This window comes from Micromonospora sp. WMMB482 (assembly GCF_019038635.1).
Lineage (GTDB): Bacteria > Actinomycetota > Actinomycetes > Mycobacteriales > Micromonosporaceae > Micromonospora > Micromonospora marina.
In genome coordinates this window covers 1088586-1537531 of record NZ_JAHOPD010000020.1, presented here as the reverse complement: position 1 = coordinate 1537531, position 448946 = coordinate 1088586, and the positions used below count along the sequence as shown (strand labels likewise).

Genomic DNA, 448946 nt, shown 5'->3' with positions numbered 1-448946 from the left:
GTGGCGGACCTGTCCGTGCGGATCGCCGGACTGCACATCCTCCAGGGCGTGTCGTTCGAGGTCGCGCCTACCGGCGTCACGGTGCTGCTCGGACGCAACGGCGTCGGCAAGACCACCACGCTGCGCGCGATCGTCGGGCTGACGCCGCGCGGCGGCGAGGTGCGCGGCAGCGTACGCATGGGTGCCCGGAGCCTGCTCGCGCGCCCCACCCACCGGCTGGTCCGCGACGGCCTCGGCTACGTGCCGGAGGACCGCTGCGTGTTCGCCGCGCTCACCGTCGCGGAGAACCTGCGGCTGGCCGAACGGCGGGGCGTCACACCCGCGTACGACAAGGTCTTCGCTCTCTTCCCGGAGCTGGAACGGCGCGGACGGCAACGGGCCGGCTCGCTGTCCGGCGGGCAGCAGCAGATGCTCGCGATCGGCCGGGTGCTGCTGAACGACAACCGGCTGCTGCTGGTCGACGAGCCGACGAAAGGGCTGGCGCCGAAGGTGGTGACCGAGGTGGCCGAGGTGCTGGAACGGGTGGCGGAATCCGTGCCGGTGCTGCTGGTCGAGCAGAACCTGGCGGTGGTACGGCGACTGGCGGCCGACGCGGTGGTGCTCTCCGCCGGGAAGGTCGCCTGGACCGGCGAGGCCCGCGAACTGCTGCTGGAGACCGCGCTGACGAAGTCGCTGCTCGGTGTGGGTTCGGCGGAGGTGCACTCATGAACACGGTGGTCCTGCTGACGCTGACCGGACTGGGCCTGGCGGCGCTCTACTTCCTCGTGGCCTCCGGCCTCTCCCTGGTCTTCGGCCTCGCCGACGTGCTCAACTTCGCGCACGGGCTGTTCCTCGGAGTGGGCGCGTACGCGACGTGGTGGGCCTCGGGCAACCTGCCCGGCGCCGGGCCGGACGGGTTCGGCTTCGTGCTGGCCGTCGTCTTCGGTGTGCTGGCCGGTTCACTCGTCGCGGTGCTCGTGGAGCTGGTGCTGATCCGGCCGCTCTACTCCCGCACCATCGAGCAGGTGCTCGTCACCGTCGGCCTGTCGCTGGCCGGGGTGGCGCTGCTCCAGGCCACCTGGGGCGCTGATCCGCGACCGTTCCCGCGCCCGGACTGGAGCCGGGACGTGACGTCGGTGCTCGGCGCCCAGGTGCCGAACGCCGGGCTGCTGCTGATCGTCGCCGCCGCTGTGGTGCTCGGCGCGCTGCTGGCGTTCCTGCGCTGGACCCGGTACGGCCTGATCATCCGGGCCGGGGTGGAGAACCGGGAGATGGTGACAGCGCTCGGCATCGACGTGCGCAAGGCGTTCACGCTGGTCTTCGCGATCGGCGGGGCCGCCGCCGCGCTGGCCGGCGCGCTCGGCGGCGTCTACTTCGGCACCGTCTCGCCGGGGCAGGGCGGCTCGCTGCTGATCTTCGCCTTCATCGTGGTGGTGATCGGCGGGATGGGCTCGGTGGTCGGGTCCGCGTACGCGGCGGTCGCGGTGGGGCTGCTGCAACAGTTCGTCAACTACTACGGCACGTCCGGGCTGGGCGACCTGTGCGTGGTCGGTCTGCTCGCCGTGGTGCTGCTGCTGCGTCCGCAGGGCCTGGCCGGAAAGGTGGCTCACGCATGACCAACTCGGTGGTCGACGCGCCTCCGGCGCAGGTGCCCGACGAACTGAACCCCGGGCGTTCCCGCTGGCACGGACTGCGCCCGTACCTGCCGCTGGTCGCGCTGGTGGTGGCGGCGATCCTGCCGTACTCCAAGCTGAACCTGCCGGGGATCTTCGAGGGACCGCTGAACTCGCCCGGCACGCTGCAACTGCTCGCCATCTGCCTGGTCTTCGGCGGGCTCGCGGCCGGATACGACCTGCTGTTCGGGCGTACCGGAATGCTCTCCTTCGGCCACGCCCTCTACTTCGCCGCCGGGGTGTACGGCACCGACATCCTGGTCACCAAGGCCGGGTTGCCGCTGTGGCAGGCCGCCGTGCTGACGGTGGTCGGCGGGACCACGCTCGCCGCGCTGCTCGGCGCGGTGGCACTGCGTACGGTGGGCATCGCGTTCGCCATGGTGACGCTGGCGTTCGCGCAGGTCGGGGCGATCCTGGTGGCCCGCGACTTCGGTGGCCTCACCGGCGGTGAGGAGGGCTTGCCGCTGGACGTGTCAGGGCTGCCGCCGGCGTTGGTGGGCGTCACCAACACGGTGAACCTGTACTGGCTGGCGCTGGCGTACCTGGCGATCGTGGTCCTGGTCGTGCACCGGGTCAGCGCCTCGCCGACCGGGCGGGTGCTGGCCGGACTGCGTGACGACGAGCGGCGGATCGGGGTGCTCGGGCTCGACCCGTACCGGTTCAAGCTCGTCGCGTTCACGCTCGCCGGTGGTCTCGCGTCGGCCGGCGGCGTGGTGTACGTGCTGATCGTCGGCGGCGCCAGCCCGCACATCACCTCGTCGGAGCTGACGCTGTCGTTGCTGGTCATGGTGGTGCTCGGCGGCCCGGGTACGCGGTGGGGGCCGGTGCTGGGCGGCATCCTCTACATGTACCTGGACCACCGGCTCACCGCGTTCGGCAGCAGCGAGGCGGTGGACAGCCTGCCCGCGTTCCTCAGCCACCCGCTGAGCCAGCCGTTGTTCGTCCTGGGCACGGTGTTCATCCTGGCCGTCTACTTCTTCCCCGGCGGCCTGGCCAGCCTGCGCTCCCGCCTGACCCCGGTCCTGACCGCCCTCCGCCGCCCCCGCTGACCTGCCCTCGCCCCTCTCCTCACCCCGTTGATCAAGGGGTTTGTGTCCTGATTCCGCGGATAGGATGACGCAAACTCCTTGATCAACGGGGAGAACGGGGAGAGGAGACGTCATGGGGAAGCTGCGGCGGCTGGCTGTGGTCAGTGGGGGTGGGACCGGGATCGGGGCCTCCGTCGCCCACGGGCTCGTGACCGACGGGTTCGACGTGCTCGTCGTGGGGCGGCGGGGCGACGTGCTCGAATCGACGGCACGGCGGATCTGTGACGAGAGCGGGCGGGACGGGGCGGTCACGGCTGTCGTCGCCGACCTGACCGACCCGGCGCAGGTCGGAGCGGTGGTGGACGCGGTCGGGGATCGTGCCGTGGACGCCGTTGTCAACAACGCCGGCGGCTATCTCGGCGGATCGACCGATTCGCTCGCCGATGTGGCGGACTGGTGGCGGGCCAATCTGGACGCCAATGTCCTGACCGCCGTCCTGCTCACCGAGGCGCTGCTACCGGCCCTGCGCCGCCCCGGCGGCCGGGTGGTCCTGCTCAGCTCGATCGCCGCGCAGCGCGGTGGCGGCGGGCCGTACTCGGCCGCCAAGGCCGCGCTGCACGGCTGGGCGTACGACCTCGCCGCCCAGCTCGGACCGGAACAGATCACCGTGAACGTGGTCAGCCCCGGCTACGTCGCCGAGACCGAGTTCTTCGGCGACCGGATGACGCCGGAGGGGCACGCCAAGCGGGTCGCCGCCACGCTCGTCGGCCGGGCCGGTGTGCCGGACGACATCGCGGCGGCGGTGCGCTACCTGGTCGGCCCGTCCGCCGGGTACGTCACCGGTCAGGTGCTCGGCGTCAACGGCGGCTCCGTGCTCGGTCGCTGACACGCGGAAGGGCGGCGGCCCCCCGTGTGGCCGCCGCCCCTCGCGCGTCCGTCGTGGTCAGCCGTTGAGCATCTCGTACGCCGACGCCGGCGCCTTCTGCACCTGCGCGCCCGTCGGCGCGCTGATCTTCGGCGCCTTACCGAAGTCGTAGTACTTGGCGACCAGCTTCATCGCCTTCTGCTTGCCCGCGGCCGGCACGTCCAGGGTCAGCGACGTGAGGTTCCCGTCCGGCCCGACCACTGCCGTGAACGGCACCTTCTTCGCGGCGTCACCCAGCGCGTCCACGTCCACGCTGCTGAAGTTGCTGCGGATGTCGGCGTTCGCGGTCAGGTCGGCGAACCCGCCGTACGTGCCGTCGCCCCGGTCCTCGACCGTCTCCGCGGTCCGGATGACAGCTGCCGTGTTGACCGGATCCGCGTTCTGGTAGACCGGCACCTCCGCGGCGTCGGCGAGCTTCGTGCGGTCCAGGAGCATCCAGCGCTTCGGCAGCTTCATCATGTCCTGGAGACCGGGCATGCCGGTGATCTTGACCCGCACCCAGATGTCGTCCTCGATCACGCGGAAGGTCATCCCCATGGTGAACTCGGGGTCCTGACTCTTCTCCGACACGGTCAACTCGAGGCCGCGCGTCGCCGGGTCGACGACCCCGTCGAACTTGTCCGCGCCCTCGATCGTGGAGAACCGGAAGGCCGGGTCCTTCTCGTCCGGCACGGCGGCCAGCAGCGTGGCCTTCGGGTCGGGCGACGGGCTGGGCGCCGCTGCGGTGCCCTCGGAGGCGTCCCCGGTCCCGCACCCGGCGGACAGGACGGTGGTGGCCAGCACGGCCGTCGCGAGGGCCGCGATCCGCCGGAGGCCCGCGGCAGAACCGATTCGCTGCGTCATGGTGTTCGACTCGCTTTCCCAGGTGATTGTTGCCGGGGAAGTATCGCCAGCCGTCACGGCGCTCCCGCTGCCGTTATGCTGCCGTCCGACTGCCGTCGGCCACAGTGGGCGGGGGCAGTCGGTACGGGGGCGGAAACTCGCATGTCAGAGGCGCTGCGCTTCGAACTCCTCGGCCCGCAGCGGGCCTGGTACGCCGGCCGACCACTCGATCTGGGCCCGGCCAAGCAGCGGGCCGTGCTGGCCGTGCTGCTGCTCGCCGCGGGCCGTCCCGTGCCGACCGGGCAGATCGTCGAGGCGGTCTGGCCGGACGAGGCGCCGGTGAACGGCCTCAACGTGGTGCAGAAGCACGTGGCCGGTCTGCGCCGGATGCTGGAACCCGACCGCTCGCCGCGCACGCCGGCCCGGGTGCTCACCCTCACCGACGCGGGCTATCTGCTGCGCGTTCCGCCCGAGGCGGTGGACGTGGCGCGCTTCGAGCGCGGCGTGCAGCGGGCGCGGGCGGCACAGGCGGCCGGGCGTACGGAGGAGGCGCTCGCCGAGGTGAGCGCCGCACTGGAGCTGTGGCAGGGGGAGCCGTTCACCGGGTTCGGCGGCACGTACTTCGAGACGGCCCGGCACCGCCTCGTGGAGATGCGGGCGGTCGCGCTGGAGACGCGTACCGAGCTCCAGCTGGCCGGCGGCCGGCACGGCGAGCTGGTCGGCCGGCTGGTCGAGCTGGTCGCCGAGTTCCCGGTCCGGGAACGGCTGCGGCACCAGCTCATGCTGGCGCTGCACCGCAGCGGACGGCAGGCCGAGGCGCTGGCCGCCTATCGCGACTACGCCGGGCTGCTCCGGGACGAGTACGGCATCGAGCCGGGCGGGGCGCTCCAGGATCTGCACCGGCGCATCCTGCGCGCCGACTCGGACCTCCTGCTGCCGACGGTCGAACCGGGTCTGCACGGGGTGCCGACGGCCCGAACCGGGCCTCCGCCGCTCCCGGTGCCCCCGCCGGTGCCCGCCCAGCCGCCGACCCCGGTTCAGCCGCCGGTGCCGGTGCAGCCGTCAGCAGCGGTCCGGCCCGAGCACGCGGCCCCGGCCGACCGGGCGGGGCCGGTGGTGGCGCCGGCCTGGGGACCGCCCCCGCCCCCGCCCGCGGCCCCGCCGGCGGCCACGCCCCCCGGCCGGGTGCCCGGCTGGCTCAGTGTCGGCGCCACCGTGGCGAGCGTGCTCACCGCCCTGTTGTCGTTGGGCCTGCTCACCTGGGTGGTGGTCCTGGTGTACGGGATCTGGCGCCGGAGCCTGGCCACCATCCTCGCGGCGGTCTACTACCTGGGCGTTGCCGTCGGGTTCGTGGTGGTGTTCAGCGTCGAGCAGGAGCCGGACGAGTTCAGCGGCCCCGAGGACGCGATCGCCTTCGTCTGGCTGTTCAGCTGGCTGATCGGCGTCCTGCACGTGGTGCTGCTCAACGGGCGGCTGATGGCGTGGCTGCGGGGCATCCGACAGCACCGGCCGCACGTGGCCGGCAGCAGACTGCGCCGGGAGCACGCCCGCTACCTGCTCTACCACTACCCGTCCGCGCGGGGCGAGCTGCGCATCGGCCGCCCGGACCTGCCCCGCGCGTACGACGACGGCGGCCTGGTCGACGTCAACTCGGTGGCGGACCGGACGATCCTCGGGCTGCCGGGGCTGAACCCGGCCCAGGCGCAACACATGGTGCTTGACCGCCGGTCGCACGGCCCGTACACGTCGATGGAGGAGCTGGCGGCGCGGTGTCTGCTGCCGCCGCCGGTGACGGACCCGCTGCGCGACGTCCTCCTCTTCCTGCCGCCCGAGCCGTCGCCCGGCCCGCCGGTCGCCCCGTCGTCCCTGGTAGAAATGCCGGATGAGCCAGGATCGGATGGCCGTCCGGGAGCGCGCCGAGGCGGTGCTGCGGCGGCTGGCGGGTGACCACGCCCGGCTGCGCGAGGACCAGTGGCGGGCCATCGAGGCGCTCGTGGTCGACCGGCGCCGGGTGCTCTGCGTGCAGCGCACCGGCTGGGGCAAGTCGGCCGTCTACTTCGTGGCCACCGCGCTGCTGCGCGAGGACGGTCGGCACGGGCCGACCGTGATCGTCTCGCCGCTGCTGGCGCTGATGCGCAACCAGGTCGAGTCCGCCGCCCGCGCCGGCATCCGGGCGCGCACCATCAACTCGGCGAACCTGGACGAGTGGGACGAGATCACCGCCGAGATCCACGCCGGTGCGGTCGACGTGCTGCTGATCAGCCCGGAGCGCCTGAACAACCCCGACTTCCGCGACGGGGTGCTGCCGAAACTCGCCGCCACCACCGGGCTGCTCGTGGTCGACGAGGCGCACTGCGTCTCCGACTGGGGGCACGACTTCCGCCCCGACTACCGGCGGCTGCGCACGTTCCTGGCCAACCTGCCCGAGCGCACGCCCGTGCTGGCCACCACCGCCACCGCCAACGCCCGGGTCACGCAGGACGTGGCCGAGCAGCTCGGCGACGCACTTGTGCTGCGGGGCACCCTGGACCGGGAGTCGCTGCGCCTCGGCGTACTCGATCTGCCGAGCCCGGCCCACCGCCTGGCCTGGCTGGCCGACCACCTGGACCGGCTCCCCGGTTCGGGGATCGTCTACACGCTCACCGTGGCGGCGGCCACCGAGACGGCCGACTTCCTGCGCGGCCGGGGCTGGTCCGTGGCGTCGTACACCGGCCAGGCCGAGGACGCCGACCGGCGGGCCGCCGAGCAGGACCTGCTGGACAACAAGATCAAGGCGCTGGTCGCCACGAGCGCGCTCGGCATGGGCTTCGACAAGCCCGACCTGGGCTTCGTCGTGCACCTGGGCGCGCCGCCCTCGCCGATCGCCTACTACCAGCAGGTCGGCCGCGCGGGCCGGGCCGTCGAGCACGCCGAGGTGCTGCTGCTGCCCGGCGTCGAGGACGCGGCGATCTGGCGGTACTTCGCCTCGCTCGCCTTCCCGCCCGAGGAACAGGTCCGCGCCGTGCTCGCCGCGCTGGACACCGACCGGCCGATCTCCACCCAGGCCCTCGAACCGGTGGTCGACCTGCGCCGGACCCGGCTGGAGCTGATGCTCAAGGTGCTCGACGTGGACGGCGCGGTCCGCCGGGTGCGCGGCGGCTGGCTCGCCACCGGCGAGCCGTGGGTCTACGACGAGGCCCGGTTGCGGCGCGTCGCCGACGCGCGCGCCGCCGAGCAGCGGGCCATGCGCGAGTACGCCTCGACGTCCGGCTGCCGGATGCGCTACCTGCGCGAAGGGCTGGACGACACGGGGGCGCAGGACTGCGGGCGGTGCGACAACTGCGCCGGCCCGCTGTTCGACGCCGCCGTCTCCGATCAGGCGCTGACCGCCGCGCAGACGTTCCTCGGGCGTCCCGGCGTGCCGATCCCGCCGAAGAAGCTCTGGCCGACCGGGTTGGAGGCGGTCGGCGTACCCCTGAAGGGCCGTATCCCCCCGGCGGAGCAGGCGCTGGCCGGCCGGGCCGTGGGGCGCCTGTCCGACCTGGGGTGGGGTGGGCGGCTGCGCGGGCTGGTCGGGCCGGAGGCGCCGGACGGCCCGGTGCCCGACGACGTGGTGGCGGCCGTGGTCGAGGTGCTGAAGGCGTGGGCGCACGGCGACGACCCGTGGCCCCGGCGGCCGGCGGGTGTGGTCGCGGTCGGCTCCCGGACGCGACCGCTGCTGGTCGGCTCGCTGGCCGAGCGGATCGCCGCCGTGGGCCGGCTGCCGCTGCTGGGCCAGGTCGTCCCGGCCGGTCCGTCCGGCGGTGGCGGGCCGCGCGGAAACAGCGCCCAGCGGGTACGCGCGCTGCACGACGCCTTCCGCCTGCCGGACGAGCTGGCCGGTGCGCTGGCGGGGCTGGACGGTCCGGTGCTGCTGGTGGACGACCTGGTCGACTCGGGCTGGACGATGGGCATGGTGGCGCGGCTGCTGCGGCGGGCCGGCGCGCCGGACGTGCTGCCGCTGGCGCTCGCGGTGGCCGGCTGACCCGTCCCCGGGGCCGGGCGACCGGTTCCCGGCGTGGTCTCGGTCGCCGCGGGAGCTCCCGCGTGCGTCGAGGGTTCGGCGTGCGCGGAAAGTTCCCGGGCCGGGCGGAATGCGAGCGTCACCACCGTCGGCGGACCGTCGTCGGGCCGGGACCCGGGCGGCGGTACCGTGGGGTCATGACCGAGCAGCGACCCGTCGTCCAGACGTACACCGTGACCGGGATGACCTGCGAACACTGCGTCAAGGCGGTGACCGGGGAGCTGTCCGCGCTGCCTGGTGTCGACGAGGTCCGGATCGATCTGACGAGCGGCACCGCCACTGTCACCAGCGCGGCGCCGCTGTCCGACGAGTCCGTGCGTGCCGCAGTGGACGAGGCGGGTTACGAGCTGGTCGGCGGCGGTGCCTGAATCGTCGTCAGTCACATCCGGCACCGGCGTCGTTCCCGACGACGCCGGGGCCGGCTCCGACGCTTTCGCGGCGCGGTCCGGGACCGGCGCGGCCGGCTCGGCCGGTCCCGTCGCGGTGGACCGGGAGACGTTGCGGCTGGCCCTGGTGGTGGGCGGCCTGGTGCTCGCCGTCCTGCTCGGCTTCGGCCTCGGGCGGATGAACACGGCGCCCGGCCCGGTCCGGCCCGCGACGGCCGGCGGGGCCGCCACGGGCGGCGCCGACGGCGGCGTGCACGCCCACGCACCGGGGACCGGCGTGCACACGCACGACGGCGCCACAGTCACCCAGGGCGGCGGCGACGGCGCGACCGGACTGTCGATCACCTCGGCCGGCTACACGCTGGTGCCGTCGACCGAGCTGGTCGCGGGCCGCGCCGGTGAGCTGCGCTTCCAGATCCGCGACGACCAGCGTCGGGCGGTCACCCGGTTCGCCGTGGTGCACGACAAGCCGATGCACGTGATCATGGTCCGGCGTGACCTCGGCGGTTACCGGCACCTGCACCCGGCGATGGCCGCCGACGGCACCTGGTCGGTGCCGATCACCGCGCCGGAGGCGGGCCCCTGGCGGATGTACGCGGACTTCACCGCGGTGGCCGACGACGGTCGCCAGGTCGCCGTGGTGCTCGGCGCCGACCTGACCGCGTCCGGCGCGTACCGGCCCGGGCCGCTGCCCGCTGCCGCCACGTCGGCCACCGTCGACGGGTTCACCGTCGGGTACGCCGGCACGCCGGAGGTGGGGAAGTCCGTGCCGCTGCGGTTCCGGGTCACCGGCGCGGACGGCGCGGCGGCGGCGCTGGAGCCGTACCTCGGGGCGTACGGCCACCTGGTGGCGTTGCGCGAGGGCGACCTCGGTTACCTGCACGTGCACCCGGAGCCGGTGCGCGACGGCGACGACGTGACGTTCTGGCTGACCGCGCCGGGGCCGGGTAGCTACCGGATGTTCCTGGACTTCCAGGTCGGCGGCGTGGTGCGGACCGCCGAGTTCACGCTGACCGTCGACTGAGTCGCGGGCCGCCGCCTGAGTCTCGCGGGCCGTCGCCGGCTGGGCGGTCAGCCGGCCCGGCGGACCGGGCGGCGGGCCAGGTAGCGGAGCAGGTCGCGGATGTGGTGCTTCTCCTCGGCGGGCACGTTCGGGTCGGCGAGCCGATCCAGGATCACCCGCACGTCGGCCTCCACCGGGCCGTCCTCGGCACCCCGGCGGCGGGGCACCGGCCCGGCGTCGGGCAGGCCCAGCGCGCGGAACGCGGCCGCCACCGGCAGGTCGAGGGCGGCGCAGAAGCCGCGGACCTTCGCGAGTTCGGGGTAGTCCTGCCAGTCTCCGGCCAGCCAGCGGAACACTGTGGAGCGGCCGACGCCGGTGTGGGTGGCGAGGTCGGTCACCGTCCAGCCACGCTCCTCGCGCGCGGCGTCGATGGCCCGGCGCACGAAGCGCGCGAAGGCCATCTGCGGTGAAACGTCTGCGGAACCCATCCCTGGCGGATCTGTCCCCTTCCTCCGGTGGCCCGGCTCGCGCATCGAGCCTAGTACGCCGGGCCGGAGAAGCAACTGACTGATCGGTCCGGAAGTCCCGTCGGCGAGACCCGGACAACAACGGAAGCGCGCTTCGGGCAATGCGCTTCGGGTAATAGGCTGAGGGAACCCTGGGAGCCGATGGAGGAGCAGCATGGCCGAGCCGGAACGTCCCGTACCGCATCGCCCCGGCGCGGTGAGCCTCTTCTTCGTGGCCAAGGCCGCGGTGTTCGCGCTCGGGTTCTGGATCTGGCTGCTGGTGCTGGCGGTACGCGGTGACGAGGCGAACGGCGTACACCTGATCGCCGCGACCGGCGCGATCTGCACCACCCTCGCCTCGGTGGTGCTCGGCGCGCGGCTCGCGTTGCAGCGCAACGCCGCCGCGCGGCACGCCGAGCTGAAGAGGCTGCTCGTCGACATCTCGTGGAACGCCTTCGCCGCCGCCGGGAACGCCGAGCAGCCCGGGAAGGTGGTGCCGTTCCCGAGCGCGTCACACGACGGCGAGCGGGCGCCGAACCGGGGCGCCGGTGAGCGGGTGCCGGTGCTGGACCGGGGCGACCGCAACCGGAGCGACCGGGGGCGGTAGACCGCCGTGGCTCAGCGCGCCTCGGTCAGCAGCGTCTCCAGCCGGGGCGTGACACCCCACTGGCCGACCAGCTCGCGATACTCGGCGCGCTGCCCGTCGGCCGGCGCACCGGCGGTCCGCCGGGCCCGGATGAGCAGGTTGCGCGGCGTGTGCTGGGAGTCGACGAACTCCACCACCTCGGCGCGGTAGCCGTGCAGGCGCAGCAGCGCGGCCCGCAGCGAGTCGGTGAGCACGTCGGCGAACCGCTCCCGCAGGATCCCCTGCCGGGTCAGCAGCTCGTACGGCGCCGGGGCCCGACCGGCGCGGAGCTGGGCGGCCAGGTCGTGGTGGCAGCAGGGCGCCGCGAGCACCCAGCGGGCGCCCCAGCGCACCGCCCGGGCCAGCGCCTCGTCGGTCGCGGTGTCGCAGGCGTGCAGCGCCAGCACCAGGTCGGGCGCCGGTTCGACTGATGCGCCGGCGATGGTGCCGGCCACGAAGCCGACCCGGTCGGCCCAGCCCAGCCGCTCGGCCAGCTCGGTGTTGCGGCGGCGCTGGTCCTCGCGCACGTCCACCCCGACGAGCGTCACGTCCAGGCCGCGCTGGACGAGGTAACGGTAGGCGGCGAAGGTCAGGTAGGCGTTGCCGCAGCCCAGGTCCACCACTCGCAGCGGGCCGGTGAGGTCGTCCGGCAGCGTCGCCGCGAGCGCGCGCAGGAACGCGTCGACCTGGCGGCGCTTGGCCGCCGAGCCGCCGATCTCCCGGAACAGGGGATCACCGGGGTCGAGCAGCCACTCCTTGGCGCGGTCGTGCCCGCCCGGCTCGGTGGCCGGACGGCTGGCCGCCGCGCGGTGCACCTGCGCCTCGCCGGACTTGGTGACCCGGAGCTGGAGCGTGGCGTCGGCGGTCTCGACGTGCCAGTTACCGAACGGTTCGGCGAGCAGTTCGTCGACTGCGGCGCCGGCCTCCGTACCGGGTGCCACGTTGCGGGTGTGCGGCCGTGATCCGTCGGAGACGGCGATCTGCAACCGGGGACCGGTCTTCAGGGTGACCGGGCGCAGCTCCGCGCGTACCACCGAGGGACGCTGCCCACGACGGCGCCCGGCGGCGACCGCGCGGGTCAGCCCTGGCGCGAGCAGCAGCGCCCGCACCTCGGCCAGCGCGGAGTCCAACGCTTCCGGCATCAGTACCTGCCTTCCTGCTTCCGCCCCGGCGATCATGAGGTTGGCGGCCGTGAGCACGGCGTGTCGCGCCGTCAACTTCATGATCGTCGCAGTTGGCGAGGGGCGGGGATGGGGACGGCCTCCGGGACCGGGGTCCGGGAGGCCGTATCCGTGTGTGCGTCAGTCGGTGGTGGTGGACTCGGCGGGTGCGCCGGTGCTGCCGCTGCGGCGACGGCGGCGGCGACGGGGCTTGGTGCTCGCGGCCTCACCCTCCGCGGCCTGCGGTGCGGCGGCGGTCTCGGCCGTGCCCTCGGTGCCGATCACCGCGGTCGGCTCACCGGCCACCGTCTCGCCGGCCCGGCGGCGACGCCGCCTACGCGGCGTACGCGGGGTCTCGTCGTCACCGGCGTCGGCCTGCCCGGCGGACGAACCGGCGGCGGGACCGGCCTCGCCGCCCCGGCGCCGGCCGCGGTCGCCGCGCTCACGGCCCCGGCTGTCGCCCCGGCGGTCGCCGCGCCGCGACCGGCCGCCACCGCCCAGGTCCTCCTCGACCTCGGCGGACAGGCCGGCGCGGGTGCGCTCGGCGGTCGGCAGCGTGCCGCTGATGTCCGTCGGGATGTCCAGGTCCGTGTAGAGGTGCGCGGAGGTGTGGTACGTCTCCGGCGGCTCGGGCATGTCCAGCCCGAGCGTCTTGTCGATGATCCGCCAGCGGGGCATGTCGTCCCAGTCGACGAACGTCACCGCGGAACCCGTGGCCCCGGCCCGGCCGGTACGGCCGATGCGGTGGGTGTAGGTGTCCTGGTCCTCGGGGCAGTCGTAGTTGATCACGTGGGTGACGCCCGTGACATCGATGCCCCGGGCGGCCACGTCGGTGGCGACCAGCGTGTCGATCTTGCCGGCCCGGAACGCCCGCAGCGCCCGCTCGCGCGCGCCCTGGCCGAGGTCACCGTGCACGGCGGCGACGGCGAAGCCGCGGAAGTCGAGATCCTCGGCGACCCGGTCGGCGGCCCGCTTGGTGCGGGTGAAGATCATGGTCAGCCCGCGGCCCTCGGCCTGGAGGATGCGCGCCACGATCTCGACCTTGTTCAGCGAGTGCGTGCGGTACGCGAGCTGCTTGGTCTGCGGCGACGGACCGGTCTCGGCGGTGTGCCCGGCGTGGATCGTCACCGGCCGGCGCAGGAAGCGCCGGGACAGCGCGACGATCGGGTCCGGCATGGTGGCCGAGAACAGCATGGTCTGCCGGTCCTCCGGCAGCATCGCCAGGATCTTCTCGACGTCGTCCAGGAAGCCCAGGTCGAGCATGCGGTCGGCCTCGTCGAGGACGAGCGCGCGGACCCGGTCGAGCCGCAGGTGCTTCTGCTTCTGCAGGTCCAGCAGGCGGCCCGGGGTGCCGACCAGGATCTCGGCGCCCTTGCGGAGCGCCTCGATCTGCGGCTCGTACGCCACGCCGCCGTAGATCGGCAGCACCCGGACACCCCGGGTACGGCCGGCGGCATCGAGGTCCTTGGCGACCTGGATGCCCAGCTCACGAGTGGGTACGACGACGAGTGCCTGCGGCACGCCGTCGCTGCCCTCGGACGGGGCGAACACGCGCTCCAGCAGCGGGATGCCGAAGCCGAGCGTCTTGCCGGTGCCGGTCGGCGCCTGCCCGATCAGGTCGACGCCGCGCAGCGCGATCGGCAGCGCGTACTCCTGGATGGCGAAGGCGCGGGTGATGCCGGCGGCGGCCAGCGCCTCGACGGTCTCCTGCCGCGCGCCGAGCGCGGCGAACGTGGGTGCCTCCGGGGGGACCGGGGCGGTGGGGGCCAGTGGCTGGCCGGAAATCTGCTCGCTCATATGGATTTGGGGGTGCCCTCTCGTGGTGCGCCCCTCAAGTCCTCAGGGCGCGATCGGTATGGCGCGGGCCACGCGGTCAGGGGCGATTTCGCCGAGCCGGACCGGGCCGCACGCGCGTCGGGGACCGGCGTTGGTCAGCAAGTGACCGATTCGGTGCCCACGGCAACTGTCTCATCGTACCTGAACGGTCCCTGAGCCGTCCCGATTCCCAGGTGGTGGCCGTGCGCGCGGGGGGTTTCCCTGTGACTTGAGTCACATACGAAGCGCCGGTAGCCTGCGCTCGTGTCCGCCCCTGAAGCTTTGCCCGACCCTGCCGCGGCCGACCTGTTCGGGCTCGTCGCCTACGGCGAACTGCTCGCGTTCGACCGCCTCGCCGCCGACGCGCGCCTCGCACCCGACCTGCGCCGCCGCGCCGCGCTCAGCGAGATGGCCGCCGCCGAGATCGCCCACTACCGGTGGCTCACCGACCGGCTCGCCGCCTGGGGCGTCACCCCGGAGGAGGCGATGGCCCCCTACGTCGAGGCGCTGCGGGCGTACCACGACTCGACCGAGCCGCGGGACTGGGCGGAGGCGGTGACGAAGGCGTACGTGGGCGACGCGATCACCGACGACTTCCTGCGCGGGATCGCCGACGGCCTGACCGGGCCGGACCGGGCCCTGCTGCTCGACGTGCTGCACGACTCCCGGTACGCCGAGTTCGCCGCCGCCGAGATCCGGGCCGCGATCGAGGCCGACCCCCGGGCGGCCGGGCGGCTGTCGATGTGGGCGCGGCGGCTGCTCGGCGAGGCGCTGTCCCAGGCGGGCCGGGTGGCCGCCGCCGACCGGGGCGCGCTCGTCGCGTTGATCGGGCGGACCGGCGGGGACGTGCCGGGGCTGCTGCGGCGGCTGACCGAGGCGCACACCGGGCGGATGACAGCCGCCGGGTTGAACAACTGAGCCGCCGTGGCGGGAGGCCCGCCACGGCGGCCGGTGCCGCGGGAATCAGCGAACGGTGAACCCGACCGCGCGGGGCGACGCCTCGGCGATCTCGACGTAGGCGACCTTGCCGACCGGCACGATCACGCGCCGGCCCTTCTCGTCGGTCAGGGAGAGCGTGCCCTCACTCTTGGCGAAGGCGTCGGTCACGATCTGCTCGATCTCGGCCGGCGACTGCGCGCTCTCCAGGACCAGCTCCCGCGGCGCGTACTGCACGCCGATCTTGACCTCCACTGTGCCTCCTCAACTGGGGCGAAAAAGCCACCGTGGGAAGGCTATCCGATCCGGCGGCCCGATGTTCAGGCTGACTCGCCTTGCAGCGGGAAGCTGGCGATGCCGCGCCACGACAGGGCCGCGACCAGCGCCTCGGCCTCCGCCTTGGGCACCTGGCGGCCGCCGGCGAGCCAGAACTGGGCGGCCGTCTCGGCGGCGCCGACCAGGCCCGAGGCGAGCAGTTCGGCGTGCGAGCGGCTGACCCCGGTGTCCGAGATGATCGTGTCGGTGATCGCCGCGATGCAGCCCTGCTCGACCCGCTCCACCCGCTGCCGCACCGCCGGGTCGTTGCGCAGGTCCGACTCGAAGACCAGCCGGAACGCCTCGCTCTCGTGGTCGACGAAGTCGAAGTACGCGCGCACCGCGGCGCCGACCCGCTCCTTGTTGTCGTTGGTGCCGCTCATCGCGTCCTGCACCTTGGCCACTATCGCGTCACAGTGCGTGTCCAGCAGCGCGAGGTAGAGCTCCATCTTCCCGGGGAAGTGTTGGTAGAGCACCGGCTTGGAGACACCGGCCCGCTCGGCGATGTCGTCCATCGCGGCGGCGTGGTAGCCCTGTGCGACGAACACCTCCTGGGCGGCGGCGAGCAGCTGCTTACGGCGCGCCGAGCGGGGCAGGCGGGTGGGCCGACCGGCGGTCTGTGCACCGTTCCCCACTGCGGTCATCGGATCCTCCGAGTATCTGCGTACGAGCCGGCACGTATCACCCGAACCGGTCCGGGTTCGTGAACCCGTCGCGGAATTGGCCCGCCGCTGTAACTTATCGCCACTGTCACCACACGGTAGCCTCAGCGGGGGCGACCAAGGAGCGCGCGGTGAGTGAAACAGGGCAACCCGGAGCCGCCACCCCGGGAGAGCACGGCGACGGGACGGGCCAGCAGGACGACCCGGCCCGTACCGGCGGCGGTTGGGCGCCCCCGCCGAACGGCTGGTCCCGCGGCGCCCCGGCGCCCGGCGGCTGGCCCTATGGCGACCTCGGCGGCTGGGCCGCCTCCGCGCCCCGGCACGGCGACCTGCCGGCCCCGGTGCCCGGCCACTCCGCGCCGGAACCGGGCCGCGTCAACGGCCGCCACGTCAACGGCGTGCACCACGCCGGGGAGGAGTCGCCAGTGACCCGCCAGGCGCCGGTCAGTGCCCCGCCCGCGGACGAGCTGCCCCGGCCGGCCGACGGCGAACGGCTGGCCGTACCGGCCCCGCGCCCGGCGCCGGCGATCGAGCAGCCGGCCGACCCGGGGGAGGCCACCGGTTCCCGGCACGCCGCCGACGACCCGGCCGCCCGGGCCCCGCGCTGGGCCGAGAGCGGGCCGACCTCCGCGCCCCCGGCGCTCCAGGTCCCGCCGGTCGGCGCCGCCGCCTCCGGCTTCGAGGTGCCGCCGGGCTTCCATGCGCCGAACACCGAATCCACCCCGTCGCTGTCCCGCGGCTGGGCCGACCGGCCGGTCACCCCGCCGCCGGCCGCGAGCCGCCCGGAGCACGCACCGGGCGAGGTGCACCCGCCGGAGGGCCGGTCGGCCACCGCCGAGCCGCGGGCCGCGGCCGAGATCCCGGCGGACGACCCGAGGGCCGCCGAACCGGACTGGTCGGGGCCGTCCTGGAACCGCCCGAGCTGGGGTGACGGCTGGGCCCCACCGTGGGCCCGCACCGACGAGCCGCCGACCCGCCGGGCCGAGGAGCCGCCGGCCCGAGGCCCGGAGGAGCGGCCGGCCCGCCGCACCGGGGAGCCCGCCGCCGAGCGGCGGGAGTGGGAGGACGACAGCGCCGCCCGCGAGGACCGCGCGGCCGAGTGGGCGCCCGAGCCGGTGCGGCCGTACGAACCGGCCCGCGTCGAACCGCCCGCCGCCTACGAGCCACCCCGGCCCGAACCGGTACGGCCGTACGAGCCGCTGCGCGCCGAGCCGGCCCCGGGACCGGAGGCGGCGCGGCCGTACCCGCCGTCCGCCGAGTCGGAGGCGTCCCGGCCGTACGAACCGGCTGCCGGGCCCGAGCCGGCGCGCCGGTACGAGCCGCCGGTCGCACCGGAGCCGGCGCCCGAGGCGACCCGGCCGTTCCGGCTGGCCCGGGGCGACGCCGAACCACCGCACGGCTACGAGCGTCCGTCCTGGGCCGGGCCACCGGTGCCGGTCGCCCCGCTGGGCGCGCCCGCCGGCCCCGCGCCGACCAGCGCCCCGCCCGCTCCGGCCGGTGGATACGCTCCGGCGCCCCCCACCGAAGCGGCCGCCGTCGACCCGCCGACCTCAGGCGTGCCCGCCGCGAGCGGCGCGCCCCGTTTCGACCGCACACCCGCGCCCCACCCGACGAGCGCCCCTCCCTACGCGGCCCGCCGATCCGCACCGGAACCGGTGCCGGCCGCCGACGCGGTCGCCGAGCCCCGACCGGAGGAACCGTCCCCTGTGCTGCCGCAGCGCGTCCCCTCGGAACCGGACGTGCCCGTCGTGCCGGAGCCACCGGCAGTGGAACCGTCCGCCGAGACCCCCGAACTCGCCCGCATCGCCACCCACCTGCGCCGCGACGACGAACCCGCGCCACTGCGGGAGCGGCCGGAGGGCTTCGACGTCAACGCGATCCTCGACGCGGTCCGGGAGGTGGCGGGCGTACGCGACGCCGCGCTGCGCCGTACCCCGGCCGGCGCGCACAGCCTCCGGCTCGACCTGGCCGACGGCGCGGACCCGGCCGAGGTGAGCCGTCTGGTGGCCCGGCTGCTCCAGGAGCGGATGGGCCTGGCCGCCGCCCCGCAGAACCTGCCCGGTGAGCCCGCCGTGCCGCCACCGGCGCCGCTGCGCCGCCGGTCGGCCCGGCTGGACCGCTCCGGTGAGACGCGCTCGGGAGAGAACCGGGCATCCGGGGCTCAGTCCGCGCCGGGCCAGGCCCGCACCGACGGGGCCGGTGCCGCACAGCCCGAGCCGGGCGAGGCCCGCAACGGTGACGAGACGGGCGGCGACGAGATGCCGGCGCGGACCGGTGTGGCACGTCCGGCCGCGAACCGCTCCGGCGACGCGCGGTTCGGCGCGGACCGCGCGACGCGCCCGGCCGAGGCGCCCGGCGACGGCGACGAGCCGCCGCGCCGCCGCCGGCAGGCCACCCACCGGGGCCGGGCCGCTGTGGACGAGACGTCGCTGGCCGCCGCGCCGACCGGCATGTCCACCGGCAGCCCGGTCACGCTCGGTACGTCGTACTCCGGTGGGCAGATGACCACGACGGAGACCGCGCCGTCGCGACCGCTGGACACCGGCGGCGTGCCGGGGCCCCGGGTGGTGATCGAGCACGTCCTGGTGAGCACATTCGGCCTGGACGCCACCACGGAGGTCCGCCTGGTCGCCGGTGACCGGTCGGCCGAGGGGCACGCGACCGGGCCGGCTGTCGACGGGTACGTGCTGCGGCTCTGCGCGGTGGCCGCGGCCGCCGCGGTGGACGAGCTGCTCGGCCGGGCCGTGCCGGCAGGCGAGCGGGGCCGGTGCTTCGTGGAACACGCCGCGGTGGTGCCGTTCGGCAACTGCGAGGTCGCCACAGTGGTGGTGCTGCTGGTCTGCGACGGCTGGGTGGAGCAGCTGGCCGGTTCGGCGCTGGTGGCCGGGGATCCCCGGCAGGCGGTCGTGCGGGCCACGCTCGCGGCGGTGAACCGGCGGCTGGAGGCGCTGCTCTCCTGAGCGCGGTGTGCGGTACGGCCGCGGCGGGGAAGACTGGAGGCATGAAGCGCGCCGCACTGTGGCCGGAGCACAGCCTTCCCGCACACCACGTCCCGCCGCCCTGGCCGGGCCGGCACGTACGCCTCGACGGCACGCTCGTGCACGTCCGCGACACCCCGGCCACCGGTAGCGGCGCGGAGCCCGCGCTGTACGTGCACGGCCTCGGCGGGTCGGCACAGAACTGGACCGACCTGGCCGGGCTGCTCGCGGACCGGCTCGACGGGCAGGCGATCGACCTGCCCGGCTTCGGGCGCAGCGAGCCCGGGCCGCGCTACACGATCCCGTCCTTCGCCGAGCGGGTGATCCGGTGGATCGAGTACAGCGACCGGGGGCCGGTGCACCTGTTCGGCAACTCGCTCGGCGGCGCGATCTCGGTCCGGGTGGCGGCGTTGCGCCCGGACCTGGTCCGCACGCTCACCCTGGTCTCGCCCGCCCTGCCGTTCCTGGACTTCCGCCGGTCGTTGCAGGGGCGGATGCTCCCGCTGCTGGCGATCCCCCGGGGCGAACGGCTGGCCGCCTGGCGGCTGGCCCAGTTCAGCCCGGAGGTGACGGCGCAGCAGGTGATGGAGGCCTGCGTGGCGGACCTGACCCGGATCAGCGAGCAGCGCCGGCAGGAGGCGATCGACGAGATCCGGATCCGGTACGAGGCGGCCCACTACGCCGCCGCGTACGTGCGGACGTTCCGGGGCCTGGTCGGCAGCTTCCTGCGTTCGTACCTGCCCGGGGAGGGCGCGCTCTGGCGGCAGGCGGCGTCGGTACGGGCGCCCACGCTCGTCGTGGGCGGGCGGCAGGACCGGCTGGTCGACGTGCGGGTGGCGCCGCAGGCGGCCCGGGTCATCCCGGACAGCCGGCTGCTGATGCTCGACGGCGTCGGGCACGTGGCCCAGTTGGAGGTGCCCCGGACCGTGGCGCGGGCGGTGCTCGGCCTGCTCGCCGAGGCGACACCGTCGCTCGTCACCGGCATGGGGGAGAGCGGAACGGAGCGCGACATGGCAGGCTGAGCCGGATGCCCAGCTCCCGCCGTCCTCGTGCCGCCCGCTCCCGTTCCTCGTTCCGTCACTGGCGTACCGCGCTCGTGGTCTGCGCCTTCGTCGCCGCCGCCGCGGCCGGTGTCGGCGTGGCGGTGCAACTGCCGTCGGCGGGCGCGGGGACGCGGACCACCGACGGGTCGGTCGCCCAGCCTCCGGCCTCCACGCCTGCGACGTCCACGCCGGCACCGTCCACGCCGAACGTCTTGCCGCCGGCGGTGACGCCCAGTTCGCCGGCTGCGCCGGTGCTGACGCTGTCCGGCCCGGGCCCGGCGAAGGGCCGGGGCAGCTTCGCGTACGACGAGCGGACCAGCGGCGTGCTCGGCCGCTCGGGGACGCTGCGCCGCTACCGGGTGGCGGTGGAGAACGGCTCCGGCGAGGAGGTCACCGCCTTCGGCGAGGCGGTGCAGCGGGCCCTGGCCGGCCCGGGCAGCTGGGTCGACGGCGGCCGGTTGCGGTTGCAGCGGGTCGGCCCGGACGACCGGTACGACTTCACGATCTACCTGGCCACCCGCGACACGGCCGGGCGGCTGTGCGGGGCGGGCGGGATCGACATCCGGGTGGGCGGGGTGCCGTACACGTCGTGCCGGGTGCCGGGCAAGGTGGTGATCAACCTGGCCCGGTGGCGTACCTCGGCGCCGCATCTGGTCGACGCCGGGATGCCGCTGGAGGCGTACCGCCTCTACGTGATCAACCACGAGGTGGGTCACCAGCTCGGGCACCGGCACGAGGGGTGCCCGGGTGCGGGCCGGGCGGCGCCGGTGATGCAGCAGCAGACGCTCTTCCTCAAGGGCTGCCGGCCGAACCCATGGCCCTACCTGGGCGGGAAGCGGTACACCGGGCCGGCCCTCTGAGCGCCGGTTTGTGAAGAACATTCGCGGCATGGGCGGCAAAAGCAGCTAAATGCCCGAATTGCATGGCACGCTGAGGTCATGACGTCGTCGTCCCCTTACGACAACCCTGCCGCGCCGCGACGCGAGCGTCCCACGCTGCGCCGCATGCGTCGGCGGCGGCGCCGCTCGGTGCTGCTGCTGGCGATGCTGCTCGCGGCCGTCAGCGGCGCCGTCGGCATCACCCGCCTGAACACGCCGCCGTCCGGGCACACGCCGCTCGCCGCCGAACCGTCGCTGGCCCGCGCCGCCGAGGCCGACGTACCGGCCGCCGCGCCGACCGGCTACCCCACCGCCGGCCCCGGCACGTTCGCGGCGGCCCAGGACCGGTCCCCGGTACGCGGGCAGGACGGCCCGCTGCGCCGCTACCGGGTCGAGGTCGAGCAGGGTACGGGGCAGGACGTCGACGACTTCGCCGCCACCGTGGACGCGGTTCTGGGCGACCCGCGCAGCTGGATCGCCTCCGGTGACCTGCGGGTGCAGCGGGTGCCCGAGGCGGCCGCGGCCGACTTCACCGTCTACCTCGCGACCCCGGTCACCTCCGAGCGGATGTGCGCCGAGGGCGGCCTGCGCACCGACCGGTACACCTCCTGCCGGCTGCCCGGCCGGGTCGTGCTCAACCTGGCCCGGTGGATGACGGCGGTGCCCCACTACCGTGCGCCGCTGGCGGTCTACCGCACGTACGTGATCAACCACGAGGTCGGACACGAGTTCGGCGAGCTGCACCAGGCGTGCCCCGAGCCCGGCGCGCCCGCCCCGGTGATGCAGCAGCAGACGTACGGGCTGGACGGCTGCCTGCCGAACGCCTGGCCGTACGTCGGCGGCGTCCGCTACGAAGGTGAGCCCACCGACGGCGTCTGAGTTATTCCCGGTCCCGCAGTTCGGGCGCAGTGTCCCTCATCATGGCCGATCCCCGTCCGGGCGAGCGACAATGGCGCGGTCACACCGCCGATCCCGGGGAGTCCACCGTGTCGTTGCCCCCGCTCGTCGAACCCGCCGCCGAGCTGACCGTAGACGAGATCCGCCGCTACTCGCGCCACCTGATCATCCCGGACGTCGGGGTCGAGGGGCAGAAGCGGCTGAAGAACGCCCGGGTGCTCTGTGTCGGCGCCGGTGGCCTCGGCTCGCCGGCCCTGCTCTACCTGGCCGCGGCCGGTGTCGGCACGCTCGGCATCATCGACTTCGACACCGTCGACGAGTCGAACCTCCAGCGCCAGGTCATCCACGGCGTCTCCGACGTGGGCCGGTCCAAGGCCGAGTCCGCCGCGGCCTCGATCCGCGAGATCAACCCGCTGGTCAACGTGGAGATCCACAACACCGCGCTGGACCGGGAGAACGTCCGGGACATCTTCTCCCGGTACGACCTGATCGTCGACGGCACCGACAACTTCGCCACCCGGTACATGGTCAACGATGCGGCCGTGCTGCTCGGTAAGCCGTACGTCTGGGGTTCGATCTACCGCTTCGACGGCCAGGCGTCGGTGTTCTGGGCCGAGCACGGCCCCTGCTACCGCTGCCTCTACCCGGAGCCCCCGCCGCCCGGCATGGTCCCGTCCTGCGCCGAGGGCGGCGTGCTCGGCGTGCTCTGCGCGTCGATCGGGTCGATCCAGGTCAACGAGGCGATCAAGCTGCTCGCCGGCATCGGTGAGCCGCTAGTCGGCCGGCTGATGGTCTACGACGCCCTGGAGATGAGCTACCGCAAGATCAAGGTTCGCAAGGACCCGAACTGCGTGCTCTGCGGCGAGAATCCGACCCTCACCGACCTGATGGAGGACTACGAGGACTTCTGCGGCGCGGTCTCCGACGAGGCGCAGGAGGCGGTGGTCGACTCGACCATCACCGCGCTGGAGCTGAAGGACTGGCAGGACTCGGGCAAGGACATCTTCCTGGTCGACGTGCGCGAGCCCGCCGAGTACGAGATCGTCCGGATCCCCGGCTCGACGCTCATCCCCAAGGGCGAGATCCTCTCCGGCGAGGCGCTGGCGAAGTTCCCGCAGGACCGGCAGATCGTGCTGCACTGCAAGTCCGGCGTCCGCTCCGCCGAGGCGCTCGCCGCGCTGAAGGCGGCCGGCTTCTCCGACGCGGTGCACCTCCAGGGCGGTGTGCTCTCCTGGGTCAAGCAGGTCGACCCGTCGCTGCCCGCGTACTGAGTCTCCTCGATGGGCCCGCCCGGCGACCCGGGCGGGCCCGTCGTGCTCTCCGGGGCCCCTGGCGTGGGCATACGCCCGATTGCGGCGACCGCTGGGCCGGGTGGTCCTGACCGAGCTACCGAGGCGTAACGTCGGCCGCGCCAGTACCGTCAGTGCCGTGGTCGACTTGGACGCGGCGATCGGATTCGTCGTCGCTCACGGTGACGCGGTGGACCGCGCCCGCCTCTCCCGGCTGCGCTCCGGCGCTCCGGTGCCGCCCGACGTGCTCGACGCCGCCGAGGCCGGGCAGGCGCCGGGCGGTGGCTGGCCCGCCGTCCTCGACGGCGACGTCGCCTCGATCGACGCGACCTGCTTCCGCCTGGCCGAGCTGGACGACCTCGGCGCGCTGGGCCGCCCGGCCGCCCGGCACGCGCTGGACTGGCTGGCCGCCCGGCAACTACCCGACGGCGGCTGGGACGAGGATCCCTCCCTGGCCGGGCTCGCCCCCGAGTGGGCCACCCCGGGCGACCCCGAGGCCCGGCTCTACCAGACCGCCAACGCCGGATTCTGGCTCACCGTGGCCGGGCTGGACGCCCGCGCCGCCGGGCCGCTGGACCACCGGGTCGGCGGCGCGTACGCCGGTGTGGTGCAGGCGGCATCGCAGGCGCTGGCCGCGCAGCTCGCGCCGGACGGAAGCTGGCCGTCCTTCCTGCCGGCCGGCTGGCTCGCCGCCGCGGTGCTGCACCGCCAGCAGATGTACTACGAGTCGGCGCGCATCCAGGCGGTGCTGGCCGACCGGGTTCCGCAGATGTCCCCGGCCGACGTGGCCTGGCTGGCCGCCACACTGCGCCGGGTCGACGTGAGCGAGGAGCAGTGGCTGCTGGTCTCCGCGCGCCGGCGGCTCGCCGAGACCCAGCGCAGCGACGGCGGCTGGGACAGCGACGACGGCCACCAGTTCGACGTGCACACCACTCTGCGGGCGATCCGCGCGTGCCGCCCGAACACGCCCGAGGCGCCGGTGTCCGGAGCGCCGTTCGTGGTGCCGCAGACCGCGGAGCTGCCCGCGCCGCCGGCCGTGCCGATGCCGCGCCGGTCGCTCGCCGCGCCGCCGCCGTCCGCCACCCCTGCGCCGCCTGTCTCCTCGCCTCCGTCGTCCGGCCGCGGGCCCGAATCGTCGGCGGGCTTCGGCCCTGACCTGCCCTCCGGTCGCGGCCCCGGCCCGTCGACCGGCTCTGTGGTGTCGGCCGGTCCGGACGGCGGGCCGGGTCCGTGGTCTGCCTGGATCGTCACGCCCGACCTACTCCCCGAAGAGGGCACCGGGATTGCTGCGCGTTCGGTGCCGGGCCTGCCACCCGGCCCGGTTCTACCCGGTCTACCTCCGGTGGTTGCGATGCCGCGTGCGGCCCCGGTGTCCCCCGGGACGCCTCCGCTCGCCACGCCGCCACCGGCGCCCAGGGCCCCGGGGATCGCCTCACCGCTGCAGCCCGGCACAACCCCGCCGGTCGACCCCGCCGAACCGGCAGACGGTGATCCACTCCAGCTCGCGTAGCCCGGCCTGCCGATGATCAACACCGGTTCGGCGAAGTGGCGGCATCAGGGGCGCCGGGATACCGCCACCTCCCCGATCCGGCGGCGGCCCCGACCAGTACGGCGAGGTGGCGCAACCGCAAGCGCGCCACGAGCCAGAGCCGGTCAGCGTACGTGACCGTCCCCGGTCACCACGTACTTCGTGCTGGTCAGCTCCGGCAGGCCCATCGGGCCGCGCGCGTGCAGCTTCTGCGTCGAGATGCCGATCTCCGCGCCGAAGCCGAACTCCCCGCCGTCGGTGAAGCGGGTGGACGCGTTGACCATGACCGCGGCCGCGTCCACCCGGGCCACGAACTCCCGGGCCGACCGCTGCGAGTCGGTGACGATCGCCTCGGTGTGGCCGGTGCCGTACCGGCGGATGTGCGCGACCGCCGCGTCCAGCGAGTCGACCACGGCGACGGAGATGTCGGCGGAGAGGTACTCGGTGCCGAAGTCCTCCTCGGTCGCCGGGACCACGGCGTCGGAGTGGGCGGCGACAGCAGGCGTGCCGTGCACCGTCACCCCGGCCTCGGCGAACGCGGCCAGCACCGCCGGCAGGAACGCGTCCGCCACGTCCCGGTGCACCAGCAGCGACTCGGCGGTGTTGCAGGTGGACAGGCGCTGGGTCTTGGCGTTCAGCGTGACCGCCAGGGCCTTGGCGAGGTCGGCGGCGGCGTCCACGTACACGTGGCAGTTGCCCACGCCGGTCTCGATCACCGGCACCGTCGACTCCTCGACGACGGCGCGGATCAGCGACGCGCCGCCGCGCGGGATCAGCACGTCGACCAGGCCGCGGGCGCGCATCAGCTCCTTCACCGAGTCGCGGGTGCTGGAGTCGAGCAGCTGCACCGCGTCCGCCGGCAGCCCGGCGCCGGCGACCGCGTCGCGCAGCACCGCGACCAGCGCCGCGTTGGAGTGCGCGGCCGACGAGGAACCGCGCAGCAGCGCCGCGTTGCCCGACTTCAGGCAGATCCCGGCGGCGTCGACGGTCACGTTCGGGCGGCCCTCGTAGACGATGCCGACCACCCCGAACGGCACCCGCACCTGGCGCAGCTCCAGGCCGTTGGGCAGGGTCGAGCCGCGTACCACCTCACCCACCGGGTCGGGCAGCGCGGCCATCTGGCGCAGCGCGTCGGCGATGGCCGCCACCCGGCCCTCGTCGAGCGCGAGCCGGTCCAGCACGGCCGCGGACAGCCCGGCCTCGCGCCCGGCCGCCAGGTCCGCCGCGTTCGCGGTCAGCACCTCCGGGGTACGCGCCACGAGCGCGTCGGCCATCGCGTGCAGCGCGGCGTCCTTGACGGTACGGGTGGCCGTGGTCAGGGCTTCCGCCGCGTCCCGGGCTCGCCGGGCCTGCTCGACGACGCTCATCGTGCTACTCCTTCGGAGGTGGTTTTTTAAGGAAGGGCCCCTTATTAACAGACGTCTGTTAATAAGGGGCCCTTCCTTACAGCAGGACCAGGTCGTCGCGGTGGACGACCTCACGTTCGTACGCCGGGCCGAGCGCCGCGGCGAGTTCGGAGGTGGACCGGCCGAGCAGGCCGGGCAGCTCCACCGCGTCGTAGTTGACCAGGCCTCGGGCCACCGGCGCGCCGGCGGTGTCGACCAGGTCCACCGGGTCGCCGGCGGTGAACGCGCCGTCGACGGCGGTGATGCCGGCCGGCAGCAGCGACTTGCGGCGGCCGACCACCGCCTGCACCGCGCCCGGGTCGAGGTGCAGCCGGCCGCGGGGGGCGGTGGCGTGCGCCAGCCAGAACAGACGGGCTGCGGGGCGGCGGCTGCTCGGGTGGAAGTACGTGCCGACCGGCTCCCCGGCCAGCGCCGGCCCGGCCAGCGGCGCGGCGGTCAGCACCACCGGGATGCCGAAGCCGGTGGCGATCCGGGCCGCCTCGACCTTCGTCACCATGCCGCCGGTTCCCACTCCGGCGCGCCCGGCCCCGCCGACGTCCACGCCCGCCAGGTCGCCCTCGCCGTGCACCTCGGTGATCCGGGTGCTGCCCGGCCGGGCCGGGTCGCCGGTCCAGAGCGCGTCCACGTCGGAGAGCAGCACCAGCAGGTCGGCGTCGACGAGCGCGGCCACGAGCGCGGCGAGGCGGTCGTTGTCGCCGAACCGGATCTCCTCGGTGGCCACCGTGTCGTTCTCGTTGACGATCGGCACCGCGCGCAGGTCGAGCAGCTTGCGCAGCGTCCGGTACGCGTTGCGGTAGTGCGCCCGCCGGGTCACGTCGTCGACGGTGAGCAGAACCTGCCCGACGGTGCGGCCGTGCCGGGCGAACGCGGCGGCGTACCGGCCGATCAGCAGGCCCTGGCCGACGCTGGCGGCGGCCTGCTGGGTGGCCAGGTCACGCGGGCGCCGGGGCAGCCGCAGCGGGGCGAGTCCGGCGGCGATCGCGCCGGAGGAGACGAGCACCACCTCACGTCCGGAGGCGGCGAGCCCGCCGAGCGTGTCGACGAGCGCGTCGACCCGGGCGTCGTCCAGGCCGCCCGTCGCGGTGGTAAGCGAGGACGAACCGATCTTGACCACGACCCGCCGGGCCGAGGTGACTGCTTCGCGCACCCGACCATTCTGCGCGCTGCGGTCTGCGGCGCCGCGGCGCGTTCCCATATCGTGGCAGCTCGTGACACCTGACGAGTACGTCGAGGCGGTGCTGGCGCTGGTCGAACGGATCCCGCCGGGGCGGGCGATGTCGTACGGGGCGGTGGCCGACGCGCTGGCCGAGCGCTCGGGGCGGGCGTCGCCGCGGCTGGTCGGCTCGATCATGGCCCGGCACGGTGGCGGTGTGCCGTGGCACCGGGTGGTGAACGCGGCCGGCCGGCTGCCGCCGGGGCACGAGCGCAGGGCCCGGGAACGGCTGCTCGCCGAGGGGTGCCCGCTGCGCGGCGACCGGGTGGACCTGGCGGCGGCGTCCTGGTCGCCGGACGAGGGGATGTGACCCCGGCCATAACATGAGTAGCATTCGGCTCCATGACAGCTTCGGGCCTGCCCCGCCGGGTGCATCTCGGATACGCGCTGGGTTCCCTGGTCACCGGCGCGTTCGGCACCGTGCCCGGGCTGCTCCTGCTGCCGTACCTCACCGACACGCTCGGCGTCGCCGCCGGGCTGGCCGCGCTGCTGGTGCTCCTGCCGAAAGCGTGGGACGTACTCGTCAACCCGGTCGCCGGGCGGATCTCCGACCGGACCCGCTCCCGGTGGGGCGCGCGCCGGCCGTACCTGCTCGGCGGCGGGCTGGCGCTCGCCGTACTGTTCGCCTCGATCTTCGCCGCGCCGTTCGCCAGCGGTCCGGCCGCCGCCGCGTACGTGGCGCTGGCGTTCCTGGCGACAGCCAGCGCGTTCGCGTTCTTCCAGGTGCCGTATGTGGCCATGCCGGCCGAGCTGACCGCCGATCCGGCGGAGCGTACCCGGTTGATGACCTGGCGGATCGCGGTGCTGGCACTGGCCATCCTGGTCTCCGGCGCGGTGGCCCCGGCGGTGGTGAGCGCGGGCGGCGACGGCGTCCCCGGCCACCGGTGGATGGGCCTGTTCGTCGCCGCGCTGATCGTCGCCGGCACCGTCGGCGTCTTCCTCGGCACCCGGTCCGCGCCGACCGGGACGGTGGGGGAGAGCGAACCGAGCCTGCGCGCGCAGCTCGCGGTCGCCACCGGCAACCGGCCGTTCCGGGTGCTGCTGATCTGCTTCGTGATCCAGTCCGCCGGGGTGGCCACCGTGCTGGCCGGGGTGAAGTACTTCGCCGACCAGGTGCTGCGCGAGCCGGACAGCGGCCCGACACTGCTGTTCGCCTGCTTCGTCGCACCCGCGCTGCTGGTCATGCCGCTCTGGTCGCGGGCCGGCGCCCGGCTGGGCAAGCGGGCGTCGCTCGTCGCCGCGTCGCTGATCTTCGCGGCGGGCGCGCTGGCCCTGGTCGCCGCGCCCGCTCTGCCCGCCGCCGCGGCCTACGCCGTGGTCGCGGTGATCGGCGTCGGGTACGCGGGCCAGCAGGTCTTCGCGCTGGCCATGCTGCCGGACTGCATCGCGTACGACACCGCCCGCACCGGGCGGCGGCAGGCCGGGGTGTTCACCGGGCTGTGGACTGCCGGGGAGACGTTCGGGCTGGCGCTGGGGCCGGGCATCTACGGGCTGGTGCTCCAGCTCTCCGGCTACGTCTCGTCGTCCACCGGTACCGCCGCCGTCCAGTCGGACACGGCTCGGCTCGGCGTGCTGCTCGGCTTCACCGTGCTGCCCGCCCTGCTGGTGGCGATCCCGCTGGTGCTGCTGCGCGGCTACACCCTGACCCCGGCCCAGCTGGCCGCCGCGCCGGGAGTCAGCACGCCCGGTGCCACCGCGCCCGAGACCGACGGCGCCGCCCCGGCCGCGCGGGCGTGACCACCGCACCTGTCCGCCCGGCCGCGGCCCGGACCAGTCACGAGAGGAACACCCGATGACCGACACGGCAGACGTGGGCGCGCTGCCCGCGCGGGGGACGCCCGCGCCGGACGTGCTCGCCGAGATCCGCGCGCTGCGGGCCGCCGACCGTCCGACGCACGGCGGGCGGCTGTTCGCGTACGTCTACGACCCCGGCGTGGCCGGGCTGGACGAGCTGGCGCAGGCCGCGTACGCGGAGAGCGCGCACGTCAACGGCCTCGACCCGACCGCGTTCCCGTCGCTGCTGGCGATGGAGAACGCGCTCGTCGGCGCCGCCGCCCGCCTGCTCGGCGGCGGCCCCGGCACCGGCGCGCCGGACGTGGTCGGCAGCGTCACCAGCGGCGGCACCGAGTCGTTGCTGCTCGCCGTCAAGGCGGCCCGGGACGCTCGACCCGACCTGACCGAGCCGCGGATCGTGGCGCCGGCCAGCGCGCACGCCGCGTTCGCCAAGGCGGCGCACTACCTGCGGGTCACGCTGGACACCGTGCCCGTCGACCCGGTGACGCTGCGGCCGGACCCGGCCGTGGTGGCCGCCGCGATCCGCCCGGAGACCGTGCTGGTGGTGGCGTCCGCCCCGTCCTACGCGCACGGCGTGGTCGACCCGGTGACCGAGATCGCCGCCGTCGCACAGGCCGCGGGTGTGCGCTGCCACGTGGACGCCTGCTTCGGCGGCTGGGCGCTGCCCTGGCTGCGCAGGCTCGGCGCGCCGGTGCCGCCGTTCGACTTCGCCGTTCCGGGGGTCACCTCGATCTCGGTGGACCTGCACAAGTACGCGTACGCGCCGAAGGGCGTCTCGGTGCTGCTGCACCGCGATCCGGCGCTGCGCGCCCCGCAGTTCTTCGCGTACGCCGACTGGCCCGGGTACACGATGGTCAATCCGGTGATCACCTCGACCCGGTCCGGCGGGCCGATCGCCGCCGCGTACGCCACACTCCGCCACCTCGGCGAGGACGGCTACCTGCGGCTGGCCGCCGCGACCCGGGACGCGGTCGCCGGGCTGGCCGGCGCGGTACGGGCCACCGGCGGACTGCGGCTGATGGCCGAACCGGAGACCACAGTGGTCTGCTTCACCAGCGACGATCCGGGGCTCGACCTGTTCGTGCTCGTCGACGAGCTGACCGCGCGTGGCTGGCACACCCAGCCCCAGCTCACGTACGCCGACCTGCCGGCCAGCGTCCACCTCACGGTCACCGCGGCGGTGGCGCCCCGGGTGGCCGAGTTCGGCCCGGCGCTGGCCGAGGCGGTCGCGGCGGCCCGCGCCGCCGGGCCGGTCGTGCTGCCGCCGGAACTGCTGGCGCTGGCCGGCAGCCTCACGCCGGAGGCGCTCACCCCCGAGCTGGTGGCCGGGCTGGCGGACGGGCTCGGCCTGGCCGGCGGCGCCGGTGTGCCGGACCGAATGGCGGTGGTGAACACGTTGCTGGACGCCGCCCCGGCGCGGTTGCGGGAACGGCTGCTCGCCGAGTTCGTCGGGTTGCTCCAGCGCCCGGCCTGGTGACACGGCGACGCCCGGCCGGCGCGTGGGCGCCGGCCGGGCGGGGCGACGGTCAGCTCGCGGCGACCGCGGTCACCGTGAACGACGTCGTGTTGTCCGACGGGTCCACGTCCTGCGGGTCCGCGGCCCCCCAGAAGTAGTTCCCCTTCACCGTGAAGGTGCCGATGCCCAGCTCACCGGCCGCAGTGCCGGCGGGTGCCCTGAGGAAGACGTCGAAGGTCCGCTCCTCACCGGGCATGAACCGGCCGCCCGGCACGGTGAACCCGAGCGGGAAGCTCGGCATGTCCTGCGGCTCGATGTGGTCGACCTGCACCCCGGCCGGCAGGGCGGCCGCGACGTCGACGGCGAAGGTCGGCGCGTCGTTGCCATAGCGCACGGTGACCGGCATCCGGCCGAGCAGGGTGCCGTCCGGCTGCGGGGTCAGCGTCACCGCGCTGCCCCGGATGCTGAGATCGGTGTCGACGGCCTGCACGTACGGGCGCGGCTTGCGCAGGCTGCCGGTGGTGGAGCGGAAGAGGGTGGTGAAGCCGGTGGCGTCGGAGGCCGCGGCGGCGCCGTCCGGGACGACTTCGATCCGCCCGCCGTTCGCGACCATCGGGTAGCTGCGCGCGGTGGTCCAGACGTGGAAGCCGAGCCGGAAGGTGAGCCTCTTGCGGGCCTCGATCTGGTTGGCGCCGCAGTTGATCACCAGCCGGTTCTCCACCAGACGGGTGTAGAAGCAGCCGCCGCCGGGCTCGATGGAGGTGAACGAGGCTCCCGCCGGCTCGGTGACGACCAGGCTGAACGACGTCGCGGTCGACCGCCGGTTGGTCACCGTCGCGGTGAGCGTCCCGACGTACCCCCGGTCGGTCGGGTCGAGGACGAGCCGCTGGGCCGTGACGTCGACCCGGCCGGTGGTGGTGCTCGGCGCGGCGGCGGCGGGCGCGGCCAGGGTGATCAGTGCGGCGGTTCCACCGAGTAGTGCGGTGGTGATCCGTGCCGTACGTGTGGTCATGCTTTTCCTCCCGTGACTCCCCGTTGCCGGACGGGGGTATCTCCGCCCGTCCGATGCCGGTGACACGTCCAGACAGGACGGTCGGTTGCAGTCTGTCGGTCAGCCGACGGAGGTCAGCTCGACCTCGTTGTCCTTCCCGTTCAGGTCGTTCCAGTAGCGCTGCTGCGAGTCGATGTGGATCACACGCAGCGTCGGCGGCTCGTCGGCGGTCACCGGATGGTCGAACGTGAACGTGTACGTCCTGCTCGCGCCCGCCGACAGGGTGTCCAGCACACAGGCGATGTCTCCGTCGAGCCGCACGTTCCGGCACCGGTCCAGGCCGGAATCAGTCGGTATCGTGTAGCCGTACCAGCCGGTGAACCCGAGCATGCGCACGCTCACCGGCCCCCGGTTCACCACTGTCACGGTGACAGTCACCTTCCGGATCCCCTTCTTGTCCGGCGGCCCGGCCACGACGTCCCGGGCGGTCATCGTGAGGTCGGTCAGGCGGGGGTCGGTGCCGAACTTCGTGGGTCCGTCGACCTGCCGGAACCGATCGCCGTCCCAGGAGTACGTCCGCCACTGTCGTTGCGGCGTCCATTCCGGCGTGCCGCAACAGGGCTGGATGTCGGCGACGTGCGCCCTGATCTGCCCGCCGTCGCGCACCGAGAACTCGGTGATGTCACCCATGCCCTCACGGGTGCCGACGACCCGGCCCATGGTGATGATCCGGCCGTCGTCGTCCCGATCGAGGGCGAGCACCTGCTTGCCCGACGCCTCGCCGTAGCGGCAGGCGACGAGGACGACCGTCTCGGTCGCGCCGTCACCGTCGAGATCCACGTACTCCGGACCGGCCAGCAGCGTCGGGACGGAGTCGTCCTGCGGCCCGGACCGGAGCCGGACGTTGTCGCTGACGCAGGTCTTCGGCGCGTCCGGCCAGGACACGAGGTCGAGCCGGGCCGCGAGCAGCTGGGAGCGGGTGATCCGGCCGTCCGGCACGCCCGGGGTCGAGGCGGCAGTGCTCGGCGGCGGTGTCGACGGCGGCGGCGACGTGCTCTCGGACGGAGTCGGGGTGACTGTCTGCGCGGGCGCCGGGGGCGGTCCGGGCCGCCGGTGCAGGGCGGCGTTCGCGCCCACCGGGATCACCACGGCGAGCACCACTGCCGCCGCGGTGACCACCGCTGTCCGCCGGCGACGGCGCCGGACCGTGCGCCGGACCGCGGCCGTCCCGGCCGGGTGGACCACCGGCGTGTACGCCGCGCGGAACTCGGCGAACTCGCCGCCGACCAGGATGTCGTCGGGCTCAGTCATGGTGGTTCACCTCGCTCGTGGTGGTGAGCTTCGCCGCCAGGGCGGTCCGCCCCCGGTGCAGCCAGGACTTGACGGTGCCCTCCGGCACGTCCTCCTGCGCCGCGATCTGCGCGACGCTGAGATCGGCCAGGTAGTGCAGCACCACGGCGCGACGCTGATGGGGCGGCAGCTCGGACAGCGCGGCGGTCAGCGCGACCCGGTCCGGCCCCGGCCCCGGCACGTACTCCTCCCGCTGGCGGTGCAGCCACGCCTGGGCCGTCCGCAGCCGCCGCCACCGGCTCGTGGCCAGGTTCCAGGCCACCCGGCGGACCCAGGCCACCGGGTCGTCGTAGCGGGACACCCGGGACCAGCGGGCGAACGCCCGGCAGAACGCCTCCTGCACCATGTCCTGCGCCTGGGACAGGTCACCGCAGTAGGCGGTGAGCTGGAGCGTCAGGGACCGGAAGTGCGCATGGTAGAGCCCGTCGAAGTCGACTGCCTCGCGCCTCTCGGCGCGCCTCGCTGTCCCCTCGGGTGGCTCGTCGAGCATCGGCTCCCTCGTCACCGTCACCTGGTCCTCCCCGTATGCGTACCGCCGACGCGGTCACGCCGGTCACACGCCCTGACGCCCGTACCGGTTGCGGTGGTTGCCGGTCCGGGCGCGGTGGCGGGCGTCGGAAAACCGACCGGCATCGCGCCGAGCCGCCCGCATCGCGCCGAGCCGCCCGGTCGGGCGAGGAAAGACGACGCCGCCCCGCCCGGATCGGCTCCGGGCGGGGCGGCGGGGGGAACGGTTGTCAGCCGGCGATGGTCAGATCGACCGAGACGACGTTGTCGGCCGGGTCGGCCTCGGGCACCGTGATGCTGTCCCATCGGGTTTCGAGCTCGAACGTGACGGTGCCGAGGAAGCCGGGCGCCGCGCCCGGCTCCGCGTAGAGCAGCACGTCGAAGCTCCGCTGCTCACCGGCCATGAAACGCCCGCCCGGCACGATGAAGCTGGTGAGGTTGCTCGGCGCGTCCTGCGGATCGGTGCCCCAGACCAGCACACCGGCCGGGAGCCCGACGGACCGGGCCAGCAGGTAGTCGTATCCGGCGTCACCGGCCCACCGCACCGTGACCGGCAGCCGGCCCAGGTAGGAGCCGTCGTCCTGGCGCGACAGCGTCACCGATCCCGCCGCGGTGACGGCGGCACGGGCCTGGTCGTCCTGCACGTAGGGCACCGGGTTGCGCAGCGAGCCAGAGGCGGACCGGAAACGGGCGGCGAAGCGGGCCCGGTCGGCGATCTCCGCCCGGCCGTCGCCGACGTTCACCGAGATCCGGCCTCCGGTCGCGATCATCGCGACGCCCCGGGTCGGGGTGAGCACCTCGAAGGCGATGGAGAAGGACCGGCTCCCGCCCGGCTCGATGTCACCGCCGGGCACCCCGCAGCTCACGGTCCGCCGGTTGTCCCTCAGCGGCTGGAAACCGCAGGCCTCCTCCGGGTCGAGGGCTCGGAACGAAGCGGCGACCGGCTCCAGCACGTCGACGAAGAAGTAGGTGGCGGTGGGACCGTTGTTGGTCACCGTGACCGGCAGCTTGCCCTGGTAGCCGCGTGCCGTCGGTTCGAGCACCAGACGGCCCACCGAGATGTCGGCCGCCGCCTCGGCGGCGGTGGGTGCGGCGACCGCCGGCGCGGCGGTGGTCAGCGCCAGTGCGGCACCGGCCAAGCCGACGGCGACCCGCCGGCCGATGGACAGAGTGATGGTCATCTGTCGTTCCTCCCCGTGAACAGAACACGTCGTCGCGTGACGACATCGACGGGGACCATACCGACCGGGACCGGCAGTCGATGCCCCACGGGACGAAAGCCGCGCGCCGCGCCCGCGTACGCATCGGACCCCGATCCGCCGTCGGCGGGCTGTGGTTGACTGGCATCTCGGGGTTCTGCGAGGGAGGCCAAGAGATGCAGGTGCCGGCCGTGCTCGGCGAGCCGATCCGGTTCGTGCTGAACTGGGGCCGCCGCTACTCGCTCTGGGTCTTCAACTTCGGCCTGGCCTGCTGCGCCATCGAGTTCATCGCCACCAGCATGGGCCGGCACGACTTCATGCGGCTCGGCGTGATCCCGTTCGCCCACGGGCCCCGGCAGGCCGACCTGATGGTGGTCAGCGGCACCGTCACCGACAAGATGGCCCCCGCGGTCAAGCGGCTCTACGACCAGATGCCCGAGCCGAAGTACGTGATCTCGTTCGGCGCCTGCTCCAACTGCGGTGGCCCGTACTGGGACTCCTACTCGGTGACCAAGGGCGTCGACCAGCTCATCCCGGTCGACGTGTACGTGCCCGGCTGCCCGCCCCGCCCGGAGGCGCTGCTGCACGGCATCCTGCGGCTCCAGGAGAAGATCGCCGCCGAGCAGTCCGGCGTCGGCGGTGTGCCCCGGCCCGACGCGCTCACCTCCCCGGCGGACGCGGTGGCGCGGCCGGTCGAGGCGCTGACCGCACCACCGGTACGTCCGCCGGTCGGCTGAACCGCCGGGTGGCGGCGCGCGGCTAGCCTGCGGCTCATGACCGACCTCGCGGAGGAGCGCTCCGCATTCATCATCGACGTGCTGACCGAGGAGTTCGGCGCGTCCATGGCGATCGACCCGGCGGCGTTCCGCCGCAAGTTCCGCAAGATGGCGGCGTCACCGTTCGCCTTCTACCGGGGCAGCGCCGCACTGTTCTACGCCGACCAGCGCGGCGACTTCGCCAGCGACCGGTTCCTCGACGGCCGGACCAGCCGGGTGTGGATCCATGGCGACCTGCACGCCGAGAACTTCGGCACCTACATGAACGCCTCCGGGCAGCTCGTGTTCAACGTCAACGACTTCGACGAGGCGTACGTCGGGCCGTTCACCTGGGATCTGAAGCGCTTCGCCGCGAGCGTGGCGCTGCTCGGCTACGCCAAGGCGCTCTCCGACCGCGTGATCGGCGAGCTGGTGACCGGCTTCGCCCGGTCGTACCTGGCCGAACTGCGGGCCATCGCCGCGGGCGGGGACGACGCGATCGGCTCGATCACGCTCGACAACGCCGACGGTGTGCTGCGCCGGGTGCTCCAGCAGGCGCGGCTGAACACCCGGGTGGACCTGCTGGCCGCGCAGACCACGATCGACAACTACGAGCGCCGGTTCTCCCTCGGCGACGGCGTCCACGAGATCGACGACGCCACCCGGGAGAAGGTCTGCGCGGCGTTCGCCGACTACCTGCACTCGTTGCCGGACTCGACCACCCGGATGCGCCCGGTGGCCGCCGGCATCAAGGACGTGGTGCTGCGCAAGGGCGTCGGCATCGGGTCGGCCGGGCTGCCGTCGTACAACCTGCTGCTGGAGGGGCACACCCAGGCGCTGGAGAACGACGTGGTCATCTACATGAAGCAGGCGCAGGTGCCGGCCGTGGCGCGGTACGTCGACGACGAGCGGGTCCGGTCGTACTTCCGGCACCAGGGACACCGCACCGCCGAGTCGCAGCGCGCGTTGCAGGCGCACGCCGACCCGTGGCTGGGCTTCACCGAGCTGAACGGCGTCGGGCAGCTCGTCGCCGAGGTGTCCCCGTACGCGGCGGACCTGGACTGGGCCGACGTGAACGAGCCGGAGGAACTGGCGGGCGTGCTCGCCGACCTGGGCCGGGCGGTGGCCCGGATGCACTCGGTCGCCGACGACGAGTCCAGCCACGACCTCGTCGACTACTCCACCGAGGAGGCGGTCGTCGCGGTCGTCGACGCCGACCCGGAGGCGTTCGTCGGCTACCTGGTCGACTTCGGCCACCGGTACGGCATCCGGGCGCGCGAGGACCACCAGCTCTTCGTGGACCTGTTCCGCAACGGCCGGCTGCCCGGCATCTGAGCGGGCCGGGGCGTCGCGGCTCACTGCGTGAAGTCCAGCACCGCCTTGATGTCCTCGCCGGCCGAGGCGTACGCCTCGCGGTAGTTCGACAGCGGCACCCGGCGGGTGATCAGCGACGTCAGCCACGACTGTTCGGCCTGGGCGAGCGCGTCGGCGGCCATCTCCCAGTGCCGCCGGCCGGCGTTCACCGAGCCGAACACCACGTTGTTCTCCAGCACCAGCTCCCGGTTGAGCGCCCCGGCGTCGAAGTCGATGGTCCGGCCGCCGCTGGACACACCGGTCAGGCAGACGATGCCGGTCGGCGCGGCCTTGCACATCGCGTCCAGCACCACGGTGGGCGCGCCGGTGCACTCGATCACCACGTCCGGCTTCACGTCCAGCTCGGGCACCGTCACCGTGTGGTACGTCGCCCCGAGCGCGCGGACCAGCTCCGGCTTCGGTCCGGTGGTGTTGCGGTCCAGCACGTGCACGGACAGCCCACGCTGGCTGCCCAGCAGCGCGGCCAGCAGCCCGATCGGCCCGGCGCCGGTGACCAGCACGGTCATCGGTTTCCACTCGGCCCGGCGGCCGATCCGTTCGATGTGGTCCCACGCCTTCGCCACCACGCTCGTCGGCTCCAGCAGCACGCCCACCGATGCGAGCGCCGGGTCCAGGCCGACGGCGAACTTGGGCTGCAACCGCCAGCGTTCCCGGGCGAAACCGGGCAGCCCCTTGATGCCGTGCTCGGTGTACCGCCCGTTGCGGCACATGTCCCACTCGTCCACCGCGCAGTTCGCGCAGGGCACCGGATCGGGGTGGCGGACCACGCCGGCGACCAGGTCGCCGGGGTGCAACGTGCCGGTCGGATCGTCCAGCACGCGGCCCAGCGACTCGTGCCCGAGCACCAGCCGCTCCTGGTCCGGCGGTGCCTCGCCGTACTCGCCGGCGACGATCTCGTGGTCGGTGCCGCAGACACCGACCGCCAGCGACTCGACCAGGATCGCGCCCTCCTCGGGCGGCGGCTCGGGCCAGTCCTCGACGAGCCGCAGCGAATCCGGGACACCAGGGGTGACAGTCACAGCGCGCACGGACCCCATCTTTCCGCGCGCTGCCGCCGTCCGCCCGGCAAAGCGGCGATCCGGGCCCGGGCGGCCCGACCCGGTCCGCAGCCGTCGGCCATAGGATCAGCGCATGACTCCGGAAGAGGTCGGCCGGCGAGTGGTCGCGCTGCTCGCGCCCGTCGAGGCCACGGCGTCGGTGTCCGGCGGTCAGGGGTACGCCCGCGCCACCGTCGACGTACCCCCGGCGAGCTGGGCGGACGCGGTGCGCGCGGCGCGCGACGACGACGAGCTGGGTCTCGATTTCCTGGACTGGCTGTCGGCGGTGGACGAGCTCGCCGACGGCTTCGACGTGGTGCTGCACCTCTGGTCGGTCCGCCATCGGCACGGGCTGCTGCTGCGCACCCGGGTTTCCCGGGACACGCCGGTCGTCGCGTCGGTGGTCGGCCTGTTCCCCGGCGCCGCGTGGCACGAGCGCGAGACGCACGAGATGTTCGGCATCGGCTTCGCCGGCCACGACGAGCTGCGCCCGCTGCTGCTGCCGCCGGAGTTCGAGGGGCATCCGTTGCGCAAGGAGTTCGTCCTCGCCTCCCGGGTCGCGAAGCCGTGGCCCGGCGCGAAGGAGCCGGGCGAGTCGGAGGCGGGCGGCGGCCGCCGGCCGGTCCGGCCGCCGGGCGTGCCCGCGCCGGGTGAGTGGGGCACGACGCCCACGCCGGCGGGTGCGGCGGGCGCCGGTGAGGGCCCCCGCGGGGGTACGCCGGCGCGCCCGGCCCGGGAACGCCCGGCGCGGCCTGCTCCGGGGGAGCGTCCGGCGCGCCCTGCTGCCGCTGAGCGCCCGGCGCGGCCGACTGCGGGGGAGGCTTCGGAACGGCCTGCTGCCGGGGCGGCCGAGCCGGGGTCCGGTGCTGCTCCGGCGGCCGACGAGGCGGGTCCGCTCGGGCGGCCGCTGCCAGGGGAACGGCCGACCGGTCCGCCCCGCCAGGAGCCGGAGCCTGACGCGGCGGGGGAGAGCTGATGCCGGACTGGTTGGAGCTGGTCCTGCGCGTGGCGGGCGTGCTCGTCGCGTTCCTCACGCTGCCGCTGATCGTGGGCCAGGCCGAGCACAAGGTGATGGCGCACATGCAGGGCCGGCTGGGCCCGATGTACGCGGGCGGCTTCCACGGCTGGGCGCAACTGGTCGCCGACGGGATCAAGTTCGTGCAGAAGGAGGACGTCACCCCGCGCGACGCGGACCGGCCGGTGTTCCGGCTGGCGCCCGCGGTGGCGCTGGTGCCGTACCTGCTCGTGCTGCTGGTCATCCCGCTCGGGCCGGGTGACCTGGTGGCCCAGCCGCTCGACATCGGCCTGTTCTTCGTGCTAGCCGTGGTGGGCGTCGGGGTGCTGGCGGTGCTCATGTCCGCGTGGGCGTCGGCGAACAAGTACAGCCTGCTGGGCGGGCTGCGTGGCGCGGCCCAGCTGCTCGGGTACGAGCTGCCGCTGGTGCTGGCCGCCGCCTCGGTGGCGATGGCGGCGGGCACGCTCAGCCTGCCCGGCATCGTGGAGGCGTGGCAGCCGTGGTGGCTGCTGTGGCAGGCACCGGCCATGGTGATCTTCTTCGTGGCGGGGCTGGCGGAGATCCGCCGTCCGCCGTTCGACATGCCGGTGGCCGACTCCGAGCTGGTCTTCGGCTACATGACCGAGTACACCGGCCTGCGGTTCGCGTTCTTCCTGCTCGCCGAGTACGTGGGCATCGTGGTGATCGCGGCGCTGACCACTGTGCTGTTCCTCGGCGGCTGGCAGGGCCCGTTCGCCGACGCACAGCTCGGGTGGCTGTGGACGCTGCTCAAGGTCTTCGCCGTCGCCTTCGTGATCATCTGGCTGCGGGTGAGCTACCCGAGGCTGCGCGAGGACCAGCTCCAGCGCCTCTGCTGGCTGGTCCTGGTCCCCCTGGCCCTGGCCCAGCTCGTCCTGACCGCCGCAGTCCGCCTGGCCCTCTAGCCCCAGCCCCTCCCTCCCACCCGCCCTCCGTCTCCCCGGCGATCTTGCACTTCCTGCCCCGGCGAAAGGGGCAAAGTGCCCAGGCTCGAGGCCCAAAGTGCAAGATCGCCGAGGCGAGGCGAGGCGAGGCGAGGCGAGGCGAGGGGGGCGGGCGGGTCAGCGCAAGGGGGTGTGGGCCGGGTCCACCCGCTCGGAGGGGGGTGGGGGCGGGGGTGGGGTGCCGTCGCCGAAGGGACGACCGCCCAGTTCCTCCCGCCCGTGCGGGGTGAGCCAGTTGCTCAGGTCGGGGCCGAGCGGCACGATGCCGGTCGGGTTGATGTCCCGGTGGACCTCGTAGTAGTGCCGCTTGATGTGGTCGAAGTCGATGGTGTCGCCGAACCCGGGCGTGGTGAACAGGTCCCGGGCGTACGCCCACAGCACCGGCATCTCGCTGAGCTTCTGCCGGTTGCACTTGAAGTGCCCGTGGTAGACCGGGTCGAAGCGGACGAGCGTGGTGAACAGCCGTACGTCCGCCTCGGTGATCGTGTCGCCGACCAGGTACCGCTGCCCGGCCAGCCGCTCGCTCAGCCGGTCCAGCCGGTCGAACAGCCGGTGGTACGCCTTGTCGTACGCCTCCTGGCTGCCGGCGAAGCCGCACCGGTAGACGCCGTTGTTGACGTCGGCGAAGACGACCTCGTTCACCTCGTCGATCTCGCCGCGCAGCGGTTCCGGGTAGAGGTCCGGCGCGCCCGGCCGGTGGTGCGCCGTCCACTCGGTCGTGAGGTCCAGGCTCATCTGCGCGTAGTCGTTCGTCACGACCTGGCCGGTGGGCACGTCGACGAGCGCCGGGACGGTGATGCCGCGCTCGTAGCCGGGGAAGCGGGCGAAGTACGCCTCGGCCAGCCGTTCGATGCCCAGTACCGGGTCCTTGCCGTCCGGGTCCAGGTCGAACGTCCAGCTCCGCTTGTCGTGGGTGGGCCCGGCCACGGCCATCGAGATGGCGTCCTCCAGCCCGAGCAGCCTGCGGACGATGATCAGCCGGTTGGCCCAGGGGCAGGCCCGGCTGACCGCCAGCCGGTAGCGCCCCGGCTCCACCGGCCAGCCGTCCCGCTCGTCGGCGGTGATCCGGGTGGCGATGTAGCGCTGGTCGCGGGTGAACTCGCCACCCGGCTCCACGTACTTGCCGCCGGTCCGGTTCAGGACCTCGTCGTCGCTGCCCACACCCACCTCCGAGTTCGCTCTCGCTCCCATCATGGTCGCTCCGGCGCCTCCCGGCAGGGCGAGCGCCCCGGAGACCGGCAGGGCGAGTGCCCGGGAGAGGGGCATAGGCTGCCCGCCGTGACCGATGTGGAGGCGGCAGCCCGGCGTTTCGTCGCCGACGTGTGGAACGCGGGACGCGAGGAGAGCGCGTACGAGCTGGTGGCGGCGGACTGCCCGGGGCTCGGCGGCACCGGCCCGGCGGCGATGCTGGCGTGGCACCGGGACCGGCGGGCCTCGTTCCCGGACCTGCGCTACAAGATCGTCGAGGTCGTGGCGACCGGTACGCGGGTGGCGGTGCGCTGGCGGGCCGCCGGCACCCAGGCCGGCCAGTTCGGCCCGGTGCCACCGACCGGCCGGGTGGTCAGCTATTCGGGCGCGACGTTCCTGCGCTTCGACGACGACGGCCGGATCGTGGACGTGTGGAGCGTCAACGAGTTGTTCCAGGTGCTCCAGCAGCTCGGCGTGGAGATGCTGCCCCCGCTCACACCCGGCGAGGCGTGATCCGGCTGATCGGTAGGTTCACGGGGAACGGCTCGCCGGTGTCGACGAACTTCGTCCACCGGCCGGTCTCCGTGTAGACCTCGTGCACCGGATCGATCTTGTAGGTGTAGACGACGATGCCCTCGTCCTCGATCTCGATTCGCCAGTGGAACGGGATCCCGGCCTGCGCGTAGAGCGCCGGCTTGAGCACCCGGTCGATGGACCGGGTGCTGGGCGAGACGATCTCCACGGCGAGCACCACCTCGTGCGGCTCGTACCGGGACGGCTCGCGCGCGGCGGCGGTTGCGGTGGTGACCAGCACGTCCGGGATGAAGGAGCGGGTGCGGTTGATGCGCACCTCCACACCCTGGGTCACGTCGTACCCGTCGGGGCAGTCCTCGTCGAGCGCGACCATGAGCAGGGCCGCGATGCTCTGGTGGATCCGGGTGGGGGAGGGGGACATGAGCAGCACTCCATCGAGCAGTTCGCGGCGGCGACCGTCCTCCGGCAGCGCGTCCAGATCGTCTGTCGTCCACCCGCCCTCCGGCGGGTGATCGCTCTCCAGCGCGGCGGTCATCGGTGAGCCCTTCCCGGTGCGTCGTTCTCCCCGCGCTCACGATACCGCCGCCAAGAGTCGGGGGGTGGTCGCGCGCGCCCGGGCCACAGGGCAGGATGGGCGGCATGAGCGAGCACGGTGGAGTGCCCGGTGCCGGGTTGGTCAAGGGCCTGGCGGTCACGTTGAAGACGATGACCCGCCGCTCGACCACCCAGCAGTACCCGGACGTCGCGCCCGAACTGCCGCCCCGCTCCCGCGGCGTGATCGCGCTGCTGGAGGAGAACTGCACCGTCTGCATGCTCTGCGCCCGCGAGTGCCCGGACTGGTGCATCTACATCGACTCGCACAAGGAGGAGGTGGCGGTACCCGGCGCCGCCCGCCCCCGCCAGCGCAACGTGCTCGACAAGTTCGACATCGACTTCTCGCTCTGCATGTACTGCGGCATCTGCGTCGAGGTCTGCCCGTTCGACGCGCTCTACTGGTCGCCCGAGTTCGAGTACGCCGAGTACGACATCAAGGACCTGCTGCACGACAAGGACCACCTCGGGGAGTGGATGGCCACCGTGCCGCCGCCGCCGGCCCACGACCCGCTCGGCGACCCCTCCAAGGAGGAGACCACCGCCGCCCGGAAGGCGGCGGGTCCGTCGGCCCGTCCTGCTCCTTCCCGGGTACGCCCCGACGCCGCCACCGATCCGGGCGGAGGCGCTGCCTCATGACCGGTGCGGACGTCCTGCTGCTGGCGCTGGGCGCGGTGGCGGTGGGCGCCGGTGCGCTGGTGGTCGCCACCCGGCACCTGGTCCGGGCCGGGTTGTGGCTGGTGGTCTGCCTGGGTGCGCTGGCGGGGAACTACCTGGTGCTGACCGCCGAGCTGGTGGCCTGGGTGCAGGTGCTCATCTACGTGGGCGCGGTGGTGGTGCTGCTGCTGTTCGCGGTGATGCTGACCCGTGCGCCGATCGGCCCGTCGGACGACCTGGACCGACCGGGCTGGCCCGCCGCGCTCGTCGGCGCCGGCAGCGGCCTGGGCCTGGCGGTGCTGCTGATCGACGCGTTCCGCTGGTCCCGGGTGGACCTGCCCGCCGCGGGTACCGCCGAGCGCCTCGGCGAGCAGATCTTCCGCTCCTGGGTGCTGCCGTTCGAGGTGTTGTCGGTGCTGCTGCTGGCCGCGCTGGTCGGCGCGATCGTGCTCTCCCGCCCCGACATCGGCCGCCCGGCCGCGCCCGCAGCGGCCTCCGACGGCGGCGAGCGCCCGGCCCGCGTCGCGCCTACCCCGGCCGCTGACGAGGGCAGGCGACCGTGAGGCCGGTCATCCCGTACGTCACCGCCGCGCTGCTGTTCGGCCTCGGCGTGTACGGCGTGCTGCGCCGTCGCAACGCCGTCTTGGTGCTGATGGCGGTGGAGCTGATGCTGAACGCGGTGAACCTGGTGCTGGTCACCGCGGACACCACAGTGAAGGCCGCGCTGCCGCACTCCGGTCAGGTGTTCGCGCTGTTCGTGATCGTGCTGGCCGCCGCCGAGATCGGTGTCGGGCTCGCCATCGTGCTCCAGCTCTACCGGCTGCGCGCCAGCGTCACTGTCGACGACGTGCCGCTGGCCGAGCCGGCGCCCGCTGTCGCGGCGGTCCCGGCGTCCGGGCGGCCGGATGCGGAAGGAGCGGTCCGGTGAGCACGCCGACGCTGTGGCTCGCGGCGGTGCTGCCGGCCGCGCCGCTCGTCGCCGGGCTGCTCGGCCTGCTGCTGCCGCCCGCCCCGCGCCGGGACCGGGCGTCGGCCCGGCGGGCGGCGGTGGCGCTGGGCGTGGCCGGGGCGGCCGTGTCGTTGCTGGCCGCGCTGGCGCTGCTGGTCCGCGTGGACGCGCCGGTCGAGGCGTCCACCACCTGGATCGACCTGGGCGGGCTGCGGGTCACGCTGGGCCTGCGCCTGGACGGCGTGGCGGTGCTCGTCGCCACCGCCGTCGCGGCTGTCGCGCTGGCCGTGCAGGTCTACTCGATCGGCTACCTGCGCCGGGGCCCGCACGACGACGTGGACGTCGACCACAGGTACCCGCCGTACGCGGCGCAACTGAGCCTGTTCACCGCCGCCATGCTCACGGTGGTGGTGTCCGGCGACCTGATCATGCTGCTGGTCGGCTGGGAGGTGATGGGCGTCTGCTCGTACCTGCTCATCGCCCACGACCGGCGGCTGCCCGAGGCGCCGGGCGCGGCGGTGAAGGCATTCCTGGTCACCCGCCTGGGTGACGTCGGCTTCCTGCTCGGCATCGCGCTGCTCGGCGTGGGCGCTGGGAGTTTCCGGATCGCCGACGTGCTGGCGCACGACTACGCCACCGGCACGCTCACCGCCGCCTGCCTGCTGCTGCTCGCCGGGGTGGCGGGCAAGAGCGCCCAGTTCCCGCTGCACACCTGGCTGCCGGACGCGATGGCCGGTCCCACGCCGGTGTCCGCGCTGATCCACGCCGCGACCATGGTCGCCGCCGGGGTGTACGCGGTGGCGCGGCTGTTCCCGCTGTTCGAGCGCGCCCCGGCCGCGCTCGCCGTGCTGGGCGTGATGGCCGCGATCACGATGCTGCTCGGCGCGTTCGCCGCCACCGCGCAGGACGACATCAAGCGGGTGCTCGCCTGGTCGACCGTCTCGCAGATCGGCTACATGACCGGCGCGCTGGCGGTCGGCGCACCGGCTGCCGCGCTGTTCCACCTGCTCACCCACGCCGCATTCAAGGCGCTGCTGTTCCTCGCCGCCGGTGCGGTGATCCACGCCGTCGGCACCACGCTGATGTCCCGGATGGGCGGCCTGCGTACCGGCATGCCCGTGACGTTCTGGTGCATGGTGGTCGGCCTGGGCGCGCTCGCAGGCGTACCCCCGCTCTCGGGTTTCTGGAGCAAGGACGGCGTGCTCGCCGCCGCCGAGGCGGCCGCGCTCGACGGCGCCGGGCCGACCGCGGCCTGGGTCGGCTGGCTGGTCTGGCTGGCCGGGCTGGTCGGCGTCGCGGTGACCGCCTGGTACGCGACCCGCCTGCTGCTGCGCACCTTCCTCGGCCGGACGCGCACGCCGCTGCTGCGGCCGCACGACCCGCCCGCGTTGCTGCGCTGGCCGGTACTGCTGCTCACCGTCCCGGCCGCGCTGCTGGGCCTGGCCGCGTTCGCGCCCTGGTTCGCCGGCCGCCTGCGAGTGCCCGGCGACAACAGCGGGGAGGCGGTCGAGCTGGTGCACCTCGCGCCGAACCTGATCCTGCCGTTCCTGCTGCTGCTCGCGGGCGCGGGCGTCGCCTGGGCGGGCTGGCGCCGCGACCCGGCCGCCGACCCGGCCCGCTTCCTGGGTCCGCTGCGGCCGGTCTTCGCCCGCGCGTTCCGGCTCGACGACGTCCAGCACACCCTCGTCGTACGCCCGGCGGGCGCGCTCGCGCGGGTCGTGCGTACCGGTGACGAGCTGGGCGTGGACGGGCTGGTCGAGGGCAGCGGCCGGGCGGCGGTCGAGGTGGGCGGCGGCCTGGCCGCCCTGCACCGGGCGGCGCTGCCGCGCGCGGCGGCCGGGGTGCTCGCCGGCGCGCTGCTGATCGGCCTCGCGGTCGCGCTGATCGGAGTCACCTCATGACGTTCGGGCAGGTCCTGCTGGTCGCCGTGGTCGCGGTCCCGGCGCTCGGCGCGCTGGCCACCGCAGCCGTGCCGGGAGACCGGGCCGGGCGGGTGGTCGGCACCGTGGCCGCCGCGTTGGCGCTGCTGGCGACGCTGCCGCTGGTCGGCGGCGACCACGGCTGGTTCGGGTACGGACCGCGCCCGGCGGTACAGCCGTGGCACCAGCTCGACCTGGCGTGGGTGCCCGGGCTCGACCTGCGCTTCCACCTCGGCGTGGACGGGATCTCCTGGCCGCTGGTGGTGCTGACCGCACTGCTCACGCTGCTGTGCTGCGCGTACACGCTGTGGCGGGTGCCGTCCGGCGGCGGCAGCGGGCGGGCGCTCGTGGCGCTGCTGCTGGTGGTCGAGGTGGGCATCCTCGGCACGTTCCTCGCGCTCGACCTGGTGCTGTTCTTCCTGTTCTTCGAGGTCGTCCTGCTGCCGATGTACGCGGTGATCGCCGGCTGGGGCGGCGCGGACCGTCGTCGGGCGGCGCGCAAGTTCGCGTTGTACACGCTGTTCGGCTCGGTGCTGCTGCTGGTCGGCGTCTACGTGGTGGTGGCCGCCGCGGGCACCGCCGACCTGGTCGCGCTCACCGGCGGCGCCGGGCTGTCCCGGGGCACCCAGCTCGCCGCGTTCACGCTGCTGGCTCTGGCGTTCGCGGTGAAGAGCCCGCTCTGGCCGCTGCACTCGTGGCTGCCCGACGCGCACACCCAGGCGCCCACCGTCGGCAGCGTGATCCTCGCCGGGGTGCTGCTCAAGATGGGCACGTACGGGCTGATCCGGGTCGCCGTCGGGGTGGCCCCGGAGGGCGCCCGGTGGGCCGCGCCGGTGCTCGGCGTGCTCGCCGTCGCCGCCATTCTGATCGGTGGCCTGGTCTGCCTGGCGCAGGACGACCTGAAGCGGCTCATCGCGTACTCCAGCGTGGGGCACATGGGTTTCGTGCTGCTCGGGGTCGCCACGCTCACCGCCACCGGAATCCAGGCCGCGCTGATCGGCAACATCGCCCACGGCGTCATCACCGGCCTGCTGTTCTTCCTCGCCGGAGCGGTCAAGGACCGCGCGCACACCGGCTCGCTGGCCGAGCTGTCCGGGCTGCGGGAGACCGCGCCCCGGCTCGCCGGGCTGCTCGGCTTCGCGGCTGTCGCCTCGCTGGGGCTGCCCGGCCTGGCCGGGTTCTGGGGTGAGGCGTTCGCCGTGGTCGCCGCCGTGCAGCGGGGCGGCCCGCTCTGGCTCACGCTGGCCGTGCTGGCCGCGCTGGGCGGGGCGCTCACCGCCGCGTACTTCTTGCGGCTGCTGCGCCGGGTCACGCACGGACGGCCCAGCCCGGCGGTGGCCGGTCTCGCACCCGGGCTGGCCGGGGCGGAGCTGACCGCCTGGGCGCCGCTCGTGCTGCTCGCGCTCGCGGTCGGTCTGGCCCCGGCGCTCGTGCTGTCGTACGCCTCCGGTCCGGTGGAGGCGCTGCTGGGGGTCGTCCCGTGAGCCTGGTGCAGCCTGTCGACAACCTGGCGATGCTGCCTGCGTACCTGGCCGCCGGCACGGCCGTCCTGGTGCTCCTGTTCGACCTGCTGGTGGCCCGGCCCGCCGTCACGGTGGCGGTGGCGGCGCTCGGCGCGGCCGGCACCGCGGCCGGCGCGGCACTGGTCGGGGCGGCCGGTGAGCGGCGCACGTTCTGCGTGGGCGCGGACTGCTCCTGGGTGTGGGGTGGCCGGGCGGCCCTGGTCGGGGCCGTGATCGCGCTGCTCACGCTCGGCGTGCTGACGCTGTCCGGCCCGCTGCTGCGCGCCGGTCGTACCCCGGTCGGCGAGTACTGCTTCCTGCTCGCCTGCGCGATGACCGGCGGCGTGGTGCTCGGTGCCGCGGGTGACCTGATCACGCTGATCGTGGCGCTGGAGACGCTGACGCTGCCGCTGTACGTGCTGGTCGGCCTGCGGCGGGACAGCCTCGCGGGCGCGGAGGCGGCGGTGACGTTCTTCGTGGTGAGCGTGGTCGCCACCACTGTGACGCTGCTCGGCGCGGCACTGCTCTACGCGGTCACCGGCACGCTGCACCTGGACCGGCTCGGCGCCACGCTGGCCGCCCGCGCCGACCTGACCGATCTGCCGCTGACCGGCGTCGCGGTGGCGCTCGTGGTGGCCGGGCTGGCGTTCAAGGTCGCCGCCGTGCCGTTCCACGCGTGGGCCCCCGCCACCTACGACGGCGCGCCGCTGCCGGTGGCCGCCTACCTGTCGACCGCCTCGAAGCTCGGTGGCGTGGTGGCGCTGCTGGCGGTGGTGCAGCGGGCGCTGCCGGGGGACATGACCGGCCCGGTGCTGGCGGCGCTGGCTGTGCTGACCATGACCGTCGGCAACCTGGTGGCGCTGCGTCAGCGGCGTACCGTGCGGTTGCTCGCCTGGTCGTCGGTGGCCCAGGCGGGGTACATCCTGGCCCCGCTGGGCGCGCTGGCGCTGGCCGCGGGCCGCACCGGCGACGCGCGGGCGGTCGCGTACGCGGCAGCGGTCGCGTACGCCGTCTTCTTCGTGCTGCTGGAGCTGGCCGCGTTCGCGGCGGTGGTGGCGTTGCGCCCGGCGGACGGTGACGGCGGCACGCTCGCCGACCTGCGCGGCGCGGCCCGGCGACACCCGTGGGTGGGCGGCGCGTTCGCGCTGGCGCTGATCGGGCTGGCCGGGCTGCCGCCGGGCCTGGCCGGGCTGTTCGCCAAGGTGACAGTGGTACGCGCGCTGCTGGCCGGGCACGCGGGATGGCTGGCGCTCGTGGTGGCGCTGAACGCGGTGATCGGCCTGGCCTACTACCTGCGGGTCACCGCGTCTCTCTACGCGACGCCTGTCGGCGCGGCGACGGTCCGACCCGCCCGGACCGTGGTGCTGGCGCTCGGCGTGGCCACCGCCGCGGCGGTGGTGATCGGTTTCGCACCGCAGCTCGTGCTGGACGTGGCGTCGCGCTGACCGGTTCCTGCCCGGGTGGGCGACCGCTTCAGCGTGCCCACAGCAACATCCAGCCAACTTTCAGCCATGAGCCGGATGGTTGACGGGTACCGGTGTGTTGAACCGGTCAGCGGGCCTCCCGCAAGGCCCGTGCACCGAAGGAGAGATCGTGCATCACAACCGTCTCAAGACCGCAGCGCTGCTCGGCCTGTTGACCTCGCTGATCCTCGCGGTCGGCTACTGGTTCGGCGGTAGCGGCGGTCTCGTCATCGCCGTCGTCGTGTCGTTGCTGATGAACGGCGTCACCTACTTCTACTCCGACAAGCTCGCACTGCGCTCGATGAAGGCGCAACCGGTCAGCGAGGCACAGTTCCCCGAGCTCTACCAGATGGTGCGGGAGCTCTCCACGCAGGCCGGCAAGCCGATGCCCCGGCTCTACGTGAGCCCGACCTCGCAGCCCAACGCGTTCGCCACCGGTCGTAACCCGGAGAACGCGGCGGTCTGCGTGACCCAGGGCATCGTGGAGATCCTGGACTACCGGGAGTTGCGCGGCGTGATCGGGCACGAGCTGTCCCACGTCTACAACCGGGACATCCTGATCTCCAGCGTGGCGGCCGGCCTGGCCGGCATCATCACCATGCTGGCGAACCTGGCCTGGTTCATCCCGCTGGGCTCCTCGGACGACGAGGACGGCCCGAACCCGGCCGTGCTGCTGCTCACGCTGATCCTCGGCCCGATCGCCGCCACGGTGATCCAGCTCGCGATCAGCCGGAGCCGGGAGTACCAGGCCGACCAGTCCGGCGCCGAGCTGAGCCGCGACCCGCTGGCCCTGGCCAGCGCCCTTCGTAAGATCCACATGGGTACGCAGGCCCGTCCGCTGGCGCCGCAGGGCCAGCTCGCCAGCACCGCGCACCTGATGATCGACAACCCGTTCAAGCGGGGCGGCGGCATCGCCGCGATGTTCGCCACCCACCCGCCGATGGAGCAGCGGGTGGCCCGCCTGGAGCAGATGGCCCGCAACTCCGGGCCGGTGCAGTTCCAGCGCTGACCCGCGTGACCACCGCGCCGCCCGCGTCCACCCGGACGCGGGCGGCGTCGTGTCTGGGCAGTCTTGCCCCGGGCGGCCGTCAGGGCACGGCCGGCTCGGGCAGCCGGTCCGGCCGGGCGACCAGCACCACGGCGAGCAGCACCACCCCCGCCGCCAGGTAGGCGGCGGCCGGGCCGAGCAGCACCGCCAAGCCGCCGAGCAGGAAGATCCCGACGCCGGAGAGCACAATGTTGCCGGCCACGATCGTCGCCTCCACCTGCCCCATCCGCTCCCGCGGCGCCAGCCGCGCGAACGTGGCCTGGGCGCCGATCAGCCACCCGCCGCCCGCTCCGACGAGCGCGTTCGCCCCGGCGAGCGCCCACACCGGGGCGTCGAGCGCCACCAGCAGACCGGCCAGCAGCAGCGCGGCGCCGAGCGCGCTCGCCGCCACCACCTGACCGGTCACCCGGGCCAGCCATCCCCGCCGTCCCACCACCAGCACGAACACCGCGCCGCCGAACGACGACGCCGCCAGCACGACCGGCCGCCACCCGCCAGAGGCCAGATCCGGGGCGAGCGTCTCCGGCAGCCCGCCGGACAGGACGGTGGCCAGGGTCAGCAGCGCCACGCCCCGCAGCACCGGATGGGCGGCGATGATCCGGATGCCCGCGGTGGCGGGCGGCCGTGGACCCCGGTGCTCCTGCCAGCGCACCGGCAGGCCGGCGAGGACCACCGCCGCGAGCAGGAACGAGACCAGGTCGATCACGAGCGCCACCCGAGGGCCGAGCGCCACCGTCACACTCGCCCCGGCGAGCAGGCCGACGACCTGGCCGCTCTGGTTGGCGAAGGCGGAGAGCCCGAACAGCGGCAGCCGCAGCGGCGTCTCCACCGCCTCGGCCGTGATCGCCACGTGCACGCTCGCGTACGCGGCCCGGACCGCGCCGAGCAGCCCGGCCGCCACGATCGCCGGCACCGGCCGGGGTGCCGCAGCCGGTACGGCGATGAGCACCGCACCGGCCAGCGAGAGCCCGACCAGCATGGTGCGCCGGGCCGGCACGTCCAGCCAGCCGCTGAACACCGTCGCGACGAGCAGGGCGGGCACCGTGCGGGCGGCGTACACGGCGGCCGGACCGAGGACCGAATCGGTCTGGTCGTACGCGAGCAGCAGCAGGGCCGCCAGCCCGACGAAGTCACCCAGCTCGGAGACGCCCCGGGCGACGAGCAGCCGGACCGCGACCGGATGCCGGAACAGTGCCCGGTAGCCGGGAGCGGGCGTCGCGGTGTCGGTCATCGATCCGACGGGTCCGTTTCCTCGACGCCGACCGGCTCGTAGTCGGCAGTGACCGGTGGGCACTGCTGGACCGCACGGACCGGCAGCGAACCCCGGAGGGTGGCGGACGCGGGCTCGGCGGGCCGGGCGTCGCCGTACAGGGAGTAGATCTCGACCCGCAACGGCGCGACAGCCATGCCGCTCATCCGACCTCCGATCACGGCGGCGGCCGACTCGCCGTAGGCATGGACTCCGTTCGATCACCGAACCTACTCGTTCCCGGCGGGTAAGGCAGCCCCGCACCGGGAGCCCGATGTGACCGACTCGACCACCGTTCCGGCCAGCAGGGGCGTTAGGGTCGAAGGCTGAGTCACTCGTTACTTCCCGGAGGTGCACACCGTGGCCGCACTGCGCCAGTACCAGGGCGTCTGGCGGATCCCCGGCGCGCCGATGCTGCTGATCCTCGGCATCATCGGCCGGCTCGGGATCGGCATGACCCCGCTGGCGCTGCTGCTCGTCGTGGAGCAGGTCACCGGCCGGTACTCCCTGGCCGCCGTCGCCGGCGGCATCTACGCGCTCTCCGGCGCCGCGCTCAGCCCGGTCGCCGGCCGGATCGCCGACGGGGTCGGACCCGCCCCCGTCCTGCTGGTCACCGCGCTCGCCCACCCGCTCGCCCTGATCGGGCTGCTCGTCGCCACCCGTTCCGACAGCGGCAACGTCGGGCTGATCTACCTGGCCGCTGGCCTGGCCGGCGCCACGTATCCGCCGCTGACCGCCGCGATCCGGGGCGCCTGGAACGACCTCACCGCACCCGCCACCGGCCGGGCGCACCTGCGCAACACCGCGCTCGCCGCCGAGACCACGCTGTTCGAGGTCGTGTTCGTGGTCGGCCCACTGCTGGTGGCGGGCTTCGTGCTGCTCGCCGACGCCTCCGCCGCGCTCGTCGGCGCCGCGGTGGTCACCCTCGTGGGCACCGGTACCGTCGCGCTCGGCCGGGTCATGCGCGGCTGGCGCCCACACGCGCGTGAGCACCACGCCCGGGGCCTCGGCCCGCTGCGGCTCGGCGGCTTCCCCGCGCTGCTGCTCTGCGTGGCGAGCCTCGGCATCGCGTTCGGCGCCTCCGGCGTCATCGTCCCGGCCTTCGCCGGGAACTCCGGCGCCGACGACCCCGAGAGCCTGGCCGGCGTGCTGCTCGCAGTCTGGGGCATCGGCAGCGCCATCGGTGGTTTCTGGTTCGGCGTACGCAAGCCCGCCGCCAACATGACCCGCCAGTTCGCCTGGCTGCTCGGCACCGTCGCGGCCAGCCTCATCGTCTTCGCGTTCATTCCCGACCCGACGGCGCTGGGCGTCGCGCTGGTGCTCGGCGGCGCGGCCATCGCACCCGCTCTCACCCTGGAGAACACACTCGTCGGGCGGATCACTCCGGCCGGCATGCTGAACGAGGCGTACACCTGGGTGGTGACCATGTCGGTCGCGGCGAGCGCCGCCGGCGGCTCGATCGCGGGCCTGATCATCGACCACGCCGGTGGCGTCTCGTGGGCGTTCGTCTTCGCCGGGGCGGCGGTCGCCGTCGGGGCCGCGGTCGCCGCGCTGCCCGGTGGCCCGATCGCCCGGGCCGAGGCCACAGCGGTACGCGCCGAGCAGTCGCTCGCCGCCTGACCGCTCACCCGCCGGCGGTCACCACCCGCTCCACGCCGCCGTCCATGCCCACCTCCCGTGTCCGCTCTCACCACACGACACCCCGATGCGGCTGCCGCGGTTGCACCCGGATCAGGGCGCGCCGGGTCGTACTCGATCCGGCGCGTCCACCCGGCCGGGCTGGTCGCGGGGGCCCGTCGCCCACGGTCCGGTCCGCCTCGTGGACCGCGCTCCGGGGCCGGGGCTTGCGGCGGCCGTTGCGGCGGCCAGGCTCAGCGCGAGGATCGTCACCGCGCACGCCAAGAGCGTGGGGCGTGCCCCGAGCAGCGCGGTCGCCGGACCGCCGAGCATCGTTCCCAGCGGCACCGCCAGCACGGTGACCGCACCCTTTGCCGACAGCACGCGGGGGAGGTCCACGGTGCCGACGCGGCGCTGGAAAAGCGCTGTCGCGGTCGGCTGATAGGGCGCCCAGACCAGGCCGGCGAGCGCGAACGCGGGCAGCGACAGGACGACCGGCGCGCCCAGGCCGAGCGGGAGCAGCGCGGCGCCGAACAGCGCGACGATGCCGGCGAGCGTGGTCCGCAGCGGCCGTCCGCGCAGGTGGCCGGTGAGCAGCCCGCCGAGCAGCGACCCGACGCCGAACGCGGTGTAGTAGGCCGCGAGCGTCCCGGCGGAGGCGCGCAGGTCGTCGGTGACGTGCACCGGCATGGCCACGTAGAACGGTCCGAAGAGGAAGAAGAACGCGAAGGACAGCGACAGCAGGCCGAGCAGCGACCGGTCCCGCGCGATGATCCGGAATCCCGACGTACGCGACGGTCCGGCCGTCGGGCCCTCGTGGCGGTCTCCGCCCTCGCGGTCTCCGTCCTCGTGCTGGTCTCCGGCCTGGTGGCGGACGCTGCCTTCACGGCGGGCGCCTTCACTCCGGACGGCGCTTTCACGGCGGACGGCCGGGACGACGAGGCGGTAGCTGACGGCCAGCACGGCGAAGCTGACCGCGTCGATCGCGATCACCCACACCGCGCCGGCCCAGGCGATGAGGAGACCGGCGAGCGGCGGGCCGACGATCGTCGCCGCCTGGCCGAACACCCCGAGCAGCGCGTTCGCGGCCAGGTGGTGCCGCTGCGGCAGCAGCTCGGCCACGAGCGTGAAGCGACCGGCCGACCCCCACGGATGCAGGAGCGAGGACACCGCGAGCAAGGCGACGTAGAGGCCGACGTCCAGCACCCCCGCGAGGTGGGCGGCCGGGATCGCCCCCAACGCGGCGGCCCGCACGGTCGCGTCCCAACCGGCGAGCTGGGCCCCGCTCCGTCCACCCAACCACCGTCCGAGCAGCAGCGTGCCGGCCGCTCCCGGCAGCGTGTACGCCGCCACCGCGAACGCCGTCCAGGTGCCGCGCTGCCCCTCGGGGGCGAGTTGCAGGGCCAGCCACGTCACCGCGACCAGGGCGAGCCCGTCACCGAGAGCGGAGGTCGCGAGTCCGGGCAGCAGCCGGCGCAGCACCGGTTGACCGAGCACCGGGCGATAGGGGAGGAGCATCGCGGGCGTCATGGCTCCCACCCGACCGCATGCCCGGCCCGTACCCCAAGGAAGTCGCCTGACGGCAGAAACAGGGCCGGAAACGGTGGCAACCGGCGGGACCGTCGTTCCGGCCCGGCAGGCGTCCGGCCCCTGCCAGACTGATCGTTCCCGCCGGTGTTCCGCGCCCGTCCACTCGACGCGAAAGGTGCAGGCCATGGCCACCGACGACATCCGCCCCTTCCGGCTCGACACGCCGGACGAGACCATCGCCGATCTGCACCGCCGGATCGCGGCGACCCGCTGGCCCAGCCGTCCGTGCCCGGCTACGGCTTCTCCGGCGCGCCGACCGAACCCGGCTGGGAGAACGGCCGCATCGCCGCCGCCTGGGCCGAGCTGATGCGCCGCCTCGGCTACACCCGCTACGTCGCCCAGGGCGGCGACGTGGGGGGCCGCGGTCACCGACGCGATGGCCCGCCAGGGACCGGACGGGCTGCTCGGCGTCCATGTCAACCTGCTCGCCGGGGCGATCGACCTCAAGGACGAGCTGCCGGCGAAGTCCGAGCAGGAACGCGCGGCCCACGACGCACTCCAGCTGTTCACGACGGCCGGGTTCGGCTACTTCCTGGAGCAGACCACCCGGCCGCAGACCATCGGCTACTCGCTGCTGGACTCACCCGTCGGGCTGGCCGCCTGGATGCTCGACCACGACACCGACAGCTACTACAAGATCTCCCGCGCGTTCGTCGACGGCACACCGGTCGGTGGCCTGACCCAGGACAGCGTCGTCGACAACATCACGCTCTACTGGCTGACCGGCACCGGCGCCTCGTCCGCCCGGCGGTACTGGGAGTTCGGCCGGTTCCTGGCCGCCGCCAAGGAGGCCGGCCAGGCCCGGCCGCCGGCCAAGGTGCCTGTCGCGTTCACCGCGTCCCCCGACGAGATCTGGGCGGCGCCGCGCAGCTGGGTCGAGGCGGTCTACCCCGGCGTCGCGTACTTCAACGAGGTCGACACGGGCGGGCACTTCGCCGCGTGGGAGGAGCCGGAGCTGTTCGCGGCCGAGATGCGGGCCGCGTTCCGGCCGCTGCGGGGCCGCTGACCCGCGTCGTGGCCGGTGACCGGCCCGGTCACCGGCCACGACACGGTCGTGCTCACCGGTAGTTCGTGAACTGGAGAGCCAGCCCGAAGTCCTCGCCCTTGAGCAGCGTGATGACGGACTGGAGGTCGTCCTTCTTCTTGCCCGTGACGCGGAGCTGGTCGCCCTGGATCTGCGCCTGCACGCCCTTCGGGCCCTCGTCGCGGATCTTCTTGCTGATCGCCTTGGCCTTGTCCGAGTCGATGCCCTGCACCACCTTGGCGTCGATCTTGAAGATCTTGCCCGACTGCCGGGGCTCGCCGGCGTCGAGCGACTTCAACGAGATGTTCCGCTTGACCAGCTTCTCCTTGAAGACGTCCAGCGCGGCCCGGACCCGCTCCTCGGTCTCCGCCTGGAGGCTGATCGCCTCCTCGCCCGACCAAGAGATCTCCGCGCCGGTGCCGCGGAAGTCGAACCGCGTCGAGAGCTCCTTCTCCGACTGGCGGACGGCGTTGTCGACCTCCTGCCGGTCGACCTTGCTCACGATGTCGAACGACGGGTTCGCTGCCATGCTCATGCTCCTGCTGTCCGGCGGTCTGTCCTGGTCCGTCCCGCGCTGACCAGCGTGGGACCTCCTGACGGTACCCGGTTGCGGCAGTGCCGGGGGCAACCGCTATCCTTGCTTCCGCTGCCGCGTTGCGACGCGGTGGTGTGCCCTGGCGGGTTGCCCGAGCGGCCAATGGGAGCGGACTGTAAATCCGTCGCGAAAGCTTCAGAGGTTCGAATCCTCTACCCGCCACCAGGTGCACAAAGAGGCCCCTGACCAGCGAGAACGCCGGTCAGGGGCCTCTTCTGTGAGTCTCGCTCGGTCTCGCTCCAGCCCGCTCGATCTCGCTGGCTGTGTCATATGCGTGTCACCGAGATCAAGCCGATCCGGCGCCCCTCGCCAGTCTGTCTAGAGGGACAGCCGCACGAGTCCGGTCACGGCTCCGATGACCATGGCGAGACCGGTGAACACTCCCGGTAGGGCGGGAGAGTTCCCGATGCCGAGCGACGCGGTGGGCAACGATCCGTCCTGGGGCAGCCGGATCCGCCGCCTGAGTTCACCCGGGCCTGACGGCCGCCGCCGGCGCCCGCCGGAAAGTGGTCGGCGGCTCCAGCGTGGGTTGTTAGGGTCGCTCGGTGCCGCGGTCGTCGACGGCCGCCATCCGCCAGCCCAGCCTGTTTAGGAGTCACACCGAGTGCAACTGACCTGCCCGCCATCGATCCGCGACGGCGACATCGTGATCCGGCCGCACAAGCCTGCGGACCTGGACGCCTTCGCGCGCTTCCTGACCGACCCCGACGCCACCCGGTACATGGCGTTCACCCCAGAGCAGAAGTCCGTCGAGGGCGCGCGGGCCATGCTCGACTACGTCATCTCGTCGTACGGCACCGAAGACGAGGTCCTGTCCCTGACCATCGCCGACGCCTCCGACGACAGCTATCTCGGTTCGGTGGGTGCCGCCCCGACGGAGGCTCCCGGCGTCGTTGAGATCTACTTCACCGTCCTACCGGGCCGGCAGAGCCGGGGAGTGGCGACCCGGGCGGCGACCCTGCTGTTGGACCACCTTGTCGCCCAGCCCGGCGTCCGGGAAATCCGCGCCGACACCGTTCGGGACAACCACCCGTCCATCCGGGTGCTGCAGAAGCTGGGCTTCCAGTCGGCCGGTCGGATCGACCGACAGGCAGCCGAAGGGAACCTCGCGCACGTGGCGATGTCAGGAGTTCGCCAGACCCTGGACCCTGAGCGGTGGCGGGCCGCTCGTCGCCGGTCCGGTGGCTGACCCGGTCGGTACGTGGGCCTAACTTGATCTTCAACCTCCTGAGGTCCTGCGTGAACCCCGGCCGATCACGGAAGCAGCCCTTGGTTGATGATCTTTTTGTCTATAGGTGCTGACCGCTCCCAGCAGAGGGGGCGAGCGCCCGGAGCTAGCTGTGTGCGGGTTGGTGTCTCTGTGTCGTATCCGTGACGCCAGCCGGGCACTTGATGGTGTTTCCGCTGGCCGCAGCGCGCGAGTAGCGTTCTGTGAATCCGTAGCGAAAGCTACAGAGGTTCGAATCCACTACCCGCCGCCAGGTGCGGATGCGGCCCTTGACCAGCAGGAATGCTGATCGGGGGCCGTTGTCATTCGTCTGGCGGAGTGCCGGCTGAGTCCAGCCGTCTACGACTTGTCGTGGACAGATCGCGGACGGGTCGATCTCGCTGCCGAGGACGCTCCTGCGGTCAGGAACGCTGATGTCGGTCAGCGTGCCCGACTGCCGGGAACCGGGCGGGTAGCGACCGGCTGACGGCTCGGCGCTGGTGCGCTGCCTGCCGCGTCGGGCGGCCCGAGGGCAAGCCAGTCCGGGAGTTGGACGGCGCGGCAGTCGGCAGCTCCGACCCGCGACGGGCGACCGGTTCGGCTTCCGTGCCGCCTGGCCGCGATCGCGCTTGAGGTGAAGTAAGAGTTTCCTACACCAGGGATGATGTCGGCTATGCCCTTTCCTGCCCCAGACCGGGATCTTCCTGCCGGAGACCAGCTCATCAAGATCTGGTTCAAGTTCGTCCCGCGGGAAGGCTGGCTGCCCTACGACACAGAGGGCCTGTGGGGTGTCGCTGCCGGTCCTGGCATGGCTCGCATCTGCAACGTTCCGTTCCTTCAGGACGGTGTGGCTGAGGGAGACGTCGTGCGGTTCACCATGGGCCCTGACGGACTTCGCTGGGCAACCGGACGGGTCGAGGCGTCGGGCAACTGCACGGTCAGAGTCCTGCCGAGGCCCCGTGGCCCGCTCGGGCCAAGCGCCGAAGCCGTCTACGACCGCCTGGCGCCCTTCGGCCTCGGCGGCGAGACGTTCAGCATGGAACTGCCTCTTGTCGCTTTCACCGTGCCGGGTAGTGCAGATCTCCCCGCGATCAAGGCTGTCCTGCAACAGGGCGAGGCGGAGGGCTGGTGGAGCTTCGAGGTCGGGTGTGCCACCGACGACTGGGAAACAGCCTGAGCAGCGTGAAACAAGCTCCTTGATCCCGGCGCGGATGGGGGCGGGTGGGGATGCCCGCGCTGCCGCCGCCCACCCAGGTGATCATGAAGTTGACGGTGTCTGGTGCCCGATTTATCGCCGCCGACTTCATGATCGAGACGGTGGGGCGGTGGGCGGGCGGCCCGGGCCGGCACCCCCTGCGGTCAAGCGCCTCCGCCGGCCGTCGTCTTCGAGGCATTCAGTGAGCCCGACCGTGATCCGGCACGCCCGTGGCCGCGGTTGCTCGACGACGAAACAGCGGTCGCGGATCCTGCGCCGCGAACGCCCGGTCCTCGTCGTCCGGTCATCGCTGTGGTCGAAGCGCCCCGACGCGCAGGTGCGTTCCGATCTCGTGTCCGACGGTCGGTTCCGGCGTGAATGAGGGAATCGTCCTCTGGCGTTCATGACGCAGGCAGGTATGGTGGTCAATGCCCGCGGGTCCGGTGGCGTTCCACCGGGGCGGATCGGCCGGGCGGAGCCGGCCGGGCGGCCCGGGCTGGTGGTGTGGGCTTTCGCGTGACTTGATCCCCTTCGTGGGTGAAGGTGGGAATCCGCAGTGGACGAAGCGGCTGAACCCCCTGCACCCCCGTGACCTGGCTGCGTGTCGCGGTCGGCCGGGCCGAACGGCGGAACCTGACAGCTACTCGGGCTGGGCGCGCCCTCTCCGCTTTTCTGCCCCCCGGCGTTGTGGCACGATCGGGAAACCTTCACCATCCCTGTGGCAATCTCCCGACAGGAGCAATCATGTCTGGTCGAACGCTGGGCCGCCTGTTCGGCTCGCTCCTCGTGCTCGCCGCCGTCGCAGGCGCCTTCGGCGTCATCCCCGGCACTGGTGGCGCGCAACTCGCCGACATCGTCTGGACGATGGGCGCCCTGCGCTGAATCATCGAGCCGTCCGCCCCCGGCGGACGGCGTCTCGGGTAGGAGGGGCATGGTAGGCCAGGGCCGACCTCGCAGGTCGACGGAACGTGCCTGGCTCGTCACCGCCCCTCTGGCGCTGCTGGCGGTGGTCTTCAGCACCTGCGTCGCGCTGGTTGCCGATCAACCGTTCGGCGAGTGGCCGCTCGCCTTCGTGTTCTTCGTCGTCATGGCGGGGATCAGCTTCGCTGCGCTTAACGTCTACGTCCGGCGCCAGTCGGTGGGCGTGACGCTGACCGAGGTGCCACTCATCGTGGCGCTCTACTTCCTGCCCCCGTTGAGTGTCGTACTGATCTACACACTCTCGGTGCTGGTCTGGAGCGTCTCGCACCGCTTTGGCGCGGCGAAGCTGTGGTTCAACGTCGCCAAGGCCGCCGCCGCAACCTCGCTGGCCAGTCTCGTCCTCCTGGCGCTGCCGCCGCTGCGCAACGTCGGCCCGGGGACGTGGGGGTCGCTGTTCCTCGCCGTCTGCGTGGTCACGTTGGTCAGCCTCGTGAGCGTGGTCGGTGTGCACGTGCTGCTTCAGGGCTGGCCGGCCGGGCGGGACGCGCTGCGCAGCATGCCGACCGCTCTGCTCACCGCCGCCATCAACGTGGCGATCGGCCTGCTCGTCCTGATCGCCCTGCGGACGACGTGGTGGTCGGCCCTGCTGCTCGCCGCCCTCTTCAGCGGCCTGGTCCTGGTCTACCACTCCTACTCCCAGTTCTTCCGTCAGCATCGGACGCTGGCCGGGATGTACGAGCTCACCCGGCTCCTCGCCTCCGGCACCGAGCGGTCGCTCGCCGACATCCTGCTCGACCGGGTACGCGCGCTGATGCAGGCCGAGTACGCGACGCTCTGGCTGCCCGCCCAGGGCCGGCATCCCGAGGTGCTGCTCACCGCCCGGGTGGACACCCCCGGCCTGCTGGACCTGGCGCCGACCCCGGCGAGCCTGCGGCAGCAGGTGCGCAAGAAGGGTCGCACCCTCTCGTTCGGCCGCTGGCTCGGCGGCGATCCCGCGTTGCGGCAGACCGCGGGGGAGGAGCGGGTCAAGGACGCCATCGTCGTGCCGCTGCGTTCCGGTCAGGCTGTGATCGGCACGCTCGAGGTGACCAACCGGCTCAGCGACATCGGTCACTTCGCCCCCGGCGACATCCCCGTCTTCGAGACGGTGGCCGCGCACGCCGCTGTAGCGCTGGAGAACTCCCGCCTGGTCGACCGGCTGCGACACGACGCCGAGCACGACGTGCTCACCGGGCTGCCCAACCGGCGGCGCCTCACCTCGTCGGTGGCGGAGGCGGTCAAGATCCGCGCCCCGGGTGAGGTGGTGGCGCTGCTGCTCTTCGACGTCGACCGGCTCCGCCAGGTGAACGAGTCGCTGGGCCACGCCGCGGGTGACAAGGTGCTGGTCGAGGTGGCTGAGCGACTGCGCGCCTGCGCGCCCTCCTCGGCGCTCGTCGGCCGCGCCGGCGGTGACGAGTTCCTGGTGACGCTCCGGTTGGAGAGCGCCGAGGCGGCCCTGGAACTGGCGAACCAGATCCGGGAGCAGATCCGCGACGAGATGGTCTTCGACGCGCTCACCCTGGACGTGGACACGGTCGTCGGGGTGGCCGTCCACCCGGACCACGGCAGCGACGCGGTGGCGCTGCTGCAACGCGTCGACCTGGCGGCCACCGCGGCGAAGTCGGTACCGGGCAGCATCCAGCTCTACAGTCCGGCGCTGGAATCACGGTCGATGCGCCGGCTCGGCCTCGCCGGTGACCTGCAACGGGCGCTCGACGAGGGCGAGCTGGAGGTCTACTTCCAGCCCAAGGTCACGCTGCGGGACCGCCGCCTGGTGGGCGTGGAGTGCCTGGCCCGGTGGGAGCACCCGGCGCACGGCAGTGTCGCACCGGACGACTTCGTGGCGGTGGCCGAGCACACCGGTCAGCTCGGCCGGCTCACCGAGTTCGTGCTCCGGGAGAGCCTGCGGCGCAGCCGCGACTGGAGCCACGGCGAACAGCCGCTGTCCGTCGCGGTCAACCTCGCCGCGCGTACGCTCACCGACCAGCACTTCCCGGCGCTGGTACGCGATCTGCTGGCCGAGTACGGCGTACCGCCGCAGCGGCTGACGCTGGAGGTCACCGAGGCGGGTGTCCTGGACGGCACCGAACGTCCCATACCCACCCTGCGCAGCCTGCGTGACCTGGGTGTCCGGCTCTCGGTGGACGACTTCGGCACCGGCAACTCGTCCCTGGCGCAACTGCGCCGGCTGCCGGTGCACGAGGTGAAGGTGGACCGGTCGTTCGTGCAGGGCATGGCGACCGATCCGGGCGACCTGGCGATCGTCAACGCGGTGGTGACGCTGTCCCAGCAGTTCGGCCTCGCGGTGGTGGCCGAAGGCGTGGAGAGCGAGCTGACGTTGGAGCTGCTCCAGGACATCGGCTGTGAGATCGGGCAGGGTTTCCTGTTCAGCCGCCCCCTGCCGTACGAGCGGCTGGAGGCCTGGTTCGGCGCCCAGGTCGACCCGGAGACGGTGGTCGCGGGGGAGCTGCCGCGCCTGCGAGTTGTGCCCTGACCAGGGCTGACACTCACCTGGGGGATCCGATTTCACCTGCGCGACGCGGTCGTGTACTGTTTCCCCTGCGCGACACCCCCCGGGGTGATCGAGCAGGCCCCCTTAGCTCAGTCGGCAGAGCGTCTCCATGGTAAGGAGAAGGTCTACGGTTCGATTCCGTAAGGGGGCTCAGAGGGTCCGGCTGGACCCGCCACGGCGGTGTAGCTCAGATGGCAGAGCAAGCGGCTCATAATCGCTGTGTCGCCGGTTCAAGTCCGGCCACCGCTACTCTCGTCCTCCGGGCCCAGCCCGGTGGCCGGTGGGATGGGCGCCACAGGCGCCCACTTTGCATGTCCGCGTCGTCAGCGCGTACGCTGACACGCCGTAGTTGTTATCCGTGAGCGAGGAAGGCACTCCGCCGTGGCGAAGGCGACCGATGTCCGGCCGAAGATCACTTTGGCGTGTGTGGAGTGCAAGGAGCGCAACTACATCACGCGCAAGAACCGCCGTAACGACCCGGACCGCATCGAGCTGAAGAAGTTCTGCCCCCGGGACGGCAAGCACACCGTCCACCGCGAGACCCGCTGATCGGGGCCGGTGCAGCCGGCTCGCAGCAGCTTCTCGAACGCCGATCCACCTGACGGGTGGCCTCCGGGCCGCCCGACCGGGCGGATCGGCGTTCGTATTTTCCGTGTAGGTTCGGCGGCATGTCCCTGGACCCGTCCTTCGTCGGCCGGACGTACCCGCCGACCGCCCCCTATCAGGTGGGCCGAGAAAAGATCCGCGAGTTCGCCACCGCCGTCGGCGCGACCGACCCGGCTCACCACGACCCGGAGGCGGCCCGGGCGCTCGGCCACCCCGACGTGGTGGCGCCGCCGACGTTCCCGGTGGTCGTCACGATGGCGGCCAGCCGGCAGATCGTCGAGGACCCGGCGCTCGGCGTGGACTACAGCCGCGTGGTGCACGGCGACCAGCGGTTCGCGTACACCCGGCCGGTGGTGGCCGGGGACGAGCTGGTGTGCGTGAGCACCATCGAGGAGGTCACCACCCGGGGCGGGCACGGCTTCCTGACCACCCGCACCGATGTGAGCACTGTGGACGGTGAGCCGGTGGTCGCAGTGTGGTCCAAGATCGTCGTACGCGGGGAGGCCTGAGGACATGGAGCTGCCCACCCAGACGTACCGGGTGACCCGCGCGGACCTGGTCCGCTACGCGGGTGCCTCGGGCGACTTCAACCGGATCCACTGGAGCGACCGCACCGCCACCGCCGTCGGGCTGCCGGGCGTCATCGCCCACGGCATGTTCACCATGGCGCTGGTCGGGCGGGCGGTGGCCGGCTGGGCCGGCGCGCCGGACGCGGTGGTCGACTTCGGCGTCCGGTTCACCCGCCCGGTGGTCGTTCCGGACACCGACGAGGGCACCGAGATCGAGGTGTCGGCGGTGGTCAAGGAGGTCACCGATGCGGGCCTGACCAGGCTCGACATCACCGCCACCTGCCAGGGTGAGAAGGTGCTGTCGCAGGCTCGGGCACTGATCCGTTCGACGCGCTGAGGGTCCGCCCGACGCGCGAGGGGCAGACCGGTTGGGAAAGTCGCACGACTACCCGTACACTGGTCCGCCGTGGGGCAAGTGACCCCCGCTCGGCACAACATGTCCGGGTGGAGGTGAGTTGCCGCACAGGGGTGTAGCTCAATTGGCAGAGCAGCGGTCTCCAAAACCGCAGGCTGCAGGTTCAAGTCCTGTCACCCCTGCGCCTCAGGCCTGACCGTTCCGTGGGTCGCGCCGCCCTCACCGGTGGCGTCCGGCCCGTGGTGGTGGCACCGGTGGGGTGGTTCCGAGGCGTTCGGGCCCTCCCGGCCGGTCCGCCGGCCGCGGCCCGTCGCGGGACGGTTGGTCCGGCCGGCGTGACCAACACGCCGCGCACGCCGCCCGGCGTGCGACCCCATACCCGCACGGAGGGCGAAGTGGCCGAGAGCAAGCGCCGCGGCGAGGACGACGGCGACGAGCGTCTGAACGACGACGCAACCGTCGACGACGTGGCCGACGACGACGCCACCGACGCGGACGAGGCGGTCTCGCGGGGCGGCACCGCGACCCGTAAGCGGGCGCAGGCCGAGCCGGCCGAGGGCCGGAAGACCCGCAAGGACGCCGAGCGGATCGGGCTGTTCGCCCGCATCGCGCGGTTCTTCCGCGAGGTCGTGGCAGAGCTGCGTAAGGTCATCTGGCCGACCCGCAAGGAGCTGCTGACCTATACGGCTGTGGTGGTCACCTTCGTCGCGGTGATGCTGGCGATCGTGGCCGGCCTGGACTACGGCTTCGCCAAGGCGGTGCTGTGGGTCTTCGGCGAGCCCAGCTGACCTGCGGACAGCGATACTGACGGAAGTGAGCGAGCGTGCCTGAGTACGACGAGACCGCCGGAACCCCGGACGAGCAGTCCACGGTGGCGACGGCGGCCAACAACGAGTCAGTCGAGGCCGCCAGCGAGCCGGAGTTCCCGACCACCGAGCCGGCCCCGGACGAGGACTTCGACCCGGTCGCCGAGCTGCGCCAGAAGCTGCGCTACGCGCCCGGCGACTGGTACGTGGTGCACTCGTACGCCGGCTACGAGAACAAGGTCAAGACCAACCTCGAGACCCGGATCACCTCCCTCGACATGGAGGACTTCATCTACCAGGTCGAGGTGCCGACCCGGGAAGAGGTCGAGGTCAAGAACGGCAAGCGGTCGCAGGTCCAGGCGAAGGTCTTCCCGGGCTACATCCTGGTCCGGATGGAGCTGACCGCCGAGTCCTACTCCTGCGTCCGGAACACCCCGGGGGTCACCGGCTTCGTCGGCGCGACCGACCGGGCCGACCGGCCGGCGCCGCTGAGCCTCGACGAGGTGCTCAAGTGGCTGGCCCCGGCGGTCGAGACCGAGCAGAAGAAGGCCAAGCCCGAGGTCAAGGTCCTCGACTTCGAGGTCGGCGACTCGGTCACCGTCACCGACGGCGCGTTCGCGTCGCTGCCGGCGACGATCAGCGAGATCAACGCCGACCAGCAGAAGCTCAAGGTGCTGGTGTCGATCTTCGGCCGGGAGACGCCGGTCGAGCTGAACTTCAACCAGGTCGCCAAGATCTGACGTACGTCGGCACCGGCGGTCACCCTGGAAAGGGTGGCCGCCGGTGCGGCGTTTCGACGACCGCCGACCTCGGCGAAAACCCGGTAGAGGTTTGCGCTACCCTAGAACGTCGGCTGTCCGCACCGCGCTGACCGTGCGCGCCCGCGGACCGGCGAGAATCCCGGTTCCAAGCCCCAGGAAGAGACATGCCTCCGAAGAAGAAGCTCGTCAAGACGTTCACGCTTCAGCTGCCGGCGGGCCAGGCCACCCCGGCGCCGCCGGTCGGCCCCGCGCTCGGCCAGCACGGCGTGAACATCATGGAGTTCTGCAAGTCCTACAACGCGCAGACCGAGTCCCAGCGGGGCGACATCGTCCCCGCCGAGATCAGCGTCTACGAGGACCGCACCTTCACCTTCGTGCTGAAGACCCCGCCCGCCGCCCGGCTGCTGATCAAGGCCGCCGGCGTGCAGAAGGGCTCGGGCGTCCCGCACAAGGAGAAGGTCGGCTCGGTCACCCGCGCCCAGCTGCGCGAGATCGCCGAGAAGAAGATGGCGGACCTCAACGCCAACGACATCGACCAGGCCGAGAAGATCATCGCCGGCACCGCCCGGTCGATGGGCCTGACCGTCGCCGACTGATCTCGCTTCACCGCTCCACCCGATCTTTCTGTTCGTGGGAGGGCCGCGCACGCCGCGCGCCCGCCAGAGACCACAGGAGTCACCAGAAATGCAGCGCAGCAAGAGCTACCGCAAGGCCGCCGAGGTCATCGACCGGTCGAAGCTCTACACCCCCGTCGAGGCCGTCAAGCTGGCCAAGGACACCACCAACACCAAGTTCGACGCCACGGTCGAGGTCGCGATGCGCCTCGGCGTCGACCCCCGCAAGGCGGACCAGATGGTCCGCGGCACGGTCAACCTGCCGCACGGCACCGGTAAGACCGCCCGCGTGATCGTCTTCGCCGCCGGCGCGAAGGCCGAGGAGGCCGTCGCCGCGGGTGCGGACGAGGTGGGCACCGACGAGCTGGTCGCCCGTATCCAGGGCGGTTGGCTGGACTTCGACGCGGCGATCGCCACGCCCGACCAGATGGCCAAGATCGGCCGGATCGCGCGGATCCTGGGCCCGCGCGGTCTGATGCCGAACCCGAAGACCGGCACCGTGACCATGGACGTCACCAAGGCCGTCTCGGACATCAAGGGCGGCAAGATCACCTTCCGGGTGGACAAGCACTCCAACCTGCACCTGATCATCGGCAAGGCCTCCTTCTCGGAGACCCAGCTGGTGGACAACTACGCCGCGGTGCTGGACGAGGTGCTGCGGGCCAAGCCGTCCGCGGCCAAGGGCACGTACCTCAAGAAGGTCACCCTCACCACCACCATGGGCCCGGGCGTCCCGGTCGACCCGAAGGTCGTGAAGAACTTCCAGGAGGGCTCGGCCGAGGGCTGAGCACGCGTACTCCCGAACGGGGCCCCGCCACCACGTCGTGGCGGGGCCCCGTCCGTTCGTCAGGTGTGGCACTCTCGGGCGCATGCGGCTCGACGGCGTCTGGCTCCGCTACCACAGGCACGGCCCGTGGGTGCTGCGGCAGGTCGACGTCGCGATCGGCAGGGGTGAGGCAGCGGTCGTGCTCGGCCGCAACGGCGCCGGCAAGTCCACCCTGCTCCAGCTCGCCGCCGGGGTGCTGCCCCCGAGCCGGGGCCGGGTGGCCGACCGGCCGTCGGTCGTCGGGTGGGTGCCGGAACGCTTCCCCGCCGACCAGCCGTTCACCGTCGGGGCCTACCTCTCCGCCATGGGCCGCGTCGCAGGCCTGCCCGGCCCCGCCGTCGACCGGGCGGTGCGCCACTGGGTGGAGCGACTGGGCCTGACCCGTTTCCACGACGTGCGCCTGCCGCGGTTGTCCAAGGGCACCGCGCAGAAGGTCGGCCTGGCGCAGGCGCTGCTGCGCCCGCCCGGCCTGCTGGTGCTCGACGAGCCCTGGGAGGGGCTGGACGCCACTGCCCGCGAATCGGTCCCCGAGATCATCGGCGAGGTGCTTGCCGACGGCGGCACGGTGCTGGTCAGCGACCACCGCGGCGAGACGGTCCGGCTGCCGGGCGCCCGGCACCTGTCGGTCGCCGACGGCACGGTGACCGAGGAGGCGTCGTCGGGCGCCGCGGCCGTCGCCGTGGTCGAGCTGGCGGTGCCGGCCGCCGGGCTGGCCGCCGCCGTCGCCCGCCTGCGCGCTGACGGCCACCAGATCCTTCGGGTACGCCAACACGCCGTCCCGCCCCCGGCCACGCACCCGGTGCCGGCCTCCGCCGGCCCGCCGGGCACCGGTCTGGCGCCCGGCGCTTCCGGCCCCGGGGCCGATGCCGGTTCACCGGGCGAGGACGGCCGATCCGGTTCCCCGGACCAGGCCGGCGCCGAGGCCGGGGACTCCGCCCGGCCCGGGCCGGCAGCGGAGGTGGCCAAGTGAGCGCGCTGGTCCGCCTGCGGCTGACCGGCTTCCTGCGTACCGGACGGGCGCTGGCGCCGGTCCTGGCCGGCCTGCTCGTCCTCGGCGTCCTCTACGGCGGTGGCCGGGCCCGGCCGGCGGAGGCCTACGGCGTCTCCGCCGTGGTGCTGTTCCCGGTGCTGGCGTGGCAGACCAAGATCCTGCTGGACGTGGAACCCGACGTGCAGCGCCGGATGGCCCGGGTGGTGGTCGGGCCGGCCCGGGAACGGATGGCCGGGCTGCTCGCGGCGCTGGTGGCCGGGCTCGCCGTGGTGCTCGTCGCGCTGGCGCTGCCGTGGCCGCTCGGCGGGGTCACCGCGACCGTCGGGCCGGGGGAACGGCCGGTGCTCGTCGGGGTCGCGCTCGGGCTCTGGGCCCACCTGCTCGCCCTGCCGGCGGCGGTGGCGCTCGGCGCGCTGGCCAGCCGGGCCGTGACCCGCAGCGCCGGGTACGGCGTGGCCGTGCTGGTCACCGGCGCGGTCGGGGTCGTGGTGCTCGGGCTCTCCGGCTCGGTCGCCCCCTGGGTGGTCCCGCCGGTGATGGCGACCGCGCGGGCGGTCACCGGGCCGGTCGCGGCCGGGGCCGGCCTGCTGCTCACCGGCTGGGCGGTGGCCTGGACGGCGGTGGCGCTGACCGGCTACGGGTGGGCGCGGCGCACCCGGGCCTGAGCCCTGGTGACCGGGAGCACCCCGGGGGATTTGGTGCTGCGGCGCGCGTCGCGTAACCTGGTGCGGTAGTTCCACCCAAAGACCGCTGGTCACCGTGCTCCGGCACGGTCGAAGGTTCCGCGACGACGGGCGACCCGCGCAGGGCGGTAAGCGAAACTCGGTGTCACGCACGGTCCGCCGACTGTGCCCGTGTCCCGGCCCTCGCCCCGTGCGCCCTGCGCCGGGGCTTTTTCGTTGTCGTGATGCCTCTGCCGCCGTCGTCGAGCCCCGGCTCGCCGCCGGCGTACCAGCTCCGAGCAACGAGAGAGGAGGGACATGGCGGACAAGCCGATCCGGGCCGACAAGGCCACGGCCGTCGCCGAGCTGACCGAGAGCTTCCGCAACGCGGGAGCGACCGTGCTGACCGAGTACCGCGGGCTCACGGTTTCGCAGCTCACCCAGCTGCGGCGCTCGCTCGGCAAGGAGACCAGCTACACGGTCGCGAAGAACACGCTGGCGAAGCGTGCCGCGGTCGATGCGGGCATCTCCGGCCTCGACGAGCTGTTCTCCGGTCCTACCGCGCTGACTTTCGTTTCGGGCGACGTCGTCGAGGCGGCGAAGGGGCTTCGCGACTTCGCGAAGGCCAACCCGAAGCTCGTCATCAAGGGCGGTGTCTTCGAGGGCAAGGCCATTTCCGCGGCCGAGGTCACGAAGCTCGCCGACCTGGAGTCCCGCGAGGTGCTGCTGGCCAAGCTGGCCGGCGCCATGAAGGGCAACCTGAGCAAGGCCGCGGCCCTGTTCCAGGCTCCGCTCGCCAAGACCGCGCGTCTGGCGGCCGCCCTGCAGGACAAGCGCGAGAAGGAGGGCGCCGAGGCGGCCTGAGGCCACCCGGCGCACCCACGTTCTTAGTTTTCACTTGAGAAAGGACGCCAGACATGGCGAAGCTCAGCACCGACGAGCTGCTCGACGCGTTCAAGGAGATGACGCTGATCGAGCTCTCTGAGTTCGTGAAGCAGTTCGAGGAGACCTTCGAGGTCACCGCCGCCGCTCCGGTCGCCATGGCCGGCCCGGCCGGTCCGGGTGCCCCGGCCGCCGAGGCCGAGCCGGAGAAGGACGAGTTCGACGTCATCCTCGACGCCGACGGTGGCAAGAAGATCCAGGTCATCAAGGTCGTGCGCGAGCTGACCGGCCTGGGCCTCAAGGAGGCCAAGGACCTGGTCGAGGCCGCTCCGAAGGCCGTCCTGGAGAAGGCCAACAAGGAGACCGCCGAGAAGGCCAAGGCCAAGCTCGAGGGCGAGGGCGCCAAGGTCACCCTCAAGTGACCTTGCGGTTGACCTGACGCGCGTTCGGCTCACGTGAGCCGGGGCACATCGCGTCGCGGCGGGCGGTGATCCGGGAGACCGGGTCGCCGCCCGCCGTGTTGGTGCCACCCGTCGCGGACGGCGTGAGCAGGGCGTACAGCGTCCTCTCATCGGCCGGTCAGGGACGGCTGTCGGTAGCCCGTCGGTGGGAAAGACACCCCGAGCGGTAACCGGCCCTTGACGCGGCACCGACCCGCCAGGCACGCTGAACATCAGCAAGACCTTCCGCGCTTGCAACGGCCGCCTCTCGGGTAAGGGCAACGGCAGCACCGCCGCCGCGGCTCCCGAGCGGACCGGCAGGAGCGTCGCGTTCCGAGCGGCCCGGTCGACCCGGTTTTCCGAGGTCCCAGGGCTTGTTCCGCGACGACCTGCGGGGTGGGCTGGACAGCGGTTAGCCTCTCGGCTACACTGCTAGTTTGCGCTGCCTTCCGACTTGACCCCTGCTCGGAAATGTCCGATTGTGGATATTTCTGGTGGGGTCATTGGAGTGCACGCGTACCAGCCGTTCTGCAGCACCGGTCCTCGGAAGGACGCATCTTGGCAGCTTCCCGCCCTGCGAAGACCAGTCGTACGTCGAGCGCATTCGCGCCCCGCCGAGTTTCTTTCGGTCGGATCACCGAACACCTCGAGGTCCCCAACCTCCTCGCCATCCAGAACGAGTCCTTCGACTGGCTCGTCGGCAACGAGGCTTGGCAGGGCCGGTCGGCGGACGACCCGCACGCACGCTCGGGTCTCGCGGAGATCCTCGACGAGATCAGTCCCATTGAGGACTTCTCCGGCACCATGTCGCTCTCCTTCTCGGCTCCGCGCTTCGACGAGGTCAAGGCCTCGATCGAGGAGTGCAAGGAGAAGGACCTGACCTACTGCGCGCCGCTGTTCGTGACCGCGGAGTTCACCAACAACACCACCGGCGAGATCAAGAGCCAGACGGTGTTCATGGGTGACTTCCCGATGATGACGCCGAAGGGCACCTTCATCATCAACGGCACCGAGCGCGTCGTGGTCAGCCAGCTCGTCCGCTCGCCGGGCGTGTACTTCGACAAGCAGCCGGACAAGACCTCCGACCGCGACCTCTCCAGCGTCAAGGTCATCCCGAGCCGGGGTGCCTGGCTGGAGTTCGACATCGACAAGCGCGACACGGTCGGCGTTCGCATCGACCGCAAGCGCCGCCAGGCCGTCACCGTCCTGCTCAAGGCCATCGGGTGGTCCGCCGAGCGCATCCGTGAGAAGTTCGGCTGGTCCGAGCTCATGATGACCACGCTCGAGAAGGACCACATCGCCGGCCAGGACGAGGCCCTGCTCGACATCTACCGGAAGCTCCGCCCTGGCGAGCCGCCGACCCGCGAGAACGCCCAGACCCTGCTGGACAACCTCTTCTTCAACCCGAAGCGGTACGACGTCGCCAAGGTCGGGCGCTACAAGTTCAACAAGAAGCTCGAGCTGGACGTGCCGATCACCACCGGCACGCTCACCGAGGACGACATCGTCGCCACCGTGGAATACCTCTGCCGGCTGCACGCCGGTGAGGAGGGCTACGAGGCCGACGACATCGACCACTTCGGCAACCGTCGCCTGCGTACCGTGGGCGAGCTGATCCAGAACCAGGTCCGGGTGGGTCTCTCCCGGATGGAGCGGGTCGTCCGCGAGCGGATGACCACCCAGGACGTCGAGGCGATCACGCCGCAGACCCTGATCAACATCCGCCCGGTGGTGGCGGCGATCAAGGAGTTCTTCGGTACGTCGCAGCTGTCCCAGTTCATGGACCAGACCAACCCGCTGGCGGGCCTGACCCACCGGCGCCGGCTGAGCGCCCTCGGCCCGGGTGGTCTGTCCCGCGAGCGGGCCGGCTTCGAGGTCCGGGACGTGCACCCGTCCCACTACGGCCGGATGTGCCCGATCGAGACGCCGGAAGGCCCGAACATCGGCCTCATCGGCGCGCTGTCCACGTTCGCCCGGGTCAACCCGTTCGGCTTCATCGAGACGCCGTACCGGAAGGTCATCGACGGCCGGGTCACCGACCAGATCGACTACCTGACCGCGGACGAGGAGGACCGGTTCGTCAAGGCGCAGGCCAACGCCCCGCTGAAGTCGGACGGCACCTTCGCCGAGGACCGCGTCCTGGTCCGCCGTAAGGGCGGCGAGACCGAGGACGTCCCGCCGGGCGCCGTGGACTACATGGACGTGTCGCCGCGGCAGATGACCTCGGTCGCCACCGCGATGATCCCGTTCCTGGAGCACGACGACGCGAACCGCGCGCTCATGGGCGCGAACATGCAGCGTCAGGCGGTGCCGCTGGTCAAGGCCGAGGCCCCGCTGGTCGGTACGGGCATGGAGTACCGCGCGGCGGTGGACGCCGGCGACGTCGTCGTCGCCGAGGTCGGCGGTGTGGTCGAGGATCTGTGCGCTGACTACATCACGGTCCACCAGGACGACGGCCACCGCCGGACGTACCTGCTGCACAAGTTCCGCCGCTCCAACGCCGGCTCCTGCGTCAACCAGAAGCCGGTCGTCTTCGAGGGCGACCGCGTCGAGGCCGGGCAGGTCATCGCCGACGGTCCGTGCACCGACGAGGGCGAGATGGCGCTCGGGCGCAACCTGCTCGTGGCGTTCATGACCTGGGAGGGCCACAACTACGAGGACGCGATCATCCTGTCGCAGCGCCTCGTGCAGCAGGACGTGCTCACCTCGATCCACATCGAGGAGCACGAGGTCGACGCCCGGGACACCAAGCTCGGCCCGGAGGAGATCACCCGCGACATCCCGAACGTCAGCGAGGAGATGCTCGCCGACCTCGACGAGCGCGGCATCATCCGGATCGGCGCCGAGGTCGTCCCGGGCGACATCCTGGTCGGCAAGGTCACGCCGAAGGGCGAGACCGAGCTGACCCCCGAGGAGCGGCTGCTCCGCGCGATCTTCGGTGAGAAGGCGCGTGAGGTCCGGGACACCTCGCTGAAGGTGCCGCACGGCGAGACCGGCACGGTCATCGGTGTGCGTACCTTCTCCCGCGAGGACGGCGACGAGCTGCCCCCGGGCGTGAACGAGCTGGTCCGGGTCTACGTGGCCCAGAAGCGCAAGATCCAGGACGGTGACAAGCTCGCGGGCCGCCACGGCAACAAGGGCGTCATCTCCAAGATCCTGCCGATCGAGGACATGCCGTTCCTGGAGGACGGCACCCCGGTCGACATCGTGCTGAACCCGCTCGGTGTGCCGTCCCGGATGAACATCGGCCAGGTCCTGGAGACCCACCTCGGGTGGGTGGCCAAGACCGGCTGGAGCGTGGACGGTGACGACGAGGAGTGGAAGCGCCAGCTCCGCTCGATCGACGCGCACGAGTCCGAGCCGGACACCAACGTGGCCACGCCGGTCTTCGACGGTGCCCGCGAGGAGGAGATCTCCGGCCTGCTGGCGTCGACCCTGCCCAACCGGGACGGCAACCAGCTCATCGGGCGCAGCGGCAAGGCGCAGCTGTTCGACGGTCGTTCCGGCGAGCCGCTGCCCGACCCGATCGCGGTCGGCTACGTCTACATCCTGAAGCTCAACCACCTGGTCGACGACAAGATCCACGCCCGGTCGACCGGCCCGTACTCGATGATCACGCAGCAGCCGCTGGGTGGTAAGGCGCAGTTCGGTGGCCAGCGCTTCGGTGAGATGGAGTGCTGGGCCATGCAGGCGTACGGCGCCGCCTACGCCCTGCAGGAGCTGCTGACCATCAAGTCCGACGACGTCCTGGGCCGGGTCAAGGTCTACGAGGCGATCGTCAAGGGCGAGAACATCCCCGAGCCGGGCATCCCGGAGTCGTTCAAGGTGCTGCTCAAGGAGCTGCAGTCGCTGTGCCTCAACGTCGAGGTGCTCTCCAGCGACGGTGTGGCCCTGGAGATGCGCGAGACCGATGACGAGGTGTTCCGGGCGGCGGAGGAGCTGGGCATCGACCTGTCCCGGCGCGAGCCGAGCTCGGTCGAAGAGGTCTGAGGTGGTGATCCGGGGCAGGGTCACCCTGCCCCGGATCCCACTCGTTAGCTAGCAGTACAGACGACGACATAGGGGACATAGTGCTCGACGTCAACTTCTTCGACGAGCTGCGCATCGGCCTCGCCACCGCTGACGACATCCGTCAGTGGTCCCACGGCGAGGTCAAGAAGCCCGAGACGATCAACTACCGCACCCTCAAGCCGGAGAAGGACGGGCTCTTCTGCGAGAAGATCTTCGGTCCGCAGCGGGACTGGGAGTGCTACTGCGGTAAGTACAAGCGGGTCCGCTTCAAGGGCATCATCTGCGAGCGCTGCGGCGTCGAGGTGACCCGCTCCAAGGTTCGCCGGGAGCGGATGGGTCACATCGAGCTGGCCGCTCCGGTGACCCACATCTGGTACTTCAAGGGCGTGCCGAGCCGGCTGGGTTACCTGCTGGACCTCGCCCCGAAGGACCTCGAAAAGATCATTTACTTCGCCTCGTACGTCGTGACGAGCGTGGACGCCGAAGCGCGTCACCGCGACCTCTCGACCATCGAGAACGAGATCCTGGCCGAGAAGCGGCAGGCCGAGAACAGCCGCGACTCGGAGATCGAGAAGCGGGCCGCCAAGCTGGAGGCCGACCTGGCCGAGCTGGAGGCCGAGGGCGCGAAGGCGGACGTCCGGCGCAAGGTCAAGGAGGGCGGAGAGCGCGAGATGCGCCAGATCCGCGACCGGGCCCAGCGCGAGATCGACCGCCTCGACGAGGTCCTCGACACCTTCCGCAAGCTGGAGCCGAAGCAGCTGGTCACCGACGAGCTGCTCTACCGCGAGCTGCGCGACCGCTTCGGTGAGTACTTCACCGGCAGCATGGGCGCCGAGGCGATCAAGGCCCTGGTCCAGAACATGGACCTGGAGGCCGAGGCGGAGAACCTGCGCGAGACCATCCGGTCCGGCAAGGGCCAGCGGAAGATCCGGGCGCTCAAGCGGCTGAAGGTCGTCGCGGCGTTCCAGAACACCCGCAACTCGCCGCTCGGCATGGTGCTGGACTGCGTCCCGGTCATCCCGCCGGACCTGCGCCCGATGGTGCAGCTCGATGGTGGCCGCTTCGCGACCTCCGACCTGAACGACCTGTACCGGCGTGTGATCAACCGGAACAACCGCCTCAAGCGGCTGATCGACCTCGGCGCGCCCGAGATCATCGTCAACAACGAGAAGCGGATGCTCCAGGAGGCCGTCGACGCGCTGTTCGACAACGGCCGTCGTGGTCGTCCGGTCACCGGCCCGGGTAACCGGCCGCTGAAGTCGCTGTCCGACATGCTCAAGGGCAAGCAGGGCCGGTTCCGCCAGAACCTCCTGGGCAAGCGCGTCGACTACTCCGGCCGTTCGGTCATCGTGGTCGGCCCGAAGCTCAAGCTGCACCAGTGCGGCCTGCCCAAGCAGATGGCGCTGGAGCTGTTCAAGCCGTTCGTGATGAAGCGGCTGGTCGACCTCAACCACGCGCAGAACATCAAGTCCGCCAAGCGGATGGTCGAGCGGCAGCGGCCGGTCGTGTGGGACGTGCTGGAAGAGGTCATCGGCGAGCACCCGGTGCTGCTGAACCGCGCGCCGACCCTGCACCGTCTGGGCATCCAGGCCTTCGAGCCGCAGCTGGTCGAGGGCAAGGCCATCCAGATCCACCCGCTGGTCTGCACCGCGTTCAACGCCGACTTCGACGGTGACCAGATGGCGGTCCACGTGCCGCTGTCCGCCGAGGCCCAGGCCGAGGCGCGGATCCTGATGCTGTCCTCGAACAACATCCTCAAGCCGGCCGACGGCAAGCCGGTCACCATGCCCACCCAGGACATGGTCATCGGTCTCTACCACCTCACCCACCTCACTCCGGGGGGCAAGGGCGAGGGCCGGGCGTTCAGCTCGGACGCCGAGGCTCGGATGGCGTACGACAACGGCGAGCTGCACCTGCAGGCTCCGGTCCGGATCCGGCTGCGCGACGTGGTCGGTGTGGACAACGGCGCCGGCGCCGAGCCGTGGACCGCCCCCGAGGGGTGGACCGAGGGCGAGCCGCTGACCGTGGAGACCACGCTGGGCCGGGTCCTGTTCAACGAGACGCTGCCCCCGGGCTACCGCTTCGTGAACTACGAGATCCGCAAGGGCCAGCTCTCCGCGATCGTCAACGACCTCGCCGAGCGTTTCCCGAAGGTTGCCCTGGCGGCCACCCTGGACGGGCTCAAGGAGGCCGGTTTCCACTGGGCCACCTGGTCCGGCGTCACCATCGGCATGGAGGACGTCATCGCTCCGCCGCGCAAGCGGGAGATCCTGGAGCGGTACGAGAAGGAAGCCGACCGGATCGACAAGCAGTACCAGCGTGGTCTGATGACCGCCGAGGAGCGCCGCGGCGAGCTCATCGAGATCTGGACCAAGGCGACGAACGAGGTCGCCAAGGAGATGGACACCGCGCTGCCGCAGGAGAACCCGCTGTGGAAGATGATCAACTCGGGTGCCCGCGGTAACCTGCTCCAGCTCCGGCAGATCGCGGCGATCCGTGGTCTGGTGGCCAACCCGAAGGGCGAGATCATCCCGCGGCCGATCAAGGCCAGCTACCGGGAGGGTCTGTCCGTGCTGGAGTACTTCATCTCCACGCACGGTGCCCGTAAGGGTCTCGCGGACACCGCCCTGCGTACCGCCGACTCGGGTTACCTGACCCGGCGTCTGGTGGACGTCTCGCAGGACGTCATCATCCGCGAGGAGGACTGCGGCACCGACCGTGCCATCCCGATGCAGATCGGTGAGCACCTGGACGGCAAGCTGGTCGTGCACGAGCACGCCGAGACCAGCGTGCACGCCCGGACGCTCGCGGACGACATCAAGGGGCCGGACGGCACCGTGGTGGCCCACCGCGGCCAGGACATCAACTCCATCGGCGTCGACGCGATCGTCGCCGCCGGCGTGGAGACGGTGCGGGTGCGCAGCGTGCTCACCTGCGAGTCGAAGCTGGGCGTCTGCGGTGCGTGCTACGGCCGCTCGCTGCCGACCGGCAAGACCGTGGACGTCGGCGAGGCGGTCGGCATCATCGCCGCCCAGTCGATCGGTGAGCCGGGTACGCAGCTGACGATGCGTACCTTCCACACCGGTGGTGTCGCGGGTGAGGACATCACCCAGGGTCTGCCCCGTGTCCAGGAGATCTTCGAGGCCCGGGTGCCGAAGGGTAAGGCGCCCATCGCCGACACCCCGGGTCGCATCCGGATCGAGGACGGCGAGCGGTCCCGCAAGATCGTGGTCATCCCGGACGACGGCAGCGACGAGATCGTCTACGACAAGATCTCGAAGCGGGTCCGGCTCCGGGCGCACGACGGCGACCACGTCGAGGTCGGCGAGAAGCTCACCGAGGGCACCATCGACCCGCACGAGCTGCTGCGCATCCTAGGCCCGCGCGCGGTCCAGGTCCACCTGACCCAGGAGGTCCAGGAGGTCTACCGCTCGCAGGGTGTGCTCATCCACGACAAGCACATCGAGATCATCATCCGTCAGATGCTCAAGCGGGTGACTGTGATCGACTCCGGCTCGACCGAGTTCCTGCCGGGTGTGCTGGTCGACCGGGCGCTGTTCGAGTCGGAGAACCGCCGGCTCGTCGGCGAGGGTGGCGAGCCCGCCGCCGGTCGTCCGGTGCTGATGGGTATCACCAAGGCCTCGCTGGCCACTGACTCCTGGCTGTCGGCGGCCTCCTTCCAGGAGACCACCCGGGTGCTGACGGACGCGGCGATCCACGCCCGCAGCGACTCGCTGATCGGCCTCAAGGAGAACGTGATCATCGGTAAGCTCATCCCGGCCGGTACGGGCATCAGCAAGTACCGCAACGTCCGGGTCGAGCCGACCGAGGAGGCGAAGGCCAAGGTCTACTCGATGACCGGCTACCCGGAGACCGACTACGGCTTCGGGCCGGCCAGCGGCCAGGCGGTTCCGCTGGACGACTTCGACTTCGGGTCGTACCGCTAAGCAGTAGGAAACGACGAGGCCCCCGGCATCAGCCGGGGGCCTCGTCGCGTCCGGAGTGCCGGGCCCGGGGAACCGGATCCGGGGCATGATGGAGGGCATGACGACAGTGCCCGGGCAGGCGCCCGTCGTGCCGCAGGCGTACCGTCATCCGTTCGACCCGGAGCCGGTCCGCTCCACCAAGGCCCGCGCGGTCTTCGCGCTCGGGCTGATCGGCGCGCTCACCGGTCTGTTCCTCGGCGGCGCGGTGCCGGCCACGATCGCGCTGATGCTCGCGCGGCAGGCGCGCCGGGAGGCGTACGCCTCGGGTGGTTACCTGACCGGCGCGGACTGGCTGCGGCGCGGCGAGCAGATGGCGCGGACCGGGCTGGTGCTGACCGCCGCCGCTGTGGTCGCGGCGGTGGTGATCGGTGTGGTCCGGGCCGCGGATGCCTCGTTCGGCCACGACTTCGCGCCGAACTTCGACTGACCCGGTGGGGGAGCGGGCCCGCGCCCGCCCACCCGGCTGTGATCGGCGGCGGTAGCCTGGCCGGTGTCCGCCGGGCGGCGGGCGCGTGTGGACAGGAGGACCCCGTGACGGAACCGGCCGCGCCGGGAGGCGATCCGACCCGCCCCGGGCCGTACCCGCCGGCTCCCGCGTCCGCCCCGGTGCACGACCCGGGGCCGGCATACGGGGCGTACCCGGGGAATCCGCCGGCGCACGGCGGTGGGTGGCCGGCGCCGGCGAGCGCGCCCGGCCACGGCGGCTGGGGTCCGCACGGCGGTCAGGCGTTCCCGCCGCCACCGGCCGAGGCACCGCGGCCGCCGAAGCGGGTCGACGCGGTGCCGGGTACGCCGTTCGGTGTGGTCCACCTCGACGTGCCGCCGGTCCCCTCGGGCCTGGCCATCGGATCGCTCGTGGCCGGGATCGCCGCGATCGGGGTGTCGCTGCTGGTGTTGTGCTTCGGCCTGGCCGGCCGGGATTACGGCGGCGCCTGGGCGGCGGGCGCGTTCACGGTGCTGGGCGGGCTGATCGGCGTCGGTGCGGTGGTGGCCGGGCTGCTGGCCCGGCGGCAGATCCGGCGGCCGGCGCCGCCCCCTTCGGTCCGGTTCACCGGTGCCGGCCTGGCGGTGGCGGGGATCTCCTGCGGGGCGGTGGGGGTGCTGTTCGGCCTGATCGGGCTCGCCCTGGCCCTGGTGGTGCAGATCACGTGAGGCCGCTGCCGCGACGTCTGCGGCCGCTGACCTGGGTTGAGCGGTATGTCCGGGTGTCCGAAGGCCGGGCGGTGTCGGGGCCGCCGGGTCACGCGGCGGACGAGCCGGTACACTTGTCACTGTAGGTGCCCATTACTGGCGCACCGGCGACCCGGAGATCGGGCGGGGGACCGCGAGGGCGGTCCTTCCCGACCCATCCGTTTTGACCGGCGCGGCTGTGGTAGGTACTCTTTCCCCTTGTGCCCGGGCCCGCCCGGGCAATGCGTGCGTGCGCTGGAACCGGTCAGCCGGTGATCGCGCGGTCGCACCACCAAGACCGAAAGAACCGGTACGACGCGTCAGCGGCCGGCACCGGGACCGTGACTCGGGCGACACGCCCGACCGCGGGTGCTGGGGTGCCGTCAGGCGGCCCTGGTTGGAATGTAGGAGAGCCGCCCATCCGGGACGGCTGGAGCAGACGGCGCGGTCGCCTCGCAGCGGCCGAAGGGAGCGGAGAAACCCGGTGCCCACCATTCAGCAGTTGGTCCGAAAGGGCCGTCAGGCCAAGACGACCAAGACCAAGACCCCGGCGCTCAAGGGGTCTCCCCAGCGGCGCGGCGTGTGCACCCGCGTGTACACCACCACCCCGAAGAAGCCGAACTCGGCGCTGCGCAAGGTCGCTCGTGTCAAGCTCAGCAGCCAGATCGAGGTGACCGCCTACATCCCGGGCGTCGGCCACAACCTCCAGGAGCACTCGATCGTGCTCGTGCGCGGCGGCCGTGTGAAGGACCTCCCCGGCGTGCGGTACAAGATCGTGCGCGGCTCGCTGGACACCCAGGGTGTCCGCAACCGCAAGCAGGCTCGCAGCCGCTACGGCGCGAAGAAGGAGAAGAGCTGACATGCCGCGTAAGGGACCCGCTCCGCGGAAGCCGCTGGTCGCTGACCCGGTGTACAACTCGCCCCTGGTCACCCAGCTGGTGAACAAGATCCTGCTGCGCGGCAAGCGTCAGCTCGCCGAGCGCATCGTGTACGCCGCCCTGGAGGGCTGCCGCGAGAAGTCCGGCACCGACCCCGTCGTCACGCTCAAGCGCGCGATGGACAACGTCAAGCCGACCCTCGAGGTGCGCAGCCGCCGTGTCGGTGGCGCCACCTACCAGGTTCCGGTCGAGGTCCGGCCGTCCCGCGCGACCACGCTCGGTCTGCGCTGGCTGGTGACCTACTCCCGGGCGCGGCGCGAGAAGACCATGGTCGAGCGGCTGATGAACGAGCTGCTGGACGCGAGCAACGGCCTCGGCGCCGCCGTCAAGCGGCGTGAGGACACGCACAAGATGGCCGAGTCCAACAAGGCCTTCGCGCACTACCGCTGGTAACACCTGAGGTTCCGGCGCCCACCGGCGCCGGAACCGCCACCAGTTGTGTCGAGACGACGATAAGTAGGGATTGAAGTGGCCGCCGCAGACGCGCTCGCCAACGTACGCAACATCGGCATCATGGCCCACATCGATGCCGGTAAGACCACCACCACCGAGCGAATCCTGTTCTACACCGGCATCACGTACAAGATCGGTGAGGTCCACGAGGGCGCCGCCGTCATGGACTGGATGGAGCAGGAGCAGGAGCGCGGTATCACCATCACTTCCGCCGCCACCAAGTGCGAGTGGAAGGGCCACACGATCCAGATCATCGACACGCCCGGCCACGTCGACTTCACGGTCGAGGTCGAGCGGTCGCTGCGTGTTCTGGACGGTGCGGTCGCGGTCTACGACGGCGTGGCCGGCGTGGAGCCCCAGACGGAGAACGTCTGGCGGCAGGCGGACAAGTACAACGTCCCCCGGATGTGCTTCGTCAACAAGCTCGACCGGACCGGTGCCGACTTCTTCCGCTGCGTGCAGATGATGATCGACCGGCTCAACGCCACCCCGCTGGTCCTCCAGATCCCGATCGGCGCCGAGTCCGACTTCATCGGCGTGGTCGACCTGGTCGAGATGCGTGCGCTGACCTGGCGCGGCGAGACTCAGAAGGGTGAGGACTACGCGGTCGAGGAGATCCCGGCCGACCTCGCCGACTCCGCCGCGGAGTGGCGCGAGAAGCTGATGGAGACCCTCGCCGACGTCGACGACTCGGTGATGGAGAAGTACCTCGAGGGCGAGGAGATCTCGGTCGACGAGATCAAGGCCGCCATCCGCCGGTCCACCATCGCCGGCAAGGCCAACCCGGTCCTCACCGGTACCGCCTTCAAGAACAAGGGCATCCAGCCGATGCTGGACGCGGTCGTCGCGTACCTGCCCTCGCCGCTGGACATCCCGGCGATCGAGGGTACGGCCACCGACGGCGAGACCCCGCTGCAGCGGAAGCCCTCGGTCTCCGAGCCGTTCTCCGGCCTGGCCTTCAAGATCCAGACCGACAAGCACCTCGGCAAGCTGACGTACGTCCGGATCTACTCCGGCACGCTCGAGTCCGGTTCTCAGGTGATCAACTCCACCAAGGACCGCAAGGAGCGGATCGGCAAGATCTACCAGATGCACGCCAACAAGCGGGAGGAGCGCAGCTCCGCCCAGGCCGGCGACATCATCGCGGTGCAGGGTCTGAAGCAGACCACCACCGGTGACACCCTGTGCGACCCGGCGAACCCGGTCATCCTGGAGTCGATGACCTTCCCGGAGCCGGTCATCGAGGTGGCCATCGAGCCGAAGACCAAGGCCGACCAGGAGAAGCTCAGCACCGCCATCCAGCGGCTGGCCGAGGAGGACCCGACCTTCCGCGTCAAGCTGGACGACCAGACCGGTCAGACGGTCATCTCCGGCATGGGCGAGCTGCACCTGGACATCCTGGTCGACCGGATGCGCCGCGAGTTCAACGTCGAGGCGAACATCGGTAAGCCGCAGGTGGCGTACCGCGAGACGATCCGCCGCAAGGTGGAGAAGATCGAGTACACCCACAAGAAGCAGACCGGTGGTTCCGGCCAGTACGCCCGCGTGATCATCAGCGTGGAGCCGCTGCCGCTGGGCAACGACGCCCCGACGTACGAGTTCGCCAACGCGGTGACCGGTGGCCGCATCCCCCGGGAGTTCATCCCCTCGGTGGACGCGGGCGCGCAGGACGCCATGCAGTACGGCATCCTCGCCGGCTTCCCCCTGGTGGGCGTCAAGCTCACCCTGGTGGACGGCCAGTACCACGAGGTCGACTCGTCGGAGATGGCGTTCAAGATCGCCGGCTCGATGGCGATGAAGGAGGCGGCCCGCAAGGCCGACCCCGCTCTCCTCGAGCCGATGATGGCCGTTGAGGTCACCACTCCTGAGGAGAACATGGGTGACGTCATCGGCGACCTCAACTCCCGGCGTGGCATCATCCAGGCGATGGAGGAGCGCAGCGGCGCTCGCGTCGTCCGGGCCCTGGTGCCGCTGTCGGAGATGTTCGGCTACGTCGGCGACCTGCGGTCGAAGACCCAGGGCCGGGCTAGCTACAGCATGCAGTTCGACTCCTACGCCGAGGTTCCGAACTCGGTGGCCAAGGAGATCATCGCCAAGTCGACGGGTGAGTGACGCTCACCCTCGGCTGATCCGATGACGCGAGGGCGGTCGCGGGAGGGCTCTCCCGCCCGCGGCCACCTCGATCGGGTTGCGTGAGACCGGGCCTGTAGGCTTCATCGCCGCAGAACCCACAAAAGCTCTCCGGCCTTCCGGCCGGAAAGGCTGTCGACAGAGTCCTAAGCGCCGCACGGCGCGCCGGGCGAACGAACCAAGAAAGTCCACAGGAGGACACCAGTGGCGAAGGCGAAGTTCGAGCGGACTAAGCCGCACGTCAACATCGGCACCATTGGTCACATCGACCACGGTAAGACGACGCTGACGGCGGCCATCACCAAGGTCCTGCACGACCAGTACCCGGACCTGAACCCGTACACGCCGTTCGACGAGATCGACAAGGCGCCGGAGGAGAAGGCCCGCGGCATCACGATCTCGATCGCGCACGTCGAGTACCAGACCGAGGCGCGTCACTACGCGCACGTCGACTGCCCCGGTCACGCCGACTACATCAAGAACATGATCACCGGTGCCGCGCAGATGGACGGCGCGATCCTGGTGGTGGCGGCGACCGACGGCCCGATGCCGCAGACCCGCGAGCACGTGCTGCTGGCCCGTCAGGTCGGTGTGCCGTACATCGTCGTGGCGCTCAACAAGAGCGACATGGTCGACGACGAGGAGCTCCTGGAGCTCGTCGAGCTCGAGGTCCGTGAGCTGCTCTCCTCGCAGGAGTACCCGGGTGACGACCTGCCGGTCGTCCGGGTCTCGGCGCTGAAGGCCCTGGAGGGCGACCCGGAGTGGACCGGGAAGCTCCTGGACCTGATGAACGCCGTGGACACCGCGATCCCGCAGCCGGAGCGCGAGACCGAGAAGCCGTTCCTCATGCCCATCGAGGACGTCTTCACCATCACCGGTCGCGGCACCGTGGTCACCGGTCGCGCCGAGCGCGGCATCCTCAAGCCGAACGAGGAGGTGGAGATCGTCGGCATCCGTGAGAAGTCGATGAAGACCACCTGCACCGGCATCGAGATGTTCCGCAAGCTGCTCGACGAGGCCCGCGCGGGTGAGAACGTCGGTCTGCTGCTGCGCGGCATCAAGCGCGAGGACGTCGAGCGCGGCATGGTCGTCATCAAGCCGGGCACCACGACCCCGCACACGGAGTTCGAGGCGACGGTCTACATCCTCTCCAAGGAGGAGGGCGGCCGGCACACCCCGTTCTTCCAGAACTACCGCCCGCAGTTCTACTTCCGGACCACGGACGTCACCGGCGTCGTCACGCTGCCCGAGGGCACCGAGATGGTCATGCCGGGCGACAACACCTCGATGACGGTGAAGCTGATCCAGCCCATCGCCATGGAGGAGAACCTGAAGTTCGCGATCCGCGAGGGTGGTCGTACGGTCGGCGCGGGTCGCGTCACCAAGATCATCAAGTGAGCTGGGTAACCCCGATTAGCGTTGCCGCCGGTCGTGCGGCATACTAGTCAGGTTGCGTAACGACAGTCGGTCACCTGCGTCCGGTTGACGCTGGACCTCCGGGAGTCAGACTGTCTCGCGTAGGGTGGTTGGCCGCCATCAGCGGTCAACCACCCTCGCGCGGCGTCCAGGTCGCGGTCCCCGCGATCGGCGCCATGACCCACCGCGTGGTCAGAGAATCGCTCCGGAGCCCCGGGGCGGAGCCTGGCCCACGGGCGCGACACGCCCGACCGCGGGGGTCGGCGGAAGTGGGCCTGTGCCAGCCGGTACAGGCGCCCGCAACACAGCGGCATCGAGAGAAGGAACAGAAGCCACCATGGCGGGACAGAAGATCCGCATCCGGCTCAAGGCCTATGACCACGAGGTCGTCGACTCCTCGGCTCGGAAGATCGTCGAGACGGTGACGCGTACCGGGGCGCAGGTCGCTGGCCCGGTGCCGCTGCCCACGGAGATCAACCGTTTCTGCGTCATCCGCTCGCCGCACAAGTACAAGGACTCGCGCGAGCACTTCGAGATGCGTACGCACAAGCGTCTGATCGACATCATCGACCCGACCCCGAAGACGGTCGACTCGCTCATGCGCCTCGACCTGCCGGCTGGCGTCGACATCGAGATCAAGCTGTAGGGACCGGACAAATGGACAGGCAAGTCAAGGGGATCCTGGGCGCCAAGCTCGGCATGACCCAGGTCTGGGACAACAACAAGGTTGTGCCCGTGACCGTGGTTCAGGCCGGCCCGTGCGTCGTGAGCCAGGTTCGTAGCGCCGACAAGGACGGCTACTCCGCGGTCCAGCTGGCGTACGGGGTCATCGACCCGCGCAAGGTCAAGAAGCCGGTCGCCGGGCACTACGCCAAGGCGGACGTCGCGCCGCGCCGGCACATCGTCGAGCTGCGCACCTCCGACGCCGCGGACTACGCGCCGGGCCAGGAGGTCACGGTCGAGGAGTTCCCGGCCGGCGTCGTTATCGACGTGACCGGCAAGACCAAGGGCAAGGGCTACGCCGGCCCGATGAAGCGGCACGGCTTCCACGGTCTGCGTGCCAGCCACGGTGTCGAGCGCAAGCACCGCTCGCCCGGCTCGATCGGCGCCTGCGCGACCCCGGGTCGCGTCTTCAAGGGCACCCGGATGGCGGGCCGGATGGGTGGCGTGCGCTACACCGTCCAGAACCTGACCGTCCAGGCGGTCGACACCGAGAACAACCTCCTGCTCGTCCGCGGTGCCATCCCCGGCCCGAAGGGCGCGCTGGTCCTGGTCCGCACTGCGGCCAAGGCGAAGGTGAAGAAGGGCGGTGCGGCCAAGTGACCACCGTTGACGTCATCAACGTCGAAGGCGCCAAGAGCGGCTCTGTCGAGCTGCCGGCCGACATCTTCGACGCGCAGGCCAACATCGCCCTGATGCACCAGGTCGTGGTGGCCCAGCTCGCGGCGGCCCGCCAGGGTACGCACAAGACGAAGACCCGCGGCGAGGTCTCCGGTGGAGGCAAGAAGCCGTACAAGCAGAAGGGCACCGGTCGTGCCCGCCAGGGTTCGACCCGCGCGCCGCAGTTCGCCGGCGGTGGCGTGGTCCACGGCCCGGTGCCGCGCGACTACAGCCAGCGCACCCCGAAGAAGATGAAGGCCGCCGCCCTGCGTGGCGCCCTCTCCGACCGGGCTCGCGCCGGCCAGGTGCACGTCGTCGAGGCGTTCGTCTCCGGCGAGAAGCCGTCCACCAAGGCGGCCCTGGCCACGCTGACCAAGCTGACCCAGGCCCGTCGGGTCCTGGTCGTGCTGAGCAGCACCGACGAGCTGAACTGGGTGTCGCTGCGGAACCTGCGCAACGCGCGGGACAGCCGGGTGCACCTGATCGAGGCCGGCCAGCTCAACACCTATGACGTGCTGGTGGCCGACGACGTGGTCTTCACCAAGGAGGCCCTGGACGAGTTCCTGGGCGTGCCCGCCGAGACCACCGAGGAGGATGGCAAGTGAGCACGATCGCCGATCCGCGTGACGTCATCGTCGCGCCGGTCGTCTCGGAGAAGAGCTACAGCGAGCTGAACCGCAACTGGTACACCTTCCTGGTGCACCCGGACGCCAACAAGACCGAGATCAAGATCGCTATCCAGCAGATCTTCAACGTCCGCGTCCTGACGGTCAACACGCTCAACCGCGAGGGCAAGCGCAAGCGGACCCGTACCGGGTTCGGCAAGCGCAAGGACACCAAGCGCGCGATGGTGAAGCTGGCTGACGGTGACCGTATCGAGGCCTTCGGCGGCCCGGTCAGCTGAGGGGTGTAGACAATGGCTATCCGTAAGTACAAGCCGACGACGCCGGGCCGGCGTGGCTCGAGCGTTGCCGACTTCGCCGAGATCACCCGGTCGACGCCCGAGAAGTCGCTGCTGGCTCCGCTGCCGAAGAAGGGCGGACGCAACGCCCACGGCCGGATCACCACGCGGCACCACGGTGGCGGTCACAAGCGCCAGTACCGCCTGATCGACTTCAAGCGGGTCGACAAGGACGGCGTGCCGGCGAAGGTCGCCCACATCGAGTACGACCCGAACCGCACCGCGCGCATCGCGCTGCTGCACTACGCCGACGGCGAGAAGCGCTACATCATCGCGCCGAAGGACCTGAAGCAGGGCGACCGCGTCGAGTCCGGTCCGGGCGCCGACATCAAGCCGGGCAACAACCTGCCGCTGCGCAACATCCCGGTCGGTACCACCATCCACAACGTGGAGCTGCGTCCGGGCGGCGGCGCCAAGCTGGCCCGCTCGGCCGGCGTCGGTATCCAGCTGCTCGGCCGCGAGGGCGCGTACGCGACCCTGCGTATGCCGTCCGGTGAGATCCGGCGCGTGGACGTGCGCTGCCGCGCCAGCATCGGCGAGATCGGCAACGCCGACCAGTCGAACATCAACTGGGGTAAGGCCGGCCGTATGCGGTGGAAGGGCAAGCGCCCGACCGTCCGTGGTGTCGCGATGAACCCGGTCGACCACCCGCACGGTGGTGGTGAGGGTAAGACCTCCGGTGGTCGCCACCCGGTCAACCCGCAGGGTAAGCCCGAGGGCCGCACCCGTCGTAAGGGCCAGCCGAGCGACCGGCTGATCGTCCGCCGCCGCTACGCCACGCGTAAGCGCGGCTGAGGGAGATAAGACATGCCTCGCAGCCTGAAGAAGGGCCCGTTCGTCGACGACCACCTGCTCAAGAAGGTGGAGACGCAGAACGACAAGGGCTCGAAGAACGTCATCAAGACCTGGTCGCGCCGCTCGACGATCATCCCGGAGATGCTGGGTCACACGATCGCCGTGCACGACGGACGCAAGCACGTCCCGGTCTTCGTGACCGAGGCCATGGTCGGGCACAAGCTCGGCGAGTTCGCGCTGACCCGCACGTTCAAGGGTCACGAGAAGGACGACCGGAAGAGCCGCCGGCGCTGACGCCGCGGGCATACGGATAGAGGAACAAGGGGTTACAGCGATGCCAGGAAAGGGCGACGCTCCGGTGCTTCCGGGCGCGCGGGCGGTTGCGCGGCACGTGCGCATCTCGCCGATGAAGGCGCGCCGGGTGGTCAACCTCGTCCGCGGCCTGCCCGCGAAGGAGGCGCTCACGGTGCTGCAGTTCGCGCCGCAGGCTGCGAGCGAGCAGGTGTACAAGGTGCTCGCGAGCGCGATCGCCAACGCGGAGAACAACGAGCGGCTGGACCCCGACGCGCTGCTCGTCAGTGAGGCGTTCGTCGACGAGGGCCCGACCATGAAGCGGTTCCGGCCGCGGGCGCAGGGCCGGGCGTACCGGATCCGCAAGCGCACCTGCCACATCACCGTGGCGGTCGAGGCGGTTGCGCCGGCGGCGCCGAAGAAGTCGGCGAAGAAGGCCGCCCCGGCCAAGCCGGCCGCCGAGGAGCAGAGCACGACGGAGGGTGCCGAGTAATGGGTCAGAAGGTTCACCCGACCGGGTTCCGGCTCGGCATCTCGACCGACTGGAAGTCCCGCTGGTTCGCGGACAAGCTCTACAAGGACTACATCGGCGAGGACGTCAAGATCCGCCGGATGATGTCCAAGGGCCTCGAGCGCGCCGGCATCTCCAAGGTCGACATCGAGCGCACCCGCGACCGGGTCCGCGTCGACATCCACACCGCCCGGCCGGGCATCGTCATCGGCCGTAAGGGTGCGGAGGCCGACCGGATCCGCGGCGAGCTGGAGAAGCTCACCGGCAAGCAGGTCCAGCTGAACATCATCGAGGTCAAGAACCCCGAGTCGGACGCGCAGCTGGTCGCCCAGGGCGTCGCCGAGCAGCTGTCCAGCCGGGTCAGCTTCCGCCGGGCCATGCGCAAGGCGATGCAGTCCGCGATGAAGAACCCCGCCTGCAAGGGCATCCGGGTTCAGGTCTCGGGCCGTCTGGGCGGCGCCGAGATGAGCCGGACCGAGTTCTACCGCGAGGGCCGGGTTCCGCTGCACACGCTGCGGGCCAACATCGAGTACGGCTTCTTCGAGGCCCGTACCACCTTCGGCCGGATCGGCGTGAAGGTCTGGATCTACAAGGGCGACGCCGTTCCGGGCCGCGAGGCCCCGGCCGAGGCCGCCCCGTCGCGTGGCCCGCGCCGCGACCGTGGCGACCGGCCGGACCGGCCGCGCCGTGGCCGCTCGGGCTCGTCCGGTACGACCGCCGGTGGCACCGAGGCCGGCCGGGCAGCCGCGACCACCATCGCGCAGCAGGCGGAGACGCCGGCCGGTGACCCGGTCGACGCCGGCGCTGTGGCCGCCGCCACGACTCAGCCGGCAGAGAAGCAGCAGGAGGGCTGACAGATGCTGATGCCGCGCAAGCCCCCGAAGGGCTTCCGCAAGCCGCACCACCCGGACCGCAGTGGCGCGTCCAAGGGTGGTAACCGGGTGGTGTTCGGCGAGTTCGGGATCCAGGCTCTTGAGCCGGCGTACGTGACCAACCGCCAGATCGAGTCGGCGCGTATCGCGATGACCCGTCACATCAAGCGTGGCGGCAAGGTCTGGATCACGATCTTCCCGGACCAGGCCCTCACCAAGAAGCCGGCCGAGACCCGGATGGGTTCCGGTAAGGGTTCGCCCGAGTGGTGGGTCGCCAACGTGAAGCCGGGGCGGGTTCTCTTCGAGATGTCCTTCCCCAACGAGCAGATCGCGCGAGAGGCGATGCGTCGCGCGATCCACAAGCTCCCGATGAAGTGCCGCATTGTTACGCGCGAAGTGGGTGAATCCTGATGGCAGCGGGCGTCAAGCCCTCCGAGCTGCGTGAGCTCTCCGAGGAGGAGCTGGTCACGAAGTTGCGCGAGGCGAAGGCGGAGCTGTTCAACCTCCGCGTGCAGGCCGCAACCGGGCAGCTGGACAACAACCGGCGGCTGCAGGTCATCCGTCGGGAGATCGCCCGGATCTACACGATCATGCGTGAGCGTGAGCTGGGTCTCTCGGCCGCGCCGACTGAGGTGACTGCATCATGAGTGAGAACACCACCGCCCCCGCGCGGGCCCGCCGCAAGGTTCGCGAGGGCCTCGTGGTCAGCGACAAGATGGACAAGACCGTCGTGGTCGAGGTCGAGGACCGCGTCAAGCACGCGCTGTACGGCAAGATCATGCGCCGTACGAGCAAGCTGAAGGTCCACGACGAGCAGAACTCGGCCGGCATCGGCGACCGGGTCCTGATCATGGAGACCCGGCCGCTGTCCGCCACCAAGCGCTGGCGGCTCGTGGAGATCCTCGAGAAAGCCAAGTAGCGAAGGCTCGAGCTCGGCCGGTCTCGGTCGGGCGCAGGTTCCGCCAGGCTCCGGCCGCCCCGAGCGGCCGGAGAACCGGCAGACATAGGAGATAGACGTGATTCAGCAGGAGTCGCGACTGCGCGTCGCCGACAACACGGGTGCCCGGGAGATCCTGTGCATCCGGGTGCTCGGCGGCTCCGGTCGGCGCTACGCGAGCATCGGCGACGTCATCGTGGCCACCGTCAAGGACGCGATCCCCGGTGCCGGTGTGAAGAAGGGCGACGTCGTCAAGGCCGTCGTCGTTCGGACCGCCAAGGAGAAGCGGCGGCCGGACGGGTCGTACATCCGCTTCGACGAGAACGCCGCCGTCATCATCAAGGACGGTGGGGACCCGCGCGGTACCCGTATCTTCGGCCCGGTGGGCCGGGAGCTGCGGGACAAGCGGTTCATGAAGATCATCTCTCTCGCGCCGGAGGTGTTGTGACCGTGAAGGTCAAGAAGGGCGACACGGTCGTCGTCATCGCCGGCAAGGACAAGGGTGCCAAGGGCAAGGTCATCGCGGCCTACCCGCGGCAGGACAAGGTCCTGGTCGAGGGCGTGAACCGGGTCAAGAAGCACACCCGTATCAGCACCACCCAGCGTGGCGCCAAGACCGGTGGCATCGTCACCCAGGAGGCCCCGATCCACGTCTCGAACGTGATGGTCCTGGACTCCGACGGCAAGCCGACCCGCGTCGGCTACCGGATCGACGACAACGGCCAGAAGGTCCGCATCGCGCGTAGCACCGGTAAGGACCTCTGATGACCACGGCTACCGAAACCAAGACCCTGCCGCGCCTGAAGGAGCGGTACCGCAACGAGGTGGTGGCCGAGCTGCAGAAGCAGTTCGAGTTCGCCAACCCGATGCAGGTGCCGCGGCTGGTCAAGATCGTCGTCAACATGGGTGTCGGCGAGGCCGCTCGCGACGCCAAGCTGATCGACGGGGCCGTCCGCGACCTGGCCACCATCACCGGCCAGAAGCCGCAGGTCCGGCGGGCCACCAAGTCCATCGCGCAGTTCAAGCTCCGCGAGGGCATGCCGATCGGCGCGAAGGTCACCCTGCGCGGCGACCGGATGTGGGAGTTCCTGGACCGGCTGCTCTCGATCGCGCTGCCGCGTATCCGTGACTTCCGCGGCCTGGACGGGCGCAAGCTCGACGGGCACGGCAACTACACGTTCGGTCTGACCGAGCAGTCGGTGTTCCACGAGATCGACCAGGACAAGATCGATCGCCAGCGGGGCATGGACATCACGGTGGTAACGACCGCCACGACCGACGACGAGGGCCGGGCGCTGCTCAAGCTCCTGGGCTTCCCGTTCAAGGAGAACTGAGATGGCCAAGAAGGCGCTGATCCTCAAGGCGGCCGCGAAGCCGAAGTTCTCGGTTCGCGCGTACACCCGCTGCCAGCGGTGCGGGCGTCCGAAGGCGGTCTACCGCAAGTTCGGTCTCTGCCGGGTGTGCATCCGGGAGATGGCCCACCGCGGTGAGCTGCCCGGCGTGTCCAAGGCTTCCTGGTAATAGCCCGGCGCGCTCCGGCGCGTCAGCTGAACTGTCTCTTCGCCGTAGGCCCCGGGCCTGGCCCGGGGAACCCCGGCGAGAAAGGTTGACGAGTTTTCATGACGATGACCGACCCGATCGCAGACATGCTCACGCGTCTGCGTAACGCCAACCAGGCGTACCACGACCGGGTGACGATGCCGTACTCGAAGATCAAGGCGAACATCGCCGAGGTCCTCAAGGCCGAGGGTTACATCGCCACCTGGTCGGTCGAGGAGCCCGAGGAGGGCGCCGTCGGCAAGCGACTGGTCGTCGAGCTGAAGTACGGCCAGAACCGCGAGCGGAGCCTGGCCGGCATCAAGCGCGTGTCCAAGCCCGGTCTCCGGGTGTACGCCAAGTCGGACGGGCTCCCGCGGGTGCTCGGCGGGCTGGGCGTGGCGATCATTTCGACGTCCCAGGGGCTGCTCACCGACCGGCAGGCCCGCAAGCGGAGCGTTGGCGGGGAAGTCCTCGCCTTCGTCTGGTAACGGGAGACAGGTAGAAATGTCGCGTATTGGACGTAAGTCGATCCCGGTGCCTGCCGGCGTCGACATCACGATCGACGGCCGGACCGTCAAGGTCAAGGGCCCCAAGGGCGAACTGAGCCACGTGCTGGCCGAGCCGATCACGGCGGAGCGGGGCGAGGACGGCGAGCTGCACGTCAACCGGCCCAACGACGAGCGCAAGGCCAAGGAGCTGCACGGCCTGAGCCGTACGCTGGTGGCCAACATGATCGTCGGTGTGACCGAGGGCTACCGCAAGAGCCTGGAGATCGCCGGCACCGGTTACCGCGTGACCGCCAAGGGCAAGGACCTGGAGTTCGCGCTCGGGTTCTCGCACCCGGTCCTCGTGCAGGCGCCGGACGGCATCACCTTCACGGTCGAGAAGCCGACGCTGTTCCACGTGGCCGGCATCGACAAGCAGCAGGTCGGTGAGGTGGCCGCCAACATCCGGAAGATCCGTCCGCCGGAGCCCTACAAGGGCAAGGGCGTGAAGTACCAGGGCGAGGTCATCCGCCGTAAGGCCGGTAAGGCGGGCAAGAAGTGACCGCGGCCGTCAACACCCGGGCGAGGTCGTCCGCCGGCCGTGAGGCCGTGAGAAAGGCAGGTAAGAAGTGAGCGCCACGCTGCTCAAGCGCCGCCGCGGCGTCGCCGCCAAGCGTGCCGTCGGGCGTGCGCGTCGGCACTTCCGGGTCCGCAAGAACGTCAGCGGCACCGCCGAGCGTCCCCGCCTCGTCGTCACCCGCTCCCTGCGCCACGTGGTGGCCCAGGTCGTGGACGACACCAAGGGTCACACCCTGGCGTCGGCCTCGACCATGGACGCCTCGCTGCGCGGCGCCGAGGGCGACAAGAGCGCCCTGGCCGGCAAGGTCGGCGCCCTGCTCGCCGAGCGCGCCAAGGCCGCCGGCGTCTCGAAGGTCGTCTTCGACCGCGGTGGCAACCGGTACGCGGGGCGTGTCGCCGCGCTTGCCGACGCCGCCCGCGAAGCCGGGCTCGAGTTCTAGAAACCCCGTCACGAGAGAGAAGGAAGGCTGCTGATGCCAGGTCAACAGCGCCGTGGCGGCGGGTCCGGTGGCAACGAGGGTGGTCGCCGCGACAACCGCCGTGAGGGCGGCCGCGGAAACGCGCCCGTCGAGAAGACCCCGCACCTCGAGCGGGTCGTCGCGATCAACCGCGTCGCCAAGGTCGTGAAGGGTGGTCGTCGCTTCAGCTTCACCGCCCTGGTGATCGTGGGCGACGGCGACGGCACCGTCGGTGTGGGCTACGGAAAGGCCAAGGAGGTGCCCGCGGCGATCGCCAAGGGTGTCGAGGAGGCCAAGAAGCACTTCTTCAAGGTGCCGCGCATCGGCGCCTCGATCCCGCACCCGGTCACGGGTGAGGACGCGGCCGGTGTGGTGCTGCTCAAGCCGGCCTCCGCCGGTACGGGTGTCATCGCCGGTGGTCCGGTGCGTGCCGTGCTGGAGTGCGCGGGCATCCACGACGTGCTCTCCAAGAGCCTCGGCTCGTCCAACCCGATCAACATCGTGCACGCCACGGTGGCGGCCCTGAAGGGGCTCGAGTCCCCGGAGCAGGTCGCGGCCCGTCGTGGTCTGCCGGTCGAGGACGTCGCGCCGGCCGCCATGCTGGCGTCGCGGGCGGGGGTGGCGTCCTGATGGCACGCCTGAAGGTCACCCAGGTCCGGTCCGAGATCGGGACCAAGCGCAACCAGCGTGAGTCGCTGCGTTCGCTCGGTCTCAAGCGGATCAACGACGTGGTGGTCAAGGAGGACCGGCCGGAGATCCGCGGCATGATCTTCACGGTCAACCACCTCGTGAAGGTCGAGGAGGTCGAGTAATGACGATCAAGGTGCACCACCTGCGTCCGGCTCCCGGCGCCAAGACCGACAAGACCCGTGTGGGTCGCGGTGAGGGCTCCAAGGGCAAGACGGCCGGTCGCGGTACCAAGGGTTCCAAGGCCCGCAAGAACATCTCGCCGGCGTTCGAGGGTGGGCAGATGCCCATCCACATGCGCCTGCCGAAGATGAAGGGCTTCAAGAACAAGTTCAAGGTCGTGTTCCAGGTGATCAACCTGGACCGGCTGGCCGAGCTGTTCCCGAACGGCGGCCAGGTCGGCCCGGTCGAGCTGGTCGAGGCCGGCGCGGTCCGCAAGGGTCACCCGGTCAAGGTGCTCGGCACCGGCGACCTCGGTGGCGTGTCTCTCCAGGTCTCGGCGCACGCGTTCAGTGCGTCGGCCAAGGAGAAGATCACCGCCGCCGGTGGCTCGGTCACCGAGCTGTAAGACGATGTTCGTGGCGCCCGCTCAGTTGTTCGCGACTGGGCGGGCGCCATGGTCTACCGGCCACGTGTGCGCCGGGTAACATCGGATTCGGTTTATGTAGCCGGGCACATCTGCCCGGACCGGGATCGGGCTGTTAGAGTCCGTTCCCAGCCATGGATTCCGGACACTCCGTCCGGCACCACACCCCGCCCCGCCAGGGATTCGTCACCGGCGGCCCGCGTCGCGCAGGAGGAAGAAGTTGCTGTCCGCCTTTCTCAGTGCGTTCCGTACGCCTGACCTGCGCAAGAAGCTGCTGTTCACAGTAGGCATCATCGCGGTCTACCGGCTGGGCGCCACGCTGCCCAGCCCGGGCGTCTCGTACGGCAACGTGCAGAAGTGCCTCGACACGATCCAGGGTGGCAGCACGGGTGTGCTCAACCTGCTGGATCTCTTCTCCGGTGGCGCGCTGCTCCAGCTCTCGGTCTTCGCGCTGGGCATCATGCCCTACATCACCGCGTCGATCATTCTCCAGCTGCTGACGGTGGTGATCCCGCGCCTGGAGCAGCTCCGCAAGGAGGGCCAGGCCGGGCAGGCCAAGATCACGCAGTACACCCGCTACCTGACGCTGGGCCTGGGCGTCCTCCAGGCCTCGGCGTTCGTGGCGCTGGCCCGCTCCGGGCAGCTGTTCAACAACCAGTGCGACCAGTTCCCGATCGTGCCCCGCGGCACCGGCATCCCGGACTGGCTGACCCTGACCATCCTGGTCATGACCATGACCGCCGGCACCGGCGTGGTGATGTGGCTCGGTGAGCTGATCACCGACCGGGGCGTCGGCAACGGCATGTCCGTGCTGATCTTCACCTCGATCGCGGCCCGGCTCCCCAGCGAGGGCTGGAAGATCAAGACCACAAAGGGCTGGGGGATGTTCCTCCTCGTCATCGCCCTGGTGCTGGTGGTCATCACCGCTGTCACGTTCATCGAGCAGGCGCAGCGCCGCATCCCGGTGCAGTACGCCAAGCGCATGATCGGCCGGCGGATGTACGGCGGCACGTCGACCTACATCCCGCTGAAGGTGAACCAGGCGGGCGTCATCCCGGTCATCTTCGCCTCGTCGCTGCTCTACCTGCCGCAGCTCGCGCTCCAGTTCTTCGATCCGAACGACCCGGGCAAGGTCCAGGCGTGGATCCAGAACCACATCGTGAAGGCGAGCGCGCCGGAGCACATCGCGATCTACTTCCTGCTGATCATCTTCTTCACGTACTTCTACGTGTCGATCACGTTCAACCCGACCGAGGTCGCGGACAACATGAAGAAGTACGGCGGCTTCGTGCCGGGCATCCGCCCCGGCAAGCCGACCGCCGAGTACCTCGACTTCATCCTCAGCCGGATCACCCTGCCGGGTGCGCTCTACCTGGGCATCGTCGCGATCCTGCCGAACTTCTTCTTCATCTGGCTGGACAACCAGCAGTTCCAGAACTTCCCGTTCGGTGGAACCGCTGTGCTGATCATGGTCGGCGTCGGTCTGGAGACCGTCAAGCAGATCGAGAGCCAACTCATGCAGCGGAACTACGAAGGGTTCCTGCGGTAGATGAGACTCGTTCTGGTTGGCCCGCCGGGCGCGGGCAAGGGCACACAGGCGGAGTTCATCGCCGCGCACCTCTCGGTGCCGAAGATCTCGACCGGTGACATCTTCCGCGCGAACGTCTCCCAGGGCACGCCGCTGGGAGTCGAGGCCAAGCGGTACATGGACGCCGGCAAGCTGGTCCCGGACGAGGTCACCATCAACATGGTGCGGGACCGGCTCGCCGAGCCGGACGCGAGCGAGGGCTTCCTGCTCGACGGCTTCCCGCGGACCACTCCGCAGGCCGCCGCGCTGGACAAGCTCCTCGCCGACCTGGGCACCGCGCTGGACCTGGTGCTGGAACTGGTCGTCGACGACGACGAGGTGATCCGGCGGCTGTCCGGCCGGCGCACCTGCCGCGGCTGCGGCAAGATCTGGCACGTCGAGTTCGACGCGCCGAGCCGGGAGGGCGTCTGCGACCGCTGCGGCGCCGAGCTGTTCCAGCGCGACGACGACAAGCCGGAGACCATCGCCGCCCGGCTGCGGGAGTACGCCGAGAAGACCGCGCCGCTCGTGGACTACTACGGCGCCCAGGGCAAGCTGGTCGGCATCGACGCGACCGGCCCGGTGGAGGACGTCACCGTCCGCGCCATCGACGCGCTGCGCTCGTACGGCGGCTGAGGTCCCACCGCCACCCGGCGGATAGAGTGCGAACAGCGGGGTACGTGCGACGTGCCCCGCTGCTCCGCGTACGCGCGACGAAAGGGAACCACCACCATGCGCCGTCCCCAGCTGGACATCCAGCTGAAGACCCCCGAGCAGATCGAGCTGATGCGGGCCGCCGGTCTGGTCGTCGCCCGTGCCCTGCGCCGGATGCGGGAGGCGGTGGCTCCGGGCGTGTCGACGGCCGACCTGGACGCGATCGCCGAGTCGACCATCCGCGAGGCGGGCGCCGTGCCGTCGTTCAAGGGCTACCACGGCTTCCCGGCGTCGATCTGCTCCTCGGTCAACCGGCAGGTGGTGCACGCCATCCCGTCGCCCGAGCAGGTGCTGCGCGAGGGCGACCTGATCTCCATCGACTGCGGCGCGGTGCTGGACGGCTGGCACGGCGACGCGGCGGTCACGGTGCCGGTCGGCGACGTCGACCCGGCCCTGCTGAAGATGACGGCGGTGGCCGAGGACGCCATGTGGGCCGGGATCGCCGCCGCGGCGCGCGGGGCGGCCTCCGGCAAGGGCCGGCTCACCGACATCTCCCACGCCGTCGAGACCGCGGTCCGGCGGGGCGGCCGGTACGGCATCGTCGACGGCTACGGCGGCCACGGCATCGGCACCGAGATGCACCAGGACCCCCACGTGCTCAACCACGGGCGTCCCGGCAAGGGGCCGCGCCTGGTGCCGGGTCTGGCGCTCGCCATCGAGCCGATGATCACGATGGGCTCGCCGCGTACGGTCGAGCTGGCCGACGGCTGGACCGTGGTGACCCGGGACGGGTCGATGGCGGTGCACGTCGAGCACTCGATGGCGCTGCTGGACGACGGCGTGTGGGTGCTGACCGCCGAGGACGGCGGACGGGCCCGGCTGGGCGACCTGGTGACCGCGCGGCAGACGCCGGTCGACTCCCCGGCCGCCTGATCGCCGGCCTCCGCCGCTCCGATGACCGGCACGCCGCGCCGCCGTGGCGATCGGGTGCCATGCTGGTTGCCATGGATGAGCGCAGCCGGATGCGGGCGGCCGACGCGGACCGGGAGGCCACCGCGGAGCGGCTTCGGACGGCGCTGGCCGAGGGCCGGCTCGACCTGGACGAGTACGACGACCGGCTGCGCCGGGCGTACGGGTCGAAGACCTACGGCGAGCTGGACGAGCTGCTGACCGACCTGCCCGGCACCGCGCCGGCCGAGCGTTCCCTGCCGGCTCCGCGCGCGACCGGGGAGAGCGGCGCGGCCGCCCGGGGGCAGTCGGCCGTGAGTGCGCGTAACGCCTGGCTGCTGGGGGTCTGGGGGCCCTGGCTGAAGGTGGCCCTGATCCTCACCTCGATCTGGTTCGTGTCGCAGCTGGGTGAGGGTGAGTTCGAGGTCGACGACTACTGGCCGATCTGGGTGCTCGGCCCGTGGGGTGCGGTGGTGCTCTACCAGACCATCCAGGGGCTGGCCGCCGGGGCGCCGGAGAAGGACGCCGAGCGGCGGCGGCGCAAGCAGGTCGAGCGGGAGGCCCGCCGGCGGGCGAAGCGGGAGCTGCCGGAGACGTGAACTGCGTCATATCCGAGCCGTCCGGGTGATTGTCGCGCCGGTCGGTTTGGCGAGCACGTGCGGGTCGGCGTACACTTTCGGATCGGCGCACAGCGTCCACTCCGCCATGCCCACCCTGCGCTTCGGTGGGAGTCGGAGCCGCGGCTGGCGCGGGTTTCCTGATCTTGATCAGTTCACCCGTGTAAGACGTTGTGGGCCGTCCGGAGTAACCGACGTCAGGACAGCGGAGGACATGCCGAAAAAAGACGGAGCCATCGAGATCGAGGGTCGGGTCATCGAGCCCCTGCCGAACGCCATGTTCCGGGTGGAGCTCGCGAACGGCCACAAGGTGCTCGCTCACATCAGCGGCAAGATGCGGCAGCACTACATCCGCATCCTGCCGGAGGACCGGGTCGTCGTCGAACTCTCGCCGTACGACCTGACCCGCGGGCGCATCGTCTACCGCTACAAGTAAGCCTGACGACGGCCGGGAGACCCGTGTCCGTCTTCGACGTCCGGATCGCGCTCCGTCGCGGCTCCGGGCCAGATGGGAAGTAAGGCAACCGTGAAGGTCAAGCCGAGCGTCAAGAGGATCTGCAACAAGTGCCGGGTGATCCGCCGGCACGGCCGGGTCATGGTCATCTGCACCGACCCGCGCCACAAGCAGCGCCAGGGCTGACGCCCCACACATCACCAGCTCGTCCCAGCCGCGGTCGGGTGCGCAGCGCGTACCCCCTCGTGGTTGACCCCCGGTCGGAGGCCGGGGCCCGCTCGGGCAGCGACCGATCCCGGTCGCCGGCGTTCTTGACGCCGGAAGGACAGGGACGGCCGGTAGCGGGGTGGGACGGGTCCACACCTCCGCCACAACATCACGAGGAGTACGCCCGCACATGGCACGTCTAGTCGGCGTGGATCTCCCCCGCGAGAAGCGGATGGAGATCGCGCTCACCTACATCTTCGGGGTCGGTCGCACCCGCGCCCTGGAGACGCTCGCCGCAACCGGCATCTCGCCGGACAAGCGCGTTCGCGACCTCACGGACGAGGAGCTCGTCGAGCTCCGGAACCACATCGAGGGCAACTACAAGGTTGAAGGCGACCTGCGCCGCGAGGTCGCCGCTGACATCCGCCGCAAGGTCGAGATCGGCTGCTACGCCGGTATCCGGCACCGTCGCGGTCTGCCCGTGCGTGGCCAGCGCACCAAGACCAACGCGCGGACCCGGAAGGGCCCGAAGCGGACCGTGGCCGGCAAGAAGAAGCCCGGCAAGAAGTAACTAGGAGCGCACAGACTTATGCCACCGAAGGCTCGTGCCGGAGCCGCCGTCAAGAAGGTCCGGCGCAAGGAACGCAAGAACGTCGCCCACGGGCAGGCGCACATCAAGAGCACCTTCAACAACACCATCGTGTCCATCACGGACCCGACCGGTGCGGTCATCTCCTGGGCCTCCTCCGGCCAGGTCGGCTTCAAGGGCTCTCGCAAGTCGACTCCGTTCGCCGCGCAGCTCGCCGCCGAGGCCGCCGCGCGCCGCGCGATGGAGCACGGCATGCGCAAGGTCGACGTGTTCGTCAAGGGCCCCGGCTCCGGCCGGGAGACCGCCATCCGTTCGCTGCAGGCCGTGGGCCTCGAGGTCGGGCAGATCTCCGACGTCACGCCGCAGCCGCACAACGGGTGCCGTCCGCCGAAGCGTCGCCGGGTCTGAGAGGTTAGAGAGAGATGGCTCGTTACACCGGTGCTGACTGCCGCCGTTGCCGGCGGGAGAAGATGAAGCTGTTCCTCAAGGGCAGCAAGTGCGATGGTCCGAAGTGCCCGTTCGAGTCCCGGCCGTTCCCGCCCGGGCAGCACGGCCGCGGCCGCACGAAGGAGACGGAGTACCTGCTCCAGCTCCGTGAGAAGCAGAAGGCCCGCCGTGTCTACGGCGTGCTGGAGAAGCAGTTCCGCGGCTACTACGAAGAGGCCGTGAGCAAGGAAGCCAAGACCGGTGAGGTTCTGCTGCAGATCCTCGAGTCGCGGCTGGACAACGTGGTCTACCGGGCCGGCTACGCCAAGTCCCGGGACATGGCCCGTCAGCTGGTCAAGCACGGCCACTTCACGGTGAACGGCAAGAAGGTCGACATCCCGTCGTACCGCGTCAAGGAGCACGACATCGTCGAGGTGCGTGCCAAGAGCAAGGAGCTCACCCCGTTCCTCGTGGCGCAGGGTGAGGCCGGCTCGCGGACCGTTCCGGCGTGGCTGGAGGCGATCCCGAGCCAGCTGAAGATCCTCGTGCACTCGCTCCCGGCCCGCCAGGTGATCGACACCCAGGTCCAGGAGCAGCTGATCGTCGAGCTCTACTCCAAGTAAGGGCTCGTTGCGGTGGCCCGTCCTCCGGGGCGGGCCACCGGAACAGTTGTGTCGTGGGCGTCAAATAGCGGGCGCCCCGGAAGAGAAGAGAAAAGATGCTCATCAGCCAGCGACCGTCTCTCTCCGAAGAGTCGATCAACGAGACCCGCTCCCGGTTCACCATCGAGCCGCTGGAGCCCGGCTTCGGCTACACGCTGGGCAACTCGCTGCGGCGTACGCTGCTGTCGTCGATCCCGGGTGCGGCGGTCACCTCGATCAAGATCGACGGTGTGCTGCACGAGTTCACCACGATCCCCGGTGTCAAGGAGGACGTGGTCGAGCTCGTCATGAACATCAAGGAGCTGTGCGTCAGCTCCGAGCACGACGAGCCGGTCAGCATGTACCTGCGCAAGCAGGGCCCGGGCGACGTGACCGCCGGTGACATCCAGCCCCCGGCCGGTGTCTCGGTGCACAACCCGGACCTGAAGCTCGCCACCCTCAACGGCAAGGGCCGGCTCGACATGGAGCTGACCGTCGAGCGGGGCCGCGGCTACGTCACGGCGGCGCAGAACAAGCAGGCGGGCGCCGAGATCGGCCGGATCCCGGTCGACTCGATCTACTCGCCGGTGCTCAAGGTGACGTACCGGGTCGAGGCGACCCGTGTCGAGCAGCGGACCGACTTCGACCGGCTGATCATCGACGTCGAGACCAAGCCGTCGATGGGCCCGCGTACCGCGCTGGCCTCGGCCGGCTCGACGCTGGTGGAGCTGTTCGGGCTGGCCCGGGAGCTGGACGAGACCGCCGAGGGCATCGACATCGGGCCGTCCCCGCAGGACGCCCAGCTGGCGGCGGACCTGGCCCTGCCGATCGAGGAGCTGGACCTCACCGTCCGCTCCTACAACTGCCTCAAGCGCGAGGGCATCAACTCCGTTGGTGAGCTCATCGGGCGTACCGAGGCCGACCTCCTCGACATCCGCAACTTCGGTCAGAAGTCGATCGACGAGGTCAAGATGAAGCTCGCCGGGATGGGCCTGGGGCTGAAGGACTCGGCTCCGAACTTCGACCCGGCGCACGTCGTGGACGCCTTCGGCGAGGCCGACTACGACACCGACGACTACCGCGAGACCGAGCAGCTCTAGTCCGCGCTGCCGCCACACCTGAGGAGCACCAAGCATGCCCACGCCCACCAAGGGCCCCCGCCTCGGCGGCAGCCCCGCGCACGAGCGGCTGATGCTGGCCAACCTGGCCACCGCGCTGTTCCAGCACGGCAAGATCCAGACCACCGAGACGAAGGCCCGGCGGCTGCGTCCGCTGGCCGAGCAGCTCATCACCAAGGCCAAGCGCGGCGACCTCGCCTCGCGCCGCCGGGTGCTGGGCGTCGTCAAGGACAAGGACGTGGTCTACGCCCTGTTCGACCAGATCGCGCCCCGGTACGCCAACCGCAACGGTGGCTACACCCGGATCGTGAAGACCGGCCCGCGCAAGGGTGACGCCGCTCCGATGGCGATCATCGAGCTGGTGGAGGAGCTTCAGGTCGCCGAGCCGAAGGCGAACAAGAAGACCGCCGCCCGCAAGGCCGCGCAGCAGGACAAGGTCGAGGCCCTGGCCCCGGCCGAGGAGACGCCGCGCTCCAGCGACGCCGACCAGGACGCCGAGGCGCCGGTCTCCGCGTCGGGTGACACCGCCGCCGCCCGCGAGGACAGCGACGAGGCCACCGAGAACGACAAGGCCTGAGATCAGGCCCGACCGGGCCCGGTATCCCCTCGGGGGTGCCGGGCCCGTCGCCGTCGACAGGAGGTACGAGGTGGACGAGCGGACCCGGCTGCGGCTGGACGTCTCGTACGACGGCACCGACTTCTCCGGCTGGGCGCCCCAGCCGACCCGGCGCACCGTGGCGGGCGTGCTCGTGCAGACGCTGGATCTGGTGCTCGGCGCGGGCACGGCGACCGGTCTGACGGTGGCCGGGCGTACCGACGCCGGGGTGCACGCCACCGGGCAGGTCTGCCACCTCGACCTGCCGACGGCGGTGTGGCGGGAGCACGAGGGGCGGTTGCTGCGCCGGCTGGCCCGGCTCCTGCCACCTGACGCGCGGGTCCGCGCGATGACCGAGGTGCCGGCCGACTTCGACGCCCGGTTCTCGGCCACGTTCCGGCGCTACGAGTACCGGGTCACCGACGCACCGTGGGGCGCCGAGCCGCTGCGCCGTCGGGACACGCTGGCCTGGCCCAAGCCGCTGGACCTGGCGGCCCTCAACGCCTCCGCCGCCGGGCTGGTGGGCGAGCACGACTTCGCCGCGTACTGCCGGCGCAAGGAGAACGCGACCACGTTGCGCGAGGTGACCCGGCTGGACTGGCGGCGCGACCCGGACGGGATCCTGGTCGCCACCGTGCAGGCCGACGCGTTCTGCCAGAACATGGTGCGCAGCCTGGTCGGGGCGATGCTGGTGGCCGGTGACGGGCGGCGGCCGGTCCAGTGGCCGGCCGGCCTGCTGACCCGGCGTGAACGCTCCAGCGAGGTGACTGTCGCGCCCGCGCACGGTCTCGCCCTGGTCGAGGTGGGCTACCCGGCCGACCCGGCCGAGTACGCCCGCCGAGCCGAGGAGACCCGCCGGTTGCGGGTGCCGGTGGCCGAGGGCTGACCCGGGTTCAGTCCGTGCCCCGCTGACCGGCGCTGTCCTCGGCCGAGTCCGCGTCGGGCTGCCCGGCCGTTCCGGAGGCCGCGCGGCGGTCCAGCACACCTTGGTTGAGGTGCAGCTCGACCAGGTCGTACATGATCTCGCGGGCGGTCGCGTCGTCGCTCCCGATGCGTTCCCCGTCGGCGCGGGTGACCAGGCAGAAGGCGACGTAGTGTCCGCGTACCTGCCAGGCGACCCGGGCCGCGGCCCGCTCCACCGCCTCGGTGTCGTCGCCCGCGGCCATGCCACGGAACCGTCCCTGTCGCGCGTCGAGCAGCGGCCGGATGCGGTCGCGTACCCGCTGGGCGGTGGCCACGTCGGTGAGGTTGAGCAGACCGGCGGTGATCAGGTGGTCGCCGTCGGGGGAGCGGAGCGTGCCCCGCACGACCTGGTTGCAGCCGAGCCGGACCAGCAGGTCGGCGATCTCGCCGGTGGCCGCGACCTGGCACTTCGTGCTGGCCTGGGTCTTGAGCACCCGGTAGGCCGGCTTCCCGTCGGTGACCACGAGATCCTTGGCCGGGAAGACCTCCTTGGCGGTGAGTGACGCCTGGTCGGTGTCCCGGGAGTCCAGGTCGGTGCCGCCGGACGGGGCGCTCGACTCGGTCGGCTGCGGGGTCGGCTGGCCGGCCGGCGGCGTGACGGTGCGTTCGTCGAGCAGGGCCGCGACTGCGAGACCGGTGAGCGAGAGCAGGAGCAGTACGGCGGCGCTGCCGACGAGCGTCTGCCAGAACCGGCCGCCGCCACGGCGTTCGGCGCGCCGGGTCCGGGGCAGCTCGGAGACGTCGGCGGCGCGGGCGGCCGGGCTGGCCGGGATCGGGACCGTCGGCCGGTTCGTCGCCGCCGGTACCGGTGCCGGCATCGGCGGCGCGGGCTGCGGCACCGGGGAGGGTTCGCGTGGTGGCGCGGGCCGCCCGGGTGTGGGCGCCGGTGCCGGTGGTGCCGGAACGGGTGCGCGGGCGTCGTCCGCCACCACCTGCCCGTCGGGGTCGGCCTGCTCGGCCGCACCGGCCGGTGGCAGCGCCGGTCGGGCGGTGGGCCGCGGCGGCGGGGGCAGCGACGGGGTGGGGAAGCGGGAGCGTGACGGACCCGCGGGCGGGGGCGTCTTGGCTGCGGGCCCGTTCGGGGCCGACCCGGGCTTCGGGTACTCCAGGAAGGCGTCCTCATCGGACTCGTACCGGTACACCATGTGGCATAGAGTAGGGCTGATTGTCCCTTTCAGGGGTAATATCGGGAAAATCTGGCGGAGTGGCGTGCGACCCCGCCCGTGACACCGTCGCCGGAACCGCTCCGGCCCGGTGCGAGAATGCCTGCGTGACCGGCGACCACTACTTCACCGCTGAGCCCTCGACCCCGGCCCGCCCGCGCGAGGTCGAGTTCACAGTCGCCGGACGCGACTACACGCTCGCCTCGGCCGGCGGCGTCTTCTCCGCCGACCGGCTCGACCCGGGCACCGCCGTGCTGCTGCGCAAGGCCGAACTGCCGGCCGCCGACGTCACCGGCGCGCTGCTCGACATCGGTTGCGGCTTCGGCCCGATCACCTGCGTCCTGGCCGCCGTCGCGCCGGAGGCCACCGTCTGGGCGGTGGACGTCAACGAGCGTGCCCGCGCCCTCACCACCGCCAACGCGGCCCGGGTCGGCGCCGCCGGCCGGGTACGCGCCGTCGCACCCGACGAACTGCCGGACGACGTCACCTTCACCCAGATCTGGTCCAACCCGCCGATCCACATCGGCAAGGGGGAACTGCACGGCCTGCTGCTGCGCTGGCTGCCCCGGCTCGCCCCGGACGGCGTGGCCTGGCTGGTCGTCGCCCGGCACCTCGGCGGCGACTCGCTGCACCGCTGGCTGGTCGAGCAGGGCTGGTCCGTCGAGCGGCACGCCAGCCAGAAGGGCTACCGGGTGCTGCGGGTCACCCGGTAATCCGGTGTCGTCCACCGACCCGGCTCGGGCAGGATGCCCGCGTGGGATACGTGGACGTGGCAGGGGTCGGGCACATCCTCCCGGACGGACGTGAGCTGTTCGGCGACGTGTCGTTCCGGGTCGGCGAGGGCGCGAAGGTGGCGCTGGTCGGCCCGAACGGCGCCGGCAAGACCACGCTGCTGCGAATGGTCGCCGGCGACCTGCCGGTGAAGACCGGCGCGATCGCCCGCTCCGGTGGGCTGGGCGTGATGCGGCAGTTCATCGGCATGATCGGCGACGAGTCCACACTCGCCGACCTGGCCCTGTCGCTCGCCCCACCGGCGCTGCGCGACGCCGGGCTGCGGCTCGCCGAGACCGAGGCGGCCATGCGGGCGGCCGAGGTCCGCGGCAAGTACAGCTCCGCCGCCGCCAAGGCCCAGCTCGCGTACGCGGACGCGCTCGCCGCCTGGGGTGAGACCGGCGGGTACGACGCCGAAGTCCTGTTCGACACCGTCGCCACCATCGTGCTGGACCTGCCCTGGGACAGCGCCCGGGACCGGCCGGTGCGCACGCTGTCCGGCGGCCAGCAGAAGCGCTTCGCGCTGGAGTTGCTGCTGCGCGGCCCGGACGAGGTGCTGCTGCTCGACGAGCCGGACAACTTCCTCGACGTACCCGGCAAACGCTGGCTGGAGGCGCGCCTGCGCGAGTCGGGCAAGTCCGTGCTCTACGTCTCGCACGACCGGGAACTGCTGGCCCAGACCGCCGACCGGGTGGTGGCCGTCGAGGGCGGCAGCGCCTGGGTGCACCCGGGCGGCTTCGCGAGCTGGCACGACGCCCGGGTGGCCCGGCACGCCCGCCTCGACGAGCTGCGCAAACGCTGGGACGAGGAGCACCAGAAGCTGCGCGAGCTGATGCTGATGTACAAGCAGAAGGCCGCGTACAACGACGGGATGGCCTCCCGCTACCAGGCCGCGCAGACCCGGTTGCGCAAGTTCGAGGAGGCCGGGCCGCCGCCCGTACCCCCGAAGGACCAGGACATCCGGATGCGCCTGACCGGCGGGCGGACCGGCAAGCGCGCGGTGATCGCCGAGCAGTTGGAGCTGGACGGCCTGACGTACCCGTTCGACCTGGAACTCTGGTACGGCGACCGGGTCGCGGTGCTCGGCGCGAACGGCACCGGCAAGTCGCACTTCCTGCGCCTGCTGGCCTGCGGCGGCACCGACCCGGAACCGGGAAACACGCCTGTGGACGGCGCCGCCGCGCTCGCACCGGTCGCCCACGGCGGCGCGGTCCGGCTCGGCGCGCGCGTGCGGCCCGGGCACTTCTCGCAGACCCACGACCGGCCGGAGCTGATGGCGAAGACGCTGGTCGAGGTGCTGTGGCGCGGCGACGACCACCGGGCCGGCATGGACCGGCACGCCGCCATGGCGGCGCTGTCCCGGTACGAGCTGGCCGGCCAGGGCGACCAGCGGTTCGGCACGCTCTCCGGCGGGCAGCAGGCGCGGTTCCTGGTGCTGCTGCTGGAGCTGTCCGGGGCGACGCTGCTGCTGCTGGACGAGCCCACCGACAACCTCGACCTGGCCTCGGCCGAGGCCCTGGAGGCCGGGCTGACCGCGTTCGACGGGACGGTGGTCGCGGTGACACACGACCGGTGGTTCACCCGTACCTTCGACCGGTTCGTGCTGTTCCGGGGCGACGGCGACGTGGTGGAGACGCCGGAGCCGGTCTGGGACGTGGGGTGATCGACCAGGACCTGGCCGACCGGCTGTGCGCGGTGGACGGCGTGGTAGCGGTGGCGCTCGGCGGCAGCCGCGCCCGCGGCGACCACCGGCCCGACTCCGACTGGGACCTGGGCCTCTACTACCGGGGTACGCCCGACCTCGCCGGGCTGCGCGTGGTGGCCGCCTCGATCGCCGACGGGCCGGTGGACCTCACCGCCCCCGGTGGCTGGGGGCCGTGGGTCGACGGGGGCGGCTGGCTGCGCGTCGGCGGCGTGGCGGTGGACTGGATCTACCGCGACCTGGACCGGGTGCACCGGGTCTGGGCGGACTGCCGGGCCGGCCGCTACACGGTCGAGGTGCAGGCCGGTCATCCGCTCGGCTTCTACTCGCACGCGTACGCCGGGGAGGTGGCGCTCGGACGGGTGCTCGGCGACCCGACCGGCGAGCTGACGGCGCTGCGGGCCGAGACCGTCGACTATCCGCCCGCGCTCGGCGCCGCGCTGGTGGCCGGTGGCTGGGAGGCCGGGCTGCTGCTCGACGGCGCGGCCAAGGGCGCGGCCGGAGGTGACTCCGGCTACGTGGCCGGCTGCCTGTTCCGGGTGGTCGGGGTGCTGGTCCACGCGCTGCACGGGCGGACCGGACGGTGGCTGGTGAACGAGAAGGGCATGATCGCCTCCGCCGGGCGCCTGCCGGGTGCGCCGCCGGACTTCGCCGAGCGGGCGCAGGCGCTGCTGGGCGCGGTGGGGCGTACCCCTGCGGAACTGGCGGCGACGATCGGCGACGCCCGGGTGCTGGCCGCCGAGGTGCTCCCGCTCTTCGGGTGACACCCGGGGAGCGGGCATAGGGTGGATCTCGTGAGTGAGATGACTTATCGCCGGCTGGGCGACTCCGGGCTCGTGGTGTCAGTGGTCGGCATCGGCTGCAACAACTTCGGCCGCAAACTCGACCTCGACGGGACCCGGGCGGTGGTGGACGCCGCGCTCGACGCCGGGATCAACTTCTTCGACACCGCCGACATCTACGGTGAGCCGCAGGGCGCTTCCGAGGAAGTGCTCGGCCAGGCGCTCAAGGGCCGACGCGACGACGTGGTGGTGGCCACCAAGTTCGGCATGGACATGCACGGCGCGAACGGGCCGGACCACGGCGCCCGGGGCGCCCGCCGCTACATCGCCCGTGCGGTCGAGGCGTCGCTGCGCCGGCTCGGCACCGACCACATCGACCTGTACCAGATGCACGAGCCCGACCCGGGCACCCCGATCGACGAGACGCTCGCCGCGCTGGACGACCTGGTGACCGCCGGCAAGGTGCGCTACCTGGGCAACTCCAACTTCGCCGGGTGGCAGATCGCCGACGCCGACTGGACCGCGTCCTCGCAGGGGCGTACCCGGTTCATCTCCGCGCAGAACCACTACTCGCTGGTGGAGCGCGGGGTGGAGGACGAGGTGATCCCGGCCTGCGAGCGGTTCGGCCTCGGGATGCTGCCGTTCTTCCCGCTCGCCAACGGGCTGCTCACCGGCAAGTACAAGCGGGGCGAGGCGCCCCCGGCGGGCAGCCGCCTGGCCGGTGGCGGCCGGTACGCCGAGCGGCTGGCCGCCGCGCGCTGGGACGTCATCGAGGCCATCGAGGCGTACGCGGCCGAGCGCGGGATCAGCATGCTCCAGGTGGCCATCGGCGGTCTCGCGGCCCGTCCCGCCGTGACGTCGGTGATCGCCGGCGCGACCACTCCCGAGCAGGTGAAGGCCAACGCCGAAGCCGGCACCTGGCAGCCCACCGACGAGGACCTGGACGCCCTGGACGCCATCCTCTGACGACCCTGCCGGGCACCGGCGCGCCCGCCCGCGCGTCGGGCCCGTGCTCGTTCGGCCCGCCCGCGTGTGCGGTCCGTCCGCGTGTGCGGTCCGCCCGTGCGTCGCAGGGGCGCCCGCTCGTGGGCGTGCGAGCGTCGTGGCTTGCCCCGCGCGGCGGGCGTGCGCCCACCGGGGCCCGCCCGCGCGTCGGGCCCGCGCTCGTTCGGCCCGTCCGCGCGTTCGGCCCGTCCGCGCGTTCGGCCCGTCCGCGCGTTGGGTCCGTCCGCGTGTGCGGTCCGCCCGCGCGTTCGGCTCGTCCGCGCGTTGGGTCCGTCCGCGTGTGCGGTCCGCCCGCGCGTTCGGCTCGTCCGCGCGTTGGGTCCGTCCGCGTGTGCGGTCCGCCCGCTCGTGGGCGTGCGAGCGTCGTGGCTTGCCCCGCACGGCGGGCGTGCGCCCACCGGGGCCCGCCCGCGCGCGGAGGCACCCATGGCGTTCCGCTCAGAGGCAGCGCTCACGATGGGTGGAACGGTATGGGTGTCAAGAGGACCTTGAGACACCTATGGCGTTCCACTCGTCGCCAGATTCAGCCGCGAGTGGAACGCCATAGGTGTCTGCGAGCGGCCTTCTGACGCCCGTGGCGTCTCGGGCGGCCCGGCTCGGCCCGGCTCGGCCCGGCTCGGCCCGGCTCGGCCCGGCTCGGCTCGGCCAGGCACCGGGTGGCGGTTGGCCGGGCCGGGGCGCGGCGGGGCGGGACTCGGGGCTGGACTGTGGGCTGCGGGCTGCGGATCAGTGGTCTGCCGCGGTGGCGCGACGTTCTGCCAGGGCCTGGCGGACCAGGGCGACTGTGGCGTCCGGCCGGCGTAGCACGTCGTCGGCCGTGAACCGCAGCACGACCCAGCCGGCCGCGCGCAGCGCGTTCAGGCGCGCCACGTCCCGCCGGAAGTGAGCCCGTTCCCGGTGGTGGTCGCCGTCGTACTCGACCGCGAGGCGGAGTGCCGGCCAGGCCAGATCCACCCGGGCCACGAAGCGCCCGCCGGCGTGCACTTCGTACTGAGCGGTGAGCGGGCCGAGGCCGGCGTCGAGGAGGAGCAGCCGTAGCCGCGTCTCCATCGGGGACTCGCTCAACGGCTCGGCCAGCGCCAGCACCTCGCGCAACAGTGGAGCGCCCGGCCAGCCCGGGCGGTCGGCGGCGTAGGCCCGCAGGACGGGCAGCTGCACGATCCGGCGACGCAGCAGCGCGTCGACGGCGACCAACGCCTCGCCGAGTGAGCCCTGTCGACCCAGGTCGAAAGCGGTACGCAGCGGGGTGGTGACCGGCAGCCCGCCGACGAGGGTGCGGTCCCGCTCCGGCAGCGGCGACCGGACCACCCGCAACCGTGGGTGCGGTCGCAGTCGAGCGGCGGTCGGCAGCAGCACTGTGACCGGCGCGTCGCGGGTGAGCACGTCCGCGCCGGACAACCAGGCGGCGCTGCGTCCCGCCAGCACGGCACCCGGCGGCAGGCGCAACGCCACCGCCTCGCACCACATCCGGTGGTCGTCGGCGCGGTATCCGTCCCGGTGCACGTACACGTCCGGCAGCAGGCGGACCCACGTCGGCCCGCGCAGCATCGTCCAGGTGAGCAGTCCTTCGGAGACGGCACGGCCGCCCCGGAACGGCAGGACCACCAGGCGGCGCGGGACACGGGCGGGAACGGACATCCCGGCAGCGTGTCGTGATCAGACGGTCACCTGCTGTCCCGATCCGCCGTGTGAACGGTTCCTGGGAAAAACCTCACGCGGGCTTCCGTACGGGCGGGAGGCGTCGTACGGTAGGCCGCAAGTGACCCACGGGAGCCTGGTGCGGACCGGGCTGAGAGGGGGGCTGGGAGCCCCCGACCGTCGAACCTGATCCGGGTAATGCCGGCGCAGGGAGGAGCGTTGCCGTGCTGTCCCTGGGACGACTGCATCTCATCACCGACACCCGGCCGGGGCGTGACCCGCTCGCCGTGCTGAGTGCCACCCTGCCCGTGGCGGGCGCCGAACTCGTCGTGCAGGTGCGCGTGGAGGACGACGCCACCGACCGTGAGGCGTACGAGCTGGCGCGCCGGGTGACCGAGGCGTGCCGGCCGTACGGGGCACTGTGCCTGGTCAACGACCGGCTGCACGTGGCGCTCGCGGTGGACGCAGCCGGGGGCCACGTCGGCGCGGACGACCTGCCGGTGGCCGCCGCGCGCCGGGTGCTCGGACCGGACGCGGTGCTCGGCGCGACCGCCCGGGAGCCGGTGGGCGCCCGCGCGGCGGTGGACGCGGGCGCGAGCTACCTGGGCGTCGGCCCGTGCCACGTCACCACCACCAAGTCCGGCCTGCCGGACCCGATCGGCCCCGAGGGGGTACGCGCGGTCGCCGAGGCGGTCGGCGTGCCGGTGATCGCGATCGGCGGGGTGACCGCAGCGAGCGTGCCGGCGTTGCGGGCCGCCGGGGCGTACGGGGTGGCGGTGGTCGGCGCGCTCAGCCTGGCCGCCGATCCCGCGTCCGCCACCGCCGAGCTACTGCGGGCGCTGACGTGTTAAGAGGGGGCCCTTCCTCTACCGGAGGCGTTAACAGGGGGCCCTTCCTTACCGACGTGGCGGTGGTGGGGGGCGGGCCGGTGGGGTGGGCGATCGCATGGCGGTGCGCGCAGCGCGGACTACGAGTGGTGGTGCACGACGACCGGCCCGGGTCGGGCGCCTCGTCGGTGGCCGCCGGGATGCTGTCGCCGGTCGCCGAGGCGTACTTCGGGGAACGCGATCTGACCGCGCTGCTCGTCTCCTCCGCCGCCCGCTGGCCCGGCTTCGCCGCCGAGCTGGCCGGGGCGAGCGGCGTCGACCTCGGGTACCGCACCGAGGGCACGCTCGTCGTCGGGCTCACCGCCGACGACCTGGCCGAGGCGCGGCGGCTGTGGTCGTACCAACTGGGGTTGGGACTGCCGATCACGCCGCTGCGCCCCTCGGAGCTGCGCGACCGCGAGCCGGCGCTGGCGCCGCGGGTGCGCGGCGGCGCGGTGGCCACCGGCGACCACCAGGTCGACCCGCGGCGGCTGGTCGCCGCGCTGCGCACGGCCGCGGAACGCGCCGGGGTGGAGCTGCGCCCGGCCCGCGTCGGCGCGCTGTCCGAGGTGGATGCCGGGGTCACGGTGGTCGCGGCCGGATGCGGCGCGGCGGGCCTGACCGGCCTGCCGGTCCGGCCGGTGAAGGGCCAGGTGCTGCGGCTGCGCGCGCCGGGTGGCGGTCCGCCGGGCTTCCGGCACGTGATCCGGGGGTACGCGGACAGCGAGCCGGTCTACCTGGTGCCCCGGGCCAGCGGGGAGGTCGTGGTCGGGGCGACAGTCGAGGAGCGCGCGGACACCGCTGTCACCGCCGGTGGCGTGCTGACGCTGCTGCGCGCCGCCGCGGAGCTGGTGCCGGAACTCGTCGAGTACGAGCTGGTGGAGGCCGTCGCCGGGCTGCGCCCCGGTACACCCGACAACGCGCCGATCATCGGGCCGCTGCCCGGTCGGCCGGGCGTGCTCGCCGCGACCGGGCACCACCGCCACGGCATCGTGCTCACCCCGGTCACCGCCGGCCTGGTCACCGAGCTGATCGTCTCCGGCGAGCCGGATCCCGCGCTCGCCCCCTTCACCCCGGACCGCTTCGGGAAGGAGCGCACGTGGAACTGATCGTCAACGGCCTCGGCCGGACGCTGCCCGAGGGCGTCACAGTGGCCGAGGTGGTCCGCACCGTCACCGACCGGGAGCGCGGGCTCGCGGTCGCGGTGAACGGCGAGGTGGTGCCGCGCGGCGGCTGGTCGGCGAGCGTGCTGCGCGACGGCGACCGCGTCGAGGTGCTCAGTGCCACCCAGGGCGGGTGAGCGGGGTGTCCACGCTGGAGATCGGCGGGGTCACGTTCGGCTCCCGGCTCATTCTGGGCACCGGCGGCGCGGCCAACCTGCACGCGCTGGAGCAGGCGATCCGCGCCTCCGGTACCGAGCTGGTGACGCTGGCGCTGCGCCGGGTGGACACCACGCCCGGCGGGTCGGGCGGACTGCTCGACCTGGTGGAGCGGTGTGGCGTACGGCTGCTGCCGAACACGGCCGGCTGCCGGACCGCGGTGGAGGCGGTGAAGACGGCGCACCTGGCCCGGGAGGCGTTCGACACCGACTGGGTGAAGCTGGAGGTGATCGGCGACGAGCGCACGCTGCTGCCCGACGGGGTGGAGCTGCTGCGCGCCGCCGAGGAGCTGGTGGCGGACGGGTTCACCGTGCTGCCGTACACCTCGGACGATCCGGTGCTGGCGCGTCGGCTGGCCGACGTGGGGTGCGCGGCGGTGATGCCGGCCGGGTCGCCGATCGGTTCCGGACTCGGCATCGGCAACCCGCACCACATCCGGCTGATCCGGCAGGCGGTCGACGTGCCGGTGGTACTCGACGCGGGCATCGGCACCGCCTCCGACGCCGCGCTGGCGATGGAGCTGGGCTGCGACGCGGTGCTGCTGGCGAGCGCCGTGACCCGGGCCGCCGAGCCGGTGGCGATGGCCACGGCGATGCGGTACGCGGTCGAGGCCGGGCGCCTGGCGTACGGCGCGGGCCGTATCGCCCGCCGCTTCCACGCCCTGGCGTCCACTCCCGACGACGGGCGGCCCGACCTGTGACCGCCGCCGGTGTCGCGGCCGATCCTGGTACGGAAGCCCCCCTGGAGGGGCAGCCGCGTACCAAGATCTACGCCGGCCCGACCGGGGTCGTCGTGTTGACCGATCGACGTGCCGTCCGGGGGTCGCTCGTCGATGTGGTCGCGGGTGCCGTCGGTGGGGGAGTGCGGTGGGTGGTGCTGCGGGAGAAGGACCTGCCCCGCCCCGAGCGCCTCGCGCTCGCCGTCGACCTGCGCGCGATCCTCGCCGAGGTGGGCGGCACGCTGATCGTCGCCGGACCCGATCCGCTCGACGGGGACGCGGTGCACCTGCCCGCCGCCGGCCCGTACCCGCCGCCCGCCGTCGGACTGGTCGGCCGCTCCTGCCACGACACCGCCGAGCTGGCCCGGCTCACCACCGAGCACTACGCGACGCTGTCCCCGGTCTACGAGACAAGGACGAAACCCGGCTACGGCCCGGCGCTACGACCGGCCGGACTCGCCGCGCTGGTGAAAGCCAGCCCGGTCCCGGTGCTCGCACTCGGCGGCATCGAAACCCCGACCCAGGTCCACGCTTGTGTAGAGGCAGGCGCCAGAGGAGTGGCAGTCCTGGGCGCCGTCATGCGCGCCCACGACCCGCGAGAAACCGCCACCACGCTGGGCAGCGCCTTCCAGGAGGCGGCCACCCGTGTGGCGCGCACCCACCCTGCGCGATCCGACGCAGGCCCGCACGAGAAGGGCTGCGGCCGACCGTGACCACGGAGGGATCAAGCCTGACCGCCCGGAGTGGGCACGGTCGGCCGCAGCCCTCAACCGCAACCACTGGAGAAGCGCAGTGACGCCGAGAACAGTCCTCACGATCGCCGGCTCCGACTCCGGAGCAGGGGCGGGCATCCAGGCCGACCTCAAGACGTTCGCCGCGCTCGGGGCGTACGGCACGAGCGTGCTCACCGCCGTCACCGCGCAGAGCACCAGGGGCGTCGACGCGGTCCTGCCGCTGCCCCCGCAGACCGTGCGCGACCAGATGGACAGCGTGCTCGGCGACTTCGACGTCCGGGCCGTGAAGAGCGGGATGCTCGGCACCCCGGCGGTCGCCGACGCGGTGGCCGAGGCAGCCCGGGCCGGGCGGCTGCCGCACCTGGTCGTCGACCCGGTGCTGGTCGCCACGAGCGGGCACCGGCTCGGCGTGGTGGAGGCGGTCGAGCGGCTGCTGCCGTACGCGGAGGTGGCGACGCCCAACTGCGCGGAGGCCGCGGCCCTCACCGGAGGCCCGGTGGGCACCGTCGAGGAGATGGTGGCGGCGGCGGAGGCGCTGGCGGCGCGCGGTCCGGTGTTCGTGGTGGTGACCGGCGGCGACGTGGACGCCGACGGCGAGTCGGTGGACGTGCTCGCCGGCGGCGGGACCACGCGGCTGCTGCGCGCGCCCCGGGTGGACACCCGGCACAACCACGGCACCGGCTGTTCGTTCTCGGCCGCCGTCGCGGTCCGGCTCGCCGCGGGCGACGCGGTGCCGGTCGCGGTGGCGGCCGCCAAGGAGTACGTCACCCGCGCGCTGACCGGCGCGCGGGGCTGGGAGCTGGGCGCGGGACGCGGCCCGCTGGACCACTTCGGCTGGTCCGCATGAGCGACAGGGAGGCTGTCATGCAGGCACGTCGCAAGGTGTACGTGGAAGGGGCACGCCCGGACATCCGGGTGCCGTTCGCCGAGGTGACGCTGACCGGGGACAACCCGCCGGTACGGCTCTACGACACCTCCGGCCCCGGCTCCGACCCGGAGGTGGGGCTGCCCGCGCTGCGCGGGGCGTGGATCGCCGAGCGCGGGGACGTGGCCCCGGTGCGCGGCGCCGGTACGCCGCTGGCGGGCGTGGACGGCAAGCGGCCGACGCAGCTCGCGTACGCCCGGGCCGGGATCGTCACGCCGGAGATGGAGTTCGTGGCGATCCGGGAGTCGGTGACGCCGGAGTTCGTGCGGGACGAGATCGCGGCCGGGCGGGCGGTGCTGCCGCTCAACGTCAACCACCCGGAGTGCGAGCCGGCGATCATCGGCAAGGCGTTCCTGGTGAAGGTCAACGCGAACATCGGCACCTCGGCTGTCACCTCGTCGGTGGCCGAGGAGGTGGAGAAGCTGACCTGGGCGACCCGGTGGGGCGCGGACACGGTGATGGACCTGTCCACCGGCAAGCGCATCCACGAGACCCGCGAGGCGATCGTGCGGAACGCGCCGGTGCCGATCGGCACGGTGCCGATCTACCAGGCGCTGGAGAAGGTCGGCGGCGACCCGGTGAAGCTGAGCTGGGAGGTGTTCCGCGAGACGGTGATCGAGCAGGCGGAGCAGGGCGTCGACTACATGACCGTGCACGCCGGGGTGCTGCTGCCGTACGTGCCGCTGGCGGTGGACCGGGTGACCGGGATCGTCTCCCGGGGCGGCTCGATCATGGCGGCCTGGTGCCTGGCGCACCACGAGGAGAACTTCCTCTACACGAACTTCCGGGAGCTGTGTTCGCTGCTCGCGAAGTACGACGTCACGTTCTCCCTCGGTGACGGGCTGCGCCCCGGTTCCATCGCGGACGCCAACGACGAGGCGCAGTTCGCCGAGCTGCGCACGCTCGGTGAGCTGACGACTGTCGCCTGGGAGTACGACGTCCAGGTGATGATCGAGGGCCCCGGGCACGTGCCGATGCACAAGATCAAGGAGAACGTGGACCTCCAGCAGGAGTGGTGTCACGAGGCGCCGTTCTACACGCTCGGGCCGCTGACCACCGACGTCGCGCCCGCGTACGACCACATCACCTCCGCGATCGGCGCGGCGATGATCGGCATGTTCGGCACCGCGATGCTTTGCTACGTCACCCCGAAGGAGCATCTCGGGCTGCCGGACCGCGACGACGTGAAGGCGGGCGTGATCGCGTACAAGATCGCCGCGCACGCGGCCGACCTGGCCAAGGGGCACCCCGGCGCGCAGGCGTGGGACGACGCGCTCTCCAAGGCCCGGTTCGAGTTCCGGTGGGAGGACCAGTTCAACCTGGCGCTCGACCCGGAGACCGCGCGGGCGTACCACGACGCGACGCTGCCCGCCGAGCCGGCGAAGACCGCGCACTTCTGTTCGATGTGCGGGCCGAAGTTCTGCTCCATGAAGATCACGCAGGAGCTGAAGGACTACGCGGCGCGGGGCATGCAAGGCAAGTCGGAGGAGTTCGTCGCCTCCGGGTCACGGGTCTACCTGCCGCTGGCGTGAGCGAGGCCGGGGCGGGCCGTTTCGATCCGGTCCGTCCCGGCCGTCGTTCAGTCGCGGTGGTGCCGCCCGGTCCGCAGCGAGCGGGCGTCGTCGGCGTTGTCGTCCGAGGCGAGACCGGCGACCCAGTCCACGTACTCGTCGTCGGCAGCGGTGGTCGGCTCGGCCGGACGCTCGGCCGGCTCCGGCTCGTCTTTGGCGCGGCTGCGCCGGAACAGGCCGCGCCGGGCCTTCGGCTTCCCGGCGGTCGCGTCGACGTCGTCCGGGTCGGCGTGCCGCCCGCGCCGGGAGTCCGTCTCCGTCTCCGCCGCGGCGGCCTCCGGCAGCGCCGTACCGGCCTCGGCCGGTACGGCCGTCCCCGGCTCCGGCCGGGCGACCGGCCTCCCCGCCTCGGGCCGGGACAGCGGCCCGGCGGGACGCGCGTTCGTGGCGAGCGCGTCCCAGCCGGTGCTCGCGCCCGGCTCGGGCAGTCCCCGGTGACGGGGGCGCGGCGCCGGCTCGGCCGGGGTGGTCGCCTCCGCGCCGTCCCGCGCCGGTGCGTCCGGTTCGGTGGCGCGGTACGGGCGGGCCGCCGGGGTGATCGGCCAGGCCGGGCGTACCTCGCCGGGCGCGCCGGTGACGTCCTCGAACATCGGGAACCGGGGCCGGGACGACGGGGCCGGCGCCGGGTCGTCGAAGAAGAAACTGCGTCCGGTACGCCCGGCCGGTGCGGCATCCCCGCTGGGGGAGGCGGTCTCGGGAGCCGGCGGTGTGCCGGGGTCCGGTGCCGAGGCGGCGCCCGCGTCGTCCCGGGCCGGGTTCGTGACCTGGGGGATCGGTGCGGTGTCAGCGGTGTCCGGAGCGGGCCGGGTCCGCGCGCTCGGTGCCGCCGGTGCGGTGTCGGCCGCACCGGACTCGGGGACGGCCGGGCCGCCGGCGCGCGGCCCGGCCTTCGGGGTGCGGGGACGCCGGGAGCGGGTGGTACGGCCCGTCGCGCCGGTGTCTCCGGTGGCTTCGGCCGGTGGCGCGGCGGCGGTGCCGCTGTCCGCGTCGGCCGGTCCGGCGAGGGCGCTGCTGTCGGTACGCGGGCCGGGAACGTGGTTCTCGGTCGTGCCGCCGGTGACCGGCGGCACGTCCGTCGAGGCGGTGCCCGCACCGGCGCTCGGGGAGGTGGCGTCCGCGGTGCGGGGAGCAGTGGTCTCGTCGGCGGATGACGTCGATCCGTCGGTCGTCCCGCTGGACCGGCCGGAGCGGGTACGGCGCGGCCGGGTCACCCGTGGCGTGGTCGTCGCCGCTTCCTGAGCCGGTTCCGGTGCGGCATCGCCGGTCCCGGAGGCTGCGGAGCGGTCGCCGGTGGCCGAGGTGGTGGCGGCCCGGTCGGCGGTGCCAGTGCGGTCCGTGGTGGCCGCCTCGCCGGTGCTCTCCGCACGTGCCGTGCCCGTACCCGGGACCGGGCGACCGGCGGCGAGGACGTCGATGGCCGAGGTCCGGCGCCCCGGGGGCAGCAGACCCGGCATGGGCTGGCCGTGGCTCGTGTCGACGACGGCCGGGCGGTCACCCGGCGGCTGCCCGGCGACGGCCGGCTGAGCGGCGGCGGGTGGATCGGTACCGGCCGGAGCCGTCGCCGTGGCCGAGCCGCCGGACTCCGGCCAGTTCCAGTGCGCAGGCGCGGCGGCGCCGCTGGTCACCGGAGGCTCGGGCGGGGCGGCCGGGACGCCCGGAGCGGACGAGTGCGGCAGTGGCGCGAGGATGTCGGTGGCCTCGACGGCGTCGGGGTCACCGGTGGCGGTGACCGGGCGGGGCAGCACAGTGGTGGCGGTCGAGCCGAGCGCTCCGGCGACCACGGCGATCAGCGCGCCGTAGTAGGGCGCGACCTGGTAGCGGTCGGTCGCCGAACCGGGACCGGCGGTCAGGTAGGCGAACGCGACGAGCACCGGGCCGGCCGCACCGGCCGCCCCGCCGACGAGCGGCGGCCACTCGGCCCGGCGGGCGAGCACGCCGACCACCCCGCCGGCCAGCAGCGCGAGCACTGGCAGCACCAGCATGGACAGGCGCTGCGCCGCCTCCGGATCGAGCCAGGAAGGTTCGAGGACGCCGAGCCGTACCGTGGCCATCGGGCGGCTGGAGACGATCGTGGGCGCGACCGAGAGCAGCGCCATCAGCCAGACGATCCCGGCGGTGGTCGCCACACCCCAGCCGAACGGCGGCTTGAGCTGGACGGCGATCGCGGCGCCCGCGCCGGCCACCGCGCCGAGGGCGGCGCAGATGCCGGCGGCCCAGACCGGGTCGACGGATCCGCCCAGCTCGGCCGCGCGGGCCGGTTGCATGCACAGCGGGGCGACCACCATCGCGCCCAGCGCGCTGACGCCGGCGATGGAGAGCAGTTCGGTGGTGCCGCCCTGATCGTCGTCGCGGCCGGCGAGGCGCTCGGTGAGGACGGCTCCGGCGACCGTGGCGACCGCGGCGAACCAGCCCACCCAGACGAGCTGGGCGGGCCACCGGTTGACCGAGACGTCGACGAACGCGCCGTCGAGGCGTACGACTCCGAAGCCGTACGCGATGCCCAACTGGCCGGCCCCGGCCAGCACGCTCACCCCGAGCGCCGTGAGCAGCATCCTGCCCCACGTCCGAAAGGCCATGTCGGGCACGTTACGGCCCGGTGCCCCCGATCGCCACCTTGCCGCCGCGCGGCGCGGCGAACCCGCCGGTGCGGCTACTTCAGTTCGACCAGGCGCGCGAGGTAGGTGGTGTCGCCGACGTTGGTGAGCATGTGCACCGCGCCCGGGTCGCGGTAGACCACGCCGCCGGTCGGCTCGTCGGCGTCGATGGTGTGGCCGTCGATCGTCTGCACCACGTTCTTGGCGCCCTGGATCGCCACCACCAGGTACGGGTGGTCGTGGCGGTGCAGCGGCTGCCGCTCACCCGGCTCCAGCCGGATGTGCCAGACGCGGACGCGGTCGTTCTCGTACACGATCTCCTGGCCCACCGGGCCGAGTTCGAGGTCGGCGGAGGTGTCGGTCATCGCGGTCCGTCCAGTCGGGGGAGCACCTCGGCGGCGATGAGCTCCACGTGGTCGAGGTCGTCGAAGTCGATCAGGCGCAGGTGGACCCGGGTGGCCCCGATCGCGGCGAACTCGCCGATCCGCTCGACCAGCTGGGCGGGGGAACCGACCACCGGGTCCTCCGGCGGCAGCGCGCTCGTGACGTGCAGCGGCGCGGCCCGGCGCTGCGCCTCGGCGTCGGTGCGTCCGATCGCCACCACGATGCCGGCGGAGAGCGTCAGCGGCGCGCGGCCGGAGGCGTCCCGCCCGGCGCGGTCGCACGCCTCCCGCACCCGCTCGTACGCGGCGGCGGTCTCGGCCACGCTCTTGAACGGCATGTTGAACTCGTCGGCGTAGCGGGCGGCCAGCTCGGGGGTCCGCTTCGGTCCCCGGCCGCCGACGATCACCGGCGGGCCGGGCTGCTGCACCGGCTTGGGCAGCGCGGGCGCGTCGACCAGGCGGTAGTGCTCACCGGTGAAGCTGTACGTCTCGTCGGACGGGGTGCGCCACAGCCCGGTGACGATCTCCAGCTGCTCGGCCAGCCGGTCGAAGCGCTCGCTCACCGGCGGGAACGGGATGCCGTACGCGGTGTGCTCGCGCTCGTACCATCCGGCGCCGATGCCCAGCTCGACCCGGCCACCGCTCATCCGGTCGACCTGGGCGACCATGACTGCCAGCGGTCCGGGTAGCCGGAACGTGGCCGACGTGACGAGCGTGCCCAGCCGGATCCGGGAGGTCTCCCGGGCCAGCGCGGCGAGCGTCAGCCAGGCGTCGGTGGGGCCGGGCAGCGCCGGCTCGTCCCCCATGGCCCGGTAGTGGTCGGCCCGGAAGAAGCCCTCGAAGCCGGTCTCCTCGACCAGCCGGGCGAACCGGAGCTGGTCGTCGTAGTCCGCACCGCGGTGGGGTTCGGTGAACACCGAGACCCGCATGGTCACCGTCCTCCCGCGGGTACGCCCGGGGCGTCCCGCTCCATCAGCAGTTCGTGCAGCTCGGCGCTGATCCGTGCGACGTCGGCCAGGTGTTCGTGCCGGCCCAGCGTGCGGGGCCGGGGGACGTTCACCTCGACGATCTCGCGGATGCGGCCGGGGCGCGGGCTGAGCACGACGACCCGGTCGGCGAGCAGGACCGCCTCGTCGATCGAGTGCGTGACGAAGACGATCGTCGCCTTCGTCTCCATGTGCACCCGCTGGAGTTCGCCGGAGAGTTCCTCACGGGTGAGCGCGTCGAGCGCGGAGAACGGCTCGTCCATCAGCATCACCCGGGGCGAGCCGATCAGCGACCGGCACAGCGAGACGCGCTGCTGCATGCCGCCGGACAGCTCGTGCGGGAGGCGCTTCTCGAAGCCGCCCAGCCCGGCCATCTCCAGCAGCTTGCGGGCCCGGTCGCGGTGCTCGGCCCGGCGCCAGCCGAAGATCTCCACCGGCAGCAGCACGTTGTCCAGCACCGAGCGCCAGGGCAGCAGCGCCGGCCGCTGGAACAGCATCGCCACGTCGCGGCGGGGCTTCGTGATCGGCGTGCCGTCCACGGTGATCTCGCCGCCGGTGGCCGGCAGCAGGCCGGCGATCATGCGCAGCAGCGTGGACTTGCCGCAGCCGGATCGGCCGAGGACGGCGACGAACTCGCCTTCGGCGACGTCGAGGTCGATGCCGCGCAACGCCTCCACCCGCCCCGAACGGCCGTCGAAGGTGCGGGACACCCCGGACAGTCGGATCATCTCCCCGCCGGCTCCCTTCCACGCGTTCCGAACGCGAGCCGGGCTAGCGTAGCGGACCGCGCTTATAGCACCGTCCGGGGTGGACGTCAGTCCGCTTTCCGTCACGCAACTTCGTTTCCGTTCCGCAACCGGGACGGCGGCGGCGGGTCATCCACCTTCTCGTACGCTGTTGCGCGCGAAGAGTCCCCTCACGACGGTCCAGTCGGCCGAATCCACCTGCCGACCCCGTCGGACCCACGACCCGACCGGCGAAGAAGTCCTGGTCGGAAAGGACATGGTGCACTGATGAGAAGGCTGACCCGTACGGTCGCCGCCGCGGCTCTGGCCACCGCCCTCGCCCTGGTGGGCGGCTGCAGCAGCGACTCGGAGAAGTCCGAGAGCGGCGGCGGCAACGGCGCGGCGCTGGAGAAGGTGACGTACCTCACTTCGTTCGGCAACTTCGGGCGTGACTCCTACGCCTGGGTGGCGAAGGACAAGGGCTTCTTCAAGGAGGCCGGTTTCGAGGTCGACATCAAGCCCGGTCAGGGCACCGGCTCCGTCATCCAGACCATCACCGGCGGCCAGGCCGACTTCGGCCCGATCGACCTGACCGGTGGCATCCTCCAGCTCGGCAACGGCCAGGCGAAGGACTTCGTGGCGGTGGCCGCGATCCAGCAGCGCACCATGGCCGCCATCGTCACGGTGGAGGGCAAGAACATCGCCACCCCGAAGGACCTCGAGGGCAAGAAGCTCGCCGACACCCCGACGTCCGTCGTGCGCAACCTCTTCCCCACGTACGCGCGGCTCGCCGGCATCGACGGCAGCAAGGTGACCTGGGTCAACGGTGAGGCGCAGGGCCTGATCGGCATGCTCGGCTCGGGTTCGGTGGACGGCATCGGCCAGTTCGTCGTCGGCCAGCCGACGGTGAAGACGGTGACCAAGAAGGAGCCGGTCGTCCTGCCGTACAGCAACGTGATGCAGGACCTCTACGGCAACGCGCTGATCACGTCCTCGAAGACCGCCAAGGAGAAGCCGGAGATGGTGAAGAAGTTCACCGCCGCGCTGCTCAAGGGCCTGGAGTACTCGCTGGCCAACCCGGACGAGGCCGGCGAGATCCTGAAGAAGAACGTGCCGGCCGCCGTGCCGGCCGCGGCCTCCGCCGAGCTTACGCTGATGGCGGCGTACGTCCGGTCGAGCAACTCCGGCACCGCGATCGGCACCCTGGACAGCGGCCGGGTGGCCAAGAGCATCGCGCTGCTCCAGGGCGCCGGTGCGCTCAAGCAGAACCTCACCCCGGACCAGATCATCGACTTCAACCTCGCGCCGAAGGCCTGACCGGTCCGTTCGGGCCAACGGGGGTGCGACCCGCCGGACACCCCGGTGGGGCGCACCCCCTTCCCGTGCCGGTCACCCCGACCGGCGCAGAGAGGAGACACGTTGACACAGTCGACCGAGGCCCGGCCGGAGGCGTCGCCGCGCCCGGCGGTCCGGCGCGGGATCGCCGTACGCCCGGCGGCGGTCGGACTGCCGGCGCTGGGACTGGTGATCGCGGTGGCGGCCTGGTGGCTGGTCACCTCGGGCCTGAACCTGGTGCACCCGGCCGCGCTGCCCCCGCCGCAGGCGGTGGGGAAGTCTCTCACCGGCACCACCGAGGTGCTGCTGCCCGCGCTGGGCATCACCACCTGGATGACCCTGTTCGGCTTCCTGCTCTCATCGGTGGCCGGGGTGCTGATCGGGATGGCGCTGGCCGCCTCCCGCCGGGTGGAGCGGATGTTCGCGCCGCTGCTGGTGGCGGTGAACGCGGTCCCGAAGATCGCGTTCGGGCCGCTGCTGGTGGTGGCGGTGGGCTGGGGGCAGAAACCCATCCTGACCATGGTTTTCCTGCTCTGCTTCTTCCCGATCGTGCTGTCCACCGCGACCGGTCTGACCACCACCCCGGCGGATCTGGCGGAGCTGGGCCGGTCGCTCAACGCCTCGTGGTGGCAGTCGTTCCGCAAGGTGCGCTTCCCGGCGGCGTTGCCGCAGATCTTCGTCGGGCTCAAGGTGGCCATGCCGCTGGCCGCGATCGGCGCGGTGATCGGGGAGTTCTACTCCGACCGCCCGGGCCTGGGGTACCAGATCCTCCAGTACAACGGCGTCGGTGACACCGCGACCGCCTGGGCGGCGATCGTGCTGGTGGCGCTGATGAGCATCGTGCTGTATGCCGCCCTGAGCCTGGTCGAGCGCCTGGCCCTGCCCTGGGTGCGCGCCACCACCTCAGCCCGCTGACCCCCCCCCCGACAAGAGAACCCGACGTCGACCGAGAACCCAGAAGAAGACATCAACCCACGGCTGGCGGCCGACCACGACAGGCGTGGCCCCACCGCAACCGGCGCAGGGATCAAGCCTGACCGCCCGGAGCCGGTTGCGGTGGGGCCACGCCCCAACAGCGAGAAGCAATCAGCCAGCGAGCCGCCAGCGACCACCCCGAGCCACGAGCGTCGTCAGCGCCTGCGGCATCAACCCGGAGTGGTTGTCCGGCGTCATCCGGATCGGCCCGGACAGCCCGTCGAGCTGCGAGGTCTCCAGCACGTCACGCAGCGCGTCCCGGTCCACAGTGCCCGGCTTCCCGCCGGCCTGCTGCTCGGCGTCGGCGATCAGCTGGACCGCGTCCGCCGCGAACGAGGAGAAGCCGTTGTAGCCGCCGAACCGGGCGGTGTAGTCCTGGAACCACTGCCGCCGCGCGGCCTTGGCCGGGGTGGTGGCGATCACGTCGTCGATCACCATGGTCTGGGTGAAGATCAGCGTCGCCTCGTCGGTCGAGCGGGCCGACGGGCCCAGGAAGAGGTCGCCGGCGGCCGTGGCGTCGAAGAACAGCGACCCGCGGAACTTGCTCTGCCGGGCGGTGGTGGCGGCGAGCATCGCCTGCTCCGGCGTGGTCCACAGGACCAGTGCCTGCGGCTTGCCGGCGATCAGCTCGTTGATCTGCGTGCCGACCTCGGTGTCGGTGACCCGCACCGACTCGTTGCCGACCAGCTTGATCGGAGTCTTGCTCAGTTCGCGGCGCAGGGCGGCGAGCCCTTCCTGGCCGTAACCCTCGGCGCTGTGCAGCAGCGCCACCTTGCGGATGTTGCGCCGGTCCAGTTCGCCGACGAGCGCGGCGGCGCTGTCGGTGGCGTTCGGGGCGAGCTTGAAGACATATCGACGCTCGGCCACCGGCTCGGTGATGGCGCTCGACGACCCCAGTGCGATCGTCGGAATGCGCTTCTCGCCGATCGTTCGGGCCGCGCCGACGGCGCATTCGTTGCAGCCGCCCATGATGACCGCGCTCACGCGTGAGTCACTGCTGAAATCATTGATGTTCCGTAAGGACTCGGCCGCGTCCGAGCGGTTGTCCTTGACCCGCAGATCGATCTTCCGGCCGCCCAGAGCGCCGGAGGCGTTCAACTGCTCGACCTTCAGTTGCAGAGCCCGTTGGTAGACCTTGCCGACCGGCGCCGACGCGCCGGAGAGTTCCAGGTCGGCGGCGATCACGATCGGGCTGGTGTCCTGCGGTTCCCCGCCGATCCCGCAGCCGGTGAGCGTGGTGGCCAGCACGGCCGATGCGAGCGCCGCGATGCTCGCGGAGCGGATGGGGCTCAACTCAGTCCTCCAGGTGCGGCGCGGGCCGACGCCCGACCACCGCCGCTCGTCCGTCCTCAGTGGAGGAACGGGATTGGTTTGCCGTACGGTGTGCGCGAAGCCTGCAAAACCTTGCCAATGCCGGGGCTTGTGGTCAAGCGGGGATGTCGAGTGCTGTTTCGGGACGGCCATCCCACATGCTGGGGACACGGAACATTAACCGACAATTACTGCACAGATGCGTGTGACCACTCTGGAGTGACATCCCCTGATCAGGGGGTTGGAGAAAAGAAGGTATTAGGTGATCGGATCCCGGGTTGCGTCGGCCGCGACCGTTTCCTGCCTCACTGCGGCTTCCCAAACAGGATCTCGTCTGATGAAATCGCGGCCGTGCCGCGCGCGGCGCTGGCCGCTGCACCAGGCACGGGTCAGTGGGTCGCGCGTGGAAGAAACGACGGAGGCGATGTCGTGAGCACCGGACCTACGACCCTGCCCGGGAGCCCCAACGCCGAACAGCGGAACCGGCGCCGGCGCCTGCCCAGGCTGCGCGACGCGCGGATCCGCTCCAAGCTCGCCCTCATCCTGGTCGTTCCGGTGGCAGCTGTCATCGCACTGGCAACTATCCGACTCGTCTCGGTCGGTCAGGGCGCGTACGAGGCGGACCAGGTCCGGTCGCTGAGCGCGGTGTCGGTCGACGTCGCGGCGCTCACCCAGGACCTGCACAAGGAGCGGATGGCGGCGGCGGTCTTCCTGGCCGACCCGAACCAGAAGCCGGACGCCTACAACCTGCGGGTGCGCCAGACCGACGAACGCATCGCGGCGTACCAGGACGAGCGGGGCAAGCTCGGCGACGTGACGGGCGCCATCAGCAACCAGCTCAAGGTGATCGACGCCCACCTGGCCACGCTGAACGGCACCCGCCAGGAGGTGCTGGACCGGCTGCAGATGCCGGTGGCCGAGGCGGCCCTGCGCTACGGCATCGTGCTGGACGACCTGGTCGCGTACAGCGACGCGCTGGCCCAGCAGCCGGGCGCGGACAGCCTGGCCGACGCCCGCCGCGCGGTGGCCGCGTTCGCCCACGCCAAGGCGGAGGTGGCCGAGGAGCAGGCGGTGGCCTTCACCGCCCTCGACGGCGGCGCGGTCGACGAGGAGCAGTTCTCGTCCTTCGTGGCCACACTCACCGGTCAGCAGGAGGCGCTGCTCACCTTCTCCCGGACCGCGACGCCGAGCCAGCGGGCCCTGGTGGACCGCACCGTCTCCGGTGACGCCGTCCAGCTCGCCGACCGGGTCGCCGGCGACATCTCCCGGTCCGTCGGGCGTTCGGCGCTGGTCACCCGCGACGAGGCGTCCGCCGCCATCGGCGCGGTCGACGACCTGATGCGGTGGGCCGAGATCCAGCTCCTGGACGACATGCTGGCCGACGCCGACGAGGTACGCGCCGACGTGATCCGGCAGGCGATCGTGGAGAGCCTGCTCGTGCTGCTCACGCTCGCGGTCGCGGTGACGCTCGCCGTGGTGCTCGCCCGCTCGCTCAACGACTCGCTGCGGCGGCTGCGTGAGGGCGCGCTCGCCGTGGCCAACCACGACCTGCCGGACGCGGTGAGCCGGCTCCAGAACGTCAACGCCATCGGCGACGGCGGCGTGGACGAGATCGTCCAGCAGGTACGGGATCCGATCAAACTGAGCAACCGCGACGAGGTCGGCCAGGTGGCGGTGGCCTTCAACGTGGTCCACCGCGAGGCGGTCCGGGTCGCCGCCGAGCAGGCCGCGCTGCGGACGAGCGTCTCGGCGATGTTCCTCAACCTGGCCCGCCGCTCGCAGAGCCTGGTCGACCGGATGATCGGGGAGCTGGACGCGATCGAGCGGTCCGAGGAGGACCCGAAGCGGCTCGCGCAGCTGTTCGAACTGGACCACCTCGCCACCCGGATGCGCCGCAACGACGAGAACCTGCTGGTGCTCGCCGGCGCCGACTCGGCCGTGCCGCGTCGCGACGACGCGCTCCTGGTCGACGTGCTGCGCGCCGCGCAGTCCGAGGTCGAGCTCTACAACCGGATCGAGTTCGGCACCGTCGACACCGACATCTCGGTCGCCGCACACGCCGTCAACGACGTCGTCCGGCTGGTCGCCGAGCTGCTCGACAACGCCACCCGGTTCTCGCCGCCGAACACCTCGGTGGTCGCCGACGGCCGCCGGATCCGCGACTACGTGCTGATCCAGATCGAGGACCGCGGTCTGGGCCTCAGCGACGACCAGCTCGACTCGCTCAACCGGCGCCTGGCCGCGCCGCCGACCGTCGACGTGGCCGCGTTCCGGCTGATGGGTCTGGCCGTGGTGAGCCGGCTCGCGTCCCGCTACGGGATCCGCGTCGAGCTGCGCCGCAACGTCGAGGGCGGCACCGTCGCCCAGGTCACGCTGCCGAACTCGACAGTGGTGCTGCCGGCCAACCGGGGGCAGGCCCCGCTGACCCGGCCGCGTCAGCCGCTCGCCGTCGAGCAGTCGCCGCTCAGCCAGGTCGGCGGCGCCGACGCACTCGCCGGCGCCGGGCGGGGCGCGGCCACCGCGACGCTCGCCGACCAGTGGCGCGGGGCGACCACCGCTCCGCCGTCCCGGTGGCAGACGCCCGCCGAGACGCGCGACACCACTCCCGCCGTACAGCTGGGTGGGGCGACCGGCGCGCTGCCCACCGTGGCGACGCCCGCCCCGGTGGCCGCGGCGCCCGCGACCGCGCCGGCCCCGGTCTCCGGAGCGGGCTGGTCGGCCGGGGGACCGACTGTGGCGTACCCGGCGCTGGACCCCCTGCCGACGCGGACGCCGGGTGTCGAGACCGCGCAACCCGCGTCCCAGGCCGCGCCCCCGGCCTACCAGCCGCTCGCCGCGGCGCCGGCGGTGGAGAGCACCCCGGCCACGCCGGTGGTGGCCCGGCCCGAGCAGCGGGCCGAGGCGCCGATATTCCGGGAGATGGAGGCGGTGTGGTTCCGTTCGCACGGAGAGGACGAGACCACGATCTTCACCCGTCCCACGTTCGACGAGCCGCCCGCGCCGGCACAGCCGGCGGTGGCACCCCCCACGGCGTCGGCACGTCCGAAGCTGCCGACCCGCACCCCGGGGGCCCAGGCGTCGGGGCTGACCACGCCGCCCGCGTACAGCCCGCCGGAGGTTCCGTCCACGCCGCCTGCGGCCGCGACGCCGCCCCCGGCGCCCCCCGCCGCCGAGCCCGCGCCCGCGCCGTCGATCGACCCGGAGGCCTGGCGTACGGCGGCCGACGAGGGCTGGACGCGGGCCAGCCGTGCCGCGGAGCCCACCACCGGCGGAACCACCCGCTCCGGCCTGCCCAAGCGGGTGCCGCAGGCCCAGCTCGTGCCCGGCGGGATAGAGCCGAAGAGCGGCCGGGACCGCAGCCGGCGCACGCCGGACGAGGTACGCGGTCTGCTCTCCGCCTACCACCGTGGCGTCCAGCGGGGCCGTACGGCCGGCGCCGACCTGAACAGCACCTCGACCAAGGAGACGAACCGATGAACAGGCCGGCGGCCATGCAGGACATGGGGTGGCTTCTCACCAACTTCGCCGACAGCGTCGCGGGCATCGCGCACGTGGTGGCGGTGTCCGCGGACGGACTGCTGCTCGCCTCCTCCCGGGATCTGCCCGGCGACCGGGCCGACCAGCTCGCCGCGATCACCTCCGGCGTGGTGAGCCTGACCGAGGGCGCGGCGCGGATGTTCAGCGCCGGCGGCGTGTTGCAGACCGTGATCGAGATGGACAGCGGCTACCTGTTCCTGATGTCCATCAGCGACGGATCGTCGATGGCCGTGCTCGCGGCGCGCAGCTGCGACGTCGGCCAGGTGGGTTACGAGATGGCGCTGCTGGTGGAGCGGGTCGGCCAGGCACTGGTCCCGCTGCCGAGGGACGCGGTCCGGTCCTGATCGGACCGGGGATCTGACGACCGGAGCCGGTGCGGCTCCGAACGAGGGGAGGTGATCGCGAGATGGACCCGCGACGTGATCCACGTGGCGCGCTGGTGCGGCCGTACGCGGTCACCCGGGGCCGTACCGAGCCGTTGCAGAACATCGCGCTCGAAGCGGTGCTGTCGAGCACGCCGACGCAGTCGGCCGAGGCCCGCTTCGCCGGGCACGACAAGTACCGCATCTCCTCGGTCTGTGAGGGCCGGGCGCAGTCGCTTGCGGAAATCGCCGCTTACACCCGGATGCCGCTGGGCGTCACCCGGGTGCTGGTCGCCGACATGGTGGCCGAGGGCCTGCTGACGCTACACACTGCCGCTCCCGCGACGGGTTTCGCGGCGCGGATGAACCTGCTTGGAAGGGTGCTAAGTGGACTTCGCGAACTATGACCCCGACGGGGCGAACCGCGGCCGGGAGATCATCTCCGCGAAGATCGTGATCGCGGGTGGCTTCGGCGTGGGTAAGACCACGCTCGTCGGGGCGATCTCCGAGATCCAGCCGCTGACCACCGAGGCGCTGATGACCGCGGCCGGTGTGGGCATCGACGACGCGTCGAAGGTGCCGGGCAAGGAGACCACCACGGTCGCCATGGACTTCGGCCGCATCACCATGGCCGAGGATCTGATCCTCTACCTGTTCGGCACGCCGGGCCAGACCCGCTTCTGGTTCATGTGGGACGAGATCATCCGGGGCGCGGTGGGCGCGGCGGTGCTCGTGGACACCCGCCGGATCACCGACGCGTTCGCGCCGCTGGACTACTTCGAGAACCGCAAGCTGCCGTACGTCGTGGCGTTGAACCGCTTCGGCGACGCGCCGCACTACGAGCTGGAGGAGGTCCGGGAGGCGCTCGCGATCTCCCCGGACGTGCCGATGGTCATGTGCGACGCCCGCCAGCGGGACTCGGTCAAGCAGGTGCTCGTCACGGTGGTCGAGCACGCGATGCTCCGCCTCCAGGCCGAGCACGGCTACCCGGCCTCGGTGGGCTGACCGTCTGCGGGTCAGTCGACCCGCAGGCGGTAGCCCCGCTTGACCACCGTCTGCACCACGCGGGGGGCCTTCAGCCCGGCCCGCAGGCGGGCGACAGCCATCTCCACCGCGTGCTCGTCGGCGCCGCGCGGCAGCGTCCGCAGCAGCGCGGTGCGGGAGAGCACCTTCCCGGGCGACGCGGCCAGCGCCCGCAACACCGCCATCGGCGCCGGCGCCAGCTGACGCAGCTCCCCGTCCACCACTGCGGCGTGCCCGCGCAGCGTCAGTACGTGCCCGGCCGCCTTCACCGAGACCGTGCGCCGGGGCAGCTCCTCGACGATGGTGCGGACCAGGGCGCCCAGCCGGGCCCGGTTCGGCGCGCTCACCGGTACCCCGCGCCGCACCAGCGGCTCGGCGGTGACGGTGCCGACGCACCCGGCCAGCACGTCGCCGCGCAGCGCCTCCAGCACCGTCTCGGTACGGTCCCCGGCCGCCCGCAGCAGGGCCTCGGCCGCCGGGGCCGAGGTGAACGTGACGGCGTCGACGAGCCGCCCGGCCACCAGGTCGATGAGCCGGTGCAGCGGCGCCGGGTCGGCCGGTGGCGCCCACCGGTACACCGGCACCTCGATCACCGTGGCGCCGGCCGTCACCAGCGCGTCGGCGCACTCGGGCTGCCGCTCGCCGTGCAGTTGCATCGCCACCACCTGGCCGGCCACCCCGCGCCGGACCAGATGCTCGACCACCTCGTCGCAGCTCTCCGACTCCGGGGACCAGTGCTCGCGCAGCCCGGCGGCACGGATCGCGCCGGTCGCCTTCGGACCACGGGACACCACGTACGTGCGGGCGAGCGTGCTGCGCAGCGGCTCGGCCAGCCCCCAGCCCTCGGCCGCCTCCAGCCAGCCGCGCATGCCGATTCCGGTGTTGGCCATCAGCACGTCCGGCGGGTGTTCCAGGCAGGCCCTGGTGGCCTCACGCAGGTCGGTGTCGTCGGCCAGCGGGACGATCCGCAGCGCCGGGGCGAGCACCACCCGCGCACCGCGCCGCTGGAGCAGCGCGGCCAGTTCGTCGCGCCGCCGGTCGGCGGTGACGCCGATGGTGAAGCCGGCCAGCTCGTCCCGCATCATTCCTCCTGCCGTAACCGCACCTCGACCAGGCCGTCCCGGCAGCGCACCGGGTGCCGGCGCAGCGTCACGCCCGGTAGGTCCAGGCACCGCCCGGTGGTGAGGTCGTAGACCTGCTTGTGCAGCGGCGAGGCGAGCGTGGGCACCCCGCCCCGGCTGCCGAGCAGGCCCCGGGACATGACGTACGCGCCGCCGACCGGGTCGAGGTTGTCCACCGCGTACAGGCCGTCGGCGGTCCGGAAGACCGCCACCTGGACGTCCTGGACGAGCGCGGCCACCCCCCGGCCGGGGTCGAGCCGGTCCAGCGGGCAGACCGGGGTCCAGTCCAGCGTGACGACGGGGCTCATCGGCGTACCTCCGGCAGGCCCAGCACGACGGGCTGGCGACGGTGTCCGCCGTCCGGGGGCGCGCCCCGGGCCGGCACCGGCTGGCCCCGCTCCTGGGTGAACGTGATGGACGGGTCGGGCACGTCGGGCGCGTTGACGAAGGAGGTGAAGCGGCGCAGCCGGTCCGGGTCCTCCAGCACGTCGCGCCACTCGTCGGAGTAGCCCGCGACGTGCCGGGCCATCGCCGCGTCGAGGTCGGCGCAGAGCCCGAGCGAGTCGTCCACGAGCACCGACCGGAGGTGGTCCAGGCCGCCGTCCATGGCCTCGATCCAGGCGGCGGTGCGCTGCAACCGGTCGGCGGTACGGATGTAGTACATGAGGAACCGGTCGATCAGGGTGACCAGTTCCGCGGTGCTCAGGTCGGTGGCGAACAGGTCGGCGTGCCGGGGCCGGAAACCGCCGTTGCCGCCGACGTACAGGTTCCAGCCGGTCTCGGTGGCGATGAGGCCGAAGTCCTTGCTCCGGGCCTCGGCGCACTCCCGGGCGCAGCCGGAGACCGCCGACTTGAGCTTGTGCGGCGCGCGCAGGCCGCGGTAGCGCAGCTCCAGCGCGACCGCGAGCCCGACCGAGTCCTGCACGCCGTAGCGGCACCAGGTGTCGCCCACGCAGGACTTCACGGTGCGCAGCGCCTTGCCGTACGCGTGGCCCGACTCGAAGCCCGCGTCGACGAGCCGGCGCCAGATCTGCGGCAACTGGTCGACCCGCGCGCCGAACAGGTCGATCCGCTGCCCGCCGGTGATCTTGGTGTAGAGCCGGAAGTCGCGCGCCACCTCACCGATAGCGATCAGCTTCTCCGGGGTGATCTCCCCGCCGGGGATCCGCGGCACCACCGAGTAGCTGCCGTCGCGTTGCAGGTTGGCCAGGAAGTGGTCGTTCGTGTCCTGGAGCGACGCCTGCTCGCCGTCGAGCACGTGCCCGGTGCCGAGCGAGGCCAGGATCGAGGCCACCACCGGCTTGCAGATGTCGCACCCGCTCCCGCGCCCGTGCTCGGCGACGAGCCGGGAGAACGTGCGGATGCCCCGCACCCGGATCAGGTCGAACAGCTCCTGCCGGCTGTGGTCGAAGTGCTCGCACAGCGCCGTCGACTGGCGTACCCCGGCGGCGTCCAGGAGCTGCTTGAGCATCGGCACGCACGAGCCGCAGCTCGTACCGGCCCGGGTGCACGCCTTCAGCGCCGGCACATCCGTCGCCCCGCCGGCGATCGCCGCGTCCAGGTCGGCCCGGGTCACCGCGTTGCAGGAGCAGACCTGCGCGGTGCCGGGCAACGCGCCCGCACCGGCGCCCGCGTCGCCGGCCGGCGCCAGCAACGCCAGCGGGGGAGCGGGCAGCGGCCCGCCGACACTGGCCCGCAACGTCGGGTACGCGCTCGCGTCCCCGACCAGCACGCCGCCGAGCAGCGTCCGCGCGTCGTCGGAGAGGACCAGCTTCGCGTACGAGCGGGTGGCCGGATCGGTGAACGTCACGTCGAGGCAGCCGGGGGTGACGCCGTGCGCGTCACCGAACGAGGCCACGTCCACGCCGAGCAACTTCAGTTTCGTCGCGGTGTCCGCGCCGGGGAACGTGGCCGCGCCGCCGAGCAGCCGGTCCGCCACCACCTCGGCGGTGGCGTACCCGGGTGCGACCAGTCCGTGGCAGACCCCGTCCACCGCCGCGCACTCGCCCACCGCCCAGATCCGCTCGTCGGCGCTCCGGCAGGACGCGTCCACCAGCACGCCGCCGCGCGGGCCCAGCGGCAGCCCGGCCACCCGGGCCAGCTCGTCGCGCGGGCGGATCCCGGCGGCCACCACCACCAGCTCCGCGTCGACCGTACGGCCGTCGGCCAGGTCGAGCGCGGCCACAGCGCCGTCCGGCCCGGTGCGCAACGCCGTGGTGGCCACTCCGAGGTACGGCGTGACGCCCAGCTCCTCGACGTACCGCCGGAGCATCGCGCCACCCGCCTCGTCCACCTGCACCGGCATCAGCCGGGGCGCGAACTCGACCACGCTCGTCGCGAGCCCGAGCAACCGCAGCGCGTTCGCCGCCTCCAGCCCGAGCAGCCCGCCACCGATCACCGCGCCGGTACGGCGGCCCCGGGCGTGCTCCCGGATCGCGGCCAGGTCGTCGAGCGTCCGGTAGACGAAGACGCCGGGCAGGTCCGTGCCGTCGACCGGGGGGACGAACGCGTACGAGCCGGTGGCCAGCACCAGCGCGTCGTACGGGTACTCGCCGGCCGCCGTGGTCACCACCCGCCGGGCCCGGTCGACGCCGGTGGCCGGCTCGCCCAGGCGCAGGTCCACTCCCGCGTCGGGGGTGTGCAGGTTCAGCTCGTCGGCGTCCACCCCGTCGAAGACGGCCGAGAGCCGCACCCGGTCGTACGCCGGACGCCGTTCCTCGGCGAGCACCGTGACCCGCCACCGCCCGCCGGTGTCCCGGGCCCGCAGCGCCTCGACGAAGCGCTGCCCCACCATGCCGTTCCCGATCACGACCAGCCGCTCGCTCATGACGCCGCCACCTCCACCGTCTCGCGTACCTCGTCGGTTGCCTGCGGGTCCGCCTCGGCGAGCCAGCCGGCGATACCGGCCACCGCGTCCCGGCAGCTGCCGCAGCCGGTTGCCGCGCGGGTCGCCGCGGACAGCTCCGCCGCCGTCCGGGCGCCCGCCCGCCAGCACGCCACCAGCGCGCCCTTGCTCACGTCGTTGCACCGGCACACGGTCGCGGCGTCCGGCATCAGCGCCGGTGACGCGGCCGGTCCGGCCGGCGCCGCGCCGAACGCCCGGCCGAGCAGCAGCGAGCGCCGGTCCGCCGGCACCGGCGCGCCCCTGTCGAACAGCTGCACGACGGTGCCGACCGCCGGGTTGTCGCCCAGCAGGATCGCGCCGGTCAGCCGCTCGTCCCGGATGCGCAGCCGGGCGTAGGTGCCCCGGGCCGGGTCGGCGAAGGTCAGCTCCTCGACCGGCCCGCCCGGGTCGCCGGTACCGGCCACGTCGCCCATCGCGGCCAGGTCGATGCCCGCCGCCTTGAGCCGGGTCACCGCCGGGCGGGGCCGGTAGCGGGCCAGCGGATCAGCTCCGGTCAGCACGTCGGCCACCACCCGGGCCTGTGCCCAGGCGGGCGCCACCAGCCCGGTCAGCGTCCCGTCGTGCTGCGCGCAGTCGCCGATCGCCGAGATCCGCCGGTCGCTCGTCCTCATCCGGTCGTCCACCACCACGCCCCGCTCGACGGCGAGCCCGGCCGCCGCGGCGAGCGCGGTGTCGGGGCGTACCCCGCAGCAGAGCACCAGCAGGTCGGCGGCGAGCGTCTCGTCGTCGCCCAGGTGCAGGCGGACGCCGTCGGCGTCGGCGCTCACCGCGGTGGCCGGCACACCGAGCCGGGACCGGACGCCCAGGCCGGCGAGCGTGCCCGCGAGGACGGCGCCGGCCGGCGGGTCGAGCTGGCGTTCCATCAGGTGCCCGACCGGGTGGACCACAGTCACGTCGAGCCCTCGGGCGGCGAGCCCACGGGCCGCCTCCAGGCCCAGCAACCCGCCGCCGAGCACGATCACGCGCCGCGCGCCGTCGGCGGCGGCGAGGATCCGCCGGCAGTCGCCGAGCGTGCGGAACGGGACGACCCGCCCGGGCAGCGGGGCGAGGCCCGGCAGCGGCGGCACCACGGCGAGGCTGCCGGTGGCGAGCACCAGGTGGTCGTACCCGTGCCTCCCGCCGTCGCCGGTGACCACCTCCCGGGCCGCCCGGTCCACGGCGGTGACGGCCGCGCCGGTGCGGACCTCGACGCCCGGCCCGACGGCTTCGACCAGTTCCACGTCCGGCTCGCCGATGCGTCCGGCGAGCAGCGTGGAGAGCATGATCCGGTTGTACGCGCGGTGCGGCTCCGCCCCGAGCACGGTGATCCGCCGGTTCCCGCCGCGCGCGTGCAGCTCGGCGGCGAGCCGGGCGCCGGCCATGCCGTAACCGACGACGACGATGCGGTCGTTCATGCCGGCTCCACCCGGACCGCGCAGATCTTGAACTCGGGCATCCCGGAGACCGGGTCGAGGGCGTCGTTGGTGACCGAGTTGGCGCGTTGCGCGCCGGGCCAGTGGAACGGCGCGAAGACGGTGTCCGGCCGGATCGCCGTGCTGAGCCGGGCCGGTGCGCGCAGCTCACCCCGGCGGGAGACCACCCGTACCGGTGTCCCCTCGGTCACGCCGATCCGGGCCGCCAGGTCCGGGTGCAGCTCCACGAAGCCGCCGGGTGCGGCCCGGCGCAACGCGGCCACCCGCCGGGTCTGCGCGCCGGACTGGTACTGCGCGAGCACCCGGCCGGTGGTGAAGTGCAGCGGGTAGTCGGCGCACACCGGCTCGGCGGCCGGCCGGTGGGTCACCGGATGGAACCGGGCCCGGCCGTCCGGGGTGGGGAAACGGTCGGCGAACAGCCGGGGGGTGTCCGGGCCGTCCCGGTCCGGGCAGGGCCAGAAGACGCCGGTGTCGGCGTCGATCCGGTCCCAGGTGATCCCGGCGTAGTCGGCCGGCCCGCCGGCCGAGGCCCGGCCCAGCTCCGCGAACACCTCGCGCGGGTCGGTCGGCAGCGGCGGTCCGCCGGTCAGCCGTCCGGCGAGCGCGGCGAGGATCTCCAGCTCGGTACGGACTCCGGCGGGTGGCTCGCGCAGTGCCCGGCGGCGCAGCACCCGGCCCTCCAGGTTGGTCATCGTCCCGTCCTCCTCGGCCCACTGGGCGACCGGCAGCACCACGTCGGCCAGCTCGGCCGTCTCGGAGCGGACGAAGTCCGCCACCACGAGCAGGTCCAGATCGCGCAGCCGGGACTCGACCCGCGCGGCGCGGGGCGCCGACACGACCGGGTTGGAGCCGAACACCAGCAGCGCCCGCGCGCCGGACGGCGTGCCGAGCGCGTCGAGGAGCTGGTACGCCGGAACCCCCGGCCCGGGCAGCGTGGCCGCGTCGACGCCCCACACCCCGGCCACGTGCTCCCGGGCCGCCGGGTCGTCGATGCGCCGGTAGCCGGGGAGCTGGTCGGCCTTCTGCCCGTGCTCCCGGCCGCCCTGACCGTTCCCCTGCCCGGTCAGGCAGCCGTATCCGGAACCGGGACGCCCGGGCAGGCCCAGGGCGAGCGCCAGGTTGATGAAGGCGGTGACCGTGTCGACGCCCTTGGCGTGCTGCTCGGCACCCCGGGCGGTGAGGACGACCGCCCGGTCCACTGTGGCCAGTGCGCGGGCGGTCGCGTACAGGTCGGCCACCGGTACGCCGGAGAGCCGTTCCACCTCCGCCGGCCAGTAGCCGGTCACCGTCCGCCGGACCTCGTCGAAGCCGGTGGTCCGCTCCGCGACGTACGTCCGGTCCAGCCAGCCCTCGGTGAGCGCGATGTGCAGCAGCGCGTTCGCCACCGCGAGGTCGGTGCCGGGCAGGGGTTGCAGGTGCAGGTCTGCCTGGCGGGCGGTGGCGGTGGCGCGCGGATCGACCACGATCAGCCGGCCGCCGCGTTCCCGCAGGTCGGTGACGTGCCGCATCAGCGGCGGCATGGTCTCGGCCGGGTTCGCGCCCACCAGCAGCAGCGTGTCCGCGCGGCCGAGGTCGGCGAGCGGGAACGGCAGTCCACGGTCGATCCCGAACGCGCGGTTCCCGGCCGCTGCGGCCGACGACATGCACCAGCGACCGTTGTAGTCGATGTGCCGGGTCCGCAGCGTCACCCGGGCGAAGCGGCCGAGCGCGTACGCCTTCTCGTTGGTGAGCCCGCCGCCGCCGAAGACCGCGACCGCGTCCGGCCCGTGGCGGCGCTGCACGTCCTGGACCCCGGCGGCGACGCGGTCGAGCGCCTCGTCCCAGGTCGCCGGGCGCAGGTGGCCGCCGGGCCGGTCGCGCAGCAGCGGGGTGGTGAGCCGGTCCGGATGGTCGAGCAGGTCGGCTGCGGTCCAGCCCTTCTGGCACAGCCCGCCCCGGTTGGTGGGGAAGTCGCGGGCGCCGACCTCGACACCGTCGCCGGTGGCGCGCAGCACCATGCCGCACTGCAGGGCGCAGTACGGGCAGTGCGTGGCGGCCTCGGCGGGGCGCGACCCCGTTCGCGTCGCCGTGCGTGCACCGTCTGTCATGTCGGAAAAGCGTGCCGTCGGGCGGTTTCCGGTCCGGGTCTGCTCTGTTTCGGTCCTGTCACGAGCGCTTCACACCGCACGCAGGCGACATCGCCTTCCGCGGGGTTTACAATGTGGGATAGATGTCCTAGATAATGGGAGAAGCGGATGAGCGTGACGGACGCGTTCGACGCGGTGGCCGGCACCTACGACCAGGCCCGGCGCCGACTGGTGCCCTGCTTCGACGCCTTCTACGGCACCGCCGTCGAGGTGGCCGCGCCCCCGCTGCGCGCCGCGCTCGCCGCCGGGCGTAACCCCGAGGTGCTGGACCTCGGCGCGGGCACCGGCCTGCTGTCCCTGCTGCTGGCTGCGGCCGTCCCCGGCGTCCGCCTGACGCTCGTGGACGGCGCTCCCGGCATGCTCGCGGTGGCCGCCGCGCACCTGACCGCCCGGGGCGTGCCGCACCGCACGGTCCACGCCGACCTGGCCGACCCGCTGCCCGCCGGCCGGTACGACGCGGTGGTGTCCGCGCTGGCCGTCCACCACCTCGACGACTCCGGCAAGCGGGCGCTGTACCGGCAGGCCGCCGACGCGCTCGTCCCCGGCGGGGTGTTCGTCAACGCCGAGCAGGTGGCCGGGCCCACCCCGGCGCTGGACCGCCGCTACGACGAGGTGTGGACGGCGCGGATCACCGAGCTGGGCTCCGACGCCGAGGAGATCGCCGCCGCCCGGGAGCGGATGCGGCACGACCGGCCGGCTCCGGTGGCCGAGCAGTGCCGGTGGCTGGCCGAGGCGGGCCTGGTGGACGTGGACTGCTTCTTCAAGGAGTGGCGTTTCGCGGTCTTCGGGGGTCGTCGTCCCTGAAGGTGCCCTGTCCGATTCCCCGATCGGCGGGGACGAGGATGACTGGCGGTCATACCGATGGGTAGTCTTCTGGGCATGACCGCCAAGGTGACGCTGTCGTTCTCCGACGAGACGATCGAGGAGGCGCGCCGGTTCGCCAAGCGGGAAGGGCTCTCCCTCTCCGCCTGGATGGACCAGGCCGCCCGGGAGAAGGCGCTGCGCGAGGTCTTCACCGCGCACGCCGACGCGGTCGGCCGCGCCGGCCTGGATCTGGAAGCCGCCGCCCTGGCCGACGCGCAGGAGGCCGCGCTCGTCGACGACGCCCTGTTCGGCGGGCGTCCGCGTGCTGCGTAGGGGTGAGGTCTGGCGCATCTCCGGCGCCCGGGAACGGTTCGGTCTGGTGATCAGCTCCGACGTCTACAACGCCACAGCGGTGCCCATCGTGATCGTGGCCGAGGTGGTCGAGGAGTCGCTGCTGCGCGACTCGCCGCTCGCCGTGCCGATGGGCCCGTACGTGGTGATGCCCGACCGGATCTCCTCGCCGATGAAGAAGTGGTTCACCGAGTGCGTGGACGTGGCCGACACCGAGACCATGCAGCGGGTCGGCCGGGCGCTGCGGATCCTCCAGGAGCTGTGACCGTCTCACCGCCGCCGTCCGGCGGACGTGCGATCTCCGTTGCCGGGCCGACGCGCGCGGGGCACGCCGGGGAAACCACCGGCTGAGAGCGTCGCCCTCGTCATCGACGAGGAGGAGTCCGTCAGTGAGCACGCTCGTTTCCGCACCGACCACGCCGCCGGCCACCACCACCACCACCGCCGGCCGGCTCACCGAATGGCGGCCGGAGGATCCGGCGTTCTGGGCGGCCGGCGGCGCCCGGGTGGCCCGGCGCAACCTGTACGTCTCGATCTTCGCCGAGCACGTCGGCTTCTCCGTGTGGAGTCTCTGGTCCGTCACCGTGCTGTTCCTGGGCCCCGAGTACGGCATCGACCCGGCCGGGAAGTTCCTGCTCACCGCCGTGCCGGCCGCGCTGGGCGCGGTGCTGCGGCTGCCGTACACGCTGGCCGTGGCCCGCTTCGGCGGCCGGAACTGGACCATCGTGAGCGCCCTGCTGCTGCTCGTCCCGGCGGTCCCGATGGCCGTGCTGATCGAGCCCGGGGTGTCGTACGCCACGCTGATGGTGCTGGCCTGCCTGTCCGGCGTCGGCGGAGGCAACTTCGCCTCGTCGATGGCGAACATCAACCTGTTCTTCCCGGAGCGGCTCAAGGGCCGGGCGCTGGGGCTCAACGCGGGCGGCGGCAACCTGGGCGTACCGGCCGTGCAACTCGTCGGACTGGCGGTGCTGGCGACCGCCGGCGCCGCGTACCCCCGGCTGGTGCCGGCGGTCTACCTGCCGCTGATCGTGTTGGCCGCGCTGGCCGCGGCCCGGTGGCTGGACAACGTGCCGGGGGCGCGCAACGAGCCCGGGGCGCTGCGCGCGGCCGCCCGCGAGCCGCACACCTGGGTGATGTCGCTGCTCTACGTGGGCACGTTCGGCTCGTTCATCGGCTTCGGGTTCGCCTTCGGCCAGGTGCTCCAGCTCCAGTTCCACGACCGGTTCCCGACGCCCGTCGACGCGGCCTGGCTGACCTTCCTGGGCCCGCTGATCGGGTCGCTGATCCGGCCCGTGGGCGGTCAGCTCGCCGACCGGCTGGGCGGGGCCCGGGTGACGTTCTGGAACTTCGTGGCGATGGCCGCCGGAGCCGGGCTGGTGCTGTACGCCGCCCGGGACCGGTCCTTCCCGCTCTACCTGGCCGGGTTCCTGGCGCTGTTCGTCTTCTCCGGCATCGGCAACGGCTCGACGTACAAGATGATCCCGGCGATCTTCCGGGCCCGGGCCGTCGCGGAGAGCGAGCTGACCGGCGACCCGGAGGCGGCGCAGCGGCGTGCCCGGCGGCTGGCCGGCGCGGTGATCGGCATCGCCGGGGCGGTCGGCGCCTCCGGCGGCGTGCTGGTGAACGTGGCGTTCCGGCAGTCGTTCCTGACCTCCGGCACGGCGGACGCCGCCTACCTGGCGTTCATCGGCTGGTACGCGCTCTGCTTCCTGGTGACCTGGGTGGTCTACCTGCGCCCCGGGCCGCGTACGCTGGTCGGCGTGTGACCTGCGCCATGGCGAACGCGCAGGCGGCCACGCGGGGCGCGACCCCGTTTTGACCTGCCGCCGGGCGGCCGGGTATCGTTGCCTGCTGTTGTACGACATTCTTAGGCGTGCCGCATCAGGTACGCTTGGTCGTTCGTGCGCGCTGGTCCGGCTGGGTACTCCCGGTCACCTCGGCGCGCGACCCCAGACCGACGACGAGACAAGGTAGACCTGTGCGTACGTACAGCCCGAAGCCGGGTGAGATCGAGCGTCAGTGGCACGTCATCGACGCCTCTGATGTCGTGCTGGGCCGCCTGGCGACCCACGCCGCCACGCTCCTGCGTGGCAAGCACAAGCCGACTTTCGCGCCGCACGTCGACACGGGCGACTTCGTCGTCATCGTGAACGCGGGCAAGGTCGCGCTGACCGGCAACAAGCGTCAGACCAAGGTCGCTTACCGCCACTCCGGTTACCCGGGTGGCCTGAAGCGGGTCGGCTACGACGAGCTGCTGACCAAGCGGCCCGAGCGGGCCATCGAGCTGGCCGTGAAGGGCATGCTCCCGCACAACAAGCTGGGCCGCCAGATTCTCAAGAAGCTGAAGGTCTACGCCGGTGCCGAGCACCCGCACACCGCGCAGCAGCCGGTGCCGTTCGAGATCAAGCAGATCGCGCAGTGAGCGCGGGCGAAGGAAGCAGCATGACCGACATCACCGCCACCGAGGTCGCCCCCGAGGCCACCGAGGCGCCGGCGCCCGTCGCGCGCGCGCCCCGTGGTGACCGCCCGATCCAGACCGTGGGTCGGCGCAAGGAAGCCATCGTCCGGGTCCGGATCGTGCCGGGCACCGGCAAGATCACCTGCAACGGCCGCGACCTCGAGGCCTACTTCCCGAGCAAGGTGCACCAGCAGCTCATCAAGGACCCGCTGGTCACCGCCGAGAAGCCCGAGGCGTTCGACGTGATCGCCAACCTGCGTGGCGGCGGCACCACCGGCCAGGCCGGCGCGCTGCGGCTCGCCATCGCCCGGGCGCTGATCGTCAGCGAGCCGGACGACCGCCCGGCCCTGAAGAAGGCCGGCTTCCTGACCCGTGACGCCCGGGTCAAGGAGAGCAAGAAGTACGGCCTCAAGAAGGCCCGCAAGGCTCCCCAGTACTCGAAGCGCTGATCACCACAGGCGCCTTGTACTTCTGACGGACGGCCGGTCCGCTTCCCCTCGCCGGGAGGCGGGCCGGCCGTTCCGCGTTTCTCCTCTCATCGGCAGTTCCACGGAGGTTGGCGGGTATGGGCCGGTTGTTCGGCACGGACGGCGTACGCGGGCGGGCGAACGCGGATCTCACCCCGGAGTTGGCGCTGGCGGTCGCGGTGGCCGCGGCCCACACGCTGGCCGAGACCGACAAGAGCCATCCGCCGCTCGCGGTGGTCGGCCGGGACACCCGGGCCAGCGGCGAGATGCTGGAGGCGGCGGTGGTCGCCGGGCTCACCAGCGCCGGCGCCAACGTGGTCCGGGTCGGCGTGCTGCCCACCCCGGCGGTGGCGTTCCTCACCGCGGAGGCCAAGGCCGACCTGGGCGTGATGCTCTCCGCCTCGCACAACCCGATGCCGGACAACGGCATCAAGCTGTTCGCCGCCGGCGGGCACAAGCTGCCCGACGAGATCGAGATGCGGATCGAGGAGGCGGTGAAGGCCAACGCCACCACCGCCTGGAAGCGCCCGATCGGCGCCGGCGTCGGCCGGGTGCACGACCTGCTCGACGGCGCCGACCACTACGTGCAGCACCTGGTCGGCACCGTGCCGCACCGCCTCGACGGGATCAAGGTCGTGGTCGACTGCGCCAACGGCGCGGCGGCCGACGTCGCCCCGGTCGCCTACCGGGAGGCCGGCGCCGAGGTGATCGCCATCCACGCCGAGCCGGACGGGCTCAACATCAACGACGAGTGCGGCTCCAACCACATCGAGGCGCTGCGCGCCGCCGTGGTCGAGCACGGCGCCCACCTCGGCATCGCCCACGACGGCGACGCCGACCGCTGCGTCGCGGTCACCGCCGACGGCGACGAGGTCGACGGCGACCAGGTCATGGCGATCCTCGCGCTGGCCATGCGGGACGCCGGTGAACTGACCCAGGACACCCTGGTCGCCACCGTGATGAGCAACCTCGGTCTCCGGCTGGCCATGTCCGAGCACGGCATCCGGCTGGTCGAGACCAAGGTCGGCGACCGGTACGTGCTGGAGGAGCTGCGCGCCTCCGGCCTGGCGCTCGGCGGCGAGCAGAGCGGACACATCGTGCTGCCCGCGTACGCCACCACCGGCGACGGCGTGCTGACCGGCCTGCACCTGATGGCGCGGATGGCCGCCACCGGCACCTCGCTGGCCGAGCTGGCAGCCGTGGTCACCAAGCTGCCCCAGGTGCTGATCAACGTGCCGGTCGGCGACCGTACCGTCGGCGCCGCCGCGCCCGCCGTCCGCGCCGAGGTCGAGCGCGCCGAGGCGGAACTGGGCGAGACCGGCCGGGTGCTGCTGCGGCCCTCCGGCACCGAGCCGCTGGTTCGGGTCATGGTCGAGGCGGCCACCGAGACCGTCGCGCGCGAGGTCGCCGAGCGCATCGCCGAGCACGTCCGCACCGCCAGCCCGGCCGCCTGACCGAACCGGCCGCCTGCTCCGGCGACCCGCCGGTCAGCTCGTCCGGACCCGGCGCAGGAAGCGGGCGGCCAGGTCGGCCACCGCGTCGGCGTCCAGCTCCTGCGCCGGCCCGGCCACCGTCACCTCGGCCAGCGCCAGCCCGGGCACCTCGGTGTCGCGCCACCCGCCGACGAACCACGCGCGTTCCTCCTCGGCCAGCGCCAGGTTGGCCGCGTCCAGCACGGCCGCCGGATTCGGCAGCCAGAACCAGAACTGGTGGGTGTGCGGTGGTGCCGGGTACACCCGGGCGCCGGGCAGGGCGGCCAGCGCCTCGGCCACCACCCTCGCGTGCGCCACGTACCCGGGGAGGCGGGGCAGCTCCCGGTTCAGCCCGGCGAGCGCTGCGAGCGCAGCCGGCCACTGCTGGAACAGCGTGCCACCGTAGCGGTGCCGCCAGGCGCGCGCGTACCGGACCAGCTCCGCGTCGGCGGCCAGCGCCGCGCCGGAGTGGCCGCCCAGCGACTTGTAGAACGAGACGTACGTGCTGTCGGCCAGCGCCGCGATCTCGGCCGGCGAGTAGCCGAGGTGGACCGTCGACTCCCAGAGCCGGGCCCCGTCGAAGTGCACCCGGGCGCCGCGGGCGCGGGCCGCCGCGACGACGGCGACCAGCTCGTCCCAGGTCGGCAGCACGAACCCGGCGTCCCGCAGCGGCAACTCCAGGAAGAGCGTCCCGATCGGCTCGTCCAGCGCCGTCACCTCGTCGGCCGTCGGGTTGCGCGGTGCGCTCGTGGTGCGCACCGCGCGTACGCCGGCGAGCAGCGCGAACGCGTCCCGCTCGTGCGTCAGCGGGTGGCTGAGCGGGTGCAGGCCGACACCGGCGCGGCCGGTCAGCTCCGCCCCGTGCCGCATGGCCACCTGCTGCGCCATCGTGCCCGACGGGAAGAACGCGGCAGCCTCCGCGCCGAGCAGCTCGGCGACCCGCAGCTCCAGCGCTTCCACCGGCCCGCCCTCGCCGTACAGGTCGGGCAGGTCGTCCCCGGCCGCCGCGCCGAGCGCGACGAGCTGCTCCGGCACCGAGGCCGGGCGTACGCCGGAGAGCATCGTGTCGCAGCCGCGCTGGGCGGCGAACCGGCGCAGCCGCGTGGCCTGCCCGTCGCTCATCCGTCCTCCCGGAGCCGGCGCAGCCGGGTCACCGCTTCGGCCAGCACCTCGGATCGCTTGCAGAACGCGAACCGGATCAGCCGGCGGCCGGCCTCCACGTCGTCGTAGAACACCTGCGTGGGCACCGCCACCACACCGCAGCGCTCCGGCAGCGCCCGGCAGAACTCCACCCCGTCCCGGCCGCCCAGCGGCGTGACGTCGGCGGTGACGAAGTAGGTGCCCTCCGGCGCGAGCACGCCGAACCCGGCATCGGCCAGGCCGGCGGCGAGCTGGTCCCGGCGTCGTTGCATGTCGTCCCGGAACCCGGTGAAGTACGCGTCCGGCAGCCCGAGCGCCACCGCCACCGCCGGTTGCAGCGGCCCGGCGTTGACGAACGTCAGGAACTGCTTCACCCGCAGCACCGCCGCCACCAGCGGCGCCGGACCGCTCACCCAGCCGACCTTCCAGCCGGTGCAGGAGAACGTCTTGCCGGCCGACGAGATGCGCAGCGTCCGCTCCCGCAGGCCGGGCAGCGTGGCCAGCGGTACGTGCGGCGTGGCGGCGTCGGTGAACACCAGATGCTCGTAGACCTCGTCGGTGACCGCGTACACGTCGTGTTCCCGGCACAGCCCGGCCACCGTCGTCAGCTCGTCGGCGGTGAAGACCTTGCCGGTCGGGTTGTGCGGCGAGTTCAGCAGCACCAGCCGCGTACGCGGCCCGAACGCGGCGCGCAGCTCGTCCGGGTCGAACGCGTACCGGCCGTCGGGACCGGGCCGCAGCGTCACCGGGCGGCGAACCGCACCGGCCAGCGCGATCGAGGCGGCGTACGAGTCGTAGTACGGCTCGAAACAGATCACCTCGTCACCCGGCTCGCAGAGCGCGAGGATGCTCGCCGCGATCGCCTCGGTCGCCCCGGCGGTCACCACGATCTCGCCGTCCGGGTCGTACTCCAGGCCCCAGAACCGGCGCTGGTGCGCGGCGACGGCGGCGCGCAGCGCGGGGATGCCCGGACCGGGCGGGTACTGGTTGTGGCCGGTGCGCAGCGCCTCGGCGGCGGCGGCGAGCATCTCCGGCGGGCCGTCGGTGTCCGGGAAGCCCTGCCCGAGGTTGACCGCTCCGGTGCGCACTGCGAGCGCGGACATCTCGGCGAAGACGGTGGTGCCGAACGGCCGCATCCGGGCCACCAGGGGATCGGTCGTCGTCACGGCGGTCAGCCTACGGCCCGCCGCCGACCGCTCACCAGCCGAAGCAGGCCACACCCCATCTTCCCGAGTTCTGGGCGACGACCTTGCCGTCGATGGTTATCCGGCAGGTCACCTGGCCGGCGCGTCCGGCGCTTGTGACGATCTGGACCCGCTCTCGGTCGCTTGTGGTGAATCTCAGCCGCCAGGGCGAGTCCACGGAGTCGAGCTGGTGGAAGTCGCCGTTCGCGTCGTAGAACTGCACCTCCGCGTCGCCCTCCGAGCCGGTCACCTCGTACAGCACGGTGAACCGGCCCGGGCCGCCCGAGGGGGCCGTGGCCGGCGTTGCCGGGGGAGGGGTGGGCTCGTCGGCCCACCCGTCGGGTTCGCCGTAGAACGGGTCGTCGTACCGCTCGCCGGAGGCCGTCCCCCCGCCCATGGTCCGGCCGAGGAAGGACAGCCCGACGCAGCCGCAGACGATGAGCGCCAGCACGGTGACGATGCCGATCACCAGACCGGCCGCCCAGCCGTTGCCGCCGCGTCGTGGCGGCATGCCCGGATACGCGTACGGCGGCGGGTAGGGCCCGGGCGGGTACGGGCCGGGCGGGTAGGAACCGGCCTTGTGGGGGCCGGGCGGGTAGGCGGCCGGTGCCCAGCCGGGCGGTGCCGGGAGGTCCGGGGCGCCGGGCTGGGACGGCCACCCGGCCGCGCCTGGGAACCCGGGAGCCTGGGGACCGCCGGGGGCCGGTGGGACGGCCGGTCGCGGCATGGTGGCCGGGTCGGCCGGAGCCGCCCAGCCCGGTTCGCCCACCGGCCGGCCCGTGTCGCTCGGGGACGTGGCCGGGCCGGTTCCGTACGCGCTCTCCGGGCCGGCTGCCGCCCACGGGCTCGGAGCCGGGGGCGGCGACCAGGGCGCGGGAGGCGTCCACGGCTGCGGGGCGGCCAACGGGTCCGGCGGCGTCCAGGACGAGGGCAGCGGCGTGGCCGGCGCTGCGGTCGGGTCGCTCGGTCCGGAGGGCGGTTCGGGGGCGGGGGTCGTCTCGGACATCGGCTCAGCTCACAGGGGTACGGCGCGGACGACCGCGGAACGGTGGGCCCGGGGGGACGGCGCCCGGCCTCAATGTAGGCGGTGGCGGTCAGCCGCGCGGTCCCGGGCGGCGGTCCGCGCGCCGCGTCCCGAACCGGTCCGGACGGGCGGAACGACTTGGATGGCGCTTTGTCCGGTAATGGCATCCCCGTTGCTCGGTTCGCTCAAATTCTGTGATCGTTAACCGGCTTTCCGAGCACGCGCGATGAGCGAAACTCGGTTAGGCTGCGGACCATGTGTGGAATCGTGGGTTACGCCGGTGCGCGCCCGGCGCTCGGCATAGTGCTTGACGGACTGCGGCGTCTCGAATACCGCGGCTACGACTCGGCCGGGGTCGCCGTGGTCTGCGAGGACGAGCTGCTGACCGAGAAGAAGGCCGGCAAGCTCGCGAACCTGGAGAAGGTCCTCTCCGAGCGCGCGGCGGACAACCCCGAGGACTGCGCCGCCAGCCCGATCGGCATCGGCGACGGCACCACCGGCATCGGCCACACCCGGTGGGCCACGCACGGCGGCCCGACCGACCGCAACGCCCACCCGCACCTCTCCCCGGACGGCCGCGTCGCGGTGATCCACAACGGCATCATCGAGAACTTCGCGAAGCTTCGCGCCGAGCTGGAGGACGAGGGCGTCGAGTTCGCCAGCGACACCGACACCGAGTGCGCCGCGCACCTGATCGCCCGCGCGCTGGCCGACCTGCGCTCGGCCGGTGAGACCGACAGCCCGCAGCTCCTCGCCGCCGCCATGCGCGTGGTGTGCGGGCGCCTGGAGGGCGCGTTCACGCTGCTCGCCGTCGACGCCGGCATCCCCGGCGCAGTGGTCGGCGCCCGGCGCAACTCGCCGCTCGTGGTCGGCCGGGGCGACGGCGAGAACTACCTGGCCAGCGACGTCGCCGCGTTCATCGAGCACACCCGGGACGCGGTCGAGCTGGGGCAGGACCAGATCGTCCTGATCACCCCGGACAGCATCGACATCACCGACTTCCACGGTCAGCCGGCCAGCGGCACCGACTTCCACATCGACTGGGACTCGTCGGCCGCCGAGAAGGGCGGCTACGACTGGTTCATGCTCAAGGAGATCGAGGAGCAGCCGCAGGCCATCGCCGACACGCTGCTGGGCCGGCTCACCGAGACCGGCGAGATCGCCCTCGACGAGGTCCGCCTCAGCGAGCAGGACCTGCGCGACGTCGACAAGATCTTCATCGTCGCCTGCGGCACCTCGTACCATGCCGGCCTGGTCGCCAAGTACGCCATCGAACACTGGACCCGCATCCCCTGCGAGGTGGAGCTGGCCAGCGAGTTCCGCTACCGCGACCCGGTGCTGGACCGGTCCACGCTGATCGTGGTCATCTCGCAGTCCGGCGAGACCATGGACACGCTGATGGCGCTGCGCCACGCCAAGGAGCAGAAGGCCCGCGTGCTGGCGATCTGCAACACCAACGGCTCGACCATCCCGCGTGAGTCCGACGCGGTGCTCTACACCCACGGCGGCCCGGAGATCGCTGTCGCCTCCACCAAGGCGTTCCTCACCCAGGTCGTCGCCTGCTACCTGATCGGCCTGCACCTGGCCCAGGTGCGCGGCATCAAGTTCGCCGACGAGGTGGGCGCGGTGGTGGCTCAGCTCCAGGAGATGCCGGGCAAGCTGCGGGAGCTGCTGGACCGGATCGAGCCGGTCCGTGAGCTGGGCCGGGAGCTGAAGTCCGAGCCGACGGTGCTCTTCATCGGCCGGCACGTGGGCTACCCGGTGGCGCTGGAGGGTGCGCTGAAGCTCAAGGAGCTGGCGTACATGCACGCCGAGGGCTTCGCCGCCGGCGAGCTGAAGCACGGCCCGATCTCGCTGATCGACCAGGGCACCCCGGTGATCTGCATCGTGCCCTCCCCGGTGGGCCGGGGCATGCTGCACGACAAGGTCGTCTCCAACATCCAGGAGGTCCGCGCCCGCGGCGCCCGCACGATCGTGATCGCCGAGGAGGGCGACCAGGCGGTGGTCCGCTACGCCGACCACCTGATCTACGTGCCGCGTACGCCGACGCTGCTGGCGCCGCTGGTGACCACCGTGCCGTTGCAGGTGCTGGCCGCGGAGATCGCCGCCGCCCGCGGACACGACGTCGACCAGCCCCGGAACCTGGCCAAGTCGGTCACCGTCGAGTAGCCGATCCCGTCCACGGTCCCTCCGCCCGTCCATCGGGCGGAGGGACCGCGTCGTCTCCGGCCTGCCTCGCGGGCGGCCGCCGGATGGCCGCGGGTGGCCGCCGGAGGGGCGTGGGCGGGTCATCGGCCCAGCACGATCCGGGCCATGCCGTCCAGCGCCGGGTTGTCCGGATCCCAGTAGCCGGTGTGGCCGTGCGGAGCGCTCAGGAAGCGCCTCCCGCCGAAGCCCGGCGCGCTCGGGTCGGCGCCGAACCAGAGCCGCTCGCCGTGCGGGTCGAGCACGGCGAGCGCCGGACCGAGTGGCGTACCCGCGAGCAGTGCGCGGCGGGCCAGCTCGTCCGGCGGGCGGGCCAGCCGGATCACGTCGTCCGGCGCGGTCGACGACCAGACCTGACCGGCGGGCATGCGCAGGTCGGTGGCGTGATCCACGCCCACCCCAGGCGAGCCGACGAAGACCAGCGCATCAGCGCCCAGCCCGTGGTCGCGCGCGGCGGCGCCGACCACGAGCGAGCCGTAGCTGTGCCCGAGCACCGTCTGCCGGGCCGGTGGGCCCTCGTGCGCGGCCCGCAGCCCGTCCTGGAACCGGTGCAGTGCCGGGCCCGCGTCCTCGGCCTGCCGGGTGCCGGCCGCCTCGGTGAGGAAATCGGGCGCGTCGTAGTCCAGCCAGAGCACCGCCGCCGTCTCCTCGCCCGGCCCGAGCGCCGCGCACCGCTGCAACACCCGTGCCGCCCGGCCCAGCTCGGCCGGCGCGTCGGCGAGATCCGAGGTCATGCCCGGGACGTAGGTGAGCACCGAGGCGGCGCGGTCCGGGTTGCCGAGCGCCACCACCGCGCGGCCGTCGCCGGCCGGGTCCAGCCCCAGCAGGTACGCCCGGGGCGCCCCGCCCGCCGCCAGCCGATCGCCGAGCCCGTCCAGCCCGCGCAGCGCCGCCTCGACGGCGGCGAACCGGACCCGCCGGGACGCCTCCAGCGGCCCGGCCGGAAGCGGGTGCAGCAGCGCGAGCCGCCGCGCGAGCAACTGTTCCCGCCGGTCGCCGAGCAGCAGCCGGTTCGCCTGGTCCCGGGCGGCGGCCGGAAGCCCGTCGAGGCGCCCGATCCGGCCCGGTTCCCGCCCCACCAGCCAGCGCCGTTCGGCCGCGCTCAGGCCGGCCCACCAGCGGCTCACCTCGGCCGGTCCGGCGCCGGGCCCGGGCCGCCACGCGGGCGGGACGCTCACCCAGCCGCGTACCGCGGCGGTGGTCAGCTCCGCCAGCCGGCCGGCCGCCTCCCGGTCGGCGGCGCCGGCGAGCGTCAGCGCGCCCTGGATGCCGGCGCGCGCGTGGACCACCGCCGGCCCGGTCTGCGCCACCGGCCGCGCCGGGCCGGGCCGAACCGCGCCGGTGCGGTCGACGAGCAGGCCACCGGACTCGGCCCGGGCCACCTCGGCGCCGAGCCGGGCCTTCGCCGCGCCCAGCCGGGCGCCGAACTCGGCGAGCACCTGGTCGACCTCGACCAGTGCGGGCAGCACGTCGGTGAGGCCGGTGCGCAGGTCCCCGATCCGCCGCTGCGCGGCAGTCGCGGCCGTTCCCGACCACCCGGGCCGGAGCGCGCCGATCCGGGCGGTCAGCGCGTCGGCGCGGCGGCGCACCGGCCCGTCGAGCCCTCGCCAGGCCACCCCGGCGGTGGACCAGGCGCCCGGATCGGCCCGCCAGAGCTGCGCGTACCCGACCGGGGCGTCCGCCGGGCCGCCGGACCGTCCGGAGCCGGGCACGGGCTGCCCGGGAGCGCCGCCGCTCATCGCAGCACCCCGGTGAGGCGGCGGGCAGCGCGTTCGTCCACCGCCTCGTAGCCGTCCGCCCCGCTGCGCAACGCCTGAGCGGTGTCGGCCACCCGGGCGCCGAGCGCGCCGGACCAGCGCCGCACGGCCGACTCCAGGTCGGCCAGCGCCCCCGCGGACCGCCAGCCGTCCGGCGCCGCCACCAGCAACGACTCCGGCGCCGCGCCCGGCCCGCAGGCCAGCCGGTACGCGTCGTCGGCCAGCTCGCGCGCCACCGATCGCAGCAGCTCCGGGTCGACGTCGAACGGTCTCTCCACCACGTGCCCTCCCTCGCCCGGCGCCATCGGCCGGCCCCGGACACCGGGACGTTAGGCGGCACCCGACGGCGGCCGCCGACCCCTGTGGACAACGTTCCGGGTTGTCCACAGGGCCGGTCCGCGAGCCGGTCCCGGGCGCGTACCGCCGGTAGGGTGAGGCCGTGATCGGGGGAGCCGCGAAGCGGACGCTGAGCCGGCGCGACGAGCGGGGCGGGGTGGCATGAGACAGGTGTGGCGGGTCGCGGACGTTCGCGCGGCGGAAGCGGGCCTGATGGCCACCCTTCCGGCCGGTGCGCTCATGCAGCGGGCCGCGGCCGGGCTGGCCCGCCGCTGCGCGTTGCTGCTCGCCGGCCGGGGCGGCGTCTACGGCGCCCGGGTGCTGGTGCTCGTCGGGTCCGGCGACAACGGCGGCGACGCCCTGTTCGCGGGCGCGCACCTGGCCCGCCGGGGCGCGGCGGTGACCGCGCTGCTCCTCACGCCGGGCCGGGCGCACGCCGAGAGCCTGGCCGCCCTGCGCGCCGCCGGTGGGCGTGTGGCCGACCGGCCGCCCGCGGTGGTCGACCTGGTGCTCGACGGCATCGTGGGCATCGGCGGCACCGGAGGGCTCCGCGAGACGGCCGAGCAGCTGGCCGCGAGCCTGACCGGGCAGCGCGGGCGCGACGGCACACCCGCCACCGTGGTCGCGGTCGACGTGCCGAGCGGCGTCGCCGTCGACACCGGCCACGTCCCGCTCACCGACGCCGGGCGGCCCCGGGCGGTCCGCGCCGACGTGACGGTCGCCTTCGGTGCGCTTAAGCCGGCCCTGGTCGTCGGCCCGGCGGCCGAGCTGGCCGGCGAGGTCGAGCTGGTCGACATCGGGCTGACGCCGTGGCTGCGCGGCACACCGGCGCTCCAGGTGGTCGAGCAGACGGACGTGGCCGACTGGTGGCCGGCGCTCGGCGCGTCGTCGGAGAAGTACTCCCGGGGCGTGGTCGGCGTGGCCACCGGCTCGGCCACCTACCCCGGCGCCGCCGTGCTCTCGGTCGCCGGGGCGCTCGCCGGTCCCACCGGCCTGGTCCGCTACGCCGGAAGCGCCAAGGACGAGGTGCTGCACCAGCACCCGTCGGTGATCGCCACCGGCCGGGTCGCCGACGCGGGGCGGGTGCAGGCGTGGGTCTGCGGCTCCGGGCTCGGCACCGGCGAGGACTCCGCCGCCGAGGTACGTGCGGTGCTCGCCGCGCCGGTGCCGGTGGTGCTCGACGCGGACGCGCTGACGCTGCTCGTCGACGGCAAGCTGGCCGACCGGCTGCGCGGCCGGGACGCGCCGATCGTGGTGACGCCGCACGACCGGGAGTACGCCCGGCTCTGCGGCGAGATGCCGGGGGAGGACCGGGTCGCCGCCGCGCTGCGGCTGGCCGCCTGGATGAACGCGGTGGTGCTGCTCAAGGGCGACCGCACGGTCATCGGCACGCCCGACGGCCGCGCGTACGTGAACCCGACCGGCACCCCGGTGCTCGCCACCGGTGGCACCGGCGACGTGCTGGCCGGGCTGCTCGGCTCGCTGCTCGCCGCCGGGCTGGCCCCGGAGCGGGCGGCCGCCGCCGCGGCGTACCTGCACGGGCTGGCCGGCCGGGAGGCGGCGCGTGGCGGTCCGGTGACCGCGCCCGACGTGGCCGCGGCGTTGCGTCCGGTACTGGCCCGGCTGGGCTGATCCGGGCGGCAGCCGGTGGCGGCGGGCGCCGCCCGCACGGCTCACGGCGCTGATGATCACTGACGGAAGTAGGCTGGGGACATGTGGCAGTCGGAGGTGCGCGTCGACCTGGACGCGATCCGGGAGAACGTGACCCGGCTCAGGGCCGGCACCAGCGCCGAGCTGATGGCGGTGGTCAAGGGCGACGGGTACGGCCACGGCATGGTGCCGGCCGCCCGCGCGGCGCTCGACGCCGGGGCGGACCAGCTCGGCGTCTGCACGCTGGACGAGGCGCTGCGGCTGCGCGAGGAGGGCATCACCGCGCCGGTGCTGGCCTGGCTGCTCAGCCCCGGCCTGCCGCTGCACGACGGGATCACCGTCGGCGTCGACCTCGGCTGCGCCAGCCTCACCCAGCTCGACGAGATGACCCAGGCGAGCCGCCGGGCGGGCCGCCCGGCCCGGCTGCATCTCAAGATCGACACCGGGCTGGCCCGGGGCGGCGCCACCGTCGCCGACTGGCCGGCGCTGCTGGAGGCCGCCGCGAAGGCCCAGGCCGACGGCCTGGTCGAGGTGGTCGGCGTGTGGAGCCACTTCGTGTACGCGGACTCGCCCGGCCACCCCACCACCGACCGCCAGCTCGCCGTGTTCCGGGAAGGGCTGGAGATGGTGACGCGCGCCGGCCTGCGTCCGCGCTACCGGCACCTGGCCAACTCGGCCGCCACGCTGACCCGGCCGGACACCCACTTCGACCTGGTCCGTCCCGGCATCGCCGTCTACGGCCTGTCGCCGGTCGCGGGCGAGCGGTTCGGTCTGCGTCCCGCCATGACCGCCCGCGCCCGGGTGATGCTCACCAAGCGGGTGGCGGCCGGTACCGGCGTGTCCTACGGCCACACCTACCTGACCGAGCAGGAGGCCAACCTCGCGGTGGTGCCGCTCGGCTACGCCGACGGGGTGCCGCGGCACGCCTCCAGCACCGGCCCGGTGCAGCTCGCCGGCAAGCGCCGGACGATCTCCGGGCGGGTCTGCATGGACCAGTTCGTGGTCGACTGCGGCGACGACGAGGTGACCGACGGCGACGTGGCGACGCTGTTCGGCAGTGGCGCGGACGGCGAGCCCACCGCCGACGACTGGGCCGAGGCGGTCGGCACCATCAACTACGAGATCGTGACCCGTTTCGGCGGCGTGCGCGTGCCCCGCGTCTACGACGGCGAGCGCGCATGAGTGTCCGGTTGCCGCGACCGCGTACCGCCGCCGGCAAGGTGGCGGGGCTGGTCGGCGCCGCCGTCGGTGTGGCCGCCGCCGGGCTCGCGGCGGGCGTGGTCAGCGAGCGGGTGCTGGTCCGCCGGCTCAAGAACGACCCGGCCGACCGGTACGCCGACGAGGTCTTCGGCGAGCAGCGCCACGACGAGGCGTACCGGCTGGAGATGCCGGACGGCACCGACATCCACGTGGAGGTGGTCGAGCCGGCCCGTCCGGTGGAGGGGCACCCGACGGTGGTGCTGGTGCACGGGTTCTGCCTGGACATGGGCACCTTCCACTTCCAGCGCAAGCGGCTCGCCGAGCGCGGCGACTACCGGGTGGTCGCGTACGACCAGCCGGGGCACGGCCGCTCCGGCCGGCTGGAGAGCGGTGAGTACGACCTGACCGCGCTGGGCCACACGCTGCGCCGGGTGCTCGACGAGGTGGCCCCGGACGGCCCGCTGGTGCTGGTCGGGCACTCCATGGGCGGCATGACGATCATGGCGTTGGCCGAGCTGTACCCGGAGATGTTCGGCGACCGGGTGGTCGGCACCGTGCTGATGGCCACCTCGGGCGGTCTGGCGGCGGAGACCAAGCTGGTGGCGCCCGCGCTGCTCGGCCGGGTCGGCTCGCCGGTGCTCTACATGATGAGCAACGCCACCCGGTACGGCGGCACCGTGATCGACCGGGCGCGCCGGTCGACCTCGAACGTGGCCTGGCTGCTCACCCGCAAGTACGGCTTCGGCACCTCGAAGCCGAGCCCGGCCCTGGTGTCGTACGTCGAGACGATGAACTCGCGCACCTCGGCCGACACGGTCACCCGCTACCTGCGCACGATCGCGACCCACTCCCGGTTCCCGGCGCTGGCCGCGCTGGCCGGCACGCCGGTGCTGGTGATCGTGGGGGACAAGGACATGATCACCCCGGTGACGCACTCCGAGGAGATCGTCCGGCGGCTGCCGCACGCCGAGTTCGTGAAGATCAACGACAGTGGGCACGTGGTGATGCTGGAGCACGCCGACGAGGTGAACGCGGCGCTGGAGAGGTTCCTGGACTCGCTATGACGGTGGTCGTGGAGCTGAAGACCGTCGAGGACACCCACGAGTTCGGGCGGCGGCTGGCCGGGGTGCTGCGCGCTGGTGACCTGCTGCTGCTCAGCGGCCCGCTCGGGGCCGGCAAGACGGCGCTGACCCAGGGCATCGGTGCCGGCCTCGGCGTACGCGGGGCCATCACCTCGCCCACGTTCGTCATCGCCCGGGTGCACCGGCCCGACCCGGCTCGGGGCGGCCGGGTGACGCTCGTGCACGCCGACGCGTACCGCCTGGGTGAGGCCGCCGACCCGCGCGCGGAGATCGACGACCTCGACCTGGACGCCTCGGTGGACGATGCGGTCACCGTGGTGGAGTGGGGCGAAGGGATGGTCGAGCAGCTCGTCGACGCACATCTGCGGGTACGCATCGACCGCCGCGACGACGACACCCGGGCGGTCACACTGGAACCGGCCGGCGGCGACTGGGCCGCCCGGCTGGCCACCCTCGGCTGAGCGCTGTCGTACCCGCTGCCTAGAGTCCCGGGGACGACTGCGAAAGGTTGCCGATGCCCGACGACGCCCCCGCCCTCGACCTGATGGCACTCCTGCCCGAGCCGTGGCGAGAGGCGCTCGCCCCCCACCTGGACCCGGCCCGCACCGCGGCGCTGGCCGAGTTCGTCGCCCGGGAGTACGCGACCGCCACCGTCTTCCCGCCGCTGGAGGATCTCTTCTCCGCCTACCGGCTGTGCGGCCCGGCCGACACCCGGGTGCTCATCCTGGGGCAGGATCCGTACCACAAGGCGGGGCAGGCGCACGGGCTCAGCTTCAGCGTGCGCGAGGGGGTGGCGGTGCCGCCGTCGCTGCGCAACGTCTTCAAGGAGCTGGGCGAGGACCTGGGCGTGCCGAAGCCGCGCAGCGGCAACCTCGACGGCTGGGCCGCGCAGGGTGTTCTGCTGCTCAACTCGGTGCTGACGGTGCGGCAGGCCACGCCCGGCTCGCACGCGAACCGGGGCTGGGAGGAGTTCACCGACGCCACCATCCGGGCGCTCGACGCGCTCGACCAGCGCGTGGTCTTCCTGCTGTGGGGCGGCTACGCACGCAAGAAGGCGGCGCTGGTGACCAGCCCGCAGCACGTGGTGCTGGAGGCCGGGCACCCGAGCCCGATGAACCCGCGCGGCTTCCTCGGCAGCCGCCCGTTCAGCGCGGCGAACAAGGCGCTGGCCGACGCGGGGCTGCCCACCGTCGACTGGGAGCGCTCAGCCGGCTGACCCGTCCGGCGCCTCGCCCGCCGCGGCGAGGCGCCGGCGGTACCGGGACAGCAGTTCGGCCGTGCGCCGGTCGGTCACCTCCACCTCGACCAGCGGCTCGACCGGATACGTACGTTCACCGAGGCGGACCTCGATGGGCTCGGGCAGTTCGTCGCACATCCGGGCCCGCAGTTCGCCGTAGCGGGTCCACCAGCGGTGGTCGCCCGGCTCATCGGGCTCCGTGTGGATGCCGCCCCACACCTGCCATCGGGCGTCCCAGCGCCGCGCGTAGACGCGATCGAGGAGCGCGCTGAACTGCCGCGAGTCCCGCCAGCGCACCGCGATCTCGACCGCCTCCACCGGCAACGGCGCGCCCTGCAGTAGTGCCGCCGTGCCGCCCGACAGCACGTACGGCAGGTCGCCCAGGGCGTCCATGATCCGGTCCAGCCCGAGAACGTCGATCCGCTCGGCAAGCACCATCCCGGCCATCTCGTCCAGCGCGGCGTCCAGGTGGCTGTCCAGCGGTTCGACCTCGATCCGCAGCTGCCGGCCGAGCGAGGCGAGCAGGCGTTCCGCTGTGGTCAGGCTCGGCAGCCGGTCGCCGCGTTCGATCCGGGCGATGGCGGCCTGACTGAGCCCGGACCGGGCGGCCAGCGCCTGCTGGGTGAGCCCTGCTTGTTCGCGTTCACGCCGCAGGGTGCGGGCGACCTGCCGAACGAGGCGACTCTCCGTCATCCCCGGAGAATGGCAGTCCTCTTCTCAGCGTTATGCCTCTGAGTCATGAATATGACTCAGAGGCATAAGGCTCGCACCGCTTCTCTTTGATCCGGGCGCTACGCACCGTGACCGGTCGTGCGGCGAGGGCGTGCCCGGGGCGGGCGGAGCGGACGACTAGGCTGGCTTACCGTGCTCGTACTCGTGGTGGACTCCTCGACGCCCGCGGTGACCGCCGCCCTGGCCGAGGTCTCGGCGGACGGCGTCGCGCTCCGCGCGTCCCGGTGCACTGTCGACGCCCGCGCCCACGGCGAGCTGCTCGCGCCGCAGGTCGACGCCGTGCTGGCCGACGTAGGCGCGCGGCCCGCCGACCTGGCCGCGATCGTCGCCGGCCTCGGCCCGGGCCCGTTCACCGGGCTGCGCGTCGGGCTGGTCACCGCCGCGACCATGGGTCAGGTGCTCGGCGCACCCACGTACGGCGTCTGCTCGCTGGACGGGATCGGCCACCCGGCGGCCGCCGGCGAGCCGGTGCTGGCCGCGAGCGACGCGCGGCGCCGGGAGATCTACTGGGCCGTCTACGACGGTGCCGGCCAGCGCCTGGCCGGGCCGGAGGTGGCGGCCCCGGCGGTGGTCGCGGAACGGGCGCGCGGCCTGGCGGTCACCGTCGCGGTCGGCGACGGCGCACATCGGTACGCGGACGTGCTGGGGCTGCCGGTACGCGACGAGCCGCGCTACCCGGACCCGCTGGCGCTGGCCCGTCTCGCGGCGCCGCGGATCCGCGCGGGCGCGCCCGGCGAGACGCTCACCCCGCTCTACCTGCGTCGCCCGGACGCGGTCGCGGCCACCGGCCACAAGCCGGTCCTGCCATGAGGCTGGGCCGGTTCCGCTGGTGGCACATCGACGAGGTGCTGCCCATCGAGGCGGACCTGTTCGGCGCCGAGCAGTGGTCGGCGGCGATGTTCTGGAACGAACTCGCCAACGGGCACTTCTACCTGGTCGCCACCGACGACGACGGCAGCCTGCTCGGCTACGCCGGGCTGGCCGTGTCCCCGCCCGACGAGGCGTGGGTGCAGAACGTCGCGGTCCGCCGGGACGTCCAGCGCCGGGGGATCGGCCGCCTGCTGCTGGAGGCGCTGCTCGCCGAGGCGGCCCGGCGCGGCACCCGCAGCACGCTGCTGGAGGTCGCCGCGGACAACGCCCCCGCGCAACGGCTCTACGCCACCTACGGCTTCGAGCCGATCGGCGTACGGCGCGGCTACTACCAACCGAGCAACACCGACGCGCTGGTCATGCAGCGCAACGAGGACTGACGCGCATGGCTGACGAACCCCTGATCCTCGGCATCGAGACCTCCTGCGACGAGACCGGCGTGGGCATCGTGCGCGGGCACACGCTGCTCGCCGACGCGCTCGCCTCCAGCGTCGAGGAGCACGCCCGGTTCGGCGGCGTGGTGCCCGAGGTGGCCAGCCGCGCCCACCTGGAGGCCATCGTGCCGACCATGGACCGGGCGCTGCGCGAGGCAGGCGTCACCATCGCCGACATCGACGCCATCGCCGTGACCTCCGGGCCGGGCCTGGCCGGCGCGCTGCTCGTCGGGGTCGCCGCCGCCAAGGGGTACGCGGTGGCGGCGGAGAAGCCGGTGTACGGCGTGAACCACCTCGCCGCGCACGTCGCGGTGGACACCCTCGAACACGGCCCGTTGCCCGAGCCCGCGATCGCGCTGCTGGTCTCCGGCGGGCACTCCTCGCTGCTGCGCGTCGACGACCTGGCCCGCGACGTGGTACCGCTCGGCGCCACCATCGACGACGCGGCCGGTGAGGCGTTCGACAAGGTGGCCCGCCTGCTCGGGCTGCCGTTCCCCGGCGGACCGTACATCGACCGCGAGGCGCGCGCCGGTGACCCGGCGTCGATCGTCTTCCCGCGCGGGCTGACCGCCGCGAAGGACCTGGTCGGGCACCGGTACGACTTCTCCTTCTCCGGCCTGAAGACGGCCGTGGCCCGCTGGGTGGAGGCGCGGCAGCGGGCCGGTGAGCCGGTACCGGTCGCCGACGTGGCCGCGTCCTTCCAGGAGGCGGTCTGCGACGTGCTCGTCGGCAAGGCGATCGACGCGTGCCGCAGCAGCGGCATCGACACACTGGTGATCGGCGGCGGCGTGGCGGCCAACTCCCGGCTGCGGGCGATGGCCGAGCAGCGGGCCGGCAGGCACGGCATCCGGGTGCGTACGCCCCGGCCGAAGCTCTGCACTGACAACGGCGCGATGGTGGCCGCGCTCGGCTCCCACCTGGTGGCCGCGGGCGTCGCGCCGAGCCGGCTGGACCTGCCGGCCGACTCGGCGATGCCGCTGACAGTGGTCAGCGTGTGAGCGGGGAGGGGACCGACATGATCGTCCGTATGTGGGAGGCCAAGGCCGAGCCGTACGGCTTCGCCGACCTGATCACCTGGGTCTGCGAGACCGCGCTACCCGAGTTCGAGCACGACCCGATGCACGTCTCCAGCGAGGTGTTCTCCTCCACCGACCACCGGCTCGTGGTGGTCTCCAAGTGGCGGAACAATCCCCGGGAGCTGCCCGAGCCGCCGGCGCGCCTGATCGCCCGCCCGCCGCACAGCTGGGACTTCACCCAGGTCGACCGCTGACGCGACGGTCGTCACGACGGCCGGAATTGGTTGGCGCGCGGGTCGCCCCGGCACCTAGCGTCGGTGGGCCATGCGCTTCTCACCGGCCGGCGATCCCGGCACCCCCGACGCGCGGTCGGCCACCCGATACCTCGTGTGGCTCGCCGGGCGGCACCCCGTCATCTTCGGCGCCGGTCTCGCGCTCGGCGTGATCTGGATGCTGGCCCAGGCGCTGGTGCCGGCCGTGCTCGGCCGCGCCGTGGAAGCCGGCCTGGCCCAGCGCGACCCGGACGCGCTGGTGCGCTGGAGTCTGGCCCTGCTCGGGCTGGGTCTGGTGCAGGCCGTCGCCGGGATCCTGCGCCACCGCTGCGCGGTGCACAACTGGCTCGGCGCCGCCTACCGCACCGTGCAGGTCACAGTGGACGCCACCAACCGCCTCGGCGCCGCGCTGCCCCGGCGGGTCGCGGCGGGCGAGGTGGTGAGCATCGGCACCGCCGACATCGAGCACATCGGCGGCGCCATCGACATCACCGCGCGGGGCGCCGGCTCGGTGGTCGCCATCGTCACCGTCGCGGTGATCCTGCTCAGCGCCTCCCAGCCGCTCGGCCTCGTGGTGGTGCTCGGAGTGCCGCTGCTGATGGCGCTCGTGGCGTTGCTGATCCGCCCGCTGCACCGGCAGCAGGCCGCGTACCGGGACTCGACCGGCGGGCTCACCGCCCGGGCCGCGGACATCGTCTCCGGCCTGCGCGTGCTGCGCGGAGTCGGCGGCGAGCCGGTGCTGTCCGAGCGCTACCGGCAACGGTCGCAGGCGTTGCGCGCGGACGGGCTGCGGGTGGCCCGGATCGAGTCGCTGTTGCAGGCCGCGCAGATCCTGCTGCCCGGCGTCTTCGTGGTGCTGGTGACCTGGCTCGGCGCCCGGTTCGCGCTGCGCGGTGAGATCAGCGCCGGCGAGCTGGTCTCGTTCTACGGCTACAGCGCGTTCCTGGTGAGCCCGCTGCGCAACCTCACCGAGGCGGCCGACAAGCTGACCCGGGGACACGTCGCGGCCCGCCGGGTGGTCCGGTTGCTGCGGCTCGCGCCGGAGTTCACCGACCCGGCCACCCCGGTGCCGGTGCCGGCCGGACCGGGCGAGCTGGCGGACGTCCGTTCCGGGCTGGTGCTGCGACCGGGGCGGCTCACCGCACTCGCCGCCGCCACCCCGCAGGACGCCGCCGAGATCGCCGACCGGCTCGGCCGGTACGCCGACGGGGACGTCACGCTGCACGGCGTACCGCTGCGGGACGTGGCGCTGGCGACGGTGCGGGAGCGGATCCTGGTGGCCGACAACGACGCGCAGCTGTTCAGCGGCGTGCTGCGCACGGAGCTGGACCCGCACGACCGGGCCGAGCCCGGCGCGGTGGCGGCGGCACTGGCGGCGGCGAGCGCCACCGACATCGTCGAGGCGCTGCCCGGCGGCCTGGACGGCGAGGTCGCCGAACGCGGCCGGGAGTTCTCCGGCGGGCAGCGGCAACGGCTGCGGCTGGCCCGCGCGCTCGTCGCCGACCCGGAGACGTTGATCCTGGTCGAGCCGACCAGCGCGGTGGACGCGCACACCGAGGCGCGCATCGCCGAACGGCTCGGCCCGGCCCGCCACGGACGCACCACACTCGTCTGCACCACGAGCCCGCTGGTGCTCGGTCACGCCGACCACGTGGTCTTCGTGGAGGACGGCAAGGTCGTCGCCGAGGGCCGGCACGAGGAACTGCTCGCCGCCGAGCCGCGCTACGCCGCCACGGTGAGCCGGAAGGAGGACCGATGAGCAACGCGTTACCCGTCGCCGACGTCGCCCAGGTCCGCCGGTACGTGCGGGAGCTGATCCGCCGTCACCCGCGTGGCCTGGCCGCCGCGCTCGGCCTGCACGCGCTCGCCGCGGGCGCCGGGCTCGTCGCCCCGCGCCTGCTCGGTGACCTGGTGGAGGGGATCTCCCAGGGCATCGCCGAGACGACGGTGGACCGGGTCGTGGCGGCCATCGCCGCGTTCGTGGTGGTGCAGGCCGTGCTGGTCCGCTTCGCGCACCTGGCCTCGGCCCGGCTCGGTGAGCGGGTGCTCGCCGAGCTGCGGGAGGAGTTCGTCGACCGGGTGCTCGCGCTGCCGCTGGCCACAGTCGAGCGGGCCGGCACCGGCGACCTGCTCACCCGCACCTCCCGGGACGTCGCCGCGCTGTCCCGTACCGTCCGGTTCGCCGGGCCGGAGACGCTCATCGCGGCGCTGACCGTGCTGCTGATCGTCGGCGCGCTGGTGCTGACCGGCCCACTGCTGGCGCTGCCCAGCCTCCTGGCGGTGCCGGTGCTGTGGGCCGGCACCCGCTGGTACCTGCGCCGCGCGCCGCAGGGCTACCTGCGGGAGAACGCCGCCTACTCGGACATCACCGACGGGATCAGCGAGACGGTCGAGGGGGCGCGGACCACCGAGGCGCTGCGGCAGGCGGCCCGCCGCCGGGCCCGTGGCGACGCGGACATCCGCCGGTCGTACGCGGCCGAGCGTTACACGCTCCACCTGCGGACCGTGTTCTGGCCGGTGGCCGAGTTCGGCTACCTGGTGCCGATGGTGGCGACCCTGCTCATCGGCGGCTGGTTCCACATGAAGGGCTGGGCCAGCCTCGGCCAGGTCACCGCCGCCACGCTCTACGCCCAGCAGCTCACCGACCCGATCGAGCGGCTGCTCGGCTGGCTGGACGAGTTCCAGGTCGGCGGCGCGTCGCTGGCCCGGCTGCTCGGGGTGGCCGCCGAGCCGGACGAGCGCGCCCCGGCATCCCCCGCGCCGGCCCGGACCGGCGGCGCGGGCCGGCTCGCCGCGCACGACGTCCGGTACGCGTACCGCCCGGGACACGACGTGCTGCACGGCGTGACGCTGGAACCCCGGCCGGGGGAGCGGCTCGCGATGGTCGGCCCGTCCGGGGCGGGCAAGTCGACGCTGGGCCGGCTGCTGGCCGGCGTGCACGCACCGAGCGCCGGGACGGTGACCGTGGACGGCCGTCCACTCGCCGGAATGCCCCTGGCCGAGCTGCGTACCCATGTCGCACTCGTCAGTCAGGAGCACCACGTGTTCATCGGCACGCTCGCCGACAACGTGGCGATGGTCCGGCCGGACGCCGACCCGGCGCGGGTACGCGCGGCGCTGTCCGCAGTCGACGCACTGGACTGGGCGCTGGCCCTGCCGGACGGGCTCGACACGCCGGTCGGCGCGGGCGGCCACCCGCTCACCCCCGCGCAGGCGCAGCAGGTCGCGCTGGCCCGGCTGGTGCTCGCCGACCCGCACACGCTGGTGCTGGACGAGGCCACCTCGCTGATCGACCCGCGGGCGGCCCGGGCCCTGGAACGGTCGCTGGCGGCGGTGCTGCACGGCCGTACCGTCATCGCCATCGCGCACCGGCTCTTCTCCGCGCACGACGCGGACCGCGTGGCGGTGGTCGACGACGGCCGGATCACCGAACTCGGATCACACGACGAGCTGGTCGCGGCCGGTGGCTCGTACGCCGCGCTGTGGCGGTCCTGGCACGGCTGAGGACACGCGACGGGCCCCGGCGGACGTGCCGGGGCCCGCTCGACGGCCGGGTCACGAACGGCGGGTCAGCCGCCAGGTCGCGTACCCGCCGGTGCCGAGCGCGATCAGGAACACCGCCCACACCACCCCGGTGCCGACCTGGAGCCCACCGCCGCTGCCCACGTTGGCCTGGGCGGCGGCTACGAGCGAGTCGCTCTGCGCGGGCGGCAGCGCAGCCGGCGGCAACTGCTGCCAGCGCACCAGCCCGGTGCTCTCCAGCATGGTCATGTGGTCGTTGACGAACTTGTTGGCGTCCTCGGCCAGCTTGCGCACGATCGGGTCGCGGGTGCTGGCCCGGACCGCGCCGATCACCGGGAAGATCTTGCCGTGGGCGACCCGCAGCCGGGTGACGAAGATCTGGTCGAACCGGGCGCCGGTGGCGTTCTGCATCTCGGTCAGCCACCCCTTCTGCTCGCCGGTCGGGTCGCTCGGCAGCGTGGCACCCAGCTTGTTGGCCGCCTGCACCACGAGCTCGTCCAGCTCCGCGTGCTGCTTGGCGATCTCCGCGCCGACCTCGCGTACCCGGGCTGACTGCCCCTTCTCGGCCGCCATCAGTCCGGCCGGCATCTCCCACAACCCGGCCAGCCGTACGCCGTTGAGCAACGTCATGTCCGCGGCGTTCATCTGCACGCCGGGAGTGGGTGCGGCCTGCGCCGTCCCGGGAACGACACCGATCCCCGCGCCCAGCGCGGCGAGCAGCAGTACCACCCGGTTCGCCAGCCTGCGGCGTGCGGATTCCAGCGATGCCATGGTTGCGGTGCCTCCTCGGTCCGGACCGGTACGCGGGGTGTCGTGGACGGCCGCGCAAGCCTGCCGTCCGTCCGCACACTGGTACGGATCGGCGGGCCGATCAGTTCAGCGGGTCGGCGAGGAGTCGTTCGAAGGCCAGTTCGGCGGCGCCGATCAGCGCCGCGTCGCCGCCGAGCTTCGGCGTACGCAGCCGCACGTGTTCCAGGCACGCGGGCAGCCCGTTCGAGTTGAGCCGGCTGCGTACCTGCGCCGCGGCGGCCAGGTAGAGGTCGCGCATGGTGCCGCCGAAGATGACCATCTCCGGGTTGAAGATGTTCACCAGGTTCGCGACGCCGAAGCCGAGCCAGTCGCCGGCCTGCCGTACCGCGGTCTGGGCGCGGGCGTCGCCGCGGTCGGCGGCGTCGAAGACGGCGAGCAGCGCGTCCCGGCCACGCGCCTCGGACCGGCCGGCGGCGCGCAGCAGCCCGTGCTCGCCGATTTCGGTCTCCCAGCAGCCGCGCCGGCCGCAGTCGCAGCGCACCCCGTCGCGGACCACCACCATGTGGCCGACCTCGCCGCCGTAGCCGCCGTGCCCGGTCAGCCGACGGCCCCCGGCGATGATGCCCGCGCCCACGCCGACGTCGCCGTAGATGTAGATGACGTTGTCGCAGCCGACCGCCGCGCCCCGGGCGTGCTCGGCGTACGCGGCCACGTCGGCCACGTTGCCCACCGTGATGGGCACGTCTATCCCCAGCTCGTCGGCGAGCGCCGCACCGATCGGCTCATCCACCCAGCCGGTGGTCGGGCTGAGCCGGACCAGGCCGTCCTCGCGGCGCACCATGCCGCACACCGCCAGGCCGGCCCCCACACAGACCGCGTCCGGCGGCACCGCCTGGTGCATCTCCTTGACCGCGCCGGCGAGCAGCGGGGCCGCCTCCCCGGCGACCAGTGTGCGCGGCCGGTCCATCTCCCGGCGGTCGAGCACCTCACCGCCGAGCCCGACGCGCGCCGCCCGCAGCCGGTCCACCTCGACGCTGTACGCGTACGCGTAGACCCGCTCCGACTCGGGCCGGACGACGAGTGACGGTCGTCCGGCCCGGCCGGTCTCCTTCGGCGTCCCCTCGCTGACCAGACCGGCGCCGGCCAGGTCCGCGGTCAGCGCGCCGATGGTGCTGCGGTTGAGGCCGAGCGCCGTGGTCAGCTCGGCCCGCGTGGTGGCGCCGTGGACGTGCACGTAGCGGAGCAATGCGCCCAGGTTCTGCCGACGGATCTCGTCCTGACTGGGGCCCGCGCGCATCGCCACCGCCATGGTGTTTCCGTACCCCGGGTCAGCGCGTGCCGGTGGCGGCGGCCCGCCGACGCGACAGCGCGTCGATGGTCGCGGCGGCGAGCAGCACCACGCCGGTGACCACGAACTTGACGCCCGAGCTGTATCCCATCAGTCCCATACCGTTGTCGATGACCGCTACCACCGCGCCACCGAGCACGGCGTCGAGGACCCGGCCCTTGCCGCCGAAGAGGCTGGTGCCGCCGATCACCGCCGCGCCGACGGCGTAGAGCAGTACGTTACTGCCACCGGTGTTGGGGTCGACCGAGTTGGCCCGGCTGGCGGCCACGATGCCGCCGATCGCGGCCATCGAGGAGCAGATGATGAACACGGAGACACGGATCCGGTCGACGTTGATGCCGGCCCGGCGGGCCGCCTCGGCGTTACCGCCGACCGCGTAGATGTGCCGGCCGTAGCTTGTGCGCTGGAGCACGAACGTCCAGACGACGAGCAGGATCGCGATGATCGGCACCACGATCGGTACGCCCTTGAGCGAGACGACGAGCACGTTGCGGCTGCGCTCCAGGTTGAGCACGTAGACCGCCACGCCGAGGATCACGGCCAGGCCGGCGATCCGGCCGGCTACCACCGCGATCGGGTCGGTGAGTAGGCCGCGGGCGGCGCGGTTTCGGTGCCGCAGCAACTGCACTGCCGCGTACCCGGCAACGGCGACGGCGGCCAGCGCCCAGCCCAGTACGGGGGGGAGGTTGCGGTTGGCGATCGCGACGAGCACGTCGTCCCGGACCGCGATGTTGGCGCCCTCGTCCATGAGCGTCAGCACGACGCCCTGGAAGGCCAGGAACCCGGCGAGCGTCACCACGAAGGAGGGGATGCCGACCTTGGCGACCAGCAGGCCCAGCACGGTGCCGATCACCACGCCGGTGACGACGGCGGAGAGCACCGCCACGTACCAGGGGTAGCCGAGCACCGTGACGACGTTGGCCAGGATCGCGGCGCAGACGCCGCTGGCGAAGCCGGCGGAGAGGTCGATCTCGCCGAGCAGCAGGACGAAGACCAGTCCCATGGCGATGAGCGTGACCGCCGCGCCCTGGGTGAACAGGTTCGCCAGGTTGCCGGCGGTGAAGAACGACGGGCGGGCGATCGAGAAGCCCACTGCCAGTGCGACGAGCATGACCACGGCGGGGAGCGCACCGATGTCGCCGCCGCGTACCCGGCGCCAGTAGTTGTTCACGTGGCTGCCCAGGGTCGGTGTCGGCGTGACGCCGGCCGGGCCTTCCTTCTTCATGACGGTGGCGGTCATCGGACGGCTCCTGGGGTGGTGTCGGCGGGCGCGGCGCCGTTGCCGCCCGGCTCGCCGGTGAGGCCGAGGCTGCCAGCGCGGCCGGCGGTGATCAGCTCGACCACCTGCGAGTGGGTGATGTCGGTGGTCTTCACCTGGGCGACCATCTGGCCGAGGTAGAGCGCGGCGATCCGGTCGGAGACGGCGAAGACGTCGTTCATGTTGTGCGAGATGAGCACCACGGCCAGGCCGTTGTCGGCCAGCCGGCGCACCAGTTCCAGCACCTGGGCGGTCTGCGCGACGCCGAGCGCGGCGGTCGGCTCGTCCAGGATGACCAGCCGGCTGTTCCAGAGCACGGCCTTGGCGATGGCGACGGTCTGGCGCTGGCCGCCGGAGAGGCTGGAGACGTGCTGGCGCAGCGACTTCACGGTGCGCACGCTCAGGCCGGCGAGCGTCTCGGCGGCCATCTGCTCCATGGTCGGCTCGTCGAGCACGATGCCGCTGCGCTTCTCCCGGCCGAGGAACATGTTCTGCACGATGTCGAGGTTGTCGCAGAGCGCGAGGTCCTGGTAGACGACCTCGATCCCGAGCGCGGCGGCGTCCCGGGGGCTGTTGATGCTGACCGGCCTGCCGTCGAAGACGAACTCGCCGCCGTCGGTGGGGTGGATGCCGCTGATGCACTTGACCAGGGTCGACTTGCCGGCGCCGTTGTCACCGACGAGCGCTGTCACCTCGCCGGCGTGCGCGGCGAAGGCGACGTCGCGCAGCACCTGGACGGGACCGAAGCTCTTGTCGATCCCGCGTAGCTCCAGCAGGGGGGTTGCGGACACGGGGTTCTCCTTTGGGCGGAGGGAGGTCTCGGATCCCGTCCGGCGCGGGCGCCGCCCGGCACGGGAGAACCCGTGCCGGGCGGCGCCGCCTGAGGCGGGTGGGTCAGCTCACGCCGGCGTCGGTGCAGAGCTTCGCGAAGGCACCGGTGCAGAGCTCTTCCTTGGTGACGTAGCCGTCGGCCACCACGTCCTTGACGTTGTCCTTGTAGATGGCCTTGGGCTCCAGCAGCACGGCCGGCACGTCCCGGTTGCCCTCCGGGTCCTTGACCGTCTGGCCGGTGTCCTTCGTCTCGCCCTTGGCGAGCGCGATGGCCAGCTCGGCGGCGGCGTCCGCCTCCTGCTTGACCGCCTTGTAGACGGTCATGCACTGGTCACCGGCGAGGATGTTCTGCAGGCCCTCCTTGGTGGCGTCCTGACCGGTCACCGGGACCTTGCCGTTGAGCTTGTTCTTCTTCAGCACCGAGATGGCCGCGTTGCCGAGACCGTCGTTGGCGGCGAGCACGCCGTCGATCTTGCCGCGGGCCTTGGTCAGCTGCTGCTCGAAGATCGTCGCGGCCTGCGCGTTGTCCCAGGCCGGCACCGAGTCGTCGGCGACCTTGGTGTACTCCTTCGAGTCGAACTTCGGCTTGAGCACCGAGTCGTACCCGTTCTTGAACAGGGTGGCGTTGTTGTCGGTCGGCGAGCCGTTCAGGTACGCGATCGACGGGTTCTTGACGCCCTTGTCGGTCAGGCACTTGCTCAGGCCCTCGCCCTGGAGCTTGCCGACGGCCTCGTTGTCGAAGCTGACGTAGTACTGGGCGGAGCCGCCCAGGGTCAGCCGGTCGTAGTCGATGGTCGCGACGCCCTGCGACTTGGCCTTGTCGAGCACGGCCTTGCCGGTGCCGGAGTCCAGGTTGACGATCATCAGGACGTTGACGCCGTTGGTGATCATCTGGTCGGCGATGGTCTGGAACGCGGTCTTGTCGTTCTGCGCGTTCTGGATGTCGGACTCGACGCCGGCCGCGTCGAACGCCGCCTTCAGGTACTTGCGGTCCGCGCCCTCCCAGCGGGCGGAGGACTTGCTGTCCGGCAGGATCACGCCGATCTTCGGCTTCTTGGCGTTGGAGCCGCCGGCCTCGTCGGACGAACCGCCGTTGTCACCGCAGGCGGCCATGCTGCCGGTCGCGAGAAGACCGACGGCCGCGAAGGTGAGGAAGCCCTTGCGCATGTGCAGGGTCCTTTCGGAGGTGGGGGAGTGGTGATGTTTTGTTGTGTCCGGCAACGTATTCCCCGTCTCCCGTGCGCCGCAAGACTGCCGAGGTCAGAAGTTTGTTGGCGGCGGTAACAATTCAGCAACGCGGTTGTCACCCAGTGGACACCGCCGGGAGAGCGCGCTCCGGGAACGCTCCCACACGTACCGTCACGAGCCCGCTCAGGCGGCCGCTCAGATGGCCGCGATCGATGCCGTCGTCGCCCCGGTCAGCGCCACCAGATCCGTCGGTGCGAGCTGCACCTGCAACCCCCGGCGACCCGCCGAGACGTACACCGTCGGGTACGCCAGCGCGGAGGCGTCGACAACAGTCGGTAGCCGCCTGCGCTGCCCCAGCGGGCTGATGCCGCCGCGGACGTACCCGGTCGCCCGCTCGGCCGTCGTACGGTCGGCCATCGTCGCCCGCTTGCCGCCGGCCGCGGCGGCGAGCGCCTTCAGATCCAGCTCGCCGGTCACCGGCACCACCGCCACCGTCAGCCCGCCGTCGACCTCGGTGACGAGCGACTTGAACACGCGCTCCGGCGCCACCCCGAGCGCGGTCGCGACGAGCGCGCCGTAGTTCGGCGCGTCCGGCGACACGTCGTAGGTGTGGGTGCTGTGCGCGATCTTCCGCTTGCTCAGCAACGCGATCGCCGGAGTGCCAGGGCCCGCCATGGGCTCAAGCTAACCCGCGCGCCGCGACACCGCGAGCCGGGTCAACCGCCGGCTGGAGCCGGCCGGCAGACGAGCACCGTGGGATCGCCCCCGACCCGGGTCAGCGCCAGGCTCGCCGCCTCGTCGCCGGACAGCCGCAGGTCGCGGCGCAGCTTCTCCGGCTCCAGCGCCGAACCGCGCTTGCGGATCTCGACCCGGCCGACCCGCCGCTCCCGCAGCAGGGCGCGCAGCCGCTTCAACGAGAACGGCAGCACGTCGGTGATCTCCAGGCAGCGGGCGAACGGGGTGGGCCGGGCCTCGTCGGCGTACAGGTAGGCGATCGACGGGTCGGCGAGCGTGGCGTCGAGGCCGGCGGCCAGCTCGGCGACCAGGTGTGCGCGTACCACCGCCGGATCCGGGTCGTACAGGAACCGCCGCACCGGTCCCACCGGCGCCTCGACCGCGCCGGTTCCGGTGAGGTGATAGGAGGGGACCCTTTTACTACCGGAGGCGTTAAGAAGGGGCCCTTCCTTCTCGCGCAGCAGTGTGGCGCGGCGCGGGACCTCGGCCAGGTCGCCGCACCACAGCGCGGCTTCGACCAGGTCGCCGTCGACGCTCACCCACTCCGCCTCCGCGCCCGCCGGAATCAGCGCGTGGTCCAGCCCGGGCGCCACCTTCACCACAGTGCGCGGCACCCGGGCGGCCAGGCCGGTGACGAAGTCCCACGGCGGCGAGTAGGCGTTCGGGTCGAAGACGCGCCGGCCGGTGCCCGCCCGCCGCCGCGCCGGATCGCAGAACACCGCGTCGACCCCTGTCACGTCGAACGTCGTGGCGTCCCCGCACTCGACTGTCACCAGGCCGGCGAGCCCGGCCGCCTCGGCGTTCGCGGCGGCCATCTCGGCGGTCACCGGGTCGGCCTCCACCGCGTACACCCGGATGCCGGCGCGGGCCGCGGCGAGCGCGTCGGCCCCCAGGCCGCACCCCAGGTCGGCCAGCGTGGTCACGCCCGCGGCGCGCAGCCGTGCCGCGCGCCGGTCGGCGACCGCGAGGCGGGTTGCCTGTTCCAGCCCCGCCCGGGTGAGGAACATCCCGGCCGCCGCCACGCCGAACTTGCCGGCCGCCCGGCGGCGCAGCTCCGCCTGGGTGAGCGCCGCCGCCGCGAGCCCGCCGGGGATGCCGGCCGAGCGCAGCGCGGCCGCCGCCGCCAGCGGGTCGCCGCCGGCCACCCGCCCGGCCGCGGCGAGCGCCGCCGACCCCTCGGGGGTACGCAGCGCGGCGAGCTGGTCGAGATCCACGCGCTCATTGTCCCGGCCCGGTTCCGGCGCGACACGGAGGGCGACGCGTTGGCACTCTCCTTGACGGAGTGCTAGCCGAGGAATAACCTGCGATTAGCACTCTCACCCTGAGGGTGCCAACACCCGAGCCTCGCGCCCGGGGGTTGAGCGCCAGGCGGACCGGCACCCGCGACGACGGCCCCGCCCGGTGGCATGAGGCAGATTGACGCTGGTCGGCGTGCCGGCCGGCAACGACACCAAGTACCCGGGAGGGTATGCCCGTGACTACCGCGACCAAGGTTGCGATCAAGCCGCTCGAGGACCGCATCGTGGTCCAGGCGAACGAGGCCGAGACCACCACCGCCTCGGGCATCGTGATCCCCGACACCGCCAAGGAGAAGCCGCAGGAGGGCACCGTCCTCGCTGTCGGCCCGGGCCGGATCGACGACAAGGGCAACCGCGTGCCGATCGACGTGAAGGTCGGCGACACCGTCCTCTACTCGAAGTACGGCGGCACCGAGGTCAAGTACGCCGGCGAGGAGTACCTGGTGCTCTCCGCCCGCGACGTCCTCGCGGTCATCGAGAAGTAAGCAACCGATCAGTGTCGTTGCCCCGGTCCGGCTCGCCGGGCCGGGGCAACGTCGCTTCGAAGGGATACTGATGGCGAAGATCCTCAGCTTCTCGGACGACGCCCGGCACCTGCTGGAGCACGGTGTCAACGCCCTCGCGGACGCGGTGAAGGTCACCCTCGGCCCGCGCGGGCGCAACGTCGTCCTGGACAAGAAGTTCGGTGCGCCCACGATCACCAACGACGGCGTGACCATCGCCAAGGAGATCGAGCTCACCAACCCGTACGAGAACCTCGGCGCGCAGCTGGTCAAGGAGGTGGCGACCAAGACCAACGACGTCGCCGGCGACGGGACCACGACCGCCACCGTGCTGGCCCAGGCGATGGTCCGGGAGGGCCTGCGCAACGTGGCCGCCGGTGCCAACCCGACCGGCCTCAAGCGGGGCATCGACGCGGCGGCCGCCAAGGTCTCCGAGGCGCTGCTCGGCAAGGCCGTCGAGGTCTCCGGCAAGGAGTCGATCGCGCACGTCGCGACCGTCTCCGCGCAGGACGCCGCCATCGGCGAGCTGATCGCCGAGGCGATGGAGAAGGTCGGCCGCGACGGCGTCATCACCGTCGAGGAGGGCTCCGCGCTCGTCACCGAGCTGGAGGTGACCGAGGGTCTCCAGTTCGACAAGGGCTTCATCTCGCCCAACTTCGTCACCGATCTGGAGGCGCAGGAGGCGGTCCTGGAGGACCCGTACATCCTGATCACCACCCAGAAGATCTCGGCGATCGAGGAGCTGCTGCCGCTGCTGGAGAAGGTTCTCCAGAACAACAAGCCGCTGCTCATCGTCGCCGAGGACGTCGAGGGCCAGGCCCTGTCCACGCTCGTGGTCAACGCGCTGCGCAAGACCGTCAAGGTCTGCGCGGTCAAGGCCCCCGGCTTCGGTGACCGCCGCAAGGCGATGCTGCAGGACATGGCGATCCTGACCGGCGCCGAGCTGGTCGCCCCGGAGCTGGGCTACAAGCTCGACCAGGTCGGCCTGGAGGTGCTCGGCACCGCCCGTCGCGTCGTGGTCGACAAGGAGAACACCACCGTCGTGGACGGTGGCGGGCAGTCCGCCGAGGTCGCCGACCGGGTCGCGCAGATCCGCAAGGAGATCGAGGCGTCCGACTCCGAGTGGGACCGGGAGAAGCTGGCCGAGCGGCTGGCGAAGCTCTCCGGCGGCATCGCCGTGATCAAGGTCGGCGCGGCCACCGAGGTCGAGATGAAGGAGCGCAAGCACCGCATCGAGGACGCCATCGCCGCGACCAAGGCCGCGGTCGAGGAGGGTACGGTCCCGGGTGGCGGCGCCGCCCTGGCCCAGATCCTGCCGGCGCTCGACGACGACCTGGGCTTCACCGGTGACGAGAAGGTCGGCGTCTCGATCGTGCGCAAGTCGCTCGTCGAGCCGCTGCGCTGGATCGCCCAGAACGCCGGCCACGACGGTTACGTGGTGGTGCAGAAGGTGGTCGGCAAGGACTGGGGCCACGGCCTCGACGCCGCCACCGGCGAGTACGTCGACCTGGCCAAGTCCGGCATCATCGACCCGGTGAAGGTGACCCGCAACGCGGTCAGCAACGCCGCCTCGATCGCCGGCCTGCTGCTCACCACCGAGAGCCTCGTGGTGGAGAAGCCGGCCGAGCCGGAGCCGGCCGCCGCCGGTGGGCACGGCCACTCGCACGGTCACGGCCACCAGCACGGCCCGGGTTTCTGACCCGAGGAGCACGGCCCGACGTCAGGGCACACCGCCGATTCGGCGGTGTGCCCTGACGCGTATCTGCTTACGGAACGCTGACGACATTGGCAGCCGGCCCGGCGGGTCGACCAGACTGGACGCCGTGAGCACCCTCTCCCGCCGCCGCGCGGCACTTGCCGGTGTCGTCGCCGCAGTGGTGGCACTCGGCACCGCCGAACCCGTGGCGGTCCTGACCGGTCCCCGGTCCGCTCCGCTCGTCGCCGTCGGCGGACTCGTCGTCGACCTGGTGCCCGAGCCGCTCAAGCAGTTCGCCATCGACGTCTTCGGCACGTACGACAAGATCGCCCTGCTGGCCGGGACGGCGCTGCTGCTGGCCGCGTTCGGAGCGCTGCTCGGTCTGGCAGCGGCCCGGCGGCTGGTGATCGGCCTGGCCGGCATCGCCGCGTTCACAGTGCTCGGCGTCGCCGCCGCGCTGACCCGGGCCGGCGCGGACGCGTTCGACGCGCTGCCCTCCCTGGTCGGCGGCGGACTGGGCGCGCTGACGCTCTGGGCGTTCGTGGCCGGACCGCTGAGCGCCGACCGGGTCGGGCGCGACCGGTTCGACGCCGCGCGGCGCGGCCGGGCCGGGACCGGACCGGCGGAACGCGACGGGGCCGACGCGGCGGACGGCGATCGGGTACCCCGCGCCACGCCGCCGCCCATGCATCCGTCCGCACCGCCTCCGGCGGTCGCCGCGCTCGCCCGCGAGGGGGAGACCCCCGGCGGCTGGGAGCCGGTCCGGCACGACGACGACGCGGAGTCGCGGCGGCGGTTCCTGCGTGGCGCCGGCCTGCTGACCGGCGCGGCGGCGGTGGCGGGGCTGGGCGGGCACTGGCTGGCCGGGCGGCGCGGCGTCTCGGCGGCCCGGGAGGCGGTGACGCTGCCCGCCCCGGCCGTGCCCGCCCCGCAGGTGCCGACCGGAGCGGACCTGTCGCTGCCCCGGCTCGCGCCGTACGTGACGCCGAACCGGGAGTTCTACCGGATCGACACGGCGCTGGTGGTGCCGCAGGTGGACCCGGCCACCTGGCGGTTGCGGATCCACGGGCGGGTGCGCAACCCGATCGAACTGAGCTTCGACGACCTGCTGGCCCGCCCGATGGTCGAGCGGTACGTGACGCTCGCCTGCGTCTCCAACGAGGTGGGCGGTGACCTGATCGGCAACGCGCGCTGGCTCGGCGTACCGATCAAGGAGCTGCTCGACGAGGCCGGTCCGGTCGACGGCGCGGACCAGGTGGTCGGGCGCTCGGTCGACGGCTGGACCTGCGGCACGCCCACCTCGGTGCTGCGCGACGGGCGGGACGCGCTGCTCGCGGTCGGCATGAACGGCGAGCCGCTGCCGATCCAGCACGGCTTCCCGGTGCGGATGGTGGTGCCCGGCCTCTACGGGTACGTGTCGGCCTGCAAGTGGCTCACCGAGCTGGAGCTGACCAGCTTCGCCGACTTCGACGCGTACTGGGTGCCGCGCGGCTGGTCCGCGCAGGGCCCGATCAAGACGCAGTCCCGGATCGACACGCCCCGGCCCCGCAGCCGCCCGGCGGCCGGGCCGGTGACGGTGGCCGGTGTGGCGTGGGCGCAGCACCGCGGCATCGCCCGCGTCGAGGTACGCGTCGACGGCGGCGCCTGGCAGGAGGCGACGCTCGCCCCGGCGGTGTCGGCGGACACCTGGGTGCAGTGGTCCTGGCGGTGGGACGCGACGCCGGGCGAGCACACGCTCCAGGTGCGGGCGACCGACACGACTGGTGAGACCCAGACGGAACAGCGCGCTCCGGTCGCCCCCGACGGCGCGACCGGCTGGCACACAGTCACGGTCACGGTCACCTGATCACCGCCCCCCATCCCCGAAAGATCAACACCAGTTCCCCGAAGTGGTGGCATCAGAGGCTCCGTGACATGACCACTTCGCCGAGCCGGTGTCGATCACGCGAGGGCCGGGGGTGGGACGACACGACGCCGCGCCCCGGGATCGGGGCGCGGCGTCGGGGGTCGTGAAGCCGGTCAGGCGACCTTGCGCTGGTCCGGCACGGCGGTGTTGTGCGGCCGGCCGAGGCGCGCCTCCAGCCGGGCGATGTCCACCTTGGTCTGCCGGCGGTCGGCCAGGTCCTCCCAGCCGAGGGCGAGCAGCCGCAGCCGCTCGGACTCGCTGAACCCGCCCCAGACGCCGTACGGCTCGCGCACGGAGAGCGCGTGGGCGGCGCACTCGGCGCGTACCGGGCAGGCGCGGCAGACCGACTTGGCGCCCATCTCGCGGCGCAGGCGGGAGGAGCCGCGCTCGCCGTCCGGGTGGAAGAACTGCGCGCTGTCGCGGCCACGGCAGGCTCCGAGCCGCTGCCAGTCCCAGAGCTCGTCGATCGGTCCTGGCAGCCTACGTACGTTCGACATCAGCACCCCTCCTCCCGCGCGGCACCGCGGAGAATGTTCGTTGCCAGCTACCGGGCGGCGGTCCGCGCGGGATGCCGGTTCCGGATGAACCCCTCGGTACCCGAGCGGTCCGCGCCTCACACATCTGTGATCGAAAACCTCGGACACTCAGCGGCATATGCCCCATCTGTCGGAAAAGTTCGGATGATTGCCCGGAACCCCCTCCCGACCTCACCTCCGCGTGGTCTGCTCTGAGTCGGAGAGGAGACCACTGTGCGTAGTGTTCTTGTGTGCGTTCGGACACCATTGGCGGCCCAGCATCTGACCTCCGCGGCGGCGCGGCTCGGGCTGTCCGGCGTCGTCCGGACGGCCGTCTCCGATCCGGAGGTGATGTTGCGGCTCGCCGAGCGTCCGGTGGACGTGGTGCTCGCCGACACCGCCCTGACCCGCCCGGACAGCGCCGGCTTCGTCCGGCGGGTGCTCGCCCGCGCCCCGCAGGCAGCGGTGCTGCTGCTCGGCACCGAGGAGTCGGAGTCGGCGGCGGCCACCATCAGCGCCGGGGCACGCGGACTGATCCAGAACGCCGACCACGACCTGACCAGCGCGGTCGCCAAAGCGCTGCTGCTGCTCTCCGCCCCCGGGCGGAGCAACCGGCACCGGGTGGCGGACACCGCCCGGGACGCGGCGGCGGTGGGCGGGCCGACCCGGCCGGCGGCACCGGGGCGTACCCAGGGTGGGCCCGGCTGGCCGGCGACGGCCCCGGTGGACGCCGCGGGCCTGCCCACTGTGGTGCCCGTGCAACGGGGTGAGGACCCGGACGACCCGGCGGCGGCCGACGGCGCGGAGGCGCCCCGGCCGGGCGCGGCCCAGCGGCCGGCGCGGGCGCCGCGCAGCGCGATCGGCCTGACCGAGCGGGAGCTTCAGGTGCTGCTCGGCATGGCCGAGGGCAAGAGCAACGCGGAGATCGGGCGGGAGCTGTTCGTCTCCGAGGACACGGTCAAGACGCACGCCCGGCGGCTGTTCCGCAAGCTCGGCGCGCGCGACCGGGCGCACGCCGTGGCGGCCGGGTTCCGGGCGGGCCTGGTCGCCTGACCCGCGCGGGGATCACTCCGGCGCGGTGTCGTCGGTGCCCTCGGTGAGCGTGTCGTGCACGCCGTCGGCGTAGCCGCGGGCGTAGTCCCAGCTCACGTAGTGGTCCGGGTCCGGGTCGTAGGCCGGCTCGTGCACCCGGGGACGCCCCGAGTTGAGCAGGTGGCGCAGGTTGCCGCGCAGCAGGTCCCAGTCGAAGTAGTGCGGCTCTCGGCAGTCCTCGCACTCGATCACCAGGCCGCGCACGCCGATCGGCTGGAGCAACGCCTGGTAGATCTCCAGATCGGCGAGATCCTCCAGGACGTCCTGGCGCTCGACCTCGGTCAGCGGGTCGAGCGCGTCGTCGTCGCCGGGATCGTGCAGGCCGGCAGCCGGATCGGCCGGGTCGCCGTTGAACGGGTCGATGGGCTCGTCGTGCACCCCTTCACCGTAGACCCCGAGCCGCCGGAAAGCCCGCCCCAGCCCGTGCTGTGGCCCGGCCTACCCTCGGGCCCGCCGCTGCCCGGGCGCGGACGGGCAAGTGGGTACGATGAGGCGACGCGCCGTCACCAGGCGCCTGCCGGTGCCCCGCGCGCCGCCTCGCTGCAGCCCGTTCGACCAGCTCAGGGGAGCAATCGTGGAGAATTCGCCCAGCACCGAGATCCCGGCCGGCACCGACGGCGGGGAGCTGGGTGGCCATCTGCCCGAGCTGCCGGCCGGTTCGGCCCGGGTGGTGCCGCTCGGGCTGACGTTCGACGACGTGCTGCTGCAGCCGGGCGAGTCGGACGTCGTGCCCAGCCGGGTCAACACGCGCACCCGCCTCACCCGCAACATCGAGCTGACCGTGCCGCTGCTGTCCAGCGCGATGGACACGGTCACCGAGGGGCGGATGGCCATCGCCATGGCCCGCCAGGGCGGCATCGGCGTGCTGCACCGCAACCTCTCCGTGGAGGACCAGGCGCTCCAGGTCGACCTGGTGAAGCGTTCCGAGTCCGGCATGATCACCAACCCGGTGACCGCCAGCCCGGACGACACGCTGCGCGAGGTCGACGCGCTCTGCGGGCGCTACCGCATCTCCGGCGTGCCGGTGGTGGACGGGCAGGGGCAGCTGGTCGGCATCGTCACCAACCGCGACATGCGCTTCGTCTCCGACCCGGCCACGCCGGTGCGCGAGATCATGACCCGTACCCCGCTGATCACCGCCCCGGTCGGCGTGAGCAAGGACGACGCGCTCGGCCTGCTGCGCCAGCACAAGATCGAGAAGCTGCCGATCGTGGACGTGGGCGGCAAGCTGCGCGGCCTGATCACGGTGAAGGACTTCACCAAGAGCGAGCAGTACCCGAACGCCACCAAGGACGACGCGGGCCGGCTCCGGGTCGCCGCCGCGGTCGGCGTGGGCGAGGACGGCTACAAGCGGGCCCGTGCCCTGGTCGACGCCGGGGTGGACGTGGTGATCGTGGACACCGCGCACGGCCACCAGCGCGCCGTGCTGGAGATGGTGGCACGGCTCAAGCGGGACGTGACCATCGACATCGTCGGCGGCAACATCGCCACGTACGCGGGCGCGAAGGCGCTCGTCGACGCGGGCGCGGACGGCGTGAAGGTGGGCGTGGGCCCGGGTGCCATCTGCACCACCCGGATCGTGGCCGGGGTGGGCGTCCCGCAGATCACCGCGATCATGGAGGCGGCCCGCGCCGCCCGCCCGGCCGGCGTGCCGGTCATCGGCGACGGCGGCATCCAGTACTCGGGCGACATCGCCAAGGCGCTCGTCGCGGGCGCCGACACGGTGATGCTCGGCAGCCTGCTGGCCGGCTGCGAGGAGAGCCCCGGCGAGCTGATCTTCATCAACGGCAAGCAGTACAAGGCGTACCGGGGGATGGGCTCGCTCGGCGCGATGCAGTCGCGCGGCCAGGGCAAGTCCTACTCCAAGGACCGCTACTTCCAGCAGGACGTGCTCGCCGAGGACAAGCTGGTCCCGGAGGGCGTCGAGGGCCAGGTGCCCTACCGGGGGCCGCTGTCCGCGGTCGCCCACCAGCTCATCGGCGGGCTGCGCGCCGCGATGGGATACGTGGGCGCGGAGAGCATTCCGGAGCTGCACCGGCGTGGCCAGCTCATCCGGATCACCGCGGCCGGGCTCAAGGAGAGCCACCCGCACGACATCCAGATGACGGTCGAGGCGCCCAACTACCACTCCCGCTGAACCACCACCCCCAACCACCTGGAGTCCCCCATGCGTGACGTGGTCGAGATCGGGCTGGGCAAGACCGCGCAGCGCGGCTACCACCTGGACGACATCGCCATCGTGCCGAGCCGCCGCACCCGGGACGTCGACGACGTCTCCACCGCGTGGCAGCTCGACGCGTACCAGTTCGGCATCCCCTGCGTCGCGCACCCCTCGGACGCCACCATGAGCCCCGCCTCGGCGGTCCGGCTCGGCCAGCTCGGCGGCCTCGGCGTACTGAACGTCGAGGGCCTCTGGACCCGGTACGAGAACCCGGCCAAGATCCTGGAGGAGCTGGCCGGTCTCGGCGAGGACGCGCGGGCGACCAAGCGCCTCCAGGAGGTCTACGCCGAGCCGATCCGCCCCGACCTGATCGCCGAGCGGGTGCGTGAGCTGCGCGAGGGCGGCGGGACGGTGGCGGTGCGGGTCTCCCCGCAGCACACCCTGGCGCTGGCCCCGGTGATCCTCGACGCCGGCGTGGACATCCTGGTCATCCAGGGCACGCTCGTGTCGGCCGAGCACGTCTCCACCACCGACGAGCCGCTGAACCTCAAGGAGTTCATCGCCGACCTGGACCTGCCGGTCGTCGTGGGCGGCTGCACCGACTACAAGACCGCGCTGCACCTGATGCGTACCGGCGCGGCCGGTGTGATCGTGGGCATCGGCGGCGACGACTGGTCGACCACCGAGTCGGTGCTCGGCATCCGGGTGCCGATGGCCACCGCCATCGCCGACGCCGCCGCTGCTCGCCGCGACTACCTGGACGAGACCGGCGGCCGGTACGTGCACCTGATCGCCGACGGCGACATGCAGACCTCCGGCGACATCGCCAAGGCGCTCGGCTGCGGCGCGGACGCGGTGATGCTCGGCGAGCCGCTGTCGCTGTGCGAGGAGGCTCCGGCCGGCGGCGCCTGGTGGCACTCCGCGGCCAGCCACCCGTCGCTGCCCCGTGGTGCGTTCGAGGTCGCAGGCGAGCCGCTCGGCTCGATGGAGAGGCTGCTGTTCGGCCCGGCCGACGAGCCGGACGGCCAGCTCAACCTCTTCGGCGGCCTGCGCCGCGCGATGGCCAAGTGCGGCTACCGCGACCTGAAGGAGTTCCAGAAGGTCGGGCTGGTCCTCGACCGCTGAGCACCGCTGAGCACCACTCAGCACCGCGAGACGGCGCGGGCGGCGGCGCGGACGTGTTCCGGCCCCACCCGCGCCGTCGCGCGTCTAGGCTCGCCGGGTGAGACGGGGGCGGTTCTGGGCGGCAGGGCTGGTGGCGGGGGCGCTCGCGCTGAGCGGGTGCACCGGCGGCGACGACAACGGGTTCCGGCCGGGTGCGGCGGACGCCGGTGACCCGTACGTGCCGGGGGCCGGCAACGGCGGCTACGACGTGGGCCACTACGCGCTCGACGTGCGGTACGACCCGGCCGGCGACCGGCTCACCGGCACCGCGACGCTGACCGTCACCGCCACCCGGGGGCTGTCCCGGTTCCAGCTCGACCTGGCCGGGCTGGACGTCGAGCGGGTGCGGGTGGACGGCGAGGCGGCGAAGCACCGCCACGACGGTGCCGAGCTGATCGTCACCCCGGCGGGCGGACTGCCGTCCGGACGGCGGTTCACGGTCGAGGTGACGTACGGCGGCGTGCCGCAGCCGCTGCCGAACGCCGAACTGGGCGACGGCGGCTTCCGCGCCACAACGGACGGTGCGATAGCGCTCGGTCAGCCCGAGTCGGCGAGCACCTGGTACCCGGTCAACGACCACCCGTCGGACAAGGCGACATACGACCTCGAGGTCACCGTGCCGGACGGCCTCGCCGCGCTGTCGAACGGCGTGCCGGCGGGCCGGACCTCCAGCGGCGGCTGGACCACCTGGCGCTGGGCCGAGCGCGCGCCGATGGCGAGTTACCTGAGCACGCTGGTGATCGGCGACTACCGGGTCAGCAGCGGCACCCACGCCGGCAAGCCCATCGTCACCGCCGTCGCCGCGGCGCTGCCCGCGGACGGACCGGCCGCCGCGTCGGTGGCCCGCACCGGCGAGGTCGCCGACTTCCTGGCCGGGCACTTCGGGCCGTACCCGTTCGAGGCGTACGGCGGCGTGGTGGTCGCCGACGAACGCATCCGGTACGCGCTGGAGACGCAGAGCCGTCCGGTGTACGGGCCGGCGTTCTTCCGCGGCGACCGGCCGAACACCGAGGTGGTCGCGCACGAACTGGCCCACCAGTGGTTCGGCGACAGCGTCTCGGTGGCCCGGTGGAGCGACATCTGGCTCAACGAGGGCTTCGCCACGTACGCCGAATGGCTCTGGGCCGAGCACGACGGCGGGCGAACCGTGGCGCAGACAGTCGCCGAGCGCTACGCGGCCACCGACTGGGCGAAGCCCACAGTCGACCCGGGCCGGGCCGGGATGTTCGGCGACGCGGTCTACCAGCGGGGCGCGCTCGCGGTGCACGCGCTGCGCCGCGCGGTGGGCGACGAGACGTTCTACCGCCTGCTGCGCGGCTGGCTGGCGCAGCACCGCGACGGCAACGTCACCACCGCCGACTTCGTCGGGTACGCCGAACGCACGTCCGGGCGGCCGTTGCGGGCGCTGCTGGACGCCTGGCTGGTCGGCGTGGCGCCACCGGCACTGCCGTGACGCACGCGTGACCGGCGCTGGGTAGGCTGCCGCGGTCGGAGCGGCTCGTGGCGGAGCCGCCGAACGGGCCCCGGGAGGGATCGAGGCGATGACGCGGCGTGGCGCACGACGACGGCTCGGGTTGCTGGCCTGCGGGACGCTGCTGGTGGCCGGCTGCGGGTCGGCCGAGCCGGACCCGGGACCGGCATCCCCCACCACGGCGACCTCGGCGGCCCCGCGCGGTTTCGCGCCCGGCGCGGCCGGCGCGGGCGACCCGTACTTCCCGAGCTACGGCAACGGCGGGTACGACGTCGCGCACTACACGGTCAAGGTGCGCTACGACCCGGGCACCGACAAGCTCAGCGGCACCGCCACGGTGCGGGCCACCGCCACCGCCGACCTGTCCGCGTTCAACCTGGACCTGGCCGGGCTGACCGTCCGCTCGGTGACTGTGGACGGCGCCGACGCCCGGCACAGCCGTACGGACGACGAGCTGGTGATCACCCCGGCCATCGGGCTGACCTCCGGCAACGGGTTCACCGCCGAGATCCGGTACGACGGCCGGCCGGAGCCGCTGCGTAACGAGGTGCTGGGCGAGAGCGGCTGGCTGCACACCGCCGACGGGGCGATCGCGCTCGGGCAGCCGGAGTCGGCGAGCACCTGGTTCCCGGTCAACGACCACCCGTCGGACAAGGCCACCTACGACATCGAGCTCACCGTCCCGAAGGGACTGACGGCGGTCTCCAACGGCGTGCCGAAGGGGAAGTCGACAAGCGGCTCCTGGACCACCTGGAAGTGGTCGGAGACCGCGCCGACGGCCAGTTACCTGACCACGGTGGCGATCGGGAAGTTCCGGGTCACCACCGGGCAGCACAAGGGGCGGCCGGTCTACCACGCAATCACCACGCAGGTCGCCGAGGGCGCGCCGGACCGCTCCATCGCGCGCACCGTGGAGGTCGCCGACTACCTGGAGAGCGTCTTCGGGCCGTACCCGTTCGACTCGTACGGCGGCGTGGTGATCGCCGACGAGCGGATCCGGTACGCGCTGGAGACGCAGAGCCGTCCGGTCTACTCGGCGAGCTTCTTCCGGCAGGGCGACAACACGGGTGTGGTCGCGCACGAGCTGGCCCACCAGTGGTACGGCAACAGCGTGTCGATCCAGCGCTGGCAGGACATCTGGCTCAACGAGGGGCTGGCCACGTACGCCGAGTGGCTGTGGGCCGAGCACAGCGGCTCGACCACCGTGCAGCGCACGTTCGAGCAGAAGTACGCGAACGCCGGCGGGCAGGTGTGGCGTACGCCTCCGGGGAAGCCGGGCGTCGCGAACCTGTTCAGCCGCTCGGTCTACGACCGGGGCGGGATGACCGTGCACGCGCTGCGGGTGGCGGTGGGCGACACCGCGTTCTTCTCGATCCTGCGCACCTGGGCGGCGGAGCGGAAGAACGGCAACGCCACCACCGCCGACTTCGTGGCGCTGGCCGAGCGGATCTCCGGCAAGAAGCTGGCGAAGGTCTTCGACGCGTGGCTGTACGGCACCGAGCGCCCGCCCGCCCCGAAGCCGCTGTAGGGCCTCAGTTCCTGACGCGCAGCGACGGGTGGGCGGCCAGGAACGCGTCGGCCCGCCCGCCGCGCAGCGCGGTGAGGAAGTCACGGCCGAGCGGCTTGAGCTGCTCGCCCCGGTAGGCGCCGCCGCTGCTCACCCCGGCGCCGGGCAGCACGACCAGCGTGAGCCGGTCCGCCGGCAGGCCGCCCAGGGCGTACGCGAAGTCGATCAGCTGCCGGCCGCCGGCGTACACCAGGGTCCGGCCCAGCGCGGCCACCACCTGCTCGACCCGCTGCGGGTCGCGGGCGGTGCCCTGGTCGAGGATCTTGCGGGCCAGTGCCCGGAGCAGCTGCTGCTGGTGCCGCTGCCGGGTGTAGTCGCCGCCGGCGGTGTAGCGCTGCCGCGCGTAGTCGAGCGCCTGCCAGCCGGTCAGGTGCCGGGTGCCCTTCTCGTAGACCATCTGCGGCCCGACGTACCCGCCGCCGGTCAGCGTCCGCATGGTGCCGTCCGGGCGGCGGTGCCGGGAGGCGACCCGCTGGTCCACGTAGAGGTCCACCCCGCCGAGCGTGTCCACCAGCTTGTCGAAACCGCCGAACGTGATCACCGCCCCGGCGTCGATGCGCAGCCCGGTGTAGCGGGCGACGGTGGTGCGCAGCAGCTCGTACCCCTGGGCCGTGCTGGGGTTGGCCTTGTCGCCCGGCACCCGGCTGCCGTAGCTCATCGCGTGGGTGAGCTTGGTCCGGCCGCCCGGGTAGCGGGCCTTCGGGTAGGCGGGGATGTCCACCACCAGGTCGCGGGGGAGCGAGAACAGGTACGCCCGGTCCAGCCCGACGGGTACGTGCAGCAGCAGCACGGCGTCGGCGTGCGGCTCCCAGCCGGGGATGCTGACCCGGGTGTCGACGCCGACGAGCAGCAGGTTGAGGGGGCCCTTCAGGTCGGCGCCGGGCGGAGGTGCCGGGCTGGCGGTGGTCGGGGCGGGCGTGGGCGGGGCCGGCGGCGCGGTGGCCGGGCCGGTGGCCGGGGCGGCCGGACGGTTCGCCACCAGCCGGGTGGTGACCACCGCTCCGGTGGCGACCAGCAGCGCCGCCACCAGTACGGCCAGCCCCAGCAGGCGTCGTCTCGTCACGTTCGTTCCTCCCCGTGGAGTTCGACGCGCCACGGGCCGCCGGAGGTTGCAGCGGCGGGAATCCCGGCGAATCGAGCGCTCTGCATGATCTGCGAAAAACACTCGCTGGCGCCATAGCTACCGGTCGGTAATGATGCGTTCATGCGTTATGACGTGCTCGTCATCGGTTCGGGCTTCGGCGGCAGCGTCACCGCGCTCCGGCTGGCCGAGAAGGGCTACACGGTGGGCGTCCTGGAGGCGGGGCGGCGCTTCGCCGACGACGAGTTCCCGCGCACGTCCTGGCGGGCGCGGCGGTTCCTGTGGGCGCCCCGGCTCGGCTGCTTCGGGCTCCAGCGGATCACGCTGCTGCGCTCGGCCGACCGCAAGACCGGCGGCGGCGTGCTGGTGCTCTCCGGCGCCGGGGTCGGCGGCGGGTCGCTGGTCTACGCGAACACGCTCTACGAGCCGCTCGACGCGTTCTACGCCGACCCGCAGTGGCGGGACATCACCGACTGGCGCGACGAACTGGCGCGCCACTACGACCAGGCGAAGCGGATGCTCGGCGTCACCACGTACCCGATCGACACCCGCGCGGACCAGGCCGTACGCGCGGTGGCCGAGCGGATGGGGGTGGCGCACACCTACCACCCGACGCCGGTCGGGGTGCACATCGGGCGCCCCGGCGAGCGGGCGGCCGACCCGTACTTCGGCGGAGCCGGGCCGGACCGCACCGGGTGCAGCCACTGCGGATCGTGCATGACCGGCTGCCGGCACGGCGCCAAGAACACGCTCGTGAAGAACTACCTGTGGCTGGCCGAGCGCCTCGGTGTGCAGGTGCACCCGCTGACCACGGTGACCGCCGTCCGCCCCGACCCGGCCGGCGGCTACGCGGTGCACACCGAACGCACCGGCGCCTGGCTGCGCAAGCGGCGCGAGGTGATCCACGCCGACCAGGTGGTCTTCGCGGCCGGTGCACTCGGCACCCAGCGGCTGCTGCACGAGATGAAGGCGACCGGTGCGCTGCCGGCGCTCTCGCCCCGGCTGGGCGAGCTGACCCGGACCAACTCCGAGGCCATCCTCGGCGCCTCGGTGGCGTCCGGAGCGGCCCGCAGGCGCGGCCTCGACTTCACCGAGGGGGTGGCGATCACCAGCTCGTTCCACCCCGACCCGCAGACCCACATCGAGCCGGTCCGCTACGGCAAGGGCTCCAACGCGATGGGCCTGCTCCAGTCGCTGCTCGTCGACGGCGGTCCCCGCCGGGCCCGGCGCTGGCTGGGCAGCATCGTCCGGCAGCCCGCGCTGGCGGCACGGATGCTGTCGGTACGCCGCTGGTCCGAGCGCACCGTGATCGCGCTGGTCATGCAGTCGGTCGACAACTCGCTCACCACCCGCTACCGCAAGGGCCGGCTGGTCACCGGCCCCGGCCACGGCGCGCCCAACCCGACCTGGATCCCGGCCGGCAACACGGCGGCCCGGCTGCTCGCCGAGGAGATCGGCGGCACCCCAGGCGGTGCAGTCACCGAGCCGTTCAACATCCCGGTGACCGCGCACATCCTCGGCGGCGCGGTGATCGGGGCCACCCCGGACGACGGTGTGATCGACCCCTGGCACCGGGTGTACGGCCACCCGGGGCTGCACGTGGTGGACGGCGCGGCGGTCTCGGCGAACCTGGGCGTCAACCCGTCGCTGACGATCACCGCGCAGGCCGAGCGGGCCATGTCGTACTGGCCGAACCAGGGCGAGGCGGACCCGCGCCCGGCGCTCGGGTCGGCGTACACCCGGGTGGAGCCGGTCCCGCCGCGGCGGCCGGCCGTCCCCGCGCACGCCCCCGCCGCCCTGCGCTAGGCGGGCGAGCCGGCCGGCCGGCCGCGCCGGTCCAGCCAGGCGACCACAGCGGAATGCGGCACGGTCAGGGCGGCCAGCGCGGCGACCGTCACGGGCAGTGGATCGAACGGCCGTCCCGGCCACGTCGCCAGCGCCACCGGCACGGCCGCGGCGACCAGGGTGGGCAGGGCGGCGGCTCGGGCGAAGCGGCCCAGCGGCGCCCTCCACCGGCCGTCGGCCAGGTCGGACCGGTTGGCGGGGTGCGCGCGCAACAACCGGGAGACGTGCCGGGCGGAGTGCCAGGCGGCGAAGTACGTCCCGACGGCCAGCGCGGGTGGCACGGCGGCGAAGAGGGCGACGAGGAGGACCGGTTCGGCGGCGTCGAGGTGACGCCCGCCGCGCAGATCCCGCACGACCGTGACCGTGCCGGCGGCGACCAGGCATCCGAGAGCCAGGAGCCGCAGCCCGGGACTGAGCACCGCCGGTGCGCCGGGCGCGACCGCCGCCAGCAGCGGGTCCACCGTCTCGGGCCAGACCAGCAGCGGTACGACCACCGGTGGGCCGCCTCGGGCGAGCACTCCGGCTGGACGGTGGCGGACCGGTCGCCCGTCCCGTTCGGCGTGGAACGCCTCGTCCGCGGCGCCGAAGTGGATCACTGACAGGACGAGGAAGGCCAGCAGTGCCGGTGTCGGCGCGGCCTGGAACGCCACCAGGACCACGGCGGCGACGGCGGCGTAGCCGAGCGGCACGGCCAGCCGGGCCGCCGGTGACCGGGCCCGTGCGGAGCACCAACCGGGCACCAGATGGTCGACCGCTCCGTGTGGCAGGCCGGCGAGCAACCCGGCCAGAAGGTACGCGGGCGAGGTCCCCACGCCCGTGTGACGTGCCAGCGGTGCCAGGGCGAGCAGGCCGGCGACGGTCAGGACGGAGGCGTGCCCCGTACCGGCCGGCAGTCCGGTCGCAGCCCTCTCCGGCACGGCGGCCGGGAACCGGTGCCCCGAGGTGTGCGGGGGGCCGGTGGGTGTGGTCACGGCCGTCCCGCCACCGCGAGTTCGCTCCGTCGGGCGAGGCCGCGCAGCCGGGCCAGGTCGAAGGCGCCCCAGCCGACCTTGGACGCGACGGAGAGCAGCACGAACAGGGCGGTGTCGGTGGTCGGGGTGAGCAGGCCGACGCCGGACGGGCCGCCGAGCCAGATCAATGGGTACCCCAGCCAGAGGAGGGTCAGCAGCGCCGCCGCCTCCACGTACGCGTGGTGAAGCCCTTCGGGCTGGCGACGCGCGACGGACCGCAGCGGCCCCCAGATCACCGCGAAGATGCCCGACAGCGCCAGGCTGCCGAGGGTGAAGTACAGGTACCGGCTCCATGTCCCGGCGGCGAGATCGGCGAGAAGGCCGGCGGCGACCATGGTGACGTTCAGGCCGACCAGTGCGGCAGACAGCCCCAAGTGCCGGCCGGGCAGGGCGTGGGTGGCCGTGAGCGCGAGCGCGACGAGCAGGAGGGAGGCGCTGACCACCCAGTCGGCGTAGCGGGCCCAGTAGACCGGCTGGCCGCCGGGATCCGTCACCCGGCCGTCGCCGAGGGCCAGGACGGCGTACCAGAGGCCGGACCAGACGGGAACCGCGACCGCGACCTGGTACTCGATCGCGGGGACGCCGCAGGGCCGGGCCCACCACGCGAGGAAGAGCACAATTCCGCCTGCCATCGCGGCGACGTAGGACCACAACCACCAGCCGGTCACGCCGCGCTCCGGATGGAAGATCGGCAGTTCTCCGTCGGCGCCGCGCTCACCACCATACGGTAACGGCTGATAAGGGATTTATCTCCCAGTCTGGACAGCCGGAGGCGGGGCATCTGATGAACTTCGAGAACACCTTCTCGTACAACGTGGACCAGTTCACACTGATCTCCCACGTCCTCAGCCTGGGTTTCGCGGTGATGGCGGCCGGGCTGATCTACTTCCTGGCGACCCGTGGTTCGGTGGCGCCGCGTTACCAGCTCTCGTCAGTGCTCTCGGCCGTGGTGATGGTGTCGGCCTTCTTCGAGCTGCTCCTGCTCTACCAACGGTGGGTGGGGGCCTTCGAATGGGACGGCACGGCCTTCGTCCAGTCCGGCACCCTGTTCTCCAACGGCTACCGTTACGTCAACTGGTCGATCGACGTTCCGGTGCTGTTGATCCAGCTACTCGTGGTCCTGGGCGTGACGGGCCGCCGGTTCCACCTGACCTGGGTCGCATTCGTCGCCGGTGGGCTCGCCATGATCTACACCGGGTACGCGGGCCAGTTCCACGAGGTGCAGCGGTCGGCGCCGTTCTGGGTGTGGGGGCTGGTCAGCACCGTCTTCTTCGTGTTCCTGCTGGTTCTCGTCGCCCGGACCATCTTCGGCAGCCTGGACCGGCTGCCACCGACCGCGCGACCGCTGGCCCGCGGCGTGTGGTGGCTGGTGCTCGTGTCCTGGCTGCTCTACCCCGGTGCGTACCTCATGCCGGCCCTCTGGGACTCGGCCGACGGCGTGGTGGCGCGGCAGATCACCTACACGGTCGCGGACATCACCTCGAAGGTCGTGTACGGCGTCCTGCTCGGGATCATCGCCCGCCGGATCAGCGCGACCGAAGGCTATTCGCCCGCCGTGGCCGACGAGGTCGCCCTGCCCCGCGGGGGGATGACCGGCGGGGGCGGCGCGGCGGGCCGTGGCGGGCGGGGCGGTGAGCGCGGCGGGGCCGGTCACGGTCGGTAGGATCGTGGACCATGAGCACGCCTCGCCCCGTCCTCGTGGTGGACTTCGGAGCCCAGTACGCCCAGCTCATCGCGCGCCGCGTCCGCGAGGCGAAGGTCTACTCGGAGATCGTCCCGCATTCCATGCCGGTGTCCGAGATGCTGGCGAAGAACCCGGCCGCGATCATCCTGTCCGGTGGCCCGTCCAGCGTCTACGCACCGGGTGCGCCGCAGATCGACGCCGGGATGTTCGACGCCGGAGTGCCGGTCTTCGGCATCTGCTACGGCTTCCAGGCCATGGCCCAGGCGCTCGGCGGCACCGTGGCGCGCACCGGCAACCGCGAGTACGGCGGCACCCCGCTTCGCCCGCGCCTGACCGAGCCCGGCGTGCTGCTGCGCGACCTGCCGGCCGACCTGCCGGTCTGGATGAGCCACGGCGACTGCGTCACCGAGGCCCCGGAGGGTTTCACCGTCACCGCCGAGTCGGCGGGCGCCCCGGTCGCCGCGTTCGAGGACGTGGCCGGCCGCCGCGCCGGGGTGCAGTTCCACCCCGAGGTCGGGCACACCGCGCACGGCCAGGAGATGCTGACCCGCTTCCTGTACGACATCGCCGGCATCGAACCGACCTGGACGCCGTCGAACATCATCGACGAGCAGGTCGCCCGGATCCGCGAGCAGGTGGGCGACAAGGAGGTCATCTGCGGCCTCTCCGGCGGCGTCGACTCCGCGGTCGCCGCGGCGCTCGTGCACCGCGCCGTGGGTGACCAGCTCACCTGCGTGTTCGTGGACCACGGTCTGCTGCGGGCGGGTGAGGCCGAGCAGGTCGAGAAGGACTACGTGGCGGCGACCGGCATCAAGCTCAAGGTGGTCGACGCCCGGGAACGGTTCCTCGGCGCGCTCGCCGGGGTGATCGACCCGGAGCAGAAGCGCAAGATCATCGGGCGGGAGTTCATCCGCGTCTTCGAGGCCGCCGCCCGGGAGATCGCCGCGCACGGCGACGTGGAATACCTGGTGCAGGGCACGCTCTACCCGGACGTGGTGGAGTCCGGCGGCGGCACCGGCGCCGCCAACATCAAGAGCCATCACAACGTCGGCGGCCTGCCCGAGGACCTGAAGTTCTCCCTGGTCGAGCCGCTGCGGACGCTGTTCAAGGACGAGGTCCGCACGATCGGCCTGGAGCTGGGGCTGCCCGAGGCGATGGTGTGGCGGCACCCGTTCCCCGGCCCGGGTCTGGCCATCCGGATCATCGGCGCGGTCGACGAGGAGCGGCTCGCCGTGCTCCGCAGGGCCGACCTGATCGCCCGCCAGGAGTTGACCGCGGCAGGCCTGGACCGGGGCGTCTGGCAGTTCCCGGTGGTGCTGCTGGCCGACGTCCGCAGCGTCGGGGTGCAGGGCGACGGGCGCACCTACGGCCACCCGGTGGTGCTGCGCCCGGTCTCCAGCGAGGACGCGATGACCGCCGACTGGTCCCGGCTGCCCTACGACGTGGTGGCCCGGATCTCCACCCGGATCACCAACGAGGTCGCCGAGGTCAACCGCGTGGTCCTGGACGTCACCAGCAAGCCGCCGGGCACCATCGAGTGGGAGTGACGCGGCTCAGGCCGCGGGCGGCGCTCCGGCGTCCGGCCGCGGCGGCGTCTGCGGTCCGGCTCCGGGCTGCGGCGTGGCCGGCGGAACCGGCGGCCAGCCCGGCGCGGTGCCCGGCGGGTGCGGCCAGGCGGGCGCGCCGTCCGGCTCCTCGGGCATCAGGAACCACATGATCGGGTACGCGAGCGCGGCGAGCCCGCCGGTGAGCACCGTGGCGGTCGCGAAGATCACCCGGATCAGCGTGGGATCGGCGGCGAAGTAGCGGCCGAGGCCGCTCGCCACACCGGCGATCATGCGGTCGCTGACCGGCCGGCGGAGCTGCTTGTACGGGGCCTGGGAGGGGTTCGGGAAGGTCATGTGTCAACGGTCCCGCGCGCCGCGACGGGCGACCTCGGTGACCGCCCGGAGGTCTACCCCGAACCGTCCCTGAGACGCCAGCGGAGAGTCAGGAATCTGACTCTTTTCGATGTCGGTAACCCGCTCCGGGGAGAATTTGCTCCCGTGACCACCTCGCTGGAGCCGCTCCGCAGGATCGCGGCATACGCAGTCTGTGCTGACTCAAACGGCCGAGTGTTGCTGGTCCGCGCATCGGAGCGCTCCGGCACCCCCGGCACCTGGTCGCTCCCCGGAGGCGCGGTCGACCACGGTGAGGATCCCAAACACACTGTCGTCCGGGAGACCGCGGCCGAGACCGGGCTCTCGGTGGCGGTCGCCGGCCTCCAGGACGTGCTCGCCGACATGCGGGCGCTGCCCGAGCGGCGCATCACGATCCACACCGACCGGCTCCTCTACACGGTGTCGGTCCGCGGCGGGACGCTCACCGAGCGGGTCGGCCGCCCGACCGACCTGGCCCGCTGGTTCACCCTCGACGAGGCACGGGAGCTGCCGCTGCGGTCGTTCACCGCGCGCGCCCTGGGCCTGCCCACCTCCACCGACGACATCGTGCCGGAGGAGGTGCCCGAGTTCCCCTCGTTCTACGCCGTCCCCGGCCCGGACGGGTTGCACCGGGCGCAGCGCTTCGCCGCGTACGCGGTGGTGACCGACCCGGAGGAGCGGGTGCTGCTGACCCGGGTCTCCGACGGCTACCCGGGTGCCGGCTGCTGGCACCTGCCCGGCGGCGGCACCGACTACGGCGAGCAGCCGGGCGCGGCGCTGATCCGGGAACTGGTCGAGGAGACCGGCCAGACCGGCCGCCTGGTCGAGCTGCTCGGGGTGGCCAGCCACCGGGACGCCGCCTCGCTCGGCCCCGAGGGCTACCCGATCGACTGGCACGGCGTACGCGCGTTCTACCGGGTGGTGGTCGACCAGCCCGCGCCCCCCACCGTGGCCGACATCGGCGGCTCCACCTGCGAGGCCCGCTGGTTCCGCCGCGAGGAACTCGGCGCCCTCCCCACCGATCGCCTCACCGAGGTGACCGCCGAAGCGGTCCAGGCCGCCCACCTTCTCTAGAGACCGACCCCGCTCACACCCGCGCCCCACCCCGGCGATCATGAAGTTGACGGCGCGAAATGTCCGCCTCGGTACCGCTAACCTCATGATCGACGGTGTGGGCGCGGGGAGGGGCGGGCTGTGGAGCAGCGGCGGCGGGTCGGGGCCTACGGGGTGCTACGGGACTCCGAAGGGCGGGTGCTGCTGGCGCGTGGCGCGGCTAGGTGCCCGTACCCGGGGGTGTGGCAGGTGCCCGGCGGCGGCGTCGAGCATGCCGAGCACCCGGCCGACACGGTGGTACGCGAGTTCGCCGAGGAGACCGGTCTCACCGTCGCGCCCGGCGCGATCCGGGCCGCTGTCGCCGACGTGACCGCGTTCCGCGCCGAGAACGTCGCGATGCACACGGACCGGTTGATCTTCGAGGTCGAGGCGCGGGGCGGGCGGCTGCGGCCCGAGCCGGCCGGTGGCACCGACGAGGTGGGCTGGTTCACGCCCCAGGAGGCAGCCGTCCGGCCGCTGATGCCGTTCACCGCCGAGCTGCTCGGCCTGCCGGTGTCCCCGCTGCCGGCCGGCCTGCCCCGGGGCCTGCCCGTCGACCCGGCCGGACCGGCCGCCGACCGCCGGCAGCGCTTCGCCGCGTACGGGCTGGTCACCGACCCCGCCGACCGGGTGCTGCTCACCATGATCGCCGACGGTTATCCGGGCGCGGGGCGCTGGCACCTGCCCGGGGGCGGCACCGACCACGGCGAGCAGCCGGCCGCCGGGCTGCTGCGCGAGCTGGTCGAGGAGGCCGGGCAACTGGGCCGGGTGGTCGACCTGATCGCCGTGGACAACCTGCACAACCCGGCCGCGCTCGGTCCGGAGGGCCGCCCGCTGGACTGGCACGGCGTCCGGGTGATCTACCGGGTACGCGTGGACGCGCCGACCGACGGGGTGGTGACCGAGCTGGCCGGCGGTTCCACCGCACGGGCCGCCTGGTTCGCCCCGGAGCAGGTCACGGGTCTGTCGATGACCGGCGTGGCCGCCCGGGCCATCGGGCGGCGGGTGACCTGAATCGCTCGCCGAGCCGCCCTGGGTGACCTCCGGTACAGTCGGAAGTACGGCTGACCGACGAAAACGGGCGTTGAGGCCCGAGATGGGAATGAGTGGGCGGTTCGCGCGGTTAAGGGAGATATAAGTACCGCCGGCAGCTATCGCCAAGCCCCTGTCCCCTGTGCAATGGTGTACTCCGCAAAAGGGCTGCCGGACCCGAAAGGTCCGGCACGAGACAGCCGGACACCCGCCCCGAAGTGGGCGGCCAGCCGATCCGGTGATGGAGGAAACGTGCCGAGAGCCCCATGGCGCCGGCGTCGTACGACTGACAGTCCGCGCCCCGCAGGGCGTCGCTGGGCGGGCAGGTTGCGCCGCAGCAGTACGTTCGCCCGCCAGGTGCTGCTGGTCCGCGTGGGCCGCCGGGACGGCGCGACCGTCTCGGGGACCGACCGGGTCACCCCCGACCACCGCTACGCCGACCGCCAGCGCCTCCGCTACGGCCGGCTCGACACCGACATCGAGGCGGTACGCCCGATCAGCCCGGCGCTCGCCCCGGCGACACCCGTCGACGAGTCCCCGGCGATGTCGATCCCGCTCCTGCCGGGTGAGCGCACCGCCGCCCGCCGGGCCAAGTTCGCACTCGTCAACGCGTGCACGCTGAGCAGCCTCATGCTCGGCATGCTGGCCATCTTCCTGGCCATGCGCGGTGATGTGCAGATCGCCGCGATCTGCCTGATCGCGTGCGTCGCGTTCGACGGCCTCGACGGCGCGCTGGCCCGCAAGCTCGGTGTGGCCAGCCCGTTCGGCGCGCAGATGGACTCGCTCGCCGACATGTGCTCGTTCGGCCTCGCCGCGCCGGTCGTGGTCTACGCCTCGCTGGCCGGTTCGGTGCCGCCGGCGGCCGCCGCGGTCTCCTGCGCGCTCGTCGCCGGCTGCGCCGCGGTCCGGCTCGCCCGGTTCAACGTCTCGCCGAAGGACGGCCGCTTCTTCTGCGGCGTGCCGACCACCATGGCGGCGGCGGTGCTCGCCCTGACCGTGGCCATCGGGGTGCCGGTCTCCGGCCTGATCATGGTGGCCGGCGTGGCGCTGCTCGCCTTCGCCATGGTGTCCAGCTTCCCGTACGCCAAGCTCGCCCGGCTGCTGAAGCTGCCGCCGTGGCTCTGGCTGGCCCCGGTGATCGGCGCGCTCGTCGACATCCGGCTCACCTTCGCCCTCGTGGTGGTGGGCTACCTGGTCAGCGGGCCGCTGCTCTGGCTGCACCAGCGCCGTACCGCCTGAGCCGAGAACGACAGAAGGGGCGCCGCAGCAGCGGCGCCCCTTCCTCGTGTCCGGCGCTCAGCGCCAGCGGGCGATCACCGTCGCGCCGCCGACCACCTTGTCGCCCGGACCGACCAGCGGGTCCGCCGCGTCGGCCGGCAGGTAGACGTCGGTACGCGAGCCGAACCGGATCAGCCCGAAGCGCTCACCCCGGGCCAGCAGCGAACCCACTGGCGCCCGCTGCACGATCCGGCGGGCGATCAGCCCGGTGCGCTGCGCCACCACCACGGTGCCGTGGTCGGTGTCCAGCACCGTGTACGCCGCCACGTTGTGCTCGGCGTCCGGCTTCATGGCGTTGACGAACCCGCCGTCGGCGACGAAGTAGTCGACCACCTTGCCGGCCACCGGCGCACGGTTGACGTGCACGTCCAGCACCGACAGGAAGACCGCGATCCGCAGCCACTCGCCGTCACCGAAGCGTTCGTCCTGAAGGCGCTGTACGGACAGCACCTGACCGTCCGCCGAGGCGACGACTGCCGACGGATCCTCCGGCACGTCCCGCTCCGGGTCACGGAAGAACGCGGCCACCGGCGCCGCGGCCAGCGCCGGAAGCAGCCAGAGCTTCGACTTCGGCCGCGTGGCCCGGGCCAGGGCGGCCAGGCCGAGCGTGATGCCGGCCGCGGCCACCCCGTTCGAGTCGATGTGCATGCCCCGGGTCAGCGGCACGCTCGACGGCCGGTACGCCGGGGACAGCGAGGCCGCGAGCGCGACCGGAGCCGGGGTGAACCGCAGGTGGTGCACGCGTACCGGCGGGGTGTTGCGCAGTACCAGGTCGGTGCGGACGCCGTGCAGCACACCCTGCCGGTCCAGCTCGCCGTCGGCGCCCCCGGTGCGGAACAGCGGCGCGGCGACACTCAGCACCGCGCCCTCGGCGAGGTATTTCGCCAGCCCGTCGATCGCGACGCGCGCCTCGTCCGCGGTGCCGGTGAACGGCTCGGCGACGACCACCACCGCGGCGGCGTCGGCCTCGGCGAGGGTGTCGGCCACGCGTACCCGGTCGGCGACCCAGCGGCCCTGCGCGGTCACGTGTTCGCGCAGCGCGGCCGCGGCGGCGCCCTCCGCCGGCACCACGGTGAGCCGGTCGCCGGGGAGCAGCGCCTCGATCGCGGCGGCCAGCACCGCGGACTCCGGCGTCGCGCCGACCAGCAGGCCGGCCTTCGGGTCGTTACGCCGGGCGAACTCGCTGACGAGCGTGCGGGCGGCGCGCTCGCCGATGCGGACCGCACCGGAGGGACCGGTGACGCGCGCGGCGGGGGACTGGGTCATGTCGGACGGGCTCCTGACGAGATAGCGAACGGACGCCGGCGGCTCCGGCGACCCGACCGGCGGCTCCGGCATGGTCGGGGTGTGCAGGCCGGCCGGCGGAGGCGAGATCTCCGCCGACCAGCATAGGCCGCGTCCGAAGGTCGCCGCAGTGGCGCGGTCAGGCCGGATCCCCCGGCGTACGGCGCTGCGGAGCCGCCTCGTCGCCCGGTGGATCGAGCGGCGGCAGTTCGCGAGTGGCCGGCTCCGCGGACTCGGTGGTGGCCTCGGTGGCCCTCTCGTCGGCGCCACCGGCCGTCCCCGTGCCACCGGCCGTCCCCGTGCCGGCGTCCGGGGAGCCGTACGGCGCCGAGACCGTGACCTCGGGCGCGGACTGCGGCGCGGGCTGCTCGGGTGTGCGGCCCGAGCGCAGCGCGCCGATCAGTCCGATCAGTCCGATCAGCACCAGTCCACCGGCCAGGAACCAGCCGACCGGGGGTACGGAGAGGCCGAGGATCCGGGCCAGCAGCCACCAGACGGACAGGCCGAGGAAGACGAGTCCGAAAGCGAACGACACGACATCGGTACGGTGTGCCTTCACCGGGTCACCTCCAGCTTGCCGGCGTTCACGTGGACGTAGAGGCGCAGCTTGCCGCCACCGGGACCGTCGGCGCCCGGGTCGGTGGTCTCCCACTGACGACCGCCGAGCCCGCCGCTGCGCCGGCCGAAGACCGTGGCGTCGCCGGCGTTCACGTCGGCCACCGTGGTCACGTCGACGTCCGGCGGTACGACAACTGTCGCGTTACCGAGGTTCACGTCGACGGTCACCTGGACGTCCTGCTTGTCGAAGTCGATCCCGCGCAGGTCGAGTGTCGCGTCACCGAGGTTGTTCTCGTACCGGTTCGCCAGGTCGCGCAGGTCGGTCGGGGCCCAGGTGACGTTGCCGTCGATGCCGCGTACCCGGTCGTAGGACTCGGCGACAGTGGCGATGCCGAGCGCCGCCGCGGTCACCAGGCCAAGGGCGATCAGCCAGCGGGCCCGGCCGAACCAGGTGCCGACGAGCAGGCCGAGGCCGATGGTGGCGAGCACCGCGGCGAAGTAGCCGGCGGCGCCGACCGGGAAGACGTCGAGCAGGTCGAGCATGGCCACCACGCCGAGCGCCAGGAAGATCAGCGAGAACGTGATCGCGCCGAGCGGCGAGCGCTCCTTGGGCCGCTTGGGCGGTCGCGGCGGCCGGCCCGGTGGCGGGACGGGCGGCGAACCGGCGTAGGGGCCGTGCGGGGCGAACGGCGGCCGGTAACCGCCGGGCGGCAGCGGTGCGCCCACCGGCGCGGGCGGCGGCACGGCAACCGGCTCCTCCAGCCGGGCGCCCGCCTCGCGCGCGCCCGGCCAGGCCGGGTCTGCGCCGTAGGCCGGCCAGGTGGCGGTGTCGGCGACCGGGCCGGTCACCTGCCGCATCGCGACGGTCGTGGGTTCGGACGGGCCCGGCCGGGTGCCGGCCGCGGCGGGCCAGCCCGGCGCCGGCAGCGTCGGGTAGCCGGTGGCGGGCCCGGCGTGGCCCGGCTCGCGGGCCGCGCCGGACGTGGCCGGGTGATCCGGCTCGGACCCCGGCACCGGCGGGTAGCCGGGCTCGGACATGGACGCCGGGGGGTAACCCGGCTCGGGCGGGGGCACCGGCGGGTGGCCCGGATCGGACGCGGGCGCCGAGGACACGGACGCCGGGGGGTAGCCCGGCTCGGGCGGGGGCACCGGCGGGTAACCGGGCTCGGCGGGCCGGCCGCTGGACGGCGCGGCCCCGGGGGGTACCGGCGGCACGGCCGGTCCGGCCGGTCCGGCCGGTGTGCCGGTCCACTGTGCCGCGGGGGGAGCCGCGGTCCAGGTACCCGGCGCTGGGGCCGGCGGCGCGGGCCAGGCCACCGGTGGCACCGGGCCCGGCGGGGGACCGTGCGGCGGCGCCGGCTGGGCCGGGCGCTGTCCCGGGCCGCGCTGCTCGCGGTTGAGCAGAAGCGCGCCGCCGATCAGGATCACCGCGCCGAGCAGGATCGCCCGGAACCCGTCGGTGACGACGTAGGCGAAGCCGAGCGCCACCACGATGCCGAGCACGATCACCGTGATCGGGGACATGCTGGACCGGCCCCGGCCGAGCATGGCCTCCACCGGTGATGCGGTGTCGCCCTCGCCGGGGATGATCAACCAGCCGGCGACGTACACGATGATCCCGATGCCGCCGAAGAAGCCGAGCACGGCCAGCAGCACACGCCACAGCACCGGGTCGGTGTTCGTGGCCCGGCCGATGGCGGCGCACACCCCGGCCAGGTAGCGGCCCTCACGAGGGCGTACCAGGCCGTACCGGGTGGTGAAGCCGGCGGCGCCGGGCGGTGGGGCGTACCCACCGGGTGGCGGACCGGCGGACGGCGAGCCACCGCCGGGCGGCGGGGCCGCCTGGTCGGTGGTGGGCGCCGCTCCCGGCGGGGGCGGCGGCGGGGCGTCCTGTGCCGCCGCCCAGGGGCGGGGCGGACGGGCGGCGTCCTCGTTCATGCCTTCGATACTGCTGCCCCGGCGGCCCGAGCAGCCTCCGGACCCGACCCTGACCCCACCCTGATATCCACCGCCGGTGAAACTCCGGGGCGTCCCCGTGGTCCGGGGCGTCGCGGCCGTGTGACGATCGGAGCGTCGGCGCCGCCGGCACGCCGCCTCGACCTGGGAGTCTCCGATCAGCAGCACCCCCGCCCCGCACGCCCCGCGCCTCTACCGGGCCACCGACCACCGGCTGGCCGCCGGGGTGGCCGCGGGCATCGCCGAGCACCTGGGCATCCCGGTGCTGCGGGTGCGGATGGCGTTCATGGTGCTGCTCGGGCTCAGCGGTCTCGGGTTGCTGCTCTACGCCGCCTTCTGGGCGGTGGTCCCGCCCCGGCCCGGCGACACCGCCGTCCCGCCCCGCCGTGACCTCAACCAGCTGCTGCCGTTCGTGGCGATCGGGCTCGGCGTGCTGCTGCTCCAGGTGTTCGCGTTCAACTCGGTGGGCGCGGCCGGCACCGCCGGCTGGCTGGTGGCGATCATCGCGGTCGGCGCGGGCGTCATCTGGCACCAGTCCGCCCCGGAGCGGCGCCGGCAGTGGGGCGACGCGGCGGTGCCCTGGCTGGGCGCGGTGGTGGAGGAGAGTGACAGGCGCGCGTTCGTGCTGCGCTTCATCGGCGGCGGTGTGCTCGTCGCGGTCGGCATCATCGGCGTGGCCGCCGTCTATTCGCCGGCGCAGAACTTCGACGCCGTGCTCAACGGCGTGATCTTCGCGCTGGTCGGGCTGGCCGGCGTGGGTGTGGTCACCGGTCCGGTGCTCTGGCGCACCTGGAACCAGCTCCGCTCCGAGCGGGAGGGCCGCATCCGGGAGCAGGAGCGCGCCGAACTGGCCGCGATGGTGCACGACCAGGTGCTGCACACGCTGGCCCTGATCCAGCGCAACGCCAGCGACGTCAAGACGGTGCAGCGGCTGGCCCGCGGCCAGGAGCGCTCGCTGCGCAACTGGCTCTACAAGCCGACCGCCTCGCCCACCGAGCGCTTCGCGGCCGCCCTGGAGCAGGCCGCCGCCGAGGTGGAGGACACGTTCGCCATCACCGTCGAGGTGGTGGTGGTCGGCGACCGGGAGACCGACGAGCGGGTGGGTGCGATCGTGGCCGCCGCCCGGGAGGCCCTGGTCAACGCGGCCCGGCACGCCGGTGTGCAGACCGTGTCGCTGTACGCCGAGGTGGAGCCGGAGCAGGTGAGCGTGTTCGTCCGGGACCGGGGCAAGGGCTTCGACCCGGATACGGTGGAGAATCACCGGCACGGCGTCCGGGGCTCGATCATCGGGCGGATGAAGCGGCACGGCGGCCGGGCGGAGATCCGGTCCGAGCCGGGGGAAGGGACCGAGGTCCGGCTGATCCTGCCGATCAGCGGCTCCGGCTCCACGGCGGAAAGGGACAGGTGACATGTCCGAGCAGGAACCGGTCGAGGCTACGGCGCCCCGCGGGCCGCTGCGGGTGTTCCTCGTCGACGACCACGCGATGTTCCGGGCCGGCGTCCGTGCCGAGCTGGGCACCCGCGTGGAGGTGGTCGGCGAGGCCAGCTCGGTGGCCGAGGCGGTGACCCGGATCGCGGCCACCGCGCCGGACGTGGTGCTGCTCGACGTGCACATGCCCGACGGCGGCGGTCGCGCGGTGCTGGAGGCGATGCGGCGTACCCATCCGCAGGTGCGGTTCCTGGCGCTGAGCGTCTCCGACGCCGCCGAGGACGTGATCGGCCTGATCCGCGCCGGCGCGCGGGGGTACGTCACGAAGACGATCTCGCCGGAGGAGCTGACCGACGCGATCCGCCGGGTGGCCGACGGCGACGCGGTGTTCAGCCCGCGGCTGGCCGGGTTCGTGCTCGACGCGTTCGCCTCCCGGCCGGACGCGCCGGTGGCCGACCCGGAGCTGGACCAGCTCACCAACCGGGAGCGCGAGGTGCTGCGGCTGCTGGCCCGGGGGTACGCGTACAAGGAGATCGCCAAGGAGCTGTACATCTCGATCAAAACGGTCGAGACGCACGTCTCCAACGTGCTGCGCAAGCTCCAGATGTCGAACCGGTACGAGCTGTCCCGCTGGGCCGCCGACCGCCGGCTGGTCTAGGAATCCGACGTCCGCCCAGGGGCGGGGCCTCGGCGGCCTCGTACCCCCGGGTGCCCGTGCCGCCCGCTCAGTCGGCATGGCATCATCCGGACGGACAAAAAACGCGACAGTCGCGCGTCCGCCGGAGGTGCCGAGGCCGGCGCGGTCAACGTCACAGCCTCCCGTGCCGCAGGGACGTCCGTCGACCTGTCTGTGCCCGTCTTGCCTGTTCAGGGCCCTATCGTCCGTACTCTTTGTGATCTTTTCTCAAGTATCGGCAACGTGGCGAGCAACTAACGGCTTGATAACGGCACCTTCACGGAAAGGGCCGGTTGGTGTCACAGTGGCAGCACCTCACCCCCCGGTGTGAGGCATCTTGTCGGGCCTGCCGACCACGTGACGCCGTGTTCAACGCCGCCGCGTGGGCGACGGTCCTGCGCGATGTCTCGTCCAGGGTGTGGCGCCCGGCGGATCGGTACCCCTGGGGTGTCCCGAATTCCTCTGCGGTAAACCGGCGTCCTGCGGTTCGGGTCGCCGGTGGTGTCACCCCCAAGACGTGCGTGAAACTCACGACGGAACCAGGTTAAGAAAGAGGAGGCCCCTCGGAATGAGAGTCTCGAAGCGGGCGAGCGGCGCGCTCGCGGTGGGCGCGGCATTCGCGCTCGTCGCGTCCGGCTGCTCCAGCGGGAACAACGACGGCGGCGACGCCGGCGCCAGCAGCGACGGCGCGATCGTCATCGACGGCACCCAGCCGGAGAACCCCCTGGTTCCGGCGAACACCACCGAGACCGGTGGTGGCGCGATCATCGACTGGATGTGGAGCGGTCTGGTCGAGTACCCCAACAACGGTGGGGCGCCGCAGAACCTGCTCGCCGAGTCGATCGACACGACCGACTCGAAGGTCTTCAAGATCAAGATCAAGCAGAACACCAAGTTCCACGACGGCACCACCGTCAAGGCCGAGAGCTTCGTCAAGGCCTGGAACTGGGCGGCCTACGGCCCGAACGGCGCGCAGAACGCCTCCTTCTTCTCCGACATCCAGGGCTTCGACGAGGTCTACACCGAGGACCCGGACGGCCCGGACGGCCCGAAGAAGGCCCCGGAGCCGAAGGCCAAGGAGATGTCCGGCCTGAAGGTCGTCGACGACTGGAACTTCGAGGTCACGCTCGCCGCGCCGACCTCCGTGTTCCCGACCAAGCTCGGCTACAGCGCCTTCGTGCCGCTGCCGGACGCGTTCTTCTCGTCCACCCGGCGGACTTCGGCAAGAAGCCGATCGGTAACGGCCCGGTCAAGCTCGTCTCCTGGCAGGACGACGTCGAGATCAAGCTGACCCGCTTCGACGACTACAGCCTGCGCGACAAGATGAAGATCAAGGACGTCACCGTCAAGATCTACCAGGACGACACGGCGGCGTACAACGACCTGCTCGCCGGTAACCTGGACTTCCAGCAGCAGGTTCCGGTCTCCGCGCTGGCCGGCGAGAAGTGGAAGACCGACCTGGGCGAGCGGGCTCTGTCCTCGACCACCCCGTCGACCGGCATCATCGCCTTCCCGATCTACGACAAGCGCTTCCAGAACCCGAAGCTGCGCAAGGCGATCTCGCTGTCCATCGACCGGCAGTCGATCACCGACAAGATCTTCTTCGGTACCCGCAAGCCGGCCGACAGCTGGGCCAACCCGCTGACCCCGGGCGCCGAGCCGGGCAACTGCACCTCCTGCAAGTTCGACGTGGCCCAGGCCAAGCAGCTGTACGCCGAGTCCGGTGGCTTCCAGGGCCGGCTGACCCTGTCGTACAACGCGGACGCCAGCCACAAGGAGTGGATGGAGGCCGTCGCCCAGCAGATCAAGACCAACCTGGGCATCGACGCGGTCGCCGTCGGCGTGCCGACCTTCGCGGTCTTCCGCGCCAACATCAACGCCTACAAGATGACCGGCGCCTACCGGGCCGGCTGGCAGCAGGACTACCCGGACGTCGAGAACTGGATCAACCCGCTCTACGTCACCGGCGGTTCCTCGAACGACGGCAAGTACAGCAACCCGCAGGTGGACGCCCTCGCCAAGGAGGCCACCGCGGCCCCCAGCCTCGAGGAGGCCCACCAGAAGTTCGCTGAGGCCGTCAAGCTGATCGACCAGGACGTCCCCTCCATGCCGATCTACTTCGGTGGCCAGCAGTCCGGCCACTCGGAGAAGATCAAGAAGGTGGAGCTGACCAACGTCGGCGAGCTCGACATCACCTCGGTCGAGCTCTGATCCGAACGGTCTGACCCCGGGTCGGGCTCGCCTACCGGTGAGCCCGACCCGGGGCCGTTCCGCGAGGGGGTGTACAACGAACCCCTCGCATGTTGTCGTCGCCGCGCCGGCTCACCCGGCGCTCCCTGTCTGGAGGACCACCCCATGGGCCGTTATCTCTTGAGACGGCTGCTGCAACTCGTGCCGGTGTTCATCGGCACGACGTTCCTGATCTACTGGCTCGTCTGGTCCGTGCCCGGTGACCCCTTCGCCGGCAAGTGCGGCGATCGCGGTTGCCCGCCCAACTACCGGGCCATGATGACCGAGAAGTACAACCTCGACGAGTCGATCTGGGTGCAGTACGCCAGCTACATGAAGAACCTCTTGCAGGGGGACTTCGGTATCACGTTCGGCGGTCGCGAGATCAGCGACATCATCGCCACGTCGTACCCGAACACCCTGAAGCTGGCGGTGGTCGCCCTCGCGATCGAGGCCGTGATCGGTCTCGGCGCGGGCATCCTCACCGGTCTGCGGCGCAACGGCTTCCTGGACAACCTGGTCCTGATCTCCACGCTCTTCCTCATCGCCCTGCCGGTCTTCGTCATCGGCTTCGTGCTGCAGTGGGTGCTGGGCGTCAAGTGGGGCATCATCAACCCGACCGTGTCCAACGAGATGCGCTTCAGCGAGCTGATCGTGCCCGGCTTCGTGCTCGGCAGCGTGTCGATGGCGTACGTGGCGCGGGTCGCGCGGACGAGCATCGCCGAGAACCGGCGTGCCGACTACGTCCGCACCGCGATCGCCAAGGGCCTGCCGATGCGCCGGGTGGTCGGCGTGCACCTGCTGCGCAACTCGCTCATCCCGGTGGTCACCCTGCTCGGCACCGACCTCGGCGCCCTGATGGGTGGCGCGATCGTGACCGAGGGCATCTTCGGCATCAACGGCATCGGCCGCCAGGTGCTCCGCTCGATCGTGACGAAGGAGAGCGCTACCGTTGTCGGCATCGTGGTGGTGCTGGTGCTCGTCTATCTCATCATGAACCTGGTGGTCGACCTGCTCTACGCCGCCCTCGACCCGAGGATCCGCTATGAGTGACCGCCGTAGCGAACGAATCGTCCCAGCAGGCTGCGCGGGTAACCACGCCCGCGCCGAGCGCAGCGAGGTGCGGGCATGAGTGACCCGAATACCGCGTCGGTCGTGACGACCCCGCCCGCGACCATGCCCACCGAGGCCGGGTCGGGCGCGCCCACCAACGCCGGCCTCCCGGAGAGCGCCAAGCAGCAGAAGCCCCGCGGCCTGCTCGGCGACGCCTGGATGGACCTGCGTCGCAAGCCGCTGTTCTGGATCTCGGCGACGCTCATCCTGGTGTTCATCGTGATGGCCGCCTTCCCGTCGCTGTTCACCTCCGGCGACGCGGTCAACGGCACGCTGGAGCGCAGCCGGGTCGAGCCGTCGTCGGCCGCCTGGTTCGGCTACGACGTGCAGGGCCGCGACGTCTACGCCCGGGTCATCTACGGCGCCCGCGCCTCGATCGTGGTCGCGGTGGTCTCCACCCTCCTGACGCTGTTCGTCGGTGGCGCGATGGGCATCATCGCCGGCTACCGCGGCGGCTGGGTGGACGCGCTGCTCTCCCGCATCGCGGACATCTTCTTCGGCCTGCCGTTCGTGCTCGGCTCGATCGTCATCCTGACCACGTTCAACGGGTCCGGCACCGACAACGGCGAGTGGACGATCATGGGCCTGGTGATCATGTCCCTGAGCGTGCTGACCTGGCCGGTCGTGATGCGGCTGATGCGCTCCTCGGTGCTCGCCACCAAGGAGGCCGACTACATCGTCGCGGCCCGTGCGCTGGGTGCCGGCACCGGCCGGATCATCCTCAAGCACCTGCTGCCGAACTGCCTGGCTCCGCTGCTGGTCTACGGGACGATCATGGTCGGCTCGTTCATCGGCGCCGAGGCCACGCTCTCGTTCCTGGGCATCGGCCTGAAGACCCCCGTGGTCTCCTGGGGCATCATGATCAGCGAGGCGCAGAACTACATCCGGGTCTCGCCGTACCTGCTGTTCTTCCCCGCCGCGTTCCTCGTCACCGCAGTGCTGAGCTTCGTCATGCTCGGCGAGGCGGTCCGCGAGGCCCTCGACCCGAAGCTCCGATAGGGGAACTGAGTTGTCCGACATTCTCGTGTCCGAGCAGTCCGCGCCGGGCGCCGACGGATCCGGCCGCTCCTCGGGCCGCCTGCTCGAGGTCGACGACCTGCGGGTGGAGTTCCGCACCCGGGACGGCGTCGCCAAGGTCATCAACGGAGTCACGTACCACGTCGACGCGGGGGAGACCCTCGCCGTGCTCGGCGAGTCCGGCTCCGGTAAGAGCGTCACCGCGCAGACCATCATGGGCATCCTGGACACCCCGCCCGGGTTCGTCACCGATGGGCAGGTCCGCTTCCACGGCAAGGACATGCTCACCATGTCCCCCGAGCAGCGGCGGCGGATCCGGGGCGAGGGCATCGCCATGATCTTCCAGGACTCGCTCTCGGCCCTCAACCCGGTTTTCACAGTCGGCTTCCAGATCGCCGAGCAGTTCCGCATCCGGCGCGGCATGAGCCGCTCGGACGCCAAGAAGCGCGCGATCGAGATGCTCGACCAGGTGAAGATCCCCAACGCCAAGGGCCGGTTCAGCAACTACCCGCACCAGTTCTCCGGCGGTATGCGGCAGCGCGCGATGATCGCCATGTCGCTGGCGCTGGACCCCGAGGTGCTGATCGCCGACGAGCCGACCACCGCGCTGGACGTGACAGTGCAGGCCCAGATCATGGATCTGCTCGGCGAACTCCAGCGGGAACGGCAGATGGGCATGATCCTGATCACCCACGACCTCGGCGTGGTCGCCGACGTCGCGGACCGGATCGCGGTCATGTACGCCGGGCGGATCGTCGAGGAAGCCGACGTCTACGACCTGTACCGCAAGCCGGCACACCCGTACACGCTCGGCCTGCTCAACTCGATCCCGCGGATGGACGAGAAGGGGCAGGAGCTCCGCACCATCAAGGGCCTCCCGCCGAACCTGATGAACATCCCGCCGGGCTGTGCGTTCAACCCGCGCTGCCCGATGGCGCAGCCGGTGTGCCGGGAGAAGGTCCCGCCGCTGCTGCAACTGGGCAACGGCCGGGCCAGCGCCTGCCACTTCGCCGAGGAACTGGTGAACCGTGACTGAGAACATCATCGAGGTTCGTGACCTGGTCAAGCACTACCCCGTGACCCGGGGCGTGGTGTTCAAGAAGACCATCGGCCACGTCAAGGCCGTCGACGGCGTCTCGTTCGAGCTGAAGGCCGGCGAGACGCTCGGCGTGGTCGGCGAGTCCGGCTGCGGCAAGTCGACGCTGGCCCGGGTGCTGATGAACCTGGAGAAGCCGACCGCCGGTCAGGTGCTCTACAAGGGCCAGGACATCTCCAAGCTCTCCGGTGGTGCGCTGCGGCGGCTGCGCCGGCAGATCCAGCTGGTCATGCAGGACCCGTACACCTCGCTGAACCCCCGGATGACGGTGGGTGACCTGATCGGCGAGCCGTTCGAGATCCACCCCGACGTGGCTCCGCGCGGCAGCCGGCGCACCAAGGTCAAGGAGCTGCTCGACCTGGTCGGCCTCAACCCGGAGCACATCAACCGGTACCCGCACCAGTTCTCCGGCGGCCAGCGGCAGCGCATCGGCATCGCCCGGGCGCTGGCGCTGCGGCCCGAGGTGATCGTCTGCGACGAGCCGGTGTCGGCCCTGGACGTCTCGATCCAGGCCCAGGTGATGAACCTGCTGGAGAAGCTCCAGGCCGAGTTCGGGCTGTCGTACGTCTTCATCGCCCACGACCTGTCCGTGGTGCGGCACCTCTCCGACCGGGTAGCCGTGATGTACCTGGGCAAGATGGTGGAGATCGGCACCGAGGACGAGATCTACGAGCGGCCGACCCACCCGTACACCCAGGCGCTGCTGTCGGCGGTGCCGGTGCCGGACCCGACCGTGCGGGAGAGCAAGGCGATCATCCGGCTCCAGGGCGACGTGCCCTCGCCGGTCAGCCCGCCCTCGGGCTGCCGGTTCCGCACCCGGTGCTGGAAGGCGCAGGACGTCTGCGCCCAGGAGGTGCCGCTGCTTCAGATCCGGCCGGGCTCGGACCACCCGAGCGCCTGCCACTTCGCGGAGAAGCGGGAGATCGTCGGCACCCACGAGGTGGCCTGATCCGTTCGGACCGCCTGCCGGCGTCAGCTCGACGCCGGCAGGCGGTCCGTCGTATCCGGGGGCGTGTCACCACGTCACAGCGGGCCGCGGCCGGCGCGCAGCAGCAGGAGCGCGAGCTGGGTGCCGTCGGCGCCGAGTTCGGACCGGAACCGCTCCAGGATCTCCCGCTCGCGGGAGAGCACCAGCCGGGTGCCGCCGGACGCCATCCGGGTCGCGCCGACCTCCTGGGAGAGCGCCGCCCGCTCCTGCCAGAGCGCGATGAGAGTGCTGTCGATCTCGTCGATCCGCCGCCGGATCTCGCCGATCCGCTCGGCCGCCGCCGCGTCGTCGGTGCCGGTCCGGGCCGCCGCGGCCCCGGTCGGGTCGCCGCCGGCCGGCCGGTCGTGCCGCGCCAGGCTGCCGCTGGACTCCACCACGTCAGTCATCATCGTCGTCCCTCTCGGGGCTCGGGCCCGGTACCCGGATCCCGGAACGAAAACGCCCCGGGCTCTGGGGAGCCCGGGGCGTTTCGCAGGTCTGTGATCAGGCGCGACCTACGGCTGCCGGACTCCCGGTGCCGTAGTAAAAGGAGAAGCGCTGATCGAACACGTCGTCGAGTATGCCGACCACCCGGGCGGGCGCGCAAGGAGACGCACCAACAGGTGAGACGTGACGGTGTGCGCGCAGCGGCGGCGCGGGCGGGGAAGTGTCCGCCCGGCGGCATAGACTCGGGCTGCGATGCATCCTCTCTTCGACATTCCCACATCCCCGCCCGCGCCGGAGTCCCCGCCCGCGCCGGAGTCCCGGCCGACCCCGCCGCGCCGTCCCGGGGGTGCCGGGTCGGATCCGGGTGCCCTCCTCGACGGCCTGAACGGCCCGCAACGGGACGCGGTGACCCACGCCGGCTCCCCGTTGCTGATCGTGGCCGGCGCCGGGTCCGGCAAGACCCGGGTGCTGACCAACCGGATCGCCTACCTGCTCGCCGCCCGCGACGTGCACCCGGGCGAGATCATCGCGATCACGTTCACCAACAAGGCCGCCGGTGAGATGAAGGAGCGGGTGGCCGCGCTGGTCGGCCCGCGCGCCCGGCTCATGTGGGTCTCGACGTTCCACTCCGCCTGCGTACGCATCCTGCGGGCCGAGCACGAGCACGCCGGCCTGAAGTCGACGTTCTCGATCTACGACGCGGACGACTCGCGCCGGTTGATGCAGATGGTCGCCCGCGAGCTGGACCTGGACCCGAAGCGCTACCCGGCCCGGGGCCTGGCCGCGCAGGTGTCGAACCTGAAGAACGAGCTGGTCGACCCGGAGGAGTTCGCCGGCCGGGCCAAGGGGCCGAACGAGCGGGCGCTGGCCGAGGCGTACACGCTCTACCAGCGGCGGCTGCGCGAGGCGCACGCGCTGGACTTCGACGACCTGATCATGACGACGGTGCACCTGCTCCAGTCGCACCCGCACGTGGCGGAGAGCTACCGGCGCCGGTTCCGGCACGTGCTGGTGGACGAGTACCAGGACACCAACCACGCCCAGTACGTGCTGATCAAGGAGTTGGTCTCCGGGACCGAGGGCATCGCGCCGGCCGAGCTGTGCGTGGTCGGTGACGCCGACCAGTCGATCTACGCGTTCCGCGGCGCGACCATCCGCAACATCCTGGAGTTCGAGCGGGACTTCTCCGACGCCCGCACGATCCTGCTGGAGCAGAACTACCGCTCCACCCAGACCATCCTCAACGCGGCGAACGCCGTGATCGACCGCAACACCTCCCGCAAGCCGAAGCGGCTGTGGAGCGACGCCGGGTCCGGCGAGCAGATCGTCGGGTACGTCGCCGACACCGAGCACGCCGAGGCCGACTGGGTCGCCCGGGAGATCGACCGGCTGGTCGACGACGGCGAGACCCGCCCGGGCGACGTGGCGGTGTTCTACCGCACCAACGCCATGTCCCGCGTGTTCGAGGAGGTGTTCATCCGGGTCGGCCTGCCCTACAAGGTGGTCGGCGGGGTGCGCTTCTACGAGCGCAAGGAGGTCCGCGACGCGCTCGCGTACCTGCGCGCGGTGGTGAACGACGACGACACGGTCAGCCTGCGCCGGATCCTCAACACCCCGCGCCGGGGCATCGGCGAGCGGGCGGAGGCGTGCGTGGAGGCGCTGGCCGCACGGGACCGCATCTCCTTCGGCGCCGCGCTGCGCCGGGCCAAGGACGCACCGGGCATCTCCACCCGGGCGGCGAACGGCATCGCCGAGTTCGTCGCGCTGCTCGACGCGGCCCGGGAACTCGCCGACACCGGCACGCCGGAGGAGGTGCTGGAGGCGGTGCTGACCCGCTCGGGCTACCTGGCCGAGCTGGAGGAGAGCCTCGACCCCCAGGACGCCGGCCGGGTGGACAACCTCCAGGAGCTGGTGAGCGTCGCCCGGGAGTACACCGAGCGGATCGAGGCGCTCGGCGCCGACGACGAGCGGGCCACGTTCGCCGGTTTCCTGGAGCAGGTGGCGCTCGTCGCCGACGCCGACCAGATCCCGTCCGATGATCCGGACCACCAGGGTGTCGTCACCCTGATGACGCTGCACACGGCCAAGGGCCTGGAGTTCCCGGTGGTCTTCCTGACCGGCCTGGAGGACGGCGTCTTCCCGCACCTGCGCTCGCTCGGCGACACCCGCGAGCTGGAGGAGGAGCGGCGGCTGGCGTACGTGGGCATCACCCGGGCCCGCCAGCGTCTCTACCTGTCCCGTGCGGTGACCCGGTCGGCGTGGGGCGCCCCCGCCTACAACCCGCCGTCGCGGTTCCTGGAGGAGTTGCCACCGGAGCTGGTCCGCTGGGAGCGCACCGAGGGGTCGTACACCTCGTGGGGCGGCGGAGGCGGCGGCGTGGGCGGCCGGGCGGACCGTCTCGGCCGCGGCGGCTTCGCCGGCGGCACACCCAAGGCGACCGAGCTGGCGAAGCGGCTGGGCGTGGACGCCAGCCGCCTGGCCACCGCCAGCGAGCTGAAGCAGGCCCCGAAGGTCTCCGTCGGGGACCGGGTCAACCACCAGCGGTACGGCCTGGGCCGGGTGCTGGCGGTGGAGGGGGCCGGGCCGGGGGCCAGGGCCCAGATCGACTTCGGCGACCAGACCATGTGGCTGGTGCTGCGGCACGCCCCCATCGACAAGCTCTGACGTGTGCGGGCCCGGTCCGGCTCGTTGCCGGGCCGGGCCCGCCTCCTGTCGTGGCGCGGTCAGCAGGCCACGTCGACGCCCCGGGCGCGCAGGAACGGCGCCGGGTCGATCTGGTTCCACATCGCGCCCTGGTGCACCTCGAAGTGCAGGTGCGGGCCGGTGGAGTCGCCGGTGGAGCCCTCGTACCCGATGACCTGACCGGCCTTGACCGTGTCCCCCACGCCGACGGCGAGCCGGCTCTGGTGGGCGTAGTGGGTCAGGTAGCCGTTGTGGTGGTCGATGAAGACCGAGATGCCGTACCCGTCGCCCACGTCACCGGCCTTGACCACGGTGCCCGCCGCGGCGGCGTGGATCGGCGTGCCGGCCGGCATGGCGAAGTCGATGCCGGCGTGCTGGGTGCCCCAGCGGGGCCCGTAGCAGGACGTGATGTCGGCCCCCTTCATCGGGATGACCCACGTCGGCTTCTTCGCCACTGTCTTCTTCTTCGGCTTGGGCTTGGGTTTCGCCGTCGCCGTCTTCTTCGGCGCCGGGCTGGCCGCGCTCGGACTCGGCGACGGGCTGGCCGGTACGGCGGACGGGGTGACCGGCTCGCGGGCCGAACGGTCGGCGCGGGCGGCGTCGTCGGCGCGGGCCGCTACCCCGAGGTCGACGGCGGCCGGTGTCGGGTCGGACGGGGCGGTGGTGGCGACCACGCCACCGATGCCGAGGCCGAGCACTGCCACCGCGCCGGTGACCACGTAAACGGTGCGCCGGGCGCGGCGCGGGCGCCGGTGCCGGGCGGGCGCGTTGTCCGGGGTGGGGCTGCTGTGCTGCACGGGATCCTTCATCGGTTTCGAGGGCACGTGACCTCGAAATACTGGTGTCGGTGCAGGTCGCAGCGGGTATCGGGGGTACGGAGGCGGTGGCCCGCGCCGCCGCCGCGCGTCCCGTTTCGGACCGGTCGGCCGGTTCGGTCGAAGAGACGATCATCCGTCGATGTGTTCCCGCTCACATCCGGCGGTGTGACGTGGCAGACATCGGTGCAGACGAAACCGCCCGGACCGTGCGGTCCGGGCGGTGACGGGGCGGTACGGAGCGTCAGGAAGCGGCTACGTCGCTGTAAACTGCCTCGACTTCGAGCTGAATGTCCACTCCGCGATCCTTGAGGAACGCCACCGGGTCCTCCGGCTGGCCCTTGACATGGATCTCCAGGTGCAGGTGGGAGCCGTAGGAGTGGCCGGTGTTGCCGACCAGGCCGAGCTGGTCGCCGGCCTTCACCTCCTGGCCCTCCTTGACCGTCACCGCTGAGGAGTGGCCGTAGATGGCCTCGGTGCCGTCGGGGTGCTTGACGATGACGGCGTAGCCGTAGCCGCCGAACCAGCCGGCCTTGGTGACGGTGCCGGCGTGGACCGCCTTGTAGGGCGTGCCCTCCGGGGCGACCAGGTCGATGCCGGTGTGCAGCTTGCCCCAGCGCATGCCGTAGGGGGACTTGAAGTCGTAGCCGTGCAGCGGCAGGAGCCACGGATCCTGCTCGGCGGCCTTGCTGTCGGAGCGGTCGGCACGGGACGGGCGCTCCGCGCTGTCGGCACGCGCGGCGGCGTCCTGGCTGGCGACCGAGGCCTGCCGGAGCTCGTCGAGGACCGACGGGTTGACGCTCTTGGCGTCGGGGAGGGCGTTCGCGCCGATGGCGACGATGCCGGCACCGACGAACGCGGTGGTGACCACCGCGGCGTAGCGGCTCCGCGGGGGGGTGGGTACGCGGCGGCGGCCGCGATAGCGATCGGGCTCAGACGACAGGCGCTGGCGCACGCACACCCTCCGTTGTCGGGGATCCGATGCGACTCCGGACCGTTCGGTGAAGCTCGGTCGAACCTCCGGTGTCGCGTCGTCACCCGTCCGTGGACCTGATGACAACCGTGGACACGTTAGCCAACCGCCACTCCTGTCACAAGCCGAAGCGCCGAATTGCCGATTCGTTATGTCCAATTCCATCCGACCTTGTCATATCTCGTGCCGCCGGTCGGATGGCCTGTCGACCGCCCTTTCGTCGCGGACAGTGACCGAACGGCGGAGGTGTCCGGCTTCCCGCGTACCCGGGTGGGCGGTAGGGGGTGGCTCATGTGCGGGAAGGTCCGGCCCGGCTTCCCGCCTCCCGTCCGGCCGGGTTACCGTTCGTTAAGGTCAGGAGTGCCGGTGAAAGGTGTGCGCAGATGAGCTCTCGTATCCGGGTCGTCGTCGCGAAGCCCGGCCTGGACGGCCATGACCGGGGGGCGAAGGTGGTCGCCCGCGCCCTGCGTGACGCGGGCATGGAGGTCATCTACACCGGCCTGCACCAGACACCGGAGCAGATCGTCGAGACCGCGATCCAGGAGGACGCGGACGCGGTCGGCCTCTCGGTGCTCTCCGGCGCGCACATGACGCTGTTCAAGCGCGTCGTCGAACTGCTCACCGAGCGCGACGCCACCGACATCGTGGTGTTCGGCGGCGGCATCATCCCCGAGGCCGACATCCCGGAGCTGGAGCGGCTCGGCGTCGCGAAGATCTTCACCCCGGGCGCCACCACCGGGTCCATCGTCGAGTGGGTGCGGAAGAACGTCGCCCAGCCGGTCGGCTGACCGGCCGCATTTCCGGCTCCGGGCACGGGGGAGGGGCCGGACGCACCCCTCACACGCCCGGCCCCTCTATGCACGATGCCCCGCCGCCACCCCTCGACCGACAGGGCATCGGCCGCTCCCGTCGTCGCGCTTGACCAGCGCGCCGACATCACACTCAACGACGCCCCCGGCGGGCGGTTACGCCCCGGCCCGGACATCCCCCGGACGGCTGACGCCCGGCGCGGCCGTGACCGGCCCGGCCGCCCCGGTCTGTGCATTACCGCACACCCCGCACCCGCTCGGTTGCCGCCGGTTCCCATCTCGTTAGGCTGCGGCAAATGGCCTGTCTCTTCTGATGACAGGCGTCAAACTGATTTTCCGAAGCTGGTGGCGGCGCGACGGCGCGCCGCGGAGACGGGACGGGACGCGCAATCGTGGACCTGTACGAGTACCAGGGGCGGGACCTGTTCGAGCGGCACGGCTTGCCCGTGCTCGCCGGCGGCGTCGCCACTACCCCGGAGGAGGCCCGCGCGATCGCCGAACGCCTCGGCGGCCGGGTGGTCGTCAAGGCGCAGGTGAAGGTCGGTGGCCGCGGCAAGGCCGGCGGCGTGAAGCTGGCCGAGGGCGCGGAGGAGACGGTGGCCCGGGCCACCGACATCCTCGGCATGGACATCAAGGGTCACACCGTCCACAAGGTCATGATCACCGTGACCGCGGACGTGGCCGAGGAGTACTACTTCTCGTATCTGCTCGACCGGGCGAACCGCACCTTCCTCTGCATCGCCAGCGTGGCCGGCGGCATGGACATCGAGCAGGTCGCGGCAGAGACCCCGGAGCGGGTCGTGAAGGCGCCGATCGACGCCAACACCGGTGTGGACGAGGCCAAGGCGCGCGAGATCGTCACCGCGGCCGGCTTCCCGGCCGAGATCGCCGACCAGGTGGTCGAGGTCGCGGTCAAGCTGTGGCAGGCGTTCGTGGCCGAGGACGCCACGCTCGTCGAGGTGAACCCGCTGGCCACCACCAAGGACGGCAAGCTGCTGCTCCTGGACGCCAAGGTCACCCTGGACGAGAACGCCGGGTTCCGGCACCCGGACCACGAGGCCCTGGTCGACCAGGCGTCGGTGGACCCGCTGGAGCAGGCCGCGAAGGCCAAGGACCTCAACTACGTCAAGCTCGACGGCGAGGTCGGCATCATCGGCAACGGCGCCGGCCTGGTCATGTCCACGCTCGACGTGGTCGCGTACGCGGGCGAGCGGCACGGCGGCGTCAAGCCGGCCAACTTCCTCGACATCGGCGGCGGCGCGAGCGCCGAGGTGATGGCGAACGGGCTGGAGATCGTCCTGTCCGACCCGTCGGTCAAGAGCGTCTTCGTCAACGTCTTCGGCGGCATCACCGCCTGCGACGCGGTCGCCAACGGCATCGTGCAGGCGCTGGCGCTGCTGGAGCAGCGCGGCGAGAAGGCCACCAAGCCGCTCGTCGTCCGCCTCGACGGCAACAACGCCGAGGCCGGTCGGGCGATCCTCGACGGCGCGGCCAACCCGCTGATCCAGCGGGTCGACACCATGGACGGTGCGGCCGAGCGGGCCGCCGAGCTGGCAGCTGCGGGGGTCTGACAATGGCTATCTGGCTGACCAAGGACTCCAAGGTCATCGTGCAGGGGATGACCGGTTCCGAGGGTTCCAAGCACACCCGGCGGATGCTCGCCGCCGGCACCAACGTGGTCGGCGGCGTCAACCCGCGCAAGGCCGGCACCACAGTCGACTTCGACGGCACCGAGCTGCCCGTCTTCGCCTCCGTCGCGGACGCGATGAAGGACACCGGCGCGGACGTGACTGTCATCTTCGTACCGCCGCAGTTCACCAAGGCCGCCGTGGTCGAGGCGATCGACGCCGGCATCGACCTGGCCGTGGTGATCACCGAGGGCGTGCCGGTGCACGACACCGCCGCGTTCTGGGCGTACAACCGGGCCCAGGGCGAGCGCACCCGGATCATCGGTCCGAACTGCCCGGGCATCGCCTCGCCGGGCGCGTCCAACGCCGGCATCATCCCGGCCGACATCACCGGCTCCGGCCGCATCGGCCTGGTCAGCAAGAGCGGCACGCTGACCTACCAGATGATGTACGAGCTGCGCGACATCGGCTTCTCCACCTGCGTCGGCATCGGCGGTGACCCGATCATCGGCACCACCCACATCGACGCCCTGGCCGCCTTCGAGGCGGACCCGGAGACCGACGCGATCGTCATGATCGGTGAGATCGGTGGCGACGCCGAGGAGCGGGCGGCCGAGTTCATCAAGGCCAACGTCACCAAGCCGGTGGTCGGCTACATCGCCGGCTTCACCGCCCCGCCCGGCAAGACCATGGGTCACGCCGGCGCGATCATCTCGGGCTCGGCGGGCACCGCCGACGCCAAGAAGGCGGCGCTGGAGGCGGTGGGCGTCAAGGTCGGCAAGACCCCGACCGAGACCGCCAACCTGATGCGGGAGATCATGTCCGGCCGCTGAGCGGCCGTACGACGCACCGAGGGGGCCGACCGGGGAACCGGCCGGCCCCCTCGCGTTCAGCGATACCAGTACGGGTAGTACGAGTTGCCCCGGGCGCGCACGATGGCGCTGGCGACGATGTTGATCACACCGAACGCGATACCCAGCCAGCCGAGCAGTTGCGACCTGCCGTTGCGCCGCGCGTCGCGGATCGACAGCGCGCCGAAGACGATGCCCAGGATGCCGCAGCAGAACAGGCCGAAGACGATGCCGAGGACGCCCCAGAGCGTGGTCCGGTCCCGGCCGACGGCCGGTGGCGGCGGGGGCGGCGGAAACGGAGCGTTCACGGCTTCCTCCGAGCGGTCGGCGCCGCGACGGGAACGGTCGCGTCTGAGGCCGAGGCTAGACCGGATCACCGCCGCGGGACCGGGGTTCGGCGAACTCGCCACGCTGCCGACCCGGTATCGGACTGCCGTCCTTCTCGCGGCGTGCCAGAGTAGACACGATGTCACGCGTCACCCCTGACCAGCCCCGCCGTCCGGCCACCGGTCCCCCCGCCGGCGCCCGGCCGCCCGGCCGTGCCCGCCCGGCCGCGCGGGTGCCCGCACCCCGATCGGGTGAGGAGCGCCGCAGCCGGGCCCCGCTGCCGGTCGCCGCCGGGGTGGCCGCGCTCTGGGCGGCGCTGACCTCCTGGCTGCCGGTCTCCGCCGTGCTGGGCCTGGCCCAGCTCAGCGAGGACGCCGGATCGTTCGGCGGCGCGTTGCGCGCCGGCCTGGCCGGCTGGCTGCTCGGGCACGGGGTGCCGCTGCAGACCACCGCCGGGCCGCTCGGCCTGGCGCCGCTCGCGCTCAGCGCGCTCGCCGTCTGGCGGCTCACCCGCGCCGGGGTGCACGTCAGCCGGGCCGTCGGCGCGCGCGGGGCCGGCTCGCCCCGCCAGGCGCTCACCGTCGCGGTCGCGGTCGGCATCGGGTACGCGCTGCTCGGCGCGCTCGCCGCGTTCGCTGTCGATGCGGGCGGCCTGCGCGTCTCCCCGGTCACCGCCGCGCTCGTGTTCGCCGCGTTCGGCATACCGGCCGCCCTGGTCGGCGCGCTGCGCACCACGGGTGTGTGGGCGCTGCTGGCCGCGCGCTGCCCTGCGCCGGTGCGTGACGGTCTGCGTACCGGACTGGTCGCGGCGCTGCTGCTGTGCGGCGCGGGCGCCGGCGCGGCCGGGCTGGCGGTGGCCACCGGCGGCGGCGACGCGGCCGACATGATCGGGGCCTACCGGACCGGGGTGGCCGGCCAGGCGGGCATCACACTGGTCAGCCTCGCCTACGCGCCCAACGCCACCGCCTGGTCGGCGAGCTATCTGCTCGGCCCCGGGTTCGCGGTCGGCACCGACACCGCCGTCCGCACGAGTGAGGTCTCCGTCGGCGCGCTGCCGGCCGTACCGTTGCTGGCCGGTCTGCCGCGTGGCCCGATGGACGGGCTCGGAGGCGCGCTGCTGGCCGTGCCGGTGCTGGCCGCGATGGCGGCCGGCTGGCTGCTGGCCCGGCGGCTGCTGCGCGCGGCGGCCGAGGAACGCGCCGAGGTGGGCTGGCCGGCGCTGCTGGTGCCGGCCGTGCTCGCCGGACCGGTCGCCGGCGCGCTGCTGGGGCTGTTCGCGGCGGCCTCCGGCGGGTCGCTCGGCGGTGGCCGGCTGGCCGAGATCGGCCCGTCGCCGTGGGCGGTGGCCGCGGTGGCCACGCTGGTGATCGGATTGGGGACGGCGCTGGGTGCCGCCGCCACCCGTACGCTGACCCGCCCGGCGCGCCCCACACCGCCGCCCCGCTGACCGGAACGCGCGAGGGGCGCCCGGCAGCCGCCGGACGCCCCTCGTCGTACGACGGTCAGGAACCGAAGTTGTTCATGTTGATCGCGGCGCCGGCGATGGCGCTGATGATGCCGACGACCACGCCGACGGCACCGCAGATCAGGGCGGCCCTCGCCTGGCCGGCGTTGCTGGCCTCACCGGACTGGACCTTCTTCTGGCCCAGCACGCCGAGGATGACGGCCGCGATGCCGGCCGGGACACCCAGCAGCGGGCAGCACAGGCCGAGCACGATCGACGTGATGCCGACGATCATGCCGATCAGGCCCATGGTGTTGTTCTGCCCCTGCCCCTGCCCCGGGCCGCTGGGGTAGCCGGCGGCCGGGTACTGCGGCGCGGCGCCGTACGGCTGCTGCTGCGCGTACGGGTCCTGGCCGTAGGCGGGCTGACCCGAGGTGGGCTGGCCGTACGGCTGGCCCGAGGTCGGCTGCTGCCCGTACTGCGGCTGCTGGCCGTACTGCGGGGCCTGCGGCGGCTGCGCGTACGGGTCGTTCGGCTGGGCGTTCGAGTCCTGGTTCGGCTGCTGGCCGTACGGGTCCTGTCCGGGGTAACCGGGCTGCATGTCAGGTGCTCCTCAGGTCGGTTCTGTTCGTCAGTCAGTTTGTGCCGCTGTCGCCGGCGAGACCAGCCAGGCCGCCGAGGAGGCAACATCCCACCACGATGACGGCGATCCAGACCAGGCCGACGATGAGGGCCCACTTGGACCACTTCTTGGACTCGGCGGCGGCGGCCTGGGCGCCGGCGTAGTCACCCTGCTGGATCAGCGGGTTGACCTTCGACGCGTTGATGATGGCCGGGATCGCGAGCGGCCAGAACAGGAAGATCGCGACGATGGACATCGTCATGTTGTTGTCGATCTGCTGCGGCTGCTGCGGGGGGTATCCGGGCTGCATGGCGGTACTCCTCGGTCCGACGGCACGCGGCGTGCCGGTTCTTCGTGGGGGTGCGGGCCGGGCGCGAGGCCGGACACCGGGCGACCGGCAGCGTACCGCGACCACGCCACCGGAGAGGTCATCCGATGAGCCGCCGCCCCGCGGCCGGACCTGCTGACCTGCCCGATAGGGTTGCCCGGTGACCGAGCCCGCGTCCGTCGCCCGCCTCGTCGTCCTCGTCTCCGGTTCCGGCAGCAACCTCCAGGCGTTGCTGGACGCCACCGCCGACCCCGGGTACGGCGCCCGGGTGGTCGCCGTCGGCGCCGACCGGGACGGGATCGCCGGCCTGGACCGGGCCGCCGCCGCGGGTGTGCCGTCCTTCGTCGAGCGGGTCAAGGACCACCCCACCCGTGCCGACTGGGACAAGGCGCTCACCGCGCGGGTCGCCGAGCACCGGCCCGACCTGGTCATCAGCGCCGGGTTCCTCAAGCTCGTCGGTCCGGAGTTCCTGGCCGCGTTCGGCGACCGCTACCTCAACACGCACAACACGCTGCTGCCGGCGTTCCCCGGCATCCACGGCCCCCGCGACGCGCTGGCGTACGGCGTCAAGCTCACCGGGGCCACCCTGTTCTTCGTCGACGCCGGCATGGACACCGGTCCGATCGTGGCCCAGGTCGCGGTGCCGGTGCACGACGACGACGACGAGGACGCGCTCACCGAGCGCATCAAGTCCGCCGAGCGGCGCCAGCTCGTCGAGCAGGTCGGCCGCCTGGTCCGTAAAGGTTGGACGATCACCGGCAGAAAGGTCACCATCCCGTGAACGCCACTGAGGACGCCGGTCGCCGCCCGATCCGGCGCGCGCTGGTCAGCGTCTACGACAAGACCGGCCTGGTCGAGCTGGCCCGCGCCCTGCACGAGGCCGGCGTGGAGATCGTGTCGACCGGGAGCACCGCGTCGACGATCTCCGGCGCCGGGGTGCCGGTGACGCCGGTCGAGCAGGTCACCGGCTTCCCGGAGATCCTCGACGGTCGGGTCAAGACGCTGCACCCGAAGATCCACGGCGGCCTCCTCGCCGACCTGCGCAAGGACGCGCACGCCGCGCAGCTCGACGAGCACGGCATCGCCGGCATCGACCTGCTGGTCTCCAACCTCTATCCGTTCCAGGCCACAGTCGCCTCCGGCGCCGGCACCGACGAGTGCGTGGAGCAGATCGACATCGGCGGTCCGGCGATGGTGCGGGCCGCGGCGAAGAACCACGCCTCGGTGGCGGTGGTGACCGACCCGGCCGCGTACCCGGCGGTGGTGGCCGCGCTCGCCGAGGGCGGCTTCACCCTGGCCCGGCGCCGGGCGCTGGCGGCCCGCGCGTTCGCCGACATCGCCGACTACGACGTCGCAGTGGCCGACTGGTTCGCCACCACCGTCTCGCCGGCGCAGGACGGCTGGCCGGAGTTCGCCGGGCTGGCGCTGCGCCGCCAGGCGGTGCTGCGGTACGGCGAGAACCCGCACCAGGCGGCGGCGCTCTACACCGACCCGGGCGCGCCGGCCGGGCTGGCCCAGGCCGAGCAGTTGCACGGCAAGGAGATGTCCTACAACAACTACGTCGACGCGGACGCCGCCTGGCGGGCCGCGAACGACTTCCCGGACCAGCCGGCGGTGGCGATCATCAAGCACGCCAACCCGTGCGGCATCGCGGTGGGCGCGGACGTGGCCGAGGCGCACCGCAAGGCGCACGCCTGCGACCCGGTCTCCGCGTTCGGCGGCGTGATCGCGGTGAACCGTCCGGTCGGCGCGGCACTGGCCGGGCAGGTCGCGGAGATCTTCACCGAGGTGCTCGTGGCGCCGGGCTTCGACGAGGACGCGCTGGAACTGCTGCGGGCCAAGAAGAACATCCGGCTGCTGCGCGCGCCCACGTACGCCGTGCGGCCCGCCGAGTGGCGGCAGGTCAGCGGCGGCGTGCTGGTGCAGACGCGGGACGCCGTCGACGCGCCCGGCGACGACCCGGCCGGCTGGACGCTCGCCACCGGCGACCCGGCCGACGCAGCGACGCTGCGCGACCTGGCGTTCGCCTGGCGGGCGGTACGCGCGGTCAAGAGCAACGCGATCCTGCTGGCCCGTGACGGCGCCACAGTCGGCGTCGGCATGGGCCAGGTCAACCGGGTGGACTCGGCGCGGCTGGCGGTCAGCCGGGCCGGTGACGAGCGGGCCCGCGGTTCGGTCTGCGCCTCGGACGCGTTCTTCCCGTTCGCCGACGGTCCGCAGATCCTCATCGACGCCGGGGTGCGGGCGATCGTGCAGCCGGGCGGCTCGATCCGGGACGAGGAGACCATCGCGGCCTGCAAGGCGGCCGGCGTCACCATGTACCTGACCGGCACCCGGCACTTCTTCCACTGACGAGTCCGGCCCGGCCCGTCCGGGTGCGTCGGTCCACCACGCGGCTGACGCACCCGGACGTCGTGCCGTTGCCCGCCGCGGGAGGCGGTTGCTAGCGTGTGCGCGGCGACGACCCAGCGTCTCCGCTGTCCGTGAGCCCGGCAGGTGTGCCATGCGCGTTCGCGACCGGTTGACCGCCGTCGTCGTCACGCTGGCGTTCGTCCTGGCCGGACTGGGATCGGCCGCCGCACCCGCCGCCCCGGTCGTCGAAGCGCTCGGCGTCTCCGTCGTCGAAGGCGCTCCCACCGTCGCGCCGCCCGCGGCGGCCGCCGTCTCGGCGAGCGGGACGAGCCCGGTCGCGCTGCGTGCCGCGTACCCCCGAACCTCCTGGTCGGAGCGTGCCGCCGGACCGTGGCACGACCACGGCGGCGGCCTCGGCCACGCCGACGGACCGGACGACCTGGCCCCGGCCGCGCTCTCGCGCGCGGCCGGTCCGGCCGTCCCGGAGCCCGTCGTGCCCGCGCCCCGGCCGCCGGTCGTGCCGCTGCCGCGCGGCCCGCTCGCCGCGCGCGCCCCGCCGGCCGCCTGAGCCGCACCGAACCCGCAGCCCGCAGCCCGCAGCCCGCAGCCCGCACCGGGACGCCGCGCTCGCGCCGCACCGGAGAAGCCGTGTCGACCCGGCGGTCTCCGCCGCGAGCCGCCGTCCAACCGGCGGCGCGCCTCACGCCGCCGGGCCCCGGGTCCGCCGTCCGCGCGCGTGCCCGCATCGGAGGCCCCGCCCCCTCTTCCTCCGGGGGACGGGGCCTTCGTCGTCACGCCTCGGTGCGCACCTCGGCGAAGTGGCAGGCGCTGGGGTGCGGGTCCGCCGCGCGGGGTACCGCCTGCGGATCCTGCGTCGCGCAGACCTCCTCGGCCTTCCAGCAGCGGGTCCGGAAGTGGCAGCCGGACGGCGGCTCGGCCGGGCTGGGCACGTCGCCGGTGAGCCGGATGATGGTCCGCCGGTCGCGGGCCTCCGGGTCGGGGACCGGCACCGCCGACAGGAGCGCCTGGGTGTACGGGTGGGTCGCGCGCTGGTAGATCTGCTCCTCGGTGCCGATCTCCACGATCCGGCCCAGGTACATCACCGCCACCCGGTCGGAGATGTGCCGCACCACCGACAGGTCGTGGGCGATGAAGATGTACGACAGCCCCAGCTCGTCCTGGAGCTGTTCGAGCAGGTTGATCACCTGGGCCTGGATCGAGACGTCGAGGGCCGACACCGGCTCGTCGCAGACGATGATCTCCGGCCGCAGCGCCAGCGCCCGGGCGATGCCGATGCGCTGCCGCTGACCGCCGGAGAACTGGTGCGGGTAGCGGTTGACGTGCTCCGGATTGAGCCCGACCACGTCGAGCAGCTCCTGCACCCGCTGCCGCCGGCTGCGCTTCGGTGCCGCCTCCGGGTGGATCTCGAACGGCTCGCCGATGATGTCGCCGACTGTCATGCGCGGGTTCAGCGAGGTGTACGGATCCTGCATCACCATCTGCATGTTCCGGCGCAGCCGGCGCAGGTCCGCCCCGGTCGCCCGGAGCAGGTCGCGTCCCTCCAGCGCGACCCGCCCGGAGGTGGGCGTCTCCAGGCGCATCAGCAGCCGGGCCAGCGTGGACTTGCCGCAGCCGGACTCGCCCACCACGCCGAGCGTCTCGCCGCGCCGCAGCTCGAACGAGACGCCGTCGACCGCCTTGACCTGGCCGATGGTCTTCTTGAACAGCACCCCCTGGCTGATCGGGAAGTGCTTGACCAGCTGGTCGACGGCGAGGATCGTCTCGCCGCGCACCTTGGCGGGTTCAGCCGTCGCGGTCATCGTGCACCTCCTGGGCGAAGTGGCACGCGCTGGTCCGCCCGTCGCCGAGCACCAGGTCGTGCGGCACCTCGTCCACACAGACCTGCTGGACGTACGGGCACCGGGGGTGGAACGGGCAGCCGGACGGGATCGCCATCAGGTTCGGCGGCAGCCCGCGGATGCTGGACAGCGCCTGGCCGCGCACGTCCAGTCGCGGGATCGACTCCAGCAACCCCTTCGTGTACGGGTGGGCCGGCGCCCGGTACAGCGCGTGCACGTCGGCGTGCTCGACGATCCGGCCCGCGTACATGACGGCGATCCGGTCCGCCACACCGGCGACCACGCCCAGGTCGTGGGTGATCAGGACGAGCGCCATGCCGAGGTCCCGGCGCAGGTCGGCCAGGAGGTCCATGATCTGCGCCTGCACCGTGACGTCCAGCGCGGTGGTGGGCTCGTCGGCGATCAGTACCTTCGGGTCCAGCGCCAGCGCCATGGCGATCATGACGCGTTGCCGCATGCCGCCGGAGAACTGGTGCGGGTAGTCGCCGATCCGCTTCGCCGCGGCCGGGATCCGGACCAGGTCCATCAGCTCGACAGTGCGCCTGCGCGCGTCGGCGCGCGACATCCCGGCCCGCTCGCGCAGCGACTCGCCGATCTGCCAGCCGACCGGGAAGACCGGGTTCAACGCCGACAGCGCGTCCTGGAAGATCATCGCGATCTCGGCACCGCGGATCTGCCGGCGTTCCTCCTCCGGCCGGGTGAGCAGGTCCCGCCCCTGGTAGAGAATCTGCCCGGCGCGCACGTACGCGGGCGGGGTGTCCAGGATTCCCATGATCGCCTGGGCGGTGACGGACTTGCCCGAGCCGGACTCGCCCAGCACCGCGAGCGTCTCACCGGCGTCCAGGTGGTACGTCACCCCGTTGATCACCCGGGCCACGCCCTCCCGGGTGCGGAACTCGACGTGCAGGTCCCGTACCTCCAGCAGGTGGCCGCCGGGCGGGGTGGGTGAGGCCGGCGTGGGCCGGACCGCGTTCTGGGTCATTGTTGTTCACCGGAGCTTCGGGTCGAAGGCGTCGCGGATCGCGTCGCCGAGCATGATGAAGGCGAGCACGGTCAGGGCGAGGAACGTCGACGGCACGATCAGCGGCGTCGCCGACTCCCGCATGTGCACCCGGCCGGCGTCGATGTCGATGCCCCAGGAGATGGTCGGCGCCTTCAACCCGATGCCGAGGAAGCTCAGCGTCGCCTCGGCCGCGATGAACGACCCGAGCGCGATGGTGAGCACCACGATGGCCGGGGCGAGCGCGTTCGGCAGGATGTGCCGCCACATGATCCGGCCGTTGCCGGCCCCGAGCATCCGGGCCGCCGCCACGTAGTCCTGCTCCCGGGCGGTGATCACCGAGGAGCGGACCACCCGGGCCGCGGTGGTCCAGCCGAGCAGCGCCAGGACGAGGATCACCGCGAACAGGCGTACCGTGTCGCCGCTCGTGCTCACGCGCTTGAGCAGCACGATCGCGGCCAGCAGCAGCGGGATGCCGAGCACGATGTCGATCACCCGGGACAGCACCGCGTCGACCCACCCGCCGAAGTAGCCGGCGAGCATGCCGACGACGAGGGCGATCACGCCGGTGATCAGCGCGGAGAGCGCGCCGACGAGCAGTGAGGCACGGGCGCCGTAGACCGCGCGGGCGAACGTGTCGCAGCCCTGGAAGTCGTACCCGAAGATGGCCCCGCCGGACGGCCCGGCGTGCTGCCGCGACAGCACACAGTCGCGCGGGTCGTTGGCGGCGAACAGCCCGGGCGCCACCGCCATCGCGGCGACCAGCACCACCAGGAGCAGGCTGATCCAGAAGACCGGGTTGCGGCGCAGATCCCGCCAGGCGTCACCGGCCAGGCTGCGGGCGCGGTCCGGCCGCCCGGCCCGGCCGGGCGTGCCCGGCTCACCTGACACGCCGCGCCGCGCGGCCTGGTTCTCGGTCGCCGCCACCGTCTCGAAGTCGCTCACGGCCGCACCTCGCTGCGCTCACTCATAGCGGATCCTCGGGTCGAGTACGGCGTAGAGCACGTCCACCACCAGGTTGGACAGCAGGTAGACCACGACGAGCACGCTGACGATGCCGACCACCAGCGGGCCGTCCTCGGTGCGGATGCCGCGGAACAGGTTGAAGCCGACGCCGGGGACGTTGAACACGCCCTCGGTGATGATCGCGCCGCCCATCAGGTTGCCCAGCTCGACGCCGAGGAAGGTGACCACCGGGATGAGCGAGTTGCGCAGTACGTGCACGCCGACGATGCGGCGTCGCCGCAGGCCCTTGGAGCGGGCGGTCCGGACGTAGTCGGCGCGCAGGTTCTCGGTCACCGAGGTACGCGTCAGCCGCAGCGCGGTGGCCAGTGAGAGCGAGCCGAGCACGATGCCGGGGAGCAGCAGCGCGTAGAAGGAGGGCTGGGCTCCGGCGGTGGGCGGGAAGACCGGCCACCGGACGCCGAGGAAGTACTGGGCCAGCGGGGCCAGCACGATCGTGGGGATGCCGAGCACCAGCAGCGTGAGCACGAGCGTGGCGTGGTCGAACACGCCGGAGCGGCGGATCGCCGCGATCACGCCCGCGGTGACCCCGAAGATCACCGTCACGGCCATCGCGATCACGGCGAGCTTCACCGTGACCGGCCAGGCGGCGGCGAGGATGTCGCTGATCTGCCGTCCGGTCAGCGACTCCCCGAGGTCGCCCTGGACCAGGCCGCCAGGTAGTCGAAGTAGCGGTAGAAGAAGCCGCCGACACCCGTCGCGTCCAGGTGGTACTTCTCGGTCAGGTAGGCGCGCTGCGCGGCGGTCACCGGCCGCTCCCCGGCGAGGGCCTGGATCGGGTCGCCCTGCCCGGCGAACATCAGCGCATAGACGATCAGCGTGGTCCCGAAGAAGGCGAGGACCATCTGGAGCAGTCGCCGCAGGATGAAGCGGAGCATGCTGGCAAGTCTGCCGAAAACAGGTTAAATGCGTGCCAATGCGAGGGCCGGGCCACCCGGTGGGGGTGGCCCGGCCCGTCAGCGGGGTGTCAGGCGCGTTCGATCTTCAGCAGGTCCACCCGGTCGAAGAGGTCCACGTGGACGTTCTTGACCTTGGTCGAGTGGCCGAAGTTGTTCTGCCCGTACCGCAGCGGGATCACCGGCATGTCCTGCGCGAGCAGATCCTCCGCCGCCTGGTACTTCTTGATCGCCTCGTCCTCGGTCGCCGCGCGGGCGCCCTCGGCGAGCAGCTTGTCGAACTCCGGGTTGCTGTATCCGTAGTAGTTCGACGAGCCGGTGGTGCTGTAAAGCGGGCCGAGGTAGTTCTCCATGGACGGGTAGTCCATGACCCAGCCCATCCGGAACAGGCCGACCGGCTGCTTCTGCTTGAGCTTGGTCAGCAGGTCCGCGAACTTCGGCTCGGCGGTGCCCACGCACTCCACGCCCAGGTTGGCCTTGAGCTGGTTGCAGGTGGCGTCGATCCAGTCCTTGTGGCCGCCGTCGCCGTTGTAGGACAGCTCGATCTTCTTCGGGCCGCCCGCGGCCTCGTAGTCGGCCTTGGCCCTGACCGGGTCGAACGCGCCCGCCGTGCCGATGGTGTTCTCCCGGTAACCGGCGACCACCGGCGAGACGAACGAGCGGGCCGGCTGCTGCGAGTCCTTGAAGATCGACTTGGTGATCTCGTCCCGGTCGATCGCCATCGAGATCGCCTTGCGCACCTCGGGCTTGCTGAACTCCTTCTGGAACGTCGGGAAGGCCAGCACCTGCAGCGACGAGGCCGGGCTCTGCTGGAAGCGGTCGCCCAGGTCGGTCGCGGCGGTCGACAGGTTCTCGGTCGGGATCGTCTTGATCACGTCGAGGTTGTCCGACAGCACGTCCGCGTACGCGGCGGTCGGCTGCTGGTAGATGCGGAACTCGACGCCGCCGACCTTGGGCTGCTGGCCCGGGAACGCGTCGTAGCGCTCCACCTCGACCTTGGCGTCGTGCTGCCAGCTGCCCTTCATCTTGAACGGGCCCTGGCCGATCGGCGCCTGCTCGTAGCCCTCGGCGAGCACGCCCGGCGCGGAGAAGGCCGCCTCGGGCAGCGGGTAGAAGGCGGTGTAGCCGAGCATGGACTTGAAGTCCACGTACGGGTCGCTGAGCGTCACGGTGAAGGTCAGGTCGTCGACCTTCTTCAGGCCGCTGAGCGTCGTCGCCTTCGGGTTCTCGCCCTGGAGGTCGTCGTAGCCGGCCACCTTCTCGAAGAAGTAGCTGGAGTTCTGGCCGTTCGGCGCGTACGCGCCGTAGTTCCAGGCGTCGATGTAGTTGTCGGCGGTGACCTTCTCGCCGTTGTGGAACGTGTAGCCGGGCTTCAGCTTGATCGTCCAGACCTTGTTGTCCGACGTCGTCACCGAGTCGGCGGCCACCTCGTGCGGCTTGTTCGCCTCGTCGTAGTCGACGAGCGGGCTGAACAGGGCCGACAGGACCTGGGAGCCGCTCGTCTCGTTGGTGTTTGTGGGCACCAGGTGCTGCGGCTCGGCGATCTCGATCCGCACGGCCGCGTCGGAGTCGCCGGCGCCGCCGCCACCGCCCGAGCCGCAGGCCGTCAGGCCGAGCGTCACCGCGAGCGGGAGCGCGGCCCAGGCCGCGAGCCTACGAACACGCATGAAGTCTCCTCATCTCCTCACGCTGCGCGGTCGTCCCGGCGCTGGGTGACTCTGCGCAACGAGCCGTAACGGTAGGTCGCGATCCGGCCCGTCGACAACTAGTGCGTGGTCAACTGATGACGGATCGTGTTCGGCGCGCCTTGTCGCTGCCGCTCGCGTGTGCTAAACCCCGCCGCTTTCTGCGCTTTTCTTCGCCGCCGCTGGTGGGGTTCCGGCGTGGGTGGAAGCCTCTGGGGCGTCTGGCCCGCCTGTCCGGTCCCTGCCTGTCCGGGGTGCGACCGGCCGCCGCGTCACGGCAGCTGGTCACTCATCGTGACTTAGGGCACGTTGCGCAGCGTGATCGTCGGCCGTCGTCGTCCGGGCCCGCCGGCGGGCGTGAGACGATCACGACGTGACGGCGACGATCCTGGACGGCAAGGCCACCGCGGCGGAGATCAAGGACGAGCTACGGGCCCGGGTGAAGGCGCTCGCGGAACGCGGCATCACCCCCGGCCTCGGCACGGTGCTGGTCGGCGAGGACCCCGGCTCCCAGGCGTACGTCAACGGCAAGCACCGCGACTGCGCCGAGGTCGGCATCGCCTCACTGCGGGTCGCGTTGCCGGCCGACGCCACCCAGGAGCAGCTCGACGCGGCGCTCGCCGAGCTGAACGCCGACCCGGCCTGCCACGGCTACATCGTCCAGCTCCCGCTTCCCGGGCACCTCGACACGCAGCGCGCGCTGGAGTCGATCGACCCGGACAAGGACGCCGACGGGCTGCACCCGGTCAACCTGGGCCGGCTCGTCCTCGGGTACGACGCGCCGCTGCCCTGCACCCCGCGCGGCATCGTGGAACTGCTGCGCCGGCACGACGTGCCGCTGCGCGGCGCGAACGTGGCGGTCGTCGGCCGGGGCAACACGGTCGGCCGTCCGCTGGGCCTGCTGCTGACCCGGCGCAGCGAGAACGCCACCGTGACGCTCTGCCACACCGGCACGCTCGACCTGGCCGCGCACACCCGCGCCGCCGACGTCGTCATCGTCGCCGCCGGGGTGCCCGGCCTGCTCACCGCCGACATGATCAACCCGGGTGCGACTGTGGTGGACGTCGGCATCACGCGGGTGATCGGCGAGGACGGCAAGGGCCGCTACACCGGCGACGTGGACCCGGAGGTGGCCGAGGTCGCCGGCAAGCTGGTGCCGATGCCCGGCGGCGTCGGCCCGATGACCCGGGCGATGCTGCTGACGAACGTGGTCGAACGGGCCGAGCGGGCGGGCTGACACCCACCCAGGTCATAACCGTCCGCCCCTGACCCGATCGGTGCCAGGATGGCTGATACGGTCCGGAAAACCGACTGGTATCAGGGAGTGGGACGACCATGGGTAAGAAGGTCACTGTCGTCGGCGCCGGATTCTACGGCTCGACCACCGCACAGCGCCTGGCCGAGTACGACGTCTTCGACACCGTCGTGATCACCGACATCGTGGAGGGCAAGCCGGCTGGTCTCGCGCTCGACCTCAACCAGTCCCGCGCGGTCGAGGGCTTCGAGACCAAGGTCGTCGGCGTCACCACCGGCCCGAACGGCGAGGGCTACGACGCCATCGAGGGCTCGGACGTCGTCGTCATCACCGCCGGCCTGCCGCGCAAGCCGGGCATGAGCCGGATGGACCTGCTGGAGACCAACGCCAAGATCGTCCGGCAGGTCTCCGAGAACGTCGCCAAGTACGCCCCGAACGCCGTCGTCATCGTGGTGTCGAACCCGCTCGACGAGATGACCGCGCTGGCCCAGCTCGCCACCCAGTTCCCGAAGAACCGGGTGCTCGGCCAGGCCGGCATGCTGGACACCGCCCGGTTCACCAACTTCGTCGCCGAGGCGCTGAGCGTGCCGGTGAAGTCGGTACGGACCCTGACGCTCGGCTCGCACGGCGACACCATGGTCCCGGTGCCGTCCAAGAGCACCGTGAACGGCAAGCCGCTGCGTGACGCCATGCCGGCCGAGCAGATCGAGGAGCTGGTCGTCAAGACCCGCAACGGTGGCGCCGAGGTCGTCGCGCTGCTCAAGACCGGTTCCGCGTACTACGCCCCGTCCGCCGCCGCGGCCCGGATGGCGAAGGCCGTGGCCGAGGACTCCGGCGCGGTCATGCCGGTCTGCGCCTGGGTCGACGGCGAGTACGGCATCTCCGGCGTCTACCTGGGCGTCGAGGCCGAGATCGGCGCCGAGGGCGTGAAGCGGGTCGTCGAGACCGACCTGGACGCCGACGAGCTGGCCGCGCTGAAGGAGGCCGCCGAGGCCGTCCGCGCCAAGCAGGGCGACGTCGCCAGCATGTGACGCCCGACCGCTGCGTGGCGAAGGCCCGCCGGCTCCGCCGGCGGGCCTTCGCCGTCCCAGCCGGTCCCCACCCAACCCGTCGATCATGAGGTTGACGGCTGAGTCGATCTCCATTTCCGCCGCCAACCTCATGATCGACGCGGTGGCCGGTGGGGGGTGAAGGGGGCGGTCAGGTGGGGGGTGGCGAGGGTGGCGGGGGAGAGGGCTGCCAGCAGGGTCGTGCGGGAGTGGCGGGCCGTGGCCGGGTCCTCCTCGTGAGCGTACGCCAGCTCGGGCTCCACCAACTGGATCGCGTGCACCAGCAGGTCGCCGGTGATCAGGAGGCGCTCGTCGTCCGCCTCGACGAGCACCGACTGGTGACCCGGCGTGTGCCCGGGCGTGTGCAGCAGTCGTACCCCCGGGGTGAGGGGCGTCTCGCCGTCGACCACCCGCAGCCGGCCGGCGGCGCGCAACGGCGTCAGCAGCCGGGCCGGCAGCTCCGGATGGAGCAGCTCCAGCGCGTCCACCTCGGCGCGCTGGATCAGGTGATCGGCGTTCGGGAAGAACGGGCCGGCCCAGCCCACGTGATCGGTGTGCAGATGGGTGAGGACCACGGTGCGTACGTCGGCCGGATCGATCCCGGCGGCGGCCAGTTCCTCGGGCAGCCGGCCCGGCACCGGCGCCCAGCTCGCGGCGAGCGAACCGGCCGGGCCGATGCCGGCGTCGACCAGCGTCACCGGCCCGTCCCCGGCCCGCACCGCGAACGCGCGGAACCGCAGCCACCACCGGCCGTCGTCGGTGACGGCACCCAGGTCGAGCCGGTCGGCGGCCTGCCAGTGCGCCTGCGTGGCGTCGGGAAACGCCTCGCCGCGGGGCTGGAAGAAGGGCCCCTCGCCGTCGGAGAGCGCGGTGACCGTGATAGACCCGAGGGTGCGGCTGAGCGGCATCGGCCGATGATGCCAGGGGGCCGCGGCGCGGCGCAGCCCGCTTTTCCGGCGGCCACCCGGGCCGCCTGGGGACTGCCGGCCAGTTTCCAGTACGCTCGTACTGCTTGAGCACGTGTCCCCCGAGAGGAGCGCCGGCCGATGGCGAAGATCAAGGTAAACAACCCGGTCGTGGAGATCGACGGCGACGAGATGACCCGGATCATCTGGAAGCAGATCCGGGAGCAGCTGATCCTGCCCTACCTCGACGTCGACCTGCACTACTACGACCTGTCGATCCAGCACCGTGACGCCACCGACGACCAGGTCACCGTCGACGCCGCCAACGCCATCAAGGAGCACGGCGTCGGCGTCAAGTGCGCCACCATCACCCCGGACGAGGCCCGGGTGGAGGAATTCGGCCTGAAGAAGATGTGGCGGTCGCCGAACGGCACCATCCGCAACATCCTCGGCGGCGTGGTCTTCCGCGAGCCGATCATCATGTCGAACGTGCCGCGGCTCGTCCCGGGCTGGACCAAGCCGATCATCATCGGCCGGCACGCGCACGGCGACCAGTACAAGGCCACCGACTTCGTCGTCCCCGGCCCGGGCACGGTGACCATCACCTACACCCCGGCCGACGGCGGCACCCCGATGGAGATGGAGGTCGCCAACTTCCCCGGCGGCGGCATCGCCATGGGCATGTACAACTACGACGAGTCGATCCGGGACTTCGCCCGCGCCTCGTTCCGGTACGGCCTGGACCGCGGCTACCCGGTCTACATGTCGACCAAGAACACCATCCTCAAGGCGTACGACGGCCGGTTCAAGGACATCTTCGCCGAGGTGTTCGAGAACGAGTTCAAGGCCGAGTTCGACGCCGCCGGCCTCACCTACGAGCACCGGCTGATCGACGACATGGTCGCCGCCGCGCTCAAGTGGGAGGGCGGGTACGTCTGGGCGTGCAAGAACTACGACGGTGACGTGCAGTCCGACACCGTCGCGCAGGGCTTCGGCTCGCTCGGCCTGATGACCTCGGTGCTGCTCTCCCCGGACGGCCGCACCGTCGAGGCCGAGGCCGCGCACGGCACCGTCACCCGGCACTACCGGCAGTACCAGAAGGGCGAGAAGACCTCGACCAACCCGATCGCCTCGATCTACGCCTGGACCCGGGGCCTGGCCCACCGGGGCAAGCTGGACGGTACCCCGGCGGTCACCGAGTTCGCCGACACGCTGGAGAAGGTCATCGTGGAGACCGTCGAGGGCGGCCAGATGACCAAGGACCTCGCGCTGCTCATCTCGCGGGACGCCCCGTGGCTGACCACCGACGAGTTCATGAACGCGCTCGACGAGAACCTGGCGCGCAAGCTCGCCGCCTGACGTGTAAGGAAGGGCCCCTTCTTAACGCCTCGCGTTGTAGAAGGGGCCCTTCTTAACACCTCGGGGCCGGCGGTCCGGCGTGTCGACCGCACGACCGGGACGCCGTGACTTCGTCCGGTGCGCCCTCGTTGACAGGATGGACGAGATGCCAGTCGCGTCCAGGAAGGTGGGCCATGGCCCTGCGCCGGCCGGCCCGACCTTCGCGGCTGCTGACCGCAGCCAGCCGTCCCTTCCCTGCGGGGGGTCCTGTCCCGGGCCCCCGCGCCCCATGCTCGGGCCGTGGTTGTTAAGAAGGGGCCCTTCCTCTACCGCAGGCGTTAATAAGGGGCCCTTCCTTTCAAGCGGTGCGGAGCAGCTCGGCGGCGCGTTCCGGGGCGATGTCGTTGATGAACACGCCCATGCCGGACTCCGACCCGGCCAGGTACTTCAGCTTGTCCTTGGCCCGCCGGATGCTGAACAGCTGAAGGTGCAGGTGGCCCAGCTCCCGGTCGATCCGTACCGGCGCCTGGTGCCAGGCCGCGATGTACGGCATCGGCAGGTCGAACAGCCCGTCGAAGCGGCGCAGCAGGTCCAGGTAGAGCGGCCCGAAGGCGTCCCGCTCGGCGTCGTCGAGCGCCGGGATGTCCGGCACCGGCCGGTGCGGCGCCACGTGCACCTCGAACGGCCAGCGGGCCGCCGCCGGGACGTACGCGGTCCAGTGCTCGTTGCTCGTCACCACCCGTTCCCCGGTGGCCCGTTCGGCGGCCAGCACGTCGGCGTAGAGGTTACCCCCGGTGCGGTCGGCGTACCGCCGGGCGGCGGCCAGCATGGTGCGGGTGCGCGGCGTGACGAACGGGTACGCGTAGATCTGCCCGTGCGGGTGGTGCAGCGTCACCCCGATCTCCACGCCCCGGTTCTCGAACGGGAAGACCTGCTCCACGCCGGGCAGCGCGCTCAACGCGGCGGTGCGGTCGGCGAGCGCGTCGAGCACCGTTCGTACCCGCCGCGGGGAGAGCCGGGCGAACGAGGCGTTGTGGTCGTCGGTGAAGCAGACCACTTCGCACCTGCCGCGGCCGGGGCGTACCGGGGTGAACGGCGTGATCTCGGCCGGTTCGTCGGCCACCCGCTGGCTCAGCGAGGGGAACCGGTTCTCGAACACCACCACGTCGTAGCCGGGCGCGGGGATCTCGCTGTGCCGCTCGCCCCGGGACGGGCACAGCGGGCACTGGTCGGCCGGGGGCAGGAACGTGCGGGTCTGCCGGTGCACCGCCACCGCCACCCACTCGTCGGTCAGCGGGTCGTACCGCAGCTGCGAGGCGGGCGGGGGAGGGGGCAGATCCCGCCGGTCCGGCTGGTCGCGGACCGCGTCGTCCCGCTCGTCGAAGTAGATCAGCTCGCGACCGTCGGCCAGCGCGATCTGCGTACGCTTCACTCCGCCCCTCTCGTCGTGGGCACCGTCACCAGCTCACCCACCCTGTCGTCGAGTACCCGTCGGGCCTCGGGTGCCAACCGGTCGTCGGTGACCAGCACGTCCGCCGCCTCCAGCGGCACGATCGACGAGATGCCGACAGTGCCCCACTTGGTGTGATCGGCGAGCACCACCAGCCGGTCCGCCGCCGCCACGAGCGCCCGGTTCGTGTCCGCCTCCATCAGGTTGGGCGTGGTGAAGCCGGCCCGTTCGCTGATCCCGTGTACGCCGAGGAAGAGCAGGTCCAGGTGCAGCGCGGCGATCGCGGCCACGGCGAGCGGGCCGACGAGCGCGTCCGACGGCGTGCGGACGCCGCCGGTGAGCACCACCGTCTGGTCCGGCCGGCCGGCGACGTGCAGGGCCTCCGCGACCGGCAGCGAGTTGGTGACCACTGTGAGGCCGGGCACCTCCACCAGCCGCCGGGCCAGCTCGGCGGTGGTGGTGCCGGCGGAGAGCGCGATCGCGGCACCGGGCCGGACCAGCCCCGCGGCGTGCTCGGCGATGGCGGCCTTCTCCGCGGACTGGCGGACGGACTTGGCGTGGAAACCGGGCTCGTCGGTCGAGCCGGGACCGGCCGGCGTCGCGCCGCCGTGCACCTTGGCGAGCAGGCCCTGCTCGTGCAGCGTGTCCAGGTCGCGCCGGATGGTCATGTCGGAGACGCCGAACTCGGCCGCCAGTTCGGTGACCCGGACGCCACCGGCGCGGCGCAGTCGTTCCAGGATGGCGGTCTGCCGCTGCCGCGCCAGCATCCCCGGCTCACCTCCGCGCCTCACCGACCACGCGGACGCTTCACGCGGTCGAACGTGTTCCAACAAAGACGAACACTACCGCCCAGTGAGGGGCGATGCGAGACCGCCGCCGCCCGGAAGCCGGACGACGGCGGTCGAGGTGCTGGATGCCGGGACGCGCCCGGCGGTCGGGAGATCAGGCGGGCTGGAGGCGGGGCTCCACCCAGCCGGTCTCGGTCAGGTGCTCCATCACCTTCCCGATGGCCTCCTCGACGCTCAGATCCGAGGTGTCCACCACCAGGTCGGCGTCGGTGGGCTCCTCGTACGGGTCGTCGATGCCGGTCATCCCGGTGATCAGGCCGGCCCGGGCGCGGGCGTACAGGCCCTTGCGGTCGCGCTGCTCACACACCGCCAGCGGCGTCGCCACGTGGACCAGCAGGAAGCCCGCCCCGGCCGTCGCCGCCATCTCCCGGGCGGTGGCACGCGCCGCCGCGTACGGCGCGATCGGGCAGCAGATGCCGACGCCCCGGTGCCGGGCGATCTCGGCGGCCACCCAGCCGATCCGGCGCACGTTGAGATCCCGGTCGGCCTTGCTGAACCCCAGCCCGGCGGAGAGTTCCCGCCGCACCACGTCGCCGTCGAGCAGCGTGATCGTGCGGTCGCCCTGCTCGCGGAGCACGTCCGCCAGGCCCCGGGCGATGGTCGACTTGCCCGAGCCGGACAGACCGGTCAGGAAGATCACCAGACCCCGGTGCCGGCGCGGCGGGCGGGCCCGGGTCAGTTCCTTCGCCACCGCAGGCGGGGTGTGCCACTCGGGCAGCGGGAACCCCCGGTCCAGCAGGTCGTCGATCTCCCGCGTGCTCAGCGCCAGCCGTCGGTTGCGCGGCGGGATGTCCTCACGCCAGCGCCACTGCCCGTCCCGGTTGTCGTAGGCCAGCTCGCGAGGCACCAGCACGCGCAGGCCGGCGCCGGAGAGCATGCCCTCGGTGGAGAGCAGGTGGGTCACCCCGTACGCCGCGGCGACCCGGGCCCGCAGCAGCGCGTCGCTGATCTCGTCGCGCCGCCGGGCCAGCGGCACCGCCACGAGCGTCGCCGGGGGCATCCGGTCGCGGGCGGCGAACACGCTGCGCACCAGCGCCTCGGCCGGCAGGCCGCCGATCGACTCCTCGCCTACCGGGATCATCACCAGCAGGTGCGCGCCGAGCGTACGAGCCGCGTGCGCGATCTGCGCCAGCTGCGGCCGGTGCAGCGGGCGGTCGGCGAACACGCCGAGCACCCGGCCCGGCGGCAGCAGCCCGCGTACCTCGTCGGGGCCGCGTCGCAGCCGCTGGAACGGGCCGTGGCCGCCGTCGCCCAGGCGGCGCACCGTGCCCCCGACGCCCACCATGCCCTCGCGGCCCGGCCAGACGTCGGTCACGTCCATCGCCGCCACCGGCGCGCCCTCGCCGTCGGTGAGCACCACCGCCCGGCGCGCCGGGTCGGCCGGGTCCAGGCCGTCGGCGAGCGCCGCCGGCACCTGGAGCGTCACCGGCACCGGCCACTGTGTGCCGTCGGCCAGCCGGCCGCGCCGGTTCAGCGAGGCCAGGTCGGCCCGGCTCATGAAACCGGTGAGCGGTGCGTACGCCCCGCTCAGCAACAACTGGAGATCGGCCAGCTCAGCGGGCCTGGGCGCGTACGACGGCGCATCCCGCAGAACGTCCTCGGGCAGCAGCCATCCGTTGCTCATCGAACCCCCAACTCACCGGCCGGCACACAGTTTCGCAGCCCACCGGCGATCGGTCGAGAGCGCCACCCGGCCTCCCGGTGATCGCGCGTCCGGCGACCGCGCCGACGACGACCCGGGGTCACCGAATCCTTACCGGCGGGCCCCGGCCGGTCGATCGTGCGAATGGCTGCCTGCGCGCGCCGACCGGCCGAGCGCGCCACCCCGCTCCCGCCACCTCGCTCCCGCCACCTCGCTCCCGCCACCTAGGGGCCGCAAAGGCCGAGGATCAGGGGATCGCAGGGGTCGGGAGAGGCTCCGGCCAGGCCCCGGAGTTCTACGCTGAACGGCGTGACACTGCTCGCGACCGAGTCGCTGACCAAGACGTACGGAGGCCGGGTCACCGCGTTGGCCGACCTCACCGTGTCGGTCGAGCCGGGGATCATCGGGCTGGTGGGCGCGAACGGCGCCGGCAAGTCCACTCTGATCAAGATCCTGCTGGGTCTGCTCCCGCCGACCAGCGGCCGGGTGCAGGTGCTCGGCCTCGACCCCACCTCCGACCCCGCCGCGGTCCGCGCCCGGGTCGGCTACATGCCCGAGCACGACGCCCTCCCGCCCGACCTGTCCGCCGCCGAGCTGGTCACCCACCTGGGCCGGATCAGCGGGCTGCCGCGCACCGTCGCCCGGGAACGGGCCTCCGAGGCGCTGCGCCACGTCGGTCTGCACGAGGAGCGGCACCGGGCCGTCGGTGGCTACTCCACCGGCATGAAGCAGCGGGTCAAGCTCGCCCAGGCGCTCGTACACGATCCCGACCTGCTGCTGCTCGACGAGCCGACGAACGGCCTCGACCCGGCCGGCCGGGACGCCATGCTCGCGCTGATCCACCGGATCGGCACCGAGTTCGGCATCTCGGTGGTGGTCTGCTCGCACCTGCTCGGCGAGGTGGAGCGGATCTGCGACACGCTCGTCGCCATCGACGGCGGCCGGCTGCTGCGCGCCGACCGGGTGTCCGCCATGACCACCGCCACCGACGTGCTCGCCGTCGAGGTGAGCGAGGGCACCGAGGAACTGGCCGCCCGGCTCACCGCGCTCGACCTGCCGGTGACCCGCGACGGGCGGCTGCTGCTCGTCCCGCTCGCCGACGACGCCACCTACGACCAGATCCTCGGCGCGGTCGCCGAGCTGGACCTGCCGCTGCACCGGCTGGACCAGCGGCGGCACCGGGTGGCCGAACTCTTCGCCGCGAGGGAGCCCAGCCATGTCTGACGCGACCGGGGTCATCCACGACATCGGCTACCAGCGCTACACCGGTCCGCGGCTCGGCCGCCGGCAGGTCTTCGGCGCGCTCTACCTGCACGGCGTGCGTACCGTCTTCGGGCTGGGCCGCAGCGCCAAGGCCAAGATCTTCCCGTGGCTGGTCGTCTCCGTGGTGACGGTGGTGGCCGCCGGGGTCACCGCGGTGCGCAGCCAGATCGGCGAGGTGGTGATGACGTACGCCCAGTTCGCCGACGCGATGAGCTGGCTGGTCATCTTCTTCGCCGCGGTGGCCGCGCCGAGCTGGTCTCCCGCGACCTGCGCAGCGGCGTGCTGCCGCTGTACTTCTCCCGCCCGCTGCCGCGCGGCGACTACGCGCTGTCCAAACTGCTGGCGCTCGTCACCGCGCTGTGGCTGCTGCTCGGCGGCCCGCAGCTGGTGATGTTCCTCGGCGCCGCGTTCACCACGAACCGGGGCGTACGCGGGGTGTGGGACGAGCTGCTCGACCTGCTGCCCGGGCTGCTCTACGCCGGGCTCTGGGCGGTGGTGTTCGCCTCGATCGCCCTGCTTGTCGCCTCGCTCACCGGCAAGCGCGCGTTCGCCGCCGGCGGCATCGTGGCGGTCTTCCTGATGACCACGCCGGTGGTCGGCGTGCTGTCCATCCTGCCCTCGCAGACGATCAACGAGCTGGCCTTCGTCGCCTCCCCGCCGACGCTCGTCGGCGGCGTGGGCAACTGGGCGCTCGGTGACCGGCTGACCCAGGGACGGGGCGGCATGCCGATCGGCGACTTCGGGCCGGTCTACGCCGTGGCCGCCGTTCTGCTGGTCGCCGGCTGCGTCGGCCTGCTGCTCCTGCGATACCGGAAGGTGGCCGCCCGATGACGGCGATCAGCACCCAGGCGACGGCCGGCGCGCCCGCCGCCGCGACGAGCACGCTCGACCTGGCGGGCGTCTCCCGCTGGTACGGCAACGTGGTGGCGGTCAACGACGTCACCATGCGGCTCGGCCCCGGCGTGACCGGCCTGCTCGGTCCCAACGGCGCCGGGAAGACCACGCTGCTGCACATGATGGCGGGCTTCCTGTCCCCGTCGCGCGGCACCGTGACGCTGGACGGGGAGCCGACCTGGCGCAACCCCGCCGTCTACCGGCGCCTCGGCCTGGTCAGCGAGCGCGAGGCGGTGCACACGTTCCTCAGCGCGTACGAGTTCGTGCTCGCCAGCGCCAAGCTGCACCGGCTGCCCGACCCGGAGGCGGCCACCCGGCGGGCGATCGAGCTGGTCGAGATGGAGGACGCGCAGACCCGGCGGATCGGCACCTACTCCAAGGGCATGCGGCAGCGCACCCGGGTCGCCGCCGCGCTCGTGCACGACCCGCAGGTGCTGCTGCTCGACGAGCCGTTCAACGGGATGGACCCGCGCCAGCGGCTGCACATGATGGCGCTGCTGCACCGCCTCGGCGACGCGGGACGGACCATCCTGTTCAGCTCGCACATCCTGGAGGAGGTCGAGCAGGTCTCCGGCACGGTCCAGGTGATGGTGGCCGGCCGGCTCGCCGCCTCCGGCGACTACCGGACCATCCGCCGCCTGATGACCAACCGGCCGCACGTGTTCGCGGTCCGCTCCACCGACGACCGGGCGCTGGCGGTGGCGCTGATGGCCGAGGCGTCGGTCTCCGGCGTCGAGCTGGACCGTACCGGCCTGACGGTCAAGGCCGGTGACTACGGCGCGTTCACCCGGGCACTGCCCCGGATCGCGCTCCGGCACGGCATCCGGGTCCGGCAGCTCCTGCCGGAGGACGAGTCGCTGGAGAGCGTCTTCTCGTATCTGGTGGAGGCATGATGTCGACAGTCACCTGGATCACCGCGCGCGGCCTGTTCGGCCGGAGCCGGTTCCTCATGCTCCTGCCGTTGCCGCTGGTCCTGATCGGCCTGGCGGTGCTGTGCCGGTCGCTCGGCGTCGACCCCGGCGAGTGGGGCCCGCCGGTGCTCGTCGGCCTCGGGCTCGCGGTGGTGCTGCCGGTGGTGGCGCTGATCGTGGGCACCGGCGTGCTCGGCGCGGAGATCGACGACGGCACCGTCGTGCACATCCTCACCAAGCCGCTGCCGCGCTGGCAGATCGTGCTGCCGAAGCTGGCGGTCGCGGCCGGCGTCACAGCGGTCACCGTCGGCGTCCCGATCTACGTCGCGGGCGTGCTCGCCGATTCGGTACGCCTCGGACTCGCGCTGGTCGCCGCCTCGGCGGCGGGCGCGCTGGCGTACTCGGCGCTGTTCCTGGCACTGAGCCTGGTGACCCGGCGGCCGGTGCTGCTCGGCCTGGTCTACGTGCTGATCTGGGAAGGGCTGCTGGGCCGGTTCGTCAGCGGCACCCGGGTGCTGTCGATCCAGCAGTGGGTGATCGCCCTGACCGACCGGATGGCGCCGACGCCGCTGCTCGGCACCACCGTCTCGGTGCCGGTCGCGGCGGTGCTCACCGCCCTGGTGGCGGTCGGGTTCACGGTGCTGGCGATCGACCGCCTGCGCTCGTTCAGCGTGGCCGGCGAGACGAGCTGAACCGGATGCGGGCCCGTTTTCCGGCGCGAACGCCGGAAAACGGGTTCCGCCCCGCGGTGTCCGGTCTGCTAGTTTGCGGCGGCTAGGAACACCGACACGGGGAGAACACTGTGCGTTCAGCTCGACTCGCCCTGCTGGCTCCGGCCGCGGTGGCGATGCTCGTCATGTCCGGCTGCGGCGACGGGGACGACAGGCCGTCCGCCGGCCCGGCGGCGCCCTCCGCCCCCGCCGCCACGTCCGTGCCGCCGGTGACCCCGGCGCCGGCGGGCCTCGACGAGGCGACCCGGAAGACCTGCGCGACGGCGGAGAAGGACATCTCGGCCGCCCTCAAGGAGGTGGCCGAGGCGGAGAAGATCGGCCCGCCGGCCGGCCATTCGGCGGTCAGCGCCCAGTACTCGGCCGGCGCGGCCACGCTCTACACGCACGCCTTCACCGGTAGCGACGAGGTGAACGGCGCGGTGAAGGGGGTCGCCACCGCCATGACCGACCTCGCCGACAGCTGGGCCAAGGCACCGGGCAAGGCGCCGAGCAAGGCGGATCTCACCACCGCCCGGGACAAGCTCAAGGCGGCCTGCGCCGCCGACTGAGGCATGCACCCCGAAGGGCCGGCCCGGCCGGCCCTTCGGGTTGTTAAGAAGGGCCCCTTCTACAACGCCAGGCGTTAATAAGGGGCCCTTCCTTACACCCCGGGGGTGGTCAGAACGCGCAGGCGACGACCAGTTCGGTGGTGCGGTCGGGCAGCAGGTCCAGCTTCGCGATCCGGCCCGCCGCCCGCAGGTCGTCGGCGACGGTGCCGAGCTGGTCGAGCACCGCCGCCGGTCCGAGCGCCTCGGCCAGCGGCACGTCCGCCTTCATCGACAGCTTCCGCTCCGACTTGGCGCGGCGCACCTGACCCAGCGCGTCCGCGGCCAGCCGCAGCAGCTCCGGGTCACCCGGCGCCTCCATGGCGCGGCCCACCTCGTACGTGGTGGGCCAGGTGGAGCGGTGCACCGACCCGTACCGCCACCACGACCAGACCTCCTCGGTGACGAACGGCAGCACCGGCGCGAACAGGCGCAACTGCACCGACAACGCGGTCGCCAGCGCCGCCCGGGCCGAGTCGGCCGCCGGCCCGGTGCCGTAGGCGCGTTCCTTCACCAGCTCGATGTAGTCGTCGCAGAACCGCCAGAAGAACGCCTCGGTGGCCATCAGCGCGGCCGTGTGGTCGTACCCGTCGAAGGCGGTGGTCGCGGTCGCGACCACGCCGGACAGTTCGGCGAGCATCGCGGTGTCCAGCGGTTGTGTCGCCGCGGCCCGCAGCGCGTCGGCGGCGCCCAGACCGAGCGCGAACCGCGACGCGTTGAGCAGCTTGGTGGCCAGCCGGCGGCCCACCTTGACCTGGGCCGGGTCGAAGGCGAGGTCCATGCCCGGCTTGCCGTTGGCGGCCCAGTAGCGGACCGCGTCGGACCCGTTGCGCTCCAGCAGCGCCACCGGCGTGACCACGTTGCCCTTGGACTTCGACATCTTCTTGCGGTCCGGGTCGAGGATCCAGCCGGACAGCACCGCGGTGTGCCACGGCAGCGCGCCGTGCTCCAGGTGGGACCGGGCCACCGTGGCGAACAGCCAGGTCCGGATGATGTCGTGTCCCTGCGGGCGCAGGTCCATCGGGAAGACCCGGGCGAACAGGTCCGGGTCCGTCTCCCAGCCGCCGACGATCTGCGGGGTCAGCGACGAGGTGGCCCAGGTGTCCAGCACGTCCGGGTCGCCGGTGAAACCGCCCGGCTCGCCGCGCTGCGACTCCTCGTATCCGGGCGGCGGCTCGCTCGTCGGATCGATCGGGAGCATCGCCTCGTCCGGTGTGAGAGGGTGGGACCAGTCCGGCTCGCCAGCGTCGTCGAGCCGGTACCACACCGGCACCGGCACGCCGAAGAACCGCTGCCGGCTGACCAGCCAGTCACCGGTGAGACCGCCCACCCAGTGCTCGTACCGGTGCCGCATGTGCTCCGGCACCCAGCGCAGCTCCCGCCCCCGGGCCAGCAGCTCCTCGCGCAGGCCGGCGTCCCGTCCGCCGTTGCGCAGATACCACTGCCGGGTCGAGACGATCTCCAGCGGCCGGTCGCCGCGCTCGTAGAACTTCACCGGGTGGGTGATCGGCCGCGGCTCACCGGCCAGGTCGCCCGCGTCGGCCAGCAGCTCCACGAGCGTCCGTCGGGCGCCGTTGACGGTCTGCCCGGCCAGCGCCGCGTAGGGCTCCGCCGGCACGCCGGCCGGCGGCTCCGGCAGCAGGCGTCCGTCCCGGCCGATCACCACGCGGGTGTCCAACCGCAGCTCACGCCACCAGGTCACGTCGCTCAGGTCACCGAAGGTGCAGACCATCGCGATGCCCGTGCCCTTGGCCGGGTCCGCCAGCGGGTGCGCGCGCACCGGCACCTCGACCCCGAAGACCGGGGTACGCGCAGCCGCGCCGACCAGGTCCGCGTACCGCTCGTCGCCCGGGTGGCAGACGAGCGCCACGCAGGCCGGCAGCAGCTCCGGCCGGGTGGTGTCGATCAGCACCTCGCGGCCGTCCGGGCCGGTGAACCGCAGCCGGTGGTACGCGCCGGGCCGCTCCCGGTCCTCCAGCTCCGCCTGCGCGACGGCGGTGCCGTACCCGACGTCCCACAGCGTCGGCGCCTCGGCCTGGTACGCCTCGCCCCGCGCCAGGTTGCGCAGGAACGCGCGCTGGCTGGCGGCGCGGGCCACCGACCCGATCGTGGTGTACGTCAGCGACCAGTCCACGGACAGCCCGAGCCGCCGCCACAGCGCCTCGAACGCCTTCTCGTCCTCGACAGTGAGCAGTTCGCACAGCTCGATGAAGTTGCGCCGGGAGATCGCCGTCGGGTTCTTCCGGGCCGCGTCGTCCACCGGCGCGGCGGGCGGGCGCCAGTCCCTGTCGTACGGCAGTGCCGGATCGGGACGCACGCCGTAGACGTTCTGCACCCGGCGTTCGGTGGGCAGGCCGTTGTCGTCCCAGCCCATCGGGTAGAAGACGGTGCGCCCGCGCATCCGCTGGAACCGGGCCACCGTGTCGGTGTGGGTGTACGAGAAGACGTGCCCCATGTGCAGCTCGCCCGACACGGTCGGCGGCGGCGTGTCGATCGCGTATACGTCCGGCCGCCCCTTCGTGCGGTCGAACGCGTACGTGCCGTCGGACTGCCAGCGGCGGGCCCAGGTCTCCTCGAGGCCGTCCAGGCTCGGACGTTCGGGGACGCCGCCGCGGGCGCTCCTCGTCGTGTCGGTCATCAGCCGATGGTAGGCAGCCCGCCCGCCCCACTCCACGACTTTCCCCACCGCCGCGCAGGGAGGGCTAGAGGAGGGAGTCGCGCCACTGGCGGTGCAGGGCGGCGTAGCGGCCGTCAGCGGCGATCAGCTCGACCGGCGGGCCGTCCTCCACAATCCGGCCGTCGTCGAGTACCAGCACCCGGTCCGCGATCTCCACAGTGGAGAGCCGGTGGGCGATCACCAGCGCGGTCCGGTCCCGCAGCACGTTGTGCAGGGCCCGCTGCACCAGCCGTTCGGTGGGCACGTCGAGCGACGAGGTCGCCTCGTCCAGGATCAGCACCCGGGGGTCGGCGAGGAACGCCCGGGCGAACGCGACGAGCTGTCGCTGCCCGGCGGAGAGCCGGCCGCCGCGGCGGTGCACGTCGGTGGCGTACCCGTCGGGCAGCGCGGCGATGAAGTCGTGCGCGCCGATCGCCCGCGCGGCCGCGACCACCGCCTCGTCGTCGGCGTCGGGACGGCCGAACCTGATGTTGTCGGCCACGGATCCGCTGAACAGGTGGGTCTCCTGGGTCACCAGCACCACCGCCCGGCGCAGCTCGGCGTCGGCGAGATCGCGTAGGTCCACCCCGTCCAGCCGGACCGCGCCCGCGTCCGGGTCGTGTAATCGGGCCAGCAGCTTCGCGACCGTGGACTTCCCGGCGCCGGTCGGCCCGATCAACGCGACGGTCTGCCCGGGCGGCACGGTCAGGTCCAGGCCGGACAGGATCGGCGTCCGGCGGCGGTAGCCGAAGCCGACAGCGCGGAAGGTGACCGCCCCGCGCGGCGGCCCGGCCGGCAGCGGCACCGGCCGCTCCGGTTCGGCCACCGCGGGCCGCTCGTCCAGCACCCCGGCCAGCTTCTCCAGTGCGGCGGTCGCCGACTGGAGTGAGTTGTAGAACTGGCTCAGCTCCTCCATCGGCTCGAAGAACCGGCGCAGGTAGAGCAGGAACGCGGCGAGCACGCCCACCTCCACGCCGCCGCCCAGTACCCGCCACCCGCCGTACCCGAGCACCACCGCCGTGGTCAGGTTGCCGATCAGCCGGATGCCCGGCGAGTAGATCGCGATCAGCCGGAACGCGCGCAGGCTGGAGCGCCGGTAGTCGTCGTTCACGGTGGCGAAGATGCGGTCGTTGCGGTCCTCGCGCCGGTACGCCTGCACGGCCCGGATGCCGCGCAGCGACTCGACGAAGTGCACGATGACCAGCGCCACCGCCTCCCGGGTGCGCCGGTACGCCCCGGCCGAGGCGCGGGCGAACCAGCGCGACAGCACGAACAGGAACGGGAACGCGAGCAGCGTCACCGCGGCCAGTGGCAGGTCCAGCCAGAGCAGGATGCCCGCCACCGACAGCACTGACAACCCGGCCATCACCAGCTTGTCGATGCCGCCGTCGACCAGCTCGGCGATCGACTCCAGGTCGCTGGTCAGCCGGGACACCATCCGCCCGGACGTGTAGCGCTCGTGGAACCCGACGTCGAGGCGGAGGAAGTGCCCGTACACCCGGCGGCGCAGGTCCAGCAGGACGGCCTGGCCGATCCGGGCGGCGAGGGTGAGGAACGCGCGCCGGGCCGCGTACTCGACAGCGGTGGCGACCACGAACGCGGCGGCGACGGCGATCAGCGGGCCGGGGTCACCGCCCCGCAGCGGCCCGATGCCCCGGTCGATGCCGAGCATGACCAGGTACGGCCCGGACATCGCGGCGGCGTTCTGGGCCAGCAGCAACGCCACCGCCAGCCCGAGCGCCCGGTGGTGCGGGCGCAGCAGTCGCCGCAGCAGGAGCCGGCTGCGGGCACGCAGCCGGGTCACCGCCGCGGGGGACGAGTCCTCCGCCCGGCTGCGGTCGGCGTCCGGATCGGTGGCCCGTCCCCGCCAGCGGGACAGATCCTCACCGCCGCCGTGGCGAGTGCCGGTCGTCGCGTGGCCGTCCGGTGGGGCCGGGTCACCGCTGCCACCGCGCGCGCCGGTCGTGCCGGAGCCGTTCGGCGCGTCGCGGGGCCGGGGCACTCGCGGCGCGCGGCCGGTCACGACAGCACCAGGCCGACGCCGTCGCTCCGGCGCTCCGGTTCGGCGGAGAGCACCGCCCGGTAGGCGGGTACGCGGGCCAGCAGCTCAGAGTGGGTGCCGACGGCGGCGATCCGGCCGTCGTCGAGCAGCGCCACCCGGTCCGCCAGGGCCACCGTGGAGGGGCGGTGCGCCACCAGCAGGGTCGTGGTGGCGGTGTCCCGCAGCACCCGGCGCAGGGCCGCCTCGACGAGCGCCTCGGTGTGCACGTCGAGTGCGGAGAGCGGGTCGTCGAGTACCAGCACCGCGGGCCGGCCGAGCACCGCACGCGCCAGCGCGAGGCGCTGCCGCTGGCCGCCGGACAGCGACAGCCCCTGCTCACCGACCCGGGTGGCCAGCTCCCAGGGCAGCTCGTACGCGAACTCCGCCTGGGCCAGCGTCAGCGCGGCCCGGACCTCGTCCTCGCTCGCGTCCGGACGGCCCAGCGTGAGGTTCTCCCAGATCGACATGGAGAACAGCGTCGGCTCCTCGAACGCCACGGCGACCAGCCGGCGCAACGACTCCAGCCTCAGGTCACGCACGTCGTGCCCGTCGAGCGTGATCCGGCCGCGGGTGACCTCGTGCAGCCGGGGGACGAGCGACAGCAGCGTGCTCTTGCCGCAGCCGGTGGCGCCGACCAGCGCTATCGTCTCGCCCGGCTCGACGGTCAGGTCCAGGTCGTGCAGCACCGGCGCGGACGTGCCGGGGTAGCGGAAGCCGACCCCCTCGAAGCGGAGCCGGCCGCGCACCTCGCCCCGGTCGAGCGGCCGGGCGTGCGGTGCGTCCACGATGGTCGGCGGCGTGTCCAGGACCTCCTGGATCCGGTCGGCGGCGGTCGCGGCCTCCTGGCCGTTGGCGATGATCCAGCCCAGTGACTGCACCGGCCAGATCAGCATGAGCTGGAGACTGACGAACGCGACCAGTTCTCCGATGGAGAGCACGCCGTCGGCGACCGCCGCGGCGCCGGCCACCAGGACCGCGCCGAGCGTCAGGTTGGGCACCAGGTCGAACAGCGCGGAGGTACGCGCCAGCAGCCGGGCCTTGCCGATCCCGGTGTCGTGCAGCCGGCGCGCGCCGACGGCGAACCGGGCCGCCAGTTCCGGCCCGCGCCCGTACGCCCGCATGGTGCGCAACCCCAGCGCGGTCTCCTCGACCAGCGTGGCGACGTCGCCCTGCTGGTCCTGCATGCGGCGCGACGCCGCGTGGTAGTGGCGCGCGAAGCGCCGGCTGATCAGGAACAGCGGTACGGCGCTCGCCGCGACCAGCAGCCCCAGCCACTGGTGCAGCCGGATCAGCAGCGCCACCACCGCCGCGTAGGTGACCAGGTTGAGAACCAGGAACAGCAGCCCGAAGGAGAGGAACCGCCGGATCACCGAGAGGTCGCTGGTGATCCGGGACAGCAACTGGCCGGACTGCCAGCGGTCGTGGAAGCCGGCCGGAAGGCGTTGCAGGTGGGCGTAGATGTCGGCGCGGATGGCGGCCTCCATGCCCACCGAGGACGACGACTGCGTCCAGCGGCGGATGAAGATGAGGACCGCCTCGGCCACGCCGAGCAGCAGCGCCAGGGCGCCGAGCCGGATCAGCCCGGCCTCGTCGTGCCGGGCCACCGGCCCGTCGACCACCCGCTGCACCACCAGCGGAACGGCCAGGCTGGCTGCGGTGGCGGCCAGCGCCGCGATCAGCAGCCAGGCGAACTCCATCGCGTACGGGCGCAGGTAGGGCCGCAGCCGCCAGAGGTTGCGCAGCGGCTGGGACCGGGCGTCGATATGCGCCGCGGGGTTGCCGTCGCTGGACGCGGGCACTACCCGACGGTAGCCGCCGGGGGTGACAGTCCGGCTGTCAGCTAGCCGTCACCCGTCCCTCATGCCCGAGAAGCCACTTCTTCACGTCCAGTCCCCAGCGGTATCCGCCGAGCGAGCCGTCGGTGCGCAGCACCCGGTGGCAGGGCACGAACAGTGCGGCGGCGTTGCGCGCGCAGGCCGCCGCGGCGGCCCGGATCGCCGCCGGTCGCCCGGCCAGCGCGGCGAACCCGGTGTAGGTGACCGGGTCGCCGGGCTTCACGTCGCGCAGCACCTGCCAGGCGTGCGTCAGAAAGAGGCCGCCGCTGTGCTGCTCGACCGGCACCGCGTCGATCGCGGCCAGGTCACCGTCCAGGTAGGCCCGGACGGCGGCGGTCACCGGACCGAGGTCGGCCCGTGCCCGCAGTTCGCCGCGCAGGCTCGGGTGGATCAACGGCAGCAGGACCGCCGGGTCGGCGGTGAAGCCCGCCGCGCGTACCGCCCCGGTCGGGCCGGCGAGCACGCTCAGCGGGCCGGCGGGGGTGTCGATGACGGTGCTGTCCACAGTGCTCATGCTGCTCTCCAGAGTCGGATGGTCGCGTACGACCGCCAGGGGCGCCAGCGGTCGGCGTACGCGGACAGGGCCTTCGGGTCGTCGGACAGGCCGAGCGTTGCTGCGCCGCGGCGTACGCCCAGGTCGGTGGTGAGGGCGACATCGGGGTCGCCGAGTGCGCGCATGGCCAGGTAGCCGGTGGTCCACGGGCCGACGCCGGGCACCGCGGCCAGGAGCCGGACCGCCTCCTCCCGGTCGCCCCCGGGTTCCAGGTCGAGTTCGCCGTCGGCGACCGCGCTGGCCAGTGCCCGGATCGTCTCGCGGCGTGCCGCCGGCATCCGGAACGCCGTGTCGGGCGCCGCGAGCACCTCCGCCGGGCCGGGGAACGCCACCAGGCCGTCCGCCGGGTCGTCGGCACCCGCCCCGCTCGCGGTCCGGGTGGCGGCGAGCAGGCGGGTGAGCGTGGTTCGTGCCGAGGTCAGCGAGACCTGCTGGGTGGTGACGGCGCGGACGGCCAGCTCGAAACCGTCGACCGCGTGCGGCAGCCGGACGCCGGGCTCGGTCGCGACGGCCGGGGCCAGTGCCGGGTCGGCGGCCAGGGTGGCGTCCACCGCGACCGGGTCGGCGTCCAGGTCGAGCAGGCGGCGGCAGCGGGCCACCGCGGGAGCCAGGTCGCGCATGTCGGCCAGCCGCAGCGTGGCGTCGATGTGGCCGTCGGTGGGGGTCAGCGCCACCGTGGCGGGACCGTGCGGCAGGCGCAGCCCCCGGTGGTAGGTGCCGTCGCGGACCACCTCGACGCCGGGTAGCGCGCGCAGCGCGAGGAAGTCCAGCAGGGCGCCCGCGTGCAGCGGGGGCCGGTATGCCAGCCGCAGCGAGAGCGTGCCCGCCCCGGTGGTCGCCGCCGGGCCACGCCGGCCGGCCCGCAGCTCGGACGGGGTGCCGCCGTAGACCTCGCGGACCGTGTCGTTGAACTGCCGGACGCTGCCGAACCCGGCGGCGAAGGCCACCTCGGCCAGGCCGAGGCCGGTCGTCTCGATCAGGATCCGGGCGGTCTGCGCGCGCTGGGCCCGGGCCAGTGCCAGCGGGCCGGCGCCCAGCTCGGCCCGGAGCATCCGGTGCAGGTGTCGCTCGGTGTAGCCCAGCCGGGTGGCCAGCCCCGGCACCCCGTCCCGGTCCACCACGCCGTCGGCGATCAGGCGCATGGCGCGGCCGACCAGGTCGGCCCGGACGTCCCACTGGGGTGAGCCCGGTGCCGCGTCCGGCCGGCACCGGCGGCACGCCCGCAGCCCGGCCCCCTGGGCCGCGGCGGCGGACGGGAAGAACCGGACGTTCTGCCGCTTCGGCGTCATCGCCGGACAGGACGGCCGGCAGTAGATCCCGGTCGACGTTACGCCGGTGTAGAACCAGCCGTCGAACCGCGGGTCGCGGCTGTCGACGGCTCGGTAGCACCGCTCGAAGTCCAGGTCCATGCCACGATCCTGCCTCGCAGCTCCCGGGCTCGGCTGGCGGGATTCGGACATGACGTGCGGCAGTCGCCCCAGCTCGGGGAAGTGGCGGCATTCCGGGCCCCGGGACACCGCCACTCCGCCGAGGTGGCGTGGATCATTGCCGACGGATCCGAGAAAGTGTCGTAAGTGGTCGGTAGCGTCCCGCCACCAACTCAAGAAGAGGTGCGGGGCATGGCGAGCGTGGCCGGGCGGGGTGTCCGCTGATGCGACCGGGGCGAGCACCGTTGGACGCCGCGGTGGTGGAGGGCTTCTACGAGCGGATGCGGGTGGTGGCGCCGGCCGCGTACGGCGCGATCGAGCGCGACCGGGCCGGTGACCCCGGTCGCCCCTTCGCGGATACCGCCTGCGGGCGGCTGGCCGGCTCCCTCGACCCGGACGGGCTGCGCGCGCTCGGCATGTGGGCGCACCACTGGTGCATGCGCTTCTACGACGACGACACCCGGGTCGGCCTGCGGCTGGTCCGCGAGATCGCCGCCCGCTCCGGCCTGGGCTGGACCGCCGACGAGGTGCGCTGGCTGCTCGACCGGTCGTACGCGGCCGGTCCCGCCGCCGCGCACCGGTTCACGCTGCCGCTCGCGGCCGCGGCGCAGCTACCGGCCGGTGTGCTGCCCGAGGGCGTCGCCGCCGACGGTTGGCCGGACGACTGGCGGCGGCTGCGGGCCGGCTGACCCCGCCGCCACCCGGCCGCTGTCCCGCCGCCAGGCCCAAGGCCGGCCAGTGCCGCCGCCTGGCCGTCCGAGTCGGCCCGGGTGCCGGTCGCCGTCGGGGCGTACGCGTCGCCGCCCGGCTGCGGGCGCGACGACCGGTCCGGCATCTGGGCGAGCACCATGGCCCCCACTGCCACCGCGAAACCGGTGAGCTGGACCGGGTCGAGTGCCTGGCCGAGCACCGCCCAGCCGAGCGCCGCCGCGGTGAGCGGGCTCAACGCGCCGAGCACCGACACGCGGGACACCGGCAGTCGCGCCGCGCCCCGGAACCACAGCACGTATGCCAGCGCGGTGCCGGCCAGCCCGAGCCACGCGTACCCGAGAAGGGCCGGCCCGTCGGGCACGGGCGGTGCGCCCTCGACGGCGGCGGCGACCGGCACGATCATCAGGCCTCCGGCGACGAGCTGCCAGCTCGTCGCGGCGAGGACGCCCGCTCCGGGGGGCCGGCCCCAGCGGCGGGTGAGCACCAGCCCGGCGGCCATCGCCACGGCCCCGGCCAGCCCGGCGGCGACGCCGAGCGGGTCGAGGCCGGCGCCCGGGCGCAGCACCACGAGGGCCACGCCGAGCGGGGCGGCCACGGCGGCGACCAGCGCGGGCCGGGTGGGGCGGTCGCGGAGCAGCGCGACGGTCAGGACCGCCACCAGAAGTGGCTGCGCGGCGCCGAGGACGGCGGCGGTGCCGCCGGGGAGCCGGTACGCGGCGAGGAACAGCAGCGGGAAGAACACCCCGATGTTCAGCGCGCCGAGCACTGCGGCTCGACCCCACCAGTGGGCGTGAGGTCGTCGGCGGGTCAGGGCGAGTAGCAGCAGCCCGGCTGGGAGGGCGCGGATCGCCCCGGCCCAGAGCGGCCGGTCCGGGGGAAGGAGTTCGGCGGTGACCAGGTAGGTGGTGCCCCAGGTGGTCGGTGCGGCGGCGGTGAGCGCGGCGTCGGTCCAGCGGGGGTTCATGTCAGCCTCTTTCTCGTCCCTAAGTATCTTAGCGGTAAGCTAATCAGGCCCGAGCGAAAAGGGGAAGTGGGACGTGCGGCACAATCGGCAGCCGTGACAGGCGACGAGGTGGACGCGATCGTCGAGCAGTGGCGGCGGGAACGGCCCGAGATGCGGCCCGAGCCGATGGCCGTGTTCGGCCGCATCTACCGGCTGGCCCGGCTGGTCGGCGACGACCAGGAGAAGGTGTACGCGGGCTGGGGCATCGGCCGGGGCGAGTTCGACGTGCTGGCCGCGCTGCGGCGCTCCGGATCGCCGTACACGCTGGCGCCGAAGGCGCTCGCCGCCTCGCTGATGCTCACCTCCGGCGGCATGACCGGGCGGCTCGACCGCCTCGAACGCGCGGGCCTGGTACGGCGCTCGCCGGACCCGGCCGACCGGCGCGCGCTGCGGGTCACCCTCACCGACACCGGCCGCCGGGTGGTGGAGGAGTCCGCCGAGGCCGGGCTCGCGGTGCAGCGCCGGATCCTCGACGCGCTGCCCCCCGCCGACCGGGATCGCCTGGCCGACCTGCTGCGCGCGCTGCTCGCGGCGGCCGAGGCGGGGCCTGCGGATCCGGCACAATGATCGGCGCCGTCACCGCCTGGAAGGACGCCCATGCCCGCCGCCGAACCGACGATCGTCGCCACCAGCATGGGTTTCGCCGGCCGTCGCCGTGGCCCCTGGGACGCACGGCCCAGCGCCCTGTTCGACCTGATGGCCGAACTGGCCGGGGCCGGTGACGGGGCCCGCGTCTGCTACCTCGGCCAGGCCACCGGCGACCAGCCGACCGGGTTCACCGTCTTCTACGGCGCGTTCGCCGGCACCCGGTTCCGGGCCTCCCACCTGGCGCTCTACCCGATGCCCAACGTCGAGGACGTCCGCGCGCACCTGCTCGCGCAGGACATCGTCTGGGTCGGCGGCGGCAGCGTGGCGAACCTCTGCGCGGTCTGGCGGGTGCACGGCCGGCCGGAGATCCTGCACGAGTGCTGGCAGGCCGGAGTGGTGCTCGCCGGAGTGTCCGCCGGCTCGATCTGCTGGCACGCCGGCGGCGCCACCGACAGCTACGGCCCGGCGCTGCGGCCCTTCACCGAAGGGCTGGGCTGGCTTCCGTACGGCAACGGCGTGCACTACAACAGCGAGGAGCAGCGCCGCCCGCTGATGCACCGGCTGGTCGCCGACGGCACGCTGCCGGCGAGCCACTGCACCGACGACGGGGTGGGCCTGATCTACCGGGGCACCCGGCTGGCCGAGGCGGTGGCGGACCGCCCCGGCGTGGCCGCGTACGAGCTGGTCCGCGCCGAGGACGGCACCGTCCGGGAGACCCGGATCGAGCCGCGCCTGCTGTCCGCCGCGTCGGAGTGACCGGCGTCGCGGACCTGCCTGCCCGGCGACGGCGGCGAACCGCGTAAGCTGATTCGTCGTGAGTCTCACCATCGGCATCGTCGGCCTGCCCAACGTGGGCAAGAGCACCCTGTTCAACGCGCTGACCAAGAACGACGTGCTCGCCGCGAACTACCCGTTCGCCACCATCGAGCCGAACGTCGGCGTGGTCGGGCTGCCCGACGATCGGCTGGCCAAGCTCGCCGAGATCTTCTCCTCGCAGAAGGTGCTGCCGGCGCCGGTCTCCTTCGTCGACATCGCCGGCCTGGTCCGGGGCGCCTCCAAGGGGCAGGGCCGGGGCAACGCGTTCCTCGCCAACATCCGGGACGCTTCGGCGATCTGCCAGGTGGTGCGCGCCTTCTCCGACCCGAACGTGGTACACGTCGACGGCAAGGTCTCCCCGGCCGACGACATCGAGACGATCAACACCGAGCTGATCCTGGCCGACATCCAGACGCTGGAGAAGGCGCTGCCCCGGCTGGAGAAGGAGGCCAAGCTCCGCAAGGACCGGGCCGCCGCGGTCGAGGCAGCCAAGAAGGCGGTCGAGGTCCTCGACAACGGCGTCACCCTGTACGCGGGCGCCGCCGCCGCGAAGGTCGAGCTGGAACACCTGCGTGAGCTGCACCTGCTCACCACCAAGCCGTTCCTCTACGTCTTCAACGTCGACGAGGCCGAGCTGGGTAACGCCGAGTTCCTCGACGAGCTGCGCGGCCTGGTCGCGCCCGCCGAGGCGGTCTTCATGGACGCCAAGATCGAGTCCGAGCTGGTGGACCTGCCCGAGGACGAGGCCCGCGAGCTGCTGGAGTCGATCGGGCAGTCCGAGCCCGGCCTGGACCAGCTCGTCCGGGTGGGCTTCCGGACGCTCGGGCTCCAGACGTACCTGACGGCCGGCCCCAAGGAGGCGCGGGCCTGGACCGTCCCGGTCGGCGCGACCGCGCCGGAGGCCGCCGGGGTGATCCACAGCGACTTCCAGCGCGGCTTCATCAAGGCCGAGGTGGTCTCCTACAACGACCTGGTCGAGGCCGGATCGATGGCGGCGGCCAAGGCCGCCGGCAAGGTCCGGATCGAGGGCAAGGAGTACGTCATGCAGGACGGCGACGTGGTGGAGTTCCGCTTCAACGTCTGACGGCGGAAGCACGGCCCTGGTTCACCGGGGCCGCTTGTCCTCGACGTGTACGACGTCGAGCTCATGGCCGTCCTGGTCTCGCTTGCGGCGTCCGTACAGACCAATGGCGAGGTCGGTGCTGTCGGAGATCTCGTCGGGCCCCACGTAGGTCAGCACGTCGTTGTGGTGGCCGTAGACCACCCATCCGGGACCGGGATCGAGGGTGATGGTGCCGAAGTCTCCGGCAGGCGAGCCGGCGTGGACGGGCCCGTACTCGCGCAGGATGTCGACGGCCTGAGCGGCGAGGTCAACGCCGGGTCCGGGATCTGGTAGCACCACGCAGGTGCCGTGGGCGAACACGACCCAGGACTTGCTGTCCCCTCGGATGATGCGCCGCCAGGTTCCGGCCAGATCCTGCTCCGACATGAGGATGATCATCCCCGAGTTGGCCGACTGGCGCTACCCGCGAAGCGAGCCCGAGACAGTGGGCCGGCCCTCGGTGTGGCCTGACCGATGTCTTCCCGACGCCGTGCTGGTCTGTACCCCGAGGACCGACCCACGGGAGGCTGGCACGATGCGCAAACTGACCTTCGGCATGAACGTGAGCCTGGACGGCTATGTCGCCGCGCCCGGCGACGATCTCGGCTGGGGTGTGCCGAGCGGCGAGTGGTTCCAGTGGTGGTCCGACCGGGTGGCGGCGACCGGCACGGCGCTGTACGGGCGGCGACTGTGGGAGGCGATGAGCTCCCACTGGCCGACCGCCGATCAGCAGCCGGACGTCACACCGGCCCAGGCCGAGTACGCCCGCCGCTGGCGGGACATGCCGAAGGTGGTGTTCTCCTCGATGACCGGACTGGTCGACTGGAACACCCGCCTGGTCACCGGCGACGCGGTCACCGAGATCACCCGGCTCAAGGCCGAGGAAGGTGGCGTCATGGACATCGGCGGCGCCACACTCGCCGCGGCGGCCATGCGGGGCGGGCTGATCGACGAGTACGTGCTCGTCACCCATCCGGTCCTGGTGGGTGGCGGTAAGCCGTTCTTCGCGACCCTCGACAACTGGGTGAACCTGGCCCTTGTGGAGACCCGGACGTTCCCTGGCGGCGTGCTCCTGACCAGGTACGAGACCAGGCGCTGAGAAGCCGGCAACCATCGCACGAACGACCGCCGGCCCGCGTTCTCGCGGACCGGCGGTCGCTGTCTGCGTACCGTCAGGCGTTCGCCCGGCGGATGGCCGCCATGCCTCCGAGCGCAGCCACCGCGGCGATCAGGGCGGGCCATCCCACCAGCAGGCTGATCTGGTGCTGGCTGCTCAGCCACTCCCAGATGTCGCCGAACCAGCCCTGCCAGGTGATCAGCGCGACGAGCAGGCCAGTCACCAGGATCAGCGCCGCACCGGCGCCGAGCAGGCCGTTCATGCCGAACCGGACGTACCAGACGGCGACGAGGACACAGAGGAAGTTCAGGAACAGGATCGGCACCGCGTAGACGGCGATCTGCAACAGTCCGTTGTCGACGTCGATGTACGGGATCCGGAAGAACCGCAGCTCGATCCCGAACCGCCGGTGGCCCTCGATCCGGTTGAGCAGGTAGAGCAGGACGCCGTAGACGACCGCCTGCACCACGTTGACCAGCACGGTGGCGAGGTAGAAGGTGCGCCTGGTGACGCCCATGCCCAGCGCGAACGGGAACACCTGGCCGATCGAGGCGGCGGCGACGATCGCGCAGGCGATGTAGTTGACGCCGAGCGAGAGGGCCATGATGCCCCACGGCCAGGCCAGCTGGCCGAGCCAGGCGATGGTGTGCATCCGGGCGACGTCGAGGATGCGGGCCATCGGGACGTCAAGCCCCGGGTACGCGCGGCCGCTCGCGCCTCGCTAGGGTTCGCGCCGTGACACTGAGGATCGACGAGAGTGCGCGCCAGATACGGGAGTTCGTCTGCGGCTGTTGCGACGCCGCCGCGGAGCGGACCTGGGCCGACATCCGCACCGACGACGCGACGGCAGCCGTCTACTTCGCGAGCTGCTACCACCACGACGGCGTGCACGAGGTCTGGATCGACGCGATCCTGGGCAGCTGGGGCCGCGACGACTTCGACGACCACGTCACCTTCGGCTGCCGGGTCGGGCCGGTGGCCGGCTCGCCGGAGCCGGCCGCGACGCTCGTCAACGGTGGTGAGGTCGCCGGGAACAGCCCGATCTTCGGCCGCAAGCTCAGCCGCGAGGAGGGCCTGACCCATCCCCGGCTCGCCGAGTTCTGGCAGATGGTCGACCTGATCCTGGAGCGGGACGCCCTGGTGCGCCGTCACCTGGTCGGCGCCTGACCAACCGGGTGATCAAGGGGTCAGATGCGGGGACTGCGGCGTTCGATCAAGGTGACGTCCCGCCAGGTGCCGTGGTGGCGGCCCACCCGCTCGCGGGTGCCGACCACCCGGAAGCCGCACGTGGCGTGCAGCGCGAGGCTGGCGGTGTTCTCCGGGAACACACCGGACTGGATGGTCCAGATCCCGGCCGCCTCGGTGGAGGCGATCAGCGCGTCCAGCAGCAACCGGCCGACGCCGCGCCCGCGCGCCTGCGGGTGCACGTAGACGGAGTGCTCCACCACGCCGGCGTAGACGCAGCGGTCCGACACCGCCGAGCAGGCCACCCAGCCGAGCACCGCACCCGCCTCGTCGAGCGCCACCCAGCGGTGGCCGGGCAGCCGGGTGGCGGCGAAGCGCGCCCAGTCCGGCGGCTCGGTCTCGAACGTGGCGTTCCCCTCCGCGATGCCGAGGCGGTAGATCTCCAGCACGGCGCCGGCGTGCGAGTCGTCCATGGCGGCGACGGTGACGGTCATCGGCCCCTCCTGTCCGGACCCGGCGGTCGTCAGCGTAGGCGCGCGGCCGAGGGGCCGGGACGGGATGCCCGGCCCCTCGGCGTGAGCGCTACCGCCGCCGGTAGACGGAGATGTGCGAACGACTTTCCTCGTCGAACGGCGTCCGGTCCCAGTCGGCGTACCGCTCGGTGAGCCGCAGCCCGGCCCGCTCCGCCAGCTCGTCGATCTGCTCCGGCCAGGCGTACCGCATGGCGAACGGCTTGAGGTGCACGCCGGAGGCGTCGAACGTGACGGTCTGCCGGACGAACGTCTGCGCCGCCCGGTCGTACCGGTGCACGCGGATGGTGGCCGAATCCTCGGTCACCTCCCGCACCTGGACCTGCTCGTCCCGGTCGAAGTCCGCCGGGTCGGGCACGAAGGTCTCGATGACGAACGCCCCGCCGGGCGCGAGCACCCGGGCGACGTTGCGGAAGCACGCCGCCTGGCGCTCCTCCGAGACCAGGTTGAACAGCGTGTTGAAGACCAGGAAGACCAGACGGTACGGCCCGGCGACCGGGACGTCCGCCATGTCGCCGATGGTGACGTTCATGTCCGCGCCGCCCGGCTTGGCGCGCAGGTGCGCCACCATCTCCGGGGACGCCTCGACGCCCTCGACGGCGAGGCCGCGGGCGGCCAGCGGCAGGGCCACCCGGCCGGTGCCTACCGCCAGTTCGAGCACCGGGCCGCCCTCGGCCAGCGGCGCGAGGAAGTCGACGGCCGGAGCCGGGTCGGGATTGCCGGGGCCGTCGTAGGTGGCGGCCCAGAGCCGGCCGAACAGGCCGGGATCGTCGAAGACGGACATCACGCGCCCTCCCGCCGGGCGGAAGGGACGCGACGCGGCGAGAGGTCAGTGACCTCCGCCGGAATGGGGTACGACAAGACGAAGCCTCGTTTCGGATGAGGTGACAACGGGTCGGCTGGGCTTCGCAGCGTTCGGCATGGCGGTGCTCCCTCCGGTCGGCTTCGAGGGGTTCAGCAGACCAGCAGCGGTGCCGGGGGACAACCGGTTTACGCCCGCAGCGCGTCGTCCACTCCGGTCTCCCGGCGGCCGAGGTGGACCGGGTCACGCCCGGTGAGCACGTCCACGGCGGCCTTCACGCACGCGCCGTACTCCCGGGTGGAGCTGATCCGCGACTGGCCGGCGTGCCGGCGGGCGGTGTCGTCGCCGACGCCGACGGCGTCGATGCCGGCGTCGCGGCAGAGCGCCACCGCGCGCGGCAGGTGGAACGACTGGGTGACCACAGTGGCCCGACGGACCCCGAAGACGCGGTGCGCGCGCACGCACGAGTCGTACGTGTCGAACCCGGCGTGGTCCAGCACCGTCTTCTCCGCCGGGACGCCTCTGTCGACGAGCCAGCGCCGCATCGCGCCCGGCTCGTCGTAGTCCCGGTCCATGTTGTCGCCGGAGAGCAGGAGCACCTGGACCTTGCCGGCGGCGTACAACCGGCGGGCGATCTCCAGCCGGCCGGCCAGAAACGACGCCGGCGTGCCGTCCGGCTCCACCTTGGTGCCCAGCACCAGGGCCACCGGCGTCTCCGGGGCGTCCGCGGCGTCGAACAGGCGGCCCTCGGCGGCGGCGCGGACCCAGCTCACACTGGCGACCGTGGCGGTGCCCAGTAGCATCACGGCGACGGTGGCGAGCACCAGGAGCCGGCGGAGCAGCCGTACGGCCCGCCGACGGTCGCCCCAGGCCCGCCATCGCGCCCTCAGCCCCCGCATGGCGGCGATTGTGCCAGGCGGGTCAGGAGATGTGGTGCAGGATCACGTTGTGCACGTGGTGGCTCTTCTGCGCGCCCCGGAACTCGACCTCGTAGGTGTGCGTGCCGACGTGCACCGCGATCGATCCGGTGGAGAAGAACGAGCCACCCCAGGACTTGTTGCTCACCACGCTCACGCTGGTGATCTTCGAGTACGGGATGCTGGTGATCGCGTACCGCTTGCCGACGAAGGAGCGGTCCTGGATGATCACCCGCCGGTCGGTCAGGCCGATGAATCCGGTGCCGGTGCCGACCGCGTCGTAGACGGCGATGATCTGCTCACCGGGCAGCAACCCGCTCTGGATCTGCTGGAACTGTTCCTTGCGGTCGTACGTGGGGCCAGACATGCACCCGAGGGTAGGCGGGGCGCGCCAGCGGCTCAGGGCTCGGTGACCGCGCGGACCGCGTCCTCGATGCGCGCCGCGAGCAGCACCTCGCCCTCGGTGAGTGGCTCGCCGTCGCCGTGCCCGAGCCTGATCTGCGTACGTCCGGCCCGGCGGCTGATCTCGGGGCGCAGCCGCAGCGCGTCGGCGACCACCGCCACCCGCTCGGTGAGCGCGGCGTGCTGGGTGTCGTCGAGGACGATCGTGCGGCGGATCTGTTCGCCCTCGCGCGTCCATCCGGACAGCAGGGCTAGCGCGTCGCTGAGGTAGTCGTGCTTCGCCCGGCCGCTGAACAGCACGCGCATCACCGCACCTCCCAGGCGTCGTTGCCGGCTTGTGGCCAAATCGTCGCCATCCCGTGTCCCAGTCGACGCCCTCTAGTCTCTCGCCGCTCAGATGGTGTGTCCACGCCCACACTTCCGTGTTCTGCTGACCTGACGGCCGCCGCAGCTACCCAAACCGCCGATTGATCTGGCACGCTGGTGGCCCGTGCGGACCGAACGGGTTAGCGGAAGCGGGCAGGCCGACCGGCGGGAGCCGAGGGTGGTCGTCGGGGCGGCGATCATCGAGGGCGGCCGGGTGCTGGCATGCGAGCGCTCCGCGCCCCCCGAGGTGGCGGGGCGCTGGGAGTTCCCGGGCGGAAAGGTCGAGCCGGGCGAGACCGAGACCGACGCGCTGGCCCGGGAGTGTGCCGAGGAACTGGGCGTACGGGTGGCGGTCGGCGCGCGTGTCGGCCGGGACGTACGGATGGCGCACGGCCGGTCCGTGCTGCGCGTCTATGCCGCCCGCCTGCTGCACGGCGACGAGCCGAAGGCCCTGGAACACGCCGAGCTGCGCTGGCTCTCCGCCGCCGAGCTGGACAGCGTCGACTGGCTGCCGGCCGACGTGCCGATCGTGGCCGCGCTGCGGTCGCGGCTCGACGCCCCCTGAGCGAGCGCGGCGCGGGCCGGTCCGCCCGGCGAACCGGGCGTCCGGGCGGAAACGGGACGAGGGCCCGCGGCTCGTGCCGCCGGCCCCCGTCATCGTCGCGCTGCTGTTCAGTGCTTCGGCTCGTCCTGCTGCGGGTGAGCGAAGTTGAGGTGCTCCGGCGGCAGCGGGAACGTCACGTCGTCGCCGAACGGCGACGGCGCGGCGGCCTTGTTGAAGGTCAGCTCGGTCAGCGGCAGCTTGCCGTTGGCGTCCACCGCCGGGGCGGTCGGGTGCGGCACCTCGCGGTGCCAGTTGACGCCCTGCTGGGCCTGACGCTCGGCGGCGCTGTCGTGCGAGCCTCCCGCGTGCGAGTGCACCCCGCCGGCGTGCGAACCGCCGCCGTGCGCGTGCGCCCCGCCGTGCGTCCCTCCGGACGTGACGGCACCGCTGGAATGCCCGCTGGTCGCGCTGGTCTGAGGCACCTGACCCCTCCGGAAGATCTTGTTACCGAGCCACACAAGGGGATCGTACCTGCGGTCGACGACCCGTTCCTTCATGGGGATGATCCCGTTATCGGTGATCTTGATGTGCTCGGGGCAGACCTCGGTGCAGCACTTGGTGATGTTGCAGAAACCGAGCCCCATGTCCGACTGCGCGTACTCCCGGCGGTCGGTGCGCGCGTCGAGCGGGTGCATGTCCAGCTCGGCCGCCCGGATGAAGTACCGGGGACCGGAGAACGCCGGCTTGTTCTCGTCGTGGTCGCGGATCACGTGGCAGACGTTCTGGCACAGGAAGCACTCGATGCACTTGCGGAACTCCTGCGAGCGCTCGACGTCGACCTGCTCCATCCGGTAGTCGCCGGGTGCCACGTCGGCCGGAGGCGCGAACGCCGGGGTCTCCCGGGCCTTCTCGTAGTTGAACGAGACGTCGGTGACCAGATCCCGGATCACCGGGAAGGTGCGCAGCGGGGTGACCGTGACGGTCTCGGACTCCTCGAACGTCGACATCCGGGTCATGCAGCCCAGCCGCGGCTTGCCGTTGATCTCCATCGAGCAGGAGCCGCACTTGCCGGCCTTGCAGTTCCACCGGCACGCCAGGTCCGGCGCCTCGGTGGCCTGGAGCCGGTGGATCACGTCGAGGACCACCTCGCCCTCGTTCACCTCGACCGTGTAGTCCTTCAGGTCGCCGCCGGCCTCGTCGCCCCGCCAGATGCGGAACTGGCGCTTACTTCCCATCAGTTGTTCGCCTCCTCGGTGAGGGCGTCGAACTCGGCGAGTTCCTCGTCGGTCAGGTACTTGGCCAGCTCGGCCCGGTCGAACAGCCCGATCAGCTCCGGGCGCATGTTCGGCAGCGGCTTGTGGGTGAGCCGGACCGTGTCGCCGTCCAGCGAGCAGACCAGGTTGACGCTCCGCCACTTCGGGTCCATCGCCGGGTAGTCCTCCCGGGTGTGCCCGCCGCGCGACTCCTGCCGCTCCAGCGCCGCCATCGCGGTGCACTCCGAGACCACGAGCATGTTGCGCAGGTCCAGCGCCAGGTGCCAGCCCGGGTTGTAGCGCCGGCCACCGGCCGCGCTCACCTTCGCCACCCGCTCCCGCAGCTCGGCCAGCCTGCGCATGGCGTCTTCAAGCTCGTTCTGCCGGCGAATGATTCCGACCAGATCTCCCATCACGACCTGGAGGTCCTGCTGGAGCTGGTACGGGCTCTCGCCGGTGTCCCGCTGCAACGGCGCCAGCGCCGTCTCCACAGCGGCCTCCACCGCCGCCACCGACACCGCCGGGCGGGTGGTGAGCTGGTCGGTGTACGTGGCGGCGTGCCCGCCCGCGCGCTTGCCGAAGACCAGCAGGTCGGACAGGGAGTTGCCGCCGAGCCGGTTGGAGCCGTGCATGCCGCCGGACACCTCACCGGCGGCGTAGAGCCCGCGCACCGTGCCGTACGCCGCGCCGGAGTCCGGGTCCACCTCGACGCCGCCCATCACGTAGTGACAGGTCGGGCCGACCTCCATCGGCTCCTTGGTGATGTCGACGTCGGCCAGCTCCTTGAACTGGTGGTACATCGACGGGAGGCGGCGGCGGATCTCCTCGGCCGACTTACGGGAGGCGATGTCCAGGTAGACGCCGCCGGCCGGCGTACCCCGGCCTTCCTTGACCTCGCTGTTGATGGCGCGGGCGACCTCGTCGCGGGGCAGCAGCTCCGGCGGGCGCCGGTTGTTGTCCGGGTCGGTGTACCAGCGGTCCGCCTCCTCCTCGGTCTCCGCGTACTGCTTGCGGAACACGTCCGGGACGTAGTCGAACATGAACCGCTTACCCTCGGAGTTCTTCAGCACCCCGCCGTCGCCGCGTACCGACTCGGTGACCAGGATGCCCTTCACCGAGGGCGGCCAGACCATGCCGGTCGGGTGGAACTGGAGGAACTCCATGTTGATCAGCGTGGCGCCGGCGCGCAGCGCCAGCGCGTGGCCGTCGCCGGTGTACTCCCAGGAGTTCGAGGTGACCTTGTAGGAGCGTCCGACGCCGCCGGTGGCCAGCACCACCGCAGGCGCCTCGAACAGGACGAACTCGCCGGACTCGCGGTAGTACCCGAACGCCCCGGCCACGCGGTCGCCGTCGAGCAGCAGCTCGGTGATCGTGGTTTCGGAGAACACCCGGATCCGCGCGTCGTAGCTGCCGAACTCCTGCTTGTCCTCCTGTTGGAGCGAGACGATCTTCTGCTGGAGCGTGCGGATCAGCTCCAGGCCGGTACGGTCGCCGACGTGCGCCAGGCGCGGGTACTCGTGGCCGCCGAAGTTGCGCTGCGAGATCTTGCCGTCCTTGGTGCGGTCGAACAGCGCGCCGTACGTCTCCAGCTCCCAGATCCGCTGCGGCGCCTCCTTGGCGTGCAGCTCGGCCATCCGGAAGTTGTTGAGGAACTTGCCGCCGCGCATGGTGTCCCGGAAGTGCACCTGCCAGTTGTCGCGCGAGTTCACGTTGCCCATCGCGGCGGCGGCGCCGCCCTCGGCCATCACCGTGTGCGCCTTGCCGAACAGCGACTTCGAGATGATCGCGGTCTTCTTGCCGGCCAGCCGGGCCTCGATCGCCGCGCGCAGGCCGGCACCACCGGCCCCGATCACGACGACGTCGTAGTGGTGTCGTTCGATTCGCGTCTCAGTCATGTCCAGGCTCTCAGTTGATGAACCGCAGGTCGTTGATCCAGCGGGCGGCGACCGCCATCACGTAGAAGTCGGTGAGCGCCAGGGTGCCCAGGGTGATCCAGGCGAGCTGCATGTGCCGGACGTTCAACCAGGACACCCCGGTCCACGCCTTGTAGCGCATCGGGTGCTTGGAGAAGTGCTTGAGCCGCCCGCCGATGATGTGCCGGCAGGAGTGGCAGGAGATCGTGTACGCCCACAGCATCACCACGTTGACCAGCAGGATGATGTTGCCCAGGCCGAAGCCGAAGCCCTCGGGGGAGTGGAAGGCGAGGATCGCGTCCCAGGTGTTGATCAGCGAGATGATCGCGGCGGCGTAGAAGAAGTAGCGGTGCAGGTTCTGCCCGAGCAGCGGGAACCGCGTCTCGCCGCTGTACGACTGGTGCCCGTCCGGCACCGCGCACGCCGGCGGCGACAGCCAGAACGACCGGTAGTACGCCTTGCGGTAGTAGTAGCAGGTCAGGCGGAACAGCAGCAGGAACGGCAGGGTGAGCGCCGCGTCCGGGATGATCCACCAGCCGGGCAGGAACTGGCCGAAGTGCGAGGAGCCCTCGACACAGCGGTCGGTGACGCAGGGGGAGTAGAACGGCGTCAGGTAGTGGTACTGCTCCACCCAGTACCACTTGTGCATGAAGACCCGGACCGTCGCGTAGATGACCCACGCGCTGAGCCCCACCACGGTGATCAGCGGGGCGAACCACCATCTGTCGGTCCGCAACGTCTTCGCCGCGATGGCGGCGCGTGCCCGCCCTCCCCGCGGCTGCGGTCTCGGCGTCCTGGCCGACGTAGTTGTCATTCGAGTCATCTCCCTGACGTCACTGTCACGTCCTGCGCACGCGCGAGGCCACACCGGCGAACCGGTGCGGCTAAGTGACACACGTTACGCCGATCTTCACGGCCCCGGCCGCGCAACGCAGTGTCCCGTGTGTCCCGCAGCTTGGAAAGAGTCGAATCATGATCAATATGGTGGCTCGGTCGAACGGTGCGCCGGCCGGTGACCCGGTGCGCCCGGCGGCGCACCCGGTCACCCGGACGCGCCGCCGGTGAAGTGCCAGGAGGACAGCCGCAGCGCGGGCGTCTCGTACCAGGAACCGTCCACGCGGTCGGGCTGGCGGACCGCCGTCCGGCCCAGGCCGAGCACCCGGCCCGGCCCGAGCGCCCGCGGGTACGACTCGGTGAACCGGAAGTCGCGCACCGCCCGGGTCGGCACACCGTCCTCGACCAGCCACACGCCGTTGCGGGTCAGCCCGGTGACCACCAGTTGCTTCGGGTCCAGCACCCGCGTGTACCAGAAGTCGCTGACCAGCAGCCCGCGCCGCATCCCGGCCACCAGCGCGGCGGTGTCCGGGTCGCCCACCGCCCCGGTCACGCCCGCGCTCAACGGCCCGGCGGCCGACTCCACACCGGCGTCGACACCGGCGGCCAGCAGGCGGATGTTGTGCGGGATCGGGCCGAACGTCGCGCTGCCCGGCATGCCGTGGCCGGTGGACCCGGCGCCCGCCTCGGCGCCGCCGCGCCTGTCGTACGCCACCGCGCCTGTGGTGCCGCCCTCGACCAGCGGCAACGCCCGGCGGGGCGTGCCCTCCAGGTCGAACGGCAGCGTGCTGGCGTGCAGCGGGTCGTCCACCAGCGTCACCGAAGGGTCGAACTGTGCGGTGCCCGGCTCGGCGAAGGACTGCCGTTCGGCGTACCGCTTGCCGTTGAAGCCGTACCAGGCCAGGTTCTGCAACAGGTCGGCGACGGCAGCCGGTTCCAGCGCCACCTCGTAGTGCCCGGGCGGCAGCTCGACCGGGTCGGCCGCCGCGAGTGCCTTGGCCGCCGCACGGGCGCCGAGCGCCGCGCCGTCGAGATCGGCCAGCCGGTCCGCACAGAGCCGCGCCACCCCGTCGGCGCCGCCGGCGCGCGCGATGCCGTCCATCGCCGCCTCGGCCGCCCGGCCCACAGCCGTGTGCCCGGCCGAGTTGGCGAACGCCCCGGACCGGTACGCGGTGCGGCAGTAGCCGGCCGCCTCCAGGCCCTCGACCGCGTCCACGAACGCGCGTACCCGCTCGGCCCGCTCGTCAGGGGAGGCGAACGCGGTCGCCTCGTCGACGGACGGGCCCGACGGCACGGGCGTCGGCGTGGTGAGCCCCGGCCAGGCCGGGTCGGGCGGCGCGAGCCGGGCCGCCGCCCGGGTCCGATCGACCAGGGCGGCCAGCCCGTCGGCGTCGACCCGGCTGCCGCTGCCGGTCGCGGTCCGCCCGTCCACATGCAACCGCAGGTGTACGGCGACGCCGGTCTCGGAAACGTTCTGATGGATGAACGAGTTGGCGAACCGGGTCAGCGCCAGGTCGGAGCGGGTCACCAGCACCTCGGCCTCGGCGGCCGGACCGGCGGTGTGCCGGACCAGGTCCACCACCCCGGCGGCGATCTCCAGCTCGGCGCTCATGCCGGCACTCCGCTTCGCTCCGTGCCGTCATGAGGCACCGTCGCCCTGAGCCTGCCGATTCGCTCGCTGCGCTCGCTCATGCCGGCACTCCGCTTCGCTCCGTGCCGTCATGAGGCACCGTCGCCCTGAGCCTGCCGATTCGCTCGCTGCGCTCGCTCATGCCCGCACCCCCACCCGGACGCCGCGGAACCGGGCCGGCGCGGCCGGGTGGCCGGTGTGCCCGACCTGGCCGGGCTGCCCCTTGCCGCAGTTGGGCGTGCCCCAGGCGACCGTCTCCGAGGAGAGCATGTCCATCGAGCGCCAGAAGACCGGCCCGATGCCGGTGTAGGTGGGGTTGCGCAGCATCCGCCCCGGCGGCCGTTGCGCACCTCCCAGCCGACCTCGCAGCCGAACTGGAAGTTGAGCCGCTTGTCGTCGATCGACCAGGACCGGTTGATGTCCATGAGCACCCCGTCGTCGGTGGCCGCGATGATCTCGTCGAGCGTATGCGGGCCGGGTTCCAGGCCCACGTTCGTCATCCGCACCATCGGCAGCCGGGCCCAGCCGTCGGCCCGTACGCTCCCGCCGTAGTCCAGGCCCGCGACGGCGGCCGAGTCCCGGCCGGCGAGCACCCCGACCCACCGCCCCTCGCGGACCGCGTCCCGGGCGACCGCCGGGGAGCCCTCGTCGTCGAAGCCGAAGCTGCCCAGCGCGCCCGGGATGGTCGGGTCGATCGTCACGTTCATCAGCTCGGAGCCGTAGCGCAGCGAGCCGAGGCGGGCCAGGTCGAGCCAGGAGGTGCCGGCGAACGCCGCCTCCCAGCCGAGGATGCGGTCCAGCTCGATGGCGTGCCCGACCGACTCGTGGATCTGCAACGCGAGCTGCTCGCCGCCGAGGATCAGATCGGTCTCGCCGGCCGGGCAGAGCGGCGCGGTGAGCAGCTCGCGGGACTCCTCGGCGATCCGAGCGGCGTGCGCGCCCAGGTCGAGCGAGGTGACCAGTTCCCAGCCGGTGGTGCCGTACTGCCCGCGGTAGCTCGGGTAGGACCGCCGCTGGGTCTCGCCGTCACCGATCGAGGTGGCCGAGATGCCGCCGCCGCACTCCCGGATGCGCTGGTCGATCCGGTGGCCCTCGCTGGAGACGAACCACTTCGAGGTGTCCCAGATCTGGTAGAGCCCCTCGGCCAGGTCGGCGCCGTGCTCACGCATCGTCGCCGTGGCCCGGACCAGCAGGTCGCCCTTGTCCGACAGCGGCACCCCGAGCGGGTCGACCGCGCAGTCCGAGGCCCAGCTCGCCACCGTCGCCTCCACCGGCGCCAGGTCGATCGGCGGGCCGGGAACGCGCGCGCTCGCGGTGGCGATCGCCGCGGCGCGCCGACCGGCGTCGCGGGCCGCGGCGTCGGACAGATCGGGTACGGCATGGAAGCCCCACCCCGATCCGACGAGCGCGCGTACGCCCAGCCCGATGCTCTCGTCCTGGCTCAGCTCCTCGATGTCGCCGTTGCGTGCCGACATCGACTCGTAGCGGCGGTGCATGACCCGGGCGTCGGCGTACCGGGCGCCCGCGTCGAGGGCGGCTTGGACAGCGGCGGTCGCCGCGTCGAACTCGCTCATGCGCCCGACCCTAGGCCAGCGCACCGACATCCGTCAGGGGACGACGTCATCCGACCGGCTCCGAGGTGGGCTGTGGCGAAATCGATGCCGACCTGCGCGTGAACGGGACAACCCGAGCCGCCGGACGCTGATAAGAAATGGTCCATGTCTGCCACTTCCGCGCACCGACTACTCCGCGGTGCGTTGACGCTCGTCGTCATGGTCGCCGCAACCATGTTCGGTGCCACTGCCGCCCACGCCGCGGCCCCGCGACTCAAGCTCACCGCCCTCGCCTTCGCCAACGACACGGTCGACGCCACCGGCAACTACGCCAGCAACAAGCTCACCTGGACGGTCACCAACACCGACCCGGAGGCCGGCTCCATCTTCGGCACCGTGACCATGCGCATGCGCAGCACCGTCACCGGTGAACTGGTCGGTCACGACCTGGTCGCGCGCTACGCGTACCAGGAGACCTGCTGCGGTGACGGTGTGTACGAGTCGGGCACGCCGCAGGAGTCCACATACTCCTTCGACCTTCCGGTGCGGGCCTACTCCGACGCGGACACCGCGATCTGGGAGGTCACGAAGGTCACCATCGGTTCCCAGGGCACCACCACCACGGTCTCGGGCACCCGCCTCCAGGCGTTCGGCTACCAATTCACGGCCCGGACGCTGATCGACTCGTCGGGGCCGAGCGCCGACTCCATCTCGCTGAGCTCCCCGGTGCGCCGTCCCTACTTCTACGTGGGGAACGGCGCGGCCACTGTGACCTACGACTTCACCGTGCAGGACGGGCAGTCCGGCTTCTGGAAGGGCACCATCCGGCTGGCCGGTCCGGGCGGCGCGAGCGTCACCACCGCCTTCACGTGGGAGCGGGACGAGTACAGCACCGGGCTGCGATGCGGCCGGGTCACCGGCGGCCAGCAGGACGGCATCTACATGCCGTGCGTGATCGACGTGACCGTGCCCGCGGACGCCGCCACCGGCAACTGGCGGGTTGCCGCGTTGGTGCTGCGCAACAACGCCGGCGGGACGACCACCTACAAGAACCCGACCGCGCCGTCCGTCACCACGACGACGAACTCGACGGTACGGGCCGGCGACTTCGCGATCGAACCGAACCCGGTGGACAACTGGCGTGACTCGGTGATGACCGACATCACCATGGTCGTGACCGACACCCGCAAGGGTCTGTCGACAGTGCAGCTCGATCTCGTCGGCGGCTGCCAGCAGTGGGGTCTCCCGACCACCAGGGCGGACGGTCGTGTCGCCGTGAAGGTCATGGTGTATCAGCAGACCGCGCAGTGTGAGGTCGAGGGCTTGGCGGTGGTCGACGGTGCCGGCAACGTCGCGCTCTACGGAAGCATGTACGGCGCGCCGGATCCGGATCTGACGATCACGCGGGTGCCGAGCACCGAGCCGCCGACGGCTCGCAGCGCCAGCCTCGACCCGTCCTCGCTGCCGGTGAGCGAGGTGGGGCAGACCTCGATCAAGCTCACCATCGACGCCGATGTGAAGGTCGCACCGATCACCAGCGTGAGCGTCTACGTGTACGACGCCAACGGCGAGGTGGTGTCCCAGTCGGGTGGGGGTAGCAGCCAGGCCCCCGACGGGACGATTACCGCGTGGCTCTACCTTCCGTGGTGGCAGGATCTGCCCGCCGGGGCGTACACGGTGGGCTTCGAGCTGAGCGACGCCGCCCGGAACAGCACCGCGTGGAACATGCCGGATCGCTCGGACAGCCGCACGCTTCCCGGCGGCCCGGTGGTCCTCACCCTCACCGCCGCAGGCTGATGTCTCCCGGTGGGCGGGCCGAGCCCCGCCCACCGGGAGCGCGGGTGGTGGGTCTGGCTCCGCGGCAGGATCGACGGACCAGAAAACATGTCGTTACGCTACGGCCGCTGACAGACCACTCGATGTAGCTTATTTTCGCCTCCTGGGTTTTCCTGTAGGTTCTCTTCATCACCGAAGGGGAGGCGGTCAATGGGCAGGTCGGAGGCGGTGCCGTCCGGGGAGCCGGACCGCCCGGAGGTGCCGGAGCAGCGATCCGGCGACGGGCCCTATCTCCAGGTCACGGATCTGCGGGTGCGGTTCGACACCGAGGACGGTGTGGTCAAGGCCGTGGACGGCGTGTCGTTCGCCGTCGAGCGGGGTCGCACGTTGGGGATCGTGGGGGAGTCCGGGTCCGGCAAGAGCGTGACGTCGCTGGCGATCCTCGGTCTGCACAACGTGAAGCGGACGGCCATCTCGGGGGAGATCTCGGTGGGTGGGCGTCAGTTGGTGGGCCGGGGTGAGGAGGAGATTCGTCGGTTGCGGGGCCGGGACATGGCGATGATCTTCCAGGATCCGCTGTCGGCGTTGCACCCCTACTACACCGTCGGCAAGCAGATCGCCGAGGCGTACCGGGTGCACCATCCGAAGGCCGGGAAGCGTGAGGCCCGGGCGCGGGCGGTGGACATGCTGGACCGGGTGGGCATTCCGCAGCCGGCGAGGCGGTTCGATCAGTATCCGCACGAGTTCTCCGGTGGGATGCGGCAGCGGGCGATGATCGCGATGGCCCTGGTCAACGACCCCGACCTGCTGATCGCCGACGAGCCGACCACGGCCCTGGACGTGACGGTGCAGGCGCAGATCCTGGACCTGCTCAGTGACCTCCAGCAGGAGTTCCGGTCGGCGATCATCCTGATCACGCATGACCTGGGTGTGGTCAGCCAGGTCGCGGACGAGGTCCTGGTCATGTACGGGGGCCGGGCGGTGGAGCAGGGCAGCGTGGAGCAGGTGTTGCGGCGACCGCAGCATCCGTACACGTGGGGGTTGTTGTCGAGCGTGCCGTCGTTGCACGGCGACGCCGACGCGGACCTGGTGCCGATCCCGGGCAACCCGCCGAGCCTGATCAATCTGCCGTCGGGCTGCGCGTTCCACCCGCGCTGCCGCTATGCCGACGTCAACGGTGACCGCTCCCGCACCGAGGTCCCCGAGCTGCGGGCGGCCGGCGAGGCGGGACACCTGGTGGCCTGTCATCTGTCGACGGCGGAGCGGACCCGGATCTACCAGCAGGACATCGCCCAGGTGGGAGTGGCCCGATGAGCGCCGAGACCGAGCCGCTGCTGTCGGTGCGGGGGCTGACCAAGCATTTCCCGGTGCGTGAGGGCTTCCGTGCCAGGGGTGCCGTCCGGGCGGTCGACGGGCTGGACTTCGACGTGCGGCCGGGTGAGACGCTCGGCCTGGTGGGGGAGTCGGGGTGCGGGAAGACCACGACCGGGCGGATGCTGGTGCGGCTGCTGGAACCCACCGCCGGCAGCATCACCTTCGCGGGCCGGGACATCACCCACGCCGGGCGCGGTGAGCTGCGCGGGCTGCGGCAGGACCTGCAGATCATCTTCCAGGACCCGTACGCGTCGCTGAACCCCCGGCACACGGTCGGACGGATCGTGGCCATGCCGTTGCAGGTCAACCGCATCACCCCACCCGGCGGCGTCAAACACCGCGTGCAGGAGTTGCTGGAACTCGTCGGGTTGAACCCGGAGCACTACAACAGGTATCCGCACGAGTTCTCCGGCGGGCAACGCCAGCGCATCGGCATCGCCCGCGCCCTGGCGCTCAAGCCGAAACTGATCGTGGCCGACGAACCCGTCTCCGCTCTCGACGTGTCGATCCAGGCGCAGGTCATCAACCTGCTCCGCACCCTGCAACACGACCTCGGCCTGGCGTTCGTGTTCATCGCCCACGACCTCGCCGTCGTGCGGCACTTCTGCCACCGCGTCGCCGTCATGTACCTGGGAAAGATCGTCGAGATCGGCGACCGGAACACCATCTACACCCGTCCCCAGCACCCCTACACAAGGGCGCTGCTGTCCGCGATCCCCGACGTCACCACCCTCGGCCCCGCCGGACGCATCCGCCTCACCGGCGACGTCCCCACCCCCCTCAACCCACCATCAGGCTGCCGCTTCCGCACCCGCTGCTGGAAAGCCACCGACCGGTGCGCCGCCGAAGAACCCGCCCTGACCACCCGCGACGGCGGCGGACAACTCACCGCCTGCCACTACCCGGAGAGCGGACCGGTCGGCGTGCCGACCGGCGAAACCGTGGAGGTGTCCCCATGAGCCTGTCGCCGGTCGAGGGCGTCGCGCTCGCCGAGATCGAGTCGCCCGATGAGGGCGACGACCGCGGCAAGAAGGAGTTCGTCGGCCGGTCACCCGGCCAGCTCGCCCTCGCGCGGCTCAAGCGGGACCGCACCGCGCTGATCAGCGGCGGCCTGCTGGCGTTCTTCGTGCTCGTCGCACTGGCCGTTCCGCTCATCGAGGCGCTGTACGGGGTGGGGCCGAAGGAACAGTTCCAGAACCGCCTCGACGGCTACGGCATGCCGTTGGGCTACGCCGGTGGCGTGACCGGGGAGCACTGGTTCGGGCTGGAGCCCGGTCTCGGCCGGGACATCTTCATCCGGATGGTGCACGGCCTGCGGACGTCGCTGTTCATCGCGTTCGCCGCGGCCGTGCTGACCGCCGTGATCGGCGTGACGCTGGGAACGCTCGCCGGCTACCTGGGTGGCTGGCTGGACACGGTGATCAACTGGATCACCGACCTGACCCTGGCCATGCCGTTCCTGATCATCGCGCTGGCCCTGATGCCGACCGTCGCGCTGCGGTTCTACGGCCAGCGCGAGGCCGTGCCGGCGTACTTCCAGATCGGTGTGCTCATTGCGATCTTCGCCCTGTTCGGCTGGACCGGCACGGCCCGGCTGGTCCGGGGGCAGATCATCGCGCTGCGCGAACGCGAGTTCGTGGAGGCGGCGCGGGCCAGCGGCGCGGGCCTCGGGCACATGTTGTTCCGGCAGTTACTACCGAACGCCTGGGCGCCGATCCTGGTCGCCTTCTCGCTCGCGGTGCCGCAGTACATCACCAGCGAGGCCGCGTTGTCGTTCATCGGCGTCGGCCTCACCGACGAGACGCCGAGCTTCGGCCGCATGATCTACCGCAGTCTCGACTACCTGCAGACCGACCCGGCGTACGTCTTCTTCCCAGGCGTCACCATCTTCGCGCTCGTGTTCGCCTTCAACCTCTTCGGTGACGCGCTGCGCGACGCGCTCGACCCGAAGTCGTCCCGGTAGGAGGCCGGACCATGACGCGATTCCTCATCCGCCGGCTGCTGTCCGCCGCGCTCACGCTGTTCGCGGTGAGCGTGCTCAGCTTCCTGATGTTCTTCGCGCTTCCCCGCGACCCGGTCACCGGCATGTGCCCGAAGAACTGCAACCCGGAGCGGCTGGAGCGGGTCCGCCAGGAACTGGGCCTGCGTGATCCGCTGATCAGCCAGTACGCCGGCTACATGAAGGGCATCTTCACCGGCCGGGACCTGGGCAGCGCCCAGGGCGGCCGGTGCGACGCCCCCTGCCTCGGCTGGTCGTACGTGTCGAACGAGGCGGTCTCGGACACCATCGCCCGGGTGCTGCCGGTGACGCTGAGCATCGTCATCCCGGCGGCGATCCTGTGGCTGCTGCTCGGCGTCGGTCTGGGCATGCTCTCGGCGCTGCGCCGGGGTAGTTGGCTGGACCGGGCCGCGATCGGCTTCTCGCTCACCGGCGCCTCGTTGCAGCTCTACTTCGTCGGTGCGGTGCTGCTCATCGTCTTCGTCTACAACCTGCGCCTGCTGCCGGTACCGAGCTACACCTCGTTGTTCGACAACCCGCTGAAATGGACGAGCGGGCTGGTGCTGGCCTGGGTGGCGCTGGCGTTCCTCTTCTCCGCGATCTACGCGAGACTGTCCCGGGCGCAGATGCTGGAGACGCTGTCGGAGGACTTCGTCCGGACCGCGCGGGCGAAGGGACTGGCCAAACGCAAGGTGTACGGCCGGCACGCGCTGCGCGCCGCGATCACACCGGTGGTGACGATCGCCGGTCTGGACGTGGGTGGGGCGCTGGGCGGCACGGTGATCACCGAGACGACCTTCGGTCTGAACGGGATGGGGCGTACCGCTGTCGACGCGGTCCGTGCGGGCGACCTGCCGACGATCATGGCGACCGTGTTGATCGCGGCGGTCTTCGTGGTGCTGGCGAACGTGGTGGTGGACCTGCTCTACGCGGTGATCGACCCGCGGGTGCGGCTCGGCTGAACCGCGACGAAATTTATCGACAACTGTTACCTAACTTGTAGCTTTTCTTCTTTACGATCCTCGGGACGTCGGCGGGAGCGCTCGGCGAACGGGTGGAGGAGGTAGGACATGCGACCACGCGCAGCGGCCGCCGCTGGCGGCGCCATCGCACTGGTTGTGGCACTCGGTGCCTGCTCGGAGAACACGGGCGAAGGCACCACTGTGGACACCAACCGGCAGCAGACCGGGGTCATCGCGACCGACCCCAAGGACTCGCAGGGGCCGGCCGCCGAGATCGACGGCGCGGCCAAGGGCGGGACGTTCACCATCATCCGGGAGACCCCCATCTCCCACCTGGACCCGCAGCGGACGTACTCGTTCGCCGGCCTGATGGCCAGCCCGCTCTTCGCCCGCTACCTGACCACCTGGAAGGACGACGGCAAGGGTGGCCTGGTCCTGGTCGGTGACCTGGCCGAGACCCCGGGCAAGAACGTCAACAACGACTGCAAGGTCTGGGAATTCACCGTCAAGGACGGGGTGAAGTTCGAGGACGGCAGCCCGATCACCTCCAAGGAGATCGCGTACGGCATCGCCCGCTCCTTCGACCCGGACCTCACCAGCGGCCCCACCTACATCCAGGAGTGGCTGGCCGACACCGCGCAGTACGACACCAAGTGGGACTTCAAGAAGAACAAGACGTCGCTGCCGCCGGGCCTGACCACGCCGGACGCCAAGACGCTGCGCTTCGAGTTCGCCAAGCCGCGCTGCGACCTGCCGTTCGCGGTCTCGCTGCCCACCACGGCGCCGCTCAAGCCGGAGAAGGACACCGGGGTCAACCTGGACCAGAAGCCGTTCTCGTCCGGCCCGTACAAGATCGCCAAGAACCAGGTCGGGGTCCAGCTCACGCTGGACCGCAACCCGAACTGGGACGCGAAGACCGACCCGGTGCGGCACCAGTACCCGGACCAGTTCGTCTGGAGCTTCGGGCCGACCGCCGACGCCGCCAACAACCGGGTGATCGCCGACAACGGTGCCGACCAGAGCGCGCTGGCGTTCAACTCGGTGCCCGCCTCGCTCGTGGCCAAGGTCGCCGGTGACCCGGCGCTGAAGCCCCGCACGCTGCTGTCGCCGACCCCGAGCGCCAACCAGCTCGTGATCAACACTCAGCGGGTCAAGGATCTGAAGATCCGCCAGGCGCTCAACTACGCGATCGACCGCGAGGGCCTGGTCAAGGCGCTCGGCGGCCAGACCGTCGCGCAGCCGATCACCACGCTGATGCCGCCGTCGACCATCGGCTACAAGGCGTACGACGCGTACCCGGCGGGCGCCAACGGCAACGTGGAGAAGGCGAAGGAGCTGCTCGGCGGCCAGACCCCCGAGCTGGTCCTCGGCGTCGCCGACAACACGACCGAGCAGGCGGAGGCGGTCCAGCTCAAGGGCAACCTGGAGCGCGCCGGCTTCAAGATCACCGTCCGGAACATCCCGGACGACGCGAAGCTGGACGAGATCAAGAAGAAGGACAACCCCTGGGATCTGTACATCGGCAACTGGGCGGCGGACTGGCCCAGCGGCGCGTCGATCCTGCCGGTGCTCTACGACGGCCGGACCATCAAGGCCGAGGGCAACAGCAACCAGTCGTACTTCAACGACGACGCGATCAACGCCGAGATGGACCGGATCCTGGCGCTGCCGCCGTCCGAGCAGGGCCCGGAATGGGGCAAGCTCGACGAGCGGATCATGAAGGAGCACGCGCCTGTGGTGCCGCTCTACGTGGACGTGGCGTACAACGTGCACGGGTCCAAGGCGGGCGGGGTGTTCATCTCCTCCGTGTTCGGCTACCCGAACTTCGTCAACGCGTACGTCAAGCAGTAGCCCGTAGGTGAAGGAAGGGCCCCTTGTTAACGCCTCGCGTTAACAAGGGGCCCTTCCTCTACCGCAGGCGTTAAGAAGGGGCCCTTCCTTACAAGTAGCGGCGGAGGAAGTCCAGCTCCAGCCGGAGCAGGCGCTCGGACACCCCACCGGCGGCCAGGTGGCTCGCGCCGGTGAGCGGCAGCACCGAGTGCGGGCGGCCCGTCGCCAGCAGCGCCGCCGACAGCCGCAGCGTGTGCGCGGCGAGCACGTTGTCGTCGGCCAGGCCGTGCACCAGCAGCATCGGCCGGGCCTGCGCCGGGTCGCCGAGCGGCTCGGCGGCCAGCTCGACCAGCGAGTGGTGGGCGTAGACGTCCATCCCGTCCTCGGGCATGCCCAGGTAGCGCTCGCTGTACGCGGTGTCGTACAGCGCCCAGTCGGTGACCGGCGCGCCGACGATCGCGCACGTGAACAACTCCGGGTGCCGCAGCACCGCGAGCCCGGCCAGCCAGCCGCCGAACGACCAGCCGCGCACCGCCACCCGCCCCAGGTCCAGATCCGGGTGCTTGTCGGCGAGCGCGGTGAGCGCGTCCACCTGGTCGGTGAGGATCACGTCCGCGACCCGGCGGTGGATCGCCTTCTCGAACGACGGCGCGATGCCCGGGGTGCCCCGGTTGTCGATGGTGACCACCGCGAAGCCCTGCTCGGCCCACCACTGCCGTTCCAGCCAGACGCTGCGGGCCGCCACCACCTCCTGGTGGCCGGGGCCGCCGTAGATGTCCAGCAGCACCGGCAGCCGGGTGCCCTTGACGTGTTCGGCCGGGTAGAGCACCGCGCTGGGCAGCCGCCGGTCGGTCACCCGGACCATCGTCGGCCGCGGCGCGTACGAGCAGGTGGCGGCGAACGAGCGCAGCTCACCCACCTCGCGGTCGCCGTGCCACACCCGCCAGCGGACCCCGGCGTGCTCCAGCGACGCGATGCCCACCGCCAGCGTGGACCCGCCGATCGAGGCCGTGTGCCAGCCCGGATCGCTGCCCATCCGGCGGGCGTCCATGCCGCCGCCGATCGTGGTCCGCACCCGGTAGAGGTGACGCTGGCTCGGTTCGCCCTCGCTCGCCTCCACCAGCAGGTCCGCCGCAGCGTTCGGGCCGTTCGGCAGCCGCCCGACCACCCGCCGCACGTACAGCGACGGCGGCGTGAGCAGCGTGCCGTCGGCGAACAGGCAGCGGGCGTCGTACCCGTCGTGGGCCAGCTCGCCGCCGACCAGCACCCGTCCGTCGGGCAGGTGCGCCGGGGTGCCGGGGATCGGCTCGACCCAGCGCGGGTCGGCCAGCTCGGCGTGCACCTGCGTCTCGCCGGTGCGCGGGTCCACCGCGAGCACCAGGCCGTGCTGCTGTGAGCGGCGCAGCACGGTGATGAGCGGCCCGCCCTCGGTCCAGTCCACCGAACTCAGGTACGGGTAGGTCTCCCGGTCCCAGTGCACGTCGACCCAGCCGCCGTCGAGGTCGAGCAGGTGCAGGCTGACCTCCGCGTTCGGCCCACCCGCCACGGGGTACGCGAGCGACGTCGGCGGGGTCGCCGGGTCGGCCGGGTCGTGCAGGTACCAGCGTTCGAGGCGGGACTCGTCGACCCGGGCGGCCAGCACGCTGCGCCCGTCCGGCGCCCACCAGTACCCCCGGTAGCGGTGGAACTCCTCCGCGGCGATGTGCTCGGCCAGCCCCCAGGTGACGCCGCTGTCCTCGCCGGCGAGCAGGTTGTCGGTACCGTCCGGCTCCACCACCCGCAACTGGCCCCGGCGCACCCCCTCGGCGGCGTCGGTGACGTACGCCAGCCGCTCGCCGGCCGGGTCGGGCCGCGGGTCGATCACCGGCCCGACGGCCGTCACCTCGACCACGTCGCCGTGCACCAGGTCGGCCCGGAACAGCCGCCCGGCCAGCGCGAACGCGGCCACCCGTCCGGCCGAGTCCAGCGCGTACGAGCCGATGCCGCCGGAGCTGAGCCGCAACCGCTCGCGCAGCGCCCGCTCGCCGGGGGCGAGGCGGGCCGGTTCGGCGTCGGTGCCCAGCAGCACCGCCGGGTCCGCGACCAGTCGTTCCTCGCCGCTGTCGACGTCGAGCAGCCAGAGCGCGTCGGCCGGGTCCTCCGGTCCCGCGGAACGCAGGAAGATCACCCGGGCACCGTCACCCGCGACGGCGACGGCGCGCGGCGCCCCGTGGCTGAACCGACGGGTGCGGGCGGCCAGCTCGGGAAAGTCCACGCCTGCAGCGTAGGCGGGCGCCGGGGGTGATGTGGCCGACCTGGGCGGACGCATCACCGTCGAGCGGGCAGGACCGCCGGTTAGAGTGACGGGCGTGACGACCCTGCCCGACCGACGCCTCCTGCTGGTCCACGCGCATCCCGACGACGAGTCGATCGGCACCGGCGCGACGATGGCGCACTACGCCGCCACCGGCGCCCACGTCACGCTCGTCACCTGCACTCTGGGCGAGGAGGGCGAGATCCACGTCCCGGCGCTGGCCGGGCTCTGCGCGGCCGAGGCGGACCAGCTCGGCGGCTACCGGATCGGGGAGCTGGCGGCGGCCTGCGCCGCGCTCGGCGTCACCGACCACCGGTTCCTCGGCGGCGCGGGCCGCTACCGCGACTCCGGCATGATGGGCCTGGCCACGAACGAGCACCCGCGGGCGTTCTGGCAGGCCGACCTGGACGTCGCCGCCGGATACCTGGTGGACGTCATCCGTGAGGTCCGCCCCCAGGTGCTCGTCACCTACGACCCGGACGGCTTCTACGGCCACCCCGACCACATCCAGGCGCACCGGGTGGCGATGCGGGCGGTGGAACTGGCCGCGGACGAGGGGATCGCCCCGGCGAAGGTCTACTGGACGGCCATGCCGCGCAGCGTTCTCGACGCGGGCCTGGAAACGTTCACCGAGTCCTCGGACAACCCGTTCGCCGGCATCGAGAGCGCCGACGAGCTGCCGTTCGGCACGCCGGACGCGGAGATCGCCGCCCGGATCGACGCCACCGACCAGCACGCCGCCAAGGAGGCGGCGATGCGCGCCCACGCCACCCAGATCCCGGCGAACTCCTGGCTCTACTCGATCGCCGGCAACTTCGGCGGCGAGTTCATGGGCGTGGAGTACTTCACGCTCGCGGTCGGCGAGAAGGGGCCGGGCGCCGGCCCGTACGGCTGGGAGGACGACCTCTTCGCCGGGATCGCCCTGGACAGCGCGCAGCGATCCCCGGTCGCGGCCGGTCTCCGGTGACGCTGCCGGCCGTACCCGTGTCGACCCTTCCCGAGCAGCCGCCGACGGCCGCGACGCCGAGCCCGGCGGAGCGGGCGCTCGACCGCGCGTTGCGGGTGGCCGGCGGTGTCGTGACGGTCTGGGCCGGCGTCCTGCTCGCGTTGCTCGAACTGATCTTCGCGACCTGGGCCTGGAACATCGTGCAGGGCCTCTCCGGCGTGGCGCAGGCGCTGGTCGGGATCGGCGCGGTGGCCGTCGGGGTCGCCGCCGTGGTGGCGTCGACGGTGCTGCTGGGCTCGTTCGCGCGCCGGTCGACCGGTGGCCGCTGGGCGATCGTGCTGGCCGCGCTGCCGTGGTTCGTGGTGATCGTGGCGGGTGGTGTCCGTACCGTCGAGGGCGATCTCGCACTGGTCGGCGACAACGTGCTGGGCCTCGCGCTGATCGTGTCCGGCGCGGTCACGTTCGCGGTGGTGGGCTTCCGGCAACTGGTGACACCGCCGCCTGTCCGCTGAGGTGCTGACGGCGCACCGGCAGCGGTGGTAGACATTCCTGCCAGAGGGCCCGCCGAGGGAGCGGGCGGTACGGCGGGAGGCGTGCGATGGGTCAGCGGTGGCGTGCGGTGGGCGTGCTGGCGGCCGCGTTGTTCGGGGTGAACGTGGTGGCCCGGCTGGTCATCAAACTCGCGTTCCCGGACGACGACACCGCGTCCGGCCGCGTCTCGCTCGCCATGTTCCTGGTCATCGGACTGATCCTGGCCGGCACCGCGTTCCGGTGGGGCGCCGACCGGCCGCTGGGCCGCTGGGCCGGTGACCTGGCCGCCGCGGTCGCGATCGCGCTGGCGCTCACCGTGTTCGTCGGCCCGCTGCTGGTCGGGGAGAACCCGTTCGGCGGCGGCGCGGGCCTGTTCTTCGCCCAGATCTGGCTCTACCTCGCGGCCAGCGCGGCGGGCGTGCTGGTCGGCTACCTGATCCTGACCGCACTGGGCCGGGACTACCGGTCCCGCCAGCTCAAGCGGTACGCCGAGATGAAGCGCACCCGGCCCCGCAAGGTCGTCCGGCGCTGACCGTCGCGCCGCTCAGGCCGCCGGGGCGACCCGGGTCAGGTAGGTGTGGTGGGTGGTGAAGCCGAGCCGCCGGTAGAGCGCCACGGCGCCGGTGTTGCTCTGTTCGACCTGGAGGAACGCGCCGGTGGTGCCCTCGGCGGCGCCCCAGCCGGCCAGGGCGCGTACGACAGCGGCGGCCAGTCCCCGGCGGCGCGCCTGCGGCACCGTCTCCAGCAGGCTGACGCCGAGCCAGCGGCCCTCGCCGGTCACCGTGCCCCGCCCGACCGCGAGCAGCCGGCCGTCCTCGCGCAGTTCGGCGAAGCGGACCCGGGACGTCCCGGTGAGCACCTGTCGGGCGGCGTCCGGCAGCCCGCCCTTGCGCCCGGCGGCGATCGCCAGCCAGTCGTCGGCGGGCGCGTCCGCCAGCGTCACCGGCGGCACGCCGGCGGAGGCGGCAGCCGGCAGCGGGGCGGCGCCCGGCAGCGGCACGACGGACGGCGGCAGCGGCGCGGTCAGGGTGCGCAGCGGAACTGTCTGCACCAGTACCGGAGGCCGGGACGTCCAGCCGCGGGCGTCCAGCTCCGCGCCGACGGGTGCGGCCAGTGGCAGCGGGGTGTTCACCAGGGCGGAGCCGCCGCGCTCGGCGTACCAGCGCTGCACCGCGTCCAGCGCGGCGGGCAGCGGACGGTCCGGGTCGCCGACGGGTAGCGCGCTGTTCGCCCGCCCGGTCCAGCCGTCGGCCCAGCGCAGCAGCCAGTCGCCGAGCCGTCCGCGTACCGGTGCGGGCCAAGCCTCGTCGGCGGCCAGCTCCAGCGCGACCACGGCGGCGGCGGTGGGCCGGCGGGCCGGCGGCACCCGCTTGGCCCGGTGTACCTCGGCCACCGGTACGCGCAGCGGCCCGGCGTCGGTGGACAGGGTGATGTGGGTCTCGCTCAGCTCCACGAGCTCGCCGAGCGCGTCGGAGAACAGCGTGCGGCCCTCGCGAATCCCCACAATCCGGCGGACCACGATCCGGTGTCCCACGTCCTGCTGTCGGAGCACGATCGACCCCCTCCCCGGCGAGATACTAGGCTCTTACCGTTGCGGTTGATCGCGACGAGTCTTGCGGAGGAGAAGACCGGTGACCTACATCATCGCCGAGCCGTGCGTGGATGTGCTCGACAAGGCATGCATCGAGGAGTGCCCGGTCGACTGCATCTACGAGGGCAACCGGATGCTCTACATCCACCCCGACGAGTGCGTCGACTGTGGTGCCTGCGAGCCGGTCTGCCCGGTGGAAGCAATCTTCTACGAGGACGACGTCCCGGAGCAGTGGAAGGACTACACCGGGGCCAACTACGAGTTCTTCGAGGACCTGGGCTCGCCCGGTGGCGCCTCGAAGATCGGCAAGGTGGAGAAGGACGCCACCTTCGTCGCCGCGCAGCCGCCGCGCGGCGAGGGCCACTGAACCGGCACACGCCGGTCTCGGCACGGCTGCCCGACTTCACCTGGGACACCCTGGACGCCGCGGCCGCCACGGCCGCGGCGCACCCGGACGGTCTCATCAACCTGTCGATGGGCACGCCGGTCGACCCGGTGCCAGACCTGATCCGGCAGGCCCTGGCCGACGCGTCCAACGCACCGGGTTACCCGCTGACCGCCGGTACGCCCGCCCTGCGGGACGCGATCGCGGCCTGGGTCGCGCGGGCCTGCGGCGCGGGCGTCGACGGCCTGGGCGTGCTGCCGACCATCGGCTCGAAGGAGCTGGTGGCCTGGCTGCCCACGCTGCTCGGGCTCGGTGCCGGTGACGTGGTCGTGGTGCCGTCGGTGGCCTACCCGACCTACGAGGACGGGGCCCGGCTGGCCGGCGCGACGACGGTACGCACCGACTCGCTGACCGCCCTGGGCCCGGATCCCCGGGTCCGCCTGGTCTGGGTCAACTCGCCGGGTAACCCGACCGGCCGCGTGCTGCCCGCCGCCCACCTGCGCAAGGTGGTGGAGTGGGCGCGCGAGCGCGGCGCGGTGGTCGCCAGCGACGAGTGCTACCTGCCGCTGGGCTGGGACGCCGAGCCCGTCTCGGTGCTCTCGCCCGAGGTGTGCGGCGGCTCGTACGACGGCGTGCTGGCGGTGCACTCGCTGTCCAAGCGCTCCAACCTGGCCGGCTACCGGGCCGGGTTCGTCGCCGGTGACCCGGCACTGGTGGCCGAGCTGCTCAAGATCCGCAAGCACGCGGGCCTGATCGTCCCGGCCCCGGTGCAGGCCGCCATGGTGGCCGCGCTCGGCGACCAGGAGCACGCCGACACCCAGCGGGAGCGCTACCGCGTCCGGCGGGAGAAGCTGCGCGAGGCGTTCACCGGCGCGGGTTACACCGTCGAGCACTCGGAGGCCGGGCTCTACCTGTGGCTCACCCGGGACGAGGACTGCTGGGAGACCGTGGACCGGCTGGCCCGGCGCGGCATCCTGGTGGCCGCCGGTGTCTTCTACGGCCCGGCCGGTGCCCGGCACGTCCGGGTGGCCCTCACCGAGTCCGACGAGCACGTGGACGCGGTGGCCGGGCGGCTCGCCGGGGCCTGACGTGGCGGGCGCGCTGGCGCGGGCGGCGGTGGTCGGCACCGGGCTGATCGGCGGTTCGGTGCTGCTGCGGCTGCGCGACGCCGGGCTCGACGTCGCCGGCTGGGATCCCGATCCGGTGGCCCGCCGGCAGGTACGCGACCGGGGCGTCGACGCGCCCGGCACGGTCGAGGAGGCGGTCACCGGCCGGGACGTGGTGTTCCTCTGCGGCCCGCTGCCCACGCTGCCGACGACACTGGCCCGGGTCGCCGCCGTGACCGATGAGGCCTGCGTGCTCACCGACGTCGGCAGCGTCAAGGCCGCGGTGAGCACCGCCGCCAGCGTGCAGGGGCTCGGGCACCGCTTCGTGCCGGGGCATCCGATGGCCGGCGCGGACCGCGCCGGAGCGGGCGCGGCCAGCCCGGATCTGCTCGACGGCGCCGCCTGGGTGCTCTGCCCGGGGCCGACCGGCCTGGGTGCGTTCCGGCGGCTGGCGGTGCTGCTGGTGGACGTCTTCCACGCCCGGGTGGTGCCGATGTCCGCCCCGGAGCACGACGGCGCCGCCGCGCTCGCCTCGCACGTACCGCACGTGCTGGCGGGCGCGCTGGCCGGCGCCGTGCACCGCTCGGCGCTGCGGGACGCGGTGCTGACGCTCGCCGCAGGCAGCTTCTCCGACGGCACCCGGGTCGCCGGCGGGCCACCCGAGCGGACCGCGAACATGCTGCTCGGCAACCGGGACCGCGTACTCGCCGAGCTGGACGCGCTCGGCGCGTTCCTGGACGAACTGACCGAGGCGCTGCGCGGTGGCGACGCCGGTGCGCTGGCCGACCGGTTCGCCGAGGGGCGGGACGTCCGCTCCACGCTGCGGGCTCGTACGTTCACCGCGCACCGGCGGGAGTTCCCGGCGGCCGCCGACCACGCGGGCGAGCTGGCGTACCTGCGGGGGCTGGGCGCGGCGGGCGGTCACCTGAGCGAGGTCCGGGAGACGGCCGGCTCGGTCACCTACATGGGGCACCTCCCGGCCACCCCGCCGTTAGGCTGAGCGGCATGGCGGACGCACCGGTCGTGGCGGTACGCGGTGAGGCGTACCGGGAGGTGGCCCCCGAGCTGGCCCGGTTCACCGTGACGGCGGTGGCGCGCGACCGGGACCGGGAGACCACGCTGACCCGGCTGGCCGAACGGGCCGCCGCGGTGCGCGCGCTGCTCGACGCCGCCGAGCCCGCGGTGGAGCGCCGGGAGACCGGCCAGGTCCACGTCCGGCCGGTGACGAAGCGCTCCGGCGACCGGGTGGTCGCCTACCAGGGCAGCGTGAGCACCACCGTGACGACCACCGACTTCACCGCGCTCGGTGACCTGATGCTCCGCCTGGCCGACCAGGAGCAGGTCGAGGTGGCCGGGCCGGTGTGGTCGCTGCGGCCGGACAGTCCGGCCTACCGGGAGGTGCGGCAGGCCGCCATCGCCGACGCGTTGGTCCGGGCCCGGGAGTACGCCGAGGCGCTCGGCGCCCGGGTGATCGCGTTGCGCGAGCTGTCCGACACCGGGATGAGCGCCGGCCCGCCGATGATGGTCAAGGCGGCGTACGCGCGGTCCGGCGAGCTGGCGCTGGAGCTGGAGCTGGACCCGGCGCCGCAGCCGGTGCAGGCGGCGGTCGAGGCGCGGTTCACCATCAGCGAGCCGGTGCTGGGCTGATGCCACAGGCGGAGGTGCTCGGGCTCGACGAGTTGATCGCCCGGGCCCGTGCGCTGGCCGAGGACGGCCCGCGGCAACTGCTCGGCATCGCCGGGGCGCCGGGGGCGGGCAAGTCGACACTGGCGGAACGGATCGTGGCCGCGCTCGGCCCGGCCGCCCGGCTGGTCCCGATGGACGGGTTCCACCTGGCCGGGCCGGCGCTGGCGCGGCTCGGCCGGGCCGGGCGCAAGGGAGCGCCGGACACGTTCGACGTCAACGGCTTCGTCTCCATGTTGCGCCGGTTGCGCCGGCTGGAGCCGACGTCGGTGTGGGCGCCGGAGTTTCGCCGCGACTTGGAGGAGCCGGTCGCCGGGGCCATCGAGGTGCCGCCCGAGGTGCGCCTGGTGGTCACCGAGGGCAACTACCTGCTGCTGCGGGACGACCCGTGGGAGGAGGTTCGCACGCTCGTACACCAGGTCTGGTTCCTCGACCTGGACGCGGAGCTGCGGCTGCGCCGGCTCACCGCCCGGCACGAGGCGTACGGGAAGTCGCCGGAGCAGGCCCGCGCCTGGGCGCTGGGCAGCGACGAGGAGAACGCCCGGCTGGTCGCCGGTACGGCCGGGCACGCCGACCTGGTGGTACGCCTGGCCGACCCGCCCCAGGCATGACGCCGGGCACCGCCGGCCGACCCGCCGCCGGGGAGTGGCGCACGGTCAGCCGGTCCGCTGCCGGGGTGAGGGCACGGTGCGGCGCAGCAGCCGGGCCACCACCGACCGCTCCCGGGTGAACTCCACCGCCTCCGGGTAGCCGCTGTGGCTGCGGATGGGCGGGTCGGCCACCTCGCCGCCGGACGGGTGCAGCGCCTCCGGGTCGGCCACCGGCACGTCCCGCTGACCGGCGCTGACCTGCCAGCCCAGCGGGTCGGTGTCCCGCCAGAAGTTCGTCCAGGCCACGTGCCCGCCGGGCCAGGTCAGCGCGCCGGCGAGCGCCCGCAGCCGTTCCGGTCCGAAGTAGGACGGGAAGACCCGCCCGTACAGCCGGGTGAGCTGGCAGCCGTAGGAGAAGAACCAGGTCCGCAGCCGCCACCGGCGGGGAAGTTGCAGCAGCACCGCGGCGCAGATGACGGTGCCCTGGCTGTGCCCGGAGAGGATGACGCCGTCCATCCGGTCGCTGTGGTGCGGCGGCAGCGCCAGCAGCCCCGCGACCCGGGTCTGGAGTTCCGGTACGGCACGCTCGGCGTAGCTGGGCGGCGCGAGCGGATGCGCGGCCCGGGGCCAGAACGTGCACACGTCCCAGATCACCCCGACCGAGCGGCGTACCGAGTCGGTGCGGTAGACGAGCAGCCCGAGCGCCGCCATCACCACCGGCAGCCAGCCGAGGACGGCGTCGCCGCGCTCGGCGGTCCAGTGGATGGCGGTCTGCCAGCCGGACGGGGACAGCGGGCTGGGCCGCTCGCCGGACAGCGCGGCGGCGCAGCAGAGCGTGACCAGGATCGCGCAGAACGCGGCGTAGCAGCCCAGCAGCCGTACCGCGTGCTCGCCGACCAGCCGGTGCAGCGCGCGGTAGGTGCTGACGTCGCGGCAGCGCCGCAGGTCGTGGGCGGACAGGCCGGGCGTGGCGGCGAGCCGGGCGTATTCGGTCCGGCGCAGGCGATGCAGCAGGACGACGGCCCGGATCAGCAGGCCGATCAACGCGGCCAGGCCGATCGCGCAGGCCAGCCCGGCCCAGAAGACGGCCAGCGGCGGCATGACCCGGCTCGGGCCGCTCGGCTGGGCCGACGCGTCGAGCCGGTCGCTGACCCAGTAGAGCAGCCCGGCGCAGTACGCCACCGCCATCATCCAGCCGAACCCGGCGATGACCGCCGGGGCGCAGCCACGCCAGGCGAGATCGGTGTACGCGCCGAGCGGCTGGGTCGGCACCGCCGGCCGCAGGCGGGGCAGGAACAGTCCGGCGGTGGCCAGCGCGACCGCCGGGCCGACGAGCATCCAGGTGCGCAGCGCGTCCGGCGCGGCGGGCAGCGCGGGCAGGCCGCGTTCGATCCAGGCCGCGCCGAGCGGCAGCAGCAGCATCCCGGCGGCGGGTCCGATCAGCGCCCGGCGGCCGGAGCGGTTCGCCGCGGCGATGGCGAGCAGCAACAACACCTGGTACGCGACGAGCCAGGCGATCGCGGTGTCGTACCCCGGCAGGGACCGGTCGGCGTGACAGCCGGCGGCGTCCGTGCGGGCCACGCACCCGTCCGGCGGCCGGTACGTCGACAGCGGCTGCCCGGCCGCCCCGTCGGGAAGCAGCAGCAGGAGGAACGTCCCGACCAGTCCCAGGGCGGTGAGCGTCGCGACCGCCGCGCTCCACCGGCCGAGCGGGGTGGCGCCCTGCCGCCGGCTCAGCCAGGGCCGGGCGACCGCGACCACGGCGATCACCACCACGGCGGCGAGCAGCGCCACTGTGGGCCAGGCGACGACGGCCCGCACACCGCGCGGCGGGTCCATGATCAGCACCGCGGCGACCGGTACGGCTGCGGCGCTGACCGCGCCGGTGCACAGGTGCAGCACGGCGGCCCGGCGCAGTTGCCCCTCGCCGTTCCAGAACGTCGGATCCTGGAGCGGGTTCTGCGGGGGCTCACGCGGGTCCGGTCGTTCGACCGGCTCCCCGCCCTCCCGGACCGGCGCGTGGTGGTGCGGGTCGGCGGGCATCTGCGCCTCGTACTGGTAGGTGCGGAAGGCGACGAGCCCGATCGCGGCCAGCACGAGCAGCGGCAGCATCAGCCCGAGCGCGAGCGCCCGGGTGTCCTCGCGCCACCAGGAGTCGCCGAGGAACTCCCACGGGCCGGGGATCCGGCCGAGGCAGTCCGCCTCCACGCACTGCCAGCCGATCAGATCCACCCCGACGCCGGTCACGGTGAGGACGAGCGTGCAGGTCAGGCTCAGGCAGAACAGGCGGATGAGCCAGGCGGTGATGCCGGACCGGCTGGCCCAGCGTTCCTGGTCCGGGTCGGGCGGGATGCCGGCTCGGGCGTGCAGCGCGACGTTCGCGAGCGCGAAAGGGAGCATCAGCGTCCACAGCGCTCGTTCCACGTCCCGCCGGGTCCGCGCGCCGGAGGTCAACTGCCCCCAGCTGTACGCCTCGACCGTGATCGGGTCGTCCCGGCCCGCGGTGCTGGACCGGTAGAAGCCGGTCACCTGACCACCGGCGACGAGCGCTGGTTGCGCATCGTCACCGTTGACGGCGGCGGTCAGGCCGAGCAGCTGATCCGGCGGGGTGTTGGAGACCCCGTGCACCCGCAGTTCGAGAACCCGTTCCATTGTGCCTCCCGGTGAACGCCCTACTACCCAGAGTGCGCGACGGGCCGGGAATCCGCATCCGCTGGAACGGTCGTTCCAGCAGCTCAGGATGGTTTAGTGAGGCTCCTGATCGGGCGAGCGGGGTTACCCACCGCCACCACATCGGCGGGCAGATCGCGGGTTACCACCGCGCCGGCGCCGACCACTGTGTTCTCTCCGATGGTCACTCCGGCCAGCACGATCACGCCTCCGCCGAGCCAGGCGTTGTCACCGATAGTGATCGGCTGGGCCGACTCCCACTTGGCCCGGCGCGCCTCCGGCTCCACCGGATGGGTGGCGGTGAGCAATTGCACGTTCGGCCCGATCTGGACGTCCGCGCCGATCGTGATGCGGGCGACGTCGAGGAGGACCGCGTTGAAGTTGACGAAGGTGCGCGGGCCGATGTGCGTGTGCGAGCCGTAGTCGCAGTACAGCGGCGGCCGGACCCAGGCGTCCTCGCCGAGTGAGCCGAGCAGTTCGCGCAGGGCGGCGAGGCGGGCCGGCGGGTCGTCGGCGGGGCTGCGGTTGAAGCGTTCGCCGAGCCGGGCCGCGCGCTCCAGGTCGGCGATGATCGCGGGGTCGTCGGCGATGTACCGCTCGCCGGCCAGCATCCGGTCCTTCATGGAGGTCATCGCTCGATCGTCCCGGCCCGCCCGGGAGTGGGGTGGTGGTTCCGTCGGATCGGCGACTTCCTGTTGCATACCCGGTATGCAATCCTGATACCCGCGTCGATGTGTCTCTCATCGATGAAACGCCTGACGAAGGAGGAAGGTTGCTCCGGAACCGCAGAAAGCTGACGGCGCTCGGCCTCGGCCTGGCGCTGGCGCTCGGCCTGCCGGTGCCCGCGCCGGCCGCCGCGCCTGCCGGCCCGTCCGCACCTACCGGCCCGTCCGCCCAGACCGGCGTCCGCCCGGTCACCGTCACCCTGATCACCGGCGACCGGGTCACCGTCGCCTCCGGCGGCCGTGCCGCGGTACGCCCCGGCGCCGGCCGCGCCGGCATCCAGTTCCTGGTCGGGCGGGAGCGTGACCGGCTCACCGTGCTGCCGCAGGACGCACTCCCGCTGGTCCGCGCCGGCAAACTCGACCGGCGGCTGTTCGACGTGACCGGGCTGATCGAGGCTGGGTACGACGACGCGCGCCGCGGCACCGTACCGCTGCTCGTGACGTACCGGCCGGGGGTGGCCCGGCGGGCGACGGCCCCGCTCGCCGGTGCGCGGGTGATCCGCGACCTGCCGGCGATCGCCGGCGCGGCTGTCGTCGCCGACAAGGGCGACACCGGCGCGCTCTGGAAGGCGGTGAGCGCCGACCGCTCCGGTGCCCGGCTCGACGCGGCGGGGGGTGTCGACCGGATCTGGCTCGACGGTCGGCGGCGGCTGACACTCGATCACAGCGTGCCGCAGATCGGCGCGCCGACCGCCTGGGCCGCCGGCTGGACCGGTAAGGGCGTGCGGGTCGCGGTGCTCGACACCGGCGTCGACCTCACCCACCCGGACCTGGCCGGCAGGGTCGCGCAGTCGCGCAACTTCACCGAGGAGGAGAACCCGGACGACATCGTCGGGCACGGCACACACGTGGCCTCCACCATCGCCGGCAGCGGCGCCGCCTCGGGCGGGAAGTACCGGGGCGTGGCGCCGGACGCCACGCTGCTGTCCGGAAAGGTGTGCGAGGTCTACGGCTGCACCGACTCGGCCATCCTGGCGGGCATGCAGTGGGCCGCGGCCGAGCAGCGGGCCACTGTGGTCAACATGAGCCTCAGCGGCGGCGACACCCCGGAGGTCGACCCGCTGGAGGAGGCGGTCGGGACGCTCACCGAGCAGTACGGAACGCTGTTCGTGATCTCCGCCGGCAACGACGGCGCCGACGGTTCCGTCGGCTCGCCGGGCACTGCCGAGGCCGCACTCGCGGTCGGCGCGGTGGACCGGGACGACGAACTCGCCGACTTCTCCAGCCGCGGGCCCCGGGTCGGCGACGGCGCGATCAAGCCGGACATCACCGCGCCGGGTGTGGAGATCGTGGCCGCGCGGGCCGCGAACGGACAGATCGGCGACCCGGTGGGGGACCGGTACGCCTCACTGTCCGGCACGTCGATGTCCGCCCCCCACGTGGCCGGCGCGGTCGCGCTGCTCGCCCAGCAGCACCCCGGCTGGACGCCCGAGCGCTACAAGGCGACGCTGATGGCCTCGGCGAAGCCGCACCCGGGACAGACCGCGTTCCAGCAGGGCGCGGGCCGGGTCGACGTCGCCCGGGCGATCACCCAGCAGGTGACGAGCGAACCGGCGTCCGTCTCGTTCGGCGTGGCGACCTGGCCGCACACCGACGACCAGCCGATCAGCCGGACGGTCACCTACCGCAACGGCGGGACCACCCCGCTCACGCTGGACCTGAGCACCGAGTTCACCGGGCCGGGCGGGCGGACCGCACCGGCCGGCATGCTCACGCTCAGCGCCTCCCGGCTCACCGTCCCGGCGGGCGGCACCGCCCAGGTGACGGTCGTGGTGGACACCAGGCTCGGCGCCGACGGCTACTGGACCGGCCGCCTGGTCGCCCGAGCCGGCGACGCGGTGGCGGTGACGCCGCTCGCGGTCGACCGCGAGGTGGAGAGCTACGACCTCACAGTGACGCATCGGGACCGCTCCGGCGCACTGACCGGCGGCTACTACACCACGCTGCTCGGGCTCGACGACGTCAGCTACCGCGACGTGTACGACGCCGACGGCGAGGCCCGCATCCGCGTACCGAAGGGCCGGTACGGCGTGCAGAGCCTGATCTTCGTGGACGGTGAACAGGGCTGGTCGGAGGTCTCCTTCCTCGCCCAGCCGGAACTGGTGGTGACCGGGAACCAGCGGCTCACGCTGGACGCCCGGCGGGCGAAGCCGATCCGTACCACGGTGCCGCAGCGTGGCGCAGCGCCACTGCTGATCGACCTCTCCGCCGCCTGGGGATTCGGCGACTACTACAACAGCTTCGGGCTCTGGGCCGACAGGTTCGAGGGTCTCCACTCCGCCCAACTCGGCCGCACCGTCTCGGACAAGGTGTTCGTCGGCTCGCTCGCCAGCCAGTGGGCCGAGCCGACAGCGCCCGAGCGCAGCCCGTACTTCTACGGCCTGAACGAGCTGTTCCCGGGCCGGTTCCCGACCGGCTTCGTCCGGCACTACCGGCCGGGCGACCTGGCCACCGTCGCGAACCGGTTCGCGGCCGGCTACACCGGAATGGACACCGAACTGGTCGTGTACGCGGAGCCCGACTACAACATGGGCGGCTCGGCGGTCGTCCTGCCCGTCCGGGTGCCCGGCAAGCGGATCGACCACCTCAGCACCACCCGGACCCGCTGGAGCGCCGAGCTGGCCTTCGGCGAGCGGGACGAGCAGGGGTGGCTCCAGCCGCGGGCGGTGCTGGAGTCGGTGCCCACCCGCTACCGGGCCGGGCACACCTACCGCGACGAGTGGAACAAGGCCCCGTTCGGCCCGTCGTTCCCGCAGCCGCAGTGGCCGGAGGAGGGCATCACCCGTATCGGCGACACCCTCGTGGTCTTGCTGCCGGTGCACAGCGACGCGGCCGGGCACCCGGGCGGCTCGCTCAACGACACCGAGCAGACCCGGCTCTACCGCAACGGCAAGCTGGTCGGTGAGTCGCCCTACCCGGGCTACGGCGAGTTCACGGTGCCGCCGGGGACGGCGAACTACCGGCTGGAGACGAGTGCGACGCGCGGCTTCACCGACCTGAGCACCGAGGTCTCGGCGACGTGGACGTTCCGCTCCAAGCGCGTGCCGGGCGACGTGCCGGCCCGGCTCCCGGCCATGGCGGTCCGGTTCACGCCGCCGCTGGCGGTGGACAGCTCCGCCCCGGCGGGCCGGACGTTCGCCGTGCCGGTGACGGTGCAGCGCCAGCCCGGCGCACCGTCCGGCCGGGTCGTGGCGCTCACCGTCGACGTCTCCTACGACGGCGGCAAGACCTGGCGCAAGGCGGCATTGAAGAAGCAGGGCGGGGGGTGGACGGCCACCGTCCGGCACCCGGCCGGCCCGGGGTACGCGTCGCTGCGGGCCACCGCCCGTGACGACGCCGGCAACACCGTGACCCAGCGGATCGTCCAGGCGTACCGCCTGCGGTGAGCCGGCCGTCCGGGTCCGCGCGGCGGTCGCCGTCGCGGACCCGGACGGGGGTACGGCTCAGTCGTTCGCGTGCAGCGCGGCGTTGAGCGCGATGCCCTGGCCGGTGCGGGGCTTCGCCTCCAGCGCGCCGGTCACCGAGTTGCGCCAGAACAGCAGCCCGTCGACGCCGGACAACTCGCGGGCCTTGACGGTCCGGCCGTCCGGCAACGTGACCTTGGAGCCGGCGGTGACGTAGCAGCCCGCCTCGACCACGCAGTCGTCGCCGAGCGAGATGCCGATGCCGGCGTTCGCGCCGACCAGGCTGCGCTCACCGATGCGCACCTTCTCCGTGCCACCACCGGAGAGCGTCCCCATGATCGAGGCTCCGGCGCCGACGTCGGAGCCGTCGCCGACCACCACGCCCTGCACGATCCGGCCCTCGACCATGGAGGTGCCCAGCGTGCCCGCGTTGAAGTTGCAGAAGCCCTCGTGCATCACAGTGGTGCCGGACGACAGGTACGCGCCGAGCCGGACCCGGTCCGCGTCCGCGATCCGCACCCCGGACGGCACCACGTAGTCGGTCATCCGGGGGAACTTGTCCACCCCGTACACGGCCAGGTGGCGGCTGGCGGCCCGCTCGATGACGCGCAGCTCGTCCACCCGCTCCGGCGGGCACGGCCCGGCCGACGTCCAGGCGACGTTCGCCAGCTTGCCGAAGATGCCGTCGAGGTTCAGCTCGTTGGGCCGCACCAGGCGGTGGGAGAGCAGATGCAACCGCAGGTACGCGTCGGCGGCGTCCTTGATCGGGTCGTCCAGCGAGCCGATCACGGTGGTCACCTCGACCGTGCGCAGGCCGGGCAGCGCCCGTTCGCCGATCGCGCCCGGAGGCAGGTCGAGCACGTCGGCCCGGTCCTCGCCGGGCACCAGCGGCAGCTCGCCCAGACCCAGCTTGCCGGTCGGGTACCAGGTGTCGAGCACCTGGTCCTGAGCGGTGACGGTGGCCAGGCCGATGCCCCAGGCGGATGGTGCGGACGTCACGATGTCACCCTTCTCCTCCGGCGGCGGCGTCCGCCGCTGCTCGCGGCCGGGGGCGCGGCACGTGTTCATCGCGCCCACCGAGGTTGACGGTACCGTGCGAGACATGCAGAACCCGTTGACCCCCGAGGTCCTGGCCGATCCGGTGGCGCTGACCCGCGCCCTGGTCGACATCGAGTCGGTGTCCCTCAACGAGAAGGCCATCGCCGACTGCGTCGAGGAGGTGCTGCGCGGTGTGCCGCACCTGACCACCTACCGGCACTCGAACACCGTCATGGCCCGTACCGACCTGGGCCGGGCGCAGCGCGTGGTGCTCGCCGGCCACCTGGACACCGTTCCGCTCAACGGCAACTTCCCCTCGACCATGCGCGGCGACCTGATGTACGGCTGCGGCACCTCCGACATGAAGTCCGGTGTCGCCTTCGCGCTGCACCTGGCGGTGACGCTGCCCGACCCGCGCTACGACGTCACGTACTTCTTCTACGAGGCCGAGGAGATCGAGTCGAAGTACAACGGCCTCACCCTGGTCGCGCAGAGCCACCCCGAGTGGCTGGAGGCCGACTTCGCGGTGCTGCTGGAGCCGACGTACGGGATCGTCGAGGCGGGCTGCCAGGGCACCATGCGGGCGGTGGTCACCACGCACGGCGAGCGGGCCCACGCGGCGCGCTCCTGGCACGGCGTGAACGCCATCCACGGCGCGAGCGAGGTGTTGCGGCGGCTGACCACGTACGAGGCCCGCCGGGTGACCATCGAGGGCTGCGACTACCGCGAGGGCCTCAACGCGGTCCGGATCACCGGCGGGGTCGCCGGCAACGTCATCCCCGACCGCTGCGAGATCGAGATCAACTACCGGTACGCCCCGGACCGCGACCCGGCGGGCGCCGAGGCGCACCTGCGCGAGGTCTTCGCCGGCTTCGAGCTGGAGGTCACCGACGCGGCGGCCGGTGCGCCGCCCGGACTGGAGAGCCCGGCGGCGCAGGAGTTCCTGGCGGCGGTCGGTGCCGCGCCGATCGGCAAGCTGGGCTGGACGGACGTGGCGCGGTTCGCGGCCATGGGCATTCCGGCCCTGAACTTCGGCCCTGGCGACCCGAACCTGGCGCACCACAAGGACGAGCACGTCGAACTGACCAAGATCCGGGACGGCGCGGCGACGCTGCACCGCTGGCTGGCCCCGGCCTGACGCGTTGCGATCCCGGGGCCCGCGCCCGCCTCGCGGGCCCCGGGATCGTCAGACGGTCGTCGTCAGGGGTGCGTCCGCCTCGCCGGTCTCGCCGGTCAGGTCGGACCGGTGGGTCTCCATCATCCGGGCGCGGCGGCGCTCGGCCACCACGTCACGGATCCGCCGCTGCATCTGACGGCGAATCCGGATCATCTCGCTGTTACTGATCAACGCTGGCTCCTCCCCCGAAGGCGCGTCGCCCGGGGTATACCGGGTATGTGAATAGTAAGACGTACGTGCGACCGATTTAGTTGCCCGGATCCCAAAGATTTTTCCGGCTTCCGGGCCTGCGCGCCGCGCCGGAGCCCCTCTACTACGGTGGCCCCATGGGCGAGAGCAGGGGAATGCCGGCCGGGGACGGCCGGCGGGAGGAGCGGAACCGGGGGGAACGGCACCGCGGCGCGGTGACGCTGCGAAACCGGGCGATTCCGACGAGTACGGCGGATCAGCGACTGCTCGACTCCCGGGGCCGCAGCGACTGGAAGACCAAGGACGCCTGGCGCGCGCTGCGGATCCTCTCCGAGTTCGTCGAGGGCTTCGACACCCTCGCCGACCTGCCCCCGGCGGTGAGCGTCTTCGGCTCCGCCCGCAGCAAGCCGGACAGCCCGGAGTGCCGGATGGCCGAGGAGCTGGGCGGCGCCCTCGCCCGCGCCGGGTACGCCGTGATCACCGGCGGCGGCCCCGGCGTCATGGAGGCCGCCAACCGGGGCGCCGGTGAGGCCGGCGGCCTCTCCGTCGGGCTCGGTATCGAGCTGCCGTTCGAGCAGGGCCTCAACGACTGGGTCGACCTGGCCATCGACTTCCGCTACTTCTTCGCCCGCAAGACCATGTTCGTCAAGTACGCCCAGGCGTTCGTGGTGCTGCCCGGCGGCTTCGGCACCCTGGACGAGCTGTTCGAGGCGCTCACCCTGGTGCAGACCGGCAAGGTGACCCGCTTCCCGGTCGTGCTGATGGGCACCGACTACTGGCGCGGGCTGCTCGACTGGCTCCGCGGCACGATGGCCGCCGAGGGCAAGATCGGCCCGGCCGACCTCGACCTGATCTGCCTCACCGACGACGTCAACGAGGCGGTCCGGCACATCGTGGAGGCCGAGGCCGTACTCTCCGCCGAGCAGGAGGCGGTCCGCGAGGAGGCGGTCGCCCGGGTGGCCGCCGACCAGCGCGCCGCCGCCGAGGCGGCCCCCGAGGGCCCGGCGGGACGGAGCTGATCCGTGGCCAACGTCTGTGTCTTCTGCGCGTCCTCCCGCACTCTCGACGCCCGCTGGCTGGCGCTCGCCACCGAGACCGGCGAGGAACTGGCCCGGCGCGGCCACACGCTGGTCAGCGGCGGCGGCTGCGTCGGGATGATGGGCGCCGTGGTGCAGGGCGCACGGGCGGCCGGCGGTCGCACCGTCGGCGTCATCCCGCAGTCCCTGGTCGACCTGGAAGTGGCCGACCTGGACTCCGACGAGCTGCTGGTCACCGACAGCCTGGCCAGCCGCAAGACGCTGATGGACGAGAAGTCCGACGCGTTCGTGGCGCTGCCCGGCGGGCTCGGCACGCTGGACGAGCTGTTCGAGGTCTGGACCACCGCCACCCTGGCCCTGCACGCCAAGCCGATGGTGATCGTCGACGTGGACGGGTTCTACCGGCCGCTGCTCGACTGGATCCGCGGGCTCGGTGAGCAGCGGTTCCTCAAGCCGGCCGCGCTGGACCTGCTGATGGTCGCCGGCAGCGTCCCCGCCGCCCTGGACCTGATCGACGCCCGCCTGACCTGACACCCGCGCGCCCGGTCGGCCGCCCGTGCGTGATCGACACCATCTCGGGGAGGTGGTGGTGTCCGGGCTTGTGTGATGTGGCCATTTCCCCGTGGTGGTGTTGATCTAGAAGTTGCATGCGGGTGAGCTGGTGACGGGCGGGACGGCGGTCGGTTTCCGGGTGTCGTACCGGCGTGGTGGGATGTCGGTGATGCAGGCGTACCGGTTGGTGCGCCGGCCCGGCGGCGCGGGGGCGGGGGTCACCCACGACGCCGGGGCGGGGCAGGGGGTGGGTCGGCCCGGCGGGCCGGCCGATGCGGAGCCGCGATCCGGGGGGTCGGCGGGCGATGCCGCGCACCCGGAGCCTGGCACGAACGCCGACGCGGTGCAGGCGGAGGTGGTCGCGCACACCGACGGGCCGATGCTCGTCGTGGGTGGCCCGGGCACCGGGAAGACGTCCACTCTGGTCGAGGCGGTCGCCGCCCGCGTGGGCGAGGGTGTCGACCCGGAGCGGATCCTCGTGCTCACCTTCGGCCGGCGCGGCGCCACCGAACTGCGCCACCGGATCGAGGCGCGGATCGCCGGCGACGGGCACCGCGTGGTCCGCGAGCCGCTGGTGCGCACGTTCCCGGCGTACGCCTTCGGGCTGCTGCGCCGCGCGGCGGCCGAACGCGGTGAGCCCTCGCCCCGGCTGCTCACCGGCCCGGAACAGGACCTGATCATCCGCGAGCTGCTCGACGTGGTGGGGGAGGAACCCGGCGACGACCCGGTCGGCTGGCCGGAGGATCTGCGCCCCGCACTGCGTACCCGGGCGTTCGCCCAGCAGCTCCGCGACCTGCTGATGCGTGCCGCGGAGCGCGGCGTCGGCCCGGTCGAGCTGGCCCGGCTGGGCGGGAAGCTGGGCCGCGCCGACTGGCCGGCCGCCGCGCGTTTCCTGCGGGAGTACGTCGCCGTGCTCGCCCTGCGCGACGTGAGCAACAGGGGCTCGGTCGCGTACGACCCGGCGGAGCTGGTGCGTGCCGCCACCGGCATGCTGCTCGACGATCCCGAGCTGCTCGCCGCCGAGCGCCGTCGCCTGGCCCACGTGTACGTGGACGAGCTGGCCGACACCGACCCGGCCCAGCTCGACCTGCTCGCCGTGGTGGCCGGGGGCGGGCGGTCCCTGGTGGCGTTCGCCGACCCGGACTCGTCCACGTACGCGTTCCGCGGCGCCGACCCGGCCGGCGTCACCACGTTCCCGCACCGCTTCCGGACCGCCTCCGGTGCGCCGGCCGCGCAGGTCACGCTCACCACCTCGTACCGGGCCGGGCCGGAACTGCTGGCGGCCACCGCCCGGCTGGCCCGGCGGCTGCGCGGCCCGGCGGCGCACCGGCGGCTGCGCCCGCTTCCCGGCGCGCCCGCCGGAACGGTGGAGGTACTGACGTTCCGGTCCGCCACCAGCGAGTCGGCGTGGCTGGCGCACGCGTTGCGCGAGGCGCACCTGCTCGACGGCGTGCCCTGGTCCCGGATGGCGGTGCTGGTCCGCTCCACCGGCCGGCAACTGCCGTCGCTGCGGCGTGCGCTGCACACGGCCGGTGTGCCGACCGTGGTGCACGGCGAGGACCTGCCACTGCACCTCCAGCCGGCGGTCGCCCCGCTGCTGCTCCTGCTGCGCTGCGCGCTCGAACCCGACCGGCTGGACGAGGAGGCGGCAGTCGCGTTGCTGCACTCGCCGCTGGGCGGCGCCGACCCGCTGGCCGAGCGGCGGCTGCGCCAGGGCCTGCGGGCGCTGGCGCTGGCCGGCGGCGACCGCCGCCCGTCCGGGGAGCTGCTGGTGGAGGCGCTGCGTGACCCGGTGGAACTGGCCACCATCGAGCGTCGCTGGGCGGGGCCCGCACAGGCGGTGGCGCACCTGCTCGCGACCGCCCGGGAGACGGCCGGCCGGTCCGGCGCCACAGTCGAGGACGTGCTCTGGGCGGTGTGGCGGGAGAGCGGGCTGGCCGAACGCTGGGCCGGGGCGATCACCCGGGGGCGGGCGGCTACCGGCGAGCACGAGACCGCCCAGCGCTGGCGGGCCGAGGCTGCCGACCGTGACCTGGACGCGGTACTCGTCCTCTTCGACGCGGCGGCCCGGTTCACCGACCGGCTGCCCGGCGCGCGTACCGAGGTGTTCCTCGACCACGTCGGAGGGCAGGAGCTGCCCGCCGACACGCTCGCCGCCGCCGCCGACCGGGGTGACGCGGTACGCCTGCTCACCGCGCACGCCGCCAAGGGGCTGGAGTGGGATCTGGTCGCGGTGGCCGGGGTGCAGGAGGGCGTCTGGCCGGACCTGCGCCTGCGCGGCAGCCTGCTCGGCTCGGAGCGGCTCGTCGACGTGCTCGCCGGTCGCGCCGACGGTGCCGGGCTGCGGGCCAGCCTGGTCGGGCAGACGTCGGCGCTGCTCGACGAGGAGCGGCGGCTGTTCCACGTCGCGATCAGCCGGGCGCGACGGCGGCTGCTGGTCACCGCTGTCGCGTCCGCCGCGGTCGGCGGGGACGACCACGAGGAGCAGCCGAGCCGCTTCCTGCACGAGCTGGCCGCCGCCGACCCGCCCGCCACCGGCGGAACCGGTCCGGCCCCGACCGGCCCGGCCCCGACCGGAAACGGCCCGACCGGAAACGGCCCGACCGGAAACGGCCCGACCGGTACGGCCACGCGTGGGGGCGCCGCCGACGGGCCGGTGCCGCACGGGGACGAGCATCCGCAGGACGGGCCGCCCACGGCGCTCCCGGTCACCCTGCCGCCGCGTGGGCTCACCCTGTCCGCCCTGGTGGCGGAGCTGCGTACCGCAGTCACCGACCCGGCGACGCCGATCACCCGGCGGCACGCGGCGGCGGGTGAGCTGGCGCGGCTGGCCGCGGCCGGGGTGCCCGGTGCGCACCCGGACGACTGGTGGGGATTGCGCGGCCTGTCCGACGACCGGCCGCTGGTCGACGAGGGCGAGCCGGTGCGGGTCACGCCGTCGGCGATGGAGAGCGCGTTGCGGTGCAGCCTGCGCTGGCTGCTGGAACGGCATGGCGGCAGCGCCCCGGCGAGCGCCGCGCAGGGCGTGGGCAACCTGGTGCACGCCGCCGCGATGCTGGCGGAGGACGCGAGCGTCGACCGGGAGGCGTTGCTGGAGTACGTGGCCGCCCGGTTCGACGCGATCGAACTGGCCGCCCGGTGGATGGCCGGCCCGGAGCGGCAGCGCGCCGAGGCGATGGTGGACAAGCTGCTGCGCTGGCTGGCCGGCAACCCGCGTCGGCTGCTCGCGATCGAGCACGAGTTCGCGGTCCGCCTCGACGACCCGTCCCGTCCGATCGAGCTGACCGGCCGGGTCGACCGGCTTGAGGTCGACGACGAGGGGCGGCTCGTGGTGATCGACCTGAAGACCGGCAAGTCGACGGCGGTCACCGAGCGGGAGGTGGCCGAGCATCCGCAGCTCGGTGCATACCAGGCGGCGGTGGAGGCGGGCGGGTTCGCCGAGTTCGGCGAGGAACCGGGCGGTGCCGCGCTGGTGCAGCTCGGCACCGGCGCGCGGGACGCCAGGGAGCAGACGCAGGCCGCGGCCGGGGAGGGCCCGGAGGCGGGGTGGGCCACCGCGCTGGTGCGCCGTACCGCCGACACGATGGCCGCCTCGACGTTCGCCGCCGTGGCCAACTCCAAGTGCCGGGTCTGCCCGGTACGCACCAGCTGCCCGGTCTCCGGCCAGGGCCGCCAGGTGGTCGAGCCACCGCCGGAGGGTTCATGAGCGTTCAGCCGGCGCTGTTCGGCGCCTCCGCCACGCCCGCGCCGCGCACCGCCGACGCCGGGCCCCGCTACACGCCGGTCGAGCTGGCCCGGCTGCTGCGGCTGCCCGCGCCCACCCGGGAACAGGCCGCGATCATCGCCGCGCCGGTGGAGCCGCTGCTGGTGGTCGCGGGCGCCGGCTCGGGCAAGACCGAGACGATGGCCGCGCGGGTGGTCTGGCTGGTCGCCAACTCCTACGTACGCCCCGAGCACATCCTCGGTCTCACCTTCACCCGGAAGGCGGCGGGTGAGCTGGCACACCGGGTCCGGACCCGGCTCGACCAGCTCATCCGGCGGCTCGGCCGGCCGGGGCGGGATCCGCACGACGACCCGCTGGCGGGCGAGCCGACCGTGTCCACGTACCACTCGTACGCCGGGCGGATCGTCACCGAGCACGGGTTGCGCGCCGGGTACGAGCCGACCACCCGGCTGCTCACCGAGGCGTCCCGCTGGCAGCTCGTCGACCTGCTGGTACGCAACTACGACGGCGACATGTCCGAGGTGGACCGGATGCCGTCGACCATCACCGACGCCGTCCTGGCGCTCGCCGGTGAGCTGGACGAGCATCTGGTCGACCCGGACGAGCTGGCGGCCTGGACCGGCCGGTTCTTCGCCGACGTGCAGTCCCGGCCGGGCCGGGTCTACGCCGACGTGCGTAAGGCGCTCCAGCTCCAGCGGACCCGGCTGAAGCTGCTGCCGCTGGTGCGCGCGTACGCCCGGCGCAAGGACGACTTCGAGGCGATGGACTTCGCCGACCAGCTCGCCCGCGCGGCCCGGGTGGCCCGGGACCACCCCGGCGTCGGCGTGATCGAGCGGGACCGGTTCCGGGTGGTGCTGCTCGACGAGTACCAGGACACCAGTCACGCCCAGGTGGTGCTGCTCAACGCGCTGTTCGGCGGCGGCCATCCGGTCACCGCCGTGGGCGACCCGTGCCAGTCCATCTACGGCTGGCGCGGGGCCAGCGCCGGCACGCTCGACCGGTTCCCGGCCGAGTTCGCCCGCACCGACGGCAGCGCAGCCGACGTGCTCAGCCTGACCACGAGCTGGCGCAACCGGCCGGAGATCCTCGGCGTCGCCAACACGCTGTCGGTGCCGCTGCGGGCGGCCGGCGCGCGGGTGCCGGAACTGCACGCAGCGCTCAGCGTCCGCGACCCGATCCCGCACCGCACGCCGGGCGGGCAGGCCGGCGGCACCGTGCACTGCGCGCTGCTCCAGACGTACGCCGACGAGGCCGACTGGATCGCGGACAACGTGCTGGCGGCCTGGCGGGGCGTGGCCGGGATGCCGGGTGCGCTGCCCGAGCACATCCCGGCCGACCGCCGCCCGACCACCGCGGTGCTGGTGCGGCTGCGCAGCCAGATCCCGGCGATCGAGGCGGCGCTGCGCGCCCGCGGGCTGCCGGTCGACGTGGTCGGCCTGGGTGGGCTGCTGGACACCCCGGAGGTACGGGACGTGGTGTGCACGCTGCGCGTACTCGCCGACCCGACCGACGGGGCGGCCCTGCTGCGGCTGCTCACCGGTGCGCGCTGGCGGATCGGCCCGCGTGACCTGGTGGCCCTGCACCGCCGCGCCCGCGCCATCGCCCGCAGCCGCCGGGAGCTGACCGGCGACGAGGGCCCGGAGATCACCGTGGACGCGCTGGACGAGGCGACGCTCGTCGAGGCGCTGGCCGACCCGGGGCCGGCGCAGGCGTACTCGGCCGAGGGCTTCGCGCGGCTGCGCTCGTACGGGATGGAGCTGGCGCTGCTGCGCTACCGGCTGGACCAGTCGTTGCCGGAGCTGATCGCGGACATCGAGCGGACCATCGGCCTCGACGTGGAGGTGGCGGTCCGGGCCGGCCGGGACGGCGCGGGCGACGCCGGGCTGGCCCGTGCCCACCTGGACGCGCTCGGCGACGTGGCGGCCCGGTTCAGCGGCGAGACGCCCGGCGCGACGCTGGCCGGTTTCCTCGCCTACCTGGCCGCCGCCGAGGACGAGGAGCGCGGGCTCGCGCCCGGCGAGGTCGAGGTGGTGGCCGGCGCGGTGCAGGTGCTCACCGCGCACGCCGCGAAGGGCCTGGAATGGGACGTGGTGGCGGTCGCCGGGATGACCCGGGGCGTCTGGCCGGGGCCGGTGCGCAACTCCGACCACTGGCTGGGCGGCCTGGGCGTGCTGCCGTTCCCGTTGCGCGGCGACGCGGACGGGCTACCCGACCTGGCTCTGCCGGAGGCGGAGGACCAGCGCGGCGTGGCCCGGGCGCTGACCGACTTCACCGACGCCTGGCGGGCGCACGACGAGCGGGAGGAGCGCCGACTGGCGTACGTGGCGGTGACCCGCCCCCGCCGGTTGCTGCTCTGCTCCGGCTACTGGTGGGGGGAGGGGACCAAGCGGTTCCGGGGCCCGTCGGTGTTCCTGCGGGAGGTGCACGACGCCTGCCTGTCGGGTGCGGACGGGCACGTGGTGGACGCGTGGACGCCCGAGCCGGCCGGGGACGCGGTGAACCCGACCACCGAGACGGTGCTGCGGGCCGAGTGGCCGGCCGACCCGCTCGGCGCCCGCCGTCCGGCGCTGACCGAGGCGGCGGCGCTGGTCCGCCGCTGCCTGGCCGACCCGGAGGCGGCCCGGCGCGAGGCGGCAGTGCTCGCCACGACCGGGGAGGACGCCGAGGTGGCCCGCTGGCGGCGCGAGGCCGATCTGCTGCTCGCCGAGCGGGCGGAGCTGGCCCGGCAGGCCGAGGCGGTCGAGGTCGAACTACCCGGCCAGCTCTCGGTGACCCAGCTGGTGGCGTTGCGCCGCGACCCGGAGGCGCTGGCCCGGACGCTGCGCCGCCCGATGCCGACGGAACCGACCCCGTACGCCCGGCGCGGCACCGCGTTCCACGCCTGGCTGGAGCAGCGCTTCGGCGCCGACCGGCTGCTCGACGTGGACGAGTTGCCCGGCGCGGCGGACGAGGACGCGGCCCCGGACGAGGCGCTGGTCGAGTTGCAGAAGCGCTTCCTGGCGAGCGAGTGGGCCGACCGGGTGCCGGTGGAGGTGGAGGTGCCGTTCGCCACCGTCGTCGCCGGGGTGGTGGTCAGGGGGCGGATGGACGCCGTGTTCGCCCGCCCGGGCGGGCGCTACGACGTGGTCGACTGGAAGACCGGGCGGCAGCCGGCCGGCCGGGAGGCCGACGCGGCGGCGGTGCAGCTGGCGGTCTACCGGCTGGCCTGGGCGGAACTGGCCGGGGTGCCGGTGGACCGGGTCGGCGCCGCCTTCCACTACGTGCGGGACTCCGCCACGGTCCGCCCGGCTGATCTGCTCGACGCGGAGGGGCTGACCGCGTTGGTGGCCGCCGTACCGGAAATCCCGGGGGATCTCCCGCAGCGCACGAATCCGTGATACGTTGACTGGGTTGCAGTTTTGGTTTCCAGAGACTCTGTGTGCGCCTGGCGGATTGTGGCCCCAGGCGCTCTTTGTTGTGTCCGGAGTTCTCCGGGCGGGGCGACCAGCAGCGACAGGCACGCCGCGTATTCCACGCGCGGGGTGCTCCTCTCCGGCCCGCAACACGTGCGGGCCGACCGTTCCGTCAAGGAGACGAAACACATGGCAATTGGCACCGTCAAGTGGTTCAACGCTGACAAGGGCTTCGGCTTCATCACCCCGGACGACGGCGGCGCCGACGTCTTCGCCCACTTCTCGGCGATCCAGACCTCCGGCTACCGGAGCCTGGACGAGAACCAGCGGGTCGAGTTCGAGGTGACCCAGGGCCAGAAGGGCCCGCAGGCGGAGAACATCCGCCCGCTCTGATCTTCGGATCAACCGGCACCACCATCGCGCCCTCTCGGGCGTGGTGCACGGGCCGGCCCGCCTCTGCCGGGCCGGCCCGTCCCCTTCGGTTCGTGCTTGTGACCACCGGTGAAGCCGGTGACGCGCCGCAGCTCGGCGCCCTTCCTCGACACGTGCCGCGTCGAGGAAGGCTTTCCGCATGACCACGACCCTGCCCACGTTCGCCGCCACCGGCCTGGCGCCGGCGCTCGTCTCCGAGCTGGCCGCGCAGGGCATCTCCGCGCCGTTCCCGATCCAGACGGCCACGATCCCGGACTCGCTGGCCGGTCGCGACGTGCTCGGCCGGGGCCGGACCGGCTCCGGCAAGACGCTCGCGTTCGGGTTGCCGCTGCTGCACCGTACGGCCGGCCGCCGGGCCCGCCCGGGCCGCCCGCTCGCGCTGGTGCTCGTACCCACCCGGGAACTGGCCGCGCAGGTCACCGCCGCGCTCGCCCCGTACGCCGCCACGCTCGGCCTGCGCTGCGCCACTGTGGTCGGCGGGCTCTCGCTGACCCGGCAGGCGGCCGCGCTGCGTGCCGGCGCCGAGGTGCTGGTGGCCACACCGGGCCGGCTGCACGACCTGATCGACAGGGGAGACGCCCGGCTCGACCAGGTGGCCATCACCGTGCTCGACGAGGCCGACCAGATGGCCGACATGGGCTTCCTGCCGCAGGTGACGAAGCTGCTGGAGCAGGTCGCGCCCGGCGGGCAGCGGATGCTGTTCTCGGCCACCCTGGACCGCGGCGTGGACCGGCTGGTCCGTCGCTTCCTGACCGACCCGGTGACGCACTCCGTCGACCCGGGCACCGCCACCGTCACCGCGATGACGCACCACGTGCTGCACCTGGAGGCGGAGGACAAGCCGGCCGCGCTGGCGCACATCGCCGCCCGCGAGGGCCGCACCATCGTGTTCATCGCCACCAAGCACCGAGCCGACCGGGTGGCCCGCCAGCTGCTCGCCAAGGGCGTACGCGCGGCGGCGCTGCACGGCGGCAAGTCGCAGCCGCAGCGCACCCGCATCCTGGAGCAGTTCCGCACCGGCCAGGTCACCGCGTTGGTGGCGACCGACGTGGCGGCCCGGGGCATCCACGTGGACGGGCTGGACCTGGTCGTCAACGCCGACCCGCCCACGGAGGCCAAGGACTACCTGCACCGGGGTGGCCGGACCGCCCGGGCCGGGGAGTCGGGCACGGTGGTCACGCTCGTCCTGCCGGACCAGCGCCGCGACGTCGCCCGGCTGATGAGCACCGCGGGCATCAACCCCAAGACCACGCGGGTACGCCCCGGCGACAGCGAACTGAGCCGGCTCACCGGCGCCCGGGAGCCGTCCGGCGTGCCGGTGACCATCACCGCGCCCGCCGCCGCGCACCCCGCCCCGGCGACCCGTCCCCGCCGGCGCCCGCGCCGTCGCTGACCGCGCCTCGCGTCCGCCCGGTCCTGAGTCGGGAATCAGTCGGCTTTCGGTCGGCTGCCCGACTGCGCGACCGGCGCCCGGCGGTGATGCTGACGCCCGGGGGACCGGTCGGGGGGTCGACCGGTCGTGGAGGGAGCGGTCATGGCTGGGGAAGCCGGATCGAGCGGAGCGCGGGAAGTGGTGCTGGTGCTCGCGGTGGCGGGCGCCGGCCTGGCGCTCGCCGCGGTGGCCGCGTTCGGGCCCTGGCAGCCGTCCGGCGGTGACCGGCCGGACCGCGGCGCCGCCCGCAGCTTCACCCCGGGAATGAGCGCCCCGCACACTCAGTAGTCCCCGTGGGCGGATGATGCCTGGGAAGCGATATGACTCTCGGGCATAAATATGCCCGAGAGTCATATCGGTCGGAAGTCATGCCCCTCCGGCTGGAGGCCGGCCGGCCGCGCGATTCCGCCGTCGTCAGGGCGCCGTAGCCCGGTCGCTCAGCAGGTCGGCGAGCGTGGTCCGGTCCACGACCAAGGCGATCGCGCCGTCGACCGCCAGCCACACGTCCCGCAGGCCGGTGGCCACGCCGTGGTAGCCGGCCCGGTCGGCGGGAACGCCCCGCACGCTCGTGATCGCGCCACCCACCGCGCGCAGCACGTCCCCCACACTGATCTCGTCCGGCGGCCGGGTGAGCGCGTACCCGCCCTCGGTGCCGCGGTGGCTGTGCAGCAGTCCGGCCCGCCGCAGGTCGAGCAGGATCCCCTGGAGGAAGCTGAGCGGGATGTCCTGGCCCTCGGCCAGGCTCGCCGCCTTGACCAGCTCGCCGCCGCCGGCGGCCGGGTCGCCGGTGGTCCCGGCGTCGTCGGCGACGGCGAGCATGGCCCGGAGCGCGTAGTCGGCGCGCGCGGAGATGTACACGACGTCAGTTGCCGGCCTGGTCCAGCACGCCCCAGCGGCGGCGGATCGCCTTGTCGGCGGCCCCGAACGCGGTGTCCACGAGCAGGCCCACCACCAGGATGACGATCATGATGGCCATCAGGCGTGGCGCCTCGCTCAGCTCGCGTGCGTACGTGAGCTGAGCGCCGATCGAGGTGCGGGTGGCGATGACCACCAGCAGCTCACCGGCCATCAGGCTGCGCCAGGCGAACGCCCAGCCCTGCTTGAGCCCGGCCACGATGGCGGGCAGCGCGGCCGGCGCGATCACGTACCGGTAGAGGTCGAGCCCACGGGCGCCGAGGTTGCGGCCGGCGCGGACCAGCAGCGGCGGCACGTAGTCCACGCCGTGGATGACGCCGTTGGCGACCGACGGCGCGGCGCCGAGCACCACCACGAAGAAGATCGCCTGCTCGCTGAGCTGGAACAGCAGGATGGCCAGCGGGAACCAGGCGATCGACGGCATGGTCTGCAACGCGGTGATCATCGAGCCGAGCGCGGCCCGGAGCACCTTGACCCGGGCCACCCCGAGGCCGAGCAGCAGGCCGACCGCGACCGCTGCGGCGAACCCGACCGCCGCCCGCCGGGCGGTGGTGGCCAGGCCCTCCCACAGCGCCGAGCTGAACAGGTAGTCCCCGAGGTCGCCGAAGACCACCGCCGGGCCGGGCAGCGCCCACGGCTCCTTCCACCCGGACCAGACCACCGCCTGCCAGATCGCGGTGGCGAGCGCCAGCGCGGCGAACTTGGGCCAGGTTGCCGACCACAGGCGGCGTACCCGGGACGGGCCCTTCTCCCGGCCGGCGATCTCCAGCGCGTCGAGGCCGGAGATCTCCGCGTCGGTACGCGCCGACCCGGCGAGGGTGTCACTGGCCATGCCGGCCCACCTCCGTGCGCAGCCGGTCGGTGACCTCGGCGGCGATGGCCGAGACCTCCGGCGAGTCGATTCGCCGGGGGCGCGGCACGGCGACCTCGGTGGAGTAGATGATCCGGCCGGGCCGGCTGGAGAGCAGCACGATGCGGTCGGCGAGCCGGGCCGCCTCGCGGACGTTGTGCGTGACGAACAGGACGGTGAGCTTGCGCTCGGACCAGATCCGCTCCAGCTCGTCGTGCAGGATGTCGCGGGTCATCGCGTCCAGCGCGCCGAACGGTTCGTCCATCAGCAGTACCGGCGTCTCCAGCGCGAGCGTGCGGGCCAGCGCGACCCGCTGCCGCATGCCGCCGGAGAGCTGATGCGGCCGCTTGCGGCCGAACTCGGACAGGTGGACCGTGCGCAGCAGCTCGGCCACCCGCTCCTTGCGCTGGTCGCGGGGGAGCCCGCGCAGCTTCAGCGGCACCTCGACGTTGCCCTCGACGGTCAGCCAGGGGAACAGCGCCGGCTCCTGGAACATCAGCCCCGGGTTGACGCCCTCGCCCAGCTCGATCGCGCCGCCGCTGGCCCGGTCCAGCCCGGCGACCAGGTTGAGCAGCGTGCTCTTGCCGCAGCCGGACGCGCCGACCATGCAGACGAACTCGCCCGGTGCGACGTCCAGCGACAGCCCGTCCAGCGCCAGGACCGCCTGTTCGCCCTGGCCGTACACCTTGGTGACGCCGCGCAGCGCGACCGAGCCGGTCGCGCTGCGCGGGGTCGTGCCGGTCGACGTCACGGCTGGCTGACCTCGGCCTTGCCCTGCGTCTTGAGCACCTCGTTGAGGTACTTCAGGTCGTAGAGGCCGTTCAGGTCGACCGGCTGGGTGAGCCCGACCGCGACCGCGTGGTCCAGGCCGGTCTTCAGCGACGACGGGATCGGGTCGTTTGTGAACTCCAGCGTCGGCCAGGCCTGCTTGATCAGCTTGAGGTCCAGCGGCTTTCCGGTGATCTTGCCGATGTGGTCGGAGACGGCCTGCTGCGCCTCGTCCGGCTTGGTGTTGACGAATTCGTTCGCCGCGACCTGGCCCTCGACCAGCTTCTTCACCACGTCCGGGTGGGCCTTGAGGAACTTGGTGCTGACCAGCAGGTTGGTGATGACGAACTTCCTGTCCGGCCACAGGTCACGCTCGTCGACGAGTACCTTGCCGCCGGCGTTGATCAACCGGGAGACGAACGGCTCGGGCACCCAGGCGCCGTCGATGGCGCCGCTGCCGAACGTCTCGATCGTCTGCGCGTTCTCCTGCGGTACGACCTTGACGTCGCCGCCGCCCTCCTTGGTGGTCTCCAGGCCGTTCTCCTTGAGCCAGTAGCGCAGCGCCACGTCCTGGGTGTTGCCGAGCTGCGGGGTGGCGATCTTCTTGCCGCGCAGCTGCTCCACCGAGGTGATGCCGGGCTTGACCACGAGCGCGACGCCGCCGGACGCGGCGCCGGAGACGACCCGGACCGCCTCGCCCTTGGACTTGGAGAAGGCGTTCACGGTCGGGTTCGGGCCGATGTACGTGGCGTCGAGCGCGCCGGAGAAGACGGCCTCGACGGCGGCCGGGCCGGCGTTGAACGTCTTGGTGTCCAGCTCGACGTCGCTGCCGAGCTTCTCGGCGAAGATCCCCTTCTCGACGCCGACCACGGCCGGGGCGTGCGTGATGTTGGGGAAGTAACCCAGGCGCAGCGTCACCGGGCCGGACGCGGCGCCCGCGTCGCTGTCCTCGCCGCAGGCGGCGGTGGCGCTGAGCGTGGCCGCGCCGACCGCGGCCAGGGTCGCCAGGGTGACCAGGCGGCGCAGGGGAAGCCCTCTCATCGATTGTCCAATCCGCAGTATTCCTATTTTGTTGGTAGGAAGACTGGGGGAAGTGGCGGTCGGCGTCAAGACCCGTCCCGCGACAGTCCACCTGTCGGCCAGGGCACACCGGCGGTAGAGCCGGTACCGAGGCGCTAGTGTCGATCTCGTGCCGACGCGCAGAGCGAAGATCCCAGCGACGAAGTACCCGGTCGAACGGTTCACCCTCGACAACGGCCTGCGCGTGGTGCTCACGCCGGACCGCAGCGCCCCGGTCATCGGGGTGGCGGTGGTCTACGACGTCGGTATCCGCTCCGAGCCGGAGGGCCGCACCGGGTTCGCCCACCTCTTCGAGCACCTGATGTTCCAGGGCTCGGAGAACCTGGAGAAGCTGGCCCACTTCCGGCACGTCCAGGGCGCGGGCGGGACGTTCAACGGCTCCACCCACCTGGACTACACCGACTACTTCGAGACGCTGCCCGCCAACGCACTGGAACGGGCGCTGTTCCTGGAGGCCGACCGGATGCGCGGCCCCCGGCTGACCGAGGAGAACCTGCGCAACCAGGTGGACGTGGTGAAGGAGGAGATCCGGGTCAACGTGCTGAACCGGCCGTACGGCGGGTTCCCCTGGCTGACGCTGCCCCCGGTGATGTTCGACACCTTCCCCAACGCGCACGACGGCTACGGCTCCTTCGTCGATCTGGAGTCGGCCACCGTGTCCGACGCCGCGGATTTCTTCCGCCGCTACTACGCCAGCGGCAACGCGGTGCTCGCGGTCAGCGGCGACATCGACGTGGCCGAGGCGACCACGCTCATCGAGCGGCACTTCGGGGACGTGCCGGCCCGCCCCGCCCCGCAGCGGCCCGACTTCGCCGAGCCCGACCTGACCGCCGAGCGGCGCAGCACGTACACCGACGCGCTGGCCCCGCTCCCGGCGGTAGCCGGCGCATGGCGGGTGCCCGACCCGATCGGCGACTTCGCCGCTTACCTCCCGTACGTGGTGCTGGCCGAGGTGCTCACCGACGGCGACGCCTCCCGGCTGGTCGAGCGGCTGGTACAGCGCGACCGGTCGGTCACCGGCCTCGGCGGGTACGTCGGTTTCATGGGCGACCCGTTCGACGTACGCGACCCCACCGCGCTGCTGCTCCAGGCGCATCTGCCGCCCGGCGGCGACGTGGACAAGGTGCTGCGCACGATCGACGAGGAACTGGACCGGCTGGTCACCGACGGGCTGACCGAGGGGGAGCTGGCGCGTACCCAGGCCCGGATGGCCACCCACCTGCTGCGCGACACGGACGCGGTACTCGGCCGCGCGCTGCGGATGGCGGTGCTGGAACAGCAACGCGGCGAACCCGGCCTGCTCAACGATTTGCCCCGGCTGGTCGGCGAGGTGACCGAGGAGCAGGTCCGCGCCGCCGCCATGACCCTGCGGCCCGAGCGCCGCGCATCAGTCGAGGTCGTTGCCGGAGGAGCCCGATGAGCACGGGTGCGACCACCGCCGCTGTGCGGCCGCTGCCGGCACTCGGCCCGAACCGCCGCCTGAAGGTGCCCAAGCAGGCCGAGCGCACGCTCGGCAACGGCCTCACCGTGATCGCGGTACGCCGTTCCGCCGTACCGCTGGTCGAGCTGCGGCTGTGGATGCCGTTCGGGCGCACCCACCTGGCCCGCGGCGCGATGCTGGCGCAGACCATGCTCTCCGGCACCGAGGCGCACAGCGCCACCGAGCTGGCGGCCGAGTTGCAGAAGGTCGGCGGCGGGCTGACCGCCGGTCTCGACCCGGACCGGCTGATGCTCTCCGGCGCGGGCCTGGTCACCGGTCTGGACCGGATGCTGGAACTGCTCGCCGAGGTGCTCACCGGCGCCACCTACCCGGCCGACTGGGTGGAGACCGAACGGGAGCGGCTGGTCGACCGCATCCAGGTCGCCCAGAGCCAGCCGTCCCACCTGGCCCGCACCGCGCTGCTCAAGCGGGTGTACGGCCGGCACCCGTACGCGGAGCAGACGCCCGACCCGGACCAGGTCCGGGCGGTCCGCCCGGCCCCGATGCGCCGGCTGCACGCCGAGCGGGTGCATCCGGCCGGCGCGGTGCTGGTGCTCGTCGGCGACGTCGCGCCGGACCGGGCGCTGGACGCGGCCGAGCAGGCGCTGTCCGGGTGGCGCGGTGACGGCCACGTCGCCGAGCTGCCCCCCGCGCCGCCGCTGGAACCCGGGCCGCTGCTGCTCGTCGATCGCCCCGGCTCGGTGCAGTCCTCGGTACGCCTAGCGCTGCCCGCGGTGCCGCGCACCCACCCGGATCACGCCGCGTTGCAGCTCGCCAACCTGATCTTCGGCGGCTACTTCTCCTCCCGCTGGGTGGAGAACATCCGCGAGGACAAGGGCTACACGTACGGGCCGCACTCGCTCGTGGAGCACTCGGTGGCCGGTTCGCTGCTCGTCGCCGGCGCCGAGGTGGCCACCGAGGTGACAGCGGCGGCGCTGGTGGAGACGACCTACGAGCTGGGCCGCCTGGCCACGGTGCCGCCGAAGCCGGAGGAGTTGGAGCAGGCCCGCCAGTACGCGCTCGGCACCCTTCAGCTCGGCATGTCCACCCAGGCCGGTCTCGCGTCGCTGACCAGCGCGTACGCCGGCAGCGGGCTGCGGCTGGACTTCCTCGCCGAGCATGCCGCCCGGCTGGCCGCCGCGACCGTGGAGGACGTGGCCGAGGTGGCCGCCCGCTACCTGGCCCCGGCCCGCGCGGTCACCGTCGTGCTCGGCGACGCCGAGCGGGTGGCCGACTCGCTCGCCGCGCTGACACCGGTGCGTACGGAATCCGCATGAGCGGCGAGTCCGCCCCGCCGCTGGCCCGGTCGACGCTCGACCGGGCCGCGCACCGGCGTACCGATCCAGGCTGGCTGACCGAGGCGTGGGATCGGGCCCGGGTGCTGGTGCTGGACTCCGCGGCCGAGGGGCGGGCGCTGGTCCGGGGCGCGGCGACCCCGCCGGAGCTGGTCCTGGTCGGTCCCGGTGAGCTGGCCGAGGTGCCCCGGTCGGTGCCGATGTTCCTCGGCGTCGAGCCGGACGGCGTACCCGTGTTCGCGGTGGACGGGCCGCTGCCGGCGCTGCCGGACACCCGCCCGGCCCATCTGCGCGAGGTCGGCCACCTGATGACCGACCGGGACGCGGGCCTGTTCACCACCGCGTTGGCGCTGCTCAACTGGCACCTGGGGCACGGGTACTCGTCGACGACCGGCAAGCCGACGAGCGCCGACGAGGCCGGCTGGTCGCGGATCGACCCGGACGGCGGGCGGGTCTGGCCGCGTACCGACCCGGCCATGATCGTGCTGGTGCACGACGGTGTGACCGGCCCGGACGGCCGCTGCCTGCTCGGCAACAACGCGGCCTGGCCGCGCACCCCGGGCCGGCGCCGCTACTCCTGCCTGGCCGGATACGTCGAGCCCGGCGAGTCGGCCGAGGCCGCCGTGCTGCGCGAGGTCCGCGAGGAGGTGGGCGTCCCGGTCGAGGAGATCGCGTACGTGGGCAGCCAGTCCTGGCCGTTCCCCGGCTCGCTGATGCTCGGCTTCCTGGCCCGCGCCGACGCGGACGCGCCGATCCGGGTCGACCTGGCCGAGATCGCGCACGCGCGCTGGTTCACGCGCCGGGAGATCGGCGCCGCGCTCGCGGACGAGCCGGTGCCGGTGGGCGGGGGAGACCGGCTGGTCCTGCCGCCGCCGTCGTCGATCGCGTTGTTCCTGGTGCACCGCTGGCTCGACGGCCACTGCTGACCCCGCCCGAGATCCCCGTCAGGTTGCCGTGTTTCGGTTGGCGCGGCGGTGCCAGTTCGGGGAAGTGGTGTGGTCGAGGCCGGTGGGATACAGCCACCTCCCCGAACTGGCGAGGCCGGGTGGACCTGGGGCGGGCGGGATGCGGCCCCGGCCCGGACCGTCGTTGCCGCGACGGTCGCGGGCCGGGAACACGTTCCGTCGTGGCCGGGTGAGGCGGGATAGCGGCGGGGGAGGCCGGTCCGGCCACGACGGACGTCAGCGTCCGGTCATCCGCCGTCCCAGCGGTACGGGTGGCCGGGGGCGGGTTCCTCGATCGGCAGCACCTTGACCCGGTGCCGGCCCGCGCGTACCGCACCGACTGCTGACAGTGCGCGGGCGAGCAGGAGTGCGGCGTCCCGGTCCTCGGCGTGGACGACCTGGCGGCGGGGTTCCGGCGTGCACGTCTCGTCCCGCAGGCGCCCCCCGCCGGCCCAGGCGGCGGCGATGTCGGCGTCGGCGGCGGTACGGATCTCGGTGCGGACGATCAGGAACCGCATGGTGTCCCCCGGACAATCGGCGGTTACACGCTGGAACTTCCACGTCACTCCCGCGTCATGTTACGCCGATGTGTCCGTCCGGCAAGGGGAACGCGCCAGCTCGACCGATCGGGGGATCCCAGGTCAGCACCGTTGTCGGGGATGGACGCGCGAAGGGCCGCCGGCTCGCGCCGACGGCCCTCCCGTGGTTCGCCGGATCAGTCCAGATCGAACTGACCGCTCTTCGTGCCGGCGAGGAAGCCGAGCCAGCCGGCCCGGTCGAACAGCAGGACCGGTCCGCTCGGGTCCTTGCTGTCCCGCAGCGCCACTGTGGCCGGCCCGGAGCCGAGCGGCGCGACCTCCACGCAGTTGGAGGTCTGGCTGCGGGTGCTCTTGCGCCAGGCGGCGCCGGCGAGCCGTCCCGAGCGGACGGTCGTGCTGGTGTGGATCTCGTTCATGGTGCTTGCTCCTGGTGAGGTGCTCCGATGGGACCGAGCGACGCCGGAGCGCGGACGGTGTCCGTGCCGGATCACCGTTCCGTGGTGAGGCGCCCCGAGTCTCGGCGACGTTGGGTCGGCGCCGTTGCCGGCCCGTACGCCACCGTGGACTCGACTGCCGTGCCGGTCAGCCGTCCCGTCGCCTCGATCAACCAGGAGAGGGTGTCCGATGCGGAGAGCGCCGACGAGCATAGCCACTCGAACACCACTTTATAGCGATTTAGGGTGTTTACCTCGGTCGACATGACGTCGGTGAACCCACCTTCGATGGCGAGTGTCTCCGGATCGAGGGGATCGGCGAACCGGTAGACCGAGAACGCGGTCGGCGGAAGGTACCAGTCACCGACCCGGGTGTCCCGCAGCAGCAGACGCAGCGTCACGTTCGGCAGCAGCGCCATCTCGCACAGGTGGACGAGCTGCTCGTGCAGCACCTCCGGCGGCCCGGCGCGACGGCCGAGCGCCGCCTCCTCCAGCACTGCGGTGTAGCGGGGCACCTCGGGGGAGCGGGTCAGCAGCGACTGGCGGGCCTGCCGCGCGCGTACCTCGGTCTCGGGATCCTCGGTCTCCGGGTCGCCGGCCTCGGCGGCGACGTACGCGGCGGACATGATCCGGTGCCGGGCGTACCCGGGCGTCTGCAACAGCCCCGGCACCAGCACCGGGTTGTACTCGGAGATTTCCGCGCAACCGGCCTCCAGCTCGGCGAAGGCGCGCTGCTGCTGGGTCATCACCGGGAAGTTGCGCAGCCAGCCGCGCATGTCGCCGGCCTCGTGGGTGATCCCGGTCAGCTCCGCGCGCTGCTCCTCGTCGGCGCCGTAGAGCGTCAGCAACACGTCCACGTCGTCCGGGTCGGGACGGCTGCGGCCGTTCTCCAGACGGGACAACTTGGATGCGGAGGCCCAGCCGATCCGCTCGATGACCTGGTCACCGGTCAGACCGGCCTGTTCGCGGAGCCGGCGCAGCTCGGTACCGAGTCGACGACGGCGCAGAATCGGGCCTGGTACGGCAGGAGGCACGGCGTCCTCTTTCCCCGTCGACCGTCGCTTGACGCGACGGTAACTGTATGAAATTCGCCCCCCACGGTCAGTATGGACGGCGCGACCGGCGCCGGAGGTTCCGGCACGGGCGTGTCACGAGACAAAAAGAGGACCGTGGAGGGTGTCTTCACCAGCGCCCGCCCCCGACGCGCCCTGGTGGCGCACCCCGCCGGAGGGAACCGATGCGCACCGTCCTGCGCCGCCCCGACTTCCGTCTCCTGTTCGCCGCGCTCGTCGCGAGCATGGCGGCGGAGTCGGTCCTGCTGCTCGCCCTGGCCGTCTGGGTCAAGGATCTGACCGATTCGGACAGCATGGCCGGGGCGACCATCTTCGCGGTCATCGCGCCGATGGCGCTCGCCCCGCTGGTCGGCTGGGTGGTCGACCGCTACCGCAGGCGGCCCTTCTTCATCGCCGCCAACCTGGTCGCGGCCGTCCTGCTCGGCCCGCTGCTCACCGTCCGGGACCGGTCCGACGTCTGGGTGATCTACGTGGTCGCCGCGCTCTACGGACTCTCGTACATCACCCTCACCGCCGTGCTCAACGGACTGATCCGGCATCTGGTTCCGCCCGACCTGCTCGCCGACGCGAACGGGGTGCTCCAGACCGTCCGGCAGGGGCTGCGGCTGATCGGGCCGCTGGCCGGGGCCGGTGTCTACGCCGCCGTCGGCGGCTGGCTGCTGGTCCTGCTGGCCATGACCGGCTTCCTCATCGCGGCGGCGGTGGTCGGGCGGCTGCGCGTGGCGGAGAGCACACCGTCGCGGCCGGCTCGTCGCGGGCCGTCCGAACTGGGCGCGGGGCTGCGGCACCTGACCGGCGAGCCGGCGCTGCGCCGGGCGCTGCTCGGATACGGGCTCGGCTCGCTGGTGATGGGCTTCACCGAGTCGCTGATCTTCGCGTACGTCGATCTCGGCCTGCACCGCGACGCCGCGTTCGTCGGCGTGCTGGTCATGGTGCAGGGCATCGGCGGGCTGGTCGGCGGCCTGTTCTCGGCCGCCGTGGTGCGCCGGTTAGGCGAGGTCGGCGCGCTCGCCGCGGGCGTGACGTTCTTCGGGCCCGCCGCGCTGGCGCTGGCGTACCCCCGGTTGTGGCTCGGGGTGGTGGCGCTGCTGCTGGCCGGCCTCTCGCTGCCGCTGACCATGGTGGGGTTGAACACGCTGATCCAGCGGCGGACGCCGCCGCGGCTGCTGGGCCGGGTGACCGCGGCTTCGGAGGCGCTGGTCAGCGGGCCGCAGGCGCTCTCCATCGGCACCGGCGCGCTGCTCGTCGGCGTGTTCGACTACCGGCTGCTGTTCGCCCTGGTCGGGGCCGTCACCACGGCGGCCGGTCTCTACCTGTGGCGGGGCCGCGGGCTGACCACACCGGTCGCCGGACCGGTCGGGATCCCGTCACCCCGCAAGCCCGCCGACGACGGGGTGCTCAGCCGCGGAGGCGCCTGAACGACGGCGAGCGGCCGTACCCGGATCGGGTACGGCCGCTCGTGGCGTCGCGGGCGGATCAGCCGGGCAGCGCGGCCAGGTGCTGCTTGACCTGGGTGATCGAGGGGTTGGTCAGGGCGCTGCCGTCGGCGAAGCGCAGCGTCGGGACGGTCTGGTTGCCGCCGTTGACGCTCATCACGAAATCCGCGGCCGTCGGGTCCTGCTCGATGTCGACCACCTCGTACGCGATGCCCTCCCGGTCGAGCTGCGACTTCAGCCGGTGGCAGTAGCCGCACCACGGGGTGGAATACATCGTCAGCATGGTCTGGTCCTCCAAGGGGTGGCTCGCGCCCGGTCCGATCAGGCCAGGCTAACCGCTGCAACGTCACACGATGCTGGGATGATTCCCTGCTGTGGGCGTTCACTCAGCGGCGGAACGGGTGCTGGCCGGGCTGGATCCGGAGCAGCGCTGCGCGGTGACCGCACCGGCCGGACCGGTCTGCATCCTGGCCGGCGCCGGCACCGGCAAGACCCGGGCGGTGACCTCGCGGATCGCCTACCGGGCGCTGACCGGCGACATCGCCGGCCGGCATGTGCTGGCGGTCACGTTCACCGCCCGCGCCGCCGCCGAGATGCGCAGCCGCCTCGGTGTGCTCGGGGTGCAGGGGGTGCAGGCGCGCACGTTCCACGCCGCGGCGCTGCGGCAGGTCCGCTACTTCGCGCCCCGGCTGCTGGCCGGGCGGGCCATGCCGGAACTGCTTGACAGCAAGGTGCGGGTGGTCACGCTCGCCGCCGCCAAGGTGGGGCTGCGCGCCGACCGGGCCGCCGCGCGGGACCTGTCCGCCGAGATCGAGTGGGCCAAGTCGTCGCTGGTCGAGCCCGGGGAGTACGTGGTGGCAGCGGCAAAGGCGCTGCGCGAGACGCCGTACGAGCCGGCCCGGGTGGCCGACGTGTTCGACGCGTACGAGCGGCTCAAACGCGGCAACGGGGTGATCGACTTCGAGGACATGCTGCGCGCCGCGGTCTGGGGCATCGAGGAGCACCCGGACGTGGCCGAGCAGGTGCGCAACCAGTACCGGCACTTCGTGGTCGACGAGTACCAGGACGTCAACCCGCTCCAGCAGCGGCTGCTGGAGGCGTGGCTGGGCGGCCGGGACGACCTCACGGTGGTCGGCGACGCCAGCCAGACGATCTACTCGTTCACCGGTGCCACCTCGTCGTACCTGGTCGACTTCCCCCGGCTGCACCGGGGCGCGACTGTGGTCCGGCTGGTCCGCGACTACCGCTCCACCCCGCAGGTCGTCGGGCTGGCGAACGCGGTGATCTCGCAGGCCCGGGGCACCGAGGCGCGGCTGCGGCTGGAACTGCACGGCCAGCGCCGGCCCGGCGCCGAGCCGGAACTGCGGATCTTCACCGACGAGCCGGCCGAGGCGAGCGCGGTAGCGGCCCGCTGCCGGGCGCTCGTGGCGGGCGGCACCCCGGCGCGGGAGATCGCGGTGCTGTTCCGCACCAACGCGCAGTCCGAGGCGTACGAGAAGGCGCTCTCCGAGGCCGGGGTGCCGTACGTGCTCCAGGGCGCGGAACGGTTCTTCGAGCGCCCCGAGGTGCGCCAGGCGATGATCGCGTTGCGCGCCGCCACCCGGTCGGCCGACGCGGGGACACCGCTGCCGGCCGCCGTGGTCGAGGCGCTCACCGCTGTCGGCTGGGCCCCCGACGCGCCCCCACCGGGCGGCGCCGCGCGCGAGCGGTGGGAGGCACTCGCCGCGCTGGTCCAGCTCGCCGAGGAGTACGCGGCGGACGCCGAGGTGGAACCCGGCCTGACCGGCTTCTGCGAGGAACTCGCCCGGCGCGCCGCCCAGCAGCACGTGCCCACCGTGGAGGGGGTGACGCTCGCGTCGCTGCACTCGGCGAAGGGGCTGGAGTGGGACGCGGTTTTCCTGGTCGGGCTGGCCGAGGGCACGCTGCCCACCACGTACGCGAAGACCATGGAGCAGGTCGAGGAGGAACGCCGGCTGCTCTACGTCGGGATCACCCGGGCCCGGGAGTGGCTCTGGCTGTCGTACGCCACGGCGCGCTCGCCCGGTGGCCGGGCCCGGCGGCCCTCCCGGTTCCTGCCCCAGCTCGACCGGTCCGGCGGCGGTGAGCGGGCCGGCGGCACGGGGCCGGCCCGGCGGGCCGAGCGGCGCCGTCCGCAGGTGGTCTCGTGCCGGATCTGCGGCGCCACGCTGCTCGCCGGCGCGGACCGCAAACTGGGCCGCTGCCCGACCTGCCCGTCGGACATCGACGAGGAGCTGTACGAGCGGCTGCGCGAGTGGCGGCAGCGGGTGGCGGGCGCGCAGAAGGTGCCGGCGTACGTGGTCTTCACCGACGCCACGCTCACCGCGCTGGCCGAGCGGAAGCCCGGCCGCACCGAGGAACTGGTGGCGATCGCCGGGATCGGGCCCCGAAAAGTCGGGCTATACGGGGATACGGTGCTCGCCCTGGTGGCGGGCGCCACGGTGGACGAGGTCTGCCCACAGAAAACTTCTGAAAAGTAGCCGTAAATCGTTTGCCCTCCCCCGAGGGCGAGGAATAGCCTCATGGCACACCTCGCGAGCGGCGCCGTTCTGGCTGCTCAACGGGGATGAGTCCACGGTCGGCACGAGGAGAGTCAGGGAGGTGGCACCAATGGAGATCTTCACCTATGAGCGTCTTGCGGCGATGCCGTCTGCCGTCGCTCCGCTGTCGGCTGTCCGGGTGGCCCTCGCCGCTCGACCGTCGGCTCCGCAGGTGCACCAGGTTCCGGTTCAGGCCGAGCTGAACCTGACCGTTGCGCCGATCGCCGGAGCCGAGGGGACCAGTGGCTTCGCGGGCATGGGCATCGATGGCGCCAAGAAGCGCACGGATGTCCGCGGCGTTCCACCTCGAGGTAGACCGGTCTGATCCATCAGACCACCGGCTCACCTCGAGGCCGCGGAACCCGCACACCGGGATCCGCGGCCTCAGTTTTTTGTCCCGCCGAAGTACGTCGGAATGCGATCCACGAGATCGAAGTGAGAGAGAGGTGACCGGAGGATGAGTCTGGCGTTGGCCCCGCTCGACGTGAGCGTCGACGTGGAGGCGAACCTGCCCTGCCGGAAGTTCGACCCCGACCTGTGGTTCTCCGACTCGCCCGCCGAGCTCGAGCTGGCCAAGTCGCTCTGCGGGGACTGCCCGCTGCGCGTCGAGTGCCTGGCCGGGGCGGTGGAGCGAGCCGAGCCCTGGGGCGTCTGGGGCGGCGAGATCTTCGAGCGTGGCGCGGTCGTCCCGCGCAAGCGGCCCCGTGGCCGTCCGCGTAAGGAGGACCTCGCCCGTGACGCGCAGCTCCGGGTCGAGGCGGAGGCGCGACTGGCGGCCAGCGGGCTGTCCGAGTCGCGGAGCTCCGTCCGGCTGGCAGCCTGACACACCTACGTTCCGAACCACGACCGATGCCGGTGTCCCTCCACCGGCCGACCTGAGAGAGAAATTCTGATGCTGAACCTGCCGAACGGATTCGAGATGCAACTACTCCACGAAGCGTTGTCCAGGGCCCGAATGCGCCGGCCTCAGGCCGGTCGCACCACCACGAGCACTGAGGCAACCCGTTCCGCCCGTACCGTCGCCATGCGGGGTCGCAGCCAGTCGGCCCGCGACCTGGGCGTCCTGTAGCACGATCGAGTGAGAAAGGGGCGGTGACCGACAGGTCACCGCCCCTTCGCCGTGCCGCTCGCCGGACCGCTCCCGCTCAGGCCACCGGCGCGAAGCCCGGTAGCCAGCGTTCCAGGATCGACCGGTAGGGCGCCTTCGCCTCCAGCTGGCAGAGCACCCCGATCGAACCCAGCGTGACCCGGTGGATCATCAGGTACGACGGGGGCAGGTTGAGCTGCCGGCTGAGCTGGTAGGCGGGGGAGCGAGGGCTGGCCAGCCGGGTCGCCTCGGCGCGCAGCCAGGCCCGGGTGAAGCGGAACTCGTCGGCGGCGATCGGCTCCAGCATCGGCCGCAGGAAGTCGAGCACCGCCGGGGCGTCGATCGACTCGGTGCGGCTGACGAAGCCCTCATCGCGCAGCCCCTCCACCACCGCGTCGGCGTCCCCGCGCAGCGCCAGCGCCGCGATCCGGCCGATCGGCTCGGGCGTGCCCTGCGGCATCCGGGCCACCGCCCCGAAGTCGATCACGCCGAGCCGGCCGTCCGGAAGCAGCCGGAAGTTACCCGGGTGCGGATCGGCGTGCAGCAGCCCGGCCCGCTCCGGCGCGGACAGGTGCAGCTCGGCCATCAGCCGGCCGGCCTCGTTGCGCTGCTCCTCGGTGCCCTCCCGGATGATCTGGGACAGCGGGATGCCCTCCACCCACTCGGTGATCAGCACCCGCGGCGCGGCGTCGAGCACCTCCGGGATGAAGATGTCCGGGTCGTCGGCGTACGCCGCGGCGAAGGCCCGCTGCGACTCCGCCTCCAGTTCGTAGTCCAGCTCCTCGGTGATGCGCTCGCGCAACTCGGCCAGGAGCGGCTTCACGTCCAGCCCGGGCTGGATGGCCCGGAACATGCCGCCGAGCCGGGAGAGCTGCTTGAGGTCGGCGAGCAGGGCGTCACCGGCCCCCGGGTACTGGATCTTCACGGCCACGTCCCGGTGCCGGGGGCCGCCGTTCGGGCCGTACCCGGGGTCGCGCCAGACCGCGCGGTGCACCTGGCCGATGCTCGCCGCGGCGGCCGGGGTGTCGTCGAAGGAGACGAACCGGTCGCGCCAGTCCGGGCCGAGCTGCTCGGCGAGCACCTTGTGCACTGTCGCCGCCGGCAGCGGCGGCGCGGCCTCCTGGAGCTTGGTCAGCGCCTGCCGGTAGGGGGCGGCGACCTCCTCGGGCAGCGCCGCCTCGAACACCGACAGGGCCTGGCCGAACTTCATCGCCCCGCCCTTGAGCTGCCCGAGCACGCTGAACAACTGCTCGGCGGTGCGCTGCTGGATCTCGGCGGAGATGACGTCGGACGCGAGGCCTGTCACCCGCTTGCCCATGCCGAGGACGGTTCGACCGGCGAACCCGAGCGGCAGGGCGGCGAGTTTGGCGGTGCGGGACACGGCCCGGCGCGGGATGTCGGTCACCCGGCCATTGTTACCGACTCCGGGCCTCCGCTGCTGCCGTGCGGCGGGTAGCGGCCGGGGCCGACCGGATCGGGCGACGTCGGCAGCAACCGCAGGAGGAGTGTGGCGACCACCGTCGGTAGCGGACCCGGCCCGGAGCGGGGATCTCCACCGCGCCGCCGAGCGTCTCCGGCTGGGCGCCGTCGAGATGGGCCAGCACCTCCGCCGTGGCGAAGGCCGCCGCGGCGAGCCCGGTGGCGGTGGCGCAGGCCCGCTCGCCCCGATCGGCGGCGAGCTGGGCGGCGAGCGCGGGCCAGTCCGGATCCCGGTCGCCGCGGTGCAGGTCGAGGCAGCGCAGACAGGGACCGGCGGGCGGGCGGACCAGCGGACCGACCACCGGTACGCCGCCGCGCAGGTCGAGCAGCAGATGGGGCTGACGCCGGCGGGCGTACCCGGTGGCCAGCAGTTCGGCCGGACGGTCCACGCCGAGTTGGACCACCAGATCCGGCCGGGTCGCGTGCGACGGGCCGGTGACCGTTGCGGGTGCGCACCGCTGAAGCGCCGCGCGTACCGCCGGGGCCAGCGGACGGCCCAGTTCCGCGGCGGTCAGGCCGGTTCCGACCAGGTCACCGGCGCCGACCGAACCGGCCAGATCGGGTACGACGTGCCCGACCCCGGCCTGGGCCAGCGCGACGGCGACCGTCGCGCCGAGGCGTCCCGTGCCGGTGACCAGCACCCGGGCGGCACGGCGGCGGCGCAGCAGCCGGGCCGGTGTGCCCGGCAGGTCGGGTGACGCCAGCGCCAGCGCGGCGGCCTCGGCGGCCAGCCGGGCCCGGGAGGCTCCGGCCAGGTCACGGGGCAGCAGGGCCTGCGCCGGCACCACGAGCCCGGCGTCCCGGAGCGTGTCGAGCAGGGCGCGTGCCTCGTCGGGCGGAACCCGGGCGGCGCCCGCCGCGGCCAGCACGGCGCGTTCGCTGCGGGTGCCGTCGAGCAGGTCGAGCAGGCGGGCCGTCCCCGGCGAGGACATCTCCAGCAGCACCGCGCGGCCGGGCGGCTCGCCGAGCTGGAGCGTGTGCCGGTCGCGCCAGAGCCGGGTCAGGCCGGGCAGCAGGACGGGACGGACGAGCGGAGTCGGATCGGTCACGCCACTGATCGTGACCGTGTCCAAGCGCTGCGTCGCTCGTTGTCCACAGGTGCGGCGAGCCGTGGCCAGCGTTGTCCACAGGATATCGCCGGTTTTCCACAACCAGCCGGTAACTCTGTCGGCTACGCGACGGGGGAGGACGGCCGCTGGCCGTCCTCCCCCATGTCCGCCGTACGGGTCAGACCTTGGCCTTGCCCAGGATGCGGTTCACTGTTGTGCCGCACACCGGGCACTTGCCCTTGGCCATGTTCATGCCGGTCTTCGAGACCTCCACGTGCCCCTCGAAGTCCCGCTTCTCCTTGCACTTCACGCAGTAACCGTTGTAGGTCTGGGCCTGGTCGGCCACGGTAGCCTCCTCGTCTCGTCCGCCGGAGGTGTCCCGGCGGGTCTCCCTGCGGCGGCCCACGCGTGGCACCGGCGCCGGGGGTTCTCCACGGTCAGTCGCCTGACCGTGGTTGGCGGACCCTACCCAGGTCTGGGCGGTTCCATGTCAGCTGTACGCCGACTCTGTGAGCAAGTCGACGTCGAGAGTGTGCATGCCGAGTAACGTCGGATAAGTCAGTTTCGCGCGGACACGCCGGATGAATGCACCCAGATCCGCTTCGCACGGCCCTGCCGGCAGTCACTCGTCGTAGATCACTTAACGTGAACAGGGGCGGTCAGGTGATGGTCAGCTACCGTCGCAAAGAATTTTTTCCGGACTCCTGACAATCAACCGCCATTTTCCGGGCGCGTGTCGTCGTGTTGACTCTTGCGGAGTCCTGGTCAGTACGCATTAGCTTTCCATCGTGACAGTCAACCGAGGCTGCGCGGACCGGTAATGGCCGTGACGCGGAAGCCCGTCGTCGAGGTGCGGCGCAGCCAGCGTCGGCGGCGCACGGTGTCCGCGTACCGGGACGGGGAGCGCGTCGTCGTGCTGATCCCCGACCAGTTCTCCCGGGCCGAGGAGAGCGAGTGGGTCGACCGGATGCTCGCCCGGCTCGCCGCCCGCGAGGGCCGGCTGGCCCGCTCGGACGCCGAACTGCTCGCCCGCGCCACCCGCCTGATCGACCTCTACCTGCCCGAACACGGGTCGGCCGCCGCGCCGGCCAGCGTCCGCTGGGTGACCAACCAGAACGGCCGCTGGGGCTCCTGCACGCCCGCCGACCGCACCATCCGGATCTCGCACCGGGTCCAGGACATGCCCGACTGGGTGATCGACTACGTGCTGCTGCACGAGCTGGCGCATCTCATCGTGCCCAGCCACAACGCCGACTTCTGGGCGCTGGTCGCCCGCTACCCGAGGTCGGAACGCGCCCGCGGCTACCTGGAGGGCGTGGCCGCCACCGCCGCCATCCCCTGACCCCCTCTTGTGCGTCGATCATGAAGTTGTCCCGGCGTTTCGCCCGCTTCGTCACCGCCAACCTCATGATCGTGAACGGACGCGGGCGGGGCGGGGGTTAAGGTCGGCGGATGTCGCGACGTGTGGTGGTGGCGCTGCTCGGCCCGGTGACCTGGTCGCCGCCCGGAATCGATCCGGCGCGATGGCGTACCGCGCTCGCCGAGGACGTGGTCGACCTGCTCGCCACGCTGAACGAGGTGGAGACCGCCGTCGCGGTCACCACCCGGGACCGATGGCTTGCCGACGCCGTGGTCTGGCCCGGCACCCAGGTGTACGAGGTGACCACGCCGACGCCGAACGCGGTGTTCGCGGCGGTGGCGGCCGGCTTCGACCAGGTAGCGGTGGTGGTGGCGGATGCGCCGGACCTGCCGGGGCTGACGCTCGGCAAGCTGCTGCGCCCGCTGACCACCCGGCCGGTGGCGGTGGCCCCGGTCGAGGGCAGCGGAACCGGGCTGCTGGGAGTGGCGGCGCGGCTGCCCGTACCGGCGTGGCTGCCCGAGCTGGACCTGGACACGACCGAGCCGGCCGAGGTGCGGCGGGCGGCGCCGAGCCCCGGGGACGTGGCGGTTACCGCCGGCTGGCACCGGATGCGCGGCCCGGCCGACCTGGCCGCCCTCGATCCGGCCGTCGAGGGCTGGGAGGCCACCCGGGCCCTGCTGTCCGGCCGCCCCGTCTGACCCACCGCCCTGCCCGTCCTGCCCGCGCCCACACCGCTCCACCCCGCAGATTTCGTAGATCTGTGAGTGGGGTTGTCAAGGACTCCCGGTTCCCGGCTCCCGGCTCCCGGCTCCCGGCTCCCGGCTCCGAGAGATCTTGGTACCAAACGGCCCTCATAGGGGCCCTTTCCTACCAAGATCTCCACCGATCCCACCTCGCGGAACGCCAGTCTCGCCCGATGGGCGGAACTCGACGCAGCAACAAGCCGAACGAGGAGCTCCCGCCCGCGCCGCCCCGAAACCTCTGCGATCTTGGAGTTGTGGCACCTGACAGACGCCGCATTCAGGATATCCTGGGCGCCAGAACTCCAAGATCGACGGGGCGGGGGCGGGTGCGGACGCGGACGGGGCCCGCACGGTCGAACCGTGCGGGCCCCGTCGGGTACGTGTCAGCGCTTGTCGTCGTCCTCGCCGGGGGACTTCTCCTCCGGGGCTCCGGGGGCGGAGAAGTCGAAGTTCGCCAGCTCGTCGTCGAGATCGGTGCTCGTCCTGGCGAACGCCTCCGGGTCGGCGAAGTCGTCGTCGGAGGGCAGCAGGTCCGGGTGGCCCCAGACCGCGTCCCGGCCCGCGATGCCGCGGTGCTCGGTCAGCGCCGCCCACAGCACCGTCGCCTCGCGCAGGCGGCGGGGCCGCAGTTCGAGGCCGACGAGCGCGGCGAACGTCTGCTCGGCCGGGCCACCCGCGGCGCGGCGGCGGCGGAACGCCTCGCCGAGGCGTACGACGTTGGGGAGGCGGTCACCGGCGGCGCTGTCGACGACGTGGCAGACCCAACCCTCGACCAGGGCGAGTACGGTCTCCAGCCGGGCCAGCGACGCCTTCTGCGCGGGAGTGTCCTCCGGCGTGAAGATGCCCTCCAGCGCGATCGCCTGCATCGACTCCGGGTCGGTCGGGTCGACCCGGCCCATCGCCTCCTCGATCGCCTCCCGGTTGACCCGGATGCCCGCGGCGTAGTTCTCCACCGCCGTCAGCACGTGCCCGCGCAGCCACGGCACGTGCTGGAACAGCCGCTGGTGGGCGGCCTCGCGCAGGGCCACGTAGAGGCGCACCTCGTCCTCGGGCAGCTCCAGGCCCTCGCCGTACACCTTGATGTTGGCGGGGACGAGCGCGGCGGTGCCGGCCGGGCCGAGCGGCAGGCCGATGTCACCGGCGGAGAGCACCTCGGCGGCGAGCGAGCCGAGCGCCTGGCCGAGCTGGCCGCCGAAGAGGGCGCCGCCGAGCGTGGCGACCATCGACTGCATCGGGCCGAGCTGGGCGCGGGCCTCCGGCGGCACCAGGTCGCCCATCGCGCCGACCATCCGGCTGGCCACCGGGTCGCAGAGCTTGCGCCACACGTCGAGCGTCTTGAAGATCCACTCGTTGCGGTTCCAGGCGACCGAGGTGCGGATGCCGGAGGGCCAGGAGGTCGCCGGCTCCAGCCAGAGGTCGGCGATGCGCAGCGCCTCCTCGACCGCGTTGCGTTCGAACGGCGAGACCGCCGGGTCGCCGGCGGCGGCGAGCTGGCTGGCGGCTACCTGCCGGGCGAGGTCCCAGTTGACCGGCCCGCTGCCCGGCGCCGAGAGCAGGTGCTGCAACTGCGACATGAACTGCTGCATCGCCGCGGGATCGTTGGGGTCTGGTGGTTGACCACCCGGGAGCGCGAAGCCGAACGGAATATCAGGCACGACCTCTACGGTACGCGGGCCCCGCCGCAGGTCGTGCCACTCGGCGTTGCGCTGAGGGCGAAGCCTCGGGTCACCGCGCCGGATGGCCGGGGACGGATCGGTACGCTCTGGCGCATGAGACGTCGCGGCGTGACCGTCCTGCTCGGTGCCCTGCTCACCGCACTGCTCAGCGTCGGCGTGCTGAGCGTGCCGCTGCCGTATGTCGTGCTCGGCCCCGGTCCGACGGTGAACACGCTGGGCAGTGAGGACGGCAAGGAGGTCATCCAGGTGACCGGCCGCGCGACGTCCACCTCCGCCGGTCAGCTCCGGCTCACCACTGTCGGTGTGCAGCCGACCGTGCGGTTGCGGTCGGCGCTGGCCGGATGGTTCTCCGCGGACGAGGCGGTGGTGCCGCGGGAACTGGTCTACCCCCGGGGGAGTCGCAGGAGGAGGTCGAGCAGCGCAACACGGAGGACTTCCAGAACTCGCAGACCAGCGCCGAGACGGCGGCGCTGCGCGAGCTGGGCTATCCGATCAAGGTGCTGGTCAAGGCGGTCACGCCGGGCGGCCCGTCGGTCGGCGTGCTGCGGCCCGACGACGTGGTCACCTCGGTCGACGGGGTGCCGGTGACCAGCGCGGCCAAGCTCACCGAGCTGATCCGGTCCAAGCCGGCGGGCACCGCGCTGACGATCGGCTACACCCGTGGTGGCACCCCCGGTACGGCCACGGTGACCAGCGGTGAGCAGGACGGCCGGCCGCGCATCGGGGTGGAGATCGACCAGCAGCAGCCGCACCCGTTCACCCTGAAGATCGACCTGGGCGACATCGGCGGGCCGAGCGCCGGGCTGATGTTCTCGCTCGGCATCATCGACAAACTGGAGCCCGCCGACCTCACCGGCGGGAAGATCATCGCAGGTACCGGCACCATCGACGACGAGGGCCGCGTCGGCCCGATCGGCGGCATCGCGCAGAAGCTGGTCGGCGCCAAGGACGCGGGCGCGAAGGCGTTCCTGGTGCCCGCCGACAACTGCGCGGAGGCGGTCCGCAACCCGCAGCCGGGCCTGCCGCTGCTGAAGGTCGCCACGCTGGGTGAGGCATTGACCGCACTCGAGACGCTGCGCGCCGGGGGACAGCCGACGCGCTGCTGAGGCGGCCCGGGCGGCGGTCACCGGGCGGATCGTGACGTGACCTTGACCCGACGTGCTCAGGAACACCCCGTACTCTTGGTGCCTGGTCGGAGCCGATCACATCGAGCGTGCGGAGCCAACAGTGGTCATGCGTAGCAGTCCCTTGCCGAGGATGAGCCGGCGCGGACGCGTCACCATCGGTGTCCTGATCGGGGTGTTCATCTTGTTCACCCTCCTCGGGTGGGGCGTGAACGCCTGGACCGACTGGCTCTGGTTCGACGAGGTCCGCTACACCCAGGTCTTCACCGGCGTGCTCACCACCCGCCTGCTGCTGTTCCTCGTCGTCGGCGCCGGCATGGCGCTGCTCGTCGGCGGCAACCTCTGGCTGGCCCACCGGCTGCGGCCCAGGATGCGTCCGCACTCGGCCGAGCAGGCCACGCTGGAGCGATACCGGATGCTGCTGAGCCCGCGGCTCGGCATCTGGATCGCGCTCGCCGCCGCCGTCGTCGGGCTGTTCGCCGGCCTCTCCGCGCAGAGCCGCTGGGGTCAGTGGCTGCTGTTCCGCAACGGCGGCGACTTCGGCGTGAAGGACCCGGAGTTCGGCGTCGACGTCGGCTTCTACGTCTTCCAGCTCCCGTTCTGGCGCTATCTGCTCGGCGTCGGCTTCACCGCCGTGGTGCTGTCGCTGCTCGGCGCGCTCGCCGTGCACTACATCTTCGGCGGCGTGCGCCTACAGGGCGTCGGCGACCGGATGACGAACGCCGCCCGCGCCCACCTGAGCTCGCTGATCGCCGTGTTCGTGCTGCTCAAGGCCGTCGCCTACGTGCTGGACCGGCGGGCCATGCTGCTGGAGTACAACGAGGGCGCGAAGCTCTACGGCGCCGGTTACGCCGACGTGAACGCGCTGCTCCCGGCGAAGGAGATCCTCGCCTGGATCTCCGTCCTGGTGGCGCTGGCGATCATCGTGTTCTCCAACGCGGTCATGCGGAACCTGGTCTGGCCGGGCATCTCGCTGGCCCTGCTGGGCGTCTCCGCGGTGGCGATCGGCGGCATCTACCCGTGGGCCGTGCAGACCTTCGAGGTCAAGCCGAGCGCCCGGGACAAGGAGGCGCCGTACATCGAACGCAGCATCAAGGCCACCAGGTCCGCGTTCGGCCTGGAGGGTGCGAAGACCACACCGTACGCGGCCAGCAACCTCGTTCCACCCGCCAGCCTCGCCACCGACACCTCCGTGGTGTCGAACATCCGGCTGCTCGACCCGCAGCTCGTCTCCGAGACGTACACGCAGCTCCAGCAGGTCCGCGGCTTCTACGACTTCGGCTCGAAGCTGGACATCGACAGGTACTCGGTCAAGGACAACACCTCCGACTACGTGGTCGGTGTCCGTGAGATCAACTACGGCGAGCTGACCGACCAGCAGAGCAACTGGATCAACCGTCACACCGTCTACACCCACGGGTACGGCCTGGTGGCCGCCCCGGCGAACCAGGTGGTCTGCGGCGGCCAGCCGTACTTCGTCTCCGGCTTCCTCGGCGAGAAGGCGCAGGAGGCGTGCTCCGCGCCGGCCGAGGAGATCCCGGCCCAGCAGCCGCGGATCTACTACGGCGAGCGGATGGAGTCGAACGACTACGCGATCGTCGGGCAGACCGGCGACCGCAACGTCGAGTTCGACCGGCCCACCTCCACCGGTGGCGAGCAGTACTACACCTACACCGGCGAGGGCGGCGTCGAGATCGGCTCGTTCCCGCGCCGGCTGCTCTACGCGATCAAGGAGCAGGAATCGAACTTCCTGCTCTCCGAGGCGGTCAACGAGAACTCGAAGCTGCTGTACGTACGCAACCCGCGCGACCGGGTGGAGAAGGTCGCGCCGTTCCTCACGCTCGACGGCGACCCGTACCCGGCGGTGGTCGACGGGCGCGTACTGTGGATCATCGACGGCTACACCACTGCGGCGACCTATCCGTACGCCGAGCGGGTCAACCTCCAGGCCGAGACCGCCGACGAGCTGACCGGACGGGGCACGTTCCAGCTCGCCCGGGAGAACGTCAACTACATCCGCAACTCGGTGAAGGCGACTGTCGACGCGTACGACGGCACCGTCAAGCTCTACTCGTACGACGACACCGACCCGGTGCTCAAGGCGTGGAACAAGGCGTTCGGCGGCGATCTGGTGCTGCCCAAGGGCGACATCCCGGCCGAGCTGGCCGAACACTTCCGCTACCCGGTCGACCTGTTCAAGGTGCAGCGCAACCTGCTGACCAAGTTCCACGTCACCGACCCCGGCGACTTCTACTCCGGCCAGGACTTCTGGCAGGTGCCGAACGTGCCGGACGCGCCGGACAGCGGGCAGAAGCAACCGCCGTACTACCTGTTCACCCAGTTCCCCGGGCAGGACGGGCCACGCTTCCAGCTGACCTCGGCTGTCACCCCGAACGGGCGGCAGAACCTCGCCGCGCTGGTCAGCGGGTCGTACGTCGACGGGCAGCCGAGGCTGGAGGTGCTGGAGCTGCCGGACCAGACCCGGATCTCCGGGCCGACGCAGGTGCACCAGCAGATGACCAACAACGGCGACATCCGGCAGCAGCTCAACCTGCTCTCCTCCAACCAGGCGCAGGTGCAGTACGGCAACCTGCTCTCGCTGCCGTTCGCCGACGGCATGCTCTACGTCGAGCCGGTGTACGTGAAGAGCAGCAGCCAGGACGCGTACCCGCTGTTGCAGAAGGTGCTGCTCTCCTACGGTGACGGCGGCTCGTACGTGGTGCTCGCCAACAACCTCGACGACGGCATCAAGCAGCTCGTCGAGCAGGGCAAGCGGGCGCCGAACAACAACCCGCCGCCCAGCACCGACGACAACCCCACGCCGCCGCCGACCGGAGGCGACAACGACACGCCGCCGCCGATGAGCGGGGAACTGGCCCAGGCGGCCGCCCGGGTGCAGACCGCGATCGCCGAGGTCAAGGCCGCGCAGGCGTCCGGCGACTTCGAGCGGTACGGGCGTGCGCTGAAGGCGCTGGACGAGGCGATGAGCGCCTTCCAGCAGGCCCAGGCCGCGGCGAACGGCTCGGGCAACCCGGCCCCGTCGGGCAGCGTCTCGCCACCGGCGCCGACGTCGCCCGCGCCGACACCGGGCGGCTGACGCCGAGCTGACGAGCCCGTGGTCCGGGACCGCAACGGTCACCCGGACCACGGGCTCGTGTCGTGAAGCGGACTTCCCGGCCGCAACCCCGCACCCCGCCGCGCCGTCAACAGTGCAGGTGAACGTGTGGGGGCGGGAGGGCACATGCGGGACGCGGACAGTTTCGACGACTTCTACCGCAGCACGTCGGGGCGGGCCGTCCGGTACGGCTACGCGGTGGCGGGCGACCCGGCCGAGGCCCAGGATCTCGTGCAGGAGGCGTACGCCCGGGCCTGGCGGCACTGGGCGAAGCTCGCCTGCCATCCGGCGCCGGAGGCGTGGCTGCGGCTGGTGATCAGCCGGCTTGCGACCGACCGGTTCCGGCGGCTGCGCGGGTGGCGCCTCGCGGCCGGGCGCACCGGCCCGCCACCCGACGTCGAACCACCCGGCGAGGACACCGTGCTGCTGGTCGCGGCGCTGCGGCAGCTTCCGCCCCGGCACCGGCAGGCGCTCGCCCTGCACTACCTGTTCGACCTGCCGGTGGAGGAGATCGCCCGGGAGGCCGGCGTACCCACCGGCACGGTGAAGTCCTGGCTGTCCCGGGGACGGGCCCGGCTGGCCGAGCTGTTGCCCGGTGTCACCGCCGAGGAGCTGGAGGTCAACGATGTCGCGTGAACTGCACCGCTACTACCGGTCCCTCGCCGCCGACACCGACGGGCGGGTGCTGCCGGCGCCGGACCGGCTGCGCCGCGGCGCCGACCGCTGGGCCCGGCGCCGCGCCGTGATCACCGTCCTGGCCGCGGCCGGGCTGGTCGCGGGCACGGTGGCCGGAAGCCAGCTGGTGCTCGCCGCCGGGCCGGGCCCCGGCCCGGTTCCAGCCCCCGCGGGTACGCCCACCCCGCGGCCGTCGTCCGCCGCGCCCTCGGTCGCGCCGTCGCCCACCACGCCGTCGCCGTCGGCCGGGCGTACCACCGGCTCGCGGAGCCCGGTCGTGACCACCACGCCTCCGGCCGCGGTGACCCCGACCACGATCCCGGACCGGGCGTTCTTCGTGCTGCCCGCCGCGAACGACGCCGGTACGGGCAACTACTTCGGCCCGGGACCGGTCCTGCCGGCACTGTGCGGCGCGACGCCCGGCGACGAGCGGGTGGTGGCGCAGCGGGCCCGGTCGCTGCCGTACCGCCGGACCGGCGCATCGGCGGACGAGGTGCCGTCCGGTATCTACCGGCACAGCATCACGATCTACCGTCCCGGGGGCGCCGTCGCCGCGCTGGCCGAGCTGCGCGCGGCGGTGCGGGCCTGCCCCGAGCAGCCCGCCCGGGGCACGCCGCCGGTGACGGTGCGGCAGCGGCTGCTGCCCGACAGCGGGTACGGCGAGGAGTCGGTGCTGTTCGAGACGCGGACGCCGTACCGGGACGCCAACGGCGATCCGAGCGGCGGCGACGAGGTGCACCTGGTCCGCGCGGTGCGCTCCGGCGACGTGGTGACGGTGCTGTGGGAGCAGGGCTGGGAGAGCACCTCGACCCAGCGCGCCCAGTTCGACGCGGACAGCCGCCGGGCGGTCGAGGCGATCCGGCGGTGGCTGGACTGAGTACCCGTTTTGCGCCTCGCCCTGTCGGTGCGCTACGGTTGTCGAGCCGACGCGGGGTGGAGCAGCTCGGTAGCTCGCTGGGCTCATAACCCAGAGGTCGCAGGTTCAAATCCTGTCCCCGCTACTCGTGACGAAGGCCCCGGATTTTCTCCGGGGCCTTCGTCGTTTCCGCTCTACGCCGACGGGATCGGGTACCCGGCTGATCTCCAGGATCGGGGTGCGATAAGCTGTAGGAGCCGACGCGGGGTGGAGCAGCTCGGTAGCTCGCTGGGCTCATAACCCAGAGGTCGCAGGTTCAAATCCTGTCCCCGCTACCACCGTTCAGGCCCGGAATCCACGGATTCCGGGCCTGAACTCATTCCGGGGCCGTCTCGGTGAGGGCGAGCAGTTCCGCGCGGGCCAGCCGGAGCTGCTCGTCGGTGACATAGGCGGTGCCGATGCCGATGGCGAGTCCCTCCGCGGCGTACCGGACGGCCCAGACGCGGCCCGGCGGAAGGCCGTCGGCCTCGAAGGCGCGGTTCCAGCGGGCCGGGTCCTCGGGGTCCACCGCGAGCACGTGCTCCATGCTGTCGATCCCGAGCTGCGCGAGCAGGCCGGTGGCGCTGCCCAGTTCCGCCAGGTACGCGCTGTCTCCCGTCAGGGCGCGCACGTACCCGCGGGTGAAGGCGCCGGGCCGGTCGTCGCCGGGGTCGACGTGGGCCTTCACCTCCTCCCAGAAACGGGTGATCACCTGCTCGACCAGGGCGGCGAACAGATCCTCACGGGAGGGGAAGTGGTGCATCAGGCCGCTCTTGGTGACACCCGCCTCCTGGGCGATGGCGGCCAGGCTGACGTTGGCGCCGTGCTGGGTGATCACCCGTTCGGCGGCGTCCAGCACGGCCCGCCGGGTACGGGCGCGATCGCGGACCGGACGACGTTCAGTGCTCGGCACGGACACCTCCAGCAGGCACGGGCTCGGAGGGGATGATCTTCCAGGCCACCACCGAGGCGCCGACCAGGATCACGGCGGCGACGAAGGTGGCGGACTGCATCGCCTGGGCGAAGGCGTCCTGCGCCGCGGCCACGACGCCGGGCGCCGGTGACCCGTACACGGCCGCGGCCAGGGAGTCCTCCGCCAGCGCCCGATCGGCGGCGGTGGTCCCGGCGGGGAGCGCCAGCGACGAGCGGTAGAGCAGCCCGTGCAACGAGCCGAGGACGGCGATGCCGAGCGCGCCACCCAGCTCGTACGCCGTCTCGGACACCGCCGACGCGGCGCCCGCGCGTCGCTCCGGTACCGCGCCGACGACGGCGTCCGTCGAGAGCGTCATGGCGACACCGATGCCGAGCCCGATGACGGCGAGGCCGATGCCCAGGCCCCAGTAGCTCCGGAGGTCGACGCTCGTCCCCATGACGGCGAGCCCGACGGCGGCGGCCATCAGTCCCAGCCCGATCGCGCGGCCCGCCCCCAGCCGCGACAGCAGGATTCCGATCAGCGCCACGACGAGCACCGCGGCGAGTGTCCCGGGCAGCTCGGCGACGCCTGCCTTCAGCGGACCGAAGCCCCGGACCAGCTGGAGGTACTGGGAGAAGAAGAACAGCAGCCCCAGGAACCCGAAGATGGCCAGCACGTTGGCGGCCAGCGCGCCCGAGAACGCCGGCACCTTGAACAGCGAGACGTCGAGCAGCGGCACCGCCAGCCGGTTCTGCCGCCGCACGAACCACCACCCGGCCAGCAGCCCGGCCGCGGCGGCCGCCACGGTGAGGGCGTCGGCCCCGTCACTGAACAGACGCTTGAGGGCGAAGACCAGCGGGACGATCGTGACGATGGACAGCGCCGAGGAGCCCACGTCGATCCGCGCCGGCGCCTCGCCCTTCGACTCCGGCAGCAGCAGCCATCCGGCCACCAGCGCCAGCACCATCACCGGCACGTTGATCAGGAAGACCGATCCCCACCAGAAGCGCTCCAGCAGCGCGCCACCCACCAGCGGACCGAGTGCGGCCCCGGCGGTGGCCCCGGCCGACCAGAGCGCGATGGCCCGGGCCCGCTGCGCGCGATCGGCGAACATCGAGCGGACGATGGAGAGCGTCGACGGCATCAACGTGGCGCCGGCCAGGCCGAGAAGGGCGCGGGCCGCGATCAGCACCTCCGGGGTGGAGGCGAAGGCCGCCAGCACGGATGCCGAGCCGAACCCCACCGTGCCGATCAGCAGCAGCCGCTTGCGGCCGATCCGGTCGGCCAGGTTGCCCATCGTGATCAGGAGACCGGCGAGCACGAAGGCGTAGATGTCCCCGATCCACAGGATCTGCGTGGCGGTGGGCCCGATGTCCGCCGTCAACGACGGGACCGCGAGGTAGAGGACGGTCCCGTCGACGGCCAGGAGGAGGACCACGAGGACGAGTACCACGAGGGCTGCCCATTCCCGCTTTCCGGCGAGGACCGGTGCGGGGATCGAGGGCCGGGTGGAGGTCACCAGGGAACCCTAACAGTCCAAATGGACGGCTATTTGCTGTGTCCGGCGACATCCTCTCCGTCCGCCGTGCCCCGGTTGCGCGTCTCGGCGAGGATGAGGGCATGTCTGCATGGAACAAGTGGTGGGGCCGCCTGGCCGCGGTCCTCGGTACGGTCGTGCTCTCGGTCTTCGTACCGGTCGCGGCCTGGGCGTCGACAGGCACCGGCGAGATCGTGGTGGAGGCGGCGCGCCGGCGTTCCCGTGGCGGGTTCGGCATCGTCGGCCTGCTCTGCTGCCTCGTGGTGGTCGGCGGCATCGTGCTGCTCGTGGTGCTGCTCACCCGCAACCGCCGCAACCGCCCTCCGCGCTGACACTCCCACCCACACCCGTCACCCCGGGCCCGCTCCCGCCGCGGTGATCATGAAGTTGACCGTGCGGCGCGTCCGATTTGTCGCCGCCAACCTCATGATCACCAGGGCGAGGGGCGGGCGAAGGGCGGGCAGGGCTACCCGGCGAGCGCGGCGTTCGCCTGGGCCATGAAGCGGGAGGTCGCGGTGCGGGCGCCGGACCGCTTGGCGCGGATGCTCTCGGCCGCGTCGATCAGCAGCGTGCGCACCTCGGCGTGCCCCTTCGGCGGCGGCGCGGGCGACGGGCCGGCCAGGTCGTCCAGCTCGGCGCCGAGCGCGGCCATGCGCCTCTCGGGCCGGCCGGCCACCTCCGCGGCGACGAACGAGCGCACCTGCCTGCTGGCGTTCAGGCCGCGCTCGACCCCGAGGAGCCGCCCGGCGGCCACGTTCGTGGTCAGGAAGCCGAGCACGTCCACCACCGCCTCCGGGTGGCGGGTGCCCCGGAAACCGGCCCAGTACATCGACGCGCGCGGCCACTGGGCGGCGGGCGTACCCGGGAAGGCGACGGCGCCCAGCTCGTCGTCGGTCAGGTTCTGCAACTCGGGCAGCTGGTGCGACCAGGCGAAGGAGGCCGCGGTGTGCCCGGTGACCACGAGCTGGCGGGCCAGCTCGCCGCTGTCGGCCTGCTCGACCAGGGCGGCGCTCGGTGTGGCCCGGTCGAAGCGCGCCACCTCCCAGAACTCGAACCAGGCGAGCAGCTCGGCGGAGCTGAAGCCGAGCTGCCGGCCCTGGTACAGCTCGCGGCCCTGGCCGCGTAGCCACAGCCAGAACGCCCGGTAGTCGCCCGAGGCGTCCATGGTGCCCGCCACCCGGTTGCCGGAGGCGCGCGTGACCCGGGCGGCCCAGGTCACGTACTCCTTCCAGGACATCCCGGTACGCGGCTCGGGCTGGCCCAGCCGGCGCAGCAGCCGGCGGTTGAACACCAGCGCCGCGCTCGTCTGCGCGGCCGGCACGCCCACGGTGCGCTCGTCCACCCGGCCGTAGCGGGCCAGTTGCTCCGGCACCTCGCGCAGGTCGAGCCGCTCGTCGGCGACGTACCGGGTGAGGTCGAGCAGGATGTCCCGGCCGGCGTACTCGGCGAGCACCGTGTCGTCGATCTGGAACAGGTCCGGCGCGTTCCCGCCGGTGGCCTGGGTGGCGATCCGGTCGTAGTAGCCGCCCAGCCCCTGCCAGGTGACCCGGAAGCTGACCCGGGGGTTCTGCTGCGAGTACAGCCGCAGCGCCTGTTCGGTGGCCACGGCCCGGCGGGCGCCGCCCCACCAGAACACGGACAACTCGATCGGGCCGTCGTCGGCGGCCACCTCCTCCGGGCCGCACCCGGTGAGCAGCGGCAGCCCGCCGGCGGCGAGCGGCAGCCCGGTGAGCGCGCCGAGGAACCGTCGCCGGTCGAGCCCGGGACGGGGTACGGACTGCGGAGCGCGCACGGGTCTCTCCGAAAGGTGGGGTGGACGGATCATTTCACCGGCACCCGGCCGGGTGTCAACGCCGGGCGGGACGGCTGGTGGGCGCGCCCGGCGACCCGCGCCGGTCATGGTGTACTAGCGCCGTGGAACTTCTGCACTCGGGCAAGGTCCGGGACGTCTACGCCGACGGCGAGGACCTGATCCTGGTCGCCACCGACCGCGTCTCCATCTACGACGTGGTGCTGCCGACCCCGATCCCGGACAAGGGCCGCCTGCTCACCGCGCTGTCGCTGTGGTGGTTCGAGCAGCTGTCCGACCTGGTGCCGAACCATGTGATCTCCGCGACGGACGTGCCGGCCGAGTTCGCCGGCCGGGCGATCCGCTGCCGGCGGCTGGACATGGTGCCGGTCGAGTGCGTGGCCCGGGGCTACCTGACCGGCAGCGGCTTCGCCGAGTATCAGCGCACCGGTTCGGTCTGCGGCGTACCGCTGCCCCGTGGCCTGGTGGAGGCGTCGATCCTGCCCGAACCGATCTTCACGCCGACGACCAAGGCACCCACTGGCGAACACGACGAGCCGATCACGTACGAGCAGGTGGTGGACAAGGTCGGGCCGGAGGTCGCCGACCGGCTGCGGCAGATCACCGTCGACGTCTACCGGCGCGGCGCGGAGATCGCCGCCGAGCGGGGCATCCTGATCGCGGACACGAAGCTGGAGCTGGGCTGGGCGGCGGACGGCACGCTGGTCCTCGGCGACGAGGTGCTCACCTCCGACTCCTCCCGGTTCTGGCCGGCCGAGTCGTACCAGCCGGGCCGCGCCCAGTTCTCCTACGACAAGCAGTACGTGCGGGACTGGGCCACGGCGAGCGGCTGGGACAGGCAGCCGCCCGCGCCGGAGGTGCCGGCCGAGGTGATCGAGGCGACCCGGGCCCGCTACGTCGAGGTGTACGAGAAGCTGACCGGCAACAGCTGGGACTGACGCTCACTCGACCCAGTCGAGCGTGCGCCGGACGGCCTTGCGCCACTGGCGCAGCTCGTGCTCCCGGTGCGCCGGGTCCATGGCCGGCTCCCACTGCGCGTCCGAGCGCCACTTCTCGCGCAGCGTGGCCAGGTCCGGCCAGAACCCGACGGCCAGGCCGGCGGCGTACGCGGCGCCGAGGCACGTCGTCTCGGTGATCCGGGACCGCACGACCGGCACGTCCAGCACGTCCGCGAGGAACTGCATGAGCAGCTCGTTGCCGGTCATCCCGCCGTCGACCCGCAGCCGGCGCAGCGCCACGTCGGAGTCGGCGTTCATCGCGTCCACCACCTCCCGGGTCTGGAAGGCGGACGCCTCCAGCACCGCGCGGGCCAGGTGCCCCTTGGTGATGTAGCCGGTCAGCCCGGCGATCACGCCCCGGGCGTCGCTGCGCCAGTGCGGGGCGAACAGGCCGGAGAAGGCCGGCACCACGTAGCAGCCGCCGTTGTCGTCGACGGTGCGGGCCAGCTCCTCGACCTGTGGGGCGGTGGAGATCAGGCCGAGGTTGTCACGCAGCCACTGCACGAGCGAGCCGGTGACCGCGATGGCACCCTCCAGCGCGTACACGGCGGGCTGGCCCTCGATCCGGTACGCCACAGTGGTGAGCAGGCCGTGCCGCGACGGCACCGGGCTGGCGCCGGTGTTGAGCAGCAGAAAGCTGCCGGTGCCGTAGGTGCACTTGGCCTCGCCGGGCTGGAAGCAGGTCTGCCCGAACAGCGCCGCCTGCTGGTCGCCGAGCGCGCTCGCCACCGGCACCCCGGCCAGCACCCCCTGGGCGGTGCCGTACACCTCGGCCGAGCTGCGGATCTCGGGCAGCGTCGCGGCCGGGATCCGCAGCGCGTCGAGCAGCTCCGGGGCCCAGTCGAGCGTCTCCAGGTCCATCAGCATGGTGCGGCTGGCGTTCGTCACGTCGGTGACGTGGCGGCCGGTCAGCTTCCAGATCAGCCAGCTGTCCATGGTGCCGAACAGCACCTCGCCGCGCTCGGCGCGCTCGCGCAGCCCGTCGACGTGGTCGAGCAGCCAGCGCAGCTTCGGGCCGGCGAAGTAGGTGGCCGGGGTCAGGCCGGTGCGGGTCCGGAGCCGCTCCTCGTCGTACGTCCCGGTCAGCTCCCGCAGCAGCGGCCCGGTGCGGGTGTCCTGCCAGACGATGGCGTTCGCCACCGGACGGCCGGTCTCCCGGTCCCACACCACAGTGGTCTCGCGCTGGTTGGTGATGCCCACCGCGGCCAGCATCTCGGTGCCGATGTCGGCGCTCGCCAGCGCCTCGCGCACCACGTGCTCGACGTTCGTCCAGATCTCCTCGGCGTCGTGCTCGACCCAGCCGGGGCGGGGGAAGATCTGCCGGTGCTCGCGCTGGGCCACGGTGACGATCTCACCGGCCCGGTCGAAGACGATGCAGCGCGAGGACGTGGTGCCCTGGTCGATGGCGGCGACGAACTCTGCGGTCACGGCAGCACCGTACCCGCCGCGCGCGGCCACCGTCTCCCTCCGGCGCCCCGTACGATCATCAGACGTGCGTGACATTGCCGTGTTCAGCGGGTCGGCCCATCCCGACCTCGCCGCCGAGATCTGCGCCCACCTCCACGTCCCGCTGCACCCGGTACGGGTGTCCCGGTTCGCCAACGACTGCCTGGAGGTGCAGTTGCAGGCGAACTGCCGGGAGCGCGACGTCTTCCTCATCCAGCCGCTGGTGCCGCCGGTGCAGGAGCATTTGGTCGAACTGCTGCTCATGATCGACGCGGCCCGGGGCGCGTCGGCCGCCCGGATCACCGTGGTGCTGCCGCACTACGCCTACGCGCGGTCGGACAAGAAGGACGCGCCGCGCATCTCCATCGGCGGCCGGCTCGTCGCCGACCTGCTCACCTCCGCCGGCGCGCACCGGGTGCTGGCCATGACGCTGCACTCGCCGCAGGTGCACGGCTTCTTCAGCGTCCCGGTGGACCACCTGCACGCGTTGCGCGAGCTGGCCGCCCACTTCCAGGGGTACGACCTGAGCAACGCGGTGGTGGTCTCGCCGGACCTGGGCAATGCCAAGGAGGCCGCCGCGTTCGCCAGGATGCTCGGCACGCCTGTCGCGGCCGGCGCGAAGCAGCGCTACAGCGACGACCGAGTGCAGATCAGCACGATCATCGGCGACGTGACGGACCGGGACGTGATCGTGCTGGACGACGAGATCGCCAAGGGCAGCACCGTGATCGAGTTGATCTCGCACCTGCGCGAGCGGGGGGTCCGCTCGATCCGGCTGGCCTGCACGCACGGCCTGTTCTCCAGCGGGGCGCTGGAGCGGCTGAGCGCGCAGGAGGGTGTTCTGGAGATCGTCTGCACCAACACGGTGCCGATCCCGGCGGAGAAGCGGGTGCCGAAGCTGGAGGTGCTGTCGGTGGCGCCAGCCCTGGCCGAGGCGATGCGGCGGATCCACAACGGGGAGTCGGTGAGCGCCCTGTTCGCCTGACGGGGCGGCGGGTCAGCCGTCCAGCGAGCCGGTGGCGGGCTGGCGGGTGGCGAGCGCGGCGGTGATCCGGACGACGGTTCCGGCGTCGCCGCTCTCCACCTCCATCGCGTCGCTCAGCTCCCGGGCCAGCCAGAGGCCCCAGCCACCGGCGGTGTCCGGCGCGGGCCGTTCGCGGTCGCGCAGCCGCCGTTCGCTGATCCCGGGCCCGTGGTCGGCGACCTCGCAGACCAGTTCGCCGTCCCGCTTCCAGAGCCGCAGCCAGCCCTGCCCGCCGCCGTGCCGGACCGCGTTGGTGATCAGCTCGTTGACCGCCAGCACGAAGTCGTCCAGCCGCTGGCCGGACAGGCCCGACCCGTGCGCGCAGGAGGTGACCGAGTGCCGCAGCCCGGTCACCTGCGCCTGGTCGAAGGCCGTGGCGAGAAGCAGGGAAGGTTCGATGGGCACAACCGTACGCGTTGCGGGAAGCTCTGCGTCTGTCATGACCCCGTCCCGACGATGGTTCTCGACGAATTTCGCGGCATTTCCACCGTACGTCAGGGTTTCCCGGGCCGCACCGCCCGGGGTGCCCTGGACCGGCTGTGACAGGGTGTCGCACATGCCGTCGTCCTCCGGCCTCGAGGGCCCCTTCTGGCGATCGATAGCGGTGTTCCGCTTCGCCGCGCTCGCGTACGTCGGACTGGTCGTGCTGCGCGACGCGGACCGCTACGCGCACCCGGTCGCCGCGGGCGGAGTCCTGCTGGCGATGCTGGTGTGGAGCGGCGTGACGGCGGCCGGTTACGGCCGACCGGCCGGGCGGCGCTGGCCGCTGCTCCTGGCCGACCTCGGCGTGGTGCTGGCGATCATCCTGGTCACGCCATGGGTGGTGGGTCGCGCGGCGCTCGCCGCCGGGGTGCCGATGCTGACCGCCGCCTGGCTGGCCGGGCCGGTGCTCGCCTGGGCGGTTTCCGGCGGGCGGCGGCGTGGCGCGGTGGCCGCGCTCGTGCTCGGCGGCGCCGACCTCGCCACCCGGGACCGGATCAGCCCGTCCGCGCTGACCGGGGCGATCCTCATGCTGCTGGCCGGGGTGGTGGTCGGGCACGTGGCCCGGCTGGCGGTGCAGGCGGAGGAGCGGTTGCAGCGGGCGGTGGAGCTGGAGGCGGCCACCCGGGAACGGGAGCGGCTGGCCCGCGACATCCACGACTCGGTGCTCCAGGTGCTCGCGCTGGTCCGGCGGCGCGGCGCGGATCTGGACGGCGAGGCGGCCGAGCTGGCCCGGCTGGCCGGCGAGCAGGAGGAGGCGCTGCGGGCACTGATCGGCCGGACGGGCGTGCCGTCGGACCCGGCGGGTGACGAGCAGGACCTGCGCGACCTGATCGACAGGTACGCCTCGGCCACCGTCGTGGTGTCCGCACCTGCCACACCGGTGCCGCTGCCGGCCCGGGCCGCCGGTGAGCTGGGCGCCGCGGTCGGCGCGGCGCTCGACAACGTGGCCCGGCACGCCGGCGGGCGGGCCTGGGTGCTGATCGAGGACGAGGAGGAGACGGTGACCGTCTCGGTACGCGACGAGGGGCCGGGCATCCCGGAGGGGCGGCTGGCGGAGGCCGCCGCGCAGGGGCGGCTCGGGGTGGCGCAGTCCATCCGGGGCCGGGTGACGGACCTGGGCGGCGAGGTGCGGATCGTGTCCGCGCCCGGCGCCGGCACCGAGATCGAGCTGGTCGTGCCGAGGAGCCGCGGGTGAGCATCCGGGTGATGGTGGTCGACGACCACCCGATGTGGCGCGAGGGCGTGGCCCGTGACCTCACCGAGGCCGGTCACCAGGTGGTGGCGACCAGCGGTGAGGGACGGCAGGCGGTACGGGTGGCCGCGGCGGCCCGCCCCGACCTGGTCGTGCTCGACCTACAGCTGCCGGACATCTCCGGCGTCGAGGTGATCCGGGGTCTGCGCGCCGCGCTGCCCGACGTGCGGGTGCTCATGCTGTCGGCCAGCGGCGAGCCGCAGGGCGTGCTGGACGCGGTCAAGGCCGGCGCCACCGGCTACCTGATCAAGTCGGCCGCACCGGCGGAGTTCCTGGACGCGGTACGCCGCACGGCGGCCGGGGAGCCGGTGTTCACGCCCGGCCTGGCCGGGCTGGTACTGGGGGAGTACCGGCGGCTGGCCGCGGCGCCGCCCGCCCCGCACGACGACGCACCCCGGCTCACCGAACGGGAGACCGAGGTGCTGCGTCTGGTCGCCAAGGGGCTGTCCTACAAGCAGATCGCCGACCGGCTGAGCCTGTCCCACCGGACCGTGCAGAACCACGTGCAGAACACCCTGGGCAAGCTCCAGTTGCACAACCGGGTCGAGCTGACCCGGTACGCCATCGAGCGGGGCCTGGACGACTGAGCGGTCAGCGCGCCTCCGGCGGCCGGGTCTCGTGCACCGCCAGCTCCTCGGCGCTGGCCCCACCACCGGCGGAGCCCGCGTCGTAGGCGACGTTGTCGGTCTCCTGGTCGGTGTGTGCGCCCTCGTCCGGCTCGACCAGCCGGCCCACCTCGTGGTCGGCGACGGTGCCGAGCTGGCCGTGGTCGTACACCGACACCGGGGAGTGCGGGTCCGAGACGGGACCCGGGTCGATCACGTCGGCGTCGAGCTGGGCCTGCGCGGCGGCCTCCTCGCTGTCCGCCTCGGCGGCGATGTCCGGGTCGACCGGGCCGGCGAGCGGATCGTCGGCGGGGCGCTCGTACCGCTCACGCTGGAGCTTGTAGTCCAGCGACTCGCCGTCGAGCTGCTCCTCCGCCGTGGTGCCGAACTGGTCCACGGCGACCGGCGTGCGATCGCCGGGGAGCTGGGCCGGCTCGGGGCCGTCCGCCTCGCGCCCGGTCAGCACGTCGTCGTTGGCGGTGGAGTCGTCGTCGGCGGTGTCGGGCAGACCCTCCGCCTCGGGATCGGACACGGGGGTGGGGTACTCGTCGTCGCGCATGCCCGGGAACTACCCACTGCGCTCGCCGCCCTAACCGCAACCGGCCGGGTGGATCGGGAGCAACAGGGCGAAACGGCATCTCGTTTGCGGAACGTTGCCTCGTCAGTTGCGGTACGCCGCCTCGTCCTCGGCGTACAGCACGCACCACACCACCTTGCCGTCGGGCAGCGCCGTGCTGCCCCAGCGCCGGGCCACCGTGTCGATGAGCAGCAGCCCTCGCCCGCCCACCGAGTCCACCGGCGCCGGACCGCCGTACGCGGGCCGCCCGGCCGAGTGGTCCCGGACGGCCACGTGCAGCGCGCCGTCACGCGGGGCCAGCCGGAGCGTCATCGGCGTGACCGCGTGCGCCACCACGTTGTTGACCATCTCGGTGACCGCGATGCAGGCCGGCTCGGTCAGCTCCGGCAGCCCCCAGCCGGCGCACCCGCCGGCGACCAGCACCCGTGCCTCGCGGGCCGACTCGACCACCGGGGACAACTCGGCGTCGAGCGGCTCGGGCGGCGCGTCCGGTGGCGGCCCGTCCGGATCGAGCAGCAGCTCGGCGGCGGGCCAGTCGGCGACCGCCCGGCAGGCCTCGTCCAGCGCGTCACGTGCCAGCGGATCGGGGATCCGCACCCCGGACAGGTCCACCAGCAGCAACCCGGGCCGCTGCCACAGCCGGGCGAGCAGCGCGTCCCGGACGGCCTGCACCTCGGCCCGGTCGAGCACCCCGGTCAGCCGGACCGTCGGTGACGACTCGTCGGTCTCCACCAGGCAACGCGCGTCGGTCGGCATGATCGCCCCATTGTGCACGTCGGTCCGCGCCCGCGCACCGGTCCGGTCGACGGGACTCACAGCCGATCACCCCGGGACCGGCGGCTGATCGCCGCCACCGCGCCGGCAGCGGTGCCGGCGGCCAGCCCGACCGCCGCGCTCAGCCGCAGCACCTGCCCGCGCCGGCCGGACCACCCGTCGGTCCGCTCCGCCGCCGCGTCGGGCGTGAAGAGGCCACCCGTGGAGTCGGCGCGTACGCCGGGGCCGAACTGGGTGCGCGCGGTGTACCAGCCCAGCACCCGCTCGGCCAGCGCCGGAGCGAGCCGCCACTGGAGGCCGATCAGCCGGGCCGCGCCGCCCGCGTACGCCTCCCGCCGGGGCCGGCGCAGCAGCTTGACGATCGTCTCGGCGACCATCTCCGGCGGGTACACCGGCGGCGGCGGGGTCAGCTCCCGGCCGGAGTGGTTGGCCGCGTGCCGGAAGAACGGCGTGTCGATGGTGGCGGGCAGCACGGTGCAGATCGAGATGTTCCCCCGGCCGGTCACCCGCAGTTCCTGCCGCACCGTGTCGGCGAGCCCGCGGATCGCGTGCTTGGTCGCGTTGTACGCCGACTGGTACGGCATCGCCACCTCGGCCAGCACCGAGGCGTTGTTGACCAGCACCCCGCCGCCGGCCGCGCCCAGCCAGGGCAGCGCGGCCCGCGTCCCGTACACGGCGCCGAGCAGGTTGACGTCCACCACCCGGCGGAACTCGGCCACCGGGATCTCGTCGAACAGCCCCACGGTGCCCACTGCCGCGTTGTTGATCCAGGCGTCGATCCGGCCGAACTCGGCCACCGCCCGCTCCGCCAGCCGCCCGACGGCCTCCGGGTCGGTCACGTCGGTGGGTACCACGAGCGCCTGCGCGCCCAGTTCCCGGCAGTACGCCGCCACCCGGCGCAGCGCCGACTCGGTCCGGGCGGCCAGCACCACGTCGGTGCCCCGGCGGGCCAGCGCGTACGCGGTTGCCGCGCCGATCCCGCTGGAGGCGCCGGTGATGACGACTGTGGCGTCGGAGAGGCTGCGAGTCAGCGGCATTCCCCGTCGGTACCCCCGGTCCGGACGGTCATGCCGACCGTTTTCGACGCTGATCGGGTTCGGTCGGCTTGTCCCGCCCGCGGGACGCCGTGGCCGGGTGGCCCCGATCTGCCAGGTTTTAGCGCACCGGACCTGGGTTAATGGGACGCTCTGACCGGAGACCCCGCTCGCGAGAAACGCATGGAGGTGCACCATGCGCGTCGGCCTTGTATGCGCGCACGCCGGCTCGTCCACCGACGGTCCCACCGTCGGGACGCAGGAGCACATTGCGCGCGTGGCGGCGGAACTCGCCGCCCGGGGCCATGACGTCCGCGTCTACGAGCGCCGTGCCGCGTCCGCCCAGCCCGCACTGACCGAACTCGACGGCTACCGGCTGGAACGTGTCCCGGTCGGCCCGCCCGACATGCTCTCCACCGCCGAGCTGGTGCCGTTCGTCGCCGAGTACGGCCGCTGGCTGGCCCGGCAGTGGGCCGGGGACTGGACCCCCGACGTGGTGCACGGGCACTACTGGGTCGGCGGGCTGGCCGCCGCCCACGCGGTACGCGCGACCGACATCCCGGTGGTGCAGACGTTCCACTCGCTCGGCGTCGAGCAGTTACGTCACCTGGGCCGGGAGTACTCCGGGCCGGGGGAGCGCATCCCGCTGGAGCGGGCGCTGACCCGGGCCGTGGACGTGGCGGTGGCGCAGTGCAACGACGAGGTCGACGAGCTGACCCGGATGGGCCTGCAACGCGCGTCCGTGGCGATGGTGCCGACCGGCGTGGACACCGGTCAGTTCCACCCGGACGGCGAGGCGGCGCCGCGGGACCAGCGGCCCCGGATCCTCTCCGTCGGCGGGCTCGCGCCCGGGCACGGCCAGGACGACCTGATCCGGGCGATGCGGCTGGTCGGCGACGCGGAGCTGGTGATCGCGGGCGGCCCGCCGGCCGGGCGGCTCGACGGGCACGCCGAGGCGCGCCGGCTGCGCGAGCTGGCCGAACGGGCCGGCGTGGCGGAGCAGGTGAAGCTGGTCGGCGCGGTGCCGCACGACCAGATGGCCACCTGGTACCGCTCCGCCGACCTGGTGGCCTGCACCCCGCACTACGCGTCCGCGGGGCGGGTGTCGCTGGAGGCGATGGCCTGCGGCGTGCCGGTGGTCGGCTACGCCATGGGCGGCATCGCCGACGCGGTGGTGGACGAGGTGACCGGCAAGCTGGTGCCGCCGGGTGACGTGCGCGCGCTCGGGGTCACGCTGCGCCGGCTGCTGTCGGACAACGCCGGGCGGTTCGCGTACGGGCACGCCGCGGTGGACCGGGTCCGGTGCAGTTACACGTGGGAACGGACCGCCGCCGCGCTGGAGCGCCTCTACGAGCGGGTGATCGGGCGGCGCCGTCCGGCCACCCCGATCGAGCCGACGCCGGTCGAGGTGACGCCGCCGGTCGAGGTGGTCGTCTCCGAACGCGGTCCGGTCGAGGCGGCCTGAACCGGCACCATCGGGGCGCCCACTATCGCCTTCTGGCGGGCGCCGGCGTGGTGGTGCTGCGGTTCGGCGTACCGGGTCAGGCCGACCACCGCCGCGAGCGTCACCAGGAAGCCCAGACCGGCCAGCCACTCGCGGCCGGGCCAGATCTTGTCGTTGAGCAGCAGCAGCCCGACGATCGCCGCGGGCACCGCACCGGCGGCGTCCATCGCCGCCACCGCCGCCGTGGTCGACCCGCGCTGCATGGCCAGCCCGAGCAGCAGCTGGCCGATCACCGAGTGGACGATCAGCAGGTAGAGCAGCGGGTCGCGGACGAACGCCTCCACCGATCCGGCCGAGGCGAGTGGGCGGGCCGCCACCGCCGCGGCGGAGAACGCCATCCCGGCCAGTGAGCCGAGCACCACCGACCCGAGCGCGCCGTGCAGCCGGGCGGCGAAGAAGCCGGAGCCGGCTATCGCGGCCACCGCCACCGCCAGGCCGACCAGCCCGGCGGTGCCGAGCTGCCGCGACGGCGCCGGCTGGGCGGACAGCACGAGCGCGGTGATGCCGGCGAACAGCAGCACCAGCAGCACCACCTCGGCGGCCGGCAGGCGCCACTTGAGCACCAGCACGCCGAGGACGGCGGTCACCCCGAGCCCGGCCGCCACGCTGGCCTGGACCAGGAACAACGGCAGGTCACGGCGGGCCAGGAAGGCGAACACGAAGCCGACGACCTGGCAGGTCAGACCGATCAGGTACGTCCGGTGCCCGGCGAGGCGCAGCAGCAGCCCGGGATCGAACGTGTGGTGCACGGTGGTCCGCGCGGCCGCGACCGACTGGAGGAGGTTGGCGAAGCCGTACGCGATGATCATCGCCGCCAGGAAGCACCAACCGGAGGAAACCACCTGGCGAGGATAGAGGCTTCCCCCGGGTCAGCGCTCGGCTGGACGGCCGAGCCGGGCCAGGATGTCGTCGTGCAGCGCCCCGTTGCTGGCCACGGCGCTGATGTCGGCGGAGCCGGCACCGGCCGGCACGGGCCGCCCGGCCAGATCCGTGATCCGGCCGCCCGCCTCGGTGACGATCGGGACCAGCGCGGCGATGTCCCACAGCGACAGCTCCGGCTCCACCATCACGTCCAGTGCCCCCTCGGCCAGCAGCATGTAGCCGTAGAAGTCGCCGTACGCGCGGCTGCGCCAGGTGTCGCGCATGAGCTGGAGGATCGCGTCCAGCCGGCCGGCCTGCTCCCATCCGGTCAGCGACGAGTAGCAGAAGCTCGCGTCGGCGAGCGCCGTCACGCCGGAGACCCGGATCGGCGTGCCGTCCGCCGGGCCGGTGCCGGCGAACGCGCCCGCGCCGAGCGCGCCCCACCAGCGGCGGCCCAGCGCCGGGGCGGAGACCAGGCCGAGCACCGGCCGGTCGTGCTCCAGCAGCGCGATCAGCGTCGCCCAGACCGGTACGCCCCGGACGAAGTTCTTCGTGCCGTCGATCGGGTCGATCACCCAGCGGCGTCCGTCGGGACCGGCCGGCGGCTGTTCGCCGTACTCCTCGCCGAGCAGGCCGTCACCGGGACGGTGGGCGGCCAGCAGCGCGCGGATCTCCCGCTCGACGGCGGTGTCCGCGTCGGAGACCGGGGTCAGGTCCGGCTTCGACTCGACACGCAGGTCGAGCGCGCGGAACCGGGCCGAGGAGACGGCGTCCGCGGCGTCGGCGAGCAGGTGGGCGAGAGCGAGGTCGTCGGCGTACCCGGTCATGACCGACACGCTAGTGGCGGCGGCCCCCGGCCGGCGACGGCGGGTCGCCGCCGGTCAGGAACCGGCGAGCGGGTCGCCGGGGTTGCGCTCCGGTTCGCGCGGGTCGCCCTCGCCGCTGCGCGAGGCCAGCAACCGGCGGTACGAGGCGAGCCGCCGCGCGTCCGCCTTCCCGGCGGCCACCCAGGCGTCCAGCGCGCAGTCCGCCTCGTCGGCGGTGTGCGGGCAGTTGGCGGGGCAGTCCACCGTCGCCTCGACCAGGTCGGGGAAGCCGTGCAGCAGGCTCTCGGCGGACACGTGGGCCAGCCCGAAGCTGCGTACCCCCGGGGTGTCGACGATCCAGCCGGTGTCGCCGTCGGCGCCCGGCTCGGCGGGCAGGCGCAGCGCCACCGCGCTGGTCGAGGTGTGCCGGCCCCGGCCGATGGCGCTGACCGTGCCCACCGCCCGTTCGGCCTCCGGGACGAGGCGGTTGACAAGCGTCGACTTGCCCACTCCGGAGTGACCCACCAGCACCGAGATCCGGCCCGCGAGCAGCGCCCGCAGTGCGGCCAGGTCGGAGTCCGGGCGGATCAGCACGTACGGCAGCTCCAGCTCGGTGTAGTAGCCGAGCACCGCCTCCGGGCCGGCCAGGTCCGCCTTGGTGAGGCAGAGCAGCGGCTCGATGCCGGCGTCGTACGCGGCCACCAGGCAGCGGTCGATGAACCCGGTACGCGGCGGCGGGTCGGCGAGCGCGCTGACGATCACCAACTGGTCGGCGTTGGCCACCACGACCCGTTCCAGCCGCCCCTCGGCGGTGGTCTCGTCGTCGTCGGCGGTACGCCGCAGCACCGAGGTCCGCTCGGCGATGCGCACGATGCGGGCCAGCGCGCCCGGCGCACCGGAGGTGTCCCCGACCAGCCCCACCCGGTCGCCCACCACCACCGACTTGCGCCCCAGCTCGCGGGCGCGCATGGCGGTCACGACCGGCGTGTCCGGCCCGGCGCCGGGGAGCACGCAGGTGTAGCGGCCCCGGTCGACGGCGATGACGAACCCGTCGACGGCGTCGGCGTGCCGGGGCCGGGTGCGCGTACGCGGGCGCGACGACCGGCCCGGTCGTACCCGGACGTCGTCCTCGTCGTACTCGCGCCGCTTCGTCGTCAGGACGTCCCCCCGCTGTCAGTTCTTGCCGGTCACCATCCCCGACCATAGTGCCGGGAACTCCGGCATGGTCTTGGAGGTGCACGCCACGTCGTCGACCTCGATGCCGGGGACGGCGAGCCCGGCCACCGCCGCCGCGTGCGCCATCCGGTGGTCGGCGTACGTGCGGAACGTCCCGCCGCGCAGCGGGCGGGGCCGGATGTCCAGCCCGTCACGGGTCTCGGTGATGTGCGCGCCGAGCGCGGTGAACTCCTTCGCCAGCGCGGTGACCCGGTCGGTCTCGTGGCCGCGGATGTGACCGATTCCGGTGAGCCGGGACGGGCCGTCGGCGAGCAGCGTGAGCGCGGTCAGCACCGGTGTCAGCTCGCCCACGTCGGAGAGGTCGGCGTCGAGCCCGCGCACGGTGCCGGTGCCCCGCACGGTCAGGCCGTCGGTGCCGAGGCTCACCTCGCCGCCCATCCGGTGCAGCAGCTCCCGGAGCCGTTCGACCGGCTGGAGACTGCTGCGCGGCCAGCCCTGGAGCGTCACCTCGCCGCCGGTGACCAGCGCGGCGGCAAAGAACGGCGCGGCGCCGGACAGGTCCGGCTCGACCTCCCAGCCGCGCCCGGACAGCGGGCCCGGCTCGACCGTCCAGACGTCGGGTGTGGTGTCGTCGACGGCGGCGCCGGCGGCGCGCAGCATCTGCACCGTCATCCGCACGTGCGGCGCGGACGGCACCGGCGGCCCCTCGTGCCGGACCACGACGCCTCGGTCGAAGCGCGGCGCGGCGAGCAGCAGCCCGGAGACGAGCTGGCTGGACGCGGAGGCGTCGATCACCACCTGACCGCCGGTGACCCGGCCCGCGCCGAGCACGACGAGCGGCAGGCTGCCGGCCGGAGGCGCGTCGATGCGGACGCCGAGCGTGCGCAGCGCGCCGATCAGCGGACCGAGCGGGCGCGTCCGGGCGTGCGGGTCGCCGTCGAACGTGACCCGGCCGGCGGCCAGCCCGGCCACCGGGGGCAGGAAGCGCATCACGGTGCCGGCCAGGCCGACGTCGACGTGCGCCGGGCCGGCCAGCGGATAGGGGCGGACCAGCCAGCGGTCGTCGTCCGAGATCGACATGTGGGCGCCGAGTGCGCGCAGGCCACCGGCCATCAGTTCGGTGTCCCGGGCGCGCAGCGGCCGGGCGAGTGTCGACGGCCCACCGGCGAGCGCGGCGAGCACCAGGGCCCGGGCGGTCATCGACTTGGAGCCGGGCAGGCGCAGCGTCGCGGCGACCGGGTCGCTCGCGGTCGGCGCGGTCCACTGCTGCGGCGGAGGCGTCGCGGTCGGATTGCTCACGGTCACATTCTGCCAAGCTCACGGGCCGGTGGAACCGTCCGTCGCCGCTGCTCCCGTTGGGCGGGACAGCCGGAACGTCCGGATGGGGCTAGCGTGGGCGCCATGTGCGGGAGGTACGCCACGACCCGGAGCGCCGCCGACCTGAGCGCGCTGTTCGAGTCGGCCGACGAGACCGGCGGGGTGACGCCGGACTACAACGTCGCGCCGACCGACCCGGTGCCGCTGGTCCGGCTCGCCCCGGAGGGGCACCGGCTGCTCTCCCTCGGCCGCTGGGGCCTGCTCCCGCAGTGGTCGCGCAGCGCCTCCGGAGCCGCCCGCATGATCAACGCGCGGGCCGAGACGGTCGCCACCAGCCGGGCGTACGCGCCGTCCTTCGCCCGTCGCCGCTGCCTGGTCCCCGCCGACGGGTGGTACGAGTGGGTCCGCCTCGCCGACGGCGGGCGCCAGCCCTACTTCATGACGCCGCGGGACGGCTCGGTCCTGGCCTTCGCCGGCATCTGGTCGGTGTGGGAGTCGGCCGGCGCGTCCCGGCTCACGTTCAGCGTGCTCACCACTTCCGCTGTCGGTGAGCTGGCCGAGGTGCACGACCGGATGCCGCTGCTGCTGTCGCCGGAACGCTGGGCGGGCTGGCTCGGCCCGGCCGAGGAGCCGGCGGAACTGCTCGCGCCGCCGGACGCCGGCCTGCTCGCCGGGCTGGAGATCCGGCCCGTCTCCCGGGCGGTGGGGGACGTCCGCAACGACGGCCCGGAGCTGATCGCCGCGGTGGCTCCGGCGGGGGTCGAGACGGCGGCCGGGCCGACGCTGTTCTGATCACGCTCCGCCACATTCGCGCGCACCCGTTTGCCGGGGTTCGACCGGAAAAGTCGCCCGGACGTTCAGTCAGTTTCATTGAAGACCCTTGTCCTTACGTATGCGAATGCGATAGAACACAGCGCCGGTGATGGGCGTCTGTTCGCACGGGGCGGATGACACCCATCGATCTTTTAGAGGTCTACGCCGGTTCCCACGGGGGAGGTGGGTGTATTGACACGGGCACGTATGCCGCGTCCGCACGAGGTGGCCGCCGCGCGGCGCGATCCGCGACTGCTGCGGGCGCTGAGCGAACGACGCCAGGACGACGCGTGGCGGACCAGGGGCACCTGTCAGAACGTCGATCCGGAGACGTTCTTTCCGGCACCGAACGAACCGGCCGACGCGGCGGTGGCGCTCTGCCGCACCTGCGACGTCCAGGGCTCCTGCCTGGCCTGGGCGCTGGAGGTGGGCGACTGTCACGGCGTCTGGGGCGGCACCACGCCGCGTGAGCGGCGCGCCATGCTGGTGGCCTGGCGCAGCGAGGTGCAGCCGGATCCGGACGCGCTCGACGACGCCGGTCCGCCGGTGCGCGACCGCCTGCTCACGCTGGTCCCGCTGAGCTGATCCCGACATCGCCCGTGGCCCGCTCCGGCGCGCCGCGGGCGACGTCCGTCTCCGTGCCCGATCACCGGCGGGCCGGCGGGCCGCGCAGAATGAGCCGGTGCGGCACGACGACGAGATCCACACCCCACGGGGGCCCGCCCGGCTCCGGTTCGACATGCCCGCCGGCGGCACCACGGTGCTGGTGCTCGGTCACGGCGCCGGTGGTGACGTGGACGCGCCCGACCTGACCGCCGTGCGGGACGCGGTGCTCGCCGCCGGGGCCGGGGTGGCCCTGGTGACCCAGCCGTACCGGGTCGCCGGGCGACGCGCGCCCGCCCCCGCCGGGCACCTCGACGAGGCGTGGACGGCGGTGCTGGCCGACCTGCGCCGGCGCGCCCCGGGGGTGCGCCACTGGGTGGTCGGGGGCCGGTCCAGTGGCGCCCGGGTGGCCTGCCGTACCGCCGCTACGGTCGGGGCGGCCGGAGTGGTGGCGCTGGCGTTCCCGCTGCACCCGCCGGGGCGACCGGAACGATCCCGGGCCGGGGAACTGCTCACCGGGCTGCCCACGCTCGTCGTCAACGGCGACCGGGATCCGTTCGGTGTGCCCGAGCCCGGCCCCGGCGTCGAGGTGGTGGTCCGGCCGGGGGAGCGCCACGACCTGCGCGGCGACCCGGCCGGCACGGCCGCCGTGGTGCGGGACTGGTTGCGCGTGCACGGGTGGTCGTCCTGACCGTGCGGCGCGCGCCGTGACCGTCCGGCGCGGCGGGTCGTTGCACCGGTTGGTGCCGGCCGCCCGGTTCGGGCGCGCCGGGGCCACCCTCCCAGGCCCTTCCTGGTCCCAGCGTCGGTCGCGGCCGAGGCCGGGACCAGGATCGGGTGGGGCCGGAGGAATGCCGCACCCCACGCCTCGCGTTACCTCCCTTGGACGACGACAGAGCCAGCGCGAGGGGGGTGACCGGTGCCGATCGAGACACGGAGCCGGGAACGGGACGAACGGGACGAGCGCCGGCTCCGGCGGCTGCTCGACGCGCCGGAATGGCCCGCGGCGGCGTCGGTCGTGAGCACCGGCACACACTCCGGAAGTGAATCTGCCGGTAGGCGGGTACGCGTATCCTCGGCGGGAAAGCATCCGACGCGAGGGGATGTGCGGTTGACCACCGAGAAGACGGACGAGCGCAGGGCCCGCTTCGAGCGGGACGCGATGCCCTTCGTCGATCAGCTCTACGCTGCCGGACTGCGGATGACCCGCAACCCGGCGGACGCGGAGGACCTGGTTCAGGAGACGTACCTGAAGGCGTACGCCGCCTTCCACCAGTTCGAGCAGGGCACGAACCTGAAGGCCTGGCTCTACCGGATCCTGACCAACACCTACATCAACACGTACCGCAAGCGGCAGCGCCAGCCCATCCAGGCGCCGACCGAGGAGATCACCGACTGGCAGCTCGCCGAGGCCGAGTCGCACACGTCCAGCGGCCTGCGCTCGGCCGAGACGGAGGCGCTCGACCGGCTGCCGGACAGCGACGTCAAGGAGGCCCTCCAGCAGTTGCCGGAGGAGTTCCGCCTGGCCGTCTACCTGACCGACGTCGAGGGCTTCTCCTACAAGGAGGTCGCCGACATCATGGGCACGCCGATCGGCACCGTGATGTCCCGTCTGCACCGTGGCCGACGTAATCTGCGGAAGCTGCTGGAGCAGTACGCGGCGGAGCGGGGTTTCAGCGCCGCCTCGTCGAAGAAGGGTTCGACCGCCGCCGCCGGCCGGGAGGTGTGACCGTGAGCTGTGGACAACCGCACGAGACGGACTGCCGCGAGGTGCTCGCCGAGGTCTACCTCTACCTCGATCTGGAGTGCGCCGAGGAGCGCCGGGTGCTGATCCGGCACCACCTGGACGAGTGCGGGCCGTGCCTGCGCGAGTACGGCATCGAGCAGGAGGTCAAGGCGCTCGTGGCCCGGTGCTGCGGCAGCGAGGCGGCCCCGGAGAAGCTGCGTGAGCGGCTGCGCCTGCGGCTGACCGAGCTGGTGGTCTTCGAGACCACCGAGTCCCGCGAACTGACCGACTGACCAAGCGACGCGAACGGCCCGGGTCCGATCACGGACCCGGGCCGTCTCGCTGTCCGGCGACTGCGCCGCGCTGATCGGATGATCAGGAGTTGGGGCGCTTGCCGTGGTTGGCGCTGCTCTTCTTGCGGGCCTTCTTCTTGCGGGCCTTCTTCGCCATGTTCTGCCTCCTTGTGCTGGTCACGGTTCCGACCGCGGCTGGGCGCGGCGGAGGTCGCGCTGTGGCCCCCCGGGTTCGCCGGTGGCCGACCCGCACGATGCTAGTGCCGTCACCGCCGGCCGGGGCGCGCCGGGGCGGATCGTGCGCGTGGTGGTGCGCGGTCCGGCGTGACCGGCGTCATGATTGGATACCGTTCGCAGGATTGTCGGGGAGCTGTCGGGGAGAGGGAGGGCCGAGATGGCCGAGGAGATCCGCGCCGAGATGGTGGCGAACGTCTGGAAGGTCGTCGTGTCCGCAGGCGACACGGTGTCCGAGGGTGACACCCTCGTCATTCTGGAGTCGATGAAGATGGAGATCCCGGTGGTCGCCGAGTCCGACGGCGTGGTGCAGAAGCTGGCGGTCAACGAGGGCGACGTGGTGCAGGACGGCGACCTGATCGCGGAGATCGGTTGACCGGCCTGCGGGTGCGCCGCGCCGAGCCGGCGGACTTCCCGGCCGTGGCCCGGCTGACCGTCGCCGCGTACGAGGCGGACGGCCAGCTCAAGGACGAGAGCGGGTACGCGCCGGTGCTCGCCGACGTGTCCGGCCGCGCCGAGACCGGCGAGGTGCTGGTGGCCGTCGACGACGTCACCGGCCAGGTGCTCGGCGCGGTGACGTTCGTGCTGCCCGGCACCCCGTACGCCGAACTGGCCGGCCCGGGGGAGGCCGAGTTCCGGATGCTCGCTGTGGATCCGGCCGCGCAGGGCCGGGGCGCGGGCGCGGCGCTCGCGTCCGCGTGCGTGGCGCGCGCGACGGAGCTGGGCTGCACGGCCGTGGTGATCTGCGTACGCGCCGGGATGGCGGCGAGCGCACACCGCCTCTACGAGCGGCTCGGTTTCGTCAGGTACCCGGAGAAGGACTGGACGCCGCTGCCCGGGATCGACCTGCGCGGCCTGCGGCTGGACCTGACCGCGGCGGGCTGAATCCGACCGCGGCAGGCTGGATCCGACCGCGGCAGGCTGGATCCGGCCGCGGCGGGCTGCGGCGGCTCGGCTCAGCCCTGGCCGGTCTCGCCGATCTTGGCGAGCAGTTCGTCGGCCACCTGGAGCGCGATCCGCTTGCGTTCGTCGTCGGTGATGCCCGGCGCGCGCACCGCGAACCAGCTGCTGTGCACGGCGAACAGCGTGAGCGCGGCGCGGAGCTGGGCGGCGGGTGAGTCGTCGCCCCGGCACAGCTCGTGGGCCAGCCGCATCATCCGTTCCCGCATCTGCTGACCGGCGACAAGGCTCTTGAGCACCGTCTGGTTCTGCTCGAAGAAGCGCATCACCTGGGGCAGGTCGCCGGCGAACATGCTGTCGGCGTACCGGCCGATCAGGGCGCGCCGGGTCGCCAGCGTGGGCGGCTGGTCGGCGGCCCAGGCGATCAGCTCGTCCATCCGGCGCAGCCGGTCGTCGACCAGGCTGGTGACGATCTCGTCCTTGCTCTTGAAGTGGTAGTAGAGCGCCGCCTTGGTCACGCCCAGCCGCTCGGCGATCTCCCGCAGCGACGTCTTCTCGTACCCCTGCTCGGTGAAGAGTTCCAAGGCGACGGCCTGGATCCGCTCCCGCGTGCCACCTGTCGTCTCCCGCACCGGCCGACATCCTTCCAATCCGCTTGACGTGTGCCCGCCATCAGCTTACCGTCCGGCTAGTAAGTAAACTAGCCGGGCGGCAAGTAAGTCGATCATCCGAGCTGCGGGGGAGCCTACCGATGAGTCAACCAGCCCAGGTGGCCACGAGACCCAATGTCCGGGTCGTCCTGTTCGGTCTGATGATCGCGATGATGCTCGCGATGCTCGACAACATGATCGTCAGCACCGCGCTGCCGCGGATCGTCTTCGAGTTCGGCGGCGCCGACCACTTCACCTGGGTGGTCACCGCGTACGTGCTGGGCACCACCGTCTCCACGCCGATCTGGGGCAAGCTCGGCGACCTCTACGGCCGCAAGACGGTCTTCCTCACCGCGGTCGTGCTGTTCCTGATCGGCTCCGCGCTCTGCGGCATGTCCGGCTCCGGCGTCTTCGGCGGCGCCGACACCGGCATGACCGAGCTGATCGCGTTCCGTGCCGTCCAGGGCCTCGGCGCCGGTGGCCTGATGGTCGGCGTCATGGCGATCATCGGTGACCTGGTCCCGCCGCGCGAGCGCGGCCGCTACCAGGGCATGATCGCCGGCATCATGGCCATCGCCATGGTCGCCGGCCCGCTCGTCGGCGGCTTCATCACCGACAACCTCTCCTGGCGCTGGGCGTTCTACGTCAACCTGCCGCTGGGCGGCGTGGCGCTGCTCATCCTCGCCACCACCATGCACCTGCCGAAGTACCGCACCGAACACAAGATCGACTGGCTGGGCGCGGCGCTGCTGTCCGTCGGCATCACCGCGATCGTGCTGGTGACCACGTGGGGCGGCAACGAGTACGACTGGGTCTCGCCGCAGATCCTCGGCCTCGTCGTGCTGGCGGTGCTCGCGCTCGCCGTGTTCGCGCTGGTGGAGCGGCGCACGCCGGAGCCGATCCTGCCGCTGAGCCTGTTCGCCAACCGCAACTTCGCCCTGATCTCGGTGATCGGGTTCCTGCTCGGCTTCGCCATGTTCGGCGCGATGAACTTCCTGCCGCTCTACCAGCAGACCGTGCAGGGGGCGTCGGCCACGAACAGCGGCCTGCTGCTGCTCCCGCTGATGTTCGGCATGCTCGTGGTGTCGCTCGTGGTCGGCCGGACCATCACGAGGACCGGCCGCTACCGCGTCTTCCCGATCGTCGGCGGCGTGGTGATGGCCGCCGGGATGGGTCTGCTCAGCCTGCTGGACGTGGACACCAGCAAGACGCAGTCCTCGCTCTACATGATCGTGCTCGGCGTCGGCATGGGCTTCCTCATGCAGACCTCGATGCTCATCGCGCAGAACAGCGTGGAACAGAAGGACCTCGGCGCGGCAAGCGGCGCGGCCACCTTCTTCCGGTCCATCGGCGGCTCGTTCGGTGTCTCCCTCTTCGGCGCGATCTTCGCCAACCGTCTCGCCGGCTCCGCCGCCGGTTCCGCGTTCGCGGGCTCGGGCGGCGAAGGCGGCGCGATGGACCTGGAGGCACTCAAGAAGCTCACCGGCCCGATGCGCGAGGCGGTGCTCGGCGGCCTCTCCGACGCCATCTCGAACGTCTTCTTCTGGGCGGTCCTCTTCACAGTGGCCGTACCGGTGCTCGCCTGGTTCATCAAGGAGGTGCCGCTGCGCGCGACGAACGACGTGCCGCCGGCCGGCGGCACACCCGAGGACCAGGCCGAGGCCGCGCTCGGCAAGGCCCCCGTCGCCTGACGTCACCCGCCGCGGCCCCGCGCCCCCACCCAGGGGTACGCGGGGCCGCCGCGTATCCGTTTCCACGAGGTGCCCGGGTGCCCTTGTGCCCCGCTGCTCGCCAGTTCGGGGAAGTGGCGGGGTCGGAGGGGAGTTGATCGCGCCACCTCGGCGAAGTGGCGGCGCTCGGCGGGCCCGCGGCAGAGCAGGGGTTCCCACGGGACGGATTCGGGGCTCAGCCTCTGCGGAACAAGGCGGTGAGGCGTCGCCAGAGACGCCGCAGCGGGCCGCCCTCGGCGCCGGCGATCAGCCGGTCGGCCGTGGCGCGTGCCGCCGGATCGAGCGCCGGGGTGGCCCGCGCCAGGTACGCCAGCGACACCGCGATCGGGGCCCGCCGGATCGGCCCGGCCGCCACCCCGGCGATCCGCCCGGCCACCAGCGCGGCCACGTCGGCGCGGGTGTCCGGGTGCACCCAGGCGGCGGTGACCAGGGCGAACAGCGCCGCCTCGGCGGCCGGGCCGAGATCGCCGGCGGTGAGTTCACCCAGCACCCGCCGCCGGGTCGACCGCTCCCACGGCTCGTCGGTGCGGTGGTGCAGCAGGCCGAGGCAGGCCCAGACCTGCGCGCAGCGCGTCCACAGTGCCGGATCCTGTCCGCCGAGCACCCGGCCCAGCGCGGTCGTAGGCGCCTCCGGCGGGTGTGCCAGCAGGGCGAGCAGGTCGGCGAGCTCCAGTGTGGCCAGCCCGACCGCGGCGTCGTACGCGGCCGGTGGGTGCGCCCACGCCGGGTGCGCGATTTGCTGGAGCCGCCGTACCGCCGCCGCCGAGGGAGCGGGACCGTCAGGAGCCGGGGCGTCGTCGCCCGCCGGGGTGACCTGCCCGAGCCAGGGGCGACCCCGGCAGCACTCGGCGAGGTCGCCGTGCTCGTGCGTGTCGTCCGGATGGTCGCGGACGAAGTCGGCGAGCGCCACCAGGTGGTCCACGTTCCCGTCGCGCAGGTAGCGCAGCCGGTGCGCGGTGTGCACCGCGCAGTCGAAGGTGGGATCCTTCGCCAGCGCCCGGTCGACCCAGCCCAGTGCGGCGTCGAGGCGGCCGTGGTCGGCCAGCGTGCCGGCGATGTCCGCGTAGACCGCGAGGTCGTCGGGGTCGAGCGCGACAGCGCGTTCCAGTGCGGCGAGCGCCTCGGCGGTCCGGCCGGCGCTGCGGTACGCGTACCCGAGCCACACCTCGCCGAGTTTGGTGGGCTGTGCGCGTACCCCCCGGGTGGACCAGGTGACGGCGAGGGTGACTTCGCCGAGGCGCCGGGCCAGCGCGGACGCGGCGCCCAGCAGCAGCGGATGGGCCGGGTGGACGGTGATCGCGTTGCGGGCCAGCGTGAGGTACGGCGTGAGCGGCTCGCGCAGCCGGCGCGGCGCGGGGTCCGGCGCCGCCGCGCAGACCTGCATGAGGATCCGGGCGGTGCGTTCGGGATCGAGGCGTTCCGGCAGGTCGGCGGCGGTCACCCAGGGTACGGCGGCCCAGGGCGCCGCGGGCGCGTAGCCGGTGGCGGCGGCCAGCAGGTCGAGCCCTTCGGCGGGGCGGCCGGCGGCGGCGAGCAGGTGCGCGCGGGCTACCACGGCGCCGACGAACGCCTGCTGACCGAGCGGAAAGAGGTCCAGGTCGCCGCCGCTCGCCGCGTTCAGCCGGGCGAGCGTCTCGTGCGCCTCGGGCAGCGTGGGGGAGCGGACCAGCGCGGCGGCCACGTGGTCGGCGGCGTGCTGCAGGTCGCCCTCGCCCAGTGCCAGCCGGGCCAGCGTGAGTTCCTCCTCCGCGGAGAGCGCGGCGTCGTCCTCGGGCACGTCGTCCTCTCGGCGGGTCGGGTCGGGTCGGTCGGCCGGGCAAGCCTAGGGGATCTTCCGTCGATTAGTGATCCACTGCGCACTCCTGCTCGTTGCGTTGCTTGTGGCTGCTCAAACGTGCAAGACTGAGCATCTAACGCGCGGCAAACGCGCAGAAGGAGGTTCTGGAGTGACGCGTCCAGGGGCCGGTATGGCCGCCGACATCGACGAGCAGCCAGCCGGTTACGAGCGCCTGCTCTCCACCGAGCACGCGGCGGCCATCGCCGAAGTGGCGGCCGTCGTCGCGCGACGACGCCCCCGGCACGTCGTCTTCACCGCCCGGGGCACCTCCGACCACGCCGCGCTCTACGCGGCCTACCTGACCGAGATCCGCCTCGGGCTGCCCGCCGGGCTGGCCTCACCGAGCGCGATCACCGTCTTCGGCGCCCGGCCCGACCTCTCCGACGCGCTGGTCGTCGGCGTCAGCCAGAGCGGCGGCTCGCCCGACCTGGCCGAGGTGCTGCGGGTCGCCCGCGCCTCCGGCGCGCTCACCCTCGCGGTCACCAACAACCCCGGCTCGCCGCTTGTGGAGACCGCCGAGCTGAGCGTCGACATCGCCGCCGGCCACGAACGCGCGGTCGCCGCCACCAAGACCTACACCGCCGAGCTGCTCGCGCTGCTCATGCTGGTCGAGGGCGTACGCGCCGGTGACGGCTTACTGCCCGCGCAGGAGCACGCCGCCCTGAGCCGTCTGCCCGAGCTGGCCGCGCAGACGCTCGCCGACGACACCCCGGCCCGGCTCGCCCCGCGCTACCGGTTCGCCGCCCAGCTCGTCACCACCGGCCGGGGGTACGCGTACCCGACCGCCCGGGAGGCGGCGCTGAAACTGATGGAGACCTCGTACCTCCCGGCGCTCGCCTTCTCCGGCGCCGACCTGCTGCACGGCCCGCTCGCCATGACCGACCCGGACGTGCCGGTGCTCGCCGTGGTCGGCTCCGGCCCCGGCGGCACGTCGATGCGCGAGGTGCTGCCCCGCCTCGGCGAACGCCGCGCCGACGTGGTGGTGGTCGGCTCCGCCGAGGTCGGCGAGACCCGGATGGCGGTGCCCGAGGTCGACGAGCGGTACGCCCCGCTGCTCGACATCCTGCCGCTGCAACGGCTCGCGCTGGCCCTGGCCCTGGCCCGGGGCGAGGATCCGGACGCGCCGCGCGGCTTGAAGAAGGTCACGGCGACGATGTGAGGCCCGGCGTGGCACGCTGTGGAGCGTGTCCACGCTCCGTGACCTCGCCGAGGAGCACACCGCGCTCCGCCCGGCCGACATCGACCACCTGCACCGGATCGCCGGCGACTGGCAGCTGCTGTCCGACCTGTCCTTCGCCGACCTGCTGCTCTGGGTGCCGGTGGACGGCGAGGGCACGTACCTCTGCGTGGCCCAGGTCCGTCCCACCACCGCGCCGACCGCCTACCTGGACGACCAGGTCGGGCGCATCGTCGGCGGGGCCGAGGTGGCCCACCTGGAGGTGGCCCACCGGCAGGGACGGATCTGGCGCGAGGGCGACCCGGTCTGGTACGGCGACGTCCCGGCCCGCCACGAGGCGATCCCGGTCCGGCTGCGCACCGGCGACGGTGAGGCCGGCGAGGTGATCGCCGTGGTGGGCCGGGACACCAACCTGTCCACCGCGCGCACCCCGAGCCAGCTCGAACTGAACTACCTGACCACCGCCGACGACCTCGCCCAGATGATCGCCGACGGCACGTTCCCGCCGCCCCGGCACCCGGGCGAGACCACCTCGGCGCCCCGGGTCGGCGACGGACTGGTGCGGCTCGACGCCAACGGCAAGGTCACCTACGCCAGCCCGAACGCGCAGTCCGCGTACCGCCGCCTCGGCTACGCCTCCCACCTCGTCGGGGAGGATCTGGCCAAGCTGCACCGCAGGCTCGCCGGCGACCCCCTCGAAGGCACCGACGCGGGCAACGCCGTGCTCGCCGCGCTGCGCGGCGAGGCGCCACCCCGCCGGGAGATCGACGCCCGCGGCGCCACCATGCTCACCCGGGCGCTGCCGCTGATGCCCGCCGGAGTGCCGATCGGTGCGCTGGTGCTGGTCCGCGACATCACCGAGGTACGCCGCCGCGACCGCGCCCTGATCACCAAGGACGCCACCATCCGGGAGATCCACCACCGGGTGAAGAACAACCTCCAGACCGTCGCCGCGCTGCTGCGCCTCCAGGCCCGGCGCGTCGCCATGCCCGAGGCGCGGGTGGCGCTCGAAGAATCGGTGCGCCGGGTCGCCTCGATCGCGCTCGTCCACGAGACGCTCTCGCTGTCCAGCGACGAGGCGGTCGAGTTCGACGGCATCGTGGACCGGGTCGCCAGCGCCGCCACCGAGGTCGCCGTCACCGAGGTCAGCGTCGGCATGCGCCGGCGCGGCACCTTCGGCGTCCTGCCCGCCGAGATCGCCACCTCGCTGGTGATGGTGCTCAACGAGCTGCTGCTCAACGCCGTGGAACACGGCTTCCCGTCCGCCGGTGAGGACGCGGAGCCCGCACCGGCGGACGCGCCCCGGCCCGAGGTGGTGGTCTCCGCGCACCGGGCCCGCAAGCAACTGCACGTCTCGGTCACCGACAACGGCCGGGGCCTGCCCGAACAGTTCGACGCCGAGCGCGGCGGCAACCTGGGCCTCCAGATCGTCCGGGCGCTGGTCACCGGCGAGCTGCGCGGCACCATCGACCTGCGCAACGGCGCCGACGGCGGCACCGAGGCGGCCATCGTCGTACCGCTGGCCCGCGGCACCACCGACCGCCTCACCGGACGAGCAGGGCCACCGTGATCCCCGGCCGGGGCCACACCTGCCGCACCGTGTAGTCCGCGCGCAGCGCGTCGCCCTTCGCGCCCGGCACCGCAGCCAGCGGGTCGGCGCGGCGGCCGGTGACCACCAGCCAGACCCGCTCCACCCCGGCCAGGCACCGTGCCGGATCGTCGCACTCCACGGCCCACAGGCTCGCGTCCTGACGCTGGTCGCGGACCACCAGCACGTCGCGCGGCAGCCTCGACCCCAGGTGGTACGCCATGCCGAGATCCGGGAACAGCCACCCGTCCCGGGGCGAGTAGACGATCGCGTCGCCCGGCCTCTGCCCGGCGCGGATGATCCCGGCGGCGCCCGCGTAGTCGACGGGTGCGCTGCGCGGCCACTCGTGGGTGCGGCGCAGGGCCGCCTGGTCGGGCAGCGCGAGCAGCCCGGCCAGCGCCACCAGGGCCAACGCCGCCCCGAGCCGCGCCCCGGCCGGAGCGGTCCCCGTCGGCCCCGTCCCGCTGACTGCTGTCCCGGGCGGAGCGGTCTCCGTCGGCTCCGTCCCGCCGACTGCTGTCCCGGTCCGTGGGGCCCCGGTCGGCGCGGATGCGGTGGGCGCGGTCCCGGTTGGGGTGGGTCCGGTCGGCGGGATCCCGGTCGGTGTCGTGCCGGCCAGGGCCGCGCCGGCGAGCAGGCAGGCGAACGGCACGGTGAAGACCAGGTAGCGGGTCACCCAGAGCGGCACCACCGTGCCGGCCGCGAAGAGCAGCAGCACCGGCAGCAGCACGGCGGCCCCGGGCAGCAGCGCCCGCCGGCCCAGCCGGACCGCGCCGAGCGCTGCGAGGGCCAGCAGGAAGCCGCCCACCACGCCGCTCTGCGCCAGCCCACCGGGCAGCGCCGCCAGGTCGGGCAGGCGCGCCGGGTCGACCCAGTCGAGCTGTCGACCGCGCTGCCCCCGGGCGACCAGCGCCAGTGGGGTGACGAGCACGACGACCGGCACCAGCGCCAGCAGCCACCCTGCCAGCACCCGTCGGCCGGGCGCCGACGCCTCCCGAGCCTCGCCGGTCACGTCCTGCGGTTCCGCGCTCCCGGGGTCCGGTGACACCCGTGGCGTTCCACTCGCGCTCGATCTCGTGGCCGGGTGGAACGCCGTGGGTGTCTGCAGGGCGCCGCGACACCCGTGGCGTTCCACTCGCGCTCGATCTCGGGGCTGGGCGGAACGCCGTAGGTAGCTGCGGCGTGGCCGGCTCGCGTCGGGCATCTCGGGTCGGGACTGGTCGGGCGGATCGACGACCGCCGCAGGGCCACGTGCGGCGGTCAGCAGCACCACCACGGCGTGCGCGGCGAGCAGGGTGAGCGCGATCAGGTGGAGCAGGGCGAGCGCGGCGACGGCGAGGGCGTACCCGGCCCAACGTCGCCAGGTCGGCCGGCGCAGCGCGTCGACGAGCAGCAGCGTGGCCAGCACGGCGAGCAGCGTCGCGAGGGCGTACGGGCGGGCCTCCTGGCCGTACCGCGAGGTGACCGGCAGCACCGCGAACAGCAGTCCGGCCAGCAGCCCGGCGCGACGGCCGGCCAGCACCGCGCCGAGGCGGGCGGTGAGCGCTGCGGCCACCGCCATGGCCAGCGCCGAGGGCAGCCGCAGCGCCGTCGGGGACGTGCCCGCCACCGTGGTCCAGCCGTGCACGAGCAGGTAGTACGGCCCGGTCGCGGCGTCGATCGTGCGCGTCATCCGGGTCAGGTCCGGCACCGGCCGGGTGGCGGCGCTCCAGGTGGCCAGCTCGTCCCGCCACGGCTGGGCGTGCCCGAGGCCGGCCAGCGTCACCACGAGCGTGAGCAGTCCCGGCACCACCCACACCACCGGACCCGGCCGAGCACTGACGGACGCGGGCACGATCCTCCTCACCCCCGCAGCGTCACACGCCCGCGCGCCTCCACCCGCCCGCTCCACCGATTCCCACCCACCCGGCCCGCCCCACCCCGTCGCCGCCCCGTCGATCATGAAGTTGACCGCATTCACCGTCCCTTCTGTCCCCGCCATCCTCATGATCAACTAGGCGGTGGGCGGGGGAGGGCAGTGTTGACCAAGGGGATTGCGTCCTGGGGAGGCACCTTGGAGGACGTCAACTCTTTGATCAACGGGGATGGGGTGGGCGGCCGGCGGGAAGGAGGGCCGGGTGGGGATGAGGGTCGATCTTCGTGAGGGCCCGTGATGTGGGACGAGCGGGGCGGACGGTGGCCGGGCGGGGCGGGGTGTGGCAGCATGAGGCACATGACCGCCGCTGTCGTCCGCCGCTTCGTGGCTCGTCGCCACGTCGACTACGGCCGCGTGCGCAGCGCGATCTGTCCGGCCCACTGACGACGCCCGACCTTCCGTCTCGGGCGCGTACTCGCGCCGGCCGTCATCGACATCGCCGTCCACGGCCCTCCCCAGGGTCGGCCGCCGCGTCCGCGCTCCCGGGCACCGCAGCAGACCATGGAGGACGCCGCGATGGCGGTCAGCAGCACCCCGACCCGTCCCGACACCCCGGCGCCTGCCGCCCGTGCGCCCCGCCGTCCACGCGGCGAGGGGCAGTGGGCGCTCGGACACCGTGAGCCGCTCAACCCCAACGAGCGGATCAAGAAGGACGACGACCCGCTGAACGTGCGGGACCGGATCGAGAACATCTACGCCCACCGCGGGTTCGCCTCGATCGACCCGCAGGACCTGCGCGGCCGGTTCCGCTGGTGGGGCCTCTACACCCAGCGCAAGGCCGGCATCGACGGCGGGCGTACCGCAGTCCTGGAGCCGCACGAGCTGGAGGACGAGTTCTTCATGCTCCGGGTCCGGGTGGACGGCGGCCAGCTCAACCTGGCCCAGCTCCGCGTGATCGCCGGCATCTCCCGGGAGTTCGCGCGGGACACCGCCGACATCACCGACCGGCAGAACATCCAGTACCACTGGATCCGGGTCGAGGACATGCCGGAGATCTGGCGCCGGCTGGAGGCGGTCGGCCTGCAGACCACCGAGGCGTGCGGCGACTGCCCCCGGATCGTGCTGGGCAGCCCGGTCGCCGGGGTGGCCCGGGACGAGGTGCTCGACCCGACCCCGGCGATCGACGAGATCGTCCGCCGGTACGTCGGCGACAAGGCGTACTCGAACCTGCCCCGCAAGTTCAAGACCTCGATCTCCTGGCTGGTCGACACGCCGTACGAGGCGAACGACATCGCGTTCCTCGGCGTGGAGCACCCGGAGCACGGGCCCGGGTTCGACGTCTGGGTCGGCGGTGGGCTCTCCACCAACCCGATGCTCGCCAAGCGGCTCGGCGTCTGGGTGCCGCTTGGCGAGGTGCCGGACGTGTGGGCCGGTGTGGTCGGCATCTTCCGCGACTACGGCTACCGCCGGCTGCGCAACCGGGCCCGGTTGAAGTTCCTGGTCGCCGACTGGGGCGTGGAGCGCTTCCGCGAGGTGCTGGAGAAGGAATACCTCGGCCGGACGTTGCTCGACGGCCCGGCCGCGGACCTGCCGGCGAAGCCGGTCGACCACATCGGCGTGCACCCGCAGCGCGACGGCGCGAACTACGTGGGCGCGGCCCCGGTGGTGGGCCGCGTGTCCGGCACCCAGCTGGCGCAGCTCGCCGACGTGGTCGAGGCGCACGGCAGCGACCGGGTGCGGCTCACCCCGTACCAGAAGCTGCTCGTGCTGGACGTGGCGCCGGAGCGGACCGAGGAGCTGGTCACGGCGCTGCGCGGGATCGGCCTGGAGGCCCGGCCGTCGGCCTGGCGGCGCGGCACGATGGCCTGCACCGGCATCGAGTTCTGCAAGCTCGCGATCGTGGAGACCAAGCGGCGCGGCGAGGAACTGGTCGCGCGCCTGGAGGAGCGGCTGCGCGACTTCGACGCGGACATCTCCATCCACCTCAACGGCTGCCCGAACGCCTGCGCCCGCACCCAGGTCGCCGACATCGGGCTCAAGGGCCAGCTCGTGGTCGGCCCGGACGGCCGGCAGGTCGAGGGCTTCCAGGTGCACCTCGGCGGCGGCCTCGGGATGGCGCAGGGGCAGACCGCCGGTTTCGGCCGCAAGCTGCGCGGTCTGAAGACCACCGCCGAGGAGCTTCCGGAGTACGTGGAACGGCTCGCCCGCCGCTACCTGGCCGGCCGGACCGAGGGCGAGACGTTCGCCAACTGGGTGATCAGAGTCGACGAGGAGGAGTTGCGATGAGCGAGCGAAGCGAGCGAATCATCCGGCTCAGTGCGGCGGTGCCTCATCGTGCCGGCGAGCGAAGCGAGGTGGCGCGATGAGCGAGCGATCCGCGCCTCTCTACTGCCCGTACTGCGGGGAGGAGGACCTGCGACCGCACGAGGCCGGGCACGGCGCCTGGGAGTGCCACGCCTGCGCGCGGGTCTTCGCGGTGAAGTTCACCGGCCTGCTGAGCCGGGCGGTGACCCGGTGACCGGCCTCGTCTCCGCCGCCGGACTCGGGCTGATCGGCGCGGCCGAACCGGCCCGCCGCGACCCGGAGGAGCTGCGCGCGCTGGCCGAGGAGGCCGGCCGGGAGCTGGCGGACGCGCCCGCGCTGGAGATCGCGCGGTGGGCGGTGCAGACGTTCGGCGAGCGGTTCTGCGTGACCAGCTCGATGGCCGACGGCGTGCTGGCGCACCTGGTCTCCCGGGTCGCGCCCGGCGTCGACGTGGTGTTCCTGGACACCGGGCTGCACTTCCCGGAGACGTTGAGGGTCCGCGACGAGGTGGCCCGGCGGATGCCGGTGCGGGTGCGCTCGATCCGGCCCCGGATGACTGTGGGCCAGCAGGACGGCCAGTACGGTCCGCGCCTGTTCAACAGGTCCCCGGACGACTGCTGCCAGTTGCGGAAGGTGGAGCCGCTGGAGCGGGCGCTGTCCGGGTACGACGCCTGGGCCGCCGGGCTGCGCCGCGACGAGTCGCCGACCCGGGCGAACACGCCGGTGGTGGGCTTCGACGCGCGGCGCGGCAAGGTCAAGGTGAACCCGATCGCGGCGTGGACGCAGCGGGAGGTGGACGCCTACGTGGCCCGGTACGACATCCCGGTCAACGAGCTGTTCGCCCGTGGCTACGGCTCGATCGGCTGCTGGCCGTGCACGCGGCGGACCCGGGCCGGAGAGGACTCGCGCGCCGGGCGCTGGGCGATGTTCGAGAAGACCGAGTGCGGCCTGCACACCTGAGCGCCGGGCCACCTGTGGTGCTGGTGGCCCACGGCAGCCGTGATCCGCGCGCGGCGCAGGCGACCCGGGCGCTGGCCCGGGCCGTGGCGCACACCTGTCCCGGTCGTCAGGTGCTGCCGAGCTGGCTCGACCACACCGATCCCGGGCCGGCCGAGGTGCTGCGCGGGCTGACCGGCGCCGGCCACTCCCGGGCGGTCCTGGTGCCGCTGCTGCTGACCGCCGCGTACCACCGGAAGGTGGACATCCCGGCGGCGGTCGCGGCGGCCGGCGTGGACATCGAGGTACGGGTGACGGACGTGCTCGGGCCGACCGGCGGCGGGGTGGACGGCGGGCTGCTGGACGGGCTGCGCCGCCGTCTGGCGGAGGCGACCGGTGACGGGCCGGGCGGGCTGGACGCGGTCGTGCTGGCGGCGGCCGGTACCCGGGATCCGGCGGCGCGCGCCTCGGTGGGGCGGGTCGCGGCGGCGTTCGGCGCCGGGCTGGGCGTGCCCTGCCGCGTCTCGTACGCCTCGGCGGCGCCTCCGGAGGTGGGCGGCGCGGTGACGCGACTGCGCGCGGCTGGTGCCCGCCGGGTCGCCGTGGCCGCCTATTTCCTGGCCCCGGGCCGGTTCCACGACGGGGTACGCACGTCGGCCCGGTCGGCCGGCGCGGTGGCGGTGGCCGACCCGCTGACCGACCTGCCGGAGCTGGCGGACCTGGTCCGGCGGCGGGTGGCGGCGGTGACGGGCTGACCCGGTCCGGGACAGCAGAACGCCCCGGCCGTAATCCCGGCCGGGGCGGTCAGCGTGTACGGGTCAGGCGGAGTGAGCGCGCAGCACCCGGAGGCCGCCGCGGCGCTTCACCGCGCGACGCTCCTCTTCGCTCATCCCACCCCAGACGCCGGCGTCCTGACCGGACTCCAGCGCCCACTGCAGGCACTGGTCGGTCACGGGGCAGCGCCGGCAGACGGCCTTCGCCTGCTCCACCTGCAGGAGGGCCGGGCCGGACGTCCCGATGGGGAAGAACAGCTCCGGGTCCTCGTCGCGGCAGACCGAATCGTGGCGCCAGTCCATGGCGGCAACACTCCTCATTCTTAGTGGGTGGCCAGATAACGCTTCGTTGCTATTTCTATATGCGTCCGCATTGCCGAATGGTGACGGTCAGCATCCATCAATTCGGCGCAGCGTGAGCAGGCTGTGGGGTGCCTGGACCTGCTGGAACAGCTCAACCGAACGAGCATATCCAGGCAATGTCCCGACAACACGAGTTCGCTTGTGAATACTTTCACGAACTACAGCGATGTCAAGGGTGACGCTCGGAAAAACTCCGAACAGTGAGCGGGCTCACCACCCATTTGTCCGGGTTTACCAGGGCTCTGGTTACCCGGCGTGCCACAGTCGATAATCAATGTAGTACGGTCCGCGTGACGTTGCTGACATTTCCGGCACCCTTCCTCGGCGTGGCGGCCACCGCACCCGCGCGGCGGGGGTCCGCGTCAGCCGACTGGGATACCCGAGACCTAGCAGATTACTCTCAGTGCGGCCGGTACGGATGTGAATCGGACTTTCTCCCGCTCGCCGAGGTAGTCCCCGTCCAGCTGGAACGGCAACGGACGGTCCGAGACCAGCGTGAACTCCGCCACGTCGTGCAGCCGCAACACCTGCTTGCCGTGCGGATCCGGTCGCTTCGAGAAGAACTGCGCCGCCGTACGGGCCGTGCTGGCCACCCGCAGCCGCCGCAACGCGAGCACGTCGAGACCGCTGTCGAACGACGCCTCCGGGTTCGGGTTGATCTCCCGGTCGCCCAGGTACGTCCACGGCGCGGTGTTCTGGATGATCGCGGTGGCCAACTCCGTCGCGGGCGCCTCACCCGGGCGCTCCAGCGTGATCGACGGGTGGCGGCGGTCCGAGCCGACGAAGTACTGACTCGCTGTGGACCGGAAGTAGAGCGCCGGGGTGGAGACGCGCCCCTTCTTGCGGGCCTGCTCCACCCGGCGGATGACCGCCGCGTCCAGCCCGAAGCCGGCGCAGAACGTGAAGTAGCGGTCGTCCGCCCGGCCCAGCCCGATCGTGCGGGACCGGCCCAGCCGCAGCCCCTCCAGGATCATGCTGGTGCCGTCCGGCCACTCCCGCGGCAGCCCGAGCGCGCGGGCGAAGACGTTCGTCGAACCGCCCGGCACGGTGGCCAGCGCGGGCAGCCGCTCGGCCGAGGTCTGTCCGGTGCGGAACGTCGGCGGCTCCGCCGCCATCAGGCCGTTCACCACCTCGTTGACGGTGCCGTCGCCGCCGAGCGTGACCACCAGGTCGACGCCCTCCTGGGCGGCCTCCCGGGCCAGGTCCATGGCGTGGCCCCGCCGGCGGGTGTAGCGCACCGACAGGTCGACTTCACTGCGCAACGCCCGGACCAGCACGTCCCGGCTGCGCTCGCTGGTGGTGGTGGCCTTCGGATTGACCACCAGGACGGCCCGCATGGGCGGCACTGTACCGCGACTACCCACCGGTATCGTGGCGCCCGTGACGATCGACTCCGACCCGCTCCCCGGCACGCTGCGCGCCGCGGTGCTCCTGCTACGTGCCCAGGCGGTGGCGCTGGGGCTGATCGCGGTGTGGCTCATCTGGTCCGACCTCACCGCCGACACGACGGATCTGACCTCGGCGCTGCTGGTGACCGCCTTCGCCGCCGGCGGCGCGGTGGCGCTCTGGGCGCTGGGCGGCGCGCTGTCCCGCCGCCGGGCCGGGGCCCGCGCGCCGGCCATCGTGCTCCAGCTCATGCTGCTGCCGGTCGGCTGGTTCATGACCGAGGGCGGCATGGGCTGGCTCGGGGTGCCGCTGATGGCGCTCGGGATCGGCATGGTCGGCCTGCTGGTGAGCGGTCCGACCAATCGTGCGCTGGGTTTCGGCGAGCGGCCCGCCGAGCGCTGAGCCGAGCCGGACACCGCCGGGCCCGCTGAACCCGGGCCAGCCCGGAGACCGCCGGGCCGGTGGCCGCGAAGATCGGTCAGAAGCCGCCGGCGCGGCGGGTCAGCAGCGAGATGGTGGCCCGGCCACCGGACGCCTGGGCGTTCGCCCCGGTGGTCAGCGCGGTGAGCACCTTCCATGCGAACGACGACTCGGACGGGAGCGTGGCACCCCGGACCGTCGGCACCGTCACCTCGACTGTGAGCGCGTCCTCGGTGACCGCGAAGCGGCACTCCAGCTCGGCGTCACGGGTGGCGATGGCGAGCAGCATGGCGCACGCCTCGTCGACGGCGATGCGCAGATCCTCGATCTCGTCGAGGGCGAACTGGAGCCGGGCCGCGAGCCCGGCCGTGGCGGTGCGGAGCACGCCGAGGTAACCACCGTCGGCGGGCACGGTGAGGTGGACGACGTCGTCGTCGGTCGTCAGGTGCCCGGTCAGTTGAGTCACGGCTCCTCCCCCCGGTGCGGGACTCTACCCGGTCAGGGGGCGGACCGCGTGGGCGCGGCCGTCGCGTGCGTGGCGAGCTCGCGCAACGCGGGCCCGGCCAGGCGGTACGGGGTCCACTCGTCCATCGGCGTCGCGCCGATCGCGGCGTAGAAGCGGGCCGCCGGGTTCCAGTGGATCATCCACCACTCCAGCCGCTGGTAGCCGCGCTCCACGCAGATCGCGGCGAGCGTGGCGAGCAGCATCCGGCCCGCGCCGGTGCCCCGGGCGTCCGGGCGGACGTAGAGATCCTCCAGGTAGATGCCGTGCACGCCGGCCCAGGTGGAGAAGTTGAGGAACCAGAGCGCGAAACCGACCGGCCGGTCCGACGTGTCGACCGCGACGTGGCCGTACAGCGCCGGGGACGGGCCGAACAGGGCGGCGTCGAGCTGGTCCGTGGTGAGGTGGCACTGCTCGGGCGCGCGCTCGTACTCGGCGAGTTCGTGCACCATGGCGACGACGGCCGGTACGTCCTCGGGACGTACCGGCCGGATCGTCGGAGTGCCGTCGGGCGACGTCACGCCTGCTTGGTCTCCCAGAAGATCTTCGAGATCTCGTCGATCTTCGTCAGCAGCTCGTCGGCCTTGGCCGGGTCGGTGCCGCCCTTGGCGCCGGCCGCACCGGCCAGCTTGGTGGCCTCGTTGAACAGCTGGTGCAGGTGCGGGTACTTCTCGAAGTGCGGCGCCTTGAAGTAGTCGGTCCAGAGCACCCACAGGTGGTGCTTGACCAGCTCCGCCCGCTGCTCCTTGATCAGGATGGCGCGGGTACGGAACTCCGGGTCGGTGTTGGCCTGGTACTTCTCGCAGATCATTTTGACCGACTCGGCCTCGATCCGGGCCTGGGCCGGGTCGTATACGCCGCAGGGCAGGTCGCAGTGAGCGCTGGCCGTCACCCGGGGCGTGAGGATGCGGGGAAGGCGCATCAGGATCCTCCATGGGTTGTTTGCGATGATCCAGGACGACATTACTCCTGGAGACGCCCTCGGGGGCTGTGAGGTGACATGACGCCCACCGGTGAACCTCCGGCGCTGCGCGGCCCGCTGGTGCCGGTGCTGGTGACCGGCCCGTCCATGTCCCCGACGCTGCGGCACGGCGACGCCGTGCTGGTCCGAACCGGAGGCCGGCCGGCACGCCCCGGGGACGTGGTCGTCGCGGTGTTCCGCAGCCGCCCCGGCCTGCTCGTCGTGAAGCGGGCGGTGGAACCCCGCGACGGCGGATGGTGGTTGCGCGGCGACAACGAGTTCGTCACCGACGACTCCCGGGCGTACGGGGTGGCCGACGTCCGCGGCCGGGTGGTGGCCCGCTGGTGGCCGCGTCCGGGACGGGTCAAGCGCCGGTAGGAGCCGGACCGGATATGACCCCGCTCACATACCGGGCGCCGAAGCGTGACTATGCTCGAAAAGTGCCCGGGTGACCCCCGCACCGCCGCGCCGCCGGTCGCTGACCACCGCTGACCACGCCGGCCGGTCCGTCTGCTCGACAGATCCTGGAGTCACCATGTCTTCGTCCACCCCGGACCCCGCCGATCCCGTCTTCCGCCTGCATGTCGGCGGCAAGATGGCAGTCGCCTCCACAGTGCCGCTGACCAGCCGCGAGGACCTCTCCCTCGCGTACACCCGGGGGTCGCCCGGGTGTGCGAGGCGATCGCCGCCGACCCCGCGCTCGCCGACACCTACACCTGGGTGTCGCACACTGTCGCCGTGGTCACCGACGGTTCCGCCGTACTCGGTCTGGGCAACATCGGCCCGCGCGCCGCGCTGCCCGTGATGGAGGGCAAGGCGGTGCTGTTCAAGCAGTTCGCCGGCGTGGACGCGGTGCCGGTCTGCCTGGACACCCAGGACGTGGACGAGATCGTCGCGACGGTCAGGGCGCTCGCGCCCTCGTTCGGCGGGATCAACCTGGAGGACATCAGCGCCCCACGCTGCTTCGAGGTGGAGCGCCGGCTCGACGAGGCGCTGGACATCCCGGTCTTCCACGACGACCAGCACGGCACCGCGATCGTGGTGCTCGCCGCGCTGCGCAACGCCGCCGCACTGCTCAACCGCAAGCTCGGCGACCTGCGGGTGGCGGTCAGCGGCGCGGGCGCGGCCGGGGTGGCGGTCACCAAGATGCTGATCGCCGGCGGCGTGGACCCGGACCGGGTGGTGGTGTGCGACTCGCGCGGCATCATCGGCCGGCACCGGGAGCTGACCGGCACCAAGGCCGAGCTGGCCGAGCTCACCAACGCCGAGGGCCGGCAGGGCGACATCACCGAGGCGCTGCGCGACGCGGACGTGCTCGTGGGCGTCTCCGGCGGGCAGATCCCGGAGGCGGCGGTGGCCGGCATGGCCCCCGGCGGCATCGTGTTCGCACTGGCCAACCCCACCCCTGAGGTGCACCCCGAGGTGGCCGCCCGGCACGTGGCGGTGGTCGCCACCGGGCGCAGCGACTACCCGAACCAGATCAACAACGTGCTCGCGTTCCCGGGTGTGTTCCGGGGCGCGCTGGACGCCGGAGCCACCCGGATCACCGACTCGATGAAGGTGGCCGCCGCCGACGCCATCGCCGGCGTGGTGGCCGGGTCGCTGACCGCCGACGCGATCGTGCCCTCGCCGCTGGACCCGCGGGTCGCCCCGGCGGTGGCCGAGGCCGTCGCCGAGGCCGCTCGCCGCGACGGCGTCGCCCGCCGCTGAGATGTAAGGAAGGGGCCCTTCCTAACGCCTCCGGTAGAGGAAGGGCCCCTTCTTAACTCCTGCTCAGCTTGTTACCGTGCCGATCATGCGTGCTGCCTATGCCTCGGCCTTCGACGCCGACAACCCGCTCGCCGCGCTCGCCGTCGGCGACCGTCCCGAGCCGACCCACCCGCAGGACGACTGGGTCACCGTGCAGGTACGGGCCAGCTCGCTCAACCACCACGACCTCTGGTCGCTGCGCGGCGTGGGCCTGACCGCCGACCAGCTCCCGATGATCCTGGGCTGCGACGCGGTCGGCACCGACCCGGACGGCAACGAGGTGGTCATCTACCCGGTGGTGCCCACCCCTGGCGACCCGCGTGGGGTCTCCATCCTCTCCGAGCACTACCAGGGCACATTCGCCGAGCTTGTCGCCGTACCCCGGATGAATTTGCTGCCGCTGCCCGAAGGCCTCGCGGCGACCGACGCGGCGTGCCTGCCCACGGCCTGGCTCACCGCCTGGCGGATGCTGACCACCAAAGGCCGGGTCGCCGACGGCGAGTCGGTGCTGGTTCAAGGCGCCGGCGGTGGCGTGGCCACCGCGGCCGTCGCGCTCGGCGTCGCGCTCGGCAAGCGGGTGTACGCGACGAGCCGCGACGCCGCCAAGCGGGAGCGGATCACCGAGCTGGGGGCGACCGCGCTGGAGCCCGGCGCACGGCTGCCCGAACGGGTCGACGTGGTGATCGAGACGGTCGGTGCGGCCACCTTCGACCACTCGCTGAAGTCCGCCGCCCCGATGGCCCGGATCGTCGTCTCGGGCGCCACCGCCGGCCACGAGCCGAAGGTCAACCTGCGCCGGGTCTTCGCCATGCAGCTGGAGATCCTCGGCACCTCGATGGGCACCCCGGACGAGCTGACCGAACTGCTGGCGTTCTGCGCCGAGCGCGAGGTGCGCCCGGTGGTCGACCGGGTGGTGCCGTTCAGCGAGATCTCGGAGGCGTTCGCCCGGCTGCACTCAGGTGAGGTCTTCGGCAAGGTGGTCGTCGACCACACCGCCTGACGCGGTCGGCGACGCCGACGCCGTGGCCGGCGCGGTCGGCCCGGACGGCGGGGTCGGCGCGGCCGGCGGGGTCGGCGCGGCCGGCGCGGCCGGCGCGTTAAGAAGGGGCCCCTTCTCTACCGGAGACGTTAAGAAGGGGCCCTTCCTTACAGCCGGTCGTCGAGGGTGGCCAGGCCGCCCTTGGCCGCGTCGGCGGGGAGGCGCTTCTTCGCCGCCGGGTCGCCGTAGAGCGTCCAGCGGAGGAACTCGACAGTGGTGTCGGCGACCACGCCCAGCGCCCTGCCGTCGCCCAGCAGCGCCCGGCCGTGGTCGCCCTTCGGCAGACTGAGCATCGCCTTCGGCCACGGCACCGCGTCGAACACGGCCTTGCCGGCCGCGTACGACACCACCTCGTCGGCCTCGCCGTGCACGAACAACTGCGGCGCGGCGGCGCCGGCGAACGCGGTGCCCACACCGAGCGCGGTTCCGGCGAAGACGATGCCCGCGTCCAGCCGCTCGTCCCGGCCCGCTGTGAACAGCCCGATCGTGGTCACGCCACCGGCGCTGTGCCCGGTCGCGGCCACCCGCTCCGGGTCCAGCCTGCCGCGCAGCGGATCGCCCGCCTTCTCGCCGAGCGCGAGCACCCGCGTCAGCACGTACGACACGTCGGCCGGCTGGTTGAGCACGTCGAGCGGGTTGCCGTCGGTGCCCCGGGAGGTGTTCGGGAAACGCGGCGCGGCGACCACGAAACCGGCCGCCGCCCATCGGGTCAGCAGCGTCTGGTAGTCCTCCGGCCGGGCGCTCAGCCCGTGGCTGAACAGCACCACCGGGAACCGCCCGTCCGCCGCCGGGGCGGAGCGCTCGGCCCCACCACCGGCAGCGCCTGCCGCCGGGTACCAGAGCGTCACCGGCAACGGCCGGTCGCCGTCGCGGTTCAGCTTCACCTGACGTACGCCGACCGCGAAGCTCTCCGTGGGAGCCTTACCGGCGGGTACGCGCGGAGCCGGTGCGGTGGTCGTCGGTGGGGCGTCGGGAGCGGGCCGCCCGGCCGGGGCGGTGGGCTGCTCCGAGCAGCCGGTGAGGGCGGCGCCGAGCACGGCGGCGGTGAGCAGGGCGACGGGTCGACGGCGCATGAACTCGATTGTGCCTCGCGATCCCGGCCACCAGGCCCGGTCAGCGCGGCGGGTGACCGCCAGCTGACGCCCGGAGACGGGCCAGGTCGGCGGCGTCCTTGGCCCGGCGCGGACGCTCCGGCATCCAGACCGGGAACATCTCCTTGAACTCGATCTGCGCCTCGACGCTGATCACCGGTGCCGCGAGCGTGCCGATCCGGCCGGGCGGCCCGGCCAGCATGCCTTCCGGCAGGGCGGTGCCCGCCCACGGTCCCGCGCCGACGACGACCCGGCCGTCCGGGTTCCGATCGAGGTACGCGAAGCTCAGCTCGACGTCGCCCCGGAGCAGGTCGAGCTGGAGCGTTGCCGGCATCCGGAGGTCGGTCCGCCAGCCGAGCGCGCCGAGCCGGTCGGCGAGCGTTGCGGCGTCGCGCCGCCAGCAGTACCAGTCGACGTCGACGTGCGGGCGGGTGACGTCGCCGAGATGGAAGTCCATCGCCCAGCCCCCGCGCAGCCACACCTCGATCCCGCAGGCGCCGGCGACGTCGACGACCTCCCGGATCGCCCCCAGTTGCCGCCCCGCCAGCCCGTCCACCCTGGCACCCTACCCACCCACCGCAGGGGGCGTCGATCATGAGGTTGGCGGCGACAAAGCGGACAGCGAGCGCCGCCAACCTCATGATCGACGGGGCAGGGGCGGGGCAGGGGCGGGGCAGGGGCGGGGCAGGGGCGGGGCAGGGGCGGGGCAGGGGCGGTCAGGTGGGCAGGGCGCGGGTGGTGAAGGTGGTCAGGCCGGGCACCGTGGCGTCGGTGGGGAGGCGGTGCAGGGCGGCGCGGTCGGCGTAGAGCGTCCAGCGCAGGAAGTCGGTGGTGGTGGCGAGCACCTGGGCGAAGCCGGGCCGTCCCGGCGTCAGGTACTCGCCGTGGCCCTGACCGGTGAGGCTCAGGAAGGCGGCCGGCCCGAGACAGCGGGCGTACGCGGCCCGGCCGATCGACTCCGGCACGATCCGGTCGGCGCTTCCGTGCACGAACAGCATCGGCGCGAGCGGCCGGGAGAGGCCGGCGACGGTCCGGCCACCGGCGATCACGATTACGGCCCGTACCGGGGACGGCTGCCCGGAGGCGAACATGCCGAGCGTGGTGTGCCCGCCGGCCGAGTGCCCGGCGGCGGCGAACCGGTCCATGTCCATGTGCGCGCCGAGCGGATCCCCGGGGCGGGCGCCCAGCCGGACCAGGTGGCGGACCAGTCGCCACGCGTCGGCGGGCTGGTTTCGGACGTCGTCGCGGGTGTAGCTGCGGGCGCGCTGGTTCGTCCGCGGATAGGCGGGCGCGACCACCACGAACCCGGCGGCGGCCCAGCGGCTGGTCAGCGCCGCGTGCAGGGCGGGCAGGCTGCGCAGCCCATGGCTGTAGAGCACCACCGGGAACCGTCCGGCGGCGAACGGCGCACCGGGCCGGATGCGCGGCCCGCGCCTCGGGCCGGGACTCGCCGTTGTGGCCTGGCCGGACCCGGAGGGGGTGGCGAGGACGGACGGGCGAGACGGAAGGGCCGTGGCGTCGCGGGATCCGCCCGAGCCGGACACGGCCGCGAGATCGGCACCGGCCGAACCAGGGCCAGCCGAACCGGGGCCGGACAGGCCGGAGCCGGCCGCGTGCGCCGGTGCGGGGGACGGTTGCGCCGGGTACCAGACGGTGACCGGCAGCGGCCGCCTGCCGGCCAGGTCGAGCGTGAACTGCCGCAGCCCCACCGCGTACGGGTGCTCCGGCGCGGACCCGACTGCGGCCGGGGCCGGGTCGGGCGTGGCCACGGCCGGGCCGCAACCGGCCAGCAGCGCCGTCGTCAGCGCGGCGACCAGCCGCTGCCCCCTCACACCTGCACGGTAGGCAGCCGAGCGGTCGGCCCGCGCCCGCCGTCCGGGCCCGTCGGCACCGCCACCCGGGCGGCTCCCGCCTCCACCGGGTGGCCGGGTTTGCCCGATCCCGCCACCCGGATCCGCGGGTGGCGGCCCGGCGGGACATTCCGGTCCGGTCGGCTTCGCTAGGGTCAGCCGCATGGCTGAGAACTACACCGACCCGAGTGGCAACACCGCGCAGTTCCGCGCATTCGTCGATTCTCCCGAGCCGGCCGCGCCGGCGTCGGCGCCGTCCCGCCTGCCGCTGATCGCCGGCGTCGCAGTCGCCGCCGTCGTGGTGGTCGCCCTGGTCGCCTGGATCGCCCTGGGCTGATCGCGGCTGACCCGGCCCGGACCAGCAGCGGGAAGGACCGGGCGCACGCGGTCAGACGCCGAGCACCTCGCGGGTCTCGCGGGCGATCTCCCGCTCCTCGTCGGTGCCGACCACGAGCACCGCCACCTCCGCACCGTCGGGGGAGACGAGCCGGTCGCCGTGACCGTCGTTGCGCGCCGGGTCGACCGCGACGCCCAGCCGCTCCAGCCCGGCCAGCGAGGCTGCCCGGACCGGTGCGGCGTGCTCGCCGACCCCGGCGGTGAACGCGATCGCGTCCACCCGGCCGAGCAGGGCGTAGTACGCACCCACGTATCCGGTGATCCGCCGGCAGTAGACGTCGAACGCCAGCGTCGCGTCCGGGTCACCGGAGTCGCGGCGGGCCAGCACCTCGCGCATGTCGTTCACACCGGTCAGCCCGAGCAGGCCGCTGCGGTGGTTGAGCAGATCGTCGATGTCGTCCACGACCATGCCGCCCTCGCGGCGCAGGTGGAAGATGACCGTCGGGTCGAGATCGCCGCTGCGGGTGCCCATCACCAGGCCCTCCAGCGGGGACATGCCCATCGAGGTGGCGACGCTGCGCCCGCCCTGTACGGCACACGCGCTCGCCCCGTTGCCCAGGTGCAGGGTGATCGTGTTGATCCGGTAATACGGGCGGTCGAGCAGGTCGGCGACACGACGCGAGACGTACGCGTGCGAGGTGCCGTGGAAGCCGTAGCGGCGGATGTCGTACCGCTCGGCGGTGGCCTTGTCGATCGCGTACGTGGCGGCGGCCTCGGGCAGCGTGTGGTGGAACGCGGTGTCGAAGACCGCCACCTGCGGGGTGTCCGGCAGCGCCTCCCGGGCCACCCGGATTCCGGCCAGGTTGGCCGGGTTGTGCAGCGGGGCCAGCGGCACCAGATCCTCGATCGCGGTGACGACCGCGTCGTCGATGCGTACCGGCGCGCTGAACTTCCGCCCACCGTGCACCACGCGGTGGCCGACGCCGGACAGCCCGGTCAGGTCGAGCCGGCCGATGATCCCCCGGACCGCGCCCTCGTGGTCGGCCGGCCCGCCGCCGGGTTCGCCGATCCGCTCGACGGTGCCCTTGTCCAGGACGTCGTCGCCGTCGTACAGCCGGTACTTGACCGACGAGGATCCGCTGTTGAGGACCAGGATGCGGCTCATTCCGACGCCTCCGCGGCGGCCTGGATGGCGGTGATCGCCACCGTGTTGACGATGTCCGGCACCCCTGCGCCCCGGGACAGGTCGTTGACCGGCCGCCGCAGGCCCTGCATGACCGGCCCGACCGCCACCGCGCCGGCCGACCGCTGCACCGCCTTGTACGTGTTGTTGCCGGTGTTCAGGTCCGGGAAGATGAACACAGTGGCCCGTCCCGCCACCGGGCTGTCCGGCAGCTTGGTGGCCGCCACCTGCGGGTCGATCGCCGCGTCGTACTGGATCGGGCCCTCGACCAGCAGGTCCGGCCGGCGTTCCCGGACCAGTTTGGTGGCCGCCGCGACCTTCTCCACGTCGGCGCCGGAGCCGGAGCTGCCGGTGGAGTACGACAGCATCGCCACCCGCGGCTCGATGCCGAACCGGGCCGCCGTGTCGGCCGACGAGATGGCGATGTCGGCGAGCTGGTCGGCGTCCGGGTCGGGGTTGACCGCGCAGTCGCCGTACACCAGCACCCGGTCGGCGAGCAGCATGAAGAAGACGCTGGACGCGACGGAGACGCCGGGCACGGTCCGGATGATCTCGAACGCGGGCCGGATGGTGGCGGCTGTGGTGTGGGTGGCGCCGGAGACCATGCCGTCGGCGTGGCCGGTCTGCACCATCATCGTGCCGAAGTAGTTGGGCTGGGCGACGATGTCGTGTGCCAGCTCCGGTGTGACGCCGCGGTGGGCGCGCAACTGCGCGTACGCCTGCGCGAACTCGTCCCGCCACGGGCTGGTCACCGGGTCGACGACCTGGGCGTCACCGAGGTCGACGCCCAGTTCCCGGGTGCGCCGGGCGATCTCGTCCGGGCGGCCGAGCAGGGTCAGCTCGGCGACGCCCCGGCGCAGCAGCACCTCGGTCGCGCGCAGGATCCGCTCGTCGGTGCCCTCGGGCAGCACCAGCCGGCGGCGCCGGGCGCGGGCCCTGTCGATCAGGTCGTTCTCGAACATCAGCGGGGTCACCCGCGCGGAACGGCTGACCCGCAGCCGGCGAGCCAGGTCGTCGGTGTCCACGCAGCGCTCGAACGCGCCGAGCGCGGCCTCGACCTTGCGCGGGTTGGCGGTGCTGGGGCGGCCCTCGATCCGGCTGGACGCGGCCACCGTGTCGTAACTGTCGCTCGGTACCGACAGCACGGCCAGCCCGCTGTTCATCCGCTCGACCAGGCGCATGGCCCGCGGGTCGGGCTGCTCGCCGAGCGTGAGCACCAGACCGGCCAGGGACACCTGCCCGGCCACGTGCGCGGCGCCGGCGGCGACCAGCAGGTCCGCCCGGTCGCCCGGCGTGATCACCAGCGCCCCGTCGGTGAGGTGGTCGAGCAGCGTCGGCACGTGCGCCGCGCCCACCACGTAGTCGAGCACGTCGCGGTCGAGCGCGGTCTCGTCGCCGGCGAGCACGGTGCCGCGCAGCGCCGCCGCCACCTCGGCCACCGTCGGCGCCGACACGGTCGGCACCTCCGGGATCGCGTACGCGGGCACCGGCAGCTCGGGCAGCGTCATCGGCTCGGGCACGCGGTTGGCCAGCGCCGCGACCACCGTCGCGCCGAGGTCGGCCAGATCGTGGTACGCGCCGCGCAGCGCAGCCGCGATCGCGTCCGGCTCCTGCCCGAACCCGTCCACCACCGGCACCACGACGCTGCCGAACTCGGTCGCCAGCCGGGCGTTGAAGGCCAGCTCGCGGGGGCCGGTGCCGTCGCCGTAGGCGAAGTCGCTGCCGATCACCACCATCGCCGGGCAGCGCCGTTCGACCTCCCGGTAGCGGGTGACGATCCGGGAGATCAGCTCCTCCCGGCGGCCGTCCGCGACGAGCGCGCTCGCCTCGGCGTACGTGGCGCCGTGCAGCTCGCCGACCGGCAGGTCCATCCGGTAGCGCTCGGTGAGCAGGGCCAGGATCGGGTCGGCTCCGTCACCGCCGACGAGCGGCCGGAACGCGCCTATCCGTTCCACCTGGCGGGACAACAGCTCGGCCAGCCCGAGCGCCACCGTCGATTTTCCACCGCCCGAACCAACGCCGGTCAGGTACACGCTGCGCGCCACGACCTCACGCTACAAGATCGCTGTAACCGCCGCCCAGGTCCTTCGACCCGTCCCCACCCCCTGGGGCACCGCCGATCTTGCAGTTGCCGCCCTGGCATATGCCACTAACCGGACACGAGCCGGGCCGCAACTGCAAGATCGCGGGGGAGGGGGAGGAGGGCAGTCAGTCGTCGTCCGGGTCGTCGAGACGGGCCAGCCAGGTGGCGAACCGCTCGATCGGGGTCTCGAAGTCCGGGTTCAGGTCGATGAAGTCACGCAGCCGCTCGCCCAGCCACTCCATGCTGACCTGCCCGTCGCCACGGCGCTCGACCAGCTCCTCGATGCCACGGTCGGTGAAGTACACGGTGTTCCTCTCGTCGTCGTACGGCAGCGGCCCGCCCCGGGTCGGGACGGGCCGCTGCCGGTGGTGTCGTCACGGGCGGGGGAGAGCCGCCTCGATCAGCGCGTTCTGCTCGACCTCGTGCATCTTCGCCGAGCCGACCGCCGGGGCGGCGGCGGCCGGCCGGGAGATGCGGCGCAGCCGGACCTCGGGCAGGTGCTCCAGCAGGTTGAGCGCGACGAACGACCAGGCGCCCTGGTTGGCCGGCTCCTCCTGGACCCAGGCGAAGTCCTCGGCGTTCGGGTACTGCGCCAGCGCGGCCCGGACCTCCTCGACGGGCAGCGGGTAGAGCTGCTCCATCCGGATGATCGCGGTGTCGGTGACGCCCCGCTCCTGCCGGGCCTGGAACAGGTCGTAGTAGACCTTGCCCGAGCAGAGCAGCACCCGCTTGACCTGCTCCGGCGCCGGAGCCGCGGTGTCGGCAAGCACCGGGGAGAACGTCCCGGTGGTGAAGTCCTCCACCGGCGACACGCAGAGCTTGTGCCGCAGCAGCGACTTCGGCGTGAACACCACCAGCGGCTTGCGCTTGGGCGACAGGGCCTGGCGGCGCAGCAGGTGGAAGTAGTTCGCCGGGGTGGTCGGGATGGCCACCCGCATGTTGTCCTCGGCGCAGAGCTGGAGGAACCGCTCCGGGCGGCCGGAGGTGTGGTCCGGGCCCTGGCCCTCGTGGCCGTGCGGAAGCAGCAGGGTCACCGCGGAGCGCTGACCCCACTTCACCTCGCCGGAGGAGATGAACTCGTCGATCACCGACTGGGCGCCGTTGACGAAGTCACCGAACTGGGCCTCCCAGGCCACCAGCGCGTTGATGTTCTCCACCGAGTAGCCGTACTCGAAGCCCATCGCCGCGTACTCGGAGAGCAGCGAGTCGTGGACGAAGAAGCGCGACCGCTCGCCGTCGGCGGTGAGCGACTTCAGCGGCAGGTAGTCCTCGCCGGTCTTGGCGTCCACCACCGAGGCGTGCCGCTGGACGAACGTGCCGCGGCGCGAGTCCTGCCCGGCGAGCCGGACGGTGACGCCGTCGTGCAGCAGCGTGCCGAACGCGATGATCTCGGCGAAGCCCCAGTCGATGCCGCCCTCGACGGACATCTTGCGACGCCGCTCCAGCAGCTGCTGGATCCGCTTGTGCGGGGTGAAGCCCTCCGGCAGGTTGACGTGCGCCTCGCCGATCGCCTTGACGACCGCGGTGTCGGTGGCGGTGTCGACCTGCGGCTCCGGCTCGTCCTCGCGCGCCGGGCGGCTGAGCTGGCGCGGGGTGGTCGCGGCGTCCCGGGTGGCCTTGAAGACCCGCTCGAGCTGCCCCTGGTAGTCGCGCAGCAGTTCCTCCGCGTCCTCCACGGTGATGTCGCCGCGCCCGATCAGCTCCTCGGTGTAGAGCTTCCGGACCGACCGCTTCGAGTCGATGATCTTGTACATTGCCGGGTTGGACATCGACGGGTCGTCGCCCTCGTTGTGCCCGCGCCGGCGGTAGCAGACCATGTCGATCACGACGTCCTTGTTGAACGCCTGCCGGTATTCGAAGGCCAGCCGGGCCACCCGGACCACAGCCTCCGGGTCGTCGCCGTTCACGTGGAAGATCGGCGCCTGGATCATCCGCGCCACGTCGGTGCTGTAGAGGCTGGACCGGCTGTACTCCGGGGCGGTCGTGAAGCCGACCTGGTTGTTGACCACCACGTGCACGGTGCCGCCGGTGCGGTAGCCGCGCAGCTGGGAGAGGTTGAGCGTCTCGGCGACCACGCCCTGGCCGGCGAAGGCGGCGTCACCGTGCACCGCCAGCGGCAGCACGGTGTAGCCCTCCAGCTTGAGGTCGATGCGGTCCTGCTTGGCCCGGACGATGCCCTCCAGCACCGGGTCCACGGCCTCCAGGTGCGACGGGTTCGCCACCACCGACACCTTGACCGCGTGCTCGCCGTCCGGGGTGGAGAACTTGCCGTTCTGGCCGAGGTGGTACTTCACGTCGCCCGAGCCCTGCGTGGACCGCGGGTCGAGGTGCCCCTCGAACTCGGAGAAGATCTTCTCGTACGGCTTGCCGACGATGTTCGCCAGCACGTTGAGCCGGCCGCGGTGGGCCATGCCGATGACGACCTCGTCCAGCCCGGCCTCGGCGGAGCACTCCAGCACCTCGCCGAGCAGCGGGATCAGCGACTCGCCGCCCTCCAGCGAGAAGCGCTTCTGGCCGACGTACTTGGTCTGCAGGAACGTCTCGAACGCCTCGGCGGCGTTGAGCCGGTTCAGCACGTGCTTCTGCTCGTCGGAGCTGGGCTTCTCGTACTTGCGCTCGACCCGCTCCTGGATCCAGCGCCGCTCCTCCGGGTCCTGGATGTGCATGTACTCGATGCCGACCCGGCGGCAGTACGAGTCGCGCAGCACACCGAGGATCGAGCGCAGCTTCATCCGCTGCTGGCCGGCGAAGCCGTTGACCGGGAAGACGCGGTCGAGATCCCAGAGCGTGAGCCCGTGCTGGAGCACGTCCAGGTCCGGGTGCTTACGGATCTTGAACTCCAGCGGGTCGGTGTCGGCCATCAGGTGGCCGCGCACCCGGTACGCGTGGATCAACTCGTGGACCCGCGCGGTCTTGTTGATCTGGCCCTCGCTGTCGACGGCCACGTCGCGCATCCAGCGCACCGGCTCGTACGGGATCCGCAGCGAGGTGAAGATGCCGTCGTAGAAGCCCCGCTCGCCGAGCAGCAGCTCGTGCATGACCTTCAGGAACTCGCCGGACTGCGCGCCCTGGATGATCCGGTGGTCGTACGTGCTGGTCAGCGTGAGAACCTTGCTGACCGCGTTCTCGGCCAGGGTGGCCTCGCTCATGCCCTGGTAGGGGGCCGGGTATTCCATCGCGCCGACGCCGATGATGGCGCTCTGCCCCTGCATCAGGCGCGGGATCGAGTGCACGGTGCCGATGCCGCCCGGGTTGGTCAGCGAGATCGTGGTGCCGGAGTAGTCCTCCATGGTCAGCTCGTTACGACGGGCGCGCCGGACGACGTCCTCGTACGCCTGCCAGAACTGCCGGAAGTCCATCTGCTCGCAGCCCTTGATGGACGGCACCACCAGGTTGCGCGAGCCGTCCGGCTTGACCAGGTCGATCGCGATGCCCAGGTTGACGTGCTCCGGGCGGACCATCGCCGGCTTGCCGTCGACCTCGGCGAAGGAGTTGTTCATCTCCGGGTGCTCGACGACCGCGCGGACCAGCGCGTACCCGATCAGGTGGGTGAAGCTGACCTTGCCACCGCGGCCGCGGGCCAGGTGGTTGTTGATCACAATGCGGTTGTCGACGAGCAGCTTGGCCGGGACGGCGCGCACGCTCGTGGCGGTCGGGACGGCGAGCGACGCGTCCATGTTCTGCACGATCTTGGCGGCGACGCCGCGCAGCGGCGTGGTGCCCGCGGCGCTCGCGGTCGGCGCCTTGGCGGCCGGCTTGGCGGGGGCGGACTTCTTGGCCGGCTCGGGCGCCTTCGCCGCCGGCTTGGCGGCGGGCTTGGTCGGGGCCGGCTTGGCCGGGGCGGCCTCGGCCTTGGTGGCCTTCGGCTCGGGCCTGGTGGCCTTCGGCTCGGCCTTGGCGGGCTGCTGCTCGGTGACGGTGGCCACGGCTTCCTGCTGCTCAGCCGGCTCCGGCTTCGCGGCCGGCTTGGCCTGGCCGTCCGGGCGCGGTGCGGCGGCGCCCGGGGCCGGCCGGTAGTCGGCGAAGAAGTCGTGCCAGGCCGAATCGACGCTCGAGGGGTCGGCGAGGTAACGCTGGTACATCTCCTCGACGATCCACTCGTTCGGGCCGAAACCCGCCAGTGGGTTCTCCTGCGAAGTCTGCTGGGTCGACACGGCCGCTAATCGCCTCTTTCACGCGGTTGTGAATGTCACGGTGGCCCCCGGTAACCCCCGGTTGCCGACGCTGGGTAAACCGATGCCAAGGCTACGCCGTGCGCTGCGCGCAGGCATTCTCGCCTCCGGCTGGTGGTCCGTTTCACAGAAGATGCCAGAAGTTCGGCAAACGCTGCGTGATCCGCCGACTCCTGCTAGAGCGAGACCCCGGCCGATGACGTCCGTCACCGACCGGGGTCCGTCCCCGACGCGAAGGTCAGGAGATGTCGCGCTTGCGGATCGTGGCCACGCCGATCGCGCCGGCCACCACCGCGTATCCGATCAGCACCAGGGCGCCGGCCCACTGCGGCGGGTTGCCCGGGATGTCGGTGTCGCCGCCCACCATGAGGCCGGAGGCCAGCGACGGGACCAGCAGCTGAAGCTTGTTGATCCAGTCGCCGTACCGCGACGCGAGCAGGCTGAGGACGATGACCGCGCCGATCGCGCCGCCCAGGTAGAACAGGATGCCGGTCACCGTGGCGCCGATCTGGCTGCGGATCAGCACGCCGAGCCCGACGCCGAGCACCGACCAGAGCAGATAGGCCAGGCCGTTGAGCGCGATCGCCCGCCAGATCGCCCCGCTGCCGAGCTGCGAGCCGACGTCCACCGAGTTGAGGATCAGCGGCGCGGTGACCAGGTTCAGCACTGTGGTGACGAGCCAGAACAGCAGCGCCAGCACGCCGGCCGCGACCAGCTTGGCCAGCATCACCGCGGTGCGGTGCGGCGCGGTGAGGAACGTGGTGGTCACCGTCTGGTGGAAGAACTCGCTGGTCACCACCACGATGCCGAGCAGCAGCACGATGAGCAGGCCGAAGAACTGGCCGTTGGTGTAGAGGTTGGCCGCCAGATTGTCGGCGGCCGAGACGGCCTGCAACTGGTCGGACTGGTCGGCCGGCACCTCGCCGAAGTCCCCGCCGGCCAGCGCCTCGGTCTGCAACCAGTTGAAGAACAGCGTGAGCGCCCACAGCGCCAGGCTGATCAGCCCGAAGATCCACCAGGTGCTGGTGGTACGGATCTTGAGCAGTTCGGATCGGACCAGCGTCATCGGATCTCCGCCTTTCCGGCCGTCAGCTCCAGGAAGACCCCTTCGAGGTCGGGGCGCTCGGTGGTCAGCTCGTGCAGCTCCACCTTGGCCGCCAGCGCGACCCGGCCCACTGTCGGCGCGTCCACGCCGCTGACCAGCAGCGCGCCGTTCGGGTCGGCGTCGACGGTGGCGGCCTGCTCGCGCAGCGCCGCAGCCAGGTCGTCGGCCTGCGGGGTGCGCACCCGCACCCGGACGCCGTGCGTCATCGACGCCATCACCTGGTCGATCGGGCCCTGCCGGATCAGCTTGCCGGCCGCGATGATGACCACGTCGTCGGCGAGCAGCTGCATCTCGGAGAGTAGGTGGCTGGAGACCAGCACCGTCCGTCCCTCGGCGGCCAGCCCCTTGAGGAAGCCGCGCATCCAGCGGATGCCCTCCGGGTCCAGGCCGTTGGCCGGCTCGTCCAGGATCAGCACCTGCGGGTTGCCGAGCATCGCCGCGGCGATGCCGAGTCGCTGCTTCATACCCAGCGAGTAGCCCTTGAACTTGCGCTTCGCCGCGGGCGAGAGCCCGACCAGGGCGAGTGCCTCGTCGGCGCGCTCCTTCGGCAGGCCCGCCGCCGCGCAGATCACCCGCAGGTGGTTGATGCCGGTGCGGCCCTTGTGCGCGCTGGACGCCTCCAGCACCGCGCCCACCGTACGCAGCGGGTCGGGCAGGTCGGCGTAGCGGCTGCCGCCGATGGTGGCCGTGCCGGCGCTCGGCGTCACCAGGTTGAGCAGCATGCGCAGCGTGGTCGTCTTACCGGCGCCGTTCGGGCCGAGGAAGCCGGTGACCCGGCCCGGCTCGACGGTGAACGACAGGTTGTCCACCGCGCGGACGTTCTTGTACTGCTTGGTCAGGCCGGACACGGTGATCTGGCCGGTCCCGGCACTGGGGCGTGGCTGCCCGTCGGACATCATTCTCCTCTCCTGCCCCGGCGGGCTCGACGCGCGCCGGTGGGGGCGCTGTTGCGGGGGCGCCCCGCAACAGCCTTCCAACCCGGCGCAAGGGGGTCAATCAGGCGGGACGCGTACGCGCCGTCCTCCTCAGGGAGGAGATCAAGCGGTCGGCAGCGCCACCCAGGTGGCCCGGGCGCGGCCGAGCAGCGCGCCGTCCGAACCGTACAGGCTGGTGTGCACCTCGGCCCTGCGTCCCTCGGAACCGACCGCGATGCCCGTCACCACGCACTCGTCGCCGGGCCGCGGCAGCGCCGTGACCTGCACGGCGATCCTTCCCAGCACGTACGGCCGGCCGGGCGCGAGCACCGCCCAGCCGCCCGGGCAGTCCAGCGCCGCCCACACCGTCGCGGGCACCACAGCGGCCGGCGCGCGGAACGGCGCGGCGGTCCGCCCGTCCGGCAGCCGCCCGGGGAAGATCCGCAGCCCGTCCGGGTTCGCCGGGCCGCAGACGTAGCAACGGGGGAACGGGTGGTCGACCAGGCCCGGGTACGCGCGCGCGGCCTCCGCCGCCGTCGCCGGGTCCACCGGTGGCACCACCGCGTCGACCGGCTCGACCCGGCGTACCTGGGCGACCAGGTGTCCGTCCGGGTCGCGTACCTCGCCGTCGGCGGCGGCCAGCGGGGTGTCCAGCGGCGGCGGCCGGCGCAACGTGACCTCCACCGGGCCCCGGTCGTCGATCAGCGCGGCGAAGATCCCGGCGCTCCAGCCGCCGTTGCCGGAGCCGTCCGGCCCCTGGAAGCGGGCCTCGACCAGCATGTGCACCTCCGGGTTCCCCTCCGCCTGCGCCGTCGCGGGCGGTCCGCCCGGCAGCCTCGCACACGGCGGTCCCGTCCCGGCCGTCCCGGTTCGCACGCCGCCGCCGACCGGCGTTCACCGGATCGACACCCCTCATCCCGTCCGGTGGCAACCCGGGGCACCTACACAGGAGTCATGGCCGTTCTGCACGCCGCTGGCGCACCGCTCACGACCAGCGGTTACACCCTGCTGATCGCCGACGACCCGACACTGGTCGCGGCCGCGCAACACCTGCGCCACGAGGTGTTCGCCGGCGAACTCGGCGCCACCCTGCCGACCGCCGCCACCGGGCTCGACACCGACGGGTTCGACGCGTACTGCGACCACCTGGTGGTGCTGCACGAGGGGACCGGGGAGGTCGTCGGCACGTACCGGCTGCTGCCGCCCGGCCGCACCGACCGCCGGTACGCCGACTCCGAGTTCGACCTGGGCCCGCTGGCCCCGCTCCGCGACGACCTGGTCGAGGCGGGCCGCTCCTGCGTCCACCCGGATCACCGCACCGGCGCCGTGATCAACCTCATGTGGGCCGGGATCTGCCGCTATCTGCACCTGCGTGGCGCCCGTTGGCTCGGTGGCTGCGCCTCGGTGCCGGTCGCCGACGGCGGGACCGCCGCCGCGCAGGTGTGGGCCGAGGTCACCGCTCGGCACCTCGCCCCGCCGCTGCTGCGGGTCATCCCGCGCCGGCCCTGGTTCGCCGAGGCGCCCGCCGCCGACCTCGCCGCGCTCACCCCGGCGCAACGCCGGGCGCTCGTGCCGCCGCTGCTGCGCGGCTACCTGCGGCTGGGCGCCTGGGTGGCCGGCGAGCCCGCGTACGATCCGGACTTCGGCTGCGCCGACTTCTACGTGTTGTTCTCGCTGGACCGGATGAACCCGCGTTACCTGCGGCACTTCCTCGGCGGGGCCGGGTCGTGACCGCCGCTGTCCCCGGGCTCGGCGCGGACCCGCGCGCGGGCGTCGACGGGGCGGGCCTGTGGCGGCCCGCCTCGGGGTGCGGACCGGACTGTCTTCCGGCGCCGGCTGCCCCGGACGTGTCGTGGCTGCGCCGGGCCGGGCGGCTGCTCGGCGTACTCGGGCTGCTGCTGGCCGGGACGGGCCTGGCCGCGCTGCTGCCGGTGCTGCCCGCCGCCCGGGGCCGGGCCGCGCTGCGCGGCTGGGCACTGTGGACGCTGCGTACCCTCGGGGTGCGGCTGCTGGTCCGCGGCCGGGCGCCGCGCGGGCGCGCGCTGCTGGTCGCCAACCACCTCTCCTGGCTGGACATCCTGGCGGTGCTCGCCGTGTCGCCGGCCCGGATGGTGGCGAAGCGCGAGGTCCGGCGCTGGCCGCTGGTGGGCGCTCTGGCCGCTGCGGCGGGCACCGTCTTCGTGGACCGGTCCCGGCCGCGTGATCTGCCGGGCACCGTCGCGTCGGTGGCCGACGCGCTGCGGTCCGGGCGGTCGGTGGCGGTGTTCCCGGAGGGGACGACCTGGTGCGGCGCCGCGGCGGACTGCCGCCCGGCCCGCGGCTTCCGCCCGGCGATGTTCGAGGCCGCCGTGGCGGCGGGCGCGCCAGTGGTGCCGTTGAGCCTCGGCTACCGGTACGCGGGCGACCCGAGCACGCTGCCCGCCTTCCTCGGGGAGGAGACGCTGTGGGCTTCGGTTCGCCGGGTGCTCGCCGCCCGGGATCTGACCGTGACGGTGAGGGTGAGCGCCGCGCTGCACCCGGCGCCCGGTGCGGACCGGAGGGCGCTGGCCCGGATCGCCGAGGCCGCGATCCACCCGTCCGCACCCGTCCGGTCGCGCGCCCGTCGTCCCGCGCTCGCCACTCCGCCCGCGCCCGTCGCCGCGTCCGGTGGCGCTCCCGTGTCCGTCGCGGCTGCGCCTGTGTCAGTGGCCCGCTCCGGGTCCGTGACGGGTGCCCGGTCCGCCGCACCGGGGCTCGATCTCGCAGCCTGACCGGTCTGTGGGGCGATCAGGTCGTCGGCGACGCGACATAATCGCGATAGTGTCTTGTTCAGTCGCGATGTATCGCGTTATGCTCCTCGCAACACTTGGCGGGCCGTCGATCGGCACGCCGACGAGGGGAGCGTGTCATGGCCAGTTGGACGGTGGAGAACCCGCAGCGCATCACGCTGGACGAGCCGATCACGCGGCTCGACGCCGAGCTGATCAGCGGCCGGCTCAACGTGGTCGGCGCGGACGGTCCGGCCCGGGTCGACGTGACCCGGATCAGCGACCGGCCGCTCCTCGTCGAGGTGCGCGACGGGCGGCTGACGATCCGGCACAAGCGCAAGCCCGGCTGGCTCGGCCTCTTCTCCTGGTTCGGCAACCGGATCCGGGCCGAGGTGTCGGTCGCGGTCCCGCCGGACGTGCTCGCCACCCTGTCGGTGGTCAGCGGCGCGCTCGTCGCCTCCGGGCTGCGCCGGGAGACCCGGGTGGACGTCACCTCCGGGCAGGTCACGCTGCGCGGGCTGCGGGGGCGCACCAGCGCGAAGGTCGCCTCGGGGCCGGTCGAGGCGCTCGGCATCGGCGGCGACCTGGAGCTGGAGACGGTCTCAGGTGAGCTGGTCCTCGCCGACAGCGCGCCCGAGCGGGTCCGCGCCCACGCCGTCTCCGGCTCGATCACCTGCGACCTGGACAACCCGAGCGGCAGCGAGATCCGGCTGAGCGCCATCTCCGGCAGCATCACCGTGCGGGTCCGCGAGGACAGTGACCTCACCGTGCACCTGCACACCACCGCGGGCCGGATCACCAGCGGCTTCCCGCAGGTGGGCGGCGGTCAGCGCGGGCTGGGCTCGATCAGGGACAGTCACGGCGTGCTCGGCGGGGGTACGGGTAGGCTCTGGGCCTCCGCGACCTCCGGCAGCATCGCGCTGCTCGCCCGCCCGGTCGCGCCCGCCGACCATGTGGAGGACGTGCCGTGACCGCCGTGTTCAGCCACGGCCGGCTCCGGCTCTACCTGCTGAAGCTGCTCGACGACGGCCCGAAGCACGGCTACGAGCTGATCCGTCTGCTGGAGGAGCGCTTCCTCGGCCTGTACGCGCCCAGCGCCGGCACCATCTACCCGCGGCTGCAGCGGCTGGAGGCGGAAGGGCTGGTCACGCACACCGCCGCCGGCGGGCGCAAGGTCTACGAGATCACCGAGGCGGGCCGCGCCGAACTGCGGCAGCGCGCCGACGAGCTGTCGACGCTGGAGAGCGACATCGGCGCCGCCGTAGAGGATCTCTCCGCGCTGGCCGGGGAGATCCGCACCGAGGTACGCGGATCGGTGCGCGACCTGAAGCGCGAGCTGCGCGAGGTGGCCCGGCAGACCCGGCAGGGCGGCTGGACGGCGTCCGCCACCACCCGGCCCGCGGACGGCGGGGGACCGGCCCGCCCGGACGAGTCGCCGCTGCTCGCCGACTTCGACCAGCGGCTCGCCGCGTTCACCGTCGAGGTCGGGGCGCTGGTCCGGGCCCGGCGGCTCAGCGACAACCAGCTCCGTACCGCGATCCGGCTGCTCGACGGCGCGCTGGAGGGGCTGCGGCGGCTGCTCCGCTGATCTCACAGGTTGTTTCCAGGCGGCACCCAGCGCGGTGGCAGCCGGAGCGCGGATGATGGGTGCCATGGCGGCTACCCAGACCGAGGCCCGGCTTCTCGTCGTCGAGGATGATCCCAACATCCTCGAACTGCTCTCCGCGAGCCTGCGCTTCGCGGGCTTCGACGTGGCCACCGCGACCAGCGGCAGCGCCGCCCTGAACGCCGCCAAGGACCACCGGCCCGACCTGGTGGTGCTCGACGTGATGCTGCCCGACCTGGACGGCTTCGAGGTCATCCGGATGCTGCGCGAGGGCGGTACGCGTACCCCGGTGGTGTTCCTGACCGCGCGCGACGCCACCGACGACAAGATCCGCGGGCTCACCCTGGGCGGCGACGACTACGTCACCAAGCCGTTCAGCCTGGAGGAGCTGACCGCCCGGATCCGGGCCGTGCTGCGGCGTACCGCGACCGGCGAGCAGGTTCCGTCCCGCCTCACCTTCGCCGACCTGGAGCTGGACGAGGAGACCCACGAGGTGCACCGGGCCGGGCAGCGGGTGCAGCTGTCGCCGACCGAGTTCAAGCTGCTGCGCTACCTGATGCTCAACGCCAACCGGGTGCTCAGCAAGGCGCAGATCCTCGACCACGTCTGGAACTACGACTTCCGCGGTGACGACAACATCGTCGAGTCCTACATCTCCTACCTGCGGCGCAAGGTCGACAACACCCAGCCCCGGCTGATCCACACGCTCCGGGGAGTGGGTTACGTGCTCCGCAAGCCGGCGGCGTGAACGTCGTCCACGACGCGAAGGGCAGGCTGCGCAGCGTCCCGCTCCGGCTGAAGCTGGTCGCCGCGGTCCTCGCGCTCGTGGCCGCGGCGCTGGTGGTGATCAGCGGCCTGACGGCGTTCCTGCTGCGCAACTATCTGATCGGGCAGGCCGACGACCAGCTCCGCGGCGGCGCGCTCACGGTGGCCAACACGCTCGACCGGGCAGACGGGCCGATCAAGGTCACCATCCCGTCGGACTACGTGGCGTCCATGGTGGCGCCCGGCCAGCCGCCGGAGGGACCGCCGGCGGCCTATGAGGGCCTGCGTAACGAGGAACTGCCCCGGTTCCCCGCCGACTACGCCGGCTACCGGGAGCGGGTCGGCGACCCGTTCACCGTGCGCTCCGAGGACGGCCGGAGCCGGTGGCGGATGCTCTACGCCGATCTACCCGACGGGCGGATCATCGCGTTCGGCCAGCACCTCACCGGCGTCGACTCCGCCGTCCGGCAGCTGGTCTGGATCGACCTGCTGGTCGGCGGCGCGGTGCTGATCTCGCTGGCGTCGGTGGGCGCCGGGATCGTCCGTACCAGCCTGAAGCCGCTCGTGGAGATCGAGCGTACGGCGGCGGCCATCGCCGGCGGTGACCTGACCCGGCGGGTGCCCGACCCGGAGATGGGGCGGCCGTGCCCCACCTCGGAGCTGGGCCGCCTGTCCCGGGCGCTGAACGCCATGCTCGCGCAGATCGAGGCCGCGTTCACCGCGCGGGCCGCCTCCGAGGCGGCGGCGCGCAACGCCGAGATGGGCGCCCGGGACGCCGCCGCGTACGCGCAGGCGTCGGAGGCGCGGGCCCGCCGGTCCGAGGAGCGGATGCGGCAGTTCATCGCCGACGCCTCGCACGAGCTGCGCACGCCGCTGACCACCATCCGGGGCTTCGCCGAGCTGTACCGGCAGGGCGCGGTGCGGGCGCCGGAGCAGACCGCCGACCTGCTGCGCCGCATCGAGGACGAGGCGTCCCGGATGGGGCTGCTCGTGGAGGATCTGCTGCTGCTGGCACGGATGGACCGGGAGCGGCCGATCGCGTTGAGCCCGGTCGAGCTGCCGGTGCTGGCGTCGGACGCGGTCGAGGCGGCCCGGGTGGTCGACCCGGACCGGCGGATCGAGCTGGAGCGGCAGCCGGACGCCGGCCCGCTGGTCGTGCTCGGCGACGACGCCCGGCTGCGCCAGGTGATCGGCAACCTGATGACGAACGCGCTCACCCACACCCCGCCGGACGCGGCGGTGACGCTGCGGCTGCGGGCGGAGGCGGGCAACATCGCCGTGGTGGAGGTGGCGGACACCGGCCCCGGGCTCACGCCGGAGCAGGCCGAGCGGGTCTTCGAGCGGTTCTACCGGGTGGACGCCGCGCGTACCCGCCGAGCCGGTGGGCCGATCAGCACCGGCCTCGGCCTGGCCATCGTGGCCGCGCTCGTCGCCGCGCACCACGGCAGCGTCGAGGTGGCTGAGACACCGGGTGGCGGGGCGACGTTCCGGGTGAGGCTGCCGCTGTTGCCCGAGGCGCTCGAGCCGGGCGAGTGACGTTCAGAAAACTTCCAGGCCGATTCCAGGCTGGTGACAGTGCGACGGGGAAAGCTGGTGACATGACCGACCACGAGACCGATCCGCAGCGGTCGCCGGCCCCCGCCGACGCCGAGCCGTCGCACCACACCGCCGAGCTGCCCCGCGTCGAGAGCGGGACGTCGGACTCCTCCAGCACCCCGGCCGCGGCGTCGGTTCCGGCCGACTCCCCGGCCGCCGGAACCAGCACGCCCGCCGGGAACACGCACCCGGCGGAGAGCGCCGGGAACACCGCGCCCACCGGGCCGTACCCGCCGCAGCCGGCGACGCCGCCGTACCCGGCCTCGGGGCAGCCGCAGCAACTCCACCCCTGGTACGGGCAGCAGCAGCACCAGCAGGGCGGCTGGAACCAGCCGGCCGCCACCGGATACCCGTCCACGCAGCACGGCGCAACGCGGCACGGTGGACCGGTGCCGTCGTACCAGGCGCAGCCGTACCAGACGCAGCAGGGCTACCAGTCGTACCAGCCCGGGCAGCCGATGCCGCAGTGGGGCCCGCAGCAGCCGCCGCGCCCCAGCCGGGCCGGGAAGTTCGTCGGCGCGGGCGCGCTGGCACTGGCGCTGATGTTCGGCTCCGGCGTCGCAGGTGGCGCGCTCGCCCTCGCGCTCGACGGGGACGGTCCCACCCGCACCTACTCGGCCGCCCCGGTGATCAACAGCGCGGACCTGCCCAAGATCGCGGCATCCGTCCAGGACAGCATCGTCACGATCATGACGGGCAGCGGTGAGGGATCCGGGGTGATCCTCAGTGCCGACGGGTTCGTGCTGACCAACAACCACGTGGTCGCCGGCGCCGGCGGCGACACCGTCCGGGTGGTCTTCGCCGACGGCAAGAGCGCGTCGGCCAGGATCGTCGGGACCGACCCGAAGACCGACCTCGCCGTCGTCCAGGCCAGCGGCGTCAGCGACCTCAAGGCGGCGAAGTTCGGCGACAGCGACGCCATGCAGGTCGGTGACCAGGTGCTCGCCCTGGGCAGCCCCCTCGGCCTCCAGGGTTCGGTCACCGCCGGCATCCTCAGCGCCCGGGACCGCACCATCCAGGCGGGCAGCGGCCAGCAGAACCCGCAGCAGGGCGCCAGCTCGATCTCCGGCCTGCTCCAGACCGACGCACCGATCAACCCGGGCAACTCCGGCGGCGCGCTCGTCAACACCCGCGGCGAGGTGATCGGCATCAACACCGCCATCGCGACCGCCGGGCAGGGCAGCGCCGGAAACATCGGCGTCGGCTTCGCCATCCCGAGCAACAAGGCCAAGGACGTGGCCGGGAAGCTCCAGCGCGGCGAGAAGATCAGCCACCCCTCGCTCGGGGTGAGCGTGAACGGCGCCGAGGACGGCGGCGCGCTCGTCGCCGCCGTCACGCCCGGCAGCCCCGCCGAGAAGGCCGGACTCCAGCGCGGCGACGTGATCACCAAGTTCGGCGACAAGGTGATCAACGACTCGAACGACCTGGTCGGCGCCGTGCAGGCCGGCAAGGTCGGTGACCGGGTCGAGGTGCAGTACAAGCGGAACGGATCCACCGAGAACGCAACCGTGACGCTCGCCGAGACGTCATAGTCCCGAGGACCTGCCTCCCTCCTGGGCGGCGGGTGACGGAGCCAAGGGGGTTGGCTCCGTCACCCGCCGCCCCTCCTCGTTTCTCACCCGGTGCGGGTGAGCCCGCGTCACCCGCACCGGCGGCAGGCTCGGGTTCATGACCACCACGTCCGCCGTGCGTACCGACCCGGAGATCCAGCGCGACGTCCTCGCCGAACTGGACTGGGACGCGCAGACCCGCGCCAGCGAGGTCGGCGTGACGGTCTCGCGGGGCGTCGTCACGCTCACCGGCCAGGTGGACAGCTACGCCCGGCGGTGGGCCGTCGAGCGCTGCGCCCACCGGGTACGCGGCGTCCGGGCGGTCGCCAGTGACCTGGCCGTCGACCTGCCCGCCACGGACCGGCGTACCGACGCCGACATCGCGATCGCGGCGAGCCGGGCGCTGGAGTGGGACAGCTTCGTGCCCGCCGAGCGGCTGGACGTGACTGTCGCCGACGGCTGGGTGATGCTCCGGGGCGAGGTCGAGTTCGGCTTCCAGCGCCGTACCGCCGAGCGGGAACTGCGCCGGCTGCGCGGCGTACGCGGGGTGACGAACCTCGTCGAGGTGCGGCCCCCGACCCCGCCGAGTGACGAGCAGAAGCGGCTCGACCTGCGCCGCCTGCTGCTGCGACGCACCGGAACCGAGCGGATCGACGCCCGGGTCGACGGCGACACGGTGGTGCTCGACGGCGTTGTGAGCGCCTGGTGGCAGCGGGAGGACGCGGAACGGGCCGCCTGGGCGCTGCCCGGCGTACGGGAGGTACACGTCGGGGTCGTGGTGTCCGGCTGACCGGCCGTCGTTTACCGCAGGCCGGGCCGGGAACCCGCGCGCGGGGGTACGCCGGGGATCGACGGGGAGGACTCGTGGCCGTGAACCAGCAGTCGCCGGAGCGTGCCCGGGCCGGGCCGCTGCGGATCGCCATGGTGGTGCCTCCGTGGCTGTCGGTGCCACCGCCCGGCTACGGCGGGCTGGAGACAGTGGTGGCGGGCCTCGTCGACGCGCTCGTCGACCGGGGGCACCGCGTCACGTTGTTCGGCGCCGGGACCGAGCACGGCACCGCCGCCGACTTCGTCTCCACCTGTGACGACCTCCAGTACGAGCGGATGAGCGAGTCGCTGCCCGAACTGGCGCACCTGGCCCACGTGGACCGCCTGGTCGACCCGGCCGGCTTCGACCTGATCCACGACCACACCACGATCGGCCCGTTGGTGGCCGGTCGCCGCCGGGTGCCCACGGTGGCCACCGTGCACGGCAACCCGGTCGGTGAGTACGGCACGGTGCTCGGCAACACCGACCGGGGGGTGGGGCTGGTCGCGATCTCCCACGCCCAGCGCCGCGCGAACCCGGGGCTGCCCTGGACCGGCACGGTGCACAACGCGATGCCGCTGCGGGACATCCCGCGCAAGCGCATCCCGGGTGCGGGCCCGGTGCTCTGGCTGGCCCGGTTCAGCCCGGACAAGGGCCCGGACGTGGCGATCGCGGCCTGCCGGGCGGCCGGGCTGCCGCTCACGCTCGCGGGCAAGTGCAACGAGCCGGCCGAGCGCCACTACCTGGAGCAGGTGGTCCGACCGCTGCTCGGCGACGACGTGACCCCCGTGGTGAACGCCGACCGGGCGACAGTGCTGCGGCTGCTGCTGGACGCCCGCTGCCTGATCATGCCGATCCAGTGGGCGGAGCCGTTCGGCATGGTGATGGTGGAGGCGATGGCGACGGGTACGCCGGTGGTGGCGCTGGGCCGGGGCGCGGTGCCGGAGCTGGTCCGCGACGGGGTCACCGGTTTCGTCTGCGACCACCCGGGCGAGCTGCCGGCGGCGTTGCGGGCGGCGGCGGACCTGGACCCGGCGGACTGCGTGGCGCACGTGGCGGAGAACTTCTCGGTGGAGCGGATGGCCGCCGACTACGAGGCCGTGTACCGGGGCTTCCTGGCCGCGCGGCCGTCCACACCGGCGCCCCGGGCGGTCGCGCCGGCCGTCGCCGGATGAGCCGTCAGGTCTGCCCGGCCACGAGTTCCGCCGCGGCGGCGTCGAGCCGCTGCGCGTACCCGGGGCTGATGCTGCCCTCGCGGCGACGCTCGTCGATCTTGCCGCGGAGCCGGTCCACGGCGGCCGTCACCTCGCCCTCACCGCTCGCGGCGACCGCGTTGCGCAGCAGGTTGCGCAGGTCCACCCCGACGTCCTCGCGGATCTGGCCCTCGGTCAGCCCGGCGTCGATCAGCCCGTCCACCCGTTCGGCGGCGTCGGCCTGACCGGCGGCCGGCGGGCGGGCGCCGCCGGTCGGCGGCGGAGTCACCGGCCCGGCGGGTGGCGTGGTGGCCGGCTCCCCGGTCACCGGTGGTTCGGCGGGCGACGGCTGCGCCGGCCCGGCGGTCGGCAGCACCCGGGGACCGGCCGGCCGGTCCGGCGTCAGCGCGGGCGCCAGCAGCGCCGCCGCGGCGACCACCGTCACGCCGGCGGCCGCCAGCGTGAGGATCCGGCGCCGGGGCGGCGCGGCAGCAGTGGTCTGCGCCGCCTCCGGGTTCGCCTCCGGGTTCGCCGCCGGGTTCGCCGCCGGGCCGGCCGGCGGAGCCGGGTCGGCCGGGGGCGGAGAGGTCAGCGCGGGCAGCGTCATGGTCGGCGCCAGCATGGTCGCCGCCTGCGGGTCGGCGGGCAGCAGCTGGTCGCGCAGCACGGCGGCCACCCGGTGCGCGGTGGGCCGGCGGCGCGGGTCGCGGGCCAGGCAGCGCAGGCAGATGTCCGCTACCGGTCCGGGTAGTCCCGGTACGTCGTCCAGTGCGGGCTCCGGGCAGTCCGCCAGCGCGGCGCTCAGTTGCTCCCAGGTCTCCGCCGGGTACGGCGGCTGCCCGGTCAGCGTCTCGAACAGCAGCACGCCGAGCGAGTACACGTCGGTGGCCGGCTGGGCGGGCGCGCCGTCGAGCCGTTCCGGGGCCACGTACGCCGGGGTGCCGAACGTCCCGCCGTCCTCGTCGTCGTCCGGCGCGCCGACCCGGGTGGCGATGCCGAAGTCGAGCACCTTCGCACCGGTGCCGGTCATCATCACGTTGGCCGGGGTCACGTCGCGGTGCACGATGCCGAGCCGATGTGCCGCGGCCAGCGCCTCGGCCACCTGCGCGCCGGTCTCCACCGCCTCCGGCCACGGCAGCGGCCCCTGGGTCAGCAGGTGTTCCAGTTCCTCGCCGCTGAGCAGTTCCATCACCACGAACGAGGTGATGGAGCCGTCCGGGGCCACCGTCTCGCCGTAGTCGTGCACGGCGGTGACGTGCGGATGGTCGAGCTGGGCGGCCGAACGGGCCTCCTCGCGCACCATGTCGCGGAACCGCGCGTCGGCGGCGAGCGAGGGGGCGAGCACCTTCACCGCCACCACCCGGTCGAGCACCTCGTCGCGGGCACGCCAGATCACCGACATGCCACCGGCACCGATCCGGTCGATGAGCCGGTATCGCCGAGCCAGCAGACGGCCGGCCTGGAGTGTCGCCATCAGCTCGCACCTGCCTGCGCTCGGGAGCGCTATCAGGTTGCGGGAATGTGTCTGACCTGTCAACAGTCGTCCCGTTGACGACCGCGCCGGGTCAGGATCCGGTCGGGGCGGCCACCGGGCCGGGTGTCGGCCGCGTGCCAGGATGAACGGCATGGCAGCGGGTCCGGTGGCGTTCGTGCTCGGCGGCGGGGGAGTGCTCGGCGCGGTCGAGGTGGGCATGCTGCGTGCCCTGTTCCGCGCCCGGATCACACCCGACATGGTGCTGGGCACGTCGATCGGCGCGGTCAACGGCGCCCTGGTCGCCGCCGACCCGACCGAGGCGGTCACCGACCGGCTGGTCCGGCTCTGGGCCTCACCCGAGGCCAGCGAGGTGTACGGCGACTCGGTCGCCCGGCAGCTGCGCCGGTTCGCCGCCCGTACCCACCTGCACTCGCCCCGTCCGCTGTACCGCCTGCTGGAGAGCGCGCTGGGCGAGGACACCACGTTCGCCGACCTGGCCGTGCCGTTCCGCTGCTGCGCCGCGAACATCGAGCGCGCCGCCGAGCACTGGTTCCACACCGGACCGCTGGTGCCGGCGGTGCTCGCCTCCGCCTCGGTGCCGGGGCTGCTGCCGCCGGCCCGGATCGACGGCCAGCACTACATCGACGGCGGGGTGGTCAACTCGATCCCGGTCGGCGAGGCGGTGCTGCTCGGCGCGAAGCAGATCTTCGTGCTCCAGGTGGGCCGGATCGAACGCGAGCTGAGCCCGCCGCGCCGCCCCTGGGAGATCGCCCAGGTGGCGTTCGAGATCGCGCGCCGGCACCGGTTCGCCCGGGAGATGGCGGCACTGCCCGAGGACGTCGAGGTGCACGTGCTGCCCACCGGCGGGCTGGAGCCGCGTGACGACAGCCCGTGGGCGTACCGGGACACGGCGGCGGTGGGACGGCGGATCAGCCGGGCGTACACTGCCTCCCGCCGATATCTGGACACCGCGCTGGAGCGCTGAATGCCGCTGCCGCCCCGCTGGCTACGCCGGCTGGTGCTCGCCCCTGGAATGGTGCTGCTGGCCTTCTTCGTGGTGACCACGCTGCCGGCCTGGGCGCTGCTGGCGCTCGCCGCGTCCCCGCTGGTGCCGGGACGGCTGCGTCCGCTGCGGCTGCTCTGGATCGGCGCCGTCTACCTGGTCTGGGACGCCGCCGCGCTGCTCGCCCTGTTCCTGCTCTGGCTCGCCTCGGGCTTCGGCGCGTACAAGCGCGCGCCGGCCTTCCAGCGGGCCCACTACGTCCTGGCCGGCTGGTTCCTGCGGATCATGTTCTGGCAGGCCCGGTGGACGCTGCGGCTGAGCATCGACGTGGTCGGCACCGACCCGGACACCGCCCTGCCGGGCCGTCCCGAACTCGTGGTCTGCCGGCACGCCGGGCCCGGCGACTCGTTCATCCTGATCCACGCGCTGGTGAACTGGTTCAAGCGGGAACCCCGGATCGTGCTCAAGGAGACGCTCCAGTGGGATCCGGCCATCGACGTGCTGCTCAACCGGTTGCCCAACCGGTTCATCGCGGCCGGGCCGGACGGCCGTGGGTCGGTGGTGCGGCAGATCGGGCACCTGGCCACCGGCCTGGACGACGACGACGCCTTCGTGATCTTCCCGGAGGGCGGCAACTTCACCCCGTTGCGGCGGCTGCGCGCGATCGACCGGCTGCGGTCGCTCGGGCTGGAACGGATGGCGCGGCGCGCCGAGCGGATGCGGCACGTGCTCGCCCCGCAGCCGGGCGGGCTGCTCGCCGCGCTCGACGCCGCGCCGGACGCCGGGGTGATCTTCGTGGCGCACACCGGCCTGGACCAGATGCTCACCGTCTCTGACGTGTGGCGCGAGCTGCCGATGGACAAGCGGATCGCGATGCGGTTCTGGTCGGTGCCGCCGGAGGAGATCCCGGCCGGCGAGCAGGAACGCATCGACTGGTTGTTCGACTGGTGGGCCCGCATCGACACCTGGATCGCGGCCAACCGCAACGGCGCGGCCGACGACGTCTGAGCGAATCGCCGCGCGTGTTCAGCGCGGCTTCAGGTCCGCCGCGTAGGGTGCGCTGGTGGACCAGATCTGCGTGGTGACGACTGTGGTGGACGCCCGCGGGGTCGCGGACGTGCTGGCGGCCGCGGCCGTCGCCGGTCGGCTCGCGGCCTGCGCCCAGGTCGGTGGCCCGGTGGACAGCACCTACTGGTGGCAGTCGGCGATCCAGACCACCGCCGAGTGGCAGGTGCGGTTCAAGACCGCGCCGGACCGGGTGGACGCCCTCGTCGACCAGCTCCGCGCCAACCACCCGTACGAGGTGCCGGAGATCCTGGTCAGCCGGGAGGACAGCGGCAACCCCGGCTACACCGCCTGGGTACACGAGCAGACCCGGCCCTAGGTACTCCTACTCTGTCCGTCCGCCCCGCCGCTGACGAAGCTGGCGGGGTGGAGAACACCGGCTACCCCTGCCCCGGCTGCGGCGCCCCGGCCGACCTCGTCGCCGGATGCCGCGCCTGCGGCCGTCCGCCCTACCCGCCCGCCGCCGAGGTGGTCCGGCTGGACCGGGAGATCACCGGGCTGGTACCGCGCGTCGAGGCGGCGCGGCTCGCGTACCAGGATCTGTCCGGCCACCTGGTCACGGCCCGGCAGCGCCGGGCGGCGCTGGCCGCCCGGATCCGACAGGAGATCCCCGCGCCGCGCGCCGCCGGTCCCGCGCCGCTCCCGGCGCCGACGCCGCCGCGCCCGGTTCCGGTTCCACCCACCCCCGCGGTACGCCCCGGCGGCGCGGAGGCCTCCACCCGCGCGGTCCAGGGTCTGCTGTTCGTCCTCGGCGGACTGCTGCTCGGCACCGCCGCCGTGGTGTTCACCGCCGTCGCGTGGGCCACGTTCGGGGTGGCCGGCCGGGCGCTGATCCTGTTCGCCGTCACCGCACTGGCCCTGGTCGCGCCGCTCGTCGCCCGGGCTCGCGGCCTGCGCGGCACCGCCGAGACGCTCGCCTCGGTGGCGCTGCTCCTGGTGGTCCTGGACGGGTACGCCGCCTGGTCGGTGGACCTGGCCGGGGTGAGCGGCCTGCCCGGCAGCCGGTACGCGGCGCTGGTGACGGCGATCGGTGCCGCGGTGGCGGCCGGGTACGGCCTGGTCAGCCGCCTCACCGCACCCTGGTTCGCGGCGTGGCTGCTCGCGCAGCCGGTGCTGCCGCTGGCCGCCGCCGCGTTCCGGCCCACTGCCACCGGCTGGGCGCTGGTGCTGACCGTCGTGGCGCTCGGCGACCTCGCGGTGGTGGTCGCGTTGCGCCGCCGTACCTCCGGCACGCGCGCGGCGCTGGTGGCCGGGCAGGTGCTGGGCTGGACCGGGCACGGCGTGGCGCTGGTCCTGGCGGCCGCCTGCGCGCTGGTGCCGCTGGCGCTCGGCCGCGCGGCGGGCACGCCGCTGCTGGCCGGCGGCCCGCTGCTGGTGGTGACGCTGGCGCTGGTCGCCGGCGCGCTCGCCGCCGGTGGCCGCCTCTGGCGCGCGACGGCCGCCGGGCTGCTGGTGCCGGTGCTCGCGGTCGCGCTGGTCCGGCCGGTCGGCGAGCTGCGCCCCGGTCTGCTGCTGCTCGCCGCCGGCCTGGTGGTGGCGGCGCTCGCCGGTGCGGTCCGGGCGCTGCCGGCGCCGGTCCGGACCGGTCCGCTCGTGGGCGCGCTCGCCGTGGCCGCCGCGCTGGGTCAGGTCGCGATCGTGCTCACCGGCCTGGTCGGCGCGGCCACCGCGAGTGCCGGGTTCCCGGCCTGGCAGGGCGGCCGGGACGTGCCGGTTCCGTCCTGGGGCTGGCAGCTCCCGGTGGCTCTGCTGCTGACCGCCGGGGCGGTCGCGCTGCTGACGCCCCGGGCCGTCCGGCCGCTCACCGCTGTGTCGGCGGCCGGGCTGGTCGCCCTCGCGGCGCCGGCCGTGACGGCCACGCCGTGGCCGCTGGTGCTGGTCGTGGACCTCGCGACGGCCGCCGCGCTGCTGCTGGCGGCGGTGGCCCGGCGGCGCGGGGGACAGCTCGTCGTGCCGGTCGCCGCGTCGGCCGGGGCGGTGCTGCTCGGGCACGCGCTGCTGGTCGGCTGCGCCGCCCCGGCCGGTGCCGTCGCCGTGCTCGCCGTCACCGCGGTGCTCGGTGCGGCGCTCGCCACGCTGGGCCGCCGTGGACAGGGCGCGCAGCCGGTCGTCGGCGGCGTTGCGCTCGCGGTGGCGCTGCTCGCCGTCCCGGCGGGCGTGGGGGTCGCGCTGTTCGGCCTCGGCGCGCCGGCCTGGTGGCAGCTGCGCGGCGCGACCACCGCCGTCGTGGTGCCGGTCGTCGCCGTCCTCGCCGTCCGTCGTCTGTGGACCGACCTGAGCGGGTACGCCTCGACGGGGCTCGCCCTGGCGCTCGCCGGTGTCGGTCTCGGGCCGCTCGTCGCGCCGGGCGGGGAACCGGTGGCGCTGTACGCCGCGGTGGGGGTGCTGCTGGCGCTCGCCGCCGGGGCCGGCTCCCGGCCGGCGGTCGCGCTGCGCGCAGTAGGTGCCGCGCTGGCCGTCCTGGCGCTGCTCGCAGTCGCGCCGGTGGTGCTGACGGTGCTCGTGGACCTGCCGGTGCAGCCGTGGTCCGGGGTGCCGGCTGCCGGGGAAGCCTCCGCCGCGACGGCCCGCGCCGGGCTGGTGCTGCTGCTCCTGGGCGCCGCCGCCGGAGCGTACGCCGCGACGGATCGCCGCGTCGCGTGGTGGCTCGCCGCACTGCCGTTCGGCGCGGTCGCGCTGCCGGTGCTGGCGACGGCGGCCGGTGCTCCGTGGCCGGTGGGGCCGGCTGTCGCGTTCGGCGTCGGGCTGGCCGCGCTGCTGGTCGCCGCGCTCACCGGTGCGCGCCCGGCGGTACTCGTGCCGCTGGGGGCGGTGCTGGCCGTACCGGGGTTCGGTGGCCTGCTCGCCACCCGGGCGGGGACGCTCGCCGCGCTCGGCGCGCTGGTGGTGGCCGGTGCCGTCACCGGGGCGGCCGGGCGGGCGGCGGCGGTCCGGATCGCGGGGTGGCCGGGCGCGGTCGCGGCTGCCACCGGGTTCGCGGTCACCGCGTCGCTGGCGGCGGGGCTGCCGCTGCGTACCGCGGCGTTCGCCGCCCTGGCCGTCGCGGCGGTGACGCTGCACGCGGCGCCGCTGCTGCGCGTCGCACGGCCCGCCGGATCCCGGTGGGCGCTGGAGGCGGCGGCGCAGGCGGTGGCGCTGCTCGCGCTGCTGCTCACCGGCGGCTCGCTGCGGTACGCGGCGGCGGTCTGCGTGCTGTGGGGCGTGGCCGTCGCGGTCCGGGTGCCGCGCCGGAACGAGTCGCCGGCCGGGCGTCGCGTGCTGGCCGGGGTGGCCGCGGGCAGCGAGCTGGTCGGCGGCTGGTTGCTGCTCGCGGCGGGCGGGGTGGTGGTGCTGGAGGCGTACACGCTGCCGGCGGCGGCGCTCGCCCTGGGCGCCGGGCTGCTGGCGCTGCGGCGCCGGTCCGGGCTGACCAGTTGGCCGGCGCTCGGCCCGGGTCTCGCCGCGGCGTTCCTGCCGAGTCTCGTGTCGGTGCTGGTCTCCGGTGAGCCGCAGCCGTGGCGGCGGCTGGCGCTCGGCGCGGCGGCGCTCGCCGTGGTGCTCGGCGGGGCGGCCCGGCGCTGGCAGGCGCCGGTGGTGCTGGGCGCGGCCACGCTGGTGCCGCTGGCGCTGCACGAGCTGGCCCGGGGCTGGGACCTGCTGCCCCGCTGGATCTTCCTGGGCCTCGGCGGGCTGCTGCTGATCGGGCTGGCCGCCACCTACGAGCGGCGCCGGCGCGATCTGGTCCGGCTGCGCGACGCGGTCGCCCGGCTCGGCTGAAACCCCTTCACCCATGGTGGTGAGAGGGTCGCACCGCGTCAAAATTGATCGACGGCAGTTATTGCTCGAAGACATCGAAGGTGATTAGATTCCTACCGGCACCCACGGGGGGCGCTGAACCGACTCGATCACAGAGCTTGGTCGCGGTGTCGGCACACGCATGCGCGTGCGCGGATTCTTCTTCGCGGCAGTACGAACGGCACGTCACGTGCCGGGATTCGTCACGCCCTTTTCGCGCGCTCCGCATGGAGGACAACGCATGCGTCAACGTCATGCCCGCCGTCTGCTCGCGGCGGTGATCGGTGCCGTCCGCCATCGTCGGGGACGTTTACAAGTTCAAGTCGGAGGGCGGTGCTGTGCCGAGGGCGGGGTCGCCAGGTTTCGCGGGGCCCCTGCAGCGGAATGTCGACGTAGGCGGGGCCAAGATTGGCTACCGGGTGTCCCAATCGCCGGACGGCGCCTTCCGGGTAGCTACTTACTGGAACAATAGTTGGTGAGGGAAGAGATGGCGGTTCCCGATCTGATCGGCGTTGCCGAAAACCTGATCCAGGCTACTGATGATGCCGATGGTCAGCGTATGCCTGTCGCGGCGCGCGAGTACATCGAGCGGGTGACCTTTGCGACGAGTGACGAGATAATGGCGATGTTGCGAAAGGTGCTCGAGGACGACTGGATGGCGCTGGCCCCATGGGCTCGCAACTTGGCATACCGTCTTGCTTGTCTCCAGAGGCCGGACGATCCTCAGCTCTTGCGCGAGGCGGCGGCGGATCTACTCTCATTCGGCCCTGACTGGGACGAACACGCGGAACGACTCAGGGCGCAGGCAGATGAAGTAACGAAATAGGGCTTGTCGCGGCGGGGTGGTCTGTTTTCGGCAGGCCGTCCCGCCGCTTGCCCGCGCGGGCAAGCGGCGGCCGATCGACCGCGCCCGACTCGATGCGATCCGAACTCGCCTTCCCGAGCCGGCAGGTCGACCATGTCGGCGTTCGCTGTCCTGCGAACGCCCATATCCCTCTCATCGAAGGGCGAAGGCCGGTCGCCGTGGAGCCAGCCATGAGTGAGGTCCGATTTCCCGACTTGAGGAACGAGATAGTCCGGGCCGTCGAAGCCTTGGCAGACCCGGCTTATCAGTGGTCGGCATGGGTCCGAAGGGAACTGCCACCCGGTGGATACGACGAGTTCACCCATCGCATCCATATCCTTCACGGCGACACGCTAGTCCTTCAGGACGTTGTCCAGCTTCGACGGATAGCGCGTAGCCAGGAGAGTTCGCCGTGGCTCGCGTGCCGGACGGCGTTCGAGTGAGACGCCACCCGGCTTCCGCGACCGGGAACCGGGCCCGGACGACACCCGTGTGCCTCACCTGATCGGCGAACCACCGTCGACCGGGATGGTGTGGCCGTGGATGAAGGAAGCGTCGTCGCTGGCGAGGAAGCAGACCGCGCGGGCGATCTCGTGCGGCTCGCCGTACCGGCGGCGGGCGCCTGCATGGTCAGGTCGTAGAACGGGAAGTCGCTGGTGATCTCCGCGCCCTCGAAGGCGGCGGTCTTGATCACGCCGGGGCCGATGCCGACCGCGCGGATGCCCTGGTGGCCGTAGTCGTAGGCGATCTGCTCGGCGAGCCCGATCACGCCGTGCTTGGCGCTGGTGTACTCCGCGCCGACCTCGCTGGCGACCACGCCGGACGCCGACGACACGTTGATCATGACGCCCTTGCCGCGCTCCAGCATGTGCGGCAGCGTGGCCTTCGTGGCGAGGAAGGCGTCGCCGCCGGCTTCCTTGACGCGGGTGACCGTCGCCTCGGCGCATCCACGCACCGCGCTGTCTCCCGTCTGTCGATGACCGTGCGGCCTGCACCCTGTCCGTTCGGATGAGCAGCCCTCGTATATACGTACAGATTAGCTGGTCAGAGGGGGTGCATCCACCGGCGAGAAGGCACGCTGCCGTGTGATGAGGATCGTTTGCGCCGCTTCCGCCCGGAGGGGTAGGGGCAGCACCACCCCCGAGCCGGGGGTCTGCGGGATTACCCAGGGCGACGATCATTGCCAGAATCGGTGACGTAGAGTCGCGTACGGAGCGTGGCTCGCGGCATCGGGGGCGACATGACTACTTCCACGTCGACGGAACCCGCGGCACGGCGGGGCAGCGACTACGCACGGCTGTCCCGCCGGATCGCCGAGGCGGGACTGCTCGAGCGGCGGCCCGGCCGGTACGCGCTCCGGATCGCGCTCACGCTCGGCGCGTTCCTGGCCGGCTGGGTCGTGGTGGCGCTCGTCGGTGACTCGTGGTGGCAGGTGCCGCTGGCGGTGGTGATGGCGGTGGCGACCACACAGGTGGCGTTCCTCGGCCACGACGCCGGGCACCGGCAGATGTTCCGTCGGCGCGGGCCGAGCGAGGCGGCCGGACTGGTCGCCGGCAACCTGGCGGTCGGGCTCAGCTACGGCTGGTGGGTCGACAAGCACAACCGGCACCACGCCAACCCGAACCACACCGACGAGGACCCGGACGTCGGCGCGGGCGCGCTGGTGTGGACGTACGAGCAGGCGACTGCGACGCGCGGCCTGAGCCGGTGGATGGCCCGCCGCCAGGCGTGGCTGTTCTTCCCGCTGCTCCTGCTGGAAGGACTGGCGCTGCACGTGGCGAGCGTGCAGGCGCTCATCGGCCGGGAACCGGACGGGCGGTGGCGGGTGCCGATGCGGCATCGGGTCGTGGAGGCGCTGCTGCTCGCCGCGCACGCCGCCGGCTACCTCGGCCTGCTGTTCGCGGTCATGTCCCCGGGCAAGGCGCTGCTGTTCGTGGCCGTGCACCAGGGGCTGTGGGGGCTCTACATGGGCTGCTCGTTCGCCCCGAACCACAAGGGCATGCCGATGCCGACCGCCGACGACGAGCTGGACTACCTGCGCAAGCAGGTGCTGACCTCGCGCAACGTACGCGGCGGCCGGCTCGTCGACCTGGCGCTGGGCGGGCTCAACTACCAGATCGAGCACCACCTGTTCCCGAACATGCCGCGCGCCAACCTGCGCCGTGCCCGGCCGCTGGTCATGGCGTACTGCGCCGAGCAGGGCGTCCCGTACGCGGAGACCGGGCTGTTCGAGTCGTACCGGCAGGCGCTGGCGCACCTGCACGACGTGGGCCGCCCGCTGCGCGCGGCCTGAACGGCGGGAGCCGGGCGGGGCGAGTGGACGCCCCGCCCGGCGCCGGGTCAGATCGGAGTGCCGGAGAAGGCCGCGGCGATCGCGGCGGGCGCCTCCTCCACCGCGCCGGGCGCGGGCGGGCTCAGCCGCACCGACGTGCCGAAGTCGGAGTAGGTGACAGACATCTCGCCGAGCGACGCGTCGATCGGAGTCATGTCCATCTCGAACGTGCTGAGGCGCCCCTGCTCGTCCAGCGTCGCGGTGAACGGTAGCGCCTTCGCCTTGTCGCCCGCCGCCGTGAGCGCCTTCCCGGTGGCGCCGCTGCGCGTGTAGTCGAGCGTCCCGGCGTACGAGCGGTCACCCGAGCTGCGGACGTCGACCACTGCGGCGAGCAGCTTCTTCACCCCGCCCGGGTCGTCCACCGGCATCACGCCGTCGCCGGTGTCCATGCGCAGCCACTTCCGGGAACCGCCGAGCTGCTCGCCCAGCTCGCCGTCGAACTTGACCCAGGTGTCGGCGCCGATGACCAGCATGCGCACCTCACCGAAGGCGGCCATCGTCAGGGTGGTCTGCATGGTGCGGGCCCGCGGATCGGTCACACCGTGCGCGGTGAGCATGGCCGAGTCCAGCTTGACCCGCAGCGTCTGCTCGTTGAGCTTCTCGATGGCGGCGGTCAGTTCGTCACGCGGCGTGGTCGCCGGGCTCGCGGAACCCGTAGCGGCGGCCCGTTCGGCCGGCGCGTCCGTGCCGGGCCGGTCGCCGCATCCGGTCAGACCGAGGCCGAGCACCGCGACGAGCGCGACCCCCGTGGTCGCCAGCCGTCGTTTCGTCATCAGTGATGTTCCTCCGCGAAAGGGGCCCCACCGGGGCCGGACGATCAATGTAGCGGCACCCGCCCGACGCCGTGCTCCCGTTTTCCGGGATGCGCGGCGGCGCCGCCGACGAGGGTGGCCGGTAGGGTCGTCGCATGGTGGAGGGCGTGCCGCGGTGGTGGCGCGCGGCGCGGCGGGTCCAACGGCCGCGTCAGGGACGACATCGTGCGGAGCTGCGGCATGAGATTCGAGATCAGCAAGGTGCTCGACGCCATCGAGGGGCGGGTCTGCACCGACCCGTCGCTGGCCCGGGCCGTGGTCGACCTGGCCGAGGTCATCCGCTGGCAGAACCTGGACGGCGGGCGTCCGGCCAGCCTGCTGCGGCTCGGCATGGTGATCGACGCGCTGTCCCGGCAGATCGGCGAGGACAGCGTCCCGGTCTACGCGATCGTGCACCGGGCGCTGCTGTCCGACGCCGACCTGACGTCCAACGAGCGGATGGTGGTGCGCCGGTGGGCCGACGACGGCCTGGTGGAGGTGCTCGACCAGCCCGGTGACCGGATGCTGGAGGTGGCCGACCTGCTCGGCCTGCCGGTGCTCACCCGGGCGCGGCTGGACGGCCTCGTCGGGCGGTACCCGTGGATCGGGCAGGCGGGCCGGGCGCTCGCCCCGGTGCCCGGCGCCGGCGGGCCGGTCTTCATCGCGCACGTCGGCGGCGGCCAGGACCCGGCCACCGGCAGCCGATCGCCGGCCGGGGTCAAGGTGCTCTCCCGGAAGTGGCGCTGCCCCGAGCCGGGCTGCGCGCTGTTCGGCGGCGGTGGGGGCGGCGGCGCCTTCGCCGACCTGGCCGCCGTGGACCGGGTGCCGGCCGAGCAGCCGCCGCCCACCCTGCGTACCGGCGCGCCGACCTGCCCCCGGCACGGCGCGCGGCTCTCCGACGCCGGCCCACGCCCGCGTACGGCTGTGCTCGCCGTGCGCATCGGCGGCCTGGTCCGCAAGCGGTTCGTGCTCACCGAGACCGAACCGGTGGCGATCGGCCGGGCGCCGGACGGCCCGGGCGCGGTGACGCTCGGCCAGTGGCTCAACGACGAGGCACGGCGCTGGATCAGCCGCAGCCACATCCGCCTGGAGCTGCGGGCGGGCGAGGTGGTGGCCACCGACACCAGCACCAACGGCTCCGGTGTACGTCCCGGCGGCTCGATGGCGGAGCACGAGCGGATCGCGCTGGCGCCGCAGCAGTCCCGGGTGCTCGCCGGGGGCGACCTGATCGAGCTGTACCCGGGCGTGCAGGTGGGCCGCGCCGACGACATGAGCAGCGACGCGAAGTACACCCCGAACTCGGTGATGGCCGAGGCGCCGACCATGGCGATGCGACTGCCGCGTCAGTGACGGGCATGTGCGAAGGCGCCGGGACCGTCGCGGTCCCGGCGCCTTCTCGCGTACGGCCTCAGCCGCGTCGCGTACGGCCTCAGCCGGCCAGCACGGCGGCGAGCTGCGCCACCGCGTGGTCGATCTCCTCTTCGGTGATCACCAGTGGCGGGGCGAGCCGGATGGTCGAGCCGTGCGTGTCCTTGGCGAGCACACCCCGCTCCATCAGCCGCTCGCACGCCTGCCGGCCGGTCATCAGTTCCGGGTCGATGTCCAGCCCGGCCCACAGCCCGCGCCCGCGTACCGCCACCAGGCCCTTGCCGATCAGGCCGCGCAGCCCGGCGTGCAGCCGTTCGCCCAGCTCGGCCGAGCGGCGCTGGAACTCACCGGTGGCGAGCAGCCGGACCACCTCGGTCGCGACCGCGCAGGCCAGCGGGTTGCCGCCGAACGTCGAGCCGTGCTGGCCCGGCTGGAGCACACCCAGCACGTCCCGGTTGGCGGCCACCGCCGACACCGGCACGATGCCGCCGCCGAGCGCCTTGCCCAGCAGGTACATGTCCGGCTCGACGCCCTCGTGCTCGCAGGCGAACGTCGCGCCGGTACGCCCCAGGCCCGACTGGATCTCGTCGGCGACGAACAGCACGTTGCGCTCGGTGCAGACCCGGCGCACGCCCGGCAGGTAGCCCTCCGGCGGCACCACGACGCCCTGCTCACCCTGGATCGGCTCCAGCAGCACTGCGACCGTGTTCTCGTCGATCGCCGCGGTCAGCGCGTCCAGGTCGCCGTAGGGGACCACAGTGAAACCCGGGGTGTACGGCCCGAAGTCGGCGCGCGCGTCGGAGTCGGTGGAGAAGCTGACGATCGTGGTCGTACGGCCGTGGAAGTTGCCCTCGGCCACCACGATGTTGGCCTGCCCGGGGGTGACGCCCTTGACCTGGTAGCCCCACTTGCGGGCGACCTTGATGCCGGTCTCCACCGCCTCGGCGCCGGTGTTCATCGGCAGCACGAGGTCCTTGCCGCAGAGCGCGGCCAGCTCGCGGCAGAAGTCGGCGAACTGGTCGTGGACGAACGCGCGGCTGGTCAGCGTGAGCCGGTCGAGCTGCGCGTGCGCGGCCTCGATCAGCTTCGGGTGCCGGTGGCCGAAGTTCAGCGCCGAGTATCCCGCCAGGCAGTCCAGGTAGCGGCGGCCGTCCACGTCGGTCAGCCAGGCACCCTCGGCCGACGAGATCACCACGGGCAGCGGGTGGTAGTTGTGCGCCGTGTGACGCTCCGCGTCCCGGACCGCGGACGGAGTCCGCAGCATGTCGTCGATGATCACTTGCTCGCCTTTCCCTGACGGAGTCGCAACGTGCAGCACTTCGGTCCGCCGCCGGCCTTGCGCAGCTCGGACAGGTCGATCCCGATGGTCTCGTAGCCCCGGTCGCGCAGCTTCGCGGCCAGGTCGGTGGCCTGCGCGGGCAGCACCACGTGCCGGCCGTCGCTGACCGCGTTCAGGCCCAGCACCTCGGCGTCGGCCATGGTGGCGTGGATCGCGTCCGGGAACAGCCGGCGCAGCACCGCCCGGCTGCCGGGGGAGAACGCCTCCGGCAGGTACGCCACGGTGCGCTCGTCGAGCACCGTCAGCGCGGTGTCCAGGTGGTAGAAGCGGGGGTCCACCAGCTGCATGGTGATCACCGGGTAGCCGAAGACCTCCTGGAGTTGGGCGTGGGAGGCGTGCGCGGTGCGGAACCCGGTGCCGGCGAGCAGGTGGTGACCGGCCAGCAGGACGTCGCCCTCGCCCTCGTTGACGTGCTTCGGGTCGTACATCTCGAAGCCGGCGCCCTCGAACCAGGCCCGGTACGCGGGCGCCTCGTCGGCGCGCTGCGGGTCGCGGAACTGCACCGCCATGGCCTTGCCGTCGATCACGGTGCCGCCGTTCGCGGCGAAGACCATGTCCGGCAGGCCGGCGACCGGCTCGATCAGGTCGACCTCGTGGCCCAGGTCCAGGTACGTGCGCCGAAGCTGCTCCCACTGCCGGATCGCCAGGTCGGCGTCGACCGGGGCGGTGGGGTCCATCCACGGGTTGATCGCGTAGTCGACGGCGAAGTACGTCGGCCGGCACATCAGAAAGCGCTGGCGGATGGCGTCCATCGTCATGTCGTGCTCCCAGGGTCGGGCGCGCCCGGCCACGGTCGGCCCACGGGCTGGCGCCGTGGTCCAACGTTATGCGGCCCGGGTAGACGACATCCACCGCCGGAACTTGCGTTCGGCAGCGAATCGTTGCGTTGAATCGGTCAGCGGCGAATGATCATTGTGCCGACGCCGGACACACTTCGGGGGCGGCGAACCGCCGCCCCCGAAAGAGGTGTTGCCCGGCCGGTGAACCACCAGAACTGATCGGGCTCGCCGGACCTGCCGGCGATCGAGACAGTGCCCGTCAGAACCAGCTGCCAAACTGTGAGTCAAGCCACTCGCGGAAGCGGCCCACCCAGTCGCCGTCGGTGGTCGGCCAGTCGAACTGGCCGGTCATCGCCACGATGCCGAGCACCACGGCGGCCAGGCCGACCGCGACACCGATCAGCGCGTCGGTCTTGCCCGCCACGTGCCGCCGACGGGTGGCGATCAGGCCCAGCACCGCCAGCACGGCGCCGGCCGCACCGACGCCGATGCCGTACCCGGCGAGCGTGCCGGAGAGCACGAACAGCGCCCCGACCACCGAGACGATCAGGCCGAGCGTGGCGAGCAGGCTGGCCCGGGGACGCTTGGTGGTGTACGGCTCCGGCCGGTCCACCCGGCCGTCGCGGTCGGCGTCCGTACCGTCGGGCCGGCCGTCCCGGTCCAGGTCCACCCGGCCGTCCCGGTCGAGGTCGGTGTGGTCCGGACGGCCGTCGCGGTCCAGATCCACGGTGCGCTCGGCGGCGGGCGCCGCGCCCACGGCCCGGGCGTCGGTCACCGGAGCGGTCCGCGTGTCGGCGTCGACCCGGCGGCCGGTGACCGCGCGCGCCGCCGCACCGCGGTCCGCCGCCCGTCGCCGGGCCTCCGCGTCCCGCTCGTCGTCGGCCGCCGCAACCCGGCGGTCGGTCGTGGCGGCGGTCCGGCCGTCGGTGGCGGTGGCCGCCGTCCGGCCGTCGGTCGCCGCCGCGCCGCTGTCGCGCGCGTCCCGGTCGGCCGCCGCATCCCGTGCGCGCTCGTCGTCGGTAGCGGTGGCGGCGCTGCGGTACGTGGTCCGCTCCTCGTCGCGGTCGGTGACCACGGGCCGGTCGGCCGGCTGCTCGGCGGTTCGGTCGCGCTCGTCGACCACGCCGTCGCCGTTGGTATCGGTACTGGTCGCCGGGGTGTTCCGGCGGGAAAGGATCTTCACGATGGCACCTCCTGATTTGGGCGCGGAGGCCGCGCATGACACACCGGAAGTACCCAGGTGCCCCTAAATCGACACCACGGGGCCGCTCCGCACGCCGCGGTCACCGGCCGCACCCGGGCGTGATGGCGGCGGGTGGCGTGCTGCTCGCCACGAGCATGCCGAACGTCGTCGAAGCGCCCGGCGCCAGCGTCCCGTTCCAGGAGGCGTTACGGACCGCGGCGTCCTGGCCGGCGCCCTCGGCCACCCCGCCCCAGACCGACTGGATGCGCTCGTCACCGGGCCACCGCCACGAGACGAGCCAGCCCGGGATCGGCTCGGTGCCGTCGTTGCGCACCGTCACAGTGGCGACGAAACCGCCGCCCCACCTGCTGTCGATCGTGGCCGTCGCGGAGCAGAGCGACAGCGTGCTCGCCGGCCCGCCGATCACGTACGGATCCCGCGCGCCCCTGGTGTCGCCGAACCGGAACCAGTAGTCGGTGCCCGGGGTCAGCCCGCCGATGGTCACGGTGCCCGAGCGTTCCGGCCCGGTGACCACCTCGGCCACCGGGTCGCGCCACCCGATGGCGTTCTCGCGGCTGGCGAAAAGGCTCACGACCAGCGGCGGGTCGTAGCCGCAGGGCGGGCTGAGCACCATCCAGTAGGTGATGCTGATGCTGGTCGTGGTGGCCCCGGTCACCTGACCGCTGACCGGCAGTGCCGGCGGGCACGCGAACGTGGGCGTCGGGGTCGGCGTCGCCGCGATGGCGGGTGTGGTGGCGGGTGACCGGTCGGCGCCGGCCGAGGCGGCCAGGCTGGTCAGGGCGAGGGCGGCGGCCAGTGCCGCGCCGAGCGTACGGAGCATCTGTCTCTCCCGAGCTGGGGGCGCCGGGGGCGGTCGGCGCCGGAGTGGTGGACCGCGATGTCGCCGCCGTAGCGGCATGACTGACCGCCGGAGACGACTGCCCGGCACCGGGGTGGCGCATCACCCCGCGCTTGTCCCTCCGGCGAGATTCGAGCGGCTCTCACTGGCTCCCGAGCGCTACCGCCGCCAGTCTCTCAGTCGACGGACATCGATTCAACGGCGTCCCGCGGCCCGAAGTCGCCGGCTCTGCGATTTGCTGGCTACGCTTGGCGGTCGTGCCAGAGGGACACTCCATCCACCGCCTCGCCGCCCGGCACGCCGAGCTGTTCCCGGGCGACAAGGTGCACGCCGACAGCCCGCAGGGCCGCTTCGCCGAGGGCGCGGCCCGCCTGAGCGGCACCGTCCTGGACGGCACCGAGGCGTACGGCAAGCACCTGCTGCACCACTACGCGGGGGAGCTGACACTGCACGTACACCTGGGCCTGTACGGGAAGTTCGCCGACGGACCGGGGGACCCGCCGACCCCGGTCGGGCAGGTGCGGCTGCGGCTGCACAGCGACCGGCACTGGCTGGAGCTGCGCGGCCCGACCGCCTGCGAGCTGCTGACCCCGCCCGAGGTGGCGGCGCTGCGCGACCGGCTCGGGCCGGACCCGCTGCGCGCCGACGCCGACCCGGACCGGGCGTATGCGCGGATCCGCCGCAGCCCCACCCCGCTGGCCGCGCTGCTGCTCGACCAGTCGGTGGTGGCCGGCACCGGTCTGATCTTCGTGACCGAGGCGCTGTTCCGGGCCGGTCTGCCGCCGCTGCTGCCGGGTCGGGAGCTGACGCCGCCCGGCTGGGCCGAACTCTGGGCGGACCTGGTGGCGCTGATGACCCGGGCGGTCGAGCGGGGCCGGATCGACACCGTGCGCGACGCCGACCTGCCGGAGGTGACCGGACGCGCACCCCGGGTGGACCGGCACGGCGGCGAGGTGTACGTCTACCGCCGCCCCGGCGCGCCCTGCCACGTCTGCGGCACCCCGGTCAGCCGGGGCGCGCTCGCGGGGCGCAACCTCTACTGGTGCCCCACCTGCCAGGCAGGCTGAGTCACATCTCGTCGAGCAGCCATCGGGCCGCCTCGACGTTGCCCGGGAAGACCCGGTCGCCGCCGATGCTCCAGGCCACCGTCTGACCGATCGCCCAGCCGCGTACCCGTTCCCGGTCCAGGCCCAGCTCGGTGCTGAGCCGGTCGAGCCGGTGCCGGACCGCCGCCGGGGAGTGACCCAGCTCCGCGCCGCGTACGAGCGGCACCACGGCGAACTCCCGCTCGCCGGTGAGCGGCTTCGGGTCGATCACCAGCCACGGCTCGCGCCCGGCCGCCAAGATGTTGCCGGCGTGCAGGTCCTGGTTGACCAGCACCTGTTCGCCCTGGCTCGGCGCCAGGTCGGCGAGCAGCCCGAGCGCGGTGTCGAGCAGGCGCCGCTCGTACGGGCGGCCGGCCCGTCGCCAGTTACCAGGCATCCGCTCCGCCCAGCCGGCGGCCTCCTCGGCGAGCGGCGTGAACGGCGCACCGGCCGGCACCGCGAGCCCCGGCAACAGGCCGATCGCCACGTCGAGCGCCGCGTCGGCCGCCAGCGAGTGCAGCGACGTGCCGGGGTCGCAGCGCTCGACGAGCAGCGCGCGCCGGTCGGCGTCGTGCCCGAGCAGCCGGATCGCGCCGCGCCCGTCCCAGTGCGCCAGCGCGGTGGCCTCGTGGACGCTGTCGTCGTCCGGGTACTGGAGTTTCAGCACCGCCCGGGTGCCGTCCGGGAGCGTCGCGGGCAGCGCCAGCGAGGCGAACGCGTACGCGAACGGCGGGCCGGGCGTCAGCTCCCACCGCGCGACGCAGTCGGCCAGCCGGCCGGGCAGCTCCGCGAGCCACGCCCGGCCGGCCTCGGTCCGCTCGACCCAGCGCAGCCCTTCGGGAATGTCGCACCGCATCGGGCCATCCTGGCCGGTGCGGCGACGATCCGCTGTCCCCGGGGGCGAAGCCGGGTCCGTGCTGTGCCGGCGGACCGGGTCCGTGCCGTGCCGTGCCGTGCCGGCCGCCGGGCTCCGGGCATGCCGGTCAGCGCAGCCGGCGGATGTCCCCGTACGCCCGGTAGAAGCCGCCCCGGCCGGACTCGCGGACCTCGGTGACCACGTAACGCGCGCCCGGCTCGCGGATGCCCTTGGGGAACTGCACCGACCAGTCCCGCCGGTAGCCGTCGGCGAGGACGTGCACGCGCAGCCGGCCGCCCTGCTCGACGCACTGCACCAGCACGCCGTCGCGGTCGTCGGTGGTCACCTCGACCGACGTCCAGGCGGCCGTCTCGGGCATCCGGGCGGGCGCCTTGACGTCCACCACGTCGGGCACGCTGCCCGCCTCGGCCGCCCGGATCGCCGCCTCGCTCGCGTCGATGCAGGCCAGGTGGCCGCTCGTGGTGACCACGTACAGCCGGTTGTCGTGGTACTGCATCGAGTACGCCGAGCCGCAGCCGGTGCCGAGCTTCCACAGCCGGTTGCCGGCCTGGTCAAAGCAGTAGATCGAGGACGCGCTGTCGCCGGCGAACACGTACCGGCCGCCCTCGGCGGTGGCGCAGGAGAAGACCGCCGAGTCGCAGCGGTAGACCTGCTCGGCCCGGCCGTCCTTGCGCAGGCGCACCACCTCGCGGGTGCCGGTGCCGGCGAAGACGGCGTCGCGCTCCTGCCAGCCGAACAGGACCGCCCCGGTGCCGGTGTGCCACAGTTCGCGCCCGCTGCGCCAGTCGTAGCCGGTGACCCCCCGTGAGTGGCCGTGGTAGAGCGCGTCGGCGTCGCAGCGCACCATCCACGCCGACCGGCCCCGGCTCGGCCGGCGCCAGAGGAACTCGTCCTCGTGGTCGATCGCCGAGATGCCGCCGTCGCGGTCGGACACGCCGAGCACGCCGTCGTGGATGTCCAGCCAGTAGATGTCGATCTCGGGTGCGATCGCGTACGCCGCGCGGGGCACCTTGCCGGACAGGTCGTAGACGTTGCCGTCGTCGCAGCCGGCGTAGACCCAGGCGTCGTCGGCGACGATGCACTTCACCCCGTCGGGGAGCCGGACCTGGTTGACCAGCCGGGCGTCGTGGTCGAGCGTGGTGATCACGCCGTGCTCGTTGCCGACCATGCAGTGCCGGTCGTCGACGAAGATGCCGAAGGCAGGCGCGCCCGAGGCGTACCGCCAGAGCACCGGGGCGGTGCGGGCGGTGGATCGGGTGCTGACGATCTGCCGGCGCGACACCGTCCGCTTCTGGCGTACGCCGGGCACCGCCGGGGCGTACCCCTTGCGGATCTTCTCGCCGATCTTCTTCGCGGCGGCGGCGCGGGCACGGGTGTTGTCCGGGTAGGTGCTGGTCTTCACCTGACCCTGGTCGCCGATCCGCCCGTAGCGGACGGTCATCGCGGTGTCGTCGACCACCACCTCGTAGAACTTGTGCGCTCCACCGTCCACTTCGGACAGTTCGAGGTAGGTCGTCTCCTGCCGCATGGGGTTTACCTCCGAGGGGAAGTGCCGGACCGGCAACGCGCACACGCTAACCCCCGGCACCGACAAACCCGGGTGTCGGTGTTAAGAAGGGGCCCTTCCTCTACCGGAGGCGTTAATAGGGGGCCCTTCCTTACACGGCGGCCAGCGCGTCGACGGCCTTGCGGGCGGCGATCAGCACCGGATCCCACACCGGGGCGTACGGCGGCGCGTAGCCCAGGTCGAGCGCTGTCATCTCGTCCACCGTCATGCCGTTCCACAGCGCCACGGCGAGCACGTCGATCCGCTTGGCCGCCTCGGACCAGCCGACGATCTGCGCGCCGAGCAACCGCCCGCTGGGCCGTTCGGCGATCAGCTTGACCGTCATCGGCCGCGAGCCCGGGTAGTAGCCGGCCCGGTTCGTCGACTGGGCGAGCACTGTGACGAACTCGAAGCCGGCCTCCCGCGCGTCCCGCTCGCGCAACCCGGTGCGACCCACCTCCAGCTCGCAGACCTTGGTGACGGCGGTGCCGATGACGCCGGGGAAGGTGGCGTACCCGCCGCCGATGTTGATGCCCGCGACCCGGCCCTGCTTGTTGGCGTGCGTGCCGAGCGGGATGTGCACCGGCATGCCGCTGACCCGGTGCAGGGACTCCACGCAGTCGCCCGCCGCCCAGACACCCGGTGCGCCCGGCACCCGCATGCGGCGGTCGGTCCGGACCGCGCCGGAGGGACCGATCGGCAGGCCGGCGGCCTCGGCGAGCGCGGTGTTGGGGCGTACCCCGAGACCCAGTACCACGACGTCGGCCGGGATCGGCCCCACGTCGGTGACCACCGCGGAGACCCGGCCGTCCCGCTCCTGGAGACCGGTGACGGTGAGGCCGGTGCGGACGGCGATGCCGGTCGCGCGCATCGCGTCGGCCACCAGCTCGCCCATGTCCGGGTCGACTGTCGACATCGGCTGGTCGGCCTGCTCGACCAGCTGGACCTTCAGCCCGCGCTGCACGAGCGCCTCGCCCATCTCGACGCCGACGTAGCCGCCGCCGACCACCACCGCGTGCCGGGGCCGGGGTTCGCGTTCCAGCCAGTCGATCAGCGCCGCGCCGTCGCCCAGCGTCTGCACGCCGAACACGCCCGACACCTCGTCGCGCGCCCACTCCGGCTGCACCGGGGACGCTCCGGTGGCGTACACCAGGGTGTCAAAACCGGCGCGGACCTCGCCGCCGCCGTCCAGGTCGCGCGCGGTCACCTCGCGGCGGTCCAGGTCGATGGCGGTGACCTCGTGGCGGGTACGGACCTCGATGCCGAAGTCGTCGCGGAAGGTCTGCGGATCGCGGGAGATCAGCTCGTCCCGCTCCTCCACCGCGCCGCTGACCCAGTAGGGGATGCCACAGGCCGAGTAGGAGGTGAAGTGACCGCACTCGAACGCGACGATCTCCAGGTCGGAGCGGTCGCGGCGGCGGCGCCGCGCCTGCGACGCCGCCGACATGCCGGCGGCGTCGCCGCCGATGACGATCATGCGTTCGGCCACGTCGCCCATCCTGTCACGCCGGGCCGCGGCCGCGCGGCCGCTCAGCCACGGGTCTGCCGCGCCACGTCCGCGACCACGTCGACGAGCCGTCCGGTACGCGCGAACACCGCCCGCTGCCGCGCCGCGCCGCTGCCGTGCCGGCGCAGTCCGGCCAGCAGGTCGGTCACCCGGTCCAGGTCGCCGTGCCGTTCCAGTTCCGGGCGCAGCCGGTCCACCAGGCGGTCCAGCAGCTCCCAGGCCGGGCGCAGCTCACCGTCGGTGAGGTCGACGCCCTCGCCCTCCAGCCCGTCGTGGGCGGCCCGCCAGTGCGCCGCCACCAGCAGGTGGTGGTCGGTGTTGACGGCCGGACGGCCGGCGGCGATGTCGGTGAGCGCGGTGGCGACGAGTGCGCGGACCAGTGCCGCCACCAGCACCGCGTCGTCCACCGAGGGGCAGACGTCGCCGATGCGGATCTCCACGGTGGGGTACTTCGCGGAGAGCCGGGCGTACCAGTAGAGCATTCCCTCGTCCAGCATCACGCCGCTGGCGATGAGCTGCCGGATCAGCCGCTCGTAGTGCTCGTGCGACTCCAGGAACGGGGTGGGCGCGACCGACGGCCAGCGTTCCCACTCCACCGAGCGCCAGCTCGCGTACCCGGTGTCCTCGCTACGGGAGAACGGGGAGTTGGCGGTGACCGCGTGCAGGATCGGCAGCCAGGGCCGGACGTGGTTGAGCACCCGCACGCCGGTGTCCGGGTCGGGGATGCCGACGTGCACGTGCATGCCGTTGTTGCCGGGCCCGGGTACCAGCAGCCGGAACCGCTCGATCATCCGGTCGAAGCGCGGCTTGTCCACCACCGGCGGCACCGGCCCGTCGATCGGCCCGGTGCCGATCGCGAGCAGCCGTACGCCCGCCCGCTCGGCGGCGTCGGCCAGCTCGGCGCGCAGCATCGACAGCGAGTGCCGGATCGAGGCCAGGTCCAGCCCGGGCGGGCTGCCGATCTCGATCTGGCTGGTCTGGAACTCGCGTTCCACCTGACCCCGCAGCTCGGCCGGCACCTGCTCCATCACGAGGTCGACGGCGGGTACGGCGGCCCCGGTGTGCGGGTCGGCGAGCAGGAACTCCTCCTCGACGCCGACTGTCAGCAGGTCGGTTCCGCCGGGTGCGGCGCTCCGCTCCCGCTCCGCCACTGAGCCACTCATCGTCACCACCGTCTCCTCCGGACCGCTCGCGGCGCCGTGCCACGTGGTCGAGGCCCTGTTACCCACCGTGTCCGTTTCCGGAAACGTGCCGGTGGCGTGTCGGCGCCGGTTCGCCCGTTCGGGTCGTCCGGGCCGGAGCGGCGGCGTGCCGGTCCGGCGTGCGCGCAGGGTGCCCGGGGCGTGACACGGGGGGCTAGTGTGGTCGCGTGGCCGGGATGCTGGCGGTGCTGACGGGGGCGTGGGCCTACGCCCTCGCCCTGTTCGCCGACCGGCCGGCCGGCCTGATCGCGGGTGCGGCCGTCGTCGCCGCGCTGCTGCTCGCCACTCTGCTCGCGCTGCGGGTCCGCGCGCTGCCCACACCGCCCGGCACCCGGTTCGCCGCCGCGCTGCGAGCCCGCGCCCGCCGTCGCGGGGTGCCCCGGCAGGTCGACCCGGACGCAGCGGGGCGTCCGCGCCCCCGCGCACCCGGCCTGCGCCCCTCGGCCGCGTAGCCGTCCGCCGGCGGGTCGCCGGTTGCTCCGCCCGGGCTTTCGCGGCCGATTCCGTCGTCATCCGTCCCGCCGTGCGGCGTGTCGCCGCCCGGGACACCGGAATCGCAATCGAGGGGTCCACCCATGTTCGCCTTCGCTCCGTTGCACTCCGCGGCCTCGGCCGCGGCCACCGTCGTCACCTGGCTCGCCGACGTGCTCGCCCCGCTCACCGGCGGCGCCGCGACGGCCGCCGCCATCGTCCTGTTCACGGTCGCCGTCCGGCTCCTGATCTCGCCGCTGACGGTGGCCCAGGTCCGCGGCGAGCGGCGCCGCACCGCGCTCGCCCCCGAGGTGCGGGAACTTCAGCGCCGGTACGCCGACGATCCGGCCCGCCTCCAGAGCGAGCTGTTCGCGCTCTACCGCAACGCCGGCGCCAGCCCGGTCGCGGGCTGCCTGCCGGCGCTGTTGCAGGCACCGTTCTTCCTGGTCATGTATCGCGTGTTCGCCACCGGTGACGGGGCGCCGGAGTTGCTGGGGGAGCGGCTCGCCGGCGTACCGCTGGGGTGGCACCTCGGCGACGGGCTCGCCGGCCCGGTGCCGCTGGTGTTCGGGGTGCTGCTGGCCGCGCTGCTCGCGCTGGCCTGGTGGTCCTCGCGGCGGATGCGCCGGGCGGCGGCTGCCACCGGCACCGTGGCCGGCGCACCGGCCGAGGGTCCGGGCGCGGCGGTGCTCGGGCGGCTGCTGCCGCTGCTGCCGTACGGCACGGTGCTGGTGGCGCTCGTGGTGCCGCTGGCGGCGGTGCTCTATCTGGTCACCACTACGGCGTGGACGGCGCTGGAGCAGGTGGTGCTGCGCCGGCCGCAGCCGGCGGAAGCCATCGACAGGCGTTGACAAGTGCGGGGGCGGGCGCGTAGAAATCGCTCTCAGAGAGCGCTCTCCGGACCCGTCCCCGCAGAGAGGCACCCAGAATGAACCCGATTCCGGCGGCCCCGGCCGCCCCCGCAACCGTGCCCCGAACGCACCGCCGGCTCGCCCTGGCCGCCGGTGTCCTCGCGCTCACCACGGCGCTCGCGGGCGTCTCGATGACCGCCCAGGCCGCCGTGCCCCCCACGCCGTCCGGGTGGAGCCTGGTGTGGAGCGACGACTTCACCGGCTCCGCCGGCACGCTGCCCTCGTCCGCCAACTGGATCATCGACACCGGCACCGGCTACCCGGGCGGCCCGGCCAACTGGGGCACCGGCGAGATCCAGACCTACACCTCCAGCACCGCCAACCTGGCCCACGACGGCTCGGGCAACCTGCGCATCACACCGCTGCGGGACTCGGCCGGCCGCTGGACCTCGGCCCGGATCGAAACGGTGCGTTCGAACTTCAAGGCGCCGTCGGGTGGCGTCCTGGCCCTGGAGGGCCGGATCCAGATGCCGAACGTGACAGGCGCGGCGGCCTCCGGGTACTGGCCGGCGTTCTGGGCGCTCGGCTCGCCGTACCGCGGCAACTACCAGAACTGGCCGGGCATCGGCGAGTTCGACGTGATGGAGAACGTCAACGGGATCAACTCGGTCTGGGGCGTGCTGCACTGCGGTGTCGCGCCGGGCGGCCCGTGCGGCGAGTTCAACGGCATCGGCGCGTCCCGGGCCTGCCCGGGCAGCACCTGCCAGTCGGCGTTCCACACCTACCGGTTCGAGTGGGACGCCTCGACCAGCCCGCAGCAACTGCGCTGGTACGTCGACGGCCAGCTCTTCCACACCGTCCGGCAGAACCAGATCGGTGAGCCGTACTGGAGTCAGATGACCAACCACGCCGGCTACTTCCTGCTACTCAACGTGGCGATGGGCGGCGGCTTCCCGGACGGCGTGGCCGGCTCGGCGACGCCCACCGCCGCGACGGTGCCCGGCCGGTCGATGCTTGTCGACTACGTGGCCGTCTACACCCGGGGTGGCGGGAGCAACCCGTCGCCGACCCCGACCACGCCGCCGCCGGGCGGGGTGCGCGACGCGTACGCGACGATCCAGGCCGAGTCGTTCAACGCGCAGAACGGCGTGCAGGTGGAGACGTGCGCCGAGGGCGGCCAGGACATCGGCTGGCTCGCCAACGGCGACTGGGCCCGCTACGACAACGTCGACTTCGGCTCGACGCCGCCGCGCGACTTCGTGGCCCGGGTCGCCTCCGGCGCGGCGCCCGGAGTGAGCGGGCTGGTCGAGGTCCGGGTGGACAGCCCGACCGCGCCGCCGATCGGCAGTTTCGCGGTCGGCAACACCGGCGGCTGGCAGACCTGGCGCTCGGTGCCCGGCAACGTCGGCGCGGTGACCGGCCGGCGCACGGTCTACCTGACGTTCAGCAGCGGCCAGCCGTCCGACTTCGTCAACGTCAACTGGTTCACCTTCCGCCGCTGACCGCGGCCGGAACGCGGCCCGGACCCCTCGGGGTTCGGGCCGCCCGCGCGGCGGTCAACGCCCGGTGGTCACCGACTGCCGGCCGCGCCGCCGGCGCACCTTCTTCACCGCCCAGCTCACGATCATGAAACCGAAGACGGCGAAGATCGCGTAGTTGAACCACTGGCTGTACCTGTCGACGTCCTCCCACCGTGACCCGAGGGCGAAGCCGGCGCCGACGATCAGCGCGTTCCACACGCCGCTGCCGAGCGTGGTGAGCAGGATGAACTCGCCCAGCGGCATCCGGTTCGCGCCGGCCGGGATCGAGACCAGGCTGCGCACCACCGGCACCACCCGGCCGATCAGCACCGCCCACCGTCCGTGCCGCTCGAACCAGCGGTCGGCCTTCTCCAGATCCTGCAGGTCGACCAGCGGGATGTGGTCCAGCCAGCGCTTGAGCCGGTCCTCGCCGAGCGCCGCGCCGAGCCAGTAGAGCGCCAGCGCGCCGAGCAGCGAGCCGACAGTCGCGGCGACCACGATGAGCACCACGTTGAACCGGCCCTCGGCGGACAGGTAGCCGGCCATCGCCAGCACGATCTCGCTCGGGATCGGCGGGACGATGCTCTCCAACGCCACCAGCAGCGCCACGCCGACCGCGCCGAGCGAGTCGATCACGCTCGCCACCCAGCCGGTCAGCCCGGTGAACTGGTTCGGGTCGACGTCCTGGGCCAGGGCCATGGCGGTCCTTCCACGCGTGGAGCCGGAGATCCCGACGTGATACCCGGACGGTCGGGCGTCACACCTGCGACTCAGCCCTCCGGGTGCAGCGCGGCGTCCGCCGGACCTCGCCGCCAGCCGGTGAAGCGGACCAGCAGGCCGCCGCGGCTGGGCGAGCAGCAGTACGGCCCGGCCGTCGCCACCGCGTCCGGATCGAGCGGGGCGACGCGGACCAGCCGCCACGGCTCGTCCTCGCACCGGGCCCGCACGGTGAGCGCGTCGCCGGCCCGGCTCACCCGCACCGTCACCTCCCGGCCCGACCACTGCGGCACCGGCGCCACCGACCAGTCGGAGCGCTCGTCGGTGACCACGGCACCCACCTGCGGCGAACCGTCGCTCACCTCGACCCCGGCCTTGGTCCACCGCCGCTCGTCCACCCGGACCAGCACGCCGGCCTGGTCGAACTGGGCGGAGTAGTCGAGCCGGAACGACACCTCCACGGCGCTGCCCAGGCCGAACGGCGCGAGCAGCGCCGAGCCGTCGTCGTGCACGAAGCCGTAGCTGGTGCGCCGCCAGAAGTCGCTGCCGCCGCGCGGCTCGACCAGCAGGCCGCCGTCGACCGGCTCGGCCCGCTCCGGCGGGTTCAGCCAGGTGCCGGCGGACCAGTCGTACGCCTCCTCGCCCATCCCGGCACCGTACCGGGTTTGCCGCCGGGCGCGATCGGAGAACTAGTCCCCGCATGGGTGACAGGTGGTATCAGGAGGCGGTCGTCTACTGCCTCGACGTCGACACGTACGCGGACTCCGACGGCGACGGGGTGGGTGACTTCCAGGGCCTGATCGGCCGGCTGGACTATCTGGCCCGGCTCGGCGTGACCTGCCTGTGGCTGAACCCGATCCACCCCTCGCCGAACAAGGACGACGGGTACGACGCGACCGACTTCTACAACGTCGACCCGCGCCTGGGCACGCTCGGTGACTTCGCCGAACTGCTGCACCAGGCGGGCAACCGGGGCATCCGGGTGATCATCGACCTGGTGGTCAACCACACCTCGGACCAGCACCCGTGGTTCCAGTCGGCCCGGTCCTCGCCCGACTCGCCGTACCGGGACTGGTACGTCTGGGCCGACCACGAGCCGGACGACCGCCACCAGGGCATGGTCTTCCCGGGCGAGCAGCACGAGACCTGGACGTACGACCGGACCGCCAAGGCGTGGTACTACCACCGCTTCTACAAGTTCCAGCCGGACCTGAACGTCGAGAACCCGAAGGTCCGGGCGGAGATCAAGAAGATCACCTCGTTCTGGCTCCAGCTCGGCGTCTCCGGTTTCCGGATGGACGCGGTGCCGTTCATCATCGAGCGCACCGAGCCGGGCAACCCGAACTCACCGAAGGACTTCGACTTCCTCACCGACCTGCGCCAGCACGTGCAGTGGCGGCGCGGCGACGCGGTCCTGCTGGCCGAGGCGAACGTCGAGCCGGACGAGCTGCCCGTCTACTTCGGCGACGGCAGCGGCTCGGGCAACCGGATCCACATGCTGTTCGACTTCATGCTCAACGGCCGGCTGATGCTCGCCCTGGCCCGGGAGGACCCGGAGGCGATCATCGACGCGTTGCGCGACACCCCGAAGCTGCCCACCGGCGGCCAGTGGGCGACGTTCCTGCGCAACCACGACGAGATCGACCTGTCCCGGCTCACCGCCGACCAGCGCAGCGACGTGCTGGCGACGTTCGGGCCGGACGAGAACATGCAGCTCTACGGCCGGGGCATCCGCCGCCGTCTCGCGCCCATGCTCGGCAACGACCGCCGGCGCATCGAGCTGGCGTACGCGTTGCAGTTCTCGCTGCGCGGCACGCCGGTGCTGCGCTACGGCGAGGAGATCGGCATGGGGGAGAACCTGGCGCTGGACGGACGCGACGCGATCCGTACCCCGATGCAGTGGTCCTACAAGGACAACGCGGGCTTCTCCACGGCCGAGCCGGAGAAGCTGGTCCGCCCGGTGATCGACAAGGGTGAGTACGGCTACCAGAACGTCAACGTCACCGCCCAGCGCAAGGATCCCCGGTCACTGCTCGGCTGGTTCGAGCGGATGATCCGTACGCTGCGCGAGGCGCCGGAGATCGGCTCGGGCAGCACCACCCACATCGACGTGCCCATGCCGCCGGGGGTGCTCGCGCACCGCGCCGACGGACGTACCGGGACGATGGTCTTCCTGCACAACCTCGGCACGGAGGACGTCGAGGTCGACCTGAGCACGCTGGCGCCGGAGGCGGACCTGCCGATCGACGTGCTGAGCGACCGCAACTACGAGGACGTGGGCAAGCTCGACCGGCTCAAGCTCGGCGGGTACGGCTACCGGTGGATCCGGCTCTGCCGGGGCAGCGATCGGTAGGGGGCGGCGTACCGGCGGGTTAAGCTCCTTCGATCGAGCCACAAGTTACCGGGAGGTAAGCATGTCGGAGGAGCCCCGCGTCGCCATCGTCACCGGAGCCGCGCGCGGCATCGGGGCGGCGACCGCCCGCCGGCTGGCGGCCGACGGCATGGCCGTCGCCGTGGTCGACATCGACGAGTCCGCGACCAAGGAGACAGTGGACGCCATCGGCTCGGCCGGCGGCCGGGCTCTCGGCGTCGGCGCCGACGTGTCCGACCGGGCCCAGGTCGAGGCCGCCGTGGAACGGATCGCCGCCGAACTGGGCGCACCGACCGTGCTCGTCAACAACGCCGGCGTGCTGCGTGACAACCTGCTGTTCAAGATGACCGAGGGCGACTGGGACACGGTCATGGGCGTGCACCTGCGCGGGGCGTTCCTGTTCAGCCAGGCCGCACAGAAGCACATGGTCGAGGCGAAGTGGGGCCGGATCGTCAACCTGTCCAGCACGTCCGCGCTCGGCAACCGGGGCCAGGCGAACTACTCGGCCGCCAAGGCCGGCCTCCAGGGCTTCACCAAGACGCTGGCGATCGAGCTGGGCCCGTTCGGGGTGACAGTCAACGCGGTCGCGCCGGGCTTCATCGTCACCGACATGACCGCGGCGACCGCGGCCCGGATGAAGGTCGACTTCGACGACCTGCAGAAGCACGCCGCCGCCGAGATCCCGGTACGCCGTCCCGGCCGCCCCGAGGACGTCGCGCACACCATCTCGTTCCTGGCCAGCGAGGGCGCGTCCTTCGTCTCCGGCCAGGTCATCTACGTGGCCGGCGGTCCGAAGGACTGACCCGCCCCACCCGGCGCGGGCCCGCTCAGGCGGGGTCGCGCCGGGTGCGCCAGAGCCAGAACAGGCCGAGCACCGGCAGCACCAGCGGCACGTAGCCGTAGCCGCTGCCGAAGTCGGACCAGACCGTCTCGTCCGGGAACAGCTCCTTGTCGGCGATGCTCAGCACGCCCACCCCGAGCACCCCGGCCAGTTCGACGGTGCAGCAGGCCAGCGCGACCCGGCGGCCCGCGTGCCCGGCCCGGGCCAGCCCGGCCGCCGCCACGATGTAGATCAGCGCGGCGAGCGCCGAGAGCAGGTACGCCACCGGCGCCTCGTCGAACTTCGTGGCGATCTGCAGGCCGGCCCGTGAGGTCGCGGCGATGGCGAAGAGGATGTAGACGGCGATCAGCAACCGCCCTGGCCCACGGTTGGTGGCGCGCTGCTCGTGGCCGGTGGTGGGGTCAGCCACCGAGGATCTCCCAGGTCTGCTGGAGGCGTACCGCCACCACCGGCGTGACCAGGCAGATCGCGCAGATGATGCCCGAGCCCCAGCGGGTCGGCTCCATCCGGGCCAGCACCCAGGCCAGCGGCGGCAGGCAGACGAGCGTCGCCAGGTAGCCGAAGAACGCGCCCGGCTCGCCCGGCCGGTCCCCGCCGCCGAGCGCGACGAGCGCCGTCACGGTGAGCGCGAGCAGCGCCACCTCCAGCACGGCCAGGCCGACGAACTGGATCCGGTCCGGCGGCCGGTGGCGTACCGCCGCCACCAGGGCCCAGACCGCGACCGCCAGCGAGATCACGATCGCGACCGTGGCGAGCGGCCCGTCCACCGGAGAGGCGGCCGCCGCGCTGGTCGTCGACACGGTGTCGTTCACCGGCACAGCCTACTAACCGGCGTATTGACATCCTCTCCGCCCTGAAGGACGGAGATTCCCTCCACGCTGCGCGTGGACCGCGCGGCGTCCGGGTGGGTTCCCGCTTCGTTGCGCGCCGCCGGGACGAGTCCCGGTCTTACGTGTGCTCCACGGGCGTTGAAGTCCGCCTGTCCGGCGGCCTTGATGTTGAGTGCGGCGTTGTGGTCTCGGTCGTGGGCGGCTCCGCAGGGGCAGTCCCACGCTCGGACGTTGAGCGCCATCTTGTCGTTGATGCGGCCACACTGCGAGCACATGCGGGTGGACGGGAAGAACCGGTTCACCCGGCCGAAGGTGCGCCCGTATAGGGCGGCCTTGTACTCCAGCATGGCGGTGAAGCTGGCCCACCCGGCGTCGTGGACGCTCTTGGCGAGCCGGGTCCGGCCGAGACCACTCACGCACAGGTCCTCGACGTGCACCGCTTGGTTCTCGCGGATGATCTGCGTCGAGAGCTTGTGTTGCCAGTCCCGCCGGGTGTCGGCCACCCGGGCGTGCGCCCTGGCGACCTTGACGACGGCCTTCTTGCGGTTCTGACTCCCGCGCTGCTTGCGGGAGAGATCCTGTTGCAGACGCTTGAGCTTGCGTGCGGCCCGGCGCAGGAACTTCGGCGCGGCGACCTTCGTGCCGTCGGACATGACGGCGAAGTGGGTCAGGCCCAGGTCGATTCCGATCTCGGGCTTGACCGGAGGCAACGTCTCGTCCTCGCCCGTCTGAACGACGAACGAGGCGAAGTACCGTCCCGCCGCGTCCCGGATGATCGCCACGGAGGATGGGTCTGACGGCAGGGCCCGTGACCACCGAACGTGCAGGTCGCCGATCTTCGGCAGGCGCAGCCGCCCGTTGTCCAGCACACGGAACCGGGAGTTCTTCGTGAACCGGATGGCCTGCCGGTTGTCTTTGCGCGACCGGAACCGGGGCGGGGCCACCGTGCGGCCCCTACGCTTACCCGAGATCGAGGCGAAGAAGTTCCGGTAGGCGGTGTTCAGGTCCGCCAGGGCCTGCTGCAACACCACGGCCGACACCTCGCCCAGCCACGCCCGCTGCGGCGTCAGCTTCGCCTCCGTGATCAGACGGCGCGACAGTTCCCCGTCGGAGATGTACTTCTCGCCCGCCTCCCGGGCCTGCTGCCGCAGGCGCAGCCCGTCGTTGAACACCACCCGCGCACACCCGAACGCCCGCGCCAGCTCGATCTGCTGGCCGGGCGTCAAATAGACGCGGACGTTGTACCGGAGCTGCACGAGAAGCACTGTACCATGTTGGTTTATGGCAGAAATTCAAGGCATCCGCACTGGTAGACACTGCGTTTTTGCGATGCATGTTCACTTGGTTTTCGTGACGAAGTTCCGGCACAAGGTGTTCGCCGACCGGCACCTGACCCGCATGGAACAGGTCATGCGGGACGTGTGCGCCGACTTCGAGGCGGAGCTGGTCGAGTTCAACGGCGAGAACAACCACGTCCACCTGCTCGTGAACTACCCGCCCAAGGTGGCGGTGACCCGCCTGGTCAACTCCCTCAAGGGCGTGTCCTCGCGCCGTCTGCGGCAGGAGTTCCCCGACCTCGTGCGGCACTACTACCGGGCCAACAAGCTGTGGTCGGGTTCGTACTTTGCGGGCTCCGTCGGCGGGGCTCCGCTGATCGTCGTGAAGCAGTACATCGAGCAGCAGAACCGCCCGGTCTAAGGCACTTCTCGGGCCTCGGCGGCCTTGCCAGCGCGGGCCTTCACCCCCGGCCTGAAGGCCGGAGCACTGGCCCGCATTCCGGTAGCGGCTCACCCGCCGGGTCGGGGCGCGCCGGACGGGCCGGGGGACTAGCGTGGATCACGGTCCCGGCGCACGCCGGTGGCGGACGTCGACGGCAGGGGGCCGGGGTGCGGTTCGGGTTGTTCGGCACGGGTTACTGGGCGGCGGAGACGCACGCCGCGGCCATCGAGGCGCACCCGCGGGCCCGGCTCGCCGGCGTCTGGGGGCGCAACCCGGCGAAGGCGGAGGAACTGGCCACCCGGCACGGCGTACCGGCCTTCACCGACGTCGACGCGCTCATCGACGCCTGCGACGCGGTCGCCGTGGCGCTCCCGCCGGACGTGCAGGCCGACATCGCCGTGCGGGCCGCCACCGCCGGGCGGCACCTGCTGCTGGACAAGCCGCTGGCGCTCGACCTCGCCGACGCCGACCGGGTGGTCGCGGCGGCCCAGGCGTCCGGGGTCGCCTCGGTGGTCTTCTTCACCCAGCGCTTCCACCCGAACGTCACCGGTTTCCTCGCCTCGACCGCGGCGGCCGGCGGCTGGCAGCACGCCCGCGCCACCATGTTCGCGTCGATCTTCCAGCCCGGAAATCCGTACGGCGACTCGACCTGGCGGCGGGAGCGCGGCGCGCTCTGGGACATCGGCCCGCACGCGTTGTCGCTGATCCTGCCGGTGCTCGGCCGGGTCACCCGGGTCGCCGCGATGGACGGCCCGAGCGGCCTGGTGCACCTGCTGCTCACCCACGACGGCGGCGCGACCAGTTCACTCTCGCTCACCCTCGACGCGCCGTCCGAGGCGGTCACCCGGGACTTCGTCTTCTTCGGCGAGAACGGCACCGAGACGGTCCCGCCCGGCGACGGCAGCGCGCTCCAGGCGTTCGGCGCCGCGCTCGACCAACTGCTGGAGGAGGTCGACGCCGGCACCCGCGACCACCGCTGCGACGTGCGGTTCGGCCGCGAGGTGGTGGCGGTGCTGGACGCCGCGCAGACCGCCCGCGCGCAGGGCCGCACCGTCGAGCTGTAAGGAAGGGCCCCTCCTTAACGTCTTCGGTAGAGGAGGGGGCCCCGCTTAACACCCGCCGGTCAGGCGCCGGCCAGCGTGACGATCGCCTCGCCCAGCTCGGTGGAGCTGTGGAACTCCTCGGCCGGCAGGGACTTCAGCGCCTGGAGCGCCTCGGTGCTGGCGCCGTTCTCCTGGCCCCAGCGGACCAGATCCTCCCGGGAGACCGGGTAGTCCAGCCCGGCCAGGAACTCCTGCAACTGCGCGCCGGTGACGGTCATGCCGCCCGGCTACCCGCTCAGCCCGGCGCCATGCCGGCCGCCGGGTCCGGGCCGCGCCCGGCAGCACGAACCGCCGGGCTCAGCGCGGCGGTTTGTCCCGGCGGGCCCCGGGTAGCCGCTGACATGCTGGTACAGCGGCTCGGCGCGCCGAGCGACTTCGACCCCTTGCTGGACCGCGTGCGGGACGCCCGGGTGGTGATGATCGGTGAGGCGACGCACGGCAGCTACGACTACTACCGGCTGCGGGAACAGCTCACCCGGCGGCTCATCGCCGAACAGGGGTTCGACTTCGTGGCGGTGGAGGGGGACTGGCCGGATTGCGACCGGGTGCACCGATCGGTGGTCGGCGCCCCGGACGGCGCGGCCGATCCGCTCGTCGCGCTGGAACGCTTCGAGCGCTGGCCCACCTGGATGTGGGCGAACGCCGAGGTGGCCCGCTTCTGCCGCTGGCTGCGGGCGTGGAACCTGGAACGCCCGGAGGGGGAGCGGGCCGGCTTCCACGGGCTGGACGTGTATTCCCTCTGGGAGTCGATGCAGGCCATCTTCGACTACCTCGGCGAGGAGGATCCGGCCTCGCTGGAGGCGGCCCAGGAGGCGTACCGCTGCTTCGAGCCGTACGGCAAGCGGGTCGAGGAGTACGGGATGGCCAGCCGGTTCGTCTCCGCCCGGTGTGAGGAGGAGGTGGTCCGGCTGCTCGCGCGTACCCGGGAACAGGCCGCCGCGGACGGCCCGGACCGCTTCTCGGCCTGGCAGAACGCGGAGGTGGTGGCCGGCGCGGAGCGGTACTACCGGGCCATGGTCGGCGGCGGGCCCGAGTCGTGGAACGTCCGCGACGTCCACATGGCCGACACGCTCGACCGGCTGCTCGACCGGTACGGGCCGGGCTCGCGGGGCATCGTGTGGGCGCACAACACGCACGTCGGCGACGCCCGGGCCACCGACATGGCGGCGGACGGCATGGTCAACATCGGGCAGCTCGGCCGGGAACGGCACGGCCGGGACGCGGTGGCGCTGATCGGCTTCGGCAGCTTTCGCGGCAGCGTGGTCGCCGCGCCGCGCTGGGGCTCACCGGCCGAGACGATGGTGGTACCGCCGGCCCGGGAGGGCTCGGTGGAGCGTCGGCTGCACGAGCTGATGCCGGACCGGGCGGTGCTGGTCTTCGGCGGCGACGACCAGCCGGAGTGGGTGACCGGCGAGGCGGACCACCGGGCCGTCGGGGTGGTGTACGACCCGAGCTTCGAGTCCTGGGGCAACTACGTGCCGACCCGGCTGGGTGAGCGCTACGACGCGTTCATCTGGTGCGACGAGACGACAGCGCTGCACCCGCTGCCGACGCTCGTGGCGCCCGGTGAGATGGAGACGTATCCAGCGGGTGTGTGACGGGTGGGGCCCGGACGGACCCCACCCGTACGGCTCACACGTTCGCGTGCTGCTTCTCGGCGAGGTGGGCGCGCAGGCCCTCACCCTCGACGTCCACGTTGGGCAGGATCTTGTTCAGCCAGCGCGGCAGCCACCAGGCGGCGTTGTTCAGCAGCGACATCACCGCCGGCACGATGGTCATCCGGACCACGAACGCGTCGATGGCGACACCGATCGCGAGCGCGAAGCCCATCGACTTGATGATCGGGTCCTCCAGGAAGACGAAGCCGCCGAACACCGAGATCATGATGAGTGCGGCGGCGGTGACCACCCGGGCGCCGTGTCCCATGCCGTTGATGGTGGCCTGCTGGGCGGTGTCGCCGTGCACGAAGTCCTCGCGCATCCGGGAGACCAGGAAGACCTCGTAGTCCATGGCCAGGCCGAACAGGATGCCGATGAGCAGGATCGGCAGGAAGCTGACCAGCGGCGCCGGGGTGTCCAGGCCGACCAGGTCGGCCAGGTGGCCCTGCTGGAACACCGCCACAGTGATTCCGAAGGTGGCGGCCACGGTGAGCAGGAAGCCCAGGGCCGCCTTCACCGGCACCAGGATCGACCGGAACACCAGCATCAGCAGCAGGATCGACAGGCCCACCACCAGCAGCAGGTAGACCGGCAGCGCGTCGGAGAGCTTCTCCGACACGTCGATGCCGACCGCTGTGACGCCGGTGAGCAGCACGTCGGCGTTCTGGATGCCGGCGACCTGCTCACGGATGTCATGCACGACCTTCTCGGTCGCCTCGTCGGTCGGCCCGGTTTCGGGGATCACGCCGAGCAGCGCGGTGCGCCCCGACGGGTCGACCTGCGGCGGGGCCACCGCCAGCACCCCGTCGGTCTTCTGGACCAGCGCGGTGACCTGCGGGATGGCGGCCTGGGTGTCCTGCGGCGAGTCGGCGGTCACCACGACCGCGAGCCGGCCGGTGAAGCCGGGGCCGAAGCCCTCCCGGATCAGGTCGCTGCTGACCCGGGCCGGGGTGCCCTCGGCCGCGGCGGAGGCGTCCGGCAGCGCCAGGCGCATGTCCTGGGCCGGGATCGCGAGCAGGCCGAGGCCGAGCAGCCCGACCAGGATGACCGGGATGCGCAGCCTGGTCACCCACCCCGCCCAGCGGAAGCCGAAGCCGGAGCGGTCCTCCGAGCCGGTGGTCGGATCCTCGACCGCCTTGCGGTCACGCAGCTTGCGCGGCAGCACCTTGTGGCCGGCGAAGCCGAGCAGCGCCGGGGCCAGCGTGATCGCCACCAGCACGGCCACCGTCACGGTGCCGGCCGCGGCCAGGCCCATCACGGTGAGGAACGGGATGCCCACCACGGCCAGGCCGGCGAGCGCCACCACCACCGTCGCGCCGGCGAAGACCACAGCCGAGCCGGCGGTGCCGACCGCACGGCCGACCGCCTCTTCCGGGGAGAGCCCGTCGAGCAGGTTCTGCCGGTGCCGGGAGGTGATGAACAGCGAGTAGTCGATGCCGACCGCGAGGCCGAGCATCAGCGCCAGGATCGGCGCGGTGCTGGTCAGCTCGACCGCGCCGCTGAGCGCGAACAGGCCGGCCATGCCGACGCCGACGCCGATCAGCGCGTTCAGCATGGTCATCCCGGCCGCCACGAGCGAGCCGAACGTGATCACCAGGACGATCGCCGCGACCAGCACGCCGATCGCCTCGGTCGAGCCGACCTCCGGCTCACCGTTGAGCACCTCGCCGCCGGGGGCGATCTGCCAGCCCTGCGCCTCGGCCTGCGCGCCGACCTTCTCGTACGCGTCGCGCTGCTCGTCGGTGACCTCGTCGGCGCCGCCGGCGAACTGCACCTGGATCAGCGCGTACCGGCCGTCCGGGGTGAGCGCCTGCGCCTGGTACGGGTCGACCGCGCCGACCACGCCGGGCAGCGTGGCCGCCTCCTGGGTGACCTGCTTGACCACCGCCTGTCCGGCGGGTGAGGTCAGCGCGCCGTCCTGTGGCGCCTTGACCGCGATCGTGCCGGTGGCGCCGCTGGCCGCCGGGAAGCGGTCGGCGAGCAGGTCGATCGCCTTCTGCGACTCGGTGCCCGGCATGGTGAAGTTGCTCGCCGTCGGGCCCCGCAGCGTGGCCGCGGCCAGGCCGAGGCCGACGAGTACGACGAGCCAGACGACGGCGACGAGTCGCCGCCGGCGCAGGGATGCCCGGCCGAGCCGGTACAGCAGGGTCGCCATGGACCTTCCTTGTCCTCGCAGGAACGGATCAGGTGGTGACTTCGAGCGCGCGGTACGCCACCGCGAGCAGCGCGGGTCGTAGCTGGTCGTCGGGGATGTCCAGGAACTCGCCGCAGGTCTCGGCGATGCCGGCGAGCACGACGAGCGCCGCGACGCGTGCCTCCGGACGGTCGGAGAAGCCGGAGAAGGCGGCGATGAGTTGTTCGGAGATCTCCTGGACGTGGGCGAACGCGGGCTGCTGGAGCAGGTCGGGGAACTCTCCCCGCAGCAGCGCGATCTCCCGGCGGAAGCGGACCGCCAAATCGACGAAGCCGTCCGCGGCGACGCGCTGGGCCTCGGCGCCGGTGTGCGCGGCGATCCGGGCGTCCAGTTCCTCCAGCATGGTTATGGCCGGGGCCATCAGCTCACAGAGCAGGGCGTCCTTGCTGGCGAAGTGGTAGAGCACCGTCGCCTTGGAGCAGCCCACCTCGCGGGCGATGTCCTGCAGCGAGGTGCCCTTGTACCCGGTGACGGCGAACCGGCGAGCGGCCGCGGCCAGCAGCTCGTCGTGGGTGGCGGGGGTCGGTCGCGCCATGTGGTCCAGCATGCCTGACCGATCGGTCAGACGCTGACCGATCGGTCAGATCCACCGCGTGGCGTTCGCCACAGCGACCCGTTTCCGCAGCTCAGGACGACGTGCCGGTCCAGTCGGCCAGCCATTCGCCGGACCAGGTGAGCGCGCCGGAGCGCAGGTCGGCGACGAGCCCGCGTACCCAGTCCAGTTCGGCGCGGAGCACTGTCAGCTGGTACTCGTCCTCGACCAGGAAGAGCCGGGGCAGCCCCGCCGCGCTCAACGCCGCCTCGCGCTCGTGCAGCCGTGCCTCGATGACGCCGGCCCGCTGGTCGAGCCGCCTGGCGGCCTCCTCGGGCGGCAGGATGGGCAGGAACGACAGGGCGGCGGGGAACTCCGGGAACTCCCGGGCGGGGGTGGCGAGCGCGTCGGCGAGCCACCCGTCGAGCGTGCGCCGACCCGACGGGGTGAGCGCGTAGACGGTCCGCTCCGGCCGCCCCTCCTCGCGCGTGGTCTCGGCGACCCGGATCAGCTCGTCGCGGCGCAGCCGTTCGATGGTCTGGTAGATGCTGTTGCGCTGCGCCACGTTGACCACGTCGTGCTTCTCCCGCTCCCGGATGAGCTGCTGCATCCGGTACGCGTGCATCGGCTCCTCGACCAGGAGGGCCAGCACCATCATCGCGAGCGGCGAGCGACGAATCGTCATGCCCTCACCCTAGGTGGCCCCTGTCGCCCAATAGTCATTCTATGTATAGTCATTGCATGACTAAGGCTCTTGTCGTCGGCTCCGGCCTGGCCGGTCCGGTCGCCGCCATGGCGCTGCGGCGCGCCGGCATCGACGCCTCCGTGTACGAGGCGTACCCGCGCGACGCGGTAGGGGTGGGCGCGTTCCTGACGCTCTCCGTCAACGGGCTGGACGCGCTGCGTGCGATCGACCTCGACGGCCCGGTGGCCCGGCTCGGGCACCTGACGCCCCGGATGGTCATGCGCAACCACAGGGGGCGCCGCCTCGCGGAGTTCGGGGCACCCGGCAGCCGTACCGTCGGCCGATCCGACCTCTACCGGGCACTGCGCGACGAGGCGCGGCGCCGGGGCGTCGAGTTCGTGCACGGCGCGCGGCTGACCGACGCGGTCACCGCCGACGGCGGCGTCGACGCCCGGTTCGCCGACGGCCGGACCGTCCACGGCGACCTGCTGATCGGGGCCGACGGGCTGCGCTCCCGGGTCCGCACCCTGATCGACCCGGCCGCGCCCGCGCCCCGCTACGTGCCGCTGCTGAACGCCGGTGGCTTCGCCCGAGGGCTGCGCCTGCCCGACGAACGCGGCGTGATGCAGATGATGTTCGGCCGGCGCTGCTTCTTCTGCTGGATCGTGGTGGGGGAGGACGACGTCTGGTGGTTCGCCAACCCGCCGCAGCCGGTCGAGCCGAGCCGGGAGCAACTCGCCGCGACCGGCCCGGAGGACGCCCGCTCCCGGCTGCACGCGCTGCTCGCCGACGACCCTGGCCCGGCGGGGAGGATCCTCGACCACACCGCGCGGATCGAGTACGGCTGGCCCACGTACGACCTGCCCTCGGTGCCGGTCTGGCACCGCAGCTGCATGATCGTGATCGGCGACGCGGCGCACACCGCCGCCCCCTCCTCCGGCCAGGGCGCGGCGATGGCCTTCGAGGACGCCGTCCAACTCGCCCGCTGCCTGCGCGACCTCCCGGACGTGCCGGCCGCCTTCCGGGCCTATGAGCGGCTGCGCCGCGACCGGGTGGAACGGGTGGTCGCACAGGGGCGGCGGACCAGCACCACGAAGGTCGCCGGCCCGGTCGGGCGGCTGGTCCGGGACCTGGGCATGCCACTCGCCGCCCGATACCTGGCGCGCAACGACGGCGCCGCCCAGGCCTGGCTGTTCGACCACCACATCGACTGGGTCGAGCGGGTGGAGGGCTGGGTCAGGCCGGTGGGTGGTCGTGCCTGCCGTCGTACTCGGCCCGAGCCGCGCTGATCGCCTCCCGGTGCCGCTCCGCCCAGCTCGTCAGCGCCACCAGCGACTCGTACAGCTCCCGGGCCATCGGCGTGGCGGTGTACTCCACCTTCGGCGGCACCGTGGGATGCACGTGCCGGTCCAGCAGCCCGTCCCGCTCCAGGTTGCGCAGCGTCAGCGTGAGCATCCGCCGGCTGATCCCCTCCACCCGGCGCTCCAGCTCGGTGAAGCGGACCGGGCCGGCCGAGGCGGCGATCAGGATGCCGATGGCCCACTTGCCGCCGACCCGGTCCAGCGCCTCCCGGACGGTGCACGCGCCAGCCTGCTCCGCCGCGCCGGGCACCGTGTCGGGGTTGCCGAGCCGGGCCCGGCCCGGGATGGTGGTCCGATGGGTGCCGCCGACGAGACCCGGGCCGGAGTGTCGCTGACCAACCTCGACCAGCCGCTGTTTGACGGCGCCGGGGCGACCAAACGCGACCTGGTCGACTACCTCGACGCCGTGGGCGACCGGATCCTGCCGGAACTGCGGGACCGGCCGCTGTCGGTGCTGCGGGTGCGGCCCGGCCAGGAGCCGTTCATGCAGAAGAACCTGCCGAAGTACACGCCCGACTGGGTCCGCCGCACCGAGGTGTGGGCGGAGGCGTCGCGCCGGCGGATCTCGTACGCCCTCTGCGACGACCGGCGGACGCTGCTCTGGTTCGCCAACCAGCGGGCGGTGGAGTACCACCCGACGCTCGCTCCTGCCGGGCAGGCCGAGCATCCGACCCACCTGGTGCTCGACCTCGATCCACCGGAGGGGGACGCGTTCGGCGCCGTGGTGCGGGTCGCACTGCTGGTGCGGCAGGCGCTCGCCGACGCCGGGCTGGCCGGCGCGGTGAAGACGAGCGGCGCCAAGGGGGTGCACGTGATCGTGCCCGTGGACCCGGCCACCACCGCGGAGGAGGCCGCCGCCGCGACCCGGGCGCTCGCCGCCCGTACCGAACGGCTCGACCCGGCGGCCGCGACCACCGCGTTCATCGTCGCCGACCGCGGCGGCCGCGTCTTCGTCGACTCCACCCGGGCGTACGGTGCGACGGTGGTGGCCGCCTACAGCCCTCGGATCCGGCCCGGCGCCACCGTGTCGTACCCGGTGGGCTGGACCGACCTGGAGAGCGCGAGCCCGGCCGACTTCACCCTGCGGACCGTGCCCGCGCTGCTGGGTGACCGGGATCCCTGGGCGGAGGCGCTGCCCGCGCCGCAGCGGCTGCCGGCGGATCTGGTCGAGCAGGGGCGGACCATCCCGGTGGCCCGGGTGCAGGCGATGCACGAGGGCAAGCGCCGCGCGAAGGCCCGCCGCGAGTCCGGGTAGACACCGGTCCGCGTCAGCGTCGCCGGGTCGCCGAAGCCGCTAGATCACCCGGCGCCGTACCCGCCACACCACCACACCGATCAGGACGGCCGCGACGGCGACGAACACTGCCGCCTCGACGAGCTGGAACGTCCAGAACCGGTCGGCCGGGTGGTAGACCGCGAACTGCTGGACACCCCGGGCGTGCAGGAACTGGTTGAGGTTGGTGCCGGCCCGGTCGGCGGCGCCCTCCAGTTCGGCGAACTCGGTCCCGCTCAGCCGGCGCCCGGTGGCGTCCGCGTAGCCGTGGTCGATCACCCAGTCGGCGACGCCGGGCCGCTGCCCCGCCCGGTCCGGTGAGCCGCCGGCGGGGACCGGCGCCGTGGCGGTGAGCGGCGTGGCGTACGCCGGGCGGGCGACCAGCGCCACCGACATCCGGGCGGCGAGGAACGCTCCCATCGCGACGCCGAACGCGGGCAGGCTACGCCGCAGGATCGCCCCCGCGGCGGTGGCGACGCCGAACGCGAACAGCGCGTACGCCACCGGGACGAGGCCCTCCAGGTCGAAGGCGTCGTACTGGAACCGCCCCTCCCACGCGTCGAACGGCTGACGGAACCAGGTGAGCACCGCGGTGAACGTCCCGGTGAGCGCGACCGTGACGCCGGCGAGTGCCGCGAGTTTGGCCGCCAGCCAGCGCATCCGCGGCACGGCCTGCGTCCAGGCGAGCTGCCAGGTGCCGTCCTCCAGTTCGCGCGCGAGCAGCGGCGCGCCGAGGAACGCGCCGATGACCACGGGGACCAGGTAGAAGGCCGCCAGGAGGTTCTCGACGTACCCGTACTCCTCGTCGAGCCGACGGAAGGAGGCCGCGCAGGCCCCGTCGACGCCGGCCTGCCCCGCGCACCGGGCGGGACCGCCGGGGAACAGGTCGTGGGCCTGCGCCCCGAGCACAAGCAGAACGACGCCGAACAGGCCGACGAGCAGACCCAGGACGCAGACCTCGGTCCGGTGCTGGCGCCAGATCAACCACGTCATGCCGGCACCCCCGGCGTGACCGTGGCGCCCGGCCCGGGCGGCCGGCGCAGGTACGCCAGCACCAGATCCTCCAGCGCGACCGGCTGGGCCTGCCATCCGGGCGCGGCCGGGAGCCCGCCGTCGCGTACCAGCAGGGTCGTGTGCCGGTCGCTGTGGACCGCCTCCACGACGGCGCCGGCCCGGTCGAGGTCGTTGGCCGTGCGCGGGCCGACGAGCAGCCGGTGCTCGGCGAGGAGGGTGTCGATGTCACCGGTGAGCGTGACCCGGCCGTGGTTGAGCACGACCAGGTGGTCGCAGACGCGCTCCAGCTCGTGCACGACGTGGGAGGAGAACAGGACGGTCACCCCGCCCTCGGCCACCGCGCCCATGAGGACCTGGAGGAACTCGTGCCGGGCCAGCGGGTCGAGGCTGGCCACCGGCTCGTCGAGGACGAGCAGGTCCGGCCGCTTCGCCAGGGCCAGGGCCAGCGCGACCTGGGCCTGCTGCCCGCCGGAGAGCGTGCCGGCCCGGCGGTCGAGCGGGATGCCCAGCTTCGCCAGCCGGCGCTCGGCCAGACCCTGGTCGAACCGCCTGTTGCAGGCCCGGCCGAAGCGGAGCATCTCGGCGACGGTGAAGCGCTTGTACAGCGGGTGGTCCTGGGCCAGGAACCCGACCCGGGACAGCGTCTGCGGGGTGCTGGCGGTGACGTCGTGGCCGAGTACCTCCACCGTGCCGGTGCTGGGTGCCAGCAACCCGACGGCCAGGCGCAGCAGCGTGGTCTTGCCCGCGCCGTTCGGCCCGACCAGGGCGATCACGCCGCCCGTCGGCAGCGCCAGGGTGCAGTCGCGCAGCGCCCAGCCCTTCCGGTAGCGCTTGCCCACACCGTCGGTGCGCAGCGCGAACTCGGTTGCTGTCACGCCACGTCCTCGTTTCTCGTCTGCTGGTGGACGGAGGTGAAGAGCGCGTCGACCGCCTGTTCGTCGAGGCCGGCCGCGTAGGCGCGGCGCAGCCAGGTCGCCAGGCCACGGCGCAACGACGTGTACGTCGACGCCGACATCGCGGCCGACTGCTGTTCGTTGACGAACGTGCCCTGGCCGGGACGGCCGGTGACCAGGTTCTCCTGCTCCATCTGCCGGTACGCCTTGGCGACGGTGTTCGGATTGATCGCCAGGTCCTCGACCACCTCGCGGATGAGCGGGAGGCGGTCACCGGGTTGGAGAAAGCCCAGCAGCACCGCCTGCCGGACCTGCTGGACGAGTTGCAGGTACGGCGGCACGCCGGAGTGGGTGTCGAGCCGGAAGACGAACACGGTGCTCCTCACTGCTTTACTAGTAACGTAGTAAAGCAGTGAGGTGGTGGTCAAGGGAGCCGGCGCGCCCGGGAACGGAACGAGCCCGGCAGCCAGGGTGGCTGTCGGGCTCGTGAAGGTCTTCTGTGAGGTGCCCCCGGCAGGATTCGAACCTGCGCTCCCGCCTCCGGAGGGCGGTGCTCTATCCCCTGAGCTACGGGGGCTCAGCGACCCGAGAAGAGTAGCAAACCCCCTCCCGGATCACCGAATCGGTACCCCCGCGAGTCGATCTTCGCCGGATCAGGCTGCGGTGACGGCCCGGCCGCAGCTCGGCAGCGGGTGCAGCACGACCCGGCGGGGCAGCCGGCGGGGCCACTCGTTGCGCGGCCACGAGCCGTCCACTATCAGGTGCACGGTGCGCTCCTCGGCGCCGCTGAGCCGCAGCACGAAGTCCCGGGGCAGCGGCGGATCCACCGACGGTGTGGTGACCATGAACCGCACCCGCCCCCGCGAGGAGACCGCCGAGACCACGTCGGCGGCGGGCATGGTGCCACGCAGGCGTACCCGGCCGATCCAGTAGACCTCCGCGGCGTGCTCCTGCGCCGCCCGCGTGATCGCCGGGTACTCACTGCGTACCCAGCGCTCGACCGCGCTGACGCACAGGCCGCAGGCCCGCTCGCGCGGCTCGCGCGGCCCCAGACCCCAGGCCCGGAGGTACGCCCCGACGGTGCCGGCGTCCATCGCCAGCCCGAACCGGCGCTCGATGAGGGCGGTCAGGCTCTGCCGTGTCCAGAGCTCCTCATCGAGGCCGAACTCGTCGGGGTGAACGCCCCGGAGCACGTCGATGAGTTCGAGTTCCTGTTCGCGGCTGAGCGTTCCCGGCTCGCCCTGCCGCAGTCCGCGACGGACGGCTGCCACCGCTCCGTCACCGCCGATGGTGTGGCGTCGGCACCAGCTGGTCACCGACCGCCCTGCGTCTCTGAGTGCAACCCCCACGTCTTGGGCAACGAGCCCGAATCGCAACTGGTCACGATATGTGGGTAGAAAACTCTCCAACCCCCACAATGACCCGTTAACCCCGAACCGTTACAAACGCCCAAACCATGACATCCACCCCCACATCGCCCAGCGCCCGGCGCGGCCCCCCCGTCCCACACCGTCCCTCCTCGACCGGCCCGCCCGCCCCGATCCCATTCTTGATCGACTCCACTTCGCCGAAGTGGTTGCATCCCACCCGCCCCGACCCCGCCACCTCCCCGAACTGGTGTCGATCAAGAACCGGCGGGGCGGGGACGGTGAGGCCCGGTGCCCCTGGGAGGGGGACCGGGCCTCGGGGATGGTGCGGGGCGGGTTTACGGGGTGCCGCCCAGGCGCTTCAGCGCCGCGCTCAGGTTGGTCAGGTCGTTCTGCTGGGTGTTCTTCATCGTCTGGGCGACCGCCAGCACGTCGTCGTCGCTGCCCTCGGCGAGGATGCCGTCGATCATGTGCACCCCGCCGATGTGGTGGCGGATCATCAACTGGAGGAAGAGCACGTCGAACTCGCGACCGGTGGCCGCGCGCAGCTTCGCCATCTCCTCCGGCGTCGCCATGCCCGGCATCAGGCCGTCCTTGACCAAGCCGGCGCCGTCCGGCATCCACGCCATCGGGGCCTGCTCGCCGGTCGGGTCCAGCCTCCAGGAGCGCAGCCAGGTCTGCATGGTGCCGATCTCGCCCTGCTGGCCGGTGGCGATGTCCACGCCGACCTGGCGTACCTCCGGGTCCTGACCCTGGTCGAACGCCAGCAGGCCCATCGCGACGGCCTGGTTGTGGTGGGCGGTCATGTCCCGGGCGAACCCCGCCTCCGCCGAGTTCTCACCCGGGCGGGTGAGCGTCGGGGTGAGCAGGCCACCCGCGTACCCGAGGACCAGCCCGGCCACGAGGGCGGCGGCCACCGCCAGCAGGCCGTAGCGGCGCACCGCGCCCCGGCCGCCCTGGTCGGCGGCCGGAGCCTCGTCCAGGTCGCTGTCGGTGGTCACCGGAGCGGTCATCGCGGCGTCCTCACTGGGTGGGCTGCTCGGGCATGGTGTTCTGCAGGTTGTCGCGCGGGGTGGTGCCGGTGGCGGTGACGCCCTGGTCGCAGAGGGCATTCGGGCCCTCGACGGAGGCGTTCACCCGCAGGGTCTTGATGAAGTCGTCGATCCGGCCGTCGTCGGCGTTGTCGACCTTGAGCTGATAGCCCCAGGCCTGGAGCGAGATCGGCTTGTCCAGCCCCTCGAACGGGCTGAGCATCATCTTCTCCTTGCCCTGCACCTTGCTGCGGAGCTTCTCCACCTGGTCGGCGGGCAGGTCGGGGCGGTAGGTGATCCAGACCGTGCCGTGCTCCAGGCTGTGCACCGCGTGCTCGTTGGCGATCGGGGCGTCGTAGACGTCACCCATGCAGTTCTGCCAGGCCTGGTTGTGCGGGCCGCCGACCGGCGGGACGATGTCGTACTTGATCGTGCCGGGCTGGTGGTTGCCGCCCTTGACCAGGTCCTTGTCCTTGGCGCGGTAGTCGACGATGCCGTCGATGGCCTCGGCCCGCTTCTGCCACGGCTGGCCGCCCTGGTAGACCGCCCAGGCGCCGACGCCGATGATGCCCACGGCCAGGACGCCGACCGCGACGAAGAGGGCGATCGGGCCCCAGGACCGGCCCTGGCTCACCTTGACCGGGGTGACCGGCTTGCGGCCCTTGCCCCCGGAGCCCTGCCGTGGCGTGCCCTTGCCGCCCCCGGCCTTGCCCGAGCCGGCCTTCGCGGCGGGCTTGTCGGCAGCCGCAGGCCGGCCGGCGGCCGGCTTCTTGCCGGTGCTGACCACGGTGGGACGGCGCTCCGGGCCGCCCGGGGTGCTGATGCTCATCGTGCCTCGTCAGGTCGGTCGGTCAGGGGGAGCGCGGGGCCGGTTCACATGCTGGGTCGCCTCCGCGGTGCCCGAGTCTACCCCCGATAACATGGTTCGGTGACTCCCGCAGAACTCGCCGAGGTCGTCCTCGCCGCAGCCCACGCCGTCTTCGACGAGCGGGGACTGGACCGCGCCGCGCTGCCCGCGCAGACCACCGTCGAGCGACCCCGTAACCCCGATCACGGTGACTACGCCTCGACGCTGGCGCTCCAGCTCAGCAAGAAGGTGGGCGTACCCCCGCGGGAGCTGGCGACCGCGCTGGCCGACGAGCTGGCCAAGGCGCCGGGGATCAAGTCGGTGGAGATCGCCGGGCCCGGCTTCCTGAACGTCCGCCTTGACGCGGCCGCCGCCGGTCAGCTCGCCAAGGTCATCGTCGAGGCCGGTCCGGCGTACGGGCGCAGCGACACGCTCGCCGGCCAGCGGATCAACCTGGAGTTCGTCTCGGCGAACCCGACCGGCCCGGTGCACATCGGCGGGGTCCGCTGGGCGGCCGTCGGCGACGCGCTCAGCCGCCTGCTCCGCGCCACCGGCGCCGACGTGGGGACGGAGTACTACTTCAACGACGCCGGCTCCCAGATCGACCGGTTCGCCCGCTCGCTGCTGGCCGCCGCCAAGGGCGAGCCGGCGCCGAAGGACGGCTACGGCGGCGCGTACATCGCGGAGATCGCCGCCGCTGTGGTCCGGCTGCGGCCGGACGTGCTGGACCTTCCCGAGGACGCCGCCCAGGAGGTGTTCCGGAATGAGGGCGTCCAGCTGATGTTCGCCGAGATCAAGTCCTCGCTGCGCGACTTCGGGGTCGAGTTCGACACCTACTTCAACGAGAAGGACCTGCACGACGGGGGCGCGCTGGACGCGGCGCTGGACCGGCTGCGGGAGCAGGGACACGTCTTCGAGTCCGAGGGCGCGACCTGGCTGCGCACCACCGACTTCGGCGACGACAAGGACCGGGTGCTGCGCAAGTCCAACGGGGAGTGGACGTACTTCGCCGCCGACTGCGCCTACTACCTGAACAAGCGGGAGCGCGGCTTCGACCGGGTCGTGATCATGCTGGGCGCCGACCACCACGGCTACATCGGCCGGATGAAGGCGATGTCCGCGTGCTTCGGCGACGACCCGGCGCGCAACCTGGAGATCCTCATCGGCCAGCTGGTCAACCTGGTCCGTGACGGCGCCCCGGTACGGATGAGCAAGCGGGCCGGCACCGTGGTCACGCTGGAGGACCTGGTCGACGCGATCGGCGTGGACGCCGCCCGGTACGCGCTGGCCCGCTACTCGGCCGACTCGCCCATCGACATCGACGTGGAGCTGTGGACCCGGGCCAAGAACGACAACCCGGTCTACTACGTGCAGTACGTCGCGGCCCGTACCGCCGGTGTGGCCCGCAACGCGGCCGAGATCGGGCTGACCCGTGGTGACGCCACCGCGTTCCAGCCGGAGCTGCTCGGGCACGACAAGGAGAACGAGCTGCTCAAGGCACTCGCGGAGTTCCCGGCAGTGGTGGCCACCGCCGCCGAGCTGCGCGAGCCGCACCGGGTGGCCCGCTACCTGGAGGAGAGCGTCGCGCAGGCGTACCACCGGTTCTACGACAACTGCCGGATCGCCCCGCAGGGCGACGAGAAGATCACCGACACCCACCGGGCGCGGCTCTGGCTCAACGACGCCACCCGGGTGGTCATCGCCAACGGCCTGCACCTGCTCGGGGTGTCCGCGCCGGAGCGGATGTAACCGGCATGCGCGCGCATGAGGCAGGCGCACTGCACGGCGAGATCGGCACCCGGGGACCGGCCTGGCTGCGTACCCCGGTCGACGTCAACGCCCTGGTGCCGCGACTGTGGCCGCGCAACGTGGCGCGCGGCCCCGGCGGCGCGCTCACCGTCGCGGGCCTGGACGTCCGCGACCTGGCCGCGGAGTACGGCACACCGGCGTACGTGCTGGACGAGGACGATCTGCGCGAGCGCTGCCGCGAGTTCCGCGCGGCCTTCCCGGACGCGGACGTCTACTACGCCGGCAAGGCGTTCCTGTGCCGCGCCGTGGTCCGGATGATCGCCGAAAAGGGCATGTTCCTCGACGTCTGCACCGGCGGCGAGCTGGCCACCGCGCTGTCGGCCGGGATGGAGCCTGCGCGGATCGGCTTCCACGGCAACAACAAGTCGGTGGCGGAGCTGACCCGGGCGCTCGACGCCGGCGTGGGCCGGATCATCGTCGACTCGTTCACCGAGATCGACCGGCTCACCGAGCTGGCCCGCGAGCGCGGGGTGCGCCCGAAGGTGCTGGTCCGGGTCACCGTCGGCGTGGAGGCGCACACCCACGAGTTCATCGCCACCGCGCACGAGGACCAGAAGTTCGGTTTCTCGCTGGCGGGCGGTGCCGCCGCGGCGGCCGCGTTCAAGATCCTCGACGAGGACGTGCTGGAGCTGCGCGGGCTGCACTCCCACATCGGCTCGCAGATCTTCGACGCCGGCGGCTTCGAGGTGTCCGCCCGCCGGGTGATCGCCCTCCAGTCGCAGATCCGCGACGCCCGCGGCGTGGAGCTGCCCGAGCTGGACCTGGGCGGCGGCTTCGGCATCGCGTACACCACGCAGGACGACCCGGCGTCGCCGCACGACCTGGCGAAGCGCCTGCGCAAGATCGTGGACGGGGAGTGCGCGGCGGAGAACCTCGCCGTGCCGCATCTGTCCGTCGAGCCGGGCCGCGCGATCGTCGGCCCGGCCGTGTTCACGCTCTACGAGGTCGGGACCGTAAAGGACGTCGACGGCCTGCGGACCTACGTGAGCGTGGACGGGGGGATGAGCGACAACATCCGGACCGCGCTCTACGACGCCTCGTACTCGGCCACGCTGGCGAACCGCACCTCGACCGCACCGCCGATGCTCGCCCGCGTGGTGGGAAAGCACTGTGAGTCCGGGGACATCGTGGTGAAGGATGAATTCCTGCCCGCCGACGTGCAGCCCGGAGATCTTGTCGCGGTGCCCGGCACCGGGGCCTACTGCCGGAGCATGGCGAGCAACTACAACCATGTCCCGCGGCCCCCGGTCGTCGCCGTCCGCGAAGGTCGGGCGCGGCTGATCGTCCGCCGGGAGACCGAAGACGACCTGCTGGCATTGGATGTGGGATGACCTCACCGGTTCGCTTGGCGCTGCTCGGCTGCGGCACTGTCGGCAGCGACGTGGTCCGGCTGCTGCACGAGCAGTCGGAAGACCTCGCCGCCCGGATCGGCGCCCCGCTGGAGATCGCCGGGATCGCCGTACGCCGGATCGGCCGTGACCGCGGCGACCTGCCGGTCGAACCGGCGCTGTTCACCACCGACGCGCTCGGGCTGATCAAGCGCGACGACGTGGACGTGGTGGTCGAGGTGGTCGGTGGCATCGAGCCGGCCCGGGGCTGGCTGGTCGAGGCGCTGCGCGCGGGCAAGAGCGTGGTCACCGCCAACAAGGCGCTGCTCGCCGAGGACGGCGCCACGCTGCACGACGCCGCCGCCGAGGGCGGCGCCGACCTCTACTACGAGGCCAGCGTCGCCGGGGCCATCCCGCTGCTGCGCCCGCTGCGCGAGTCGCTGCACGGCGACCGGATCACCCGGGTCACCGGCATCGTGAACGGCACCACGAACTTCATCCTCTCCGCGATGGACGCCACCGGCGCCGGCTTCACCGAGGCGCTGGAGGAGGCCACCGAGCTGGGGTACGCCGAGGCCGACCCGACGGCCGACGTGGAGGGCTTCGACGCCGCCGCCAAGGCCGCCATCCTCGCCTCGCTGGCGTTCCACACCCGGGTGACCGCCGCCGACGTGCACCGCGAGGGCATCACCGAGGTGACCGCCGCCGACGTGGCCAGCGCCAAGGCCATGGGCTGCACGATCAAGCTGCTCTGCATCGCGGCCCGTGGCGCCGACGCGGAGGGCCGGGAGACCGTCAACGTCCGGGTGCACCCGGCGATGATCCCGTTGACGCACCCGCTCGCGAGCGTCGGCGACGCGTTCAACGCGGTCTTCGTCGAGGCCGACGCCGCCGGGCAGCTCATGTTCTACGGCCGGGGCGCCGGTGGCGCGCCCACCGCCAGCGCTGTGCTCGGCGATGTGGTGGCGGTGGCCCGCAACCGCCTCGCCGGGGTGCACGCGGCGAGCGAGTCGGCGTACGCGGACCTGCCGGTACGGCCGATGGGCGAGGCGCTCACCCGCTACCACATCAGCCTCGACGTGGCCGACCGGCCGGGCGTGCTGGCCGGGGTGGCAGGCGTCTTCGCCCGGCACGAGGTCTCCATCGCCACCGTCCGGCAGGGACCGGCCGGCGGGGACGCCGAACTGGTCATCGTCACCCACGTCGCGCCGGACGCGGCGCTCGCGGCCACCGTCGGCGAGCTGCGCGGGCTCGACATCGTCCGTTCGGTGACGAGTGTGCTGCGGGTGGAGGGTGGCGCGTAACCGACGCGTCCCGCCTGATGGTTGGACCAGGGTGTGCCGGTGGCCGGCCGGGCAGGCTGGTCCACGCTGGTGACGGGCCCCGGAGCGGGGCGACGAGGCGAGGAGCACGACATGTGGCGGGGACTGATCGAGGCGTACCGGGATCGGCTGCCGGTCACCGGGGCGACTCCCGTCGTCACGCTGCACGAGGGCAACACGCCGCTGCTGCCGGCGCCGGTGCTCTCCGCCCGGGTCGGCGCGGACGTGTGGCTCAAGGTCGAGGGCGCCAACCCGACCGGCTCGTTCAAGGACCGCGGCATGACGCTCGCGGTCTCCAAAGCCGTCGAGGCGGGTGACAAGGCGATCATCTGCGCCTCCACCGGCAACACCAGCGCCTCCGCCGCCGCGTACGCGGCCCGGGCCGGGATCACCTGCGCGGTGCTGGTGCCGCAGGGCAAGATCGCGCTGGGCAAGCTGGCCCAGGCGCTCGTGCACGGCGCGAAGCTGCTCCAGGTGCAGGGCAACTTCGACGACTGCCTCGGGCTCGCCGGCAAGCTCGCCCAGGACTACCCGGTCGCGCTGGTCAACTCCGTCAACATCGACCGGCTGCACGGCCAGAAGACCGCCGCCTTCGAGATCGTCGAGGCGCTCGGCGACGCGCCCGACATCCACTGCCTGCCGGTCGGCAACGCCGGCAACATCACCGCGTACTGGATGGGCTACTCCGAGGACCGGCGGGACGGCAACGCCACGAAGGCACCCCGGATGTACGGCTTCCAGGCGGCCGGCGCGGCTCCGATCGTCACCGGCCAGGTGGTGCCGGAGCCGTCGACGATCGCCACCGCCATCCGGATCGGCAACCCGGCGAGCTGGACGAAGGCCATCGACGCGCGGGACGCCTCCGACGGGCTGATCTCGGCGGTCAGCGACCGGGAGATCCTGTCGGCGTACCGGCTGCTGGCCCGCGAGGTGGGCGTCTTCGTCGAGCTGGGCAGCGCGGCGAGCGTCGCCGGTCTGCTCCAGCAGGCAGCGGCCGGCCGGGTGCCGGCCGGGTCGCGAGTGGTCTGCACGGTCACCGGGCACGGTCTGAAGGACCCGGAGTGGGCCATCTCCACCGCCCCGGCGCCGGTGACCATCGCCAACGACGCGCTGGCCGCCGCGCGCTCCCTCGACCTCGTCTGACCCCTCCGTCTTCTTCGGCGTTCCCCGCTCTTGATCCACTGCAGTTCGGGGAGGTGGCGGGGTGCGGGTGGGTGTGATGCAGCCACTTCGGCGAAGTGAAGTCGATCAATAAGGGTGATGTGCTCGGGCAGGCGGGCCGATCGAGGTGGGACGGGATGGGGCGGGGTCGCCGCGTCGAGGGTCGGTGGTGGCCCGAGGGCGGGCCCGACGAGGGCACCCCGCCCGCCTCTCGCACCCGCGCTTCCGGGTCAAAGCTTGATCGACACCAGCTCGGGAAGGTGGCGGGATCGGAGCGGGTGGATGCCGCAACCTTGGCGAAGTGGAGCCGATCAAGGCGGGCGGGGACGCCGCCGAGGGCGGCGGTGTCACCGGCTGGGGCGGATGCCGGGAGTGTCGGGGCGTGCGGCAGACTCAGACACCCCCGCAGACACCTCTCCAGGAGTGAATAACGCCGATGTCGCTGCTCGCCAGATTCAGTCTTGCCAACCGAGGGCTGATCGCCCTCGTCGCGTTGGTGACCACGGCGTTCGGCCTGTTCGCCGTGCCGTCGCTGAAGCAGCAGCTCCTGCCGTCGCTGGAGTTCCCCGCCGCGTTCATCGTGGCGACGTACCCGGGCGCCGCGCCGGAGATCGTGGAATCCCAGGTCGCCGAGCCGATCGAGAACAGCCTCAAGGGCATCCCGGGCCTGGACGAGGTCACCTCGACCTCGCGCGAGGGCGCGGCGACGGTCCAGGTGCAGTACGAGTTCGGCACCGACCTGGACGACGTGGTCAACAAGATGGAGACCGCGCTCAACCGGATCGACTCCCAGCTGCCCGAGGGCGTCGACCCGCAGGTGATCGCCGGTAGCACCGACGACCTGCCCGCAGTGGTGGTCGCCGCGACCGGTGACGGCGACGAGCGGGCGCTGGCGGAGAAGCTGCGCAGCGCCGTCGTGCCGGAGATGGAGGCGCTGGACGGGGTCCGCTCCGTGGACGTCACCGGCGCCCGGAACCAGGTCGTGACGATCACGCCGGACCCGGTGAAGCTGGCCGCCGCCAAGGTGGCGCCGACCGCCATCGCGTCGGCGCTCAAGAGCAACGGCGTGGCGGTGCCGGCGGGCGCGCTCGCCGACGGCGACCGGTCGCTGCCGGTGCAGGTGGGCACGCCGATCCGTACGATCGACGACCTGCGCGGCATCGTGCTGACCACGGCACCCGCCGCCCCGGTACGCCTCGGCGACGTCGCAGCCGTGGAGCAGCAGCTCGCCCCGGCCACCTCGTTCACCCGGACCAACGGCAAGCCGAGCCTCGGCATCGCGGTGACCGCCGCTCCGGACGGCAACGCGGTGGACATCTCGCACGAGATCCGGGACCGGCTGGACGAGTTGTCGGCGGCGTCCGGCGCCGAGCTGACAGTGGTCTTCGACCAGGCCCCGTTCGTCGAGAAGTCCATCGAGAGCCTGACCACCGAGGGCCTGCTGGGCCTGGTCATGGCCGTCGTGGTGATCCTGGTGTTCCTGCTCTCGGTGCGCTCGACGGTGGTCACCGCGGTGTCCATCCCGCTGTCGGTGCTGGTCGCGCTGATCGTGCTCTGGTCCGGCGACTACTCGCTGAACCTGCTCACCCTCGGCGCGTTGACCATCGCCGTCGGGCGGGTGGTGGACGACTCCATCGTGGTGCTGGAGAACATCAAACGCCATCTGGAGTACGGCGAACCGAAGCGGGACGCGATCCTCACCGCGGTCCGTGAGGTGGCCGGCGCGGTGACCGCGTCCACGCTCACCACGGTCGCCGTGTTCGCGCCGATCGCCCTGGTGGGCGGCTTCGTCGGGCAGCTGTTCGCCCCGTTCGCGATCACCGTGACGGTGGCGCTGCTCGCCTCGCTGCTGGTGTCGCTGACCGTCATCCCGGTGCTGGCGTACTGGTTCCTGCGGCCGCGCGGCGGTGCCGACGACGCCGCCGCCCGGCGGGCCGCCGAGGAGAAGGAACTGCGTAACCCGTTGCAGCGGGCGTACCTGCCGGTGATCGACTTCGCCACCCGCTCCCGGAAGACCCGCTGGGCCACTGTGGGTCTCGGCCTGCTCGTGCTGCTGGGCACGTTCGGCCTGGCGCAGAAGCTGGAGACCAACTTCCTGGACGACTCCGGCCAGGACACGCTCGCCATCCGGCAGGAGATGCCGCCCGGCACGTCGCTCGCCGGCACCGACCGGGCCGCCGCGCGGGTCGAGGAGGTGCTGCGGCGTACGCCGGGGGTGGAGACCTACCAGGTGAGCGCCGGTGGTGGCGACAACCCGTTCGCCGGTGGCGGCAGCGACCGGGCCACCTGGTCGCTGTCGCTCTCCGACGACACCGACGCCGCGACGGTACGGCAGGGCCTGCGCAAGGAGCTCGACGCGCTCGGCGCGGAGGTCGGCGAGGTGACGTTCGGCGGCGGGCAGAACGCCTCCGCCAACCAGGTCGAGGTGGTCGTGCAGGCCGCCGACCAGGAGACGCTGACCCGGGCGGCCGAGGCGGTACGGGGCGCGATGGCCGGCACGCCGGGCGTGGAGGACGTCACCAGCAGCCTGGCCACCCAGGTGCCGCGAGTCGAGGTCACAGTGGACCGGGTGGCCGCGGCCCGCGCGGGTCTCACCGAGGCGGCCGTCGGGCAGCTCGTCGCGCAGACGTACCGCGGGGCGCCGCTCGGGCAGGTGACGCTCGACGGTACGGCGCAGAACGTGGTGCTCAGCAGTGGCGCCCGTCCGCCGCTGACCGTCGAGGAGCTGCGGGCGCTGCGGGTCGGCGCGGTGCCGCTGGACGCGATCGCGGACGTCGAGCAGGTCGACGGCCCGCAGCAGGTGACCCGGATCGACGGGGAGCGCAGCGTCTCGGTCACCGGCACGGCGACCGGCTCGAACCTCGGCGCCACCACGCAGGAGCTGCAGAAGCGGCTGGACGCGCTGGACGTGCCGGGCGCCACGTACGTGATCGGCGGCGTGAGCGCCGACCAGGCGGACGCGTTCGCGGACCTCGGTCTCGCGGTGCTGGCGGCCATCGCGATCGTCTTCCTGATCATGGTGGCCACGTTCCGCAGCCTGACCCAGGCGCTGATCCTGCTGATCTCGGTGCCGTTCGCCGCGACCGGCGCGATCGGGCTGCTGCTGGTCACCGGTACGCCGCTGGGCGTGCCGGCGCTGATCGGCGTGCTCATGCTGGTCGGCATCGTGGTGACGAACGCGATCGTGCTGCTGGACCTGATCAACCAGTACCGGGCCCACGGCATGGACGTGACCGAGGCTGTGGTCGAGGGCGGCCGGCGCCGCCTGCGGCCGATCCTGATGACCGCCGTCGCCACCATCTTCGCGTTGCTGCCGATGGCGCTCGGCCTGACCGGTGAGGGCGGCTTCATCTCCAAGCCGCTCGCGGTCGTGGTGATCGGCGGCCTGCTCAGCTCGACGATGCTGACGCTGGTGCTGGTGCCGACGCTCTACACCATGGTCGAGCACACCAAGGGCTCGTTCCGGAACCGGCGGCGGGGCGGCGCTCCCGAGCCGGTCGAGCCGCAGCCGGAGCCGGACCCGGTGCCGGTGGCGGTCGGCGGCGGGGAGCGGGCCGAGGAGCGGGCCGAGGTCGCGCCGCCGCCCGCCCGCCCGTCCGGCGCGCTCGTGGACGGCACCGACCAGTTCGAGGTGCTGCGCCTGCCCAAGAGCCGCCAGTCGCCGCTCCCGCCCACCGAGTGACGGACCGGGAGGGGCCCCGCGCGGGCCCCTCCCGCCGCCTCGCGCCGGACAGACCGAGCTTCGACGACGGGCACCCCGGTGGTGCTCCACACGATTTCAGCGGCTGCCGTGCCCGGGGCGGCCCGGTAGGGTGCCCGGGTGTCACCCACCCTCTCGGTCCTCGTCCGCAACCGCGACTTCCGCCATCTGTTCCTCGCCGAGCTGGTGGTCTTCGGCGCGGACTGGTTCGTCATGGTGCCGCTGCTGGTGCTGCTGCCCGACCTGACCGGCAGTGGCGTCTGGGGCGCGCTGGTGCTGGCGGTGGACACCGGCACGACCGCGTTGCTGCTCCCGTACGCCGGGACCGTCGCCGACCGGTTCGACCGCCGCAAGGTGATGATGGTGGCCAACATGGGCGCGCTGGCCGGGGTGCTGCTGCTGCTCGGCGTGCGAAGCGCCGGTACGGCCTGGCTGGCGCTGGCGGCGATCGCGTTGGTGGCGGTGGCGAAGGCGTTCTACTCGCCCGCCGCCCAGGCCGCGCTGCCGAACGTGGTCGACCCGGAGGATCTGGCCGCCGGTAACGCGGTGGCCGGCTCGGCCTGGGGCACGATGACTGTGGTCGGCGCCTCGCTCGGCGGGATCCTGAGCGCCGCCGCCGGCCCGTACGCCAGCTTCTGGGTGGCCGCCGTCGGCCTGGTCGCCGCCGCGGGCCTGGCCGCGCTGATCCGCCGGCCGTTGCAGGCGCCGCGCGACCCGGCGGCGGCGGTGCCGCGCACGTGGGCGGCGATCCGCGAGGCACTGCGCTACATCGCCCACCGCCCGCGCGTGCTGGCGCTGGTCACTGTCAAGTCGGCGGTCGGCCTGGGCAACGGCGTGCTCACCGTCTTCCCGCTGCTCGCGGGGGTGTACGGAGTGGGCGCGGTCGGCGCCGGGCTGCTCTTCGCCGCCCGCGGCGCCGGGGCCCTGGTCGGCCCGATCATGATGCACCGGGTGCTGAGCAACCGGGCCTGGCTGCTCACCGGCCTGGCGCTGTCCATGTCGATGTACGGCCTGGCCTACCTGGGCGCCTCGGTGGTGACCTGGTTCCCGCTGGTGCTGGTTCTGGTGTTCCTGGCCCACCTGGGCGGTGGCAGCAACTGGGTGCTGTCCAACTACGCCTTGCAGGGCGAGGTGCCGGACCGGCTCCGCGGCCGGGTCTTCGCCACCGACATGATGCTGGCGACGCTCGCCATCGCGGTGAGCCAGCTGGTGGTGGCGCTCGTGGTGGACCGGGTGGACGAGCGTACCGTGCTGGCCGGTTGTGGCCTGGTCACCGTCGTGTACGCGATCGGCTGGCGGTTCGCCACCCGGCGGCTCTCGCTCACCGACCCGGCCGAAGCGCCGGCCCCCGAGCGCGCCGGCTGACATGCCGGTCCCACGCTCCGGGCGGTCCGGCCGGGCTGTCGGGGTGACGTCCTAGCATGAGCCGGTGCCGACCACATTCACCTCCGGCCCGGTGCGGGTCCGGGTGCCCGCGACCAGCGCCAACCTGGGCCCCGGCTTCGACGCGCTCGGGCTGGCCCTGGGCCGCCACGACGACGTCACGGCCGAGGTGACAGACGGCGGCGTACGGGTGTCGGTCACCGGCGAGGGCGCCGGGGAGCTGCCGTCGGACGAGCGGCACCTGATCGTCACCGCGATGCGGGCCACCTTCGACGCGCTCGGCGCGCAGCCGGCCGGCCTGGTGCTGGAGTGCGTCAACCGCATCCCGCAGGCCCGAGGGCTCGGCTCGTCGTCGGCGGCGATCGTGGCCGGGGTGCTGGCGGCCCGCGCGCTGGTGACCGACGGCGACCGGCGGATGGGCGACGACGCCGCGCTGCGACTGGCGGCCGAGCTGGAGGGGCACCCGGACAACGTCGCCCCCTGCCTGCTGGGCGGCTTCACCATCGCCTGGACCGAGCCGGGCGGCGCGCGGGCGGTTTCGCTGCCGGTGGCGGCGGCGGTGCGGCCGACCGTCTTCGTGCCCGCCGAGCAGGGCCTGACCTCGGTGGCCCGGGCGGCGTTGCCGGCCACCGTGCCGCACGCCGACGCGGCGTCGAACGCGGGCCGGGCGGCCCTGCTGGTGCACGCGTTGACGGCCGATCCCGCGCTGCTGCTGCCCGCCACCGTCGACCGGCTGCACCAGGACCAGCGGGCACCGGGGATGCCCGGCACGGCGGCGCTCGTCGCCGCGCTTCGTGCGGCGGATGTGGCGGCTGTGGTCAGTGGGGCGGGTCCGACCGTGTTGGCGCTCTCCGAGGTTCCGGCGGGGTTCCAGGCGGGAACAGATTGGCGGCGGTGGGAGTTGCCGATAGATGTCAGCGGTGCCCGGGTCATCCGGGGTAGACTTTGACACGCCGAGCGGGGCCCTGTTGCCGCAGGTCGGACGAGGCGATTACGCTCTAGACCTAGCACAGCCGCGAAGCATGCGATCTTCCTGCGGTTCGGCGCACCCCCGAAGCTCTCGGCGGTAGCCCGTCACCCCTGCTCAAGGCCCACGCCGCACCGCAGTTTCCACAGGTCGCCGCAGACGGCGAGACCTGCTCACCGATGGTGGTGAGTCGGGAAACCACCGGCTGCTGTGTCACAGACTCCCGCGACGCGTCCATGCGAGGCGGGTGCACCGAGGCCGCCCGGCCACCTGGTTCCACGACTCCGGGCAGCCCCGGCCTATCGAGGGAAGGAATCCATTGAGCGACACCACCGACGTGACGTCGGATGTTTCCAACGTCGCTGGCGATGCCACCA

Annotated in this window: 421 protein-coding genes, 7 tRNA genes, 9 pseudogenes and 1 riboswitch (2 of these 438 cut by a window edge); of the genes and pseudogenes, 273 read left to right on the top strand and 164 right to left on the bottom strand. The window is 72.9% G+C overall.

Annotated features, from left to right (window positions below; all coding sequences use genetic code 11):
- The 4 genes from KSK32_RS08100 to KSK32_RS08085 all read left to right on the top strand — a co-directional run.
- Positions 1-708: the 3' portion of an ABC transporter ATP-binding protein gene (locus KSK32_RS08100; RefSeq protein WP_216929974.1), read on the top strand. 21 nt of this gene lie to the left of the window's left edge; only the last 708 of its 729 coding nucleotides appear in the window; the start codon falls outside the window, past its left edge; it ends in the stop codon at positions 706-708.
- The gene (locus KSK32_RS08095) at positions 705-1595 is read left to right on the top strand and encodes a branched-chain amino acid ABC transporter permease (RefSeq protein ID WP_030502917.1); all 891 of its coding nucleotides are present in this window, start codon (positions 705-707) and stop codon (positions 1593-1595) included. Before KSK32_RS08100 ends, KSK32_RS08095 begins: the two co-directional genes overlap by 4 nt.
- Positions 1592-2701, top strand: a complete 1110-nt coding sequence (locus tag KSK32_RS08090) for a branched-chain amino acid ABC transporter permease (RefSeq protein ID WP_216929973.1) — start codon at positions 1592-1594, stop codon at positions 2699-2701. Before KSK32_RS08095 ends, KSK32_RS08090 begins: the two co-directional genes overlap by 4 nt.
- Positions 2702-2813: 112 nt before the next feature.
- Positions 2814-3566 carry an SDR family NAD(P)-dependent oxidoreductase gene (locus tag KSK32_RS08085; RefSeq protein WP_216929971.1) on the top strand — a complete coding sequence of 251 codons (753 nt, stop codon included), beginning with the start codon at positions 2814-2816 and terminating at the stop codon, positions 3564-3566.
- 57 nt (positions 3567-3623) lie between these two features.
- Here the strand turns inward: KSK32_RS08085 and KSK32_RS08080 are convergent, their stop codons facing one another.
- Positions 3624-4448: a hypothetical protein gene (locus KSK32_RS08080; protein ID WP_216929969.1), complete on the bottom strand. Its 825-nt coding sequence runs from the start codon at positions 4446-4448 to the stop codon at positions 3624-3626.
- Between the two features lie 141 nt (positions 4449-4589).
- Here KSK32_RS08080 and KSK32_RS08075 point away from each other — a divergent pair, with 141 nt between their 5' ends.
- The 4 genes from KSK32_RS08075 (at position 4590) to KSK32_RS08060 (ending at position 9879) form a co-directional block, all read left to right on the top strand.
- Positions 4590-6374, top strand: a complete 1785-nt coding sequence (locus tag KSK32_RS08075; RefSeq protein ID WP_216929967.1) for a BTAD domain-containing putative transcriptional regulator — start codon at positions 4590-4592, stop codon at positions 6372-6374.
- Complete coding sequence (locus tag KSK32_RS08070) at positions 6310-8430, top strand: RecQ family ATP-dependent DNA helicase (protein WP_216929965.1); 2121 nt, start codon at positions 6310-6312, stop codon at positions 8428-8430. The genes KSK32_RS08075 and KSK32_RS08070 overlap by 65 nt, the downstream gene beginning before the upstream one ends.
- 176 nt (positions 8431-8606) lie before the next feature.
- The gene (locus KSK32_RS08065) at positions 8607-8837 is read left to right on the top strand and encodes a heavy-metal-associated domain-containing protein (RefSeq protein ID WP_216929963.1); all 231 of its coding nucleotides are present in this window, start codon (positions 8607-8609) and stop codon (positions 8835-8837) included.
- The gene (locus KSK32_RS08060) at positions 8830-9879 is read left to right on the top strand and encodes a hypothetical protein (RefSeq protein WP_216929961.1); all 1050 of its coding nucleotides are present in this window, start codon (positions 8830-8832) and stop codon (positions 9877-9879) included. Before KSK32_RS08065 ends, KSK32_RS08060 begins: the two co-directional genes overlap by 8 nt.
- A gap of 47 nt (positions 9880-9926) precedes the next feature.
- On the opposite strand, the gene KSK32_RS08055 is transcribed toward KSK32_RS08060, so the two are convergent.
- A complete protein-coding gene (locus tag KSK32_RS08055; protein ID WP_026268433.1) occupies positions 9927-10346 on the bottom strand; it encodes a helix-turn-helix transcriptional regulator in 420 nt (139 codons plus the stop codon).
- Between the two features lie 193 nt (positions 10347-10539).
- Here KSK32_RS08055 and KSK32_RS08050 point away from each other — a divergent pair, with 193 nt between their 5' ends.
- Positions 10540-10971: a hypothetical protein gene (locus KSK32_RS08050; RefSeq protein ID WP_216929959.1), complete on the top strand. Its 432-nt coding sequence runs from the start codon at positions 10540-10542 to the stop codon at positions 10969-10971.
- A gap of 11 nt (positions 10972-10982) precedes the next feature.
- Here KSK32_RS08050 and KSK32_RS08045 read toward each other — a convergent pair whose 3' ends face one another.
- Positions 10983-12131 (bottom strand): SAM-dependent methyltransferase, encoded by a 1149-nt coding sequence (locus KSK32_RS08045; RefSeq protein ID WP_216929958.1) that lies wholly within the window; start codon positions 12129-12131, stop codon positions 10983-10985.
- Positions 12132-12290: 159 nt separating this feature from the next.
- A complete protein-coding gene (locus KSK32_RS08040) occupies positions 12291-13946 on the bottom strand; it encodes a DEAD/DEAH box helicase (protein WP_216929956.1) in 1656 nt (551 codons plus the stop codon).
- Between the two features lie 282 nt (positions 13947-14228).
- Here KSK32_RS08040 and KSK32_RS08035 point away from each other — a divergent pair, with 282 nt between their 5' ends.
- The gene (locus KSK32_RS08035) at positions 14229-14882 is read left to right on the top strand and encodes a ferritin-like fold-containing protein (RefSeq protein WP_216929954.1); all 654 of its coding nucleotides are present in this window, start codon (positions 14229-14231) and stop codon (positions 14880-14882) included.
- A gap of 45 nt (positions 14883-14927) precedes the next feature.
- On the opposite strand, the gene KSK32_RS08030 is transcribed toward KSK32_RS08035, so the two are convergent.
- Together KSK32_RS08030 and KSK32_RS08025 are read right to left on the bottom strand one after the other, a co-directional pair.
- A complete protein-coding gene (locus tag KSK32_RS08030) occupies positions 14928-15155 on the bottom strand; it encodes a DUF3107 domain-containing protein (RefSeq protein ID WP_013288692.1) in 228 nt (75 codons plus the stop codon).
- Positions 15156-15220: 65 nt separating this feature from the next.
- Entirely contained in the window at positions 15221-15859 is a 639-nt protein-coding gene (locus tag KSK32_RS08025) for a TetR/AcrR family transcriptional regulator (RefSeq protein ID WP_216929952.1), read from the bottom strand.
- Between the two features lie 149 nt (positions 15860-16008).
- Here KSK32_RS08025 and KSK32_RS33265 point away from each other — a divergent pair, with 149 nt between their 5' ends.
- From KSK32_RS33265 to KSK32_RS34520, 6 genes and pseudogenes are all read left to right on the top strand, one after another.
- Positions 16009-18837, top strand: coding sequence for a hypothetical protein (locus KSK32_RS33265; protein ID WP_289256224.1), 2829 nt, complete (start codon positions 16009-16011; stop codon positions 18835-18837).
- A 41-nt stretch (positions 18838-18878) separates the two neighbouring features.
- Positions 18879-19877, top strand: coding sequence for an alpha/beta fold hydrolase (locus tag KSK32_RS08015; RefSeq protein WP_216929951.1), 999 nt, complete (start codon positions 18879-18881; stop codon positions 19875-19877).
- A gap of 5 nt (positions 19878-19882) precedes the next feature.
- A complete protein-coding gene (locus tag KSK32_RS08010; protein WP_216929949.1) occupies positions 19883-20758 on the top strand; it encodes a DUF3152 domain-containing protein in 876 nt (291 codons plus the stop codon).
- A 78-nt stretch (positions 20759-20836) separates the two neighbouring features.
- Positions 20837-21655: a DUF3152 domain-containing protein gene (locus KSK32_RS08005; protein WP_216929947.1), complete on the top strand. Its 819-nt coding sequence runs from the start codon at positions 20837-20839 to the stop codon at positions 21653-21655.
- A 41-nt stretch (positions 21656-21696) separates the two neighbouring features.
- Positions 21697-22944, top strand: a complete 1248-nt coding sequence (gene moeZ / locus KSK32_RS08000; RefSeq protein ID WP_216929946.1) for an adenylyltransferase/sulfurtransferase MoeZ — start codon at positions 21697-21699, stop codon at positions 22942-22944.
- Between the two features lie 58 nt (positions 22945-23002).
- Positions 23003-23920, top strand: a pseudogene (locus KSK32_RS34520) (hypothetical protein); the annotation flags it as partial.
- Positions 23921-24615: 695 nt separating this feature from the next.
- Here KSK32_RS34520 and KSK32_RS07990 read toward each other — a convergent pair.
- Both KSK32_RS07990 and proB read right to left on the bottom strand, forming a co-directional pair.
- Complete coding sequence (locus KSK32_RS07990; RefSeq protein ID WP_216929942.1) at positions 24616-25857, bottom strand: glutamate-5-semialdehyde dehydrogenase; 1242 nt, start codon at positions 25855-25857, stop codon at positions 24616-24618.
- 76 nt (positions 25858-25933) lie between these two features.
- Positions 25934-27091, bottom strand: a complete 1158-nt coding sequence (gene proB, locus KSK32_RS07985; RefSeq protein WP_216929939.1) for a glutamate 5-kinase — start codon at positions 27089-27091, stop codon at positions 25934-25936.
- A 13-nt stretch (positions 27092-27104) separates the two neighbouring features.
- Here proB and KSK32_RS07980 point away from each other — a divergent pair, with 13 nt between their 5' ends.
- From KSK32_RS07980 to KSK32_RS07970, 3 genes are read left to right on the top strand one after another with little or no spacing between them, the layout of a single operon-like run.
- Positions 27105-27419: an MGMT family protein gene (locus KSK32_RS07980; RefSeq protein ID WP_216929930.1), complete on the top strand. Its 315-nt coding sequence runs from the start codon at positions 27105-27107 to the stop codon at positions 27417-27419.
- A 32-nt stretch (positions 27420-27451) separates the two neighbouring features.
- The gene (locus KSK32_RS07975; protein WP_216929928.1) at positions 27452-28846 is read left to right on the top strand and encodes an MFS transporter; all 1395 of its coding nucleotides are present in this window, start codon (positions 27452-27454) and stop codon (positions 28844-28846) included.
- A 55-nt stretch (positions 28847-28901) separates the two neighbouring features.
- A complete protein-coding gene (locus KSK32_RS07970) occupies positions 28902-30380 on the top strand; it encodes an aminotransferase class V-fold PLP-dependent enzyme (RefSeq protein ID WP_216929925.1) in 1479 nt (492 codons plus the stop codon).
- 49 nt (positions 30381-30429) lie between these two features.
- Here the strand turns inward: KSK32_RS07970 and KSK32_RS07965 are convergent, their stop codons facing one another.
- The 4 genes from KSK32_RS07965 to KSK32_RS07950 form a co-directional block, all read right to left on the bottom strand.
- Positions 30430-31371 carry a hypothetical protein gene (locus KSK32_RS07965; RefSeq protein WP_216929917.1) on the bottom strand — a complete coding sequence of 314 codons (942 nt, stop codon included), beginning with the start codon at positions 31369-31371 and terminating at the stop codon, positions 30430-30432.
- A 99-nt stretch (positions 31372-31470) separates the two neighbouring features.
- Positions 31471-32661 carry a hypothetical protein gene (locus KSK32_RS07960; protein WP_216929910.1) on the bottom strand — a complete coding sequence of 397 codons (1191 nt, stop codon included), beginning with the start codon at positions 32659-32661 and terminating at the stop codon, positions 31471-31473.
- Positions 32654-33211 carry an RNA polymerase sigma factor gene (locus KSK32_RS07955; protein ID WP_289256514.1) on the bottom strand — a complete coding sequence of 186 codons (558 nt, stop codon included), beginning with the start codon at positions 33209-33211 and terminating at the stop codon, positions 32654-32656. The genes KSK32_RS07960 and KSK32_RS07955 overlap by 8 nt, the downstream gene beginning before the upstream one ends.
- A 226-nt stretch (positions 33212-33437) precedes the next feature.
- Positions 33438-34388, bottom strand: a complete 951-nt coding sequence (locus KSK32_RS07950; RefSeq protein ID WP_216929908.1) for a hypothetical protein — start codon at positions 34386-34388, stop codon at positions 33438-33440.
- Positions 34389-34582: 194 nt separating this feature from the next.
- On the opposite strand from KSK32_RS07950, the gene KSK32_RS07945 reads away from it, so the two are divergent.
- A complete protein-coding gene (locus tag KSK32_RS07945; protein WP_216929907.1) occupies positions 34583-35143 on the top strand; it encodes an NADH-quinone oxidoreductase subunit B in 561 nt (186 codons plus the stop codon).
- 36 nt (positions 35144-35179) lie between these two features.
- Positions 35180-36496 carry a DUF2252 domain-containing protein gene (locus tag KSK32_RS07940; RefSeq protein ID WP_216929905.1) on the top strand — a complete coding sequence of 439 codons (1317 nt, stop codon included), beginning with the start codon at positions 35180-35182 and terminating at the stop codon, positions 36494-36496.
- A gap of 20 nt (positions 36497-36516) precedes the next feature.
- Here the strand turns inward: KSK32_RS07940 and KSK32_RS07935 are convergent, their stop codons facing one another.
- A complete protein-coding gene (locus tag KSK32_RS07935; RefSeq protein WP_216929903.1) occupies positions 36517-37563 on the bottom strand; it encodes a glucose 1-dehydrogenase in 1047 nt (348 codons plus the stop codon).
- 103 nt (positions 37564-37666) lie between these two features.
- On the opposite strand from KSK32_RS07935, the gene KSK32_RS34900 reads away from it, so the two are divergent.
- Together KSK32_RS34900 and nuoH are read left to right on the top strand one after the other, a co-directional pair.
- The gene (locus KSK32_RS34900) at positions 37667-38548 is read left to right on the top strand and encodes an NADH-quinone oxidoreductase subunit C (RefSeq protein WP_216929901.1); all 882 of its coding nucleotides are present in this window, start codon (positions 37667-37669) and stop codon (positions 38546-38548) included.
- Positions 38548-39510: an NADH-quinone oxidoreductase subunit NuoH gene (gene nuoH / locus KSK32_RS07925; RefSeq protein ID WP_013288672.1), complete on the top strand. Its 963-nt coding sequence runs from the start codon at positions 38548-38550 to the stop codon at positions 39508-39510. The genes KSK32_RS34900 and nuoH overlap by 1 nt, the downstream gene beginning before the upstream one ends.
- A 156-nt stretch (positions 39511-39666) precedes the next feature.
- Here the strand turns inward: nuoH and KSK32_RS07920 are convergent, their stop codons facing one another.
- The gene (locus tag KSK32_RS07920) at positions 39667-40740 is read right to left on the bottom strand and encodes a glutathione S-transferase family protein (protein WP_216935894.1); all 1074 of its coding nucleotides are present in this window, start codon (positions 40738-40740) and stop codon (positions 39667-39669) included.
- Between the two features lie 87 nt (positions 40741-40827).
- Between KSK32_RS07920 and KSK32_RS07915 the strand changes: the two genes are divergently transcribed.
- Positions 40828-41250 carry an ester cyclase gene (locus KSK32_RS07915; protein WP_216929899.1) on the top strand — a complete coding sequence of 141 codons (423 nt, stop codon included), beginning with the start codon at positions 40828-40830 and terminating at the stop codon, positions 41248-41250.
- On the opposite strand, the gene KSK32_RS07910 is transcribed toward KSK32_RS07915, so the two are convergent.
- Positions 41231-41806: a Uma2 family endonuclease gene (locus KSK32_RS07910; RefSeq protein WP_013288669.1), complete on the bottom strand. Its 576-nt coding sequence runs from the start codon at positions 41804-41806 to the stop codon at positions 41231-41233. The two genes, KSK32_RS07915 and KSK32_RS07910, sit on opposite strands and share 20 nt — an antisense overlap.
- Before the next feature lie 104 nt (positions 41807-41910).
- On the opposite strand from KSK32_RS07910, the gene KSK32_RS07905 reads away from it, so the two are divergent.
- The 7 genes from KSK32_RS07905 to htpX all read left to right on the top strand — a co-directional run bounded on the left by KSK32_RS07905 (position 41911) and on the right by htpX (position 49361).
- A complete protein-coding gene (locus KSK32_RS07905) occupies positions 41911-42501 on the top strand; it encodes an NADH-quinone oxidoreductase subunit I (RefSeq protein ID WP_216929897.1) in 591 nt (196 codons plus the stop codon).
- Positions 42498-43082 carry an NADH-quinone oxidoreductase subunit J gene (locus KSK32_RS07900; RefSeq protein ID WP_216929895.1) on the top strand — a complete coding sequence of 195 codons (585 nt, stop codon included), beginning with the start codon at positions 42498-42500 and terminating at the stop codon, positions 43080-43082. The genes KSK32_RS07905 and KSK32_RS07900 overlap by 4 nt, the downstream gene beginning before the upstream one ends.
- Positions 43079-43447, top strand: a complete 369-nt coding sequence (gene nuoK / locus KSK32_RS07895; protein ID WP_216929893.1) for an NADH-quinone oxidoreductase subunit NuoK — start codon at positions 43079-43081, stop codon at positions 43445-43447. The genes KSK32_RS07900 and nuoK overlap by 4 nt, the downstream gene beginning before the upstream one ends.
- The gene (locus KSK32_RS07890; protein ID WP_216929886.1) at positions 43444-45369 is read left to right on the top strand and encodes an NADH-quinone oxidoreductase subunit L; all 1926 of its coding nucleotides are present in this window, start codon (positions 43444-43446) and stop codon (positions 45367-45369) included. The genes nuoK and KSK32_RS07890 overlap by 4 nt, the downstream gene beginning before the upstream one ends.
- Positions 45366-46871 carry a NuoM family protein gene (locus KSK32_RS07885; protein WP_216929884.1) on the top strand — a complete coding sequence of 502 codons (1506 nt, stop codon included), beginning with the start codon at positions 45366-45368 and terminating at the stop codon, positions 46869-46871. Before KSK32_RS07890 ends, KSK32_RS07885 begins: the two co-directional genes overlap by 4 nt.
- The gene (locus KSK32_RS07880; RefSeq protein WP_216929882.1) at positions 46868-48334 is read left to right on the top strand and encodes an NADH-quinone oxidoreductase subunit N; all 1467 of its coding nucleotides are present in this window, start codon (positions 46868-46870) and stop codon (positions 48332-48334) included. Before KSK32_RS07885 ends, KSK32_RS07880 begins: the two co-directional genes overlap by 4 nt.
- 148 nt (positions 48335-48482) lie before the next feature.
- A complete protein-coding gene (htpX, locus tag KSK32_RS07875; protein ID WP_216929880.1) occupies positions 48483-49361 on the top strand; it encodes a zinc metalloprotease HtpX in 879 nt (292 codons plus the stop codon).
- Between the two features lie 79 nt (positions 49362-49440).
- On the opposite strand, the gene KSK32_RS07870 is transcribed toward htpX, so the two are convergent.
- Both KSK32_RS07870 and KSK32_RS07865 read right to left on the bottom strand, forming a co-directional pair.
- Complete coding sequence (locus KSK32_RS07870; protein WP_216929878.1) at positions 49441-50631, bottom strand: hypothetical protein; 1191 nt, start codon at positions 50629-50631, stop codon at positions 49441-49443.
- A complete protein-coding gene (locus KSK32_RS07865; RefSeq protein ID WP_216929876.1) occupies positions 50628-50816 on the bottom strand; it encodes a hypothetical protein in 189 nt (62 codons plus the stop codon). Before KSK32_RS07865 ends, KSK32_RS07870 begins: the two co-directional genes overlap by 4 nt.
- 193 nt (positions 50817-51009) lie before the next feature.
- On the opposite strand from KSK32_RS07865, the gene KSK32_RS07860 reads away from it, so the two are divergent.
- A complete protein-coding gene (locus KSK32_RS07860) occupies positions 51010-52269 on the top strand; it encodes an MFS transporter (protein ID WP_216929874.1) in 1260 nt (419 codons plus the stop codon).
- Positions 52270-52380: 111 nt separating this feature from the next.
- On the opposite strand, the gene KSK32_RS07855 is transcribed toward KSK32_RS07860, so the two are convergent.
- On the bottom strand, positions 52381-53796 hold the full coding sequence (locus KSK32_RS07855) for an MFS transporter (RefSeq protein ID WP_216929867.1): 1416 nt from the start codon (positions 53794-53796) through the stop codon (positions 52381-52383).
- Between the two features lie 184 nt (positions 53797-53980).
- Between KSK32_RS07855 and KSK32_RS07850 the strand changes: the two genes are divergently transcribed.
- Both KSK32_RS07850 and KSK32_RS07845 read left to right on the top strand, forming a co-directional pair.
- On the top strand, positions 53981-54163 hold the full coding sequence (locus KSK32_RS07850) for an epoxide hydrolase N-terminal domain-containing protein (RefSeq protein ID WP_216929865.1): 183 nt from the start codon (positions 53981-53983) through the stop codon (positions 54161-54163).
- A 69-nt stretch (positions 54164-54232) separates the two neighbouring features.
- Positions 54233-54862: a hypothetical protein gene (locus KSK32_RS07845; protein WP_216929864.1), complete on the top strand. Its 630-nt coding sequence runs from the start codon at positions 54233-54235 to the stop codon at positions 54860-54862.
- 52 nt (positions 54863-54914) lie between these two features.
- Here KSK32_RS07845 and KSK32_RS07840 read toward each other — a convergent pair whose 3' ends face one another.
- Positions 54915-55409 (bottom strand): YajQ family cyclic di-GMP-binding protein, encoded by a 495-nt coding sequence (locus KSK32_RS07840; RefSeq protein WP_216929862.1) that lies wholly within the window; start codon positions 55407-55409, stop codon positions 54915-54917.
- A 147-nt stretch (positions 55410-55556) separates the two neighbouring features.
- Between KSK32_RS07840 and KSK32_RS07835 the strand changes: the two genes are divergently transcribed.
- From KSK32_RS07835 to truA, 60 genes are all read left to right on the top strand, one after another.
- Positions 55557-55640: transfer RNA gene (locus KSK32_RS07835), tRNA-Tyr, on the top strand.
- A 439-nt stretch (positions 55641-56079) separates the two neighbouring features.
- Positions 56080-56664, top strand: coding sequence for a GNAT family N-acetyltransferase (locus KSK32_RS07830; protein WP_216929859.1), 585 nt, complete (start codon positions 56080-56082; stop codon positions 56662-56664).
- A gap of 691 nt (positions 56665-57355) precedes the next feature.
- The gene (locus tag KSK32_RS07825; RefSeq protein WP_216929857.1) at positions 57356-57859 is read left to right on the top strand and encodes a DUF4265 domain-containing protein; all 504 of its coding nucleotides are present in this window, start codon (positions 57356-57358) and stop codon (positions 57857-57859) included.
- A gap of 762 nt (positions 57860-58621) precedes the next feature.
- Positions 58622-58759, top strand: a complete 138-nt coding sequence (locus KSK32_RS07820) for a hypothetical protein (RefSeq protein ID WP_216929855.1) — start codon at positions 58622-58624, stop codon at positions 58757-58759.
- Positions 58760-58808: 49 nt separating this feature from the next.
- On the top strand, positions 58809-61331 hold the full coding sequence (locus tag KSK32_RS07815) for a bifunctional diguanylate cyclase/phosphodiesterase (protein ID WP_216929853.1): 2523 nt from the start codon (positions 58809-58811) through the stop codon (positions 61329-61331).
- Positions 61332-61427: 96 nt separating this feature from the next.
- A tRNA-Thr gene (locus tag KSK32_RS07810) sits at positions 61428-61500 on the top strand.
- 25 nt (positions 61501-61525) lie between these two features.
- Positions 61526-61598, top strand: a tRNA-Met gene (locus KSK32_RS07805).
- Between the two features lie 132 nt (positions 61599-61730).
- The gene (gene rpmG / locus KSK32_RS07800) at positions 61731-61898 is read left to right on the top strand and encodes a 50S ribosomal protein L33 (protein ID WP_013288652.1); all 168 of its coding nucleotides are present in this window, start codon (positions 61731-61733) and stop codon (positions 61896-61898) included.
- 119 nt (positions 61899-62017) lie between these two features.
- The gene (locus tag KSK32_RS07795; protein ID WP_091041138.1) at positions 62018-62464 is read left to right on the top strand and encodes a MaoC family dehydratase N-terminal domain-containing protein; all 447 of its coding nucleotides are present in this window, start codon (positions 62018-62020) and stop codon (positions 62462-62464) included.
- Positions 62465-62468: 4 nt separating this feature from the next.
- The gene (locus tag KSK32_RS07790; RefSeq protein WP_216929851.1) at positions 62469-62861 is read left to right on the top strand and encodes a MaoC family dehydratase; all 393 of its coding nucleotides are present in this window, start codon (positions 62469-62471) and stop codon (positions 62859-62861) included.
- Between the two features lie 127 nt (positions 62862-62988).
- A tRNA-Trp gene (locus KSK32_RS07785) sits at positions 62989-63061 on the top strand.
- A gap of 213 nt (positions 63062-63274) precedes the next feature.
- Entirely contained in the window at positions 63275-63667 is a 393-nt protein-coding gene (secE, locus tag KSK32_RS07780; RefSeq protein ID WP_216929849.1) for a preprotein translocase subunit SecE, read from the top strand.
- Positions 63668-63702: 35 nt separating this feature from the next.
- Positions 63703-64425: a transcription termination/antitermination protein NusG gene (gene nusG / locus KSK32_RS07775; protein ID WP_073828961.1), complete on the top strand. Its 723-nt coding sequence runs from the start codon at positions 63703-63705 to the stop codon at positions 64423-64425.
- 185 nt (positions 64426-64610) lie between these two features.
- On the top strand, positions 64611-65042 hold the full coding sequence (gene rplK / locus KSK32_RS07770; protein WP_013288647.1) for a 50S ribosomal protein L11: 432 nt from the start codon (positions 64611-64613) through the stop codon (positions 65040-65042).
- Positions 65043-65130: 88 nt separating this feature from the next.
- Entirely contained in the window at positions 65131-65847 is a 717-nt protein-coding gene (gene rplA, locus KSK32_RS07765; RefSeq protein ID WP_216929847.1) for a 50S ribosomal protein L1, read from the top strand.
- A gap of 82 nt (positions 65848-65929) precedes the next feature.
- The gene (locus tag KSK32_RS07760; protein WP_216929845.1) at positions 65930-66856 is read left to right on the top strand and encodes an ATP-binding cassette domain-containing protein; all 927 of its coding nucleotides are present in this window, start codon (positions 65930-65932) and stop codon (positions 66854-66856) included.
- Positions 66853-67542, top strand: a complete 690-nt coding sequence (locus tag KSK32_RS07755) for a hypothetical protein (protein ID WP_216929843.1) — start codon at positions 66853-66855, stop codon at positions 67540-67542. Before KSK32_RS07760 ends, KSK32_RS07755 begins: the two co-directional genes overlap by 4 nt.
- 315 nt (positions 67543-67857) lie before the next feature.
- Positions 67858-68403, top strand: a complete 546-nt coding sequence (gene rplJ, locus KSK32_RS07750; RefSeq protein ID WP_216929841.1) for a 50S ribosomal protein L10 — start codon at positions 67858-67860, stop codon at positions 68401-68403.
- A 53-nt stretch (positions 68404-68456) separates the two neighbouring features.
- Positions 68457-68843, top strand: coding sequence for a 50S ribosomal protein L7/L12 (gene rplL, locus KSK32_RS07745; protein WP_018784545.1), 387 nt, complete (start codon positions 68457-68459; stop codon positions 68841-68843).
- Between the two features lie 576 nt (positions 68844-69419).
- Positions 69420-72851 (top strand): DNA-directed RNA polymerase subunit beta, encoded by a 3432-nt coding sequence (locus KSK32_RS07740; protein WP_216929838.1) that lies wholly within the window; start codon positions 69420-69422, stop codon positions 72849-72851.
- 80 nt (positions 72852-72931) lie between these two features.
- Complete coding sequence (locus KSK32_RS07735; protein ID WP_216929836.1) at positions 72932-76819, top strand: DNA-directed RNA polymerase subunit beta'; 3888 nt, start codon at positions 72932-72934, stop codon at positions 76817-76819.
- Between the two features lie 97 nt (positions 76820-76916).
- Positions 76917-77285 carry a hypothetical protein gene (locus tag KSK32_RS07730; protein WP_216929834.1) on the top strand — a complete coding sequence of 123 codons (369 nt, stop codon included), beginning with the start codon at positions 76917-76919 and terminating at the stop codon, positions 77283-77285.
- A 353-nt stretch (positions 77286-77638) separates the two neighbouring features.
- Positions 77639-78010, top strand: a complete 372-nt coding sequence (locus KSK32_RS34515) for a hypothetical protein (protein ID WP_216935887.1) — start codon at positions 77639-77641, stop codon at positions 78008-78010.
- A 502-nt stretch (positions 78011-78512) separates the two neighbouring features.
- Positions 78513-78887 carry a 30S ribosomal protein S12 gene (gene rpsL / locus KSK32_RS07720; RefSeq protein ID WP_007465318.1) on the top strand — a complete coding sequence of 125 codons (375 nt, stop codon included), beginning with the start codon at positions 78513-78515 and terminating at the stop codon, positions 78885-78887.
- Between the two features lies 1 nt (position 78888).
- Complete coding sequence (rpsG, locus tag KSK32_RS07715; protein ID WP_013288637.1) at positions 78889-79359, top strand: 30S ribosomal protein S7; 471 nt, start codon at positions 78889-78891, stop codon at positions 79357-79359.
- A 75-nt stretch (positions 79360-79434) separates the two neighbouring features.
- A complete protein-coding gene (gene fusA, locus KSK32_RS07710; RefSeq protein WP_216929832.1) occupies positions 79435-81531 on the top strand; it encodes an elongation factor G in 2097 nt (698 codons plus the stop codon).
- A 222-nt stretch (positions 81532-81753) separates the two neighbouring features.
- On the top strand, positions 81754-82947 hold the full coding sequence (tuf, locus tag KSK32_RS07705; RefSeq protein WP_013288635.1) for an elongation factor Tu: 1194 nt from the start codon (positions 81754-81756) through the stop codon (positions 82945-82947).
- A 355-nt stretch (positions 82948-83302) separates the two neighbouring features.
- Positions 83303-83611, top strand: coding sequence for a 30S ribosomal protein S10 (gene rpsJ, locus KSK32_RS07700; RefSeq protein ID WP_007073037.1), 309 nt, complete (start codon positions 83303-83305; stop codon positions 83609-83611).
- A gap of 11 nt (positions 83612-83622) precedes the next feature.
- The gene (rplC, locus tag KSK32_RS07695; RefSeq protein ID WP_120573086.1) at positions 83623-84288 is read left to right on the top strand and encodes a 50S ribosomal protein L3; all 666 of its coding nucleotides are present in this window, start codon (positions 83623-83625) and stop codon (positions 84286-84288) included.
- Positions 84285-84950 (top strand): 50S ribosomal protein L4, encoded by a 666-nt coding sequence (rplD, locus tag KSK32_RS07690; protein WP_013288633.1) that lies wholly within the window; start codon positions 84285-84287, stop codon positions 84948-84950. The genes rplC and rplD overlap by 4 nt, the downstream gene beginning before the upstream one ends.
- Complete coding sequence (gene rplW / locus KSK32_RS07685) at positions 84947-85249, top strand: 50S ribosomal protein L23 (RefSeq protein ID WP_013288632.1); 303 nt, start codon at positions 84947-84949, stop codon at positions 85247-85249. The genes rplD and rplW overlap by 4 nt, the downstream gene beginning before the upstream one ends.
- 12 nt (positions 85250-85261) lie before the next feature.
- Entirely contained in the window at positions 85262-86101 is an 840-nt protein-coding gene (gene rplB, locus KSK32_RS07680; protein WP_013288631.1) for a 50S ribosomal protein L2, read from the top strand.
- 12 nt (positions 86102-86113) lie between these two features.
- The gene (rpsS, locus tag KSK32_RS07675) at positions 86114-86395 is read left to right on the top strand and encodes a 30S ribosomal protein S19 (RefSeq protein WP_007073032.1); all 282 of its coding nucleotides are present in this window, start codon (positions 86114-86116) and stop codon (positions 86393-86395) included.
- 40 nt (positions 86396-86435) lie between these two features.
- Complete coding sequence (gene rplV, locus KSK32_RS07670; protein ID WP_018784552.1) at positions 86436-86885, top strand: 50S ribosomal protein L22; 450 nt, start codon at positions 86436-86438, stop codon at positions 86883-86885.
- A complete protein-coding gene (gene rpsC / locus KSK32_RS07665) occupies positions 86885-87757 on the top strand; it encodes a 30S ribosomal protein S3 (RefSeq protein ID WP_216929830.1) in 873 nt (290 codons plus the stop codon). Before rplV ends, rpsC begins: the two co-directional genes overlap by 1 nt.
- A 3-nt stretch (positions 87758-87760) precedes the next feature.
- Positions 87761-88186: a 50S ribosomal protein L16 gene (rplP, locus tag KSK32_RS07660; RefSeq protein WP_007465292.1), complete on the top strand. Its 426-nt coding sequence runs from the start codon at positions 87761-87763 to the stop codon at positions 88184-88186.
- Positions 88186-88422, top strand: coding sequence for a 50S ribosomal protein L29 (rpmC, locus tag KSK32_RS07655; protein ID WP_013288628.1), 237 nt, complete (start codon positions 88186-88188; stop codon positions 88420-88422). The genes rplP and rpmC overlap by 1 nt, the downstream gene beginning before the upstream one ends.
- Positions 88419-88694 (top strand): 30S ribosomal protein S17, encoded by a 276-nt coding sequence (gene rpsQ, locus KSK32_RS07650; protein ID WP_030501606.1) that lies wholly within the window; start codon positions 88419-88421, stop codon positions 88692-88694. Before rpmC ends, rpsQ begins: the two co-directional genes overlap by 4 nt.
- Before the next feature lie 97 nt (positions 88695-88791).
- Positions 88792-89160, top strand: a complete 369-nt coding sequence (rplN, locus tag KSK32_RS07645) for a 50S ribosomal protein L14 (RefSeq protein WP_007073026.1) — start codon at positions 88792-88794, stop codon at positions 89158-89160.
- Positions 89157-89477, top strand: coding sequence for a 50S ribosomal protein L24 (gene rplX, locus KSK32_RS07640; protein WP_013288626.1), 321 nt, complete (start codon positions 89157-89159; stop codon positions 89475-89477). The genes rplN and rplX overlap by 4 nt, the downstream gene beginning before the upstream one ends.
- Positions 89477-90046, top strand: a complete 570-nt coding sequence (rplE, locus tag KSK32_RS07635) for a 50S ribosomal protein L5 (RefSeq protein ID WP_018784556.1) — start codon at positions 89477-89479, stop codon at positions 90044-90046. The genes rplX and rplE overlap by 1 nt, the downstream gene beginning before the upstream one ends.
- A gap of 1 nt (position 90047) precedes the next feature.
- The gene (locus tag KSK32_RS07630; protein ID WP_007073023.1) at positions 90048-90233 is read left to right on the top strand and encodes a type Z 30S ribosomal protein S14; all 186 of its coding nucleotides are present in this window, start codon (positions 90048-90050) and stop codon (positions 90231-90233) included.
- 98 nt (positions 90234-90331) lie between these two features.
- Entirely contained in the window at positions 90332-90739 is a 408-nt protein-coding gene (gene rpsH, locus KSK32_RS07625; RefSeq protein WP_013288624.1) for a 30S ribosomal protein S8, read from the top strand.
- A gap of 16 nt (positions 90740-90755) precedes the next feature.
- The gene (gene rplF / locus KSK32_RS07620; protein ID WP_073828942.1) at positions 90756-91298 is read left to right on the top strand and encodes a 50S ribosomal protein L6; all 543 of its coding nucleotides are present in this window, start codon (positions 90756-90758) and stop codon (positions 91296-91298) included.
- 67 nt (positions 91299-91365) lie between these two features.
- Positions 91366-91755 (top strand): 50S ribosomal protein L18, encoded by a 390-nt coding sequence (rplR, locus tag KSK32_RS07615; RefSeq protein WP_013288622.1) that lies wholly within the window; start codon positions 91366-91368, stop codon positions 91753-91755.
- Between the two features lie 33 nt (positions 91756-91788).
- Positions 91789-92403, top strand: coding sequence for a 30S ribosomal protein S5 (rpsE, locus tag KSK32_RS07610; RefSeq protein ID WP_018784559.1), 615 nt, complete (start codon positions 91789-91791; stop codon positions 92401-92403).
- Positions 92403-92585 carry a 50S ribosomal protein L30 gene (gene rpmD / locus KSK32_RS07605; protein WP_018784560.1) on the top strand — a complete coding sequence of 61 codons (183 nt, stop codon included), beginning with the start codon at positions 92403-92405 and terminating at the stop codon, positions 92583-92585. The genes rpsE and rpmD overlap by 1 nt, the downstream gene beginning before the upstream one ends.
- Entirely contained in the window at positions 92585-93028 is a 444-nt protein-coding gene (gene rplO / locus KSK32_RS07600; protein WP_216929828.1) for a 50S ribosomal protein L15, read from the top strand. The genes rpmD and rplO overlap by 1 nt, the downstream gene beginning before the upstream one ends.
- Before the next feature lie 238 nt (positions 93029-93266).
- Positions 93267-94595: a preprotein translocase subunit SecY gene (gene secY, locus KSK32_RS07595; protein ID WP_216929826.1), complete on the top strand. Its 1329-nt coding sequence runs from the start codon at positions 93267-93269 to the stop codon at positions 94593-94595.
- Complete coding sequence (locus KSK32_RS07590) at positions 94596-95249, top strand: adenylate kinase (RefSeq protein ID WP_018784563.1); 654 nt, start codon at positions 94596-94598, stop codon at positions 95247-95249.
- A 96-nt stretch (positions 95250-95345) separates the two neighbouring features.
- Entirely contained in the window at positions 95346-96200 is an 855-nt protein-coding gene (gene map, locus KSK32_RS07585) for a type I methionyl aminopeptidase (RefSeq protein WP_216929824.1), read from the top strand.
- 89 nt (positions 96201-96289) lie between these two features.
- On the top strand, positions 96290-96814 hold the full coding sequence (locus KSK32_RS07580) for a DUF1707 domain-containing protein (protein WP_216935885.1): 525 nt from the start codon (positions 96290-96292) through the stop codon (positions 96812-96814).
- Between the two features lie 232 nt (positions 96815-97046).
- Positions 97047-97268: a translation initiation factor IF-1 gene (infA, locus tag KSK32_RS07575; protein WP_007073013.1), complete on the top strand. Its 222-nt coding sequence runs from the start codon at positions 97047-97049 to the stop codon at positions 97266-97268.
- A 90-nt stretch (positions 97269-97358) separates the two neighbouring features.
- On the top strand, positions 97359-97472 hold the full coding sequence (gene rpmJ, locus KSK32_RS07570) for a 50S ribosomal protein L36 (protein ID WP_012184307.1): 114 nt from the start codon (positions 97359-97361) through the stop codon (positions 97470-97472).
- A 211-nt stretch (positions 97473-97683) separates the two neighbouring features.
- A complete protein-coding gene (rpsM, locus tag KSK32_RS07565; protein ID WP_013288614.1) occupies positions 97684-98064 on the top strand; it encodes a 30S ribosomal protein S13 in 381 nt (126 codons plus the stop codon).
- Positions 98065-98082: 18 nt separating this feature from the next.
- Positions 98083-98490, top strand: coding sequence for a 30S ribosomal protein S11 (gene rpsK / locus KSK32_RS07560; RefSeq protein ID WP_013288613.1), 408 nt, complete (start codon positions 98083-98085; stop codon positions 98488-98490).
- Between the two features lie 14 nt (positions 98491-98504).
- Positions 98505-99131 (top strand): 30S ribosomal protein S4, encoded by a 627-nt coding sequence (gene rpsD / locus KSK32_RS07555; RefSeq protein ID WP_018784565.1) that lies wholly within the window; start codon positions 98505-98507, stop codon positions 99129-99131.
- Between the two features lie 95 nt (positions 99132-99226).
- Positions 99227-100249 carry a DNA-directed RNA polymerase subunit alpha gene (locus tag KSK32_RS07550; RefSeq protein WP_007073009.1) on the top strand — a complete coding sequence of 341 codons (1023 nt, stop codon included), beginning with the start codon at positions 99227-99229 and terminating at the stop codon, positions 100247-100249.
- Positions 100250-100283: 34 nt separating this feature from the next.
- Complete coding sequence (gene rplQ / locus KSK32_RS07545; RefSeq protein WP_018784567.1) at positions 100284-100844, top strand: 50S ribosomal protein L17; 561 nt, start codon at positions 100284-100286, stop codon at positions 100842-100844.
- 70 nt (positions 100845-100914) lie between these two features.
- On the top strand, positions 100915-101748 hold the full coding sequence (truA, locus tag KSK32_RS07540; RefSeq protein ID WP_216929822.1) for a tRNA pseudouridine(38-40) synthase TruA: 834 nt from the start codon (positions 100915-100917) through the stop codon (positions 101746-101748).
- 7 nt (positions 101749-101755) lie between these two features.
- Here the strand turns inward: truA and KSK32_RS34355 are convergent, their stop codons facing one another.
- Positions 101756-102970, bottom strand: a complete 1215-nt coding sequence (locus KSK32_RS34355) for a hypothetical protein (RefSeq protein ID WP_289256513.1) — start codon at positions 102968-102970, stop codon at positions 101756-101758.
- Between the two features lie 125 nt (positions 102971-103095).
- Here KSK32_RS34355 and KSK32_RS07530 point away from each other — a divergent pair, with 125 nt between their 5' ends.
- The 4 genes from KSK32_RS07530 to KSK32_RS07515 are packed head-to-tail and all read left to right on the top strand — an operon-like array spanning position 103096 to position 107209.
- Positions 103096-103701 (top strand): class I SAM-dependent methyltransferase, encoded by a 606-nt coding sequence (locus KSK32_RS07530; RefSeq protein WP_216929820.1) that lies wholly within the window; start codon positions 103096-103098, stop codon positions 103699-103701.
- Positions 103702-103742: 41 nt separating this feature from the next.
- A complete protein-coding gene (locus KSK32_RS07525) occupies positions 103743-105422 on the top strand; it encodes an ABC-F family ATP-binding cassette domain-containing protein (protein WP_216929818.1) in 1680 nt (559 codons plus the stop codon).
- Positions 105419-106225 carry a nucleotidyltransferase family protein gene (locus KSK32_RS07520; RefSeq protein WP_216929816.1) on the top strand — a complete coding sequence of 269 codons (807 nt, stop codon included), beginning with the start codon at positions 105419-105421 and terminating at the stop codon, positions 106223-106225. The genes KSK32_RS07525 and KSK32_RS07520 overlap by 4 nt, the downstream gene beginning before the upstream one ends.
- 21 nt (positions 106226-106246) lie before the next feature.
- On the top strand, positions 106247-107209 hold the full coding sequence (locus KSK32_RS07515) for an aldo/keto reductase (protein WP_216929815.1): 963 nt from the start codon (positions 106247-106249) through the stop codon (positions 107207-107209).
- A 765-nt stretch (positions 107210-107974) separates the two neighbouring features.
- On the opposite strand, the gene KSK32_RS07510 is transcribed toward KSK32_RS07515, so the two are convergent.
- On the bottom strand, positions 107975-108886 hold the full coding sequence (locus KSK32_RS07510) for a DUF559 domain-containing protein (RefSeq protein WP_216929813.1): 912 nt from the start codon (positions 108884-108886) through the stop codon (positions 107975-107977).
- Positions 108887-109004: 118 nt separating this feature from the next.
- Positions 109005-109116, top strand: a riboswitch (TPP riboswitch).
- On the opposite strand from KSK32_RS07510, the gene thiE reads away from it, so the two are divergent.
- From thiE to thiC, 7 genes are all read left to right on the top strand, one after another.
- Positions 109111-109737 carry a thiamine phosphate synthase gene (gene thiE / locus KSK32_RS07505; protein ID WP_216929811.1) on the top strand — a complete coding sequence of 209 codons (627 nt, stop codon included), beginning with the start codon at positions 109111-109113 and terminating at the stop codon, positions 109735-109737. It overlaps the preceding riboswitch by 6 nt.
- A complete protein-coding gene (thiO, locus tag KSK32_RS07500) occupies positions 109731-110861 on the top strand; it encodes a glycine oxidase ThiO (RefSeq protein ID WP_216929809.1) in 1131 nt (376 codons plus the stop codon). The genes thiE and thiO overlap by 7 nt, the downstream gene beginning before the upstream one ends.
- On the top strand, positions 110852-111052 hold the full coding sequence (gene thiS, locus KSK32_RS07495) for a sulfur carrier protein ThiS (RefSeq protein ID WP_216929807.1): 201 nt from the start codon (positions 110852-110854) through the stop codon (positions 111050-111052). The genes thiO and thiS overlap by 10 nt, the downstream gene beginning before the upstream one ends.
- Positions 111049-111831, top strand: a complete 783-nt coding sequence (locus tag KSK32_RS07490) for a thiazole synthase (protein WP_216927972.1) — start codon at positions 111049-111051, stop codon at positions 111829-111831. The genes thiS and KSK32_RS07490 overlap by 4 nt, the downstream gene beginning before the upstream one ends.
- Before the next feature lie 65 nt (positions 111832-111896).
- Entirely contained in the window at positions 111897-112562 is a 666-nt protein-coding gene (locus KSK32_RS07485) for a thiamine phosphate synthase (protein ID WP_216935881.1), read from the top strand.
- A gap of 79 nt (positions 112563-112641) precedes the next feature.
- Positions 112642-113430 carry a bifunctional hydroxymethylpyrimidine kinase/phosphomethylpyrimidine kinase gene (gene thiD / locus KSK32_RS07480; protein WP_216929805.1) on the top strand — a complete coding sequence of 263 codons (789 nt, stop codon included), beginning with the start codon at positions 112642-112644 and terminating at the stop codon, positions 113428-113430.
- Between the two features lie 17 nt (positions 113431-113447).
- Positions 113448-115040 carry a phosphomethylpyrimidine synthase ThiC gene (thiC, locus tag KSK32_RS07475; protein ID WP_216929803.1) on the top strand — a complete coding sequence of 531 codons (1593 nt, stop codon included), beginning with the start codon at positions 113448-113450 and terminating at the stop codon, positions 115038-115040.
- A 47-nt stretch (positions 115041-115087) separates the two neighbouring features.
- On the opposite strand, the gene KSK32_RS34350 is transcribed toward thiC, so the two are convergent.
- The 4 genes from KSK32_RS34350 to KSK32_RS07455 all read right to left on the bottom strand — a co-directional run bounded on the left by KSK32_RS34350 (position 115088) and on the right by KSK32_RS07455 (position 119770).
- Positions 115088-117655, bottom strand: coding sequence for a hypothetical protein (locus tag KSK32_RS34350; RefSeq protein ID WP_216929801.1), 2568 nt, complete (start codon positions 117653-117655; stop codon positions 115088-115090).
- A 74-nt stretch (positions 117656-117729) separates the two neighbouring features.
- Positions 117730-118038, bottom strand: a complete 309-nt coding sequence (locus KSK32_RS07465; RefSeq protein ID WP_216929799.1) for a cupin — start codon at positions 118036-118038, stop codon at positions 117730-117732.
- Positions 118035-118985, bottom strand: a complete 951-nt coding sequence (locus KSK32_RS07460) for an LLM class F420-dependent oxidoreductase (RefSeq protein ID WP_216929797.1) — start codon at positions 118983-118985, stop codon at positions 118035-118037. Before KSK32_RS07460 ends, KSK32_RS07465 begins: the two co-directional genes overlap by 4 nt.
- Positions 118986-118987: 2 nt before the next feature.
- Entirely contained in the window at positions 118988-119770 is a 783-nt protein-coding gene (locus tag KSK32_RS07455; RefSeq protein WP_216929796.1) for an ABC transporter ATP-binding protein, read from the bottom strand.
- A 285-nt stretch (positions 119771-120055) separates the two neighbouring features.
- Between KSK32_RS07455 and KSK32_RS07450 the strand changes: the two genes are divergently transcribed.
- Complete coding sequence (locus tag KSK32_RS07450; RefSeq protein WP_216929795.1) at positions 120056-121084, top strand: ABC transporter substrate-binding protein; 1029 nt, start codon at positions 120056-120058, stop codon at positions 121082-121084.
- Positions 121085-121246: 162 nt separating this feature from the next.
- Positions 121247-122017, top strand: a complete 771-nt coding sequence (locus KSK32_RS07445; protein WP_289256639.1) for an ABC transporter permease — start codon at positions 121247-121249, stop codon at positions 122015-122017.
- 171 nt (positions 122018-122188) lie between these two features.
- Here KSK32_RS07445 and KSK32_RS07440 read toward each other — a convergent pair whose 3' ends face one another.
- The gene (locus KSK32_RS07440; protein WP_216929793.1) at positions 122189-123370 is read right to left on the bottom strand and encodes an ABC transporter substrate-binding protein; all 1182 of its coding nucleotides are present in this window, start codon (positions 123368-123370) and stop codon (positions 122189-122191) included.
- Positions 123371-123817: 447 nt separating this feature from the next.
- On the opposite strand from KSK32_RS07440, the gene KSK32_RS07435 reads away from it, so the two are divergent.
- From KSK32_RS07435 to KSK32_RS07420, 4 genes are all read left to right on the top strand, one after another.
- Positions 123818-126865, top strand: a complete 3048-nt coding sequence (locus KSK32_RS07435; RefSeq protein WP_216929791.1) for a nitrate- and nitrite sensing domain-containing protein — start codon at positions 123818-123820, stop codon at positions 126863-126865.
- Entirely contained in the window at positions 126862-127269 is a 408-nt protein-coding gene (locus KSK32_RS07430) for a roadblock/LC7 domain-containing protein (protein WP_013288588.1), read from the top strand. Before KSK32_RS07435 ends, KSK32_RS07430 begins: the two co-directional genes overlap by 4 nt.
- A gap of 62 nt (positions 127270-127331) precedes the next feature.
- Positions 127332-127694 carry a DUF742 domain-containing protein gene (locus KSK32_RS07425; protein ID WP_013288587.1) on the top strand — a complete coding sequence of 121 codons (363 nt, stop codon included), beginning with the start codon at positions 127332-127334 and terminating at the stop codon, positions 127692-127694.
- A complete protein-coding gene (locus KSK32_RS07420; protein ID WP_216929790.1) occupies positions 127675-128292 on the top strand; it encodes an ATP/GTP-binding protein in 618 nt (205 codons plus the stop codon). The genes KSK32_RS07425 and KSK32_RS07420 overlap by 20 nt, the downstream gene beginning before the upstream one ends.
- Before the next feature lie 11 nt (positions 128293-128303).
- Here the strand turns inward: KSK32_RS07420 and KSK32_RS07415 are convergent, their stop codons facing one another.
- From KSK32_RS07415 to KSK32_RS07395, 5 genes are read right to left on the bottom strand one after another with little or no spacing between them, the layout of a single operon-like run.
- On the bottom strand, positions 128304-129392 hold the full coding sequence (locus KSK32_RS07415; protein WP_216929788.1) for a uroporphyrinogen-III synthase: 1089 nt from the start codon (positions 129390-129392) through the stop codon (positions 128304-128306).
- Positions 129392-129739 carry a nitrite reductase small subunit NirD gene (gene nirD, locus KSK32_RS07410; RefSeq protein WP_216929786.1) on the bottom strand — a complete coding sequence of 116 codons (348 nt, stop codon included), beginning with the start codon at positions 129737-129739 and terminating at the stop codon, positions 129392-129394. The genes KSK32_RS07415 and nirD overlap by 1 nt, the downstream gene beginning before the upstream one ends.
- A complete protein-coding gene (nirB, locus tag KSK32_RS07405; RefSeq protein WP_216929784.1) occupies positions 129736-132258 on the bottom strand; it encodes a nitrite reductase large subunit NirB in 2523 nt (840 codons plus the stop codon). The genes nirD and nirB overlap by 4 nt, the downstream gene beginning before the upstream one ends.
- A complete protein-coding gene (locus KSK32_RS07400; RefSeq protein WP_216929782.1) occupies positions 132255-133730 on the bottom strand; it encodes an FAD-dependent oxidoreductase in 1476 nt (491 codons plus the stop codon). Before KSK32_RS07400 ends, nirB begins: the two co-directional genes overlap by 4 nt.
- Complete coding sequence (locus tag KSK32_RS07395) at positions 133727-135835, bottom strand: molybdopterin oxidoreductase family protein (protein ID WP_216929780.1); 2109 nt, start codon at positions 135833-135835, stop codon at positions 133727-133729. Before KSK32_RS07395 ends, KSK32_RS07400 begins: the two co-directional genes overlap by 4 nt.
- A 147-nt stretch (positions 135836-135982) precedes the next feature.
- Between KSK32_RS07395 and KSK32_RS07390 the strand changes: the two genes are divergently transcribed.
- From KSK32_RS07390 to glmM, 7 genes are all read left to right on the top strand, one after another.
- The gene (locus KSK32_RS07390; RefSeq protein WP_216929778.1) at positions 135983-136678 is read left to right on the top strand and encodes a class I SAM-dependent methyltransferase; all 696 of its coding nucleotides are present in this window, start codon (positions 135983-135985) and stop codon (positions 136676-136678) included.
- A gap of 75 nt (positions 136679-136753) precedes the next feature.
- The gene (locus tag KSK32_RS07385) at positions 136754-137011 is read left to right on the top strand and encodes a DUF6364 family protein (RefSeq protein ID WP_030501570.1); all 258 of its coding nucleotides are present in this window, start codon (positions 136754-136756) and stop codon (positions 137009-137011) included.
- A complete protein-coding gene (locus KSK32_RS07380) occupies positions 137001-137294 on the top strand; it encodes a type II toxin-antitoxin system PemK/MazF family toxin (RefSeq protein ID WP_128137390.1) in 294 nt (97 codons plus the stop codon). Before KSK32_RS07385 ends, KSK32_RS07380 begins: the two co-directional genes overlap by 11 nt.
- Before the next feature lie 124 nt (positions 137295-137418).
- On the top strand, positions 137419-138795 hold the full coding sequence (locus tag KSK32_RS07375) for an MFS transporter (protein ID WP_216929776.1): 1377 nt from the start codon (positions 137419-137421) through the stop codon (positions 138793-138795).
- 212 nt (positions 138796-139007) lie between these two features.
- Positions 139008-139451: a 50S ribosomal protein L13 gene (gene rplM, locus KSK32_RS07370; protein ID WP_018784601.1), complete on the top strand. Its 444-nt coding sequence runs from the start codon at positions 139008-139010 to the stop codon at positions 139449-139451.
- Between the two features lie 20 nt (positions 139452-139471).
- Positions 139472-139936 carry a 30S ribosomal protein S9 gene (gene rpsI, locus KSK32_RS07365; RefSeq protein WP_018784602.1) on the top strand — a complete coding sequence of 155 codons (465 nt, stop codon included), beginning with the start codon at positions 139472-139474 and terminating at the stop codon, positions 139934-139936.
- A gap of 116 nt (positions 139937-140052) precedes the next feature.
- Positions 140053-141408, top strand: a complete 1356-nt coding sequence (gene glmM, locus KSK32_RS07360; RefSeq protein ID WP_216929774.1) for a phosphoglucosamine mutase — start codon at positions 140053-140055, stop codon at positions 141406-141408.
- Between the two features lie 33 nt (positions 141409-141441).
- Here glmM and KSK32_RS07355 read toward each other — a convergent pair whose 3' ends face one another.
- From KSK32_RS07355 to KSK32_RS07345, 3 genes are read right to left on the bottom strand one after another with little or no spacing between them, the layout of a single operon-like run.
- Entirely contained in the window at positions 141442-142548 is a 1107-nt protein-coding gene (locus tag KSK32_RS07355; RefSeq protein WP_216929773.1) for a low specificity L-threonine aldolase, read from the bottom strand.
- Complete coding sequence (locus KSK32_RS07350) at positions 142545-143732, bottom strand: pyridoxal phosphate-dependent aminotransferase (RefSeq protein ID WP_216929771.1); 1188 nt, start codon at positions 143730-143732, stop codon at positions 142545-142547. Before KSK32_RS07350 ends, KSK32_RS07355 begins: the two co-directional genes overlap by 4 nt.
- Positions 143733-143763: 31 nt before the next feature.
- Entirely contained in the window at positions 143764-144756 is a 993-nt protein-coding gene (locus KSK32_RS07345; protein WP_216929769.1) for an MmpS family transport accessory protein, read from the bottom strand.
- A gap of 273 nt (positions 144757-145029) precedes the next feature.
- Between KSK32_RS07345 and glmS the strand changes: the two genes are divergently transcribed.
- The gene (gene glmS, locus KSK32_RS07340; protein ID WP_135242042.1) at positions 145030-146943 is read left to right on the top strand and encodes a glutamine--fructose-6-phosphate transaminase (isomerizing); all 1914 of its coding nucleotides are present in this window, start codon (positions 145030-145032) and stop codon (positions 146941-146943) included.
- Positions 146944-147062: 119 nt separating this feature from the next.
- Here the strand turns inward: glmS and KSK32_RS07335 are convergent, their stop codons facing one another.
- A complete protein-coding gene (locus tag KSK32_RS07335; protein WP_216929767.1) occupies positions 147063-148718 on the bottom strand; it encodes an alpha/beta hydrolase in 1656 nt (551 codons plus the stop codon).
- Complete coding sequence (locus KSK32_RS07330) at positions 148715-149017, bottom strand: type VII secretion target (RefSeq protein WP_216929765.1); 303 nt, start codon at positions 149015-149017, stop codon at positions 148715-148717. The genes KSK32_RS07335 and KSK32_RS07330 overlap by 4 nt, the downstream gene beginning before the upstream one ends.
- Positions 149018-149234: 217 nt before the next feature.
- Here KSK32_RS07330 and KSK32_RS07325 point away from each other — a divergent pair, with 217 nt between their 5' ends.
- The 5 genes from KSK32_RS07325 (at position 149235) to ung (ending at position 154220) form a co-directional block, all read left to right on the top strand.
- A complete protein-coding gene (locus KSK32_RS07325) occupies positions 149235-150704 on the top strand; it encodes an NAD(P)H-hydrate dehydratase (protein WP_216929764.1) in 1470 nt (489 codons plus the stop codon).
- Positions 150705-150785: 81 nt separating this feature from the next.
- Positions 150786-151904 (top strand): alanine racemase, encoded by a 1119-nt coding sequence (alr, locus tag KSK32_RS07320; protein ID WP_216929762.1) that lies wholly within the window; start codon positions 150786-150788, stop codon positions 151902-151904.
- The gene (locus tag KSK32_RS07315) at positions 151901-152986 is read left to right on the top strand and encodes an alpha/beta fold hydrolase (protein WP_216929760.1); all 1086 of its coding nucleotides are present in this window, start codon (positions 151901-151903) and stop codon (positions 152984-152986) included. Before alr ends, KSK32_RS07315 begins: the two co-directional genes overlap by 4 nt.
- A complete protein-coding gene (tsaE, locus tag KSK32_RS07310; RefSeq protein WP_216929758.1) occupies positions 152983-153465 on the top strand; it encodes a tRNA (adenosine(37)-N6)-threonylcarbamoyltransferase complex ATPase subunit type 1 TsaE in 483 nt (160 codons plus the stop codon). Before KSK32_RS07315 ends, tsaE begins: the two co-directional genes overlap by 4 nt.
- Positions 153466-153518: 53 nt before the next feature.
- A complete protein-coding gene (gene ung / locus KSK32_RS07305) occupies positions 153519-154220 on the top strand; it encodes a uracil-DNA glycosylase (protein WP_216929750.1) in 702 nt (233 codons plus the stop codon).
- On the opposite strand, the gene KSK32_RS07300 is transcribed toward ung, so the two are convergent.
- Positions 154209-154934 (bottom strand): helix-turn-helix transcriptional regulator, encoded by a 726-nt coding sequence (locus KSK32_RS07300; RefSeq protein WP_216929748.1) that lies wholly within the window; start codon positions 154932-154934, stop codon positions 154209-154211. The two genes, ung and KSK32_RS07300, sit on opposite strands and share 12 nt — an antisense overlap.
- A gap of 171 nt (positions 154935-155105) precedes the next feature.
- Between KSK32_RS07300 and tsaB the strand changes: the two genes are divergently transcribed.
- The 6 genes from tsaB to KSK32_RS07270 all read left to right on the top strand — a co-directional run bounded on the left by tsaB (position 155106) and on the right by KSK32_RS07270 (position 161069).
- The gene (gene tsaB, locus KSK32_RS07295; protein ID WP_216929746.1) at positions 155106-155783 is read left to right on the top strand and encodes a tRNA (adenosine(37)-N6)-threonylcarbamoyltransferase complex dimerization subunit type 1 TsaB; all 678 of its coding nucleotides are present in this window, start codon (positions 155106-155108) and stop codon (positions 155781-155783) included.
- Entirely contained in the window at positions 155780-156223 is a 444-nt protein-coding gene (rimI, locus tag KSK32_RS07290; protein WP_216929739.1) for a ribosomal protein S18-alanine N-acetyltransferase, read from the top strand. Before tsaB ends, rimI begins: the two co-directional genes overlap by 4 nt.
- 5 nt (positions 156224-156228) lie before the next feature.
- Entirely contained in the window at positions 156229-157275 is a 1047-nt protein-coding gene (gene tsaD, locus KSK32_RS07285; RefSeq protein WP_216929737.1) for a tRNA (adenosine(37)-N6)-threonylcarbamoyltransferase complex transferase subunit TsaD, read from the top strand.
- Between the two features lie 17 nt (positions 157276-157292).
- The gene (locus tag KSK32_RS07280; protein ID WP_216929736.1) at positions 157293-157547 is read left to right on the top strand and encodes a hypothetical protein; all 255 of its coding nucleotides are present in this window, start codon (positions 157293-157295) and stop codon (positions 157545-157547) included.
- A gap of 70 nt (positions 157548-157617) precedes the next feature.
- Positions 157618-159324: an ABC transporter ATP-binding protein gene (locus KSK32_RS07275; protein WP_216929734.1), complete on the top strand. Its 1707-nt coding sequence runs from the start codon at positions 157618-157620 to the stop codon at positions 159322-159324.
- Complete coding sequence (locus tag KSK32_RS07270; protein WP_216929727.1) at positions 159321-161069, top strand: ABC transporter ATP-binding protein; 1749 nt, start codon at positions 159321-159323, stop codon at positions 161067-161069. The genes KSK32_RS07275 and KSK32_RS07270 overlap by 4 nt, the downstream gene beginning before the upstream one ends.
- Positions 161070-161120: 51 nt before the next feature.
- Here the strand turns inward: KSK32_RS07270 and KSK32_RS07265 are convergent, their stop codons facing one another.
- The 7 genes from KSK32_RS07265 to KSK32_RS07235 form a co-directional block, all read right to left on the bottom strand.
- Positions 161121-161858 (bottom strand): DUF4142 domain-containing protein, encoded by a 738-nt coding sequence (locus KSK32_RS07265; RefSeq protein WP_216929725.1) that lies wholly within the window; start codon positions 161856-161858, stop codon positions 161121-161123.
- Between the two features lie 100 nt (positions 161859-161958).
- Positions 161959-163134 carry an ROK family protein gene (locus tag KSK32_RS07260; RefSeq protein WP_216935879.1) on the bottom strand — a complete coding sequence of 392 codons (1176 nt, stop codon included), beginning with the start codon at positions 163132-163134 and terminating at the stop codon, positions 161959-161961.
- Positions 163135-163165: 31 nt separating this feature from the next.
- A complete protein-coding gene (locus tag KSK32_RS07255) occupies positions 163166-164425 on the bottom strand; it encodes a sugar ABC transporter permease (RefSeq protein ID WP_216929724.1) in 1260 nt (419 codons plus the stop codon).
- Complete coding sequence (locus KSK32_RS07250) at positions 164422-165234, bottom strand: ATP-binding cassette domain-containing protein (protein WP_216929722.1); 813 nt, start codon at positions 165232-165234, stop codon at positions 164422-164424. The genes KSK32_RS07255 and KSK32_RS07250 overlap by 4 nt, the downstream gene beginning before the upstream one ends.
- 103 nt (positions 165235-165337) lie before the next feature.
- Positions 165338-166441, bottom strand: a complete 1104-nt coding sequence (locus KSK32_RS07245) for a sugar ABC transporter substrate-binding protein (protein ID WP_216929720.1) — start codon at positions 166439-166441, stop codon at positions 165338-165340.
- Between the two features lie 216 nt (positions 166442-166657).
- The gene (gene ybaK, locus KSK32_RS07240; protein WP_216929719.1) at positions 166658-167137 is read right to left on the bottom strand and encodes a Cys-tRNA(Pro) deacylase; all 480 of its coding nucleotides are present in this window, start codon (positions 167135-167137) and stop codon (positions 166658-166660) included.
- A gap of 41 nt (positions 167138-167178) precedes the next feature.
- Positions 167179-168411 (bottom strand): methyltransferase domain-containing protein, encoded by a 1233-nt coding sequence (locus tag KSK32_RS07235; RefSeq protein WP_216929717.1) that lies wholly within the window; start codon positions 168409-168411, stop codon positions 167179-167181.
- 254 nt (positions 168412-168665) lie between these two features.
- Between KSK32_RS07235 and groES the strand changes: the two genes are divergently transcribed.
- The 3 genes from groES (at position 168666) to KSK32_RS07220 (ending at position 172540) form a co-directional block, all read left to right on the top strand.
- Positions 168666-168980 carry a co-chaperone GroES gene (gene groES, locus KSK32_RS07230; protein WP_018222648.1) on the top strand — a complete coding sequence of 105 codons (315 nt, stop codon included), beginning with the start codon at positions 168666-168668 and terminating at the stop codon, positions 168978-168980.
- A 70-nt stretch (positions 168981-169050) separates the two neighbouring features.
- A complete protein-coding gene (gene groL / locus KSK32_RS07225) occupies positions 169051-170697 on the top strand; it encodes a chaperonin GroEL (protein ID WP_216929715.1) in 1647 nt (548 codons plus the stop codon).
- A gap of 124 nt (positions 170698-170821) precedes the next feature.
- Positions 170822-172540: a sulfite oxidase gene (locus tag KSK32_RS07220; RefSeq protein ID WP_216929713.1), complete on the top strand. Its 1719-nt coding sequence runs from the start codon at positions 170822-170824 to the stop codon at positions 172538-172540.
- Between the two features lie 173 nt (positions 172541-172713).
- Here the strand turns inward: KSK32_RS07220 and KSK32_RS07215 are convergent, their stop codons facing one another.
- Positions 172714-173097, bottom strand: coding sequence for a WhiB family transcriptional regulator (locus KSK32_RS07215; protein ID WP_013288543.1), 384 nt, complete (start codon positions 173095-173097; stop codon positions 172714-172716).
- Between the two features lie 252 nt (positions 173098-173349).
- On the opposite strand from KSK32_RS07215, the gene KSK32_RS07210 reads away from it, so the two are divergent.
- Positions 173350-174168 carry a response regulator transcription factor gene (locus KSK32_RS07210; protein ID WP_216929711.1) on the top strand — a complete coding sequence of 273 codons (819 nt, stop codon included), beginning with the start codon at positions 173350-173352 and terminating at the stop codon, positions 174166-174168.
- A 12-nt stretch (positions 174169-174180) separates the two neighbouring features.
- Here the strand turns inward: KSK32_RS07210 and KSK32_RS07205 are convergent, their stop codons facing one another.
- Positions 174181-174585: a DUF5319 domain-containing protein gene (locus tag KSK32_RS07205; protein WP_216929710.1), complete on the bottom strand. Its 405-nt coding sequence runs from the start codon at positions 174583-174585 to the stop codon at positions 174181-174183.
- A 196-nt stretch (positions 174586-174781) separates the two neighbouring features.
- On the opposite strand from KSK32_RS07205, the gene guaB reads away from it, so the two are divergent.
- The 4 genes from guaB to KSK32_RS07185 all read left to right on the top strand — a co-directional run bounded on the left by guaB (position 174782) and on the right by KSK32_RS07185 (position 180531).
- The gene (guaB, locus tag KSK32_RS07200; protein WP_216929709.1) at positions 174782-176344 is read left to right on the top strand and encodes an IMP dehydrogenase; all 1563 of its coding nucleotides are present in this window, start codon (positions 174782-174784) and stop codon (positions 176342-176344) included.
- Between the two features lie 30 nt (positions 176345-176374).
- On the top strand, positions 176375-177493 hold the full coding sequence (locus KSK32_RS07195; protein ID WP_216929708.1) for a GuaB3 family IMP dehydrogenase-related protein: 1119 nt from the start codon (positions 176375-176377) through the stop codon (positions 177491-177493).
- Positions 177494-177590: 97 nt separating this feature from the next.
- Complete coding sequence (locus tag KSK32_RS07190; RefSeq protein WP_216929707.1) at positions 177591-178985, top strand: M1 family metallopeptidase; 1395 nt, start codon at positions 177591-177593, stop codon at positions 178983-178985.
- 88 nt (positions 178986-179073) lie between these two features.
- Positions 179074-180531, top strand: a complete 1458-nt coding sequence (locus tag KSK32_RS07185) for a M1 family metallopeptidase (protein ID WP_216929706.1) — start codon at positions 179074-179076, stop codon at positions 180529-180531.
- A 4-nt stretch (positions 180532-180535) separates the two neighbouring features.
- On the opposite strand, the gene KSK32_RS07180 is transcribed toward KSK32_RS07185, so the two are convergent.
- Complete coding sequence (locus KSK32_RS07180) at positions 180536-181633, bottom strand: LCP family protein (protein WP_216929705.1); 1098 nt, start codon at positions 181631-181633, stop codon at positions 180536-180538.
- A gap of 141 nt (positions 181634-181774) precedes the next feature.
- Here KSK32_RS07180 and KSK32_RS07175 point away from each other — a divergent pair, with 141 nt between their 5' ends.
- Positions 181775-183457, top strand: a complete 1683-nt coding sequence (locus tag KSK32_RS07175) for an FAD-dependent oxidoreductase (protein ID WP_216929704.1) — start codon at positions 181775-181777, stop codon at positions 183455-183457.
- Here the strand turns inward: KSK32_RS07175 and KSK32_RS07170 are convergent.
- Positions 183454-184467: a Brp/Blh family beta-carotene 15,15'-dioxygenase gene (locus KSK32_RS07170; protein WP_216929702.1), complete on the bottom strand. Its 1014-nt coding sequence runs from the start codon at positions 184465-184467 to the stop codon at positions 183454-183456. The genes KSK32_RS07175 and KSK32_RS07170 overlap by 4 nt on opposite strands.
- A complete protein-coding gene (locus KSK32_RS07165) occupies positions 184464-185174 on the bottom strand; it encodes a bacteriorhodopsin (protein WP_216929700.1) in 711 nt (236 codons plus the stop codon). The genes KSK32_RS07170 and KSK32_RS07165 overlap by 4 nt, the downstream gene beginning before the upstream one ends.
- A 116-nt stretch (positions 185175-185290) precedes the next feature.
- On the opposite strand from KSK32_RS07165, the gene KSK32_RS07160 reads away from it, so the two are divergent.
- Both KSK32_RS07160 and guaA read left to right on the top strand, forming a co-directional pair.
- Complete coding sequence (locus tag KSK32_RS07160) at positions 185291-186169, top strand: bacteriorhodopsin (RefSeq protein WP_216929698.1); 879 nt, start codon at positions 185291-185293, stop codon at positions 186167-186169.
- A gap of 11 nt (positions 186170-186180) precedes the next feature.
- Entirely contained in the window at positions 186181-187737 is a 1557-nt protein-coding gene (guaA, locus tag KSK32_RS07155) for a glutamine-hydrolyzing GMP synthase (RefSeq protein WP_216929696.1), read from the top strand.
- Between the two features lie 6 nt (positions 187738-187743).
- Here guaA and KSK32_RS07150 read toward each other — a convergent pair whose 3' ends face one another.
- A complete protein-coding gene (locus KSK32_RS07150; RefSeq protein WP_216929694.1) occupies positions 187744-188091 on the bottom strand; it encodes a PspC domain-containing protein in 348 nt (115 codons plus the stop codon).
- 144 nt (positions 188092-188235) lie between these two features.
- Here KSK32_RS07150 and KSK32_RS07145 point away from each other — a divergent pair, with 144 nt between their 5' ends.
- The 3 genes from KSK32_RS07145 to KSK32_RS07135 all read left to right on the top strand — a co-directional run bounded on the left by KSK32_RS07145 (position 188236) and on the right by KSK32_RS07135 (position 191472).
- Positions 188236-189183 carry an NUDIX hydrolase gene (locus tag KSK32_RS07145; RefSeq protein ID WP_216929692.1) on the top strand — a complete coding sequence of 316 codons (948 nt, stop codon included), beginning with the start codon at positions 188236-188238 and terminating at the stop codon, positions 189181-189183.
- 120 nt (positions 189184-189303) lie between these two features.
- Positions 189304-190215 (top strand): NUDIX hydrolase, encoded by a 912-nt coding sequence (locus KSK32_RS07140; protein WP_216929690.1) that lies wholly within the window; start codon positions 189304-189306, stop codon positions 190213-190215.
- 345 nt (positions 190216-190560) lie between these two features.
- On the top strand, positions 190561-191472 hold the full coding sequence (locus tag KSK32_RS07135) for a phosphatidylcholine/phosphatidylserine synthase (RefSeq protein ID WP_216929688.1): 912 nt from the start codon (positions 190561-190563) through the stop codon (positions 191470-191472).
- Between the two features lie 57 nt (positions 191473-191529).
- Here the strand turns inward: KSK32_RS07135 and KSK32_RS07130 are convergent, their stop codons facing one another.
- The 3 genes from KSK32_RS07130 to KSK32_RS07120 form a co-directional block, all read right to left on the bottom strand.
- Positions 191530-192777: a phosphatidylserine decarboxylase gene (locus KSK32_RS07130; RefSeq protein ID WP_216929687.1), complete on the bottom strand. Its 1248-nt coding sequence runs from the start codon at positions 192775-192777 to the stop codon at positions 191530-191532.
- A gap of 157 nt (positions 192778-192934) precedes the next feature.
- Positions 192935-193330 (bottom strand): hypothetical protein, encoded by a 396-nt coding sequence (locus KSK32_RS34895; RefSeq protein WP_289256512.1) that lies wholly within the window; start codon positions 193328-193330, stop codon positions 192935-192937.
- Positions 193331-193350: 20 nt separating this feature from the next.
- Positions 193351-195291, bottom strand: coding sequence for a PspC domain-containing protein (locus KSK32_RS07120; RefSeq protein WP_216929683.1), 1941 nt, complete (start codon positions 195289-195291; stop codon positions 193351-193353).
- Positions 195292-195466: 175 nt separating this feature from the next.
- Between KSK32_RS07120 and KSK32_RS07115 the strand changes: the two genes are divergently transcribed.
- The 8 genes from KSK32_RS07115 to KSK32_RS07085 all read left to right on the top strand — a co-directional run bounded on the left by KSK32_RS07115 (position 195467) and on the right by KSK32_RS07085 (position 203818).
- Complete coding sequence (locus KSK32_RS07115; RefSeq protein WP_216935877.1) at positions 195467-196717, top strand: ATP-binding protein; 1251 nt, start codon at positions 195467-195469, stop codon at positions 196715-196717.
- A 1-nt stretch (position 196718) separates the two neighbouring features.
- The gene (locus KSK32_RS07110; RefSeq protein WP_091041022.1) at positions 196719-197396 is read left to right on the top strand and encodes a response regulator transcription factor; all 678 of its coding nucleotides are present in this window, start codon (positions 196719-196721) and stop codon (positions 197394-197396) included.
- A 586-nt stretch (positions 197397-197982) separates the two neighbouring features.
- The gene (locus tag KSK32_RS34505; RefSeq protein ID WP_308163647.1) at positions 197983-198705 is read left to right on the top strand and encodes an ABC transporter substrate-binding protein; all 723 of its coding nucleotides are present in this window, start codon (positions 197983-197985) and stop codon (positions 198703-198705) included.
- Entirely contained in the window at positions 198648-199625 is a 978-nt protein-coding gene (locus KSK32_RS07105; protein ID WP_308163787.1) for an ABC transporter substrate-binding protein, read from the top strand. The genes KSK32_RS34505 and KSK32_RS07105 overlap by 58 nt, the downstream gene beginning before the upstream one ends.
- Before the next feature lie 144 nt (positions 199626-199769).
- A complete protein-coding gene (locus KSK32_RS07100; protein WP_216929680.1) occupies positions 199770-200696 on the top strand; it encodes an ABC transporter permease in 927 nt (308 codons plus the stop codon).
- A gap of 75 nt (positions 200697-200771) precedes the next feature.
- Positions 200772-201755 carry an ABC transporter permease gene (locus KSK32_RS07095; RefSeq protein ID WP_216929678.1) on the top strand — a complete coding sequence of 328 codons (984 nt, stop codon included), beginning with the start codon at positions 200772-200774 and terminating at the stop codon, positions 201753-201755.
- Between the two features lie 25 nt (positions 201756-201780).
- Positions 201781-202809: an ABC transporter ATP-binding protein gene (locus tag KSK32_RS07090; protein ID WP_216935876.1), complete on the top strand. Its 1029-nt coding sequence runs from the start codon at positions 201781-201783 to the stop codon at positions 202807-202809.
- Positions 202802-203818 carry an ABC transporter ATP-binding protein gene (locus KSK32_RS07085; protein WP_216929676.1) on the top strand — a complete coding sequence of 339 codons (1017 nt, stop codon included), beginning with the start codon at positions 202802-202804 and terminating at the stop codon, positions 203816-203818. The genes KSK32_RS07090 and KSK32_RS07085 overlap by 8 nt, the downstream gene beginning before the upstream one ends.
- Before the next feature lie 74 nt (positions 203819-203892).
- Here the strand turns inward: KSK32_RS07085 and KSK32_RS07080 are convergent, their stop codons facing one another.
- Positions 203893-204246, bottom strand: coding sequence for a chorismate mutase (locus KSK32_RS07080; protein ID WP_216929674.1), 354 nt, complete (start codon positions 204244-204246; stop codon positions 203893-203895).
- Positions 204247-204535: 289 nt separating this feature from the next.
- On the opposite strand from KSK32_RS07080, the gene pcrA reads away from it, so the two are divergent.
- Entirely contained in the window at positions 204536-206947 is a 2412-nt protein-coding gene (pcrA, locus tag KSK32_RS07075; RefSeq protein WP_216929672.1) for a DNA helicase PcrA, read from the top strand.
- A 59-nt stretch (positions 206948-207006) separates the two neighbouring features.
- On the opposite strand, the gene KSK32_RS07070 is transcribed toward pcrA, so the two are convergent.
- The gene (locus tag KSK32_RS07070; RefSeq protein WP_216929670.1) at positions 207007-207774 is read right to left on the bottom strand and encodes a M23 family metallopeptidase; all 768 of its coding nucleotides are present in this window, start codon (positions 207772-207774) and stop codon (positions 207007-207009) included.
- 250 nt (positions 207775-208024) lie between these two features.
- On the bottom strand, positions 208025-208735 hold the full coding sequence (locus KSK32_RS07065) for a M23 family metallopeptidase (protein WP_216929668.1): 711 nt from the start codon (positions 208733-208735) through the stop codon (positions 208025-208027).
- A gap of 401 nt (positions 208736-209136) precedes the next feature.
- Between KSK32_RS07065 and KSK32_RS07060 the strand changes: the two genes are divergently transcribed.
- From KSK32_RS07060 to sucD, 3 genes are all read left to right on the top strand, one after another.
- A complete protein-coding gene (locus KSK32_RS07060; RefSeq protein ID WP_216929666.1) occupies positions 209137-209541 on the top strand; it encodes a cobalamin B12-binding domain-containing protein in 405 nt (134 codons plus the stop codon).
- Positions 209542-209954: 413 nt separating this feature from the next.
- Positions 209955-211133: an ADP-forming succinate--CoA ligase subunit beta gene (sucC, locus tag KSK32_RS07055; RefSeq protein ID WP_013288514.1), complete on the top strand. Its 1179-nt coding sequence runs from the start codon at positions 209955-209957 to the stop codon at positions 211131-211133.
- Positions 211134-211135: 2 nt separating this feature from the next.
- Positions 211136-212023: a succinate--CoA ligase subunit alpha gene (sucD, locus tag KSK32_RS07050; protein WP_018784660.1), complete on the top strand. Its 888-nt coding sequence runs from the start codon at positions 211136-211138 to the stop codon at positions 212021-212023.
- Positions 212024-212079: 56 nt separating this feature from the next.
- Here sucD and KSK32_RS07045 read toward each other — a convergent pair whose 3' ends face one another.
- Entirely contained in the window at positions 212080-212349 is a 270-nt protein-coding gene (locus KSK32_RS07045; RefSeq protein ID WP_216929665.1) for a DUF4190 domain-containing protein, read from the bottom strand.
- 158 nt (positions 212350-212507) lie between these two features.
- Here KSK32_RS07045 and KSK32_RS07040 point away from each other — a divergent pair, with 158 nt between their 5' ends.
- Positions 212508-213815 carry a DUF6350 family protein gene (locus tag KSK32_RS07040; RefSeq protein WP_216929663.1) on the top strand — a complete coding sequence of 436 codons (1308 nt, stop codon included), beginning with the start codon at positions 212508-212510 and terminating at the stop codon, positions 213813-213815.
- 55 nt (positions 213816-213870) lie between these two features.
- On the opposite strand, the gene KSK32_RS07035 is transcribed toward KSK32_RS07040, so the two are convergent.
- Positions 213871-214413, bottom strand: coding sequence for a DUF4190 domain-containing protein (locus tag KSK32_RS07035; protein WP_216929661.1), 543 nt, complete (start codon positions 214411-214413; stop codon positions 213871-213873).
- 34 nt (positions 214414-214447) lie between these two features.
- Positions 214448-214744, bottom strand: a complete 297-nt coding sequence (locus KSK32_RS07030; protein WP_216929659.1) for a CD225/dispanin family protein — start codon at positions 214742-214744, stop codon at positions 214448-214450.
- Positions 214745-214922: 178 nt separating this feature from the next.
- Between KSK32_RS07030 and purN the strand changes: the two genes are divergently transcribed.
- The 3 genes from purN (at position 214923) to KSK32_RS07015 (ending at position 217682) form a co-directional block, all read left to right on the top strand.
- On the top strand, positions 214923-215543 hold the full coding sequence (gene purN, locus KSK32_RS07025) for a phosphoribosylglycinamide formyltransferase (RefSeq protein ID WP_216929657.1): 621 nt from the start codon (positions 214923-214925) through the stop codon (positions 215541-215543).
- Positions 215540-217114, top strand: coding sequence for a bifunctional phosphoribosylaminoimidazolecarboxamide formyltransferase/IMP cyclohydrolase (gene purH / locus KSK32_RS07020; RefSeq protein ID WP_216929655.1), 1575 nt, complete (start codon positions 215540-215542; stop codon positions 217112-217114). Before purN ends, purH begins: the two co-directional genes overlap by 4 nt.
- A gap of 151 nt (positions 217115-217265) precedes the next feature.
- Positions 217266-217682 (top strand): hypothetical protein, encoded by a 417-nt coding sequence (locus tag KSK32_RS07015; RefSeq protein ID WP_216929654.1) that lies wholly within the window; start codon positions 217266-217268, stop codon positions 217680-217682.
- A 223-nt stretch (positions 217683-217905) separates the two neighbouring features.
- Here KSK32_RS07015 and KSK32_RS07010 read toward each other — a convergent pair whose 3' ends face one another.
- From KSK32_RS07010 to KSK32_RS06990, 5 genes and pseudogenes are all read right to left on the bottom strand, one after another.
- Positions 217906-218934: an ABC transporter ATP-binding protein gene (locus KSK32_RS07010; RefSeq protein WP_216929652.1), complete on the bottom strand. Its 1029-nt coding sequence runs from the start codon at positions 218932-218934 to the stop codon at positions 217906-217908.
- Positions 218918-219955, bottom strand: coding sequence for an ABC transporter ATP-binding protein (locus tag KSK32_RS07005; RefSeq protein WP_216929650.1), 1038 nt, complete (start codon positions 219953-219955; stop codon positions 218918-218920). The genes KSK32_RS07010 and KSK32_RS07005 overlap by 17 nt, the downstream gene beginning before the upstream one ends.
- Positions 219956-219961: 6 nt before the next feature.
- Positions 219962-220918 (bottom strand): ABC transporter permease, encoded by a 957-nt coding sequence (locus tag KSK32_RS07000; protein ID WP_091426149.1) that lies wholly within the window; start codon positions 220916-220918, stop codon positions 219962-219964.
- An 18-nt stretch (positions 220919-220936) separates the two neighbouring features.
- Positions 220937-221874: pseudogene (locus tag KSK32_RS06995) on the bottom strand (ABC transporter permease).
- An 89-nt stretch (positions 221875-221963) separates the two neighbouring features.
- Positions 221964-223559, bottom strand: a complete 1596-nt coding sequence (locus KSK32_RS06990; protein ID WP_216929647.1) for an ABC transporter substrate-binding protein — start codon at positions 223557-223559, stop codon at positions 221964-221966.
- A gap of 391 nt (positions 223560-223950) precedes the next feature.
- Between KSK32_RS06990 and KSK32_RS06985 the strand changes: the two genes are divergently transcribed.
- On the top strand, positions 223951-224814 hold the full coding sequence (locus KSK32_RS06985; RefSeq protein WP_216929645.1) for a bifunctional methylenetetrahydrofolate dehydrogenase/methenyltetrahydrofolate cyclohydrolase: 864 nt from the start codon (positions 223951-223953) through the stop codon (positions 224812-224814).
- Positions 224815-224912: 98 nt separating this feature from the next.
- Positions 224913-225863, top strand: coding sequence for a malate dehydrogenase (locus KSK32_RS06980; RefSeq protein ID WP_216929643.1), 951 nt, complete (start codon positions 224913-224915; stop codon positions 225861-225863).
- Positions 225864-225991: 128 nt separating this feature from the next.
- Here the strand turns inward: KSK32_RS06980 and KSK32_RS06975 are convergent, their stop codons facing one another.
- A complete protein-coding gene (locus KSK32_RS06975) occupies positions 225992-226789 on the bottom strand; it encodes an MBL fold metallo-hydrolase (protein ID WP_216929641.1) in 798 nt (265 codons plus the stop codon).
- Between the two features lie 138 nt (positions 226790-226927).
- Here KSK32_RS06975 and KSK32_RS06970 point away from each other — a divergent pair, with 138 nt between their 5' ends.
- Positions 226928-228145, top strand: coding sequence for an NADP-dependent isocitrate dehydrogenase (locus KSK32_RS06970; protein ID WP_018784675.1), 1218 nt, complete (start codon positions 226928-226930; stop codon positions 228143-228145).
- 337 nt (positions 228146-228482) lie between these two features.
- Here KSK32_RS06970 and galT read toward each other — a convergent pair whose 3' ends face one another.
- The 3 genes from galT to cysC all read right to left on the bottom strand — a co-directional run bounded on the left by galT (position 228483) and on the right by cysC (position 232046).
- Complete coding sequence (galT, locus tag KSK32_RS06965; protein ID WP_216929639.1) at positions 228483-229556, bottom strand: galactose-1-phosphate uridylyltransferase; 1074 nt, start codon at positions 229554-229556, stop codon at positions 228483-228485.
- Positions 229553-230341, bottom strand: a complete 789-nt coding sequence (locus KSK32_RS06960; RefSeq protein WP_216929637.1) for a DeoR/GlpR family DNA-binding transcription regulator — start codon at positions 230339-230341, stop codon at positions 229553-229555. The genes galT and KSK32_RS06960 overlap by 4 nt, the downstream gene beginning before the upstream one ends.
- Positions 230342-230516: 175 nt before the next feature.
- Positions 230517-232046: an adenylyl-sulfate kinase gene (cysC, locus tag KSK32_RS06955; protein WP_216929634.1), complete on the bottom strand. Its 1530-nt coding sequence runs from the start codon at positions 232044-232046 to the stop codon at positions 230517-230519.
- Positions 232047-232373: 327 nt separating this feature from the next.
- Between cysC and KSK32_RS06950 the strand changes: the two genes are divergently transcribed.
- The 5 genes and pseudogenes from KSK32_RS06950 to KSK32_RS06930 all read left to right on the top strand — a co-directional run bounded on the left by KSK32_RS06950 (position 232374) and on the right by KSK32_RS06930 (position 236411).
- Positions 232374-233288, top strand: coding sequence for an ABC transporter ATP-binding protein (locus KSK32_RS06950; RefSeq protein WP_216929633.1), 915 nt, complete (start codon positions 232374-232376; stop codon positions 233286-233288).
- Positions 233281-234158: pseudogene (locus KSK32_RS06945) on the top strand (ABC transporter permease). Before KSK32_RS06950 ends, KSK32_RS06945 begins: the two are co-directional and overlap by 8 nt.
- Positions 234155-235114 carry an ABC transporter ATP-binding protein gene (locus KSK32_RS06940; RefSeq protein WP_216929631.1) on the top strand — a complete coding sequence of 320 codons (960 nt, stop codon included), beginning with the start codon at positions 234155-234157 and terminating at the stop codon, positions 235112-235114. Before KSK32_RS06945 ends, KSK32_RS06940 begins: the two are co-directional and overlap by 4 nt.
- Positions 235114-235824: an ABC transporter permease subunit gene (locus KSK32_RS06935; protein WP_216935874.1), complete on the top strand. Its 711-nt coding sequence runs from the start codon at positions 235114-235116 to the stop codon at positions 235822-235824. Before KSK32_RS06940 ends, KSK32_RS06935 begins: the two co-directional genes overlap by 1 nt.
- 149 nt (positions 235825-235973) lie before the next feature.
- Positions 235974-236411 carry a hypothetical protein gene (locus KSK32_RS06930; protein WP_216935872.1) on the top strand — a complete coding sequence of 146 codons (438 nt, stop codon included), beginning with the start codon at positions 235974-235976 and terminating at the stop codon, positions 236409-236411.
- A gap of 109 nt (positions 236412-236520) precedes the next feature.
- Here KSK32_RS06930 and valS read toward each other — a convergent pair whose 3' ends face one another.
- The 5 genes from valS to KSK32_RS06905 form a co-directional block, all read right to left on the bottom strand.
- Entirely contained in the window at positions 236521-239085 is a 2565-nt protein-coding gene (gene valS / locus KSK32_RS06925; RefSeq protein WP_216929629.1) for a valine--tRNA ligase, read from the bottom strand.
- A 64-nt stretch (positions 239086-239149) separates the two neighbouring features.
- Positions 239150-240982, bottom strand: coding sequence for an ABC transporter ATP-binding protein (locus tag KSK32_RS06920; protein WP_254187613.1), 1833 nt, complete (start codon positions 240980-240982; stop codon positions 239150-239152).
- Between the two features lie 140 nt (positions 240983-241122).
- On the bottom strand, positions 241123-242943 hold the full coding sequence (locus KSK32_RS06915; protein WP_216929624.1) for an ABC transporter ATP-binding protein: 1821 nt from the start codon (positions 242941-242943) through the stop codon (positions 241123-241125).
- Between the two features lie 37 nt (positions 242944-242980).
- Complete coding sequence (locus KSK32_RS06910) at positions 242981-243493, bottom strand: methylated-DNA--[protein]-cysteine S-methyltransferase (protein WP_216929622.1); 513 nt, start codon at positions 243491-243493, stop codon at positions 242981-242983.
- Entirely contained in the window at positions 243490-244941 is a 1452-nt protein-coding gene (locus tag KSK32_RS06905) for an AlkA N-terminal domain-containing protein (RefSeq protein ID WP_216929620.1), read from the bottom strand. The genes KSK32_RS06910 and KSK32_RS06905 overlap by 4 nt, the downstream gene beginning before the upstream one ends.
- Positions 244942-245183: 242 nt before the next feature.
- On the opposite strand from KSK32_RS06905, the gene KSK32_RS33230 reads away from it, so the two are divergent.
- The gene (locus KSK32_RS33230) at positions 245184-245648 is read left to right on the top strand and encodes a hypothetical protein (RefSeq protein ID WP_254186968.1); all 465 of its coding nucleotides are present in this window, start codon (positions 245184-245186) and stop codon (positions 245646-245648) included.
- 212 nt (positions 245649-245860) lie between these two features.
- Here KSK32_RS33230 and KSK32_RS33225 read toward each other — a convergent pair.
- A pseudogene (locus KSK32_RS33225) lies at positions 245861-246634 on the bottom strand (EamA family transporter); the annotation flags it as partial.
- A gap of 93 nt (positions 246635-246727) precedes the next feature.
- Here KSK32_RS33225 and KSK32_RS06895 point away from each other — a divergent pair.
- From KSK32_RS06895 to ychF, 3 genes are read left to right on the top strand one after another with little or no spacing between them, the layout of a single operon-like run.
- Positions 246728-247240: a MarR family winged helix-turn-helix transcriptional regulator gene (locus KSK32_RS06895; protein ID WP_216929616.1), complete on the top strand. Its 513-nt coding sequence runs from the start codon at positions 246728-246730 to the stop codon at positions 247238-247240.
- A 30-nt stretch (positions 247241-247270) separates the two neighbouring features.
- Positions 247271-248017 carry a peptidase E gene (locus KSK32_RS06890; RefSeq protein WP_216929615.1) on the top strand — a complete coding sequence of 249 codons (747 nt, stop codon included), beginning with the start codon at positions 247271-247273 and terminating at the stop codon, positions 248015-248017.
- A 58-nt stretch (positions 248018-248075) separates the two neighbouring features.
- Positions 248076-249161, top strand: a complete 1086-nt coding sequence (ychF, locus tag KSK32_RS06885) for a redox-regulated ATPase YchF (RefSeq protein ID WP_216929613.1) — start codon at positions 248076-248078, stop codon at positions 249159-249161.
- 21 nt (positions 249162-249182) lie between these two features.
- Here ychF and KSK32_RS06880 read toward each other — a convergent pair whose 3' ends face one another.
- Positions 249183-249566 carry a hypothetical protein gene (locus tag KSK32_RS06880; protein WP_216929606.1) on the bottom strand — a complete coding sequence of 128 codons (384 nt, stop codon included), beginning with the start codon at positions 249564-249566 and terminating at the stop codon, positions 249183-249185.
- 148 nt (positions 249567-249714) lie between these two features.
- On the opposite strand from KSK32_RS06880, the gene KSK32_RS06875 reads away from it, so the two are divergent.
- On the top strand, positions 249715-250278 hold the full coding sequence (locus tag KSK32_RS06875) for a dihydrofolate reductase family protein (RefSeq protein ID WP_216929604.1): 564 nt from the start codon (positions 249715-249717) through the stop codon (positions 250276-250278).
- A 73-nt stretch (positions 250279-250351) separates the two neighbouring features.
- Here the strand turns inward: KSK32_RS06875 and KSK32_RS06870 are convergent, their stop codons facing one another.
- Positions 250352-250975, bottom strand: a complete 624-nt coding sequence (locus KSK32_RS06870) for an ABC transporter permease (protein ID WP_216929602.1) — start codon at positions 250973-250975, stop codon at positions 250352-250354.
- Positions 250976-251031: 56 nt separating this feature from the next.
- On the opposite strand from KSK32_RS06870, the gene KSK32_RS06865 reads away from it, so the two are divergent.
- Positions 251032-251463, top strand: coding sequence for a hypothetical protein (locus KSK32_RS06865; RefSeq protein WP_216929600.1), 432 nt, complete (start codon positions 251032-251034; stop codon positions 251461-251463).
- Between the two features lie 20 nt (positions 251464-251483).
- Here the strand turns inward: KSK32_RS06865 and KSK32_RS06860 are convergent, their stop codons facing one another.
- The 5 genes from KSK32_RS06860 to KSK32_RS06840 all read right to left on the bottom strand — a co-directional run bounded on the left by KSK32_RS06860 (position 251484) and on the right by KSK32_RS06840 (position 254438).
- Positions 251484-251975, bottom strand: a complete 492-nt coding sequence (locus KSK32_RS06860) for a GNAT family N-acetyltransferase (RefSeq protein WP_216929597.1) — start codon at positions 251973-251975, stop codon at positions 251484-251486.
- An 88-nt stretch (positions 251976-252063) separates the two neighbouring features.
- A complete protein-coding gene (locus KSK32_RS06855) occupies positions 252064-252795 on the bottom strand; it encodes a class I SAM-dependent methyltransferase (RefSeq protein WP_216929596.1) in 732 nt (243 codons plus the stop codon).
- A gap of 206 nt (positions 252796-253001) precedes the next feature.
- On the bottom strand, positions 253002-253712 hold the full coding sequence (locus KSK32_RS06850) for a vancomycin high temperature exclusion protein (RefSeq protein WP_216929594.1): 711 nt from the start codon (positions 253710-253712) through the stop codon (positions 253002-253004).
- Positions 253713-253734: 22 nt separating this feature from the next.
- On the bottom strand, positions 253735-254097 hold the full coding sequence (locus tag KSK32_RS06845; protein WP_013288454.1) for a PH domain-containing protein: 363 nt from the start codon (positions 254095-254097) through the stop codon (positions 253735-253737).
- A gap of 32 nt (positions 254098-254129) precedes the next feature.
- The gene (locus KSK32_RS06840; protein WP_216929592.1) at positions 254130-254438 is read right to left on the bottom strand and encodes a 4a-hydroxytetrahydrobiopterin dehydratase; all 309 of its coding nucleotides are present in this window, start codon (positions 254436-254438) and stop codon (positions 254130-254132) included.
- 184 nt (positions 254439-254622) lie between these two features.
- Between KSK32_RS06840 and KSK32_RS06835 the strand changes: the two genes are divergently transcribed.
- Positions 254623-255063: a (deoxy)nucleoside triphosphate pyrophosphohydrolase gene (locus KSK32_RS06835; RefSeq protein WP_216929590.1), complete on the top strand. Its 441-nt coding sequence runs from the start codon at positions 254623-254625 to the stop codon at positions 255061-255063.
- Positions 255064-255170: 107 nt separating this feature from the next.
- Here KSK32_RS06835 and KSK32_RS06830 read toward each other — a convergent pair whose 3' ends face one another.
- From KSK32_RS06830 to KSK32_RS06810, 5 genes and pseudogenes are all read right to left on the bottom strand, one after another.
- The gene (locus KSK32_RS06830) at positions 255171-256277 is read right to left on the bottom strand and encodes a succinate dehydrogenase/fumarate reductase iron-sulfur subunit (protein ID WP_216929588.1); all 1107 of its coding nucleotides are present in this window, start codon (positions 256275-256277) and stop codon (positions 255171-255173) included.
- A complete protein-coding gene (locus KSK32_RS06825; RefSeq protein WP_216929586.1) occupies positions 256277-258190 on the bottom strand; it encodes a fumarate reductase/succinate dehydrogenase flavoprotein subunit in 1914 nt (637 codons plus the stop codon). The genes KSK32_RS06830 and KSK32_RS06825 overlap by 1 nt, the downstream gene beginning before the upstream one ends.
- 10 nt (positions 258191-258200) lie before the next feature.
- Positions 258201-259022 carry a hypothetical protein gene (locus KSK32_RS06820; RefSeq protein ID WP_216929585.1) on the bottom strand — a complete coding sequence of 274 codons (822 nt, stop codon included), beginning with the start codon at positions 259020-259022 and terminating at the stop codon, positions 258201-258203.
- 228 nt (positions 259023-259250) lie between these two features.
- Positions 259251-260654: a TldD/PmbA family protein gene (locus KSK32_RS06815; RefSeq protein ID WP_216929583.1), complete on the bottom strand. Its 1404-nt coding sequence runs from the start codon at positions 260652-260654 to the stop codon at positions 259251-259253.
- Positions 260655-260810: 156 nt separating this feature from the next.
- Positions 260811-262246, bottom strand: a pseudogene (locus KSK32_RS06810) (TldD/PmbA family protein).
- A gap of 144 nt (positions 262247-262390) precedes the next feature.
- Between KSK32_RS06810 and KSK32_RS06805 the strand changes: the two are divergent.
- The 6 genes from KSK32_RS06805 to KSK32_RS06780 all read left to right on the top strand — a co-directional run bounded on the left by KSK32_RS06805 (position 262391) and on the right by KSK32_RS06780 (position 270187).
- Positions 262391-264022, top strand: a complete 1632-nt coding sequence (locus tag KSK32_RS06805; RefSeq protein WP_216929581.1) for a hypothetical protein — start codon at positions 262391-262393, stop codon at positions 264020-264022.
- 189 nt (positions 264023-264211) lie between these two features.
- The gene (locus KSK32_RS06800; protein WP_216929579.1) at positions 264212-265315 is read left to right on the top strand and encodes an ABC transporter ATP-binding protein; all 1104 of its coding nucleotides are present in this window, start codon (positions 264212-264214) and stop codon (positions 265313-265315) included.
- Positions 265312-266334 carry an ABC transporter ATP-binding protein gene (locus KSK32_RS06795; RefSeq protein ID WP_216929577.1) on the top strand — a complete coding sequence of 341 codons (1023 nt, stop codon included), beginning with the start codon at positions 265312-265314 and terminating at the stop codon, positions 266332-266334. Before KSK32_RS06800 ends, KSK32_RS06795 begins: the two co-directional genes overlap by 4 nt.
- Entirely contained in the window at positions 266331-267338 is a 1008-nt protein-coding gene (locus tag KSK32_RS06790; RefSeq protein WP_216929574.1) for an ABC transporter permease, read from the top strand. Before KSK32_RS06795 ends, KSK32_RS06790 begins: the two co-directional genes overlap by 4 nt.
- Positions 267339-267349: 11 nt before the next feature.
- Positions 267350-268336, top strand: coding sequence for an ABC transporter permease (locus KSK32_RS06785; protein ID WP_018784707.1), 987 nt, complete (start codon positions 267350-267352; stop codon positions 268334-268336).
- Positions 268337-268444: 108 nt separating this feature from the next.
- The gene (locus KSK32_RS06780) at positions 268445-270187 is read left to right on the top strand and encodes an ABC transporter substrate-binding protein (protein ID WP_216929572.1); all 1743 of its coding nucleotides are present in this window, start codon (positions 268445-268447) and stop codon (positions 270185-270187) included.
- Positions 270188-270275: 88 nt separating this feature from the next.
- On the opposite strand, the gene KSK32_RS06775 is transcribed toward KSK32_RS06780, so the two are convergent.
- Positions 270276-272420, bottom strand: coding sequence for a prolyl oligopeptidase family serine peptidase (locus tag KSK32_RS06775; protein WP_216929570.1), 2145 nt, complete (start codon positions 272418-272420; stop codon positions 270276-270278).
- Between the two features lie 85 nt (positions 272421-272505).
- Here KSK32_RS06775 and mshB point away from each other — a divergent pair, with 85 nt between their 5' ends.
- The 3 genes from mshB to KSK32_RS06760 all read left to right on the top strand — a co-directional run bounded on the left by mshB (position 272506) and on the right by KSK32_RS06760 (position 274468).
- Complete coding sequence (gene mshB, locus KSK32_RS06770) at positions 272506-273426, top strand: N-acetyl-1-D-myo-inositol-2-amino-2-deoxy-alpha-D-glucopyranoside deacetylase (protein ID WP_216929568.1); 921 nt, start codon at positions 272506-272508, stop codon at positions 273424-273426.
- A 17-nt stretch (positions 273427-273443) separates the two neighbouring features.
- Positions 273444-273917, top strand: a complete 474-nt coding sequence (locus KSK32_RS06765; protein ID WP_289256506.1) for a hypothetical protein — start codon at positions 273444-273446, stop codon at positions 273915-273917.
- Between the two features lie 86 nt (positions 273918-274003).
- A complete protein-coding gene (locus KSK32_RS06760) occupies positions 274004-274468 on the top strand; it encodes a hypothetical protein (RefSeq protein WP_216929564.1) in 465 nt (154 codons plus the stop codon).
- A gap of 12 nt (positions 274469-274480) precedes the next feature.
- Here KSK32_RS06760 and KSK32_RS06755 read toward each other — a convergent pair whose 3' ends face one another.
- Positions 274481-275488 (bottom strand): GNAT family N-acetyltransferase, encoded by a 1008-nt coding sequence (locus KSK32_RS06755; protein WP_216929562.1) that lies wholly within the window; start codon positions 275486-275488, stop codon positions 274481-274483.
- Between the two features lie 79 nt (positions 275489-275567).
- On the opposite strand from KSK32_RS06755, the gene fdxA reads away from it, so the two are divergent.
- From fdxA to KSK32_RS06730, 5 genes are read left to right on the top strand one after another with little or no spacing between them, the layout of a single operon-like run.
- On the top strand, positions 275568-275894 hold the full coding sequence (gene fdxA, locus KSK32_RS06750; RefSeq protein WP_007464872.1) for a ferredoxin: 327 nt from the start codon (positions 275568-275570) through the stop codon (positions 275892-275894).
- On the top strand, positions 275891-277000 hold the full coding sequence (gene dapC, locus KSK32_RS06745) for a succinyldiaminopimelate transaminase (protein WP_289256638.1): 1110 nt from the start codon (positions 275891-275893) through the stop codon (positions 276998-277000). The genes fdxA and dapC overlap by 4 nt, the downstream gene beginning before the upstream one ends.
- A gap of 1 nt (position 277001) precedes the next feature.
- Positions 277002-278018, top strand: a complete 1017-nt coding sequence (locus KSK32_RS06740; RefSeq protein WP_216929560.1) for a prephenate dehydrogenase/arogenate dehydrogenase family protein — start codon at positions 277002-277004, stop codon at positions 278016-278018.
- A gap of 5 nt (positions 278019-278023) precedes the next feature.
- On the top strand, positions 278024-278665 hold the full coding sequence (locus KSK32_RS06735; protein WP_216929558.1) for an SIMPL domain-containing protein: 642 nt from the start codon (positions 278024-278026) through the stop codon (positions 278663-278665).
- Entirely contained in the window at positions 278665-279312 is a 648-nt protein-coding gene (locus KSK32_RS06730; RefSeq protein WP_216929557.1) for a nucleoside/nucleotide kinase family protein, read from the top strand. The genes KSK32_RS06735 and KSK32_RS06730 overlap by 1 nt, the downstream gene beginning before the upstream one ends.
- 45 nt (positions 279313-279357) lie before the next feature.
- On the opposite strand, the gene KSK32_RS06725 is transcribed toward KSK32_RS06730, so the two are convergent.
- On the bottom strand, positions 279358-281943 hold the full coding sequence (locus tag KSK32_RS06725; protein ID WP_216929555.1) for a hypothetical protein: 2586 nt from the start codon (positions 281941-281943) through the stop codon (positions 279358-279360).
- An 83-nt stretch (positions 281944-282026) separates the two neighbouring features.
- Positions 282027-282593, bottom strand: coding sequence for a sugar O-acetyltransferase (locus tag KSK32_RS06720; RefSeq protein ID WP_216929553.1), 567 nt, complete (start codon positions 282591-282593; stop codon positions 282027-282029).
- A gap of 140 nt (positions 282594-282733) precedes the next feature.
- Between KSK32_RS06720 and KSK32_RS06715 the strand changes: the two genes are divergently transcribed.
- Positions 282734-286072, top strand: a complete 3339-nt coding sequence (locus tag KSK32_RS06715; RefSeq protein WP_216929551.1) for a S8 family serine peptidase — start codon at positions 282734-282736, stop codon at positions 286070-286072.
- Between the two features lie 57 nt (positions 286073-286129).
- Here the strand turns inward: KSK32_RS06715 and dapD are convergent, their stop codons facing one another.
- On the bottom strand, positions 286130-287089 hold the full coding sequence (gene dapD, locus KSK32_RS06710) for a 2,3,4,5-tetrahydropyridine-2,6-dicarboxylate N-succinyltransferase (RefSeq protein WP_216935868.1): 960 nt from the start codon (positions 287087-287089) through the stop codon (positions 286130-286132).
- A gap of 103 nt (positions 287090-287192) precedes the next feature.
- On the opposite strand from dapD, the gene dapE reads away from it, so the two are divergent.
- Positions 287193-288266, top strand: coding sequence for a succinyl-diaminopimelate desuccinylase (gene dapE / locus KSK32_RS06705; RefSeq protein ID WP_030273854.1), 1074 nt, complete (start codon positions 287193-287195; stop codon positions 288264-288266).
- Between the two features lie 48 nt (positions 288267-288314).
- On the opposite strand, the gene KSK32_RS06700 is transcribed toward dapE, so the two are convergent.
- Positions 288315-288476, bottom strand: coding sequence for a hypothetical protein (locus KSK32_RS06700; RefSeq protein ID WP_181726661.1), 162 nt, complete (start codon positions 288474-288476; stop codon positions 288315-288317).
- A gap of 155 nt (positions 288477-288631) precedes the next feature.
- Here KSK32_RS06700 and KSK32_RS06695 point away from each other — a divergent pair, with 155 nt between their 5' ends.
- The 7 genes from KSK32_RS06695 to KSK32_RS06665 all read left to right on the top strand — a co-directional run bounded on the left by KSK32_RS06695 (position 288632) and on the right by KSK32_RS06665 (position 299351).
- Positions 288632-289513, top strand: a complete 882-nt coding sequence (locus KSK32_RS06695) for a TIGR00730 family Rossman fold protein (protein WP_374226696.1) — start codon at positions 288632-288634, stop codon at positions 289511-289513.
- A gap of 3 nt (positions 289514-289516) precedes the next feature.
- The gene (locus KSK32_RS06690; RefSeq protein ID WP_216929549.1) at positions 289517-290062 is read left to right on the top strand and encodes a TIGR00730 family Rossman fold protein; all 546 of its coding nucleotides are present in this window, start codon (positions 289517-289519) and stop codon (positions 290060-290062) included.
- A 190-nt stretch (positions 290063-290252) separates the two neighbouring features.
- Positions 290253-293789: an ATP-dependent helicase gene (locus tag KSK32_RS06685; RefSeq protein ID WP_216935865.1), complete on the top strand. Its 3537-nt coding sequence runs from the start codon at positions 290253-290255 to the stop codon at positions 293787-293789.
- Complete coding sequence (locus tag KSK32_RS06680) at positions 293786-297184, top strand: ATP-dependent helicase (RefSeq protein ID WP_216929547.1); 3399 nt, start codon at positions 293786-293788, stop codon at positions 297182-297184. The genes KSK32_RS06685 and KSK32_RS06680 overlap by 4 nt, the downstream gene beginning before the upstream one ends.
- A 204-nt stretch (positions 297185-297388) precedes the next feature.
- Positions 297389-297592, top strand: a complete 204-nt coding sequence (locus KSK32_RS06675) for a cold-shock protein (protein WP_013288421.1) — start codon at positions 297389-297391, stop codon at positions 297590-297592.
- A 178-nt stretch (positions 297593-297770) separates the two neighbouring features.
- Positions 297771-299024: a DEAD/DEAH box helicase gene (locus KSK32_RS06670; protein ID WP_216929545.1), complete on the top strand. Its 1254-nt coding sequence runs from the start codon at positions 297771-297773 to the stop codon at positions 299022-299024.
- Positions 299025-299165: 141 nt separating this feature from the next.
- The gene (locus KSK32_RS06665; protein ID WP_216929543.1) at positions 299166-299351 is read left to right on the top strand and encodes a hypothetical protein; all 186 of its coding nucleotides are present in this window, start codon (positions 299166-299168) and stop codon (positions 299349-299351) included.
- 126 nt (positions 299352-299477) lie between these two features.
- Here the strand turns inward: KSK32_RS06665 and KSK32_RS06660 are convergent, their stop codons facing one another.
- From KSK32_RS06660 to KSK32_RS06645, 4 genes are read right to left on the bottom strand one after another with little or no spacing between them, the layout of a single operon-like run.
- Positions 299478-299921: an Rrf2 family transcriptional regulator gene (locus tag KSK32_RS06660; RefSeq protein WP_216929541.1), complete on the bottom strand. Its 444-nt coding sequence runs from the start codon at positions 299919-299921 to the stop codon at positions 299478-299480.
- A 4-nt stretch (positions 299922-299925) separates the two neighbouring features.
- Positions 299926-300810 (bottom strand): ABC transporter permease, encoded by an 885-nt coding sequence (locus tag KSK32_RS06655; protein WP_216929539.1) that lies wholly within the window; start codon positions 300808-300810, stop codon positions 299926-299928.
- Positions 300800-301579, bottom strand: a complete 780-nt coding sequence (locus KSK32_RS06650; protein WP_216929537.1) for an ABC transporter ATP-binding protein — start codon at positions 301577-301579, stop codon at positions 300800-300802. The genes KSK32_RS06655 and KSK32_RS06650 overlap by 11 nt, the downstream gene beginning before the upstream one ends.
- Positions 301576-302637 (bottom strand): ABC transporter substrate-binding protein, encoded by a 1062-nt coding sequence (locus tag KSK32_RS06645; protein WP_216929536.1) that lies wholly within the window; start codon positions 302635-302637, stop codon positions 301576-301578. Before KSK32_RS06645 ends, KSK32_RS06650 begins: the two co-directional genes overlap by 4 nt.
- A gap of 148 nt (positions 302638-302785) precedes the next feature.
- Here KSK32_RS06645 and KSK32_RS06640 point away from each other — a divergent pair, with 148 nt between their 5' ends.
- Genes KSK32_RS06640 through nudC form a run of 3 tightly spaced genes read left to right on the top strand, consistent with a single transcriptional unit; the run spans position 302786 to position 306377 of the window.
- Positions 302786-304096, top strand: coding sequence for a pitrilysin family protein (locus tag KSK32_RS06640; protein WP_216929534.1), 1311 nt, complete (start codon positions 302786-302788; stop codon positions 304094-304096).
- The gene (locus KSK32_RS06635; RefSeq protein WP_216929532.1) at positions 304093-305433 is read left to right on the top strand and encodes a pitrilysin family protein; all 1341 of its coding nucleotides are present in this window, start codon (positions 304093-304095) and stop codon (positions 305431-305433) included. Before KSK32_RS06640 ends, KSK32_RS06635 begins: the two co-directional genes overlap by 4 nt.
- Positions 305430-306377 (top strand): NAD(+) diphosphatase, encoded by a 948-nt coding sequence (nudC, locus tag KSK32_RS06630; RefSeq protein ID WP_216929530.1) that lies wholly within the window; start codon positions 305430-305432, stop codon positions 306375-306377. The genes KSK32_RS06635 and nudC overlap by 4 nt, the downstream gene beginning before the upstream one ends.
- A 266-nt stretch (positions 306378-306643) precedes the next feature.
- Here the strand turns inward: nudC and KSK32_RS06625 are convergent, their stop codons facing one another.
- The 3 genes from KSK32_RS06625 to KSK32_RS06615 all read right to left on the bottom strand — a co-directional run bounded on the left by KSK32_RS06625 (position 306644) and on the right by KSK32_RS06615 (position 308402).
- On the bottom strand, positions 306644-306913 hold the full coding sequence (locus KSK32_RS06625) for a hypothetical protein (RefSeq protein WP_216929528.1): 270 nt from the start codon (positions 306911-306913) through the stop codon (positions 306644-306646).
- Positions 306914-307110: 197 nt separating this feature from the next.
- A complete protein-coding gene (locus KSK32_RS06620) occupies positions 307111-307350 on the bottom strand; it encodes a DUF397 domain-containing protein (RefSeq protein WP_216929526.1) in 240 nt (79 codons plus the stop codon).
- A gap of 71 nt (positions 307351-307421) precedes the next feature.
- The gene (locus KSK32_RS06615) at positions 307422-308402 is read right to left on the bottom strand and encodes a helix-turn-helix transcriptional regulator (protein WP_216929524.1); all 981 of its coding nucleotides are present in this window, start codon (positions 308400-308402) and stop codon (positions 307422-307424) included.
- Between the two features lie 47 nt (positions 308403-308449).
- Between KSK32_RS06615 and KSK32_RS06610 the strand changes: the two genes are divergently transcribed.
- The gene (locus tag KSK32_RS06610) at positions 308450-309859 is read left to right on the top strand and encodes an MFS transporter (RefSeq protein WP_289256505.1); all 1410 of its coding nucleotides are present in this window, start codon (positions 308450-308452) and stop codon (positions 309857-309859) included.
- A gap of 58 nt (positions 309860-309917) precedes the next feature.
- Here the strand turns inward: KSK32_RS06610 and KSK32_RS06605 are convergent, their stop codons facing one another.
- Positions 309918-310160 carry a mycoredoxin gene (locus KSK32_RS06605; RefSeq protein WP_018784736.1) on the bottom strand — a complete coding sequence of 81 codons (243 nt, stop codon included), beginning with the start codon at positions 310158-310160 and terminating at the stop codon, positions 309918-309920.
- 91 nt (positions 310161-310251) lie between these two features.
- On the opposite strand from KSK32_RS06605, the gene KSK32_RS06600 reads away from it, so the two are divergent.
- From KSK32_RS06600 to KSK32_RS06590, 3 genes are all read left to right on the top strand, one after another.
- Complete coding sequence (locus KSK32_RS06600) at positions 310252-312375, top strand: ATP-dependent DNA helicase UvrD2 (protein WP_216929520.1); 2124 nt, start codon at positions 310252-310254, stop codon at positions 312373-312375.
- Positions 312376-312505: 130 nt separating this feature from the next.
- Positions 312506-312760, top strand: a complete 255-nt coding sequence (locus KSK32_RS06595; protein WP_216929518.1) for a hypothetical protein — start codon at positions 312506-312508, stop codon at positions 312758-312760.
- Between the two features lie 132 nt (positions 312761-312892).
- Positions 312893-313258 (top strand): WhiB family transcriptional regulator, encoded by a 366-nt coding sequence (locus KSK32_RS06590; protein ID WP_013288404.1) that lies wholly within the window; start codon positions 312893-312895, stop codon positions 313256-313258.
- 322 nt (positions 313259-313580) lie between these two features.
- Here KSK32_RS06590 and KSK32_RS06585 read toward each other — a convergent pair whose 3' ends face one another.
- From KSK32_RS06585 to KSK32_RS06575, 3 genes are all read right to left on the bottom strand, one after another.
- Positions 313581-314927: an AarF/ABC1/UbiB kinase family protein gene (locus tag KSK32_RS06585; protein WP_216929516.1), complete on the bottom strand. Its 1347-nt coding sequence runs from the start codon at positions 314925-314927 to the stop codon at positions 313581-313583.
- Between the two features lie 10 nt (positions 314928-314937).
- Positions 314938-316050: a hypothetical protein gene (locus tag KSK32_RS06580; protein WP_216929514.1), complete on the bottom strand. Its 1113-nt coding sequence runs from the start codon at positions 316048-316050 to the stop codon at positions 314938-314940.
- Between the two features lie 178 nt (positions 316051-316228).
- Complete coding sequence (locus KSK32_RS06575; RefSeq protein ID WP_007464795.1) at positions 316229-316396, bottom strand: DUF5679 domain-containing protein; 168 nt, start codon at positions 316394-316396, stop codon at positions 316229-316231.
- A gap of 474 nt (positions 316397-316870) precedes the next feature.
- Between KSK32_RS06575 and KSK32_RS06570 the strand changes: the two genes are divergently transcribed.
- Together KSK32_RS06570 and KSK32_RS06565 are read left to right on the top strand one after the other, a co-directional pair.
- On the top strand, positions 316871-317392 hold the full coding sequence (locus KSK32_RS06570; RefSeq protein ID WP_013288401.1) for a M48 family metallopeptidase: 522 nt from the start codon (positions 316871-316873) through the stop codon (positions 317390-317392).
- 110 nt (positions 317393-317502) lie between these two features.
- Complete coding sequence (locus KSK32_RS06565; protein ID WP_216929512.1) at positions 317503-318108, top strand: hypothetical protein; 606 nt, start codon at positions 317503-317505, stop codon at positions 318106-318108.
- Between the two features lie 428 nt (positions 318109-318536).
- Here KSK32_RS06565 and KSK32_RS06560 read toward each other — a convergent pair whose 3' ends face one another.
- The gene (locus KSK32_RS06560) at positions 318537-319808 is read right to left on the bottom strand and encodes a zinc-dependent metalloprotease (RefSeq protein WP_216929510.1); all 1272 of its coding nucleotides are present in this window, start codon (positions 319806-319808) and stop codon (positions 318537-318539) included.
- A 114-nt stretch (positions 319809-319922) separates the two neighbouring features.
- Between KSK32_RS06560 and KSK32_RS06555 the strand changes: the two are divergent.
- From KSK32_RS06555 to KSK32_RS06530, 6 genes and pseudogenes are all read left to right on the top strand, one after another.
- A pseudogene (locus tag KSK32_RS06555) lies at positions 319923-320935 on the top strand (PDZ domain-containing protein).
- Positions 320936-321062: 127 nt separating this feature from the next.
- Positions 321063-324050 carry a UPF0182 family protein gene (locus KSK32_RS06550; protein ID WP_254186965.1) on the top strand — a complete coding sequence of 996 codons (2988 nt, stop codon included), beginning with the start codon at positions 321063-321065 and terminating at the stop codon, positions 324048-324050.
- Positions 324051-324194: 144 nt separating this feature from the next.
- Positions 324195-324704: an RNA polymerase sigma factor gene (locus tag KSK32_RS06545; RefSeq protein ID WP_216929507.1), complete on the top strand. Its 510-nt coding sequence runs from the start codon at positions 324195-324197 to the stop codon at positions 324702-324704.
- Entirely contained in the window at positions 324694-325620 is a 927-nt protein-coding gene (locus tag KSK32_RS06540; protein WP_216929505.1) for a hypothetical protein, read from the top strand. The genes KSK32_RS06545 and KSK32_RS06540 overlap by 11 nt, the downstream gene beginning before the upstream one ends.
- A 50-nt stretch (positions 325621-325670) precedes the next feature.
- Positions 325671-325744, top strand: a tRNA-Met gene (locus tag KSK32_RS06535).
- Positions 325745-325860: 116 nt separating this feature from the next.
- Positions 325861-325937: transfer RNA gene (locus tag KSK32_RS06530), tRNA-Met, on the top strand.
- A 38-nt stretch (positions 325938-325975) separates the two neighbouring features.
- Here KSK32_RS06530 and KSK32_RS06525 read toward each other — a convergent pair.
- Complete coding sequence (locus KSK32_RS06525; RefSeq protein WP_216929503.1) at positions 325976-326551, bottom strand: TetR/AcrR family transcriptional regulator; 576 nt, start codon at positions 326549-326551, stop codon at positions 325976-325978.
- Positions 326538-328070, bottom strand: coding sequence for an MFS transporter (locus KSK32_RS06520; protein WP_216929501.1), 1533 nt, complete (start codon positions 328068-328070; stop codon positions 326538-326540). Before KSK32_RS06520 ends, KSK32_RS06525 begins: the two co-directional genes overlap by 14 nt.
- Positions 328071-328171: 101 nt before the next feature.
- Here KSK32_RS06520 and KSK32_RS06515 point away from each other — a divergent pair, with 101 nt between their 5' ends.
- Entirely contained in the window at positions 328172-328420 is a 249-nt protein-coding gene (locus KSK32_RS06515) for a hypothetical protein (RefSeq protein WP_216929499.1), read from the top strand.
- Between the two features lie 134 nt (positions 328421-328554).
- On the opposite strand, the gene KSK32_RS06510 is transcribed toward KSK32_RS06515, so the two are convergent.
- Positions 328555-329880: an ABC transporter substrate-binding protein gene (locus tag KSK32_RS06510; RefSeq protein WP_216929497.1), complete on the bottom strand. Its 1326-nt coding sequence runs from the start codon at positions 329878-329880 to the stop codon at positions 328555-328557.
- A gap of 122 nt (positions 329881-330002) precedes the next feature.
- Between KSK32_RS06510 and KSK32_RS06505 the strand changes: the two genes are divergently transcribed.
- The gene (locus KSK32_RS06505; protein WP_216929495.1) at positions 330003-330836 is read left to right on the top strand and encodes a phosphoribosylaminoimidazolesuccinocarboxamide synthase; all 834 of its coding nucleotides are present in this window, start codon (positions 330003-330005) and stop codon (positions 330834-330836) included.
- Between the two features lie 3 nt (positions 330837-330839).
- Here KSK32_RS06505 and glpK read toward each other — a convergent pair whose 3' ends face one another.
- On the bottom strand, positions 330840-332324 hold the full coding sequence (gene glpK, locus KSK32_RS06500; protein WP_216929493.1) for a glycerol kinase GlpK: 1485 nt from the start codon (positions 332322-332324) through the stop codon (positions 330840-330842).
- 64 nt (positions 332325-332388) lie between these two features.
- Here glpK and KSK32_RS06495 point away from each other — a divergent pair, with 64 nt between their 5' ends.
- Positions 332389-333327 (top strand): ribose-phosphate pyrophosphokinase, encoded by a 939-nt coding sequence (locus KSK32_RS06495; protein WP_216929491.1) that lies wholly within the window; start codon positions 332389-332391, stop codon positions 333325-333327.
- Positions 333328-333339: 12 nt separating this feature from the next.
- On the opposite strand, the gene KSK32_RS06490 is transcribed toward KSK32_RS06495, so the two are convergent.
- Positions 333340-333807, bottom strand: a complete 468-nt coding sequence (locus KSK32_RS06490) for an ATP-binding protein (RefSeq protein ID WP_216929490.1) — start codon at positions 333805-333807, stop codon at positions 333340-333342.
- 115 nt (positions 333808-333922) lie between these two features.
- On the opposite strand from KSK32_RS06490, the gene macS reads away from it, so the two are divergent.
- Together macS and KSK32_RS06480 are read left to right on the top strand one after the other, a co-directional pair.
- On the top strand, positions 333923-335044 hold the full coding sequence (gene macS / locus KSK32_RS06485) for a MacS family sensor histidine kinase (protein WP_216929489.1): 1122 nt from the start codon (positions 333923-333925) through the stop codon (positions 335042-335044).
- A gap of 11 nt (positions 335045-335055) precedes the next feature.
- A complete protein-coding gene (locus KSK32_RS06480) occupies positions 335056-335688 on the top strand; it encodes a response regulator transcription factor (RefSeq protein ID WP_209310474.1) in 633 nt (210 codons plus the stop codon).
- 4 nt (positions 335689-335692) lie between these two features.
- Here KSK32_RS06480 and KSK32_RS06475 read toward each other — a convergent pair whose 3' ends face one another.
- The 3 genes from KSK32_RS06475 to KSK32_RS06465 form a co-directional block, all read right to left on the bottom strand.
- A complete protein-coding gene (locus KSK32_RS06475) occupies positions 335693-336265 on the bottom strand; it encodes a DUF5709 domain-containing protein (protein WP_216929488.1) in 573 nt (190 codons plus the stop codon).
- Positions 336266-336367: 102 nt separating this feature from the next.
- Positions 336368-337039, bottom strand: coding sequence for an ATP-binding protein (locus KSK32_RS06470; RefSeq protein ID WP_216929487.1), 672 nt, complete (start codon positions 337037-337039; stop codon positions 336368-336370).
- A 56-nt stretch (positions 337040-337095) separates the two neighbouring features.
- Positions 337096-338094, bottom strand: coding sequence for an SDR family oxidoreductase (locus tag KSK32_RS06465; RefSeq protein ID WP_216929486.1), 999 nt, complete (start codon positions 338092-338094; stop codon positions 337096-337098).
- Positions 338095-338287: 193 nt separating this feature from the next.
- Between KSK32_RS06465 and KSK32_RS06460 the strand changes: the two genes are divergently transcribed.
- Positions 338288-339556: a glycosyltransferase gene (locus KSK32_RS06460; RefSeq protein ID WP_216929485.1), complete on the top strand. Its 1269-nt coding sequence runs from the start codon at positions 338288-338290 to the stop codon at positions 339554-339556.
- Here the strand turns inward: KSK32_RS06460 and KSK32_RS06455 are convergent.
- From KSK32_RS06455 to aroA, 4 genes are all read right to left on the bottom strand, one after another.
- Complete coding sequence (locus KSK32_RS06455; protein ID WP_216935863.1) at positions 339439-340404, bottom strand: hypothetical protein; 966 nt, start codon at positions 340402-340404, stop codon at positions 339439-339441. The two genes, KSK32_RS06460 and KSK32_RS06455, sit on opposite strands and share 118 nt — an antisense overlap.
- 60 nt (positions 340405-340464) lie before the next feature.
- Positions 340465-341283, bottom strand: coding sequence for a histidinol-phosphatase (gene hisN / locus KSK32_RS06450; protein ID WP_216929484.1), 819 nt, complete (start codon positions 341281-341283; stop codon positions 340465-340467).
- A gap of 54 nt (positions 341284-341337) precedes the next feature.
- Complete coding sequence (rsgA, locus tag KSK32_RS06445) at positions 341338-342273, bottom strand: ribosome small subunit-dependent GTPase A (protein WP_289256503.1); 936 nt, start codon at positions 342271-342273, stop codon at positions 341338-341340.
- A gap of 162 nt (positions 342274-342435) precedes the next feature.
- On the bottom strand, positions 342436-343737 hold the full coding sequence (gene aroA / locus KSK32_RS06440) for a 3-phosphoshikimate 1-carboxyvinyltransferase (protein ID WP_216929479.1): 1302 nt from the start codon (positions 343735-343737) through the stop codon (positions 342436-342438).
- Positions 343738-343839: 102 nt separating this feature from the next.
- Between aroA and KSK32_RS06435 the strand changes: the two genes are divergently transcribed.
- From KSK32_RS06435 to rsrA, 5 genes are all read left to right on the top strand, one after another.
- A complete protein-coding gene (locus tag KSK32_RS06435) occupies positions 343840-344547 on the top strand; it encodes an SOS response-associated peptidase (protein WP_216929477.1) in 708 nt (235 codons plus the stop codon).
- A 213-nt stretch (positions 344548-344760) separates the two neighbouring features.
- Positions 344761-345153 carry a WhiB family transcriptional regulator gene (locus KSK32_RS06430; protein WP_013288375.1) on the top strand — a complete coding sequence of 131 codons (393 nt, stop codon included), beginning with the start codon at positions 344761-344763 and terminating at the stop codon, positions 345151-345153.
- 154 nt (positions 345154-345307) lie between these two features.
- Complete coding sequence (locus KSK32_RS06425) at positions 345308-345862, top strand: alpha/beta family hydrolase (protein ID WP_254187591.1); 555 nt, start codon at positions 345308-345310, stop codon at positions 345860-345862.
- 228 nt (positions 345863-346090) lie between these two features.
- On the top strand, positions 346091-346900 hold the full coding sequence (locus tag KSK32_RS06420) for a sigma-70 family RNA polymerase sigma factor (protein WP_128138239.1): 810 nt from the start codon (positions 346091-346093) through the stop codon (positions 346898-346900).
- A 2-nt stretch (positions 346901-346902) separates the two neighbouring features.
- Positions 346903-347190 (top strand): mycothiol system anti-sigma-R factor, encoded by a 288-nt coding sequence (gene rsrA / locus KSK32_RS06415; RefSeq protein WP_216929473.1) that lies wholly within the window; start codon positions 346903-346905, stop codon positions 347188-347190.
- A gap of 82 nt (positions 347191-347272) precedes the next feature.
- Here rsrA and KSK32_RS34890 read toward each other — a convergent pair whose 3' ends face one another.
- A complete protein-coding gene (locus tag KSK32_RS34890; RefSeq protein ID WP_369752275.1) occupies positions 347273-347347 on the bottom strand; it encodes a 50S ribosomal protein bL37 in 75 nt (24 codons plus the stop codon).
- Positions 347348-347584: 237 nt separating this feature from the next.
- Between KSK32_RS34890 and KSK32_RS06410 the strand changes: the two genes are divergently transcribed.
- Together KSK32_RS06410 and KSK32_RS06405 are read left to right on the top strand one after the other, a co-directional pair.
- A complete protein-coding gene (locus KSK32_RS06410) occupies positions 347585-347800 on the top strand; it encodes a biotin/lipoyl-binding carrier protein (protein ID WP_013288370.1) in 216 nt (71 codons plus the stop codon).
- Positions 347797-348309 carry a GNAT family N-acetyltransferase gene (locus KSK32_RS06405; protein WP_018784773.1) on the top strand — a complete coding sequence of 171 codons (513 nt, stop codon included), beginning with the start codon at positions 347797-347799 and terminating at the stop codon, positions 348307-348309. Before KSK32_RS06410 ends, KSK32_RS06405 begins: the two co-directional genes overlap by 4 nt.
- Before the next feature lie 71 nt (positions 348310-348380).
- Here the strand turns inward: KSK32_RS06405 and KSK32_RS06400 are convergent, their stop codons facing one another.
- Positions 348381-348956, bottom strand: a complete 576-nt coding sequence (locus KSK32_RS06400; RefSeq protein WP_216929471.1) for a TetR/AcrR family transcriptional regulator — start codon at positions 348954-348956, stop codon at positions 348381-348383.
- Between the two features lie 119 nt (positions 348957-349075).
- Between KSK32_RS06400 and KSK32_RS06395 the strand changes: the two genes are divergently transcribed.
- On the top strand, positions 349076-350665 hold the full coding sequence (locus tag KSK32_RS06395; protein ID WP_216929469.1) for an MDR family MFS transporter: 1590 nt from the start codon (positions 349076-349078) through the stop codon (positions 350663-350665).
- Between the two features lie 214 nt (positions 350666-350879).
- On the opposite strand, the gene KSK32_RS06390 is transcribed toward KSK32_RS06395, so the two are convergent.
- Complete coding sequence (locus tag KSK32_RS06390) at positions 350880-352481, bottom strand: tetratricopeptide repeat protein (protein WP_216929467.1); 1602 nt, start codon at positions 352479-352481, stop codon at positions 350880-350882.
- A gap of 190 nt (positions 352482-352671) precedes the next feature.
- Between KSK32_RS06390 and KSK32_RS06385 the strand changes: the two genes are divergently transcribed.
- Both KSK32_RS06385 and KSK32_RS06380 read left to right on the top strand, forming a co-directional pair.
- Positions 352672-353700, top strand: coding sequence for an SIS domain-containing protein (locus KSK32_RS06385; RefSeq protein WP_216935859.1), 1029 nt, complete (start codon positions 352672-352674; stop codon positions 353698-353700).
- 25 nt (positions 353701-353725) lie between these two features.
- Complete coding sequence (locus KSK32_RS06380; protein WP_216929459.1) at positions 353726-355288, top strand: PAS domain-containing sensor histidine kinase; 1563 nt, start codon at positions 353726-353728, stop codon at positions 355286-355288.
- Here KSK32_RS06380 and KSK32_RS06375 read toward each other — a convergent pair.
- Complete coding sequence (locus tag KSK32_RS06375) at positions 355263-357293, bottom strand: glycosyltransferase family 39 protein (RefSeq protein ID WP_254186961.1); 2031 nt, start codon at positions 357291-357293, stop codon at positions 355263-355265. The genes KSK32_RS06380 and KSK32_RS06375 overlap by 26 nt on opposite strands.
- A 444-nt stretch (positions 357294-357737) precedes the next feature.
- On the opposite strand from KSK32_RS06375, the gene KSK32_RS06370 reads away from it, so the two are divergent.
- The 4 genes from KSK32_RS06370 (at position 357738) to KSK32_RS06355 (ending at position 361156) form a co-directional block, all read left to right on the top strand.
- The gene (locus tag KSK32_RS06370; protein WP_216929450.1) at positions 357738-359447 is read left to right on the top strand and encodes a nitrite/sulfite reductase; all 1710 of its coding nucleotides are present in this window, start codon (positions 357738-357740) and stop codon (positions 359445-359447) included.
- 76 nt (positions 359448-359523) lie between these two features.
- Positions 359524-359679, top strand: coding sequence for a hypothetical protein (locus KSK32_RS06365; RefSeq protein WP_193599530.1), 156 nt, complete (start codon positions 359524-359526; stop codon positions 359677-359679).
- Positions 359676-360425, top strand: coding sequence for a phosphoadenylyl-sulfate reductase (locus KSK32_RS06360; protein WP_216929448.1), 750 nt, complete (start codon positions 359676-359678; stop codon positions 360423-360425). Before KSK32_RS06365 ends, KSK32_RS06360 begins: the two co-directional genes overlap by 4 nt.
- Positions 360407-361156, top strand: coding sequence for a sirohydrochlorin chelatase (locus KSK32_RS06355; RefSeq protein WP_216929446.1), 750 nt, complete (start codon positions 360407-360409; stop codon positions 361154-361156). The genes KSK32_RS06360 and KSK32_RS06355 overlap by 19 nt, the downstream gene beginning before the upstream one ends.
- 63 nt (positions 361157-361219) lie before the next feature.
- Here the strand turns inward: KSK32_RS06355 and KSK32_RS06350 are convergent, their stop codons facing one another.
- Positions 361220-361477 (bottom strand): WhiB family transcriptional regulator, encoded by a 258-nt coding sequence (locus KSK32_RS06350; protein WP_013288358.1) that lies wholly within the window; start codon positions 361475-361477, stop codon positions 361220-361222.
- Positions 361478-361923: 446 nt separating this feature from the next.
- Positions 361924-362874: a diacylglycerol kinase family protein gene (locus tag KSK32_RS06345; protein WP_216929444.1), complete on the bottom strand. Its 951-nt coding sequence runs from the start codon at positions 362872-362874 to the stop codon at positions 361924-361926.
- Positions 362875-362917: 43 nt separating this feature from the next.
- Here KSK32_RS06345 and KSK32_RS06340 point away from each other — a divergent pair, with 43 nt between their 5' ends.
- Positions 362918-363325, top strand: coding sequence for a hypothetical protein (locus tag KSK32_RS06340; protein ID WP_216929442.1), 408 nt, complete (start codon positions 362918-362920; stop codon positions 363323-363325).
- Between the two features lie 76 nt (positions 363326-363401).
- Here the strand turns inward: KSK32_RS06340 and KSK32_RS06335 are convergent, their stop codons facing one another.
- From KSK32_RS06335 to sodN, 3 genes are read right to left on the bottom strand one after another with little or no spacing between them, the layout of a single operon-like run.
- Positions 363402-363809: an ATP-binding protein gene (locus tag KSK32_RS06335; protein ID WP_216929440.1), complete on the bottom strand. Its 408-nt coding sequence runs from the start codon at positions 363807-363809 to the stop codon at positions 363402-363404.
- A 32-nt stretch (positions 363810-363841) separates the two neighbouring features.
- Positions 363842-364366, bottom strand: coding sequence for a GNAT family N-acetyltransferase (locus tag KSK32_RS06330; protein WP_216929438.1), 525 nt, complete (start codon positions 364364-364366; stop codon positions 363842-363844).
- The gene (gene sodN / locus KSK32_RS06325) at positions 364363-364767 is read right to left on the bottom strand and encodes a superoxide dismutase, Ni (RefSeq protein WP_216929436.1); all 405 of its coding nucleotides are present in this window, start codon (positions 364765-364767) and stop codon (positions 364363-364365) included. Before sodN ends, KSK32_RS06330 begins: the two co-directional genes overlap by 4 nt.
- Before the next feature lie 78 nt (positions 364768-364845).
- On the opposite strand from sodN, the gene KSK32_RS06320 reads away from it, so the two are divergent.
- The 3 genes and pseudogenes from KSK32_RS06320 (at position 364846) to KSK32_RS06310 (ending at position 367555) form a co-directional block, all read left to right on the top strand.
- Positions 364846-365184, top strand: a complete 339-nt coding sequence (locus KSK32_RS06320; RefSeq protein WP_216929430.1) for a S24 family peptidase — start codon at positions 364846-364848, stop codon at positions 365182-365184.
- Positions 365185-365341: 157 nt separating this feature from the next.
- Positions 365342-366516, top strand: a pseudogene (locus tag KSK32_RS06315) (NADP-dependent malic enzyme).
- Positions 366517-366592: 76 nt separating this feature from the next.
- Complete coding sequence (locus tag KSK32_RS06310) at positions 366593-367555, top strand: zinc-binding dehydrogenase (protein WP_216929428.1); 963 nt, start codon at positions 366593-366595, stop codon at positions 367553-367555.
- A gap of 146 nt (positions 367556-367701) precedes the next feature.
- Here the strand turns inward: KSK32_RS06310 and KSK32_RS06305 are convergent, their stop codons facing one another.
- The 3 genes from KSK32_RS06305 to KSK32_RS06295 form a co-directional block, all read right to left on the bottom strand.
- Positions 367702-368667: a chlorophyllase gene (locus KSK32_RS06305; RefSeq protein ID WP_216929426.1), complete on the bottom strand. Its 966-nt coding sequence runs from the start codon at positions 368665-368667 to the stop codon at positions 367702-367704.
- Between the two features lie 40 nt (positions 368668-368707).
- Positions 368708-369241: a nucleotidyltransferase domain-containing protein gene (locus KSK32_RS06300; protein ID WP_216929424.1), complete on the bottom strand. Its 534-nt coding sequence runs from the start codon at positions 369239-369241 to the stop codon at positions 368708-368710.
- A gap of 160 nt (positions 369242-369401) precedes the next feature.
- Positions 369402-370517 carry an alpha/beta hydrolase gene (locus KSK32_RS06295; protein ID WP_216929422.1) on the bottom strand — a complete coding sequence of 372 codons (1116 nt, stop codon included), beginning with the start codon at positions 370515-370517 and terminating at the stop codon, positions 369402-369404.
- 181 nt (positions 370518-370698) lie between these two features.
- Here KSK32_RS06295 and KSK32_RS06290 point away from each other — a divergent pair, with 181 nt between their 5' ends.
- Positions 370699-370872 (top strand): hypothetical protein, encoded by a 174-nt coding sequence (locus KSK32_RS06290; protein WP_216929420.1) that lies wholly within the window; start codon positions 370699-370701, stop codon positions 370870-370872.
- A 51-nt stretch (positions 370873-370923) separates the two neighbouring features.
- Here KSK32_RS06290 and KSK32_RS06285 read toward each other — a convergent pair whose 3' ends face one another.
- From KSK32_RS06285 to KSK32_RS06255, 7 genes are all read right to left on the bottom strand, one after another.
- A complete protein-coding gene (locus KSK32_RS06285) occupies positions 370924-372036 on the bottom strand; it encodes an acetate/propionate family kinase (RefSeq protein ID WP_216929419.1) in 1113 nt (370 codons plus the stop codon).
- Positions 372033-374099, bottom strand: coding sequence for a phosphate acetyltransferase (gene pta / locus KSK32_RS06280; RefSeq protein WP_216929411.1), 2067 nt, complete (start codon positions 374097-374099; stop codon positions 372033-372035). The genes KSK32_RS06285 and pta overlap by 4 nt, the downstream gene beginning before the upstream one ends.
- Before the next feature lie 163 nt (positions 374100-374262).
- Positions 374263-374442 (bottom strand): DUF6104 family protein, encoded by a 180-nt coding sequence (locus KSK32_RS06275; protein ID WP_216929409.1) that lies wholly within the window; start codon positions 374440-374442, stop codon positions 374263-374265.
- A gap of 69 nt (positions 374443-374511) precedes the next feature.
- Positions 374512-378291, bottom strand: a complete 3780-nt coding sequence (locus KSK32_RS06270; protein ID WP_216929408.1) for a multifunctional oxoglutarate decarboxylase/oxoglutarate dehydrogenase thiamine pyrophosphate-binding subunit/dihydrolipoyllysine-residue succinyltransferase subunit — start codon at positions 378289-378291, stop codon at positions 374512-374514.
- Positions 378292-378547: 256 nt separating this feature from the next.
- Positions 378548-379375, bottom strand: coding sequence for an ABC transporter permease (locus tag KSK32_RS06265; protein ID WP_216929406.1), 828 nt, complete (start codon positions 379373-379375; stop codon positions 378548-378550).
- The gene (locus KSK32_RS06260) at positions 379372-380313 is read right to left on the bottom strand and encodes an ABC transporter ATP-binding protein (RefSeq protein ID WP_374226695.1); all 942 of its coding nucleotides are present in this window, start codon (positions 380311-380313) and stop codon (positions 379372-379374) included. The genes KSK32_RS06265 and KSK32_RS06260 overlap by 4 nt, the downstream gene beginning before the upstream one ends.
- 138 nt (positions 380314-380451) lie before the next feature.
- Complete coding sequence (locus KSK32_RS06255; protein WP_216929404.1) at positions 380452-381108, bottom strand: hypothetical protein; 657 nt, start codon at positions 381106-381108, stop codon at positions 380452-380454.
- Between the two features lie 174 nt (positions 381109-381282).
- Here KSK32_RS06255 and KSK32_RS06250 point away from each other — a divergent pair, with 174 nt between their 5' ends.
- The 9 genes from KSK32_RS06250 (at position 381283) to KSK32_RS06210 (ending at position 390575) form a co-directional block, all read left to right on the top strand.
- Entirely contained in the window at positions 381283-382059 is a 777-nt protein-coding gene (locus tag KSK32_RS06250) for a GNAT family N-acetyltransferase (protein ID WP_216929402.1), read from the top strand.
- The gene (locus KSK32_RS06245; protein ID WP_289256501.1) at positions 382056-383078 is read left to right on the top strand and encodes a 1-acyl-sn-glycerol-3-phosphate acyltransferase; all 1023 of its coding nucleotides are present in this window, start codon (positions 382056-382058) and stop codon (positions 383076-383078) included. Before KSK32_RS06250 ends, KSK32_RS06245 begins: the two co-directional genes overlap by 4 nt.
- 137 nt (positions 383079-383215) lie before the next feature.
- Positions 383216-384046 (top strand): DUF4097 family beta strand repeat-containing protein, encoded by an 831-nt coding sequence (locus tag KSK32_RS06240; protein ID WP_216929400.1) that lies wholly within the window; start codon positions 383216-383218, stop codon positions 384044-384046.
- Positions 384043-384663: a PadR family transcriptional regulator gene (locus KSK32_RS06235; RefSeq protein ID WP_216929399.1), complete on the top strand. Its 621-nt coding sequence runs from the start codon at positions 384043-384045 to the stop codon at positions 384661-384663. Before KSK32_RS06240 ends, KSK32_RS06235 begins: the two co-directional genes overlap by 4 nt.
- 64 nt (positions 384664-384727) lie before the next feature.
- The gene (locus KSK32_RS06230) at positions 384728-385429 is read left to right on the top strand and encodes a response regulator transcription factor (RefSeq protein ID WP_116508402.1); all 702 of its coding nucleotides are present in this window, start codon (positions 384728-384730) and stop codon (positions 385427-385429) included.
- Complete coding sequence (locus KSK32_RS06225; RefSeq protein WP_216929397.1) at positions 385426-386982, top strand: cell wall metabolism sensor histidine kinase WalK; 1557 nt, start codon at positions 385426-385428, stop codon at positions 386980-386982. The genes KSK32_RS06230 and KSK32_RS06225 overlap by 4 nt, the downstream gene beginning before the upstream one ends.
- A gap of 62 nt (positions 386983-387044) precedes the next feature.
- Positions 387045-388574: a S1C family serine protease gene (locus tag KSK32_RS06220; protein ID WP_216929395.1), complete on the top strand. Its 1530-nt coding sequence runs from the start codon at positions 387045-387047 to the stop codon at positions 388572-388574.
- 136 nt (positions 388575-388710) lie between these two features.
- Positions 388711-389382 (top strand): BON domain-containing protein, encoded by a 672-nt coding sequence (locus tag KSK32_RS06215; RefSeq protein WP_216929393.1) that lies wholly within the window; start codon positions 388711-388713, stop codon positions 389380-389382.
- A gap of 80 nt (positions 389383-389462) precedes the next feature.
- Positions 389463-390575, top strand: coding sequence for a glycosyltransferase family 4 protein (locus KSK32_RS06210; protein ID WP_374226742.1), 1113 nt, complete (start codon positions 389463-389465; stop codon positions 390573-390575).
- Positions 390576-390579: 4 nt separating this feature from the next.
- Here the strand turns inward: KSK32_RS06210 and KSK32_RS06205 are convergent, their stop codons facing one another.
- Positions 390580-392067 carry a serine/threonine-protein kinase gene (locus KSK32_RS06205; protein WP_216929390.1) on the bottom strand — a complete coding sequence of 496 codons (1488 nt, stop codon included), beginning with the start codon at positions 392065-392067 and terminating at the stop codon, positions 390580-390582.
- A 151-nt stretch (positions 392068-392218) separates the two neighbouring features.
- On the opposite strand from KSK32_RS06205, the gene KSK32_RS06200 reads away from it, so the two are divergent.
- From KSK32_RS06200 to KSK32_RS06180, 5 genes are all read left to right on the top strand, one after another.
- Positions 392219-393052, top strand: a complete 834-nt coding sequence (locus tag KSK32_RS06200; protein ID WP_216929388.1) for a patatin-like phospholipase family protein — start codon at positions 392219-392221, stop codon at positions 393050-393052.
- Positions 393053-394078, top strand: coding sequence for a 1-acyl-sn-glycerol-3-phosphate acyltransferase (locus KSK32_RS06195; protein WP_216929386.1), 1026 nt, complete (start codon positions 393053-393055; stop codon positions 394076-394078). It begins immediately after the preceding gene.
- 55 nt (positions 394079-394133) lie between these two features.
- Positions 394134-394454: a divalent-cation tolerance protein CutA gene (cutA, locus tag KSK32_RS06190; protein ID WP_013288324.1), complete on the top strand. Its 321-nt coding sequence runs from the start codon at positions 394134-394136 to the stop codon at positions 394452-394454.
- A 47-nt stretch (positions 394455-394501) separates the two neighbouring features.
- Entirely contained in the window at positions 394502-397891 is a 3390-nt protein-coding gene (locus KSK32_RS34345; RefSeq protein ID WP_216929378.1) for an SCO7613 C-terminal domain-containing membrane protein, read from the top strand.
- Between the two features lie 493 nt (positions 397892-398384).
- Complete coding sequence (locus tag KSK32_RS06180; protein WP_289256114.1) at positions 398385-398735, top strand: hypothetical protein; 351 nt, start codon at positions 398385-398387, stop codon at positions 398733-398735.
- Positions 398736-399250: 515 nt separating this feature from the next.
- On the opposite strand, the gene KSK32_RS33215 is transcribed toward KSK32_RS06180, so the two are convergent.
- Together KSK32_RS33215 and KSK32_RS33210 are read right to left on the bottom strand one after the other, a co-directional pair.
- On the bottom strand, positions 399251-399343 hold the full coding sequence (locus tag KSK32_RS33215; protein WP_289256637.1) for an SDR family oxidoreductase: 93 nt from the start codon (positions 399341-399343) through the stop codon (positions 399251-399253).
- Positions 399344-399474: 131 nt separating this feature from the next.
- Positions 399475-399597 (bottom strand): annotated as a pseudogene (locus KSK32_RS33210) (SDR family NAD(P)-dependent oxidoreductase); the annotation flags it as partial.
- 396 nt (positions 399598-399993) lie between these two features.
- On the opposite strand from KSK32_RS33210, the gene KSK32_RS06170 reads away from it, so the two are divergent.
- Positions 399994-401046, top strand: coding sequence for an acyl-CoA desaturase (locus tag KSK32_RS06170; protein WP_216929375.1), 1053 nt, complete (start codon positions 399994-399996; stop codon positions 401044-401046).
- A gap of 47 nt (positions 401047-401093) precedes the next feature.
- Here the strand turns inward: KSK32_RS06170 and KSK32_RS06165 are convergent, their stop codons facing one another.
- Entirely contained in the window at positions 401094-401858 is a 765-nt protein-coding gene (locus tag KSK32_RS06165) for a hypothetical protein (RefSeq protein WP_216929374.1), read from the bottom strand.
- A gap of 219 nt (positions 401859-402077) precedes the next feature.
- Here KSK32_RS06165 and KSK32_RS06160 point away from each other — a divergent pair, with 219 nt between their 5' ends.
- Positions 402078-403226 carry an FHA domain-containing protein gene (locus tag KSK32_RS06160; RefSeq protein WP_216929372.1) on the top strand — a complete coding sequence of 383 codons (1149 nt, stop codon included), beginning with the start codon at positions 402078-402080 and terminating at the stop codon, positions 403224-403226.
- A gap of 79 nt (positions 403227-403305) precedes the next feature.
- Here the strand turns inward: KSK32_RS06160 and rocD are convergent, their stop codons facing one another.
- The 4 genes from rocD to KSK32_RS06140 all read right to left on the bottom strand — a co-directional run bounded on the left by rocD (position 403306) and on the right by KSK32_RS06140 (position 407386).
- Positions 403306-404520 carry an ornithine--oxo-acid transaminase gene (gene rocD / locus KSK32_RS06155; RefSeq protein WP_216935848.1) on the bottom strand — a complete coding sequence of 405 codons (1215 nt, stop codon included), beginning with the start codon at positions 404518-404520 and terminating at the stop codon, positions 403306-403308.
- Positions 404520-405335: a dimethylargininase gene (ddaH, locus tag KSK32_RS06150; protein WP_216935847.1), complete on the bottom strand. Its 816-nt coding sequence runs from the start codon at positions 405333-405335 to the stop codon at positions 404520-404522. The genes rocD and ddaH overlap by 1 nt, the downstream gene beginning before the upstream one ends.
- 286 nt (positions 405336-405621) lie before the next feature.
- Entirely contained in the window at positions 405622-406545 is a 924-nt protein-coding gene (locus KSK32_RS06145; protein ID WP_216929370.1) for a DMT family transporter, read from the bottom strand.
- Positions 406546-406645: 100 nt separating this feature from the next.
- The gene (locus KSK32_RS06140; RefSeq protein ID WP_216929369.1) at positions 406646-407386 is read right to left on the bottom strand and encodes a cellulose binding domain-containing protein; all 741 of its coding nucleotides are present in this window, start codon (positions 407384-407386) and stop codon (positions 406646-406648) included.
- A gap of 275 nt (positions 407387-407661) precedes the next feature.
- Between KSK32_RS06140 and KSK32_RS06135 the strand changes: the two genes are divergently transcribed.
- On the top strand, positions 407662-408471 hold the full coding sequence (locus KSK32_RS06135; RefSeq protein WP_216929368.1) for an Fpg/Nei family DNA glycosylase: 810 nt from the start codon (positions 407662-407664) through the stop codon (positions 408469-408471).
- 1 nt (position 408472) lies between these two features.
- Here KSK32_RS06135 and KSK32_RS06130 read toward each other — a convergent pair whose 3' ends face one another.
- From KSK32_RS06130 to KSK32_RS06115, 4 genes are all read right to left on the bottom strand, one after another.
- A complete protein-coding gene (locus tag KSK32_RS06130; RefSeq protein ID WP_216929367.1) occupies positions 408473-409345 on the bottom strand; it encodes an aminoglycoside phosphotransferase family protein in 873 nt (290 codons plus the stop codon).
- Positions 409346-409472: 127 nt separating this feature from the next.
- Positions 409473-410894, bottom strand: a complete 1422-nt coding sequence (locus KSK32_RS06125; protein ID WP_216929365.1) for a WGR domain-containing protein — start codon at positions 410892-410894, stop codon at positions 409473-409475.
- Positions 410895-411024: 130 nt separating this feature from the next.
- Entirely contained in the window at positions 411025-412401 is a 1377-nt protein-coding gene (locus KSK32_RS06120) for an FAD-dependent oxidoreductase (protein ID WP_216929363.1), read from the bottom strand.
- A 41-nt stretch (positions 412402-412442) separates the two neighbouring features.
- Entirely contained in the window at positions 412443-413591 is a 1149-nt protein-coding gene (locus KSK32_RS06115) for a glutamate--cysteine ligase (protein WP_216929361.1), read from the bottom strand.
- 206 nt (positions 413592-413797) lie between these two features.
- Here KSK32_RS06115 and KSK32_RS06110 point away from each other — a divergent pair, with 206 nt between their 5' ends.
- From KSK32_RS06110 to KSK32_RS06100, 3 genes are all read left to right on the top strand, one after another.
- On the top strand, positions 413798-414073 hold the full coding sequence (locus KSK32_RS06110) for a DUF6412 domain-containing protein (RefSeq protein WP_216935846.1): 276 nt from the start codon (positions 413798-413800) through the stop codon (positions 414071-414073).
- A gap of 123 nt (positions 414074-414196) precedes the next feature.
- A complete protein-coding gene (locus KSK32_RS06105; protein WP_216929359.1) occupies positions 414197-414943 on the top strand; it encodes a membrane protein insertase YidC in 747 nt (248 codons plus the stop codon).
- Between the two features lie 77 nt (positions 414944-415020).
- Positions 415021-416445 carry a carbohydrate-binding protein gene (locus tag KSK32_RS06100; protein ID WP_254186955.1) on the top strand — a complete coding sequence of 475 codons (1425 nt, stop codon included), beginning with the start codon at positions 415021-415023 and terminating at the stop codon, positions 416443-416445.
- Positions 416446-416499: 54 nt separating this feature from the next.
- Here the strand turns inward: KSK32_RS06100 and KSK32_RS06095 are convergent, their stop codons facing one another.
- Together KSK32_RS06095 and KSK32_RS06090 are read right to left on the bottom strand one after the other, a co-directional pair.
- On the bottom strand, positions 416500-417162 hold the full coding sequence (locus KSK32_RS06095) for a DedA family protein (RefSeq protein WP_216929357.1): 663 nt from the start codon (positions 417160-417162) through the stop codon (positions 416500-416502).
- A gap of 71 nt (positions 417163-417233) precedes the next feature.
- Positions 417234-417827 (bottom strand): DUF1349 domain-containing protein, encoded by a 594-nt coding sequence (locus KSK32_RS06090; RefSeq protein WP_216929355.1) that lies wholly within the window; start codon positions 417825-417827, stop codon positions 417234-417236.
- 53 nt (positions 417828-417880) lie between these two features.
- Between KSK32_RS06090 and KSK32_RS06085 the strand changes: the two genes are divergently transcribed.
- Entirely contained in the window at positions 417881-419533 is a 1653-nt protein-coding gene (locus tag KSK32_RS06085) for an alpha-amylase family protein (RefSeq protein WP_216929353.1), read from the top strand.
- Between the two features lie 61 nt (positions 419534-419594).
- The gene (gene fabG / locus KSK32_RS06080) at positions 419595-420353 is read left to right on the top strand and encodes a 3-oxoacyl-ACP reductase FabG (RefSeq protein ID WP_013288301.1); all 759 of its coding nucleotides are present in this window, start codon (positions 419595-419597) and stop codon (positions 420351-420353) included.
- On the opposite strand, the pseudogene KSK32_RS06075 reads toward fabG, so the two are convergent.
- From KSK32_RS06075 to KSK32_RS06065, 3 genes and pseudogenes are all read right to left on the bottom strand, one after another.
- Positions 420326-420801, bottom strand: a pseudogene (locus tag KSK32_RS06075) (hypothetical protein). The gene fabG and the pseudogene KSK32_RS06075 overlap by 28 nt on opposite strands.
- Positions 420794-421204, bottom strand: a complete 411-nt coding sequence (locus KSK32_RS06070) for a hypothetical protein (RefSeq protein WP_374226694.1) — start codon at positions 421202-421204, stop codon at positions 420794-420796. The pseudogene KSK32_RS06075 and the gene KSK32_RS06070 overlap by 8 nt, the downstream one beginning before the upstream one ends.
- Positions 421201-422478, bottom strand: coding sequence for an RNA-guided endonuclease TnpB family protein (locus KSK32_RS06065; protein ID WP_216929348.1), 1278 nt, complete (start codon positions 422476-422478; stop codon positions 421201-421203). Before KSK32_RS06065 ends, KSK32_RS06070 begins: the two co-directional genes overlap by 4 nt.
- Before the next feature lie 25 nt (positions 422479-422503).
- Between KSK32_RS06065 and tnpA the strand changes: the two genes are divergently transcribed.
- A complete protein-coding gene (tnpA, locus tag KSK32_RS06060; RefSeq protein ID WP_216929346.1) occupies positions 422504-422920 on the top strand; it encodes an IS200/IS605 family transposase in 417 nt (138 codons plus the stop codon).
- A 188-nt stretch (positions 422921-423108) separates the two neighbouring features.
- Positions 423109-424005: a Gfo/Idh/MocA family protein gene (locus KSK32_RS06055; protein ID WP_216929344.1), complete on the top strand. Its 897-nt coding sequence runs from the start codon at positions 423109-423111 to the stop codon at positions 424003-424005.
- A gap of 59 nt (positions 424006-424064) precedes the next feature.
- Here KSK32_RS06055 and KSK32_RS06050 read toward each other — a convergent pair whose 3' ends face one another.
- On the bottom strand, positions 424065-424262 hold the full coding sequence (locus KSK32_RS06050) for a DUF2795 domain-containing protein (protein WP_216929342.1): 198 nt from the start codon (positions 424260-424262) through the stop codon (positions 424065-424067).
- Positions 424263-424385: 123 nt separating this feature from the next.
- Between KSK32_RS06050 and KSK32_RS06045 the strand changes: the two genes are divergently transcribed.
- Complete coding sequence (locus KSK32_RS06045) at positions 424386-425642, top strand: erythromycin esterase family protein (RefSeq protein WP_216929340.1); 1257 nt, start codon at positions 424386-424388, stop codon at positions 425640-425642.
- 34 nt (positions 425643-425676) lie between these two features.
- On the opposite strand, the gene KSK32_RS06040 is transcribed toward KSK32_RS06045, so the two are convergent.
- From KSK32_RS06040 to KSK32_RS06030, 3 genes are all read right to left on the bottom strand, one after another.
- Positions 425677-427857, bottom strand: coding sequence for an MMPL family transporter (locus KSK32_RS06040; RefSeq protein ID WP_216929332.1), 2181 nt, complete (start codon positions 427855-427857; stop codon positions 425677-425679).
- A 28-nt stretch (positions 427858-427885) separates the two neighbouring features.
- Positions 427886-428431 (bottom strand): TetR/AcrR family transcriptional regulator, encoded by a 546-nt coding sequence (locus KSK32_RS06035; RefSeq protein WP_216929330.1) that lies wholly within the window; start codon positions 428429-428431, stop codon positions 427886-427888.
- Between the two features lie 91 nt (positions 428432-428522).
- Entirely contained in the window at positions 428523-429113 is a 591-nt protein-coding gene (locus KSK32_RS06030; RefSeq protein WP_254186954.1) for a PadR family transcriptional regulator, read from the bottom strand.
- Positions 429114-429169: 56 nt separating this feature from the next.
- On the opposite strand from KSK32_RS06030, the gene KSK32_RS06025 reads away from it, so the two are divergent.
- Complete coding sequence (locus KSK32_RS06025; protein WP_216929328.1) at positions 429170-430402, top strand: NAD(P)/FAD-dependent oxidoreductase; 1233 nt, start codon at positions 429170-429172, stop codon at positions 430400-430402.
- Here the strand turns inward: KSK32_RS06025 and KSK32_RS06020 are convergent.
- A complete protein-coding gene (locus KSK32_RS06020) occupies positions 430350-430724 on the bottom strand; it encodes a helix-turn-helix domain-containing protein (protein WP_216929326.1) in 375 nt (124 codons plus the stop codon). The two genes, KSK32_RS06025 and KSK32_RS06020, sit on opposite strands and share 53 nt — an antisense overlap.
- A 45-nt stretch (positions 430725-430769) precedes the next feature.
- Between KSK32_RS06020 and ligD the strand changes: the two genes are divergently transcribed.
- A complete protein-coding gene (ligD, locus tag KSK32_RS06015; protein ID WP_216929324.1) occupies positions 430770-431729 on the top strand; it encodes a non-homologous end-joining DNA ligase in 960 nt (319 codons plus the stop codon).
- 39 nt (positions 431730-431768) lie between these two features.
- Here ligD and KSK32_RS06010 read toward each other — a convergent pair whose 3' ends face one another.
- The 7 genes from KSK32_RS06010 to KSK32_RS05980 form a co-directional block, all read right to left on the bottom strand.
- Positions 431769-432740 (bottom strand): ABC transporter permease subunit, encoded by a 972-nt coding sequence (locus KSK32_RS06010; protein ID WP_216929322.1) that lies wholly within the window; start codon positions 432738-432740, stop codon positions 431769-431771.
- Positions 432737-433636, bottom strand: a complete 900-nt coding sequence (locus KSK32_RS06005; RefSeq protein WP_216929320.1) for an ABC transporter ATP-binding protein — start codon at positions 433634-433636, stop codon at positions 432737-432739. The genes KSK32_RS06010 and KSK32_RS06005 overlap by 4 nt, the downstream gene beginning before the upstream one ends.
- Positions 433633-434028, bottom strand: a complete 396-nt coding sequence (locus KSK32_RS06000; protein ID WP_046568276.1) for a GntR family transcriptional regulator — start codon at positions 434026-434028, stop codon at positions 433633-433635. The genes KSK32_RS06005 and KSK32_RS06000 overlap by 4 nt, the downstream gene beginning before the upstream one ends.
- Before the next feature lie 131 nt (positions 434029-434159).
- A tRNA-Arg gene (locus tag KSK32_RS05995) sits at positions 434160-434231 on the bottom strand.
- 76 nt (positions 434232-434307) lie between these two features.
- Positions 434308-435003, bottom strand: coding sequence for a winged helix-turn-helix domain-containing protein (locus KSK32_RS05990; RefSeq protein ID WP_216929318.1), 696 nt, complete (start codon positions 435001-435003; stop codon positions 434308-434310).
- Between the two features lie 356 nt (positions 435004-435359).
- Positions 435360-436034, bottom strand: coding sequence for a DUF305 domain-containing protein (locus tag KSK32_RS05985; RefSeq protein WP_216929309.1), 675 nt, complete (start codon positions 436032-436034; stop codon positions 435360-435362).
- Between the two features lie 10 nt (positions 436035-436044).
- Entirely contained in the window at positions 436045-436881 is an 837-nt protein-coding gene (locus KSK32_RS05980; RefSeq protein ID WP_216929308.1) for a DUF3105 domain-containing protein, read from the bottom strand.
- A gap of 99 nt (positions 436882-436980) precedes the next feature.
- Here KSK32_RS05980 and argS point away from each other — a divergent pair, with 99 nt between their 5' ends.
- The 8 genes from argS to rho form a co-directional block, all read left to right on the top strand.
- Positions 436981-438648 (top strand): arginine--tRNA ligase, encoded by a 1668-nt coding sequence (gene argS, locus KSK32_RS05975; RefSeq protein ID WP_216929306.1) that lies wholly within the window; start codon positions 436981-436983, stop codon positions 438646-438648.
- Positions 438649-438653: 5 nt separating this feature from the next.
- A complete protein-coding gene (gene lysA, locus KSK32_RS05970; protein WP_216929304.1) occupies positions 438654-440039 on the top strand; it encodes a diaminopimelate decarboxylase in 1386 nt (461 codons plus the stop codon).
- The gene (locus KSK32_RS05965; protein WP_216929302.1) at positions 440036-441340 is read left to right on the top strand and encodes a homoserine dehydrogenase; all 1305 of its coding nucleotides are present in this window, start codon (positions 440036-440038) and stop codon (positions 441338-441340) included. Before lysA ends, KSK32_RS05965 begins: the two co-directional genes overlap by 4 nt.
- A 111-nt stretch (positions 441341-441451) precedes the next feature.
- The gene (gene thrC / locus KSK32_RS05960) at positions 441452-442501 is read left to right on the top strand and encodes a threonine synthase (RefSeq protein ID WP_216929300.1); all 1050 of its coding nucleotides are present in this window, start codon (positions 441452-441454) and stop codon (positions 442499-442501) included.
- A 454-nt stretch (positions 442502-442955) separates the two neighbouring features.
- Positions 442956-446201: an efflux RND transporter permease subunit gene (locus KSK32_RS05955; protein ID WP_216929298.1), complete on the top strand. Its 3246-nt coding sequence runs from the start codon at positions 442956-442958 to the stop codon at positions 446199-446201.
- A 138-nt stretch (positions 446202-446339) separates the two neighbouring features.
- Positions 446340-447584, top strand: coding sequence for an MFS transporter (locus KSK32_RS05950; RefSeq protein WP_216929296.1), 1245 nt, complete (start codon positions 446340-446342; stop codon positions 447582-447584).
- A gap of 64 nt (positions 447585-447648) precedes the next feature.
- Complete coding sequence (gene thrB, locus KSK32_RS05945; RefSeq protein WP_216929294.1) at positions 447649-448551, top strand: homoserine kinase; 903 nt, start codon at positions 447649-447651, stop codon at positions 448549-448551.
- A gap of 337 nt (positions 448552-448888) precedes the next feature.
- A protein-coding gene (gene rho, locus KSK32_RS05940; RefSeq protein WP_216929293.1) for a transcription termination factor Rho crosses the window boundary here: on the top strand, positions 448889-448946 show its beginning. It continues 2039 nt past the right edge of the window; only the first 58 of its 2097 coding nucleotides appear in the window; the start codon lies at positions 448889-448891; the stop codon falls past the right edge of the window.

Excerpts from the sequence above, each read along its gene's own strand:
- KSK32_RS08095 (WP_030502917.1), top strand. The coding sequence starts at position 705 with ATGAACACGGTGGTCCTGCTGACGCTGACCGGACTGGGCCTGGCGGCG.
- KSK32_RS08090 (WP_216929973.1), top strand. The coding sequence starts at position 1,592 with ATGACCAACTCGGTGGTCGACGCGCCTCCGGCGCAGGTGCCCGACGAA.
- KSK32_RS08085 (WP_216929971.1), top strand. The coding sequence starts at position 2,814 with ATGGGGAAGCTGCGGCGGCTGGCTGTGGTCAGTGGGGGTGGGACCGGG.
- KSK32_RS08080 (WP_216929969.1), bottom strand. The coding sequence starts at position 4,448 with ATGACGCAGCGAATCGGTTCTGCCGCGGGCCTCCGGCGGATCGCGGCC.
- KSK32_RS08075 (WP_216929967.1), top strand. The coding sequence starts at position 4,590 with ATGTCAGAGGCGCTGCGCTTCGAACTCCTCGGCCCGCAGCGGGCCTGG.
- KSK32_RS08070 (WP_216929965.1), top strand. The coding sequence starts at position 6,310 with ATGAGCCAGGATCGGATGGCCGTCCGGGAGCGCGCCGAGGCGGTGCTG.
- KSK32_RS08065 (WP_216929963.1), top strand. The coding sequence starts at position 8,607 with ATGACCGAGCAGCGACCCGTCGTCCAGACGTACACCGTGACCGGGATG.
- KSK32_RS08055 (WP_026268433.1), bottom strand. The coding sequence starts at position 10,346 with ATGGGTTCCGCAGACGTTTCACCGCAGATGGCCTTCGCGCGCTTCGTG.
- KSK32_RS08050 (WP_216929959.1), top strand. The coding sequence starts at position 10,540 with ATGGCCGAGCCGGAACGTCCCGTACCGCATCGCCCCGGCGCGGTGAGC.
- KSK32_RS08045 (WP_216929958.1), bottom strand. The coding sequence starts at position 12,131 with ATGCCGGAAGCGTTGGACTCCGCGCTGGCCGAGGTGCGGGCGCTGCTG.
- KSK32_RS08040 (WP_216929956.1), bottom strand. The coding sequence starts at position 13,946 with ATGAGCGAGCAGATTTCCGGCCAGCCACTGGCCCCCACCGCCCCGGTC.
- KSK32_RS08025 (WP_216929952.1), bottom strand. The coding sequence starts at position 15,859 with ATGACCGCAGTGGGGAACGGTGCACAGACCGCCGGTCGGCCCACCCGC.
- KSK32_RS08015 (WP_216929951.1), top strand. The coding sequence starts at position 18,879 with ATGAAGCGCGCCGCACTGTGGCCGGAGCACAGCCTTCCCGCACACCAC.
- KSK32_RS08010 (WP_216929949.1), top strand. The coding sequence starts at position 19,883 with ATGCCCAGCTCCCGCCGTCCTCGTGCCGCCCGCTCCCGTTCCTCGTTC.
- KSK32_RS08005 (WP_216929947.1), top strand. The coding sequence starts at position 20,837 with ATGACGTCGTCGTCCCCTTACGACAACCCTGCCGCGCCGCGACGCGAG.
- moeZ (WP_216929946.1), top strand. The coding sequence starts at position 21,697 with ATGGCCGATCCCCGTCCGGGCGAGCGACAATGGCGCGGTCACACCGCC.
- KSK32_RS07990 (WP_216929942.1), bottom strand. The coding sequence starts at position 25,857 with ATGAGCGTCGTCGAGCAGGCCCGGCGAGCCCGGGACGCGGCGGAAGCC.
- proB (WP_216929939.1), bottom strand. The coding sequence starts at position 27,091 with ATGGGAACGCGCCGCGGCGCCGCAGACCGCAGCGCGCAGAATGGTCGG.
- KSK32_RS07975 (WP_216929928.1), top strand. The coding sequence starts at position 27,452 with ATGACAGCTTCGGGCCTGCCCCGCCGGGTGCATCTCGGATACGCGCTG.
- KSK32_RS07970 (WP_216929925.1), top strand. The coding sequence starts at position 28,902 with ATGACCGACACGGCAGACGTGGGCGCGCTGCCCGCGCGGGGGACGCCC.
- KSK32_RS07965 (WP_216929917.1), bottom strand. The coding sequence starts at position 31,371 with ATGACCACACGTACGGCACGGATCACCACCGCACTACTCGGTGGAACC.
- KSK32_RS07960 (WP_216929910.1), bottom strand. The coding sequence starts at position 32,661 with ATGACTGAGCCCGACGACATCCTGGTCGGCGGCGAGTTCGCCGAGTTC.
- KSK32_RS07950 (WP_216929908.1), bottom strand. The coding sequence starts at position 34,388 with ATGACCATCACTCTGTCCATCGGCCGGCGGGTCGCCGTCGGCTTGGCC.
- KSK32_RS07945 (WP_216929907.1), top strand. The coding sequence starts at position 34,583 with ATGCAGGTGCCGGCCGTGCTCGGCGAGCCGATCCGGTTCGTGCTGAAC.
- KSK32_RS07940 (WP_216929905.1), top strand. The coding sequence starts at position 35,180 with ATGACCGACCTCGCGGAGGAGCGCTCCGCATTCATCATCGACGTGCTG.
- KSK32_RS34900 (WP_216929901.1), top strand. The coding sequence starts at position 37,667 with ATGACTCCGGAAGAGGTCGGCCGGCGAGTGGTCGCGCTGCTCGCGCCC.
- nuoH (WP_013288672.1), top strand. The coding sequence starts at position 38,548 with ATGCCGGACTGGTTGGAGCTGGTCCTGCGCGTGGCGGGCGTGCTCGTC.
- KSK32_RS07920 (WP_216935894.1), bottom strand. The coding sequence starts at position 40,740 with ATGGGAGCGAGAGCGAACTCGGAGGTGGGTGTGGGCAGCGACGACGAG.
- KSK32_RS07910 (WP_013288669.1), bottom strand. The coding sequence starts at position 41,806 with ATGACCGCCGCGCTGGAGAGCGATCACCCGCCGGAGGGCGGGTGGACG.
- KSK32_RS07905 (WP_216929897.1), top strand. The coding sequence starts at position 41,911 with ATGAGCGAGCACGGTGGAGTGCCCGGTGCCGGGTTGGTCAAGGGCCTG.
- KSK32_RS07900 (WP_216929895.1), top strand. The coding sequence starts at position 42,498 with ATGACCGGTGCGGACGTCCTGCTGCTGGCGCTGGGCGCGGTGGCGGTG.
- KSK32_RS07885 (WP_216929884.1), top strand. The coding sequence starts at position 45,366 with ATGACGTTCGGGCAGGTCCTGCTGGTCGCCGTGGTCGCGGTCCCGGCG.
- KSK32_RS07870 (WP_216929878.1), bottom strand. The coding sequence starts at position 50,631 with ATGACCGACACCGCGACGCCCGCTCCCGGCTACCGGGCACTGTTCCGG.
- KSK32_RS07865 (WP_216929876.1), bottom strand. The coding sequence starts at position 50,816 with ATGAGCGGCATGGCTGTCGCGCCGTTGCGGGTCGAGATCTACTCCCTG.
- KSK32_RS07855 (WP_216929867.1), bottom strand. The coding sequence starts at position 53,796 with ATGACGCCCGCGATGCTCCTCCCCTATCGCCCGGTGCTCGGTCAACCG.
- KSK32_RS07850 (WP_216929865.1), top strand. The coding sequence starts at position 53,981 with ATGGCCACCGACGACATCCGCCCCTTCCGGCTCGACACGCCGGACGAG.
- KSK32_RS07845 (WP_216929864.1), top strand. The coding sequence starts at position 54,233 with ATGGCCCGCCAGGGACCGGACGGGCTGCTCGGCGTCCATGTCAACCTG.
- KSK32_RS07840 (WP_216929862.1), bottom strand. The coding sequence starts at position 55,409 with ATGGCAGCGAACCCGTCGTTCGACATCGTGAGCAAGGTCGACCGGCAG.
- KSK32_RS07825 (WP_216929857.1), top strand. The coding sequence starts at position 57,356 with ATGCCCTTTCCTGCCCCAGACCGGGATCTTCCTGCCGGAGACCAGCTC.
- KSK32_RS07820 (WP_216929855.1), top strand. The coding sequence starts at position 58,622 with ATGTCTGGTCGAACGCTGGGCCGCCTGTTCGGCTCGCTCCTCGTGCTC.
- KSK32_RS07815 (WP_216929853.1), top strand. The coding sequence starts at position 58,809 with ATGGTAGGCCAGGGCCGACCTCGCAGGTCGACGGAACGTGCCTGGCTC.
- KSK32_RS07795 (WP_091041138.1), top strand. The coding sequence starts at position 62,018 with ATGTCCCTGGACCCGTCCTTCGTCGGCCGGACGTACCCGCCGACCGCC.
- KSK32_RS07790 (WP_216929851.1), top strand. The coding sequence starts at position 62,469 with ATGGAGCTGCCCACCCAGACGTACCGGGTGACCCGCGCGGACCTGGTC.
- rplK (WP_013288647.1), top strand. The coding sequence starts at position 64,611 with ATGCCTCCGAAGAAGAAGCTCGTCAAGACGTTCACGCTTCAGCTGCCG.
- rplA (WP_216929847.1), top strand. The coding sequence starts at position 65,131 with ATGCAGCGCAGCAAGAGCTACCGCAAGGCCGCCGAGGTCATCGACCGG.
- KSK32_RS07760 (WP_216929845.1), top strand. The coding sequence starts at position 65,930 with ATGCGGCTCGACGGCGTCTGGCTCCGCTACCACAGGCACGGCCCGTGG.
- rplJ (WP_216929841.1), top strand. The coding sequence starts at position 67,858 with ATGGCGGACAAGCCGATCCGGGCCGACAAGGCCACGGCCGTCGCCGAG.
- rplL (WP_018784545.1), top strand. The coding sequence starts at position 68,457 with ATGGCGAAGCTCAGCACCGACGAGCTGCTCGACGCGTTCAAGGAGATG.
- KSK32_RS07730 (WP_216929834.1), top strand. The coding sequence starts at position 76,917 with ATGACGACAGTGCCCGGGCAGGCGCCCGTCGTGCCGCAGGCGTACCGT.
- rpsG (WP_013288637.1), top strand. The coding sequence starts at position 78,889 with ATGCCGCGTAAGGGACCCGCTCCGCGGAAGCCGCTGGTCGCTGACCCG.
- rpsJ (WP_007073037.1), top strand. The coding sequence starts at position 83,303 with ATGGCGGGACAGAAGATCCGCATCCGGCTCAAGGCCTATGACCACGAG.
- rplC (WP_120573086.1), top strand. The coding sequence starts at position 83,623 with ATGGACAGGCAAGTCAAGGGGATCCTGGGCGCCAAGCTCGGCATGACC.
- rplB (WP_013288631.1), top strand. The coding sequence starts at position 85,262 with ATGGCTATCCGTAAGTACAAGCCGACGACGCCGGGCCGGCGTGGCTCG.
- rpsS (WP_007073032.1), top strand. The coding sequence starts at position 86,114 with ATGCCTCGCAGCCTGAAGAAGGGCCCGTTCGTCGACGACCACCTGCTC.
- rplV (WP_018784552.1), top strand. The coding sequence starts at position 86,436 with ATGCCAGGAAAGGGCGACGCTCCGGTGCTTCCGGGCGCGCGGGCGGTT.
- rpsC (WP_216929830.1), top strand. The coding sequence starts at position 86,885 with ATGGGTCAGAAGGTTCACCCGACCGGGTTCCGGCTCGGCATCTCGACC.
- rplP (WP_007465292.1), top strand. The coding sequence starts at position 87,761 with ATGCTGATGCCGCGCAAGCCCCCGAAGGGCTTCCGCAAGCCGCACCAC.
- rpmC (WP_013288628.1), top strand. The coding sequence starts at position 88,186 with ATGGCAGCGGGCGTCAAGCCCTCCGAGCTGCGTGAGCTCTCCGAGGAG.
- rpsQ (WP_030501606.1), top strand. The coding sequence starts at position 88,419 with ATGAGTGAGAACACCACCGCCCCCGCGCGGGCCCGCCGCAAGGTTCGC.
- rplE (WP_018784556.1), top strand. The coding sequence starts at position 89,477 with ATGACCACGGCTACCGAAACCAAGACCCTGCCGCGCCTGAAGGAGCGG.
- KSK32_RS07630 (WP_007073023.1), top strand. The coding sequence starts at position 90,048 with ATGGCCAAGAAGGCGCTGATCCTCAAGGCGGCCGCGAAGCCGAAGTTC.
- rpsH (WP_013288624.1), top strand. The coding sequence starts at position 90,332 with ATGACGATGACCGACCCGATCGCAGACATGCTCACGCGTCTGCGTAAC.
- rplF (WP_073828942.1), top strand. The coding sequence starts at position 90,756 with ATGTCGCGTATTGGACGTAAGTCGATCCCGGTGCCTGCCGGCGTCGAC.
- rpsE (WP_018784559.1), top strand. The coding sequence starts at position 91,789 with ATGCCAGGTCAACAGCGCCGTGGCGGCGGGTCCGGTGGCAACGAGGGT.
- rpmD (WP_018784560.1), top strand. The coding sequence starts at position 92,403 with ATGGCACGCCTGAAGGTCACCCAGGTCCGGTCCGAGATCGGGACCAAG.
- rplO (WP_216929828.1), top strand. The coding sequence starts at position 92,585 with ATGACGATCAAGGTGCACCACCTGCGTCCGGCTCCCGGCGCCAAGACC.
- KSK32_RS07590 (WP_018784563.1), top strand. The coding sequence starts at position 94,596 with ATGAGACTCGTTCTGGTTGGCCCGCCGGGCGCGGGCAAGGGCACACAG.
- map (WP_216929824.1), top strand. The coding sequence starts at position 95,346 with ATGCGCCGTCCCCAGCTGGACATCCAGCTGAAGACCCCCGAGCAGATC.
- KSK32_RS07580 (WP_216935885.1), top strand. The coding sequence starts at position 96,290 with ATGCGGGCGGCCGACGCGGACCGGGAGGCCACCGCGGAGCGGCTTCGG.
- infA (WP_007073013.1), top strand. The coding sequence starts at position 97,047 with ATGCCGAAAAAAGACGGAGCCATCGAGATCGAGGGTCGGGTCATCGAG.
- rpsM (WP_013288614.1), top strand. The coding sequence starts at position 97,684 with ATGGCACGTCTAGTCGGCGTGGATCTCCCCCGCGAGAAGCGGATGGAG.
- rpsK (WP_013288613.1), top strand. The coding sequence starts at position 98,083 with ATGCCACCGAAGGCTCGTGCCGGAGCCGCCGTCAAGAAGGTCCGGCGC.
- rpsD (WP_018784565.1), top strand. The coding sequence starts at position 98,505 with ATGGCTCGTTACACCGGTGCTGACTGCCGCCGTTGCCGGCGGGAGAAG.
- KSK32_RS07550 (WP_007073009.1), top strand. The coding sequence starts at position 99,227 with ATGCTCATCAGCCAGCGACCGTCTCTCTCCGAAGAGTCGATCAACGAG.
- rplQ (WP_018784567.1), top strand. The coding sequence starts at position 100,284 with ATGCCCACGCCCACCAAGGGCCCCCGCCTCGGCGGCAGCCCCGCGCAC.
- KSK32_RS34355 (WP_289256513.1), bottom strand. The coding sequence starts at position 102,970 with ATGGTGTACCGGTACGAGTCCGATGAGGACGCCTTCCTGGAGTACCCG.
- KSK32_RS07510 (WP_216929813.1), bottom strand. The coding sequence starts at position 108,886 with ATGTCCGTTCCCGCCCGTGTCCCGCGCCGCCTGGTGGTCCTGCCGTTC.
- thiC (WP_216929803.1), top strand. The coding sequence starts at position 113,448 with ATGCAGGCACGTCGCAAGGTGTACGTGGAAGGGGCACGCCCGGACATC.
- KSK32_RS34350 (WP_216929801.1), bottom strand. The coding sequence starts at position 117,655 with ATGGCCTTTCGGACGTGGGGCAGGATGCTGCTCACGGCGCTCGGGGTG.
- KSK32_RS07465 (WP_216929799.1), bottom strand. The coding sequence starts at position 118,038 with ATGACCGACACCTCCGCCGACCTCGAACTCGGCCCGGTGGGCCAGGAG.
- KSK32_RS07460 (WP_216929797.1), bottom strand. The coding sequence starts at position 118,985 with ATGCGGGTCTCGGTGTTCACCGAACCCCACCGCGGTGCGGACTACGAC.
- KSK32_RS07455 (WP_216929796.1), bottom strand. The coding sequence starts at position 119,770 with ATGATCCGACTGTCCGGGGTGTCCCGCACCTTCGACGGCCGTTCGGGG.
- KSK32_RS07450 (WP_216929795.1), top strand. The coding sequence starts at position 120,056 with ATGAGAAGGCTGACCCGTACGGTCGCCGCCGCGGCTCTGGCCACCGCC.
- KSK32_RS07430 (WP_013288588.1), top strand. The coding sequence starts at position 126,862 with ATGAACAGGCCGGCGGCCATGCAGGACATGGGGTGGCTTCTCACCAAC.
- KSK32_RS07425 (WP_013288587.1), top strand. The coding sequence starts at position 127,332 with ATGGACCCGCGACGTGATCCACGTGGCGCGCTGGTGCGGCCGTACGCG.
- KSK32_RS07415 (WP_216929788.1), bottom strand. The coding sequence starts at position 129,392 with ATGCGGGACGAGCTGGCCGGCTTCACCATCGGCGTCACCGCCGACCGG.
- nirD (WP_216929786.1), bottom strand. The coding sequence starts at position 129,739 with ATGAGCCCCGTCGTCACGCTGGACTGGACCCCGGTCTGCCCGCTGGAC.
- nirB (WP_216929784.1), bottom strand. The coding sequence starts at position 132,258 with ATGAGCGAGCGGCTGGTCGTGATCGGGAACGGCATGGTGGGGCAGCGC.
- KSK32_RS07400 (WP_216929782.1), bottom strand. The coding sequence starts at position 133,730 with ATGAACGACCGCATCGTCGTCGTCGGTTACGGCATGGCCGGCGCCCGG.
- KSK32_RS07395 (WP_216929780.1), bottom strand. The coding sequence starts at position 135,835 with ATGACAGACGGTGCACGCACGGCGACGCGAACGGGGTCGCGCCCCGCC.
- KSK32_RS07390 (WP_216929778.1), top strand. The coding sequence starts at position 135,983 with ATGAGCGTGACGGACGCGTTCGACGCGGTGGCCGGCACCTACGACCAG.
- KSK32_RS07385 (WP_030501570.1), top strand. The coding sequence starts at position 136,754 with ATGACCGCCAAGGTGACGCTGTCGTTCTCCGACGAGACGATCGAGGAG.
- rpsI (WP_018784602.1), top strand. The coding sequence starts at position 139,472 with ATGACCGACATCACCGCCACCGAGGTCGCCCCCGAGGCCACCGAGGCG.
- glmM (WP_216929774.1), top strand. The coding sequence starts at position 140,053 with ATGGGCCGGTTGTTCGGCACGGACGGCGTACGCGGGCGGGCGAACGCG.
- KSK32_RS07355 (WP_216929773.1), bottom strand. The coding sequence starts at position 142,548 with ATGAGCGACGGGCAGGCCACGCGGCTGCGCCGGTTCGCCGCCCAGCGC.
- KSK32_RS07345 (WP_216929769.1), bottom strand. The coding sequence starts at position 144,756 with ATGTCCGAGACGACCCCCGCCCCCGAACCGCCCTCCGGACCGAGCGAC.
- glmS (WP_135242042.1), top strand. The coding sequence starts at position 145,030 with ATGTGTGGAATCGTGGGTTACGCCGGTGCGCGCCCGGCGCTCGGCATA.
- KSK32_RS07335 (WP_216929767.1), bottom strand. The coding sequence starts at position 148,718 with ATGAGCGGCGGCGCTCCCGGGCAGCCCGTGCCCGGCTCCGGACGGTCC.
- KSK32_RS07325 (WP_216929764.1), top strand. The coding sequence starts at position 149,235 with ATGAGACAGGTGTGGCGGGTCGCGGACGTTCGCGCGGCGGAAGCGGGC.
- alr (WP_216929762.1), top strand. The coding sequence starts at position 150,786 with ATGTGGCAGTCGGAGGTGCGCGTCGACCTGGACGCGATCCGGGAGAAC.
- KSK32_RS07315 (WP_216929760.1), top strand. The coding sequence starts at position 151,901 with ATGAGTGTCCGGTTGCCGCGACCGCGTACCGCCGCCGGCAAGGTGGCG.
- tsaE (WP_216929758.1), top strand. The coding sequence starts at position 152,983 with ATGACGGTGGTCGTGGAGCTGAAGACCGTCGAGGACACCCACGAGTTC.
- ung (WP_216929750.1), top strand. The coding sequence starts at position 153,519 with ATGCCCGACGACGCCCCCGCCCTCGACCTGATGGCACTCCTGCCCGAG.
- KSK32_RS07300 (WP_216929748.1), bottom strand. The coding sequence starts at position 154,934 with ATGACGGAGAGTCGCCTCGTTCGGCAGGTCGCCCGCACCCTGCGGCGT.
- rimI (WP_216929739.1), top strand. The coding sequence starts at position 155,780 with ATGAGGCTGGGCCGGTTCCGCTGGTGGCACATCGACGAGGTGCTGCCC.
- tsaD (WP_216929737.1), top strand. The coding sequence starts at position 156,229 with ATGGCTGACGAACCCCTGATCCTCGGCATCGAGACCTCCTGCGACGAG.
- KSK32_RS07280 (WP_216929736.1), top strand. The coding sequence starts at position 157,293 with ATGATCGTCCGTATGTGGGAGGCCAAGGCCGAGCCGTACGGCTTCGCC.
- KSK32_RS07275 (WP_216929734.1), top strand. The coding sequence starts at position 157,618 with ATGCGCTTCTCACCGGCCGGCGATCCCGGCACCCCCGACGCGCGGTCG.
- KSK32_RS07270 (WP_216929727.1), top strand. The coding sequence starts at position 159,321 with ATGAGCAACGCGTTACCCGTCGCCGACGTCGCCCAGGTCCGCCGGTAC.
- KSK32_RS07265 (WP_216929725.1), bottom strand. The coding sequence starts at position 161,858 with ATGGCATCGCTGGAATCCGCACGCCGCAGGCTGGCGAACCGGGTGGTA.
- KSK32_RS07260 (WP_216935879.1), bottom strand. The coding sequence starts at position 163,134 with ATGCGCGCGGGCCCCAGTCAGGACGAGATCCGTCGGCAGAACCTGGGC.
- KSK32_RS07255 (WP_216929724.1), bottom strand. The coding sequence starts at position 164,425 with ATGACCGCCACCGTCATGAAGAAGGAAGGCCCGGCCGGCGTCACGCCG.
- KSK32_RS07245 (WP_216929720.1), bottom strand. The coding sequence starts at position 166,441 with ATGCGCAAGGGCTTCCTCACCTTCGCGGCCGTCGGTCTTCTCGCGACC.
- ybaK (WP_216929719.1), bottom strand. The coding sequence starts at position 167,137 with ATGGCGGGCCCTGGCACTCCGGCGATCGCGTTGCTGAGCAAGCGGAAG.
- groES (WP_018222648.1), top strand. The coding sequence starts at position 168,666 with ATGCCCGTGACTACCGCGACCAAGGTTGCGATCAAGCCGCTCGAGGAC.
- groL (WP_216929715.1), top strand. The coding sequence starts at position 169,051 with ATGGCGAAGATCCTCAGCTTCTCGGACGACGCCCGGCACCTGCTGGAG.
- KSK32_RS07215 (WP_013288543.1), bottom strand. The coding sequence starts at position 173,097 with ATGTCGAACGTACGTAGGCTGCCAGGACCGATCGACGAGCTCTGGGAC.
- KSK32_RS07195 (WP_216929708.1), top strand. The coding sequence starts at position 176,375 with ATGCGTGACGTGGTCGAGATCGGGCTGGGCAAGACCGCGCAGCGCGGC.
- KSK32_RS07185 (WP_216929706.1), top strand. The coding sequence starts at position 179,074 with ATGACGCGGCGTGGCGCACGACGACGGCTCGGGTTGCTGGCCTGCGGG.
- KSK32_RS07175 (WP_216929704.1), top strand. The coding sequence starts at position 181,775 with ATGCGTTATGACGTGCTCGTCATCGGTTCGGGCTTCGGCGGCAGCGTC.
- KSK32_RS07160 (WP_216929698.1), top strand. The coding sequence starts at position 185,291 with ATGAACTTCGAGAACACCTTCTCGTACAACGTGGACCAGTTCACACTG.
- guaA (WP_216929696.1), top strand. The coding sequence starts at position 186,181 with ATGAGCACGCCTCGCCCCGTCCTCGTGGTGGACTTCGGAGCCCAGTAC.
- KSK32_RS07150 (WP_216929694.1), bottom strand. The coding sequence starts at position 188,091 with ATGACCTTCCCGAACCCCTCCCAGGCCCCGTACAAGCAGCTCCGCCGG.
- KSK32_RS07130 (WP_216929687.1), bottom strand. The coding sequence starts at position 192,777 with ATGACCCAGTCCCCCGCCGCGCGCGTCACCGGTCCCTCCGGTGCGGTC.
- KSK32_RS07120 (WP_216929683.1), bottom strand. The coding sequence starts at position 195,291 with ATGAACGAGGACGCCGCCCGTCCGCCCCGCCCCTGGGCGGCGGCACAG.
- KSK32_RS07110 (WP_091041022.1), top strand. The coding sequence starts at position 196,719 with ATGTCCGAGCAGGAACCGGTCGAGGCTACGGCGCCCCGCGGGCCGCTG.
- KSK32_RS34505 (WP_308163647.1), top strand. The coding sequence starts at position 197,983 with ATGAGAGTCTCGAAGCGGGCGAGCGGCGCGCTCGCGGTGGGCGCGGCA.
- KSK32_RS07100 (WP_216929680.1), top strand. The coding sequence starts at position 199,770 with ATGGGCCGTTATCTCTTGAGACGGCTGCTGCAACTCGTGCCGGTGTTC.
- KSK32_RS07095 (WP_216929678.1), top strand. The coding sequence starts at position 200,772 with ATGAGTGACCCGAATACCGCGTCGGTCGTGACGACCCCGCCCGCGACC.
- KSK32_RS07080 (WP_216929674.1), bottom strand. The coding sequence starts at position 204,246 with ATGATGACTGACGTGGTGGAGTCCAGCGGCAGCCTGGCGCGGCACGAC.
- pcrA (WP_216929672.1), top strand. The coding sequence starts at position 204,536 with ATGCATCCTCTCTTCGACATTCCCACATCCCCGCCCGCGCCGGAGTCC.
- KSK32_RS07070 (WP_216929670.1), bottom strand. The coding sequence starts at position 207,774 with ATGAAGGATCCCGTGCAGCACAGCAGCCCCACCCCGGACAACGCGCCC.
- KSK32_RS07060 (WP_216929666.1), top strand. The coding sequence starts at position 209,137 with ATGAGCTCTCGTATCCGGGTCGTCGTCGCGAAGCCCGGCCTGGACGGC.
- sucD (WP_018784660.1), top strand. The coding sequence starts at position 211,136 with ATGGCTATCTGGCTGACCAAGGACTCCAAGGTCATCGTGCAGGGGATG.
- KSK32_RS07040 (WP_216929663.1), top strand. The coding sequence starts at position 212,508 with ATGTCACGCGTCACCCCTGACCAGCCCCGCCGTCCGGCCACCGGTCCC.
- KSK32_RS07035 (WP_216929661.1), bottom strand. The coding sequence starts at position 214,413 with ATGCAGCCCGGTTACCCCGGACAGGACCCGTACGGCCAGCAGCCGAAC.
- KSK32_RS07030 (WP_216929659.1), bottom strand. The coding sequence starts at position 214,744 with ATGCAGCCCGGATACCCCCCGCAGCAGCCGCAGCAGATCGACAACAAC.
- KSK32_RS07015 (WP_216929654.1), top strand. The coding sequence starts at position 217,266 with ATGCGCGTTCGCGACCGGTTGACCGCCGTCGTCGTCACGCTGGCGTTC.
- KSK32_RS07010 (WP_216929652.1), bottom strand. The coding sequence starts at position 218,934 with ATGACCGCGACGGCTGAACCCGCCAAGGTGCGCGGCGAGACGATCCTC.
- KSK32_RS07005 (WP_216929650.1), bottom strand. The coding sequence starts at position 219,955 with ATGACCCAGAACGCGGTCCGGCCCACGCCGGCCTCACCCACCCCGCCC.
- KSK32_RS06990 (WP_216929647.1), bottom strand. The coding sequence starts at position 223,559 with ATGCGTGTTCGTAGGCTCGCGGCCTGGGCCGCGCTCCCGCTCGCGGTG.
- KSK32_RS06980 (WP_216929643.1), top strand. The coding sequence starts at position 224,913 with ATGGGTAAGAAGGTCACTGTCGTCGGCGCCGGATTCTACGGCTCGACC.
- KSK32_RS06975 (WP_216929641.1), bottom strand. The coding sequence starts at position 226,789 with ATGCCGCTCAGCCGCACCCTCGGGTCTATCACGGTCACCGCGCTCTCC.
- KSK32_RS06970 (WP_018784675.1), top strand. The coding sequence starts at position 226,928 with ATGGCGAAGATCAAGGTAAACAACCCGGTCGTGGAGATCGACGGCGAC.
- KSK32_RS06960 (WP_216929637.1), bottom strand. The coding sequence starts at position 230,341 with ATGCTGGCGCGGCAGCGGCAGACCGCCATCCTGGAACGACTGCGCCGC.
- cysC (WP_216929634.1), bottom strand. The coding sequence starts at position 232,046 with ATGAGCAACGGATGGCTGCTGCCCGAGGACGTTCTGCGGGATGCGCCG.
- KSK32_RS06940 (WP_216929631.1), top strand. The coding sequence starts at position 234,155 with ATGACGGCGATCAGCACCCAGGCGACGGCCGGCGCGCCCGCCGCCGCG.
- KSK32_RS06935 (WP_216935874.1), top strand. The coding sequence starts at position 235,114 with ATGTCGACAGTCACCTGGATCACCGCGCGCGGCCTGTTCGGCCGGAGC.
- valS (WP_216929629.1), bottom strand. The coding sequence starts at position 239,085 with ATGACCGACACGACGAGGAGCGCCCGCGGCGGCGTCCCCGAACGTCCG.
- KSK32_RS06910 (WP_216929622.1), bottom strand. The coding sequence starts at position 243,493 with ATGAGCACTGTGGACAGCACCGTCATCGACACCCCCGCCGGCCCGCTG.
- KSK32_RS06905 (WP_216929620.1), bottom strand. The coding sequence starts at position 244,941 with ATGGACCTGGACTTCGAGCGGTGCTACCGAGCCGTCGACAGCCGCGAC.
- KSK32_RS33230 (WP_254186968.1), top strand. The coding sequence starts at position 245,184 with ATGCGACCGGGGCGAGCACCGTTGGACGCCGCGGTGGTGGAGGGCTTC.
- KSK32_RS06890 (WP_216929615.1), top strand. The coding sequence starts at position 247,271 with ATGCCCGCCGCCGAACCGACGATCGTCGCCACCAGCATGGGTTTCGCC.
- KSK32_RS06880 (WP_216929606.1), bottom strand. The coding sequence starts at position 249,566 with ATGTCGGAGCAGGATCTGGCCGGAACCTGGCGGCGCATCATCCGAGGG.
- KSK32_RS06875 (WP_216929604.1), top strand. The coding sequence starts at position 249,715 with ATGCGCAAACTGACCTTCGGCATGAACGTGAGCCTGGACGGCTATGTC.
- KSK32_RS06870 (WP_216929602.1), bottom strand. The coding sequence starts at position 250,975 with ATGGCCCGCATCCTCGACGTCGCCCGGATGCACACCATCGCCTGGCTC.
- KSK32_RS06860 (WP_216929597.1), bottom strand. The coding sequence starts at position 251,975 with ATGACCGTCACCGTCGCCGCCATGGACGACTCGCACGCCGGCGCCGTG.
- KSK32_RS06855 (WP_216929596.1), bottom strand. The coding sequence starts at position 252,795 with ATGTCCGTCTTCGACGATCCCGGCCTGTTCGGCCGGCTCTGGGCCGCC.
- KSK32_RS06850 (WP_216929594.1), bottom strand. The coding sequence starts at position 253,712 with ATGCGGGGGCTGAGGGCGCGATGGCGGGCCTGGGGCGACCGTCGGCGG.
- KSK32_RS06845 (WP_013288454.1), bottom strand. The coding sequence starts at position 254,097 with ATGTCTGGCCCCACGTACGACCGCAAGGAACAGTTCCAGCAGATCCAG.
- KSK32_RS06840 (WP_216929592.1), bottom strand. The coding sequence starts at position 254,438 with ATGCGCGTGCTGTTCAGCGGCCGGGCGAAGCACGACTACCTCAGCGAC.
- KSK32_RS06830 (WP_216929588.1), bottom strand. The coding sequence starts at position 256,277 with ATGGGAAGTAAGCGCCAGTTCCGCATCTGGCGGGGCGACGAGGCCGGC.
- KSK32_RS06825 (WP_216929586.1), bottom strand. The coding sequence starts at position 258,190 with ATGACTGAGACGCGAATCGAACGACACCACTACGACGTCGTCGTGATC.
- KSK32_RS06820 (WP_216929585.1), bottom strand. The coding sequence starts at position 259,022 with ATGACAACTACGTCGGCCAGGACGCCGAGACCGCAGCCGCGGGGAGGG.
- KSK32_RS06815 (WP_216929583.1), bottom strand. The coding sequence starts at position 260,654 with ATGAGCGCCGAGCTGGAGATCGCCGCCGGGGTGGTGGACCTGGTCCGG.
- KSK32_RS06805 (WP_216929581.1), top strand. The coding sequence starts at position 262,391 with ATGTCTGCCACTTCCGCGCACCGACTACTCCGCGGTGCGTTGACGCTC.
- KSK32_RS06800 (WP_216929579.1), top strand. The coding sequence starts at position 264,212 with ATGGGCAGGTCGGAGGCGGTGCCGTCCGGGGAGCCGGACCGCCCGGAG.
- KSK32_RS06795 (WP_216929577.1), top strand. The coding sequence starts at position 265,312 with ATGAGCGCCGAGACCGAGCCGCTGCTGTCGGTGCGGGGGCTGACCAAG.
- KSK32_RS06790 (WP_216929574.1), top strand. The coding sequence starts at position 266,331 with ATGAGCCTGTCGCCGGTCGAGGGCGTCGCGCTCGCCGAGATCGAGTCG.
- KSK32_RS06785 (WP_018784707.1), top strand. The coding sequence starts at position 267,350 with ATGACGCGATTCCTCATCCGCCGGCTGCTGTCCGCCGCGCTCACGCTG.
- KSK32_RS06780 (WP_216929572.1), top strand. The coding sequence starts at position 268,445 with ATGCGACCACGCGCAGCGGCCGCCGCTGGCGGCGCCATCGCACTGGTT.
- KSK32_RS06760 (WP_216929564.1), top strand. The coding sequence starts at position 274,004 with ATGGGTCAGCGGTGGCGTGCGGTGGGCGTGCTGGCGGCCGCGTTGTTC.
- KSK32_RS06735 (WP_216929558.1), top strand. The coding sequence starts at position 278,024 with ATGGCGGACGCACCGGTCGTGGCGGTACGCGGTGAGGCGTACCGGGAG.
- KSK32_RS06730 (WP_216929557.1), top strand. The coding sequence starts at position 278,665 with ATGCCACAGGCGGAGGTGCTCGGGCTCGACGAGTTGATCGCCCGGGCC.
- KSK32_RS06725 (WP_216929555.1), bottom strand. The coding sequence starts at position 281,943 with ATGGAACGGGTTCTCGAACTGCGGGTGCACGGGGTCTCCAACACCCCG.
- KSK32_RS06720 (WP_216929553.1), bottom strand. The coding sequence starts at position 282,593 with ATGACCTCCATGAAGGACCGGATGCTGGCCGGCGAGCGGTACATCGCC.
- dapE (WP_030273854.1), top strand. The coding sequence starts at position 287,193 with ATGCAGAACCCGTTGACCCCCGAGGTCCTGGCCGATCCGGTGGCGCTG.
- KSK32_RS06695 (WP_374226696.1), top strand. The coding sequence starts at position 288,632 with ATGGGCGAGAGCAGGGGAATGCCGGCCGGGGACGGCCGGCGGGAGGAG.
- KSK32_RS06685 (WP_216935865.1), top strand. The coding sequence starts at position 290,253 with ATGCAGGCGTACCGGTTGGTGCGCCGGCCCGGCGGCGCGGGGGCGGGG.
- KSK32_RS06680 (WP_216929547.1), top strand. The coding sequence starts at position 293,786 with ATGAGCGTTCAGCCGGCGCTGTTCGGCGCCTCCGCCACGCCCGCGCCG.
- KSK32_RS06675 (WP_013288421.1), top strand. The coding sequence starts at position 297,389 with ATGGCAATTGGCACCGTCAAGTGGTTCAACGCTGACAAGGGCTTCGGC.
- KSK32_RS06670 (WP_216929545.1), top strand. The coding sequence starts at position 297,771 with ATGACCACGACCCTGCCCACGTTCGCCGCCACCGGCCTGGCGCCGGCG.
- KSK32_RS06665 (WP_216929543.1), top strand. The coding sequence starts at position 299,166 with ATGGCTGGGGAAGCCGGATCGAGCGGAGCGCGGGAAGTGGTGCTGGTG.
- KSK32_RS06655 (WP_216929539.1), bottom strand. The coding sequence starts at position 300,810 with ATGGCCAGTGACACCCTCGCCGGGTCGGCGCGTACCGACGCGGAGATC.
- KSK32_RS06645 (WP_216929536.1), bottom strand. The coding sequence starts at position 302,637 with ATGAGAGGGCTTCCCCTGCGCCGCCTGGTCACCCTGGCGACCCTGGCC.
- KSK32_RS06635 (WP_216929532.1), top strand. The coding sequence starts at position 304,093 with ATGAGCACGGGTGCGACCACCGCCGCTGTGCGGCCGCTGCCGGCACTC.
- nudC (WP_216929530.1), top strand. The coding sequence starts at position 305,430 with ATGAGCGGCGAGTCCGCCCCGCCGCTGGCCCGGTCGACGCTCGACCGG.
- KSK32_RS06625 (WP_216929528.1), bottom strand. The coding sequence starts at position 306,913 with ATGCGGTTCCTGATCGTCCGCACCGAGATCCGTACCGCCGCCGACGCC.
- KSK32_RS06620 (WP_216929526.1), bottom strand. The coding sequence starts at position 307,350 with ATGAACGAGATCCACACCAGCACGACCGTCCGCTCGGGACGGCTCGCC.
- KSK32_RS06610 (WP_289256505.1), top strand. The coding sequence starts at position 308,450 with ATGAAATTCGCCCCCCACGGTCAGTATGGACGGCGCGACCGGCGCCGG.
- KSK32_RS06605 (WP_018784736.1), bottom strand. The coding sequence starts at position 310,160 with ATGCTGACGATGTATTCCACCCCGTGGTGCGGCTACTGCCACCGGCTG.
- KSK32_RS06595 (WP_216929518.1), top strand. The coding sequence starts at position 312,506 with ATGGAGATCTTCACCTATGAGCGTCTTGCGGCGATGCCGTCTGCCGTC.
- KSK32_RS06590 (WP_013288404.1), top strand. The coding sequence starts at position 312,893 with ATGAGTCTGGCGTTGGCCCCGCTCGACGTGAGCGTCGACGTGGAGGCG.
- KSK32_RS06570 (WP_013288401.1), top strand. The coding sequence starts at position 316,871 with ATGGCCGTGACGCGGAAGCCCGTCGTCGAGGTGCGGCGCAGCCAGCGT.
- KSK32_RS06565 (WP_216929512.1), top strand. The coding sequence starts at position 317,503 with ATGTCGCGACGTGTGGTGGTGGCGCTGCTCGGCCCGGTGACCTGGTCG.
- KSK32_RS06550 (WP_254186965.1), top strand. The coding sequence starts at position 321,063 with ATGCGTAGCAGTCCCTTGCCGAGGATGAGCCGGCGCGGACGCGTCACC.
- KSK32_RS06545 (WP_216929507.1), top strand. The coding sequence starts at position 324,195 with ATGCGGGACGCGGACAGTTTCGACGACTTCTACCGCAGCACGTCGGGG.
- KSK32_RS06540 (WP_216929505.1), top strand. The coding sequence starts at position 324,694 with ATGTCGCGTGAACTGCACCGCTACTACCGGTCCCTCGCCGCCGACACC.
- KSK32_RS06515 (WP_216929499.1), top strand. The coding sequence starts at position 328,172 with ATGTCTGCATGGAACAAGTGGTGGGGCCGCCTGGCCGCGGTCCTCGGT.
- KSK32_RS06490 (WP_216929490.1), bottom strand. The coding sequence starts at position 333,807 with ATGACAGACGCAGAGCTTCCCGCAACGCGTACGGTTGTGCCCATCGAA.
- macS (WP_216929489.1), top strand. The coding sequence starts at position 333,923 with ATGCCGTCGTCCTCCGGCCTCGAGGGCCCCTTCTGGCGATCGATAGCG.
- KSK32_RS06480 (WP_209310474.1), top strand. The coding sequence starts at position 335,056 with ATGGTGGTCGACGACCACCCGATGTGGCGCGAGGGCGTGGCCCGTGAC.
- KSK32_RS06475 (WP_216929488.1), bottom strand. The coding sequence starts at position 336,265 with ATGCGCGACGACGAGTACCCCACCCCCGTGTCCGATCCCGAGGCGGAG.
- KSK32_RS06470 (WP_216929487.1), bottom strand. The coding sequence starts at position 337,039 with ATGCCGACCGACGCGCGTTGCCTGGTGGAGACCGACGAGTCGTCACCG.
- KSK32_RS06465 (WP_216929486.1), bottom strand. The coding sequence starts at position 338,094 with ATGCCGCTGACTCGCAGCCTCTCCGACGCCACAGTCGTCATCACCGGC.
- KSK32_RS06460 (WP_216929485.1), top strand. The coding sequence starts at position 338,288 with ATGCGCGTCGGCCTTGTATGCGCGCACGCCGGCTCGTCCACCGACGGT.
- KSK32_RS06455 (WP_216935863.1), bottom strand. The coding sequence starts at position 340,404 with ATGATCATCGCGTACGGCTTCGCCAACCTCCTCCAGTCGGTCGCGGCC.
- hisN (WP_216929484.1), bottom strand. The coding sequence starts at position 341,283 with ATGACCGGGTACGCCGACGACCTCGCTCTCGCCCACCTGCTCGCCGAC.
- KSK32_RS06435 (WP_216929477.1), top strand. The coding sequence starts at position 343,840 with ATGTGCGGGAGGTACGCCACGACCCGGAGCGCCGCCGACCTGAGCGCG.
- KSK32_RS06425 (WP_254187591.1), top strand. The coding sequence starts at position 345,308 with ATGCCCGCCGGCGGCACCACGGTGCTGGTGCTCGGTCACGGCGCCGGT.
- KSK32_RS06410 (WP_013288370.1), top strand. The coding sequence starts at position 347,585 with ATGGCCGAGGAGATCCGCGCCGAGATGGTGGCGAACGTCTGGAAGGTC.
- KSK32_RS06395 (WP_216929469.1), top strand. The coding sequence starts at position 349,076 with ATGAGTCAACCAGCCCAGGTGGCCACGAGACCCAATGTCCGGGTCGTC.
- KSK32_RS06385 (WP_216935859.1), top strand. The coding sequence starts at position 352,672 with ATGGCCGCCGACATCGACGAGCAGCCAGCCGGTTACGAGCGCCTGCTC.
- KSK32_RS06375 (WP_254186961.1), bottom strand. The coding sequence starts at position 357,293 with ATGAGGATGGCGGGGACAGAAGGGACGGTGAATGCGGTCAACTTCATG.
- KSK32_RS06370 (WP_216929450.1), top strand. The coding sequence starts at position 357,738 with ATGGCGGTCAGCAGCACCCCGACCCGTCCCGACACCCCGGCGCCTGCC.
- KSK32_RS06365 (WP_193599530.1), top strand. The coding sequence starts at position 359,524 with ATGAGCGAGCGATCCGCGCCTCTCTACTGCCCGTACTGCGGGGAGGAG.
- KSK32_RS06350 (WP_013288358.1), bottom strand. The coding sequence starts at position 361,477 with ATGGACTGGCGCCACGATTCGGTCTGCCGCGACGAGGACCCGGAGCTG.
- KSK32_RS06345 (WP_216929444.1), bottom strand. The coding sequence starts at position 362,874 with ATGCGGGCCGTCCTGGTGGTCAATCCGAAGGCCACCACCACCAGCGAG.
- sodN (WP_216929436.1), bottom strand. The coding sequence starts at position 364,767 with ATGCGCCTTCCCCGCATCCTCACGCCCCGGGTGACGGCCAGCGCTCAC.
- KSK32_RS06320 (WP_216929430.1), top strand. The coding sequence starts at position 364,846 with ATGACGCCCACCGGTGAACCTCCGGCGCTGCGCGGCCCGCTGGTGCCG.
- KSK32_RS06305 (WP_216929426.1), bottom strand. The coding sequence starts at position 368,667 with ATGCGCCGTCGACCCGTCGCCCTGCTCACCGCCGCCGTGCTCGGCGCC.
- KSK32_RS06290 (WP_216929420.1), top strand. The coding sequence starts at position 370,699 with ATGGCTGAGAACTACACCGACCCGAGTGGCAACACCGCGCAGTTCCGC.
- KSK32_RS06285 (WP_216929419.1), bottom strand. The coding sequence starts at position 372,036 with ATGAGCCGCATCCTGGTCCTCAACAGCGGATCCTCGTCGGTCAAGTAC.
- KSK32_RS06265 (WP_216929406.1), bottom strand. The coding sequence starts at position 379,375 with ATGACGCTGGTCCGATCCGAACTGCTCAAGATCCGTACCACCAGCACC.
- KSK32_RS06260 (WP_374226695.1), bottom strand. The coding sequence starts at position 380,313 with ATGATGTCCGACGGGCAGCCACGCCCCAGTGCCGGGACCGGCCAGATC.
- KSK32_RS06255 (WP_216929404.1), bottom strand. The coding sequence starts at position 381,108 with ATGCTGGTCGAGGCCCGCTTCCAGGGGCCGGACGGCTCCGGCAACGGC.
- KSK32_RS06250 (WP_216929402.1), top strand. The coding sequence starts at position 381,283 with ATGGCCGTTCTGCACGCCGCTGGCGCACCGCTCACGACCAGCGGTTAC.
- KSK32_RS06240 (WP_216929400.1), top strand. The coding sequence starts at position 383,216 with ATGGCCAGTTGGACGGTGGAGAACCCGCAGCGCATCACGCTGGACGAG.
- KSK32_RS06230 (WP_116508402.1), top strand. The coding sequence starts at position 384,728 with ATGGCGGCTACCCAGACCGAGGCCCGGCTTCTCGTCGTCGAGGATGAT.
- KSK32_RS06220 (WP_216929395.1), top strand. The coding sequence starts at position 387,045 with ATGACCGACCACGAGACCGATCCGCAGCGGTCGCCGGCCCCCGCCGAC.
- KSK32_RS06215 (WP_216929393.1), top strand. The coding sequence starts at position 388,711 with ATGACCACCACGTCCGCCGTGCGTACCGACCCGGAGATCCAGCGCGAC.
- KSK32_RS06205 (WP_216929390.1), bottom strand. The coding sequence starts at position 392,067 with ATGGCGACACTCCAGGCCGGCCGTCTGCTGGCTCGGCGATACCGGCTC.
- KSK32_RS06200 (WP_216929388.1), top strand. The coding sequence starts at position 392,219 with ATGGCAGCGGGTCCGGTGGCGTTCGTGCTCGGCGGCGGGGGAGTGCTC.
- KSK32_RS06195 (WP_216929386.1), top strand. The coding sequence starts at position 393,053 with ATGCCGCTGCCGCCCCGCTGGCTACGCCGGCTGGTGCTCGCCCCTGGA.
- KSK32_RS06170 (WP_216929375.1), top strand. The coding sequence starts at position 399,994 with ATGACTACTTCCACGTCGACGGAACCCGCGGCACGGCGGGGCAGCGAC.
- KSK32_RS06165 (WP_216929374.1), bottom strand. The coding sequence starts at position 401,858 with ATGACGAAACGACGGCTGGCGACCACGGGGGTCGCGCTCGTCGCGGTG.
- KSK32_RS06160 (WP_216929372.1), top strand. The coding sequence starts at position 402,078 with ATGAGATTCGAGATCAGCAAGGTGCTCGACGCCATCGAGGGGCGGGTC.
- ddaH (WP_216935847.1), bottom strand. The coding sequence starts at position 405,335 with ATGGACGCCATCCGCCAGCGCTTTCTGATGTGCCGGCCGACGTACTTC.
- KSK32_RS06140 (WP_216929369.1), bottom strand. The coding sequence starts at position 407,386 with ATGCTCCGTACGCTCGGCGCGGCACTGGCCGCCGCCCTCGCCCTGACC.
- KSK32_RS06130 (WP_216929367.1), bottom strand. The coding sequence starts at position 409,345 with ATGCGGTGCGACATTCCCGAAGGGCTGCGCTGGGTCGAGCGGACCGAG.
- KSK32_RS06125 (WP_216929365.1), bottom strand. The coding sequence starts at position 410,894 with ATGCGGCAGGAGACGACCTACCTCGAACTGTCCGAAGTGGACGGTGGA.
- KSK32_RS06110 (WP_216935846.1), top strand. The coding sequence starts at position 413,798 with ATGCTGGCGGTGCTGACGGGGGCGTGGGCCTACGCCCTCGCCCTGTTC.
- KSK32_RS06105 (WP_216929359.1), top strand. The coding sequence starts at position 414,197 with ATGTTCGCCTTCGCTCCGTTGCACTCCGCGGCCTCGGCCGCGGCCACC.
- KSK32_RS06100 (WP_254186955.1), top strand. The coding sequence starts at position 415,021 with ATGAACCCGATTCCGGCGGCCCCGGCCGCCCCCGCAACCGTGCCCCGA.
- KSK32_RS06095 (WP_216929357.1), bottom strand. The coding sequence starts at position 417,162 with ATGGCCCTGGCCCAGGACGTCGACCCGAACCAGTTCACCGGGCTGACC.
- KSK32_RS06090 (WP_216929355.1), bottom strand. The coding sequence starts at position 417,827 with ATGGGCGAGGAGGCGTACGACTGGTCCGCCGGCACCTGGCTGAACCCG.
- KSK32_RS06085 (WP_216929353.1), top strand. The coding sequence starts at position 417,881 with ATGGGTGACAGGTGGTATCAGGAGGCGGTCGTCTACTGCCTCGACGTC.
- fabG (WP_013288301.1), top strand. The coding sequence starts at position 419,595 with ATGTCGGAGGAGCCCCGCGTCGCCATCGTCACCGGAGCCGCGCGCGGC.
- tnpA (WP_216929346.1), top strand. The coding sequence starts at position 422,504 with ATGGCAGAAATTCAAGGCATCCGCACTGGTAGACACTGCGTTTTTGCG.
- KSK32_RS06050 (WP_216929342.1), bottom strand. The coding sequence starts at position 424,262 with ATGACCGTCACCGGCGCGCAGTTGCAGGAGTTCCTGGCCGGGCTGGAC.
- KSK32_RS06045 (WP_216929340.1), top strand. The coding sequence starts at position 424,386 with ATGCTGGTACAGCGGCTCGGCGCGCCGAGCGACTTCGACCCCTTGCTG.
- KSK32_RS06040 (WP_216929332.1), bottom strand. The coding sequence starts at position 427,857 with ATGGCGACCCTGCTGTACCGGCTCGGCCGGGCATCCCTGCGCCGGCGG.
- KSK32_RS06035 (WP_216929330.1), bottom strand. The coding sequence starts at position 428,431 with ATGGCGCGACCGACCCCCGCCACCCACGACGAGCTGCTGGCCGCGGCC.
- KSK32_RS06030 (WP_254186954.1), bottom strand. The coding sequence starts at position 429,113 with ATGACGATTCGTCGCTCGCCGCTCGCGATGATGGTGCTGGCCCTCCTG.
- KSK32_RS06025 (WP_216929328.1), top strand. The coding sequence starts at position 429,170 with ATGACTAAGGCTCTTGTCGTCGGCTCCGGCCTGGCCGGTCCGGTCGCC.
- ligD (WP_216929324.1), top strand. The coding sequence starts at position 430,770 with ATGGGTGCCGCCGACGAGACCCGGGCCGGAGTGTCGCTGACCAACCTC.
- KSK32_RS06010 (WP_216929322.1), bottom strand. The coding sequence starts at position 432,740 with ATGACGTGGTTGATCTGGCGCCAGCACCGGACCGAGGTCTGCGTCCTG.
- KSK32_RS05985 (WP_216929309.1), bottom strand. The coding sequence starts at position 436,034 with ATGACCGCTCCGGTGACCACCGACAGCGACCTGGACGAGGCTCCGGCC.
- KSK32_RS05980 (WP_216929308.1), bottom strand. The coding sequence starts at position 436,881 with ATGAGCATCAGCACCCCGGGCGGCCCGGAGCGCCGTCCCACCGTGGTC.
- lysA (WP_216929304.1), top strand. The coding sequence starts at position 438,654 with ATGCGCGCGCATGAGGCAGGCGCACTGCACGGCGAGATCGGCACCCGG.
- KSK32_RS05965 (WP_216929302.1), top strand. The coding sequence starts at position 440,036 with ATGACCTCACCGGTTCGCTTGGCGCTGCTCGGCTGCGGCACTGTCGGC.
- thrC (WP_216929300.1), top strand. The coding sequence starts at position 441,452 with ATGTGGCGGGGACTGATCGAGGCGTACCGGGATCGGCTGCCGGTCACC.
- KSK32_RS05955 (WP_216929298.1), top strand. The coding sequence starts at position 442,956 with ATGTCGCTGCTCGCCAGATTCAGTCTTGCCAACCGAGGGCTGATCGCC.